Genomic DNA, 461,373 nt, shown 5'->3' on the forward strand with positions numbered 1-461,373 from the left:
TGAAGCCGCTTTCTCGCAGCGGTACTTGACGGTCCATGGACCGTCGGACAGCGGCCGAGGAAGAAGGAGCCCGCCTCAGTGGCATCCCACCGTCGTCCCAAACAGCCCAGCCACGCATACGCGTCCGTGCTCACCGCGACCGCTGCGGTGACGGTCGCTCTGTCGGCGCAGTCGGCCTCGGCCGATCCGCTGCCGGACCCGAACAAGAAGGGTGTGCAGGCGCAGATCGACCGGCTGTACGAGCAGGCCACCCAGGCCACCGAGAAGTACAACGGGGCGAAGGAATCGGCCGGGAAGCTGCAGAAGGAGGCGGACAACCTCCACGAGGAGGTCGTCCGCAAACAGGCCGCGCTCAACGAGCTGCGGCAGCAGCTCGGTTCGGCGGCCACGGCCCAGTACCGCAGCGGTGGCCTCGACCCCTCCCTCCAGCTGCTGCTCTCGGCCGACCCCGACGCCTACCTGGACCAGGCGTCGGGCCTCGACCGGCTCAGCGCCCGGCAGTCGGACACGCTCCAGCGGTTCCTCTCGCAGCAGCGTGCTCTGCAGCAGCAGCGCGCTCAGGCCGCGGAGAAGCTCGGCAGCCTCCAGGAGACCCGCAAGGAGCTGGGGAGCAAGAAGAAGGAGATCCAGGGCAAGCTGGCGGAGGCGCAGCGGCTCCTCAACACCCTCACGACCGAGGAGCGGGCCGAGCGGGCCGCCAAGGAGGAGCGGGCCAACCGGGCGAGCGAGCGGACCGAACTGGCGAACCAGCAGGGCGGGCAGAGCAACGAGGCCAGTGCGTCCGGACGTGCGGCCGCGGCGTTCAACGCGGCGAAGAGCAGGGTCGGCATGCCCTACGTGTGGGGCGCCACCGGTCCCGGGTCCTTCGACTGCTCCGGGCTGACCTCCTGGGCGTTCCAGCAGGCCAACGTCTCGCTGCCCCGTACGTCGCAGGCGCAGGCCAACGCGGGCACCCGGATCAATTCGATCGGTGCGCTCAAGCCCGGCGACCTCGTCATCATGCGCACCGACCTGAGCCATGTGGGCTTCTACGCCGGGAACGGCCAGATACTCCACGCGCCGAAGCCCGGCGCCCAGGTGCGGTACGAGTCGATGGCCCGCAGCGGGATGCCCTTCATGTGGGGCGTACGGCTCTGAGGCCGGCGGCCGGTTCGCGGCCGGCGGGTGTCACCGGATGGCGACGGGTGCCATCGGAGCCCGGTGCGGGGTGTCACCCCGGTCCGGCGTGACAGGTCAGCCGTGACAGGTCAGCAGGACCGGGAGCAGGGGCGTGACCAGGGCGCCCGTGCCCACCGCGCAGCGCAGGGCGGGATGCGCGCGGTGCGCCGGGGCCAGCACGCGCCGGAGGCGGACCAGCACCGTCCGGCCGCCCGCCGCCAGGGCTCCGTTCGGGGCCTCGCCCGCCGCCAGGGTGAACATGGCGGCGGCCAGCGCGCCGCGCGAGCAGCGGCGCAGGGCGTGGTCGTCGGCGGCCATCTCCAGGAGCAGGGGTATCTGCTGCTGGAGATGGCGGGCGAGCGGCACACCGGGGAAGACCCGGGTGAAGGCGTGGGCGGCCGCGAGGACGAGGTGGTGGTGGCCGCGGATGTGGGCCCGCTCGTGCTCGACGACGGCGTCGAGTTCGCCGCCGGACAGGAGGCCGACGGCCCCGCTGCTGATGACGATCCTCGGCCGGCGGCCGGGCAGGCAGTAGGCGGCGGGCTCGGCGTGTTCCAGCACGGTGGCCCGCGAACAGTCCGACCGGCGGCCGACCTTGTCCAGGATCCCGCGGTGCCGGGCGCGGGCGGCGTACGCCCGCCCCGCGTGCGCGGCGAAGCCGGTGAGGTGGGCGGCGGCCACGACGGCGACGGCGGCGAGCCCCGGGCCCGGCAGGAAACCGCCGGACGGGCCGAGACCCAGGGCCGCGCGGCAGGAGTACAGGATTCCGTGCAGATGTGCGCCCGGGGTGGTGAGGTGCAGGGCGGCCAGGGCGACGCAGACGGAGAAGGACGCGGCCAGCGCGAACCACACGGCGACCGCCAGCAGCGGTGACCGCTGGGGCCAGCTGCTGCGGAGCAGCGCGCGGGGGGCCAGGACGCCGACGGCCGCCGCGTAACCGAGGTAGAAGGGGGCGGCGTTCACAGCTCGCCGCCGCGGCCCGTCGCGCGCAGCGCCTCGCGGAGCGCGGCGACTTCCTCCTCCGTCATCCGCTCCACGAAGTGCACGAGGGCGGCCGACCGGTCCCGGCTCGCTCCCAGGGCGTCCTCCATCAGGGCGGCGGAGTAGGCCTCGCGGCTGCGGACCGGCGTGTAGAGCCACGCCTGCCCCTGTTTCTGGCGGGTCAGCCAGCCCTTGTTGTAGAGGATGGTGGCCACGGTCATCACCGTCGTGTAGGCGGCCGGACGGCGGAGGTTGATGTCGTCGACGACCTCGCGGACCGTCGCCGGCCTGTCCCACTTCCACAGGCATTCCATGATTTCGGCTTCGAGCTCTCCGAGCCGTCGCATTCCTTGTCCTCTGATTCCGTGCGCCTTGGCGTGCCCGGGAACCATAGTAGGTTCATGCTCCGTCCCTCCGACGGCCACGACGGACCGCGACGGCCGACAGCCGCGCCGGGCATGCGGCAACCCCCGAACCTCTCAGGGCGTACACATGCCGACCACGGATTCGCACGACCGGCCCGTCCCCCGGCGTGACCGGCACGCACGCGGGGAGGACGCCGAGCAGATCGCCGGGCTCCAGGCCGCAGCGTGGCGCGCGCGGCCTGCGCCGGCATCCTGCCGGCCGCCGAGCTCTGCTCTCGACACGGCCGCCCTCGCCGGCTTCTGGCGCTCCACGCCGGCCGTCCGGGCGGAGCGGGGCGGAACGGGCCGGGTATCTCCGGGTGCTGGAACGACACCCGGGGCCGCGACTTCTACCGGAGCCGTACACGGTGACGGTGACCGCGCCAGTCAGCGGCACCACGCCCTCGATCGCGTGATGCGCCGCGATGTCGGCGCCGAGCGCCGGGAGCGCGCCGACGAGCGACCGCCCCGCGAGGCGGGCCCGCGGGGTCAGCCCGACCTCGGCGGCCTCCGCGCGTCGAAGGCGAAGAGGGTGTTCGCGGCCGCGGCCACGAACACCGCGCGCCCCGCGACGGTCACGCGGGGGCTCGCGTTCTGCTCGCCCGTCAGACCGTCGACCCGGGGATCCGTCGTCCACAGCGGCTTGCCGCTGTCCGGCGACAACGCGACCACCCGGCCGGTGGCCGAGCTGAAGTACAGCGCACCGGCTCCCGCCGCCGGGCCCGACGCACCCTCCACGCCCGTCTGACGCGACCACTTCCTCCGCCCTGTCGCGGAGTCGAACGCCGTGACGAGACCGGCCTGTCCGCTCACGTGGACGGTGCCGTCCGCCATGCCGGGCGTGCCGTCGTACACCTTGTCGAACCGTGCGTAGGTGACCTTCCGCGTGGCCGGGTCGAACCGCGCCACTCCGTCGTACCCGGCCGGCGCCGCTCCCTCGTAGTGCTTCGAGAGGAGGACGAGCCTGCCGCGGGCGGCACCCACCGGCACGACGGGGCCGTCGACCTCCACCGGCCTGCCCAATGCCCCGGAGGCGAGCGCGAGCGTGCGCAGGGTGGGGCGGCGCACGCGCAGGTCGTCCACCTCCACGTCGGCCGCGCACATCGCGAGGAGCCGCGGGCGCAGCGGAACGGGGGCGCACTGCGTGCCGACGGGGAACGGCGTCGTCCAGGTGATCTCTCCGCTGCGGGCGTCCCGGGCCTCGAAGCGGGAGTTGGAGGCGTCGACCGTCACCACGGCGGAGCCGACCACGACGGCGTCCATGGTCCGGCCCGTGACGGCCGTCGACTGGGCGCCGGACGGTACGGACCACAGCTCCCGGCCACTGGCGGCGTCGAGGGCCACCACCTCGCTCCGAGGGCCCTTCGGGGCGTCCTCGGCGGCGAAGCGGTAGCCGAGCACCGTGTCGTCGGTGGCGCCCACCATGTGCATGCCCTGGACGGGGACGCCCGGGCTCTTCGCCGTCCACACCCGGGACCCGTCGTGAGCCCTGAGACGGGTCGCGACGACACCCCCGCCCCCGCAGAACAGCGCGTCGCCCCGCGCGACGCACCGCAGTTCGTCGGGGATGTCCTCACGGCCGCCCGGCACGGTCCCGCGCCACGGCTCGAAGCCGTGCGGAAGCGCGCCCGCCGGTGCCGCGGTGCTCTGTCCCCGCCCCGTGCCGCCGGGGTTCGTGCCGCCGCTGCCGTCGGAGCCGCCCGTCGTCAGCGCGGCGAGTCCCCCGCCGATCGCCGCCACCGCGACCGCCGCCGCGAGCACGGGCCGCCACCGGCTGCGCAGACGGCCGCCGGCCGGTGTGGCGGTGCTCCCCGTCCCGGGGCCCGTCGGGGTGGTTCGCGCCGGGGTCGTCGTGTCCCCCGTCGCAAGGTGAGCCTGCGTGTTCATGTCGCGGGTGCGGCCCGCACCGGGGGCGCCGGCCCTGGCCGCGCCGAGTTCGGCGGGCAGGTCCCGCAGCAGCACGAGGAGTTCGTCCGCCGAGGGGCGCCCTTCGGGCTCCTTGTCCAGGCACGGCTCGACGACCGCCCGCAAGGCCTCCGGCACGGCGTCCAACGACGGTTCCTCGTGCACGACCTGATAGGCCGTCGTATAGGGGCTGTCCGCGTCGAAGGGCCCATGACCCGTCGCCGCGTACACCAGGAGCGTCCCCAGGGAGAAGACGTCGGACCGCGGCCCCACTCCGCGCGGCGCCTGCAACTGCTCGGGCGACATGAAGGGCGGCGTACCGATGACCCGCCCGGTCATCGTCAGCGTCTGCTGGTCCACCGCGCGCGAGATGCCGAAGTCGATGACGCGGGGGCCCTCGGGCGAGAGCACGACGTTCGAGGGTTTCAGATCGCGGTGGACGACTCCCACCCGGTGGATGTCGCGCAGCGCCTCGGCCAGTCCGATGGCGAGCCGCCTCAGCTCCGCTCCGTCCAGCGGGCCGTTCGCGGCGATGCGCTGCGCGAGCGTGGGCCCCTCGATATAGGTCGTCGCCATCCACGGCTGCTCGGCCTCGGGGGCCGCGTCGACCACGGCGGCGGTGAACGCCCCGCTCACCCGTCGCGCGGCGGCCACCTCCTGCCGGAAACGGATCCGGAACTCGTCGTCGCCCGCGAACTGCTGGTGGATCAGTTTGATCGCGACAGGCCGCCCCGAGCTCGTACGGGCCAGAAAGACCGTGCCCATGCCGCCCGAACCGAGCCGCCCCTCCAGCGGATAACCGCCGATCTCGACCGGATCACCTCCGCGCAGCGACACTCTTCCCGACCTCCCGTCCCCCGTGCGTCTCTGCCACTACGGGCCCGCTCACCTGTGCTGCGTCCAAACTAGCCGCAGGGCGGTACTGCGGCACAAAGCGGGTGACGAACAGGCACCGGCCCCACGTCGGACCGCGGTGAAGGGCCCGGGAGTGACACGGCTCCCGGATGTCACTCCGGATCGTTCCGGATGCCCGGCCCGGCACGCCCCCCACTACCTTGTCGACGGCGTCCGCAAGCCCGAGCCGTCCGGACCCCGGGGAGCAGCGATACCGACGACCGCCACCACCGACCGCGACGACGCCACCGCGCTCCGGTGCTCGCCCGCGTTCCTCCCCGGGCGGTCCTCCCGCGCCTCACGGCCCCGGCGGTGGCGGACGCGGGGCGACGAAGCCCGGGGGACGGCCGATTCCATCGGCATGCCCCCGGTGCCTTCTCCGGTCGGCGGCCATCGACCGGAGTTCACGACGAAAGGCACCCCATGGAGAGACGCGGCCCGTACCGCTTCCACCGCAGACTCACCGGACTCGCCCTGGTGGCCGTCGTCTGGGGGCTGGTCATCGGCATGACCGCCCCGGCCACTGCCGCCCGGCCCGGACCCGTACCGCCGCCGGACGGCGACCGGACCGGTGTCTCCCGGTACTTCAGCGGCCCTCAGGGCCTGGCGATCCCGACGGCACCGTGCGATCCCGCCGGTCCGTCGGCCACCGACCAACTCCTGGCCGACCAGCTCAACCCGCAGCTCGACGCGAAGATGGCCGGCTATCTGAACGCGTACAAGATGTCCTGCGCGCGGATGGTCACGCAGGCGGTGAAGGACCGGGGGCTCAACCCGAGAGCCGCGGCGATCGCCATCGCCACGATCATCGTGGAAGCGAGCATGAACAACTACTCCCAGGCCGTCGACCACACCAGCATCGGGCTGTTCCAGCAGCAGGACTGGTGGGGCAGCCGGGAGCAGCGCCTGGACCCGGTCTACGCCACCAACGCCTTTCTCAACGACATGGAGCGGCGGTACCCGGCCGGTTCGTGGAACGGGGCGCCGATCGGCGAGGTGTGCTGGCGGGTGCAGCAACCACGGGAGGACCTGCGCCACTTGTACGGGATCGAGGCGGGCGACGCCACGCTGATCGCGAACGCGTTGTGGTCCGGTACGAGCGGCGGGCCCCGGCACCCGTACGGCTCCGGCCGGGTCGTGTCCGGCCGGTCCGCGGACGGGCGTCTGGAGGCGTTCGCCGCCGGTGCGGACGGGGTGTACCACGCGTGGCAGACCACGGTGAACGGCGCTTGGTCGCCGTGGCGGTTCGCGGGCGGCCCGCGCGACGCCCAGCTATCGGTGGCGGCCAACGCGGACGGACGTCTGGAGCTGTTCGCGCTGTCGGACGTGACGTTCGATCACATGTGGCAGACCGGTGCGAGTGCCGGGTGGTCCGCCTGGGAGAACTTCGGCACCGGGGGGAGCCGGCTGGCGGCCGGCAACAACGCCGACGGCCGCATCGAGGTGTTCGCCTCCAACGCCGAAGGGGTGTTCCACCGCTGGCAGACGGCGCCCAGCGGCGGTTGGTCCGGCTGGGAAGGCACCCACGGCGGACCGGCCGACGCGCGACTCGCCATGGAGACCGCGCCCGACGGGCGGCTGGAGGTCTTCGCGCTGTCCGACTCGACGTTCGAGCACCTGTACCAGACCGGCGTCAACGGCGCGTGGTCCGCCTGGGAGAACTTCGGTACCGGAGGGCACGCGGTCGCCGTCAGTCACAACCAGGACGGCAGGATCGAGGTGTTCGCCTCCAACGCCGAAGGCGTGTTCCACCGCTGGCAGACCGGTCCGGCCTCGTGGTCGGCGTGGACCGGCACCGGCGGGATCCCCGACTCCGAGCTGGCCACGGCGCGGTCGGCCGACGGCCGGGTCGAGGTGTTCGCGATCAACGGCAGCACCGCGGGCCATGCCTGGCAGACCCGTCCGAACGCGGAGTTCTCCGCATGGGAGGCCTTCGGCGAAGGCGGCACGGCCATCGGTGCGGTCAACAACGCAGACGGCCGCATCGAAGTGTTCGGCACGAGCCACGCCGGCGTCTATCACCGCTGGCAGACCGGTTTCGCCACCTGGTCCGCGTGGCTCTGGCTCAACGACTCCGCGGGTCCCGCCGTCGGCTGACCTCCCGCACCTCGGCCCGGGCTGTACGCCCTCCGGGCGGAGGGCACACAGCGTACGAGGTATTCCGGGCGTATGAATCGCGCCAAGCGAGGGGTGGCCCGGGCACGGAGTCCGCGCCGCCCCTCCCCCGATCCGGGGCTCCGGCCCTCCCCCCGGTGACCTTCCCCACTGCGCCCCGCGCAGAACGGGGCATCCATGGCGTCGGACGACGAACTCCAGCCATGTGGCCGAAGTGGACCGGTGAACTCCCCCGCGGGATGAGTATCGTTCCGCTGGTCCGACTGGCCACAAAGAGGACGGGGGGAGCGGTGAGCGGCGTAGTCGTCCATCTGCCGCAGGGGAACGGTGGTGCCGCCGGCGGCAGACCGCACGGAGACACGGTGACGTTACGTCTGGGCCCCGGCGAGGCCGCCCGCTTCGGACGGGGCTCCACGGCCGTCCCCGTCGAGCTGTGCCTCGACGACCCGGCGATCTCCCGGCTCGCCGGGGAGATCCGGGTCATCGACGATCACTGGCAGCTGACGAACCACAGCACCACCCACAGCTACCTCGTGGAGAACCCGGAAGGGGCGGGGGAATACCTGCGGGTGCCGCCGCGACGCGTGGGGGCGCCCATCCCGTTCGAGTTCGCGCGCGTCGTGCTGCCGACCCGCGGCGACGTCGCGATCTCCTTCCAGGTGTTCGCGCCCGACCACCTCTATCTGGACCCGGACGCGATGGGCGGGCCCCGGGGGAACAGCACGGTCACCGCCTACTCGCTGAACGAGACGGCCACGTACTTCCTCGTCCTGGTCGCGCTCTGCGAACCGCGCCTGCGCGACCAGTCGCGCGTGGCGGTCCCCACCACGCCGCGGATCGTCGAGCGGCTCGGCGGACACCTCACCGGGGGCGAGCTGACCGCACGGGCGGTCAGCTCGCACATCGACTACCTCGCCGAGGAGAAGCTGCGCATCGGCGGTCCGGACACCCACGAGGCGGGCAAGGGTGACCGGCGCAACGGCAAGCGGGAGGAGATCGTGGCGCTGGCACTGCGGTTCGGGCTCGTGCGGGAGGAGCATCTCGCGCTGCTGCCGCCCCTGACGGGGGCAGGCGGGCGGGAGCGGCAGGCCACCCGATGAGACCGCCGCACGGCCCGCGGGACACCACCGGCGGCGACGGCGCGGAGCTGCTCCCGCCCGGGTACCGGATCGGGGACTGGGTGGTCACCCGGCCGATCGGTTCCGGGGGCTGGTCCACGGTGTACGCGGCGCGACCGGCCGGGGACCGCGCGGGCCCGGCCGGCGTCGCGCTCAAGGTCATGCCGACCGCCGGACTCGCGCCGCGCCAGGCACGCAGAATCGTGGAGTCCGCACGCCGCGAGGTCGAACTCGGGCGCAGGGCCGGGCACCCCCGGCTGATCGGCCTCCTGGAGTCGTTCGTTCTCACCGCGTCCGACAGCCCCTCACTGGAGGGCGCGATCGTGCTGGTCATGGAGCGGGCCGTCGGCAGTCTGCGGGAACTGATCGACGCGGGGGCGCCCGAGGCCGATCGCGGCGGGCTGATCGAGGGCATCTGCGAGGGGCTCGCCCATCTCCACCGGTCGGGCTGGGTCCACGCGGACCTCAAACCGGAGAACGTCCTGCTCGGCAGGGGCCGGTCCGTGAAGCTCTCGGACTTCGGCCTCGCCACCGAGCTGACGGGAACGCACGCCCATGTGCCTCCGCTGGGCACCCTGGACTACTTCCCGCCCGAGCGCTGGCGGGCGCCCCTCGGCGAACTCGGCGTACGGGTGCGGCCGACCGCGGACATCTGGGCGCTCGGCATCGTCATCCACGAGGTGTTCGCGTCCGGCGGCTCGCCGTTCCCCGGGGCCACGCCCATGGCCCGGGGCGCCGCGGTCCAGGAGTACGGCCAGGGACGCGCGCCCCTGCGCATGGACCAGGCCGTGCCGCCGTTCTGGCGTGCGCTGGCGGCCGACTGCCTCGCCCCGACCCACGAGGCCCGCGCCCCCCATACGGCGGAGAGCCTGCTCGCCCGCATCGCCGCCCACCGGGAGGCGCCCGGGGCCAGGGCGGGACAGCGGGGCGCCCGGGCCCGCGCGGCCGTCCTGGCCACCGCCCTGTGCGGGATCGCCGGCGCGACGCTGTCCTCGGACGGGCTCCGGACGGCCGCCCCCGTGCCCCCGGGCCGCGCGAGCACCGAGCCGCCCGGCACGGTCCAGGTGTACAACGCGGAGCGGGACTGCCGGGGACGGAGCGACCGGGACCCTCGGTGCAGCCTGGGTCTCGCGATCGATCCGGTGCGGCCCTACACCTCGGAGAACGTCGTACCGACCAGGGTGTGGCACGGAGACGTCCTCAGCACCGACTGCCTGGTGCGCGACGGGGAGACCATCATCGACGAGGAGGACCGCCGGTCCACCCACTGGTTCCGCGTCCGTCTGCCGCCCGGCTCGGAGCCCCCGACGGCGTGGCTCCCCGCGGTGCGGGCCAAGGAGCGCCCGGCGCTGCCGGAGTGCTTCTAGGTCGTGTCCGTCGTCGCACCGCGTCATCACCCCGTCCGGGGGGGCGATCAGGGTGACGGCCGGGGCACGGCCCACCGGTGGTGGACCGGTGGGCCGTGCCCCGGATGCGGCGGCTCAGCCATGAGCCCGCGCGGTCACGTCGCCCAGCGGTCGCAGTTGTTGCTGTTCGGGGCGACCCAGCGGTGGGAGCTGATGGCGTCGTTGGCCTTGCCTTCGTCCTCGGGGCCGGTGTTGTTGTGGAACTCGTCGTTGTTGAGGTTGGAGGCGTAGGCCTCGTCCCTCGACAGGCAGATGTGGCCGCCCGCCCAGTCCTGTCCGGTCCCGTTGAAGAACTGGAGCTCGTAGTCGTTCCCCTTGTTCAGGATCGAGGACGCCTCGTTGGTGTCACCGCCCTGGAAGGGTCCGGAGCTGTTGCCCCAGTCCGAGTCCCAGCTGGCGGAGTTGCCGAGGTGGCTCTCGCAGTAGGCGTGCTTGTAGGCGTACATGTACCCGGACTTCGCCGCCGTGTAGTTGTCGCTGCAGTTCGCGGCGGCCTGCGCGGTGGTCGCGGGGACGATCGCTCCGAGGCTCGCGAGGGCGAGAGTCGCCAGGATGGCGGGGATTTTACGCATGGCGCGTCACTTCTCCTTCAATAGGGTGCTGCGAAAGGCTCCGTAGCTGCGATGCTGCGGAAATCCGGGAGGCCAGGGACCGGGCGGTCAGGAGCCGGGCGGTCAGGGACCACGCGGTCAGGTGCCAGAGGCCAGTGGGCAGGGGCCAGGGGCCAGTGGGGCAGGGGCCAGAGGGTCAGGGGCCGGGCAATTCGGTGTTTTCGGGCTGTTGGCCGACGACGCCCTCGGCCCGGGCCAGCGCGGTCAGTCTCAGGCGCTGGTAGGTCGCGATGTCGTCGCTGTACCGCTGGAGCTTCTTGCCGCGGTATTCCCGTTCGAGGGAGCGTGCCGTATCGCCCAGCGACGTCTGCACGGAGCAGGTGGCCTCGGCGACCGCCAGTCCGACCTCGGTCGCGTGTGCCCGCGCGGGGCTGAGTCCCCTGGTGAGCACGTACCGCTTCTCGCGGATCTCTTCGGGGCTCGCATAGTCGTGGCCTGCCGCGCGCATACAGCGGGACCACGCCCTGACCGCCTTCACCAGGCGCTCGTCCTTGACGAGGTCCGGCACATAGAGGGGGGTCAGGCTCGTGGCGGTCTTCTTGGCGCGGAACCAGGTCTCGGGGTCGCCGTAGAGCCGCTCCCCGGTCTCGGCCCGGCAGCCTTCGCGTGGGGTCTGGACGGTGCCGCCCGAGGGCAGTTCGACCGACAGCATGCCCTTCGCGGGGTCACCGCTGAGCGCCTGGGAGTAGCGGACGCGCTCCGCTTCCGACAGAGCGTTGGCGTACGCGGCGTTCGGGTCGTTCAGACGGGCCCTTTCGGACTTCTTCTCCAGCTCTCCGCCGTAGCCGTGCCTGCGCGCCCAGCCGACATCGCTCAGAACGTAGCCGCCCCCCTTCAGCTCGTCCGCCGTCGGCAGGGACCCGATCCAGTACGGGTGGCCCGCCCGCTTCATGCACTCCTGGGTGAGCATCGCCTCGGCACGCTGGATCAGGACCTGTTCCGCGTCCGTCAGATCACGGGTCTCCGCGCCCCGCGCGGCGGCGGCGCGCGGCCGGTCGGATCCGGCCGGATCGACCGTTGCCCCCGTGGTGCAGCCGACGGCGGTGACCGCGGTGACGGCGGCCAACCCGACACCCGCGCAGACGGAACTAAACATGCCTCTCATGCCCGTTGATCCCCCGTTTATCGTGCCCTGACCTCTGCCTCCTACGATCGCCCAGCCGGTGACGGTGAACCAAGGCTGTTGCGCCGCAGCGCAAAAGCTCAGTTCAGGGGGGAGAACGGGATGCTCCGCATACATTTCAGCGAGGTCGACCTGGCCAGAACCAGACTGGCCGCCGGCCCGGACCCGCTGTGGGAGATCGCCGCGAGTCTGCACCGGCTCCAGTCCCGCAAGGGCCGGTGGGCCTACGCCGGATGGCACCGGGCGGCACGGGAGCAGTTGCGGGAGAAGGGGCTGGAACGCCTCGTACGCGGCGTTCTGCTGCCGCTGTATCCCAGAGCCGCGTACTTCCCGGACTTCCTGACTCCGGCACAGGGGGCGGGCGGCATGGCCGCGGGCATGGATTCGGTGCTGGCCACGACTCCGCACCGGGTCCTCAAGGAGATGGGCATCCTCGACCGGACCATCGGGGCCCCTTCGTGGGCCGGACGACTGGCAGGGCTGGAAGCCCGCAAGGAGTTCGTGGGGATGTTGCGCGCCTACTACGAGTCCGTCGTCGTCCCGCACACCGAGCAGGTGCAGGCGAGGATCGAGGCCGAGCGGGCGGCGCGCTGCCGTGCGCTCCTCGACGGCGGCGTGGAGGGCATGCTCGCGGGGCTGGGGCCGCTGCTGCGCTGGCGTCCTCCGGTCCTGGAGGTCACCTACCCCAAGCAGGCCGAGGACCGGGACCTGTACCTGAGCGGCCGCGGGCTCACGCTCGTCCCCTCGTATTTCAACTGGGGTGAGCCCGTCGCCTTCGCCGACCCGGAACTGCCGCCCGTGCTCTGGTACTCGCTGCTCCATGAGTCGGACGCTTCCGACAGCTCCGGGGGGAGCGCGGACGCTCCCGGGCAGCCCTTGACCACCCTGCTCGGGCGGGCCCGGGCGATCGCCCTGTGCGCCGTGTCCGCCGGCGCCACGACCGGTGAGATCGCGCGCGCCGCCGGGGTGTCGGCCTCCTCCGCCAGCAGACACGCGACGGCGTTGCGCGACGCGGGACTCGTCACCAGCGTCCGCAGCGGCCCGACCGTGCTGCACACGCTCACACCGGCGGGCGCGTCCGTGATCCGGGCAGCCACCGGAGCGGGCCGTCGGGCAGGGTGACGGGCAGGAGAGCCCGGCTGCTCGGCGCCCCGGACCGGTATGACGACGCCCGGCCGGTCCGGCCGGGCGTCGTCGTACCGGACTACCGCACGATGTACGGCGCGGACATGCGCGCCGGTACGTCCACGGGTGGGACGCCGGTACGCCTACGGCGCAGGCCCCCGGTACGTCCATGGCGCAGCGGTACGTCCGGGGCGCAGGGGACGGGCGGGTCAGCGGAGTCCGGCGAAAAGGTCCTTCTCGGGCACGGACGTGCCGGTGGGGTCCTGCACGCGCAGGAAGGTCTCCATGCCCATCAGCTCGCCGAACCTCTCCTTGCCCATCTTGAGGAAGAAGATGTTCTCGCCCTGACTGGCGTGCGCGGCCAGGGCGTCGAACTTCTGGCCGCTGAACGCGGTGGTGTCCACCCAGGTGGTGATCTCGTCGTCGGGGAGGCCGATCTCGGCCATCGCGGCTGCCTCGGCGGGATCCGGTTCGGGCATGTCCTCGTGGAACTCGCGCATGGCCTCCTCGAACCGCCGCATCGTCGAGTGGGGCATCGTCGTCCAGTACACCTTCGGCGTCAGCTCGGTCATCTCCAGCGCCGCCATGGTGATGCGGTGGGCCTGGATGTGGTCGGGGTGGCCGTAGAAGCCGTTCTCGTCGTAGGTGACGACGACATCGGGGCGGTAGTGCCGCATGAGCTCCGCGAGTCGGGCGGCGCCCTTCTCCACCGGGGTCTGCCAGAACGATCCGGGAGCCTCGTTGCTCGGCCAGCCGATCATCCCGGAGTCGGCGTAGTCCAGCGTCTCCAGATCGCTGATCCGGAGGACGTCGCAACTCTCCTCCAGCTCCCGACGGCGCATCGAGGCGACGGCCGCCGGATCGTGTCCGGGGTCGCCGGGCTTGACACCCCCCGGTCCGTCACCGCAGCCGCCGTCGGTACACGTCACGAGAACCGTGCGTATGCCTTCCGCCGCGTACCGCGCAAGGACCCCTCCGGTTCCGGTGGCCTCGTCGTCGGGGTGGGCGTGCACTGCCATGAGAGTCAAGGGCCGGTCGGTCATGAAAAGGTCCTCCCGCAGAGATACGTCGTGGTCCGGGCCGGCGGCGTGGGTGCGTGCGTGACACGATCCCGGGGCCCGGAATCCCGACGGGGCGGACGGCCCCGCGGCCCCCGTGTCCCCCCGCCCGCACGGCGCCGGTCCCTTGAACGGTGCAACCGCGCCGACAGGGCCGACTGTTCCCGACCGGGCCCACCATTCTCGACAGGGAGCACCGGAGCGGGGGCAGGGCATGGACGTTGGTGTCATGTCGGGCCGCGGGCTGACGGCCGGTACACCGTCCGGGCCGGGCTGTCCTGTGCTGTGCTGTGCTGTGCTGTGCCATAAACACCGCACGGCTCCGCCCGGCTCCGTCAGGGCACGATCCGCGGGACAGCGCATCAGGAGGGGAAGCATGACCGAGACCAGCGACACCCGGTCCGACGCCGGTGAAGCACCCGGGGCGCCACGGAGCCGGCTCCAGCGTCTGATGCGCTACATCCCACTGGTCGCCCCCGTCCTGCTGTGGACCGTGCCGTGCTGGGTTCTTCTGCACACCGGCCAGCACTGGCCGATCCCCGTCACCCTGACCGGCACCGCGCTGTTCGCCCTCGGCCTGGCCGGTATGCCGCTCGCGATGGTGCGCGGCCACGGCCGGCGACAGCAGGACCGGGCGGCGATCATCGGTGACACGCTGCTGGGCTGCGTCTGGACCCTGTTCACCTGGTCCGTTCTGCTCGGAGTCCTGCTGCGGCTCGCCCTGACCGTGGGCGGCGTCGGTGACGGGCAGGACCGGGCGCGCGTGGTCACCTGGGCCGTCCTCGGCGTCGCCGCCACGCTGCTCGCCTGGGGGTACGCCGAGGCACGGCGCGTGCCACGTGTGCGCCGGCTCGACGTGCGGCTCCCGCGCCTGGGGGCGGGGCTGGACGGGACCCGCGTCGTCCTGATCACCGACACCCACTACGGTCCGCTCGACCGCGCCCGCTGGTCGGCGCGGGTCTGCGAGACGGTGAATTCCCTGGAGGCCGACCTGGTCTGCCACACCGGCGACATCGCGGACGGCACGGCCGAACGCCGTCGCGCACAGGCCGCCCCGCTGGGTACCGTGCGGGCGACCCGGGCCCGGGTCTACGTCACCGGTAACCACGAGTACTACAGCGAGGCCCAGGGCTGGGTCGACCTGATGGACGAGCTGGGCTGGGAGCCGCTGCGCAATCGCCATCTGCTGCTCGAACGCGGCGGTGACACCCTCGTGGTCGCCGGCGTCGACGACGTCACCGCCGAGTCCTCCGGACTGGCGGGCCACCGCGCCCACCTCGCCGGAGCCCTGCACGGCGCCGACCCCGGTCTCCCCGTCCTCCTCCTCGCCCATCAGCCCAAGTTCATCGACCGCGCGGCGGCCCACGGCATCGACCTCCAGCTCTCCGGGCACACCCACGGCGGCCAGATCTGGCCCTTCCACTACCTGGTCCGCCTCGACCAGCCGTCCGTAGCCGGCCTCAGCCGCCACGGCGATCGCACTCTCCTCTACACCAGCCGCGGCACCGGCTTCTGGGGCCCGCCCTTCCGCGTCTTCGCCCCGAGCGAGATCACCCTGCTCGTGCTCCGCTCCCCGCAGCCGTCCGGCTGACGTGCGCCGGCGGTCAGGCGCAGGCCGGACACAAGCCGCGGTAGGTGATCTCCGCCGAGCCGACGGCGAACCCGAACCGCTCGGTCTCGGGCAGGTCACCGAGGGCATCGCCGACCGGGTGGACGTCGCGGACCGTGCCGCAGCCGGAGCACACCAGGTGCTGATGGGGGCGGCGCGCGTTCGGGTCGTAGCGCTTGGCCCGGCCGACGGTGGAGACCTCCAGCACCTCGCCGAGCGTGACGAGTTCCCCCAGCGTGTTGTAGACGGTCGCGCGGGAGATCTCGGGCAGCCGCGCGGAGGCCCGCAGATGCACCTCGTCGGCCGTCAGGTGCACGTGGTCGCCGTCGAGGACCTCCGCGACGACCCGCCGCTGCGAGGTCAGCCGCCAGCCACGGTCCCGTAGCCGCTGAAGGAGGTCGCTCATCTCGTCACCTGCTCCGCTTCGCGGGGGACGCGCGACCCCGGAAGGTCCAAGGACGTCGCATCCCGGCCATTATCGCTTTAGCGCACTTCTTGACTTGGACGAAGTCCATCGTAGGATCGATCCCGGCGACATCCAAGAGACAGGAAGACTCCGGTACGGCAGCAGAGAAGCGTGGTGGGACACCGCCGGTCGACCGCGCGGCGCCGACGAGCGCCGTCCTCGCCGCACCGCCCGGGACCGTCCGGTCCGGCGGTCCGTGAGGTGTACGGACGGCTGCGGCGAGACCTGGCATACAGCGTGGCCCTCCTGCACGGACCGAATCCTCCTCCCCCGTTCAGCGCCCCCACGACCCACCGGGTCCGGAAGGATTGCCATGACCGAGAACCACGAGTCGCAGGTCTTTGATCCCGTCACCCCGAAGTCGCCGGAGACGGCCGTCCCCGAGGTGCCCGAGGCCCAGGCGAGCGGCTGCCCCGTGGCCCACGGCCGCGCGCCGCACCCCACGCAGGGCGGCGGGAACCGCCAGTGGTGGCCGGACCGCCTCAACCTGAAGATTCTCGCCAAGAACCCCGCCGTGGCGAACCCGCTCGGTGCGGACTTCGACTACGCCGCCGCGTTCCGGGCGCTCGACCTTCCCACGGTGAAGCGGGACATCGCCGAGGTGCTCACCACGTCGCAGGACTGGTGGCCGGCCGACTTCGGCCACTACGGGCCGCTGATGGTCCGCATGGCCTGGCACAGCGCCGGCACGTATCGCATCAGCGACGGCCGCGGTGGCGCGGGCGCCGGTCAGCAGCGCTTCGCCCCGCTGAACAGCTGGCCGGACAACGGCAATCTGGACAAGGCCCGCCGTCTGCTGTGGCCGGTCAAGAAGAAGTACGGCCAGGCGCTGTCGTGGGCGGACCTGCTGATCCTCACCGGCAACGTCGCCCTGGAGACCATGGGCCTGAAGACCTTCGGCTTCGCCGGCGGCCGCGAGGACGTCTGGGAGTCGGAGGAGGACGTCTACTGGGGCCCGGAGACCACCTGGCTCGACGACGAGCGCTACACCGGCGACCGTGAGCTGGAGAACCCGCTCGGCGCGGTCCAGATGGGCCTCATCTACGTCAACCCCGAGGGCCCCAACGGCAACCCGGACCCGGTCGCCGCGGCCCGCGACATCCGCGAGACCTTCCGCCGGATGGCGATGAACGACGAGGAGACCGTCGCCCTCATCGCCGGTGGCCACACCTTCGGCAAGACGCACGGAGCGGGCCCGGCCGAGAACGTCGGCGCGGACCCCGAGGGCGCCTCGATGGAGGAGCAGGGCCTGGGCTGGCGCAGCTCGTACGGGACGGGCAAGGGCGGGGACGCCATCACCAGTGGTCTGGAGGTGACCTGGACCAGCACCCCGACGCAGTGGGGCAACGAGTTCTTCCACAACCTCTTCGCGTACGAGTACGAGCTGACCGAGTCGCCGGCCGGTGCGAAGCAGTGGGTCGCCAAGGACGCGGAGGCGACCATCCCGCACGCGCACGACGCGTCGAAGAAGCAGAAGCCGCAGATGCTCACCACGGACCTGTCGCTGCGCTTCGACCCGGCGTACGAGCAGATCTCGCGCCGCTTCCACGAGAACCCCGAGGAGTTCGCGGACGCCTTCGCGCGCGCCTGGTACAAGCTGACGCACCGCGACATGGGCCCGATCCAGCGCTACCTGGGCGCCGAGGTGCCTTCCGAGGTGCTGCTGTGGCAGGACCCGTTGCCCGCGCGCACCGCTGAGCTGCTGGACGCCGAGGACATCGCCGCGCTCAAGGAGCAGGTGCTCGCCACGGACCTGACGGTGGCGCAGCTCGTCTCCGCCGCCTGGGCCTCGGCCGCGTCCTTCCGCGGCAGCGACAAGCGTGGCGGCGCCAACGGCGCCCGGGTCCGTCTGGAGCCGCAGCGCGGCTGGGAGGCGAACGACCCGGACGAGCTGGCACAGGTCCTGCGCGCTCTGGAAGGTATCCAGGAGTCCTTCGACGCGAAGGGCGGCAAGCAGGTCTCCCTGGCCGACCTGATCGTGCTCGCGGGCAACGCGGCCGTCGAGCAGGCGGCCAAGGACGCCGGCGTCGAGGTGGAGGTCCCGTTCACCCCGGGCCGGGTCGACGCCACGCAGGATCAGACGGACGTCGAGTCCTTCGCCGCGCTGGAGCCCGCGTACGACGGCTTCCGCAACTACGCCGGCAAGGCGGCCCGGCTGCCCGCCGAGTACCTGCTCCTGGACCGGGCGAACCTGCTGACGCTGAGCGCGCCGGAGACCACCGTCCTGGTCGGCGGTCTGCGCGTGCTGGGCGCCAATTCCGGCGGCTCGACGCACGGCGTCCTCACCGACCGCCCGGGCACGCTGACCAACGACTTCTTCGTGAACCTGCTCGACATGGACATCACCTGGAAGTCGACGTCCTCGGAGCAGGAGGAGTTCGAGGCCCGCGACGCGACCGGCCGGATCAAGTGGACCGGCACCCGCGCGGACCTCGTCTTCGGCTCCAACTCCGAACTCCGTGCCCTCGCCGAGGTCTACGCGAGTGACGACGCCCGGGAGAAGTTCGTGACGGACTTCGTCGCCGCCTGGAGCAAGGTCATGGACCTCGACCGCTTCGACCTGGTCTGACCGCGCGGCCGGGGCCCGCCGCCTGCTCGGCGCGGCCCCGGCCGAGCCTGCGGCCGCGCGGGGGCGAGGCTTCGCTGTGGTCCCGGCACAGGGCACGCGGAGAGGGACAGCAAGAGCGGCCAGGAGCGGCGACGCCCGGCCGCTGTCCTGCTACCAGCCGGTCTTCACCGCGTTGTAGGCCGTACGGCAATCGGCGTTGGTAGCCTCCGCGGCCAGCTTCTCCATGGAGTTCGTCCAGACCTTCTTGGCCAGCTTCTCCAGCTCACGGGTCTCGGCGGGCACGTTCGGGGCGTACTTCTTGATCGTTGCCAGTGAGGACCTGGCGAACTTGTTGCACACGGGTCCGGCGGCGTTCCGGTAGCGGGTGTCCAGGTCCGCCGCTACGGCCTGGCCGTTCTGCGTCGCCCAGGTGTTCCAGGCCGCGCACGCCGCCTCGGTGAACACCGCCTGGTCGGCCTCGCTCAGCCCCAGCACCTCGCCCAGCATGGTGTTCTTGGCCTTGTCGGGGACCGTGAAGTCCACGACGGGGAACTTGTCGAGGGTTTCGAGCAGCGCCTCCTGACAGGCGGGAGGCAGCGGGGCCGCCTGGGCGGTGGAGGGGGCGGCCAGGGCGGAGACGGACAGGAGAGCCGCGGTGAGGGCGGCGCGCTGGACGGTACGCGAAAGAGTCATGGGGCAGTGCTCCTTGCACGGGGAGTGTGGCGGTACGGGCACCACGTCAGCGCCCGACGGCTTCAGAACGATCACCGCCTTTCGCAGGTCACGGGCCTTTCGCCGGAACAAGCCGGGGCACACGGGCTCGTCGGCCGTCCGTGCGACGGGCGAAGAGGCCGGGCCTTCCGGCCGTCCCGGGATCACCCGGGCCCCACGTGTTCCGCGGACGGGCCGGACTCCGCCGCGGGCAGGGGCGCGCGCGGGCCCTCGGCCGTCCCGCGTCCGCGTCCGCGAGGAGAGGGAATCCCTCTCGTCCGTCCCGTCCGGAGCGCGTTGCGGGTCCGCCGGCGGAACACCAGGAACCCGGCCGACGCGGCGCCGACGAGCCAGAGGCCCTGGATCACGAGCCCTCGGGCGGCCGAGGCGTCGGAGAAGGCCGCGGACATGCTGGCCTGCACAGCTCCGTACGTCGGGAGGAAACGCACGACGGCGCTGTCCGACCCGGAGCTGGAGAGGGGGTTCTGCAGGGCGACGTCGAGGATGCTGATCATCAGGATGGCGAACATGCCCTCGACCTCCCGGCGGAGTACCGATCCGAAGACCACGCCGAGCGCGCCGTAGGTCAGAGCCGCGCAGAACAGGGCGGCGGCGAGGAGAAGGGGCTGTCGCGGCGGCCAGGCGACTGCGACGACGACCGTGGCGTACGCCGAGACGGCGATACAGACCAGCGTGAGCGCGGAGAGCTTGGCGAGGACGAGGTGATACCGAGGGTAGCCCGCCATCGCCAGGCGGCGGTCGAAAGCGCCTCCCGTGAAGGTGGCCGCGAACATCATGAACCCGGCGATCAGTGTGACCGCGTTCAGCGCACCGGTGATCTGGGTGAGGTGGTTGCCGGGCGGGGACAGGATCTCGCCGGTGGCCCGGAGGCGGAACGGGGCCGGCTGATCGGGAATGGTCACATAGGCGAGAGCGATCCATACGGGGATGTACACGACCACCAGCAGCATCGCGAACCGGTTGCGGGCGTGCCCGGTCAACGCGTACCGGGACGCCGTGACGAACAGGAGCCAGTGCCGCCTCACGCCGCCGCCTCCGTGGGCCGTTCCGGGCGGTGGAGACGCCCGTTCTCCAGGCGCCAGAGCAGATCCAGCCGGTCGATGTCGTACGCCAGGTGCGAGACGACCAGGACCGAACGCCCGGCGTCGCGCAGCCTCGTCGCCAGCTCCCAGAAGCGCAGATACGTCTCCCAGTCGAACCCCTGGTAGGGCTCGTCCAGCAGGAGCACGTCCGGATCGTGCATGAGTGCCAGGGTCAGGTTCAGCTTCTGCCGCGAGCCCCCGCTGAGCAGGCCCGCACGCCGGTCGAGGTACTCGGTGAAGGCCAGGGTCTCCATCACCTCTTCGGCCCGCCGCAGGTCCGCGAGACCGAACGCGCTCTTGAAGAGGTCGAGATGCTGGCGGACGGTGAAGGAGTCGTCCAGAACCACGGACTGCGGGCAGTAGCCGAACCTGCCGTGGTGACGCACCGAACCCCGGTCCGGCCTGAGTTCACCCGAGAGAATCTTCAGCAGCGTCGTCTTGCCCGCGCCGTTCTCCCCGACGATTCCGGCGAGGGTGCCGGGCCGTAGCCGGAGGTCGACTCCCCGGAGAACGGCGTGCTGCCGGTAGGAGTGGTGCACATCGTGGACGTCCATCGTCTCGCTCCGTCGTACCAGGTCTTCGCTACGGCCGCGGAACCCCTCCTCGGCCGGCCGGTCGGCGGGCGCCCGGCCCGGCGCCCGGCCAGAAGGTGTCCGGCCGGGTCGTGTCCGCGAAGTCCCGCCTGCTCGGCGGCCTCCGGGCGGACGGCGCTACGGTCGCGACACGCCCTGGGCGGAACCGATCCGCTCGTGCCCAACGAGCCGGCCGCGCGGCGGAAACGGCACCGCACACGCGCCCGCCCGCCCGGCGTCAACCCGGCGCACCACCCGTCACGCGTGCGACGGGACTACCGCCGACAACCGCTCCCGGGGCGGCGGGCGGTGGCTAGCGTGACCCGCTCCACGCACCGGTGCCACGGGCATGGAGCCGTCGTCACACACAGGTACGCACAGGGAGAGGCCGGTCAGCCATGCGGAGAACGTGCGTGATCGGAGCAGGCCCGTCCGGACTGGCCACGAGCAAGGTCCTCGCCTCGCGCGGCCTTCCCTTCGACTGCTTCGAGGCGGGTTCGGGCATCGGCGGACTCTGGCGCTACGGCAACGACAACGGGATGTCGGGGGTGTACGCGTCCCTGCACGCGAACATCTCCAAGGAGAGCATGTCCTTCTCCTCGCTGGCGATGCCGGAGAGCTACCCGGTCTTCCCGCACCACAGCAAGGTCCTCGCCTACCTGGAGCAGTACGCCGCGTCGTTCGACCTGCACCGGCACATCGGGTTCGGCACGGAGGTCACCTCCGTACGGCCCCTGGACGACGGCGGCTGGGAGGTCGTCCACCGGCGCCGTGGGGAGGCGGAGGCCCGGACTCGGCGCTACACCGAGGTGGTGGTGGCCAACGGGCACCACTGGGACCCGCGGTTCCCGGACCCTGCCGTTCCGGGCGCCGACGTCTTCGGGGGCTCCGCTCTCCACTCGCACGCCTACCGCTCCCCCGAGCCGTACGCCGGCCGGCAGGTGCTCGTGATCGGCATGGGCAACTCCGCGTGCGAGATCGCGGCGGAGATCTCCCGTACGGCGGCCCGGACGTTCCTCTCCGCGCGCGACGTGGCGCACGTGTTTCCCAAGATGCTGCTCGGCCGGCCGGCCGACCACCTGGCGGTGAGCCCGCTGGCCGCCCTCCCCCGGTTCCTCAAGGGCCCGGCGATGGCGCTTCTCCTGCGGCTGACCCGTGGCGCCCCCGCCCACTACGGGCTTCCCGAACCGGTCCGCGGGCCCCTCGCCGCTCACCCCTCGACCTCGGACGAGCTCCTCGTCCAGCTCGCCCGGGGCGCGGTCACCCCTAAGCCCGGCGTCAGCTCCTTCGGCCGGGACACGGCGGCCTTCACGGACGGCAGCCGCGAGAGGGTGGACGCCGTGGTGTACGCCACCGGGTACTCCCTCTCGTTCCCCTTCCTGGACCCCTCCGTGTTCGCCGCCCCGGGTGGCCGCACGGAGCTCTATCTGCGCACGGTGCCGCCCCGGCTCCCCGGGCTCTACTTCATGGGACTCGCTCAACCAGCGGGCGCGGCTTTCCCGTTGCTCGAACCGCAAGCCGCATGGGTGGCCGACCTGATCGAGGGAACGGTCCGCCTGCCGGCGCCGGCGGAGATGACACGGGCGATCGCCCGCGCGTGGCACCAGCACGAGAAGGCCTACGCGCCCACCTACCGTCACGGGATCGAGATCGACATCCGCTCCTACCGGCGGGCCCTCCGGCGGGAACTCCGGGCAGGCAGGCGGCGGGCCCGTGGCGCGCTCCCGCCCCGGTCCGCCGCGGCCCCTCCCGCGCCCGCGTCCACATCCACGTCCGACGCCGTGTGATCCCCCGGCCCGCTCCGTGCGGTCGGTACGGAGGAGCACCCGCCCGGCTCACGTGGGCGTCGAGCTCTCCGTCAGCTCGTCCACGGCCCGCTGCCACAGCTCCGGCAGCAACTCCCCCAGCGGGAGGGCGCGGTCGGCGACGAAGGACACCTCCGCCCAGTCGCCGAAGAACGACAGCCCCACCGCGAACAGATGCCCCGGCACGAGCAGGGGCAACAGGGCGGTCCCCGTCACCTGCGTCTCGCCCAGACTCCCCTTGTCGGCGAGCGGCATGGAGGTGGCCATGACGTTGGTGACGCGTGGCGAGAGCATCCTGCGCAGGTACCACTCGGTGGGGCCGTCCGGCATGAAGCGGACCAGGTCCTGGATGGCCTGCCGCCATGTCTCGCCGCGCAGCTTCCGGGTGGTCGCCATGACCTGATCCAGGCGTCGCAGGGACGCCTCCCCGTCCCCGGAACCGTCCGGGTGCCGCGAGCGGGTCCGCACGGGCAGGTCGAGCGGCAGGGCGAAGCAGCGGTTGCCCCACGTCTGCTCCTCGTCGGCGCGCCGGGCGTCGACGGGCAGTACGGCCGTCACCCGGGGAAGCGGCACCCCGGCGCGTGCCGACCAGACCGACAACGCCCCGGCGAGCGCGGCCAGATGGACATCGTGGGCCGAGCCGCCCCGCCCGGCGCCGATCCGGCGGAGGGTGTCCACCGGTGCGCGGCCCCGCCACAGCCGCCGCTCGCCGGAAGGCGCGAAGGCCGCGTCCGGGCGGTGACCGCGAACGGCGAAGGAGCCGGCCACGAACCTCGTGGCCAGGGCGACGGCCGTACCGGCCCGCCGGGGCACTCCGGACGGACGGCTCCGGCCCGGGACGGGGCGCGCCGACGGCTCCCCCTCGCCCAGCATGGCCCGGAAGGTCATGGCGGCGGCCGAGCCGTCCTGGCAGGCGTGGTGAAAGCGGTAGCAGACGGCGTACGCGTCGGGATCGTGGCCGTGGATCAGCCAGATCCCCCAGTAGGAGCCGGGGGCGAACGGGGCGTTGAGCGCGGTGTGCAGGGCGCGGTCCCAGCCGTCGGGTCCGTCGGCGACCACCTCGTGCACATGCCGGTCGACGGCGAAGTCCCCGGCCGGCTGCCACCGGGGCCGGCGGCCTCCCTCCACCCGGCTCGTGAGCAGCGGCAGTGCGCCGAGGCGGTGGCCCACGTACGCGCGAAGGTCCGCCAGAGCCGGGGGCGGACCGCTGAGATACGCGACGCCGCCCGCGTCCCAGCGGACGTCGGGCCGACGGCGCTCCAGTTCGAGGAACGCGCGGTCGACCGCGTGGGTGGGGTGGCGGGGCGAAGGAATCCGCCGGTCGGATCGGTCGGACGGGGCGGGCAGGGTGGGCTGCTCGGGATCGGGCATGGGGTTCGGTGCTCCCATTCGGGCCGGAGGCGATGACGTTGACGGCAGAGGGGCGGAGGGACGCGAGCGGAGAGCGGCAGGAGGCCACCGGCGTGCCGGGTGGGCCGCCCGGCCGGCCGCGGCACGCTGCCCGGTCCGTCCGGCCATCAGGATGACCACCGGCCGGGACCGGTCCATGCGGCGCCCGCCCGCCGCCCCGGCCTCGGCGGCCGGATTCCTGTCGGCTCCGGCGGCCGCCGACCGTATCCGCTCCCGGGCCTCGCGGCTCCCGGTTCCCGTGTCCCGGCGTGCCCGCGGCCCCACGCGACGGCGGCCGCCGTCGGCATGCCGACCGCTGAGGGGGCGGTCCGGGTCCTCTGCGGCGGGTTCCCTCGAAAGAGGGATGGGGCTCCGATCACCACCGTGGGGCCCGGCCGTGTCCGGTGGTCCCGCGAGCCCGGTCCGCGCAGTCGGCGGCGTTCCGCGCCCCGAACCGTGGGGAAGCGCACCGGCCGGGGTGCGACGTACTTCGTTCGGGTGAGCGGGAGGAATCGAGGCGCGTGTCCCGTTCGCCGTCTGCCATTGTGTGCCGTGCGCCGGAGATCACCGGCCTGCGAGGGCCGAGAGACCCCGTCGGACGGGCCACCGGGGAGCCGGCGAGCACGGCCGCACCGGATCGGCCGGACGCCCGGACCGTGCGCGGTGCGATCGTCGTCACGTATCCGCGATGCGGGACGGCCGGTGACATCCGCTCCCCGCACCCGGTCGCCGCCACGGCGCTGCCCCCGCCTCCACCCTCCGCACCCGGCCAGGGACCGCCCCTCTCACCGCCCTTGGAGCCACGCTCGTGCACGTCGCACTCACCGGCGCCACCGGATTCCTCGGACTGCGCCTGCTCCGCCGGCTGCTCGCCACGCACCGGACGGTGACGGTCCTGGCCCATGCCGGTTCGGGGAACGCTCTGCACCGCATTGCCCGGTTCTTCGAACTGACAGGCTCGCCGGAGGCCTTCGTCGCCGAACTCCCCCAGCGGCTCAGGGTGGTGGAGACCGACCTGACGCTGCCACGGCTGGGCCTGTCGGGACGGGACTTCCAGGAGCTGGCCGACGGCCTCGGCACGATCTGGCACAGCGCGGGCAGCATCAATCTGGAAGGGGACCTTCCCGAGCTGCGACGGACCAACGTCGAAGGGACCCGGTGCGTGCTGGACCTGGCGGCCGCGGGCAGCGGGGCACCCGTGGTCCGTCATGTGAGTACCGCCTTCGTGGCCGGCGGGCGGCGCACCGGGGTGGCGTACGAGGACGAGCTGGACGCCGCCGACGGCTTCGAGAACGCCTACGAGCAGTCCAAGTACGAGGCGGAGCTGCTGGTTCACGCGTGGGCGCGGGAGCACGACCGTCCGGTCCTGGTCCTGCGGCCGAGCGTCCTGGTCACGGACCTGCCGCCGCACCCCGAGCTGCCCTCGCACCCGTTGCAGGTCGTCGAGCGGATCCTGCGTGACGCGCACGGTGCCGCGGGGACCGGGGATCGGCTCCGCGTCCGGACGGTGGGGCATCCGCACGGCCGGCTGAACCTGTTGCAGGTGGAGCACGCTGCCGACGTCATGGTGCGGCTGGCCGGGTTGCCGCCGTCGGGAGGGGTCGACACGTACCACGTCGTCCACGACCGCGATGTGCCCGTACCCACGGTCGTGGACCTCCTGGAGCGGCTGGTGCCCCTCTCGATCGACCTGGTCGCCGCCAAGCCGGACGACCCGTCGGCGCTGGAGGCGCTGCTCGATTTCTACCCGGGCCTGACGGCCTACCTCGCCCATCGGCGACGGTTCGACGACACCCGGGTCAGAACCCGGCTCGGGCCGTCGGCGGCCTGCGCCCCGGTGGGCCTCGACTACCTGTGGTCCGGGCTGGCCCCCCGGGGCGAGGCGCTCCCGCTGTCGCCGGGCGCCCCTCCGGCCGCCCTCCCGTCCGCCCCGTGCGCCTGACCAGCAGCCGACCCGTCCCGTTGGAGCCTTCCCGTGTCCGTCCTCGCCGCTCCCGGCCCCCCTTCCGCGTCCCCGCCGGCCTTCTCGCCCGAGGGGATCACGGCCCATGTCCGCCGGATCCGGGAGCCCGTGCATGTCGTCAGCGGGCCGGACGGCCGGGAGCGGGGGATCGCGACCGGCGCCGCACCCGCCTGTCCGGTGCTCGGCACGCTGCCCCCGCTGTACCCCGAATGGCTCGGCGGTCGCACGTTCTGCGAGGCGCACGGCATCCGTTTCCCCTATGTCGCGGGGGAGATGGCGAACGGCATCGCGACCGCCCGGATGGTCTCCGCGACGGCCCGGGCGGAGATGCTCGGCTTCTTCGGCGCGGGCGGTCTGGCCTACACCGAGGTGGAGCGGGCCGTGCACACCCTGGCGCAGGAGCTGGGGTCCCTCTCGAACTGGGGCGTCAATCTCATCCACTCACCGGCCGAACCGGAGCTGGAGACACGCGTCGCCGAGCTTCTGCTGCGCCACGGTGTTCCCCGCATCTCGGCGTCGGCGTTCATGGAGCTGACCCCGGCGGTCGTCCTGTGCTCGGCGCACGGTCTGCGCCGGGCCCCGGACGGCGACGTCGTCCGGCGTACGCGCCTGCTGGCGAAGGTCTCCCGGCCCGAGGTGGCCGAGAGGTTCCTCTCCCCCGCGCCGCCCGCGCTGCTGGACTCCCTCGTCGCCCAGGGGAAGCTGACCCGCCAGGAGGCGGCTCTGGCGGCCCTGGTGCCGGTGGCCGAGGACATCACCGTGGAGGCGGACAGCGGCGGACACACCGACAACCGGCCGTTGTCGGTCCTGCTGCCGCGGATCGCCGCCCTGCGTGACGCGGTGTGCCGGAAGTTCGGCTACCGCCGGCCGGTCCGGCTCGGCGCGGCCGGCGGTCTCGGCACACCGGACGCGGTGGCCGCCGCATTCGCCCTCGGCGCCTCCTACGTGGTCGTCGGGTCGGTGAACCAGACGGCCGTCGAGGCGGGCCTGTCCGACGAGGCCAAGGCGATGCTCTGCGACGCGGACGTCTCCGATGTGGCCATGGCGCCCGCGGCCGACATGTTCGAGCTGGGCGTGAAGCTTCAAGTGCTCTCCCGGGGCACGATGTTCGCTCAGCGGGCGGGCCGGCTCCACGCGGCGTACCGGGCCCACGGGTCGCTGGAGGAGATCCCGTCCGCGCTGCGCTCCGCCATCGAACGCGACGTGCTGCGCGCCCCGTTCGATGAGATCTGGCGGCGGACGCGCGCGTTCTGGGAGCAGCGCGATCCCGGGGAGATCGCCCGCGCGGAGGCCGACCCGAAACACCGTATGGCCCTGGTCTTCCGCTGGTATCTGGGCAGTTCCAGCCGGTGGGCGATCACCGGGGAGGGAGCGCGGCGGGCCGACTTCCAGATCTGGTGCGGACCGGCGATGGGCGCGTTCAACCGGTGGGTGGCAGGCTCGTTCCTGGCCGAACCGGCGCAGCGTTCGGTGGTGCAGATCGGCCTCAACCTGCTGGAGGGGGCCGCCGTGCTCACTCGCGCCCATCAACTGCGCACGTACGGAGTCCCCTTGCCGGCCGAGGCGTTCACCTACGCGCCCCGCGAGCTGGCATGAGCGGCCTCGGCGCCACCGGTGCGTCGGTACCGACCGTTCGACCCCGAGGAGAGAGCGTGTCCGATCCCACCCCCCGTCAGCTCCCGATCGCCGTGGTCGGCGTGGGCGCTCTGGTGCCGGGCGCCACGGACGCGGCCGGCTACTGGCGGATCGTGACCGGCGGCCGCGACCTGATCACCGAGGTGCCCGCCACCCGCTGGCGCGTGGAGGACCACTACGACCCGGATCCGGCCGCCGCCGACAAGACGTACGCCCGCCGGGGCGCCTTCCTTCCCGAGGTCGACTTCGACCCGATGGCCTACGGGGTGCCCCCCGCCAATCTGCCGGCGACGGACACCTCCCAGCTGCTCGCCCTGATGGTCGCCGACCAGGTGCTGACGGACGCCGGCGGTCCGGCCGCGGTGGACCGGGACCGGACCGGCGTCGTCCTCGGCGCGGCGGCTCTCGAACTCCTTCCGCACATGTACGGGCGGGCCCACCGCCCCGCATGGCTCGCGGGGCTGCGGGAGAGCGGGCTCGGCGAGACCGAGGCGCACGCCGTGTGCGACCGCATCGCGGCCCGCTTCGAGCCGTGGCGCGAATCGACCTTCCCCGGGCTGCTCGGCAACGTCGTCGCGGGCCGGATCGCCAACCGGTTCGATCTGCACGGCGTCAACCACACCACCGACGCCGCCTGTGCCAGCTCGCTCGCGGCTCTGTCGACGGCCGTCGGTGAACTGTCGCTGGGCCGGGCCGACCTGGTGATCAGCGGTGGCGTGGACACCGGGAACGACATCGGCATGTTCCTGTGCTTCTCCAAGACGCCCGCGCTGTCCCCCACGGGCGACTGCCGGCCGTTCTCGGCCGCGGCGGACGGCACCATGCTCGGCGAGGCGGTCGTCATGTACGCGCTGAAGCGGTTGGCCGACGCGGAGCGTGACGGCGATCGGATCCACGCGGTGATCCGGTCCGTCGGCACCTCGTCCGACGGCAGGAGCACGGCGATCTACGCCCCGCTGCCCGAGGGCCAGGAACGGGCCCTGCGACGCGCGTACGAGGGGGCCGGTTACGGGCCGGAGACCGTGGAGCTGGTCGAGGCGCACGGGACCGGCACGAAGGCCGGGGATGCCGCCGAACTGGCGGCTCTGAGCGCGGTGTTCGGTGCGTCGGGGCGCCCGGACGGGCAGTGGTGCGCGATCGGTTCGGTCAAGTCGCAGATCGGTCACACCAAGTGCGCGGCGGGCGCGGCGGGCCTGCTCAAGGCGGTCATGGCCCTGCACCACAAGGTGCTGCCGCCGACGGTCAAGGTGGAGCGGCCGAATCCGGCGGCCGCCGCGCCGGACGGCCCGTTCTACGTGAACACCGAGACCCGCCCGTGGGTCCGGCCGGCCGGCCATCCGCGGCGGGCGGCGGTGTCGAGCTTCGGTTTCGGCGGCAGCAACTTCCATGCCACGCTGGAGGAGTACACGCCATCGGGCGGCCCGGGACGCCCGGCCCTGCGACACCGCACGGCGCCGAGCGAACTCGTCCTGTTCGGCGGCGACTCCCCGTCGGACCTGATGGTGCCCCGGACCGACGACGACCGTCCGCTGGCCGAGCTGGCACGGGAGAGCCAGGCAGCTTTCGCCCACTCCGCCCGGGTGCGGCTGGCTGTCGTCGCCACCGACACCGAGGACCTGCGGGAGAAGTGCGCGCAGGCACGCGCGCTGATCCGGCAGCGCCCCGACGCGGCGTTCTCGACGCCCACCGGTGTCCGGTACGCGTACGGGGAGGCCGCGCCCGGCCGTATCGGCTTCCTGTTCCCGGGACAGGGGTCCCAGTACGTCGGGATGGGGGCCGGTCTCGCGATGCTGGCGCCGGCCGCCCAAGGAGTGTGGGACCGGCTGGGCGGCACCCGTTTCGACGGGCGGCCCCTGCACCGGGTCGTCTTCCCGCCGCCCGCGTTCACCGACGCGGAACGCGCCGCACGCCGGACCCTGCTGGACGCCACCGAGTGGGCGCAGCCCGCGCTGGCGGTGCACGCGCTGGCCCTGCTGGAGGTGGTACGGGGGCTGGGGCTGCGGCCGGACTGCGTGGCGGGCCACAGCTTCGGCGAGCTCGTGGCGCTGACGTGCGCGGGTGTGCTGGACGCGGAGTCGCTGGTGCGTCTGGCACGCCGCCGCGGCGAGCTGATGCGGGACACGGCGGACGCCCCCGGCGCGATGCTGGCGGTGGCCTCGGACCGCGGACACGTGGCCGGGGTACTGGCCGGCGGCGGATTCGGCGACCTCTGGCCGGCCAACCACAACTCCCCCGGCCAAGTGGTGCTTTCGGGATCGGTGGAGGCCGTCGCACGCGCCGAGAAGGCGTTCTCGGCCGAGGGCGTCGGCACCCGCCGGCTGGCCACGACGACCGCCTTCCACAGCCCGCTGGTCGCCCCGGCCGTCGAGCCGCTCGCCGCGTACCTGCGCACGGTGCCGCTCGCGGAGCCCCGGATCGAGGTCTACGGCAACGCGGACGCGGCGCCGTACCCCTCGTCCCCCGATGAGGTGCGCCGCCGGATCGCCGGTCATCCCGCCTCCCCGGTCCTCTTCCAGGACCAGATCGAGGCGATGTACGCGGCGGGGGTGCGCACCTTCGTCGAAGTCGGCGCGGGTGCCACGCTGAGCGGGCTGGTCCGGCAGATCCTCGGTGATCGCGAGCACGCGGCCGTGCCCCTGGACCGGCAGGGCCGGTCCGGTGCCGACACCCTGCACACCGCGCTCGGCGAACTCGCCGTGCGCGGTGTCCCCCTCGATCTCGCCCCGCTCTGGGCACCGTACGCCTCGCCCGGGGCCCCGTCGAAGGAACGCGAGCCACGTATGACCGTGAAGATCAGCGGCGCCAACCACGGTCAGTCGCCGCAGCACGCAGCGTCCGCCGAGCTGCCGCCCGCTCCGGCGCACGAGCTCCGGCACCGACCGCCGCCCTCACCCGCACCCGCACCCGCACCAGCACCAGCACCAGCACCAGCACCAGCACCAGCACCAGCACCAACGTCCACGTCCACGTCCATGTCCGCGTCCGACACCCCGGCGGTCCTCATGCCCGCGCACACCCCCTCCCCCTTCCACGCCCCCCGGCCTCCCGCCCACGGGACCGCCGCCGCTGACGACGCCGGAGGCGGGGCCGCTGCCGACGGCGACTGGCTCGCCGCCGTCGAGAGCGTCCAACGGCAGACGGCGGAGACCCACGCGGTCTGCCAACGCCTCATGACGGACAGCCATCTGGCCTTTCTGCGGATGACGGAGACGACGCTGGCCGCGATGCTCGGAGTGCCGAACGGGCCTGAGCCCGAGGCCGTGGACGTATCGGCTGCCGCGACCCCGCTGCCGCTCCCCCGCTCCTCGTCACCGCGGCACACACCCGCGCCCGTGACACCGCCGGCACCGGTCGCGACCACTGTCCCGGCAGCGAACCCCGCACCCGCGCCTGCCACCTCCGCGCCCCCGGCGACACCTTCGCCCGCACCGAAAACGGCTGCCGCTCCGGTGGACGACACATCCACGGACGACGCCGCCGTGGCCGACGCGGTGTCCCTGTCGCCTTCGGAACTGGAGGAGTTGCTCCTGTCGGTGGTGGCCCGCCTCACCGGCTATCCCACCGCCATGCTCACCATGGACATGGAGCTGGAGGCGGACCTGGGCATCGACTCCATCAAGCGCGTCGAGATCCTGTCGGCGGTGCGCCGACAGGTGGGTGACGTGGCGGCGGGGGACCCGGGGCAGCTCGGCAAGCTCCGTACGCTGCGCGAGATCGTCGAGACGCTCACCGGCGACCCCCGGCCTCCCGAGCCCTCGGGGCAGACCGCCCGGGCCGGGCGGACCACGGCCGACGAGGCCCCCGACGTCCGCGAGGCGCCCGCGCCGCCGGCACCGCCCTCCCCGGACGACGGGGCCGACGAAGCCGACAAGGCCGACGGGCGTACGCCGCTGACGCGGCTGGTGCCGCGCCTGGTGGAGTCGCCGGCGTCCGGGCTGACCACGGCGGGACTGCTGGACGGGCCCGTCGTGGTGACCGGTGAGGGCCCGGACGGGTGCTCGATCGTCGGCCTGGTGGCCCGGAAGCTGACGGAGCGGGGCGTGGACGCCACCGCCGCGGCGGACGTATCCGAGGGCGCCCGCGGGGTCGTCCACCTCGGCGGACTCACCGCGAGCGGCACGCCCGACGAGGCACGCGAGATCCACCGGTCGGCGCTCCGCGCGGCACGCGCGGTGGCGCCACGGGCGGCCGGGGGCGGCGGGCTGTTCGTGACCGTCCAGGACACGGGGGGCGACTTCGGGCTCGGAGGTCACGCGCCCGGCCGTGCGTGGCTGGGCGGGGTCGCCGGTCTGGCCAGGACCGCGGCGAAGGAGTGGCCGGCCTCCTCGGTCAAGGTCATCGACTGCGAGCGGGGCGGCCGGGAAGACGAGGAGGTCGCCGAAGCGATTGTCGGGGAACTGCTCGACGGCGGAGCCGACATGGAGGTCGGTCTCCGCGCGGACGGCGCCCGCGCCCTCCTGCGGATGGTGCCCGAGCCGGCCGGGCCCGGCGGCACCCCGCGGATCTCCGGGGCTTCCGTGATCGTGGCCACCGGCGGGGCCCGCGGGGTGACCGCCGCGGCCCTGCTCGATCTGGCCAGGGCCCACGGTCCGCGGATCGTGCTGCTCGGGAGGACGGAACTCGCCGCCGAGCCCGCCGGACTGGCGTCGGCCACCGACGAACCGGCGCTCACCCGGCTGCTCGCGGAGCGGGCCCCGGACGCGGCGGACTCCTCGCCCGCCCGGATCGCGGAGCGGGCCCGGGAGATCCTGGCCGCACGCGAAGTGCGGGCGACACTGGCGGGGTTGGAGTCCGCCGGATCGCCCGCCCGGTACGTCCGGGTGGACGTCCGCGACGCTGACGCCCTCGCGTCGGCCCTGCACGACGTGCGCGACGCGTGGGGGCCGGTCACCGGCATCGTCCACGGCGCGGGGGTGCTGGCCGACAAGCGGATCGCCGACAAGACCGACGAGCAGGCGGAGTTGGTCATGGCCACGAAGGTGGACGGTCTGCGGGCGCTGCTGGCGGCGACGGCGGACGACCCCCTGGACACGGTGATCCTGTTCTCGTCGGTGGCCGCCGTGTTCGGCAATCCGGGACAGAGCGACTACGCGATGGCCAATGAGGTCCTCCACCAGGTCGCGTCGGCCGAGCAGGCCCGCCGGCCCGGCTGCCTGGTCCGCTGTGTGGCCTGGGGGCCCTGGCAGGGCGGCATGGTCACCCCGGCCCTGGCCGCGCACTTCGGCCGGTCCGGGGTCCCTCTCATCCCCCTGGCGGAGGGTGCCGCGGCCTTCACGGCCGAGGTGGACGGCGTCGCCGGTGAGGCCCGCGTGGTTCTGGCGGCCGGGGCCGGTCCGGCCGACCCGGCCCCGGCAGGTGACCGCTGTCGCGCACAGGTGCTGGTCCGCTCGGACACCCTGCCGCAGCTGGCCGACCACGCGCCCGCCGGTGTTCCGGTGCTGCCCGTGGCGCTGGTTCTGAACTGGTTCGCGGGCGCGGCGACGGCCTGGCTGCCGGCCGCCGGGAAGCTCGCCCTGCGTGATCTGCGGGTGTACAGGAAGCTTGTCCTGCCGGAACTGGGCGCCCTGGGCCACCGGCTCACCGTGCTCGGCAGCCGGGGCGCGCCCGGTTCGCCGTCGGGTCTGGAGGTGGAGCTGCGGGACGAGGACGGCCCGGCGCACTTCCGCGCCGTGCTGGACACCGGGGCCGGGGAGCCGGACGCGGCCACGTGGGACACCCCGGACGGCCTGAAGCCTCTCGACCGGGCCACGCCCTACGACGGGGAGGTCCTGTTCCACGGCCCCCGGTTCCATGCCCTGCGCGCGGTGCGCGGGGTGTCGGAGCACGGGGCGGAGGCGACCGTCGCGGGCCTGCGGGCCCTGGGCTGGGCGGACGGGCAGGGGCCGCTCGATCCGGCGGCCGTGGACGGGGCACTCCAACTCGCCCTGCTCTGGGGCGAGAAGGTGCTCGGGGCGGCGACGTTGCCGATGGCCGTCGCCGAGTGCTCGGTGTACCGGCGCGGTCCGGTGGACGGCGCTGTGCGCTGTGTGGTGCGGGGCCGGAAGGCGCACGACACCGGGGCGCGCTGCGACGCGGCGCTGATCGACGCCGACGGGACGGTCCTGGTGGAGCTGATCGGTGTCGAGCTCGTCCTCCGCCCGTCCTGACCCCACCCCACCCCGCCGTTCCCGGCCCCCCTTCCTGGCCCCCCTGGCCCCCCTGGCCCAGCCCCGCCCGACACCGCCTCTCCTGGTCCCGGTCCACCGCGCCCCGCCCCGCCGTGAAGTGAGTCCCGTATGCGTTTCGAACCGATCGCCGTCGTCGGCCGGGGCTGTGTGCTGCCCGGCGCGCTGGACCCGGACACGTTCTGGGAGAACATCGCCGCCGGCCGTACGAGCCTGTCGCCCGCCCCCGAGGGCCGGTGGCGGCTGCCGCGCCGCTGGGCCATGGGTTCGGTGGAGGACCACCTCGACCGCACCTGGACCGATGTCGGCGGTTACGTCCACGGGTTCGAGTCCGTCTTCGACCCGGCCGGCTTCCACCTCGCCCCGGAGCGGATCGCATCGCTGGACCCGCTCTTCCACTGGATCCTGTACGGGGTGCGGCAGGCGCTCGCCGAGGCCGGCCGCACGGGCCCGCTGCCGCGGGGAGGTCTGGTGCTGGGGAACCTGTCGTACCCCACGCCCACCGGAGCGGCCTTCGCCGAACACGTATGGCTGTCCGCGCAGCGCCCGCCGCTCCGTGACGCGCTGCTGAGGGGCGAGCGCCGGATCCGGCCCGACGCCCGCAACCGCTTCTCCTCCGGGCTGCCCGCCCGGCTCGCGGCCCGCGCGCTCGGGCTCGGGGCGGGGGCCTGGTCCCTCGACGCCGCCTGCGCGTCCTCGTTGTACGCGATCAAGCTGGCGTGCGACCGGCTGCACGACGGCACGGCGGATCTGATGGTGGCCGGTGCGGTCAGCCGCCCCGATCCCCTCTACCTGCACGTGGGGTTCTGCGGGCTGTCCGCGACGAGCCGCACGGGGCGCAGCCGGCCCTTCCACCGGGACGCGGACGGGCTGGTGCACGGTGAGGGCGCCGGGTTCGTCGCCCTGACGCGGCTGTCCGACGCCCGCTCCGCCGGGCTGCCCGTGCTCGGTGTGATCCGCGGTGTGGGGCTGTCCAACGACGGGCGCGGTTCCGGGCTGATCAGCCCGTCGGAGGAGGGCCAGGTACGGGCCGTGCGCCTGGCGTACGAGCGGGCGGGCGTCGCCCCCGAGTCGGTGTCGCTCATCGAGTGCCACGCCACGGGGACGCCGGTCGGGGACGCGGTGGAGGCGCGCTCCATGGCCCGGGTCTTCGGGGCCGGCGACGACGTTCCCATCGGTTCGGCGAAGTCGAACATCGGGCATCTGCTGGCCTCCGCGGGTGTGGCGGGGCTGCTGAAGGTGCTCGGTGCGATGCGGGCGGGGGTGCGCCCGGCGACGCTCGGCGTCGGGCGACCGCTGGACGTACTGGCGGACACGCCGCTGCGGGTACTGACCGCGTCGGAGGAGTGGGGGGGACCTCGCAGGGCGGCGGTCAGCGCCTTCGGTTTCGGCGGGACCAACGCCCATCTGATCGTCGACGCCCCGGAGTGCGCTCCCCCGCCCGCCGGGTCCCGGCCGACGATCGGCACACGGACCGCCACCCGGCACGCCTCACCGGCCGCCCCGGACCCGGGCCCGGCGCTCGACGCGCCGGGCGACCGGACACCGGTGGCGATCGTCGCCGTCGGCGCCCGGGTCGGTGAGGGGACGTCGCTGGAGGACTTCCGCCGGGCGGTGCTGGGCGGCGAACGGCGTGGCCCCGTCGCGGGGATCGCCGTGGAGCTGACGGACCTGTGCTTTCCGCCGCTGGCCCTGGAGCGGACCGTACGGCATCAGCTCCTGGTGCTGGAGGCCGCGCGGGAGGCCGCCCGGACGGTGAGCCTGCCCCGGGAGCGGACCATGGTGGTCATCGGTACCGGAGTGGACCCCGAGGTGGCCCGCGCGGGCGCGCGCTGGCGGATTCCGCACTGGCTGGAGCAGTCACGGACGCCGGTCACCGCGGCGTCGGCGGATCTCGCCCGGGACGCGTTCACCGGGCCCATGACCGCGGAGGGCGTGGTGGGCAGCATGCCGAACCTCGCGGCGAACCGCATCAGCACTCAACTGGATCTGGCGGGGCCCGGGTTCACGGTGTCCGCGGAGGAGGCGTCCGGGCCGGTGGCGCTGGAGATCGCGGCCCGGGCCATCCGTTCGGGGGAGGCGGACGCCGCCCTCGTCGGCGCCACCGACCTGTCCTGCGAAGCTGTCCACCGGGCCGCCCTGCGGGAGCTGGGCCGGCAGGCCGAGGCCGGGGACGCAGCCGTCGTCCTGGTCCTCAAGTCGCTGGAAGCCGCCCGGAGGGACGGCGACCCCGTCGTCGCCCTGCTGGACGAAGAGGCTGTCGACGAACCCGACATGGTCATCGGCGACGTCCCCGGCGCGGCCTTCGATCCGGCGACCGCCTTCGGGCGTGCTCATGCCGCGTCCGGGCTGGTCTCCGTCGCGGTCGCGGCACTCTCGCTCCAGCACCGCGCGGTGCCCCGCGCGGACGGGCCCGCGGACACCGCGGCCGTCGCCCACACCGCGCGGGCCGTGGTCACGCCGCTGGAGGGGCCGGCCGTCGGCGTACGGCTGCGCGCGGGGGACGCCCGGCCGTGGCTGCGGGGCCCCGCCCCGCGCCTGCACGTCTTCTCCGGGGCCGACCGCCGGGAGGTGCTGGCAGCGCTGGAGGCCGGTACGGAGTCCTCGGCCGGTCCGGCCCGGCTGGCACTCGTGGACGGCGGCGACACCACGTGCGCGGACCGTGTGCGAGCGGCCCGCCGCTGGCTGACGGAGGGCGGGGCCCGCCCGGCCGACGTGTCGTACCGGGACGGGCCGGTCGTCGGGCAGACCGCCTTCGTGTACACGAACGGCTCGGCCGCGTACCCGGGGATGGGCCATGAGCTGGCCCTCGCGTTGCCGTCGCTGGGTGAGAGGGTCCGGGGGGAGCATCGGGCGATCGGGGCACGGCTGCGGTCGAGTTCCGATCCCGGGGTGCTCGGCCAGATCTGGGCCGTCGCCGAACTGGCCGTATTCCACACCGTGTTCAGTCGCGAGGTACTCGGGTTGCGGCCGGACGCCGCGATCGGGTACTCCTCGGGCGAGTCGACGGCGCTGGTCGCCCTGGGCGCCTGGCCGGACGCCTCGGGGCTGTATGAAGCGACCCGGGACAGCGGGCTGTTCACCACGGAACTCACGGGCGAGCTGCGGGCGGTCCGGCGCTACTGGCGGCAGCGGGGCATCCGTGGCGACCGGTGGTCGAGCTACCTGATCGCCGCACCCCTGGAGGCGGTTCGCGCGGAGCTCGCCGGGGAGCGGGCGGTCCACCTGATGGCGGTGAACGCGCCCGGGGTCTGCGTCATCGGCGGCGAGTCCCGGGCGTGCGCGGCCGTCGCGGCGAGGATCGGCGTCGACCGGGCGATCGAGCTGGACTACGACATGGCCGCCCACGCACCGGAGTTGGCGGAGGTCCGGGAGGTGTGGCACGAGGCCCACCGCCGTCCCACGGTCGAGGTGCCGGGCGTTCGCTTCTACAGCGGGGCCTCCGGCCGGGCGTACCGGCCGACGTCCGAGCTGGCCGCCGAGGCGCTCACCGCCCAGGGGCTCGGCACGATCGACTTCGCCGCCACGATCGAACAGGCGTGGGCGGACGGTGTCCGGGTCTTCGTGGAGCACGGGCCGCGGAGGCTGTGCACCGGCTGGATCAAACGGGTGCTCGGCGACCGGGAGCATGTGGCCGTCGCGCTGGACACCCCGGGCGACACGGGTCTGCGGCACCTGTGCCTGGCGGTGGGCGAACTCGTCGTCGCCGGAGTGCCGGTGCGGGCCGACGCGTTGCTCGCCCGGCTCGCCGGGGCCGCGACCGGCCTTCCGCGCCCCGGCCCCACCGTCACCGTTCCCGTACCGCCCACTCCGTGCCTGCCCCCACTGGAGCGCGCCGTGACCGTACTGCCCCGGGCTCCGGAACTCGCCCCGGTACCGGAGAGCGGCCTCGGTTCCCCCCTCCCGCCGGGCCGGGACCCCGGCCGTGCGGTCGCCCCGGCGTACGAGGAATCCGGGCGCCTCTCCGCCCCGGCCGCCCTCGCCGTGCCCTGCTCCGCCGCGCCGGGACAGCGGCCCCGGTCGCCTGCCGACGACAGCCGTGAGCCGGGGGCGGCAGGGGCCGGGGGCGTGGCCGCCCGGCAGAGTCTGCGGGTCGGCGCGCTGCACCGGGAGGTCATGGCCGCGCACGCCGAAACCCACCAGCGGTTCCTGCGTGTGTCCGCGCTCGCCGTCAGGGCGCTGACCGCCGCGGGCGCTGCGGAGGCCGGGCGGCCCGGCCCCGTTCGCGTACCCGTTCCCACTCCCACTCCCGCTCCCGCTCCCGGACAGCCCGGTCCCGTTCGCGTACGGGCGCTGCCCCCGCCCCCCACGGGACCGGCGCCCGCACGGGCTCCGGAGCCGAAGCCGGGGCAGGCTCCGGGGCCGGGGCCGACGTTCGACCGGGCCCAGCTGGAGCACCTCGCCTCCGGCACGATCTCCACGTTGTTCGGTCCGCTCTTCGCGGAGCAGGACGGCTACGCGGTACAGACCCGGATGCCCGGGCCGCCCATGCTGCTCGCGGACCGGGTCACCGGCATCGACGCGGTGCCCGCAGCGCTCGTCCTGCCGGGCCCGGTCCGCACGGACGGGAGGATCTGGACGGAGACCGACGTCCTGCACGACAGCTGGTACCTGGACGCGACGGGGCGGATGCCGGCCGGCGTGCTGATCGAGGCGGGCCAGGCCGACCTGCTCCTGCTCAGCTGGCTGGGTGTCGACCTGCTGAACCGGGGCGAGCGCGCCTACCGGCTGCTCGGCTGTGAGGTGACGTTCCACGGCGGCCCGCCGCGCCCCGGCGACACCCTGCGCTTCGAGATCCACCTGGACGGTCACGCGGAGGCGGACGGGGTCCGGCTGGCCTTCTTCCACTACGACTGCTATGTGGACGGGGAGTTGCGGCTCAGTGTCCGCGAGGGGCAGGCCGGGTTCTTCACCCCGGAGGAGCTCGCCGGCGGCGGTGGCGTGCGCTGGGATCCCGCCGGCCGCGCTCCCGGGGACGAGCTGCCGTTCGATCCGCCGGCCGTGCGCTGCGAGCGGACCCGTTTCGACGCGGACCGGGTGCGGGCCCTGACGCGTGGGCGGCCCGCCGACTGCTTCGGGCCCGGCTGGGAGGTGACGGCGGCTCACGTCCGGCCGCCCGTGCTCGACACGGAGCGGCTGCGACTGCTGGACGAGGTCACCGCGTTCGACCCGGCCGGCGGGCCGTGGGGCCGGGGATATCTGCGGGCCGAGACCTCGTTGTCCCCGGACGACTGGTTCTTCACCGGCCACTTCAAGAACGACCCCTGCATGCCGGGCACTCTGATGCTGCAGGGCGGTCTCCAGGCGATGGCGTTCCACCTGACCGCCCTGGGCTTCACCGTCGACCGGGACGGGTGGCGCTTCGAGACGGTCGACGAGCACCCTTCGAGGGCCATGTGCCGTGGTCAGGCGACCCCGGAGAACCGGAGGGTCGTCTACGAGGTGTTCGTACGCGGTGTCTCGGCCGGGCCGGTGCCGACGCTCCACGCCGACGTCCTCGGCTCGGTGGACGGGGCGAAAGCGTTCCTGGGCACCGACATGGCCCTCCGGCTGGTCCCCGACTGGCCGCTGTCGCACTGGCGGCACTCGGGCCCGCCCACCGTCCAGACCGACGCGGCCCCGGTGCCGCTACCGCGTCTCGGCGGACTGGCCGGGCACCGGGAGGAGCGGCCCGTGGCTGTGGCGGCCGACGGGTTCGCCTTTGACCGGGCCTCGCTGCTGGCGTGCGCCTGGGGCAGGCCGAGCGAGGCGTTCGGCGCCATGTACGAGCCCTTCGACGGCACCCGCAGGGTGGCGCGGCTTCCCGGGCCGCCGTACCACTTCATGAGCCGGATCGTGTCGGTGGACGGTCCGCAGGGCGGGATGCGGGAGGGCAGCGTCGTCGTCGCCGAGTACGACGTGCCGGACCGGGCGTGGTATTTCGAGCAGAACGACGGCCACGTCATGCCGTTCGCCGTCCTCATGGAGACGGCGCTGCAGCCCTGCGGGTGGCTGGCCTCGTACGTCGGCAGCGCGACGACCAGCGAGACGGACCTGCTGTTCCGCAATCTCGACGGTTCGGGAACGGTCACCGGCGAGGTCACCCCGGCGACGCGTACCGTCCGCACCAGGGCCGAACTGACCCGCGTCTCGCGCAGCGGGGACATGATCATCGAGTCGTTCCGGGTGACGTGCACGGCCGACGACACGCCTCTCTTCGCCCTCTCCACGGTCTTCGGCTACTTCCCCCGGTCGGCCTTCGACGACCAGCAGGGCCTGGCGGCTTCGGCCGACGACCGTGCCCGTCTCGACGAACCCGGTGGTCGAGTGGTCGATCTGACCACCCGTCCCGCCCGGTACTGCGGCGGCGAACCGCGCCTGCCGGGAGAGATGCTGCTGATGCTGGACCGGATCACGGGCCACTGGCCGGACGGCGGAAGCGCGGGACTCGGCCGGCTGCGGTCGGAGAAGGACGTCCGGCCGGACGCCTGGTTCTTCCGGGCCCACTTCTTCCAGGACCCCGTGCAGCCGGGTTCGTTGGGGATCGAGGCCATGTGCCAGCTGCTCCAGTACCACCTGCTGGAGCAGGGTGCGGGCGCCGGGCTCGTCAGCCCCAGGTTCGAACCGGTGCTGCCCGGCCGCGAGGCGTCCTGGACGTACCGCGGCCAGATCACGCCGGCCAACCGGCTGATCCGGGTGGACATGGACATCGTGGAGAGCGGGACGGACGCCCGGGGGCCCTACGCCGTGGCGGACGCGTCGCTGTGGGGTGACGACCGGTGCATCTACCGGGTGCGGGGGCTGGGCATGCGCGTGGTGCCGGGAGGGGCGCCCGTGGCGTGACGGATCGGCGGGCGGTCGACCGGGGCCGGGAACGGCGGACTGCCGGTCGACATCCGGGCCTCGTCCACCGTCCTGGCCCCAGGGGCGGGCCAGGACGGTGGACGGTCCGCCCGGTCAGGCGTAGTGGTTCACGCTGACAGGGCGCGTCCCCGTGGAGGGCGTCCAGCCCTGGATGGTGGCGGGCAGGCCCACACGGCTGTTGCAGTCGATCACCTGGAAGTGCAGGTGCGGGCCGGTGGAAGCGCCCGTGCTGCCCGACCAGCCGACGATCCGGCCCTGCGGGACCCAGTCGCCCGGCTCGTAGAACGACCGGTTCAGGTGCGCGTAGTGGGTGCACTGGCCGTTCGAGTGCCGGATGATCACCTCGATGCCGTTCTGCCAGTACGGCGACCAGTTCGAGAAGACGATGGTGCCTGCCTGCGCTGCGGATACCTCGTAGTCGGCGGGAAGCCCGAAGTCCCACGCGTACTCGTTGTAGGGGCCGGTATGGGAGTACGTGCCCTCCGGCCCCTGGGTCACGGTGTAGGCCTCCCCCGCCGGGTAGGGCAGTTCGTAGTAGTAGTCCGCCGCCGCGGCCGGGGACGCCCCCGTCATGGTGATGCCCACCGCCGCGAGCAGCGCGCTCGCCCCCACCGCCGTGCGGCGCAGAACTGTCTTCATCCCGCTCATGCGACTCCGTTCACGTTCCCGAGTACCCGGTCTCCGCGTCCCGTCGGGGCGCGGGAGTGCAAGGATCAGGCGTCGGCCACCGGGCGGACAAGGGCCTCGGGACCTATGTCAGGTCCCTGCCAAGGGCCCACCGGACACGACCGGAGGGACAGGCATCCCCGAGCGCCGCGTTCGGGCCCATGCGGTCAGGCCGGGCCTCGCCCCGGCGGCCCGCCCACGACCGTGAGCAGGTCCACGACGAAGATCAGCGTCGAGTCCGCCGGGATCAACGGAGAGGGAGACTGCTTGCCGTAGCCAAGACGCGGGGGAACGATGATCTCGCGACGGCCGCCGGCCTTCATCCCCCTCACCCCCCGGTCCCAGCCCTTGATGACCCTGCCACCGCCCACGGCGAACTTGAACGGCCGGCCCTGCTCCCAGGAGGAGTCGAACTCCCTGCCGGACGCGAACGTGACCCCCACATAGTGAACCTGGACGACCCGGCCCGGCCGCGCCTCGGGCCCATCCCCGACCACGAGGTCCCGGATCGTCAGCTCGGTGGGCGCGGCACCCTTCGGAACCTCGACCCCGGGCTTCGCCAGTTCACTCATCACGGTCCCCTCGCTCGCCACCGGGATCCCTCGCACGGGACCGGCCGGACGCATGGCCCCTCCATGCGGCAGGCGATCACCGTATCGGCAAAGCCCCTGCCCCGAGGCGCACCCGGGCCCGCGGAACAGCGCTCTCGCCCCCCCGGGGGGCGTACCGGAGCGACAGCCGGACCACACCCCGGCGGGCGGCGGTCAGCTGTTCACGTCGCGGTTGGTGAAGCGGAGGAGTCCCGCCCCGACGCAGACGAGCGAGGTGACGGCCAGCACGGCCATGTCGCCCCCTTGGAAACCGTTCCTCAGCGGCTGGCCCCCGATGTAGTAATGGAACGGGGAAAGGTGGACGAGCCACTCGGCACCGAGCTGGGCGGCGAAGGTATGGGCCGTGCAGGCGAGGACTCCCACGACAGCGGCGACCACGAGAACCACAGCGCGCCGTCCCACGGCAGCGCCGATACCGAGGGCCAACGCCCCGAACGTGATCGCGAGGAGAGCCAGGTTCAGACACTGGGCAAGGAGCTCGACCGGTGTGACACTGGTCAGTTCGGCACGGTCGCGAACAGCGAGGACAGCTTCCCCGGTGCCCCTGCGGATGATCCGCAGCAGCCGCCGCCCCTCGTCGTCATCGATCTCACGTACGCGTACTCGTTCTGCCACGGCCCGGCGGTAACGGACGGTCGACGCCCAAGAACCTCACTCAGGCCGCTAGCCGCGTGTGCGGAGGGCCGCCTCCAGCCGGGCGATGTCCTCGGCGTCCTTGGTCCGTCGAGGTCGGGAGGGGTCCCAGATGGGCATCATCCGTTTGATTTCGATCTGGGCCTGCGGACTGACGATCGCACATTGCAGACCACCGATACGGCCTGGCCCGGCATCGAGCATTCCCTCAGGCCAGGGCGCACCGGCCCAGGGGCCCCCGGCAACCACCACACGGCCGGCCGTATCCCGGTCCAGGAGCGTAAAGCTGTTGTCCAGACCGTCCTTGGCGAAATCGAGCTGCAGCTCAGGCGGCGGCCCTGGGACCGGTTGACAGCCGTGCCGCAGCAAGCCTTCCGCCAGGACCCCTGCATCGTCCGTCCAAGCGAACCAGTCGACGTCTTCGTGGTCTCGCGTGATCTTGCCGAGGAAGAAATCCATGGCCCATCCACCGCGAAGCCACACCGCGACCCCAAGAGCCCCAGCGACCTCCACGGCCTCAGCGATCAGGCGGAGCTGCCGATCAGCACGTCCCATATCCACAGCCAGGCAGGTTACGCGGCAACCGCTTTGCCCAGCACATCATTTGTCCGCCACAGAGCGGGCGAACGTTGTCCGATGCAGCACTAAGGGCTGTCCCGCAATTCCCGGCGGGCGCGCGACGACAGCTACGGCACCTCGCCGCGTTGTCGGAACGTCCACATACATCCAGTATGCGGACGTCCCTCCGCCTTGCGATGCACCGCATCTGACGCCGCGCGCTTATCCACCGGGAATTGCGGGACAGCCCTTAGTGGGGGCCCGGTTCGGCGGTCGGTATGTGTTTGAGGGCGGTGAGTTGGGCGCTGGCTTCGGTCTGGAGGGGGTGGTGGTGCGTGGTGAGGGTGTGGAGGGCGGCCGTCAGGGCTGTGTGGGCTTCTTCTGTGCGGTTGAGGTGGCGCAGGACGCGTCCGAGTTCGAGTTGGACGGGGCCGCTGCGTGCCGGAGAGCCCGTCTGTTGAAAGGCGGTCAGCGCTTGTTGCAGAGGAGGTTCGGCTTCTTGCCAGCGGCCGAGCGCGGCGTAGGCGTTACCAAGGTGTGACAGGGCCATGGCCTGGTAGGCAGCGAGCAACTCAGGAGAAAGACCCGGGTGATCCAGACGGCAGATCTCCAGAACGTTCAGGTGGTGTACGAGCGCTTCCTCGGCTCGGCCGTTGTGGCAGAGGGTTTCACCGAGGGCGTTGAGGGTGCTCATCTCGGCGAGTCTCCCCTGAATAGTGAGGTTGTCGCGGTGGCAGGCGAGAGATGCGTGCAGGCGGCTGATGGCTTCGTCGGTGCGGCCCAGGCGGCGCAGAGCCCCGGCCCCGTACCCCAGGGCCCAGCCGGTCTGAAGCAGGTCGCCGCAGGCACGGGCAGCGACAAGAGCGGCGTCAGCGGCTTCCAGAGCAGCCGGAGGACTGTGAGCGCAGATGCTGTGGGCCCAGGCGAGGTAGTTGAGGTGAGTCGCCTCCTCACGCCGGCTGCCCAGGGCACGCGCGGCATCAACGGCGTACTGAAAGACGTCGACCCACTGAGCCCAGTGCTGGGTCAGGTCGGAGAACCAGTGCATCGCCGCAGCGGTGTCGACGACCAGCCGGTGCCGGCCGGTGGCGCGAGCGTGGTGGAGGGAGGCGAGCCACTGCTCCCGTTCGGCTTCCAGCCAGGCTCGGGCCCGGTCGCGGCCGACCGGGGCGGTGGCGGGGTCGGGGTCGCCGGCCGGTGTGCTGTGCCGTTCGGCGTCGAAATGGAGGGCAGCGGCGGTGGCTCGGGACAGCATCCAGCGGGCGGTGCGGTCCAGGGCGGCTTCGCGGGTCGCCGCGTCGTCCTCAGCGGTCAGCTGTTCGGTGGCGAAGATCTTCAGGAGGTCATGGAAGCGGTAGCGCTGAGCGTCGGGTTGGGGCTGGAGAAGCCCGCGGTCGCAGAGTTCGTCCAGGCGGAACTCGGCGTCACGGAGCGGGATGCCGGTGAGGAGGGCGGCGCTCTCGGGGCTCACATCGCAGCCTGCTGCGAGCGCGCAGCGCCGTAGCAGCAATCGGGAGACGGGGGCGAGCTGTTGATAGGACAGGGTGAAGGAGGCCCGGACCTTCAGATCCCCCGCCTGCAGCAGGTCGAGCCGTCGCTCCTCACGGTCGAGCTGGGCGGCAATTTTGGCGAGGGAGTCCTGGGTGCGGGTGGCGAGGCGCTGGCCTACTATCCGCAGGGCCAGGGGCAGACGACCGCACCGGTCGGTCAGGTCTCGGGCGGCCTGGGCCTCGCGTGCAACCCGGCCCGGGCCGACGATACGAGTGAGGAGTTCTACCGCTTCCTCACGGCGCAGCAATGGCAAATCGACCCGGTGCACGGCTTCCAGACCGGCAAGGCTGCTCCTGCTGGTGATGAGCGTCAACGAAGTCCCGGATCCGGGGAGCAGGGGCCGAACCTGGGACTCATCGGCGGCGTTGTCGAGCACGAGGAGGAGACGTCGGGCCGCAGCGAGACTCCGTAACAGCCCGGCACGGTCGTCCACCCCACGAGGCAGGGACCGCCCGGACACTCCGAGCGCGGTCAACAGCCTCACCAGTGCTTCGCCCGGGCGGACGGGCTCGGCTTCCATACCGCGCAGGTCGAGCCAGTACTGCCCGTCGGGATACCGAGGGGCAAGGCGATGCGCGGCATGGACGGCAAACGCCGTCTTCCCAAGACCGGCCGTGCCCGAGACAACGGCCACGGAGGCCCCGGTGGACGGTGCGGAGTCGGCCAGGGCAGCGAGGGTGGCGAGGGCGTCGCGGCGGGCGGTGAAGTCGCCGGTGTTCCGCGGCAGGGAGAGGATCCCGGGCGCGGCCGGGCCGGTGGCCGACCCGGGCCGGAGCCGGCCGGGGGCGGCGGCTGCCTCGAAGGACAGGGTTTCGTCAGGGTTCAGTCCCAAGGCCCGGGCCAGGGCGTGGACGGTACGGCACTGCGGCCCCGTGGTGTGGCCGCTCTCCAGGTAGGCCAGCGTCCGCACACTCACCCCCGCTGCGTGAGCGAGCCGCTCCTGGCTTAGAGCTGCGCGCAGCCGCAGCGTGCGCAGGAGCTTTCCGAAGTCGTCGGACGTACTGGTCATGATCTGGCCTCCTCGTGACCGCACACGCGACGGTCCGGAGTTGAGCTTTCTGCAAAAGTAGCGCGGAGCCTACTTTTGCGGGTTGTTCTGCCTGGTGGCAGTGGGCGGCCCAGGTGTGGAATGAGCGCAAGGCCCCACCGCCTCTCACGTATGGCGTGGGCATCACGGCGCGCCCCTGCCGGGGCCTGATCGAAAGGCGTCTTCCCGCTGTCCTTGCGAGCCTCAGCTGTCTCCGGCACAGCCGAGTCCTTGTGACGGTGGATTCCCGCGCGTTTCCTCAACAGCTCGCCGGCACAGTGCTGGTACGGCCCAGCCTGAGGCAGGGATTCAGGCCGTCCGCGGTGCGCTGTGACTCGATATCGATCCAGGAGTTCCGTGTGACTATGACCATGGCCCGCAGGGCGGCTCTCGCCATCACAGCGCTCGCGCTGACCGGTACCACCCTGACCGGTTTGGCCCCGTCCGCTCAGGCCGCCTCGATGGAGGTATGCGTCCTGCACAACCTGGGGGGAGCCAGGTACTACTGCGAGTACGGCGTGTCCTGGGTCAATTACCCCAACGGTGACGACCAGGCCATCGTCGTGGGAACCGACTACGCAGTCTGGACGAGTTGGGGCAAGCCTGGGAATTTCGGTGGCTGGAAGTCCATGGGCGGCAATGTGCGCAGCGCTGTCTACGTAACGAACAACAACACTGAGAATCCCCGGCTTACGGCGGCGGGCACGGACAACCGGTGGTGGTACACCCAGCGCCGCAACAACGGATCCTGGAGCCCGTGGACAACCTGACACCAGCGCTCGCCGGGAGCGTCCACCCCGCCCGAGCACCGTCGATCAAGCATCCTCGAACTCGAAAGTTGATCACACATGAGACTCTCCAGGACCACGACGGCGATCGGGGCGGCGCTGGCAATCGCCTTCCCGCTGATCCCGGCGAGCAACTATTCCGCCTCGGCTGTCGAAAGTGGACTCCCGGCCTCCGAGACACCCTCGCAGGCCGACAGGAATACTAGCCACGCAAAGGCGCTGATGATGCGTCAGGCGCCGATCCTGGACGCAGCGGACGAGATCACCGAACTGGTGAAGAAGGACCCGGTCAGCGGATACAACGAGCTGACGATCTCTGTGGAGACGAACGGCTACACACTCCGCTGGAAGGGGAGACCCCCCGAGAACGTCACCCGTGTCATCGCGTCACATCGGAAGAAGGGGCTGAACGTCAAGGTCGCCACCGCCCGCTACACCGCCACAGAACTGAAGAAGGCGATCGACGCGATCGCCAAGTCCGACGTCCGCATTAACGGTGCGGAAATCGTGAGCGTGGGAGCCGGGAAGGACGGGAACTCCCTCACCGTCGGAATCGACGTGCCCGACACAGCCCCCCGGGCCGCTGCGCAACCGCTCAAGACCGGCGAAGTCATCCCCTCGTCCCTGACACGAGGGATACCGGTCACCCTGAAGGCGGACAGCGTCGCCACTCCCATAGGCGATGAGCGCATCGGCATGCCATCAAGTATGCAATTCGGCGGACAGGCCATCAAAACATGGGGCGGCGCCAGATGCACGACCGGATTCACTGCCTCCTCCCGCGGATCCGTAGCAGACTACGTCATCACGGCGGAGCACTGCGTCACGGGAACCGGCCAGAAATGGCTAACCGCCGATGAAAGCTCTCTGGGAACCGTTTCCTACACGGATACACAGCACGATGCGGCGCTCATAGAACTTGACCCGAGAAAATCGACAGGGGGAGGCATCGTGGGGGGTCTGCCCGTCAGGAACTCGTTCCAACCTGTGCACCATGTGCACTCCGCGAGAGAAGTCCGCGCCGGCCAGTACGTCTGCGTCAGCGGATCGCTGACCGGAGAGCGATGCGGTGTTCCCGTTGTAGAGGGCTACTACTGGAGACAGCTCAACGGTGTGCAGAGGTGGACCGCAGTAACAGGTGACTCCCCCTGGGAGTACATCGCCGGCAAGGGGGACAGCGGCGGTCCCGTCTACAGCTACAACGTGTCCGGTGGGGTCGTTGGCCACGGCCTCATGTCCGCGACCCAGTATGGTACGACGTGCTCCAACCCGTTCGGCGGGACACGGTCAGCATGCTCGAACAAGCTGTACTTCACCAGCCTTCCCTCAGCACTGGCCATGATGCCGACAGGGATTTTTCTCAACTGAAGTACGAGGGGGGACACGGAGCGACCATTGCCACGCCCACGCTTACTCAAGGCGATGCGGTGGTGAGCCCCGGGGCGGCGTCCTGCCGGAGGGCTGTCCGGCAAAACATCAGTGAGCCCCGGGGCTCTGTCCCCCACTTACCCGCCCTTGTCAGGTCTAGACCTTTCTCAGCGGGTCGTGATCTCCAGCCGCGCGGCTGGTCCCTGCACACCAAGATCGTGCTGTGGGCCACCGGGGTCTCGGGCCAACGCGTCGCCCACCTGGTACGGGGACGCATGCTCGACTACATCGAATTCGAGGACGACTTCGCCATGGTCAAGACCAACCCGCCCGCCGACATCATCGGCCTCCCCCTGTCCCACAGCGCCGTCCGCTCCCGTTTCGGCATCACGGTCGTCGCCATCAAGCGCCCCGGCGAGGGCTTCACCTACGCCACCGCCGAAACGGTCGTGGCAGCGGACGACACCATCATCGTCGCCGGCCGCACCCGAGCAACCGAACGCTTCAGTGAGCTCCAGTAGAACACCGGACAGAAGTGGTGGACTTGACCTGGGCAGAGGCCGGTCCCGCGCACGCGACCGCCAGACATCGGCACACGGTCAGCCAGGTAATCGCGCGCGACACATTTCCGGCGACATCGGCGGTCGTCCCCGGAACAATGGCCGCCCATGGATGAAGTGGAAGTCGTCGTCGCCCATTCCGAGCGCGCGACCCTGCGCGTCGGCGACGTGTTCGTGAAGGTGGACGCCGATCAGGCGCGCACCGATGTCGAGGTCGAGGCGATGTCCCTCGCGCCGGTCCCGACCCCGGAGGTCCTGTGGCGCGAGCCGCCCGTGCTCGCGATCGCCGCACTCCCGGGGACGACGCTGGGGCGCCTCGGCGGGCCGTCGACCGGGTCGTCGGCGGCGTGGGCCGCGGCGGGCGCCGCCATCCGGAAGCTGCACGACGCGCCGCTGCCGCCCTGGGCCGGCCGGGCCGGCCGGGACATCGTGGCGCTGGCGGCGGAGCTCGACGAGGAGTGCGAGTCGCTCGTGACCAGCGGCCTCCTGCCCGCTGACCTGGTCGCCCGCAACCGCCGGGTCGCCGAGGCCGCGCTCCGGCCGTGGCCTTTGGCGTTCACGCACGGCGACCTGCAGATCGCGCACGTCTTCGTCGAGGGCGACGAGGTCACGGGCATCATCGACTGGTCCGAGGCGGGCCGGGGTGATGCCCTGTACGACCTCGCCACCTTCACGCTCGGCCACGAGGAGCACCTCGACGACGTCCTCGCCGGCTATGGCACCGACATCGACCTCGACGTGATCCACGCGTGGTGGTCGGTGCGCAGCCTGCTCGCGGTTCGCTGGCTGACCGAGCACGGCTTCGACCCGTTCGCGCCGGGCTGCGAGGTCGACGTGCTGAGATCCCGGATGTGAGGCCGCGCGGGCCCGGCCGCTCCGCAGACCTTCCGACACACGGAGCGGGCCGTCCCCGGGCATCGTCACGCTCGACCGCGTCCACGAGCGCGACACCTCACCCGGCTGACGCCCGCTCACCGAACGCGGCGACTTGCTAATCCCTGACCTTGAGGAAGCGCATCCGCGTCGCGCCGTTACTGTCGGTGCCGCCGGCCTGGGCGTCGGAGATCTTGCCGCCGGTGAGGACGAACATCAGGTGCAGGCGGACCGTCCGGGGGCCGGAGGCGACCGGGTACTCGGTCATGATGTGGGTGGTTCCGCCCTGCTGCTCCTGCCGCGCCGCGTTGATCGCCGCGATCTGGGTGAAGCTCGTCAGCAGGGTGTCCGTGGTCTCGTCCCTGAGCCAGCCGATGATGTAGCCGCTGCCGCCGGTGGCGGTACCCAGCGCGTACCGTACGTCGCTGTCGATGTGGTAGACACCGGCTTCCGGCAGCACGATGTCGGACTCGGGGATCGGCACGTCGGCCCCTGCCCGGGCCAGGAGGTCGGCGTGCTGCCGCTCGGAGTTGAGGAACCCGCTCACCGGTGTGAGGCGGGCGCCGATCTCCCACCTCTCAGGGCAGCCGGGCGTCCCGGTGACATCGATGTCCACCGACCGCTCGACGCTGCTGTTGCCGCCAGGGGCGAGTCCCGCCAGGTCGATCCGCGGCACGAGCAGCCCGCCGGTGGTGTTCCGTGCGGCATTGCACGGGGACGGGTCCAGGGCAGGCGTGTCGGGCGCGTACAGACACCCGTCGCCGCCACGGGTGATGGCGTTGCCCCGGTCGGTGGAGACGCACGGAGGGCGGGGGGTGGCGCAGCCGTCGCGGCAGGGGTCGGCCGGGACGACCGGCGGGACCGGGGCGTAGGGGGTCGAGCCGCCGTCGAGGGTGTCGGTCGTGCAGGTGACCGCGCCGTCGCAGTCACGGCAGGTCGTCCGGACGAACGGCCGGCCGCACCCCGGGGCGGACGCCTGGACGGTGAGGACGAAGCTGTCGACGGTCCACTGCTTGGGGCCGACCCGGCAGCTGTCGTCGTTGCCCGTCTCCAGGTTGAGCTCGACGACGACCTTTCCCGCGAGGACGTCCGCGAGGGGCACGGTGGTCGGTGGGACGACGCCGTTGTCGTCCCCGCCCGCCGGCAGATCGGGTGGGCCCAGGAGATCGGTGTGGACCGGGGTCGTGCCGTTCCACAGGGCGAAGCGGCCGTAGAGCCGGCAGGCCGTGCTCCTGCCGTCGTTGTGGACATGGACCGAGGCGCTGATCGTGACGTCGGTGGGATTGCCGCGCAGGGACGCGGGGTCGATGTGCACGACGCCGGCGAGCCAGGTGTGCTGGCCGTTGTGCGTCCCGTCGTCGGCCGGGAACGTGCCCGTGCCGCTGTCCAGGATGGTCTGGGCGACGACAGGGTCCAGTGCGGCATGGGTGTTGGCGATGGTGTAGTACGGCGTCGGGTCGGTGCTGCGCGCGGTCGCTGCCACGCGGTACGGCGCGGAGTCGCGCAGCAGGGTCGTCTCGCACTGCTCGTACGGCCTGGTGTCGGGACAAGTAGCGGGAGTGCAGGCAGACTTGGGGGGCCGGCAGTCGCCGATAGTGATCGGGGACTGTCCGCAGCCGCATCCACTCATGGGTCAACTCCTGTCAGAGGGCGGGGTGATGGCAGCGACGGCGAGCGGTGTGCCGCCTTCGCGCGGTGGGGCCGCGGGGCGATGGTGCGCGGGCTCGTCGGACGATCAGAAGGAAGATCGGGCCGAGGCGGGTCCGTCGAGGGCTGACGGCGGAGCTCACCGTCGGCCGCGCGGCCGGGGAGCGGAGGAGGGCCGCTTGACGGGCCGTTCGCCAAGGCGTGTCCGGCGTGTCGTCGACCGTCGCCGGCTGCGTGCTGCCGCAGCCGGTCATGTCCTTGGGGTGGGAACGGGAGTGGCCATGTCGGCCCGTCCTCGCGATCGCGCTCCTGGGCGAACCACGTCGGGCGCTCGGACATCATCGGGCGTATCTGATGCGCAGTCATGTACCTGCTGCGCTACCACCTCTAACGTACTGTCCCGTGATCTGTCTGGCATTACCCCGTTGGAGTGACTGGTCCCTCCGCCGAGGTGGCGGAGGGATCACGCCTCCCTGCCCCGGCCGCCTTCACGCCCGACTGCCCTGCGCGAGCACGCTCCGGCCGTGGCTCACGGTCGCGCCTTTGCCGTGAGGCGTGCCGCGGTCTCCGTCAGGGACACCGTGAACGGGTGGCGGGGCGTGGTCAGCACCTGACGTGCCGTGCCGTGCTCGACCAGTTCGCCGGCTTCCAGGACCGCGATCCGGCCGGCCAGGGCCGCGGTGTCCAGGTCATGGGTGATCAGCACCAGGGCCAGGTCCCCGCGGTCACGCAGCAGGGTGGCCAGCAGGTCGAGGACGGCGCGTCGGGTGACGGTGTCGAGGCCGGAGGTGATCTCGTCACAGATCAGCACCCGCGGCCGGGCGAGCAGCGCTCGTGCCAGCGCGGCGCGTTGGAGTTCGCCGCCGGACAGCAGGGCGGGCCGGCGGCGTACGAGGTCGTCGGGGAGCCCGAGCCCGGCAAGGGTGTTCAGTGCCTCGGTCCGGGCAGCGTCCGAGGTGGCCCCGCGCAGCCGTACCGCTGTGCGTGCCACCTGATCCAGCACCGGCCGGTGCTCGTCGAAGGAGGCCCGCGCGTCCTGGAAGACGTACTGCACCGCTGCCAGTTGTTCGCGGGTCCGGGCGCGCAGGCTGCGGGGCAGCGGGGCGCCGTCGAGGAGGATGTCGCCGTCGTGGTCCCGGTGGAGACCGGCCAGACAGCGGGCGAGGGTGGTCTTGCCGCTGCCGGAGCGGCCCACGACGGCCAGGCATTCGCCGGTGCGGAGGGTCAGTTCGTCGACGGTGCGCAGCACCGTCGCCCTGCCGTGCCGGGCGGTGAGGCGGCGTATGCGCAGGACGCCGTTGCCTTCCGCGGTGACGGGGTCGGGCAGCACGGGAGCGGGAGCGAGAAGCTCACGCGTCCATGGATGGCGCGGCGCGACCCACAGCCGTTCCGCCGGGCCCGACTCCACCACCCGGCCGTCGCGCATGACCAGGACGTCGTCCGCGACGGCCCGTACGACGTCGAGGTCGTGGCTGAGCAGGACCACGGAGACGCCTTGTCGGGCGATCGCCGCCAGTTGGTCGACGACGCGCCGCTTCGTCAGCGCGTCCTGGCCCGTGGTGGGCTCGTCCGCCACCACGACCTGGGCGCCGAGCAGCAAGGCCTGGGCCAGGACGAGGCGTTGCTGCTGGCCCCCCGACATCTGATGCGGGTAGCGCCGCAGCAGTGGCTCCCCCTCCGGCAGTTGAGCCGAGGAGAGCGCCTGGAGGACGCGTCGGCGGGCGGCGGCCCGGCGCTCGGACCGGGGCAGGGCGCGTACCTGCCGCCGGGCGATGTCCCGCAGCAGGGCGCCGGCCCGGCGCGCGGGGTTGAGCACGGCGCCCGGCTGCTGGGGTACGTATCCGACGAGGCCGTCGGCCACCTGTACGTCGCCGCTGACCCGTGCGCCCGCCGGGTACTCACCGAGCAGGGCGAGGCCCGTGGTGGTCTTGCCGCTGCCGGACGCTCCGACGAGGGCGGTGATCCTCCCGGGCGGCACGCGGAGGTTCACTCCGTCGACGATCGCCCGGCCGTCGATCTCGACCCGCAGATTCCTGATGACCGCGACCGCGTTCACGTCCGCTTCCTCTTCTCCAGTACGGCGTCCAGGAGCAGGTTGCTCCCCATGGTCAGGGCGACGATCAGCAGGGCGGGCACCACCACGGCCCACGGCTGCACGAACAGCCCGGTCCGGTTGCGGTCCACCATCACCGCCCAGTCGGAGGCGTCGGGTGCGACACCGACGCCGAGGAACGCCGCCGTGGCCACCAGGTAGAGCACGCCCGTCAGCCGTACGCCCGCGTCCGCGGCGAGCGTGCGGGCGGCCGTCCTGCCGACGTATCCGACGGCCGTCCGCCACCACGTCTCGCCCTGCATGCGCAGTGCCTCGACGGCCGGGCGCGAGGCCGCCTCGGCCCCGGCGGCCCGCACGATGCGGGCAGCGTCCGGAATGTTGACGAGCGCCACCAGCAGCGCGAGCCCGGCCGTGCCCGGGGTGAAGACGGACGCCACCAGCAGGATCATCAGCAGGGACGGTACGGCGAGCAGCACGTCCAGGGGCCGCATCAGCAGTTCCTCCAGCCACCTCCGGTGAGTGAGCGCGCTGATGAGTCCGACCGGCAGCGCCACCAGGTAGGCGAGAGCCGTCGCGGCGAGTGCGACGAGCACCACGGACTGTCCGCCGAGGAGGATTTCGCGTCCTACGTCCCGGCCGACGAAGTCGGTGCCGAGCCAGTGTCCGCCGCCGAGGGTGAAGGAGGCGGCCCGTGGCCCGGAGTCGCCCGTGAAGAGCGGGCCCAGCAGGGCGAGGGCGAGCGGTACGCCGACGATCGCGGCGCCGAGTGCGAAGCGGGATCTCATGCCGCCACCCCCGCCCGCGGTGCGAACCGGCGGGCGACGAGGTCGGCACCGAGGTTGAGGACGACGGTGGCCAGGCCGAAGACCACCGCGAGACCCTGCACCACGGGCACGTCGCGTTCGGCCACGGCGTTCATCAGGACGGTGCCGAGTCCGGGAATCACGTACAACGCCTCCACGACGATGACCCCGCACAGCAGCCAGTCGACCGTGCGGGCGAGCTGCTGTGCGGCGGGCGCGATCGCGTTGGGGAGAGCGTGCGCGTACCGGACGCGTGCGCCGCGTATGCCGTAGCGGTGCGCCTGGGCGACGTAGGGGGACGCCAGGGCGTCGATCATGCCCGCCCGCACCAGGCGGGCCAGGGAGCAGACGGGCCTGGACAGCAGGACGAGAACGGGCAGCACCAGGGCGGCGGGGTGGGCGAGCAGGTCGGTGCCGTAGCCGACGGCGGTCGGCGGCAGCCAGCCCAGGCGCAGGGCGAAGACCGTGATCAGCAGCACGCCGAAGGCGAACTCCGGGACCGCGTACACCCCGAGGGTGACCGAGCTGACGAGGCGGTCCACGCGTCGTCCTTCGTGGCGGGCGGCCAGCACTCCGAGGCCGACCCCGACCGGCACCAGGAGGGCCACCGTGAGCAGGGCGAGGAGCACGGTCGGCCCGAAGCCGTCCGCGATGTACGTGGAGACGGGCCGCCCGGAGGCGAGCGAGGTCCCGAAATCGCCGCGCGACAGCCCGGCCGCCCAGTCCGCAAGTCGTTCGTGGGCCGGCCGGTCCAGCTCCATCGCCTCCCGGATGGCCGCGATCCGTGCGGGGTCGGGCTGGTCGCCGGCGAGGGCCACGGCGGCGTCGCCCGGCAGCGCCTCGGTGAGGGCGAAGACGAGCAGCACGACCGCCGCCGTCTGTCCCACGCCGAGCAGCAGCCGCCGGGCGATCCAGGAGCGAAGTCCGCTCACGCCAGCCAGACCTTGTCGAAGCGCGCCCAGTCGAGCGAGTTGGCGGGCGCCTTCGTCTCGACGCCCCGGACGGCCGGGGCGGTGCCGAGGATCCAGTCGGCGAAACCCCAGACCAGGAAGCCGCCTTCGGCGTGCAGGCGGCGCTGCATCCGCGCGTAGACGGCAGCGCGGTCGGCCTCGGCCCTGGTGGACTGTGCCTGCTGGTAGAGGGCGTCGAAGTCCTTGTGCTGCCACTTGGTGGCGTTGGTGGTGGAGCCGGTCAGCAGGCGCTGGGAGATGTGGGCCTCGATCGGCATGGCGCCGGAGCGGTAGGAGCAGAGGGTGCCGGAGTCGAGGATGTCCTTCCAGTAGCTGTCCTTGCTGCCGGACTTGACCGTGATGGTGACTCCGGCCTTGGCCGCCTGGTCGCGGAAGATGGTCGCGGCCTCGGTGAACCCGGCCGCGACCGGGGAGGTGTCGAGGGTGACCTCGAGATGCTCGGCGCCGGCCTCCTTGAGCAGCGCCTTGGCCCGGTCGAGGTCCTGTTCCCGCTGCGGGAGGCCCTCGGCGTAGTACGCGTAGCCCTTGCCGAAGAGGTCGTTGCCGATCTCGCCCGCGCCGGACAGGGCGCCGTCGACGAGTTCCTCGCGGTCGGCGATCAGGAAGAACGCCTCCCGGACCCGCTTGTCGTCGAAGGGCGGTCGGTCGGTCTTCATCGCGAACGACTGCATGGCGCTGTTGCGCAGCCGGACGATCTCGATCTGTCCCTTGCCCTCGTGGGCGCGGGCGGTGGTGGGGTTGAGCTCGTGCGCGTACTCGATCTGGCCGCCGAGGAGGGCGTTGACGCGTGCGGACTCCTCGTTGGCGACGATGAACTCCAGCTCGTCGAGGTGCGGGGCGCCGTCCCAGTAGGCGTCGTTGCGCTTGAGGACGGCGGACCTGCCGGGTGCGAAGGACACGAAGCGGAACGGCCCGCTGCCGACCGGATTCCTGTCGAAGTCCTGTGCGCCGTCGGGGATGATGTACGCGCCGAAGGCGGCGAGCACGTTGGGGAATTCGGCGGTCGGCCGTTTGAGGGTGAACTCGACGGTCCGCGCGTCGAGGGCCCGGCTCGCCCTCAGATCGATGGGCTCCAGCGACGCCTTGGCGCGGAACGCCTTCTTCGGGTCGGTGATGCGGCGGTAGCTGTGGAGGACGTCCTGGGCGGTGACCGGCTTGCCGTCGTGGAAGGTGGCCTCGCGCAGGGTCACCTTCCAGCGGTCCAGACCCGCGTTGGACTCCCACGCGGAGGCCAGCCGCGGCTGGGCGGAGAGGTCGGGCCCGTAGTCGGCGAGCTTGTCGAACAGCGCCTTGGCGCGCGCGACATCGGCGAACAGGTTGCTCAGGTGCGGATCGAGGGTCTCGCTGGCTCCGCCCCCGGCGAAAGCGGCGCGCAGACGGCCGCCGCGGCGGGGCTTGCCGTCTCCCTTGTGGGAGTCGCCGGCGGACGGGCCGGAGCCGCCGCAGCCGGTGAGGGCGAGCGCTCCGAGGCCGGCCGCGCCTCCGGCCGCTGCCAGAAAGCCCCGGCGGCGCAGACCTGGGAAGCGCGGGTCGTTCAGGGGGGCGTCGTTCATGGTTGATTCCTTGCTGTGTGTACGAGCGGGCATCGGGCCGGGGGCCTCGGTGGGTACGGTGTTCAGCGGTCGTGCGTCAGGCGGGCGACCAGGTGCAGCCGGTCGGCGTCGGCGGTCGCGGCGGGCAGGTCGCCCTCTCGCCACGGCGGCTCGGTGCGCGGGCCGGGCCGGTCGTACAGGCCGAGCACCTCGAAGCCGTGGGCGGCGAGGAAACGGCGCAGCTCCTGGGGAAAGAGCAGTCGCCACGCGGAGTGCTGCTCGACCGGTGGCGCTCCGTCGTCGGAGGTCCACACCCGCCTGCGGCGCAGCAGTTGCGCGGCCCGGTCCACGTACAGGGTGGTGGTGGACCGGTGGACGACGCCCTGCCAGGTGAAACCGTTGACGGCCGGGGTGTCGATGAGCTCCGTGCGGCCGAGGAAGAAGGCGCCGTTGCGCATCTCCGCGACGAGCAGGCCGCCGGGTGCTAGGCAGCGTCGGCAGGATGCCAGGAAGGCGTCGAGCTCCTCGTTGGTGTGGCAGTACAGCAGGGCGCTGTCCAGGGACACCACGGCGTCGAAGGAACCCTGGCCGAGGTCGAAGCCGCGCAGGTCGGCGCGGGTGTACTCGGGGCCGGGGTGGTGGAGGCGGGCGTACTCCAGCATCGTCTCGGAGAGGTCGGCGCCGACGACCGTGCGGCCCGTCCCGTGCACGTACGCGGCGTCGCGGCCGGTGCCGCAGCCGATGTCGAGGACGCGCGGCCCGGCTCCGTACCGCAGCAGGCGGTCCACGACCCAGCGTCCGGCGAGGCGTTCGGCGTCCGGGAAGCGTGCCTCGTACAACGCCGGGTTCTCGGTGAGCAGGTTGTCGCCGGTCGCGTCGTTCACAGGGGGCTCCTCATGCGGTCGACGATCAGGGGGGCGGGGCGGGAGGGCAGCGAACGGATCCGGTGCAGCCAGGCGACCCCGGCGGCGGAGGCGAGCCCGAGGGCCAGGCAGCACGTCCAGGGCAGCCAGTGCGCCCCCGTGTGTTCTCCGGTGTCCATGGCCCAGCCGATGACCGTGTTGCCGACGGCCGCGGCGATGCCCGAGACCATGGAGAAGAGGCCGAAGTAGGTACCGGTGAGTTCCGGGCGGCCGAAGTCGGTGATCAGCTCCATCACGAACGGCTGGGCGATCATGACACCCACGTGGAGCAGCAGCGCACCCGCCAGCACGGGCAGGACGCGGAGCACCGCGTCGCCCGCGCCACCGGGGGCCGTCCCGTCCCCGGCCCCGGTCATCGGCGGTACGAAGGCGAGCCCCATGAGGGCGAGCCCCACGCTGACCCACCGCGCCCGGCTGCCCCGCCCCTTGAGCTGTCTCGTGATGCGTAGTTGCAGGCAGAGGCCGGCGAGCGTGCCCACGACGAAGACGACGCCGGCCGCGCCGTCCCAGCCGGTGGCCCGGCGGGCGCCGTCCGGCAGGAGCAGGTACAGCTGGTTCTCCATGGTGAACATGCCGGCCATCACGAGGGCGAACACCACGAAACTGCGGTTGCCCACCGCCTCCCGCCAGTCCGTGAGGACGCTGTTCCCGGACGGCTCGGTCGCGCGGTGGGGCAGCGCCATGGCCTGGGCGACGGTGAGTACCGCGAAGACTCCTGCGGCGGCGAGGGCGGAGGCACGGAAGCCGACCAGCAGCAGGGCGCTGCCGAGGAGCGGCCCGATCAGGGCGCCGGTGGTCGCGAAGACGTTGAACAGGGCGAACGCCTCGGCCTTGCGCTCCCCCGCCTCCAGGGCGAGGTAGGCGCGGGTGGCCGGGTTGAACAGGGCGCCGGCCAGTCCGCTGAGTACGGAGGCGGCGAGCAGCACCGCCAGTCCGTCGCCGAGCGCGAAGAGCCCGAAGCCGACCGTCCGCAGCGCGCAGCCGGCGATGATGACCCCTCGCGCGCCGAGTCGGTCCGATGCCGAGCCGCCGATGAGGAACAGACCCTGTTGGCTCAGGTTGCGTACACCGAGCACGGTGCCGACGACCACCGCGGACATGCCCAGGTCCTCGCTCAGATGCAGGGCCAGGTAGGGGATGAGCAGGTAGAAGCCGGTGTTGACGCCGAGCTGGTTCACCAGGAGCAGACGTATCGCGAGCGGAAAGCCGCGTATCTCGCGCAGCGTGCTCACGGCTGGTCCCCACTTCCCCGGGTGCCCGGCCGGACACCGAGGCCGGGGTTGCGGCTCACCCGGACGGTGCCGTCGTCGCCGCCGATGCCGGTCCACGGGTCGTCGGCGAGCAGCAGGTGGCCGTCCAGGTCGATCCAGCGGGCGCGGTCGGCGAGGTGGACCGCCGGGGCGATGCCGAGGGTGCTCGCGGTCAGGCAGCCGAGCATCAGTTCGGTGGCGGTGCCGGCGATCAGCTCGGCGATCCTCAGGGCCGCGGTGACACCGCCGCACTTGGCGAGCTTGACGTTGATGCCCTGCACCCGCCCGGCGAGACGGCGGGCGTCGTCGTGGTCGACCGCGTCCTCGTCGGCGATGATCGGCAGCGGCGAGCGTCCGGCGAGTCGTGCCAGGGCTTCGGGGTCGCCGGGCGCGAGCGGCTGCTCGACCGCCTCGATCTCCAGCTCCGCGAAACGGGGCAGGAGTCCTTCGGCCGTGCGGAGGCTCCAGGCTCCGTTGGGGTCGAGCAGCAACCGCGCGTGGGGAGCGGCGACGCGCACGGCCCTGACGCGTGCCAGGTCGTCCTCGGGGTCCGGGGAACCGGCCTTGATCTTGAGGATGGAGAAGCCGTCCCTCGCCAGGCGCCGGGCCTGGGCGCCGGCCCGCCGCGGCGGGACGATGCCGATCGTACGGGCGGTCGCGGCGGCGGGCGGGGTGAGGGTCCCGAGGAGTCGGTGGACCGGGACGTCGGAGCACTTGCCGACCAGGTCGAGAAGTGCCGACTCGATCCCCGCGGTCACCGCGGGCGGGGTGCCGTCGGGCGGCAGCCGTCCGGCACGGAGGGCGTCGAGCGCGCTCTCGGGGTCGGGGAATCGGACGAGCTCCGGGGCCGCTTGACGCAGAAGCCGTCCGATGGCGCCGGCGTCGAGTCCGTAGTAGACGCTGGCGACGACTTCTCCGTGGCCGCGCTGTCCCTGGTGCTCGATGGTCAGCCAGACGGCGTCGCGGGCCGCCATCACCGAGCGGGATATGCGCAGTGGTTCGGCGAGTCCGAGGCGCACGGTGCGCTGGGTGACCTTCACGGGCCCGCCTCTCCGGTGCGCGGTGCCGGGGCGCGGCCTTCCAGGGGGTCGGTGACCCTGCGGCACCGGGTCCACCCGGTGGCCTCCACGGCCCGTGGATGCGTGATCTCCACGGGGCGGCCGACGGCGGTGGTCAGGTCGAGACCGTGCGCGGCGGTGAAGTCGTCGTCGTACAGGCTGCCGAGGTAGCGGTGCGGCCCGTCGGGGAAGACCGTGGCGACGACCGCTCCGGGGTGGACGCGGGCGGCCCAGGCCGCGACGAGGGCCACGGCTCCGGTGCTCCAGCCGCCGCTGACGAAGTTGCCCCTGGCCAGTCGGCGGCAGGCGTCCGCGGCCTCGGTCGGACCGACCCAGTGGACCTCGTCGAACGCCGCGTAGGCGACGTTGCGTGGGTGGATGCTGCTGCCCAGGCCGCGCATCAGGCGGGGCCTGGCGGGCTGGCCGAAGATCGTCGAGCCGGTGGCGTCCACACCGATCAGGCGGAGTCCCGGCCAGTGGCGCCGCAGCGGGCCGACGACACCCGCACTGTGGCCTCCGGTACCGACGCTGCACACCAGGATGTCGAGGTGGTCCAGCTGAGCGGCCAGCTCGGCGGCGAGAGACGCGTAACCGGCGATGTTGTCGGGGTTGTTGTACTGGTCGGGCCAGTACGCGTCGGGCAGCAGCGCCAGCTGTGCGCGCAGCCTGGCCAGCCGCGCTGCCTGCCAGCCGCCCTCGGCCGCCGGACGGTCGACGAGCTCCAGCCGGGCACCGTACGCATGCAGCAACTGCCGCATCGACGGCTCCAGTTCGGTGTCGCCGATCAGGACGATGGGGTGCCCGAGGGCTTGGCCGGCGAAGGCCAGGCCGATACCGAGGGTGCCGGAGGTGGATTCGACCACCGGGGCGCCCGGCAGCAGTTCGCCGCGCTCCCTGGCCCCGAGCAGCATGGAGACCGCGGCTCGCGCCTTCATGCCTCCGACGCCGAGCCCTTCGAGTTTGGCCCAGAAGCCGGGCTGCGGGCAGGGAAGATCGGCGGTGACGCGGGCGAGCGGGGTACGGCCGAGCAGGGCGAGCAGTTCGCGGTTCCCGGCGGAGCCGAGGACGGCGGCGGTGGTCACAGGGCGCCCCCGTAACGGTGGAGGGTCCCGGGGCCGCCGTCGAGCCAGAAGAAGGGGTACGGCTCCGCGCATACGGCGCTGACCCCGGCGCCGATGAGGCGCGGCAGCACCGCGCTGCCCGTCTGGGCGAACATCACCAGTGGTTTGCCGTGCCGCTGCGCGTGCTCGCGCAGCGGCTCGAAACTGCCGTTGCCGAGGGTCATGCCCGAGGCGAGTACCGCGTCGCAGCGCTCCAGTTCGGCCAGTGCGTCGTTCCGTACCGGCTCGCCCCACTCCGTCGTACCGCCCTTGAGGTCGCAGGCCGTGTACGTCAGCCCGCGCGCACGCAGCGCCTCCAGCAGCGAGTTGACGACGCCCACGACGAGCACGGTGCCGCCGGGAGGGCAGTCGAGCATGCCGACGACGGCCCGGGCCCGGGCCCGGGACTTCTCCAGCGAACTTCCCGCGGGCACGGGGCAGGGCCGTGCGCCGTTCCCGGGTGTGTGCGGCAGGACGTGCATCAGGTACGCGTCGAGCGCGGCCACCCGCACCGGCCCCAGGTCGTGTTCCAGGAGCCGGGCGACATCCGCGCCGACGCAGTCGTCCGCCGCGTCGTCGGGCAGTTCGCCCGGCTCGACCGCGCAGGACCCGACGGCCTCGGCGAGGCGCAGGCTGAGCACCTCGTTGCGGTAGCCACCGCTGCGCCCGTCGTGCCGTACGGACTGGCGTGTGGTGAAGGCGACGGCGATGCGCTGGGTGCGCGGGTCGGGGCCGAGGCTCCCGCTGCGGACCCGGTCCACGAGTTCGTCGTACGAGGCGGCGGCGACCGTCGTGCCGCTGGTCGCGGTCATGGGCCGACCACCTCGGGGCGGAGCGCCGAGAGCAGGGTCTCCGCGCGGTCGCGTGCGCCGAGGCCCTCGGCGTCGCCGGCCATGACGTGGCCCAGGTACTCGTTGTTGCTGCCCGCCGCCTTGACCGCCTTGCCGGGAACGGCCAGTTGGAGTTCGAGGAGGCCGGCGGCCGCGCTCACGTCGTCGGCGCCTTCGATGGACTTCAGCGTTCCCCCGGTGTCCGGCACCAGAAAGCCGATGGCGGCGCTCCGCAGGCCGGTGGCCCGGCGGCGCAGGTCGGGCTCGCGGCCGAGGGCCACGTCCACGCAGGCGGCGGCGAGGTCGACCCCGGTGACGTGGCGGACGAGTTCCGTGATGCGGTTGCCGGCCGGTCGGGGGTTGACCTCGACCACTCGGGGCCCGTCGTCCGTCAGTTTGATCTCGGTATGGGCCACGACGCCGTCCAGGCCGAGCGCCTTGAGCGCGGCGCGTGCCGTCTCCTCGGCCGCTCCGGTGTCCGCGGCGGAGAGCGCCGCGGGGAACATGTGGCCTGTCTCGATGAACGCCGGTGCGCCGCCGACGCTCTTGTCGGTCACGCCCAGCACATGCGTCAGCCCGCCGAACGACACGGTCTCGACGCTGACTTCGGGCCCCACCAGGAACTCCTCGAGCAGGACGACGGGGGCGCGGCGCTGTCCTCGCGCGTTGACGGGGAACTCCGCGAGCGCCCGGTGGGCGTCCGCCAACGCCTCCTCGTCGTCGACGCGCCGTACGTACATCCCGGCGCACAGGTCCACGGGCTTGAGGACCAGCGGATAGCCGATGTCGCGCGCCGCCGCGGCGGTCTCGGCCCAGTCCGCGCACACCGCGAAGCGCGGTCCCGGCACGCCGGCGCCGGTCAGCACGCGGCGGGTGGCGTCCTTGCGGCAGGCGTTTCCGACCGCCTCGGCGGCCGGGCCCGGGAGCCCCAGCCGGTCGGCGATCCGCGCCGCTGCCGGAAGGTAGTAGTCGCAGGAGGTGATCACGCCGTCGAAGCCGAGCGCGCGGTGGGCACGCTCGACGAGGGGCAGCAGCGCCTCGATGCCGTTGGTGTCGGCCGTCAGCACATTGCGGGCCCCGAGGAGCGGGTGCGTGGTGCCCTCGGGTGCGGCACGCAGGTAGTGGTGCAGGTCGCGGGTGAGGAAGGTGAACGCGTGGCCTCCCTCGCGAATCGCCCGCGGCAGCAATCTGCTCATCGATCCGACCCAGCTCTCGACCATCAACAGATGAGCCACGGTCTCCCTTTTCAGCACGCTGTTGAGGACTCCGGGTACGTCGCCGGCGGCGCGCGTCCCGGTGCGCCCACCTTGACCTGACGTACGCTATCGATAATCGTTTTCATTGTCACCTGACTTCACGTCACTTCTTCGCCACCCGCGCCCACCGGTGCGGGAGCCTCCGCCACGCGGACGCGGCGAGCCCACCCCGACGCCCCTCCGAGTCCCACGCATCCTTCGCCGACCCACGGGAGACCCACGATGACCGACAGCACCCCGCCCCCCTCGTACACCGTGCGGCCCGCCACGCGGGCCGACCTGGAGGGAGCGCGGCGCCTGATGCTCGACACCTTCTACCGGGAGTTCGGCTACGGCTACGTCCCCGCCTGGCACCGCGACGTCGTCGACCTCTCGGGCACCTACCTGGACGACCCTCGGCACCAGCTGCTGGTGGCCGTGCGCGACGGCGAGGTGGTGGCCACCACCGGCGTACGGTCGGGCGGCCCGGCCCACCCGCCGCACCCCCGCTGGCTCTCCGAGCGGTACCCGCCGGTGACCACCGCCCAGCTCGTCCGCGTCTACGTCCACCCGGAGCACCGCCGCCACGGACTGGCGCGGACCCTGGTGCGCCGGGCGTGCGACTTCGCCGCCTCGACACCCGGCTACGACAGCATCTACCTGCACACCAACGTCCAGGTGGAGGGCGCCGAAGCCTTCTGGCGCAGCCTGGCCAAGGAGATCTTCGACGCCCGGCCGACGGGTGAGCACGGCCCCGGCGTCGACACCGTCCACTTCGAGATCCCCCTGCCCCACTGAAGGCGGAGCAGCGGACGCGGGGCCCGCCCTCGCCACGGCAGGCTCCGCACCGCACCGCACCCCGGGACGGGGGGGGGCACACCGCGGACCGTTTATGAAAATGATTATCATCATGCTACGGTCGCCGTTCGCTCGACCTGACCTGCCCTCATTACTCGGAGTGACCTTGTGCGCGTCCCGTCCCGTCCCCTGCTCCTCCCCGCGGTCCTCACCGCTTCCGCCCTGCTCACCGGCTGCTTCTCGTCCTCGGAGACCACAGGCACCGGCACCGGCGAGCGCCTCCGCGTCGCGATGATGCAGCCCCCTCGCTCCGGCCTGTCCCCGCTGTCCGATGACGCGTTCAAGCTGTCCCGCTGGTCCACCGCGGAGACGCTCGTGAGGCTGAACGCGGACAGCGACGCCGAGCCCGCGCTGGCCACCGCGTGGAAACAGTCCGGCCGGACCTGGACCTTCACCCTCCGCGAGGGCGTCACCTTCCACGACGGCACCGAGCTGACCGCCGGGGCCGTCGTCCGTTCCCTCACGAGAGCCGCGGGCGCCTCCCCCAAGCCCCGCATACTCGACGGCGTCGAACTGACCGTGAAGGAGGGCAGCCCCGGCACCGTGGTCGTGGCGACCGCGGAGGAGGACCCCCTGGTCCCGCAGCGGCTCAGCTCCCCTCAGCTGTCGATCCTCGCGGCCAAGGCGTACCGGGGGAAGACCGTGGATCCGGCCGGGGCCGGCACCGGCCCCTTCGAGCTGACCCGGGTCGACGGCACCTCCTCCGCCACCCTCGACCGCTACGACGACTACTGGGGCGGTACGGCCAAGGCTTCCGGCATCGACGTGACGTTCGTGCCCGACGGCACCGCCCGCGCCGCCGCCCTGCGCAGCGGCGAGGCCGACATCGTCGAGGCGGTGCCCGTCTCGCAGGCCGCGCTGCTGGACGAGGACCTGATCACCGAGGTCCCGATGCCGCGCACCAACACGCTCTACCTGAACACGGAGACGGGCGCCTTCAGGAACCCGGCGCTGCGGGCCGCGGCCCGGGAGGCGATCGACGCCGAATCGATCGTGAACGGCGTGTACGAGGGGAGGGCCGACGTGGCCGAGGGGCTGCTGGGGCCCGCGCTGCCGTGGGCGGCCGACCTGCGGGAGCCGGTGCGCCGTGCGAAGGCGGGGGGCCCCGCGGGCAGGCGCATCACCATCGGTACGTTCACCGACCGGGCGGAACTGCCCGAAGTGGCCGCCGCTCTGCAACAGCAGCTGAAGAAGGCGGGCTTCCAGGTGAAACTGGAGGTGCGCGAGTACGCCAACATCGAGTCCGACGCCCTGGCGGGCGCGTTCGACGCGTTCATCCTGTCCCGGGCCACCGTTCTCGATTCCGGCGACCCGGCCGCGTACCTGTACAGCGACTTCGCCTCCGACGGTTCGTTCAACATCCCCCAGCTCGCCAGTCCGGCCGTGGACAAGGCCCTGGACAAGGCGGGCGCGACGCCGACCGGTGACGCCCGCCGCCGGGCCGTCATCGACGCCGAGACCGCCGTGCTCGCCACCGACGCGGCGGTGCCGATGCTCCACGAGCGCGTGATCCAGGGTGACGCCGCCGACGTGGTCGGGGCGGCCCACGATCCGCGTGAGCGGGAACTGGTCACGCTCGACACGCACGTCAAGTGAGGCCGACCACGGCGGGGGTGACCCGCGCTCTCTGCCTCGTCGCCGCGCTGGCCGCCGTCGGCCTGCTGCCCTGGCTCTCCGGCCGGGACCCGGCCCTGACCGTCCTGCGCGCCCGGTCCGCCGAACAGGAGCCGACCGAGGAGGCCCTGTCGGCGATCCGCCGGGATCTCGGCCTGGACGCGGGCCCGCTCTCCCTGCTCGGCGACTGGGCCGCGGGACTCCTGCGCGGCGACCTCGGCACCTCCTGGGTGTCGGGGACGGACATCCTGCCGTCCGTCGCCTCCGGGCTCCAGGTGTCGCTGGGCCTGATGGCCGCCGCGCTGACCGTGGCGGTGCTGCTGGCCGGGGCCCTGGTGGCGCCCGTGCTGGTGCGGGGACGGGGGTCGGCAGGGGCGTTCGCGGCCATGGCCGCCGCGGTGCCGGAGTTCCTCCTGGCCACCGTGGCGCTGCTGGTGTGCGGAGTGTGGCTCGGGTGGCTGCCGACGTCCGGCTGGCGGGGGCCCGAGTATCTGGTCCTGCCCGCCCTCGCGCTGGGGGTTCCCGCCGGCGGCCTTCTCGGGCGGCTCGTCGCGGACGCGCTGCCCGCCGTGCTGGACGAACGATGGGTGGAGCTGTGGCGGGGAGCGGGAGTGAGCCGCACCCGTGTCGTGTTCGCCGCGCTGCGCCGTGTACTCCCGCCGCTGGTACCGCAGTTCGGGATGGTCGCCGTCGGCCTGACGGGCGGCGCGGTCGCGGTGGAGACCGTGTTCGCGGTGCCCGGCATCGGGCGCACCGCGCTGGGCGCAGCCAAGTCGCAGGACCTGCCGCTGCTCCAGGGGTCCGTCTTCGCCCTGCTCGCTCTGGGCCTGGCCCTGGGGGCGCTGGCCGCCCTCGTACGACGCCGGCTGCTGGGCCCCGCCCTGCGTGACGCCGGGCTCTCGTTGCCGCCGGCCCGGCCGGTCCGGGCGCACCCGGCGATCCCGGCCGCCCTCGCGGCCCTGCTGCTGGCGGCGATCGGCTGGGGCCTGTTCCGCGACCCGTACGCGGTCGACACGGCCGCCCGGCTGGCCGCGCCCTCCTGGGCCAATCCGATGGGCACCGACGGGCTCGGCCGCGATGTGCTGGCCCGGCTCGGTCATGGCGCCGCCTCCACGGTCGGCACGGCGGCGGCCGTCTGCCTGCTGAGCCTGGTGGTCGCCCTGGCGCTCGGCTTCCTGCCCGGCGTCGCGGCGGGCGCGGCGGACATCGCCAACGCCCTGCCGCCGGTGATCGTCGGCATCCTGGTCGCGGCGGTGGCCGGCCCGGGCACCGGCGGCGCGGCGCTCGCGGTCGCGCTGATCTCGTGGCCGCCCCTGGCGGCGCATGCGGCGGCGCTGGTGCAGGAGGTACGGGCGTCGACGTTCCTGACCGCCCAACGCGCCATAGGCGCGCCACCGCTGTGGATTCTCACCCGGCACGTCCTGCCGTCCGTCGCCGCCCCGGTCGCCCGCCACGCCCTGCTGCGGCTGCCCGGCATCGCCCTCGCCCTGGCCTCACTGGGGTTCCTCGGCCTCGGAGCCCAGCCGCCCGCCCCCGAGTGGGGTCTGCTCCTCGACGAGTCCCGCGCCTACGTGGAACGCGCCCCCTGGGCGGCCCTCGCCCCGGCCGCCGCGCTGGCCCTGCTGGCGGGGCTGGCCGTGTCGGGGGCGGCGTACGCCCAGGGCCGGGGAGGCGGGCGCACGCCCGCGCGCACCGTACGAAAGGAGACCGCCCGTGCGGTCTGAAGCACTGCTGTCGGTCCGTGACCTGCGCATCGCCTTCGGCGAGGCCGAGGTGGTACGCGGACTGACCTTCGACGTCCGCCCGCGTGAGACGTTCGCCCTCGTCGGGGAGTCGGGCGCGGGCAAGTCCCTCACCGCCCGGGCCCTGCTCGGCATGGTGCCGCGCGGCGCCACGGTCGGCGGCGACGTGCGGTTGCGGGGCTCCGCCGATCTCGTCGCCGAACGCGGGCGCGGGATCACCTTCGTTCCCCAGAACGCCCTGTCCGCCCTCTCCCCCGTCCACCCGGTCGGCGACCAGATCGCCGCCGCCGTGCGGTCGGTGCGGCGCGTGTCCCGGGGAAAGGCGCGTGCCCTGGCCGTGGCGGCGCTGGACAGGGTCGGCATCCCGGACGCCGCGCGCCGGGCCCGGGCCTTCCCCCATGAGTTCTCGGGCGGCATGCGGCAGCGCGCGGTGATCGCCATGGCAACGGTCAACGAGCCCGATGTCGTCGTCGCGGACGAGCCGACCACCGCGCTGGACGAGGAGCGCCGCGAGCAGGTGCTGCGGGTCCTCGCCGAGCAGCGGGAAGCGGCCGGCGCCTCGCTGGTCCTCGTCACCCACGACCTGGACGTCGTACGGGCCCACGCGGACCGCGTGCTGGTGATGTACGCGGGACGGCCGGCCGAACTCGGCCCGGTACGGCCGGTCCTGGACCGTCCGCGCGCTCCGTACACGGCGGGCCTGCTGGCCTCCCTCCCGCAGGACGGTCCCCGGCGCCGCTTGCCCGTGCTCCCCGGCACCCCGCCCACGCCGGACGCCCTCGGGCCCGGCTGTGCCTTCGCACCGCGCTGCCCGCTCGCGACGGACGCGTGCCACGACCGCGATCCCGGCCTGCGGGCCGTGGACGGACGTCTGGTCGCCTGTCATCACGCCGCCGACATATCCGCACCTCTCCTGGAGCGCTGGTGAATCACCCCCTTCTGGACGTTCACGACCTCGTCGTCCGGCACGGCCCGGTGACCGCCGTGGACCATGTCTCCTTCGAAGTGGCCGCCGGTGAGACCCTCGCGCTCAACGGCCCCTCCGGGTGCGGCAAGACCTCCACCGCCCTCGCGGTACTCCAGCTGCGCCGGCCCGACGCCGGGGAGGTCCGCTTCGAGGGACAGGAGCTGACAGCCCTGGCGGAGCACGAACTACGCCCGCTGCGCCCACGTATGCAGCCGGTCTTCCAGGATCCGTACGGCTCCCTCAGCCCTCGCCACCGCATCCGCGACGCGGTGGCCGAGCCGCTGAAGGTCCACGGCAGGTGGAGTCCGGCCGACGGCCCCTCCCGCGTGGCCGAGCTGCTCGAACAGGTCGGCCTCGACCCGTCATGCGGGGACCGGCGACCCCATGAACTGTCGGGAGGCCAGTGCCAGCGGGCGGGTATCGCCCGCGCCCTCGCCTCCGGGCCGCGCCTGCTCGTCCTCGACGAGCCCGTGTCGGCCCTCGACGCCTCGGTGCGTGCCGGTGTGCTGAACCTGCTCGCCGATCTCCAGGACGAGCTGGGCCTCGGCTATCTGTTCATCTGTCACGACCGGGCTGTCGTACGGCACTTCGCGGACCGGGTGATCGAGATGCGGGAAGGGCGCACTGTCCCCACCTGAGTCGGACACGCGGCAGCGGTGTCGGCCGATCCGGAAGGAACACCGAAGAGGGAGGCGGAGTCCGGCCACGCAAGCCAGTTGGTATTGACTTTCATTTTCATATAGCCTGTGGTGCCGACGACAAGAGAAATGGTGGTCTCCATGGCAGTTCCGAAGCGAAAGATGTCCCGCAGCAACACCCGTCACCGCCGCGCCCAGTGGAAGGCCACGACACCTCGACTCGTGCCGGTCACCATCGACGGCACCGTCCACCAGGTGCCACAGCGACTGGTGAAGGCGTACGAGCGCGGCCTCCTGCACCCCGGGAGCTGATTTCTTATGGCTCGGGAACCGCTGCCCGTCACCGTGCTCTCCGGTTTCCTCGGAGCCGGCAAGACGACGCTGCTCAACCATGTCCTCGGCAACCGCGAGGGCCTGCGGGTGGCGGTGATCGTCAACGACATGAGTGAGATCAGCATCGATGCGGCGCTGGTCCGCGGGGGCGAGGCGGCGCTCTCGCGCACCGAGGAGCGCCTGGTCGAGATGGTCAACGGATGCATCTGCTGCACCCTGCGCGACGACCTGCTCGAAGAGGTGGACCGGCTCGCCCGCGAGGACCGCTTCGATTACCTGCTGATCGAGTCCAGCGGCATCTCGGAGCCGATGCCGGTCGCGGCGACCTTCTCCTTCCCCCGCGACGACGGTGCGACCCTGGGCGACCTGGCCCGGCTCGACACCATGGTCACCGTGGTCGACGCGGCCAACTTCCTGCCGGAACTGGCCGGGGGCGACGGCCTCGCCGAGCGGGGGCTCGACCAGTACGAGGACGACGAACGCACGGTCAGCGACCTGCTCATGGACCAGATCGAGTTCGCCGACGTCATCGTGCTGAACAAGCTGGACCTCGTGGACGGGCGAGAGCGTGGGCGGCTCAACGCCGCGCTCAGCCGCCTCAACCCCCTGGCCCGGATCGTGCCCGTCAGCGGCGGGCGCGTCGGACTGCCCGAGGTGCTCGGCACCGGCCTCTTCGACCTGGAACGGGCCCAGCAGGCTCCCGGATGGGTGCGGGAGCTGAACGGGGACCACATGCCGGAGACCGAGGAGTACGGCATCTCCAGCACGGTCTTCCGCTCGGACCGCCCCTTTCACCCCGAGCGCCTGTGGACGTTCGTCACCGACGGACTCGACAGCGGCCGGTACGGACAGGTTCTGCGCTCCAAGGGATTCTTCTGGCTGTCCAGTCGGCCGAACGTGACCGGGCTCTGGTCGCAGGCGGGCTCCGTGGCCCGTTTCGAGCCGTTCGGCGCACGGGACGGCGGGACGACGCAGGGCCAGGAACTCGTCTTCATCGGTACGGACCTGCGAGCCGGGCCCCTCCACGAGGCGCTGTCCGCATGCCTGATGTCCGCGCGTGAGGCGCACTCCGCGACCGACCCCTTCCCCGAGTGGGACACCTACGGGATCGACGACGCGTGCGAGCACGAGCCCTCGGGTATCGCGGCGCCGCATCTCTGAACCCCGGGCCGGACGGTGGTCGCAGCCACGGCACCGTCCGGCCCGGTCATCCGTACCGCATCCGCTCGGCGATCTCCGTGCCGGACCCCCGGCACCGCGCACCTCACGGGCCCCTCGGTCTCCGACCCGCCCACCCTCTGTGGCGATCGGAATCGGACGGTGACGCCTCGCCGCCTTCCCCCGAGCCTCCGACCGCCCCCAATTCCCCGGCTCTCCGGCTCTCCGCTCCCGGCTCCCCGCTCCCCGGCCGGGACTGAGCGCCCTGTCGGTGCGGCGGGGTGCCGCCCCTCCCCTGTTGTGGGTTGGGCACGACGGCGCGAACCTGGTAACAGGGGGTGTCCATGATGGGAGGCACCATGATCGTCCTCGGCCTCATCCTTCTGATCGTCGGCCTGATCGCCGGCATCGGCGTCCTGTGGACCATCGGGATCATCCTGGTGGCCATCGGCGCGGTGCTGTGGGTTCTCGGAGCTCTGGGGCACGCGGTGGGAGGGCGACGGCACTACTGGTAACAGGCTGATCCTCCGGGCCCCGGGAAGGAGCGGGCCCGCAGCGCCTCAGGGCGGTGGAGGGGCCCGAAGGCACAGCCCGGCCCCTCCCCCCCCATCGCCGGAGCTGCCCGCTCAGGCATCGTTCCCGCCGGTCATCCGGAGGTCCGGGCTTCGATGAGCACGCTCACCTGCGGCGGACGCGGCCCCTCCACGACGGGCCGGACAGCGCCCCCGTCGCGTCGTAAACATGAGGGATACCGGCCCCCTCCTGCGAGTGGACAAGCCGCTGCTAGCGTGACGAAGCGTGGATGACAACGTGTACGTGGGCAACGCGGGCAAGGACGCGGCCCTGGACCGGGGGTGGCTGCTCGGCCACTTCAAGGACGTGGACGATCCACGCCACAGCCAGGATGTGGAGATCAAGTGGGGCGTCCACCCCCGCGGCGACGAGAGGGCCCAGTGGGTCGAGGACGAGAGACGGACAGCGCTCCTGGTCCTCATCAGCGGGCGCTTCCGGGTCGACTTCCCCGGGCGCAGCGTGCACCTGAAGGAACAGGGTGACTACGTCGTGTGGGGACGGGACACCGCCCACTCGTGGTTCGCCGAGGAAGAGTCGGTACTGCTGACCGTCCGCTGGCCGTCCGTGCCCGGATACGCGGTGCCGGAAAGCATGCGGACCCGGCTGCCGGGCTGAGGACTGTCCCGCAGCCGTCAGGAGTGTCCCGGTCGAATACGCCCGGCGCCGGAGGGCTCTGGTAAGCCCGACACCCACCTTGTTATCGTTAACACGCATAGAGTGGGTATCGGGTCGGCAGAGTCCGTCGCGCCTCTTCGCGCCCCCACGGAGCCTCCCCTGTCCGCGAGCGGCAGCGGTGTCGGCCATCCGGCCGTCGGCCCGCCCCTCGCCCTCTCGGGCCGCGTCCCCGCTGTGGTTAAGGAGCTCCATGAACCCGTCTTCGCCCTCTTTCGCCGGAGGCCCTCCGGTCTGCCTCCCCGACCCGGCAGCCGGAGAGCGCTGGACCTTCGGCTTCGCCGGGGGGCTCACGGCGGAAGTGCACACCCACGGCGCCCGTATCCACGGACTGTGGGTGCCGGACCGGCACGGCCGTACGGCCGATGTGGTCCTCGCGCCGCGCGAACCGCGCGAGTCGGCCGCCGCCGCCCGGTACTTCGGCGCCACGGTGGGTCGCTACGCCAACCGCATCGCCCACGGCCGGTTCACCCTGAACGGCGTCCCGTACCAGCTGACCACGCAGGAGAACGGCCACTGCCTCCACGGCGGAACCGACGGGTTCGACACCCGGATCTGGGAAGCCGAGAGCGTGCACACCCCGGAGCGGACCGGGGTGCTCCTGCGCCTCCGGAGCCGCGACGGCGATCAGGGCTTCCCCGGAAACCTGGACGTCACCGTCAGCTGTCTCATCGGCCGGGACAACGAACTCGCCCTCACCTACGCGGCGGTCACCGACGCGGCCACGCCGGTCAACCTGACCAACCACGGCTACTTCAACCTCGAAGGCGAGGGTGCCGGTGACATCCTCGATCACGAGCTGGCCGTCGACGCCTCCCACTACACCCCGGTCGACGGAGATCTCCTGCCGAACGGGGAGCATCTCCCCGTCCCCGGCACCGCGTTCGATCTCCGCCGGCCGCTCAAGCTCTCCGAGGCACTGGCCCACGCCGGGCTTAGGCCCATGGCCGCGGGCGGGGGGTACGACCACAACTTCGTCCTGACCCCGGACGGCGACGGCACGCTGCGCCGGGCGGCCGTCCTCCACGCGCCGGCCACGGGCCGGTGCATGGAGGTGTTCACCACCGAGCCCGGCCTGCAGGTCTACACGGCCGGGCAGTTCGACGGAACGGTGGTCGGCAAGAGCGGCGCGTCCTACCGGGCGGGTGCCGGTATCGCGTTGGAGACCCAGCACTTCCCCGACTCCCCGAACCGCCCCGGCGACCCGTCCACGGTGCTCCGGCCCGGCGATGAGTACCGGTCGACGACGGTCCTGCGTTTCGGCATCCGCGGCTGACCGCGCGGGTACCTGCCGAGGTGGCTGTGCCCGCCGGTGACAGGACCGGCGGGCACAGCCACCTCGGGGGTGGCTTCAGACGCCCGCTCTGCGCCTGTTCCACACGTCGAATCCGACCGCCGCCAGCAGCACGAGGCCCTTGATGACCTGCTGCCAGTCGGTGCCCACCCCGACCAGGTTCATGCCGTTGTTGAGCACGCCGAGGACCAGGCCGCCGATGATGGCGCCGGCCACGGTCCCCACGCCGCCGCTCATCGAAGCCCCGCCGATGAACGCGGCGGCGATGGCCTCCAGTTCGAAGTTGACTCCCGCCTTGGGCGAGGCCGCGTTGAAGCGGGCCGCGAACACGAGTCCGGCGAGCGCCGCGAGCATCCCCATGTTGAGGAACACCGCGAAGGTCACCTTCTTGTCCTTGACCCCGGACAGCTTCGCGGCGGGCAGGTTCCCGCCCACCGCGTACACGTGGCGGCCGATCACCGCGTTGCGCATCACGTAGCCGAAGCCGACCAGCAGCACGGCCAGGATCAGCAGCACGACAGGAGCGCCCTTGTAGCTGGCGAGCAGCAGGGTCGTGACCAGTACGGCGGCGACCATGGCCGTCACCTTCAGCGCGAAGAGGCTGGTGGGGAGCGACTCCCGTGCGAATTCCCGCCGGCGTCGCCGGTCCCGCACCTCCTGGAACACGACGAAGGCGATCAGCCCCAGGCCGAGGAGGAGGGTCAGGTTGTGGTAGTTGGTCTGCGGCCCCGCTTCCGGCAGGAAACCGTTGGCGATCTTCTGCAGTCCCTCCGGGAAGGGGCCGAGTGTCTGGCCCTGGAGGAAGATCTCCGTGAGACCCCGGAACAGGAGCATGCCGGCGAGCGTCACGATGAACGACGGTATGCCCACGTACGCGATGAAGAACCCTTGGAGCGCACCCGCGACGGCCCCCAGTAGGAGTGCGAGGACCACCGCGACGGGCCAGGAGAGCTGGTGCTCGACCATGAGCACCGCCCCCACGCCGCCGACCAGGGCCATCAGCGAGCCCACCGACAGGTCGATGTGCCCGGAGATGATGACCATCATCATGCCGATGGCCAGGATGAGGATGTAGCTGTTCTGCAGCACCAGGTTGGAGACGTTGCGCGGCAGCAGGAGGTCTCCCCCCGTCCAGACCTGGAACAGAAGCACGATCAGGCCGAGCGCGAGGAGCATGCCGTACTGGCGCATGTTGCGCCGGACGCCGTCCAGCAGCAGACGGGCCACCTGCACCCCGCCGGGCCGGGCAGCGCCGTCCCCCGGGGGCGCCGGAGCGGTCGGTTTCGTGGTGGCGGGGGTGCTCATTCCTGATGTCCTTCGTTGGGGGCGGCGGTGCCCGCGCCGACTGCCGACGGTGCGGGGGTGTCCTGCGTCATGTGCCGCATCAGCACTTCCTGGGTGGCGTCCTCGCGGGTGACTTCTCCGGTCAGCCGGCCGGCGGCCATGGTGTAGACCCGGTCGCACATGCCGAGCAGTTCGGGCAGCTCGGAGGAGATGAGGAGGATGGCCTTGCCCTCGGCGGCGAGCCGGTCGATCACGGTGTAGATCTCGAACTTGGCCCCCACGTCGACGCCTCGGGTGGGCTCGTCGAGGATGAGGACGTCGGGGCCGGCAAGGATCCACTTGCTGAGAACGACCTTCTGCTGGTTGCCGCCGGAGAGCCGGCCAACCGGTTCGAGGACGTTCGGGGCCTTGATGCCCATGGTCCGCCGGTACCGTTCGGCGACTCCGTGCTCCTCGTGGGCGTCGACGACGCCCCGTCGGGCGAGCGTTCGGAGAGACGCGAGCGAGATGTTCCGGCTCACGGAGTCCTCCAGGTTGAGGCCGTAGTGCTTCCGGTCCTCGGTGACGTACGCGATGCCGTTGGCAACCGCCTCCGGCACCGTGCGGGTGCGCACCGCTCGGCCGTCCTTGAGAACGGTCCCCTGCTCGTAGCGGCCGTAGGAGCGGCCGAAGACGCTCATCGCGAGCTCCGTCCGGCCGGCGCCCATGAGTCCCGCGACGCCGACGATCTCGCCTCGGCGGACCTGGAGCGAGACCCGGTCGACGACCTTGCGGCCGTGGTCCAGGGGGTGGCGTACGGTCCAGTCCCGGATCTCCAGGACCGGGGCGCCGTCGGCCGGGCCCTCGTACGGGGTGCGGTCGGGGAAACGGCTGTCCAGGCTCCGCCCCACCATGCCGCGGATGATGCGGTCCTCGGTGGTGGCCGGGTCTCTGACGTCCAAGGTCTCGATGGAGCGTCCGTCGCGCAGGACGGTGACGGAGTCGGCGATCTGCGCGATCTCGTTGAGCTTGTGCGAAATGATGATGGAGGTGATGCCCTGGTCCTTCAGTTCCCGCATCAGCCGCAGCAGTTTCGCGCTGTCCTCGTCGTTGAGGGCGGCGGTGGGTTCGTCCAGGATCAGCAGCCGGACGTCCTTCGCGAGCGCCTTCGCGATCTCCACGAGCTGCTGCTTGCCGACGCCGATGTCGGCCACCCGGGTCTCTGGGTGCTCGTCGAGACCGACGCGTCGCAGCAGCTCGGCGGCGCGCCTGAGCGCTTCGCGCCAGTCGATGATCCCGCGTCGAGACGGCTCGTTGCCGAGGAAGATGTTCTCGGCGATGGACAGATAGGGGACGAGCGCGAGTTCCTGATGGATGATGACGATGCCGTGCCGCTCACTGGCCCTGATGTCCTTGAAGCGGCACGGTTCGCCCTCGAAGAGGACCTCGCCCTCGTAGGTCCCGTGCGGATGCACTCCGGACAGGACCTTCATCAGCGTCGACTTGCCGGCACCGTTCTCCCCGCACAGAGCGTGAACCTCGCCGCGCTTCACGGACAGGGTCACTTCCGACAGGGCTCTGACGCCGGGGAAGGTCTTGACGATGGCCCGCATCTCCAGCACGGGACCGCCGGCCGGAGGCCGGTGCGAGGGCGGTGCGTAGGCGCCGGAGCTCAACGGAGCTCCTCGGCCTTGATGTAGCCGGAGTCGACCAGAACCTTCCGGTAGTTCGCCTTGTCGACGCTGACCGGGTCGAGCAGGTAGGCCGGAACCACCTTCTTGCCGTTGTCGTAGGTGCTGTCGTCATTGATCTCGGGCTTCTTGCCGTCGAGGACGGCGGTCACCATGTCCGCGGCGACCTTCGCCAGTGCGCGGGTGTCCTTGTAGACGGTCTGGGTCTGCTGGTTCGCGATGATCGACTTCACGGAGGCGACCTCGGCGTCCTGGCCGGTGACGATCGGCAACGGCTTGGCCGGACTTCCGTAGTCGTCGGATTTCAGGGCGGACAGGATGCCGATCGAGATGCCGTCGTAAGGGGACAGCACCGCGTCGATCCGGGCCGTGGCATAGGAGGAGGTCAAAAGGTCGTCCATGCGCTTCTGCGCCGTTCCGCCGTCCCAGCGCAGCGTGGTGACCTGGGGGAGCCGGGTCTGCTGGGAACGTACGACAAGCTGCTTCTTGTCGAGGTAGGGCTTCAGCACCTCCATGGCGCCGTTGAAGAAGTACTTGGTGTTGTTGTCGTCGTTGGAGCCGGCGAACAGCTCGATGTTGAAGGGGCCCTTCTTCGAGCCGTCCTTCAGGCCCAGCTTCTCGACGATGTAGGTGGCTTGGAGCTTGCCGACCTTCTCGTTGTCGAAGGAGGCGTAGTAGGCGACATGCGGGGACCCCAGGATGAGCCGGTCGTAGGAGATCACCGGGATACGGGCGTCCGCCGCCTGCTGCAGAACATTGGAGAGCGCCTCACCGTTGATGGCCGCCACCACCAGAGCGTCGACGCCCTGAGTGATCATGTTCTCGATCTGGGCCACCTGCTGGTCGGGGTCGTCCTCCCCGTACTGCAGGTTGGTGAGATAGCCGCTCTTCTTCAGGCCCGCGGTCATGTTGGCGCCGTCCGCGATCCACCTTTCGGAGGACTTGGTGGGCATGGAGATCCCGATGGTGAGGTCCTTCTCGCCCTTCGACTCCTGACTTCCTCCCTCGCTGTTCTGCCCGCAGGCCGTGAGGAGCAGGGCGCAGCTGGTGGTCGCGGCGAGGAGGAGGGATGCGGCTCGGAAGTTCGTCATGGGCATTACCTGGCAATCTCGTCGTTGAGGGTGTTTCTGTCCCGAAGGGCTTCGGCGGCAGCACGTGTCCTCGCACCACCGGGGCGTCGTCGCGGAGGCCGTCGGGGGCGACAGCCTCGGTCGAGCTCGATTGTTAGCGCTCGCATCATCACAGGACAAGAGGGACCAGGCTTTTTCTCGCGGCGATGCGCGGCTGCCGGAGCGAAGAAGGGGGCGAAAGGGGGGCATCCCGCAAAGACGGCCCCCGACACCGCGGGCGACGGGTCGCCGGAAGGCGCCTGCCGTGCGGCGCATCCGCCTCGGACCGCCTTCGCCGATCACGCGTCGGCGACATGCGCGGCGAAGTCGCCCTGCGACCTCGCCGCGCCGCCGCGCCGCGCCGCCGGGCCGCCGAACTACCGGGCTACCGGGCCGCCGGGCCGCCGGGCCGCCACAGTCAGGCAGCGGGGGCGACCGGTCGGCCGACGGGCCCCCTTGAAGGGCCGGGCGGGCCGGCCTGGCCCCTCGACGAGCGCTGCGACCTCGGCGTCACGGCACGCCGGCGGCGCGAACGCACAGCCTCGCCGACCGGGTTGCGTTCCCGGCATCCCGACGGACAGGCGCTCGGCGGCACCGGCCGACCGGCCGACTCGCGGCGGCCCCCTCGCGGCGTCGCGGAGGCCGCCGCCGACCGCCGCCATCCGCAGCTTTCCCTGACGAGCAGCTCCCGCCAGCTGCCACCGACGACGAGCGGCCGGCGTCCGCGCGGCCCCGAAAGACGCCTCAGCTCCGCCGCGGAACCGGGAGCTCCACCCCTCCCCCTCCCGCACGCAAGCCAGGCGACGCAGGCCCGGCCCGCCGGCCTGGCCCGGCACGCCCTCTCCCGTCGGCGACGGGCGGAAGACGGACGGGGACGACAGCGGATCGTCGCCGCGAGGAGGCGAGCGAGAGCCCAGGAAGGCTCCCGGGACGCACCACACCGGCGCCGACGGTACGGAAGCGCCCCAGGCCGTGACCTCGGCGGGCGAACGCGGCGCGCCCGCCCTCGTGTCGGCCGGCCGGACAGGCACCGGTGACGCGGCGCCGGAGCAAGAACACGATGAGCCGCTCACGAAGCCACCGACACGCACACGGCCCTGCCGCCCGACCGGCACCCGCACGCGCTCGTCATCACACCACCCGAGAGTCGCCGCACCCTCGGAGGCCGGCCAAAGGTACGGCAACCCTTGCCGAAACCGGCTGTGAGCGCTAACAATCGGAAAGGCCACGGTACTGTGGCGCCGACTGCTGCTGATGCTGTTCACGCTGGGCACGAGCATGGGCATGGGCATGGGCATCAAACGGGTCACGGCACCGGCAGGCACGGCGAGAGTGAGGCCGCCCTGCGCCGGGTCCGGCACCTGTCCGTCCACCGGGCCACCCTGCGCGCTGCGCTGGTACGGCTGGTCAACGCCACCCGCGCCGCCCGCGATCAGGCGTGGTGGGGTAAGGGCACCGCCTGCGCGCGAGCGACTCCGAGAAGTTCGGCTCCTGGTCCTCGAACTTCATGACGGAGGGGCGCCAGCGGTGCCGCGGCCCCGGCGTAAGGATCTACTGGCACGTCGAGAGGAATCGCTGTGCGTCTACAGCCGCCTCACGTCCTGTTCGGCAACCGAGGTCGCCGCGATGATCGAGGGCGTGCTGCGGCACTGCACGGACGTGGACCTCGACCGGCGGTACACCGGCACGCACGGCGCCTCCGTCGTCGAGCTCTCGTCGGGCCAGATCATCGGCCGGGTTACCGGTGCCGGTGATCTGGCCCGCCCTCAAGGAGCATCGGTGCGGGGGTGCCGCTCAGAAGCCGTGATGGACGATCCCGGCCTTGGTGACGGCGCCGTGCTCCATGCCCTGGGCCTTGAGGATGTCCGCGTACTCACCGTTGGTGATCAGCTTGTCGAGGGCCTTCATGAGCGCGGCGCGCAGGGCAATGTCCGAGCTGTCCACGGCCATGCCCAGCGGGATGTCATCGGTCAGGTCGGCTTTCGTCAGGTGGAGTTCGCCGTCGGAGTTTCGTGCTCGCCTGACGGCGAACGGAAGCTCCGTGATGTACCCGTGCAGTGTGTCCGTGCGGCGAGCCGCGTCGATCGATTGTGCTCCGCACAGCTCGGTGGACGTCTTCCTGACCGCCTCCTCGACGAAGCCGTGGTTCAGGAGTGAGAAGTTCTTGCCACAGAGGTCTTCCTTCGACCGGATGTCCTGAACGGTCTCCCACGGGGCAACGACGGCGTACCCGACGTCGAAGTAGTGGATGAGGGCCATGTCCTGCTCCTCCCCGCGGTCGAAGTCGTCCGGGCCGCCCGGCATAGCCAGGTCGAAGGTTTCCGCGGGCTCCTCCCGGTTCAGGAGGCCGTTGATCATGTCGCTGGGGCTCCCGATGGTGAAGAGTTCCACCTTCAGGCCGAGTTGATCGCCGAGTGCGCGGGCCAGACCGGGGCCGACGATGGGGGTGTCGCCGTCGGACGGGGGTACGGTGCCGTCGTTCACCGCGACCTTGAGGGTCCCCGGTTCCCAGAGGCCGAGTTTGTTCGTCCGGGCGCTGCTGCGGCTCGGGTTCGCCGACCCTTCCCCGTCGTCGGACGGACCATTGACGAGGTGGACCGTCGTCGCCGTCAGCGCCACCGCCAGTGCCGCCGCCCCGACGGTCAGCCAGGTCTGCCGACGCCGGAGCGAGGGGTGGGGCAAGGAAGAGGGCGGCGCGGAGGACGGGGTGTCAGGTTCGGCCGCCGGGACGGTGGTCCTGGCGGTCGGGGCGGGCGGGCCGGCCTTCGGGAGCCGCACGGTCGGTTCCGTGCCCTCCGCGACGGCGGCCAGCATCGCGTCGAGCCGCTCGGCCGAGGGCCGTTGCGCCGGATCGACAACGAGGAGTTCCGTCAGCACGGGGGCCAGAGCCCCGGCCCGGACAGGCGGTGGCACCTCGCCGTCGAGGACGGCCGCCATGGTGGCCAGCACGGTCTGCCGTCGCATGGGGCTATGGCCCTCGATGCAGACGTACAACATGATGCCCAGCGACCAGAGGTCCGAGGCGGGGTCGTCGTCCTTGCCCCTGATGCGTTCGGGGGCGATGTACTCGGGCGTGCCGATGAGCTCACCCGTCGCGGTCAGCGTCACGGACGCGCCCCTGGCGAGGGCCGGGTCGGTCCGCTGGAGGGCGGCTATCCCGAAGTCGGTGAGCACCGCGTCGCCGTCCGTGCGCAGCAGCACGTTGGCGGGTTTCACGTCGCGGTGGCAGATACCGACGGCGTGTGCGGTACGTAGTGCGGCCAGCACCTGCCGGCCGATACGAGCGCCCTCCCGCGGCTCCATCCGCGTACCCTGGTCCAGGAGATCCGCCAGGCTGCCGCCCGGCACCAGCTCCATCACGAGCCAAGGGAAGGAACCCTCGGCGCCCTCCACGACATGATGGATCGTCACCACGTGCGGGTCGCTGATCCGAGCCAGTGCGCGGGCCTCACGCAGCACCCGTTCGCGCAGCACCGCAGACGCCCCGGCACCCTCGGGAGCGAGATCCGGAGCGGGTGGGGTGACCTGCTTGACGGCGACCTCGCGGTGCAGCACCAGATCACGCGCCCGCCACACGGTACCCATCCCGCCGCTGCCCAGCCGCTCCACCAACTCGAAGCGCCCGTCTATGACTTCACCGCTCCCGCCGTCGATCATGCGAGCAGGGTAGTGGACCCGTCCGCGCTCCCGGCACCGCATTGGCCACACGCACCGCAAGGCCTCTCGGATCGGCTTAGCAGGTGTTCTTGAAGGTGCCGTTCCGTCCAGTGGGCGGGGAGGATGCTTTGAGCAACGCTAGGAAGCGTGATCGGGGTCACCGATTCGGCTACGTATCCGGCTTGAGGGCTGTCTCGTCGTACGGGTGTACAGCTATTCACCGTGCAAGGAGCCGTAACGTGACGCCTCAACCCGATCTGTCTCCCGAGCTCGACGTGCTGCCGCAGCCTCTGCTGGCGGCAGCCCAGACCGCGCGGCGCGAGTTCCTGACTGCGCTGGAGCCGCTGCGGGGTGAGCTGTTCCGGTACTGCCGTCGTCTGACCGGCAGCGTGTGGGACGCCGAGGACCTGGCCCAGGAGACGCTCGCCCGAGCGCTCACCCGGACGGCACAGTCCCACCAGCCGGTTCAGCGCCCGATGGCGTGGCTGGTGCGGATCGCGACGAACGCCTACCTCGACCAGGTCCGTCGACCGGCTCCGCTGCTCGTCGAGCCGGGCGAACGCGCCGCTGCTCCCGTCGCCGACTCCGTCGAGGTACGGGACGCGCCGGCGGAGGTGGCCACCCTGCTGGCGCCCCAGGAGCGTGCCGCCGTCGTGCTCAAGGACGTTTGCTGGAACTGCTTCTTCTCGTACTCGATCCAGTCCGCGGGGTCCTCGGAGAACATGTAGCCGTCCCGGCGGCGCCAGATGATCGGGGTGAGGTGCTCGGCAGCGCCGACATCGCGCAGATGCCGGACCCCACGTGCGACCTGCGACTTTGTCAAACGTGCCGCGGAGACGAGCTGTCTGGTCTGGAGGTCGGCGGGGCGGGCTTCCATGAGGGAGACACGGACCAGGTCGCCGTCATGCTCGGCGAGCGGCCGGGCCTGGCGGGCTGCGGCTACTCGCCCTTGAGGAGCTTGGCGAGCTGCTCGTCCAGGGTGAACTCGCCGTTGTCGATCGCCGCCTCCAGCCACTCGGCAGCCGCCCTCACCTTCGCGATCCCCGCGGCGGACGGTCTCCCGCTCGCCCTCGGTAAACTCCTGACCCCGAAGTCACGGAACGAGCCGGCCGAGCGTGGCGACGTACTGATGGCAGGACCCGACCAGGTCGAGGTACTCGATGGTGTGCTCGATCTTCCTCACGGTCGGAGTGCGTTCGCGGATCGTCTCCGGGTTTGTCTCCTCGTGCTGCGGGGCCCTCCACGAGCGGCCCCGTATCGCCCATCCCGAGTGCGCCGCCCGGCTACTGGCCTGGGACGAGCTGCGCACGACGGACTGGCAGGAGACCAACTCCTCGGACACACGAACGTGCGCCTCAGCCGCAGGAAACGAGACCGGCTGGGGCCGCGTCTGGAGCGTCATGCGCATCCTCAGCGAGATCCACGGAGCCGACAACGTACGTCTCGCCGTCTGGTTCCACTGACTGGCGGCTGAGTAACCGGTTGGCCTCTGAGCATTGTAGTTGGCTGGAGTCACGTACCGACGTCTACCGCCCGATCCGGCGGGCCGTGCGGGATAGCGTACGCAAGGCAGGCAGCCGGGCGGTCTCATCCGCTCCGGCCAGGCTTTCGCCCAAGGTCAGCAGCGAGAGGAGTCGCACCGGCCGACCGGCGATGGCGGCGGCCTCCAGTTTGTGGTGCCCGTCGAGGAGGAAGTGGGTCAGGCCCCAGTGCACGAAGTAGTCGTCTCCTCGGTCGATGGCGGGCTGGCACACGTCCAGGGTGGAGATCGCCACCGCCGTGGGGACCGTTCCCTGCTCCATGAGTGCGACGTATTCCTCGACACGCTCCCGCTCGTTCCACGTCGGGGGAACCATGGGCACGACGAACTCGTAGAGGTGGGCGTCCGCGTCGACCTCGGTCTCAAAGGTCCGGTAATACGGGGTGTGCGGGTACTCCGGAAGGCCCCAGAACTGATCGGTCCCCCAGGTCATGACCTGCTCGCCGCTGAAGTAGTCGCCCTCTCTGCCGGGGATGACCAGCCGGGGTTCCACCTCCAGGAGTAGCGGAAGGTACTCGCCCTCCGGCAACAACGTGCCGAACGCATCGATCACGCCGCCGTCGTCCGGATCGTCCAGCGTTCCGGTGAGCCGTTCCTGCATGCTCTCCAGGGACAGTTTCTCCCGCGCGGTCTCCAGCCGGCGGAACAGGAGCGGGCACGTGCCGCAGTAGAAGCTGAGCTCGAAGGCGGGCTTGTCGTCGACCATGAGCAAGCGGCGCCGTGGCCCGCGGCCGAGCTCCTGCAGTTCCGTATCGAAGTTCAACCGTGCCTCGGAGGCGGGGACGCCGAGACTGCGAGGGTCGCCCGTTTTGATCATCACAGGCCGACCGTACGGGACGCCGCCAACGGGCTCCACCGAGTACTGAGTGCCTGCTACTTACGGTCCGATCGCATTCCCTGGCCGTCTCGGCTTCGACCCGAAGATCTTCGATGACGGCAACGGCCGCCCCAGCCGTCTTTCACCAGGTTCTGGATCAGCGGCCGGAGCGAGAATCGACGGAGCGTCGGACGGATGTCTGCATGTGGGGCGGGAGCGGCGCCACTTTCACAAACGGTCCTCTGCGCGAGCAGCAGCTCCAGGCGGCCGGTGTGCCCACCCGGGTCGCCTCCATGCCGTCGGTCGAGTGGTTCGAGGAGCAGGACCAGGGTTACAAGGACAGCGTGCTGCCGCTGTCGGTGAAGGCGCGCGCGTCGCCGTCAAGGCGGGCATCCGCCTGACCCGGCACCGCCCACTTCGGCGACGCGGGCCGCGTCATCTCCCTGGAGCACTTCGGTGCCTCGGCCGACGCGAAGGTGCTGTATCAGGGGTTCGGCTTCACCGCCGAGAACGTGGCTTCCACCGCGCGGGACACCCTCGAACAGGCGGCCGGGCTCGAAGCCGCAGCACGCCGATGACTTGAACGGCGACGATTCCGCGTGAGCAGCGCGCGTGGGGTGGGTGCGGAGGCCGGGCCGGCGGCGGTGAGCAGCCCGAAAACGTAGCTCACACGTCCGCCACCGATCACCCCGTCTGTTATCGATAACACTCGGACGGCGGCCGAGAGTTGACTTCCACCGACGCCCGGACAGGCTGACCTCGAAACTACCCCGCTTCCCCGCATCACCTCGCCTTCGACAGGGCCGATCCCATGTTTCGCGGCAATGAGCACCCCCGATCGCCCGGCCAGGGGCACGCGCGGCCAACGGAAGGGGCCCGCTGCGGAGCTCGGTCGGCACGACGAGTTGCTTCCGGGGGATTGAGTCGTTGAACAAGCACTGTTAGCGTTCACACCGATCGGTGCCTCCTATGCCCGCTCGTCGGTGAGGGTCGGGCCGGTCCATCACGCACCCTGCCTACGCGTATTCAGGAGGAGCCGTGCCGTGAGCAGAGGCCCTTCGTGGCCGCGCCGTCCCCAGAAGGCCACTGCCGAACTGACCACGGGCGGGCCAGTCGCACGGCTCCCAGGTACGGCCTTCGGCGCCCCTCGCTCTCCCCGCGTGGCTGTGGCCGCGCCCCGTGCCCGTGCTCCTCTCGCCCTGGACGACCCAGGGACGCCCCGGACGACCGCTGACACCGATCCACTCCACCGCCGTCCTCGCATCATCGACGAAGGAGAACTCCGTGAGGCTCAGAAGTCGCGGCCTGCTCACCGCCTCAGCCGTCCTGGCCGTGCTGTCGGCCGGCGTTCCCGCTCCCGCCGCCGCAGCCGCCTCCACCCCCGCGGCGACGTTCGTGAACCCGATCGCCCAGCAGCGCGCCGATCCGCACATCCACAAGCACACGGACGGCTTCTACTACTACACGGCGACCGTTCCCGCCTACGACCGCATCGTCCTGCGCCGCGCCACCACGTTGCAGGGGCTGGCGACCGCCCCCGAGACGACGATCTGGACCAAGCACGCCGGCGGAGACATGGGCGCCCACATCTGGGCTCCCGAGATCCACTTCATCGACGGCAAGTGGTACGTCTACTTCGCCGCGGCCCCCGCCGACGACCCCTGGGCGATCCGTCCGTACGTACTCGAGTCGGGGTCCGCCAACCCGCTCACCGGCGCCTGGAGCGAGAAGGGCCGGATCAGCCTGCCCCTCAACACGTTCTCCCTGGACGCCACCACCTTCGTGCACAACGGCGCCCGCTACCTGAGCTGGGCACAGGCGGATCCCGCTGTCGGCGACGGCACGGGGATCTACATCGCCCGGATGTCCAACCCCTGGACCATCAGCGGCCGTCCCGCCCGCATCGCCTCCCCCACCCACGCGTGGGAGACCAGAGGCCACCGGGTCAACGAAGGACCGGCCTTCATCAGCAAGGGCGACAAGGTCTTCATGACCTTCTCCGCCAGTGCGACCGACAGCAATTACTGCCTGGGCCTGCTGACGGCCGACCGGACGTCCGATCTGTTGAACCCCGCCTCCTGGACCAAGAAGCCCACCCCCGTCTTCACGAGCAACACGGCGACGAGCCAGTACGGTCCGGGCCACAACTCCTTCACCGTCTCCGAGGACGGGGCGTCGGACATCATGGTCTACCACTCCCGCACCTACCGGGACATCAGCGGCGACCCGTTGAACGACCCCAACCGGCAGACCCGGATGCAGAAGCTGTACTGGAAGAGCGACGGCACGCCCCACTTCGGCGTGCCCGTCGCCGAAGGCCCCACCCCCGTGCGCTTCTCGTCGTTCAACTTCCCCGACCGGTACATCCGCCACTCAGGCCTCCGGGCCCGGGTGGAGGCGAACGTCACCGACCTCGCCGACTCGCAGTTCCGCGTCGTCGACGGACTGGCCGGCAACGGCACCGTCTCCCTGGAGTCGGCGAACTTCCCCGGCCACTTTCTGCGCCACAAGGGCTTCGAGGTCTGGCTGGAGAGGAACGACGGGTCTTCTCTCTTCTCGGCCGACGCCTCGTACCACCGCAGGCCGGGCCTGGCCGACGCGTCGGCCGGCCTCTCCTTCGAGTCGTTCAACTACCCCGGCCGCTACCTGCGGCACTACGACAGTCTTCTGCACGTGCAACCGGTGAACTCGGCACTCGACCGGGCCGACGCCACCTACTCCACCGAGTAGCGCCCCGACGGAACCCGGCATCCGCCCCGTCCCGTGGGAAGGAGCCCCCGCCCGATCGGGCGGGGGCTCCTTCCCACGGGACGGGGCGGATCACCCGTCGGTTCGGGTCACATCCGCTGGGCCAGCCGGTGGTACGCCTGATTCCAGCGCAGACGGTCCGCGAAGTCATGGGCCGTCGTGGCGTCGTCGATCATCACCAGCTCGGTACCGGCCATCTGCGCGAAGTCACGCAGCACGTCCGGCCCCACCGTGGTGAGGACGGTGTGATGCGGGCCGCCGGCCATCAGCCAGCACTCGGCCGATGTGGACAACGACGGCCGCGGCTCCCACACCGCTCGCGCCACCGGCAGGCACGGCAGCGGCTCGTCCGGCAGCACGACGTCGATGTCGTTGGCGACGAGCCGGAAGCGGTCGCCCATGTCGGCCAGACCGATCACCGTGGCGGGGCCGGCGGCGGCGTCGAACACCAGGCGCACCGGGTCCTCACGCCCTCCGATCGACAGGGGGTGGATCTCGCAGGACGGCCGGGCGTCAGCGATCGAGGGGCAGACTTCGAGCATGTGGGCACCGAGGGTCTTGGGTGTGCCGGGCCCGAAGTGGTAGGTGTAGTCCTCCATGAACGAGGCCCGCGGGCCCATGGCCTTCGCGGCGGCGAGCAGGGCGGAGGTCTTCCAGTCGCCCTCCCCCCCGAAGCCGTAACCGTCGGCCATGAGGCGCTGGACGGCCAGGCCGGGCAGCTGCCGCAGCCCGCCCAGATCCTCGAAGTTGGTGGTGAAGGCGCCGAAGCCGCCCTGCTCCAGGAACCGGCGCAGACCGGCCTCGATGGCGGCCGCATCGCGCAGTGAGGAGTGACGATCGGCGCCTCGCATCAACTCGGGTGCCAGTTCGTAGAGTTCGACGTACTCGTCGACGAGCGTGTCGATCTCTCCGGCGGTCACCGCGTCGACGAGATCGACGAGGTCATTGACACCGTAGGTGTTGACGCTGACGCCGAACCGGAGTTCCGCCTCCACCTTGTCGCCCTCGGTCACGGCCACGTCGCGCATGTTGTCGCCGAAGCGCGCCAGGCGGAGGTCGCGCATGCGGTGGAAGCCGATGGCCGCCCGGACCCAGTCGTCGACCCGCCTGACGACCTCCGGATCCGACACATGGCCCACCACGGTCTTGCGGGCCACCCCGATGCGGGTCTGTATGTAGCCGAACTCCCGGTCGCCGTGGGCTGCCTGGTTGAGGTTCATGAAGTCCATGTCGATGGACGACCACGGCAGTTCCCGGTTGAGCTGGGTGTGCAGATGCAGCAGGGGCTTGCGCAGCGCGTCGAGCCCGGAGATCCACATCTTCGCCGGAGAGAAGGTGTGCATCCACGCGATCACTCCGACACACGCGGGATCGGTGTTGGCGGACTCCAGGGTCCTGCGGATGGCGGAGGCCTCGGTCAGCACCGGCTTTCCCACGATCTCGGCGCCGATCCGTCCGGAAGCGGCCAGCATCTCCTGAATCCTGGCCGACTGCTCCGCGACCTGGTTCAGGGTCTCGGCACCGTAGAGGTGCTGACTGCCTGTCAGGAACCAGATCTGCGGCTGGGTTGTGCTCTTCATCGGTCTTCCCCTCGTGGGCTCACTGGCCGTAGACGTTCTGGTAGCGCTCGTAGAGCCGGTCCACGGCGGCCGCGTCGATGGCGTCCGGGGTACCCAGCTGGTGGGCGAAGTGGACGGTGCGGGCCACGTCCTCGACCATGACGGCCGCCTTCACGGCCGAACGCGCGTCGCGACCCACGGTGAAGGGCCCGTGGCTGCGCATGAGGACGGCGGGCGAGCGGCTGTCACGGAGCGTGTCCACGATGCCGCGTCCGATGGAGTCGTCGCCGATGAGCGCGAAGGGGCCGACCGGGACCTCGCCGCCGAACTCGTCGGCGATCATGGTCAGGACACACGGGATGGGCTCGCCCCGCGCGGCCCAGGCGGTGGCGTAGGGCGAGTGCGTGTGCACCACTCCCCCGACCTCGGGCATGTGCCGGTAGACGTAGGCGTGGGCGGCGGTGTCCGAGGACGGTGCCAGGTCGCCCTCCACCAGGTTGCCGTGCAGGTCGGTCACGACCATGGTGTCCGGGCTCAGGTCGTCGTAGGACACGCCGGAGGGCTTGATGACCATGAGGTCCTCCCCCGGGACGCGGGCCGAGACGTTTCCGGCGGTCCAGATCACCAGCCCGTACCGCGTCAGTTCGCGGTGCAGGTCAGCGACGGTCTGCCGGAGGTTCCTCACACTGTCGACGGCGCCCATCACTTCTCCTTCGATTCGATGGCGGAGCGGCGCATGGCCCGCAGCCTGCGCATGACGTCACTGCCGCCCCGGCCGAAGTGATCGTGCAGGGCGACGTACTCGGCGAAGAGCCGGTCGTAGGCGGCGGCCTCCGCGGGGCGGGGCCGGTAGACGGCCCGGTCGACCGAGCCCATGGCGGCAGCGGCGGCTCGGACATCGCGGTGCGCGCCCGCGGCCACCGCCGCGTGGAGCGCCGATCCGAGGGCCGGCCCCTGGGCCGAGCGGATGATCGACAGCGGCAGGCCGAGGACGTCGGAGTAGAGCTGCATCAGGAACGCGTTGCGCACCAGGCCGCCCGCGACGATGAGTTCGTTGACGGGTACGCCCGCGGCGGTGAAGGTCTCCACGATCGTGCGCGTGCCGAACGCGGTGGCTTCGAGCAGAGCACGGTAGACGTCCTCGGGCCGGGTGGAGAGGGTCTGCCCCAGAACCATTCCGGACAGTTCGTGGTCGACCAGTACCGAGCGGTTGCCGCTGTGCCAGTCGAGGGCGATCAGCCCGTGCTCACCGACTCGCTGGTCCGCGGCCAGTTCGGTGAGCAGTTCATGGACGGACAGGCCGCGTTCCCGAGCCCGCGCGTGGTAGCCCTCGGGGACCTGGTGGTCGACGTACCAGGCGAAGATGTCCCCCACTCCGCTCTGTCCGGCCTCGTAGCCCCACAGCCCGTCGACGATGCCCCCGTCGACCACGCCGCACATGCCGGGGACTTCGCGCAGGGTGTCGCCGTTGAGGACGTGGCAGGTGGAGGTGCCCATGATCGCGACCAGTTGGCCGGGCTCCACGGCCCCGGCCGCCGGGGCGGTGACATGCGCGTCGACGTTGCCCACGGCGACCGCGATGCCCTGCGGCAGCCCGGTCCAGGCCGCGGCCTCGGCGCTCAGCGCGCCGGCCCTGTCGCCGAGCCTGCCGATGGGCTGATCCAGTTTCCGCGTCACGAAGTCGGCGAAGGCGGGGTTCAGTTCGGCGAGGAAGTCCGGGGCGGGGTACTCGTCGTCCTGGCGCATTCCCTTGTAACCGGCGCTGCAGGCGTTGCGTACGTACGTCCCGGTGAGCCGCCAGACGATCCAGTCGGCGGCCTCCACCCACCGGTCCATGGCGGCGTACACCTCGGGCGCCTCCTCCAGCATCTGCAGCGCCTTGGCGAACTCCCACTCCGAGGAGATCAGCCCCCCGTACCGCGGCAGCCACTTCTCCCCGCGCGCCCTCGCCAGGGCGTTGATCCGGTCGGCCTGCGGCTGGGCGGCGTGGTGGCGCCAGAGCTTGACGTACGCGTGCGGATTCCCGGCGAGTCCGGGCAGGTCGCACAGCGGGGTTCCGTCCCCGGTGGCCGGCACCATCGTGCAGGCGGTGAAGTCGGTCCCGATCCCGATCACACGGGCCGGATCGACCCCGGCGTCCGCGATCGCGGCCGGTACGGCGATCCGCAGAACGTCGAGGTAGTCCTCGGGAACCTGCAGCGCCCAGTCCGGCGGCAGGCTCTGGCCCGTCGCGGGCAGCGACCGGTCGATGACGCCGTGGCGGTAGGCATGGACACCCGTGCCCAGCTCCGCCCCGTCCCGGACCCGTACCACGACGGCGCGACCGGACAGCGTGCCGTAGTCGACACCGACTACGAGGGAATCAGGTTCGTCGGCCATGAAGCCACCTTTGATCGTTCGTCGACGGACACCCGAAGTGTTATCGCTAACAATCTGCTCGTCAAGACATCCACCGACAGGAAAGGCTCAGCGTGTGAGCGTGCTCAACCAGGGATCAGTCAGGGGTCAGCCGGGCATGCGGGGCGATCGACCGGCAGCGGGGCTCAGGCGCGCGGAGACGCGACGCTCTCCCGCGCGATGAGTGTGGGGTTGAGCGTGCGCAGCGAAGGCCCCGACTCACCCTCGATCCGGGCCAGCAGAAGACCGAGGGTCTCGGTGGCCACTCCGTCGAAGTCCGGACGCACCGTGGTCAACGGGGGCGAGAAGAACTCGGCCTCGGGCACGTCGTCGAATCCGACGATGCTCACGTCGTCCGGGACGCGGCGGCCCCGCTCGGCCATGGCGCGGATGGCGCCGAGGGCCAGATGGTCGTTGGCCGCGAACACGGCGGTCACATCCGGCATGCGGGCCAGCATCTGGCCCGCGCGGTAGCCGGAGGACGCGCTCCAGTCGGCGGAACTGACGGGGGGGATCTCCGCACCGGCCTCCCGCAGGGCACGTTGCCATCCGCGCGCCCGGCCCGCGGCGTCGAACCAGTCCGGCGGACCCGAGATGTGCCACACGGTCTGGTGCCCCGCGTCCAGCAGGTGCCGGGTGGCGGCGAAGGCCCCCGCCTCCTGGTCGACCGTGACCAGCGCTCCGCCCCGGTCGGGGTCCCCGTCGACGGCCACGAGCGGAACATCGGCCGGGATCTCCGCCAGCGCCTCGTCGGCGGACGCGGTGGGAGCGATGACCACGATGCCGGCGACCCGTTGGTCCCGGTGGTGTTCCACCGCCGCGGCGATGGAGGAGCGGTCAAGGACCCGCACCCGCCGCACGCTCACCGCGAAGCCTTGGGCCGCGGCGGCCAACTCGAAGGCGGCCAGCATCGAGGTGGGCCCGTACAGCGTCGAGTTCTGCGCCACCACACCGATCTGCTGGGAACGGCCGGTCACCAGGGTGCGAGCGGCCCGGTTGGGCCGGTATCCCAGCTCCGTGATCGCGGCACGCACTCTCAGCCGCGTCTGCTCCCGGACGTTGGGGTGCCCGTTGAGCACGCGGGAGACCGTCTGATGGGAGACCCCGGCGAGCCGTGCCACATCCGTCATCGCCGGCTCGCGTACCCGGGTAGCCGCCGAGGTGTCCTCCACCTGCATCTCCTGACTCCGCCGTTGCTGCCTGCCCGACACCTGTGAGGGACCACGCAGGGACGCGCCACCTCGAACCTTAACCAGGCCGGGGGGCTGGCAGCCAGCGCCCCCTCCCCACGTCCGCCGGGAAGCGGACGGGAGGCGTTCCCGGCCCTGTGATCTTCCGGAACGCTGGAACAATGAGCGCTAACATACCGCACCTCCTCACCCCGCCCCAGGCGCGCAAAATCGCGGTGTTCCAGGGGTTGACTGGGTAGATGTGAACGCTCACTCTGATGCACCAGTGACTGCGGTCACGCGAAGCTCGTCACCCCGAGTGGGCACAGTTGAGCACGGAGGAAGCAGTGTTGAAGAAGATCGCCACAGGTGTCAGCGTTCTACTGCTCGCCACGCTGACCGCGTGTGGCTCGGGCAGCACCTCGGGCAAGGACGGTGACAGCGGCGGGGACGCCGGGATCACCATGGGCTTCGCCCAGGTCGGCGCCGAGAGCGGCTGGCGTACGGCCAACACGAAGTCCGTCCAACAGGCCGCCAGGGCCGCCGGCGTCGAGCTGAAGTTCTCCGACGCTCAGCAGAAGCAGGAGAACCAGATCAAGGCCATCCGCTCCTACATCCAGCAGAAGGTCGACGTGATCGCCTTCAGCCCGGTGGTGGAGACCGGCTGGGACGCGGTGCTGCTGGAGGCCAAGCGGGCCCGCATACCCGTGATCCTGACCGACCGCGCGGTCGACTCCGACGACGACACCCTGTACGAGACGTTCCTCGGCTCCGACTTCGTCGAGGAGGGCGAGAAGGCCGGCCAGTGGCTCGTCGAGAACACCAAGGGCCCCGTCAACGTGGTGGAACTGCAGGGCACCACCGGCGCCGCGCCCGCCATCGACCGCAAGAAGGGCTTCGAGGAGAAGATCGCCGCGCGCCCCGACATCACGATCAAGGCCTCCCAGAGCGGTGACTTCACCCGCTCCGGCGGCAAGCAGGTCATGGAGGCCTTCCTGCGCTCCAACCCCGACGTCGATGTCGTCTACGCCCACAACGACGACATGGGCCTGGGCGCCATCGAAGCCATCAAGGCCGCGGGCAAGAAGCCCGGCGAGGACATCAAGATCATCACTGTTGACGCCGTCAAGGACGGTATGCAGGCGTTGGCCGACGGGGAGATCAACTACATCGTCGAATGCAATCCGCTCCTCGGCGACCAGCTCATGGACCTCGCCAAGAAGGTCGTGGACGGCGAGAAGGTCCCCAAGCGGGTGGTCACCGAGGAGACGACCTTCACGCCCGAGCAGGCGAAGAAGGCACTGCCCGACCGGCAGTACTGACCCGCGAGCTCCGGTCCCCGCCGCCGCGCCCCTCGTGGCGGCGGGGCGGGGACCGTTCCCACGACGAAAGCATGGCTCATGACCGATTCCTCAGCGCTCACCGGCGCCCCGGTGGTGGAGATGCGCGACATCCGCGTGGAGTTCCCCGGCATCAAAGCTCTCTCGGGCGTCGATTTCCGCCTGCTCCCCGGTGAAGTGCACGCTCTGATGGGCGAGAACGGGGCAGGCAAGTCCACCCTCATCAAGGCACTCACCGGCGTGCACCCTCCGACGACGGGCGTCATACGCCTGCACGGCGAACCGGTCGCTTTCGACACGCCCGGTCAAGCCCAGGAAGCGGGAATCAGCACCGTCTACCAGGAGGTCAATCTCCTGCCCAATCTCTCGGTGGCGGAGAACATCCTGCTGGGCCGCGAGCCCCGCCGGCTGGGGCACATCGACGGACGGGCCATGCGCGCACGGGCGAAGGAACTGCTCGCCCGCGTCGGCCTGTCCATCGATCCCGCCTCTCCGCTGAGCTCGCACCCGATCGCCGTGCAGCAACTCGTGGCGATCGCGAGGGCACTGGTCGTGGACGCACGCGTCCTGGTCCTGGACGAGCCCACCTCCAGCCTCGACGCCGACGAGGTCGCCGAACTCTTCCGCATCGTGCGCGTGCTGCGCGACGACGGTGTCGCCATCCTCTTCGTCTCGCACTTCCTCGACCAGGTCTACGAGATCGCCGACCGCATGACCGTCCTGCGGAACGGCACACTCGTCGGCGAGTACCTGCCGTCCGAGATGGACCACATCGACCTCGTCGCGGCGATGCTCGGGCGGGAACGGGGAGCGCTGGAGGAGGTACGGCGGCGCTCCAAGGTCCGGGCGCCCGGTACCGCGCCGCTGCTCAGCGCCGTAGCCCTGGGCCGCACGGGAGCGATCGCCCCCATCGACCTGGACATCCACGCCGGGGAGGTCGTGGGTCTGGCCGGCCTGCTCGGTTCGGGCCGCACGGAACTGGCCCGTGTGCTCTTCGGCGCGGACCGCGCGCATACCGGGACTCTCACCATCGACGGCCGCGCGCACCGCCCTCGCGGCCCCCGGGCGATGATCGCCCGGGGTGTGGCTTTCTGCTCCGAAGACCGCAAGGCCGAGGGGGTCGTCGCCGATCTCAGTATCCGCGACAACCTCGTGCTGGCCCTGCAGGCCGCCCGGGGGTGGGCACGGCCCGTCCCGCGCCGCACCTCCGACGCCCTGGTGGCGGAGTACATAGCGAAGCTGGACATCCGCCCCGCCGACCCCGACGCCATCATGAGCACCCTCTCCGGCGGGAACCAGCAGAAGGTGCTGCTCGCCCGCTGGCTGGTCACCCGGCCCCGGCTGCTCATCCTCGACGAACCCACCCGGGGCATCGACATCGGCGCCAAGGCGCACATCCAGAAGGTCGTGGCCGATCTCGCGGCCGAGGGCATGGCCGTGCTGTTCATCTCCGCCGAACTGGAAGAAGTGGTACGCGTGTCCGACCGGGTCGTCGTCCTGCGCGATCGACACAAAGTGGCCGAACTGACCGGGCAGGACGTCTCGGTGGACCAGATCATGTCTGTGATCGCCGCTCCGAGCGACAACCACACCGCGGCGGTGGCCTCATGACGCGCTCGCGGCTGCTGTGGCCGCTCGTCGCGCTCGCCGCGCTGATCGTCCTCAACATCGCCGTCGAGCCCTCCTTCGTGGAACTGCGGATCCAGGACGGGCACCTCTTCGGCAGCATCGTCGACATCCTGCGCAACGGAGCGCCGACGCTGCTGATCGCCGTCGGCATGACCCTGGTCATCGCCACCCGCGGCATCGACCTGTCCGTGGGGGCCGTCGCCGCCATCGCCGGCGCGATCGCCTGCACCTACATATCCGGTGGAGGGGACGCGGTCACCGCGATCCTGCTGGCTCTGAGCGTGTGCGTCCTGCTCGGACTGTGGAACGGCTTCCTGGTATCCGTCCTCGGGATCCAGCCGATCATCGCCACCCTGGTTCTGATGACGGCGGGCCGTGGCGGCGCCATGCTGCTGACCGAGGGCCAGATCATCACCGTCAGGGATCCGCTCTACCGGCAGATCGGCTCAGGCTTCCTCGTCCTGCCGATCGCGATCCTGATCAGCCTCGCCGTCCTGACGGCAGTCGCCCTCATCACCCGCCGGACCGCTCTGGGCATGCTCATCGAAGCCGTGGGGATCAACCCCAAGGCAGGCGAACTGGCGGGCGTACGCTCCCGCACGATCATCTGGACGGTCTACGTCTTCGCCGGTCTGTGCGCGGGTGTCGCGGGCCTGATGATCAGTTCCAACGTGAACGCCGCCGACGCCAACAGCGCCGGTCTGTGGATCGAGATGGACGCCATCCTCGCCGTCGTCATCGGAGGCACCTCGCTGGCCGGGGGGCGGTACTCCCTCGCCGGGACCATGGTGGGCGCTCTGGTGATCCAGACTCTGACCACCACCGTCTACACCATCGGCGTCCCGACCAACGTCACTCTGGTCTTCAAGGCCGTCGTGGTGATCGTCGTCTGCCTGCTCCAGTCGCCCCGGACCACGAAGATGCTCCGCGCGCGCCGCACGACCACAACTCCTACGTCCCGCTCCCAGGAGGTGGCCGCCGGATGAGCACCTCGGCTCTTTCCCCCGCGCGCTTTCCCCAGCGTTTCCTGCCCGTGGTCGCCACCTTCGCGGTGTTCGTGGTCACCTTCGGAGCCGGGTCGATCCGCTACGAGAACTTCGCGTCGGGGCAGGTGGTCGCGAACCTGTTCGTCGACAACTCCTTCCTCATCGTCCTCGCGGTCGGCATGACCTTCGTCATCCTGACCGGCGGCATCGATCTCTCGGTCGGCGCGGTCGCCGCCCTCTCCACCATGATCGCCGCGGCCACCCTCAACGCGGGCTGGCCTCCGCTGCTCTCGATCATCACGGTCCTCGGATCAGGCGCCACCCTGGGCCTGCTCATGGGCCTGGTCATCCACCACTTCGAGGTGCAGCCCTTCATCGTCACGCTCGCGGGCATGTTCCTGGCCCGCGGGCTGTGCTTCCTCATCAGTGTCGAATCGGTCTCCATCACCGAGCCCTCCTTCCGTGAGTTCGCGAGCGGAGCCATCACGTTGCCGGGCGACGTCACACTGACCTACAGCGTCGTGATCGCGCTGGTCGTGGTCCTGGCCGCCCTGTACGTCCTGCATCTGACGCGGTTCGGCCGGACCGTGTACGCGGTGGGCGGCAGTGAGTCCTCGGCCCGCCTGATGGGCCTGGCCACCAGCCGGGCCAAGGTCGGCGTCTATGTGGTGAGCGGCTTCTGCTCCGCGCTGGGCGGGCTGCTCTTCAGCCTCTACATGCTCTCCGGCTACGGACTGCACGCCGTCGGGATGGAACTCGACGTCATCGCCGCCGTCGTCATCGGCGGGACCCTCCTTGCGGGCGGGACGGGATATGTGGTGGGTTCCGTGGTGGGGGTGCTGGTCCTCGGCACCGTACAGTCGCTGATCTCCTTCGAGGGCACCCTCAGCTCCTGGTGGACGAAGATCGTCATCGGCGCGCTCCTGCTCGCCTTCATCGTGCTCCAGCGTCTGATCGTCCGCCGGCAGGCCTGAGCGTGACCGGCGGCGGTCCCCCGCCGGAGCGGGCCCGCGCGAGGCTTCTCGTGCGGGCTCCGGTCGTCTACCGGTCGGGGCCGGCGAACTCATCGGCGGCTTCCGCCAGCACGTCCGCGAGGCCTTCCGTGGCCAGCACCATGCTGACCGGGGCCGAGCTGTTGAGGCACAGGCTGTGTCCCACGGGTACGCGGGCGAGGAGATCCGTGACCGGCAGCCGGACGTACCCCAGCCTGCCGATGCCCTGGAGATAACGCGGCGAGGTGTAGACGGGGACCACCGCCGTGCCGTCGGGTGCCGACGCGCTCACCGGCTCGCCGGCCGCGGTGACCGGTACCGCGACCTCGGCCCGGGCCAGCGCCGCGGTGACGTCCTTCGCGGGACCGTATCCGGTGGTGGCGAGCTGGACGGCGCGGTCCACCTCGTCGGCGGGCTCGGGCCACCCCATCGCCTCCGGCGACGGCCGGTAGTCCTCGTTGTCCTCCCACGCGACGATCACGCCCGCGGAGTCCGAACGCCACTGGCCGACCACGGCCCATTCCGGCGGCGGTCCCTCCCCCCGCCAGGCGGGATCCGGCAGGTAGAACCAGTGGTCGGGCGCCAGTCTGGCCGCCTGGACGTACTCCTCGGGGGGCGGGGGGTCCAGGGGGGAGACGGACGGCTCGGCGCCGGACTCACTCATCGTGTCCTCGTTCACTTCGGGTGCCTGATTCCGTGCTCGGTGGGCCGCGTCGGGGCTGCCGGCGCCCGCTCGCCCGTCGCCTCCTCCCACCGCGTCCGGATCTCGTCAGCGCGGACAAGCAGGGCGGCCGGGGCGGACGCGCTGAGGAACAGCACGTCCCGGCCGGGCGGCAGTTGGCGGAGGAGTTCGGGAAGCGTCATCATCACATGCGCGGGCAGACGGTCCACCCGCGCCTGCGGCGGCATCGGGAAGGCCGGCAGGGCGTGGGTTCCGCCGGGGGCCGCCGTCCAGGCGGGCAGCCCGTCCCCGGTCACGCACACGGCCACGGTTCCCGCCTCCGCGAGCGCCTCGGCGACGTCCGTGTCCGGGCCGTATCCGGTGGCGGCCAAGTGGAGAGCGGCGTCGGCGTCGCTGACCGGCGGGGCCCAGCCGAGCGCGGCGGGCGAGGGACGGTAGTCCGGATTGGACTGCCACGCGACGATGTCGCCCCGCTCGTCGCTGCGCCAGCGGCCGAGCACGGCCCACGGGGGCGCGGGGTCGTCGTCGCGCTCGCCGAGCCAGTGCCGGTCGGCCACCGACAGCCAGTGGTCGGGCGCACGGCGGGCCGCCGCGACGATGCCGGCGGGTGGCACCGGGAATTCCGGCTCTCCCGCCGCGACGGCCACGGGCGCGTGGTCAAAGGGCGCGGCGGAGGCGCGCGGGAAGCGGGCGGGAGCACCAGTCACGGGCGCACCCACCGTGTCGGGAAGCAGTGCGGCGCGCAACTCCCTTACGGAATGCAGAAGTTCTTCAGATGTCGGCATCCAGTTCCCTCCGGACTGTCGTGCTGCGCGGATACGCGATACCGGTCCGGGCCGTCGTCATGACCCACCCCTGTCCGGCCATTCGGCCGCGCGGTCGACGGGTCGATCGGCTGGTGCGCCGGTGTCCCCCGCGTCGAGGGCCGCCAGCAGTGCCCGGGCGTGCTCGTCGGGGAACAGACCCTCGCGGGCGACGAAGGCGCGCAGCTCCTCCTCCGTCAGCGGGTGGACATCCCAGTAGCGGCCCCAGTTGTTCACGTAGACCGAGGCGGCCGTAGGGTCGATCGTGTCCAGGGCGTGCTGCGCCCCGGTCATCACCTCGTGGAAGCTGTGATGGCCCACCCCCACCAGCACGCTCACCAGTCCGGCCCGGATCAGGCCGAGGTCCACGGGCACCCCGGCAAGCCGCTCCAGCCTGGCCACGTGGGTGACGATGCGGTAGGCACTGCCCGAGGTCCCGGTCAGCACCAGGCCACCGGAGTCCTCCGAACGGGCCTGGAAGTCGGCGGACATCGGCAGGGTGTGCAGTCGGCCGGCGGGCGACCACAGCAGAGTTCCCTCACGGACCGCGAGGCGTCGCTCGGCCGGGCTCAGCACGGGCCGGACCTCGTGGGGCCGCAAGGAGGTACGCAGCATCGCCTCCAGTTCCTCGCTCTCCATGGCTTCGTCCTCCGGGTCCAGCTCCGCCGCGTGGAGTTCGGCCATCTCGTGCTCGTAACGCCTCAGTTGCTCGCTGCGGTGGCGGTCGCGGCGCTCCACGCCGATCACCGGGTGCTGGGGCTCCACGCCTCCCATGAGGTACGGGACGAGGTTGCTGGCGACACCGTTGAACAGGAACGTCACACGCTCGCGCAGGTTGCCCGACTCCACCACCCGCGCGAGGTCCTCGTAGGAGGTTCCGACGGCACCCCCGTCCTCGCCGCTGTCGCTGCCGAACAGCCGGTAGTCCGTGCGGTTGTGGAGGGCGATGTGCCAGAACGCCCGCGCGACCTTGCCGAACTCCGCGTTGACGAGGGCGTGTTCGCCCAGGTGACCGGCCAGCCGTTGCTCGAAGTGGAGAGCTTCTTGCGCGTAGCGGACGCGTGCCAGAGCCCAGGCGGGGGCGAGGCCGGGGTCGGAGGACGTGGCGGTGAGCGTGGACAGCGGTGGTCCCGGGGCCTCGTCCGGGGCGGCGGCGCTGCCGCTGTCATTCCCGTCGTCGTCCGAGTCGTCGTCCCGCGACAGCAGGGGGCTCGGGTCGTGGTCACCGTCCGAGCCCGCCTCGTCGGTGTCCAGCGACAGGGCCGGGAAGGATTCGAGGGCCGGAGCGCCGGCCGGCCCGCCCGGTCCCGCGAAGTCCGCGTCCTCCGTGGACGGCGCGGACCGCGGGTCGGCGGCATAGTGCGGGTTGACGACGTACGGGCCGACCGGAACCCCGTACGCCATCGGCTGCGCGCCACGGATGTACCGACGTCCGACGCCGCCCGGGAAGAGCACCTCCTCCTGGTCGGGGAAGGGCGAGGCCAGGCCCAGGGTGGCATTCACGTCGATCCCGCCGGGGGCGTCGATGTCGTAGCGCCAGCGGTACCGGTGGAAGAGGGCGGGTGCGCCCATCGGGTTGGCGCGGGCGCTGTCGCGCACGTAGTTCCGGTTGGCGGTCGTGCTCGCGAAGACCGTGTCCGGAACCAGGGTGCTGCCGCCGTAGACATGGTCGATGACGCTCACCATCTCGGGGCCGTACGGCTTGAGTCCCTCACCGAAGACCTGCTCGGGCCCGTCCGGGCTGAAGCGGTACAACGGGCCGTCGTGGTCGCGCCACAGAGCCTCGGGCAGGGAGCTGCCCGCCAGGGCGGCGGGGTCCGCCGCGACCGTGGCCGGGTCCACGGGCGGGGTCGGGCCGACCGGGCCGGTGGCGGGCCAGCCGACCGGTACGGGCGCGCGGTCCTGCCGGTCCGCCGGGCCCTCCACCGTCAGCAGGCGGGAGGAGGCGACGAGGCCGCGGCCCGGCAGGTACCAGTCCCAGGCCGGGCCCTCGGTGTGGATCCGCCCGGCCAGGTCGGTGACGCCACCGGCCGACGGGCCCTCGGGGTTGTACTCCCCGCGCAGGCCGAGCGACGGGATCTCGGCCACGAACACGTGGAGGTCCGGGTCGTCCTGGCCGTAGCCCCATACGGTGTGCCGCCCGGTGGAGGCGGCGACCGGGAAGGCGTCGAGCGTCTCGGCGAACCGCTCGTCGAAACGCCCGTCCGCCGAGTAGGGCAGGGGTGCTCCCGGAGGGGTCGCGGTGCGGTCGTCCGGGGCTGGGCGCGCGCTCCACTCGGCGGGGCCCGCCGCCGCGGGGGCGGTGACGGACGGGACGGGGGCGGGCGGGACGGGGGCGGACAGCAGGTGCGGCCGGGCCCGGTGCCAGGTGGCGGGGCCGGGCGCGGACGGTTCCGTGCCGGCCGCCGGGCGCGGGAGGGCGGTCACCCGGCCGGGCTGTGTTCCGTCGCCCGCCGAGACCAGGAGCGGTCCGTCGTAGCTCCAGACGGTCCGGTCGTTCCGCAGCGAGAGCTTCCGCAGGAAGTTCTCCTGAGCCGTGCCCGGGCCGGACACCAGGAGCACCAGCGGACGGTGCTGAGCGGTCAGCGGCAGTTCCGGGTCGAACTCCAGAAGGGCGGCGAACTCCCTCGGCGGGATGTGAACGGTGCCGCCGGGGAGGCGCAGGACCACTGAGCCGGCACCGTCCGTCTCCGCGTACACGAACCACGGGGCGGGGGCGCCCTCCTCGGTCCACGGGGCGAACCTCGTGAGGGTCGAGTCCTCCGCGTGCCCGGCCCCGGTCTCCGAGAGCCGCACCGGGTCGATCCCCCGAGGGGTCGGCACGGGACCCCAGTTACGGCCCTGGAGAGCGCCGTCGGGCCTGCGGATACGGCCCTCGTCGGTGAAGGCGCCCAGCGTCTCCAGGTGGAAGACCGCCAGTTCCCCGGGGTGAGCGGGGCCGCGTCCGGCGGCGAGTGCCTGTTCGGCCAGCTTCCGCAGCCGGGTCTCGGCCGCCGCGTCCCACGGCGCGGTGGCGGGCAGGTGCAGCGCCGTACGCCCCAGCGCCTCGCGCTCCGCGGCGGGCCGGGTCTCCAGCACCCGGGCGGCGCCGGTCATCGCCCATAGCGCGCGGGCGTGGTCACGGGGGCCCAGCGGACCGGTCGGCTGTCGCAGCACCGACCGCACGGCAGCGTCACCGTCGACGGCGAGCCGGTCCAGCGCGGTCCGCAGTGCGGGCGTGTCCCACACCTGGGTGAGGCGCGCGTCCGGCGGTGCGGACAGGGCCCGGTCGAGCACGGCCTCGTACGCGGCCGGTGTCGGCAGGGAACCGCCGGCGGAGACCGCGAGCAGCTCCCACAGCTCCCGGCGCAGCGGCGTGCGCGCGGCCAGCTCCGGGTCGTTCGCCCGGAGTGTCTCCAGTGCGCCGATGCCCCGCAGCAGCCGCTCGTACCGGCCGCCGGGGGTCCCGCGATCTGCCTCGACGTCGTCGCCGAGAACCTGCCGCAGCGCTCGGACCAGCCGTAGCGCGCGCGGACCCTCGTCGTCCCAGGCGGCCACGCCCGAGGGGTGGGCCGGCGGGCGCAACCCGGCGGACTCGGCCACCTGTGCCGTCGCGTCCACCGGTTCGGGCCTGAAGGTCTCCATCCGCGCCAGGGTGCCGTCCGGCGTCGCGGCCAGCAGCCGGACGGTGTCGTTGTAGCCGGTGCGCCCGGTGGCGGCGGTGGTGGTACGGCCGCTGTGGTTGGCGGCGTGCTGGGCGAGCGCCACCTCCTCCAGCGGATCCTCGACGGGCGGTGCGGGCCGGGTCAGGGCCTGGACGCGCCGGGGGTCGCCCGCCACACCGCCGTAGCAACTGGCGACGTGCAGCTCGTCCCCGTCGGCCCGGGCGACCACCTCGGGCAGCCGGCCGACGTAGCGGCCTCCGTCCTCGGCGCCCAGCAGCAGCACCCGGCCGTCCCGGTGGACGAGCTTCAGGCCGCCGGGCACGCCGTGGGCGTGGAAGGTGTAGACGGACGCCTCGGGGTCGGGAGTGGTCTCCTCGGCGGCGACCGGGTGGTAGGTGTCGCCCAGGCGGAGGACGTGGGTGCGCTCGCGCATCTCCCGCCACCGGCGCAGCCTGCGCTCCCGCAGCCGTCGGCGGCCGTCGTCCGGCATCGACTCGCGGCCCTCGAAGCGGTGGTCGGCGCCCACCAGGGGGCGGGTGTCCACATCGCTGTCCCGGAAGCGGATGCCGTCGACCGTGACCCACTCACGGTCCGCGGAGGGCGGCGTGCCTCCGTCGGGCGGGTCGAAGGGCACCCAGTCGCCGTAGGCCTCGTCGGGGTCGGAGTCGACGAGGGAAGGCACGCGCGGGTGCACGCCGGCGGGCGTGGTGCCGGCGAGAGTGGTGTCCGGAGGCGTGGTGCCGGTGGAGGTGGTCCCCGGAGGCGTGGTCCCGGTGGTGGGGGTGGTCCCCGGAGGTATGGCGCCGGCGGGAGTGGTCCCCGTGGTCATGGTGTCGGCGGTCGTGGTCACGGCCGGGGCGGCCCCGGTGTGGGGGGCTCCGTCCGCCGCGCTCAGCAGGCGGCCGTCGCCGCTGGGTGCCCAGACCCTGCGGCCCAGTCGCACCGCCACGGCGCGGGCCAGCCGCCCGTCCTGGGCTCCCGCGTACGGGCTCGCCAGCACCACCGGAACGTCCGACAGCAGCAGGGCCAGCGTCGGATCGGCGGCCAGCAGCTCCGCCACCTCCTCCGCGTCCAGCTCCCGCCCGTCGGCGAACAGGGAGTCGTGGCCGCCCTCCGCCGCCACCAGGTAGGCGGCGTCGCCCCACGGCGCGGGCTCCTCCGACACCTGGCGCAGCGCCCCGTCGCGCTGCTCGTGCAACTGGATCCGGGAGGCGTCGACGGGTCCGGTGCCGAGGCCGGTCCAGTCGCGGCCGCGAGCGGCGCCCGACGCGTCGGTCAGCCGCGTGGCGTCGGAGAGCAGCGGGTCCCTCGCGGGGTTCGTGGCGCCGATGGGGCCGACGGCCTCCGTGGATCGCGCGGAGTCGCCCCCGTCCGGCATGGCCGTGGCCGACGAGCCCGGCGGGGCAGCGGACCTCGGGGCGGCGGACGTCGGGGGCACGGTCGCCGCGTCGCCTGCCGGAGTGAACGCCCAGTCGGGGCCGGCCGGTCCGGTCCCGCCGTCCCGCCCGGCGGACCGGGGCAGCGGCGCCGGGACGGGGCGCGGCGCTTCCTGCGCGGGTGCGGGCTGCGTCGGGCGCGCCCGCTGCCAGGGGTCGGCCCCCGGGACGGCCCCGTCGGCCGACTCGTGCAGGGTCAGCACCTGCTCGCCCGTGCCGCCGGTGCCGGAGAGGTCCACCGGGAAGCCGGTCCACCACACACTCCGGCCCAGCCGCCCCGCGATCCGGTCCGCCAGGCCGACGGCGTCGGCGGCCGGGCCGGGGAAGGCGAGGACGACGGGCGTAGTCAGTTCCGTACGCATCAGATCCGGGTCGGTGGCCAGGAGTTCGGCGAACTCCCCGACAGTCGTCCCGTACGTCTCGCCCTCCCACTCCACCTCCACCCGGTCCGGTTCGTCCTCGTCGGGCCTGACCAGCACCAGATGGGGGGCGGGGCGGTCCTGCCCGGGGCCACCGCTCGCCCAGGGCGAGTCCACCAGCGCGGACGGGGTACGGAACCGGGCCAGGTCGACGTCCGGAGCCGGTCCGCCGGTGTAGTCGCGGCCGGTGCCGTCCGACGTGCCCTGGACCGTGCTCATGGACGTACGGGGGTACGCGCCCGCCTCCACCAGGGCGTACGCCGCCGCGACGTCGGGGTCGGAGGCCTCCCGGCCCACCGCGAAGGCCCGGGTGAGCACGTCCATGGCCTCCTCGCGGCGTCCGTGGGCGGCCCGCGGGTCCGGCGGCAGGTGAAGCAGCCGGGCGATGAACGCCTCCGTGTCCACGCCGGGCCCCGGCAACGTCTCCTGTGCCTTGACCCGCGCCCAGAACATCCTCGACATCTCGGCCTCGCCCACCTCCTCGGTGGGAACGCGCAGGACGGCGGCGGCCTCGTCCTGGATGCCTCCTTCCCAGAGCCACTCGGCGGCGGCCTCGACCGCGGGCAGGTGGACGAAGCCGATGAGCCGGTCGCCGGGGTACCGGGCCCCGTGCTGTGCGGCGGCGGCCAGCACCCGTCGGGCGGCCTGCTGGTCCGTCCCGGACGCGGCCTCGGGGTGGGCCGCGATCACGCGCCGGAGCAGGTCGAGGGTGAACGGGCCGGCCTCCTCGAAGTCGGAGTCGCCGCGCCACATGTGGTCGACCGCCGCCACCCCGCGCAGCAGGTCGTCGAAGTCGGGCGCGTCGTCGATGTCGTGACCGAAGGTCAGCCGCAGCGCCCGTACCAGGCGCAGCGTCCTCGTGCGCACCTCTTCCGCGGCCTCGCCGTCCCCGGGGCTCACCCCGGCGGCCTCCGCCAGCCGGTCCAGCTCGGCGCCCTCGGGCTCGGGCCGGGACAGGGCCCAGGCCCGCCGGCGCCCCTGGGCGTCCGCGAACAGGGACCGTCGGTAGCGGCCGTTGCTCTCCTCGGTACTTTGCGGTCCGTAGGCCAGGCGCACCGCGCGTCCCGTGGCGTTGGCCACGTGCTGGCCCATGGAGAGGGTGCGGAGCGGATCGGGTACGAACGGTCCGGGGAAGGCGTCGGTGGCGGTGCTCGGTGCGGGCACCGCACTGTCGCCGGGCGCTCCGCTCCAGCAGACGACGAGGTCGACCCAGTGGTGCTTCGGCAGGGTCGTCAGGCTCTTGCGGCGGCGCAGCCAGAAGCCCGCCTCCCGCTCGTCGACGTCGCGCGTGGTGCCGTCGCGCAGGGCGAACACCAGGGAGCCGGGAGAGCCGTGCATGTCCAGTCGGTACGCCTCGTCCTCGGGGCCCGGGCGCGGCAGGTCCCACTCGCCGGAGATCCGGCCGGTGGCCGGGTGGTCGTGCACGAACGTCGGCATCCGGTCCAGGTGGCGGTCGTGGTCCTCGAAGTCCCGCGCGAACTCGGCCGGGTGGTGCGAGGCGCGGCCGATCTGCCGGCCGCTCAGCGCGCTGACAATGGCACGGCTCACCACCTCGTGGTGCCAGTCCGGCACGTCCTCGTCCGGGTCGGGCCCCCACCCGGGAGCGCTGGCGATCCAGTCGCCCCGCGGGACCCCGGGGCCGCGGACGACGTCGATGGTGCTCGCCGCGCCGGCGGCGGACTCGATCGTGACCCGGCCGGTGTGCGCCCATACCGTCAGACCGGCGCGGTCGGCGAGCCTGCGGGGCAGGTCGACATAGCCGTCCGCGGCGAACGGGACGGCGAGCACGATCGGTGTGCCCGGCGGCAGCGCCTCGCGGGCCGCGTCCGCCGCGACCAGCTCCACGAACACGTCGACGCCCACCTCCCGCGTCGTGCCGTCGGGAAGCCGTGCCTCCACCCGGTCGTGCCGTCCTTCGGCCGCCACCACGTAGGGGGTCACCCCGGACGGCCAGGGGGCCGGTGCGGTGCCGAGAACGTCGTAGCCGCCGGAGGGATCCTCCTCCAGCAGGGCGCTTTCGGTGGTGTCGAGCCGGACGACGTCGTTCCCGCTCCAGTTGAGACCCGGCACCCGGTGGCCCCCCACAGTGAAGTGGGAGGCGCGGCCCGGTCCGGTCGCCCCCAGCTCCGACAGGTGGAACGCGGCCAGCGCCGCCACGCCGGTCGCCCGTCCGGCCGCCGTGGCCCGGCCCACCAGTGCGAACAGCGCCTGGCTGGTGCCCCGGGGGACGGGGGCCCCGGGGTCCGGGTGCAGGACGCGGCGGGCGATGGCTTCCACGTCGAACGGGCCCTCGCGCAGCGCGCGGTCGCGGCGGCGCAGGGTGTCGAGCTTCTGCACCGCCACCGCGTCGGGTGCCTGGGACAGGCCGATCGTCGCCTGGCGGCCCAACTCGGCCCGGCTCACGCCCGCGAGGGCGCCGGTGCCCGCCCAGTCGGCAGGCACCCGGCTCATGGCCCGCACGACGACGGTGTAGTCCCGCGTGGTCAGCCGCGGTGCGTCGGCCGGCAGATCCTTCTGGAGCCGCTCCAGTTCGCTCGCCAGCCGCCGGGAGAACACGGCGCGTGCGGTGGTCGCACGTCGCATCGCGGGCGACCCGGTGGCGGCCCGTCCGGACCGGGCGTCGGCACCGTAACCGGTGACCTCGACGCGCGGCAGTGCCGCGCCCGCCCGACGGTTGCGCAGCCCGGCGGCGGCCACCTGGGCGGCGAGCCGCCCGACGGCCTGCGCACCGGACGCGGACGGGCTCGTCGCGTCCCGTTCGTACGCCACCAGGGTCCGGGAGGGCAGCGGCGGCAGTGCCCGGTCGGCGGCGGGGGCGGCGGGGGCGGCGGCCGCCTGCACTGGGGTGGGCTCCAGGCCGTCCATGGGGGTGCCGACGGAGGACCGGGGCGGGGCCGCCTTGGTGTCCGACGCGGACGGGGTGGACGGGGTGGACGGGGTGGACGGGGTGGCCGGCGCGGACGGGGTGGCCGAAGTGGCCGGGGTGCCGTTGGTGGCCTGGACATTGGTGGCCGGGCGGCCCGGGGCGGCCGGGACGCCGTTGGTGGCCGGGGTGCCGTTGGTGGCCGGTGTCGGCGCGCCGGGCTCGGGCCCCGTAGGCGCCCCCGGCATCGTCGGCCCGCCCAGGTCGGGGACGGCGGGGTGGGTCAATTGCCAGTCGTTCGCGGTTGGTTCGGTCAGAGCGAACAGGTTGGGCACCAGGACGGGCAGTTCACCCTCGGCCGCGTCCGGGGCGGTCAGCTCGACCGGGGACCTGCTCCACCACACGGGCCGGCCCAGCCTGCGGGAGACGTTCCGGGCCACCGCCTCGTCCGGGCCGCTCAACCCGTCGAGCACCAGCAGGACCGGCGTCGACGGGTCGCTGTGGCGCAATGTGGTGTCGGCGGCCAGCAGCTCGGCGAACTCCGCGGCCGGCATCCGGTAGGTGGCCGCCCCCACCGTCACCTGGACATGGCCGCTGTCCTCCAGGTCCACCGACGCCCGTACGGCGTAGGGAACCGGCCGGTCCTTCCCCTCCGCGTCCTGCCCGGCCCACGGCGCGGCCACCGTCGTGTCCGCCACCCGGAAGCCGTCCAGCCGGGGCAGGAGGGCCGAGCCGTCGTGCCAGTGCCGGCCGAGCCCGATCGCCGCTCCCAGGGACGTGAACAACGCGGGTGCCGCGAGGGCGCCGTGCGCCTCGGCCGCGTACGCGCCGGCCACATCCGGGTCGGCCATGTTCCGGCCTGCCGCGAACCCCTGGGTGAGCAGGGCGCGCGCACCCTCGCGCAGCGCGTCGTCCACCGCGACGGCCGGGTCGAGGTGGAGGGCGCGGGCGGTGAGCGCGTCCGCGGCCGGACCGGACAGTGCCTCCTCCGCCCGGACCCGCGCCCAGAACATCCGGGTCCGGTGCGTCGGCGCGGCAGCCGGGTCGGACAGCCCCAGCGCGGCGACGGCCGCCCGGTCGACCTCCGCCGTGTCCCGCAGCCACGCCGCCGCCGTGCGCAGCTGCGGCAGGGGGACGAACCGGCTCACCGGCAGGGCGGGCCCGGAGGCCCGCCTCGCGCGGGCGGCCTCGGTCAGGACCTGGCGGGTGACGTGCTCGTCCACTCCGCCGGCGGCCAGGGGGTGGGCCGCGATCACCCGGCTCAGCAGCTGCGGCCAGAACGGCCCCGCCTGCTGGAGGTCCGGATCGGCGAACCACATGCCGACGACCGCGGCGGCCCCGGCGACCAGGGCCGGGAAGTCGTCGGCCACCACCACGTCCGGGCCGGCCACCAGCTTCAGGGCACGCACCACCCGCAGCAGCTCGGAGCGGACGCGCGGTGACGGCTCGGCGCCGAATCCGGCCTGTTCCGCCAGCCGGTCGAGGTCCGCCCCGTCCGGTTCCGGGCGGCTGGTCTCCCACCACCAGGGGCGGCCCTGGACGTCGGTGGCCAGCACCCGGACCGGACCGTCGTCGAACCGGACCACTCCCTGCGAGGAGTAGGAGAGCCGTGTCGTGCGCCGCAACTGGTTCGCCAGGTGCTGTCCGAGCGAGAGGGCGTCGTCGCCGAGCGGATCGGCGGCGAACGGCACCGGGGAGACGCCGTCGAACTGCGAGACGTCCCGCGCGGATCCCTCCTGCGGGGCCCCGGAGTGACAGATCACCATGTCCAGCCAGTGATCCTTCGGCAGGTTCACCAGGCTCCTGCGCCGCCGCAGCCACCCGGTCGCCTCGTCCCGGCCGACCGTACGGCTGCCGCCGCTCGCCAACGGCAGTGACAGCGCGCCCGGCAGCCCGTGGCCGGCCAGGCGGTAGGCCGCCTCCGGTGCCCCGGGGTCCGGCATCGGCGCCCTGTCGGAGAAGGTGTTCGTAGCGGCGTCCCAGTGCACGTAGAAGGACATCCGGTCGAGTTCGCGGTAGCTCTCCCGCTCCCCCACGAGTTCGGCGGGCCGGTGGAAGCTGCGTCCGATCTGCCGGCCTGTCCGCGAGCTGATGACGGGCTGGGTCACTACGTCGTGGTGCCAGGCCGGGGCGTCGTCGTCCGGGTCGGGTGCCAGGCCGGGCAGGACCGGGAGCCAGGAGCCGTCCGGCAGTCCGTCCCGGTGGAGTACGGCGATCGTGTTCGAAGAGGCCGGGTCGGGATTGCGGTGCGCGAGGCCGCTGTGCACCCACACCGCACGGCCGGTGCGGTCGGCGAGCTTGCGCGGCAGCTCCAGGTAGCGGTCTCCGGCGGACGGCACGGCCAGCACGATCGGGGCCCGCGCGGGCAGCGGGTGGCGCGCCAGGTCGGCCGCGACCAGTTCGGCGAACTCGTCGGCGTCCAGCTCCTGTGCGGTCCCGTCCGGCAGCGGCGCCACCACCCTGTCATGGCCGCCTTCGGCCAGGACCGCGTACGGGGTCACGTCCCACGGCCACGGCGCGATGTCCGGGTTCCCGGTGGTGGTGGCGCCCGTCGGACCGTCCGTGAGCCGGTCCACGAACAGGACGTCGATGTCGGCGGTGCCGGTACCGGTCCAGTTCAGGCCCGGCACCCGGGCGCCCCCCACGGAGACGTACCGGGCGCGGTCGGCCGCGAGCAGACCCTGTTCCTCCAGGTGGAAGGCGGTGAGCGCGGCCAGGCTCGTGGCCCGCCCGGCGGCGAGGGCCCGGCCGGTCATCGCGTACAGGTCGCGGCGCATGTCCGGGTCGACGAGGACGGACGGAGCCAGATGCCGGATCCGGCGGGCGACGGCGTCGACGTCCAGGCGCCCGGAGCGCAGGGCCCGGTCGGTGCGGCGCAGCGCGTCCAGGGCGTCCACGGCGGCGGCGTGGCGCGGGGACGTCATGGCGATGGTGGCCTGGCGGCCCAGGTCGGCCGGGCCGATCCGCCCGGCCGGGGGCACGGTGACGCCCTGGCTCGGGACCCGGCTCCGGCCGCGTGCGGTGATCGTGAAGTCCCGCACGCCCAGCGGCGTCCACCCGGCGGGGAGGCGGACCTGCAGGGTGCGCAGCGCGTGGTCGAGGTGGTGGACGAACAGGTCGCGCGCGGCCTGGGCCCGCAGGTCTCCCCGTGCCTGGGCGGCCTGGTCCCGGTCGCGTGCGCTGCCCGGCCCGCGCGCGTCCGCTCCGTATCCGGCGATGTCGATCCTGGGCAGCGGCACCCGGTTGCGCCGGTTGCGCAGAGCGGCCTCCGCCGCCCGGTGCGCCAGCTGTTCGACACCGTGTCCGGCGTCGTCGGCCGGGTGCGTGCCCTGCGGGGCGAACGGTACGAGACTGAGCGGCGGCAGCGTGGCGAGGGACCGGGCGGGCGGGGCGACGGGCACGGCGTAGACCGGCTGCCCGCCGCCCGTGTCCAGGGCGACGGGGGCCCCGGTGACCGTGTCCGCGTCCGGCATGTCCAGGTCCCCCGGGGCGAGTCCGGGGAGATCCTCCCCGGACAGGCCGAAGGTGGGGTCGAAGTCCGCGAGGGGACCGAAGGCGTCCGGGTCGAGGCGGTCCAGGGCCGATGGGGAGGCGTCGGGCAGGTCCAGATCGGGCATGCCGAGGTCGGGCGGGTTCCCATCGGGTTGTGACTGCGACGCCGGCCGTCCGGGGACCGCTTCCCCGGCCGCCGGGCCCGTAAGGGGCGCCGCGGAGTTGATCGCCGGAAGCGGGGGGAGCGGGGGTTGGTCCGGGGCAGGGGTGTCGAGCAGGGCCTGGGCGTGCTCGTCGGGGAAGAGCCCGTCCCGGGCGACGTGGTCGCGCAGTTCCCGCTCGGTGAGCGGGTGGACGTTCCAGTACCGGCCCCAGTTGTCCTGGTAGTCCAGCGCCGGATCATGACCGGGAAGGTCATTGAGCGCCAACTGGGCGCCCCGCATCACCTCGTGGAACGAGTGGTGGCCCGCCGACAGCGAGGTGGCGATCATGCCGGCCCGGATCAGGCCGAGGTCCAGGTCGATCCCCCACTGGTCCCGCATCCGGGCTGCGTGCACCAGCAAGCGGTACGTCGAACCCGCGGTGCCGGTCGCGACCAGTCCGCCCGAATCCTCGGACAGTCCCTGGAAGCCGGAGCCCATCGCGAGGTCGTACACCGAGGTGGCCGGTATCCAGGTGAGGTTCTGGTCGTCGACCGCCAGCAGACGCTCCGCCCGGCTCAACGGGGGGCGCACATCGTCCGGGTGGGTCTGGACCGCCTGGGCCCTCGTGGCCCGGGCGAGGACTGCCTGCTTCTCCTGCGGGGAAAGGCTGTCGTCCAGCCTGATCTCCTCGGCGAGCCGCTCCAGCTCTGCGCGGGCTTCCGCCTGCCGGCGGCTGGGCCGCTCCGCCTCGATCTCCGGGTGCTGGTCCTCGCGTCCGCCGAGCATCGCCGGCACCAGGTCGCTGGAGACGCCCTGGAACAGGAAGGTCACGAGTTCCCGCAGGTTCCCGGTCCGCAGCACCCGCTGGAGTGCGGGCCTGCCGGTTCCGACGGAACCCGCCAGGCTCGGGTTCTCACTGCCGAACGTGGCCAGGTCGCCGGGGAACTGCTGGCGCGCCCGCTCCCACGCGGCGCGCGCCATCTTCCGGAACTCCTCGGTCACCCTCTCGTTCTCGGCGAGGTGCCCGGCCAGGCGCCGCTCGAAGGCGACGGACTCCTCGGCGTAGCGGATGCGCGCCCGGACCCACGCGGGCACCTCGGCACCACGGCCGGGGCTCGTCGCCCCGGACCGGCGAGGTGTCCGGGACCCGTCCCGGACGGGAGAGGTGACGGACTCGGCGCTCCGGGAGGGCTCGGGCCGGGGCCCGGCCGCCGGGGCGGGGACGGAGGTGGGGCGGGGCAGCACGGGCGTCTCGGACGGGGGCGGCCCTCCGAGGGGCCCGGGGTGGTCCGGGCGTGGCGTCGGGGTGTTGCGGCGGTCGTCGATGGTTACCGTCACCACCCGTCCCCGGTCCGGGTCGGTGGCGCCGCGGACCCGCTTCGCGTCCTGGGTGAGCTGGAAGTCGGAGAGCGTGACGTGCGGTCCGGGGGCGCCTGCCTGGAAGGTCCTGAGCAGCCGGCCGAGCCGCTCGCCGAGCGCGTGGGCGACCGCCTCGGCCCGCTTACGGCCGCTGGCCCGCGAACGGTTGCCGTGTCCGGTGACGGTGACGGCCGGCAGGGGCAGTCCGTGGGCCCTGTTCCACAGTCCCGCGCGGGCCAGCGACAGCGCCAGCGCGTTCAGGTTCTCGTCGGCGTTGGACACGGTGTGCTGCTGCTCCGCGAACCGCAGGGTCCGCTGGTGCGGACGGGGCGTGTGCCCGTGCAGGGCCACCGTGGTCAGCGGGTTGGCGACGGCGGGCGAACCCTCCGACAGCAGTGCGGCGTTGACCGCGTGCGCCGACTCCCCCGGGCGCTTGCTGTAGGCACGGAAGAACCAGAGGTCCTTGTCGTCCGTGACCGGCGCCGCACTCCGGACGGCGTCCCGGGCGCGGGCGCGGGCCTGGTCCACCTCGCGCTGTGCCAGCGCGTGCTCGGGGCCGCCCTCGGTGAAGTACCAGCGGACCTGCTCCGCCTCGTGGACGCCGGCCAGGGCCCGGGCGGCGCGCGCGAAGCCCTCCAGCCGGGTGATGTCCGCCGCCTCCGCGCCACCGCGCCGCGCCGCCTCGGCGGACCGGTCGGTCTCCTCGGCCAGCCTGCCGAGTTCGTCCGCGTCGTAGCGGTCGAGGTTGTCGTCGACGATGCCGTCGAGCCGGTCCGCCGGGATCTCGGTGCGGGAGTGGGTCTCGTTCTCCAGGGTGATCTGGTGGGTGCCGTCCTCACTGGCCAGCACCACCTGGGCGAAGTGGTAGGGGGCGTGCGGACCGACCCGGTCGCCGGGCTTTGCGTGGTTGTGGGTGAACAGCTGGGCGCCGCCGTCGTTCGTCGTGCTGACCGACTGGATCAGATAGCCCTCGCCGACCTCCGCCCAGGCGAACTGGTTGACGCCGATGTGCGCCGCGGCGGTGTTCAGCGGCCCGCGCAGCGTGTTGTCCGGCGTGTGGCTCAGGGCCCGGCCGTACGTCTCGCCCGGGGTGGGCGCTCCCACCACGCCACCGGTGAAGCGCGGGTCCGAGCCCGCTCGGCGGGCCGCCCAGCCGGGGGTGACGCCGGTGGCGAGGCGGGTGCCGTGGGCGGCCTCCGTCAACGCCTGGGCCAGGTGGTGGGTACCGGTGACCTCCCGGCCGTGCAGTGCGTTGACCGGGGCGGTGGCGACGGTGCCGTCCGGACCGCGGAAGGCGATGTGGGAGAGCGGCGCGGCCTCCGCTCCGGCGACCATCCGGGCGAAGTCCCGGGTGGAGGCGTGCTCGGAGGCGCCGGACGCGGTCAGGAACTGCGGCTCCACCCGGAACAGCGGCTCGCCCGTCGAGCCGTCCTCCCGGGTCAGGAGCACGCTCATCGAGGTGTCGGTCACCAGCCTCACCCCGGCGCCGGTGGCGGCCAGTCGCGCGGTGGAGCGTTCGATCGCCGCCCGGGTCGCGTACACCTGCCGGCTCCGGCCGGTGGTGTCGTCGCCGGCCGAGTGCAGGGCGAGCGTCCGGTCCGCGGAGATGTGCAACGGCGGCCGGTCGGCGGCGTGGACGGCGCCCTGGTCCTGGTGCGGCAGGAAGAGGGCGGGCGTGTCGGACCCGTCCTCGGCCCGGACCTCACCGACGGCCCGGGGCCGCGGCTCGGTGAACAGCACCCCGGTGCCGCTCTCGTCGACGACCCGGTAGTCACGGGTGACCAGGGGCCGGGGGCGCAGGGCGTCGATCCGGCGCTCCCACTGGGCCCGGTCGGCGAGCCGGTCGAACTCGGCGTCCCCGTCGCTGGTGGAGCCGCTGTCGCTCTCGGTGTCACTGCCGTCGTCGCTGTCGCTGCTGAGGTCGCGCGCGCCGGTCAGGCCGCGGTCCCGCGGTGGCGGCGGCGTGGCCCAGCCCGGCCCGTCGCCCCCCTGGCTCCGGCGCACCACCAGGCGGCGGTCCCCGGAAGTGGGGTGGGTGGCCGCCTCGGCCACACCCAGCGGGTACCAGACGGGGCGCGCCGTCGTGCCGGAGACCAGGTTGGCGACCTCTGCGGCGAACGCCGGGGGCAGCACCAGGACGATGTCCGCGCCGCGCGGCCGCCGGGCGTCGTAGGAAATGATCCGGGCCATCTCCACGGCGTCGCGGACCACGAAGGTCCGCCACGGCGTGACGATCTCGACGCCCTCCCCGTCCGCCTCCTCGGCCACGATCACATACGGGCCGCGCCACGGCGCGGGCCGCCGGGTGAAGCCGCCGGAGTGCTCGGCGAGGTAGGAGTCCAGCTCTGGCGGACGCCGGCCCGTCCCGGTGAAGTCGCGTCCGGTCGGGCTCCGGTCCGCGGTGCGCAGCAGGGTCTCCTCGGCCAGGGCGTCCCGCCGGGTCTCGATCTGGCGGTCGATGAAGTACGCGGCGAGGTCCTCGGCGCTTTCCAGGTCGTCCGAGGACGCCTCCAGCACCAACGCCCCGAGATCCAGCACGTCCTGGGAGCTCGCCCGGGCCCGGCGGGGAAGGTGCAGGACCTCGCGGGTGAGGTCGGCCAGCCCGGCCTGCGGCGGGCGGTTGCCCGCCGCCCGCTCGACCAGCGCGTACAGCGCCTCGGAGGTCTCCTGGAGCCGGGGGCGCGGGGCCCTGCTCCACTGCGGGCCGAACACCGTGCTGAGCCACCGCGGGTCGGCCCAGGCCGGAGGGCCGTCCTCGGTCTCGGAGTCCGTGTCCCCGTCCTCGGACTCCGTTCCGCCGTCCGGGTCCTCGGAGTCCCTTCCCCCGTCCGGCCCGGGCGGCGCGCCGGAGAACGTGCTCAGTTCGTACGCCTCTTCCTCGTCCGGCAGCCCGGGGCGGTCGCTGTCGGCGAGGGTCGGGGGCAGCGGGACGGCGGCCGGGTCCGGGTGCCGGGCGGGCGGGGCCGGCACGGACATGTCGACGGTGGAGGCGGTCGGGTCGGTGACCGGCCTGGCCGGGGCGTCGGGGCCGGTGGGCTTCTGCCGCGCCGGGATCCCGTGCGTCGGCGCGGGCGCCGGGGTGCGCGGGAGCAGCGGGACGAAGTCGCCGCCACGGCGGCGGAGCCGGAGGACGGAGGCGTCGGCGGACGGGCCGGGGTAGGTGTGGGCGGTGCCGTTCTCCTCGATCAGCGTGACCGTGGTGCCGGTCGCGGCTGCGGCCCACTCGGCCACCGCGCGGTCGGCTTCCGGGCCCCACGGGGCATTGGCCAAGTGGCGGCGCAGGTGGCCTTCGTGGGCGTCCTTGCCCGGCGCGGGTGCGCCCGCGAGGGGGCGGGGGGCCGGGGGCGTGAAGAGCGCGTCGCGTGCGGCCGGGTCGCCGGGCAGGCCGTTCAGTCGCAGCAGCTGGGCGGGCGACGCCCCCGCACGGTGGCGGAGCCGCGCGGCCTCCTGACGGTCCAGGCCGGGCTGCGCGGCGGCCTGGCGCATGGCCGTGGAGAGCGCGGCGAAGAAGCCGTTGCCCCGGCCCGCGGGGGTGCCTTGGGTGTAGGTCGCGCCGTCGGGGGCGGTGAGTACGCCGTCCCGGTCCAGGCGGTAGCGGGGGCCGGTGAGGTCGGCCGGCGGCAGCCAGGGGGCGGTGGCGTGGCTGCGGTGGGTGGGTGGCTTCGCTGGCCCCGTGGACGTGGCCGTCGTGGACGTGGTCATGGACGTGCCAGTCGTGGACGTGGCCGTCGTGGCCGTCGGCAACGGTGTCGCGACCGGGGGCGCGGTACCGGCCGGGAGCGTGGCGTGGAAGAAGCCCCCCTCGGCGAGGAGCACCGGATCGGTGGCCGCGTCGACCGCGGCCGGATCCGCTCCGTGCGGGACGAAGAGCTGCTGCCGCCCCTCCCCCGTCACCACCGTCAGTGGGATGCCCAGGACCCGGGCGGCGAGAGCGGGCAGCAGGTCGGCGCCGCCGTGGTCGCCCGCGCGGCGCTCGGGTGGAGCCGGCTCCCCCGCGTCCCGGTCCGTCGTGTCCGCTGCCGGCGGCTCGGCCGCGAACGGGCGGGACAGGGCCGCGACGGCCAGCGCGACCCGCTGTTCTGGCGTCGGCCAGAACGTCTGCGGGAGACGACCGAGCGCGTCGAACTCCGCCTGCTGTACGGCGGACAACTCCACCCCCGCGACATCGAGTTCGTCCTGTGTGAAGGTGTCCGCGACATCCAGCGCCAGAGCGTCGATCAGATCCTCGTTGCCGTGGTCGGCCAACGCCCAGGCAAGGCGGTCGCGCGCTGCGGCGACGGCCTCGGCCGTGACCGACGGATCCCCGGCGCCGGCCGCGAACCGGTCGGCGAGACCGGGGCCGAGGAGGTGGGAAAGGCGTCCGCGGTCCTGGGCCACGGCGAGCAACGCGTGGAAGAACGAGGCGCCGTCGTGCGGCACGGTGTGCACCTCGCGCACCGTGGTGCCGTCCGGCGAGGTGAGGGTGCGAGGAGCCGAGTCGGTGGCATCGGTGATCGTGTACGGCTCCGGTGCCTCGGAGCGCCAGCCGGGGACGGTGTACTCCTGCGGGGGGTCCTTTACGGCGGCCGAGGCCGAACCCTGGTGGTGGGCGGTGAGTCGGGTCGCGGCGAGGTGCAGTCGGTGGTGGTCGGCGGCGGCGGCGTCGGTGTGCCGCGCCCACCGGCGTACCTCTTCGCGGGCGGCCTGCCAGGCCGTGGCGGCCGGGGAGCGGTCCACGGACCGGGGCAGGACGGTCGGCCGGTCGGGGTCGCCGTCGCCGAGCGCGGTCTGCTCGTCCGCGCTCAGGCCGAGCCAGGCCTCCCGGGCCCTCGCGCGGGCGTCGTAGTAGTTCTTCTCGGCGGCGGCGAGGTCGGCCGCGGCTCTGGCCTGGTCGTCCCAGGCCGCGCCGGCCTCATCGGGGAACGTGGTGTCGTCCAGGAGTCCGTGATCGCGGGCGAGGTCCTCGCGCAGCCAGACCAGGACGGTGGTCTCGGCCTCGGCGGCGCGCGGTCCACGCCTCGCGTGGCCGAGCGCCCGCATCGGGCGGCTGTCGGTGAACCGGTGGTCGACCTCGGACACCGACAGCCAGCTCACCGGTACCGCGAAGAGCATGCTGCGGTCGGTGACGACCTTGAGGTGGGTGCCGAGTGTGGTGTCCATGGCGCCCTTCGACGTGGTGCTGTCGTTCGCCCCGCCGATCGGGACCGTAGCGCCGGGGTTGGTCACTCCCGCGTTGCTGTTGCCCGCCATCGGCGACGAGCTCACCGCGCCCTCGACGTTGTCGACGATGCCCGCCTCCAGCGCGTCGGAGGTCTTGCGTCGCCGCATGGCCTCCATCCGCGGCTTGTTCTCCACCGCGAGCAGACGGGCGCCCCTGCGGTGCATCCTCGCGTAGAGGCGGGAGTCGGCGGTGTGGGACTGGCCGAAGAGGTGGGCGGAGGCCTGGGTGGGCAGCGGCGAACCGTTCGGGCCGAGCGCCTCGCGGAACCCGGCGGTCAGGCCGACCTGGGTGGTGGCCTCCTGCTGGGCCTGGGCGGGGGCGGTGCCGAGGCCGGTGAGCGGGGTGTGGCGGGCCATCCGTACGCGCTCGGCGAGCTCCGTGCCGGTGTACTGCCGGCCGAGGTCGCTGTCGCCGGGGAAGCCGTCGGCGCGCGCGGTGGCGAGGGTCAGGGCATCGCGTACCCGGGAAGCGCCGAGCACGTCCACGGCGAGGATGCCGGATCCTGTGCGGTCGTCGAAGCGCAGGATGTCCGGGTTGGGGGCGCCGGTGTCCCCGTCCGTGTTGCGACGCCAGTTCGCGACGGCCTCCGGCCGCGCCTGATGCGCCGTCAACAGGCGCACCGCGCCCTCGGGTTCCGCGATGTCCTGCTCGGAGAGCGCGCCGTCGGCGCCGTCGCCGTCCGGGGTGAGCAGGCTCGTCGGGAGGATCTCGTTGAGGCTGCCGACCGAGGCGGTGGCGGTGGGACTCAGCGGCTCGCCGGAAGCGTCCGTCATGGTGACGGTCAGGGTGTACGAGGTGATGATCTCGGCGTGCGTCTGGGTGGTGGCGATGTTCGGCATCGCGGTGCTGCCGGTGGTCTCGGTCCGGGTGCTCGACCGCTGCTTGGCCGCGGTGCCCTGCAGCGCCGGGTTGGCGACCAGCACACCGCTGCCCGCCGCGCGCTGGCTCGCGCTGAGCGTCACATCGGCCCCGCGGTCCTGGGACGTTCCCTTGGCGTCGTCCCGGGACGTGGTGCGGTAGTCCTCCAGCTCGTAGCCGGTGCGCAGCCGCTCCACGGTGGTCGTGACCGGCGTCAGCGTGAACCTGAGCTGCCCCGGACTGCCGCCGACCGGCAGGTGGTGCGGGCGGGTCCACGCGCGGTGGCGGACCGGCAGGGTCATCCCGTCGGTCGTCAGCTCGTGCAGGTGGGAGCGGAGGAAGTCCGGCGAGAGGCGCTGGAGGACCTGCTCGCGGTCGTGCGAGGGCACGCCGATCCGCTCCAGACGCCCCATCAACTCCTGTGCCACTCCGCTCGCGTCGAGCCGGCCGCTGGGATGGGAGGGGAAGCGACGGCGGCGCAGGAAGGGCGGAAGCCGGTAGCCGCCGCCGAGGTTGCCCGGCGTGGCGGTGCCGAGGCCGTCCGGGGCGAGGCCGGTCTCGATGGCGTCCTGCAACGGCAGGTGGAACATCACCGCGTCGCGGATGTGCTGGAGCGCGGCGGCGGCCCGGCGCGGCGCCAGCCCGCGCCCGAGCCGTTCGGAGATCCGCCCGGCGGCTGCGCTGATCCCGGCCCCGGCGCGGGTGCCGACCGCCCCCATGGCGGCCGTCCAGCGGTCCCGCACCGCGACGGTCTCGGCGGCGTCGGCCACCACCAGGTACATCCGCCCGGCGTAGGTGAGGGTGGTGTTACGGCCCCGGGTGAGGGTCTCCGAGGCGCTGCGGCCCTTGCCCCAGGCGTACTGGAGAGCCGTCGCGTACGAGCCGAGTACCGCCTGTTCGCCGGGCGCCTGCTGCAACGGCATGGCGGCGCCCTGAAGGCCGAGTGTCGTGCGTGACACGGCGCTGGAGCTGCCGGTGACGCGGTGCTCGTTGCCGAGCGTGGCTTCGAGGCTGCCGGGCTTCGGGTCGCTCACGACCCGTACGTTGCCGAGTTCGCCGCGGATCGCCGCCTTCAGGTAGTGGGTCGAAAAAGGGCCCGCACCGTTGAGCCCGGTGACGCGGGACCCGAACGGGCCCAGGTACTGGCCGAGTTGCCCGGCGATGCTGAGGTTCGCCATCGCCCGGCGCAGGGCGGTGCGGATCGGGGCGCCGGGGGCGCTGACGTGCCAGGAGGTGCCGGAGGCGCGGTCGGCGGTGTCCTGCACGAGCTGCTGACGCTGCCGGCCTCCCTCGGCGCTGAGGACCACGTGCGGGGCGCTGAGGAGCCTGCGGACGAGGCTCCGGTCGGACGTTTCGCCCCGGGCCACGGGTCGGGTTCCGTCGAGGAGTTGGTCCGCCTCGGTGGCGGAGAGGGGGCGCGGTGCGGGGGTGGGTGCGGGGGCCGCTGACGTCGCCGTCGCCGCTCCTGTCGTGGGGCCGGTGGCCGGAGGGTCGGTGGGGGCGTAGCGGGCGGAGCCGTGCGCCGCGGGCACGGCCAGCTCCACCCGGCCCACGGTCTCCATCCCCCGGCTGAACAGCGGGCGCTCCTCGACCTTGCTGACGAAGACGCCCGCGCCCAGCAGACCGGCCGAGGCGAGCCGGGCCCAGCCGCGCGGGCGGCGGTGGCCCTCGAAAGTGGCGGCCAGCTCCACCTGGTAGCTGTAGAGGTCGGCACCGTTCTGGAAGGTCAGCTGGTCGTGGGCGACCGCGACGGTGTTCCGGGTGGCCTTCGCGTCGCTCTTCGCGTAGCGGCCGCCGAGGGAGACGTTGCCCATCCGGCGCGGCAGCCCGGCGTCGGGCGCCTTGTCGTGGTCGCGCGGCGAGATGCCCATCTCGACCCCGGCGGAGAGCGTGGTGGACGCCTGCTGCCCCTGGCCGGAGACCTCGGTACCGATCACCGCGTTGCGCAGGGACCGCTCGCTCATGGTGGTCTCGAACCGCCGGTCGGTGAGGCGCGCCCGCAGGATCAGGGTGTGGTGGCCGCGTCGCACCTTGCCGTCCTCGGTGAGGAGGACGGGCACCCCGGTGGTCGTCAGGTCGTCCAGACTCTGCGCCAGGCTGGGCCTGTTGAGTGCCTCGCGCACCTGGCGGTCGTTGAACTGCGCGGTCCGGACGCGCCCGTCGCCGTACCAGAGCCGGGCCAGCCGGGGGTGCCGCAGCATCAGCGGCGGGACGAAGAGGGACGGGTAGGAGCGGTAGAGCGTGTCCACCACCGTGTCGGCGAAGGCCCGCAGGGGATCCTGGGGAGCCGGGGCAGGGGCGGGGGCAGGAGCAGGAGCCGGGAGCGGCTGCCCGTTCCGGTGCTGCTGACCCTGCTGGTCCTGCTGGTCCTGCTGGCTCTGCTGGGCGGGGGGCCGCACGTTCCGGTCGGGCGGGGCGGGAGGCCGTTGGTCCGGCCGGAAGCCCTCGGCACGGACCTGGCCGCCCAGGTGCACCGGATCCTCACGGGTGAGGTACCACGGCAGGGGCGGCTCGGCGTCCGGGTTCGGGCCCGTCGCGCCGGGCGTTCGGCTGTCCCAGCCCGCGAGCCGGCGCGCGTCCTGGGTGGATATCCAGTCCAGGCTGACCACCCGGACCGGGCGGGCCGCGGACGCCGGTTCACCGGCCTTCCGCACCATCAGGGTGCGCTCCACCCGGTAGAGCGCGAGCGGGTGGTTGCGGACGCGCCCGGTGACCTTGCGGGCCGCGTCGTTACCGAGGTAGTGGCCCCGGCCGGTGCCGAGATCCGCCCGGACCAGCGGGCCGCCCTGGAGCCGGACGTCGGTCTCCGGGCCGATGAGGGTGAAGTTGGGACCGGAGGTGACCTGGGCTCCGAGACGGGTGTCACGGACGTGGGCGCGCTGGTTCTGGTAGGTGGTCTGGGCGATGTCGCGCACCTCGGCCTTGACCGACTCCGTGACCAGGGTGGCCCGGTGCGGGATCGATCGCTCGACGACCAGGTGCCCGAGGGGGCGCTGACCGCTGCCACGGGTCAGCCCGGGCCCGCTGACCGGTCCGGCGAGCCGCCCGAAGAGTCCGTGCAGTCGCCCCGGCCTGACGTAGGAGACCAGCGTGCGGTGCGCCGAACTTCCGGGTCGCGCCCCGGAGATGGCGAGCGCCACCTCCTCGGGCGGGTCCGTCAGGTGCAGTCCGGCGGTGTCGCTGACCCGTGGCTCGACGCCGTCCGGGAAAGTGAGCGTCTCCGGTGCCCGCTTCGGCCCCTTGAACGGCACGGTGAGGTCGTCCGGCAGCCGCCAGCTCAGCCCGTCCCGGACGGCGAACGTCGCGGTGTGCACGGGGGTGCGCTGCCAGCGAGGGGCAGGCGCGGGCGGGGTGGCATCCGGCCCGGTGGTCCTCGGCGCCTCGGTGACGCGCTCCACCCGCACCCGGTAGTGGACGTCGTCCAGGTGCAGATGCGAGCCGTCCACCGCCCGGTACTCGGACTGGTTGTACGCCTGTGTGCCCAGGGTGTAGTCGGTCCGGCGGCTCCAGCCCAGCGAAACGCCGATCTTGAGCATCCAGTTGAGCGGCGGCCCCATGCCCACCGCGGCGGCCACCCGACGCCCGACGCCGACACTGCGCCCGCCCCCCGTACCGGCCTGGCCACGCCGCATGGTGTCCACCCGGACCGTGGAGCCGTTGACGTCGGAGAAGCGTTCCCAGCGGTGGTACGGGGCGGCCTCGACGGTCATCTCGTGGCCGACACCGGACTTCTCCCGGCCCACGAAGCGGGCGCCGCGCGGGGCGGTGAAGGCGGCGGGCTGATCGGTCAGCAGACGCAGCAGCTCCGCCTCGTCGAACTGGGCGCGCACTTTACCGGGCAGCTTGCCGAGGATCTCCTGGGCCACCTGCTCGGCCGAGCGGAGGGTGAGGACACCGACGCCGCTCAGGAGCCCGGTCCGGGGGGCGGCGGCCGTGCGGGGGCCCGGCCCTCCGTCGCCCGGACCGGCGTCCGGGCTGATCAGGACGGTGGGCAGCCGGGCGCCGTCCTCGAAGGTCACCGTACGCGGGGCGGGACCCGGCGGCCGGGCGTCCTCGCCCGTCAACAGCCGTGCGGGCCGGTGCCGTTCGAGCTGCGTCTCCAGCGGCACGGGATCGCCCCGGTCCGGGGCCGGGGTGTCGGGGGCGTCCAGCCCGGTGATCCCGCCCATGCTCCGCAGCCACTGTCCGAAGACATCGGAGCCGGCCGGGTCCTGGGTGGCCGGAGCGGGGGTGAGGACGGGCGCCGGGGCGGGGGTGAAGGGCGCCGAGTCGGGAACCAGGGCGTCGAAGTGGTCGGTGCCGTTGTAGGACAGGTGGAGGGCCCCGCCCCGGCCGCCCGGGTTGAGGGGGGTGACGAAGGTACTTCCCGGTGCCCGCGGGTCCGGCTGGACGAGCCGCAGGTCGAGGTCAAGGGTGTGCGCCAGCGCCTGCGGGAGTACGTCGGCGAAGGGCGACGCCCACAGCGCGGGGAGATCCGCCGCCGCGAGGATCAGGCCGTCGGTGCCGAGCCGTCGCGCGTCGGCGGGGGTCGGTGCCACCTCGGCGAGGTGGGGGTAGCCGCTGTTCCGGAGCATCCGCCGCCACTGTCGGCCGTCTCCGTCGGTGACGACCGCCTGCGCCATCCGGTCCCAGCGCTGGGCGATCCGGCCCTGCGCGTCCGGGTCCCGTACCCCGGCGAGGGCGGTCATCCGCAGGTCGTCGACGACGGCGAGCACGGGGTCGGGGTTGGCCTCGGCCGCCGTGTCGAGGAGTTCGGAGCCGGTGAGCCGGTCGCGCAGCAGCTCGCGCAGCCGGGTGGTGTCCCGAGCGGCCCACGCCGGAGGTACGGGCCGGCTGCGCGCGCTGTCGAGCAGCGCCCGGAAGAGGCAGTTGCCGCCGCCCGGGGTGTGCAGTCGGCGGAAGGCCAGCCCGTCCGCGCGCACGGAGTCCGCGGAGCCGGGTGCCGCAGGGGCCTTGCTGAACAGCGTCAGCTCCTCGGCGAGGCTCTCCGGGCTGCTCGGCGCGGGTGCCAGATCGGGTCGGCGCCGGGCGAGTTCGACGGTGTCCTCGGGGCTCAGGGCCAGGTCGGAGAGGGGCAGCGGGGCGGTGGAGAGCGACCAGGTGATCCGCGCGGCGGGCGCGTAGGTGAGCCCGGTCACGTCTTGCGGTGAGACCAGGGTGGTCGGTGGGAGCTCGGGGGGTGGCGGGGGCAGCAGGGCGTCGAGCGACGTGCCGGTCTCCGCGGTGGCGCTCAACTCGGCTGCCGCGCGCAGGAATTCCCGGTAGTCGTCGGGGGTGGGGTCGGTGGGGTCTGCCGAGGTTCCCCCGGTGGTGGCCGTGGCGCCCGCAGGGCCCGCCTCCGGTCCGCCGGTCGTCGCACCCGTCTCGCGGCGCCGGTCGACGACCATCCGGCGCAGCAGGTCCGGGGTCATCCGGCCGTCGCCGTATCGGGCCGCCGTCTCCTGGTGGAGCCAGCGCAGGCCGTCCACGTACGCGAGTCCGGCGAGCGACTCCCGGTGTTCGGGCTGTTGTTCGGAATCCGGACCGAAGACTTCGCGCAGCGTGCGGATCTGCTGGAGGGTGCGGGCGCGGGCGAACGCGTCGGCCGGGTCCGGGCCCGCGTGCAGACCGGCGTCGCGTGCCAGCGAGTCCAGTGCGGTGCCGCCGGGCTCCGGGGTGAAGAGCCTCCACCGACCCGGCCCGTCCGGTCCGTCGGTGAGTACCGCGCGGACGTTGCCGTCCCGGTCCTTGGCCGTGCCCGCCTCGGTCGTCGGGGCGTACACCGTGCGCCCGGTCCGGTTCGCCACGTGCTGGGCCACGGGCAGCCCCGCGATCTGCGGCTGCCGCCCGGTCTCGCAGGAGAACAGCACCAGCGGCCGGTCCTGGTCGCCGTCCTCGGCCCAGTACTTGAGCACCTCGCCGAGCTGCACGCCGCTGACCTTCACGCTGGGACGCGCGGCGTCATCGGTGCCGAGTGTGACGGTACGGGGGGTGCCGTGCGCCGCGAGGTAGTCCGCGTCCCGCGCCGTTCCGGAGCCGGGTAGCGCGGTCGGCGGTCCGGTGAACACCGTACGGGGGACCGGCGCAGTCTCGGTGGCCGCCGGGTCCGGGGCCTCGGAGGAAGCGGTGCGCACGCCGCGAAAGGTGTCCTGGCCGAGCAGCGCCCGGCGCCCCGCGCTCTGCCCCGTACCGTCCTCGGCGGGGCTCTGCGAGATGGTCAACGTCTGCACCGCGCGGCCGGGCCGGGGCTGGTGAGGCCCTCCAGGCACCCAGCGCCGCAGCTGCGCGAAGGGCACCGCGTGGCCGCTCAGGGTGGTGACGACCCGCTGCTCCTCGGGAGGCGTGGGGCTGTCTCCCTCGGTGGTGGCCACGTCGCCGCGCCCCGACTCCGGTGCGGTGGCGGTCTGTTCCGGGGGCGGGTGCGGTCGGCCGGCGGGCAGGGCGCCGTCGCGGACCAGCGACTCGACCATCTGCGGTACCGAACGGCTGCCCTGGAACAGGCCGTGCATGTCTTCGGGTACGACGGGCCGGAAGCCCTGCTCCAGCAGGAGCTTGGGCAGCAGGAGCTGGACGTTGGTGCGGAGGTTGCCGTCCTGGAAGGGGTGGACCACGTGCAGTGCCCGGACGGTGCGGGCGATGGAGGCGAGCTTGGCTCCGTCGTCGGCCCCGGGTCGGCCGACGCGGGCGTAGTGCTGCTGGAACAACGTGTCGACGAGGTCGGCGGCGGCCCCCTTCTTGTAGTTGGTCGCCAGCGACGGGACGCCGTGCAGGAAGCGGGTGAGGATCGTGACCGGCCGGGGCGAGGGCAGCGGGTCGGCCCAGTTGTGCGTGGTCATGTCGTAGACCAGGGCCTGGCCCCCGACGCGCTCGTCGAAGATGTCGGGAGCGAGAGCGTCACCACGCAGCGGGAACTGGGTGGTCCCGTCGCCGGACCAGCCGATCGCACGGCCGAGATGGCCGGTCGCCAGAGCGTGCATGGCCTGGTACGCGGCCGAGTCCATGGGAGCCGCGACGGTGTCGGGATCGCCAAGGAACCGGGTGTACGCCGCGACCATGCCCGCCTGGAAACCCGGGGACCGGTCGTGGTCGTAGTAGGACCCGGGGTCGTCGGGGAAGGCTGCCAGGGCGGCTTCGTGATTCTTGGGGTCGATGTAGAACTGCCACCACTCGTTCTCCGGCAGGACGTCCCGCAGAGTCTCGCGCTGCTCCGGCGGTCCCGGCCGCCCCTGGTCCGGGAAGGGCCCGCCGGTCCCGGTACTCGCGTCGGTGGTGGTCGCGTCGGTGGTGGTCGCGGGGGTGGTGGTCGCGGGGGTGGCTCCGTCGTCGCGCCCCGACTCCAGGTGCAGATCGGTGGCCGTCTCGGTCCAGGGGGTGGACAGGGTGACCGGCTTGGAGGCGGCTGGGACGTCGGTGGCGGCGCCGGGGCTGTCCGTGGCCGTGGCCGTGGCCGTGGCGAGCGTCGGCTTGACGTCCCGGGCGGGTGCGGTGTCGGTCGTGGTGACGATCGGCGGCTTGATGTCCGTGCCGTCTTCGATGCCGGTCACGGGGGTCGGTTCGCCCGAAAGTACCTTCACGGGGCGCAGGTCCGGGTCGCCAGGCGCCGACGCGCCGCCGACCGGCTTGTCGGCGGGCTTCTCCCCGGGCGGCGGAGGGGCCGACGCGGCGGGCGCGGAGGCCGCCGACGTCACGGGCGTGGGAACGGTCGACGTCACGGGCGTGGCAGACGCCGGCCCGGCGGACGTGACCGGCGACGGGGTATTCGAGGCGCCGGGCGACGGAGTCGCCGACGTGATGGGCGGCGGGCCGAGGGCGGCCGAAAGCGGCAGCAGCACATCGGCGCCGGAGAACGCGGTGCCCGAGATGCCTTCCGGCGTCACCGTGACGTACGGACCGGTGAGCGTACGGGCCCGGACCGGGTCACCGGGACTGTGACGGGTCAGCTCGACGGCGCTGCGTACCGGCTCTCCGGCCTCCCCCGTCACGTCCTGCGCTACCGGCGGGCCGAGCACCACAGCCCGGTCGGCGTCGGCGCCGTCCAGCAACTCAGCGGCCTCCGGGGACCCCGCGGCCGGTGGCGGCGCCTCCGAGACGACCACCGTCAGCGGGGGCGGCCCGGCGTCGGCCGTAGGGCCCGCGGCGACAACGGGCGGGGCGTCGGCGGACGCCCCGCGCCCGTCCGAACCGCCGCCGGTCCGTCCCGGATCGCGCCCATCCGAACCGGCGCCCGCCCCACCCACGTCGCGCCCGATGGAACCGGTGCCCGTCTCCCCAGGACCACGCGCCCCCGAGCCGCCTCCCGACGGCGCCGGGACTCCCCCGGCCATGGAGCCGCCCGCGCCGATCGGCGGGGCCACCGTCACCGGCGTACCGAAGCCCCCCAGGGCCCTGCGGACCTCCTCGGCGTCCACCCGGGCCGCGGGGCTGTTCCCCGCGGGTACCACCCGGACCTCGGGCACCTGCGACAGACCGGCGTTCAGGCTGTCGCGTACGCCTGTCTCGGTGCCGCTGGGCGGCTGGCCGCCCCGTAGGGCGGCAAGGTCGCGCAGCGCCTGTTCGCGCGTCTCGGCGGGACCCTGGTGGAACTGTTGCCACAGCTTGTTCTCGGCGGCGGTCACGGGCATCGGGCCCGGGGAATAAGGGGGCGGGTCCGCCGGGACGTACGGCGGGGGGTCCTGCGCCAGGTAGGGCGGAGGCGACTGGCTGCCCGTGAAGCCACCCTGGCCGGTGACCTGTTGGGCGACCGGCGGAGGCCCGCCGAGGGCGGGTCCGTCGCCGCCGGTGGTGTCCGTGCGCGAGGGGCCGCCGGTGCGGTCGGGACCGTCAGCGGCGCGGGAGGAGTGCTCCGAGCCGCGCGTACCGGAGTCACCGCCGCCGGAGACGGTGGGCAGCGGCTGGTCGCGCAACTTGTCGATCGCGTGCCGCAGTTCGGCGCCGCTGTTGAGGGCGGTACTGGTGAGCGACGCCTCGACCTGGCTGCTGACGCCCGCGCCGACAAAGGTGGACCAGCTGGTGGACCAGTCGCCGTCGAAGGCCCCCTTGATCAGGATCTCCGCGAGCGCTTCGCCGGACCCGGCGGCGAGGAAGTCGGCCGTTCCCTTGAGCCCGTAGTGCCCGGCCAGCGCGGCCGGCCGGTCGGAGTTGTAGCGAAGGATCTGACTGTTCCGCCACAGATCGGGGTTGTTCCGGAAGGCGAGCGGGCCGTCCCGGAAGGTGACCGGGGGCCTGGGCGGGGGGACGGGCCCGCTCCCGTTCGGGTCGGGTCCGGGGCGGTCGTCCGGAGGACTGGCGCGGTCGGGGTTCGGCTTGGAGTCGGGGTCGGGGGTCGGACCATTGCTCTTCGGGTCGACGTTCGGGGTGTCCCGCAGGTTGGGGTTGTCCTTGAAGTCGGGTCCGTTCTTCAGGAAGTTGCCGTCGAAGCTTCTGACGATGTCCTTCGCGAACGTGTCGAAGACGCTCGTGAAGAATCCCGCCGCCGCACCGAAGGCGGCGGCCTTGCCGATGTCGCTCCAGTCGATGCCGTCGGGGCGGCGGCCGTCCGGGGCGAAGTTCATCATCGCCAGCCGCACGGCGAACGTGGTGAACGCCTCGGCGAACGCCTCGGTCAAGGAGGGCGTCAGGTGCAGCCGCTGGAGGAGGTGGCTGAGCGTGGTGAGGATGAAGAAGCGGCTGCGGAGCTTGGCCATCATGATCTGGCTGGCCGAGGCTCCGCCGGTGAAGAAGGACATCGCCAGGTAGATGGCGATCTCGATGAGCAGCCGGATGATCTCGGCGATGACCTGCCACTTGGACTCCATGATGTCCATGGAGGTCTTGCGCCGGCCCTCGGCGATCCTGTCGAGCTGCTCGGCGAAGTCGCGCAGGTAGTTCTTGCCGCCGTCGTCGACGAGCATCCCCATCGCCCGGCTGTACGAGGTGGCGAGGTCGTCCGGCATGGACTCGCCGATGTCGTGGATCGACTTGTCGATCAGCGAGGACAGTCGTTCCAGTTTGCGCCCGAGGCCGGAGTAGGGCCGACGACTGTCGAAGGCGAGGTCCTCGTCGGCGTCCATGAGCTTCTCCCCGGTGAGGATGAAGATCATGGCGTTGACCTCGGGCGATACCTGGATGCTCACCGACGGCCGCCTCGCGGGGCGCCCGGGCAGGACGGAGCGGCCGCTCCCGGTCGCGTACGGGAGCGGTGTGCGCTGCGCGGATCAGCGGCGTCCATGCCCGCCCGGGTCGTCGAATCCATCGGTGTCGAGGCGGCTGTTGCCGTGCTCGATCTCGTCGATGTTGCGGTCACGGGTGTCCTTCATCATCCGGACGTTGCTGACCGTGGCGTCGGTGATGCCCACCAGCGCGTCACGGATGGACATCATGGTGTCCTTGGTGGTCTGCCGCTCCTTCTGCTCCTGCGGTCGGGCCTTCTCCGAGAACTCACTGTTGGTGCCGGGCCACGAGACCGTGGGGGCCAGCTCGTCGAGGAACTCCTCGGTCATGCTCCTGGTGAGCGTGCCGATCTCCTCCAACTGCCGTGCCAGGGCCTCGATGCGGTGCGGGTCGACGTAGTACCGCTGTCCCATCGCGTCAGTCCTCCTCTCCCTCGTCGCCGAGCGCGTCCCGCCAGGCGGGGGTGGCCGGGCCGCCCCGTGCCAGGTCCTCGTCGTCCTCGCGCAGCACCTCGGGCCCGAAGATGCGCTCCCAGTCCAGCTCGAAGCCCTTCAGCTCCGGCACGTTGCTGCTGGGCTCGGCGAAGGGGGCCATCGCCCGCATCACATGCCGGTTCATCTTCAGGCGTGCCGCGCTCGCCGCCTCCAGCACGCTGGCGGCCAGCTCCTGCGGGGACATGTCGCGGTACTTGTTGTCCAGGAACTCGATCCCGGTCAGCTCGCCCTGCGGGCCCGAGGTGGCCCGTACCGCACGGTCGGAGGAGAGCACGGCGAACGACGCCGTCCGCAGCTCGCGCTCGGTGCGCGCGACCGCCTCCTGGGCGGCGTGCAGTTCGGCCATGGCCTTCTCCAGGCGCTTCTCCAGCGGCTCCGTCACACCCGCTCCCCTCCTGGCTCGTTCGCCTCGCTCTTCCCGGCTCCACGCACGACCGTACGGTCACCGTGTCCGGCCTGCGCGTCCGGCCCCGCCGACCGGGCCTGAGGGCCCGTCACCTGCCAATGACGGCCGGGGTGCCGCCCTCCTCCGTGCCCCACACGTCCGCGTCCTCCTCCAGGTAGTCCGCGGAGGTGGCCGGGCGACGTTCCTGCTCCGCCTCCTCCTCGGGGGAGTCGCCGCCGGTGGTCGTCACCCGGGAGGAGGGGGCCAGGAAGGTGTCGTTGTCCTCCTGCCTGTTCCATGGGCTGCGCCTGCGGCGGTTGCGTCGTTCACTCTCCTCCGCGGCGTCGACCAGGACGGCGCGCACGCGCTCGCCGTTGCCCTTCTCGCCACCCGCGCCCATGCCTCCCATGCCGCCGCCCATCGGCATACCGGGGCTGCCCGGCGTGCCCGGGGCGCCGGGGGCGCCCGGGCCGCTGCCACCGGCGCCGGGGGGCGCCGCGTTGTCCGCCACGCTGTCGGAGAGCGGGGACACCTGGCCGAGGATCTCCGACGAGGGGAGGTTCGCACCCGAAAGACCGCCGCCGGAGCCTCCTGCTCCGGCCTGGGCGCCCAGCCCCAGCTCCGAGAGCGAGACGTCCCGGGTGGCGGCTCCACCGCCGGCGCCCCCGCCGCCGCTGCTTCCGCCACCGACTCCCTCGATCGCATCGAGATCGAGCTCGCGGTTCCCGTCGAGGCCGTCGAGGTGACGGTTCCCGTTGAGGTCACCGAGGCTGCCGAGATCACTGTTCGTGCCGAGGTCCCGCAGGTCGTCCAGGAATCCGGGGCCGCGGTCGCTGCCGCGCGAGTTGATCTCGTCGAGCGTGACCGTTTCGGTCCTGCCCTGCGGGTCGGTCACGGTGGTGGCGCCGGAGTCCGGGTCGATGGAGTGGCTGGAGCCGTCGGGGAAGGAGTTGACGAACCGTCCGTTGTCCAGAGATGAGACGGAGCCGTCCGGGTTGGTCACGTCCGCCCCGTGGGTGAGGTCGGTGGTGATCCTGGAGCCGTCCGGAGCGATGCTGGTGAGCTGCCCCGTGTCCGGGTCGAAGACGGCCTTGCCGCCGTCCGGGAAGAGCGTGGCGAAGTCGCCGTTCTCCAGTCCGGTCAGGCTGCCCGTGAAGGACGTGAGGCCCGTGTCGCCGGTGTTGAGGTTTCCGAGGTCACCGAGGTCGTTGGCGGCCTGCCGGCCGCCGAGGTCGCCGGGCGACTCGGTGGGCAGGTCGGCGTTGATGCCGCCGAGGTCACCCAGGCCCCGGAGGCCCCCGAGGTCCCCTATCCCGTTGCGGCCGTTCAGGCCACCGAGACTCCCCAGATTCTCGGTGGTGACGGTGCCGTCGGGCGCGGTGGAGGTGACCTCACCGGACGCCGGGTCGACAACCTGCGACGTACCGTCCGGGAAGGTCGTGGTCAGCCTGCCGTCGCCACCCAACGAGGTGACCGAACCGTCCGGGTTGGTCACCCGGACCCCGTCGCCCAAGCCCTGCGTGGTGACGCTGCCGTCCGGGAGCGTCGTGGTGAGCAGCCCGCTGTCCCGGTCGAACGACGCGCTACTGCCATCCGGGAAATCAGTCCTCAGCCCGGAACCATCGAGCTGAACGGAGCCACCCGTCGGAGTGTCCAGAGAACCGCCCGACCCGTTCAGACCACCGAGACTCCCCAGGTTCTCGGTGGTGACGGTGCCGTCGGGCGCGGTGGAGATGGCCTCACCGGACGCCGGGTCGACGACCTGCGACGTACCGTCCGGGAAGGTCGTGGTCAGCCTGCCGTCGCCACCCAACGAGGTGACCGAACCGTCCGGGTTGGTCACCCGGACCCCGTCGCCCAAGCCCTGCGTGGTGACGCTGCCGTCCGGGAGCGTCGTGGTGAGCAGCCCGCTGTCCCGGTCGAACGACGCGCTACTGCCATCCGGGAAATCAGTCCTCAGCCCGGAACCATCGAGCTGAACGGAGCCACCCGTCGGAGTGTCCAGAGAACCGCCCGACCCGTTCAGACCACCGAGACTCCCCAGGTTCTGAGTGATCGCGTCGTTGGCCGCGGCGCCGGGGTTCCTTGTGGTGCCCGAGCCGTTGACGTTGAGGTTGCCAAGGTTGCCGAGGTTCTGGCCCACGGGGAGGGGCCCGCCGCCCGGGGCGTGCTGGTTCTCGCCGCCCGGGGCGTGCTGGTTCTCGCCGCCCGGGGCGTGCTGGTTCTCGCCGCCCTGGCTGTTCACGTCGCCGAGGCTGCCGAGGTTCTCCGAGATCGCGTTGCCCACGCCGTCGAGGTTCGGGGCGTTTTCGCCGCCGGGACCGGAGGTGTTGAGGTTGCCGAGGTCACCGAGGCTCTCGGTCACCGGGACGTCCGGCTTGGGGTTCAGCAGGTCGTCGAGGCCGTCGAGGCTTCCGCCCCCGCCGCCCGGGCCGTTGATGTTCCCGAGGCTCTCCTGCATCTGCTTGGCCTGCTCCTCGGCCGCCCGCTCGGCCTCCTCCCGCTCGCGCCGCTGCTCCTCACGCAGCTCGTCCGCGTACCGGCGGTCCTCGTCGCGCTGGTTCTTCTGTTCCTCACGCAGTTCGTCCTGGAGCTTCTTGTCCTCCTCCCGTTGCTTGTTCTGCTCGTCACGCAACTCGTCCTGGAGCCTCTTGTCCTCCTCCCGTTGCTTCCTCTGCTCGTCACGCAACTCGTCCTGGAGCCTCTTGTCCTCCTCCCGTTGCTTGTTCTGCTCATCACGCAACTCGTCCTGGTAGCGGCGGTTCTCCTCGTTCTCCTCGTTGAGCTTCTCCTTCTCCTCCTCCAACTTGTTCTTCTCGTACTCCTCACCCGCCGTGCTCGTCGACTTGGGCGCGGGCACGTTGTCGGTGAAGTCCTCGGAGAGCGAGAGGAACTGGTTGTTGAGCTTCGACTGCACTTCGCGGGCGGGGACGACGAGAAGCTCGTCGACGGCCCGGCTCCAGATGTCGACCGCCTTGTCGCCGACCTTCGCCCAGTTGGCGATGTCGTTGAGGTCGCCGTAGTCCGGGTGCACCTGGCTGAAGTCGGTATGCGGACTGTGCGTGATCGACGAGACGTACTGGTACGTGTGCGAGGTGATGTCCGTCCTCGCCACGTTCTCCTTGTCGACCCACTGGGCGAGATCGTCGAGGACATAGCGCAGCACCCGGTGCGGGTCGTAGTAGTCGGACTGGGCCCAGGCCAGCCACTTGTCCAACAGTGTCCTGGCCGCCTCCTCCAGGTGCGCGCGGCCCAGGGAGAGGGCGCGGGAGTACACGGTGCTGCCGGTGCCGTTCCGGTCACCGGTGCCCTCCGTGTTGTTGAAGGTCTCGACGTAGTTGTCGTAGTTCTCGCGGACCTTCCTGATGAGGCTGATGAAGACGTCTGCGGCCTCACCCTTCCAACTGGCGTCGTCCCGGCCGAAGCGGTCCTCCCACTCCTTGAGCAGCGGCGCCTGGTCCTTGAAGAACTTGGCCGCGTAGTCGAAGGAGTCGCCGGTGGAGTTGAAGGTGTCCAGGTCGACGACGCCCTTGTCATCGGCCCCCTCCCCGCTGAAGCGGCCGTCCCCGCTGTTTCCCCGCAGCAGGGCGAGGAGTGCCGCCCGCGGCCCGTTCATGTACCGGGCCAGGGGGATGGTGCTCATCTTGTCCTTGTTGTAGTCCGTGAACTCGTTGCCCTCACGGACGCTCACGTCCTCGACGTTGTCGGAGTCGGTGCCGGCGAAGATGACCTCGTCCCCCGACTTCACGCGGCCCTCGAAGACGATCCGGGCCTGCTTGATGGAGCGCCTCTCTCCGCTGTCGAAGAACCAGACGTCGTAGTCCTGACCCGTGTTCTGCAGAAATCCGGAGTCCCTGGAGAGGAGGCTGAGGCTGCGCTCCTGGATGTCCATCCGGAAAAGCTTGCCGCCGTGGTCGGAGCGGAGCGTGTCGAAGATGACGGCGCGGTCGGGCACCGGGTAGCCGGTGAGGTGGGTGACGAGTGCGGCCCAGTTGTCGGAGGACGCCGCGTCGGTCTCCCTGTACTTGTCGACGTTGCTCTTGGATTCATCGTCGTACTCGCCGGCCACCGGGCACCCCTCTGGTCGTGTGTCGTCCTCGCCGCCGCCGCGCGCGGGTCGTGCTACTTCTCTTCCGTGCCCGTGGACCCGCTGGTGAGCGTGTCGACCTCTTCGAAGGTCTGGAGCAGCGTCTGGGCGTCGATCGCGTCCAGGTTCTTGTTCTTGGTCTTCTCGGCCTCTTCGATGGTGTCGGTGAGAGCCTCCTTGAGCTCTCTGAAGAGGTCCATCTGGTCACCGAGCAGCTTGTCCAGGGCGGTCGCCGCGGTGGTGACGCTCTCGATCAGCGTGGGTCCCGAGACCAGCTTGTCGGTGTTCATCAGCCCCAGACGCAGGATCTGCCGGCCCTGTTCGAGGTTGTCCGGAGTCGTGTAGCCATCGATGAGCTGACCGAGGGGCCGGATGTGGGCCTCGCCCTCCTCGGCGCTGCCGTCCTCCCGGTGCTGCTTGGCCTTGGTGTAGACCGGGTGCACCTCGTTGTCCCGGAAGTTCTCCATCTGCTTGAGGTCAAAGTGCTTGACGTCGGCCTTCTCGCCGGCCATGGGGCGTCCTCCTGCGGTTGGAGCGGGACAGGTCACGGGAACGGGGCGGAGCGGGGAACACGCGGACGCCGGGGTTCACCTCCGTACCGCAGGCGAACCCCGGCGGGGACTACCGGGCGCGCACACCGCCCCAGTTGTCGGCGCTCCTGCGCTCGTCGCGGGAGTGGTTGTCGTGGATGCTCTGGACCAGCTCGCCGCTGTCGCCGAGGAGCAGGGCCATGTTCTTGGTCGCCTGGTCCCACTCGGCCTGGACACCGCGGTACATCTGCTGGTCGTCACCCTCCCACGAGGTCACGAGCGGCTTGAGCTCGTCCTCCAGGTTGTTGAGGGTGGTGATGATCTGCTGGGTCTGCTGCTTCAGTTCCTCGATCGCGTTGCGGACCGTGGAGTACTGCACATCGATGATGCCGTCGGCCATGACATCTCCTCTCGGGTGGCCGGGCCCCTGGGCCCGGGGATGCTCACGGGTTCCGGCCTCCGCGCAAGGGGCCGGTGCCGCCGGGGACGGGTCAGCGCAGCGCCTCGAAGACGCCCTGGCTGGTCTTGCTGTTGAGCACCTCGGTCAGGTCCTGGTTCTCCTTCGCCAGCCGGTCGGCCGACGTCACGTTCTCCTGGAGCGCGTCGACCATCCTGCTGATCTGCACGACGACCTTCTGCGCCTCGCCGTTCCAGCTGCGGAACAGCTTCAGCAGGGCCTGACCCTCGTCACCGCCGACGCCTGAACGCGCGGCGATCTCGGCGACGTTGTTCTGGATCTTCTCGACCGCGGCCCGGGCCGACTCCAGAGAGGAGACACCCCCCAAGCCCTTGGCATAGTCCGCCCGCCTCTGGCCACTGTCCGCCATGTCGCGCTCCCTTCGTTGAGTGACTTCCCATCGCACCGTTGCCCGCTGAGGCTAAAGAGAACTCCGTGTCCGGCGCAACGCGTGCGGGGAAGATTTGAGCATAGTTCCGCGCGTCAGAATCCTTGCACCCCAACGGAGTTGTCCGAAGGTTTCCACGAAATGAACGCGGCCTGCCCGCCGGGCCCCAGGCCCGTTCCATGCGGACGGAAAACGGGCGGCCGGAGAATCCGAACGGTCACCGAGCCGGTCCGTATCCGGTACTGTGCGCCCCTTTTCGCAGGATCCCCCGGAGGAGCGGGCGGTCAATTTTCTGAGCTTTTTCTGAGGTTTCCCCGAGCGCTCCACCGACGCCGAATAGTCCCTCGGACGATGCCGAGCCGAGCGCGAAGTCCCACCTCCCCGCCCTTTTCCCTTTCTTCGGCACCGTTTGGGGCGTTTGCCTGGATCATGGCTGGAAGTCGACTGTTCCGGTCTTACCGGGCGCGCCGCACTCCGGAGCGGTGAACCTGGGCTTCGCGGCGCCGGAGGCGGCTGCCGGGTCGAGGTCCGCTCCGGTCGGCAGAGCGGCGAGCAGAGGTGCGGGGACCGAGCCGATGTCCCCCTCCCCGTACCCGAGTGCCTCCAGGGCGCCCTTGGCCGGGACCCGGTACTTCACGCCGTTGTCCGCGACCAGATAGGTGGTTCCGGAGTGCGCGGCGCCGCTCGCGTGCAGGGCTCTGACCAGCGCGCCGTGCCCGGGGCGTACCACCGTGGCGTCCGTCCGGGCACAGGCCGCGACCAGCGGCTGAGCGGTTCCCTGCGACACCGCGACGGGGGCGAGCCCGGTCAGCGGGACCAGCACCGAACCGATCCGGGCGCCGCCGTTGCCGCCGTCCACCTGTGCGCAGAGGGCGGTGCCGCGCGGCGCGGACCGCGGGACGGGCGGCGTGCGGGGCAGCTCCGCGGTCGCGGAGCCGGCGGGTGCCTTCCCCTTGGCCCGGTGCGTACGCAGCGCGTCCGCGCCGACCGCCCGGGCCTCGGGCGAGCGCCCCTGGTAGGCGTCCTTCTGGGTGGCCGGGTCGCCCAGCACCAGGGCGGCCTCCAGCCGGGACAGCGGCACCAGGCCGTCCTTCCGCAGCAGGTGGTACGTGCTGCCGCCGCCGGGCACGCTGATCTCGAAGAGCTGGCCGATCCGGCTCGGTTCGCCGCCGAGCACCGGTCCCTGGCCTCCGCGCCCCGGCACCTCCGGCGGCTTCAGGGCCGGGCCGGGAGCGAGGGCGTCGAGGAACGCCGCCGAGACCGGCATCGCCCGCTCGGAGCCGTAACCGAGCGCGTTGCGGGCGTCGGAGTCCGGGTCCAGCGGGAGCCGGCTGCCCCGCCACACCAGGTACTGGGTGCGGTCCGGGCCCTCCACCAGGACCCCGCGGTCGGCGCCGACACCCCGGGATTTCAGCGGCGCCCCGACGACCACGGTGGTGGTCCCCGGCCGGTCCACACCGGCGGCCGCGACGGCGCCGGACGTGCTGGGCAGGGCGCCGTCCGGTCCGGTGACGCACATGTGCCAGGCGCCGGCGTCGAGCCCGCCCGGGCCGGGCAGGGTGTCCGGGGCTCCGGGGATGCCGGCCGGGGCTCCGACGGGGACGTCCCGCAGCGAGGCGGTGGAGACGTCCACGGTCTTGAGGTCGGACCCGCCGATCAGCCGCGCCGAGGCGTAGTTGCGCACCGGGTGCAGTACGCCGTCGGTGCCGGTCCACAGGTAGCGGGCGCCGGTCTCACGGTTGACCACCAGGTGCTCGCCCTTGCGCCAGGTGTCGTTCCCGCCGGGCCGCAGCAGCCCGTAGACGGTGGCGCCCGCTCCGATCAGGACGGTCACCAGCAGGCCGAAGACGACGCCCCGGGTGGTGCGGCCCAGTGGGCTCTCCGGGGCGTCCGGGTCGGCCGTCAGCAGGCCCGAGCTGAGCCTGCCCATCATGAAGCCGTGGGCCTGGACCTGGTCGCGCTTGGACTGCACAGCCTCTCCTCAACTCGTTTCTGGTGGTCCGGCTTACGGGGTGGCTCAGCCGAACAGGCCGCGCAGCCAGCCGAAGAGACCCGCCACCCACAGCGTGAGCGGGAGCAGCGCGACGGCCAGGCCGGTGTGCGCCAGTTCCGCCGCCCGGCCCCAGTACGGCAGCATCCGTCGACCGGGCACCGTCCAGGAGGCGGTCACGAGGGCGGCCGCCGCGGCGAGCAGCACCCCGAAGACGACCACGCGTCCGTCCCCGTCGCTGTCCACCGCCCAGGCCCGGGCGAGCAGCAGCAGCCCCCAGATGCCGGGCACCGCCAGGGTGAGGCGCTGGCCGATGTGGATCAGCCCACGGGAGTGCAGGAGCAGCAGCAGGGTCAGCGCGAGGGCGGTGAGCGTTTCCGGGAGGTCCGGGCGCTGGGCGAGGACCGTGAGCGCGGCGGCAACGATGGTGCCGGTGGCGGCGAAGAGCGCGGTGACCCAGCGCCCGGCGAGTTCGGTGCGCTCGGCGACCTCGTCACCCGCGTACGGGTCGATGCCTTCCTGGAGTTGTCCGGCGGTGGACGGCAGCGCGGGCATCCGCATGCCGGCCAGCTTGAAGGCGAAGGGTGCCACGGCCCCGGCGGCGAGCGCGACGACCGTCGCCACCAGCGCCACCGCCGCCGCCGTGTCCAGGCCCGTGTATCCCATCAGGGTCCCGGAGACAGCGGTCGCCACGGCGACCACGGCGGTGGCCAGCAGGGCGGGGGCGCCGACCGCGGTGGCGGCGAGCGCGAGGACCGCGCCGCCCGCCGCCGCGGCGCCCGCCGCCAGCAGCCGCGCGCCCGCGACCCGTGCCGCGTCGGGGCCGGAGAGGTCGCCGCCGGGCAGCACCCAGCCGACCAGCGCGAAGCACGGGGCGACCAGCAGGGCGAGCACGGTCGCGGAGAGCCGGTCGCCGACCGCCCGGCTGGCGGAGCCGGCGCCGGCGAGGAGCAGCAGCCCGGTCACGGCCGCGAGGACCGCCCGGGTGGTGGCGGAGCCGGTCACTCCCGGCCGGAACACCAGCAGGAGGGCGGCCACCACGGTCGCCGCGGCGGTGCCGATCAGCAGGCCGCGTGCCGCGCCGGCGTGCCAGGTGTGCAGGCGGCGGCCCACTGTCTCGGCTATCCCGTCGACCAGGTCGTCGAGCCGTGCCTCGGGAAGCGCCTCGGTGTGCGGGCGCAGGTGGAGCACGGTTCCGTCGGCGAGCCCGGCGCGGGCCAGGGTCGTCTCCTCGTCGAGCGGAGCGTCACCGAGCCGCTGGAGCACCCAGCCTGCGTGGTCGAGCCCGGCCTCCTCGGCCTCCTCCCCGACGTACCGCAGCAGGGTGGGCAGCAGATCGGCGACCGGTACGTCGGCGGGCACGGCCAGATCGATGGTGACGCTCGGCGCACGTACGGTCAGGCGGCATGATTCGGCCACGGCACTGTCGGTCATCAGTAGAACTCTCGTCTTCCGTGCAGGCTTTGACAGAGGACTTCCCCGGGAGAGGGAATGTGCGAACAGTACGGATAGGTCCGCGTGGCTGTGAACCGGGGGGCTGGGCCAGGAAATTTCGCCCCCGCACCGAGCGACCGCCCCTCCCGCGTGGACAGTTCGCGTTCCGTGAATGCAGACTACTGCCTGCGGCCACCGGTCGTGCTGCGGGCCGGATCCTCGAATCCGGTATGTGGTTGGTCATCACGGAAGTTGGCCGCTCCGCGCTCCCCCGCTCGAAACATTCACCCGGTGTTCATCGGGGCGCGTACCGCCCGGAGAATCCGCCTGGTGCGGTCTTTCCCCTGCCGGTGCGCCGGTATTCGGCGGGTCGGAAAGTCAGTGAACCGGAGGTTCTGTTCCTTGAGTGTCGTGCTGTTTCGCCGCCCGGCCCGCAGGCGTGGGCCGGAGATGCCCGATGGGCAATTGACCCTCCAGGAGCCGCCCGTCCTCGCCGAGACGGTGCCCGACACCTCGGCGGTGTGGACCTACCTGCCGATGGCGCTGATGTCGGTGTCGATGATGCTGATGTTCCTGCGTCCCGGCGGTGGCAACGGCGTCTTCATGTACCTGGCGATGGGCGTCATGGCGCTCTCCGCCGGCGCCATGCTGCTGGGGCAGTTGATGCGGCGCTCCAGCGAGCGCAAGCAGCGGCTGAAGGGCGAACGCCGCGACTACCTGCGCTACCTGGCCCAGACCCGCAGGCGGGTGCGGACCACCATCGCGGAGCAGCAGCGGGCGCTCGCCTGGCGTCACCCGGAGCCGGCCTCGCTCCGCTCCCTGGCCCGCACCTCCCGGCTGTGGGAGCGCCGCCCGGCCGACGAGGACTTCGGCGAGGTCCGCATCGCGGTCGGTGAACAGCAGCTGGCCCTCACCCTGAACCCCGTCTCCACCCGGCCGGTGGAGGATCTCGAACCCCTCTGCGCGCACGCCCTGCGCCGTTTCGTCCGCGCCTACTCCACCGTCCCGGAGCAGCCGCTGGGGCTCTACCTGCGCTCCTCGGCCAGGATCCTGCTGCGCCCGGAGGAGGCGCCGGACGAGGGGGCCGCGCAGACTCCGGAGGGGAGCGGCGAGGAGCCGGAGGGTCCCGACGCCGTACGTGCGCTGGTGCGGGCCGTGCTGGGGCAGCTCGCGGTGTTCCACGCGCCCGAGGAGCTGTGGGTCGCCCTCTGCGTCAGCGACGAGCGGCGGCCCGACTGGGAGTGGGTCAAGTGGCTGCCGCACGTGCTGGACCCGCACGAGGAGGACGGCGCGGGCCAGGCCCGCCGCATCACCGCCGACGTCACCGAGCTGGACGACCTGCTCGGCCCCGAGTTCGCCGAGCGTCCCGCATTCGACCCGGACGCCCGCCTCGGCCGTGACGAGCCGTACACGGTCGTCGTGCTCGACGGCGTCACCGTCCCGGAAGGTCACCGCTGGGAGGGTCACGGCTACCGCAACGCCCTGATCCTCGACGTGTCCGGGGCGCTGCGCTGGCGGCCCGGCCGCAACACCCTGCGGCTGACCGTCGGGCCGGACCGGGTGAGTCTGGTGCGCACCGACCGCAGCCGCAAGGAGCGCTCGGTGCCGCTGGGCGTGCCCGACCGGCTCGGCCCGCTCGGCGCGGAGTCGCTGGCCAGGATCCTCACCCCGCGCCGGATGGGCCTCGGCACCGACATCGCGCAGCCGCTGGACACCGACGTCGAGCTGACCACCCTGCTCGGCATCCCCGACCTGCACCGGCACGACCCGCAGACCCTGTTCGACCGGCACTCCGGCTCCGGCCGGCTGCGGGTGCCGGTCGCGGTCGGCGTGGACGGCCGCCCGGTCGAGCTCGACATCAAGGAGTCCGCGCAGGGCGGCATGGGCCCGCACGGCATGCTCATCGGCGCGACCGGCTCCGGCAAGAGCGAGCTCCTGCGCACCCTCGTCCTCGGCCTCGCCCTGACCAACTCCTCCGAGACGCTCAACTTCGTGCTGGTCGACTTCAAGGGCGGGGCCACCTTCCTCGGCCTGGAGGAACTCCCGCACACCTCCGCCGTCATCACCAACCTCGCGGACGAGGTCGCCCTGGTGGAACGCATGCAGGACGCCCTGCACGGCGAACTGATCCGCCGTCAGGAACTCCTGCGCTCGGCGGGCAACTACACCTCTGCCCTGGAGTACGAGCGGGCCCGGGCCGGCGGGGCGGACCTGGCGCCGCTGCCCAGCCTGTTCGTGGTGGTCGACGAGTTCAGCGAACTGCTGTCCACGCACCGGGAGTTCATGGAGCTGTTCGTGATGATCGGCCGTCTCGGCCGCTCGCTGGGCGTGCACCTGCTGCTCGCCTCCCAGCGCCTGGACGAGGGGCGCATGCACCAGCTGGAGAGCCACCTCTCGTACCGCATCGGGCTGCGCACCTTCTCCGCGATGGAGAGCCGCGGTGTGCTCGGTGTCCCGGACGCCTACGAGCTCCCCGCCGCGCCCGGAAGCGGCTATCTGAAGTCGGGGGTGGAGGCCCTGACCCGGTTCCGCGCCGCGTACTCCTCGGGGACGTACCGGCGTCGGACGGGGGCGGTGGTGCAGGCCCGGGTGGCCAGTCAGGTCGTTCCGTGGACCAGCGGCTGGGTGGTGCCCCGCACCTTGGAGACCCCGCCCGGGCCGGAGCCCGAAGCGGAGGAGGCGGAGGAGGCGGAGGCCCTGCTGGACGTGGCCCTCGACCGGCTGCGCGGCTCGGGGCCGGCCGCCCACCAGGTGTGGCTGCCGCCGCTGGACGAGCCGTCCTCGCTGGACTCACTGCTGCCCGGCATCGCGCCGGACGAGAGGCGCGGTCTGATCGCCGCCGGCCGGCCCGGCGCCGGGCGGCTGCGGGTCCCGGTCGGACTCGTCGACAAGCCCTTCGAGCAGCGCCGCGACCCGCTGATCGTGGACCTCTCCGGAGCGGGCGGCCATGTCGCGGTGGCGGGCGGTTCGCAGAGCGGAAAGTCCACCCTCGCCCGCACGCTCATCGCCGCCCTGGCACTGACCCATACGCCTGCCGAAGTCCAGTTCTACTGTCTGGACTTCGGCGGCGGCGGACTCTCCCAGCTGGCCGCCCTCCCGCACGTGGGCGGAGTCGCGGCGCGGCTCAACCCGGAGCGGGTGCACCGGGCGGTGGCCGAGGTGATGACGCTCCTGGCCCGCCGCGAGCAGTTCTTCGTGGACCACACGCTCGACTCCATGCAGTCCTACCGTCGTCGCCGGGCCGCCGGGGAGTTCCCCGACGAGCCGTTCGGCGATGTGTTCATGGTGGTCGACGGCTGGTCCACGGTCCGTCAGGACTACGACGACCTGATCCCGAAGTTCAACGAACTCGCCGCCCGGGGACTCAACTACGGCATCCACCTGATCATCACCACCACCCGCTGGGTGGAGCTGTCCGCCCAGGTGCGCGACCAGGCCGGGACCCGTCTGGAGCTGCGGATGGGTGATCCGATGGACTCCGAGATCGACACCCGCAAGGCCCGTTCGGTGCCGCGCACCGGCGGACGGGGCATCACCGCCGACAGCAAGATGCACTTCCTCGCGGGCCTGCCCCGCCTGGACGGCAGCGGCTCCCTGGAGGACCTGGGCGACGGCGTCGCCCACCTGGTCGGTGAGATCTCACGGCACTGGCAGGGCCCTCCCGCCCCCCAGGTCCGGATGCTCCCGCACCGCCTCCCGCTCACCGATCTGCCCGCCCCCGAGGCCACGGAGGGCGGCGGCATGCGCCTGGCACTCGGCCTCGACCAGGACGCCCTGGAACCGGTCTGGCACGACTTCAGCCGCACCCCGCACCTGATCGCGGTCGGCGACACCGAGAGCGGCAAGACCAACCTGCTGCGCCTGGTCACCCGGGGCATCACCGCCCGCTACTCCCCGGAGGAGGCGAAGATCATCGCGGTGGACTACCGCCGCACCCTGGTGGACGCCATCCCCGAGGAGTACCGCATCGGTCACGTGATCTCCCTCGACAACCTCAACGAGACCATCGAGGGCGCGGCCCGCGCGATGAAGACCCGCGTCCCGGGCGCGGACATCGCCCCGGCCCGGATGCGCCGGTGCGACTGGTGGACCGGACCGCGTCTGTTCATCCTGGTCGACGACTACGACATGGTCTCCGGGAACTCCTTCCAGAGCCCCTTCGAGCCGCTCTTCGAGAGTCTGACGCTCGGCTACGAGATGGGCCTGCACCTGGTCGTCGCCCGTAGCGCCATGGGCGCGGGCCGCGGTCTCAGCGACGGCCTCATCCGCCGCCTCGACGAGGCCAACAACCCCGCCGTGCTGCTCTCCTGCCCGCCCACGGAGGGCCGCCTCTTCGGCAACGCGAAGCCGCTCAACCTCCCGCCGGGCCGAGCCCTGCACATCGCCCGCCGCAAGCCGCGGCTGATGCAGACGGCGCTGGTGGAGGAGGGCTGAGCGTACGGATGCGGGGGCGCCCTCCGGTCGGGGGCGCCCCCACGCGTCACCCCTTGCGCGGTGCGCCCGCTTCCGCAGGGCGCCAGCCCCGGGCACGGGCCCGGGAGAAGGCGAAACCGGCCCAGAGGACGGCGAGCACACCGGCCGAGCCCAGGAGGACGAAGAGGGTGGCCCTGCCCGTGGTGCGGTCGGTGCCGGAGGTGTCGCGTACGGCCACGGGCTCGGCGGCACGCTCCGCGCCGGCGGCCGGTGCGACCGTGTCTCCGAGGACCGTGGTGACGGCGGCGTAGGCGTCCAGCTGGGGCAGGTCGGCCGGGTACGCGGTGGCGGTCAGCCGACGGGCCACCGCGTCGGCCGATGCGTCGGGGTGGGTGGCGCGGACGGCCGCGGCGGCCCCGGCGGTGTACGCGGTGGCCACCGCCACGCCGCCGCCGAGGTAGTGGCCCTCGCCGCGCGGTCCGCCGGAGACCACCCCGGCGCCGGGAGCGGCCAGGTCGACGGTGCCGGTGGGAAGGGCGCTGTCCGGGCGGGTGCCGGCGGGCAGCATGTCGGCGACCGAGAGGACGCCGGGTTCGCCGGCGGGCCAGTAGGTGCGGGAGGGGATCTCGTCGGCGGAGCCCCGCGACGGCGGGTCCGGGGTGGCCGCGGCGAGCACCACCGCTCCCGCCCGGCGGGCGTCGGCGACCGCCCGGGTCAGTGCCTTGTCCCGGCGCGGCAGGGCGACCGCCACCGCGATCACTCCGACCCGGGCCGCGGTCGCCTCACGCACCGCCGCCGCGACGAGGCCAGGGGTCGGACGCCCCCGCCGGTCGGTGCCGCGCAGGGCCAGGATCTTCGCGCCCGGGGCGACGCCGGCCAGCCTCGGGGTGCTCCCCCCGGTCCCGGCGATCAGGCCGGCCAGGAACGTACCGTGTCCGACGCAGTCGTCGGCGGCGGCCCCCTCGGCGGTGACCCGGCCGTCGAGCCCGACCGCGTCGGGGTCGACCCCGGTGCCGATCAGGGCGACGGTGACGCCCGCCCCCGTGGAGTGCCGGTGCAGGCGGTCCAGGTCGAGGCGCTGACGCGACCAGTCCTGCTTCTTCGCCCGCTCCTCGGATGCGGGGGTGCAGACCGTCTCCTCGGCCCGCGGGTCGAGCGCGGAGGGCATGCCGGGCAGCTCCTGGCCCTTCTTCCCGTCGGCCGAGGGAAGGGCCATCGGTGTACGGGCGAGGGGCATGGCCTGGGCGGGTACGGCCGCGGGCAGCATCAGGGCGGCAGCGAGCCCGGCGCCGTACAGCAGGGCGGGCCTCATCGGGGGACCACCTTCGGTGCCGCGGCCGTGACGTCCGCCGGGAGAAGGACGCGCAGGTCTTCCAGGGTGGGCGCGGCCAGCGAACTGAGCCTGCCCGCCTGGCGGGTGACCATCGACTCGACGACCTGGCGGGCCAGGCGGGCGTTGCCGAAGGAGCGGTCGCGGGGCACCGCGTCGAAGCACTCCTTGAGCAGGGGGCCGGTGCCGGGCCCGCACTCGTACCCCATGTTCGCGGCCTGGGCGCGCACGATGGTGACCAGTTCCTCGGAGGAGTAGTCGGCGAAGGAGATCCGACGCGGGAAGCGGGAGGAGAGACCCGGGTTGGAGGCGAGGAAGCGTTCCATCTCGTCGGTGTAGCCCGCGACGATGACGACGACCTCGTCGCGGTGGTCCTCCATCAGTTTCAGCAGGGTGTCCACCGCTTCCTGACCGAAGTCGGCACCCCCGCCGCGCGGGGTGAGGGTGTACGCCTCGTCGATGAACAGCACACCGCCGCGCGCGCGTTCGAAGGCCTCTCGGGTCAACTGGGCGGTGTGGCCGATGTAGCGGCCGACGAGGTCGGCGCGGGCCGCCTCGATCAACTGGCCGCGTTCCAGGACGCCGAGCTGGGTCAGCACCTCCCCGTAGAGCCGGGCGACGGTGGTCTTGCCGGTGCCGGGCGGACCGGTGAAGACCAGGTGGTTGCTGAGCGAGGGGACGGGCAGCCCGGCGGCGGCCCGGTGCCGGGCGGTGGTGATGAGGTTGACCAGGTCCGCGACCTCGCGCTTCACCTCGGCAAGGCCGATCATGTCACCGAGGCGGGTGAGCGGGTCGTCGGCCGGTGCGGCGGTCTCCGCGGCGGACGCGGCGGCGGTGGCGGAGACGTCGTCGGGCAGCAGCAGCCGCAGATCGTGCTCGCCGACCTGGGGCTGCGCGGAGAGCCGGACCGCCTGCCGGTCCACCATCTCCTCGAACACTCCGCGTGCGGCACGGCCGTTGCCGAACCCGGCGTCCCGGGGCATCGCGCCGAAGTGCGCGGCCAGCGCCTCGGCGGTTCCCTCGCCGAGCTCGTACTGGTGCTGGGCGCACATGCTCTCCATGATCGCGACCAGGTCGGGGACCGAGTAGTTCTCGAACTCGACGGTCCGTGAGAAGCGGGACGCCAGGCCCGGGTTGGAGCCGAGGAAGGAGTCCATCTCGCGGGAGTAGCCGGCCGCGACCACCACCACGTCGTCGCGGTGGTCCTCCATGAGTTTCAGCAGGGTGTCCACGGCCTCGCGTCCGAAGTCGGCGCCACCATTGCCGCTGTCCGAGGTGAGGGTGTACGCCTCATCGATGAAGAGCACGCCTCCCAGAGCCCGTTGGAAGGTCTCGGAGGTCTTGATGGCGGTGCCGCCGACGACCTGGGCGACCAGGTCGGCCCGTGCGACCTCCACCAGGTGCCCGCTGCGCAGCGAACCCAGCTCGGCCAGGATCGCCCCGTAGAGGCGGGCGACCGTGGTCTTGCCGGTGCCGGGCGGGCCGGCGAAGACCAGGTGTCTGCTCATCGGCGGTGCGGGCATGCCGAGTTGTTCGCGGCGCTGGGCAAGCTGGGTGAGGTTGACCAGGGTGCCCACCTGCTGCTTGACGTTCTCCAGGCCGATGAGCGCGTTGAGAGCGCCGAGCGGGCCGTCCGGGCGGTCCGGCGGGGGTGCGTCGGCCGCGCCGGAACCCGCCGGGTCGGTGTTCTCGGCGCTGCCGCTGCCCCAGGCGTCCCGCTTGCCGTTGCCGACGCTGTTCAGGCCCTCCACGGCGAGCCGTTCGCCGGGGGCGGTCTGCACCAGGCCGCCGCCCTCGTTCTCCCGGGCGGCGCAGTTGACGAGCGAGACGGGGGAAGTGGACTCCACCCGGAAGCCGTCCTGCGCACCGCCGTTCGCCTCGCAGCCGCTGAGCGAGGCGAGCGCGCCCTCACGGAGCAGGAAGCCGTGGCCCTTGGGTGCGTGCACCGAGGTGCGGTTGGCGGTCAGCTCGCCGCCGGCGGCGACGACCACACCCTCCTCACCGGATATCTCGACGCGGAAGTCGCGGACGGTGACGTTGCCGCCGTCCTCCACGACCAGGCCACAGGTGGCCGTGTCGGAGACCCCGCCGCCGGCCAGGTAGAGCGTGGAGCCGGAAGCCACCCGGACACCGGCGCCCCTCGGCCGGACGATCTCGCAGTCCTCGACGCGGCCCCGGGCGTCCCGGGTGGCCACGATGCCGTCGCCGGCGGGCTCCACCAGCCGAGCCCGGCGCAACAGCGGGTTGGCGCCGCCGAGCACGGCGACGGCGGGCGAGGAGCCGATCACCTCCAGACGGTCCAGCTCGGGTGCCGAGTCCTCCTCCAGGAGCAGCCCGGCCCCCTCGCAGTCGCGGACGGTCAGGCCGGTCAGCGCCGGGGAGGACGCCCCGGCGACGCGCAGCGCCGCCCCCTGCGCGCCGTCCACCCAGCAGTCCTCGAAGGTGCCGCACGCCCGGTCGGTGACGACCACGCCGTGGCCGCGCACGCGCGAGACGCGGCAGCGGCGCAGTACGGGGTCGGCGCCCTGGGCCAGGGCGATCCCGTTGCCGGAGGCGCCGGTCACGCGGACGTCCTCCAGGGTGGTGCGGCCCGCGCTGCTCAGGTGCACGCCGGTGCTGGTGTCGTGCACCACGGTCCGGACGACCGAGACGGCGGAGTCTCCCTCCAGGGCGATGGAGGGCTTGTCGGTGGAGGAGATGTCGCAGTCCTCGACGGTGCCACGGGTCTCGCCGTTGGCGAGCAGGCCGTTGCCGCGGGCGCCCCGTACCGTGCAGTCGCGGACGCGCGCCTCGCCCTGTTCTGCGAGGACGATACCGCTGGTCCCGAGGTGTTCGAGCGTGCAGGACTCGACGGTGGTGGGGGTGGTGGAGGTGATCACGATGCCCGCGCCCTGCGGGTTGCTCACCCGGCAGTCGCGCAGCGCGAGGGAGCCGGTCCCGCCGGCCAGCATCGCGGTCCAGGCGGCGCCGACGATCTCACACCCGTCGAAAGCGGCCTGACCGCGCCGCACGTCCACGGCGGGCAGCTCGGCGTCGCCGCCGCGCAGGGTGAGTTCGGAGAACATGACGGCGTCGGCGCGCAGGGCGATGACGCTGCCCGTGCGCGGCCGGATCTCCACCGTGCCCCGTCCCTCGGCCGCGGTGAGGGTGACCCGGGTGTGGATCACCAGGTTCTCCGCGTACGTTCCGGGCCGGACGCTGATGAGCGCACCGGTACGGGCGGCGGCGAGCGCCTCACCGATCGTGGAAAAGCGGTCCGCGGGGCCGACCGACAGTACCTGGCGCGACACGCACCAACCTCCTTGCTACGGCGGCGTCCTCGACGGACGCCCCTCTGCGCCGGGGACGCGGGTCGGCGTTCCGGCGGTGCCATCATGCCTGCCCCGGCGCACGAGGCGCGCGGGAGCCCCGGCACCCGTGCGGTCAGGTCAGACGCTCCACTTCTGGTTGTCGAGACCCGTGCAGGTCCACAGGATCAGGTAGGTCTCCGGGCCCCTGTTCCGGCTGTGGTCCGGGATGTCGACGCACTTGCCGACGGCGGTGTTGACCAGATCGTGAGCGGCGTTGAGGGCGAACTTCTGGGCGTCCGCCCCGTTGCACCAGGCGATCTGGATGGGCGTGCCGTCGTTGAAGTTCGCGTTGGCGACGTCCAGGCACTTGTCCTTGACCCGAATCGTGCCGTCGGAGGCGAACCGCCACTTCTGGGCGTCGGCGCCGTTGCAGTCCCACATGAACAAGGGCCGGCCGTCGTTGAAGTTGTGGCCGGGGACGTCGATGCAGCGGCCGGAGAGGTGGCTGCGGAAGGAGACGGGCCCGCTGAGGGTCACCGCGGGGGCGGCCTCGGCAGGCCGGCTCTTCGCGCCGTCGGCCTTCTCCGGCCGCGCCTGTGGGCTGTCTGCCTTCTCCGGCGGGTCCTCGGGGGCGTCGTCCGCCTTCTCCTTCGCCCCGTCCTCGTCCCCGCCCGATGCGGGGGCGGGCAGGGAAGACTGCCGCACGGGCCCGGCGGGCTTCGCCTGCTTTCCCTGCTTTCCCGCGTCGCCCCTGTCGTCGGCCGGGGGGCTGGTCCCGGGCGCGGTGACGGCGAACTCTCCCGGCGCCTCCTGGCCGCTGCCGTCCAGCACGGTCCCGGCCGCCGCCGTCGACGGCTGCTCGGGCCCCTCGTCGTCATTCCCGGCCGGCACGAGGAAGGGCACGGACACGAGGAGCGCGCCCGCGACCGCGGCCCCGGCCAGCACGGCCCTGCCCGGCCGCCCGACAGGCCCGGCCTGCGGCTGCGGCCGGTCGATGGCGGTGGCGGTCATGGTCCGTACGAGGGAGGGGAGCCGGCTCTGCGCGGCGGCGGAGGCACTGAGGCCGGGGGCGGGGCCGGTGGCGGTGGCTCCGGACCCGCCATCGGTCGTTCCGGCCCTGGGTCCGGGGACCGTGGCCCCCGGGTCGGTGACGGTGGTGTCCGCGGCCCCGGGGTTCTCCCGCTCTGCGGACGTCTCGCTCTCCGGGGCCTTCGGACCGGGCGCTACGGGCTCATCGGGCACAGCGGGAGCCGCAGGCCCCTCGGGTCCGGGGGCGGCGGCGTTCGCGACAGTCCCCTCGCTCTCGCCGCCGGGCTCCACCCGAGCGCCCTGGGAGGCGGGGGTCTGCTGGGACGAACGCGTCACGGGGTCCTCCCTGTGGTTGGGGGGCGGGGGTCGGCCGAGCTGTGGCCGTCCGGCCCGCTCACGGGTCCGAGAAGGCTGTCGGCCGGGACGAGCAGCGGAGCCGCGGCCCCGGCGTTGACCATCAACAGGACGTCGGTAGCCCTCAACGACCTGGCCAACTCCCTGGCGCGAAGGCTGTCATGGTGAAGTGCCGGGGACATGAATTCATGAGTGGGCGAGGTGAACAACAACATCACCGGGGACCCGTCCCGCCCGGCCGCCGTGAGCGGACCGCCGTCCGGCCCGCGCACGACGGTGATCTCCGCCTCCGCGAGGGCCTCCAGCGCCGCGTCCACCGAGCCGTACCCGGTAGCGGCACGCTGGGCTGCCGCGTCCACCGGATCAGTGGGCTCCGGCCACCCGAGAACCCGGGCCGAGGGCCGGTACGCCGGGTTGGCGCGGTACTCCCCGACGCCCCCGTCCTCGTCCGACCGCCACTCCCCCAGCACAGCCCACTGGGGCGGCGTCCGCTCCTCGGCCCACTCCGGGTCGACGATCCCGACCCAGTGCCCCGGCGCCCGCCGGGCTGCGTCCTTCACGGCATCGGGCACCACGGAGGCGTCGACCACCTCGGCCGAGCCGGTCGCTCCAGGGGCACCGGAAACGCCGAACGGAACATCCTGTCCACCCACTTGCCGCTCTCCGGGCCGTATCTCCACCTGAACTCTTTACTCCGTACGCGTTCTTGAGCGCCGAAGGGCATGCGCTCGCCGCCGAAAGCGATCAGATCGGGGAGCCATCAGGATGTCACAGGAGCACCGCCCACGGGACTCGGCCGGAGGTCCGTTTCGGGCTCCCACATGCCCGTTTGCTGCCCGGGCCGAGAACTTTCCGGGACCAGTGAGGCGTGGGAGGACAAAGCGCCGAGGAAGTTCGGGGCTCGATCACACCGCCGCCCTCATCACCGGCTACCTTGGGCGCGCCACCGAGGAGGAATCACCGCATGTCCCCCGAGCACCCCACCCCCGGCGCCACCACCGCGGCAGCCACCGCCCGCGCGGAGGAGTCCAGCTCCCCGCCCCCCACCACACCTGCGGCACCGACGCATACCCCTGCCCCCGCCACCGGGGCGGAGCCCGCCACGACGCCGGCCGGAGAGCAGGCCGCCGCGTCCGAGCCCTCGGCCACGGCGAAACCGGCCGAGGAGCCGGAAGCACCCGAGGCCCGCGCCGAGGGACACGGAGTGGCAGCCGCCATCGGCACGACGCCGGAGACCCGGACCGTCACGGCTGTCGACAGGGGACGCCCCCGCACACCGGTCCTGGCGGGTGCCGCGTTCATCGGGGCCGCCCTGGTCGCGATACCCGTGCTGTTGATGGGCAGCGCGAACGACGACGAGCCCCGTGACACCGCCACAACCCCGGTCGCGGGGAGCGCCGACACGGTCCTCAACCCCGCCTCGGCCCCGGCCGCCCTGGACGACTACGTGGCGGCGAAGCCCACCCCGTCCCCGACGGAACGGGCGAAGGCCGCCCCGGCGAAGACCGCGGCCGCACCCGTGGCACCCGCACCCATGCCGAAGTCCGGCACGAGCGCCCCCGCCGAAAAGCCGAAAGCCTCACCGAAGCCGAAGCCGAAAGCGAAGCCGACGCCGAAGCCGAAGGTTGCCCCGAAGCCGAACTGGGGCTCCCAGACGGTCTCCGCGACCAGCTCCATCGGGGTCGGCCAGTCCTGGGCCACCAACCGCATCCGCATGACGATGCAGCCGGACGGCAACCTCGTCGTCTACAACGAGCAGAACAAACCGATCTGGGCCGCCATGACTTTCGGCGAGAACCACCGGGCCATCTTCCAGCCCGACGGCAACCTGGTCATCCACAACGGCGACGACCGAGCCATCTGGGCCTCCAAGACGCACGACTTCGGCGGCGCCCGGATGGTCCTGAGGCCCGACGCCAAGGTGGTCATCGTGCACAACGGCAGGGTGGTCTGGTCGACCTGACCGGCGCGGCGTACATCGGAACCCGGCGGACCGCAGACGACCGGACGGGCCGCGGAGCTGCCCTACCCGAGAAAGCTCAGCCGCACCTGACGCTCCGGGTTGTCCCGGTTCGTGTCCACCAAACTCCGTTAAGGCAACCCCGAGGATAGCCCTCGCCTGTCGGCTTCGGCGATAGAAGCCATGGGCGGCGCGCGCAGGGGCGGGTGGCCTCGTTGCCCTCGTCAGCCCCCTCACCTCCACTGAGGAGCGCATCGCCGCGCGACGAGAGACCCGGGACGTGCGCCGCGAAGACCGGAAGCGGAGCAGGAACTGCTGCGTCAGGAGTTCGCCCCGATCGGAGAACCCACACGGCGCAGGCAAAGGCCGAGGTCGCAGAGCGACCTCGGCCTCGGCGGGAACCGACGGGGTACCGCGGAACCCGGTTCGTCCTGCCGAGTGCAGGTCGTACCGGTCGACGTCGAGACAGTGTCAGACCCACCGGCCATGATGAGCACCATGCCGACCACGATGCAGAGCTACGCCCTCACCTGTACCGATGCAGCTGGGAAACATCGAGCGTCTTCCGTCGCCTACGACAAGGGCAGTGCCAACGGCCGCAAGGACGGCCTCGAAGCTGCCGGTGCCACCGACGTCACCATCGTGCTCATCCGCCCGGGAGAACTCCCTCGGCCCTGATTCCGGGCAGTCGCGAAGCCTCCAGTGGAAAGCCTGGAGGAGCGGCAGGCCCTGTCCGCAGCGGGGGGCGCGGGCAGGGCCTGAGAAGGAAGACAACAGCTGGCTGACGCAGTGGGCGCGAATCGAGCCCTCACGCCTGGAGCGGACACCGTGGCAGGGTGACCGTCAGCGGGAACACAGATGCAGATTGGCTGCGCCGACCTCACCGGGTCCACGGCGCCCGGGTCAGCTTGGATACGAGCCGGTCTCGGACGCCTGGATCTCACCGGCATCGAGTGTGCCGCGGCTCCCCCTGGGGGACCGTGGTTCGACCGAGGGGAATCAGCCGCAACCGCCCTTCTGCAGCGAGCTGAACTTGTCGTTTTGTGAGGGGAACCGGTCGGGCAGGTTCGTCTGAGCGCCAGGGTAGACGGTGAAGCAGCCTGAGCCGTAGTTGTAACCGTCGTACAGGGCCCACTGGTCCCCGCTGCGGTTCCAGTACGAGGAGGTCCGGTTGTCCATGGACTGGCCTCGCAGGTCCGGCGACCCGGAGCGGAACCAGGCGATCGTCCCGGTTCCGTTGACCCCGTCGAAGATGCAGAAGGAACCGCTGGGGCAGCGGTCCCACCCGGCTGCCGGGACGGCCGATGCTGGCTGCGCCGAAGTCGTGCCAAGAGCGAGGACGAGGGCGGCTGCGGAACCGAGCGTCGCAAGCTTCACGTGCATTGCGTTTCCTCCGATAGGCGATGTCCGGTAGGACATCGGGGCGGTGTGCGGGTCTGAGGGTGTTACGGCCTGCAGTTCTCGCCTCCGGCGTATTTGGAGCTGCTGATGAACCAGGTCGGGCCCAGGGTGTAGGTGGAGTAGGCCGCCACACACTGGTAACTCTTGCTGGCGCCCAGCGCCCAGGTCTCGATCAGGTGACTGAAGTTTCCGCAGTTCCTCCACACCGCCCGACCACCGTAGTTGTCGTTGTAGCCACAGTTCGGCTCGGCGGCTGCCGTGGGCCGTTCCGCCGCTTGTACTGATGCAGGCATCAGCACGAGGCTGGACAGAGCCAGTCCCAGCGCCGCAGCGGTGACCGGTAGTTTCCGGAGCATCGCATGTTTCCTTTCCGGTTCCGTCCTGACCCTCCGGTTGAGGGGCAGGCGGCTGTCACCGTGGCACCGCCTGGATGGCTGTCGCCATCGTTTCAGGTAGTGCTGAAAGGATGGCCCCGCCTGCGGGGATCACGTATGGCGTCGTGCGAGGGCAGATCGGCCGCCGCGTCGATGCCGGGGGCACCGGGAAGACTGGAGAGGTCGGAGGCGGCAGTGCGAAGGGGGCGGGGGCCGTGAAACGCATTCATTTCACTGCGGAGGATCTCGCACGGACCAGGGTGGCCGTATCCCTCGGAGTGGCGGCAGAGACGTTCGACAGTGTGAGGCTGCTTTCGGTAAGCACGGGTACTCCGGACCTGGCACCGTTCCTACGGTGGCGGGCTGCAGTTGGCGGTCGGCTGGGTGAACAGGTAGCGCCGTTAGCTGCGTTGATGCCCGGGCACGGACCGGTAGTCGACGCGATGAGCCTGATGGGAAACACGGCGGACCTCGACGAGGCGGTGGAGAACTTCCTGGCGGCTCCGCGGGATCTGCTGCGCGCGGAGCTGGAGAACCTCCGTATCGGGCCCGCCCACCGCAACTGGGCTCGGAAGCTGGCGGATGGCGACCGCGAGGCCCGGCTCCAGGTGGCTACGGCGCTGCGGACATGTCACGCGGTGACCGTCGCGCCGTACTGGCCACGCCTGCGCAGGTTCCTCGCCTCCGTGCGGGAAAGGCACGTGGGAGCGATGGGCGAGGGCGGGACCGAGCGGTTGCTGGAGTCGCTCGATCCGGCCCTGGTGCGCTGGCGGCCGCCGGTGCTCGAAGTCCACCACAGCCGCGAGGCCGATGTGGTCTTGGGCGGACGCGGCTTGGTCATCTCCTCGGCCGTGTTCTCGTCGCACCAAGCCGAAGTGCTGGCCTGCCCCGGGGACTCGGCGCAGGCACCGGTCCTTGCCCTGCCCGCCTTCGGGGCAGATCCGCCGCCGGCGTACCTGTGGAGCGTCGGTGACACAGAGGGCCGACCGCTGGAGGAGCTGCTGGGCCGCACGCGGACAGCGGTGCTCGAAGCGCTGGCGGACGGTTGCTCTTCCACCGGATGCAGCACCACTGACCTGGCTCGCCGGGTACGCGTATCTGCCAGCTCCGTGAGCCAGCACGCGACCGTGCTCCGCAGAGCCGGCCTGATCACCACCGGCCGCGACGGAAAGGCCGTCCGCCACACGCTGACCACGCTCGGCGCAGCACTGCTGGAATCCGGTATCCCCCACCGGCTCCGCGACACGGTCGACCCGACCGGCACCCTCGACTTCGCTGCCCTGCCAGATCCGGGGGAAGCTGCTAGGCCGTGTGTCAAAAGTGGATCTTGGACTGTGGATGATCACGGTCATGGGTCGGGGAGATCTCACAGATGAGCAGTGGGCGCTGCTGGAGCCTCTGCTGCCGAGGGGCACGAGGGCGGGGGCCCCGCCGGTCTGGTCTCGGCGGCGGTTGATCGACGGCATACGGTTCCGGGTCCGGACCGGTGTTCCGTGGCGGGACGTACCCGTCGAGTACGGGCCATGGGGTCGGGTCTACGACCTGTTCCGCCGCTGGCAGCGCAACGGGCCTTCTTGCGGCCGATCGCGTAGTGAGCGGCAGGCGGGTCGAGGAACACCGGCGGTGCACACGCCCGCCCTGCTGGTGTTGCGTAACCTCTCCGGTGCTCAGCCGGAGAGCGAGCCTGGCTCGGGGCGCCGTCGTTGCCCCTCAGGGGTGAAGGTGAGGGCTTCATCAAAGGGTGTGTCTGCGAAGCGGACAGCAAGCAGAATCGGTTCGTCGAGCTCGTGCCATGTGGACTTGGCTGCAGTGGTGCTGCCATTCCAGAGATGGAAGAAGACCATGGGCTCTTCGGGGTCCTCTCCCAGGTAGCCGGCGTCAACAAGGCCCTTCGGGCGCCACAGAGCGGCCATCAGCAACCAGAGCCCCCGGTCCTCGGTCATACTCGGCGGCCACTGCCCCGAAAGCGCACCCGACTTGAGGTCGCGAAGCTCGATCTGCTGCGGCCGCGGCAGTGCCGCGTCGAGCGCGTCCACGGCCGTCACGTCGCCGTCCATGACGACGTCGTACAGCAGGTCCCACACGTCGTCCGGCTCCTGTCGGGCGAGATCGTCGTCACCGAGGAAGGACTGTCGTCGCAGGTACGCCGAGCGGCCACCGGGTCCGTCATCTCGTACACCCCGACAGGCTATCCGCACGATCTGACAATCCATACGGACTCATTCGATTCGTGACCACGAATGATCAGCGGATTCAGCGGGAACGGCCCGCGCCTCGGCCCCTACACACAGGCCGGAACAGCTCTGCAGGCAAGGAGCGATCGACTGAGGCTGGTAGAAGTGGGGGGCTGCTCCAGCGGTGGGTGGGTTCAGGCGCGCGGCCTGGAAAGTCGGCGCGGTCGTGACCGTCTCGGACTCGTCGGGGGTCAGCCGACCGAGTGCGGCTTGTCTACGGCGCCGGTGGTAGGTCCGCTCGATCCACGTCACGGTCGCGAGGTGCAGTTCCTCGCGGGTGGACCAGTTGCGGCAGCCGTGGAGTCCTTCTGCAGCCTGCTGCAGAAGGACTCCACGGCTGCGTTGTGGCCGCCCCCGCCGACTCTTCCTATCGTGCTGGCCATTCCGTTGCGGCTGAGGGCCCGGGCAAATTCCCGGGAGCCAAATAGGGCGATGTTAACCAGTCGTTGCAACACCGGACTGTTGCGTGGACAATGATCACCTCGTTACGCCCATCGGCGTCGGCACACGTCTTCCGCAACCCACACCACTGGCCTCACCAGGTGAGTCGGGCACGCCTACCCGGGCAGGGCAGGGAAGACAACCACCGAGCCGTCCCTGTTGCGGGCGATCTCGATCGTCACGTCCGTGGCGCGGCTGTTGACCGTCACATTCTCGCCCAGCCGGTTGATCCGGTGTGCCGCACGCATCAGGCGATCGACTTCACCGGGCGTGAACACGGGCCGCAATCCGTTCGGGCGAGCCAACTCCAGCGCCGACAGACGTAGCAGGACCCCGGCGATGCCCGACTCCAGTTCGTCGAGATCCTGCTGGTCCCGTTTGAGCTCACGGGTGAAGCTCTCGAACACGTTCCCAGGGTTGTTCTGCGCATGCTCGACCGCTTGCAGGACGACGACCCGCCGCTTCAACGCAACTGCCAGCGAAGCGAGTTCGAGGTGGGCACGGAATTCGCCACCTTGGTCGTCGATGCCGGGGAACGACTTGGTCAGTGTGCCGATCTCGACGGCCTCGCCATCGGGCAGCGCATCAAGTGTGTTCTGCCACCGGGTGAGACGGCGGCCGGCCTTGCCCAGCGCCGTGTCGATGGCATACACGGCCGAGTCCAGCCCAAGCGAGACACCGAGTTTGCCCTGGTCGAGCAGAATCGCAGTGGCCTTTTCGATGGCACCCCGGCAGCCGTCGAGGGCACTGTGCTCGTCGTCAAGCTTTTCCTCGTGCAGTCGCTCCAGCAGTTCCGTGATGTGTTCGATGGCCTGCTGACGCTGCTGGTCGGCATGCGCACTCACCCCCACCGCCACGGCCATGAGCACGAGCGGCGCGGCCACGGTGAGCGCCGCACCGCCGACGGCAGCGACGCCGGCCGTCGCACCGGCTCCACCGGCTGCGCCCGCTGCCGCCGCCTTGCCGACCGGCACGTATGTCGCGTGGGCGACGATGCGGCCCATGGGATCCACGAGCGGACTACGGACGCCACCGGCCACCGTCTTCGAGGCCATCTGGCGGACCATGCCCTGACCGACCTGGGCTGCGACTTTCGCCGGAATCACTATGCGATACAGGTTCTCGCCGCCGGCGGTCGCCGTGGCCGCAGCGGAGGAGTTCCGTGCTGTCTGCGTGACGAGTTGTGACAGGTGCTGCGCCAAGGGGCTCACGGCATCGAGCGGGAGGCCTCGGCCGCGGTCGAGCTCGTCGGGCAGCGGATGTACCTCGAGAGTGGCGATCGGCTCGTCGGCCAGGACGGCCAGCACGCCGCGCAGCTCACTCAGGCGCTCAGCCGTCATCGGTCCGTCCCCGACCACGGTGGGCACCCGGACGTCACCGGTCGCGAGCGTCCACACCGGAACAGCTGTTGCCTTACGGTAGTCAATCATCGTCTCCCCTTGCGTTCCCACAACAGCCTACGGCTGACATGCGGTTGGGGTGCTCGATTCCCACCCTCGCGGATCACGGCGCCCGGCCGTCACTCGCCACTCCTCGGGCCCAGATCACAGCCTGGACGGCCGCATCGCACCCTCGCAGTCCCAGCTGCAACGTCACCGCGGCCGTACCCAGGCGGCGGCAGTGAGCACGTTCTCTCGCTGGCGCTCAGGTGAAGACGTCGCCAGCTTCATGCGCGACAGTCGCCGCACCCCGAGCAGGCACTTGCCGCATCCGTCGTAGGGTCGTTCGATCGAGTTGAGGTCCGTACCACGCATTTCCTCTCTCCGTTCGAGCGCGCATCGTACGGAGAATCGGCGGCCATGCCCCCTCTGGACGATCTTGGTCAACTGAGGAAGCTCAGCCGCACCTGACGCTCCGGGTTGTCCCGGTTCGTGTCCACCAGGCAGACCGACTGCCAGGTGCCCAGCTCCAGCCTGCCGCCGATCACCGGCAGCGTGGCGTGGGGCGGGACCAGGGCCGGGAGCACGTGGTCGCGGCCGTGGCCGGGGCTGCCGTGGCGGTGTTGCCAGCGGTCGTCGGCGGGGAGCAGGTGGTGGAGGGCGGCCAGCAGGTCGTCGTCGCTGCCCGCGCCGGTCTCCAGTACGGCGATGCCGGCCGTGGCGTGCGGGACGAAGACGTTGAGCAGGCCGTCGCGGCCCGGCGCGGTGCGGGTGAGGAACTCCTCGCAGGCGCGTGTCAGGTCCGTGACGTTCTCGGACGTGCCCGTGGTGATGTTCAGGACCGTGGTGGCGAAGGAATCGGACATGCCTTCATCTTCACCCACCGGCGTGAGATGACGCGTCCACGCTCCGGGACGCGAAGAGTCGTGTCCCGTCGGATGACTCCGTCCTGGGACACCACGGGACTCCGGGGCCCTTCCCCGTGCGGGAAGATCCCGGAGCCCCGAAGAGTTAGTAGAAGCGTGAACATTTCTGGGGTGCGTGAGCTGGACGTGGTCGTGATCGGCGCGGGGCAGGCGGGGCTGTCCGCCGCGCACCACCTGCGCCGCGTCGGTCTGCAGCCGGACATCGGCTTCGTCGTGCTGGACCACTCGCCCCGGCCGGGCGGCGCGTGGCAGTTCCGCTGGCCCTCGCTGACGTACGGCAGGGTCCACGGGATGCACGCGCTGCCGGGCATGGAACTGACCGGAGCCGACCCCGACCGGCCCTCGTCGGAGGTGATCGGCGCGTATTTCGCCGCGTACGAGGAGCGCTTCGGCCTGCGGGTCCACCGCCCCGTGGAGGTGAGCGCCGTACGGGAGGGGAGCAGCGGGCGGCTGCTGGTGGAGACGTCCGAGGGGATGTACGCCCCGAGGGCCCTGATCAACGCGACGGGCACCTGGGACCGGCCGTTCTGGCCCCGCTACCCGGGCCAGGAGACGTTCCGGGGGCGGCAGTTGCACACGGCGAACTACCCGGGACCCGAGGAGTTCGCGGGGCAGCGGGTCATCGTCGTCGGGGGCGGGGCCTCCGGTACGCAACATCTGATGGAGATCGCCGAGCACGCGGCCGACACCTTCTGGGTGACCCGGAGTGAACCGGTCTTCCGTGAGGGGCCGTTCACCGAGGAATGGGGCCGGGCGGCCGTGGCGATGGTGGAGGAGCGGGTGCGCGAGGGGCTGCCGCCGCGGAGCGTGGTCAGCGTGACCGGGCTGCCGGTGACCGATGCGGTGCGGCGGGCCAGGGAGCAGGGGGTGCTGGACCGGCTGCCGATGTTCGACCGGATCACGCCGAGCGGCGTGGCCTGGGACGACGGTCGTGTCGTGGAGGCCGATGTGATCCTCTGGGCCACCGGGTTCCGGCCTGCCGTGGAGCATCTGGCGCCGCTGAAGCTGCGCGAGCCGGGCGGTGGTATCCGGGCCGAGGACACCCGGGCCGTACGCGACGGGCGCGTCCATCTCGTCGGGTACGGTCCGTCCGCCAGCACCATCGGCGCCAACCGTGCGGGCCGCGCGGCGGTCCGGTCGGTGATGCGGCTGCTGAGGGAGACCGGCGGAGAGAGGGTGGACCGGGACGCCGGGGCCGCCGTCGGCGTCCCGGTCTCCGGGGCGTGAGGTTCTGGGGACCTGTAAGCCCCGGCGGGTGCGGGGAGTTCTCGTCGGCAGACCGGTCAGCTCGTGGTGGCGGAAGCGCGGTTGCGGTTGAACTCCTGGACGTTCTTCTGCTGCTCGTCATAGCTGTCGGTGAACCGGGTGTCGCCGGGGCCGACCGTGACGAAGTAGAGCCAGGGTCCGGGCGTGGGGCTGACGGCCGCGCGCAGCGCCTCCTCCCCCGGGTTGCCGATGGGTGTGGGCGGCAGCCCCTTGATCCGGTAGCTGTTGTACGGGCTGTCCAGCTGGGTTTCCGCGGTCGTCGTGTCCAGGGTGGAGCGGTCGAGGGCGTAGTTGATGGTGGAGTCCATCTGCAGCGGCATGTCCTTGAGCAGCCGGTTGTAGACGACCCTGGCCACCTTCCCCATGTCGGACGCGGTGTCGGCCTCGGCCTGGACGATGCTGGCGATCGTGATCGTGTCGTAGACGGAGACGTTGTTGCGCCGGGCCCCCGCCGTGACGTGGTCCGCGCCGAAGTGCTTGCGGGCGGTGTCCGTCATGTACCGCAGCAGGCCGACGGGCTCGGTCGCGGCGTCGATCGGATACGTGGCCGGGAAGAGATATCCCTCGGGGTTGCCCTCGGCCTGGGCGGGCAGAGCCAGGTCCGCCGTCGTCGCGGCCTCGCGCGTACTGCCGGGCTTCAGGTCGAGCGCCCGGTCGACGGCCGCGTACACCTGCGAGGCGCGACGGCCCTCGGGGATCACCAGAGTGCTGTGCGGGCTCTCCTTCTCGTGCCCGCCCTCGTCCGATCCGGTCAGGGACAGCGGGATCAGGACGGCGGCCGACGCGACGAGCAGGGCGCCGACGGCCAGGACGACCTTTCCGCGGCGGGTCGGGCGGAGTCTGCGACGGGGTCGGGCGTCCGGGGACTCGTTCACCATGCGGGCACGTTAACCCGGGGCACGAGCCACGGCCGGGAGCCCGACCACGGCGTCGACTCCGGCGACTCGAACGCCGTACTCGGGCGTCCGGAACACCCGTAGCCCCGAACGTACGGGGACGGAACACACGAGCACGGAACGCACGAACAAGGGATCGGGTGTTCGCTGGAACGTGTGAGCGTCAGGGGATTCGTTGGTGTTCACCCGTCCGGGGCGTGATGATTGCAGAGCGCAGTCAACGGGCTGCAGACCGCTACTGCGCAGTCCCACAGATGCACCATGTACAAGGAGAAGGACCAGATGAACTTCCTGACCAACCTGCTTGCCGGCGTCGTCCACTTCGTGGGTTGGCTCGTCTGACCATCGCTCCGCCCGGCGCCGTCGCTCCCCGTCCCACGGGAGCGGCGGCGCCGCCGTGTGTACGGAAGCCGGCCGGCTCGGCCGTTCGCCGCCGCCTGGATCCTCACCGCGGTGCCGCATCGGGTGGGCGGCGCGGTGAAGCCGCCGGGGGGACGCCCGCCCGCCAGGCTGCCCGGGCAGCGGCAGTCGAGTATCGGACGCGGGGCCATACGCGCGCCCTGCCAGGGGTTTCAGGGACTGTCGCATCACCCTGGCGCCGGAGGCAGCCCTGCCGGAGGCGGTCCTGCCGGGGGCGGTGTCAGGGGGCCGGCGCCGGGGCCGGGTGGGAGTCGCGGCGGATCAGGGAGGCGTAGCGGCCGTCGCGGTCGAGGAGTTCCTCGTGTGTACCGCGCTCGGCTGCCCGGCCGTCCTCCAGGACGACGATCTGGTCCGCGTCGCGGATGGTGGAGAGGCGGTGCGCGATGGTGAGCGTGGTCCGTCCGGCGGAGAGGGCGTCGATCGCTTGCTGCACGGCCTGTTCCGTACGGGTGTCGAGCGCGCTGGTCGCCTCGTCGAGGATCAGCACCGGTGGGTCGCGCAGGATGGTGCGGGCGATGGCGAGGCGCTGCTTCTCGCCGCCCGAGAAGCGGTAGCCGCGCTCGCCGACCAGGGTGTCGTAGCCGTCGGGCAGGGAGACGATGTGGTCGTGGATCTGCGCCGCGCGGGCCGCGGCCTCGATCTCCTCGTCGGTGGCGTCCGGCTTGGCGAAGCGCAGGTTGTCGGCGACCGAGGCGTGGAAGAGGTAGGTCTCCTGGGAGACGACGCCGACCGCTCGCGCGAGGGTGTCGAAGTCCAGATCGCGGACGTCGACCCCGTCGAGCGTGACCCGGCCGCCGGTGACGTCGTACAGCCGGGGCACGAGGTAGCTCAGGGTGGACTTGCCGGAACCGGTGGATCCGACGACCGCGAGACTGCCGCCCGCGGGAACGGTCACGTCGATGCCGGTCAGCGTCGGGCCGTTCTTCTCGTCGTAGCTGAAGTCGACGTCCTCGAAGGCGATCTCGCCGCGGATCTTCTCCAGGCGGACCGGGTGTTCCGGTTCGGTGATGTCCACCGTGAGGTCGATGTACTCGAAGATGCGCTGGAAGAGGGCGAGGGAGGTCTGCATCTGCACACCGGTGGAGAGCAGGCTGACCGCCGGGCGGAACAGCCCCTGCTGCAGCGTGACGAAGGCGACCAGCGTGCCGATGGAGACGGCGGCGGCTCCGGACGCGAAGGTGAGACCGGCCGCCCAGTAGATGACGGCGGGCATGGCGGCCATCACGATGCCGATCGTGGACATCCGCCAGCGGCCGGCCATGTTGGAGCGCACTTCGAGGTCCACCAGGCGCTCGGACTCCTCGGCGAAGCCCTGGGTGAGGGAGTCGGAGCGGCCCATCGTGCGGCCGAGGAGGATGCCGCTGACCGAGAGGGACTCGGTGACCGTGGCGGCCATCGCGGCCATCTGCTTCTGGCGCTGGGTGGTGATCCTCTTGCGCTCCCGGCCGACGCGGCGGCTGATCGCGACGAAGACCGGCAGCAGGAGCAGCGAGACGACGGTGAGCCGCCAGTCGAGGGCGAGCATGGCGACGACGGTCGCGATGACGGCCGTGAGGTTGGAGACGAGCGAGGTGGCGGTGGAGGTGACCGTCGCCTGCATGCCGCCGATGTCGTTGGCGATGCGGGACTGGACCTCGCCCGTGCGGGTGCGGGTGAAGAAGGCGAGCGGCATCCGCTGGAGCTGGGTGTAGACGGCGGTGCGCAGGTCGTGCATGACCCGCTGTCCGACGGTGGTCGAGATCAGGGTCTGGAGCACGCCGAAGACGCCGGTCATCACGGCGGTGAGGATCATGCCGAGCGCCAGCAGGGTCAGCAGGCCCGTGCGCCCCTGCGGGATCGCGGTGTCCAGGATCTCGCGCAGCAGGAACGGGGAGGCGACCGATACCAGGGAGGACGCGCCGACCAGCAGGCCGACGACGGCCAGGCGGCCTCGGTAGGGGTGGAAGAGGCGGAGGATGCGGCGCACCTGGGCGGGTGGCCGGTCGGCGGCGGCGCGGGCATCGGGTGGGGGCGTCCACGTGGGCTCGTCGGGCTTCATGGGCTCCTTCGTCGGGCGTGAGGCGTGGCCGGGGGCGGAACCGGCCCTCGCACATGAAGAGCCTAGCTCATTGTTACCTATACTCACAATGAACGAGGTCCTGATATTGTTCCCGTATGGACGCCCCAGATTCCCCCGGTCCGCCCGGCTCCTCCCGCTCGACCGGCTCGACCGGCTCGACCGGCTCGACCGACGCCGACGGCATGCTCGCCGAGCAGTTGCTGCGGCTGACCCGCCGACTGCACCGCATCCAGAGCCGCCAGCTGGAGCCGATCGGCATCACTCCGGCCCAGTTCCGGCTGCTGCGGACGGTCGCGGGTTACGACGCCGCCCCCCGGATGGCGGATCTCGCCCGGCGCCTGGACGTCGTTCCCCGCGCCGTGACGACGCTCGTCGACGCACTGGAGGCGAGCGGCCGGGTGCGCCGCGCCCCGGATCCCGACAGCCGCCGGGTGGTCCGCGTCGAGATCACGGACGAGGGACGCGCCACGCTGCGGTCCCTGCGCAGCGCGCGCCGGGCCGCCGCGGAGGAGATCCTGGCCCCATTGACCGCCGATCAGCGCGAGGTCCTCGGCGGGCTGCTGTCCGCCCTGGTCGACGGCATGCCGGAACGCCACTGCTGACCACCGCGCCGAGCCGCCGAGGAGATGACCGACATGCCGCTGCTGGAGCCCGACCCGGAAGCCCTGCGCCCCGGAACGCCACGGGAACCCGCCCCCGACCGGGTCACCGACCGCAGCGCGGGCGGCACCCCGGAGCCGCTGCGGAGCGAGCTGACGGCCCTGCTCGGTGCGGACAAGGTGCTCTGGAAGATCTCCGACCTCGTGCGGTACGCCTCCGACGCCAGCCCCTACCGCTTCCTCCCTCGGGTCGTGCTGGTCCCCGAGGATCTCGACGACGTCTCCGCGATCCTGTCGTACGCCCACGGCAAGGGCCGTGACGTGGTCTTCCGGGCCGCAGGCACCAGCCTCAACGGCCAGGCGCAGGGCGAGGACATCCTCGTCGACGTACGCCGCCACTGGACCGGCGTCGAGGTGCTGGACGACGGGGCACGGGCCCGGATCGGGCCGGGGACGACGGTGATGCGGGCCAACATCGCCCTCGCCCGCCACGGCAGGCTGCTGGGCCCCGACCCGGCCAGCGCCATCGCCTGCACCGTCGGCGGGGTCGTCGCCAACAACGCCTCCGGCATGACCGCGGGCACCACCCGCAACTCCTACCGGACGCTCGCCTCGCTCACCTTCGTCCTGCCGAGTGGCACCGTCGTCGACACCGCCGACCCGGCCGCCGACGAGGAACTGGCCCGCGCCGAACCGGAGCTGTGCGCGGGGCTGATGGAGCTGAAGGCGGAGATCGAGGCGGACGAGGAGCTGACCGCCAGGATCCGCGCCAAATACACGATCAAGAACACCAACGGCTACCGCCTGGACGCCTTCCTCGACGGGGCGACGCCGGTGGAGATCCTGCGCGGGCTGATGGTCGGCTCCGAGGGCACCTTCGGCTTCATCTCCGAGGTCGTCTTCGACACCCTGCCGCTGGACCGGCGGATCTCCAGCGCCCTGCTGTTCTTCCCCTCCCTCACCGCCGCCGCGTCCGCCGTGCCCCGGTTCAACGAGGCGGGGGCCATCGCCGTGGAGCTGATGGACGGCAACACGCTGCGAGCCTCCGTCAGCGTGCCGGGCGTTCCGGCGGACTGGGCGGTGCTGCCCCGGACCACGGCCGCGCTGCTGGTGGAGTTCCGGGCGGCCGACGAGGCGGGCCAGGAGGCGTTCGAGCGGGCGGCCGACGCCGTCGTCGCCGACCTGGACCTGGTCGTCCCGGCCGCGTCGGTGACCAACGCCTTCACCCGGGACGCCGGGACGATCGCCGGGTACTGGAAGGCCCGCAAGGCGTTCGTCACGGCGGTCGGCGGGTCCCGGCCCTCGGGCACCACCCTGATCACGGAGGACTTCGCGGTGCCGCCCGCACGGCTGGCCGAAGCCTGCGAGGCGCTTCTGGAGCTCCAGTCACGCCACGGTTTCGACGCCGCCGTGGCCGGTCATGCCGCGCACGGCAATCTGCACTTCCTGCTCGCGTTCGACGCGGCGAAGCCTGCCGACGTCGAGCGGTACGACGCGTTCATGCAGGAGTTCTGCGCGCTGGTGGTGGACCGTTTCGACGGGTCGCTCAAGGCGGAGCACGCGACCGGACGCAATATCGCGCCCTTCCTGGAGCGGGAGTGGGGGCCGCGCGCCACCGAGCTGATGTGGCGGACGAAGCAGGTCATCGATCCCGCCGGGGTACTCGCTCCGCGCATCGTCCTGGACCGGGATCCGCGGGCCCACCTGCGGGGCCTCAAGACCATTCCGAAGGTGGAGGCGGTCGCCGACCCGTGCATCGAGTGCGGCTTCTGCGAACCGACCTGCCCCAGCGAGGATCTGACGACCACTCCGCGCCAGCGGATCGTGCTGCGCCGGGAGATGCTGCGGCAGGCGGACGGTTCGCCGGTCGAGACCGGTCTGCTCGACGCCTATGGGTACGACGCCGTCGACACCTGCGCCGGGGACTCCACCTGCAAGCTCGCCTGTCCGGTCGGCATCGACACCGGGGCGATGATGAAGGGCTTCCGGCACCGCAGGCACACCCCGCGCGAGGAGCGGATCGCCGCGCTCACCGCGAAGAACTTCCGGGTGGTGGAGGCCTCGGCGCGGCTGGCCGTGGCGGTGGCCGACGCGGTCGGCGACCGGGTGGGCGACGGTCCGCTCGGGGCCGTGACGCGGCTCGCCCGCAAGGCCGTCCGCCCCGACCTCGTACCGGAGTGGCTGCCCCAGATTCCCGGCGCGGCGGCCCGGCGGCTGCCGCGTACCGACCGCGCCGGGGCGAGCGCCGTCTACTACCCGGCCTGCGTCAACCGCATCTTCGCCGGTCCGGACGGCCGCCCCGGCCTTTCCCTGGCCGAGGCGGTGGTCGCCGTGTCCGGGCGGGCCGGCAAGCCGGTGTGGATCCCCGAGGACGTCGCGGGGACGTGCTGCGCGACGATCTGGCACTCCAAGGGGTACGACGCGGGCAACAGGATCATGGCGAACCGCATCGTGGAGGCCGCCTGGGCCTGGACGGCGGGCGGGGCGCTGCCGCTGGTCGTGGACGCGTCCTCGTGCACACTCGGCATCGCCGAGGAGGTGGTGCCCTACCTCACCGAGGACAACCGGGCGCTGCACCGTGAGCTGACCGTCGTGGACTCGCTGGTGTGGGCGGCCGACGAACTGCTGCCGCGTCTGACGGTGTTCCGCACCGCCGGGTCGGCCGTCGTGCATCCGACCTGTTCGATGGAGCACCTGGGTGACGTGGGGCAGTTGCGCACGCTGGCCGAGGCGTGCGCGGACGAGGTCGTGGTGCCGGACGACGCGGGGTGCTGCGCGTTCGCGGGCGACCGGGGCATGCTGCACAAGGAGCTGACCGACTCGGCCACGGCCAAGGAGGCGGCCGAGGTCGGCCGTCGGCCCTACGACGTCCATCTGTCGGCGAACCGGATGTGCGAGATCGGCATGGAACGGGCCACCGGGCAGCCCTACCGCTCGGCGTTGATCGAGCTGGAGCACGCCACCCGGCCGACCGTCCACTAGCGGGCCAGGGAGTGGCCGCGAAGAATCGTCGTCCGCCCTCCGGGCGGGGCCCGCGGCGTCCGGTGCGTGCTCCCGCAAGGCGCCGGAGCGCCCCGTACGGCCTGCACAAGTGAGCGTTCAGAGGCCCCGATTGGTTGCACCAGTCGGGGCTTCGGCGCGCCGTGAAGAAAGTCCATGGTTTGAGGACGAGAGTCCAAATACCTCCCTTGCGCACCAGCAGCCTCACCCTCCAGGGTCCTTACCGAGACCCGGCCCCCGCGCTCGCCATCCGTACGGGGACCGGACGCGCTCGCGCACGTCTGAACCCCCAACCCCACCTGGAGGCTCGATGAACGACGACGCCCGGCCCGCACCGGAACCGCAGGGCATACCCCCGCACAGCGGCGCTGCCGACGAGGCGGCACGGCAGGATCCCAGCCGTCGTTCGGTGCTGTGGACCACGGCGGGCGTGGCCGGCGCCGGACTCGGCCTCGGCGCGCTGGGCGGGGGGAACGCGTCGGCGGCCGAGGCGACCGCCCCGCAAGCCCTCTCCGCCGCGGAAGCGGCCGCCGCCGCTCCCGCCCGGCGGGGCCGCACCATGGCGGGCGTCCGCTTCGAGGGACGCTCCACGATCCGGGTCGGCATCGTGGGCCTCGGCAACCGGGGCGGCAGCATGATCGACCTGTTCCTCGCCGTCCCGGGCGTCCAGGTGAAGGCGGTCTGCGATCCGGTCCGGGAGAAGGCGGAGAAGGCCGCCGCCAAGGTGACGGCCGCCGGTCAGCCCGCCCCCACCGTCTACGCCAAGGGCGAGGACGACTACGAGAACCTCTGCGAGCGCGGCGACCTCGACTTCGTCTACGTGGCGACGCCCTGGGAACTGCACTTCCCGATGGCGAAGGCGGCGATGCTGAACGGGAAGCACGTCGGCGTGGAGTGCCCGATCGCCATGCGGCTGGAAGAGCTCTGGCAGCTGGTGGACCTCTCCGAGCGCACCCGACGGCACTGCATGCAGCTGGAGAACTGTTGCTACGGCAAGAACGAGATGCGGGTGCTGCGCATGGCGCACGCGGGTCTCTTCGGCGATCTGCTGCACGGGGCGGGCGCCTACAACCACGATCTGCGCGAGCTGATGTTCGACCCCGACTACTACGAGGGCCCCTGGCGCCGGCTGTGGCACACCCGGCTGCGCGGTGACCTCTACCCCAACCACGGGTTCGGGCCGGTCGCCAACTACATGGACATCAACCGGGGCGACCGGGCCGTGAGCATCACGAGCATCGGCACCCCGGCCCTGTCGCTCGCCGAGTACCGGAAGGAGCACATGCCGGCCGGCGACCCCAGCTGGAAGGAGTCGTACATCGGGGCCGACCGGACGATCAGCCTCGTCCAGACGGCCAAGGGCCGGGTGATCCGGCTGGAGCACGACGTGTCCTCCCCGCACCCGTATTCGCGGATCAACAGCCTCGGCGGCACGCGGGGCGTGTTCGAGGACTACCCGGCGCGCATCTACCTGGAGCCCACGAACACCAACCACCAGTGGGACGACTTCACGAAGTACACCGAGTGGGACCACTGGCTCTGGAAGGAGCACGCGAACCCGCCGGGCGGGCACGGCGGTATGGACTACATGATGATTTTCCGCCTGATGCAGTGCATGCGGCTCGGGCTGGTCCCCGACTTCGACGTGTACGACGCGGCGACCTGGACGGCCCCCGTGCCATTGAGCCATCTCTCCATCAAGGCCAAGGGCGCGCCGCTGCCGATCCCGGACTTCACCCGGGGCGAGTGGAGGAAGGCCCGGCCCGGCATGGACTCCGAGAAGCCCGCGGAGTGACGGCCCCCGGGGCCCCCGGCCGAGCCGGCCCGGGGCCCCGCAGGGCGGCGGAGAAGTCCGGAAAACCGGTTGCCCCGGACCGGGACGAACAGGGAACCTTGCACGTCACCCCGTTCTTCGAGGTCCGTTCGGATCTCCGTTTCACAAGCCCTGGGACCTCATGCAGATTCGCGACCTTCCGTATTCGGATCCCGGCGACCCCGATGTCCGTTCAGGCCCACGATTCCTGTACTGGCTCGGGCGCAACCAGCTCGCGGGGCAGCTGAAGTCCCTCTCCTGGGGGCTGCTGCACCAGCTGGGCATAGCCGGTCTTCCGGTCACCGTGGGGCTCGCCGTGCAGGCCGTCATCGACCGCTCCGGGGCCCGGCTCGCCCTGGCCGGTGGCCTCATCGTGGCTCTCGGAATCCTGATCGCCGTCGGCGACACCATGCTCCACCGCACCGCCGTGACCAACTGGATCACCGCCGCCGCCCGGGTCCAGCAACTGCTCGCCCGTAAGACCGCCGAGCTGGGCTCGGCGCTGACACGGCGGGTCGCGGCCGGTGAGGTCGTCGCCGTCTCGACCGGCGACGTGGAGAAGATCGGCTGGTTCGTCGAGGCGCTCTCCCGCTTCGCGGCCGCCGCCACCGCGCTCGTGGTGATCTGTGTGGGGCTGGCCTTCTATCTCCCGTCCCTCGGTCTGATGGTGGCGCTCGCCATGCCGGTGCTCGCCCTCGCCGTGCTGCCGTTGCTGCCGCGCGCCACCCGGCGCGCCGACGAGCAGCGCGAGAAGGCGGGCAGGGCCACCGAGCTGGCCTCGGACACGGTCGCCGGGCTGCGCGTGCTGCGCGGTATCGGCGGCGAGGAGCTGTTCCTCGGCCGCTACCGCCGCGCCTCGCAGGAGGTCCGCGGGGCGGCGGTGCGCTCGGCCCGGATGTGGGCGCTGATCTCGGCGGTGCAGGTGCTGCTGCCGGGGATCCTGCTGATCTCCCTGGTCTGGTACGGGGCGACGCTGGCCCGCGACGGCCGCATCGACGTCGGCCAGCTGGTCACCGTCTACAGCGCGGCCACCCTGATGCTGTTCCCCCTGCGCCACTTCGAGGAGATCGCGATGGCGTACTCCTTCTCGCGGCCGTCCGCCCAGCGCGCGGTGCGCGTGCTGTCGCTGCGCCGCAGTGCGCGGGAGGCCACCGTCGAGGGTGTGACGCCCTCCGGTGATCTGTACGACCCGGCGACCGGGCTGATGGCTCCCCGGGGGCAGTTCACCGCCGTCGTCTGCGGCGACCCGGACGAGGCGGGGCGGCTGGCCGAACGGCTCGGCGGGCACGCGGAGACCGGCGAGGAGGACCCGGAGGCCGCGGCGAAGACTCCGTCGGTGCTGCTCGGCGGGGTCGCCCTGGACGAGATCCCGCTGGACGCCGCACGGACCGCGGTGCTGGTCCAGGACAAGGACCCGGTGCTGCTGTCCGGCACGCTCCAGGAGCTGCTGGACATCCCGGCCTCGGGCCTGGTCACCGCCGAGGCGGCGTTGGAGGCGGCGCAGTGCGGTGACGTGCTGAGCGCTCTGGCACAAGCCTCCCCCGACAACGACGGGGACCCGATGCGGACCAGGATCACCGAGCGCGGCCGGTCGCTGTCCGGCGGCCAGCGCCAGCGCCTCGCGCTGGCCCGGTCGCTGGTCACCGACCCGGAGGCGCTGGTGCTGGACGAGCCGACCTCCGCGGTCGACTCGCACACCGAGGCGCGGGTCGCCGCCGGGATCGCGAAGCTGCGCCAGGGCCGTACGACGGTGGCGTTCGCCTCGTCCCCGCTGCTGCTCGACGCCGCCGACCGGGTGGTGCTCGTCCATGAGGGCACCGTGGTCGCCGTGGGGGCCCACCGCGACCTGCTGCGCACCGAGCCCCGCTACCGGGCGGTCGTCACCCGCGAGACGGGCGACGAGGCGGCCGCCGCGAGCGCGCTGAACGGCCTCGGCGAAGTCCCCGCCATGAAGAGCAACCAGGAAATCGAGGAGAGGGCATGATCGGCGTCGCACCCCCGGCGTACGACCCCGCGGCCCCGGAGTCGGCGACGACGCTGCCCGTGGGGACGCCGACGACCGTGCGGAGTTACGTACGGAGTCTGCTGCGCCGGCACCGCAGGGCGTTCGCCGTCCTGATCACCGTCAACGCGGTGGCGGTGATCGCCTCGATCACCGGACCGTATCTGCTGGGCGGGCTGGTGCAGGACCTGTCGGACGGCGGCGCCGACCTGCGTCTGGAGCGCACCGCCGCGATCTTCGCGGTCGCGCTGGTCGTCCAGACCGTGTTCACCCGCAGCATGCGGCTGCGCGGCGCGATGCTCGGCGAGGAGATGCTCGCGGATCTGCGCGAGGACTTCCTCGTACGGTCCGTCCGGTTGCCGCCCGGGGTCCTGGAGCGGGCCGGGACGGGCGATCTGCTGTCCCGGATCACCACGGACATCGACCGGCTGGCGAACGCGATGCGCGAGGCCGTGCCGCAGTTGGCGATCGGCGTCGTGTGGGCCGGTCTGCTGATCGGCGCGATGACGGTGACCGCTCCCCCGCTGGCGCTGGCCGTGCTGGTCGCGCTGCCGGTGCTGATCGTGGGCTGCCGCTGGTACTTCCGCCGCGCCCCCTCGGCGTACCGCTCGGAGGCCGCCGGTTACGCGGCCGTCGCCGCGATGCTCGCGGAGACCGTCGACGCCGGGCGGACCGTGGAGGCGCACCGCCTCGGCGACCGCCGGGTGGCGCTGTCGGACCGGCGGATCACGGAGTGGACGGCCTGGGAGCGGTACACGCTGTTCCTGCGTTCGGTGCTGTTCCCCGTCATCAACGCGACGTACGTGACGATCCTCGGCGCGGTTCTCCTGCTCGGCGGCTGGTTCGTGCTGGAGGGCTGGCTCACGGTCGGGCAGCTGACGACGGGCGCGTTGCTGGCGCAGATGATGGTCGACCCGATCGGTCTGATCCTGCGCTGGTACGACGAGCTCCAGGTGGCCCAGGTGTCGCTGGCCCGGCTGGTCGGTGTCCGGGACATCGAGCCGGACGCGGGCGACGCGGGGGTCGGTCCGGACGGGCGCGACATGCGGGCGGACGACGTCCGGTTCGGGTACCGGGAGGGCGTCGACGTCCTGCACAAGGTGTCGCTCGACGTGGCTCCGGGCACCCGGCTCGCCCTGGTCGGCCCCTCCGGCGCGGGCAAGTCCACGCTGGGCCGGCTGCTGGCGGGGATCTACGCCCCGCGCGCCGGTGAGGTGACGCTCGGCGGGGCGGAGCTGTCGCGGATGACGGCGGAGCGGGTGCGCGAGCATGTGGCCCTGGTCAACCAGGAGCACCACGTCTTCGTCGGTTCGCTCCGGGACAACCTCCTGCTGGCCCGCGACGGGGCGAAGGACGCGGAGCTGTGGGCGTCGCTGGCCGCGGTCGACGCGGACGGCTGGGCGAAGGCTCTGGAGAAGGGGCTGGACACCGAGGTCGGCTCGGGCGGGTTCGCGCTGACTCCGGCGCAGGCCCAGCAGATCGCGCTGGCCCGTCTCGTGCTGGCCGATCCGCACACGCTGGTGCTGGACGAGGCGACCTCGCTGCTGGACCCGCGGGCCGCCCGTCATCTGGAGCGTTCGCTGGCCCGGGTGCTGGAGGGCCGCACGGTGGTGGCGATCGCGCACCGGCTGCACACCGCGCACGACGCGGATGTGATCGCGGTCGTGGAGGACGGCCGGATCAGCGAGCTGGGCAGCCACGACGAGCTGGTGGCGGCGGACGGCGCGTACGCGTCCCTGTGGCGGTCCTGGCACGGGTGAGCCCCCCGGCGGGCGGCCCGGGGATCACCGGGCCGTCCGCGTGCGGTCGGGCTGGAGGAGCTGGTCGACGGGCGCGTGGTCGTCGGTGAGGAGCCGGGCGTCCCCGGTCCAGGTGGCGAGAGCGTCGCCGGTGGCGATCCTCCAGCCGACGTCCCGGGCGTCCAGGGCTTCCTGGATCGCGGGGGCGTCGACCGGCCGGCCGGAGGCGACCACCACCAGATTGCCGCCCACGGTGGACGCGGTCGGGTCCAGCCCGATGTCCGCGGGCTTCCCGAGGATGGCGATGTGCCCGAAGGTCGCGGCGAGGGTGGCGACCTCGGCGCGGGCGAAGGCCAGCTCGCCGTGGTCGATGAGGTTGGCGACGTACAGGCCGTCCTCGGCGAGCGCCCGGCGGACGTCTCGCAGCGCCTGCGACGTCGTGAGGTGCCACGGCACGCTGACTCCCCCGAAGGCGTCGCCCACGACCAGGTCATGGCTGCCCGCGTCCAGCCTGCGCAGGCCCAGCCGGCCGTCCTCCACGGTCACGTCGATGCCGGTGGCGGTCGACGGCCCCAGGCCGAACCGGTCGCGGTCGATGCGCACGACTCCGCCGTCGATCTCGGAGACGGTACTGCGGGTCCCGGGGCGTACGGCCGCGAGGTAGCGGGGGAAGGTGAGGCCGCCGCCCCCGATGTGGTGGGCGGTCAGCGGCTCGCCCGCGGGGAAGGCGGTGTCGACCACCGAGGCGATGGCGCGCACGTACGCGAACTTCAGGTGGGTCGGGTCCTCGACGTCGACGTAGGAGTGGCTCAGGCCGTCGAGGACGAGGGTGCGGCCACTGTCCCGGTCGGGGTCCGCGACGACCTGGGCGCAGTGGTAGCGGGTCTCCGCGTCACAGCCGCCGGGGGCGAAAGCGGTGGCGAGGGAGCCCGCGACGACGGCGGCGAGCGCCACGGCCGCGGCGCGTCGCCAGTGGCGGGCCCGCCATCCGACCAGTGCGGCGCCGAGCACCAGCAGGGTGCCGAGGCCGATCAGGATGGAGCTGACGGGCAGCCGCGAGACGAGGACGAATCCGGTGAGGACGGTGCCGACGATGGCGCCGAAGGTGCCCACGCCCGACAGCCGCCCGACGACCGTCCCGGTCTCGGCGAGGCTGGTGAGCCGCAGCTTTGTCACGAACGGGGTCACCGCGGAGAGCAGCGCGCCGGGCACCAGGAGGGTCGCCGACGCGACCAGCAGGAGCAGCGCCGGCGACCACTGGGCGGTGGTGCGCAGGAGGAGCGGGGTGAGCGCGACGACCACGCCCGACACGCCGAGCGCCGGGGCGATGAGCCGGTGGGGGTCGATCTGGTCCGCGACGCGCCCGCCCAGCCAGGAGCCGAGCGCGATGGCGGTGAGGGCGACGCCGATCACCATCGTGCTGGTTTCCAGGGTGAGGCCGAGGTACGGGGCCAGCAGCCGCAGGGCGACGATCTCGACCACCAGGACCGCGGCCGATGACCCGAACACGAGGACCGCGGCGGCGCGGGGGCCCAGGCCGCGAACGCGGGGCAGGTCCTCGCCCAGGGGGGATCCGTCGGTCACGGGCGAGGGGGGTGAGGGGGGCACCGCAGCATCCTCGCACGGGGGGCGTCCGCCGAACTCCCGCTGTCCCAGGGGGCGGAGGGGCGGAGCCACCGGTCGTGCGGGACGGGAACGGGTGTTCCCGGAAAATGCGGTGCGTACCCATCGGGACGGGTGATCCCATGATCCGGTGCGCGAAGAAGACGAAACCATGACGGACGGCACCACGACCGGCGTGCCCACGACCGTGGACCGGGGGCGCTTCCCGGACGCCGTGACCCCCTGGGAGGACCCGGCCTGGCGGGCGGAGACCCTCGCCTGGGTGACCGAGGGCCTCGCCGCCCACGGGCTGACGGAGACGGGCTCCCGGAAGGTGCGTCTGCGTCCCTGGTCGGTGCTGGTGCGGCTGACCGTCGAGGGGCCGACGACCGTGTGGTTCAAGGCCGTTCCGCCCTCCGCGGCGTTCGAGGCGGGGCTCACCCAGGCTCTGGCGCGCTGGGTCCCGGAGCGGGTGCTAGCCCCGCTCGCCGTCGAGGCTCCACGCGGCTGGACGCTCACCCCGGACGGCGGCCCGGTGCTGTGGGACGTGCTGGAAGGACGCGAAGGAGGGGCCGTCGACCCCCGGTACTGGGAGGAGCCGCTGCGCCAGTACGCCGCGATGCAGCGGGCGCTGACCCCGTACGCGGACGCGATCGAGGCGCTCGGCGTGCCGACGGCCCGGCCGCGCGCCCTGCCGGCGCTGTTCGACCGGCTGGTCGCGGAGAACACCACGCTGACCCGGGAGGACCGGGCGGCGCTGGAGGGACTGCGGCCCCGGGTGGCGGACTGGTGCGAGGAGCTGGCGTCGTCGGGGGTGGCGGACTCGCTGGACCACGCCGATCTGCACGAGAAGCAGCTCTTCGCGCCCGTGGAGGGCCGGTACGCGTTCTTCGACTGGGGCGACGCGCTGGTCGGGCATCCGTTCTCCAGTCTGCTGGTGCCCGCCCTCGCGGCCCGTGAGCGCTGCGGCCCCGAGGTGCTGCCCCGGCTGCGCGACGCCTATCTGGAGCCGTGGACCGGCGGGGGCGTCACGACGGCCGGGTTGCGGCGCTCGGTGAGCCTGGCGTGGCGGCTGGCGCCGCTCGGCCGGGCCGCCTCGTGGGGGCGGATGTTCCCCGTACCGCCGGGTGGGCCGGCCGTGCCGGGGGACGCCGAGGCCGCCCACTGGCTGCGGGAGCTGTCGGTCGCCCCGCCCCTGTGAGCGGCCCCCGTTCACCCCTGTCAGGAGGCGGATGCCGGGGCGTCCGGTTAAGGATGAGAAGTGAATCACCCGGTAAACGGGGCAGGCGAGCGCAGAACCACGCAAGCCCGAGAAGGGACGCAGACCGTGGCACCACCCAGGATTCTCGTCGTCGGCGCCGGTTTCGCAGGCGTTGAGTGCGTACGCCGCCTGGAGCGCAGGCTCGCTCCGGGAGAGGCCCGGATCACGCTCGTCACACCGTTCTCCTACCAGCTCTACCTGCCACTGCTCCCCCAGGTGGCCTCCGGAGTGCTCACACCCCAGTCCGTCGCGGTGTCGCTGCGCCGCAGCAGCCGCCACCGGACCCGGATCGTGCCGGGCGGGGCGATCGGCGTGGACACGCAAGCGAAGGTCTGTGTGATCCGGAAGATCACGGACGAGATCGTCAACGAGCCGTACGACTACATCGTGCTGGCGGCGGGCAGCGTCACCCGGACCTTCGACATCCCCGGGCTGCTGGACAACGCCCGCGGGATGAAGACGCTGGCCGAGGCCGCCTACGTCCGGGACCACGTCATCGCCCAGCTGGATCTGGCGGACGCCAGTCACGACGAGGCCGAGCGGGCCTCCCGGCTCCAGTTCGTGGTGGTCGGCGGCGGTTACGCGGGCACCGAGACGGCCGCCTGCCTCCAGCGGCTGACCACCAGCGCGGTCCGGCACTATCCACGGCTGGACCCGCGGCTGATCAAGTGGCACCTGATCGACATCGCGCCCAAGCTGATGCCGGAGCTGGGCGACAAGCTGGGGCAGGCCGCCCTGGAGGTGCTCCGCAAGCGGAACATCGAGGTGTCGCTCGGGGTCTCGATCGCGAAGGCGGGACCGGAGGAGGTCACGTTCACCGACGGCCGGGTGCTGCCCTGCCGGACCCTGATCTGGACCGCCGGAGTGGCCGCCAGCCCGCTGATCGCCACCCTCGGCGCGGAGACCGTACGCGGCCGGCTCGCGGTGACACCGCAGCTGAACCTGCCGGGCGCGGACGGGGTGTTCTCGCTCGGTGACGCGGCGGCGGTACCCGACCTGGCGAAGGGCGACGGGGCGGTCTGCCCGCCCACCGCGCAGCACGCGCTGCGCCAGGGCAAGGTCCTGGCGGACAACCTGATCGCCTCGCTGCGCCATCAGCCGCTCCGGGACTACGTGCACAAGGATCTGGGGCTCGTCGTGGACCTCGGCGGCAAGGACGCCGTGTCCAAGCCGCTGGGCATCGAGCTGCGCGGGCTGCCCGCGCAGGCGGTGGCGCGCGGCTACCACTGGTCGGCGCTGCGGACGAACGTCGCCAAGACCCGGGTGATGACGAACTGGATGTTGAACGCGGTCGCCGGGGACGACTTCGTCCGGACCGGGTTCCAGTCCCGCAAGCCGGCGACGCTGCGGGACTTCGAGTACACGGACGTCTATCTGACGCCGGAGCAGATCAAGGAGCACACGGCGGCGACGGTCATCGAGCACTGAGCGGTCGGCCGTGCGCCGTCCGAGCGCGTCCCGGATGCCCCGGGGCGCGCTCGCTCACGGCTGCCGGGACAGGACCGTCTCCACGGTGTCCGCCTCCTGCGCGGTCTTGTCCTCCCGGTAGCGCAGGACGCGGGCGAACCGGAGGGTGACCCCGGCCGGGTAGCGGGTGGAGCGCTGGAGGCCGTCGTAGGCGATCTCGACGACGAGCTCCGGGCGTACCGTGACGACGTGGCCGTCGTCGTCGGTCGCCAGCTCCCCCAGCCGCTCGGTCTGCCAGTCCAGCAGGGCGTCCGTGAGCCCCTTGAAGGTCTTGCCGAGCATCGCGAACGTACCGTCGGGCCGGCGGGCGCCCAGGTGCAGGTTGGAGAGTTTGCCGGTGCGCCGGCCGCTGCCCCGCTCGACGGCCAGCACCACGAGGTCCAGGGTGTGCACGGGCTTCACCTTCAGCCAGGACGCGCCCCGGCGGCCCGCGCTGTAGGCGGCGGCCAGGTCCTTGACGACGACTCCCTCGTGACCGCGCTCCAGGGTGTCGGCGAGGAACGCGTCGGCCGCCGCGCGGGCCCCCGGGTCATCCGGATCTGCGACGAGGGCGCGCCGGACCCGCAGGTTCTCGGGGAGGAGCCGGACCAGCGCGGCGTGGCGGTCGGTGAGGGGCCGGTCGAGCAGGTCCTCGTCGCCGACGAGGAGGGCGTCGAAGAAGACCGGGACGACGGGCACGTGCGCAGCGGCTCCGGCCACGTCCCGCCGTGAGCCCACCCGGGAGGCGGTCTCCTGGAACGGCCGGGGCCTGCCGTCCTCCCCCAGGGCGATCAGCTCACCGTCGAGGACGAAACGGCCCGCGTCGAGCGCGGCGACGGCGGTGACCAGTTCGGGCAGCCGGTCGGTGATGTCGTCGAGGGTCCGGGTGTAGGCGCGGATCCGGTCGCCGTCCCGGTGGACCTGTACCCGGATGCCGTCGAGCTTCTCCTCGACCGCGCACGGGCCCAGCTTGTCGAGTGCCTCGCCCACCGAGGCGGCGGTGTGCGCCAGCATCGGCTGGACGGGCCGCCCGATGGTGAGGCGGAAGCCGGCGAGCGCCGCGGGGCCGTCGGCGAGGAGGACCCTGGCGACCTCCTGGAGCGATCCGGCGAGCATCACGGCGCGCCGGACGTCGGCGGGCGGTGCCCCGGCGGCGTGGGCCAGGGCGTCGGCGGCGACGGCGTCCAGGGCCCCCTGGCGTACCTCGCCGGTGAGCAGGGCCCGCAGGAAGCGCTGCTCGTCGGCGGTGGCGGCGGCGAACAGGGCGCGCAGCCGCTCCTGGCGCAGGGCCTGGGACCCGGGGCCGGAGATGGCGGCGAGGGCGGTCAGCTCGGCGTCGACACCGGTGACGGTGAGCGTGGGCTCGAGGGCGGGTTCCACCGGGTCGCCCAGGCTCCGCCGGCCGACGCCGATGCGGCCCTGGGGCAGCCGCCCGGCGAGGTACGGGATGACGACGGGGACGTCCTCGGGTCCGGCGTCCCGGAAGAGGCCGGCGAGGAGCGCCGTCTTGCGGGACCGGGCGGAGGTGGCAGCGACCTCCAGGGACACCTGGGCGAGCTCGGCGAGCAGCATGCTGCCATGGTGCTACGGAGCGGAGCGCGTCGCCCGCCCACGGCCTTCGGGCGTCATATGTAGTTGAGGGCGGCTGCCCCGCCCACTCCCCCGAGGACCATGAAGGCCGGCATCAGCACCTTCATCTCCACCCAGCTGCCGGCCCGGAAGCGCATGAACTTGGGAGGGCCGAGCGGGTACCAGCGCTTGCGGCCGATCGGTATGGGCCACAGGATCGGGCAGCCGGAGACGGTCAGCGCGTCACCGATGTCGTGGACCAGTGCGCCGAGCACGATGGGCAGGCCGAGCCACAGGTACTCCTGGCCGGGGGCGTCGAAGAGCCAGCCGGCCCCGTTGCCCGGCTGGTCCAGGACGCCGGCGAGGATCCAGGCGCTGGTGGCGCCGAGCAGCCAGACCAGGACGTCGCTGGAGACCCGGGCGGCCCGCCACAGCAGGCCCTCGACCGCGAGCACCAGGTGGACGAAGAGGATCGCGAGCACGGCCCAGCGCCCTCCGAAGACCGCCGCGGCGGAACAGCCGCCGCCGACCAGGACGGCCCAGAGCCAGGTGTGGGTCAGCGTCCGGTGGCCGCCGGTGCGGCGGGGGTCGGCGGCGCTCCTGGTGGCCTTGTAGACGGCGAAGGAGAGCTTGTCGACGATCTCGCAGAGGGCTTTGGAGACGGGTCCGAAGGCGCGCGAGATGGTCGCGGACTTGTGGTCGAGGTCGGGGGCGAGGGCGGCGCCCGCGCAGATCAGCGCTCCCACGACGAGGACGGGCCAGGGCATCGTGTGGCCCGCGGCGGCGGCCGCCGCGCCCACCCCCAGCCAGGCCGCTGCCCCTGACAGAGAGTGTGCCGGTCCCATCATGGTCTTTTCCCGCCCCCAGCGCTTCGTCCGCCCATCACCGGTACGGCGCGGGCAGGTTGACACCGCAGCGTATCGTCCGTGATCTTCGTGCCGTCCGCCGGTTCCCTCATCCGGGCGGAAGACAGGCAAGATGGGGGCGTGACCCTCATCGACCAGCTGCCTAAGACCCCCGACCCGGACGCCCTCTTCGAGGCCTTCTCGTCATGGACCGAGACCCAGGGCATCACCCTTTATCCGGCTCAGGAGGAGGCGCTGATCGAGGTGGTCTCCGGGGCGAACGTGATCCTTTCCACCCCGACCGGCTCGGGCAAGAGCCTGGTGGCGGCGGCCGCGCACTTCACCGCGCTGGCACAGGACAAGGTCACCTTCTACACGGCGCCGATCAAGGCGCTGGTGTCGGAGAAGTTCTTCGACCTGTGCAAGCTCTTCGGCACCGAGAACGTCGGCATGCTCACCGGCGACGCCTCGGTCAACGCGGACGCCCCGGTGATCTGCTGTACGGCAGAGGTGCTGGCCTCCATCGCGCTGCGCGACGGCAAGTACGCCGACATCGGCCAGGTCGTGATGGACGAGTTCCACTTCTACGCGGAGCCGGACCGGGGCTGGGCCTGGCAGATCCCGCTGCTGGAGCTGCCGCAGGCCCAGTTCGTGCTGATGTCGGCGACGCTCGGCGACGTCACGATGTTCGAGAGGGATCTGACCCGGCGTACCGGCCGCCCCACCTCCGTGGTGCGTTCCGCGACCCGTCCGGTGCCGCTCAGCTACGAGTACCGCTTCACACCGATCACCGAGACGCTGACCGAGCTGCTGGACACCCGGCAGTCGCCGGTCTACATCGTGCACTTCACGCAGGCCGCGGCCGTCGAGCGGGCCCAGTCGCTGATGAGCATCAACATGTGCACGAAGGAGGAGAAGGAGAGGATCGCCGACATGATCGGCGGCTTCCGCTTCACCACCAAGTTCGGCCAGAACCTCTCCCGTTACGTGCGCCACGGCATCGGGGTGCACCACGCGGGGATGCTGCCCAAGTACCGCCGCCTGGTGGAGAAGCTGGCCCAGGCGGGTCTGCTGAAGGTGATCTGCGGTACGGACACGCTCGGCGTAGGCGTCAACGTGCCCATCCGTACGGTGCTGTTCACGGCGCTCACCAAGTACGACGGCACCCGGGTGCGGACCCTGCGCGCGCGGGAGTTCCACCAGATCGCGGGCCGGGCCGGGCGGGCCGGGTTCGACACGGCCGGCTTCGTCGTGGCGCAGGCGCCCGAGCACGTCATCGAGAACGAGAAGAACGTGAAGAAGGCGGGCGACGACCCGAAGAAGAAGCGCAAGGTGGTCCGCAAGAAGGCCCCGGAGGGCTTCGTCGCCTGGTCGGAGACCACCTTCGACAAGCTGATCACCTCCGATCCCGAGCCGCTGAACTCCCGCTTCCGGGTGACCCACACGATGCTGCTCGCGGTGATCGCGCGTCCGGGCAACGCGTTCGAGGCGATGCGGCATCTGCTGGAGGACAACCACGAACCGCGCCGGGCCCAGCTGCGGCACATCCGGCGGGCGATCGCCATCTACCGCTCGCTGCTGGACGGCGGGGTGGTGGAGCGGTTGGAGACGCCGGACGCCGAGGGCCGGATCGTCCGTCTGACGGTCGACCTCCAGCAGGACTTCGCGCTGAACCAGCCGCTCTCCACGTTCGCGCTGGCCGCGTTCGACCTGCTGGACGCCGAATCCCCTTCGTACGCGCTGGACATGGTCTCGGTCGTCGAGTCGACGCTGGACGATCCCCGGCAGATCCTCGCCGCGCAGCAGAACAAGGCGCGCGGCGAGGCCGTGGGGCAGATGAAGGCGGACGGGGTCGAGTACGAGGAGCGGATGGAACTGCTCCAGGACGTCACCTACCCGAAGCCGCTGAGCGAGCTGCTGTGGCACGCCTACGACGTGTACCGCACGAGCCATCCGTGGGTGAACGACCACCCGGTGTCGCCGAAGTCGGTGATCCGGGACATGTTCGAGCGGGCCATGACCTTCACGGAGTTCACCTCGCACTACGAGCTGGCCCGGACCGAGGGCATCGTGCTGCGGTATCTGGCGAGCGCGTACAAGGCGCTGGAGCACACGATCCCGGACGACGTGAAGTCGGAGGACCTCCAGGACCTGATCTCCTGGCTCGGCGAGATGGTGCGCCAGGTGGACTCCAGCCTGCTGGACGAGTGGGAGCAGCTGGCCAACCCCGAGGTGGAGACCGCCGAGCAGGCCCAGGAGAAGGCGGACGAGGTCAAGCCGGTCACGGCCAACACCCGCGCCTTCCGGGTGCTGGTGCGCAACGCGATGTTCCGCCGGGTGGAGCTGGCCGCGCTGGACCGGGCGGGCGCGCTGGGCGAGCTGGACGGCGACTCCGGGTGGGACGAGGACGCGTGGGGCGAGGCGCTGGACGCGTACTGGGACGCGCACGAGGAGATCGGGACCGGTCCCGACGCGCGCGGTCCGAAGCTGCTGAAGATCGAGGAGGACCCGGCGCACGGGCTGTGGCGGGTCTGGCAGGCGTTCGCCGACCCGGCGGGCGATCACGACTGGGGCATCCAGGCCGAGGTGGATCTCGCGGCGTCCGACGAGGAGGGCCGGGCGGTCGTCCGGGTCACCGAGGTCGGTCAGCTGTGAGGGCACCCCTGAGAGACGAGTGGAGAGGTACGGCATGACGAACCCGGCCGAGCGCCTGGTCGACCTGCTCGACCTGGAGCGGATCGAGGTCAACATCTTCCGCGGCCGCAGTCCCGAGGAGTCCCTGCAACGGGTCTTCGGCGGGCAGGTCGCGGGCCAGGCGCTGGTGGCTGCGGGCCGCACGACGGACGGGGAGCGGCCGGTGCACTCGCTGCACGCCTACTTCCTGCGGCCGGGCCGTCCAGGAGTGCCGATCGTGTACCAGGTGGAGCGGGTGCGGGACGGCCGGTCCTTCACCACCCGGCGGGTGACGGCCGTCCAGGAGGGCCGGACGATCTTCAACCTGACGGCGTCGTTCCACCGCCCCGAGGAGGCGGGCTTCGAGCACCAGCTGCCGCCGGCCCGGATCGTCCCGGACCCGGAGGAGCTGCCGACGGTCGCCGAGGAAGTGCGCGAGCACCTCGGCGTGCTGCCGGAGGCGCTGGAGCGGATGGCCCGGCGGCAGCCCTTCGACATCCGTTACGTCGACCGGCTGCGCTGGACGAAGGACGAGATCAAGGACGCGGATCCGCGGAGCGCGGTGTGGATGCGGGCGGTGGGCCCGCTGGGCGACGACCCGCTGGTGCACACCTGCGCGCTGACGTACGCGAGCGACATGACGCTGCTGGACGCGGTCCGCATCCCGGTGGAGCCGCTGTGGGGTCCGCGCGGCTTCGACATGGCCTCGCTGGACCACGCGATGTGGTTCCACCGGCCGTTCCGGGCGGACGAGTGGTTCCTGTACGACCAGGAGTCGCCGATCGCCACGGGCGGCCGGGGGCTGGCGCGGGGCCGGATCTACGACCGTTCGGGTCAGCTGCTGGTGTCGGTGGTGCAGGAGGGGCTGTTCCGGCGGCTGACGAGCGACTAAGGGCTGTCCCGTAATTCCCGGTGGATAAGCGCGCGGCGTCAGATGCGGTGCATCGCAAGGCGGAGGGACGTCCGCATACTGGATGTATGTGGACGTTCCGACAACGCGGCGAGGTGCCGTAGCTGTCGTCGCGCGCCCGCCGGGAATTGCGGGACAGCCCTTGGAGCACGGTTCTACGTGCCGGGCAGCGGGTCCTGGTCGACCTCGTGGCGGCGGGTGCGGATGTCCGGCGGCGCCGGGTGCAGCTTGGCGTCGCAGGACGGTCCGAGGCCGGCCCGGCGCGAGTCGGTCCCGGTGAGGGGCCGGCCGCAGAGGCGGCAGCGGACGAGGCGGCGGCCCCGGTGCTGCTCGCCTTCGTCGGCGGGGCCCGGGGCGGCGGCTCCGGCGGCACCGGGCAGCGGTTCGGGAAGGGCGTCGGGAATCTCCACACGCCGATCCTGCCAGTACGGCATCGCGGCCGGCGCCTTCGCCGGGGCGGTCCCGGGAGTCCCCGAGCCGGTCCCAGCAGCGCCGGAGAGGCTCTTCCGTCCCCGGTGTACCGCCTGGATGCCGACCTCGCGGCCGTCGGACAGCGCGTAGTCGGGCACTCCCGCTCCGGGTGCGCGACGCGCGTCCGGGCGCCGGGACCGGGTCCCGCGCCCGGTTTGCCGAACGGGGGCGGGGCCGTGTTACTGGAGTGAGCCCCCGGGGCCCTCGGGGCCACCGGCCGGGTGAAGCGCCGTTCGACGGGGCCGGGAGCCGCGGAGGTACCGGAATGGACATGATCCACATCCGCGCGGTGAGCCCGCCGGACCTGACCGACGAGGTCGTCGGCCTGCTCTCGGGCGACCCCTGCGTGCTCAATCTCATCGTCCAGCGCGATGTCGCGCGCCGTCCGGACGGCGACTCCATCGCCTGCGACGTGCTGACAGGGGCGGCGAACGACGTGCTGCACCGCTTGCGCGCCGTCCGGCTGGACCAGCGTGGATCCCTCGTCATCGAGCCGGTCGACATGGCCTTCTCCGGCGCCGCCACCGAAGGGGGACAGCGCGAGCTGGGGCCGCTGAGCCGGGCCCCGGTCTGGGAGCAGGTCGAGGCGCGCATCAGATCCGGCGGGCGGTACCCGCCGAGCTTCTTTCTCTATCTGGTCGTCGCCGGGCTGATCGGTTCGGTCGGCATCGTCACCAACTCGCAGATCCTGATCGTGGCGGCGATGGTCGTCGGGCCGGAGTACGGCGCCATCGTCAGCGTGGCGCTGGGGATCGACCGGGGCCATCGGGCCATGGTGCGCAGCGGGCTGGCCGCCATGGGGGCCGGTTTCCTCCTCACCATCGTCACCACGTTCCTCTTCGCCCTCCTCGTCCGCGGTTTCGGGATGCAGTCGGAGGCCTTCGACCGGGGTCTGCGCCCCGTCTCCCATCTCATCAACACACCGAACTTCTTCTCGGTCGCCGTCGCGACCCTGGCCGGGATCGTCGGGATCGTGTCACTCACCGAGGCCAGGAGCAGCGCCCTGCTCGGCGTGTTCATCTCCGTGACGACGATCCCGGCCGCGGCGGACATCGCCGTCTCCACGGCGTTCACCAGTTGGTCCGACGTACGGGGCTCGGCCATCCAGCTCGTGGTGAACATCCTGGTGCTGATCGTGGTGGGCACGGCCACGCTCAAGGCCCAGCGGGCGATCTGGCAACGGGTCGGACTCCGGCGTGACCGTGGCCGCCGACTCGCGGAAGAGGCCTGACGGACTGCCGTGGAGAGCCTGACGGGCTGCCGAAGAGACCTGACGTACTCCGGAAGGATCACCTCGGGGACCGGGAAGCCGCGGCGCCGCCGGGCCCCCGGGGCGGGGAGGCGTCTTCGACCGGGCGATCGCACGCTCGCGGAGTCGTACCCGGACCGCGACGAGTTCGATCAGCGGGCGCCGGCCGACGCGGTGGCCTCGGCGCGGCTGCCGGCGGACGTCCCGGGAGGCCGCGCGAACGGTCCTCCGGGGCCGGGCGGCTGACCTTCCGCACCGAAGGGCGTGTCCCCGGCGGTGGCCGGGCGTCCCGGTCCGCCGGTGCGTGGTATCCCGGCGTGAACCCGTGCCCCGCCCCCTTCCCCAGCCGGGGATCTTCACGCCGAGGAGTTCCACCTATGCCGGCCACGTCTCCGGGCACACCCGTCGCGGCGCCGGAGGACCCGTACGCACCGGTCCGCACGCGCGGGTACGCGGGGCTGCTGCTGATGGCGGCCGTTCTCGGGGTGCCGGTCTCCGCGGTCGCGTTCGGATTCCTGGCCCTGGTCTCGGAGCTCCAGTCGCTGACGTACACGGAGCTGCCGCGGGCGATGGGCTTCGAGGAGACGCCGTCGTGGTGGCCCGTACCGCTGCTCGGCGTCGCGGGTCTCCTGGTCGGCCTCACCATCCGCCGGCTGCCGGGCGGGGGCGGGCACCGGCCGGCGGACGGGCTGGTGTCCACCGGCGCCCCGGCCGCGGCGGATCTGCCCGGCATCGTCCTGGCGGCGCTGCTCTCGCTGGGTGCGGGCGCCGTGCTCGGGCCGGAAGCACCCCTGATCGCGCTGGGCGGCGGGCTGGCCGTCTGGGCGGCGGGGCGCGTCAAAGGGGACCTGACACCGCGGGCGCGGTCCCTGGTCGGGGCCTCGGGGAGCTTCGCCGCGGTGAGCGCCCTGCTGGGATCCCCGCTGCTGGGCGCCTTCCTGCTGATGGAGGTGTCGGGGCTGGCCGGGCCGATGCTGGGCGTGGTGCTGGTCCCCGGGCTGCTCGCCGCGGGGATCGGCGCGCTGATGTTCACGGGGCTGGGTTCCTGGACGGGCCTGGGAACCTACTCGCTGACGTTGGGCGAGGTGCCGTCGCCGGCGCCCCCCGACATCGCGGGGTTCGGGTGGGCGCTGGTTCTCGGTGTCGTAGCCGCCTTCGCCGGCGCGGGCATCCGCCGGCTCTCGCTGGCTCTGCGGGATCGCGTGGAGCGGCGGACGGTGGTGGCCACGGCGGTGATGGGGCTGGTCATCGGCGGGCTCGCGCTGGCGTACGCCGAGACGTCCGGCAAGGACGGTTCCGAGGTGCTGTATTCGGGTGAGCACGAGCTGGGCCATCTCCTGTCCGGGAGCGCGGGGTATTCGGTCGGTGCGCTGGTCCTGCTCATCGTCTGCAAGTCCTTCGCCTACTGCGCCTCGTTGAGCTGTTTCCGGGGCGGCCCCGTCTTTCCCGCGATGTTCGTGGGCGCGGTGGGGGGCATCGCGCTGTCCCATCTGCCGGGTCTGGATCTCACCGCGGGGTTCGCGATGGGCGTCGGGGCCATGTGCGTGGCGATGCTGCGGCTGCCGATGACCTCGGTGCTCCTGGCGACGCTCCTGCTGGGCAAGGAAGGTCTCACCGTGATGCCCCTGGTGATCGTGTCGGTGGTGGTGGCGTACGTGGTCACCCTCCGGTTGACACCGGCGCCGGTCGCCGGACCGCGGCCGGAGACCGGGTGACCTCACGCGCGCCCGGTGTCGGGCGGCGCGTCCGGGTAGGGGAGGGAGACCGTGGGAAATGACGTTTCGCCGGGGTGGAGCACCCGTGCACCCTGGAGGAAAGAGCCTCCGCCGCGGGCCGTACGGTGCCTTGCGACCCCTGCCCTGTGAAAGGACCCCCGCGCATGACCGAGATCGTCCATGTGTCCGCTCCCGAGCTGGTCACGTACGCCGACGACCTGGCCGGCCTCCTGGCCGAGACCGTCGACGAGGGGTCCTCGGTGGGCTTCCTCGCCCCGTTGGACCGGGAGACGGCCGCCGCCTGGTGGCGCGAGCGGGCCGGCGACGTGGAGACGGGGCGGATCGGCATCTGGATCGCACGTGAGGGCGGTCGGGTCTCCGGGACGATCGCCCTGGTCCGCGCTCCGCTGCCCAACGCCCGGCATCGCGCGGAGGTCGCCAAGCTCATGGTCCGGCCCTCCGCGCGCGGCCAGGGGCTCGGCGGGGCTCTGCTGTCCGCGGTCGAGGCGTACGCGGCGACCGAGGGCATCACACTGCTGATCCTGGACACCGAGAGCGGCAGCCTGGCCGAGCAGGTCTACTGCCGGGCGGGCTGGACGAAGGTCGGGAGTGTGCCGGGATACGCGGCGGATCCGGCGGGCAGCCTCAAGCCGACCACTTTCTACTACAAGGAGCTCGCCGCTCCGTGAGCGGCGGGCGGCACCATGGGCACCACCACGCACTGATCAGGGAGAGTTTCATGACGCTGCACGACATTCCGCTGCGCACCCTCGCGGGCGAGCCGACCACACTGGGCGCGTACAGCGGCCGGGCCGTCCTCTTGGTGAACGTGGCCTCCAAGTGCGGTCTCACTCCGCAGTACGAGGGCCTGGAGCGGCTGCAGCAGAACTACGGGGACCGGGGCCTGACCGTGCTCGGCGTCCCGTGCAACCAGTTCGCCGGGCAGGAGCCGGGCAGCGCGGAGGAGATCCAGACCTTCTGCTCGACGACGTACGGGGTCACCTTCCCGCTGCTGGAGAAGATCGACGTCAACGGTGCGGACCGGCACCCGCTGTACGTGGAGCTGACGAAGCTGGCGGACGCGGACGGGGAGGCCGGGGACGTCCAGTGGAACTTCGAGAAGTTCCTCATCTCGCCGGCCGGTGAGCCGGTGGCCCGGCTCCGTCCGCGCTCCGAGCCCGAGGCCACGGAGGTCGTGGCGGCGATCGAGGCGCAGCTGCCGGGCTGAGCACGGGGACGGGGGCGGTCCGGGACCCGTACGTTCCGGACCGCACCCGTCCTGTCGCGGCTAGGGCGTGTTTCGAAAGTATCGTCGTCCGCCCGGAGGGCGGGCCGAGCAGGCGAGAATTTCGAAACACGCCCTAGCGGATCGGCATGCCCGACAGCGTGCGGGCGATCACCAGGCGCTGGATCTCGCTGGTGCCCTCGAAGATGGTGTAGATGGCCGCGTCGCGGTGCATGCGCTCGACCGGGTACTCACGGGTGAAGCCGTTGCCGCCGAGGATCTGGATCGCCTGCGCGGTGACGTCCCGGGCGGTCTCGCTCGCGTACAGCTTCGACATGGAGCCCTCGGCCGAGGTGAACGGCTTTCCGGTGGCGGCCATCCAGGAGGCGCGCCAGACCAGCAGCCGGGCCGCGTCGATCCGGGTGCGCATGTCGGCGAGCTGGAAGGCGATGCCCTGGTTGTCGATGATCGGGCGGCCGAACTGGCTGCGGGTCCTCGCGTAGTCGAGGGCGACCTCGTAGGCCGCGCGGGCGGTGCCCACGGCCATGGCGCCGACGGCGGGGCGGGAGGCCTCGAAGGTGGCCATCGCCGCGTTCTTGACGCGCTCGCCGCCGGCCCTGGCGCGCTCCCGCGCCCGGGCGAGGCGCTCGTCGAGCTTCTCCTTGCCGCCGAGCAGGCAGTGTCCGGGGACGCGGACGTCCTCCAGGACCACCTCGGCGGTGTGGGAGGCGCGGATGCCGTGCTTCTTGAACTTCTGGCCCTGGGAGAGGCCGGGGGTGTTCGGCGGCACGATGAAGGAGGCGTGGCCCTTGGAGCCGATGTCGGGGTCGACGACGGCGACGACGACGTGGACATTGGCTATGCCGCCGTTGGTCGCCCAGGTCTTGGTGCCGTTGAGGACCCACTCGTCCTTGGCCTCGTCGTAGACGGCCCGGGTGCGCATCGAGGCGACGTCCGATCCGGCGTCGGGCTCGGAGGAGCAGAAGGCGGCGACCTTCACGTCGTCGGCGTCGCCGTACATCTGCGGGATCCAGGTGCCGATCTGCTCCTCGGTGCCGTTGGCGAGGACGCCGACGGCCGCCAGGCCCGTACCGACGATCGACAGGGCGATGCCCGCGTCGCCCCAGAAGAGCTCTTCCATGGCCATGGGGATGCCGAGGCCCGTAGGGTCGAAGAACTGCTGGGCGTAGAAGTCCAGGGAGTAGATGCCGACCTTGGCCGCTTCCTGGATGACGGGCCAGGGCGTCTCCTCGCGCTCGTCCCACTCCGAGGCGGCGGGGCGGATGACGTCCGCGGCGAAGCCGTGGAGCCACTCCCTGACCTGCTTCTGGTCGTCGTTGAGATCGAGCGTGAACTCGGCCATGTTCCCCTCCAGGCACTGCGGCGAAAACCATATGTTACTTGCGGTAACCACAGTCTGTTACCGACAAGTAGGTACTGTCAACCATCACGGAGCCGATCAGGCGTCCGGCCTGCGGAGTGTTACGTTGCGCGGGCGTGCACAGGCAGAGGCGGTGCGACGGCACCACGTGGCCAGGGGTGGGAGAGACGACATGGAGACCGCACGAAGCGCCGAGCGACAGCGGACCGCGGCCGAGCGCCGTCGCCGCGAGTTGCTGGAAGCGGCGGACCGGGTGGTGCTCAGGGACGGACCGCAGGCCTCGATGAACGCCATCGCCGCCGAGGCCGGGATCACCAAACCCATCCTCTACCGCCACTTCGGGGACAAGGGCGGCCTCTACCGCGCCCTCGCCAAGCGCCACACCGACGCACTGCTCAGCGCCCTGCGAGCCGCCCTGGACGCGCCCGCCGACCGGCGCGAGCGGGTGGAGTCCACGCTCGACACCTATCTCGCGGCGATCGAGGCCCGCCCGCAGGTCTACCGCTTCCTGATGCATCCCGCCGACGGTGCCGCCGCCGACACGGCCCCCTCCCCCGAGCAGGGCTTCGACGTCGGCCGGCACTCCGCCCCGCTGCTGCGCCGCCTCGGCGAGGAGCTGGGCCAGGTGATCGCCGAGCGGGTCGACCTGGGCCCGGACAGCGAGCAGACGGCACGCATCTGGGGGCACGGGATCGTGGGCATGATGCACGCCGCGGGCGACTGGTGGCTCGGCGACCGGCCCTGCTCCCGCGAACGGCTGGTGAGCAGCCTCGCCGATCTGCTGTGGGGCAGGCTCGCGGAGACGGGCGACCTCCAGGGCGGCCCGGGGTTCTGACCCGCGCGGTCGCCGGAGCGCGGCGGGGTTCAGTCCTTGCGCGCCCAGGGTGCGCGGCGCGCCGCGCGCAGCGCCCGGGTGCGCCGCAGCCCGGTCAGCCGGTCGGTGTAGACCGTGCCCGCCAGGTGGTCGCACTCGTGCTGGAGGCACCGGGCGAACCACCCGGTCCCGGCGATCCGGACCGGCTCGCCGGTCATCGTCAGGCCCTCGACGACCGCGTGGTCGAAGCGTTCCGTGCCCGCTTCCAGACCGGGAAGTGACAGACAGCCCTCCGGTCCGCGTACGGTGAGTCCGTCCGCCTCGACCAGTTCGGGATTGACCACGTGTCCCAGATGGCGGACATCGTCGTCGTCCGGGCAGTCGTAGACGAACACCTTGAGCGGGACGCCGATCTGATTGGCGGCGAGCCCGACACCCTGTGCGGCGTACATCGTGGCGAACATGTCCTCGACCAGCCCCGCCAGCGACGGGCCGAAGTTCGTGACGTCCTCGCAGGCGCTGTGGAGCAACGGGTCGCCGAGCAGACTCATCTCACGGACGAGTCCGGAACTGCCGGGGATCGGGCGGTTTCGCATGGCGGCAAGGTTACGTTCCGCCGGGGGCGGGGAGTTCCCGTGGTGCCGCGGTGCGGTCGCCACGCCGGACATCGATAGGCTGGGCGCGGACCGATGCAAGGAGGATCTAGGACGATGGCAGGCAACACGGAGCCGTTGTCGCCGCGGGCCAAACTGGCCGTGACGGCGGGCAAGGCCGCGGCGGCGGTGTCACGCGCCGCGGGGCGGGGCAGCGGATCGGTGATCGGCGGCCGGGTGGCGCTCAAACTCGACCCCGACCTGCTGGGGCGGCTGGCGCAGCACCTGGACGTGATCCTCGTGTCGGCGACGAACGGCAAGACGACCACCACACGGCTGATCGCCGAGGCGCTGCGGGCCGCTGGGCCCGTCGTGTCGAACGCGCTCGGCGCGAACATGCCCGCGGGCATCACCTCGGCGCTGGCCGGCGGCTCGGACGCGAAGTTCGGCGTGATCGAGGTCGACGAGAAGTATCTGGCGGGTGTCGCGCGCGACACCACGCCCAAGGCGATCGCCCTGCTCAACCTCTCGCGCGACCAGCTGGACCGCGCGGCGGAGACCCGGATGATGGCCGAGCAGTGGCGCGAGGGCCTCTCCGGCTCGAAGGCCGTGGTCATCGCGAACGCGGACGACCCGCTGGTCGTCTGGGCGGCCTCCTCCTCGCCCAACGTGGTGTGGGTGGCGGCCGGTCAGGCGTGGAAGGACGACGCCTGGTCCTGCCCGTCCTGCGGCGGTGTGATGCAGCGCCCGGGCGACGACTGGTTCTGCGGGCAGTGCGGCTTCCGCCGCCCCGCCCCGAGCTGGGCGCTGAACGGCGACTACGTCCTGGACCCGCACGGTTCGGCGTGGCCGATCCACCTTCAGCTGCCGGGCCGCGCGAACAAGGCGAACGCCACCAGTTCCGCCGCCGTCGCCGCCGTCTTCGGGGTGCCGCCGCAGGTCGCGCTGGAGCGGATGTACCAGGTGCAGGCGGTGGCCGGACGCTACGACGTCGTCACCTTCCAGAACCGTGAGCTGCGTCTGCTGCTGGCGAAGAACCCGGCCGGCTGGCTGGAGACGTTCTCGCTGATCGACCCGCCGCCGACGCCGGTGATCCTCTCGGTGAACGCGCGCGGCGCGGACGGCACGGACACCTCCTGGCTGTGGGACGTGGACTACACGCAGCTGGCGGGTCACCCGATCTTCGTGCTCGGCGACCGGAAGCTGGACCTCGCGGTCCGCCTCGAAGTGGCCGGTCTCGACTTCCGGGTCTGCGAGACGCTCGACGAGGCCGTGCAGCACGCGCCGCCCGGCCGCATCGAGGTCATCGCCAACTACACCGCCTTCCAGGATCTGCGCCGTCGTGTCGGCAACTGACCCCGGCCCCGGCCACCTCCGGAGAGGACGAAGCATGAGCAACAACGGTCTGCGTCTGGTCTGGGTCTACCCCGACCTGCTCAGCACCTACGGCGACCAGGGCAACGCCCTGGTCGTGGAGCGGCGCGCCCGCCAGCGCGGTCTGGACGTGCAGCGCGTCGACGTGCGCAGCGACCAGCCGGTGCCGACGTCCGGCGACATCTATCTGATCGGCGGCGGTGAGGACCGGCCGCAGCGCCTGGCGGCCGAGCGGCTGCGCCGCGACGGCGGGCTGAGCCGGGCCGCGTCCAACGGCGCGATCATCTTCTCGGTCTGCGCGGGCTACCAGATCCTCGGGCACGAGTTCGTCAACGACCTCGGTGAGCGCGAGGCCGGTCTCGGTCTGCTCGACGTGGTCTCCACCCGCGGCGAGGGCGCGCGGTGCGTCGGCGACGTACTGGCGGACATCGACCCGCACCTCGGGCTGCCGCCGCTGACCGGGTTCGAGAACCACCAGGGCGTCACCCATCTCGGCCCGACGGCCCGGCCGCTGGCCCGGGTGCAGTTCGGCCGCGGCAACGGCACCGGGGACGGCACGGAGGGCGCGTACAACGACACGGTCTTCGGGACGTACATGCACGGCCCCGTGCTGGCCCGCAACCCTCAGATCGCCGATCTGCTGCTGAAGCTGGCCCTCGACGTGAACGCGCTGCCGCCCACCGACGACCGCTGGTACGAGGCGCTGCGCGCCGAGCGGATCGCCTCGGCGACCCAGCCCGCCTGAGGCTCTTTCCGCTCGCCTGAGCGGGGTCCGTCTGAGGCGTTTTCCGCTCGGTTGAGCGGAGTCCAGCAGGCGGACGGCCGGTTCGGTCCCGCCACCCTGCGCCGGTAGGGTGGCGGGGATCCAACCGGACGACGTGGTCCGGTCGTCGACTTAACGTTGCAAAGGTTTCCGGGCCATGCGCATTGGCGTACTCACCTCCGGCGGCGACTGCCCCGGCCTCAACGCCGTCATCCGTTCCGTCGTGCACCGCGCGGTGGTGGACCACGGCGACGAGGTCATCGGCTTCCACGACGGCTGGAAGGGCCTGCTGGAGTGCGACTACCGCAAGCTCGACCTTGACGCGGTGGGCGGCATCCTGGCCCGCGGCGGCACGATCCTCGGTTCCTCCCGGGTCCAGCCCGCGCATCTGCGCGACGGCGTGGAGCGCGCCCGCGGCCATGTCGCGGACCTCGGCCTGGACGCCATCATCCCGATCGGCGGCGAGGGCACCCTCAAGGCCGCGAACCTCCTCTCCGAGGCCGGTCTCCCGATCGTCGGCGTCCCCAAGACCATCGACAACGACATAGCCTCCACCGACGTCACCTTCGGCTTCGACACCGCCGTCGGCGTCGCCACCGAGGCGCTGGACCGGCTGAAGACCACCGCCGAGTCGCACCAGCGGGTGCTGATCGTCGAGGTCATGGGCCGGCACACCGGCTGGATCGCCCTGCACTCCGGCATGGCCGCCGGAGCCCACGCCATCGTGGTGCCCGAGCGCCCGTTCGACATAGACGAGCTGACCGAGCTGGTCGGCAAGCGCTTCTCGGCGGGCAAGAAGTTCGCCATCGTGGTGGTCGCCGAGGGCGCGAAGCCACGCGCGGGCTCCATGCAGTTCGAGCAGGGCGTCAAGGACATCTACGGTCACGAGCGGTTCGCCGGGGTGGCCACGCAGCTCTCCGGGGAGCTGGAGCAGCGGCTCGGCAAGGAGGCCCGTCCGGTCATCCTCGGCCACGTCCAGCGCGGCGGCACGCCCACCGCGTACGACCGGGTCCTGGCGACCCGGTTCGGCTGGCACGCGGTGGAGGCGGCGCACCGGGGCGAGTTCGGGATGCTGACCGCGCTGCGCGGCACCGACATCGTGATGGTCCCGCTGGGCGAGGCCGTCGAGACGCTGAAGACGGTCCCCGCCGAGCGGTACGCCGAGGCGGAGTGCGTGCTGTAGCGACGTGCCGTCCAGAACTGCCCCCGGCCGCAACCGCGGCCGGGGGCAGTTCTACTCTGGACCGGACAACCGGCACGAAACGGGGACGTGTCCCCATCGGGAGCGAACAGATGGATCACAGCGGGCACGGCATGAACATGGACCTGCCGCCGTTCACGCTGGGGCGGGGGCTGGAGCTCTCCGTCGACCCGTTCTTCCTGACCGGCTGCGTCCTGGCGCTCGCCCTGTACGGGTACGGCGTGGTGCGGCTGCGTCGGCGCGGGGACGGCTGGCCGGTGAACCGGATCGTGTTCTTCACCGTGGGCGTGCTGAGCATCGCGCTGGTCATGTGCACCAAGCTCAACGACTACGGCATGGTCATGTTCAGCGTGCACATGGTGCAGCACATGGTGATCAGCATGCTGTCGCCGATCCTGCTGCTGCTGGGCGCCCCGGTGACGCTGGCGCTGCGGGCGCTGCCGCCCGCCGGGGGCGGGCGGACCGGGCCGCGCGAGCTGCTGCTGAAGCTGCTGCACAGCCGGTACATGAAGATCATCTCGCATCCGGTGTTCACGATCCCGCTGTTCATCGCGAGCCTCTACGCGCTGTACTTCACGCCGATCTTCGACTTCCTGATGAGCTCGAAGCCGGGCCACATCGGGATGATGGTGCACTTCCTCGCCGTCGGCCTGGTCTTCTTCTGGCCGATCATGGGCGTGGACCCTGGCCCGCACCGGCCCGGGTATCTGATGCGGATGCTGGAACTGTTCGCCGGGATGCCCTTCCACGCGTTCTTCGGGATCGCGCTGATGATGGCGTCGACGCCGATGGTGGAGACGTACCAGAACCCGCCGGCCTCGCTCGGCATCGACGCGCTGAGCGACCAGAACTGGGCGGGCGGCATCGCCTGGGCGTTCAGCGAGATCCCCTCCGTGCTGGTGCTGATCGCGCTGGTCTTCCAGTGGTACCGCTCCGAGCAGCGCACCGCGCGGCGCACGGACCGGGCGGCGGACCGCGACGGTGACAAGGAGCTGGCGGCGTACAACGCCTATCTCGCGTCTTTGCAGGCGCGCGGACAGTAGCGCGGAGGGCGCGTACGGGGTGACCATGGGGGCAACGGCCGCGCGGCCGACGAGGAGCGTGCGCGCATGTCCGGATCGACAAAGACCATGGGATACATGACCGGCGGTGCCCTGATCGCGGTGACCGCGTACACGGTGGCGCTGGGAAGCAGTGGCTGGCTCTGGTTCGGCTGGGTGGTGCTGGGGCTGTGCACCCTCGGCATGCTGGCCACCCAGGACACCTGACCGTCACGGCGGGTGACCGCCAGGACGCCCGACCGCCGTGGGCGGGTGACCGGGCCTGACGGGCCCGGAGGCGGGTACGAGTCGGGAGACCGGTTCGCCACGGTCGCATGCTGGTGCCGGGGGCCTACGCTGCAGGCCCCCGGCACCAGCATGATCCAGTACAGGCCTGAACCGCCCCGGCAGAGCGAGGTGCACCCGCAAGGTGTTCTATTACATCCTGAAATATGTCGTGCTGGGGCCCGTACTGCGGCTGCTGTTCCGGCCCCGGACCGAGGGCCTGGAGAACATTCCTACGGACGGCGCGGCGATCGTCGCGGGCAACCACCTCTCCTTCTCCGACCATTTTCTGATGCCGGCCATCATCAAGCGCCGCATCACCTTCCTCGCGAAGGCCGAGTACTTCACGGGCCCGGGGATCAAGGGCCGGCTCACCGCGGCCTTCTTCCGCAGCGCGGGGCAGATCCCGGTGGACCGTTCCGGCAAGGACGCCGGACAGGCGGCCATCCGCGAGGGGCTCGGCGTCCTGGGCAGGGGCGAGCTGCTGGGGATCTACCCGGAGGGCACCCGCTCGCACGACGGCCGTCTCTACAAGGGCAAGGTCGGGGTCGCGGTGATGGCGATCACCGCGCGGGTCCCGGTGGTTCCCTGTGCCATGGTCGGCACCTTCGAGATCCAGCCGCCCGGCCAGGTCGTGCCGAAGATCAAACGGGTCGCGATCCGCTTCGGCGAGCCGCTGGACTTCTCCCGCTACGCGGGCATGGAGAACCAGAAGGCCGCGATCCGGGCCGTGACGGACGAGATCATGTACGCGATCCTCGAACTCTCCGGCCAGGAGTACGTGGACGAGTACGCGGCCAAGGTGAAGGCGGCCGAGCAGGAGGCCGCGCCGCCGAGGAAGTTCCCCAAGCTGCGACGCTGAGCGCGAATACGCCACCGGCAGAGCACCCTCGTCCCGGCGGGCCCGCTCCCCTAGCGTCGGGATCATGAGCAGAGGACACGCATGGGTGCTGGGTGCGACGGGCCAGATCGGGCGGGCCGCGGTGCGGGCGCTGGCCGCGGACGGCTGGGAGGTCACCGCGGCCTCGCGCGGTGGTGGCCGGGACGAGGGATGGGAGGGATGGGACGCCGGGGTCCGGGCGGTGACGCTCGACCGGGACGAAGAGGGGTCGCTCGGCCGGGCGCTGGGCGACGGCTGTGACGTGCTGGTCGACATGGTGGCGTTCGGCGGCGCGCACGCCCGGCAGCTGACGGGGCTGGCCGGCCGGATCGGATCGGCCGTCGTGATCTCCAGCGGGGCGGTGTACGAGGACGACCGGGGCCGCAGCTTCGACACACAGGCTTCCGTCGACGGTTTCCCCCGCTATCCGGTGCCGCTGTCGGAGACCCAGCCCACGGTGGCGCCGGGGGACGCCACGTACGGGACGCGGAAGGTCCTGCTGGAGCGGGAGCTGCTGGCGGCGGGCGACGCACTGCCGGTGACGCTGCTGCGGGCGGGCGCGGTCCACGGCCCGTACTGCCGCACCCCGCGCGAGCTGTTCGTGGTGAAGCGGCTGCTCGACGGGCGCCGGCGCCGGGTGTTCGCGTACGGCGGGGAGAGCCGCTTCCACCCGGTCCATGTGTCCAACGCGGCGGAGCTGATCCGGCTGGCCGCCCGGCGGCCGGGATCCCGTGTGCTGAACGCGGCGGACCCCCAGGCGCCCACGGTCGCGGAGATCGCGTCGGCGATCGACGACGTGCTCGGGCGGGAGACGGAGACGGTGCTGATCGACGGCCCTTCCCCGGAGGGGCAGGTCGGAGTGACCCCGTGGAGCGGCGGCCACCCCGTGGTCTACGACATGACGGCCGCCGAGGAACAGCTCGGGTACCGCCCGGTGACCGGGTACGCGGAGTCGCTGCCGGAAACGGTCGAGTGGCTCGCCGGAGAGCTGGCGGAGCGCGACTGGCGGGAGGCGTTCCCGAAGATGCTGCGCAATTACGGCGCATGGCTCTTCGACTACGCGGCGGAGGACGCCTGGCTGGAGGCGTACGACCGGGGGCGGCGCTGAGCGGCCCCCGGTCGGGCGCCTCCTGGGTGGTCTACGGCTTCGGTGCGGCGTGCGGGGCGCACGTCACATCGCGCCGGTCGGTCTCCCCGGTGAGCAGGTAGGTGTCCACCCGCTCGTTGACGCAGGGGTTGACCAGTCCGGTGACGCCGTGGGACCCGGCGTCCTTCTCGGTGATGAGCCGCGAGCCCTTGAACCGCTTGTGCAGCTCGACGGCGCCCTGGTACGGGGTGGCGGCGTCGCGGGTGGACTGCACGATGAGGACCGGCGGCAGGCCCTTGCCGGACCTCACGTCCAGCGGGGTCCGCTGCTTGGCCGGCCAGGTGGCGCAGGGCAGGTTCATCCAGGCGTTGGGCCACGTCATGAACGGGTACTTCTCGTGGAGCCGAGTGTTGTCCCGGTCCCAGGTACGCCAGTCGGTGGGCCACTTGGCGTCGGCGCACTCGACGGCGTTGTAGACCGCGTTGCCGTTCTCGGCGGCGGCGTTGCCCGCGAGGTCGCTCATGTCGGGGGCGGCGGCGTCGACCAGGGCCTGGGTGTCACCGGCCCGGTAGGCGCTCCAGGTCTTGGCCGTGGGGGCCCAGGCGGAGTCGTAGTACGGCGCACCCTGGAAGAAGCCGATGAGCTCGGCGGGCCCGACGACGCCCCCGATGGGGTCCTTCTTGGCGGCTGCCCGCAGCTCCAGCCAGGCCTTCTCGACCTTCTGCGGGGTGTCGCCGATGCCGTAGACGGAGTCGTGCTTCGCCACCCACGCCTTCCAGTCGTCCCAGCGTGTCTGGAAGGCGATGTCCTGGTTGAGGTTCGCCCGGTACCAGATGTTCTTCCGCGACGGGTCGACCACGCTGTCGACGACCATGCGCCGGACGTGGGTCGGGAAGAGGGTGCCGTAGACGGCGCCCAGGTAGGTGCCGTAGGAGACGCCGAGGAAGTTGAGCTTCTTCTCCCCGAGCGCGGCCCGGATGACGTCGAGGTCGCGTGCCGTGTTCGGCGTCGTCATGTGCGGCAGCATCGCGCCGCTGCGCTCGCCGCACCCCTCGGCGTACTCGCGGGCCAGTTTGCGCTGGGCGCGCTTGTCGGCCTCGCTGTCGGGGACCGGGTCGGCCTTGGGGGCCTTGACGAACTCCTGCGGGTCGACGCAGGAGATGGGGGCCGAGTGGCCGACGCCGCGCGGGTCGAAGCCGACGAAGTCGTACGCCTTCGAGGTCTTCGTCCAGAGCGGGTTCCTGGCGGTGACCCGGGCGGGGAAGCGCAGTCCCGAACCGCCGGGGCCGCCCGGGTTGTAGAGCAGTGCGCCCTGGCGCTCGCCCTTCGTGCCGGTGCTGACGTGCCGGTCGACGGCGAGCTTGATCTTCTTGCCGTTCGGCCGGGCGTAGTCGAGCGGCACGGTGACCCAGCCGCACTGGATGGGGGCGGCCAGGCCCCAGTCCTCCGGGCAGTCCTGCCAGTCGATCCCGGCGTTCGCCGCCCGGTGCGCCGCGACGGCGGCGCCGCGAGCCTCCGCGTCGCCCCGGCCGTGATGGCGGCCGTCGGCGCCGGCGGCGGGTGCTGCCATCGCCCCCGCCATGAGCGTGCCCGCGACGAGAGCCCCGGCCGAACCGAGCACCGTTGTGCGTATCACGTGGAACCTCCCCCTTCATCCGATCCGCCGCCGAAGGCGACGTGGTCATCGGTACGTCGCGGGGATCCTTTCGTCAGTGGGGCGCCCGGGCCAGGGCGTACACCTGTTTCTTTACCGAACCCATAACCGGTGAAGGGGGTTCGCTGAGCGGACTCAGCCGGTGTGGTCCGTCCTCAGCCCGTCCAGCAGCTCGCGCATGGCGTCGTCCAGGATCCCGCGCAGCAGGCGGGCGTCGGCGGCCACGGCGGTGACCAGAACGGCGGGGCCGGCGAGCGGGGTGAGCGCGGCGGTGGGCCCGAGGAGGCGCGCGGGGAGGGGGGCGTCCTCGAAGGCCGGGTCGGCGAGGAGCAGTTGGCCGACGGCCCGGTGGCCGCCGAGGACGGCGGGGCCGTCCCAGCCGGCGGGGGCGCCGGGCCCGTAGGCCAGTCGCTGGTCCAGGAGCGGGCGGCTCGCCCGGTGGACGGTGAGCCGGGTGGTGAGCCCGCCGGTGGGCTCGCCGTGCCGGCCGAGGATCTGCTCCTCACGCAGCAGCAGGCGTGCGGTGGGGGCGAGTCGGACCCGGGTGGCCTGGTGGAGGTGGCTGCCGTGGGCGGAGACGAGCTGTTCGGGAAGCCAGTGCAGCACGGCCCCCTCCCCCACGCCCAGGTCCACGGTGTACGTGGACGGTTCCGTGTCCTCCCGCGGGCCGGGCAGGGCTACGGTGGCCGCCGCCGCGTCCACGGTGAGGCGCGCCCCGTCCGCGATGTCCGCCTCGATCGTCAGCCGGTCGCCGTTGAGCGGGGCGCTCATCGCGCCGACGACGGTGACCCGGGCGTACGCGGTGTGCGGCGAGCGGGTGCGGCGCAGGGCGAGCGGGCCGTCGCTGACCAGGACGGGCAGGGCGGTCCCGCCCCGCCCGTCGGGCTCGGCCCGGAGCCGGGCCGTCGCGCGGACGTTCACGCGGCCCAGGCGGCGAGCCGCGCCCGCACCCAGTCGGCGACCGGTCCGACGCCCTCGGCCGAGGTCAGGGAGGTGAAGGCGACGGGGAGTTCGCCGCGCTGCTTCTTGGCGTCGAGGGCCATCCGCTCCAGGTCGGAGCCGACGTAGGGGGCGAGGTCGGTCTTGTTGATGACCAGGAGGTCGGCGGTGGTGACGCCGGGGCCGCCCTTGCGCGGGATGTCGTCGCCGCCCGCGACGTCGATGACGAAGACCTGCGCGTCGACCAGTCCTTTGGAGAAGGTGGCGGTGAGGTTGTCGCCGCCGGACTCGACGAGGATGAGGTCGAGCGGTCCGACCGCGTCCTCCAGGTCCTCGACGGCTTCGAGATTGGCGGAGATGTCGTCGCGGATCGCGGTGTGCGGGCAGGCGCCGGTCTCGACGGCCTGGATCCGCTCGGGCGGCAGGACCGCGTTGCGCAGCAGGAAGGCGGCGTCCTCCTGGGTGTAGATGTCGTTGGTGACGACGGCGATGGACAGGCGGTCGCGCAGTTCGCGGCAGAGGGCGGCGACGGTGGCCGTCTTGCCGGAGCCGACGGGGCCGCCGAGGCCGATGCGCAGGGCGCGCCGGGTGCCGTCGGGGCGGGTGGCGTCGGCGCTGACGGCGGCGGGGGCGTCGTGGGGGTGGCCGAGGTGCATGGAGGCTCCTGTGGATGCGGGTTACGAGGCGAAGAGGCGGACCGGCCAGGCGGCGTGCGCCTCGGCGGTGATGTCGAGGAGCGGGGCCGAGGCGGCGGGCAGGGCGTCGATGCCCTGCCGGGCGGCCTCGGCGGCCTGTTCGGCGACCCGGTCCAGCTCGGGGGCGAGCCGGGCGAGTACGGCGGTGGCGTGGAAGGGGTCGAGGGAGAGGAGCCGGACGACGGCGGTGGCGGGTCCGCTGACGGTCTCGTACGCGACACAGTGGGCGGCGTCCACGGGGTCCAGGCCCGCCGACCGTGCGGTGAGCCCGAGGACGACCGGCTGGTGGGCGCCGCGCGGTCGGGCCGCCGCGAGCGCGTCCAGTTCGGGGCTCGGCCAGGTGGCGCGGGCGGCCCGCATCAGCTGCCGGCCCAGCTTGCGCGCGGTGGTCCGCAGGGCGGGCGAGGGTGTACGGGCGTCGGCGGCCTCGTCGAGGGCGATCGGGTCGAGGCCGTGGGCCGCCGCCGCGGCGAGGGCGGCGGCGGTGAGGCCCGACGTGTGCAGCCGGCCCCGGCAGAAGTCGGCGAGGGAGTCGGCGTCGCGGACACGGCCCCCGGCGACGGCCGGTTCGGCGCCGCCGGAGTGGGCGTGGCCACCGGCGGGGAACCGGCCGTCGGAGAGGACGAGGAGAGCTGCGCGTGACATGACGGCGGCCGGCCCTCAGAAGAGGAAGTAACGCTGCGCCATGGGCAGTTCCGCCGCCGGGGCCGGCTCGACCGGATCGCCGTCGATGGTGACGGCGAAGCTGTCGGGGTCGACGTGGACCCGGGGCAGGGCGTCGTTCTCCCGCATGTCCGCCTTGGTGACCCCCCGGGTGCTGGTGATCGGCACGAACCGCTTGTGCAGGGCGAGGCGTTCGGGCAGCCCGTCCTCGATGGCGGCAGTGGAGACGAAGTTGAACGAGCTGTGTGCGGCCGCTCGCCCCAGGGCGCCGAACATCGGCCGGGGCAGGACCGGTTGGGGCGTCGGGATGGAGGCGTTGGCGTCGCCCATCTGTGCGTGGGCGATCTGGCCGCCCTTGATGACGGTCTGGGGCTTCACGCCGAAGAACGCCGGGTCCCAGAGGACGAGGTCGGCGAGCTTGCCGGTCTCCACCGAGCCGATCTCCCGGTCCAGTCCCTGCGCGACGGCCGGGTTGATGGTGTATTTGGCGACATAGCGACGGACCCGGTGGTTGTCGGCCCGCCCGTCCCCGGGCAGGGCTCCGCGCCGCTTCTTCATGACGTGGGCGGTCTGCCAGGTCCGCAGGATCACCTCGCCGATCCGCCCCATGGCCTGGGAGTCCGAGGAGATGATCGAGATGGCCCCGAGGTCGTGCAGGATGTCCTCGGCCGCGATGGTGGAGGGCCGGATCCGGGACTCCGCGAACGCCAGGTCCTCGGGGACGGTGGGGTTCAGGTGGTGGCAGACCATCAGCATGTCGAGGTGTTCCTCGATGGTGTTGACGGTGTGCGGCCGGGTGGGGTTGGTCGAGCTGGGCAGGACGTAGGGCTCGGAGACCACGCTGATGATGTCGGGGGCGTGCCCGCCGCCCGCCCCCTCGGTGTGGTACGCGTGGATCGTCCGGCCGGCGATGGCGGCGAGGGTGTCGGCGACGAACCCGGCCTCGTTGAGGGTGTCCGTGTGGATGGCGAGCTGTGCGCCCGTCCGCTCGCAGACGGTGAGGCAGGCGTCGATGACGGCGGGCGTCGCGCCCCAGTCCTCGTGGATCTTGAATCCCAGGGCGCCGCCGCGCAGTTGGGAGTGCATGGCCTCCTGCGACATCGTGTTGCCCTTGCCGAGCAACCCGATGTTGACCGGGAAGGTCTCCAGCGCCTCGAACATCCGGGCCAGGTGCCAGGGCCCCGGGGTGATGGTGGTGGCCTTGGTGCCCTCGGCGGGTCCCGTGCCGCCGCCGACGAGGGTGGTGATGCCGCTGGAGAGCGCCTGGTCGATGAGGGTGGGTGAGATGAAGTGGACGTGGGCGTCGACCGCCCCGGCCGTGAGCAGCTTCCCGTTGCCCGCGATGATCTCGGTCTCCGGGCCGATCACCAGGTCGGGGTGGACGCCGTCCATGGTGTCCGGGTTCCCGGCCTTGCCGATGCCGGTGATCCGGCCGTCCCGGATGCCGATGTCGGCCTTGACGACGCCCCAGTGGTCGATGACGACGGCCCCGGTGATGACGGTGTCGGGCGCGCCCTCGGCCCGGGTGGTGCGGGCCTGCCCCATCGACTCGCGGATCACCTTGCCGCCGCCGAACACCGCCTCGTCGCCCGCGTGTCCGGGGCCGCCCGAGCGGTCCTCCTCGATCTCGACGAGCAGATCGGTGTCGGCGAGCCGGATCCGGTCGCCGGTGGTGGGTCCGAAGAGATCGGCGTACACGGCTCTCTTGAGGTCAGGCATCGAGACCACCTCCGGTTTCGCCGCGCAGGCCGGGGACGACGCGGCGGCCGGTGAGGGGGACGAGTTCGACGTCGGCGGGGATGCCGGGTTCGAAGCGGACCGCCGTGCCGGCGGCGATGTTCAGCCGCAGCCCGTGGGCGGCGGCGCGGTCGAAGCGCAGTCCGGGGTTGGCCTCGGCGAAGTGGTAGTGGGAGCCGACCTGGACGGGGCGGTCGGCGGCGTTGAGGACGGTGAGGCGGGTGACCGTCCGCCCTGTGTTGAGGGGGATGTCCCCGTCCCCGTACAGGATCTCTCCGGGAATCATCGGCGCCTCCCCGTCAGACGATCGGGTCATGGACGGTGACGAGCTTCGTGCCGTCGGGGAAGGTGGCCTCGACCTGGACGTCGTGGAGCATCTCGGGGATGCCTTCCATGACCTCGTCCCGGGTGAGCAACGTACGGCCGGATGCCATGAGTTCGGCGACGGAGCGGCCGTCCCGGGCGCCTTCCAGCAGATGGGCGGTGATCAGGGCGACGGCCTCGGGGTGATTGAGCCGCAGCCCGCGCGCCCGGCGCCTCTCGGCCACGTCGGCGGCCACATGGATGAGCAGACGCTCCTGCTCGTGCGGGGTCAGTTGCACGCTTCCACCTCATCGTCTTCCGTCCGGCTCCGGCTCCGGACGCAGCGGGACCCTATCCCCGTTCAACAGTTCGTTGAACGGGAACGGCGCCTTCGCCACCAGGCATTGCACGTTAGGGCGGAAGTTTTTCCGTTGCGTTAACTGATCTTTTGCGGGTTCATGGCCATCAGCCCGCACAACCCGTTCTCCAGCACTTCGGGGCGTACGTCCCCGAAGAGCGCCTCCTGCACGATGAACCCCTGCGCCGTCGCGATCATCGTCCGCGCCACGTGGTCGCCGGGCACGTCGCCGCTCAGGATCCCGGCCGCGCGGTAGGCGTCGACAAGTTTCGTCCAGGCGACGCGCATGGTGGCGTAACCGTCGTCGAGCAGCGCGGCGAGCCGGGCGTCACGCAGCGTCTCGGACCAGAGCTGGACGACGAGCGCGGCGAAGGCGCGGCGCTCCAGCCCATGCACCTCCCCCGCGAGCACCCCGCCGAGCACCCGGCCGAGCAGCACGTCCGGGGTGGGCGGCGGCGTCATGCGCGAGGCCTCCTCGAAGGCGCCGCGGATGACGGCGAAGGTCTCCTGCGTGATGGCCGCGATGATGTCCTCCTTGCCGGGGAAATAGCGGTAGACCGCCCCGGCGGACAGGCCCACCTCCTTGAGGACGTCCTGCATGGACGTGCCGTGGAATCCGTTGCGGGCAAAGCAGCGCGCCGCTCCGTCGAGGATCTGACGGCGACGGGCGTCGAGGTGTTCCTGGGATACGCGAGCCATGGCCCCTAACCTAAAACGAACATTCATTCTTGACAATCCGACCCAGCGTGCCGACAGTGGGAACAGGACATAAAACGAACGATCCTTCTCTCTGGACTCTCCGTCGTCGCACGAATCGAGGCCTCTCATGTCCACCGCACCCAACCGCCGCGCGGTGGCGGTGATCCTGCTGATCCCCCTGCTGGTGACGCTCGCCCTCTGGGCCTTCGCCTGGCCCGCCGCCCGGATCGCCCCGCACGACCTCCCGGTCGGGGTCGCGGGTCCGGCGTCGGCGGCCCAGCCGCTGGAACAGCACTTCGAGCAGCGTGACGGCGCGTTCGAGGTCCACCGCTTCGACGACGAGGCCGCCGCCCGCGCCGCGATCGAGGAGCGGGCCGTATACGGAGCCGTCGTCGTCACCCCGCAGGGGCCGCACCTGCTCACCGCCTCGGCGGCGAGCCCCGTCGTCTCCCAGCTGCTGCGCGAGGCAGTGACGGCAACCGCTCCCGACGCCACCCAGGTCCGGGTCACCGATGTGGTCGCCGCGCCGCCCGGAGACCCCCGCGGCAGCGCACTCGGCGCGAGCGTCCTGCCCCTGGCCCTCGCGGGCATGGCGGCCGGAGCCGTCGTCACCCTGATCGGACTGCGCGGGGCGCGGGCCGCGGTGGCCCTCATCGGGTCGGCCGCCCTGGTGGGCCTCGCCGCCACAGCCGTGGCGCACAGCTGGCTCGGCGTGGTCACGGGCGACTGGTGGACGGAGGCGGGAGTGCTCGCGCTCACCGTGCTGGCCATCGGTTCGGCGGTGGCGGGGCTCGCCGCCCTGTTCGGGCCGCGCGGCGTCGGACTCGGCGCGCTGCTGATGGTCCTGCTGGGCAACCCCTTCTCCGGCGTCACCAGCGCACCGGAGCTGCTGCCCGAGCCCGTCGGTGCGATCGGCCAGTGGCTCCCGCCGGGCGCGGGCGGTTCGCTGCTCCGCTCGGTCGCCTTCTTCGACGGGAGCGCCGCGGGCGGCGCCGTGCTGACGCTCTCGCTATGGGCGCTGTTCGGCCTGGCGGCGGTGCTGTTCGCCCGCCCGGCGCCGACGCCGGCCGAGCCGGCCGGACCCGTCCGCGAGCCGGTCCTGACCGGCTGAGCGCCGCGTCCGTAGCGCCGAGCCGGGCGCCCCCCCCTTTTCCTGGAGGGGGCGCCCGGCTTCGCGCTGTCCCGGGGCGGTCGGGGTCTCAGGCGTCCCGACCGTCGTGGGGGCGGTGCTCGGCGGCGATGCCGAACCTGCGCCGTTCGCCCTGAGCGGATGACGCGGAGTCGATCGAGGAGACCGAGCTGATCACCCGCTCCTCGGCGGCGGTTTCCTCCGCTTCCAGTCGTTGCAGGTCAGCGGCGGAAACCAACGCGACGAGCGGCTTGCCGTGACGCGTCACCACGACACGTTCACCGCCGTAGACAACACGGTTGATCAGTTCGGCGAGCTCCGCCCGTGCTTGCGTCACCGGAATCTCGTAGGCCATAGTCCCCATCATAACCTTCTGTACGTCCTGTACATTTTTTACGGACGGAGAGAAGGCCGGTCAGCTCCAGGAGAGAGGCACCGCCATGATCCGCCCCGCCGCCCGCTACGTACTGCCGGAGTTCACCGAGCGCACCGCGACCGGAACCCGGACCCTGGACCCGTACTCCAAGCTGCTGTCCGAGCGGATCGTCTTCCTCGGGAGCCCGATCGACGACATCGCCGCGAGCGACCTCATCGCCCAGCTCATGTACCTGGAGCACGCCGATCCGGACCGGCCCCTGTCGCTCTACATCAACTCCCCCGGCGGCACGTTCCAGGCGATGGCGGCGGTCTACGACACGATGCGGTTCCTGACCTGCGAGGTGGAGACCTTCTGCCTGGGGCAGGCGGGCTCCTATGCGGCGGCCCTGCTGGCCGCCGGGGCGAAGGGGCGCCGACATGCGCTGCCCGGCGCGCGGGTAGTCATCCAGCAGCCCGCGATGGAGGAGCCGATGCGGGGCCAGCCGTCCGACCTGGAGATCCACGCGCGCGAACTGGTGCGCACCCGCGAGATGTTCGCGGCCATGCTGGTCCGGCACACGGGCCGGACCGCGGAGCAGATCACCGCCGACATCGAGCGCGACACCATCCTCGACGCCCATGCCGCCCTCGCCCACGGGCTGGTCGACCACGTCGTGGACAGCCGCTGACTCTCCCGGCCGCCGTACGACGCGAGGTGAAACGCCGATGGAGCCACCCGACTTCCCGCCCCTGCCCGCACTGACCCGCGCCGAGGGCGAGTTCGTCGACTGCTATCTGGCCGTGCTCGACCAGGTGGGCCGGATCAACCCGGCCCATGGCAGCGACACCTACAGCGCCCTGCGGGCGGCCCAGGCCCTCGCCTCCCGGGCGGCGGCCCTGCGCGACGCCCTGGCCGTGATGCACGAGCGCGGCGAATCGCGGATCCACGCCGCCACCCTGGCGCGGGCGCTGCGCGTCCTGGACGGGGAGCGCCGGGCGGGCCGGATCGCGATGCCGCCGCCCGCGAACTGACCTGCTCCACGCGCGGGGAACGCCCTACGCGAGCGGATCGGCCGGCCCCGCGCGCGACACGCCCGGCGTCGGAACCGATTCGCCTCGCTCGTTCGGCGTAGGAGATCACCCGCGCGAGCGACGGCTCAACTTGCGTTCGGCGCGTGGCCCGTACTCGAAATGCGCCCTTTCGTCGCTGGTACGAGGGTGTGCGCCCGGCTCTTCGGCGAGCACGAATCCGGCCTGTCCACCCGAATGGATCAGTGGTGAGGAGACTCACAAACCGCCGTTTCGGCTCGGAATTCCGGCACCGGGTGAGTCAAGATCCCTGGGACGACAAGCCCCCGCCACCGCGGCGGGGCGGTCCGGGCGGACGCCGAGTCCTGCCGCCGCCCGGATGACTGGTCGACAGGAGTGGATCGGCAGGAGTGGAGGACCCGAGCACAACGGGCCGACCGGGAGACCGGGAGGCCCTCGGGGTGAAGCCGCGACAGCGGCCGGGCAACTTCGCCAGCCCGAACCCGACAGGTCATCCTTCACAGGCGGCTGACGAAGGGTTGCGCATGTCTGCGCAGGTTCATGTCCCGTCTCTGTTCGCCCGGGTCGGTACGGCCTCGGTACTCACCCTGGCCGTGACGTCCACGATGCTGGCGCCCGGTCTGGTGAGCGATGCCGAGGCCGCCTCCCACTCGACGAAGGCCCTGAAGGTCGCCGCGTCGAAGAAGGGGGCTCCCTACAAGTACGGAGCGGCCGGTCCCAGCCGCTTCGACTGTTCGGGGCTGACGGTCTATTCGTTCAAGAAGGCCGGCAAGAAGCTTCCCCGCACGGCACAGCAGCAGTACAACAAGACCCGCCACATCGGGAAGTCGCAGCGCAAACGCGGCGACCTCGTCTTCTTCCATTCCGGGCGCAGCGTCTACCACGTGGGCATCTACGCCGGGGCCGGGAAGATCTGGCACTCCCCCAAATCGGGGGACGTGGTGAGACTGGCCAAAATCTGGTCCAAGAGCGTCTGGTACGGACGGGTCCGCTGACCCCTCGACCGGACGCTCTTTCCGTGCGGGCGGCCCGGGTCCCCCTTTCCGCGCGGGCGGCCCGGGCCCTCGGGGCCGCCCGCGACATCCGCGGCGGCTCAACGCAGCAGGGCGCCGGTCACCAAGGCCAGCCCCAGACCGGTGAGCGCCACACCGCTGCCGCCCTCGATGGCGCGGGCGGTACGCGGGCGGCGCAGCCACCGGCCCAGCCGGTCCACGAGCAGGGCGACGGCCGGGAACCAGATCAGCGCCAGCACCACCACGAGGGCCGCGAGCAGCAGGGTCCTGGGCAGCGGCGGCCGGCCGTGGGGCACGAACTGCGGCAGCAGGCTGAGGAAGAGGACCGGGGCCTTCGGGTTGAGCGCGTTGGTCAGGAACCCCTGGCGCAGCGCGCGTCCGAACGACCCGGGCACGGGCCGCCCCGGCTCGCCCTCGCCCTTGTCCGTACCGGAGGGGGAGCCGGAGCTGTCCCGTGAGGGCCGGCGGCGGATCGCGTACAGCGCGCTGACTCCGAGGTGGAGCACGTACGCGCCGCCGAGCAGCTGGACGGTACGGAAGAGGACCGGCATCGTCACCAGCACGGCGGCGAGCCCGGCGACCGCGAGCGCGGTATGCACCAGCAGCCCTCCGGCGACGCCGAGCGCGGTGGCCAGGCCGGCGGTGCGCGAGGCCAGGGCGTTGCGTACGACGACGGTGAAGTCGGCGCCGGGCAGCGCGACCATACCGGCGGCGACCCCGGTGAAGGCGATCAGTTGTGCGTCCATGCGTCCACCCTGGACCGGCGGAGCCTTTAGCGTGTACTTGCAATCTTCTGGGTCTGCCTAAAGGAACGCTTCATGTACGACCCGACACGGCTCGCGGCACTCGTGGCGGTCGCGGAGGCCGGATCGATCACCCGGGCCGCCGCCCGCCTGGGCTACACGGCGCCCGCGCTCTCCCAGCAGCTGGCCAAGCTGGAGCGGGAGGCGGGGGCGGCCCTGTTGGTGCGTCACCATCGCGGGGCGCGGCTGACGGCGGCGGGCGAGCTGCTGGCGGGCCGGGCCCGGCGGGTCCTGGACGAGCTGGACCAGGCGCGGCACGAGCTGGCGCGGCTGGCCGGACTCTCGGGTGGCAGGCTGCGGGTGGGGACGTTCACCACGGCCGGGATCCATCTGCTGCCGCCGGTCCTGAGTGCGTTCCGGCGCGCCCATCCGGAGGTCGAGCTGGCCGTCGCCGACTACGAACCGCCCGGCGGGATCGCCGCGGTGGTCGCGGGCGAGGTGGACCTCGCCCTGACCCATGCCTACGAACCGGCGACGGCCGGCCCCCCGCCGGTGGGCGTTCTCGTCGAACCCCTGCTGGTCGAGGAGCTGGTGCTGGTCACCTCGGTGGGCCACCGGCTCTCCGAGGGCACCGGACGGCTGCCGGTCGGCGAGCTGGCGGGGCGGCCGCTGATCAGCAGCGCGCCCACCCATCCGCCCCGGCGCGGGGTCGAGAGGGCGCTCGCCGAGGCCGGGGCGACGCCCGCGGTGGTCTGCGAGTCACCCGGGTACGCGCTGGTGTGCGCGCTGGTCAGCGCGGGTCTCGGGGTGGCGGTGGTGCCGGAGATGGTCGCCTCGATGGCGACGGCCCCGCTGTCGGTCCGGCGGCTGGAGCCCGCCTCGTTCCGCCGGACCATCTCGGTCGTGCACCGGGGCGACCGTTCGACCGCGGCGGCCGCGACGCTGCTCGCGCTGCTGCGCGGCGGTTTCGGCCGCGGGAGCACGGCCCCGTCCGCGAACCGGCCGTCGGCGGGCTGACCGGCACCTGTCCGATCAGCCCACGGGGCACCGGCGGGGCGGACCCCGGCCCCACTGTCAGCGCTGCACCGGAACGCCCCAGGGGAGGGCGATCCAGACCGTCTTGCCGCCCTCGGCGGTCGGGGTCACCTGGAGCCGCCCGCCGCGCTCCTTGGCCAGCGCCCGGATGATGACCATGCCCCGGCCGTTGTCCTGCCGTACGGCGGCGGGCAGCCGCTGGGGCCAGCGGGGGTGACTGTCCGTGACACCGAGATACAGCTCCTCGTCGCGTTCGAGGCGCAGATCCACGGTGAAGGTGGGTGACTGGCCGAACGTGTGCTGAACGGCGTTGGTGGCCAGCTCCGAGATGATCAGGCGGATGGTGTCGGCGAACTCGGTGTCTTCGGGCAGGCCCCACTGGGCCAGGGTCCTGGCGACATGTCTGCGGGCCGATGAGACCGACACCGGATCGGTCGGCAGAGTGACGGTTGCTTCCTGATGGTCTGCCATGGCGACGCCGTCCCTTTCCCGCCCTGGGCGACCGGCGGCCGGCCAGGATTGTGCTTCGCGCCAGATTGCCATTGATGCAGCTCCCTGTAACGGCGTTCGGCCAAGATATGCATATATCTGTCGCTCGAAGCGGTGAATTCGGGGCTCTCGCGGCGTGGGCGGACGGCACACTGACCCCTCTGCGGGCCGGTTCCGGTGACGGACCGGCCCTTCCCCACAGCAGAAGGAGACCCGCATGCTGCACGGCCCCGTCGTCCGACGGCGCAAGCTCGGCGAGGAGCTGCGAAGTCTGCGCCACGCCTCCGGGCTGACCAGCCGGGACGCGGCGCGGCTGCTCGGCTGGCACCAGTCGAAGGTGAGCCGCATCGAGACCGGCGCGAGCGGGGTGACGCCCGCCGACGTGTCACTGCTGCTGGACGTCTACGCGGTGCGCGACACCCAGTTGCGCTCCCTGCTCGAAGTCCTCGCGGGATCGGCGGGTGGCGGCGGTGCGGGCTGGTGGCACGCCTACCGGGGGCTGATCCCACCGCAGTACCGCGACTTCATCAGCCTGGAGTCGCAGGCCAGTACGGTCCGGACGCTGGAGACCTCGGTGGTACCGGGACTTCTCCAGACCGCGGGGTACGCACGGGCCGTGACCCGCGCCTCGCTGGACGGGTTACCGGCCGGCCGGCTCGACTCCCTGGTGGAGGTCCGGCTGACCCGCCAGCGGGTCCTGCGCGCGAACCCGCCGCTGCGCTTCACCGCCGTGCTGGACGAGGCGGTGCTCCACCGCGAGGTGGGCGGGCCGGAGGTGATGCGAGACCAGTTGCAGCATCTGCGACAGGTGGCCCAACTCCCGCATGTGCAGTTGCAGTTGCTGCCGTTCTCGGCCGGCGGCTATGTCGGCCTCACCGGCCCTTTCGTTATTTTCTCCTTTCCGAACATTTCTGATCTGGATGTGGTCGTTCTTGACCACTTGACGAGTAGCCTCTATCTGGAGCGGAAAGAAGACCTCGACGCGTACAGCTCGGCCTTCCGTTCCTTGCAGGCACACGCGCTGTCGCCAGAACGCTCGCTGGACCTCATCACCGAGATCGGACGCAGCTAAGGGGCCGCCATGTCAGACCGTCTCCCACTGCCCGCCGCACCCCCGCGGTCAACCGCGCCGCCCGCTCCGCACTGGCGGCGCAGCAGCCACTCCACCGGGATGAACAACTGCGTGGAGACCGCGCGGTTCGGCGGCGCACTGCTCGCCGTACGCGACTCGAAGAACGTGGACCGACCGCCGCTGCGCTTCTCGCCGGCGGCCTGGAGCACGTTCGTGGCCGGACTCGGCCCGCACGGAACCGGACCGCACGGAACCGGACCGCACTGAACCGGTTCGCACGGATCCGGTTCGCACCGGATCAGCTGACCCGGGCGTCCGCCTGCCGGGGAGCGGTGGCCAGGACCGTGGCCACCGCGGTCGCGATCTGCTCCTCGGTCAGGTCGGCCCGCGCCGTCAGCCGCAGCCGCGAGACGCCGTCCGGTACCGACGGCGGGCGGAAGCAGCCCACCGCCATCCCGGCCGCCCGGCAGTCGGCCGCCCAGCGCACCGCCGCGTCCGCCGAGGGCGCCCGGACGGAGACGACGGCAGCGTCGGGCCGGACCGTCCTCAGCTCCGCGGCGGTGAACCGGGTGAACAGCGCGGTGGCCACCTCCCGGGCGCGGTCGGCCCGTTCGGGCTCCCGGCGCAGCACCCCGAGGGCGCCGAGCGCGCCGCCCACCGCCGCCGGGGCGAGTCCGGTGTCGAAGATGAACGTACGGGCCGTGTTGACCAGGTGGTCGATGACCCGGGCGGGGCCCAGGACCGCCCCGCCCTGACTGCCGAGGGACTTGGACAGGGTGAGCGTGGCCACGATCCCGTCGCCGCCCGCCAGCCGGGCCGCGGCGAGCGCGCCGCGGCCGCCGGCGCCCAGCACTCCGAGGCCGTGGGCGTCGTCGACCAGCAGGGCGGCGTTCGCGGAGCGACAGACCTCGGCCAGTCCGGGGAGCGGGGCGGCGTCGCCGTCGACGGAGAACACCGAGTCGGTGACCGCGAGGGCCCGCCCGTCGTGCGCCCGCAGGGCCTTCCCGAACGCCTCCGGGTCGGCATGGGCGACGACGGCGGTCTCGGCGCGGGAGAGCCGGCAACCGTCCACGATCGAGGCGTGGTTGCCCGCGTCGGAGACGATGAGCGAGCCGTGCCCGGTCAGCGCGGTCAGCGCGGCGAGATTGGCCGCGTACCCGGAGGAGAACACGAGGGCCGCCTCGAAACCGCAGAACGCGGCGAGCTCCCGTTCGAGTTCGGCATGCAGGGCGGTGGAGCCGGTGACCAGGCGCGACCCGGTCGCTCCGGCGCCCCACCGCCGCGCGGCGGCGGCCGCGGCGGCCGTGACCTCCGGATGCCGGGTGAGGCCCAGATAGTCGTTGCTCGCGAGGTCCAGCAGCTCCGGCTCGGCGCCGCGCGGACGCAGGGCGCGTACGAGTCCGGCGGCGGCCCGGCCGCGGGCCTCGGCGTCGATCCAGTCGAACGGGGCGAAGGACATGGGGCGGTCCCCTTGGGTAGGCGGGCCATCGGCGGGCGGCTCCGCGCGGACGGTCCGGTGCGGAGTCCCTTTGTAGGCAGCCAACAGACCCTAGCCGGGTGCGCAGCAGGTCAGGGTGTGGCAATACACACACCCTCGCACGGGTCTCCTGTCTGGTTCCTCCTTGGCTGGAGGCGGTGCCGTAAGCGAGGATCATCTTCCATGGACCTGCTGAACACGCTGGTGGACAAGGGACTGCGGCGCGAACTGCCGACCCGCGAAGAAGCGCTCGCCGTACTGGCGACCTCCGACGACGAGCTGCTCGACGTGGTGGCCGCCGCCGGGAAGGTGCGCCGTCAGTGGTTCGGGCGGCGCGTCAAGCTCAACTACCTGGTCAACCTCAAGTCGGGGCTCTGCCCCGAGGACTGCTCCTACTGCTCGCAGCGGCTCGGCTCGAAGGCCGGGATCCTCAAGTACACCTGGCTGAAGCCGGACGAGGCGTCCAGGGCCGCCGCCGCCGGAGTGGCGGGCGGCGCCAAGCGGGTCTGCCTGGTCGCGAGCGGGCGCGGCCCGACGGACCGGGACGTCGACCGGGTCTCGAAGACCATCGAGGCGATCAAGGAGGAGAACGAGGGCATCGAGGTCTGCGCCTGCCTCGGTCTTCTCTCCGACGGGCAGGCCGACCGGCTGCGTTCGGCGGGCGCCGACGCGTACAACCACAACCTCAACACGTCCGAGGAGACGTACGGGGCGATCACCACCACCCACACGTACGCGGACCGGGTGGAGACCGTGCAGCAGGCCCAGGCCGCCGGGCTCTCGGCGTGTTCCGGGCTGATCGCCGGGATGGGCGAGAGCGACAAGGACCTGGTCGACGTCGTGTTCGCGCTGCGGGACCTGGACCCGGACTCGGTGCCGGTGAACTTCCTGATCCCGTTCGAGGGAACACCGCTCGCCAAGGAGTGGAACCTCACCCCGCAGCGCTGCCTGCGCATTCTGGCGATGGTCCGCTTCGTCTGCCCCGACGTCGAAGTGCGGCTCGCGGGGGGCCGTGAGGTGCACCTGCGCTCGATGCAGCCACTGGCGCTCCACCTGGTCAACTCCATCTTCCTGGGCGACTACCTGACGAGCGAGGGCCAGGCCGGCCAGACCGACCTGGACATGATCGCGGACGCCGGTTTCGAGGTGGAGGGCGCGGGCACGACGACGCTGCCGCGTCACCGGGCCGACGCCCTCGGCGGCTGCGGCACGCAGGACGCCACGGCGGGGGCCGGCTGCGGATCGCACGACACCGCCGGAACCGCGGGCTGCGGTTCCCACGGAGGCGGCGGGGGCTGCGGGCCGTGCGGTGGCCACGGGGAGCAGGAGCAGGAGCCGGTGGGCGCCGCGGAGAGCGCGACGGCTTCGCGTACGGACGCCAACGGAGCGGCCCGCACCGATCTGGTGGCGGTCCGCCGTCGCGGTGCGGGAACGGACCTCGCGCCCAATGCCTGAAGCACCTGCCGCCGAGGTCACCGGGCACTCCGGGCCCGCGGCTCCGAAGCCGTACGCCCCCGACGAACTGCGGGCACTGGACCGCGCGCACGTCTGGCACCCGTACGGTCCGATGCCGGGCCGTCAGGAGCCGCTGGTCGTGGAGTCGGCCTCCGGCGTACGGCTCCGGCTCGCCGAACCCGTCGAGGGGCAGCGCGAGCTGGTGGACGGCATGTCCTCCTGGTGGTCGGCGGTGCACGGCTACAACCACCCGGTCCTCAACGAGGCCGCGCGCGGCCAGCTGGACCGGATGAGCCATGTGATGTTCGGCGGGCTCACCCATGAGCCCGCGGTCCGGCTGGCGACCCGGCTGGTGGAGATCACCCCCGGGCCGCTCCAGCACGTCTTCCTCGCCGACTCGGGGTCCGTCTCCGTGGAGGTCGCGGTCAAGATGTGCCTCCAGTTCTGGCGTTCGCTCGGGCGTCCGTCCAAGCAACGGCTGCTGACCTGGCGCGGGGGCTATCACGGGGACACCTGGCAGCCGATGTCGGTGTGCGACCCGGAGGGCGGAATGCACGGGCTGTGGTCGGGGGCCCTGCCCCGGCAGGTCTTCGCCGACGCCCCGCCGGACGGTTTCGACGCCGAGCCGGACCCGGCCTACGTGACGCGTCTGCGGGAGCTGATCGCCGAGCACGCCCACGAGCTCGCCGCGGTCATCGTGGAGCCGGTGGTACAGGGGGCCGGCGGGATGCGGTTCCACTCCCCCGCCTATCTGCGGGTGCTGCGCGAGGCCTGCGACGCGTACGACGTGCTGCTGGTCCTCGACGAGATCGCGACCGGTTTCGGGCGTACGGGCAAGCTCTTCGCCGCCGGGCACGCCGGGATCTCGCCGGATGTCATGTGCGTCGGCAAGGCCTTGACCGGTGGTTATCTCACGATGGCGGCGACGCTGTGCACCACCCGGGTGGCCGAGGGCATCTCCAGCGGCGACGTTCCGGTGCTGGCGCACGGACCGACGTTCATGGGCAACCCGCTGGCCGCGTCGGTGGCCTCGGCCTCCGTGGACCTGCTGCTCGGCCAGGACTGGGAGGGCGAGGTGGCGCGGATCGGCGCGGGCCTGCGCTCCGGGCTCGGGCGCGCCGCGGACCTCGCCGGAGTGGTGGACGTACGCGTCCTGGGCGCGATCGGGGTCGTCCAGCTCGACCACGAGGTGGACATGGCGGCGGCGACCCGCGCGGCCGTGCGCGAGGGCGTCTGGCTGCGGCCGTTCCGCGATCTCGTCTACACGATGCCGCCGTACGTCACGGGGGACGAGGACGTGGCGCGGATCTGCCGGGCCGTGTGCGCCGCGGCACGGGAGGGCTGAGCCGGTATGTCGACGATCCTGGTGGTGTCCGGTACGGGCACGGAGATCGGCAAGACGGTGGTGACCGCCGCCGTGGCGGCCACCGCGCGGGGCCGCGGGGTCGCGGTGCTCAAGCCCGCGCAGACCGGGCTCGGCCCCGGGGAGCCGGGCGATGCCGCCGAGGCCGCGCGCCTGGCGGGGAGCCATGTGACGGCGGTCGAACTGGCCCGATTTCCGGAGCCGTTGGCTCCGGCCACGGCCGCCCGGCGGGCGGGGCTCGCGCCCGTGCGGCCGTACGAGGTCGCCGAGGCCGCGGAGAAGCTGGCCACCGAGCACGACCTCGTGCTGGTGGAGGGTGCGGGCGGGCTGCTCGTACGGTTCGACGACGAGGGCGGCACGCTCGCGGACGCGGCCCGTCTGCTGTCCGCGCCGGTACTGCTGGTGGCCCCCGCGGGCCTGGGCACGCTGAACGCCACCGCGCTGACGGCCGAGGCGCTGCGGAACCGGGGGCTGAGCTGCCGGGGCGTCGTGATCGGCAGCATGCCTGCGGAGCCTGACCTCGCGTCCCGCTGCAACATCGAGGACCTGCCGGTGGTGGCCGGTGCACCCCTGCTCGGCGCGGTACCGGCCGGCGCGGGTTCGCTGCCGGGCGCCGTCTTCGCGGCGCGCGCGCCGGGCTGGCTGGCTCCGGAGCTCGGAGGGACCTGGGCCACGCGCTGACGGGGCCCGCCGAGGGGCGTTCGGGCGGCCTCGATGATTCCCGCCGGGGCGATCCGGGGGAGAATCGTGGAGGAACGTCACGTCCGCCCCTCACGCGTCACGTCCACTCCTCAGCGGAGGTCCGTCATGCAGCCGCGCAGCAGGAAGCTTCCCCGGGACGCCGTGCACCACCCGGTCTTCGCCCGCTTCTACGCACGGGTGAGCGTGACCGCCGACCGGAAGGGCGGCATCGCCGCGTACCGCGAGGAGCTTCTGTCGGGGCTCTCCGGCCGGGTCATCGAGATCGGCGCCGGGAACGGGCTGAACTTCGCCCACTACCCCGGTGCCGTCTCGGAGGTCGTGGCGCTGGAGCCGGAACGCTCGCTGCGGCAGCTCGCCGCCCGCTCCGCCCTGCGCGCGGAGGTGCCGGTGGATGTGGTGCCGGGGGCGGCCGAGGCGTTGCCGGTCAAGAGCGAGGCCTTCGACGGGGCGGTGGCGTCCCTGGTCCTGTGCACCGTACGGGATGTGCCCCGGGCGCTCGCCGAGATCAAACGGGTCCTGCGGCCGGGCGGCGAACTGCGGTTCTTCGAGCACGGGACCGCGCCGGGCGGCCGGGCGCTGGCCACCGCGCAGCGGGTGGCCGACCGGACCCTGTGGCCGCTCCTCTTCGGCGGCTGCCACACGGCCCGGGACCCGCTGGCCGCGATCGCGGCGGCGGGCTTCGAGATGGGCGCGTACCGCAGGCTGCGGATCCCGGAGACGGGCCTCCAGGTGCCCTCCTCCCCGTGTGTCCTGGGCGTGGCGCGCAAGCCGTTCACCGAGGACTGAGGACGGAGCCGGATCGCGAGGTGGTGCGCCCGGTCAGCCGTGGCGCGCTCTGCCCGGTCTGCCGCGGGGCGTTCCGCCGGGCCTGGCGTGGATGTTCCGCCGGGCCTGGCGTGGGGTGTTCCGCCCGTGTCTCATACGCTCCACCGCCGCAGCTCGTCGGCGATGGCCCGCACGTCCGCCTTGCCCTGCTTCACGAGCAGCGCCAGATCGCGGACCTGCTCGGGCGAGGTGATGACCTTGAGCCCGGAGGCGACGAGGTAGCCGTACGCGACGGCCGAGGCGAACATCGCGTTGGAGTGTTCGAGTGCGGGCACATGCAGCAGCAGCTGCAACAGGGCGGCCGCCCGTGCGTGCGGGTCGCTGTAGACCGCGCTGCCGAAGATCTCCGCGTCGTGCCGTGCGACAGCGGCGACGAGCGCACCCCAGTCGACGACCTGCGGGTCTCCGGGCGTCTTGTGCTCGGCGACCATGAGCAACCAGGAAAGGTCGATCCGAAGATTCAACGGGTGCCTTCGCGCTCCGGGCCGAACTCCTCGGCGAACACCGACTCGTACTGCTTCATGAAGTCGGCCGCGGCCTCGACGAAGGTGTGTCCCACCTCGCCCGCGTCCTGCTGGACGAGTTCCTCTATGTAGCGGTTCACGCTCATCCCCCTCTGGAGCGCGCGCTGTCGCGCGGCCTCGGCGGTGGCCTCGTCCACTCGAACGTTCAGCTGTGTCTTGGGCACCCGACCACGCTAGCGCGGCCGTGCTAGCACCGGCAAGAGGAGCGTCGGCCGCACGGTGAAACACGATCGACGCCCGGTCGCGGCGGATGGTGGGATGGCCGACATGAACGATCTTTCGATACGGACCGCGACCCCGGCCGACCTGGACGAGGTACTCGCCTTCTGGAAGGTGGCCGCTGAGGGCACCAGCATCAGCGACGACGAGGACGGGGTCGCACGGCTGGTGGAACGGGACCCCGGCGCCTTGATTCTCGCGGTGCGGGAGGGGGCGCTGGCGGGCACCGTCATCGCGGGCTTCGACGGCTGGCGCTGCCATCTCTACCGGCTCGCGGTCCACCCGGACCAGCGGCGCCGAGGCGTGGGCGGCGCCCTCCTGGCGGCGGCCGAGGAACGGTTCGTCGCACTGGGCGGGCGGCGCGCCGACGCCATGGTCCTCGACCGCAACACGTCGGCTCAGCAGGCGTGGCGCGCGGTGGGTTACGAGCCCGAGCCGCAGTGGAGCCGCTGGGTGAAGCACCTGACGGGCTGAGGGGAAGGTACGGCAGGCGCTGAGGCACTGGTGCGGACGGCGGTCTCCGACCGGTACGGCGGACATGGAAGCGGTAGGCGGAGCGCTGCTGGGCAGACGCCCTACGATGACATGCCCTCCGTCACCCCCTGCCGAAAGGTGTGAGCGTCCGTCCATGGGCGAACCTCCCAGTAGCCGATTCCGCCGACACCGCGCGGTCCCCCCGCCCCTGCCCGATCATGGGACGGAGGTGAACCGATGACCGAAGTGCTTCTGCTGCTCGTCGCGCTGCTGCTCTGCGTCGCCTGCGGCGCGTTCGTCGCGGCGGAGTTCTCCCTGACCACGGTGGAGCGCAGCGAGCTCGAACGGGCTGTCGAGCGGGGCGACCGAGGTGCCGCGAGCGCGCTCAAGGCCGTCCGGAGCCTCACCTTCCAGCTCTCGGGCGCCCAGCTCGGCATCACCGTCACCAATCTGGTGATCGGCATGCTCTCCGAGCCGTCCATCGCCAAGCTGATCCGCGGCCCCGTCGAGGCGGCGGGGCTGCCTCCCGCCGCGGCGTCCACCCTGGCACTCGCCCTCGGCACGGCGCTGTCCACGGTGGTCCTGATGGTGGTCGGCGAGCTGGTCCCGAAGAACTGGGCGATCTCCTCCCCGCTCGCCGTGGCCAAGGCGGTGGCGACACCGCAACGAGGGTTCACCGCGCTGTTCCGGCCCTTCATCAGCCACCTCAACAACACGGCCAACCGGATCGTGCGCCGCTTCGGTCTGGAACCGACCGAGGAGCTGGCCTCCGCCCGCAGTCCGCAGGAGCTGGTGGCGCTGGCCCGGCACTCCGCCAGGACGGGTGCGCTGGAGGCGGACACGGCCGAACTGTTCGTCCGCACGCTGAACCTCTCCGAGCTGACCGCGGAGAACGTGATGACGCCGCGCGTGCAGGTGACCGCGCTGGAGCTGCACGCGACGGCCGAGGACGTCGCCAACGCCACGCGTGCGACCGGGCTGTCCCGCTTCCCCGTCTACCGGGGCAGTCTGGACACCGTGGTCGGCGTGGCCCACATCAAGGACGTACTGGCGATCCCCGCCGACCGGCGGCCCCGCACCCGCGTGGCGGAACTGCTGCGCGAACCCCTGCTCGTGCCGGAGACGCTCACCGTGGACCGGCTGCTGGACCGGCTGTCCGGAAGGCTCGCCATGGCCGTGGTGATCGACGAGTACGGCGGGACGGCGGGGGTCGCGACACTGGAGGACATCGTGGAGGAAGTCGTCGGCGAGGTCCGGGACGAGCACGATCCGCACGAGACGCCCGACCTCGCCGCCGCCGGTGAGGACGCCGACGGGCGGACCCTGTGGTCGGCCGACGGGGCGGCGCGCACCGACCAGCTCCGCAGGATCGGCCTGCGGGTGCCGGACGGACCCTACGAGACCCTCGCGGGGCTGATCGCCGCCGAGATCGGACGGATCCCGACGGTGGACGACAGCGTCGAGCTGGAAGGATGGCGGATCGACGTGGTCGACGCCTCGGGCCGCCGGGCCGCGCGGGCTCTGCTGCACGCCCCGCTGCCGGAATCCGAGGACCGGACGGAGGGCGAGCGGTGATCGTTCTCCAGCTCTTCATCGGCCTGCTGATGATCGCGGTGAACGCCTTCTTCGTGGGAGCCGAGTTCGCCCTGATCTCCGTGCGTCGCAGCCAGATCGAGCCGGAGGCCGAAGCCGGGCACAAGCGGGCCCGCAGCGTCATCTGGGGCCTGGAACACGTCTCCGCGCTCCTGGCCGCAGCGCAGCTCGGCATCACCCTCAGCACCCTGGTGCTGGGCATCGCCGCCGAACCGGCCATCGCGCATGTGCTGGAGCCGATGTTCGACGCCGTGGGCGTGCCGCACGGGCTGGTCCACCCGCTGTCGTTCGTCATCGCGCTGGGTGTGGCCACCTACCTGCACATGCTGCTGGGTGAGATGGTCCCGAAGAACATCGCTCTGGCCGAGCCCGCGCGGAGCGCCTTGCTGCTGGGCCCGCCGCTGGTCGCCATGGCCCGCGCCCTGCGGCCGGTGATCTTCGCGATCAACGCGTTCGCGAACGCCCTGCTCAAGTTGTTGCGGGTGGAGACGAGGGACGAGGTGTCCGCGACCTTCTCGGACGACGAACTGGCCCGGATGGTGCAGGACGCCGGGGACGCGGGACTGGTCGACGACCGCTCCGCGCAGCGCCTCCACCACGCCCTGGAGCTGGGCCGTCGCCCGGTGCGGGACGTGGCGATGCCGGTCGGCCAGGTGCTGTACGCGAGGGTCGGCACGACACCGGAGGAGCTGGAGCGGCTCTCCTCCGAGTCCGGCTTCTCGCGCTTCCCGGTGATGGACAGCGAGCAGCGCTTCCTCGGCTACCTCCATGTGAAGGACGCGCTGGACGCGACGCCCCGGGACGTTCCCTTCCCGGTGACGGCGATGCGGCCGATCGCCCGCGTCCGGGCGGCGACCCCGCTGGACGACGTGCTCACCGCTCTGCGGCGCAGCCGTACCCACCTGGCGGCCGTCCTCGACGACGACGGCCGACTGGCCGGCATGGTCACGATGGAGGACGTGCTCCGCGAACTCGTCGGACGGCCGCAGTCCCGCTGATCCGCCGGTTCCACAACCCGCGGCCGGGCCCGTTCGGCGGGCCGGGCCGCGGGCCGTCGCGGTAGGATCACCGGGCCATGGAATTGAATGCCTCCTACACCAGTCTCGTCGCGGTCGGCGACTCGTTCACCGAGGGCATGTCGGATCTGCTCGCCGACGGCACGTACCGGGGCTGGGCCGACGTCCTCGCCTCCCGGCTGGCTGCCCGGGTCCCCGGTGACCGGTCCGCCGGCGGCCGTTCTCCCGGTTTCCGGTACGCCAACCTCGCGGTGCGCGGGAAGCTCATCGGCCAGATCGTCGACGAGCAGGTGGACGCGGCGGCCGCGCTCCAGGCCGATGTGGTGACGCTCGTCGGCGGGCTCAACGACACGTTGCGCCCGAAGTGCGACATGGGCATGGTCAAGGGGCGGCTGGAAGAGGCAGTGGAACGCCTGGCCCCCTCCTGCGAGCGACTCGTCCTGATGCGCAGCCCCGCCCGCAACGGCCCGGTGCTGGAGCGGTTCCGGCCCCGTATGGAGGAACTGTTCACCCTGGTCGACGACCTGGCCGCCCGGCACGGGGCCACGGTGGTCGACCTCTACAGCGCACCGTCGCTCAGCGATCCCCGCATGTGGGACGTGGACCGGCTGCACCTGAACGCCGAGGGCCACCGGCGCGTCGCCGAGGCCGTCTGGCAGGCGCTGGGGCTTCCGGCCGAGCTCGACTGGTGGACGCCGGTCCCCGCGACCGCGCCGCCGCGTTGGGCCTCCCGACGGACCGAGGACATCCGCTTCGCCCGCCGACACCTGGCCCCGTGGATCGGGCGGCGGCTCACCGGCCGCTCCTCCGGCGACGGACGCTCCGGAGCGCAGTTCGACGCCGTGACGGGCCAGGCCTTCTGGATCACGCCCGCGGACGCCGAGAGGCCCGGTCCGGTGACGGGGTGGCGCCGGGCGGTTTCACCCGACGCGACGGTGATCACCACCGAGGCCGACTGAGTTCACGGCGGCCGACTGAGCTCATGGCGGCCGACCGAACGCACCGCGGCGACCGGGGCCTCCGGGTGCTCTCGTAGCAAGCCACAAACAAGGGCGCGTCGCTGGCCTGCACAAACCGCCAGTAGAATCCCTTTACGTGACTGCTGTGTCTGCGAAGCCTCGCATCCCCAATGTCCTGGCCGGCCGCTACGCCTCTGCGGAGCTGGCCGTCCTCTGGTCCCCCGAGCAGAAGGTGAAGCTGGAGCGTCAGCTGTGGCTGGCGGTGCTGCGCGCTCAGAAGGACCTCGGGATCGAGGTGCCCGATGCGGCGCTGGCCGACTACGAGCGTGTGCTGGACCAGGTGGACCTGGCCTCGATCGCCGAGCGCGAGAAGATCACCCGGCATGACGTGAAGGCCCGGATCGAGGAGTTCAACGCCCTCGCCGGTCATGAGCAGGTCCACAAGGGCATGACCTCCCGGGACCTGACGGAGAACGTCGAGCAGCTGCAGATCCGCCTTTCGCTGGAGCTGATGCGCGACCGCACCGTGGCCGTTCTGGCCCGGCTCGGCAGGCTCGCGGCGGAGTACCGCGAGCTCGTCATCGCCGGACGCTCGCACAATGTGGCCGCGCAGGCGACGACGCTGGGCAAGCGCTTCGCGACCGCCGCCGACGAGCTGCTGGTCGCCCACGGCCGCCTGGAGGACCTCCTCTCCCGCTACCCGCTGCGGGGCATCAAGGGCCCGGTCGGCACGGCGCAGGACATGCTGGACCTGCTCGGCGGCGACGCGGGCAAGCTCGCCGACCTGGAACAGCGCATCGCCGGACATCTCGGCTTCGCCGAGGCGTTCACCTCTGTCGGTCAGGTCTATCCCCGGTCGCTCGACTACGACGTGGTCACCGCTCTGGTGCAGCTCGCCGCGGCGCCTTCCTCGGTGGCGAAGACCATCCGGCTGATGGCCGGCCACGAGCTGGTGACCGAGGGCTTCAAGCCCGGCCAGGTCGGCTCGTCCGCGATGCCGCACAAGATGAACACGCGCTCCTGCGAGCGGGTGAACGGGCTGATGGTGATCCTGCGTGGCTACGCCTCGATGACCGGCGAGCTGGCGGGCGACCAGTGGAACGAGGGCGACGTGTCCTGTTCCGTGGTCCGCCGGGTGGCGCTCCCGGACGCGTTCTTCGCGTTCGACGGCCTCCTGGAGACCTTCCTGACGGTGCTGGACGAGTTCGGCGCGTTCCCGGCGGTCGTGGCGCGCGAGCTGGACCGCTACCTTCCGTTCCTGGCCACCACCAAGGTTCTGATGGGCGCCGTACGCGCCGGGGTGGGCCGCGAGGTGGCGCACGAGGCGATCAAGGAGAACGCGGTCGCCTCCGCCCTCGCGATGCGGGAGCAGGGCGCCGAGCGCAACGAACTGCTCGACAAGCTCGCCGCGGACGAGCGGATCCCGCTGGACCGCGCGCAGCTGGACGAGCTGATGGCCGACAAGCTCTCGTTCACGGGTGCCGCCGGCGACCAGGTCTCGTCGCTGGTCTCCCGCATCGAGGAGATCGTCCAGCAGTACCCCGAGGCCGCGAAGTACACCCCCGGCTCGATCCTCTGACCGGCCTCGCCCTCACCGTATGACCCCCGAAGAGCTGAGCGCCGCCCGTGACCGCATCGTCCCCGATGTGGCCGCGGGCGGTCTGCGCGTGCTCTTCTGCGGCATCAACCCGAGCCTGATGACCGCGGCGACGGGCCACCATTTCGCTCACCCCGGAAACCGGTTCTGGCCGGTGCTGCACCGCTCGGGTTTCACACCCCGGCAGCTCCGTCCGTCGGAGCAGGCCGAGCTGCTCGGTCTCGGACTGGGCATCACCAACGTGGTGGCGCGGGCCACGGCCCGGGCCGACGAGCTCACCGCGGACGAGTTCAGGGCGGGCGGGGCCCATCTGACGGCCAAGGTCGAACTGCTCACCCCCCGGTGGCTCGCGGTGGTAGGGATCACCGCCTACCGCACCGCCTTCGGGGAACCCCGGGCCCGGATCGGCCCCCAGGACCGCACGGTCGGCGGCGCCCGCGTGTGGGCCCTTCCCAACCCCAGCGGCCTCAACGCCCACTGGACGGTCCAGAGCATGGCCGAGGAGTTCGCCCGCCTCCGGGACGCCCTGCCCACCCCGCCCCCGGCCGACCGGCCCGCCCCCGGCCCGGCCTCGGCCGACTGAGCGGCCCTGCCCGCACGCCTCGGCCCCCCGGGCCTCACGCGTCCCGGTTGCGGACCGCCCACCAGCCCGCCAGGAGCGCTGCCGCCGCCCACAGGGCGGTCACCGCCAGGCCGGCCCACGGCCCCGGACCGTCTTCCGGATTCTGGTGCAACACCACCTGACCCGCGCGGTCGGGCAGGTATCTCACCACCGCCGACGCGACGTCCACGAACACGAAGGGAACGATCAGGAAGAACGGTATGAGCAGGCCGAGCACCGCCACCGCGCTGCGCAGGAGCGCCGTGAGACCCGCCGCGAGCAGCGCCATCAGCGCGAGATAGATCCCCCCTCCGAAGGCGGCACGCAGCACCCCGGGGTGTCCCAGACCGATCGCGTGCTCCCCCAGGAAGAGCTGACCGACCAGGAACGCCGCGAAGGTGGTCACCAGCCCGACGACGAGTGCTGACCCGCCGATCGCCGTCATCTTCGCCGCGTAGAAGAGGGAGCGGCGGGGAACCGCGGCGAGCGACAGGCGCAGGGCTCCGTTGAGGAACTCGGAGGAGACCGCGGTCGCGCCGAACGCGACGGCCGCGATCTGCCCGAAGTTCAGGGCGAAGAAAGCGTTGAGGAGCGCGTCGGACCCGGGCTGCTCCGCCTGCTCCTGGCCGACGGTCCCCAGGATGAGCACGGTGATGGTGAGGGTGGTGGCGAGGATGGCCAGCAGGGAGCCGCAGATCGACGGTATCGACCTGATCTTGATCCACTCGGAGTGGAGAACTGCCGTCAGGGTCATGATCACGCCTCCTGGCGGTCGCGGGTGGCCGAGGCGGCGAATGGGGTGTCGGCCGCCGTGAGGTCGAGGTAGGCCTGCTCCAACGTGGCGCGCTCATCGCCCAGTTCGAGCAGGGGAATCCCTCCGTCGGCGGCGATCGCGCCGACCTCCTCCGCTGTGACGCCGTCGATCGCCCAGCGGCCGTCCTCGTCCTGCACTCCGGTCAGGCCCTTGGAGGTCAGCGCCGAGTGGAGCCTGCTTGGCTCGGTCGTTCGCAGGCGCACCCGGGGGCGGCTGCGCGAGTCGAGGAACTGCTTCATCGGCATATCGGCGAGCAGGCGGCCCCGGCCGAGCACCACGAGGTGGTCGGCGAAGGAGGCGGTCTCGTTCATGAGGTGGCTGGAGACCAGTACCGTCCGGCCCTCGCGGGCGAGCCGCTTCATGAGTTCGCGGATCCAGATGATGCCTTCGGGATCCAGCCCGTTCGACGGCTCGTCGAGCAAGACCACCTGCGGGTCCCCGAGCAGGGCGGCCGCGATGCCCAGGCGCTGGCGCATGCCGAGGGAGAAGGACTTGATCCGCCGCGCACCCATGTCGCCGAGCCCGGTCTCCTCCAGCACGGCCCTCACCCGCGACAGGGGTATCCCGTTGCTCGCGGCGAGTGCCGACAGATGGCCGCGCGGAGTGCGCGAGCCGTGGGCGGCTTGGGCGTCGAGCAGTGCGCCGACGGTACGCAAGGGCTCGTCGAGCTGGGCGTAGGGCCTCCCGCCGATCGTGGCCGAGCCACCGGTCGGCCGGTCCAGGCCGAGCACGAGACGCATGGTCGTGGACTTGCCGGCGCCGTTGGGGCCGAGGAAGCCGGTGACCCTGCCCGGTCGAACGCGGAAGCTGAGGCGGTCCACCGCACGGGTGGTTCCGTACTCCTTGGAGAGCTCGTGGACGTCGATGCTGGTCATGTCCCCGAGCCTGGCCGATGCGCCGGGCGCCCCGCCTCCCCCGCCGGCGGGGTTCGTCTCCCTCTCACGGGGGAGCCGGTCCGCCCGGCCCGCTGGGACGATGGGGACATGCACCGCATCCTCACCCCGCTGACCAGCGCGGTCACTTACAGCCGCTGGTTGCACATGCTCGTTCCGGCCGCCGCGGCCAGCGTGTGGTTCTACATCTCCGACGATTACTGGATGCCCCTGCTCTTCGCGGTGCCCGTGGGCCTCGTTCCCGCGATGCGGCTCGAGGAGGGCCTGCAGGCGCAGTTGCTGCTGACTCCGTCCGAGCGTGGGCAGCCCGACGCCTCCATAGCGGTCGCCTCCTCGGCGAGTTGGGCGGAGCGATGGCGGACCGTGCTCTGGCTGGAGGTGCGGCTCCTGATCTCGGCCGCGGCGATCATGGCGCTCTGGCTGCCCGTGGCTTCGATCGAGCTCGTCCTGTCGGCGACGGGCAGGCCTCCGGGCGGGCTGGTCGAGGGCATGAGCCCGCACTGGTGGAACGCGCTGCTCGCACCGCTGCCGCTCGTTCCACTTCTCGTTCTGGTGGTGCTCGGGGGCCGGCTCAGTACAGCGGCCGCCCGGCGGCTGCTGGGCCCGTCGCCGACGGACCGGCTGAGCGTGCTGGAGGAGCTGACCGAGCAGTTGTTGGAGCGTAATCGCATGGCGCGGGAGCTGCACGACTCCATCGGTCACGCACTGACGGTGGCGGTGGTGCAGGCCGGTGCGGCGCGGACGGCGAACGATCCGGCGTTCACCGAACGGGCTCTGGCCGCCATCGAGGAGACGGGGCGCGATGCGCTGGAGGACCTGGAGCGGGTGCTGCGGGTGCTGCGTGAATCCGGCACGCCCGTGAGCAGGCGGCCGACGCTGCGGGAGGCGGAGCGGCTGCTGGACTCCGCGCGGAGTTCCGGGGCGAAGGTGGATGCGCGGGTGTCGGGGGATCTCGGTCTGGTGCCGGCGCCGGTTTCGCGGGAGGGGTATCGGATTCTTCAGGAGAGTCTCACCAATGTGCTCCGTCACGCGGGGCCGGTACCCATCCGGGTGAGCATCACGGTGGCCGACGGGCGGCTGGAGCTGGGGGTGGACAATCCGCTCTCCGGAGCGGCCGGTCTGCCGGGGAGCGGCAGTGGGCTGCGCGGTATGCGGGAGCGTGCCGCGTTGCTGGGCGGAAAGGCGCGGATGGAGTCGCGGGAGGGCGAGTGGCGGGTGTGCGTGAGCCTTCCTCTGGACGGCATACGCTGGTCGAATGCCCTTCACCGTTCTTCTGGTCGATGACGAGCCCCTGGTGCGCGCCGGTCTGCGCGCTGTGCTGGAGGCCCAGCACGATATCGAGGTGGTGGGCGAGGCGGGGGACGGGGCCGCGGTCATCCCCCTGGTGAACCGGTTGCGGCCCGATGTGGTGGCGATGGATGTGCGGATGCCGCTGATGGACGGGATCGAGGCGACCCGGCTGGTGCTGCGTACGGTGCCGGATCCCCCGAAGATCCTGGTGGTGACGACGTTCGAGAACGACGAGTACGTGTATGAGGCGTTGAGGGCGGGGGCCGACGGATTTCTGCTCAAGCGCGCCAGGCCCGCGGAGATCGTGCACGCCGTGCGTCTGGTGGCCGAGGGGGAGTCCCTGCTGTTCCCCGCGGCGGTCCGGCAGCTCGCCGCCGAGTACGGGACGGAGCGAGCACGGGCCGCTCTCGACCGGGCGGCGCTCACCGAGCGCGAGGCCGCGGTGCTCCGGTTGATGGCCCGGGGCCTGTCGAACGCGGAGATCGCGGCCACCCTGGTCGTCGGGACGGAGACGGTGAAGTCCCATGTCAGCTCGGTCCTGGCGAAGTTGGGGGCCAGGGATCGCACCCAGGCGGTCATCGCCGCGTACGAGTCCGGGTTCGTCGCTCCGGGGTGATCCAGGTTGCGGCTCTGTACCGGCTTCCCACGCTGCTCGCAGGGCTCCCGGCCAGCGAGTACGATCCGGCAGACATGCGCACGAGCTGGGAGGACATACCGTGGGCCGGCTGACCGGTGGGGACCCGTCGCTGTTGCGACGGATCAATTCCGCGGTAGTTCTGCATGCCCTGAGAGGGGCCGGCGCGCCGACGCTGACGGACCTGACGCGGATCACGGGGCTGTCCCGGCCGACCGTCGAAGGGGTTGTCGAGGGGCTGTTCGAAGCGGGTCTCGTGGTCGAGGCCCTGCCCGACGAGAGCGAGGCACGGCGCCAGGGGCGCCCTGCCCGGAGGTTCCGTTTCCGGGCCGAGGCGGGGCATCTCCTCGGGGTGGAGATCGGTCCGCACCGGGTGTCGGCGCTCATCTCGGGGCTCGACGGCCGGATCGTCGGGGCGGGTTCCCGCGCGGTGTCGGAGAGTGCGGGCGCGGACGACCGGCTCGACCAGGTCCGGGCCGTCATCGCGGACGTACTGCGACGTACCGGGGTGGCCCGGAGCAGTCTGCGTGCGGTCGGTGTGGGCAGTCCCGGGATCGTGGAGGCCGACGGCACCGTCCGACTGGGTACGGCGTTGCCGGGCTGGACCGGCCTCGCGCTCGGGGAGCGGCTTCGCCGTTCGTTCCGGTGTCCCGTGCTCGTCGAGAACGACGCCAACGCCGCCGCGGTGGCCGAGCACTGGAAGGGCGCGGCCACCGAATCCGACGATGTGGTCTTCGTGCTGGCGGGGCTGAGCCCCGGGGCGGGGTCCTTGATCGGGGGACGTCTGCACCGGGGGTTCGGCGGGGCCGCCGGGGAGATCGGCGCTCTGCACCTGCTGGGCAGGGACGTGACGCCGGAGCATCTGCTGTCGACGACGGACACGCCGCTGGACCCGCTGGACGAGCCCGCGGTGGCCGCGGTGTTCGCCAAGGCCCGGGAGGGCGACGCGGGGGCCCGGGCGGCGGTCGAGCGTTTCCTTCAGCGGCTGGTGCACGATGTGGCGGCGCTGGTGCTGGCGCTCGATCCGGAGCTGGTCGTGGTCGGTGGCTGGGCCGCCGGACTGGACGGGGTGCTGGAACCCCTGCGCAGGGAGCTGGCCCGCTACTGTCTGCGCCCGCCCCGGGTGACCCTGTCTCTGCTCGGGGAGGCCGCCGTCGCGACGGGGGCGTTGCGGCTCGCCCTGGATCACGTCGAGGAGCAGTTGTTCGCCGTCGAGGGAGCGGTGACGGCCCGCCGCTGACCGCGGCGAGGGGCCGGCGCACGGTCCACGTCGCGCGTGGGTGGGGTCCAGGCCCTGCCGGAGCCGGATCGCGCGGGAAGCGCGCCCGTCACCTCCCGGGGACGGGCGTACGCGGGAAAAGCGTGCGCCCGCCGCTTCTTCGGGAGCGGGAGTTCCCGAAGAAGCGGCGGGCGCGGGGCCGGGCGGGTCGGAGGCGTCAGGAGGCCTGGCGCTCCGGTTGTTCGTCGTGGCTGATCTCCAGCGCGCCGGAGTCCCCGAAGGTGAGCCGGCAGGTGTCGGCGCGGTAGGTGGCGACGGACACGGCCGCCGTGCCGCCCGCGGTGAAGTAGCGGGTGGTGACGACGAGGACGGGGGCGCCGGGGAGCCGGTCCAGTTCCTTGGCGTCGTCCGCCCGCGCCGAGCCGAGCTCCACGGAGCGGTCCTGCCCCTGCAGTCCGAGCCGGTGCAGCTCACGGAGCACGCTCCTGGCGCGGACGGGGCCGGACGGGGCCTCGATGGCGGAGAGGTCGGGCACCGAGGAGGCGGGGATGTAGAGGAGTTCCGCCGCTACCGCCTGCCCCTGGGTGTCGCGGATACGGCGCACCACGTGCACCGGTTCGGTGGGATTCGTTTCGAGCATGGCGGCCACCGCCGCCGGGGCCTTGTCCATGGTGCTGTCGACCGGCTGCCAGGCCTCGCCGCTGACGCCGCCGGTCCATTCGTGCTGGGCGGTGGAGACGGCGATGCCCACGCGCGGCGGGGCGACGGTCGTCCCGACACCACGGCGGCGCTGCAGTCTGCCTTCGAGTTCGAGTTGCTCCAGTGCCTGCCGGAGCGTGGCTCGCGCGACACCGAACCGCGCCGCGAGGTCTCGCTCGTTGGGCAGGATCTCCCCCACCGCAAAGTCCGAGTCGAGTGCCTCACTGAGCACGGTCTTGAGGTGCCAGTACTTCGGCTCCTGTACCGATTCCAGCTGCGTGGTCCCCACCCTGTCCTCCGCAATCGCCCAGCGTCTTTTTTCCGCGACGTTATTTATTAAAGGTTCCTGTCTTAAGTGGAGACCCTAGGACGGCATACCCCCTTGGTCAAGACCAATCCTTATTCCGTAACGGAACGAAACGGGACTCTGGCGCAGAGCGTTCACACGACGTTCGTGGTGCCGTGAGGCGAGCGCAGCACAAAGCCCCGCCATCGCGGTGAACGGCGGGGCTTCAACCAGGCGTGCCGCGGACCCGTGGGACGTCAGGGGCCGAGGTGGCGGGTGGCGCTTGTGGCTATACGACGGGCAGCCCGGAAAGCTTGTCCGGATTACGAATGATATAGGCGCATTGAATGAGACCTTGGCTGACTTCGATCTGAAAGACGGCGTCGGCCTTCCCCTCGACGGAGTAGACGGCGGCGGGTCCGCCGTTGAGCTCCACGATGCGGATCTCCCCGTCCGGGCCGAGCTCCCGCGCCACCGCGATGAGGAAGCGGCCGACCTTGTCGGCGGTCTCGATGATCCGTCGCGGCGCCTTCGCCTTGCCACCGCCGTCGCTGACCAGCCGGACGTCCGGGGCGAGCAGCGCGAGCAGCTGCTCGATGCCACCCCCGGAGGCCGCGGCCAGAAAGCGCTCGGTGAGATCGCGGCGCTCGGCCGGGTCCACGTCGTAGCGCGGCTTTCGCTCCTCCACGTGCCGCCGGGCACGGCCGGCGAGCTGCCGGACGGCCGCCTCGGTGCGGTCCAGGGCGGTGGCGATCTCGGCGTACGGGAACCCGAAGGCCTCCCGGAGCACGAACACCGCGCGCTCCAGCGGCGAGAGCGATTCGAGGACGACCAGCACGGCGAGCGACACGGAGTCGGCGAGGACGACGCGCTCCGCGGTGTCGGGCACGCCGGGGCCGAATGCCGTGACCACCGGCTCCGGCAGCCAGGGCCCCGTGTACGACTCCCGTCGTGACCGCAGGTGCCGGAGCCGGTCGATGGCCAGTCGGGTGGTGATCCGCACCAGAAAGGCCCGCGGCTCCCGAATGTCGTCGCGCGCCGCCGCCGACCACCGCAGCCACGCCTCCTGGACCACGTCCTCGGCGTCGGCGACGCGACCGAGCATGCGATAGGCGACACCGGTGAGAACGGGTCGGTGTTCTTCGAAGAGCTCGGTCGCGGCGTCGACAGTCATCGACCCATCCCAGCCCACCCGGTCACGCGCTGTCCAGCGGGAATCGCCGAGCCCCTTGAACTACAAGCTACCCGACGGTAATTGTTGTTGACGAGATGTCTACCCACTCCAGGGAGCGGCAGCATGACCACCACGGCCTCCTTCACCGTCGCGACGGCCGACGGCCCCCGACCGGTCTCGGTCGCGTACGAACGGACCGGCTCGGGCGAACCGCTGCTGCTCCTCCACGGCATCGGGCACCATCTGAGGGCCTGGGACCCGGTGACACGGATCCTGGCCGCCGAGCGCCAGGTGATAACCGTGGACCTGCCCGGCTTCGGCACCTCGCCCGCGCTGCCGGACGGCGTTCCCTACGATCTCGCGACCGTCGGCCGCGTTCTCGGAGCCTTCTGCGCCGGACTCGGCCTGGACCGCCCCCATGTCGCCGGAAACTCACTGGGCGGTCTGCTCGCGCTGGAACTGGGGCGCACCGGCCTGGTGCGGTCGGTGACCGCACTGTCCCCGGCGGGCTTCTGGACCGAGGCGGAACGGCGCTACGCCTTCGGCACCCTGCGGACGATGCGCCGGAGCGCGCTGGCCCTGCCGGTGGGGCTGATCGAGCGCCTGTCGCGCAGCGCGGCCGGCCGGGCGGCCCTCACCAGCACCATCTACGCCCGGCCCGCCAGGCGTTCACCGGAGGCCGTCGTCGCCAAGACGCTCGCCCTGCGCGGAGCGACCGGCTTCCACGAGACGCTGAGGACCGGCAGGGGCCTGCTCTTCGGCGCCGATGTGAAGGGCGTCCCCGTCTCCGTCGCCTGGGGCACCCGCGACCGGATACTGCTGCGCAGGCAGGGGGTCCGCGCCAAGCGGGTGATCCCCGGCGCCCGGCTGGTGCGGCTGCCCGGCTGCGGACACGTCCCGATGAGCGACGACCCGGCCCTCGTGGCCCGCGTCATCCTGGACACCAGTCGCTGAGCCGCCTGGTCGGGGCCCCGGCGCCCCGACGGGGAGTCTCGCCCCGGCGGCCCCGCGCCGCCCGAGGACCCCGGAGCCGTACGCCACACCGGCACCGACCAGAAGACTCCCCGCGCCCTGCGCGACGCCGTACGTCCCGGCTCCGACGAGAGGCGCGGTCAGGGCGGCGGAGACCGGGATCAGGCCCGAGAAGAGTGTGGCGCGTTCGGCTCCGATGCGCCGCATCCCGCTGTACCAGCAGACGAATCCGATCACGGTGACGACGACGGCCTGCCACAGCAAGGCCGCCGCCTCGCCGCCCGTCGGGAGGCGCAGGAACGACGTGCCGTCCATCAGCAGGCCGAGCAGCGCCGACTCGACGGCCGCGACGCCACAGACCGTCGCGGAGAGCAGCTTCGGGCCGAGGGGCCGCAGCACGGGAACGGCGAGGACCGCGAAGCCGACCTCGCCCGCGAGCGCTCCCACCGAGAACAGCACGCCCGCCAGGTCGGTGCGCCCCCAGCCCTGAACGGTGAACGCCCCGACGGCGACGAGCCCGGCCGCGTACAGCGTGACGCGGGACGGGCGGCGGCCGTCCAGCAGCGGGACGAGCACACCGACCACGATCGGCGCACAGCCCACGAAGACGCCCGGAACGGCTGGTTCCGCCGACTGTTCGGCCGCCAGAACCGCCAGGTTGAACCCGACCATGCCGACGGCGGCGAGCAACGCGATCCGCACCCACTGACGGCGGGTGAGACGTCGGAGTCGCGCCGTCGTGGAGCCGGGGTCGCGCCGCAGGAACGGAACGAGCAGGAGCGCGGCGAGACCGTAGCGAAGGGCCTGTCCACCCGCGAACGGGTAGTCGCCGAGGACACTGTTGGCCGTGAAGGATGCCCCCACCAGCACGCACGCGAAGGCCGCGAGGAGGGCCCCGCGCAGAGAGGTTGCGTTCATGGGGTCGACGCTAGGGTCGGCGGCGGACCGGTTTAAGGTCCACTTCCATGACGTCTTCGGGGACCAATGCGCATCGTCCGTCGGCGGAACCCCTCTCTCCGGCGTGGGAGTTGCTGTTGCCCGCCGCTGCCGCGCCGGCCCGCGGACGGGGGCGCGCGCTCCGGGCCGCGCTGCGGGAGGCCGTCCGCTCCGGACGCCTCGCGGCCGGTACGCGACTGCCCTCCAGCCGTGAGCTCGCCGCCGACCTGGGAGTCTCGCGGGGGCTGGTCACCGAGGCGTACGAGCAGCTCACCGCCGAGAGCTATCTGCGCAGCGGGCGCGGTGCGGGTACCTGGGTGAGCGAGGGCGTACGCGCCGCGCAGCGCCCCGTACGCGACCGCGCGCCGCGCGCGGCCGGCGCGCTGGTGGACTTCCGGCCCGGCACCCCCGATCTGTCCCTCTTCCCGCGCAGCGCGTGGAGTGCCGCCCAGCGGGCGGTGTTCGATCGGCTGCCGCACGGCGCGCTGGGCTATCCCGATCCGCGCGGGCTGCCGGAGCTGCGCGAGGCCCTGGCCGGGCTGCTCGCCCGGCGCCGGGGCGTGGTGGCCGATCCGGAGCGGCTGGTGGTCTGCTCGGGGGTGGCCCAGGCGACGACCCTGCTCGGCTTCGTCCTCCGGGAGGAGGGCGTGGCCTCGGTCGGGGTGGAGGATCCGGGCAGCCCGGAACACGCCTCGCTGTTCGCGGCCACCGGCCTGGGCACGGTCCCTCTGCCCCTCGACGACGACGGCCTCGCCCTCGCGCCCCTGAAGCGCTCCGGGGTGCGCGCCGTCGTGACCACGCCGGCGCACCAGTTCCCCACCGGAATCGGATACTCCGCGCAGCGCCGCGGCGAGCTGCTCGACTGGGCGCGGGGCGCGGACGCCGTGATCATGGAGGACGACTACGACGGGGACTTCCGGTACGACCGGGCGCCGGTGGGAGCCTTGCAGGGGCTGGACCCCGAGCGGGTCGTGTACACCGGTTCCGTGAGCAAGTCGCTGGCCCCCGGCCTGCGGCTCGGCTGGTTGGTCGCCCCCGCCGCGCTCACCGAGCGGATCGTCGCCCGCAAACGGACCATGGATCTGGGCAACCCGGTGATCGACCAGGCCGTCCTGGCCGACTTCATCGTGCGCGGCGGCTACGACCGGCAGCTGCGGCGCTGCCAGCGGGCCTACCGGGAACGCCGGGACGCTCTGGTGTCCGCGCTCGACGAGCACTTCCCCGGCGCGACGGTCAGCGGTATCGCGGCGGGCCTGCACATCATCGCCCGACTGCCCGCGCGGTACGGCCCCGAGGAGGTCTTCCTGGAGCGGGCGGCCGGAGCGGGCATCGCGCTGCGGCCGCTGCGCGACTGCGGAACGGCCGACTCCGAGGACGGCACCCTGCCCCTCGTCCTGGGCTACGCCCATCTCTCCCCCGGCGACATCGCCCGAGGGGTCGCCGCGCTGGCGGCCGCCGGCGTTCCGGCCGGTCCGTCCCCGGCCGACGCGCGCCGTTCACCCGGGGTTGGGGCTCCGGCCGCCGCGAGGCACTAGGCATGGACGGAGACCGGCGCCGGTCCACGGCCTGCTCGCGAACGGCGCACCGCCCGCCCACCTCCCGGAGGCGCTTCGATGTCCTACCGTCCGCACCGTTCGCGGGTTCCCTCGCCCGGCCGCCGTGCCGTCCTGCGCGGCTCGCTGATCGCCCCGGCGGCGGTCGCGCTCGCCCCCGCGACCGCTTCGGCCGCGCCCGCGCTGCACCTGGCGGGGCGGCCCGAGGCGTCCTGGGGCGTGCAGGTGGGCGGCGTGACCGCCTCGTCGGCGCTCCTGTGGGTGCGCTCGGACCGGCCGGCCCGGATGCTGGTGGAGACCTCGGCGACCGAGTCGTTCAGACGGGTACGCAGGTGGTACGGGCCGTCGATCGGCCCCGGAACGGACTTCACCGGCACCACACCGCTGTACGGCCTGCCCGCGGGCGAGCAGGTGCACTACCGCGTGACGCTCGCGGATCCGGCCGATCCGCGCCGTACCGGCAGGCCGGTGTACGGAACGTTCCGTACCGCTCCGGCCCGGCGGCGCTCCGGGGTGCGGTTCCTCTGGTCGGGCGATATCGCGGGGCAGGGCTGGGGCATCAATGAGGACATCGGCGGCTACCGGGTGTACGAGGAGATGCGCCGCCTGGACCCGGACTTCTTCCTGTGCAGCGGCGACAGCATCTACGCGGACGGCCCGCTGGAGGCGAGCGTGACGCTGCCGGACGGCCGGATCTGGCGCAACGTCATGACCGAGGAGAAGGCGAAGGTCGCCGAGACGCTGGACGAGTACCGGGGGAACTTCCGCTACAACCTGCTCGACCGGAACGTCCGCCGCTTCAACGCGCAGGTGCCCTCCGTCGTGCAGTGGGACGACCACGAGGTGCGCAACAACTGGTACCCCGGCCAGATCCTCGACGACGCGCGGTACACCGAGAAGAACGTGGACATCCTCGCGGCGCGCTCCGTGCGCGCCTTCCACGAGTACGTGCCGCTCGCGCCCTCGCACGGTTCCGGGCGTCGTTCGCGGATGTACCGGGTCGTCCACCACGGGCCGCTGCTCGACGTGTTCGTGCTCGACATGCGTTCGTACCGCAACGCCAACTCCCCGGGGCGGCAGGCCGACGACACGACGGGCATCCTCGGCGCCGAGCAGGCGCGGTGGCTGCGGCGCTCGCTGGCCGCCTCCCGGGCGGAGTGGAAGGTGATCGCCGCCGACATGCCGCTCGGCCTCGTGGTCCCGGACGGCGCGACGGACTTCGAGGCGGTGGCACAGGGCGACCCCGGGGCCCCGCTCGGACGGGAACTCCAGATCGCCGAACTGCTCCGGTTCATCAAGCACCGCGGGATCACCGGCACCGTGTGGCTGACGGCCGACGTCCACTACACCTCGGCGCAGCACTACGTGCCGGAGCGGGCGGCGTTCAAGGACTTCGCACCGTTCTGGGAGTTCGTGTCGGGGCCGCTGGCGGCGGGCGGCTTCCCGGCCAACGCCCTGGACGCCACCTTCGGCCCGGACCGGGTCTTCGTGCGGGCTCCCGACCGGGCCAACGTCTCGCCGATGGAGTCGCCCCAGTTCTTCGGTGAGGTGGAGATCGACGGCGACAGCGCGGAGCTGACGGTGCGTCTGCGGGCCGAGGGCGGGTCGGTGCTGTTCACCAAGGTGCTCCGGCCGGGCCGCGTCGGGCAGTGAGCGGCGGTTCCCGGAATCTGGCCGAAAACGACGATAGGCGACCAGATCAACACGTAACCCATCAGTCACAAAGCGTTCGTGACCAGGCAACACCGTTCGTTCACAGTGAGGATATGACTGATGTGACGTCCGCGAAGAGCGCCCACCGTCCGCACCACTGGCGGCGGGACCTGATCGAACTGGCCGCCCTGTTCACCGCCGTGGCCGTGGCCGACGCCATCGCCAACCTGATCGGCCACCAGCCGGACGGGCCCTACCTGCTCGTGGCGTCGGCGGTGGCGCTGGTGGCCACCGCCGCGTTCCACACCTGGTGGGCACGACGGCACAGTCACGCTCCCCCGTCCGGTGAGGGGGGCTCCGTACGGGACGGTGCGGACGCCGCGGCGCTCGGAGCGCGGGACGGCGCGGCGGGCGAGGCCCAGGGCGGCGGTGCGGGCGGGATCGACCGCACCGAGGCGACCACGCTGTGGCGGATGCGGACGACCGTGCACGACGCCCCGGGCAGTCTGGCCGCGCTGTGCGTGGCCCTCGCCCGGCTCCGGGTGGACATCCTCACCCTGGGGACCCACCCGCTCGCGCAGGGGACCGTCGACGAGTTCCTGCTGCGGGCCCCGGCCTCGCTCCAGGCGCGGGAGCTGTCACGGGAGATCGCGGCCGCCGGCGGCGCCTCCACGTGGATCGAGCGGGCGGACGCCCACGATCTGGTCGACATCCCGACCCGGGTGCTGTCGCTGGCCACGCGGACGGCGCTCGACGCGGCCGAGCTGCCGCTCGCCCTGCGCCAGTTGCTCGGCCGGTGCACCATCCACTCGCTTCCCGCCGTCTCCGTCACCGGACGCCCGACCGGGGAGAGCGCCCCGGTCGAGGGCGTACTGGAGGAGACGGTGATGCGGCTGCGGGACCCGTCCGGTGGGGTGATCTCCGTCGAGCGGCCCGGTCTGCCCTTCACCCCGACCGAGTTCGCGCGGGCGCGCGCCCTGGTCGAACTCGACGCCCGGCTGGGCCCGCGGCTGCCGCGCGGCAAGGACGTCCTCACCCTGCCCGAGGGCAACGAGATCACCGTGCGCCGCGCGGGCGGCGGCGATCTCGCCGCCGCCCGCGCCCTGCACGACCGCTGCTCGCGGCGCACCCTGGGCCTGCGCTACCACGGCCCGGTCGCGGACGCGGACCGCTATCTCGACCACCTGCTGAGCCCTCGCTTCGGCCGCACCCTGGCGGCGCAGACGGCCTCCGGCAAGCTGGTGGCGCTGGGCCACCTCCTCTGGGACGGCGACGAGACCGAGGTCGCCCTCCTCGTCGAGGACGACTGGCAGCGCCGGGGCATCGGTTCCCAGCTGCTCGGCCGCCTGGTCGCTCTCGCCGTGGAGGCGGGCTGCGACAGCGTGTACGCGGTGACGCAGTCCCACAACACCGGCATGGTGGCGGCGATGCGCGCGCTGGAGCTGCCCCTCGACTACCAGATCGAGGAGGGCACGCTCGTCATCACCGCCCGGCTGACGGCCGACCGGCCGACGACTGAAGGGGCCGCTCGTCCGTCCGCGCCGGCGGAAGGGGCCCGTCGCTGAGCGCCTGGCACAGGTCCGCCCACAGGTCCTCGACGTCCTCCAGGCCGACCGACATCCGCAGCAGCCGGTCGCCGACACCGGACGCCCGCCGGTCTCCCTCCTCCACGATGCGGTGACTGATGGAGGCCGGGTGCTGGATCAGCGAGTCCACGCTGCCGAGGCTGACGGCGGGCGTGATGAGCCGCACCCCGGAGATCACCCGGTGCGGGTCCCCGTACACCTCGAAGGAGATCATCGCGCCGCCGACGCGCGGGTAGTGCACCCGGGCGACGCGCGGGTCGGCGGTGAGCCTGCGGACCAGTTCGGCCGCGCTCGTCGAGGCCGCCCGTACGCGTACCGGGAGCGTGGACAGGCCGCGCAGCAGGAGGTAGCCGGCCAGTGGGTGCAGCACTCCGCCGGTGGCGAACCGGACCTGACGCAGTGTGGCGGCGAACTCCTCGTCGCAGGCGACGACGCCGCCCATGACGTCCCCGTGGCCGCCGAGGTACTTGGTGGCGCTGTGCAGGACGATCCGCGCGCCGTGTTCGACGGGACGCTGCAGGACGGGCGTGGCGAAGGTGTTGTCGACCAGCAGCGGGACGGTTCCGCAGGCGTGGGCGACGGCCCGGATGTCGATCTCGGCCAGCGTCGGGTTGGCCGGCGTCTCGACCATCACGAGCCCGGTGTCCGGGCGGATCGCGTCGGCGATGCCCGCCGGGTCGGTCCAGGTCACCTCGGTGCCCAGCAGCCCCGCGCCGAGCAGATGGTCGCTGCAGCCGTAGAGCGGGCGGACCGCGACGACGTGGCGCAGTCCCTGGCTCGCGCGGGCGAGCAGGACCGCGGTCAGCGCCGCCATCCCGCTGGCGAAGGCGACGGCGCTCTCGGCGCCCTCCAGCCGGGCCAGCGCCGTCTCGAAGCGGCCCGTGGTGGGGTTGTCCAGCCGGGCGTAGACGGGCGGCCCGTCCGGGCGGGCCCCGGTGGTGGCGAAGGCGTCGATCCGCATCGCCTCGCCGCGCGAGTCGTAGGAGGGGTAGGTGGTGGACAGGTCGATCGGCGGTGCGTGCACGCCGAGGGAGGCGAGGTCGTCGCGTCCGGCGTGCACGGCTTCGGTGGCGAGAGCCCTGGCCGGGGTGGGGGCAGGGGGCGTCATCGAGACTTCATTGTCCATGCCGTCACTCTGAACAGTTACCGGTCCGTAGTGGCATTGTCCCGTGCTACGTTCGCCACATGTCCGATTCCGTCGCTCTCGATCCGGTGGATCTGCACCTTCTGAAGCTTCTGCAGAACGATGCGCGGACCACGTACCGGGAGCTCGCGGCCGAGGTCGGCGTGGCCGCTTCGACCTGCCTGGACCGGGTGGCCCGGCTGCGCCGCTCCGGGGTGATCCTCGGGGACCAGTTGCGTCTCGATCCGGCGAAGCTCGGCCGGGGTCTCCAGGCGCTGCTCCTGGTGCAGGTCCGGCCGCACCGCCGGGAGCTCATCGGGCCGTTCGTCGACCGCGTCAGGTCCCTGCCGGAGTCGCGCGCTCTCTTCCATCTCACCGGTCCCGACGACTATCTGGTGCAAGTCGCGGTGGCCGACGCGGCGGATCTGCAGCGGCTGGTGCTGGACGAGTTCACCTCGCGCCGGGAGGTGGCCCGGGTGGACACCCGGCTGATCTTCCAGCAGTGGGACTGCGGGCCGCTGCTGCCGCCGTCCGGGAACCGAGGACCGGCAGACGGGCCGGAGACGCACCGGGTGTGATCGTCTTTCGGACGTCCGGAGGTCCGGGATGATGACGGGACACGTGCCGCCGTACGAGGATGTCCGCATGTCAGACACTTCGAGCAGCGCGCTGCCCCGTCAGGTCGCCGACGCCTACGTCGACGCACTCATCGAACTCGACCCCATCACGGGCACCTATCTGGGTGTGCCCGAAAGCTCGCGCCGACTGCCCGACTTCTCACCGGCCGGTCAGGCGGAGTCCGCCGACCTCCTCCGCGCGACGCTGCGGAAGCTGGACGCCGCCGAGCGGCTTCCCGGCGCGGACAGCGATGCCGAGCGGCGCTGCGGACGGCTCCTGCGGGAGCGCCTGACGGCGGAACTCGCCGTGCACGAGGCCGAGGAGGGCCTGCGGGCGATCTCCAACCTGTCGTCGCCCGCCCACAGCGTCACCGAGGTCTTCACCCTCACGCCGACCGCGACGGACGAGGACTGGGCGGCGGTCGTGGAGCGCCTGCGCGCGGTGCCCGCCGCGTACGAGGGGTACCGCGCCTCGCTCGCGCTCGGTCTGGAGCGCAAGCTGTACGGCGGCCCGCGCGCGACCGCCACCTTCGTCGGGCAGCTCACGGAGTGGGGCGGGCAGGGCAAGGGCCAGGGGTTCTTCACCGAGTTCGTCGCGCCGGGACCCGCGTCCCTGCGGGCCGAGCTGGACGAGGCCGCCGGGCGGGCGACGGCTTCCGTGCTCGCGCTGCGGGACTGGATGCGCGACGTGTACGCCCCGGCGATCGAGGGCGCCCCTGACCCGGTCGGCCGGGAGCGCTACGCCCGCTGGTCGCGGCTGTACAACGGCACCGACCTGGATCTCGACGAGGCGTACGCGTACGGCTGGTCGGAGTACCACCGGCTGCTCGCCGAGATGAAGACCGAGGCCGAGAAGGTGCTGCCCGGGTCCGGGCCGTGGGAGGCGCTCGCCCACCTCGATGTGCACGGCAAGCACATCGAGGGCGTCGACGAGGTCCGCGAGTGGCTGCAGGGCCTGATGGACGAGGCGATCGAGGCCCTGGACGGCACGCACTTCGACCTCGCCGAACGCGTACGGAAGGTGGAGTCCCGGATCGCGCCGCCCGGCGGGGCCGCCGCGCCGTACTACACCAGCCCCTCCGAGGACTTCTCCCGCCCCGGGCGCACCTGGCTGCCGACCATGGGCGAGACCCGCTTCCCGGTGTACGACCTGGTCTCCACCTGGTACCACGAGGGCGTCCCCGGCCACCACCTGCAGCTGGCGCAGTGGACGCACGTCGCCGACACCCTCTCCCGCTACCAGGCGTCGGTCGGGATGGTCAGCGCGAACGCCGAGGGCTGGGCGCTGTACGCGGAGCGGCTGATGGACGAGCTGGGCTTCCTGCCCGACCCGGAACGGCGGCTCGGCTATCTGGACGCCCAGATGATGCGCGCCTGCCGGGTGATCGTCGACATCGGCATGCACCTGGAGCTGGAGATCCCGGCCGACTCCCCCTTCCACCCGGGCGAGCGCTGGACACCCGGTCTGGCCCAGGAGTTCTTCGGCAACCACAGCGGCCGTCCCGCCGACTTCGTGGAGAGCGAGCTGACCCGCTATCTGTCGATGCCGGGCCAGGCCATCGGCTACAAGCTCGGGGAGCGGGCCTGGCTGCTCGGCCGGGAGAACGCGCGCGCCGCGCACGGCGACGCGTTCGATCTGAAGGCCTGGCACATGGCGGCGCTCTCCCAGGGGTCGCTGGGCCTGGACGATCTGGTGGACGAGCTGTCGCGGCTCTGACCCGAGCCGTGCGTACGGTCCGGAGCCCCCGTCGGTGGAAGTGAGGCAGCCTGTCATGAACGAGCGGAACGGATTCCTTTTCTGCGCCGACCCGTTGCGGCTCTCCCGGCCCGATCCGCAGTTCGCCGGCGAGCTCGCGGCGGCGCGCGCGGCCGGCGGGCGGATCGCGCTGGTCGATCATGACGCGCTGCTCGCGGGGGACGCGGCCGGGGCGGTGGCCCGGGTCGCCCGGGACTCCGGACCGTACTGGTACCGGGGCTGGATGATCCCCTCCGCCCGGTACGCGGAGCTGGAGGCGGCGCTCGACGCGCGGGGCTGCGCCCTGCTCACGGGCGCCGCCGACTACCGGCGGGCGCATGAACTCCCTGGCTGGTACGAGGAGTTCGAAGGACTCACGCCACGCAGCGTCTGGTGCGCCATGGCTCTGGGGGCGCCGGCGCCCACCGCCGACGAGCTGGCCGGGCTCGCGGCGCCCCTGGGCCCCGGGCCCGGCATCGTGAAGGACTTCGTGAAGTCCCGCAAGCACGAGTGGCACGAGGCCTGTTACGTGCCCGAGCTGGCGGACCGGGAGCGACTCGCCGCGGTGGTGGGCCGGTTCGTGGAGCTGCAGGGCCCGTTCCTCGCGGGCGGCCTGGTGCTGCGGTCCTTCGAGCCGTTCGTCGCGGACGGCGAGGCGCGGGTGTGGTGGGTGGACGGGGAGGCGGTGCTCGTCACCGCCCACCCCGACACCCCCGGCCCGGTCTCCGTCCCCGGACTGGCCGCCCTGCGGGAGGCGGTGGGCCACCTCGGACTGCGCTGGGTCACCACCGACCTGGCGGTGCGCGAGGACGGGGTGTGGCGGGTGGTGGAGGTCGGCGACGGCCAGGTCAGCGGGCTTCCCGCCGGGGCGGAGGCCGGGGCCCTGTTCGCCGCGCTGGCCGGCGTCGAACGATGAAGCATCCGGCGGAGACCACCGGGCGGATCGGCGCGGTGGTCTCCGTCACCACCGGCGTCGGGTACTCCTCGCCGCTCCTCCGCCGGGCGATCGGCCGCTGACCCGGCGGGGCGTCCGCGGGGCCGGACCGGTCACAGGCGGTGGCGGACGGAGGAGCCCTGACGCTCCTTCACCACCTCGAGCCGGACCGGGATCCGGCGGCGCAGGTCGGCCACATGGCTGACAATGCCCACGCTGCGGTCCCGCTCGCGCAGGGAGTCGAGCACGTCGAGCACCTCGTCCAGGGTCTGGTCGTCCAGGCTGCCGAACCCCTCGTCGATGAAGAGGGTGTCCAGGCGCACGCCGCCGGCCTCCTCGGTCACGACGTCGGCGAGGCCGAGCGCGAGCGCCAGCGAGGCGAAGAACGTCTCTCCGCCGGAGAGCGTCGCGGTGTCCCGTTCGCTGCCCGTCCAGGCGTCCACCACATGCAGCCCCAGCCCGGCCCTTCGTCCGCCGGTGCGGGCGTCGGAGTGGACCAGGGTGTAGCGGCCGGAGGACATCCGGCGCAGCCGGGCGGTGGCGGCCGCCGCCACCTGTTCGAGGCGGGCGGCCAGGACGTACGCCTCCAGGCGCATCTTGCGCTCGTTGTCGGCGGAGGTGCCCGCCGCCAGACCCGCGAGGCGGGCGATCCGCTCGTACTCCTGGCGCACCGGGCCCAGCCGCCGCACCTCGTCGGCGGCCTGGCCGGAGAGGCGGGTCAGCTCTCCGCAGCGCTCCTCGGCGGCGGCGCGTGCGGAGGTCGCCTCGCGCAACAGCCATTCCGCTGTCCCGAACTCGCTCTGGGCGGCCGCCGGCCGAGCGGGGGGCTGCTCGGCGGCCTCGCGGGCGTCGCGTTCGGCGCGGCGGTCGGCGACCGCCGCGGCCTCGGCCTGCCAGGCGTCGACGCGGTGCTGCAGGTCGCGTTGGGCGGCGGCGTCGAGGAGGGCCGCCGCCGCGGCCTGCGGGGTGTCGAAGCCGGCCCGGAACGCCGCGTCGGAGAGTCGGCCGTCGGCCTCCTTGCGCCGCCGGGCCGCGTCCTGTTCGGCGCGCACCGCCTCGACGGCCTCCGCGAGCAGCGCCACCCGGCGGGTGAGGCGTTCCGCGTAGGCGGCGACGGACCCGGACTCGCCTTGGAACACGGCGAGTTCGTCCCGCAGCACGGCCTGCTCGCGGTCGAGCGCCTCCCGTCGGGACGTGCGGGCCGCGGCCCTCCGCTCGGCCTCCTGCCGGAGTTCGAGCCGCCCGAGGTGCTCGCGCTCCGCGGCGTCGAGGGCCTCGCGGGCCGCGTGCGTCCCGGCGGCGAGGCGGTGCTCCTCGGCATGCTCGGCGGCCAACCGGTCGACGGTGTCGCGCAGTTCGTCGACGGACGGGCCGGGGTCCGGCTGTGTCCCGTCCTCGCCCGCGCCCTCGACGGGCGCCGCTTCGACGGCTGCCGGGAGATCCGCGTCGCGGGCCTCCGCCTGTGCGGCGGCGTGGCGTTCGCGGACGAGCCCGAGGGCCTGCTCGGCGCGGGCGCGGGCGTTCTCGGCGCGGCGGTGGGCGGTGAGGGCGGCCTCCTCGGTGGCCCGGTCGACGTGGCCGTCGCCCTCGGTGGCGGGGGCCGGGTGCTCGGCGGAGCCGCAGACGGTGCAGGGCGCGCCGTCGACGAGTTGGGCGGCCAGCTCCGCCGCGATGTCCCGCAGCCGCCGCTCCCGCAGCCCGAGCCAGGTCTCGTGGGCGTCGAGGGCACGTTCGCGGGCCTCGGCGAGGGTCTGCCGGGTTGCCAGGACCTCGGCGGCCAGCGCGTCGCGGCGGCGGGCGGCCTCCAGCCTGCGGCGGGCCGGGGCGAGGAGTCCGGCGAGCCGCTCGGCGCGGGTCGCGGCCTCCTGGGCCGTCGCGATGCGTTCGCGGAGCCCGGCGTGGACGGCGTCCCAGCCGGCGAGCCAGGCGTCCGCGTCCCGGACGGTCGCGTCGTCGGCCCGGGACTCGCGCTCCAGCCGGTCCCGTTCCTCGTCGATCGCGGCGCTGCGCGCCTCGGCCCGGCGGGCCGACTCCAGGCCGCCCAGCTCCTGCCGGAAGCGGCGCTCCAGCTCGGCGAGCTGGTCGGGGCCGGCGTCGGCGAGGTCGGGCGGCAGCTGCGCCCGGGCCCGGTCGAGGGCGTCGCCCGCCCTGCGGTGGGCGCGCTCCGCCTCCTCGCACAGGTCCAGCGCGGGGGCGACCCGGTCGGCCTTGCGGGCGCGTTCCAGCCTCTCCTGGCAGCGGTCGTGTTCGGGCCGCCGCTCCTCCAGCGCCTCGGCGCGGCGCGCGGTCTCCTCGTACCGCTGCTGAAGGCGGGCGAGTTCGCGCTCGGTGTCCAGGGCGTGGCGGGCCGCGCGCTGTCGGCCCTCGGCGCCCGTCACGACGCAGTGGGCGATGCCGAGCCGTTCGCGGGCCGTGGACCGGGCGATCGCGGCCCACTCCAGAACGGCTTCGGCGAGGCCCGGTTCGCCGGGCCGGGCGGCGACCGGCGTGGCCTCGGCCCCGACGGGCCCGGCCGCCTGCGCGATGCGCTGGGCAAGGGCGAGGATCCGCTCGTCGGCGGCGATGACCCTGGCCTCCGCGCCCCGGCGCAGCTCGGCGAGGCGTTCCTCGACGGCGGCGAAGCGGCGGGTGTCGAAGAGCCGGCCGAGGAGCTTGCCACGGGCTTCGGCGTCCGAACGCAGGAAGCGCGCGAAGTCGCCCTGCGGCAACAGGACCACCTGGCAGAACTGGTCCCGGCTCATGCCGATGAGCTGGGTCAGCTCCTCGCCGATCTCCTGGTGCGACTTGCTGAGCGCCTGCCAGCCGCGCTCGGGGTCGTGACCGCGCAGCCTGCTCTGGGCCTTCTCCACGGTGAAGCCGTCGCCGCGCTTCTTCGGGCGGGGCTGGGCGGGGCGGCGGGTGACTTCGAGGCGTCGGCCGCCGACGGTCAGCTCCAGCTGGACCTCGGTGGGCAGGTCCGGTGGGGCGTGGTCGCTGCGCAGGGAGGCGCCGGGGCTCTGCCGGGCGCCGGGGACGGCTCCGTACAGGGCGAAGCAGACGGCGTCCAGAACGGAGGTCTTCCCCGCGCCGGTGGGGCCGTGGAGCAGGAAGAGGCCGGCGGAGGAGAGGGCGTCGAAGTCGACTTCCTGGGTGGCGCCGAACGGACCGAAGGCGGTGATGCTCAGGCGGTGCAGTCTCACCGGGACACCTCGCGCACGGTCCCGTCCACCCGGACGTCGTCGAACGCGCCGCGCAGCACGGTGCGTTCGAGGTCGCTGGGGCCGCTGCCGCCGCGGACGTGGGCGACGAAGTCCTCGGCGATCTGGTGGTCGTCGCGGCCCTTGAGGCGCTGGGCGTAGGAGGCGAGCGGATCCTCTGGGGGCCGTTCGGGGTCGAAGACGAGGCTGAGGGTGTGCGGGAAGCGCCGGGCGAGGCGGGCCATGGGCTCGGCGGGGCGTACCGGGTCGGTGAGGGTGGCCTCGACCCAGGCGTGCTCGTGGCGGTCCAGCGCGGGGTCCTCCAGGAGGGTGTCGAGGCGGCCCCGGAGCCGGGCGAGGGGCCGCTCCACGGGGCAGTCGATCCGCTCCTCGGCGGCGATGTCCCCGTCGGCGTCGAGGTCGATGAGCCACATGGTCTTGCGGTGGTCGGCCTCGGAGAAGGAGTAGGCGAGCGGCGAGCCGGAGTAGCGGACCCGGTCCGTGACCCGCTGGGAGCCGTGGAGATGGCCGAGGGCCGCGTAGTCGACGCCGTCGAAGACCCCGGCCGGGACGGCGGCGACCCCGCCGACGGTGATGTCGCGTTCGCTGTCGCTGGGCTCCCCGCCCGCCACGAAGGCGTGCGCGAGGACGACGGAGCGGGTCCCCCCGGGGCGGGTGGCGAGGTCGGCGCGGACCTTGTCCATGGCGGCGGTGAGGACCGCCTCATGGCCGGCCCCGGCGGCCCGGAGGGCGTCCTTGACCAGGGCAGGTTCCAGGTAGGGCAGCCCGTAGAACGCCACGTCGCCGTGGTCGTCGGCGAGCACGACGGGGGTGGCGCAGTTCTCCGGGTCGGTCCGCAGGTGGATCCCGGCCCGTTCGAAGAGCCCGGCTCCGACGCCGAGCCGGCGGGCCGAATCGTGGTTGCCGGAGATCATGACGGTGGGGACGCCGGCGGCGGCGAGCCGGTGCAGCGCCCGGTCGAACAGCTCGACGGCGGTGAGCGGCGGGACGGCCCGGTCGTAGACGTCGCCCGCGACGAGGACGACGTCCACCTCGCGCTCCCGGACGGTCGCCACGAGATGGTCGAGGTAGGCGGCCTGGGCGTCGAGGAGGGAGACGCGGTGGAAGGACCGGCCCAGGTGCCAGTCCGAGGTGTGCAGGATTCTCACGCCGTCACTCCAGCGGGTCCGTCCGCCGCCGTCACTCCAGCGGGTCCGTCCGCCGTCGTCGCTCCGCGGGCTCCGGTCCGCACCGTCGCTCCGTCGCCCTCCGCCCGCACCGTCATTCCACCGGTCCCCGCCCGCATCGTCGTCGTCCTCCACCCCGTGGGCCGCGCGCCTGCGGCCCCTGATCCCGCTCGGCACCGACCACGCTAACGCCGCCGGGCCGCCGAACCCGCATCGATCATGAAGGTACGGCCGTGGGATTGCCCTCATCACGCGCGTTCGCGCCACGGCGTCGTCACACGTCGCCGTACGCCTCGCCGCCCAGCTCCAGCACGGCGGTCCCCGCGGTCGCGTCGGCGAGCCAGGCGGTGAACGCCTCGACGTCGCCGTCCGGCAGCCCGATGTCGATGGTGACGGCCTCGGCGTACCGCACCTCGCGGACGTCCCGCCCGGTGGCCCGCAGATCGTTCTCCAGCTTTCCGGCCCGTTGGTGGTCGACCCGGATCGTGGCGAGCCGGAAGCGCTGCCGGGTGAGGGTGCCGAGGGCGTCGAGGGCTTCACCCACCACTCCCCCGTACGCCCGGATCAGCCCGCCCGCGCCGAGTTTGACCCCGCCGTAGTAGCGGGTGACGACCGCCACGGCGTACCGCACCTCCCGCCGCATGAGCATCTGGAGCATCGGGACGCCCGCGGTCCCGCCGGGTTCGCCGTCGTCGCTCGCCTTCTGCACGGAGGCGTCGGCGCCGATCACATACGCGAAGCAGTTGTGGGAGGCGGTCGGGTGCTCCTTGCGGACGCGGGCGACGAAGTCCTGCGCTTCCTGTTCGGTGGCGGCGGGGGCGAGGGAGCAGAGGAAACGGGATCGGTTGATCTCGCTCTCGTGCACACCCGCGCGGGCGACGGTCCGGTACTGCTCCTGCATCCGTCCACCCTATGCGCCGCCGGGAGGGCGGGTTCCGGTGGGAATGGGCGGGGCGGGGTCCAGGGTTGTCCCGGCATGAACGCAGACGGCACGTACACGGACCCCGCGACGATCAGGCGGATCCTCCAGGACACGGGCGACACCTGGGCGGTGGTGGGCCTGTCCGGCAACCGTTCCCGGGCGGCCTTCGGGGTGGCGGAGGTCCTCCAGCGGTTCGGCAAGCGGGTGGTGCCCGTGCACCCGAAGGCCGAGACGGTGCACGGGGAGCAGGGGTACGCCTCGCTCGCGGACATCCCCTTCCCGGTCGACGTGGTGGACGTGTTCGTCAACAGCGCGGCGGCGGGCGGGATCGCCGACGAGGCGACGGCGGTGGGCGCGAAGGCGGTGTGGTTCCAGCTCGGCGTCGTGGACGTGGACGCCTTCGAGCGGACGCGTGCGGCGGGTCTGGACATGGTGATGGACCGGTGCCCGGCGATCGAGATCGGGCGGCTGAGTGGCCCCGCCTGAGCGGACCGGGTGTGCGGGACGCCCCGGGGCGGGAAGGATCCCCGCCGTGGACGACGTACGCGATGTGGACGTGCTCGACGGGGCCCGGACGACGGCCGCTCTGACCGCTCTGGGCGTACGGCCCGGCGATGTGCTCCTGGTGCACGCCTCGCTGCGGTCGCTCGGACCGGTGGCGGGCGGTGCGCGGGGGGTGCTGGGCGCGCTGCGCCGGGCCGTGGGGCCAGGGGGGACCCTGGTGGTCCCCGCCTTCACCCCGGAGAACTCCGACACCTCCCCGCATTACCGCGCGCGGGTACGAGGCCTGGACGCGGACGCCGTCGAGGCCGTGCGCGCCTCGATGGAGCCGTACGACCCGTCGCTGACCCCCGCGCCGTCGATGGGCGCGCTGGCCGAGACCGTACGGACGGCTCCGGGGGCCGGGCGCAGCGCGCATCCGCAGACCTCGTTCGCCGCGCTCGGCCTGCGGGCGGCGCGTCTGCTCGCCGGGCACCGGGCCGGCTGCCACCTCGGGGAGGACTCGCCGCTGGCCCGGCTGTACGAGGCGGATGCCCGGATCCTGCTGCTCGGCACCGGCTACGCCACGTGTACGGCGTTCCATCTCGGCGAGTACCGGATGCCCGGTCCGCCGCGCCGGAACTACCGCTGCGTGGTGGCGTCGCGGGGGGTGCGCCGATGGTGGGAGTACGAGGATGTCGCCCTGGACGACGGGGACTTCGCCGCCCTGGGCGCGGCGTTCGAGGGTGCCGCCGCCGACGGTGACGTACGTGCGGGACACGTGGGCGCGGCCAGCTGCAGGCTCCTCCGGCTGCGCCCCGCCGTCGACTTCGCCACGGCCTGGCTCACGGAGCACCGGGCGACCGCGCGCTGACCTCGGTCGCGCGCTGACCTCGGGCGGGCGTCCCGGCGGGCGGGCGTCTCAGCGGACGGGCGGGCGTCCCGGCGGGCGGGCGTCTCAGCGGACGGGCGGGATGGCGACGGCCATGGTGAACTCGGCCGGTTCGCCGCCCTCGTTGCGGTAGCCGTGCGGCACGTGCGCCTCGAAGGTGGCGGAGGTCCCGGCGGGGACGGGATGGGTGCGGCCGTCGACGACGAGGGCCAGTTCGCCCTCGGTCACATGGAGGAGTTCGACCGTGCCCTCGGGGTGCGGGTCGGAGGTGGTGCCCTCCCCCGGCATCAGCCGGCAGGCCCACAGTTCGAGCGGGCCTCGGGCCTCGGCGCCGACGAGCAGCGTGGTGGAACTGCCCGCGTCGGTGGACCACATGCGGACGGCCCGGCCCTCCGGGACCAGCCGGACCTGGGCGCCCTGCTCGTGATCGAGGAGGGTGGTGATGCTGACGCCGAGCGCGTCGGCCAGTTTGACCGTGGTGCCGACGCTCGGGTTCGTGCGCGCCTGCTCGATCTGGATGATCATCCCGCGGCTGACTCCGGCGCGGGCCGCGAGGGCGTCGAGGGTGAAGCCGCGCTCCCCCCGCCAGCGCTTGAGGTTGCGGGCCAGCGACTGGGTGAGCTGGTCGAGGTCGGACACGTACCGTCCCTGCGGTGGATGGCGGAGTGCGAGTGGCGGAGTGCCGCGTGCGGAGACGGCGGGCTGAGCACGGTGTGCTGAGTCGCGTACGGCGCGTGCCGGGTCAAGAATATTGCACTGCCGTGCGGTGCGGTCCCGGCTCCGCCCGGGCGTACCGCCGCCACCGCCTCACGGAGCTTCGCGTGCCCCGTCCAGCCCCCCGAGGGCCAGCAGTTGCTCGGGCGTGACGCCTTCGGGGATCGGCACGGGCGCGGGCGTGCGCAGCGGCGGCTGCCACCCCGCCTCCGGGTCCCAGCGGCGGACGACGCGGGCGGGCGCCCCCGCGACCACCGCGTGGTCGGGGACCTCGCCCCGGACGACCGCGCCCGCGGCGACCACCACGTTGCGGCCGAGCCGGGCCCCCGGCAGGATCACCGCGCCGGTGCCGATCCAGCAGCCGGGCCCGATCGCCACCGGTTCCATCCGGGGCCACTGTTTGCCCACGGGCTCGTGCGGGTCGTCGTAGCTGTGGTTGGTGGAGGTGATGTAGACGTACGGGCCGCAGTACGTGTCCGGGCCGATCGTCACCGTCGTGTCCGCGATCACATGGCTGCCGCGCCCCAGCACCACGCCGTCGCCCAGGGTGAGGACGGTGTCGGGACCGAGGTCCAGGTCCGGCATCATCCCGGCCGTGAGCGTGACCTGCTCGCCGATGACGCAGTGCGCGCCGAGCTCGATCCAGGGCTCCCCGAACACCGTCCCCTGCGGAAAGGCGAGCCGGGTCCCCGCGCCGATCGCGCCGAACCGCAGCCGCCCGGGATGCTCGGCGGTGACCGCGCCCGCCCGCTGCGCCCAGGCCCAGCCGCGGTGGACCGCGCGGGAGGCGGCACGGCGCGGCCAGCGGGCCAGGAAGGAGAACGTGTTTCGGTTCTTCGGCACACACTCACGGTAGTCGGCGGCGCGGTGGGCGATCCGTGCGATGACCTGTGATGTTCGCCCCACCGGGCGGTGTGCGCCGGGGGTCGTCCCCTACCGTGTGAGGCGGCCCGGTCCGGCGGATCCGATCGATGCGGCGGGAAGGCCCGGGAGCACCACACCGGCGCGAAGGAGCAGGCGATGGCGGAGCAGGCGTTGATCACGGGCATGGGCGGCAAGGAGCCGGACATCGACGTGGACGCGTTCGTGGCCCCGACCTCCGTGGTGATCGGCGAGGTGACGCTCGCCCCGGGCTCCAGCGTCTGGTACCAGGCCGTGCTGCGGGCCGACTGCGGTCCCATCACGCTCGGCCCCGACAGCAACATCCAGGACAACTGCAGCGTGCACACCGACCCCGGGTTCCCGCTCACCGTGGGCGCCCGGGTCTCGGTCGGCCACAACGCGGTGCTGCACGGCTGTGTGATCGAGGACGACGTGCTGGTGGGGATGGGCGCCACGGTGCTCAACGGGGCGCACATCGGGGCGGGTTCACTGGTCGCGGCGCAGGCCCTCGTGCCGCAGGGGATGCGGGTGCCGCCGGGCTCGCTCGTGGCGGGGGTGCCCGCGAAGGTGAAGCGGCCGCTGACCGCCGAGGAGCTGGAGGGCATCCGCTTCAACGCGGCCGGGTACGTGGAGCTGGCGAAGGCCCACCGCGAGGCGCACGGAGGCTGAGGCCCGGATTCGGCCGGCCGACGCACCCGGGCCGCTGTCCCTCCCCGAACCGGACGGGACAGCGGCCCGGGTGCGTACCGCGGTTCTCAGCTGTTGGGGCGCAGGGTCCAGACGACGGTCATCTCGCCGGTGACCGCGCCGTCGGCGCGCCGGATCTCGATGGCGACGGGGAATTCCGGCCGCTGACCGGCGTCCAGCTCGGCGACGACGTCGGCTATGGGGCGGCCGAGGGTCGCGGTCGCGGTGACCTCGCCCTTGGCGAGCTTCCTGTAGCCGATCTCGGCCTTCACGGCGAGCGGCACGGCGCGTGACATCTGGTCCCCGAAGGCGGCGATGACGATCGCGCCACTGGCGGACTCGGCGAGCGTGAACATCGCTCCGGCGTGGGGGCCGCCCAGGTGGTTGTGGTAGTCGGCCTGGTCGGGCAGCCGGACGACGGCGCGCTCCGGCGTCGTCTCCAGGAAGTCGAGGTTGAGGGTCCGGGCCATCGGGACCGTCGCGGCGAGCATCTCGCCCACGGTCATCTGTTCAGCGCTCATACCCGAAGGTTACTCACCAGTAGAACCGTTTGGCCATCCCCTTGTGACGGCTCTGGGACAGGGCGGCCGTAGAAGTGGCCGGGCGCCCCATCTATGGTTACTGGCCATGTGGCCAGGAACGCAGCCGCCCGGGGGCGAGCAGAACCCGCAGGACCAGAACCAGAACCCGTACCAGCAGCCGGGGTACCAGCAGCCGAATCCCTACCAGCAACCGGGATATCCGCCGCAGGGCCAGTCCGGGCAGCCCACGGAGCCGGGCTACGGATACCCGCAGGGCCCGCCCGGCGGGCAGCCGGGGTACCAGCAGCCCAATCCCTACCAGCAGCCGACGGTGCCGCAGTACGCCGTCCCGGGTCCGCCCGGCGGGCCCAAGCCCGGCGACGACAAGAAGAAGACGACGATCGTGGCGATCGTCGCGGCGACCGCGGTCGTGATCGCGGCGGGCGTCACCGGTTTCCTCGTGCTCGGCAAGGACGACGAGGGCGGCAAGTCCGTCGCCGGCGGCGGCGAGAAGTCCGCGTCGCCGAGCGCCAAGCCCAGCGAGACGGCCACCGGCTCCGCACCGCCCGTGGAGAACCCGCGGGGCTCCGAGAACGACCCCAAGCCGGTCGTGCCGGGCTGGAAGGTCGTCACCAACCCCAAGTGGGGCACGCAGTTCGACGTCCCCGGTGACTGGGAGGTCGCCAGTTCGGGCATGTTCTCCGGCTTCGAGGACGCCAAGGAGCCCACCGGTAAGCCGGTCGCCGGTTTCTCCGCACCCGCCTACTACAAGAGCAAGTGGTGCGTCGACGACTCCGACGGGGACGGCAGCGAGGAGGACACCGGGCTGGCCGGCGTCGGGACGAAGGGCGCCCAGGGCGCCAAGAACACCGACGAGGCCGCGACCAACGAGGCCGCCAACTGGGTGTGGGCCGCCTACGCCCAGCTGGACCCCAAGGACAAGGTCAAGATCGGCAAGCCCAAGGCGTACACCACCGAGTCGGGTCTGTCCGGCAGCGTCGTCCAGGCCACCGCGCTGGGCCTCGCCAACAAGGAGAAGTGCGACAGCGACGGGAAGTCGATCGCCTTCTCCTTCAAGAACTCCAAGGGCGACTTCTCGACCTGGGTCCTCTACGCCGCCGCCGGCGTCAAGGACGAGCTTCCCGACACCACCATCCAGAAGATCCTGAGCACGGTCCGCCTCTCCGGTCAGCCCACCGGCTGACCCGCGCGCCCGTACGTTCCCGCCCCCGAACCGCCCGACGGAGCCTCAGCCGACGCTGAAGGCTCCGTCGGGCGGTTCGGGCGAGGCGACCGCGTCCCCGTCCGCCACCGGGCGGGCCCCGCCGATGAACCGGGTCAGCGCGGGGCCGTGGGTGACCCGTGCGGGGAAGGCGTCGGCGGCGCAGGCGCGGACGAGCGGAGCCACGTCGAGGGGCGCGTACGAGGCGAGCAGGACGATGTTGCCGAAGCGCCGCCCGCGCAGCACGGCCGGTTCCCCGATCAGCGCGAGCTCCGGGAAGACCTCGGCGAAGTTCGCCAGCTGGGAGCGGAGGAAGGCGAACGGCGCGCTGTCGGCCAGGTTGGCGGCGTAGATCCCGTCCCCGCGCAGCGCCCGGCCGGCGGCCCGCGCGTACTCGACGGAGGTCAGGTGCGCCGGAACGCGGGAGCCGCCGAAGACGTCCGCGATCAGGAGGTCGGCGGAGCCGGGGGCCGTCGCCTCCAGCCACTCCCGGGCGTCGGCCGCGTGCAGCCGGACGCCGCTCCCGTCGGGCAGCGGCAGATGCTCCCGGACCAGCCGCAGCAGCCCCCGGTCCGTGTCGACGACGTCCTGCCGCGAGCCGGGGCGGGTCGCGACGACGTAGCGGGGCAGGGTCAGCGCCCCGCCGCCGAGGTGCAGGACGTCCAGGGGCGCGCCCGGTCCGGCCGCGCCGTCCACGACGTGGGCGAGCCTGCGTACGTACTCGAACTCCAGGTGGGACGGCTCGTCGAGGTCGACGTAGGACTGGGGCGCGTCGTCGACCGTCAGCAGCCAGGCCCGGTCGCGGTCCACGTCGGGCAGCAGCCGGGCGGTGCCGCAGTCGACCTCGCGGATGACGGGTATCGGCTCGTTCACGCCTCCATTGTCGCCTCCCGCGCCCCGCTGCCCGCCACCCCGGGAAGGGGGCGACGGGCGGCGGAGGTGCTCAGAGCAGCGCGGTGACCGTGCCCGCGCCGACCGTGCGGCCGCCCTCGCGGATCGCGAAGCCGAGACCGGACTCCAGTGGCACGTCACGGCCCAGCTCCACGGTCATCGTGACCGTGTCGCCGGGGCGCGCGACCGCCGGCTCTCCGAGGTCGACGTCGCCGACGACGTCCGCCGTACGGATGTAGAACTGCGGCCGGTAGCCGGTGGTCACCGGGGTCGACCGGCCGCCCTCCCTCGTCGACAGGACGTACACCTGGGCGGTGAACCGGCGGCTCGGCACCACACTGCCGGGCGCGGCCACGACGTGGCCGCGGCGGACCCGGTCGCGCTCCACCCCGCGCAGCAGCAGCGCGACGTTGTCCCCGGCCTCGGCGGACTCCATCGGCTTGCCGAAGGTCTCCAGACCGGTGACGACCGTCTCGATGTCCGCGCCCAGCACCGCGACCCGGTCGCCGACGCGGACGGTGCCGCGCTCGACGGCGCCGGTGACGACGGTGCCCCGGCCGGTGATGGTCAGGACGTTCTCGACGGACAGCAGGAACGGCGCGTCGGTGTAGCGCACCGGAATCGGTACGTACGTGTCGACGGCGTCCAGCAGCCCCTCGATCGCCGCCGTCCAGCGGGGGTCGCCCTCCAGCGCCCTGAGCCCGGAGACCCGGACCACGGGCACGGTGTCGCCGCCGTACCCGTGCGCGGAGAGCAGCTCGCGGACCTCCAGCTCGACCAGGTCGGTCAGCTCGGGGTCGCCCGCGTCCGCCTTGTTGAGGGCGACGACGATGTGGTCGACGCCCACTTGACGGGCCAGCAGGACGTGCTCGGCGGTCTGCGGCATGATCCCGTCGAGCGCGGAGACGACGAGGATCGCCCCGTCGAGCTGCGCCGCACCGGCAACCATGTTCTTGATGTAGTCGGCGTGACCGGGCATGTCGACGTGCGCGTAGTGGCGGGTGTCGGTCTCGTACTCGACGTGCGCGATGTTGATGGTGATGCCGCGCTGGGCCTCCTCGGGGGCCCGGTCGATCCGGTCGAAGGACACGTAGGAGGTGCCGCTCCCGCCGCGCTCGCTGAGGACTTTGGTGATGGCGGCGGTGAGGGTGGTCTTGCCGTGGTCGACGTGGCCCATGGTGCCGATGTTGAGGTGCGGCTTGGTGCGCACGTATGCCGTCTTGGACATGGCTCGATCCTTCTGAAGAACGCGAAGCTGCGAAGAGAAGACCCCAGGGCCCCGCCGACCCTCCCCTTACGGGGTCCGCCGGACTGTCGGGGGAGGGTCAGCTTCGGGCGCCGCCGATGGGTGCCGCGGCTGCGGTGGGCGCTGCGGCTGCGGTGAGCGCTGCCGCTTGCGCGGTGACGGCTGCTGCCACAAGGAGCGCCTCGTTCACGGCAGCCTTCGGCGCGTCCGCGACTGCGGACGGCGCTGCGGGGAAGGCGTACCGGAACATGCCCCCGATCATGGCCGGGCGGGGCGGTGCCGTCGAATGGTTTTCCCGGCCTTCGCGCGGCATTGCCTCCGCCTCAGAGGTTCTTGAGCGCCTCGCGCGCGGAGAGCGGCGACAGCCGGGTCCCGGGTCCGTGGACGAAGTCGCGTACGGCGGTGGGGTCGGTCCTGGCGTACTCCCGCAGGGCCCAGCCGATCGCCTTGCGGATGAAGAAGTCGGGGTGGTCCGCGCGGCGCAGGCAGTAGCCGAAGAGGCGGTCGGTGTCGGTGGCTTCCCGGTAGCGCAGCTGGTGCAGGAGGGCGGTCCTGGCCGCCCAGAGGCTGGGGTCGTCGATCCACCGGTCCATCTCCCGGGCGAGCGCCGGGTCGGCGGCGACCAGAGGTCCCGCGACATGTGCGGCCAGCAGGTCGACCGTGTCCCACCAGGGGACGGTCGTCACGAGGTGGTGCAGGACGGGCAGGAAGCCCGAGGTGCAGCGGCCCACGTACCGGCGCAGGTAGTCGGCGGCGAAATACTGGTACTCCCGCTCCGGCAGCCGCCAGCAGCGCAGCGCGATCGCCGTGCAGTCCGCCTCGTCCGGCCGCCCGGTGCCCGCCAGCACGGTCCGCGACAGGGCCCGGCGTTCGGGGGTGGGGATGCCGAGGAAGGGGGCGACGTGCTTCATGTACGCGGCGGCTCCCTCGGCCCGTACGGGGTCCGCGGCCGGGGCGTAGACGGCGACGAGCCGCTCCAGGACGGTGTCGGCGAGGGTGCTGTGCGGCGGGGAGGGGGTGTCGGCGGCGGCGTTCACGCGAGGCACATTACGGCGATCACACAGGGTTTTCGGTTACTCTCCCCGAATGTTCGACCCCGTCCCCGCCGCGCGGCCCGCCACCGGTCCCGCCCCGCGCCTCTCCAGGGCGCTGTTGTCGCCGTGGTCCCGGTTCTCGCTGCTCGTGGTCGTCCTGCTGGGCGCCGCGTCGACGATGCTGCTGTTCGAACCGCAGCGGCTGCTGGCGTCGGGCTGGCCTCCCCAGCTGACCGGGGGCACGGCCGCGATGCTCTTCGGGCTGGCGTACGGGGCGCTGACGGTGGCGTTCGTGCCGCGCCCGCTGCTCAACATCGCCGCGGGCGCGTTGTTCGGCGCGCAGACGGGCCTGGCGGCGGCGCTGGCGGGCACGGTGCTCGGCGCGGGTGTGTCGTTCATGCTGGGCCGGGTCCTGGGCCAGGACGCGCTGCGGACCCTGCTGCGCGGGCGGCTGCTCACCGCCGCGGACGGGGTGCTGAGCCGGCACGGCTTCCGGTCCGTCCTGGCGCTGCGGCTCTTTCCCGGGATCCCGTTCGCCGCCGCCAACTACTGCGCGGCGACCTCCCGGATGGGCGCTCCGCCGTTCCTTCTGGCCACCGGGCTCGGGTCGATCCCGAACACGGCGGCGTACGTGATAGCCGGCAGCGAGGCCGCGTCGCCGACCTCGCCGGTCTTCCTGGCGGCCATGGGCTTCATCGTGCTGTCCGCTCTCGGCGGGGCGCTGGTCGCCTGGCGCAAGCGCCACCGGATCGGCCGGGACACGCCGAAGGGCTGAGCGCACGACGGCACGTGGATGACCGGTGCAGTCGGCCTGACGTTCACCTTCGGGCGATACGCTGCCCGCGACCCCGATGTCCTCGTTGTCCTCGTTGTCCTCGACCTCACTCCGCACCCCGCACGCAGCCGACGGGCCCAGCCGTCCGTGGCCGATGCACGATCACCTCCGGGATGGCCAAAGCCCCATGAGCTGGTTCGAATCATTCGTCCTGGGACTCGTTCAGGGACTGACCGAGTTCCTGCCGATCTCCTCCAGCGCCCATCTGCGGCTGACCGCCGCGTTCGCCGGCTGGCACGACCCGGGGGCCGCCTTCACCGCCATCAGTCAGATCGGCACGGAGGCGGCGGTGCTCATCTACTTCCGCAAGGACATCGCCCGGATCCTGTCGGCCTGGTTCCGCTCGCTGACGGACCGTGCGATGCGCGGTGACCACGATGCCCAGATGGGCTGGCTGGTCATCGTCGGCTCGATCCCCATCGGCGTGCTGGGCCTCACGCTCAAGGACCAGATCGAGGGGCCGTTCCGCGATCTGCGGCTGATCGCGACGACGCTGATCGGCATGGGCATCGTGCTGGGCATCGCCGACCGGCTGGCCGCGCGCGACGAGTCGGGCGGTAAGCACCGTGTGGTGAAGGAGCGCAAGACGCTCAAGGAGCTGGGGGTCAGGGACGGTCTGATCTTCGGGTTCTGCCAGGCGATGGCTCTGGTCCCCGGGGTCTCCCGGTCGGGCGCGACGATCAGCGGTGGTCTGCTGATGGGCTACACCCGGGAGTCGGCCGCCCGCTACTCGTTCCTGCTGGCGATCCCCGCCGTGCTCGCCTCGGGCGCCTACGAGCTCAAGGACGTGGGCGAGGGGCATGTCTCCTGGGGCCCGACGATCTTCGCGACGCTGGTGGCCTTCTTCGTCGGCTACGCCGTCATCGCGTGGTTCATGAAGTTCATCACGACCAAGAGCTTCATGCCGTTCGTCATCTACCGCATCCTCCTCGGCGTCGTCCTCTTCGTTCTGATCTGGGCCGGGGTGCTCAGCCCGCACGCGGGTGAGTCGGCGGGCGTCACCCCGTAGGCGTGGTGCGCGTCCCGCCCGGGAGCAGCCGGGCGGGACGATCCAGCAGCGCAGCAGCCAGCAGCGCGGACAGATGTCCCCACCGTACGGCGGGGGTCTGACAACGCCGGGGGCTCAGGCCGCCGGACGTCAGCCCTGCCGGGGCGTCAGGCCTGCCGGGGCGTCAGGCCGGTGGCTGACAGAACCGCGTCGACCGTCCCGTCCACGGTCAGCTCCGCGCTGTCGATCCAGATCTTCTCGTCGGCCAGTTCGGTGCGCAGGACGTCGTCCAGCGGGGACCAGTCCGTCGTGAGCGTCTTGTCCCGGGCGAGGTTGCGCTCCATGGCCTTCGCGGCGCCCGGGGCCAGGACCACGCAGTGCAGCGGTACGCCGGTGAGCGTGGCACGGTAGAAGTCGAGGTGGGCGCGGCGCACGACGACGTCGTCGATGACCGGGAGGAAGCCCGCGGCGACGAAACTGCCCGCCAGCAGGCAGGCGTTGCGGGCCCGGAGGAAGATCTGCCGGTCCGCCTCCTCGTCCCGTTCGGGCGAGGGCCACCGGCCGCCGGAGACGATGAGTTCCTGGAGGGCGTCCACCTCGATGTGGGCGGAGGCGGTGAATCGGGCGGCGAGAGCCGCGGCCACCGTGCTCTTGCCGCTGCCGGGGATGCCGGTCAGCAGGACGGCGCCCGCCGCCGCCGGTCCGGTGTCCACCGGCACCTCTGTCCACGCCACGGCCGCTCTCCCTCGTTCAGTACACGTCACGCATATATCTGCGCTCCGAGGCTAGCTGCTTCACCTGGGCGGCCGCGGCGTCGGGATCGAGTCCCCCGTGGGCGACGGCGATGTCGCGCAGAGCCCGGTCGACGTCCTTGGCCATGCGGGAGGCGTCGCCGCAGACGTAGAGGTGGGCGCCGTCGCGGAGCCAGGACCAGAGCTGGGCTCCGTGCTCGCGCATGCGGTCCTGGACATAGATCTTGGCCCGCTGGTCGCGGGAGAAGGCGGTGTCCAGCCGGGTGAGGGTGCCCGAGCGGCGCAGCGCGTCGAGTTCGTCGCGGTAGTAGAAGTCCGTGGCCCGGTGCTGCTCGCCGAAGAACAGCCAGGTGGCACCGGAGTGACCGAGTGCCCGGCGTTCCTCCAGGAAACCCAGGAACGGGGCGACTCCCGTGCCGGGCCCGACCATGATCATCGGGGTGGCCGGGTCGGCGGGCGGGCGGAAGCGTTCGTTGCGCTGCACGAACACGGACAGGGGGCTGTCCGGTTCGGCGTCGGCGAGGAACGTGGAGGCGACGCCCTTGCGCGTCCGGCCGCGGTGGCTCTCGTAGCGGATCACGGAGACGGTCAGGCGTATCCGGTGGGGGTCCACGAGCGGGCTGGAGGCGATGGAGTACAGCCGGGGCCGGAGCGGGCCCAGCACCTCGGCCCATGCGGCGGCCGTGGCCCGTACCGGGTGTTCGGCGAGGACGTCGACGGCCTGCCTCCCCCAGACCCACCGGTCCCTCTCGCCCTTGTTGTCGGGGCGCAGCAGCTTCTTCAGGGACCGGTCCCCCGTGTGGTCGGCGACCAGGCGCAGCAGGTCCGGGGTGACGCGGGCGATGTCGAGGTGGCGGTGGAGTGCCTCGTCGAGGGCGACGGTGCCGTGCCCGGGGACGTCCACCTCGTCGGCGGGGTCGAGTCCGGTGACGGCGAGCCATTCGGCCACCAGGTCCGGCGAGTTGAGGGGCTGTATGCCCAGCGCGTCCCCGGCGGTGTACGTCAGGGGGGTGCCGGCGCCCCGCGTGTCGATCGTGAAGGCGCGGACCTCCTTCGTCGCGCCGGGCAGGTTCAGGAGGCGGTTCCCGGTGAGGAGGGCGGTGACGGGAGCGGATCTGGAGGGGCGGCCGGGCGCCGTCCCGGACGGCGACACCGTCACCGAGGCCGACGGTGTGGCCGGTGCCCGTGCCGCCGCCGTCCCTTCCGGTGTGGTCGTCTCCAGTGCGGCCCGGACCTCCTTGAGCCACTGCTCGAAGGGCAGTTCGTAGTCCGGTTCGCAGTCGGCGCGCGGGACCAGCCGTTCCGCGCCCAGTTCGCCGAAGCGTTCGTCCAGCCGGCGGCCGTGGCCGCAGAAGTCGTCGTAGCTGGAGTCGCCGAGCGCGAGTACGGCGTAGCGGACGTCCTCCAGGCGGGGGGTCCCGGGGGCGTTCAGCGACTCCCAGAAGCCCGAGCCGTTGTCGGGAGCCTCTCCGTCGCCGAAGGTGCTGCTGACGACGAGGAGGTCGGCCGGGCTCGGCAGGGCGTCGGGCGTCCCGTCGTCCATGCAGAGGAGCGTGGTGCGATACCCCTCGGCGGCCAGTGTCCGGGCGGCCGTCGCGGCGGCCTCCTCGGCGTTGCCGGTCTGCGAGGCCCACAGCACGACGACCGGCCGGCCCCGTCCCCCCGGGGCGCCCGTGGGCGCCGCGGGCTCGGGCGTCCCCGCGATCCGCGAGTACGTGCCGGCCAGCACTCCGTTGACCCACAGCGCGTGGTCCGGGTCGAACGGGGCGCCCGCCGGAAGCACCGGGGTGCCCTCCGGCCGGGAGCCGAGGCCCGCGAGGAGTCCGGCCAGATAGCGGCGTTCCGTCGCCGTGAGGACCGGCGGGGCGAGGTCCACCAGCCCCAGCGTGCCCGCCAGCTCCGAGACGTCCACCGGCCCCGGCCCGCCCGTCCGCCCCGACATGTCCACCGGTCCCGACGTGCCCAGGAGTCCTGCCGGGACCACCGGGCCCGACGCGCCCACGAGTGCGGACGGGACCACCGGGTCCGAGGCGTCCGCAGGACCGGGGCCATCGGTGGACGTGGGCCGCCGCGCCTCGGCGGGTTCGTGGCGCGGCGCGGGTGCGGCGACCTTCGCCAGCCGGACCGCGCACGCCTTCAGCTCGGGCTGGAACGAGATCGGGTCGACCGCGTCGTTGGTCACGGCGTTCACGCCGAGGTACTCGCCGAACAGGTCGTTCCAGTGGAACGGGGCGAAGCACTCCCCCGCCCGTACCCGGTCGGTGATCCGGGCCGGGAGCACCGCGCGGCCGCGCCGCGAGGCGACCTCGACGCCGTCGTCCTCGCCGATGCCGAGGGCGGCGGCGTCGTCGGGGTGGATCTCCACGAACGGGCCGGGGTCCAGACGGTTGAGCCGGTCGATCTTCGCGGTCTTGGTGAGGGTGTGCCACTGGTGCTGGAGCCGCCCGGTGTTGAGGAGGAACGGGAAGTTCTCGTCGGGTATCTCGGCCGGCGGCAGGTGCGGGCGGGCGTGGAAGACGGCCCGGCCGCTCGGCGTGGGGAAGGCGAGCCTCGGGACACTCCCGTCGGGCCGCACGGTCAGCTCCTGGCTGACGCCGTCGTTGAGGTAGCGCACGGGGTTGCGGGCGGGGCCGTCCACCGTGGCGCTGGGCCACTGCACGGGGGTGTCGCGCAGCCGCTCGTACGTCACTCCGCGCAGGTCGTAGCCGGTGCGCGGGTTCCAGGCCCGCGTTATCTCGGCGAAGATCTCCTCGGCGCTCGTGTAGCCGAAGGCGTCCTCGTACCCCATGGCGCAGGCCACCGCCGCGATGACACGCCAGTCCGGCCAGGCCTCTCCCGGCGGGTCGGTGACGCGGCGGGAGAGGGTGAGGGTGCGCTCCGAGTTGATCATCACGCCCTCGGACTCGGCCCAGAGCGCGGCGGGCAGGACGATGTCGGCGTACGCGTTGGTCTCGGTGCCGGCGAACACGTCCTGGGTGACGACGAATTCGGCGGCCTCCAGGCCCTCGATGACGGTCCGGCGGTTGGCCACCGAGGCGACCGGGTTGGTGCAGATGATCCAGCAGGCCTTGATCTCCCCCTCGGCCATGCGCCGGAACATGTCGACGGTGCCGCTGCCCGAGCCGTCCGCACGCAGGGTGCCGGGCGGCACGCCCCACAGCTCCTCGGTGAAGGCGCGTTCCTCGTCGACCAGGACCGATCGCTGGCCGGGCAGCCCGGGGCCCATGTAACCCATTTCGCGCCCGCCCATGGCGTTGGGCTGGCCGGTGAGCGAGAACGGGCCGCTGCCGGGGCGGCAGATCGCTCCGGTCGCCAGGTGCAGGTTGACGATCGCGTTGGTGTTCCAGGTGCCGTGGGTGGACTGGTTGAGGCCCATCGTCCAGCAGCTCATCCAGGCGCCCGCCTCGCCGATCCAGCGGGCCGCCCGCCGGATGTCGTCCTCGTCGATGCCGGTGATCTCCGCCACGGCGGCGGGCGGGTAGTCGCGGAGGAAGGCGGGCATCGCCTCCCAGCCCTCGGTGTGCTCGGCCATGAACGCGGGGTCGGTGTGCCCGTTCTCGACGAGGAGGTGCAGCAGACCGTTGAGGAGGGCCAGGTCGGTGCCGGGCCGGATCCGGAGGTACAGGTCGGCCTTGGCGGCGGTGGCGTTGCGCCGGGGGTCGACGACGATCAGCTTCGCGCCCGCCTTGACGCGCTCCATCATCCGCAGGAAGAGGATCGGGTGGCAGTCGGCCATATTGGCGCCGGTGACGAGGAAGACGTCGGCGTGGGCGAAGTCCTCGTAGGAGCCGGGCGGCCCGTCCGCGCCGAGGGACAGCTTGTAGCCGCTTCCCGCACTCGCCATGCAGAGCCGGGAGTTGGACTCGATGGTGTTGGTCCCGATGAAGCCCTTGGCCAGCTTGTTGGCGAGATACTGCGCCTCCAGCGTCATCTGGCCGGAGACGTAGAAGGCCACCGCGTCCGGGCCATGGGTGTCCAGCACGGACCGCAGCCGGCGCGCCGTCTCCGCGATGGCGGCGTCCCGGCCGAGTTGGGCGGGCTGCTCGCTGCGGTCGCGGCGGACCAGGGCGGTGGTCAGCCGTCCGGGGGCGGCGAGGAGGTCCGCTCCGGTCACGCCCTTGGTGCACAGCCGGCCGGCGTTCGACGGGTGTTCCTTGTCGCCCGAGGCCTTCACCACGGTGCGGCGGCCGTCGGGGCCGGCGGCGATGTCGAGGACGATCCCGCAGCCGACACCGCAGTACGAGCAGACCGTACGCACCCGGTCGGTGGCGGGAGCGTCCGGCGGCTGGGTCGGCACGGTCATGGGGACCCTTCGGGGGCGGACGTTCCCGGAGGAACGCGGTGCGGGCGGCGGTCGCCCTGATTCTAGGAACGGTCCGTTACCCGGGGATGACACATGGCGAACAACGGCGGTTACGTCGACTGCACACCGCCCCGGGGCCGCCGGTGAGGCCCGCACGGTGGCGGGCGGTGCGGGGCCGCGGTCTGCGGCGCCGCCCGGGACCGCGCGGGAACTTCTCCGCCGGGGCGGCCGACTACTGGAAGGACGCCGGGCGCGGGAGGCCCTCCGGTGGCGGAAGCGGCGGCCGGTGACGTGTCACGGCCGCCGGGCGACGGCAGCAGGACACCCACGGGGCCCCCGGGCCCGGGAGGAGGCCGCGAGGCATGCACTGGTACGAGGACGACGCGCTCTGGTCCGATTTCGCCCCGACGATGTTCCCCGCGGCGCGGGCCGAGTCCGCCGCCGCCCTGGTCGCGTCCTCCCCCCTGCTGGACTTCCCACCGGGGGCGAGAGTCCTGGACCTCTGCTGCGGGCCGGGGCTCTTCGTGGTGCCGCTGGCGGGGCGCGGGTACGAGGTGACGGGGGTCGATCTGTCGCCCTCGATGCTGGGGAGCGCCCGGGCCGCCTGCGACGCGGCGGGCGCCAAGGTCCGGCTGGAGCGTGCCGACATGCTGACGTTCCGGGAGCCGGGCGCCTTCGACGTGGTGCTGAACGTCTTCACCTCGTTCGGCTACTTCGACGAGGCCGAGGACAACCTCCGGGTGCTGCGCAACGCGCACGAGAGCCTCGCGCCGGGCGGGCAGCTCCTGGTGGACGTGATGGGCAAGGAGGTGCTGGCGGGCTGGATCGGGCGGCCGAAGGCGGTCGACCTGCCCGACGGCGCCTACGTCGTCCAGCGCGACACCGTGCTCGACAGCTGGCGTCGACTGCGCACGGACTGGACGCTGGTGCGCGGCACGACGGCGCGAACGGCGTCCATCACCTCCTGGCTCTACTCGGCGGCCGAGCTGCACGCCCTCTTCGAGAGCGCGGGCTTCACCGACGTGGAGTGCTTCGGCGGGTTCGACGCGTCCGGCTACGACCAGCGCTCGGACCGGCTGATCGTGCGCGGGCGGCGCGCGTGAGGGCCGGGGCGGACGCCCGGCCGCGCACCGCCGGACCGGACACGGTCCCCCGCGCACCCGCCGGGACGGACACCCGGCCGCTCCCGGCCGTCGCGAGGGTCCACGAGCACATCACCGACGCGGTGAAGGCCCCCGACCTGATCCGGCTGACCGGCGACGTCGTCCTCGCCCGCTTCGAGACGATGAAGGTGTACGCGGCGCTCGGCGCGGTCCGCTCGCTGCTGCGCCGGGGCCGGGTGGCCCCCGGGCAGACCCTGGTCGACAGCTCCAGCGGGATCTACGCGCTGGCGCTCGCCATGGCCTGCCACCGTTACGGGCTGCGCTGCCACATCGTGGCCTCCACCACCGTGGACGCCACCATGCGGGCGCAGTTGGAGATCCTCGGTGCGACGGTCGACGCGATGCCGCCCTCGCAGAGTCTGCGCCTGGACCAGGAGTCGCGGGTGCGCCATGTGCGCCGGCTGCTGGCGGAGCGGCCGGACTTCCACTGGATGCGGCAGTATCACGACCAGGTCCACCACGAGGGCTACCGGGAGTTCGCCGAGCTGCTCACCGGGGCGTTGCCCGAGGGCCCGCTGACCGTGGTCGGCGCGGTGGGCACGGGTGCGTCGACCGGTGGGCTGGCCCGCGCGCTGCGGGAGTCGGGGCGGTCGGTGCGGCTGGTGGGCATCCAGCCGTTCGGCAGTGTGACGTTCGGGAGCGAGCGGTTCGAGGACCCGGAGGCGATCATCGCGGGCATCGGCAGCTCGATACCGTTCGGGAACGTCCGCCACGAGCTGTACGACACCGTCCACTGGCTGGACTTCCGCCACGCGATGGCGGGTGCGGTCGGACTGCTGCGGGAGCACGCGGTGTTCGCGGGGCTGTCCACCGGGGCGGCCCATCTGGCGGCGTCCTGGGAGGCGGCCCGCGATCCCGGGCGGCTGCATCTGGTGCTGGGCGCCGACACCGGGCACCGGTACGCGGAAAGGGTGTTCGCCCGGCATGCCGAGGCCCTGGACCCGGCCGGGCTGCGTCCCCGGACCATCGGGTCACCGGCCGAGCTGCGGCCGCCGTGGTCGGTGATGGAGTGGGCCGGTCGCGCCGCTCCGGAGGCCGCCAGGACCACCGAGGGCGACGCCCCCTCCCCCGTACCGACCGTGGAGCTGCTGCCATGACCATCGCCGCACTGGAGTCCCTGTCCTTCGGCCTGGGCCGGATGGTGGAGGCCGCCGCCGGAGCGGGGCACCGGCTGTGCCTGCTGACCGGCGACCGTTCCGTCTACCGGCACGAGCTGGCGGTGCTGCCCCCGGACGCGCTGGACGTCGTGGACGTCGACACGAAGGACGCGGAGGCGACCCGTCGGGCCCTGGCCGCCGTGCCCGGCCTGGCCGGACTGATCAACACGACGGACACCTGGAGCGTGCCGGCCGCCGAACTGGCCGCCGGACTGGGGCTCCCGGGCGCGGATCCCGGAGCCGTACGGCTGCTGCGGGACAAGCGCCGGGTGCGGGAGACGCTGTACGCGCACGGGCTGAGCCGGGGTACGGCCGTTTCCGTCCCGCCGGGTCCCGAAGGCGCCGGGGAGGTGCTGCGGGCCGTGGGGCTGCCCGCGGTCCTGAAGGACTCGGCGGGCACATCCTCGCGCTCCGTGTGGATCGTGCACGACGAGGAGGCCCTGCACCGGGCGCTGGCGGAGGCGGGCGAACAGCGCCTGGCCGGCGACCTGTTCGCCGAGGCGTTCCTCGCCGGCCCGCTGTACAGCGCGGAGACCGTCGGCTGGGACGGGACCACCCGGCTGCTCGGGGTGCTGAGCCGCCAGACGTCCCGGGCGGCGGTGGTACGGGAGGAGGCTGCGGCGTTCCCGGTGGCGCTGCCGGAGGAGGACCGGGCCGGGATCGAGGCGTGGGTGGGCCGAGTCCTCGCGGCGGCGGGGCACACCCGCGGCTTCGCCCATGTGGAGTTCGTCCTGACGGCCGACGGGCCCGAGCTGGTGGAGATCAACCGCAGGATCGGCGGCGCGCTGGTCGGCGAGGTGCTGTGCCGGACGCTGCGGACCAACGTCTACACGGCCATGATGGACGAGGCGCTCGGCCGCCGTCCGGCGCTGCTGGAGGCCCCGCTCGACGCCACGGGGCCCGCGTACGGCTTCGTCCTTATCTACGCGGAGCGGCCCGGGGTGCTGAAGGGCTGGCACGGCCTCGACGAACTCGGGGCGTTCCCCGGGGCGGTGGAGTGGTTCCCGGTCCGCGAGCCCGGCGAGAGCGTGATCCACGTCGGCGACCAGCGGGGCTGCACGGGCATGGTGCTGGCCGAGGCGCGGACGGCGGAGCTGGCCCAGCACCGGGCGTGGAGCGCGGCCGTCCGGGTCCGCCCGGTCGTCGCCGGGGCGCCGTGAGCCCGGGGAGGTGAGCCTCCGGCGGACGGACGGGGCTCCGGGGGCCGGCGCGGACCGCGGGCGGCCCGCCCCCGGGCGGAGGGGGCGGGCCCGGCGCGGGACTGCCCCTCGGCGGGCGGGGCGCCCGCCGCTCACCGGGCCCCAGCGGTTCCTGCTGGGGGGCTCGTTCCTGATCACGCTGGGCAGCTTCGCCGTGCTGCCCTACATGTCGGTGCTGCTGCACCAGCGGCTCGGCCTCGGGCTCGGCACGGTCGGCTTCGTGCTGGCCGTCGCGTCGCTGATCCAGTTCGCCGGGGGCGTGGTGGCGGGGCCCGTGGCCGGGCGGATCGGGCTGCGGCGCGCGATGCTGCTGGCGCTGGGACTGCGTACGGCGGGTTTCGCCGCTCTGGTCCCCGGGCTGACCAGTCCGGTCCTCGCGGTCGGGGCGCTGCTGCTGGTGTCGGCGGGCGCGGCGCTGTATCTCCCGGCGAACAAGGCGTACCTCGTGGAGGGGGCGTCGCAGGCGCAGCGCCCCCGGCTGCTGTCGGCGAGCGGTTCGGCGTTCAACGCGGGGATGGCCCTGGGCCCTCCGGCCGCCGCGCCGCTCGTCATGGGCTCCCCCGGTGTGCTGTTCTCCGGCGTCACCGTACTGTTCGCGCTCGTGGGCGCCGGGCACGCGCTGCTGCCGGCGGGCGCGGCGGACCGGCCCGCCGACGGGTCCTCCGCCGCGCCCGCCGCCGACCGGGCCCCGGAGTCCGGCGCACCGCGCTCCGGGCCCTCACCGTTCGTGGTGACCGTGCTGAGCGTGTACGCGTTCATGTTCTTCCAGCACTATCTGGCGCTGTACGCGGTCCCCCGGACATCGGCGGCCTTCTACGGGGCCGTGCTGACGGGGTACGCGGCCCTTCTCGTCGTCGCGCAGCCGCTGCTGGCGGAACGGGTCGCCGCACTGGGCTACCCGGCCGCGCTGCGGTGGGGTTTCGGTGCGATGGCCGCGGGCATGGCGGCGATCGGGGCCGGGGGGCACGCGGGGATCGTGGTGGGCGGGGCGCTGCTGTGTCTCGGGGAGATCGTGCTCTTCCTCAAGAACGACCTGGAGGCGCTGGCCCGTTCGTCGGCCGCCCCGGCGAGCGTGTTCGGGCGTCAGCGGCTGGCGGCGGGCATCGGCGCGTTCGCCAGCGGGGTGGTGGGCGGGCAGTTGTACGGGGCGGCCGAGTCGGCGGGCTCGGCTCGGGGGTTCTGGGCGGCGGTCTGCCTCCAGTGCCTGCTGCTGCCGGTGTTCCTGCTCCGCCGACGGCGCACCGCCCGGGACCCGGAGGGATCGCGGGCGGGCGTCGGTTAGGGCGTCTCGTCGGGATCAACCGAAGGCTCGCGGCATGGTCCCTCCGGAGGAAGGCCGATCAGGCCGATGCGGGGAGCGGGCCCCGGTGGACGTCGGCCTGTTCCGCGCGCCACTGCCCGGCGAGTTCGCGGCGGGCGCGGGCCACGCGGGAGCGCACCGTGCCGATCGGGCAGCCCGCGGCGTCCGCCGCCTCCTCGTAGGAGACTCCGAGCAGTTGAGTGAGGACAAAGGCCTGGCGGCGCGCCGGGTCCAGTCGGCGCAGGGCGTCCAGCACCGCGACGGACTCCTCGAACCCGGGCAGCTGACGGGGCTGGGCTCGTTCCGCGGCGGTCTGCCAGTCCGCGGTGTCGGCGGTCCGGGGGCGTACGGCGGCGGCGCGGTGCCGGTCGATGACGACGCGCCGCGCGATCGACATCAGCCAGGTCCTGGCGCAGGAACGCCCCGCGAACCGGGCCAGGCCGCTCATCGCCCGGAGGTAGGTCTCCTGAGCCAGGTCGTCGGCCCCCGGGACGTCGGAGCTGAGATAGGCGACGAATCTGCGGACGTCCTCGTAGGTCGCCCGGACGAAGCGGTCGGCGGCCTCCCTGTCCCCACCGCCCGCGGCCAGCGCCCAGTCGGTGATCTGCCCGTCGTTCTGCCGGGCGGCCGGGACGCGGGGTTGGGGCGGGCGGGTGGCGGACACCCGGATGGCCGGGGGCCGGGAGGCGGGCGCCCGCACGGGCGGCGGGACGGCCGGCGGCGGGGCGGCCGGTCGTGCGGTGGTGGGGCGCGCGGTGATGGGTAGCGGGGCGGCCGGTCGTGCGGCGGTGGGTGGCGCGGTAGTGGGGCGTGCGGCGGTGGGTGGCGCGGTAGTGGGTGGCGCAGCTGTGGGGCGCGCGGCGGTGGGTCGCGCGGGAGCAGGAAGTGTCACGGCAGTCCTTCGCGTCCTTGCGGAGCCGCGCAGCGGTCGCCCGGCTCCGGTGACCGGTCCCGGGCCCCCGTGAGGGCGACCCGGAGCACCGGCATGCCTGTCACGGGTGTGCGCGGGGCGCACACCCGTACCGCCCCCGGCGCGTCGCGGCCGAAGGGCGGATGGAGGTCAGAGGATGCGGAGGGAGAGCGGGGGCCCGCGCCGGGAGATGGCGTGCAGGGCGAGGGGGTCCCGGGGGCCGCGGAGGGGGCGGCGGCGGACGCGCCGCCGGACGGGCGGCGCGGGCGCGGGCGGCGTCGCGGACCACAGCCGCCAGGCCGTGCGCAGCGGGGCGCGGACGAACAGCACCAGGCAGCGGCCCAGCCGGGCGAGGGCGACCTCGCCGCGCCACAGCCACCAGCCGCAGACCAGCCCGGCCACCGCGTGGGCGGCGGCCATGCCGAGGGTGAACACCGCCCCGTCGAAAGCGGCCAGAACCCCCATCAGGTCCGAGGAGCCGCCGATCGGGACCTCGTGCGCGGAGTGCTTCATCGCGCCCGACGCAAGGCGCCCGGTGCCCGAGTGGTGCGCGCCGAAGCCGGCCGGCGACCAGGACCCGGCGAAGGCGAAGAAGGCGTGCAGCCCCAACTGGCCCAGGACATGGGCCGTCACGGTCGCCGGAGCGCCGCGCTCCCGCGCGGCGAGCCACCACCCCGCCCCGCACACCGGCAGCAGCGCGGCGGCCTGGACGAGCAGAGGCAGGGGCGCGCCGGACATCAGCGCGTGGCCGAGTCCGGACACGGCGACGCACACCACCGCGAACAACGCGGTGCGTCCGAGTCGGAGTGCGGTTCCGGCCCCCATGGCAACCATCGTGCCAGTCGCACCCGCCCAGGAGAGAAGGGCACCAGATGCCGAAACAACGGGAGTTCGCCTCGTTTGCCCCATCGACAGCGTCATGTGATCCATGTCACATGGACATGTCGGGAACTTTTCCCTCGCCACGCCCGACTGCTCCAACAACGCGCCTGCGTACGCCTCGTGGCCCGGGGCCGCCGCATCCGCCCCCGCCAGCCGATGCCCCCGCCCCGAAGAGGCCGCATGACGAACCCACCCCCCACCCCCGACCCGGCAGCGGCCACCGAAACGCCCCTAGGCGCCGTGCCGACCGCCGGAACCGGACCTGAAGCCGAGGCCACCGCCGCCGGCAGCGCCGCGCCGGACGACGGCCACGTCCCCGCCCCCCGGCGGCAGGGAGAGCCGAGACGGCCGACGCTCCGCTCCGACCTGCGGGCCTCGTGGCCCGACGGCCTGGTGGCGCTCCTCGTCACCGCGGCGATCTTCGTCCTGCTCTACATACGCATCCGCAACAAGACCTCGTCCACGGTCACCGTGATGCCGTTCATGGCCGACGCGGGCGGCTTCTGGATGTACTTCCTCAGCCAGGCCTTCGGCTGGTCCGCGCTGCTCTGGGCCTGGGGAACCGTCATCCTCGGGCTGATGCTGTCCGGCCCCCGGCCGGGCCGCCTGCCGCTTTCGGGCTCCCGGCTGGAACGCCTGCACCGCACCACGAGCCTCAACACCATCGCCCTGATCGTGGCCCACGCCCTGCTGTTCGGGGCCGAGCTGGTCCGGCACGACACCGCGTCCTGGAACTCCGCGGTCGCCACCGCCTTCGTGGAGGCCTTCGTCCCCGGCGGCTACGACTCGGGGACCGGCCGGATCGCCATCCCCATCGGCCAGGCGGCCCTGTACCTCGCGCTCCCCCTCGGCCTGCTCTTCTACGTACGCCACCGCATCGGCCCCAAGACCTGGCGGGTCCTGCACCGCTGCGTGATCGTCGTCTACGTCCTCAGCGTCTGGCACACCCTGCTGTACGGAACCAACGTCTGGTACGACGGCTGGTTCCGCACCAGTGTCTGGCTGCTCCAGCTCCCGATCGCCGCGCTGCTTCTCCTGCGTCTGACGCGGCCCGCCCGCCGGTCCGAGAAGCTGCCCGGCCGGCCCGGAACGACCACCGGTGCCCGCACCGGGTGGGCCCTGCGGGTCGGCGGCAGACTCTCCGTGGTGGCGGTTCTGGCGGCCCTGATCGCCGTCGTGGCCAGTGGCAGCGACGGTGGGCGCAGCACAGCCCCCGAGGACACCTCCTCCACCCACAACCATGACTGAGAGGCTGCCCGCCACCGCGGGTGCGCGTCGCCCGCCACCACAGGTGAGAGCCGTCCGCCCGGCGACGTACGCTCGGAGGCATGACCACCAACGATCTTCCCGTGATCGCCGCAGTCGACGGCTCCACGCACAGCCGGCAGGCGCTCGACTGGGCCACCCACGAAGCCGTGCGGCGGGGGCTGCCCCTGCTGATCGTCCACGTCCGCCCGCTCACCCGGCAGGTGGACGAGGAGACCGGACGGCGTGAGGCGGAGGCCCTCCTGGCCGAGTCCGTGCGCCGGAGCGCGGCCATCGCTCCGGAGCTGCGGCCCTCGACCCTGGCCCCGCTGGACTTCCCGTCGGCCGCCCTGGTCTCGCTCGGCCGGGACGCGTCGATGATCGTGGTCGGATCGCGCGGGCTCGGCGGCTTCCGCTCGCTGATGGTCGGTTCCAACAGCCTCGCCACCGCGTCGATGGCGAGCTGCCCCGTCATCGTCGTGCAGGAGGACCGCCCGGAGGGGGACGACGACCGGGCCGGGGACGCGGGGGCCTTCACCGACATCGTGGCGGGGGTGGCCGCGGACGAGAGCAGCGAGGCGGTCCTGGAGTTCGCCTTCGCCACCGCGGCTTCCCGGCCGGGCGCCCGGCTGCGGATCGTGCACGGCTGGACGATGTTCTCCTCCATGCTCGCGGGCGGCCCCGTCCTGGACCGGCAGGAGGCGGCGGGCTCGGCCGCCCGGACCCTGGCCGAGCTGACCTCGGGGTGGCACGAGAGGTACCCGCAGGTGGAGATCGTCCGGGAGCCGGTCAACGGTTCGGCCGCACGCACCCTGGTGACCGCGTCGGCGACGGCGGCCCTGACGGTGATCGGCCGCCGCAAGGGCGGCGAGTCGCTCGGGCTCGGGCTGTCCCCGGTGGCGCAGACGGCGGTCACGCACGCGCTGGGTCCGGTCGCCGTCGTGCCCTGCTGAGCCGCTCCTCCGTTTCCCGGCGACGGAGGCCGCTCCCCGGTCCGCGGTCTCCGGTCCGCGGTCTCCGGTTTTCGGTCTTCGGTCTTCGGTCTTCGGTGAGCGTCTTCCCCGGCCCGTCCAGCGGTTCTCCCGTGCTCGGTGGAGTCGGCGTCGCGGCGGGCGTCCCGTCGGTGCGGCCCCCTTGGCCTGGCGGGCGGTGTGGCGGAGACTTGACCGATGACACAGCGTGTGGCACTCGCGACCGTGATGGACCGGCTTGCCATCGATGCGGTGATCACCGGGTATGCGGTGGCCGTCGACGACGGGGCCTGGTCGGACTACGGAGCCCTGTTCACCCCGGACGGCCGCGCGGACTACCGGGGCGCGGGAGGCGTGGAGGGCCCGGCCGAGGAGACCGCCCGGTGGCTCGACGAGTCCCTGCGCCTCTTCCCGGTGCGCCAGCACCTGATCGTCAACCGCCGGATCGAGCTGGAGGATCTGGGCGGCTATACGGGCGACCGGGCCGAGGTGCGGGCCGACTACCTCAATCCGATGTGCCTGGCACGGAAGACGGCGGGCGGCTCCGGAGCGGACGGGCCGGACCGGACGGACGACGGGCGGACGGGGAGCGCCGCGCCCGACTTCGTGGCCGGCGGCCGCTGCACCTTCGAGCTGCGACGCGCCGAACCGGGCTGGCTCATCCGTACGGTCACCGTTCATGAGAAGTGGCGCCGGACGCCAGGCGTGTAGGACCCCGGCCTCCACCGTCGTCGCCGCCCGGAGGGCACCGGTTCCGTCCGCCGTGCCCCGCCCGGCCCGCGTCCTGTGTCCGGCGGGGATCACCTCCCCCACACTGGGTATCCAGGGGTTGACGCGCTGACGGCGACCGCCCGCCCGCGCACGACCGAGGAGGCACGGCATGCGAATCCGGGGTGGGCGTCGCGCGGTCGGCCGGAACGCGGCCGGCTCGTCCGGTGAAGGCGGCGGCGCCTCCGGTGGCGGGCCGGCGGCCGGCGGCCGGGTCTCCGCGGGCGCGGGAACGCTCTCGTCGCCCTGGGTCCGGGGCGCGGCGGCGCTGCTCGCCGGGGCGCTGCCCGCGCTCGCCTTCCCCGCGCCCGGACTCTGGTGGTTCGCCTACGGGGCGCTGGTCCCCTGGCTGCTGCTGATCCGCACCGCGCCCTCCCCCCGCAGGGCCGCGCTGGACGGCTGGATCGGCGGCATCGGCTTCGTCATCGCGGTGCACCACTGGCTGATCCCGAGCCTCCACGTCTTCATCGTGCTGCTGGCCGCCCTGGTGGGGCTGCTCTGGGCTCCCTGGGGGCTGCTGGTGTCCCGGCTGCTCGGCGGGTCTCCCTCCGCGCCGCGTGCCGTCGCCGCCGTGGTCGTCGTGCCCTCCGGGTGGCTGATGATCGAGCTGGTCCGGTCCTGGGAAGGGCTCGGCGGGCCCTGGGGGCTCCTCGGCGCGAGTCAGTGGGAGGTCGCCCCCGCCCTGCGGGTCGCCTCGGTGGGCGGGGTGTGGCTGGTGAGTCTGCTGGTGCTCGCGGTGAACACCGGTACGGCGCTGCTCATCGCCGACCGCACGGCCCGGACGACCGCCGGCGTCCTGCTGGTGGTGTGCGCCCTGTCCGTCGCGGCGATGTGGGCCTGGGCGCCGGGGCCCACGCCCACGGGCACGGTCCGGATCGCCGTCGTGCAGCCGGGCGTCGTGGAGGGACCGGGGAGCGTCGCCCGCCGCTTCGACCGGGGCGAGGAGCTGACCCGTTCGCTGCGGGGCCGGAACGTGGACCTGGTCGTGTGGGGCGAGAGCAGCATCGGGGCGGGTGCCTGGGAGCGCCCGGAGACCGCGCGGCGGCTGGCCGGGCTGTCCCGGCTGGTCGGTGCCGATCTGCTGGTCAATGTGGACGCCCGGCAGACGGACGGCTCGGGGCGGTCGGGGATCTTCAAGTCGGCGGTGCTCGTGGGCCCGGACGGGCCGACCGGGGACCGCTACGACAAGATGCGTCTGGTCCCGTTCGGCGAGTACGTTCCGGCCCGCTCCGTGCTGGGGTGGGCGACCTCCGTGGGCAAGGCGGCGGGCGAGGACCGGCTGCGCGGCGACCGCCAGGTGGTGATGACCCTGCCGGACGGGGCGCGGGGGCTGCGGATCGGCCCCCTGGTCTGCTTCGAGACGGCGTTCCCCGACATGAGCCGCGGGCTGGTGCGCGACGGGGCGCGGGTGATCGTCGCCCAGTCCGCCACCTCGACGTTCCAGGACAGCTGGGCCCCCGCCCAGCATGCCTCGCTGGGGGCGCTGCGGGCAGCCGAGAACGGCCGTCCGATGGTCCACTCGACGCTCACCGGGATCAGTGCGGCGTACGGGCCCCGGGGGGAGCGGGTGGGCCGCCCGCTCGGCACGGACGTGAGCGCGGCGGAGGTGTTCGAGCTGCCGCTGGCGCGCGGGAGCACGCTCTACGTCCGGCTCGGCGCCTGGCCGGTGTACGGGGCGCTGGCGGCGCTGGCCGTGCTGTGCGCCGTCGAGGGACTGCGGGCGCTCAGGAGGCCTGCGCCAGGGCCTCCCGGACCACCCGCTCGCACAGCTCATGGGTCGCCAGGGCGTCCCGGGCACTGAGCGTCTCGCCCCGGCGCACGGCGTCGAGGAAGGTGTGCACGCAGGCTTCGATGCCGCGCTGCCGGGCCACGGGGACCCAGTCGCCGCGCCGCCGCACGCTGGGCTGCCCCTTGTGGTCGACGATGTCCGCGAGGTTGAGGACCTGCCGCTTGGAGTCCTGTCCGGAGACTTCGAGGATCTCCTCGGTCGACCCGTTCAGCCGGTTCATCATGCCGATGGCGGTGAATCCGTCGCCGGACAGCTGGAGCACCACGTGGTGCATCAGCCCGTCCACGATCCGGGCCCGCACGGTGGTGTGGTCGACGGTGCCCGGGACCAGGAAGCGCAGGGTGTCGACGACGTGGATGAAGTCGTCGAGGACCATCGTCCGGGGGTCCTCGGGCAGTCCGACCCGGTTCTTCTGCAGGAGGATCAGCTCGCGCGGGTGCTCCGCGCACTGCGCGTAGCCCGGGGCGAGGCGGCGGTTGAAGCCGACGGCGAGACTGACGCCGCGTTCCTCGGCGAGGTTCACCAGCCGCTCGGAGTCGGCGTACTCATAGGCGATCGGCTTGTCGACATAGGTGGCGACGCCGGCTTCGACGAGCCGTTCCACGATCTGCGGGTGCACGGCGGTCGGGGCGTGCACGAACGCCGCGTCCAGCCCGGCGGCGAGGAGGGAGTCGAGGGTCGTGTGACGTGCGCCGGCCGGAACGCGGTGGGTGTCGCCGACCGCGTGGAGCGTGGCGGGGGTGCGGGTCTGCAGATGCAGTTCGACCCCCGGTACGGCGCTGAGCACCGGCAGGTACGCCTTCCGCGCGATGTCGCCGAGCCCGATGCAACCGATCTTCACGAGGTCTCCTGTCGCCGTGTCGCGCCGTGGTGCGCGGCTGTTCGCGCCCCGGCAGCATACGTCGCCGCCGTCTTTCGCCCTCCTGCCGGTCCGCTCGTGAATTCCCTGGCCAGGACCATGATCATGAGTCACGATGGCCCCCATGACTTCTCCGGAACGCTCCGAACCCGCTCTCGACGCCGCCGAACGCCCCATGCTGGAGGGCTGGCTCGACTACCACCGCGCGACCATGGCCATGAAGTGCGCGGGGCTGACGGACGCCCAGGTGCGCGAGGCCTCGGTGCCGCCGTCCGCCTTCACGTTGCTCGGGCTCCTGCGGCACATGGCCGAGGTGGAGCGCGGCTGGTTCCGTGAGGTGCTGGCGGGCGAGGAACTGCCGGACCTCTTCTGCACCGAGGAGGATCCCGACGGTGAGTGGCACGTGACGGAGTCGGACACCTGGGCCGAGGCGGATGCCGCCTGGCGGGCGGAGGTCGCGGCGGCCCGGAAGAACGCCGCCGCGTATCACCTGGACGACTTCTCCAAGGGCGTCGGCTCGGCGGGCGAGCCGTTCAATCTGCGCTGGATCTACACGCACATGATCGAGGAGTACGCACGGCACAACGGCCACGCCGACCTGGTGCGCGAGCGCGTGGACGGCGCCACCGGCGACTGACGGCCGCCGCCCCGGCGAGCGCGGTCCGGGCGCGCCGTCGACCGGGTCACCCGTGCGGGCCATTCCTCGCCCATCGGGCCCCCGACGGGCGGGCCGCACCGCAGAGTTACCGGGTGCAGAGAACCAGAATCGTCGCGAAACTCCTGGTCGGGCTGACGGTCACGGCCGTCTCCGGCTGCGTCTCGGTGGAGCCCCGGGCCGTTCCCCCGCCGTATCCCGGCGCCACCGGGCCTGCCCAGGACGTGGCCCCGCAGATCGTGCGGCCACCCGCCCGTGAGGCGTTGGAGGCCGTGCCGGACCCGAGCCCGTCGGCGGCCCCGCCGCCCTCCCCCGCGCCCCCGGTGGCCGGCTCCCCTTCGGATTCCCGGCGCACCGGGCAGGCGGGGGTCTCCCGACCGAGAGGCCAGGCGGACCCGCCGGGGTCCCGGGAGCCTCGCCGGGTCCGGGGCGTCCCGTCCGTCACCGTGCCCGCCCTGCCGCGCGTCCCCGGTGTCGGGGCGGACGTCTGCGCGCTCGGCCGGGGGTACGGGGGCTGGCCCGCGGGCAGTCCGGAGTCCCGTATCTGCTCGGAGACGTACGGCCGCTGACGCTCCCGCCCTCGCGCGGGCGCCGGGGGTCACTGCTCCCGCATGCGGAGCTCCAGGCGGTCGATGGCGGCGCGGACCCCGCCGCCGTACCCGTCGTCCGCGAGCGACTCGGCCGCTTCGCGGGCCCGCCGGAGGTGGATCCGGGCCGAGTCGGGGCGCTGGAGTTTGAGGTAGTCCGCCGCGAGGTTGAGGTGCAGCGAGGGGTAGAACGCCCGGACGGCCGGGGTGTCGCGGTGTTCCGCCGACCGGGTCCCGCCGCGCCCCTCGCCGCCGTCCGGCCCGTCCCCGCCGTCCCGCTCCTCTGCGGTCCTCAGCCCCTCGGCGGCCGTCAGGGCGCGCAGGTCCCAGGCCAGCTCGTCGCCGGGGTCGTCCTGGGTGTCGGCCATGTAGTGCGCGAGGGTGCAGCGGTGCAGGGCGTCGCCGTCCGCTCCGAGCTCCGACCAGAGCGCGCCGAAGCGGTTGCGGGCTTCCTCCCGGTCACCTCCGTGGAGCAGCATGATCGCCTGGCCGATCCTGGTCATGACGGCGTCGTCGGACGCCTCCTGCTGCTCCACCACTGCGGTCTCCTCGTCGCCCGTCCAGCCGGTTGCCGTCGGTCCGACGCTAACGCGGAATTCCGCATAACCGGTCAGACACGGGCGTCGAGGCCCGTCGGCCGGGCCCGTCGGCCGGGGCTCGTCAGCCGAGTTCGGGGATCCGCCAGTCGATCGGCTGGTGCCCCTGGGCGGCCACCGCCTCGTTGATCTGCGTGAAGGGGCGGGAGCCGAAGAACTTCTTGGCGGAGAGCGGCGAGGGGTGCGCTCCCTTCACCACCACGTGGCGCTCCTCGTCGATCAGGGGCAGCTTCTTCTGCGCGTAGTTGCCCCAGAGCACGAAGACCGCCGGGTCGGGCCGGTCGGCGACGGCGCGGATCACCGCGTCGGTGATCTTCTCCCAGCCCTTGTTCTTGTGGGAGTTGGCCTCGCCGCCCCGGACGGTGAGCACGGCGTTGAGCAGGAGGACGCCCTGCTCGGCCCACGGCATCAGATAGCCGTTGTCCGGGATCGGCAGGCCGAGCTCCTGCTGCATCTCCTTGTAGATGTTGCGCAGCGACGGCGGTGTCCTGACCCCGGGGCGCACCGAGAAGCAGAGCCCGTGCCCCTGGCCCTCGCCGTGATACGGGTCCTGGCCGAGGACGAGGACCTTCACCTTCTCGTACGGAGTGGCGTCCAGGGCTGCGAAGACCTGCTCGCGCGGCGGATACACGGGGCCCTTGGCCCGCTCCTCCTCGACGAAGTCCGCCAGTTCCTTGACGTACGGCTTCTGGAGTTCTTCGCCGAGGACGGCGCGCCAGGACTCGGGCAGCAGGTCGATATCGGTCACGTCCACAACCTCCGGTGAGCAACAGGTTCTTGATCCCAGAACCTACCGGGCTCCACTGACAACGGACCCGGGGGACCTTTCCGTACGGCCGCTACCAGCTGGCCTTGCGGTACAGCTCCCACAGTTGCATCACGGTCTGCGGGTCGAGTGCGCGCTCGGTGCCGCCGATGTCCTCGCCCGAGGCGATGTACGGCTTGGCCTGCCACAGGGGCAGCAGGCGCACGTCCTCGACGAGGATCTCCTGGGCCCGCTCGAACTGCTTGCTGACCGCGCCCCGGTCGCTCTCCTGCCGCGAGGCGGGGATCAGCTGCTGGGTGATCTCCTTGTTGATGTACGGGGTGCCGGTGACGCTCTCCTTGCCCACGAAGGGCGCGATGAAGTTGTCGGGGTCCGGGAAGTCCGGGAACCAGCCGCGGCCGAAGACCGGGTACTCGCCCTTGTTGAAGCCCTTCTGGAAGGCCGTCCAGGGCTCGCCCCGCAGCGTGATCCTGAACAGTCCGGAGGCCTCCAGCTGCCGCTTGAGCTCCTCGAACTCGGGCTCCGTGGAGGAGCCGTACCGGTCGGTGGTGTACCAGAACGTCATCTTCACGGGCTCGGTGATGCCGGCCTTGGTGAGGATGTTCTTCGCCTTCTTGACGTCCGGGTCGCCGAAGGTGTCGAAGAAGCTCGTGGTGTGTCCGGCGATGCCCCTGGGGACCATGGAGTAGAGCGGCTCGGCGGTTCCCCGGTAGACCTTGGCGACCAGGGCGTCGCGGTCGACCACGTGGGCGATGGCCTTGCGCACGGCGGGGTTCCCGGCGGCCGGGTCGTTCGGGTTGAAGACCAGGAAGCGGATGTCCGAGCCGGTGCTCTCGACGACCTGGAGGCCGGCGTTGTCGTCCTTGTTGTCCTCCAGGCTGACGACCTCCTCGGCGGTCAGCCCCCGGTAGGTGGCGTCGATCTCGTCCGCCTTGAGCGCGCTCACCATGGCGGCGGACTTCTCGAAGTAGCGGATGGTGACCGCGTCGTTCTTGCGGTTGGCGAAGCCCTTGTAGTCCGGGTTCTTCTTCAGCTCGGCGGTGGCCCGGTCCTTGTAGGACTCCAGGAGGTAGGGGCCGGAACCGGTGACCTTGCCGTCGTCGCGGATCTTGTCCTTGCGGTAGTCGCCGGGGGCGACGAGCGACATGGCGGGCGTGGCCAGGATGAACGGGAACGTGGCGTCCGACTTGTTCAGGTGGAAGACGACCGTGTCGTCGCCCTTGGTCTCGATCCGGTCCAGGGAGTCGAGCATCCCGGCCGGTCCGCCCTTGAAGTGGATGTCCACGATGCGGTCGATGGAGTACTTCACGGCCTCGGCGTCGAGCTTCTCGCCGTTGGAGAACGTGAGGTTCTTCTTGAGCGTGCACCGGTACGCCATGCTCGTGGCGTCGGTGAACTCGCAGGACTTCGCCGCGTCCGGCTCCGGGTTCGTGCTGCCTGAGGGGAAGCTCACCAAGGTCTGGTAAACGTTCCGCATCAGTTCCCAGGACCCGTCCCAGGCTGCCGCGGGATCGAGCGTGGACGGGGAGCTGGTCGTCCCGACGACTATCTTCTGGTCCGTTTCCGATCCGCTGTCGGAAAGGAGACCGCAGCCGGCCAGCAGAGAAAGGGAAGCTAGGGCTGCAGCAGCCTGCAGACTGGCCCGGTAGAACACGTGCACGCTCCTCGATCAGCCATGGGTCGGCAGACCATACCGCAGCGCCCCACCGGGTCAATCCGCTGGCCCGGCGGGGCACTTGGCTCAATCAAGGCCAAACCGGTCCAGGCCGCTCTCAGCCCACGCCGGCGTTGAGGAAAATTCCCCCGTCGACCACGAGGGTCTGTCCGGTGATCCAGTCGGCCTGTGCGGAGGTGAGGAAGGCCGCCGCGCCCCCGATGTCCTCGGGCACGCCGAGCCGGCCCAGCGGATAGGCGGCGGCCGCCTCCGCTTCGCGGCCTTCGTAGAGGGCTTCGGCGAACCTGGTCTTGACCACGGCCGGGGCAATGGCGTTGACCCGGACGACCGGGGCGAACTCGTGCGCCAGCTGGAGCGTCAGGTTGACCATCGCCGCCTTGCTCATGCCGTACGCGCCGATGAACGGCGAGGCGGAGACCCCGGCGACCGAGGCGATGTTCACGATCGACCCGCCGTTCTCCTTCTGCCAGGCCTTCCAGGTCTGCTGGGCGAAGCCCAGGGCCGAGATCACGTTGGTCTCGTAGACCTTGCGGGCGACGTTCAGGTCGAGCTCCGCCATGGGGCCGAAGACCGGATTCGTCCCGGCGTTGTTCACCAGGTGGTCGACCCGGCCGAAGGCCTCCATCGTGCGCTCGACCGCCGCGGCCTGGTGCGCCTCGTCGTGCGCCTTGCCCGCGATGCCGATCACCCGGTCGGAGCCGAGCCGCTCGACGGCTTCCTTCAGGGCGTCCTCGCCCCGCCCGGTGATGGCCACCCGGTCGCCGCGGGCGACGAACGCCTCGGCGATCCCGTAGCCGATGCCCCGGCTCGCGCCCGTGACGAGGGCGACCTTTCCGCTGTCCTGCACCGTCATGTTGTCCGCTGCCCTTCGGATCAGTTGAGGGGTCCGCCGGCCACGTACATGACCTGGCCGGAGACGAAGCCCGCGTCGTCGCCCGCGAAGAAGGCGATGGCGTTGGCGACGTCCTCGGGACGGCCGACGCGCTGGACCGGGATCTGGGTTGCGGCGGCCGCCTGGAACTCCTCGAAGCCCATGCCGACGCGGGCGGCCGTCTGCGCGGTCATCTCCGTGACGATGAAGCCGGGCGCGACCGCGTTGGCGGTGACGCCGAACTTGCCCAGTTCCTTGGCGAGCGTCTTGGTGAGGCCCTGGAGCCCCGCCTTGACCGCGGAGTAGTTGGCCTGGCCCCGGTTGCCGAGGGCCGAGGAAGAGGAGAGCGAGACGATCCGGCCGAACTTGGCCTCGACCATGTGGGCCTGGACGGCCTTCGCCATCAGGAACGCGCCCTTGAGGTGCACGTTCATCACGAGGTCCCAGTCGGACTCGCTCATCTTGAACAGCAGGTTGTCGCGGAGCACGCCCGCGTTGTTCACGAGGATCGTCGGCGCGCCCAGCTCGGCGGCGACCCGCGCGACGGCGGCTTCCACCTGGCCGGCGTCCGACACGTCGCAGCCGACGGCGAGCGCGGTGCCCCCGGCGGCGGTGATCTTCTCGACCGTGTCCTTGCAGGCCGCCTCGTCGAGATCGAGTACGGCGACGGAACGGCCCTCGGCCGCGAGACGTACGGCGGTGGCGGCGCCGATGCCCCGCGCCGCTCCCGTCACGATGGCGACGCGCTGCTCGGTGGTGGACATGCTTGTTTCTCCTCGCCCTTGGATCGCGGCTCAGCGGACGTCGGGGCGTTTCCCTGACGGAAAGACGCCCGATCACTGAGCAACCGCTTAGTACCTTCAGCAGACGAGACGCTAGAAGCCCTGGCACCCGGTGTCAACGGCGCACGCCCCGGCGGGCCGCACGTCACACCGGGCGGCAGCGCACGCCGCTGTGCCGTCGCGGTCCCGCCGGGGTGTGGATCAGCGCACGAGGAGGTCGAGCAGCCGTTCCACCTCGCCGGCCGGGTCGGTGGTCAGGCCGCTGTGCACGGCGCCGGGCTGGACGACCGTGGAGCGCGGGGCGATCAGCCAGCGGAACCGCCGTCCGGCGTCGTCGCCCGCCGCCTGACCGGCGCCCTCGCCCCCGCCGCAGACCCCTTCGACGGCGCGCAGGGCGGCCCGCACCCCGGCGGCGTCGGCCCCCGGGTCCAGCGCGAGCAGCTTCGCCTCGTCGAGGTGCGTACGGGCGGCGACGAACGAGTGGGCCCGGCAGTAGACGAGCACCCCGGCGTTGAAGCATTCCCCCCGCTCGACCCGGGGCACGACGCGCAGCAGCGCGTACTCGAAGACGTCGCGCCGCGTCATCGGCCGTCCTCCTCGGCGGCACCGGCGGCTGCCGCGGTCCGGCCGCCGCCGGGCTTCTGCCGGGGAGGCAGACGCTCGGTGAGCCAGCCGGGAGCCTGGGAGGGCCGGGTCGCGGCCGGCGCGTCCAGGGTGATCCGCTCGTGGATGTCGGCGGCCCGCGCGAGCAGCGGCGCGATGTAGGCCCGGCGCACCTCGTCGGCGGAGGCGAAGCCGGGCTCGTCGGCCAGCCAGACGTCGGGCACGTCGGCGGCCACCTCGGCGAGCAGTTCTTCGGTGACCAGCGGGGCGAGCTCGGCGGCCGCGGCCGCGATGTCCGGCCCGAAGGGCGCCAGGACGTGGTCCGAGGCGTTGTACGGCTTGGCGGCGGACGTCTGGGCGCCGGGCCAGTTGTGGTGCCAGATCATGGTCGCGCCGTGGTCGATGAGCCAGAGGTCGCCGTGCCAGACGAGCAGGTTGGGGTTGCGCCAGGAGCGGTCGACGTTGTTGATCAGCGCGTCGAACCAGACGACCCGCCCGGCCTCGGCCGCCCCGACCTCGTACGCGAGCGGATCGAACCCGAACGAGCCCGGCAGGTAGTCCATCCCGAGGTTCAGTCCGCCGCTCGCGCGGAGCAGCTCCTGCACCTCCTCGTCGGGCTCGGCGAGTCCGATGACGGGGTCGAGCTCGATGGTCACCAGCTCGGGCACCCGCAGCCCCAGCCGACGGCCCAGTTCCCCGCAGATGATCTCCGCGACGAGCGTCTTGCGGCCCTGGCCCGCCCCGGTGAACTTCATGACGTACGTACCCAGGTCGTCGGCCTCGACGATCCCGGGGAGCGAGCCGCCCTCACGCAAAGGCGTGACATAGCGGGTCGCTACGACCTCTTCCAGCACTTTCCCAGGCCACCTATCTGTTCATCCTTGCAATCCACGGACTGCCGCTCGGGGGCGTTGAGACGGGGATCGCCGGTCGACGGCGCTGGGGAGAATCCGGGGAGCTTCGGCGGACGAACCGGCGTCCCCGCTCCCCCAGCAGACCGTCGATGGTGCCGCGCCCCTCACCGCCTGCTTCCGGCATGAAGAGAACAGAGTAACCGAGGGTGATCGTCGGCGAGGAGGGCCCGGGCCACCGGGCAAGGGTCGCGACGGACCGTCCGACTTCGCGGCCCCGAACCGCGCGGAGGGCCCGCTCGCGCCCCGTGCGGCGGCGCCCTCGACGTTCCCGGTCCCGGTCGATCCACTCCCGCCGGGCCACGGGGCCCGCGACCTTCAGGCCTCCGCGCGCGGCGGTTCCGGGACGACGGCGCCCAGGGCCGGTTCGGCGTAGACGTACTCCTCGATCCGGTCGATGAGACCGTCCTGGAAGCGGAAGTAGACCGCGGCGTGGACATCGCCGCGGGACCCGTCGTTCCCGGTCAGGTGCAGCACGTGCTGCTGGAACACCTCGTCGGGATTGCGGAACCGGCGGATCACGTCGTAGCTCAGCGAGTCGACGCCCGCGGTGAAGGACCTGAGCCGCTCCAGGCTCTCCTCGATCGGCTGTTCGCCCTGGCCGTCGTTCTGCCGCACCGTGGCGGCCTCGGTGCACATCGTCCGAGCGGCGGTGAAGTCGAACGCCTCCAGACTCCGCAGAAACAGGTTCACCCGGTCGTCGATGTCGTGTGTCATGGCGGTTTCCCTTCCTGATGTGGTGACGCAGGCGCTGTCGGCAGCCGGTCGCGGCCCGGTCAGGGACGGAAGAGGAGCCCGAGTGCGCGCAGGTCGGTGACGTACTTGCGGATCAGGTCCGGCGACACCCGGGGGATGTCGCCCCCGGGGCCGACCCCCGCCGCCCTTACGGCGGCGTGGAAGCGCCCGGCGGGGAGCGGCGACCCCGGGGCGCCCTCGCCGGGTTGCGCGTAGGCGCCGAGCAGCGGGAGCAGCGAGTGCCTCCGGTGTTTCTCCGGCAGGGCGCGGAGCGCCGCGGTGAAGCGGGTGAGCCAGGCGCCGTGGTCGTCGATCCGCCTGATCGGGTGGCCGGCCTCGATGAGCCAGTCGACGAAGGTGTCCAGGGAGACGCCGTCGTCGTGCGGGTTGACCACGTTGAAGGTCCGGTGGCCCTCGGTGGTCCGTGCGCCGAGCGCGACGACGGCCTCCGCGGTGAAGTCGACCGGCAGGCCGTCGTGGTGCGCACGGGACCCCGCCCGGTAGAACGAGCCGGGCGCGATGCCGGTGGCGACCAGGCTGAGCAGCAGGCGGGTGAGGACGTCGGGCACGTTGACCTGCCCGGCGTACGTGCTGTGCGCCAGGAGCAGGTCGGACCGGAAGACGGTGACCGGCAGGCCGTAGCGCTCGTGCGCTTCCCGGAGCAGGACCTCGCCGGCCCATTTGCTGGTCGCGTACCCGTCGGCGTACCCCTGGCCGATGCTCCGTACCGGGCTGGTGGCGCGGATGTCGGCGTCCTCGGCAGGGGTTCCGAGGCAGACGGCGACCGTCGAGACGTAGGTGACGGGCTTCAGCCGCGCGGTGAGCGCCAGCCGGATCACTTCGGCGGTGCCGAGGACGTTGGGGCCGAACAGTTCGCTGTACGGCAGCAGGTGGTTGACCAGCGCGGCCGGGTGGACGATCAGGTCCACGGTGTCGGCCAGCTCCCGCCAGGTGTCCTCGCTCAGACCCAGCCGCGGTGCGCCGATGTCCCCCGCGAGCACCTCCAGGGTCTTCCCGGCCGCCGTGCGGTAGCGCCGGAGCAGCGCGGCGTCGCCGCTGTCGAAGGCTGCCTCCAGCCGCCTGGCCGCGACGGTCGCGTCGCTGCCGCGGACGAGGCAGATCAGCCGCCCGCCCGAGGACGCCAGCCGCTCCAGCCACTCCAGGCAGAGGAACCGGCCGAGGTAGCCGGTGGCTCCGGTCAGCAGGACCGTCCGTACGTCGCTGTCGGGGCGGGGCCTCGGCGGAACCGCGGCGAGCGTGGGCGCGTCGAGGAACTTCTCCAGGGTGAGGTCCCCGGCGCGGACTTCGGTGCGGTGCTCCCCGTGCACGGAGGCGAAGGTGGGCCGCCGCGTCCCGTCCGGCCGGCGGGCCGAAGCGATGTACCGCGCCACCTCCGCCAGATCATTGGCCGGGCTGATGATCACACCGACCGGGACGTCGACGTGGAAGATCTCCTTCATGAGCCCGGAGAACGACACGGCGGAGAGGGAGTCCCCGCCGAGGTCGGTGAAGTGCGCGCCGGGCCGGAGAGCGGTGCTCGCACATCCCAGCAGGGCCTGGGCGGCCCGGGTGACCGTCTCCTCCACCGGCCGGTCCGCCCCCGTGCGCCGCAGTTCGCCCAGCCGGCGGTCCTGGCCGTCGGCCAGCTGCTCGTACAGCAGCTCCAGGGCCGGCCCGTAGCGCTCCTTGAGGCGGGGGCGCAGGAGTTTGTGGCTCTCGGTGAAGAGGCCGTTTTCGGGGCTGAAGGGCTCGGTCTCGACGAGGATCCCGCGGGGGATCTCGTACGAGTTGAGTCCGGCCCCTCTGGCAGTGCTCCGGAGGGATTCCATGAGCAGCGGCCGGAGCGCTTCGGTGTCCCCGCCGCACCCGGCCAGCGCGGCCGGGGTGGGCACCACCACCGCGAGCAGGTAGGCGCGCTCGCTGTTGCCGTACAGGTAGAGGTGCTGGACGAGAGGGCTGCCGAGGAGAACGGTCTCCAGGCGGGACACGGCCACGAACTCGCCCTGGGACAGCTTCAGGGTGTCCTTCGTACGGTCGACGTAGACCAGCCGGTCGGGCCCGGTCTCGGCGAAGACGTCACCGGTGCGGTAGTAGCCGTCCGCGTCGAAGACCGTGGCGGTGAGGTCGGGGCGCCGGTAGTAGCCGGGGATGAGCGTGTGCGACTTGAGAAGGAGTTCGCCGCGCGGATACGGCAGGTCGGTCGCGTAGTAGCCCAGTTCGGGGACGTCCACCAGCTTGTAGTCGGTGACCGGAGGGCGCTGGACCACCGTGTCCAGCAGCACGCCGCCCGCTTCGGTGGAGCCGTAGCCGGTGTAGAGGTGGAAACCGAGGACGGACTCGACGAACGCCGCGAGCTCGGCGGAGAGCGGGGCGGTGCCGACGAACGCCTTGGCGACCCGTCCGCCCAGGAAGTCCTCCCGTATCGCCCTCCTGACCGCTGCCTCGGTGTCACCCGGCTCGCCGACCCGGCGGTCCAGCTCGCTCCGGTAGTGCTGGAGGAGCATGTCGCACAGGCGCGGGACCATGGTCAGCTCCGTGGGGCGGACCAGGGCGATGTCCTCGAACAGGGTGGACAGGTCGTCGGCGGCCGTGAAGTAGCCGGTGCCCCCCTTCAGGAGTGAGCCCATCACCGCGTAGCGGCCGGCGAGATGGCTCTGCGGAAGGTAGAGGACGCTGATCGCGGGGGTGTCGGCCGCCCCGTAGCTGAACCCGTACCACGCGGTGCTCAGGAGCCGTTGGGTGTACATGGCGCCCTTGGGTGCGCCGGTGCTGCCGGAGGTGTAGATGAGCAGGGAGAGCGGGTCCTCACCCGGGGCCGCGGTGTACAGGGGCGGGGGCGGCAGGGCGCTGCCCCGGTCGGTCAACTCGGCCAGTGTCTCCACGGCGACCGGGCTCCCGGCCCCGGCCAGGCGTTCCCGGGCGGCCGCCGCCCCGCGCGGGCCGGTGGCCCCCCGGCCGTGGTCGAAGACGACGAGGCGCCGGATCGTGCTCGACGCGAGGACCACGTCCACGGCGGTGTCCAGCCGGTCGACGCTCGCGGCCAGCACCGTCGGCTCGGACTCCGCGACGATCGGCGCCAGTCGGGACGGCGAGGCGTTGGACTGGAGCGGCACGGGCACGGCCCCCAGGTGGATGCACGCCAGGTCGAGCGTCGCGTAGTCGGTGCTGGTGAAGCCGAGGGTGCAGATCCGGTCGCCGGGGCCCAGGGGGTACTCCGGGTCGTGGTGCCACCGGCCGGCCAGCGCGCGGACACGGGACCACAGTTCGCGGTAGCTGATGGTGTCGAAGCGCGGGAGGAGCCGCCCGGTCTCCGGGTCCCGGGCGCGTTCGCCGAGGGCGGGCAGATCCCCGTGGCTCTCCAGTACGGACGCCATGACCTCGGCGAGCGCCCGGCCCGGGGCTACGGAGGCCAGGGCCTCGGCAAGCCCCTGGCCCGGGTCGCGCGCCGGCGCGGTGGCGGCGTCCAGCGGTTCGGCCATGGTGGATCCTCCGGTGGCGGTTCCGTGGTGGGGACGGTGCGGGGCGGGGCCGCTCGTGGGCGCGGCGGCCCGGTGGCCGGCCTCGGGCGGTACGGACGTCACCAGCGGACCGGCAGCGCAGCCACACCGCGGATGAGGCGTTCGGTCCGCCACGCGAGCTGGTCGGCGGGGACGGCGAGACGCAGACCGGGCAGGCGGGTGACGAGCGTTTCGAGGACGACGCGCAGTTCGACCCTGGCCAGTTGCGCGCCGAGGCAGTGGTGGATGCCGTAGCCGAAGGTGACGTGCGGGATCTGTTCGCGGTGGAAGTCGATCTCCTCGGGCCGGTCGAACACCTCGGAGTCGCGGTTGGCCATCCCGAGTTCGGCCACCACCGCGTCCCCGGCGCGAATGAGCTGCCCGCCCAGTTCGAGGTCCTCGGTGGCGACGCGGGTGAAGCCGGCGGTGGCGCTGATGGGGATGAACCGGGAGAGTTCCTCGACCGCTCGGGGGACGAGCGAGGGATCGGCGACGAGTTGCCGCCAGAGGGCGGGCCGGGTCAGCAGGGTGTAGACGAAGTTGCCGATCTGGTTGGCGGTGGCCTCCTGGCCGGCGGAGAGCAGACTGACGCCCAGGCTGACCAGCTCCTCCTCGCTCAGCGGGTCCTTCTCGTTGTCGGCGGCCAGCTCGCCCAGGAGGTCGTCGGTGGGCTCGGCGCGGCGCTGCTGGATCAGCTCCGCGAGATAGTCCCCGAGCTGTCGGCGGGCGTGTGCTGACTGTTCGGGGTCGTCGAGGATCAGCAGGCCGTCCACCCATTCGGTGAACCGGTCCTGGTCGGCGGACGGCACGCCGAGCATCTCGCAGATCACCGTGATCGGCAGCGGCCACGTGAGGACCGCCGCCAGGTCGGCGGGGCCGTCCCCTTCCGTCAGGGTGTCGACCAGACCGTTCACGATCTCCTCGATGCGGGGGCGGAGCGCGTCGATGCTGCGTACCGTGAACGCGCGCATCACCCGGCGTCGCAGCCGGCTGTGGTCCGGCGGGTCCATGCCCATGATGGAGGTCGACGGCGGGGCGACGGCCACCGTGCGGGGCACATGGTCGCCCGCGGCGGCGGCGCGGCTGAAGCGGGGGTCCGACAGCACGGTCCTGACCTCGGCGTACCGGGTGACGAGCCAGCCGTCGCCCCCGAAGGGCAGGCGCACCCGGAGCACGGGGTGTTCGCCGCAGACCTCGAACAGCGTGGGGTCCAGGTCGAGCCGGTCCACCGGACCGAACGGGTAGGCCCGTATCTCGTGTCCTGCGGCGGTCATCGTGTCCGTCCTTTCCGGGCCGCCGAGCGGTCGGCCGCCGGTGTTCGGTGGTGTGCCGTCAGATGCCGGGGGCGTTCCGGACGGCGGCCGAGGGTCTCAGCACAGACTCGCGGTCTTCCCGCCGTCGATGACGACGTTGCTCCCGGTGATCCATGAGGCGCGGGGAGAGACCAGGAAGCTCACGGCGTCGGCGATGTCCTCGGGCTCCCCGAGCCGCCCGAGCGGGATCTCGGCGGCCCACTGTCCGGTGAGGTCGTCGGGATCTCCGCCGTGGAGTTCGACGATCCGGGTGCGGGCGATCTCCGAGGCCGGTGTCTCCACGTTGCCCAGGCAGACGGAGACGACCCGGATGCCGTCCGGCGCCAGCTCGGCGGAGAGGCCCTTGCTGTACGTCTCCAGCGCGGACTTGGCGGCGGCGTAGTGCAGGAGGTTCGGGTAGGCCGCGACGCTCGCGATCGACGACACGTGGACGATGGCGCCGCCGTTCTCGCGCATGGCGGGCACGAGGGCCGCGTTGAGCCGGACGGCGGCGAGGAAGTTGATGTCCATCGTGTACTGCCAGTCGTTCTCCAGCTCCAGCACGCTCTGGAACGAACGGCAGCCGCCTGCGTTGTTGACGATGATGTCCACCCCGCCCAGCAGCTTCAGCGCGGTGTCGGCGAAGTTCCGCACTCCGTCGGGGGTGCTGAGGTCGGCCGCGACGAACGCGGCGCCCCGCGGTGTGTGCGGGGTCTCGCTGCGGGCCGAGGTGACGACGGTCGCGCCGGCGTCGAGCAGGTTGCGCGCGATGGCCGCGCCGATCCCGCGGCTGCCGCCGGTGACCACGGCACGTCGGCCCGCCAGCTCACCGGACGGTGTGGGGATGCGGCTGCTCTCCGTCGCCATGGGGCTCCACCATTTTCCCTTACGGGCCGTCATACGACCGAAATGGACTGGACGTTGCGTTTTCGCCGACCGGGTGACGCTGTTCCACCGGCCCAAATATCCATGGCCCGACCGGCACGGTCAAACGCATAGCGCCGATGCAATGGATCGCCTTTCGCGATTCAGCGGCACTGTGGTCAACGAAGCGGATTCTCATGCACAATCGTCGGGCGGCCGGACCATTTCCCGAACCGCCTGAGAATTCCCCGCCGATGAGGAAACCAATAAACGTGCGGGATGCCGTCGCGACGGCTCCCGCGACCCGGGAGGACATCATGGCCAGTCTGGATGAACCGTTCACCGTGGGCGGCCTCACGCTCCCCAACCGGATCGTGATGGCCCCGATGACGAGGACGGCGTCTCCCGGCGGCGTACCCGGTCCGGACGTGGCGGAGTACTACGCACGCCGGGCGGCACACCGCGTCGGGCTGATCATCACCGAGGGCACCTACATCGGCCACCCCACCGCCCCCGCGTACGACGGCGTGCCCGAGTTCCACGGCGAACAGGCCCTCGCCGGCTGGGCCCATGTGCTGCGCCGGGTGCACGAGGAGGGCGGCCGGATCATCCCGCAGCTGTGGCACACGGGCGCGGCGCGCACCGCGACCGACCCGCCCGCCGAGGGCCCCTCCGGGATCGGGCTGGACGGCGCCCCGGTGGGACGGGCCATGACGCGGAAGGACATCGACGCCGCGGTGGAGGCGTTCGCGGAGGCCGCCGCGCACGCCGCGCGGCTGGGGTTCGACGGGGTCGAGCTGCACGGCGCGCACGGCTATCTGATCGACGACTTCCTGTGGACCGGCACCAACCGGCGCACCGACCGCTACGGCGGCGACCCGGCCTCCCGGGCCCGGTTCGGCGCCGAGGTCGTGCGGGCGGTCCGCGCGGCCGTCGGTCCGCGGTTCCCGGTCTTCTTCCGTTTCTCCCAGTGGAAGCTCGGCGAGTACGGGGCCCGCACCGCGGCCAGCCCGGAGGAGCTGCGCCTGCTGCTGGAGCCCCTGGCCTCGGCCGGTGTCGACGTGTTTCACGCCTCGACCCGGCGCTACTGGCTGCCGGAGTTCGAGGACAGCGACAGCACGCTCAACCTGGCCGGCTGGATACGCAAGCTCACCGGCAGGCCCACCGTGGCCGTCGGCTCGGTCGGGATGGACCGGCAGTACGGCGAGGGCGACTTCGCCCAGGGCTTCACGGGGCCGTCCGGCGTGACGGGCATCGACGAGCTGGTGGCCCGCCTGGAACGCGACGAGTTCGACCTGGTCGCCGTGGGCCGGTCGTTGCTGGCCAACCCGGACTGGGCGGCGCTGGCGCTCCGGGGTGAGCTGGACCGGGCCGTCCCCTACGACCCGTCCGTGCTGCGGACCCTGGTCTGAGGGACGGTGGCGCCGAAGGTCCCGGCGGAGAGCCGCGCCACCGGGTCCGGGGCTCCGCGGAAAGGGGGCTCGGGCACGGTGGCCCGCGCCCCTCATTTCCCCGGGGCGCATTCCCGATGACCGCGTCCCGGATATCCGCCGGGGCCGGCTCGGCGGCCCGGCCGCACAGACTCGCGTCGTACGTGAGAAATGTCCGCCGCCCTTCGCCCTCCCCGGAAGAACTTCCCGGGGAGGGCGAATTCAGCGACGTACGAAGGGCCATCGAAAGGCCGCATTTTCCCAGGCATTCCGGCCGGCCCTTACGGACCGCCCGGCCGGGGTCCGCTCCGGGCCGGCGGCACCGTCGAGCCGAGCACGTCCAGGAAGGCCATGGCGCGGCCGCTCATCGCCAGACCGGGCATCATGGCGACGCCGAGGGCGGCGGGAGGCAGGTCTCCGGCGATCTCGACCGTGCGGACCGTCCCGCCGTCGAGGGTCGTCGTCGCCTCGGTGCGCTGGTACATCAGGGCGAACCCGGAGTCGGCCGCCACGAGCCCCCGTACCGTCTCGATGCTCGCCGCCCCGATCACGCGCGGCAGGGGGACGCCCGCGTTGGCGAACAGCTTCTCCGTGTGGCGGATGACGTCGGGCGCGTTCAAGGTGACCAGCGGGCGGGCGGCCAGCTCGGCCAGTTCCACCGGTCCGCTCCTGCCCAGGGGGTCGCCGTCGGCCAGCACGGCGTGGACGGGCAGCTCGGCCAGGGCGTGGAACCGGGCGTCCCCGGCCAGGAAGTCGTAGGTGACCGCCAGTTCGCAGCGTCCTTCCCGCAGGAGCGCCGCCAGCCGGTCGGGCGGCTCCTCGTGGACGGTCAACCGGATGTCCGCGTAACGCTGCCGGGTGAGCCGGTGGACGCCGGGCAGCAGGAACGGGGCGAGTGACGGGAGGAAGCCGACGTCGAGCCGGCCGACGGCGTCCCCCGCCAGGGCGTCGCCCCGCGCCTTGAGACTCCTGGCCCGCCCCAGCAGTTCGCGGGCCTCCCGCAGCAGATGGCGCCCGCTCGGGGTGAGAGAGACCCCTCGGGCGTGATGCCGCAGGAGGAGCTGTACGCCGAGTTGGCGCTCCAGCCTCATCACGGCCGAGGAGACCGTCGACTGCGAGGCGCACAACTGCTCCGCCGCCTCCGATATGTTGCCCACTTCGGCGGAGACGACGAAGTACCGCAGTTGCGCGAGGCTGAAGTTCAGGCCGTCGCTCATCACGCGCCTCCGGCCCGGTCCCGCAGGGTGTCCAGCCAGCGGTCGACCGTGAGCGCGGTCGACCCGGCGTGCTCCTCCAGCAGGGAGAAGTGGTCCCCCGCCACGTCGGCCCGCCGGTGCTCCAGGGGCCAGCCGGACCGGGCGTCCTCGCCGAGCAGTTCCAGCAGCGGCCCTTCCCGCTCGGCTCCCGCCAGCAGGGTCGGGGTGGTCACCGGCATCGGGCGCCAGCCGTCGAGCAGTTGCCCGTACCAGGCCATCGCCGTCACCTGTTCGTCGTCGAGGGGCAGGCGCGGGAACCGCTCGATCAGCCGCCGCGTGATCACGGTCATGCCCGGGACCATCGCCGCTCCGGTCGTCCGCGGGGTGTCGAGCAGCACCAGCCCGGCGGGGGGTGCGCCGGCCGCCTCCAGCCGGCGCACCACCTCGTGGGCCAGCCAGCCGCCGGACGAGTAGCCCGCGAGCGCGAACTCCCCGTCCCCGAGCCGTCGGAGCACGGTGGCGGCCAGCCGTTCCGCCGCCGCCTCCAGGTCCGCGGGCAGCGGCTCCCCGGGACGGTAGCCGGGCAGGGAGACCGCCCAGACCCGGCGGCGGCCCCGGAGCGCGCCGGCGAAGTTCACGTACTGGTGGGCCCCGGTGGGGGCGATCAGTGACGGCAGGCAGACCAGGTCGGGCCCCTGCCGTCCGTCCGACAGCCTCAGCAGCTCCGGCTCGTCGCACGCTCCGGCCGCGAGGACCGGCCGGAGCCGGGCGGCCATCGACAGCAGGTCACCGGCCTGCTGCGGGGTTCCGGCCTCCAGCACCGTATGGAACAGGGTGGCGACGGAGCGGGGGGAGTCCGCCGACGGCCGCGGCGCGGGCCCAGGGGCGGGCCGGCCCCCCGCAGCCGGGTTCAGGCGCGCCACGAGGGCGTCCACGTGCGGGCCGCCGCTCGTGACGAAGTGATCGGCGAGCTCCTCGACGGACTCGGCGTCGAAGAGCAGGGTGGACGAGATCTCGCCGAGGTCCTCCCGCAGGGCGTTCGTCAACTGGAGCACGAGGATGGAGTCCATGCCGTAGTCGCTGAGCGGAGTGGAGAGGGCGATCCGGTCCGCCGGGATACCGAGGGTCTCCGCGGCCCGATCACGGAGGTACCCGGCCAGGGACTCGGCCCGGCTCCCCGGTCCGGCGGCGGACAGGTCGACCGCTCCGCCGGCCAGGAGGTCGGCGGGGGCCTGGACGAAGGCGGGGGCGGAGGGCCGCGGGACGGCGACCGCACCGGGCGGGGGCGGGGAGCCCGCCGCTACCGGGGCCGCCGCTTCCCAGGCCGCCGCTTCCCGGTCCGTCGGTTGACGGTCCGTCGGTTGACGGTCCGTCGCTTTCCGAGCCGTCGCTTTCCGAGCCGTCGGCCGCCGGTCCGTCGGTTGCCCGCGGCCGGGCTTCCGGGCCGCGGGCGTGGCTTCGGCCCGCCGGCCCACGGACTGCCGGGCGAGCCCGTCGCTCTCGGCGGCGATGATCTGCTGCCCCAGCTCCCGTGCCTCCGGCAGGACGGGCACGACCGCCGCGAACCCCTCGCTCTCCAGCACCTTCCGCCAGTTCTCGGGCGACAGCGCCGGCGAACCCGGAATGCGCAGCGCGTCGTCCTCGAAGAGCCACCAGCCCTCCAGCAGACCGAACGTGAGGTGGCTGGAGATGTCGAAGGCAGCGAGTTCGTTGAGCAGGAGCCACCCTCCGTCGCGCAGGGCCGCCTTCGCGTTGCGGATCGTGTTCCGGGTGTCGCGCGTCGCGTGCAGCACGTTGGCGGCGACGACCAGGTCGTAGCCCCCGCTCTCCACCCCCTGCTGCCCGGCCAGCGGCCGCTCGGCGTCGAACCGGGCGTAGGAGAGGTACGGCACGCCGGGTCCGTACGCGGTACGGGCGTGGTTCAGGAACGCCTTCGAGAGATCGGTGTACGTGTAGGTCTCGATGTGGTCCTGGAAGGGGCGCAGCGCCGCGAACATGCCGACGCTGGTTCCGCCCGTGCCGGCGCCGATCTCCAGGACGCGGAGTCGTGCCGCGGGGTCCAGGCGCAGCCGTTCCCCGACGACGGCGACCGCGGCGTCGGCCATGGCGCGGTTGTACAGGTCGGCGACCCGGTTGTCGCGGTAGGTTCCTTCGACGAGTTCGACGGAGCCGCGCGGGAACAGGATGTCGGTCGGCCTGGTCACACCGGTGAGGATGCCGGGGAGCGCCCGGAGCGTGGCGTCGAGCAGGGCGAGTTCGGCCGCCTTGTCGGGGTCGGTGGACCAGCGGGCGCGGCTCTCGTCCCACTCGCGGAGGAGGACGTCCGGCGACGGGGCCGTGTCCGGCACGAAGCGGAGCGCGTGGTCGAGCCAGGTCGCGTACCGGTCCAGGATCCCGGCGCGCCGGCGGAGCCGGTCGATGTCGCCGGGGGACGTGGGAGTTCCGGGGCCGCGCAGCCCGCCGAGCGCCTGCAGGTGGCCGCGGACCATCCTCGCCAGGAGGGGATCGCGGTCATGGGCGCGCCACGCGGCGATCGCGCGCATCTCCCCCCACTCGGCGGGCAGGGCGGCGGCCGAAGCGACGAGGGCGGGCGCGACGCGGTTCCGTGCCCTGGGGTGGACGGTGATCCGCGTCGTCGCGTCGAGCGCCTCGATGGCGTCGAGGTCCTTCATCTTGATGAAGCTCAACTGGCGCTGGGGGCCGCCGAGCAGCGTGTCGAGCGCGTCCATCGCCTCCGGCGCCTCGATCGAGAGGAGGCCCCAGCGCGCCATGTGCTCCTTGTGCCGCTCGGTCGAGGCGCTGCCGACGCTCCCCCACCATCCCCAGTTCATCACCTTGACCGGGCAGGGCCAGTGCCGGTCGAGGAAGTGGGCGTAGGCGTCGCCGAAGGTGCAGCCCGCCGCGTAGTTGCTCTGGCCCGCCGCCGTGGTGAACGACTGGACGGAAGAGAAGAACAGGGCGAAGTCCAGCGCCTCGTCCGCGAAGACCTCGGCCATGGCCACTCCGACGTCGACCTTCGCGGCGAGGCTCGCCCGCAGGGTCGCCTCGTCCATCCGTGCCAGGCTCTGGTCCCGCAGGTCGAGCGCCGCCTGGACGATGCCGTGGATGCGCGGGTGGCGGCGTTTGATCTCCTTGTGGGCGAGGCTCAGCGAGGCGGGGTCGGCGGCGTCGGCGGACAGGTAGCTCACCCGGCCGCCGGCCTCGGCCAGCCGTGCGTCGATCGACGCGTCCCGCGGTCGTCGGCCGATCCAGATCACGTGGGCGTCGTGGTTCCGCACGACGTGCCGGGTCCACTGGGCGCCGAGTCCGCCGGCGCCGCCGATCACGACGTAGACGCCGCTCTGCCGGTACGGGGCGGGCCGGGGGTCGCCGGGCTCGTTCGGCGCCCAGCGACGCGCCAGCCACTGGCCCGCGCGGTGGGCCAGGGGGTCGTCGCCGGTACGGCCGGGGGGCGTCAGGAGGTCGTCGGGCAGCTCGGCGGTGTCGAGGTCGGCCCGGCGGACGGACCAGTTCGCGTACTCCTGTGCGAGCGACCCGAAGAAGCCGTGCAGCCCGGCGTGGGCGGGTGCGGTCGGCTCGTCGTCGTACGTGGCGAGGGCGCGGCATGTGACCAGGGTGATGCGGAGCGGGCGCGCGTCGTGTCCGGTGCGGACGAGGGCCTTGGCCGTACGGAAGGCCGCGATGACACCTCCCTCCTGGGCAGCGGTGAACCCGGCGGTGTCGGTCGGCGGGAGAGCCGCCCCGTCATCCGGCCCGGCACCGGGCGCGATCCAGACGAGGTGGCCGACCGGCCCCGTGGACCGGAGCCGTACGGCGATCTCGTCGGTCGTCGCGCCGGGGGCGAGGTCCCACGGGGTGGCGCCCGGGTGCCGGCCGACGAGTGCGGCCCGCTGTTCGGCCGTGCCTCCCACCACGAGGACGTGATCCGTGGGGTCCGGGGCGTGCTCGCCCGGGGCGTGCGTGGCCACGGGCTCCCAGACGGGTGCGAACAGGGAGGGGACCGGCGCCTTGAGGCGGCGCGAGGTGTAGCCGGTCATCCGTACGCAGACCCGGCCGTCGTGGTCGGTGATGTCCACGTCGAGCCGGCTCAGCGCGGTCGCCGGCCCGGCCCCGTCGGCGACGCGGACGACGGCCCGCGCCGAGGACGGGCACGGGGCGAGGAGTTCGAACCGGTCGAGCGCGAACGGCACCGCGGTCTCCGGGTCGGCCGGTCCGTCGGTGAGGTGCAGCGCGATGGACGCCTGGATGGCGGAGTCCAGGAGCGCCGGGGGAAGAACAGCTCCGCCGTCGGCGGGGTCCGCGCCTGCCGGGAGTTCCAGCTCGGCGAGGACGGTCCCGGTGCCGGTGTCGACGTACGCCTCGCGGATGGCCCGGAGCGACGGCCCGTGGACGATGCCCATCGACGCGAGCGCCTCGCGGACGCGTTCGGCGGACACGGTCGTCGTGCAGGCCGTACGGAGGGACGTGAGGTCGACGGGTGCGGGACGGGTCGTGCCGGTGCGGGACACACGCCCGGTGGAGAGGACGGTGGGGTCGGCGCCCCGGTCCGCCCGTGCGGTGATCTCGAAGGTGAGCTGGTCGTCGTCGCCGGGTTTCACCAGGACGTCGACGCCCAGGGGTCCTTCGCCCCCGGCGGTGGCCGGCCGTACCCAGGTGATGTCGCGCATCAGCAGGGGGGCCGTCGCGTCCGCGCCCCAGAGTCGCACCGCGGTCTCCCGCGCCAGTTCGAGGTGGACGACGCCGGGAAGGACGCGCTGTCCGCGCACCGTGTGGTCACGCAGGACGGGGGCGGCGTCCGTGAACACCGCGGAGGCGCGCAGTGCGCCGGGAGAGTCCGCTGCCTTCGATATCCGTTGGATCAGCGGGTGTCCCGCCGCCGGGCGTGGTCGGGAAGTGACGGGGACGGGCCGTGGCGCGGCGGGCGGCGGACCGGCCCAGTGGCTCTCCCGGGCGAACGGGTAGGTGGGCAGGGGGACCCGCCGGTGGGATCCGGCCGGGTAGAGCGCACCGTAGTCGAGTGCGGTGCCCCGGACGAAGCACTCGGCGAGGACGGTGAGGTCCGCACGGTAGCTCTCGACGTCCGCCCGGCGGTTCTCGGCGTCGGAGCCGTACGCGTCCGCCAGTGCGTTCCCGGCCTCCGCACCGTACTGCTCCGCTTCCGTTCCGGTGGCGGTGAATCGCGCGCAGCGCTCCAGGGATGCCTCGCCCCGGCTCGTGTCCGCGCCCGGCCGGCCCTCGCCCTCGGCCGCCCGGCCGGTGAACGCCCGCGTTCCGTCGAGCCCCGCGTCGAGGATCCGCAACAGCTCGGCGCGGTCCTTCGCCACGCAGGCGAACCGGTGGGGGAAGCGGTCCCTTCCCACCGTGAGCGTGTACGCGAGGTCGCCGAGGTCCGGGGCGTCCTCGTGGCGGATGCGCTCGGCCAGCCGGGAGACCTGCTGGGCCAGTTGCTCCCGCGAGTGCGCCGAGAGGACGACCAGCCGCATGGGCTCGGGCGTACGGGAGCCGGTCCGCGTGGTGTCGGGCGCCTCCTCGACGACGAGGTGGGCGTTGGTGCCGCTCGCGCCGAAGGAGCTGACGGCACCCCGGCGGGGCCCGCCGTCGGACGGCGGTTCCCACGCGTGGTCGCGCGTGCTCAGGTAGAAGGGGCTGGTGTCGAGGTCGATGGCGCTGTTGGCCTTCTCGAAGTGCAGCGAAGCCGGGATCCGGCGGTGCCGCATCGCGAGGAGGATCTTGAAGACCCCCGCGACGCCGGCGGCGAACTGGGTGTGCCCGAGGTTCGACTTGACGGAGCCCAGCGCGCAGTAGCCGGTCCTCTCCGGGCCGGCCCGGAAGACCCGGCTGAGCGCCGAGAACTCGATGGGGTCCCCGAGCGGGGTGCCGGTTCCGTGCGCCTCCAGGAGCTGGATGGACCCGGCGTCGATGCCGCCGGCCGCGTGGACGTCGCGGAGCAGGGCCTCCTGCGACACGGAGCTGGGCGCGGTGATGCCGTTGGTCGCACCGTCGTGGTTGCTGCCCGTGGCGCGGATGACGCCGTGGATGTGGTCCCCGTCGGCGATCGCGTCGTCCAGCCGCTTGAGCACGAGGACGCCGACGCCCTCACCGGGGACGAAGCCGTCGGCGCGGTGGTCGAAGGTGTGGCAGCGGCCCGTCGGCGAGAGCATCCCGGCCCGCCCGGCCAGCTCGTAGAGGCGGGGGGTCGTCTGGACGAAGACGCCGCCCGCCAGCGCCATGTCCGTCTCGCCCGACCGGAGCCCCCGGCAGGCGAGGTCGATCGCGATGAGCGAGCTGGAGCACGCCGTGTCCACCGCGAGCGCGGGGCCCTTCAGGTTGAGGACGTAGGAGACACGGGCCGGGATCAGCGATGCCATGTTCCCCCAGAAGGCATGGGCCGGACCGTTCTCCCCGACCAGCTCGTGGTAGTCGCCGTTCCAGCAGCCCACGTACACGCCGCAGCGGGACCCGCTCAGCTGCCGCCCGGCGTGGCCCGCGTCCTCCAGGGCCTTCCACGCCTCTTCCAGGAGCAGTCGCTGCTGGGGGTCCATGACGGCGGCCTCGACGCCCGAGATGCCGAAGAAGAGCGGGTCGAACCGGTCGATGCCGTCGAGGAAGCCTCCCCGCGTGCAGCGCGCGGATCCGTCGGCTCCGGTGGCCGGGAGGTCCCAGCGGGTCGCTTCGGTGATGAGGTCGTCGCCGTTCGCCAGATGGGTCCACAGCTCGTCGAGGGTGTCGGAACCGGCGAACCGCCCGCTCATCCCGACCACGGCGATCGGTGCGGGGCCGGTCGACGGCCCGACGGGAACGGTGCCGCCGGCGGTCGCCGGGCGGGCGGCGGTGACACCGCTCCGTTCCCGGGCCGGGGCGGCAGCCGGGGCCGGGGCGGGAGCCGGGGCCACGGGGGCCGGAGGAACGGGGGCGGGGACGGGGTCCGCCACGGGCCCGTACTCCGCGAGCAGATGCGCGGCGAGGCGGTCGGCGGAGCTGTGGTCGAAGACGACATCGGTCGAGAGGTCGGTTCCCAGCTCCTCGTTGAGCACATGGACGAGCCGGACGGCGAGGATGGAGTCGAGGCCGTAGTCGGCGAAGGCGAGCCGGCCCTCGATCTCGTCCGGCGGCATGGCCAGGACGTCCCCGATCTTCGCGCGTACCAGCCGCGCGACCCGTTCGCCGGGTGCGGTTGCGGCCGGCTCCTCGGGTGCTGTCGCGGTGCGCGGCGCGGCGGGAGCGTCGGCCGGGGCGCCGGTGGGCGCACCCGTGCGGACACCGGCGCCGGTCGCGTCCCCGGCCGGCTCCAGGTCGCCGATCCAGAACCGGTCCCTCGCGAACGGGTACGTCGGCAGGGAGATCCGGCGGGGCGGCGGCACCGCCCCGGGGAGTGCCCGCCAGTCCAGGTCCATCCCGCCCGCCCAGAGCGCGGCCAGCCTGTCGTGCCCGCCCTCGCGGCCCCACCGTTCGGCGAGGAGTTCCCGGAGGTCGTCGTCGGCCCGGATCCCGGGGCCCGCGCCCCGGTCCTGCCCGGCGCTGCCCCGGTGCAGTCCAGGTGCGGTCCCGTCACCGGTCTCGGCGAACGCGCCGAGCACCCGCCGGAGTTCGCTCAACGAGAGCACCGTCACCGCCAGGCGCTCCTTCATCGCCTCGCGTCCGGACCGCAGGGTGAACGCGAGGTCCGCCAGGCGGACCGTCCGCCCCTGCGCCTCCTCCTGTTCGAGGAAGGCCACCAGGCGCGCGGCGCAGTGCCGCAGCCCCTCCGAGGTCCGTGCCGACAGGACGACGAGCTGCTCGCCGTCGTCGGCGCGCTCGGCGGGGGCGGTGTCCGCCACGTACTCCTCGATGATCACGTGCGCGTTCGAGCCGCCGGCCCCGAAGGAGGAGACCGCCGTGACGCGCGGCCGTACGGACTCCCAGGGCGCGAGGGTCCGTTGGAGGCGGAACGGCGTCTCCTCGAAGCTGATGCCGGGGTTCGGTTCCTCGGCGTGCAGGCTCGGGACGAGGGTGCGGTGCCGGAGCTGGAGGACGGCCTTGGTGACACCGGCGATGCCCGCGGCTGCCTCCAGGTGTCCGATCACCGACTTCACGGAGCCGATCGCGCAGAACTGCCGGTCCCCGGTGAACTTCTCGAAGGCGAGCGAGAGCCCCTTCACCTCGATCGGGTCGCCCAGTTCCGTGCCGGTGCCGTGCGCCTCGACGTAGCCGACCTCGCGCGCCGAGATCCCGGCCCGGGTCAGCGCGTCGCCGATCAGTTCCGCCTGGGCGGCCGGGCTGGGCACCGTGTAGCCGTTGGACCGGCCACCGTGGTTGATGCTCGTGCCCCGGACCACGGCGAGCACCCGGTCCCCGTCCGCGAGTGCGCGCGTCAGCGGTTTCAGCAGCACCGCGCCGACGCCCTCACCGGGGACGAACCCGTCGGCGCCGCTGCCGAAACTCCGTACCCGGGACTGCGCGGACAGCATGCCGGAACGGCAGAGTTCGACGTAGTCGGACGGGTGCAGATACAGGTTCACGCCCCCGGCGACGGCCAGCTCGCAGGAGCCCCGGCGCAGATGCTCGCAGGCTTCGTGGATCGCCGTGAGCGAGGACGAGCACATGGTGTCGATCGTCAGGCTGGGGCCCCGGAGGTCGAGGACGTAGGAGGTACGGGCGCTGAGCGAGGCGAACGAGAGCGCGGGGGCGACCCGCTCGCCGGACGGCAACCGGGCCTCGCCGTGCCGTGCGTGGCCGGACTTGGTCACACCGGCGAAGACGCCGACGCGCCGCTGGTGCCGACGGGCCAACTCCTCGCGGGTGTAGCCCGCGTCCTCGATCACTTCCCAGGACGCCTGGAGGAACAGGCGCTCCTGCGGGTCCATGGCGTACGCGTCGCGCGGCGCGATCCGGAAGAAGTGCGGGTCGAACGCGTCGAATTCCTCCAGGAATCCACCCCACTTGCTGTAGCTGCGTCCGGTGGCGACGGCGGTGGCGCGGTCCGGCTCGTAGAAGCCGTCCAGCGGCCACCGGTCCCGGGGGATCTCGGTGATGCGGTCGCGTCCGGCCGTGAGACGCTGCCAGAACTCGTCGGTGTTCCGCGCGCCCGGATAACGCCCGCTCATCCCGATGATCGCGATGGCGTCGTCCCGTGCGGGCGCACCGGACGGTCCGGCCGCGGCCCGAGGAGCTTCGGGGGCTCCGGGAGCCGTGGAGGTCTCCTGGCCGGTCCGGGTCAGGGGGCCCGTGAGGCGCCCGGCGACGGCGCGCAGGGTCGGTGCTTCGTAGAAGAGCGTCGTCGAGGTCTCCCCGAACACGGTGTGCAGCTCCCTGTTGAGCTGGACGACCATGACCGAGTCGAGGGCCAGGTCGTCGAGCGGCCGGTCGGGGTCGATGGCGTGCAGGGGCAGCTTCGTGACCTGGGCGAAGATCCCGAGGACCGACCGGAGGGTCTCCCGGTCCGGGTCCACCGCGCCGACCGTGCCCGATGCGGACGCCGGTACGGACATCGGTACCGACTCCGGTACGGGGGCGGACGCGGAGGCCGGGGCGGGTGCGGCCTTCTCCGGCTCACCGTGGTGCACCCAGATCTGGTCCTCGCCGGCCTCGGCGAGGCGCCAGGCGTCCAGCAGGGCGTCGAGCCCGGCGTCCGACTCCATGGGGACGAGGCCGCGGTGACGCCGGAGGTAGGCGCGGGTCGCGTCGTCGACCGCCATCCCGCCGTCCTTCCAGAGCGGCCACGCGATCGAGACCGTGCGGCCCGATCGCCCGCCCGCCGCGACGCGTGCGTTGCGGCGGGCGGCGAACGTGCCGAGGTGGGCGTTGGCCGTGGCGTAGTCGGACTGGCCGGGGTTGCCCGTGACGGCCGCGCCGGACGAGAAGAGGACGAAGGATTCCAGCGGCAGGTCCGCCGTGGCCCGGTCCAGGTGGACCGCGCCGTCGATCTTCGGGGCGTGGACCTGTGCCCATTCCTCAGGGGTCTTGTCCTTGACGTACGCGTCGTGGATCACGCCCGCGGCGTGGATGACTCCGTGGACGGCGCCGCTCCGCTCCCGTACCTCCGCCACGAGATGGCGCACCTCCTCCCAGCGGGAGACGTCCGCGACGGCGTACCGGGCCTCCGCGCCCGCCTCCCGCAGTTCGGCGACGAGCCGGTCGGTCCGGGGGCCCGGTGCGGACCGGCCGACGAGGACGAGCTCCGGGCGTTCGGTGTCCCGGGCGATCCGGCGGGCGACGACGGCCCCGATGCCGCCGGCCCCGCCGGTGATCAGGTACGTGCCTCCCGAACGCCACGGCGTGCCCGTGCCGTCGGCCGTGCGGGGCGCCCAGGTCCGGACGTGGCGTCCGGTGTCCCGGAGGAGGACGAGAGGGTCGTCGGCGTGCCGTGCGTTCTCCAGGACCGCGTCCGCGATCCGGTGGCGGTCGCTCGCCCCGTCGAGGAGGAGGACCTGCCCGGTGGCACCCGGGTTCTCCAGAGCCGTCGTGCGCAGGAGCGCCGAGAGGGCCGGTCCGGCCTCCTCGTCCTCGGTGGCCGATGTCACCACCTGCACCAGAGCGGTTCCGTCCCGCGCCTCCCCCGCGAGCGTCCGGACGAGCTCGAAGACCTGCAGGGACAGATCGGTGAAGCGGGTCTCCGGGCGCTGCCTGGCCGTCGTGACGGCGTAGCAGCGCACCCCCGGCAGCAGTGCCTCGACGCCGTCCCGCAGGGACGCGGGCGTTCCGCACAGGATGACCGCGTGATGGCGGTACGGGGACCCGGCGGCGGGGCCGGGGTGGGCGGTGGCGGGCCTCGGCGTCCACCGGGGCACGAGAAGCGTCGTCCCGGAGGGGGCATCGAGAGCGGGTCGCCGATCGGGCTCGGGGACGGGGGGACGCTCCCGGCCGGGGGTGGGGGCCGCCCGGGTGGGCGCGGGGGCCGGGGTGGGTGCGGGGGCCGCCGCGCTCCGGGGAATCCAGTACCGGTCGCGTGCGAACGGATAGGCCGGAAGGTGCGCGCGCCTCGGCGTTCCGGCACCGTCGGGCCCGTACAGCTGGTGCCACTCGGCCTCGCCCCCGCCGCACCACCGGGTGATCATCCCGGTGAGACCGTCCGGGTCCTGACCGGGGGCGGGGTCCGGTCCGCCCCCCGAGCCGTCGATGAACGCCCGGAGCCGGGAGATGAGTTCCGCACGGGAGGAGACGGCCCAGCCGACCCGTTCGGCCATGGCCTCCCGTCCGGTCTGGAGCGTCCACGCGAGGGAACGGAGGGCATCGGTGTGACGGGCGTCCTCCAGGTGTGCGAGCAGACCCCGGGCCCGCTCGCGCAGCTCCCGCTCCGTGCGCGCCGAGAGGGGCACGGCGACCCGGCGGCCCCCGGCGGCGTCCAGATCCCGTGCCGAAGCCGCCTCCTGGCCCCGGCCCGGGTACTCCTCCACGACGACGTGGCAGTTCGCACCACCGAAGCCGAAGCTGCTGATCCCCGCCCGCCGGGGAACGGGCGCACCGTGCCGGTCGGTCACCCGCTCCCAGGGCTCGCTCGCGCGGACGATGCGGAACGGGCTGCCGTCGAGCTGTACGTAGGGGTTGATCTCGTCGCAGTTGCGGGAGGGCGGCAGGGTGCCGTGTTCCATCGCGAGGACGGTCTTGAGCAGGCCCGCGATGCCGGCGGCGGCCTCCAGATGCCCGATGTTGGCCTTCACGGAGCCGAGTACGCAGGTTCCTCCGCCGTCGCTCCCCAGCCGCCGGAAGGCGCTCCGCAGCGCCTGCACCTCGACGGGGTCGCCCAGGGAGGTGCCGGTGCCGTGGGCCTCCAGATAGCCGATGGTGCTGGGGTCGATGCCGTCCATCGCCCGCACCACGAGGTCCGCCTGGGCGGCCCCGTTGGGCGCGGTGAGGGAGTTCGCCCGCCCTCCGTGGTTCTCGGCGCTCCCCACGACGACGGCGAGGATCGCGTCCCCGTCGCGCTCCGCGGCGGCGAGCGGCTTCAGCACGACCGCGCCGACGCCCTCGCCCCGTACGTAGCCGTTCGCGTCGCTCGCGAAGGGCTTGCACCGTCCGTCCGGGCTCAGCATGCCCGCCCGTGCGGCGCTGACGAACGTGTCCACGCTGAGGAGGAGGTTCACCCCGCCCGCGATCGCCGCGTCGCACGCCCCGGACCGGAGCGCTTCGACGGCCCGGTGGACGGCGACGAGCGAGCTGGAGCAGGCCGTGTCGACCGGCTCGCTGGGACCATGGATGTCGAGGACGTACGAGATGCGGTTGGCGAGCATGGAGTGGGCGTTGCCCGTGGAGGTGAAGGCGTCCGGCGGGGTGCCGTGGGCGGCGAGCAGTGTCGCGTAGTCGGTGCCCGAGACGCCGAAGAACAGCCCGGTGCTCGCCGGCAGACCGGCGGGGGCGTACCCGCTGTGCTCCACCGCGTTCCAGACGGTCTGCAGCGCCAGCCGGTGCTGCGGGTCCATCAGTTCGGCCTCGCGCGGCAGGATGCGGAAGAAGGCGGCGTCGAAGGCGTCCACCCCGTCGAGAACGCCCGCGTGGCGCGGGAAGTCGGACGCCTCCACGATCCGCGCGTACTCCGCGTCGTACCGGTCGACGGGGAAGGCCGTCACCTGGTCGGTCCCGGCGGCCACATTGGCCCAGTACGTGTCCAGGTCGGGGGCGCCGGGGAAACGGCCCGCGGCTCCGATGACGGCGACCGGAAAGGCGGCGCTCGCGGCCGGCGGGCGCGGGGCGGCGCTCGCGGCCGACGGGCGCGGGGCGGCGCTCGCGGCCGACGGGCGCGGGGCGGCGTCGGGGGCCCCGGCCTCCTCCCGGCCGGTCCGGTGTCCGGCGTCGGGGGTGGGCACCGGTGGAGCCTCGGGGGTCCGGGCGGGGGCCCCGGCACGGGCCGGCGCCCCGGCGGACCGCTCGTACGCCGTGCGCAGGGCGGCCGTGTGCTCGGCGACGAGGTGTTCTCCCAGCGACGCGAAGGTGTTGCGGTCGAAGAAAAGCGCGGGGGTCAGCTCGATGCCGAGCCGCTCGCTCGCCTGCCGTGCCAGGGCGACGAGCGAGATCGAGTCGAAGCCGAACGCGTCGAAGCCGGTGCGGGCGTCGAGTTCGTCGGGGTCGAACTTGAGGATGCCGGACGCCAGGCCGCGCAGTTCGTCGACCGCGAAGGCGAGCAGCCCCTCGGCCTCCCCCGGTGTCCTGTCGTCCACTTCTCCGCCCACGCCACCGAGGCCGTCGGCGCCCGCCGTGGTGACGCCCGCTGTCCGTGCCTCCGCCTCCGGGTCCTCCCTCGGTCCTTCGTCGTCGCCGCACCACAGGCCGGCGAGAACACCGGCCACTTCGCCGTCGCGGTCCAGCAGTCCGACCGAGCCCCCGATCCCCTCTCCGTGCGCGGTCACGTCGAAGACGGCGTACGCCACGGAGACCCGGCCGCCCGCTCCGCCCGCTCCGCCCTCGAAGAGCCGGATCTCGTCGATCCGGTGCGGTGCGCTCCACGCCCACCGGGGATCGCCCGTGCGCTTCGCCTCGAACTGCAGACCCTGCGCGACGGCGGAGAGCACCTGCGGGGCGAGCGTGACGTGGGGTCGCACAGGGTCGCACTGGAGCTCGGGCGCGCCGAGCCGCAGCGCGAGGCGTCCGTCCCGCAGGCGGAACACGCTCTCGACGCCCGCGAGTTCGGGGGCGTATCCGACTCCGCCCTCGGCCAGTTCCGCGAGGAAGGCGGCCGGGGAGAGCGGTTCGGCCAGGTCCGGTGCCAGAGCTCCGGGGAGCAGGCCGACGAACGGTTCGGCGTGGGGGTGTCCGGACGGCCGCGTCCCGCCGCCGTCCTCCGCCCGCAGGTCGAACGCCGCCACGGCGGTCCGTCGCCCCGAGGCGTCCTCCGTGTGCACGGCTCCCGTCGCCGTCCTCCCCCCGGAGGCGTCCAGGACCGTCACCAGGCGCGCCGCGGCCGTCCAGTCGACCGGGCCGAGGAGGCGAAGACCGCGCACGACCGATCCGTCGGAGAAGCCGGAGACCTTCGCGGCCGCGATCGCCAGGTCGACGGCGAAGGTGGGGACGATGCCACGGGTCCTGTCCTGCCGCTCCCCCCGGGTGCGGCCGTAGTCCAGGAGATCGTCCAGGTGCACGTCGAGGACGTACCGCACCCCGGTGACGTCCGACGCGTTCCTGCCGAGGAACGGGTGGAGCTTGTCGCGCAGGGCGAGCGGCGCGGTCACGGACGGCGCGCCGTCCTCCCGGGCGACCCAGCACCGTACGCGCTCGAAGGGGTACGCCGGGAGGGAGACGCGGCGGGGCGCGGGCGCGTCCTGTGCGTCGGCCCGCTGCCAGTCGACGCTCTTCCCGCCCACCCAGGCGGTCGCGAGGTCGCGCAGCTCCGCCGTACGGGCGCCGTCGCCCGCGAGCGCGGCGCCGAGGTCCCGGTCGCCCGCCAGACGACGGTCGACGGCGGCCAGCGCCTCGTCCCCGGTACGCGCGAGGAACGCCCACCGGTGCGGGAGTTCGTTCTTGCCGACGCGGAGGGTGTGGGCGACCGACGCGAGGTCGGGCGCCGCCGCCCCCGCGAGGAAGGCACGGAACCGGGTGAGGTACGCCAGCAGCGCGGTGTCGTTCATCGCGGAGAAGACGAGGAGTTCCTCGCGCCCACCGGGTGCGCCGCCGCGCGCGCCGCCGTCCTGCCCCGGGTACTCCTCCAGGATCATGTGGGAGGTCATCCCGCCCGCGCCGATCGAGGTGATCCCGGCCCGGCGCGGATGGGTGGTCTCGCGCCCGTCGACGGTGGTCACCGCCGGCTTCCAGGCGGCGAGCTCCTGCTGCACCCGGAAGGGGGTGCGGGAGAAGTCGATGTCCGGGTTGATCACCGAACTGTGCAGCGAGGGGACCAGCTGTCCCCGCTGGAACTGGAGAAGGACCTTGGCGAGGCCGATCATTCCGGCGGCGTGCAGCAGGTGGCCCAGGTTGGACTTCACCGAGCCGATCGCGCAGAACCCGGTCTCCCGGGTGTACTTCTGGTAGGCGGTGGTCAGCGCCTTGACCTCGATCGGGTCGCCCAGGGACGTTCCCGATCCATGCGCCTCCACGTAGCTGATGGTGCGCGGGTCGACCCCCGCGTCGTCGATCGCCTTCTCGATCGCGCGCGCCTGCATCCTGGGGCTGGGGACGGTGAACCCGTTGCGCACCCCGGCGTTGGCGAGGGCCGTCCCCTTGATGACGGCGTACACGTGGTCGCCGTCGCGCTCGGCCTCGACGAGCGGCTTGAGGACCAGGGCGCCGACGCCCTCCCCGAGGATCGTCCCGTCCGCCCCGAGACCGAAGCTCCGGATCACGTCCGAGTTCGCCGTCGTGAAGTGTTCCTGCGAGGAGCTGATGAGGTTGTACGGGTGCAGGAGCAGGTTCACTCCGCCCGCGACGGCCATGGAGCACTCGCGCGCCCGGAGCATCTGCACGGCCTGGTGGACACAGGTGGAGGATCCCGAGCACATGGTGTCCACGAAGAGCGAGGGCCCGGTGAAGCCGTAGAAGTACGACAGCATGTTGGGCAGCGTCCCCGTGTAGCTGCCGCTCGCCGCGGACCCCCGGGTGAGGCTGTTCTCGAACCCGTAGAGACCGTAGTGGTTGCTCATGGAACCGGCGAGCACACCGACGTCCCCGTCGTACTTCCGGCGTATCGTCTCGCGCGAGTAGCCCGCGTCCTCCAGCGCCTCGACCCCTGCCCGCAGGAACAGCCGGACCTCGGGCGACATGTTCTCGGCCTCGCGCTTGGAGATGCGGAAGTAGCGGGGGTCGAATGTGTCGATGTCCTGGAGGAACGTTCCGGTACGGATGGAACTCTTGCCGAGGACGCCGCGGTCGCGGTTGTAGATCGCGTCGTGGTCCCAGCGTTCGCGCGGCACCTCGCGGAACTCGTGGCGGCCCTCTTCGAGTACGGACCAGAGCTCGTCCAGGGTGTCGGCGCCGGGGTAGCTGCCGGAGACGCCGATGATCGCGATGTCGTGGTAGTCGTCACGCGCGCCCGGGGCCGCCCGTCGACCCCCGGCGGGCACGGGGACCGCCTCCACGGCCGGAAGGTCGGCCGGGACCGTCTCGGCCGGAAGGTCGGCCGGCGCCGTGTTGACCGGGGCCGGGTCCGTGCTGCCGGCCGGGGCCGTGGTGTCGGCCGCTCGCTCGTCGGACGCTCGTTCGTCGGCCCGGGCCGGGCTCTCGGCGCCGGAGAGCGACCGCAGCGCCCCGGCGTGCTCTGCGACGAAGTACCCGGCGACGCCCGCGATGTCGGTGTACTCGAAGAAGATCGTCTTGGGGAGCGGGCCGAAGAGTTCCTCGAGTGCGGCGGTCGTATCGAGGATGGCGAGCGAGTCGATGCCGTACTCGATGAGGTCGACCGTCTCCTCCAGCGTCCCGGGATCACGGTGGAGCGCCTCGCCCACGACCCGGCGCAGCAGCGCCGTCGCACGGTCCGTCAGTTCTTCGTCGGTGTCGGTGGAGGCGGTGTCGGTGGAGGCGGTGTCGGTGGAGGCGGTGTCGGCGGGAGCGGCGTCCACGGAGGCGGTGACCGGCGCTTTGGGGTGCGCTGGGGCGGCCGTGAGCGTCGCGGCGGCACCGTGCGCCACCACGACGTGCGGGGGCGCGTCGCCCAGGACGCGGCCCAGGAGCCGCAGGCCGTCCTCGGTGGGGAGGGGTTCCCAGCCCCGGTCCCGCCGCATCGTCCTCAGCGTGACCGCGTCCACGGACATCCCGCCGTCGGCCCACAGGGGCCAGCTCACCGCGCGGGTCCTGCCGGTCCGCTCGCCGATGTCGACGAGCGCTTGGCGGTGGTGGGCGAAGGCGTCCAGGAAGGCGTTGGCCGCCGCGTAGTCCGACTGACCCGCGTTGCCGAACACCCCCGCCACCGAGGAGAAGGCGACGAAGAAGTCGAGCGTGAGGCCGCGCGACGCGGCGTCGAGGTGCAGGACCCCGTCGACCTTCGGCGCCAGCACCGTCCGCAGGTCGGAGGGGTCCTTGGTGAAGACGTACGCGTCGCGGAGGACGCCCGCCGCGTGCACGATGCCGTCAATGGTTCCGTGGGCCTCGGTGATGGCGCGGACCGCCCGGTCGACGTCGGTGCGCGACCCCACGTCCACGGGGATGTGGTGGGCGTCGACTCCCGCGTCCCGCAGCTCCCGCAGGGTCGCCTCGCTCCCGGCCGCGAGCTCCGACCGGCCGCTCAGGACGACGGTGACCCCGGCGTGGCGGCCGAAGTAGCGGGCCACGTGCCGTCCGAGCCCGCCGAGGCCGCCCGTGATCCAGTAGACCCCGCCCTCCTTCAGCGGCGGGATCTCCGCCCCGTCGCCCAGGTGCAGTTCTCCGGGCCGTGACGCGTGGCGGGTGCCGTCCGCCCCGTGCCGGATGTCGCAGTCGGCCGACCGGTCCGCCGCCTCCGCCCGCAGGATCTCGGCGATCCGCTCCGGCGTCGCGGCGTCGAGGTCCGCGACGCGCACCACCCGGCCCGAGACGCGCGGGTTCTCCAGGTGGACGGTCCGGAAGAGGCCGGTGAGGGGCGCGTGGTAGTGCCGGGGATGCCGGTCGTCCACGAGTACGACGAACCGCTGCGGCCCTCCGGGCTTCGACCGCACGACGTCGGTGACGTCCCGGAAGACCAGGTCCAGCACGGCCCCTACGCCGTCGGCGACGCGGCCGGGTTCGATGGCGGGGAGCCGTGCGACGGCCCATCCGGTGAACTCCGCCACGGCGGCGCTGTGCCGGGCGGCGCGCCCGCCGAGATACCCCCGTACGACGGGTTCGGGCCCGGTCACGTCGCCCCGTACGACGGGTTCGGGTCCGGTCCCGTCGCGGGGCGCGTCGAGGGGGGCCGGTACCCAGGAGACGGCGGCGGTCACGGTGTTCCCGCCCGTCTCCGGGCCGGTTGCGGGGGCCGCCCCGGCCGGTTCCGTCCGCTGGACCAGTCCGCGCAGACTGACGCTCATGGTGCCCTTCCCGTCGCAGAGGTCGATGTCGAACATGTCGAGTGGGCCGCGGCCCTCGCGCCGCCGCACCCATGCCCAGGTCTCGGGCGCGCAGGGGCCGTGGACCGTGAGTTCCTCGAAGGCGATGGGCAGCACCGGGACGGACCGGCCGCCGCCCGTCGTCGGTGACGTGTCCGCCAGGAGGACGACGGAGGCCTGGAAGGCCGCGTCCAGCACGCTCGGCGGCAGGATGCATCCGGTGCCCCCGGACCCGCCCGCGTCGGGTTCGACGATGCGCGCGACCAGCTCCCTCTCCCCCAACCGCAGTTCCCTCAGCCCGCGCATGGCCGGCCCGTAGTCGAGCCCCCGGTCGCGGAACTCCGCGTACACCTCCGCGTGCCCGCGCTCGCGGGGGCACGCGGCCAGCAGCGCGGCGAGGTCGAGCCGGGCCGGCTCCTGCGCCCCGACGGTCTCGGCCAGCCCCGAGCTGTGCACGGTGCCGGGGGCCGTTCCGGTGGAGATCTCGAAGGCGAAGGCGCCGCCGTCCCTCGGGGTGAGCCCCACCCGGACCTCGGCCGGAGCGCCCCGCACGGTCAGCGGGCGCGACCACCCCATGGTGCGGAGCCGGACGGCCGGCGGCGCCCCGGCGTCCCGCTCCGCCGCACGGGCCACCGCCGCACGGACCATCTCCACCTGCGCCGCCGCCGGCAGCACGGGAGTGCCGCGCACCAGGTGCGCGGCGAGGAACGGCTCCTCCCCGGTGAAGGCCGAGGTGAAGCGCTGCCCTCCGGAGCCGGGGACGGTGGCGTGGAGGAGTGCGTGCGGCACCGCGGCCCGGGACGCGGCTCCCGGCCGCGCCGCCGCCGTCTCCGTACGCCGCGCCCTCGTCCGTGCCGGCTCCGTACGCGCCGGCTCGGTCCGTCCCGGCTGTGTCTCCGTGCACGCGGCCGCCGCGGGCGTCCCGTCCGCCGTCGCGCTGCCCGCCTCGTCGTCCTTCGGCGGAACCCTGAACCAGTGGCGCTCGCGGGCGAACGGATACCCGGGGAGACGCACGCGGCGCGCACCTGCCGTGGGGCCGCCGTCTGTGAGCCGCTCCGCCCAGTCCACCGTCCCGCCGCCCACCCACAGCGTCGCTGTCTTCCTCAGCCCGGCGGTGTCCGCGTCACCGGCACGCACCGCCGCGCCCAGGTGGACCTCTCCCTCGGCCCGCTCACCGTCCGCGAAGCCGGCCAGCATGCCGACGAGTTCGGCACGGTCCGCGACGATGAACGCGACCCGCCTCCGCATCGGGTCGCGGCCGATCCGGAGCGTGTGCGCGATGTCGGCGAGCGTCTGTGCGGGCCGCTCCCGCAGATGGGTGAGCAGCGTGCGCGCGACCTCGCGCAGCCGTTCCGGTGTCCTCGCCGAGAGGGGCACGAGATGCGGGCCCGGCGGATCCGTCCGGCGTGTCCCGTCGGCGAGGTGCTCCTCCAGCACGATGTGCGCGTTCGTGCCGCCGAACCCGAAGGAGCTCACGCCTGCCCGGCGGGGGCGAACGGCGCCGTCCGGCCCCGCGGGCGGCGCCTCCCAGGGCCGGGTCTCGCGGACGACGTGGAACGGGCTGTCGTCGAAGTCGATGAGCCGGTTCTGCTTGCGGAAGTTGACGGTGGCGGGCAGTGCCCGGTGTGCCAGGGAGGCGATCACCTTGGCGATCCCGGCGACCCCGGCGGCCCCTTCCAGGTGCCCGATGTTGGTCTTGACCGAGCCGATCCCGCAACTCGACGGCCGGGCTGTGGTGCCCTGCGCCGCGTGCAGGTTCCGGAAGGCGGTCTTGAGGGCCATGACCTCGATCGGGTCACCGACGGGTGTCCCCGGACCGTGCGCCTCGATGTAGCCGACGGTCTCCGGGCGGATTCCGGCGCGGGTGTAGAGCCCTTCGATCAGGTTCGCCTGCGCGGTGGGGCTGGTGACGGTCAGGGAGCTGGTCCGGCCGCCGTGGTTCGTGGCGACCCCCTTGATGACCGCGTGGACCGGATCGCCGTCCGCGAGGGCCCGTGCAAGGGGCTTGAGCAGGAGCACCGCTCCGCCCTCGCCCCTTACGTAGCCGTCGGCGGCCTGGTCGAAGGCGCTCGCACGGCCGGTCCGCGACAGCATGCCCGCCTGGCTGAAGGCGACGAAGTGCTTCGGCGACCAGATCAGGTTGACCCCGCCCGCCAGGGCGAGGCCGCACTCGCCGTGCCCCAGCGCGCGGACCGCTTCGTACACCGCCACCAGCGAGCTCGAACACGCGGTGTCGTTGGTGATGCTCGGGCCCTGGAGGTCGAGGACGTACGAGATGCGGTTGGCGATGATCGAGTAGGCGGTGCCCGTGGGGAAATAGGCGTCCGTCCGTACCCCTTCGCGCTCCATCAGCTCGGCGTAGTCCGCGTGACAGACGCCCATGAAGACGCCTGTTGCCGTGCCGGCCAGATCGCCTGCCGCGTATCCCGCGTTCTCCACGGCCCGCCAGGCGAGTTCGAGCGCCATCCGCTGCTGCGGGTCCATGCTCTCGGCCTCGCGCGGCGATATCGCGAAGAAGTCGGCGTCGAAGCGGTCCGCGTCCTCGACGAAACCGCCCCAGACGCTGTTGGTCTTCTGCGCCCCGCGCCGGGGGTCTCCGAAGTATCTCTCCTTGGACCAGCGTTCCGGCGGCACCTCCGAGATGAGCGACCGGCCCGCCAGGAGATGTTCGGCGAGTTCCTCCAGAGTCTCGGCGCCGGGGAAGCGCAGAGCGACTCCGATGATCGCGACGTCGTCCGCCGCGGGCGCCGGTACGGTCGCGCTCATCGGGGGCCTCCTGCCCCGTGGAGGGCGTGCCCGGCCGGCCGGGCTCCCCGGGAGCCCCGGAGATCGGCGATCGTGCCCACCTTCAGCTCCGCTTCCAGGTGGCCGTCCTTCCCCCAGTCCCGGCCGCCCACGAACTGCTGGTGGAGGACGGCGGTCGACAGCAGGAGGACGAACGCCTGGTCCTCCTTCGTGCTGATCCCCTCGCTGGGCGTGGCCATGATCTTCGCCACGAGCTTCCTCGCGAAGACGGGGTCGATGCCGTCGATCTTCTTCAGCTCCGTGTCCGAGAGCAGCAGGTCCAGGTAGTCGGGCCGCTGCTCCTTGAAAACGGCCGCACCGGGGGCGCGGTACGGCTGCTTGCGCCGGGCGAGGTTCGACTCCGGCAGCCTTCCCCGGAAGGCCTCCTTGAGGAGGACCTTCTCGTCGGAGCCGTCGTCGAACCGCAGATTGACCGAGGCCGCCGCGCGGACCACCGCGGGGTCGAGGAAGGGGCAGCGGTTCTCGACGCCGTGGGCGAGGCTCATGCGCTCCCCCTGGGTGGAGAGGAGATAGCCGGGCAGCAGGGTCTTGTACTCGAGCCACTGGGCCTTCTGCACAGGACTCAGGGCGGCGTATCCGGGTGTCGATGCCGTCAGCGCCAGGAGGGCCGCGAACGGATCACTTCGGTCCTTCAGCAGTCGTGCGGCGAAGCGGCCGTTCTGGAAGCGGAGTTCGTGCGAGAAGAGACCGGGGAGGCGTTCGACGGCGAACTGCTCGAACAGGCCCTTCAGCCGGGCCCGGTTCGCGGGGCCGAAGTGCCTCAGCTCCGGGTGCAGGCTGCTGATCCGGGCCATGCGTTCGTCGTCGGAGAGGTCGTGCCACGCGGCGCGCAGCAGAGTCTCGCGGAAGAGCGAGTAGCCGAGGAACGCCTCGTCGGCGCCCTCGCCGCTGAGGATCACCTTGATTCCGGCGTCGCGCACATGGCGGGAGAGCAGGTACATGGGCACGAACGCGGTGCGGAACGCCGGGACTTCGGCGTGGTACACAGCCGAGGGGAAGTTCGCGACGATGTCGGCTCCGCGCACGGCGATGGACGAGTGGAGCGTCCCGAGGTGCGAGGCGACCACGTGCTGGCTGCCCGATTCGTCGAAGGCCGCCTCGTCGAACTCCACCGAGAAGGTGCGGACTTCGTGCGGGGAGAGTTCGGTCGCCAGTGCGGTGACGATGGACGAGTCGAGACCGCCGCTCAGGTAGACGCCGACCTCGACGTCGCTCCGCAGCCGCATCTCGACACTTTCGCGGAGGGTGTCGCGGACGAATGCGACCGCTTCCCGGGAGGAGCCGTTGAACGGTTCGACATCGATTTCGAGTTCGGCGTACGTGGTCAGATCCATGCGTCCGTCGCGCACGGTCAGACAGCTCCCCATGGGCAGTTGGCGTATGTGCCGGAAGGGGGACCGGTCGGGCAACGGGGTCCACACGCCGAAAGCGGAGGCGAGTTCGGCGGGGTCCAGCTCGAAGCGGAATCCCGGGAAGGCCTGGAACGCCTTCATCTCCGAGGCGAAGAGGAAATCCCCGCTCCGGCCCGTGCCGCTCCCGTGGCCGCTGTAGAAGAGGGGGCGCTTGCCGTACCTGTCCCGGGCCAGGAAGAGGTCTCCGGACACCGCGTCCCGGAGCGCGAACGCGAACGCGCCGTTGAAACGCCGCAGACAGTCGGCTCCCCATTCGGCCCACGCCTGGAGGACCACTTCGGTGTCCGAGCGGGTGCGGAACCGCCGGCCGAGCCCTCGCAGCTCCTGACGGAGTTCGAGGTGGTTGTACAACTCGCCGTTGAAGCATATCCAGTAGCGGTCCGACGGGTCCGCCATGGGCTGGGCGCCCGTGGAGAGGTCGATGACCGACAGCCTGACCGTGCCCATGGCCACGCCGTCATCCAGGTAGTAGCCCGCCTCGTCCGGGCCCCGGTGGCGGATGAGCGACAGCATCGAGGCCATGACCTCGGGCGTGGCCCCGGCGTCGAGCGAGGGTGAGACGAAGCCTGCGATTCCGCACATGCGGGGTCTCCTTGCTTCAGCGGTCGCCGCGCTCGGCGAGCTTCTTCGCCACGAAGGCGTCGATGGATTCCAGCGAGGTGAGAATGTTCTTGAGGAAGTCCTCGTCCTTCAACTGGATCGAGAATTCCTCCTCGATGGATCCGAGGAGCTGGACGTATCCGAAGGAATCGATCACCCCGGCCTTGAAAAGGTCGCTCCGGTCGGTCAGTTCTTCATCGAATTCAACGAGAAACTGTTCCTCGATCATGTTCCGTAGCTGCTGGGTTCGACCCATGGCTCATACCCCGCTTTTCGTCAGAGTTCCCCGAGGACTGTAATTGGCAATACTTTTCACCATGCGGAGGAGCGAGGTTCCGCCTATTTCCTCGCACTCCAGGGCGGCGTCACGTTCGAGGAGATAGCGAACGCTTTCTGTCCATCGAACGGGTTCGACGATCTGCCGGCCCAGCAGCTCCGGAATCATGCGCCCCTCGTGGGGGCGTGCACTCGCGTTGGACATCACGGTCACCGAGGGTTCCGCGAAGGTGAATTCTCGGAGAAAGGCCTCGAACGCGGTGCGCGCGGATTCCATGGCGCGCGAGTGGAATGCGGCACCGACCCGGAGCGGGGCGAAGCGGATGCTCCTTGCCCGCAGCGAGGCGTGGGCGGCCCGGAGGGCGTGGTCGGCGCCGGCGATCACGACCTGGGTGTCGGTGTTGTGGGCCGCCACGTCCACCCCCTCGACGCCGTCGGCGCCCAGCACCTCCAGGAGCCGCTCGACCGGGGTGTTCATGACCGCGGTCATACCGCCGCCCGAAGCCGCGGCCATCAGCTCGCCGCGCTTCTTGACGATGCGGAGACCGGTCTCGAAGTCGAAGACCCCGGCGGCGAGGAGCGCGTTGTACTCCCCGAGGCTGTGCCCGAGATAGCAGTCGGCGGGCCGGCCCTCCCGGCGCTCCCGCTCGAAGGCGTGCAGCGCGTTGACGGTGAAGAGGGCCGGCTGCGTGCACTCCGTTCGGGCGAGCACGTCGTCCTGGTTGTCGCGGCAGCGTGCGGGGAGGTCGTATCCGAGGAGATCGCAGGCGAATCGGGTGATGCCCGGATAGTGGCCGAAAACATCTGCACCCATGCCCCGGAACTGCGAGCCCTGACCAGGAAAGAGAATCGCGAACACCGTGTGACGCCTCCTGGATCTGCGCCGAGCGATTGGCTCGACCCACTCGGAAATGGCGGTTTCGATCATGTTGACCCAGACCCCTTGCTGGGTGCTGGCCGGTTCGCTGGCGCTCCGGCGCAAGGCCTTGCCCGAATCCCTGCCGTTCGCTTGCCGGTGCCCGGGGCCGGGGTTCCCGAAGGGGCGCGGCCAAAGGCCCGTACCAAGGGATCCGGGCCGCCGGGACTCGCCTCGTGTCTATCGGGAATTCACCGCATGCATGGCCGGTTTCGCGTCACACGGCGACTCTGCACCGTTGACATCCGCGCGAGCATCACCCTATAACGCCCAGTGTCCATGACCACCCGGAAAATCCCTGCGGATGAGACCACTGTTCTAAGGTGTATTCACCGATGAAGTCTCAGGCGTGAGAACGTGTAGGGCAGGAGAATATGTTTGTGCATCAGCCCGACGGGGCGTCGCCGCCCTCATCGCCGTCGGCCCCTACCGGGCCGGCGCTTCAGGTGCTGGGGCCCATGTCGGCCCGGTACCAGCGCCGCGACATCCCGCTCGGACCACCACGCCGCCGGGCGCTCCTGGCCCTCCTCCTCATCAGGCTGGGCCGCGTCGTCCCCACCACGGTGCTCATCGAGGAGCTGTGGCGGGATGCCCGCCCCCGGCAGGCTGTCGCCACCCTGCAGAGTCACATCTCCCACCTGCGCAGGGCCCTGGCCCCGGCGGCCGGCCCCGGCAGGTCCGCGATCCTGCGCTACCAGGCCCCGGGGTACGTGCTAGAGCTCGCGTCGGACCAGGTGGACGCGTACCGCTTCGAGCAGCTCTTCTCCACCGGCCGCCGACTCCTCGCGGGGCAGAACCCCCTGGCGGCCCGGGAGCACCTCACGCGGGCGCTCACGCTCTGGCACGGCTCCCCGTACGCGGAGTTCCTCACCCACCCGTCGCTCGCCGACGAGAGCACCCGTCTTGAGCAGATGCGGCTCTCCGCCCTCGAATCGTCCGCGGAGGCCGGACTCCTCCTGGGGCGGACCGCCGAGGTGGTCGCGGAACTGGAGCGCGAGGTCCGTCAGCACCCGGCCAGGGAACGCATGGTGGGCCACCTGATGACCGCGCTGTTCCGGTCGGGCCGACAGGCCGAGGCGCTGAAGATGTACGAGTGCACGCGGAGCTACCTGGTCGAGGAGTTCGGGGTGGACACGAGCGCCGATCTCCAGCGGCTGCACACCGCCCTCCTCCGACAGGAACTGGGAGGCCAGCGTGGGCGCGGCGCGCCGGGCGGTCCCGCTCACCCCGGAGCGACCGCGTTTCCGCGGCAGGTCCGGACAACGATGTCCAGCACGGTCGCGCGCCCAGCCGCGCCCTGCCCGCCGGCCGAACCGGCCCTACGTCACCAGGAGGCGCCGGACCGTCAGGAACGCGGGACGCCCGGCCGTTCCGCCGCCCCTTCGCCCGTGGCGGATGAACCCGGGATCGCCTCTCCTTTGATAGGCCGCGAACGGGAGGTGAATCTTCTGGTCGCCGCCATGGCCGAAACGGCTGCCGGTCACGGACATCTCGCGTGCGTGCTCGGTTTCTCCGGACTCGGGAAAACGCATCTCGTGATGGAACTGGTCCACCGCCTCCGGGCCCTGGACGAGAACATCGAAACGATCCAGAGCAGTAGTTTCTCCGGCGAGGGAGTTCCGCCCTACTGGCTGTGGACCCAGGTGCTGCGCCGGCTCTCGGCGGCACGGCCCGAGGCCTACCGGGCCGCCGCCGCGCCGTTCGCCGCGCTGCTGGCACCACTGCTGCCCGAGTGGTGGCCGGGCCCGGACGGCGGACGCGGGCCGGGCGACCCGCCGAACCCCTTCCGGACCCACGACGCGCTCTGCGAGATCCTGCTCGCCCTGGCGGCGCAGCGACCCCTGGTGCTGCTCCTGGAGGACGTGCACCGGGCGGACGCGGCGTCGCTGGACGTGCTCCGCCTGCTGGCCGACCGCCGACAGGGGCATCCGCTCGGCATCGTGCTGACCGGCTGGGATCTGGAGACCTGGCCCGACAGCTCCCGGTACCCGACGATGGCCGGGATACTCAGGGGCCCCAACACGCAGATCCTGCGGCTCGGGGCCCTGACTCTCCCCGAAGTCACCGCCCTGGCCGAGGCGCACTCGGGGCCGGGCGTCGACCGGCGCATCGTGGAAGCGCTCCACCGGCAGTCCGTGGGCAGCCCCTCCTCCGTGCTCCAGATGCTCTCCCTCCTCCGCGAGGCCGGAGACCTCCAGGACCCCGGCGCCGCTGACGCGTTGACCGGTCTGGTCGTCCCGTGCGCGCGCAAGGTCCTCCGCCAGGAGTTCGCCCAACTTCCGGGACCGGTCCTGCGACTTCTACGGCTCTGTGCCATCGCCGCACCCGACATCGAACTGGATTCCGTGTGCCGCGCCGCAGGCGGCGAAGGCGCCGCGGCGATCGTGGAGTCGGCGGTCCGGCACGGGCTGCTCGTCTCCGGGAAGCCGCCCGCCGGCCGGTTCCGGCTCGCCCCGCCGCGTGCCCGGGAGGTGCTCGTGGGCGGGCTCACCGAGGAGGAGAGCCAGAAGCTGCACGCCGCATACGCGCACGCCCTGTCCCCGCGGTTCGCCGAGGAGATCCCTCCGGAGCGGAGCGACCGCATCGCCCACCACGCCTGGCGCGCCAAAGGCGCCATGCCTCCGGAGCGGGCACTTCCGTGGTTCCTGGCCTCGGCCGAGAACGCGGGGGCGCGCCTGGCCCCGGACGACCGTCAGATGTGGCTGCGCCGTGCCATCCACCTCATCGGCCGCATGCCCGACGATGCGGCCGCCCGCGGTCTCGCGCCGCGACTCCACAGTGAACTGGCCCATCTGCTGAGCCACGTACGCGGGTTCGGCGACACCGAGGCCGAGACGGCGATCCTCCGGGGCTACGCCCCCGGCGCGCACCCGCACCGGGCCGACGATCCGGCGCTCCTGTCGATGCTGAGCGCGTCGCTCCTCGTCCGCGGACGCTACGACGAATCGGGACGGCTGACCGACCGGCTGAAGGCCATCGCCGCACGCACCGGCGATCCGGCGGCCCGGCTGGGCGCGGTGTACGGCGAGGGGATGGCACTGTTCATCCGCGACCGGCTGCCCGACGCGCTGCGGTTCTTCGAGCACGGCGTGGAGCTGTCCGAACGGCTGGAGCGCGAGGGCCGGCTGCCGGACGGAATGTACCGGTCCGATCCGCGCGTCTACTTCCGCACCCACGACGTCTTCGCCCGCTGGCTGACGGGGGAACGCCCGGCGGCCGCCGAGCAGTGCCGTCGCCTTCTGAGGCTGACGCAGTGGGGCGACAGGCCCTGGGACCGTGTCCAGGCGCTCTACGTCAACGCGATGGTGGCCGCCTGGGAGGGCGATCCGGACGCGGCCGGGGAGTTCGGGGCGCAGGGCGTGGAACTCTCCGTCGAGCACGGCCTGTCCTCCTGGGCGGCCCTGCTGCACGTCCCCCTGGGCTGGGCCCTCACGTACGCCGGACAGCGGGAGGGCATCGCGCAGATGATGAACGCGCTGACCGAGATGCGGCTGTCCCGGACGAGAATCCACCTCCCCCTCCACCTGGGCCTGCTGGCCCAGGCTCAGCATCTCGCCGAGCAGCGGGAGGGCGCCATGGACACGCTGCGCACCCTGCTCGCGGTCGTCGAGCACCACCGCGAGTACGTCTACCTCAACTCCGCCCTGCCCTCCACGCTCCTGCTCGACGAGCTTCTGGGCAAGGAGACACGTGAAGCGGCGGGCGCGGTCGAGTAGGCGCTCGGCGTCAGCGGGGAGCCAGGAGGAGAACCGTGGTCGTGACGGCGGCGGCGGAAGGTGGTCGTCACCGAGGGTGACTGCCGACCAGGAGCGCCCGAGCCACCGCGCCGAGTGTCAGCCGATGTCGGAAGCGGAGGGGGTGACGTCCTGCTCGGCCCAGACCAGTTTGCCGGTGGGCGTCCGGCAGGAGCCCCAGCGTCGGCACAGCATGTTGATGAGCTGCAGGCCCCGCCCGCCTTCATCGCTGAGCGTCGGGGGCTGAATATGCGGAAGGTCCGCTCCCGTGTCGGTGACTTCGACCGTCAACCGGTCGTGTCGCAGCAGCCGCAGCTGACCGGGGCCGCCTCCGTACCGCAGGGCGTTGCCGACCAGCTCGCTCACGACGAGCTCGGTGGTGTCGGCCAGCCCGGCCAGGCTCCACCGGTCGAGCTGCTCCCTGACCAGCCGGCGGGCGGCGGAGGCGGCGGTGGCGTCGGACGGCAGCTCCCAGACGACGACGTCGCCCCCGCTGGGGGCGGAGCGGCTGGTGGCCATCAGCATGACGGCCTCGTCAAAGCGGGTGCCGAGCCCCGCCCCGGACGTGACCAGAGTGCACAGGCGAGCGGGATCGGTCCGCGACACGGTGTCGCGCAGCCTCTCCAGCTGGGTTTCCACATCATCCGTTCGGGTCTTGAACAACCCGTCGGTGTAGAGCACGAGCCGGCTGCCCGGGGGTGCCGGCAGGCGGACGGAGGTGTACGGGATGACGCCGGCGCCGAGCGGTGCGCCCGGCGGCACGTCGACGTGTGTGGCGTACCCCGCGGCGTCGACCAGCAGCGGTGGCGGATGTCCCGCACTCGCCAGGGTGTAGTCCCGGGTCGCAGGATCGTAGACCGCGCAGAGGCAGGTGGCGACCTGGTCGTCGTCCAGGTCACGGGCGGCCAGGTCCATGCGGGCCAGGGTGTGCTCGGGGGCGATGTCCAGGGCCATGAGCGTGCGCGCCACCGTACGCAGCCGTCCCATGGTCGCCGCCGCCGACAGCCCGTGGTTCATGACGTCGCCGACGATCAGGGCACTCCGGCCGCCCGGCAGGGCCACCACGTCGTACCAGTCCCCGCCGACGCCGCTCGTGTCCGTCGGCGGGGCGTAGCAGGCGTCGACGTCGAGGCCCGGTGTGCTCGGCATGGCACGCGGGAGCAGGCTGCGCTGGAGGGCGACGAGGCGCTCCCGCTCCTGCCCGTACAGGCGTGCGTTGTCCAGGAAGACAGCCGCACGCGAGGCGAGCTGTGTCGCGAGCGCGAGATCGGTGTCGGTGAAGGAAGGCCTGTTGCCCGCGCGAATGAAGTCGGCCACCCCCAGCAGCACGCCCCGGGAGACCAGCGGCACCGCCATGTAGCTGTGCACTCCCCCGTCGCGCAGCAGGACCGCGGCTTCGGCTGTCGGAGCCACCCATCCGTAGTCGTCGGCGCTCAGCCGGGCGATCAGCACGGGCTCCCGCTCGGTCAGGCAGCGGTCCACCGCCCTCTCCTTGTAGACGGAGATCTCCCCGACCGCGTCCGGTTCCAGATTCGCCAGCGCGTCGATGACGGCCACGGCGATGGCCCGGGTAATGGTCGGCTGGGCGTCCGCCCGCACCCCCTCCTCACCGCGGAGCACCGACTCCAGCAGGTCGACGGCCCCGCCGTCCGCCAACCGGGGCACGGCGAACTCGACCAACTCCTGTGCTGTGCGCTCAAGATCGAGCGTGGTCCCGATGCTCGTACTCGCGTCGTTGAGCCACTCCAGGTGGTCGCGGATCACGGAACGGCCGGCCGATGTCGCGCTTCGGCGGTGCCGGGAGAGCGTTGCCGCGGCCCCGCTCCGCGCACGCAGCGGGCTCCGTCTGCGATCGCCTTCTCGCACGAACGAGCCTCCCGTCCAGCGTCCGCCTGGCTGGATAGAACCATACCCCCGCACGTACACGACGGCGTCCTTTCGGTGGTGGTTCACCACGTCAGCCCATCCCCGCGCTCCGCAGCCGCCGACGGAGGACGTCCCCGGGCCGTGTCACCACGGCCAGCCGCCGCGGGCCCGGGGGCTTCCGGGCCCGCGGCGGCAGGCGGTGTTCCGTGCGTACGGCGGTCAGCCGGCGAAGCAGAGCGGCTGGCCGCCGGTGAAGGCGAAGCAGGAGACCTGGCGGGAGGTCGTGCCGCTGCGGCCGCCCCGGTCCGTGACGGTCAGCCGCACGTCGCCATCGACGTACCGCTCATGGTCTGGGTGCCGCCGCCCATCCGTGTGGAGACGATGGAGCCGCCGGGGGCGAACAGGTCTGGGCAGCGGCCGTGGTTGGAGAAGCTGGAGCGGCCGTCGTTGCTGTCGGTGGAGCCGAGGGTGATGGCGGCGGGCAGCCGTGCGGGGCTGGTGTCGCAGGCGTCCCGGTTGTCGTTGCCCGCGGCGACCGCGACCGGGATCCCGGCGTTGATCGCGCCCTGGGCCGCGTCGTCCATGGCCCGGTCGCTGCCGCCGCCGAGCGGCATGTTGGCGACGGCCGGCTTCCGGGCGTTCCGCGCCACCCAGTCCATGCCCGCGACGATCTGCGAAGTGGAGCCGGTGCCCTGGCAGTTCAGAACCCGGACGCCGACGAGCTTCGCCTTCTTGGCGACGCCGTAGCTCTCGGGGATCGCGCTCTCCAGGGTGCGCAGCACGTCGAAGACAGCGCGCCCGCCTCCCGGCGTGAACATCGCGGCCCCGGGGCACGTACCTCTGACCGAGGCCATCGGAACAGGGACACCGACGAAGGGAATGCCGCGATGAGCGCAACGCAGGAGCGCCGCCTCCTCGGACGCCGCACGGTCGTCGCCGCGGTGGGAGCGGCCGGAGCGGCCGGAGCCCTCACCGCGTGCGGGGGGTCGGACGGCTCGGAAGGGTCCGACACGGTCGAGCAGCCCGGGAGCGGCGACGGGAAGGGCACAGAGGTGCTCGCCTCGACCACGGACATCCCGGAGGGCGGCGGGGTGGTCTTCGCCGCGCAGAAGGTCGTCGTGACCCAGCCGCAGCCGGGCGAGTTCAAGGCGTTCTCGTCCGTGTGCACCCATCAGGGCTGCGCGGTCAAGGACGTCTCGGACGGCACGATCACGTGCCCCTGTCACAACTCCACGTTCGACGCCGCCACGGGCAGCCCGACCGGCGGGCCCGCCACCCGGCCGCTGCCTGCCCGGAAGATCACCGTCGAGGGCGACTCCATCAGGCTGGCGTAGCCGCCCCTGCCCCCGGGCCTACGCGCTGTCCGCTATCCGCCGCCCGCCGACACGCCCGCGCCCGCCGCCCGCAGCGCCTGCACCGCGGCGCGGACCGACGGGCGGCGGTCCGCGTCCGTGCGCCAGACCGCGTGGACGTGCCGCCGCATGGTCTGCCGCACCGGCACCAGTCGCACCCCTTCGGGGACCGGACCGCGCCCCAGCCGGGGCGCCACGCAGACGCCGAACCCGGCGGCGATCAGTGCGAGTTGCGTGTGGTGCTCGCCGGCCAGGTGGGCGATGCGCGGCTCGATGCCCCGGGACCGCAGGGTGAACATCAGCCACTCGTAACAGAATTCGCCTTCGGGCCAGGACACCCACGGGTCGTCCGCGAAGTCCTCCAGCTCCACCTCGTCCCGCTCCGCCAGCGGATGTCCGGCCGGCATCGCGATGTCCGGTGCGTCGTCGAGGAGTTCGGCCTTGGCCAGCCCGCCGGGCACGGGCAGCCGCTTGTTGCTCCAGTCGAGCACGACGGCCAGGTCGACGTCGCCGCGGAGCACCGCGCGCAGCCCCTGCTCGGGCTCCAGCTCACGGGTGCGGACGGCGAGGTCGGGGTGGTCCGCGCGCAGGGAGGTGAGCATCGCGGGGAACAGCCCGCGGGCCGCGGTCGGGAAGGCGCTGATCCGCACCTCGCCGACGACCTCGCCGCGCTGCGCCTCGATGTCCGACTGGGCCAGCTCCACCTGCGACAGGATCCGGGCGGCGTGGTCCGCGAGCAGTCGGCCGGCATCGGTGAGGCGGACGCCGCGGCCGTTCTTCGCGAGCAGCCGCTGCCCCACCTCTCGCTCCAGCTTCGCCATCTGCTGCGAGACCGCCGACGTCGTGACGTGCAGCCCGTCGGCCGCTCCGCTCACCGAGCCGTGCCGGGCGAGGGCGTCCAGCGTGCGCAGCCGCTCCAGGTTCAACATATAAGCAATGCTACGCGAACAAGCACAGAAAGATTCGCTTGTCCTACGACGTCATCTTGGTCAGGGTGGACCTCATGAGCGCTCCCTGCGAGCCCGGGGCCACGGCCCCGGCGCCAGCACCTCCCCCGCCGCCCGCCCCGACCGCCCCGGCCGTCCCGACCGCGCCCGCCGCGCGGCGTCCGGCCCTCGACTGGCGGATCCGGTTCGCGGGGCTCTCGCTCATCTGGGGGTTCAGCTTTCTGCTGATCAAGGTCGGCACCGAGGGCTACGCCCCGTTCCAGGTCACGTTCGGCCGGCTGCTGGCCGGTACGGCGGTGCTGGTCGCCGCCATGGCGATGCGTCGGGAGCGACTGCCGCGCTCCGCCCGGACCTGGGGGCACCTCACGGTCGCGGCACTCCTCCTCAACGCGCTGCCGTTCTCGCTCTTCTCCTACGCGGAGCTGACGATCCCCTCGACGCTGGCCGGGATCTGCAACGCGACCTCACCGCTGTGGGGCATGGCGCTCTCGGGGGTCGCCCTGTCGGAGGACCGCCCGACCCGCCGCCGGGTGGCCGGCCTCGGCGTCGGCTTCCTCGGCGTCCTCACGGTGCTGGGCGCCTGGCAGGGCTTCTCCGGCCTGGATCTGCCGGGTACGGGTATGGCGCTGCTCGCCTCGTTCTGCTATCCGGTCGGCTGGATCTACGTCCGCCGCACCCTGGCCGGAACTGGGTCGTCGACGCTGGCGCTGACGGGCAGCCAGCTCTTCCTCGGTACGTTGCAACTTGCCGTGGTCACACCGCTGTTCACCTCGGCCCCCACGTCCTTCCCGCTGCTCCCGACCCTCTCGGTGCTCGCCCTGGGCGCGCTGGGCACGGGCCTCGCGGTACTGCTCCAGTACGGCCTGGTCCAGGAGGTCGGTCCGACGACGGCCCAGATGGTCACGTACTTCATCCCGGTGATCGCGACGGCGGCGGGCGTCACGCTGCTCGGCGAACAGCTGAGCTGGAACACCCCGGTCGGGGCTCTGATCGTCCTCGTCGGGGCGGCCCTCACCCAGAGTCGGGCCCGCCCTGCCGCCACTCCGGGGCCCGCGGCCGACGCGCCGGGCGCGGCCGGCCGGGCCGACGCACCCGGCGCGGACGCGGGCGGCTTCAGCCGTAGCTGACCGGCCGCGCGGGGCCCGCGGCGGCGGCCACCGCGTCCGCCAGCGGCCCGATGTCCGCCGCGGTCAACGGGGAGACGGTGAGCCGCACCCCCTGGGGCGTGTCCAGCCGGAAGCGGGCCCCGGGCGCCGCGGCCCAGCCCGCGTGGAGCAGCCGGGCGACCGCCCCGGTCTCGTCGCTCACGGGCACCCACACGTTCATTCCGCTGCGGCCCCGGGCCACCACGCCGCGCTCCGCGAGGGCGTGGACGAGCGCGTTCCGGCGGTCGCCGTAGGACCGGGACACCGCACGGGTGTCGACGGCGCCCGAGGTCCACAGATGGAGCACGGCGCGCTGGAGCAGCCGGCTGACCCAGCCGGGCCCGAGCCGCTGCCGCCCCGCCACCCGGTCGACCGTGACGGCGTCCCCGGTGAGTGTGGCGACCCGCAGGTCAGGACCGTACGCCTTGGCCGCCGACCGGATGAACGCCCAGTGGGCCGTCGCCCCGGCCAGCGGGTGCAGCGGCAGGTCGACGATGGCGTGCCCGTGGTCGTCCTCGATCAGCAGCACGCCCGGGTGGCGTCCGAGGACCGCGCGCAGCTCCCGGGCGCGCGGTGCGTCCAGGCACGCGCCGGTCGGGTTCTGCGCCCGGTCGGTGACGACGAGGGCCCGCGCCCCGGCCCGCAGCGCCCGCTCCACATCCGCGGGCAGCGGGCCGGAGTCGTCCACGCCGACCGGGACGGCGCGCAGCCCGAGCGCCGGTACGAGATCGAGCACACTGCCCCAGCCGGGGTCCTCCACCGCCACCGCGTCGCCCGGCCGGAGGTGCGCCGCGAGGACCCGCTCGATCGCGTCCAGGGCTCCGGACGTCACGGCGACCGGCCCGGCGGGGACCCCGTCGGCATCCAGCATCGCGCGGGCGTACGCGGCGAACTCCGCGACCACGGCGGCCTGACCGTACAGGCCGTGGTTCGACGCGTCGGCGGCGGCCGCCGCGGCGAGCGCCGGCCCGAGGTCGGGCAGCAGCTCCGGATCGGGGTTGCCCTCGCCGAGGTCCCGTACGCCGGGGGGCGCTTCGATCCGCAACGATCCGCGTGACGTGCTGGCCGGGGCCGGACGCACCCGACTGCCTCGGCGTCCGGCCGTCTCGATCACGCCGCGCTCGCGCAGCGTCCGGTAGGCGGCGGCCACGGTGTTGGGATTGACCTCCAGGCGCGCCGCCAACTCCCGCATGGGGGGCAGAACTTGACCGGGCGGGAGGTCTCCGGAGCCGACACCGCGCTCCACACTGGCGGCGATCTCCGATGCGCGCCGCCCACTGATCCGATACTCTCCTAGCACAAACAATAGTATGCACTAGTGCAATGGAGAAAGCAATGCAGCACACCGCATCGCCCGACGGCACGGGCTCCGGCGTCGCCGCCCCCTATCCGCCCACCGACCGCACGGTGCCCACCCGGGCCAAGGAGCGCGCCTCCTACGACCGCGAGCTGGTCCACTCCATCCTCGACGAGGCCTACCTCTGCCACCTGGGCTTCGTACGCGACGGCGCCCCGGTCGTCCTGCCGACCCTCTTCGGCCGGATAGGGGAGCGGCTGTACGTCCACGGTTCGACCGGATCGCGACCGCTGCGGTCGGCGCGGAACGCCGACCCGGGGCTGCCGGTCTGCCTGACGGTCACCCACGTCGACGCCCTCGTGCTGGCCAGGTCCGCCTTTCACCACTCGATCAACTACCGCTCGGTGGTGGTGCACGGCACGGCCGTGACGGTGACCGACCCCGAGGAGCGACGGCTCGCCCTGGACGCGATCGTGGACCAGGTCGTGCCCGGCCGCTCCCAGGACTCCCGGCCGGCCGACGCCAAGGAGCTCGCCGCGACGGCGGTGATCCGGCTGGACCTGAACGAGGTGTCCGCGAAGGTCCGCACCGGCGGACCCAACGACGAGCCCGAGGACAGCACCCTCCCCCACTGGACCGGCATCGTGCCGCTCACCCGGGGCTACGCGGCGCCGGTCCCCGCGGACGACCTGGATCCGGCCATCGGCGTACCGGACTACCTCTCCGCACTCTGACGGAGGTCGCGGCGGCCCCGGCCGCCGCGACCGGCCCCGCAGGGCAGGGCCGTCACACCGCCAGGGCCTCCTTACGGCGGGCCGCCGCGCCACGCGCCTCCGCGAGGGCCAGTCCGGCCACGGCGGTCAGCAGGAGCAGGGTGCCGAGGACCGTGGCCGCCGTCAGTCGCTCCCGCAGAACGGTCACCGCGATGACGGCCGCGCTCACCGGCTCCAGGAGCATGATCACGGAGACGGTGGCCGAACGGACGGCGGCCGCACCGGCGAAGTACAGCGCGTACGCGAGCGCGGTGGGGACCGCCGCGACATAGACCAGCAGCCACAGCACCTGCCCCGCCTCGGCGGTGTGCGGCACCAGCCCCTCGGCCGCGGCCATGGGCAGCAGGCCCACCGCTCCGATGCCGAACGCCCAGGCACTGGTGGTCAGGGCGTCACCGCCACCGCCGTCCCGCCCGAGCAGGCGGGTGAGCAGCGTGATGCCCGCGTACCCGGAGGCCGACAGCAGCGCGAGCAGCACCCCGGCCGGCACGACGTCGCCGCCCTCGCCGCCCAGGACCAGCACCACGAGCCCGGTCAGCGCCCCGGTCACGGCGGCCAGACCACCCCGGCCGAGGCGTTCGCCCAGCAGCACGCGCGCCCCGACGGCGATCAGGACAGGCCCGGCGCCGAGCGTGACGACGGTGCCGACGGCGAGGCCGGTGACCTCGACCGCCGCGAAGTACGCGGTCTGGAACAGGGTGAGACCGATGCCGGTACCGAGGAACCGGAGCAGCCGGCGACTGTGGGGCTCGGGCTTCCGGGGCGCCCGCCGGGGGCGCAGGGCGAGCGCCCCGGCGAGCAGGAGGAGACCGCCCGCGCAGCGCCAGAAGGACAGGGCGAGGGGGCCGAGATCGCTGACCCGGAAGATCAGGGACGCGGCCGCGCCGGCGGTGCCCCAGGCGACTCCGGCGATGATGAGATACAGCAGGCCGCGCCCGACGGGCAGCACGGAAACAGCGGGGATGGACATGTGACTTCTCCGGAGGAGGACGGGGTGGCAGGCCGCTCGGTTCCGCACGCGGGCAGCGACGAGCCGCTCGGGGACTGCCCGAGCCCGGGTCTTCGTCAGGAGTGGCCGCCCGCGCTAGGCGGCGGGCGGCGGCAGCACAGTCAGATGCATGGCCGGCACACTAATGCCGGGCCCGGTCGCCTGACAACTCGCCCTCGACGGCTCCGGCCGCCAGGTCCGTGCCGGCTCCGGAGGCAACGGGACCCGACGGGGGCCTCGGCGCGGCGGACTGGGCGATGAACGCGCCGGTCAGGACGGTCAGTCCGCCGATGAGCTGCGGTGCGGAGAGGTGTTCGCCCAGGAGCACCCAGGCCAGGCCGGTCGCGATGACCGCTTCGAGGCAGGCGACGACCCCGGCCACCTGGGGCGAGAGCAGCCGGACCGAGACGACCCCGGTGACGTACGCGAGCACGGTGGCGAGCAGCACGATCCAGCCGAGCAGAAGCCAGGCGGGGACCTCCGCGCCGTTCATGCCCGCCTCGCCGGCGAGCAGCGACCATTCCATGCCCCAGGGGCGGGCGACGACGGTGAGGACGGCCGCGCCGACGATCAGCCCGTAGGCGATGACGCCGACGGGGTGCGGAGGCTCGGCGTGCTTGTCCCCGCCGTCCCGGCCGTCCTGCCCGCCGTGGTCGGAGAGGACGAAGTAGCCGACCTGGCAGCAGGCCGCGCCGAGGGCGAGCACCAGGCCGAGCAGGTCGAACTTGAGCCCGGACCAGACCTCGACGACACACGCCAGACCGCCCACCGCCAGCACCACGCCGACCGCGGCGGCCCGGGTGACGGGCCTGCGCTGGACGAAGCGGACCCAGCCGAGGACCAGCGCGGGCGCCAGGTATTCCACCAGGAGCGCCACCCCGACCGGGATGCGGGAGATGGAGGCGAAGTAGAAGGCCTGGACCCCCGCCACCGCGAAGAGGCCGAACCCGGCCAGCAACGCGGGGCGTTCCCGTACGAGGTTCCGATGGCGCCAGGCGACCGGAAGCATGATGACGGCGGCGCCCGCGACGCGCAGCCAGACCACGTGCAGCGGGTCGAGCCCCGCCTCGATCAGCGGCTTGGCCGCCACTCCCGAACCGCCGAACGCGAAGGCCGAGACCAGCGCGAGGCCCAGCCCGGCACTTCTGCCCTGAACTCCCGAAGACGCGTGCATCGGCACATCATGGCAGCAGTCGTCAGGACCGTCACCCCCGTGACACCTGTCGAGACGGCACTCCGGCCGCAGCCGTGGGAAGGGGCTCGCGCATCGCCGCCAGGGGGCGGCTCACCCGTGTCGCGCCGCGTCGGCCGTGAGTACGACCACCCGGTCCGCCAGCCACCGCGCGTCCACGCCCCCGCGGGCGAGCACCTCCACCGCACGGCACTCGGCGTCGGCGGCCAGTGCGGCGAGCAGATCGAGGCCGGCGGCGCGTGCGGCGCCGCGCGCCGCCGCACGGTACAGCGCGCCCTCCATCGCGGCGAGGGCCGAGGGCGACCAGCCGTCGACCGCCGGGTCGCGCACCACCGGAACGGCGCCGGAGTCCTCGACGGAGCCCTGCCAGCGGAGCCCGTAGCCGATGCTGCGCTGGACGAGGTAGCCGAGCACCTTGGCCAGGTGGGGCCCGCCGTCGAAGACCTCGCGGACGTCGGGGTCGGTCTCGATCAGCGAATGCAGGAGGTGGGCGGTGTCGATCTGCCGGTCACCGTCGCGCAGCGCACGCCTGCGCGCACCCGTCAGCACCGATGCCAGTTCCACGGTGAAGCGGGCATCGAGTTCGGTGGGGTTCGGTGCGAGCTGGTCAGGCAGGCGCGGCGTCCGGTTTTGCACACCTCTACCCCATCAGTCCCACGACCGAAAAGCATCCCCGGTGCGGCCCATTGAGCATCCCACCGAAGTTGGGGAGACCGAAGCGGTCCGTCATCCTTGCGGATGAGATCGCGCGCCGAACGGCACCATCATGACGGTCCGGAGCGCGCGCCGCCTTGCATCTCGCGCCCCGGGGCAACCGCGGGCCCCGCGCGCACGTCCCTCACGCCATACACATGGTGCGGGGACGAGAGGGGAGGAACGGGTGTTCTGGATGGTCGCACTGCTCGCCCAGGACGGGCTGCAGTACGTCTACCGTGTGTACGCACCCGACGACGCCCTGCCCGCCGATCTCTTCTGGACGGCCTTCCACTGTCACGACGAGGGCCCCCACCCCCGCGCGTCCGACAGGTTCGACGCCGCGGCGATCTGGCGGAGCAGACAGACCCAGCAGACCTGACGGCTCATCGGTATTGAAGGCCGGCGCGGCCCGGCCGGACCGGAGCTCGCGGCCACCTCTGACGAGAACATGAAGCTCATGACCGGTGCCCGATAAACCATTGGCCCCCTCGACAGGGCCCTGGTTAGGCTGACGGCGTTCCTCGGACCGTTCTGGGCCTCCGCGCCCCGGAAGAGAGAGATTTTTATGTTCCGGCCCGCGCCGCGCGCGCCTCACCGCACCGTCTAGCCAGTAGTCCGTCTCTCTCCCGCCTCCTTCTCGGACGGCGTCCGGACGTGACTCTCCGGTGCACTGAATCAACCCCTGCCTCCGCACGCTTATCGCGTCGTACGGGGCGGGCGTCTTCGTCGAGGCCGCTCGGCCTGCTCTTGCTGTCATCACCGACTTCCCAGCAAGGAGCACCTCGGGTGTCCAGCACCAACGAAACTCTCTCAAGCACTCCACACACCGCCCTGAACAGCGTCTTCTCCTGCGCGTGGTGCGGCCGGACCGGGTCCGCCGTCGGCGACGACGGCACGCGGCGCAATCACTGCCCGTCGTGCCTGGGCTTCCAGCACGTTCTCGACCCGGTCGAGGGCGGCTCCGGTGACTGCCGGGGCCGGATGTCGCCGATCGCCGTCGCCGTGCCGCCCACGGGCGGCTGGGCGGTCATTCACCGTTGTGCGCGCTGCGACAAGCTGACCTCCAACCCCGCCTTCGCGGATGACAACCAGCTCATCCTGATGCGGCTGGCCGTACGGCCACTGGCGCAACCCCCCTTTCCGCTCGAAGCGTTCGGCGACCTCTGAACCGGAAGGAAGGGAGAGGACCGGCCATGCCGAGACGAGCGAAGAACACCGGCCGCCGCGCCCGGACCGCACGGCGGCCCCAGCGGTACAAGGACGTCCTGCACCGCCAGGGAGGGCACCGGGGAAACGCTTTCCGGTGCGCGGGCTGCCGGCTGGACGTGTCCCTGGACGCGCCCGGCACCACACACCGCAATCACTGCCCGAACTGCCTGGTCAGCCTGCATGTCGACCGACGGGTGCCGGGCGACCGGGCCGCGGACTGCCACGCCCGGATGGAAGCGCTGGGCATGTCGGTCAGGGCCGACGGCGAGTGGATGATCATCCACCAGTGCGTATCCTGCGGTGAGCTCAGCGCCAACCGCATCGCCGGTGACGACAACGCACTGGCCTTGGTACGCCTGGCGCTCAAACCCCTGCGGGACCCCGGTCTCGCCTCCCGCATGCGGCTCGCGCCATGACCCCCGGCCGTCATGCGCGGTGCCGTGTCACGACGCTCAGGGTTCCTGCTCCCGCCCCCTGCGGATCACAGGCGATCCCGTCCTGTCGGGACTTCAGGGACGACCCGGCGGGAGCGGCTCCCGGGGCGGGGCTCCGTAACGGGCCGCCAGGGTGGCGGCCCGGTCGCGCAGGGCGCTGCGCAGGGACTTCGGGGCCAGGGCCTCCGCATCCGTGCCGAGCCGCCACAGCGCCCATTCGGCGTGCCGTGCGTCCTGGAAGGTGACCTCCAGCCGCGGCCAGCCGTCCGTGTCGGGATCTTCCGCGCGGACGGCCAGCACGGTGCCCAGCAGTTCCTCCCGCCGCGCCGGGCTCACCCGCACCAGCACGGTGAGGTGGTCGCCGCCGGAGAGGAAGCGCGCGGAACGGTCCCGCCAGATCCGGTCCAGGTCGACCCGGTTGGGCCGCTGGGCCGGTTCGGGGAGTTCCTCGGCGGCCAGCACACGTGACAGCCGGTAGGTGCGGTCGGCGCCGGCTCTCGTGGCCAGCAGATAGCCCCGGTCCCGTACGGTCACCAGGCCGATCGGGTCCACCGTGCGCCACTGCGGCGCCTGGCCCGTCGCCGCGTAGTGGATGCGCAGTTTGCGGCCGGAGAGCACGGCGCGGCGGACCTCGATCATGGTGGTGCCCGGTACCCGGTCGGCGACCGGCCGACGTGAGAGCAGATCGGTCTCCGGGTCGACGAGGAACCGCTGGGCGGCGTCGCTCGCGGCGGCCTGATGGCTCTCGGGCAGCGCGTCGACCACCTTCCGCATGGCCGAGGCGAGCGCCGGTCCGAGCCCGAACACCTGCTCTCCGCGCCCCGATCCGGCGGCCAGCAGGGCGAGGGTCTCGTCGTGGTTCAGGCCGGTGAGCTCCGTCCGGAAACCGGGCAGCAGGGCGAACCCGCCGTGCCGGCCGCGTTCGGCGTAGACCGGGACTCCGGCCGCGGACAGCGCCTCGATGTCGCGCAGGACGGTGCGGGTGGACACCTCCAGCTCGCGGGCCAGCGTGTCGGCGGTCAGCCGGCCGCGCCGGCGCAACAGCAGTACCAAGGAGACCAGTCGGTCGGCGCGCATGCGGGAACGGTAGCGAAATACATGACCAAGGGTGTCGTCATTAGTTGGGAGGCTCCCCGTACGAGGTCGAATCCGGCGACTGCCGAGCCGCCGGACCTCCGTACCCCCTGAATCGAATGGAGCCGAAGTGGCACTGGAACGAACGGCCGTCAACCCCGTGACGTGGTCGGTGGACCTGGGGTTCAACCAGGGTGAAGTCGTTTCCGGGCAGACCCGGACCCTGTACATCTCGGGCCAGACGGCGATGAGCGACGACGGCAAGCCCCAGCACGACGGAGACATGGCGGCGCAGCTGACGCTGAGCGTCGACAACCTGGAGGCCGTGCTGAGCGAGGCGGGCATGTCTCTCGCGCATCTCGTCCGCCTCAACGTCTACACGACCGACGTCGATCTGCTCCTCCGGCACTACGGCGCGCTGGCGGGGCGGTTGGGCGCGGCCGGGGTGGCGCCGGCCAGCACCATGGTCGGGGTGACGCGACTGGCGGTCCCCGGCCTGCTGGTCGAGCTCGAAGGTACCGCCGTCGCGTGACGCGGCCCCACCGCCCGTGCCGTTCCCGTCGCCCGAACCGGCGGGAGCGGTACGGGCGGTGAGCCGGATTCCGGGTGCTTCGCGTGAGGGACGCCGAGGAGCGCCACCCGGTCGCACCCGGGTGACGCCGGCTCCGGGCGGCGGCCTCACCCTCCTTTATTGCCTTTCGTAGCCCGCACGCCAGGAGCTAACGTTCCCGCGACGAAGGATCCCACCAGGAGCGGAGAGACATGCCCGGTCGTCCGAGCGCGCGCTGACGTCGTAGCCGGACCGGCCCGTCATCGCGTGCTGCCCCTTGAGGTCGCGGCACAGCGAGCCCTTTCCCGCCCGCGTGCCCGGGTGCGTTTTCGCGCGCCGGGCCGCGGGTCCTGTTCCCGGTGACCCCAGAGGTTCCTGTGCACCCCCTCTCCTCCCCCACCCCTTCCTCCGGCGTACCCGATTCCGGCGGGAACGCGCCGCCGGGTCTGTGGCGCGACGCCGACTTCCGCAGGCTCTGGGCAGGTCAGACGGCCTCCCAGCTCGGCGAACACACGACGCTCGTCGTACTGCCGCTCTTCGCCGTCCTGACGCTCGACGCGGGCGCGGGCCAGTTGGGCGTCCTCCTCGCCGTGGGGCAGGCGCCGATCCTGCTGCTGTCACTCCTCGCGGGCGCGTGGGTGGACCGGTGGCGGGCCCGCACGGTCATGGTGCTCACCGACGCCGCCCGCTCCGTGGCTCTGGGCGCGGCGGCCGTGGCCGGGATCTTCGGACTGCTCGGGCTGCCCGCGCTGTTCGTGGTCGCGTTCACCGTCGGAGCCCTGTCGGTCCTCTTCGACGTGGCGTACCAGGCGTCCCTCGTACGGATGGTACGGCGCGATCAACTCGTACAGGGGAACAGCGCGTTGGAAGGCAGCCGGTCCGCGGCCCAGATCGGCGGCCCCGCGCTCGGTGGCGCGTTGGTGTCCCTGTTGTCGGCGCCGGTCGCCGCGGCCGCCGGCGCGCTGTTCTTCGCGGTGTCGTTCGTGTCCCTGCGACGGATCCGCCGCCCCGAAGCGGCACCCGAGTGCGTCGCACCGGTTACGGAGCGCCCGGAGCGCGCCGCCCCGGTACGGCGCCGGATCCTTGAAGGCGTGCGCTTCATCGCCATGAACGCCTGCCTGCGGGCCGTGTGCCTCGCCTCTGCCGCCTTCCAGTTCTCCCTCGCGGCCACGATGACCGTCTATCTGCTCTTCCTCCCGCGCGAACTGCACCTGACGGGCGTCACCGTCGGCCTCGTCCTCGCGGCGACCGGTCCGGGCGCGCTCCTGGGCTCGGTGCTGGCCGCACGGCTTCCGGGCCGGTTCGGACACGGGGTGGTGCTCGTGTCCGCGGCGGTGCTCGGCAACGGGGCGCTGCTGTCCGTACCCGCCCTGCACGGCTCCTCGGCCGCGACGGTCCTCGCGCTCCTCGCCGCCAACCTCGTGTTCGGGACGTTCAGCCAGCTGGTGAACGTCACGGTGATGGCGGTGCGGCAGGCGGCCACACCGGACGGGATGCAGGGACGTGCGGCCGCGACGATCACCTTCGTCGGCATGGGGTTCACCCCGCTCGGCTCACTGCTCGGCGGCCTCCTCGCCCAGGAGTGGGGCCTGCGCACCGGCCTCCTGGTGGCCGCCGCCGGCATGATGCTGTCGCCGGTCCTGATGGCCGCGTCCCCGCTCGCGCGCCTGGGCCGGGTGCTTCCGGCCCCGCAGACGTGAGGGACGCCCCGGCGGCTCCGGGCCGGGGCGTACCGCTGAAGGGGCGCTCTGCTGCGGAGCGACGGGCAGGGGCCAGATACCCGGAATTGGCCTTGGTCCGTCTCCGCCCCGGCCGTCTACGGTCGCCCCATGAGGATTCGTATCGTCGACGCGTTCACCGACCGCCCCTTCTCCGGAAACCCCGCCGGCGTGCTCCTGCTGGACGGCGGGACGTTCCCGGCCGATGAACGGCTCTCGGAGATCGCCGCCGAGGTCAACCTCTCCGAGACGGCCTTCGCCCACCCGCTGCCGCCGGGCGGCACGGCCGACTGGGCGCTGCGCTGGTTCACCCCGGCCACCGAGGTGGACATGTGCGGGCACGCGACGCTCGCCACCGCCCACGTCCTGCACACCACGGGCCTCGCCACGGGCCCGGTGCGCTTCGCCACGCGCTGCGGAATCCTGAGCGCGACCGCCCGGCAGGACGGCACTCTCACCCTCGATTTCCCCACCTCCCCGCTGACCGAGGAGCCGGTGCCGTACGGCCTCGCCGACGCCCTCGGGGCGGACCCCGTCTCGGTGCACGACACCGGGGAGCACATCGGCGACCTGCTCGTCGAGCTCCGCGACGAGGCGGCCGTACGGGCGCTCGCCCCGGACTTCGCCGCGCTGGTGGCCCATTCCCGGCGCGGTGTCATCGCCACCGCCGTCGCGGAGGACCCCGCCCGGGGCTACGACTACGTCTCGCGTGGCTTCTTCCCGGGTGTCGGCATCGACGAGGACCCGGTCACCGGCAGCGCCCACACCGCACTGGCCCCTTTCTGGTCGGCCCGCCTCGGCCGCGACGACCTCACGGGCCTCCAGGCGTCCGCCCGCTCGGGCATGGTCCGCACCGCGCTGCGCGGCGAGCGCACCCTGCTGACCGGCACGGCGGTCACGGTGATCGACGGCGAACTGCTCACCACGCTCTGACGGCCGCCGGGGTGCGCCGAAGCTCCGGCGCACCCCCTGCACGGCTCGGACAGCGCCGTGCTCAGGGCGTCGGCAGCCAGTCGACCCGGCCCGCGAGCAGGGCGTATCCGACGAAGGCTCCGATGTCCAGGAGCGCGTGCGCGACGACCAGCGGGCCCACCCGGCCCCAGCGCCGGTAGAGGAGCACGAAGACGACGCCCATCACCACGTTGCCGATGAAGCCGCCGATCCCCTGATACAGGTGGTACGAGCCGCGCAGCACGGAACTCGCCACCAGCGCGGCCATCGGCGTCCAGCCCAACTGCCCGAGTCTGCGCAGCAGATACCCGACGACGATGACCTCCTCCACCACGGAGTTCTGGATCGCGGAGAGGATCAGTACGGGGAATTTCCACCAGACCTCGGGGAGGGACTCGGGAACGACCGTCAGGTTGAATCCGCCGGCCCGTGCCACCAGGTAGAAGGCGAGGCCGGCGCTGCCGATGCCGGCCGCGACCAGGGTCCCCCGGCCGAGGTCGAACCAGGGTTTCGCACGGTCGAACCCGATGGCCCGCAGCCCCGTTCCTTCCCGGATCAGCAGGTGCGCGACCAGCGCGACCGGCACCAGAGCCGTGGCGATGCCGAACAGCTGCCACGCCAGATCAAGCCAGGGACGACCCGGAGCGTACGAGCCGTTGAGCGTCGCCGCCTGGTCCTTCAGACCTCCCGGTTTCGTCAGTGATCCGACAAAACTGATGAGGGCGGACACCGCGCTGGCGCCCAGCGAGAGCGCCAGGACCAGCACCACCTCGGACCGCGAGATCCTTCGTGACACGGCCTCCTGGGGAAAAGCATCAGCCACGCGCCCGGCCTCCACCTGCACACCTGCCTCTTGTTCTGCGACTTGGGACGTCACAGCTTGCCCGACGGCCACACGGTGGAAGGACGCCGGGACCCACCGGAGCCCCGGCGCCGGCCTCGCAAGGTCACCGCCGCACCGGGCGCGGCGGCGGTCCTCGGTCAGCGCGCCGGGAAGCCCACCGGCCAGGTGTGGACCGGCTCCCCGGCGTGCATCAGTTCGGCATAGCGGCGGGTGGTGGCCGCGAGCGCGGCGTCCCGCCCCAGCCCGGCGCCCAGGGCCCGGCGGTACGTGGCCACCTGCCAGGAGGCCCCGTTGACGCGCCGCTTGCAGCGCTCCTCGATCACCCCGAGATAGCGGTCCCGGTCCGCGGGCTCGATGTGCCAGGCGTCCAGCCCCGCGGCGGCCAGCGGCAGCAGTTCCTCCAGCACCAGCTGTACGGCGGGAATCCTGGCCGGCCCGCCGGAGCGCCCCGGCCGCGGCCAGAGCAGCTCGGCCTCGATGCCGTACTTGCAGGCCTCGGTGAAGTTCTCCTCGGCGGCCTCGAACGGCAGCCTGCTCCACACCGGCCGGGACTCCTCGGCGAGCGCCCGCACCAGCCCGTAGTAGAACGCGGCGTTGGCGATCACGTCGGTGACCGTCGGCCCGGCGGGCAGGACCCGGTTCTCCACCCGCAGATGCGGGACGCCGTCGGCGATCCCGTACACCGGACGGTTCCAGCGGTAGACGGTGCCGTTGTGCAGCACCAGCTCGGCCAGCTCGGGCACCCCGCCCTCGTCCAGCACCTTCAGGGGGTCCTCGTCGTCGCAGATCGGCAGCAGCGGCGGGAAGAAGCGCAGGTTCTCCTCGAAGAGCTCGTGGGCGGAGCCGATCCACCGCTCCCCGAACCAGGTCCTGGGGCGCACGCCCTGGATCGCCAGCTCCGGCGGCCGTACGTCGGTGGCCTGCTGGAACAGGGGCGGGCGGGACTCCCGCCACAGCTCCTTGCCGAAGAGGAAGGGGGCGTTGGCGCCCAGCGCGATCTGGACGCCGGTGATCGCCTGGGCGGCGTTCCACACGTCGGCGAACCGGGCCGGCGTCACCTGGAGGTGCAGCTGCACCGAGGTGCAGGCCGCTTCCGGGGCGATCGAGGGCGAGGTGCAGACCAATCGCTCGACGCCTTCGATATCCAGGACGAAATCCTCCCCGCGGGCGGCCGCCATTTGATCGTTGAGCAGGGTGTAACGGTCCACGTCCGAAAGGTTCGCGGACACCACGTCGTGCTCCCCCAGGGTGGGCAGGATTCCGATCATCACGATCCCCGCGTCGACCTCCCCCGCCTTGCGGTGCGCATAGGCCAGGCCGGTCCGCAGCTCCTCCGATAGCTGATCGAATACCCGGCCGCCAAGGCGGTGCGGAACGATATTCACTTCGAGATTGAACATCCCCAGTTCGGTCTGGAAATCCCGGCTCGCGATGCGCTGGAGCACCTGCTGATTCATCATCCGGGGCATCCCGTCGGAACCCGCGAGATTCAGCTCTATCTCCAGGCCGATCAGATTCCGCGGACGGTCGAACCTCCGCTCCGCCAGGAGTCTGCCCAGCCCTTCCAGGCACTGGTTGAGCTTGGTGCGGTACGCCTGTCGATCGGACAGGTCAACGGCTTCCGCCACGACCTTCTCCCCCATCGAGGGGTCCCTCCTCCAGTGGGCGGCCCGCGGCCCAGGCCGCTCGCATCACGATCGATAATGCCCAGCGGGAGTGATCCGTAACGCCCCCGCGGGCCTCCGATACCCGATAGTCTGGGGGAAGGAGACCGGGGGCACATTCCGGAGGCATGTGGTTCCCGGCGTTTTCGGCTGGAGTATGCGTGGGGGAAACACCGACGAGTTTCGGCCGACCGCTCCGCCGGAAGGACGCCAGGTCGAGGTCGTCGGCGGCATAGCAAATCACCAGGAATACCACCATTCGAAGGCCGGATGACGCCTTGCGCGACATATCTCCGACCGCTAGTGGAAACACTGTGTGAACACGCGTCATATAAACTCCGCTCAACGAGGCAGAGAGTTGATACGACTCGCCCGTCCCGGCCGTCTCCGGCCCACATGCCGACAGCGCCGTCTGCACCCGCCCAAGCGTCACCGTGTCTCCGAAGTGAGAGGCGACCCACTATGCCGCTGCATGTTCCCCCGGCTCCCGCGCCCGCCCTGCGCAGTGTTCTCGCGGCCCTCGGTTCTCCCACCGCCGTCCGCGAGGCCCGCACCTCCGCTCTCCGGTCCGTCCAGGGACCGCTGAGCCCCGAACCACCGCTTCCCGTGCATGTGCTGGACCGGATCGCGCCCGCCGGGACAGCGCCCCTGACACGCCTCGCGGCCTGGCGTTTCCTGATCCGGAGCGAGGGCCGCGCGGTCGCCGCGGCGGACACCGTGCTCACGCCCGACGGCTGGACGTTCTCGCACTTCTTCGAGGGGCCCTACCTCGCCTCGACCGAGCTGGCTCTCGGGCAGGCGGAGGCGTCGGCCACCGCCTGTCAGGCGCGGCTGCTGTCCATCCCGGAGCTGTACATGCTCACCCTCTGGCTGCACGGCGACACCGACGCCGATCCCGCGGCCGGAGTGCTCGCACCGACGGACGTCCTGGTGCCCCTGGCTCCGGCCCCGCCGGGCATCGCCGCCCACCGCCCCCACCGGGTCGCCGATCTGCTGCCCGTCATCTCGCTGCGCGTGGCCCCCGGCCCGCTCCTCAGCTCGGCGTGACCGGCGCCGCCCCGGCACACCGCCCCCGCGGCGGCCTCGGACTGCCCCGCCCGGACACCGGGCGGGGCAGCGGTCGCTGCGGGGGCGGTGTGCTGCCCACTCGGACTAGCCCCATCCGGCCACCCCGAACCACCCAAAGGGACAGTGCAGTTGCGGTGAACCGTCCGCGCGGGTGACGCGTCATGAGAGGAGTACGGGTGCTGTGGCGAAATACCTGCGGAATCTTCCCCGGAGGGCAACACTGGGACCGGACCGACTGATACGGGGGCGGCCATGAACGACTCATCCAGCCGCAGGACACTCGACTCGACGCAGCGAAAGAACGCATCCATGTGCCAGCACCAGCCACCCTGCCCCACCGCCGATTCACCCGACCGGGAGGCCGCCCGCCTGACGGCCCACCACCCCGAACAGGGGTGGAGTCTCCTGTGCAACGGCGTCCTGCTCTTCGAGGACACCGGCGAGCTGCTGCCCGACGGGCAGATCATCGCCCCGCACCGGCCCCTGGCAGCCGGCCGCGTGGTGAAGGCCGCCTGAGGACGGTCCGACGAACAGGGGCCGGCCCGGAGAGAACTCCGTACCGGCCCCGACGCATGTCCGGCGTGCGCCGCTCACGGCACACGCCCTACGACAGGCGGCTTCAGTCGTCGTACGCGTCCAGCGGGGGGCAGGAGCAGACCAGGTTCCGGTCGCCGAAGGCCCCGTCGATGCGACGCACCGGCGGCCAGTACTTGTCCGCGGCGGACACACCGGCCGGGAAGACGGCCTCCTCGCGGCTGTAGCCGTGCTCCCAGTCGCCGCCGAGCGCGGCCGCGGTGTGCGGGGCGTTGGACAGCGGGTTGTCGTCCTCGCTCCACTCCCCCGTCGCGACCTTCTCGATCTCGGCCCGGATCGCGATCATGGTGTCGCAGAACCGGTCGAGCTCCGCGAGGTCCTCGCTCTCCGTCGGCTCGATCATCAGCGTGCCGGCCACCGGGAACGACATGGTCGGCGAGTGGAAGCCGTAGTCGATCAGCCGCTTGGCCACATCGTCGATGGAGACGCCGGTCGCCTTGGAGATCGGGCGCAGGTCCACGATGCACTCGTGCGCGACCAGACCGGCCGGGCCGTTGTAGAGGATCGGGAAGTGCGGCTCCAGGCGCTTGGCGATGTAGTTCGCGGCCAGCACGGCGACCTGCGTGGCCCGCTTGAGGCCCTCGCCGCCCATCAGACGGACGTACGCCCACGAGATCGGCAGAATGCCCGCCGAGCCCCACGGGGCGGCCGAGATCGGGCCCACCCCGGTCTCCGGGCCCGCGGCGGGCTGGAGGGGGTGGTTGGGGAGGTACGGGGCGAGGTGCGCGCGGACGCCGACCGGGCCGACGCCGGGGCCACCGCCGCCGTGCGGGATGCAGAAGGTCTTGTGCAGGTTCAGGTGCGAGACGTCGCCGCCGAACTTGCCGGGCTTGGCGAGCCCGACGAGCGCGTTGAGGTTGGCGCCGTCGACGTAGACCTGGCCGCCGGCGTCGTGCACCTCGCCGCAGATGTCGGCGACGTGCTCCTCGAACACCCCGTGCGTGGACGGGTAGGTGATCATGAGCACGGCCAGCTCGTCACGGTACTGCTCGATCTTGGCGCGCAGGTCCGCGATGTCGACCTCGCCGTCGTCGGCGGTCTTCACCACGACGACCTTCATGCCCGCCATGACGGCGCTGGCGGCGTTGGTGCCGTGCGCGGAGGACGGGATGAGGCAGACGGTGCGCTGGTCGTCGCCGTTGGCCCGGTGGTACGCGCGGACGGCCAGCAGGCCCGCGAACTCGCCCTGGGAGCCCGCGTTGGGCTGGATGGACACCGCGTCGTAGCCGGTGACCTCGGCGAGCCGCTCCTCCAGCTCACGGATGAGGGTGAGGAAGCCCTGCGCCTGCTCGGCCGGGGCGAAGGGGTGCAGCGCGCCGAACTCGGGCCAGGTGATCGACTCCATCTCGGCGGTCGCGTTCAGCTTCATGGTGCAGGAGCCGAGCGGGATCATGCCGCGGTCCAGCGCGTAGTCGCGGTCGGCGAGCTTGCGCAGGTAGCGCAGCATCGCGGTCTCGGAACGGTGCTGGTGGAAGACCGGGTGCGTCAGGATCTCGTCGGAGCGCAGGAGCCCCTCGGGCAGCGCGTCGGCGACCGTCGCGTCCAGCGCCTCGATGTCGCCATCGGCGCCGAAGGCGGCCCAGACGGCGGAGATCTGCGCACGGGTGGTGGTCTCGTCGCAGGCGATGGAGACCTGGTCGGCGTCGACGAGGCGGAGGTTGACCCCGCGCTCCCTGGCGTCCGCGACGACGTCCGCGGCCTTTCCGGGGACCCGTACGGTCAGGGTGTCGAAGAACGCGCCGTGCACGACGTCGGCCCCGGCGTTCCGCAGGCCGTCGGCCAGGATCGCGGCGAAGCGGTGGGTGCGCCGGGCGATCGTCCGCAGCCCGTCGGGGCCGTGGTAGACCGCGTACATGCCGGCCATGACGGCGAGCAGGACCTGCGCGGTGCAGATGTTGCTGGTGGCCTTCTCGCGGCGGATGTGCTGCTCGCGGGTCTGGAGGGCCAGCCGGTAGGCCTTGTTGCCGTCCGCGTCGACGGAGACGCCGACGAGGCGGCCGGGCAGGGAGCGGGCGAACTTCTCGCGGACCGCCATGAAGCCGGCGTGCGGACCACCGAAGCCCATCGGGACGCCGAAGCGCTGGGTGGTGCCGACCGCGATGTCCGCGCCGAGGGCGCCGGGCGAGGTGAGCAGGGTGAGGGCCAGCAGGTCGGCGGCGACGGTGACGATCGCGCCGAGGCCGTGGGCCTGCTCGATGACGGGCTCGATGACGCGCACGGCACCGGAGGCGCCCGGGTACTGGAGCAGCACACCGAAGACGCCGCGCTCGGCGATCTCGGCGGGGATGCCGTCGCTCAGGTCGGCGACGACGACCTCGACACCGGCGGGCTCGGCGCGGGTCTCGATCACCGCGACGGTCTGCGGCAGCGTGTCGGCGTCGACCAGGAAGACACCCTTCTTGACCTTGCCGACACGCCGGGACAGGGCCATCGCCTCGGCGGCCGCGGTGCCCTCGTCGAGTAGCGAGGCGCCGGAGGTGGGCAGCCCGGTCAGCTCGGCGACCATCGTCTGGAAGTTCAGGAGCGCTTCGAGCCGGCCCTGGGAGATCTCCGGCTGGTACGGCGTGTAGGCCGTGTACCAAGCGGGGTTCTCCATGACGTTGCGCAGGATGACGGGCGGCGTGAAGGTGCCGTAGTAGCCGAGGCCGATCATCGGGGCCAGCACCTCGTTGCGGTCGGCCAGCGACCGCAGCTCGGCCAGGACCTCCGCCTCGGTGCGCGCCGAGGGAAGGTTCAGGGCTTCCGCGCTCTTGATCACGTCGGGCACCGCGGCGGCGGTGAGCTCGTCGAGGGAGCCGTAGCCGACCTGGGCGAGCATCTTCGCCTGGGCTCCGGCGTCGGGCCCTATGTGGCGCTGCTCGAACGGAATGCCCTGTTCCAGCTGGGAGAGCGGAGTGCGACGGGGGGTCATGGTGGAGGCCTCCTGGTCTGTCACGACCTGCGAGGGGCACCACGGCGTGGGTGCCCGGACGGCCTCCCCCTCTGTCATCTCAACCTGAGAGCTTCACCGGTCCGCCCGGGGGCGTGCCGACTTTCACCGTCGGTGAGGGTCGAGTCCGCCGGGGCTGCGCCCGCACGGAATCGCCCTGCTTTCCAGAGTGACCTCGTCCGTGCGGTACGGGGGCCTGAGAGATTCCGGGGAGGAGTTGCTCCTTCGGCGCCTCCGGATTCTTCACCGGAGGACTCTCCCGCACGGGGTCAGCAGCCACTGCCAGCCTACCAGCGGCCATTGCGCCGGAGTCCTCGAGTGGCCGACGCCACGGATCTGCACTTGGGTGGTGCTGGTGGAGCGACAGCGTCCACCCCGAGCAGTCGCGACCAGTGGGAGGCACCGTGCAGACCGATATCGATCCTCGCCGCCTGATCGGCCGCAAGGCATTCGACCGCAAGGGCGCCAAGATCGGAACGGTGGATGAGGTCTATCTCGACGACGCGACGGGCGTGCCGGAGTGGGCGGCCGTCCGCACCGGCCTGTTCAGCAGGGACGCCTTCGTCCCCCTGGAGCCCAGCGAATTCGTCGAGGACGCGCTGCGGGTCCCCTTCGACCGCGCGCTGATCAAGGGCGCGCCGGACTTCGGCGTCGGCCGCCACCTCTCTCCCGAGCAGGAACTGCAGCTCTACCGTCATTACGGTCTGGACTCCCCGCCCCCGGAGGGGCCGGCGCCCGACCGGGACTTCGGCAGGCTCGCGGGCCAGGAGGAGTAGTCCGCCGCGTCACGGACGAGCGGCAGCGGGTCGGCGGGCCGCAGCAGCGGATCATCGACGCGGAACGTCAGCACCCGGCCGGGCGCGCTCCACGGTTCCTCGAACCGGACGGTGACCCGGCCCACGCCACTCCCCTGCACCCAGCCGTGCCCGTGCTCCTCGTGGTGCACGTCGTGCCCGGCGGGCCAGCGCCGCGCGGCGAGCAGCTCCGCGCCGTCCGGCTCGGGCTCCGCCGGCACGTTCCCCTCGCCGCCCTCCGGGGACGGCGCCCGGTGCTCCTCCCGGGCCCGCTGAGCGAGCTCCCGGGCGTCGGCGGCCTGGGCGAACAGGTCCTCCTGGGTGTAGTCGGCCAGCCCCGTCACACCGACCCCCAGCAGGCGCACGCCCCCTGTGGTGTCGACGGACTCCAGGAGCCGCCCCGCCGCCTCACGGACCACCGTGGGGTCGTCCGTGGGGCCTCTGAGCGTCTCGGAGCGGGTCAGCGTGGAGAAGTCGTAGCGGCGCACCTTCAGCACCACCGTGCGCCCCGACCGGTCGGCGGCGCGCAGCCGCTCCACGCACCGGACGGCCAGCCGCTCCACCTCGGCCCGCACCCGCACCCGGTCGTGCAGGTCCACGTCGAAGGTGTCCTCCACCGATACGGACTTGGCGTCCCGCTCGGCGACCACCGGCCGGTCGTCGAGCCCGAGCGCCATCCGGTAGAGCCCGTGGCCGTGGGCCTTTCCGACCAGCCGTACGAGCTCCGCCTCGCCCGCCTCGGCCAGGTCGTGGACGGTGGTCATCCCGGCGCGTCTGAGGTGGTCGCCGGTGGCCGGGCCGACCCCCGGCAGGATGCGCACGGACATGGGAGCGAGCAGCTCACGCTCGGTACCCGGTTCGATGAGCAGCAGCCCGTCGGGCTTGGCCTGCTCGGAGGCGATCTTGGCGAGCATCTTGGAGGCGGCCAGTCCGACGGACCCGCTGAGGCCCGTCACCGCGCGGATGGCCGTCCGCAGCCCTTCTCCCGTCGCACGGGCCGACGCCGGGTCGTCCGCCGTCCCGCCCGCCTCCAGGTCCACGAAGGCCTCGTCCAGGCTGAGCGGCTCCACCAGGGGCGACAGCCGCCCCAGGAGCTCCATCACCTGGTCGCTCACCGTCCGGTACAGGGAGAAGCGGGGCACCAGGTAGGCGGCGTTCGGCGCGAGCCGCCGGGCCTGCGCGGTGGGCATCGCCGAGTGCACACCCAGGCGCCGGGCCTCGTACGAGGCGGTGGCGACCACTCCGCGGGGTCCGAGGCCGCCCACCACGACCGCCTTGCCGCGCAGGCTCGGTTTGGCCGCCTGCTCCGCCGACGCGTAGAAGGCGTCCATGTCCAGGTGCAGGATGGTGGGCGCGGGTCTCACACCGTCGATGCTGCCCTACGGCACTGACAACGGGACGGTCCGGCGCCCCCGTGGGGTACCGGACCGTCCCGTTGTCATCCTGTGCCTGTGCGTGCCGCTCGTGCACGGCCGGGTGCTCAGACGGCGCGGTTGCGGCGCCGTGCCAGCTCGTCGGCGGGGTTGTGACCGACGAGTGTCTCGCCCGTGTCGACCCGCTCGCCGTGCAGCTGCGACAGCGCTGCCTCCACGTCCCGCCAGACGACGCCGACGGCGATCCCGAAGACTCCCTGCCCGCCCTGGAGCAGGCTGACGACCTCGTCGGGCGAGGAGCACTCGTAGACCGTTGCCCCGTCGCTCATCAACGTCATGCGCTCGAGATCCTGGAAACCGCGGGCCCGCAGGTGCTGGACCGTGGTGCGGATGTTCTGCAACGCGACCCCGGTGTCCAGGAACCGCTTGACGATCTTGAGGAGAACCACGTCCCGGAAACTGTAGAGGCGCTGGGTCCCCGACCCGTAGGCCGGGCGCACACTGGGCTCGACCAGTCCCGTGCGGGCCCAGTAGTCCAACTGGCGGTAGGTGATCCCCGCCGCCGCGCACGCCGTCGGTCCGCGATAGCCGATGTCGTCGGCATCGCTCGCCGCTGCCACGCCGCCCGCTGCCACCGCTGCCGGTTGAACCGGCTGCCTGATGGCGTGGTCGGCTCCACTGCCGTGCTGCGGATACGGCCCACCCGCCGCCGTACCGTCGCCGCTGCTTCTCACGCCGACCTCCGTCCTTGACCTGCCCACTCGAAGGTAGGCAGTCACTCGGGGTGCGTCAACGATCGCCACACTCGGCACGCCGAGTGATAATCACCCTGAGGGTGGTTTCCCGTGTCTCTTTCCCGGGAAAGGCTTGTCGGATGCGCTGACAGCACCCCTGCGGGACGGTCACTGACTGTTCGTACCGAAGTCCTCCGGAGAGATCTGGTCGAGGAATTCGCGGAACTTCTCCACCTCGTCCTCCTGCTCGTCGGGGATCGCGATGCCCGCATCGTCCAGCACGCCGTCACTGCCGTAGATCGGCGTGCCGGTTCGCAGGGCGAGCGCTATGGCGTCGGAGGGCCGGGCGCTCACCTCCACTCCGCTGGCGAAGACGAGTTCCGCGTAGAAGACCCCTTCGCGGAGGTCCGTGATGCGGACCTCCGTGAGCTCCTGGCCCACGGCCTCGAGCACATCCTTGAACAGGTCATGGGTCAGCGGCCTGGCGGGAGCCATGCCCTGCTGGGCGAAGGCAATCGCGGTCGCCTCTCCAGGACCGATCCAAATGGGGAGGTACCGGTCGCCTCCCACTTCACGCAGGAGAACGATCGGTTGGTTGGAGGGCATTTCCACCCGGACACCGACAACGTCGAGCTCGTTCACACAGCAACCCTAGGACGTGCTCGCCATGTTTGGGTAGTCGGGATCCGCCGGGGTCAGTGCAGACGGCTGCGCAGAGCGCTCTGCACGAGGGCCGCGTGGAGCCGCACGGACAGCTCGGCGAGCTCGTTCGCGGTGGCCTCGGCGTGGGCCCTGGTCTGCGGATTACGGTGCCGGCGCAAGGGCGCGACCAGCTGCTCCACCAGCCCCGCCTCCCGGTCGGCGGAGGCCCGCATGGCCCGAAGATGACGCGGTTCCAGGCCGAAACGCCCCAGGTCCGCCACCAGCTTGGCGACCGTCACCATCTCGGCGTCGTAGCCGCCCTCGGGGGCGGGGACGATGAGTCCGTAGGACTCCCACTCGGCCAGCCGGTCCTCGTCGACCTCGGCGGCCGCCAGCAGCTCGGCCCGTCCGATGCGGGCGACGGTCGCCGTCCCCGGGCCGGTCTCCCACACCCCGTCGGTGAGATCCCGCCGGTCGCCTGGCGAGGGCAGCACGGGCTGCTCCCCCCGGGCCAGCGCGTCCAGATGCTCCCGGATGACCTTCAGCGGCAGGTAATGGTCCCGCTGCATGCGGAGCACCTGCGCCAGGCGCTCCACATCACGCGGGGCGAACTTCCGGTATCCGGAAGGAGTGCGCTGCGGCTCGACGAGCCCCTCGGCCTCCAGGAACCGGATCTTGGAGATGGTGACTTCGGGAAACTCGTCACGCAGCTGGATGAGCACCGTACCGATGCTCATCGGGCGCGCTTCCGCGGTGGCGGTGCCGTGGCCGGCACCGCCTGTCGGTGTTCGCAGCATGGGCCTTCCTCGGGGTCCCCCCGGACGGAGTCCGGGGGCTGGTCACACGCCCCGCGGGCTCGCATAGAAGACCAGGCGGTACTTTCCGATCTGGACTTCGTCGCCGTTGGACAGCTGGACCGAATCGATGCGCTCACGGTTGACGTAGGTGCCGTTGAGGCTGCCGACATCACCCACGGTGAAGCTACCGTCCGGGCTCCTGCGGAACTCCACATGACGCCGCGACACGGTCACATCATCGAGAAAGATGTCGCTCTGCGGGTGACGGCCGGCCGTGGTCAGGTCGCTGTCGAGCAGGAAGCGGCTCCCGGAGTTCGGGCCCCGCCGCACGACCAGCAGCGCCGAGCCGCCGGGCAGCGCGTCGACGGCGGCCTGGGCCTCCGGGGAGAGCGACGGCAGAGCGGTCTGGCCCGTCGCCTCCGCCTCGTACGCCTCGAGGCCGGAGATGGAGATGGTGGACGTCGTCTCCGAGGGACGCTCGGGGACACCGCCCCGCAGCGGCGCGCCGCAGTTGGAACAGAACCTGCTGGCCTCCGCGTTGCGGTGACCGCACCTCGTACAGACCGGCATCGACGAGCCCTCCGGGGTGAACCCTCCACCCGCACCCGAGGCCGATGGTTCGCCGAAACCTATGCGTCCGGCACCGGCAGGGTCAACGGACGACACGCCGTCACCACCGGGGGCGCCGGACACTTCGTCGCGGAAGAGCGGACGCTCCGCGTCCTGCTCCTCGCCCTGACCGTGGCGTGGCGCGCGATGGCGGGCAGCACTGTTGCTGTCCTCGCGTGCGCTCTTCCCGAACAACTTCGCAAAAAACTTCACGGGCGATTCCCCTTGACCGACATAGACCCGCCCGTGGGGCAGGACGAACCCTGATTGAACACACCTGCCGACCCGGACATCTTCACAACGTCCGTATCCACCCGACAGTTTCCACCACGCACCACCAATCCGGTGCGCCGACCCCCCGCAACCGTCCGACCCGCTCCACCGGCCCTCACGCTCGCCCGGCTCACGGGGATGACGACCGAGCGTAGTCAGGCCGCTGCGCCGGTCGCAAGGCGTCCACGACGATGTCGTCGGACCGCTCCACGAGCACCGTGGCCTGCTCCTTCTCCAGCGTCTGCACCACACCGCCGGGAATGTTGAGGGCGGGCTCCAGGTCCTGCGGTTTGCCGATCACCGTGAACTCGTACGGTGCCTCGATCTTCTTCCCGTCCACCCGGATGTTCCCGGCGTCCCCGGCGAAGTAGGTGCCTGCCACCACCCGCACCCCGTTGACCTGGATCGCCTCGGCCCCCGCCGCCCGCAGTTCCTGGATGGCGTCGAGCAGCATGTCGGGCGCGACCGCCCCCGAGGGGTCGGTGATCGTCAGCGTGATACCGGGGCCCTGCGCCGCCACGGTGCCCGCGAGGATGCCGAGCTGACGTTCCTTCTCCAGCGTCTGTTTCCGGGCCTCCTCGGCCTGGTCGGAGCTGTTCTCCAGCTCGGTGCGCTGATCGTCCAGCCGCTGCTTCTCGTCCTCCAGACGCTGCGTCCGGTCGTCGACCTCGTCGAGGATACGGACGAGGTCCTCCTGCCGGGCGCCGCGCAGCGCACTGTCGTCGTTGGTGGACCGCACCTGGATGGCGAGCCCCAGACCGAGCCCGAACAGCAGTACGGCGACGATCAGTTGGGCCCGGCTCAGCCGTGGGGGCCAGAGGCCCGCCAGCAGTCTCTGCCGGCCGGACACCTCCGCGGCGGGCGTCGGCGTGGGCGCGGGAGTGTCCGGCGCGGCGGACGCGCCGCCCTCGGGCTGTTCGCTGCGGGGATTCTCGTCGTTGTTCATCGGCCTCAAGCCCGGAAGACGTGCCGGCGGATCGCGGCGGCGTTGGAGAAGATCCGGATGCCCAGCACGACCACCACACCGGTGGAGAGCTGAGCGCCGACACCCAGCTTGTCGCCGAGGAAGACGATCAGCGCGGCCACCACGACGTTGGAGAGGAAGGAGACCACGAAGACCTTGTCGACGAAGATGCCGTCGAGCATGGCCCGCAGTCCACCGAAGACGGCGTCGAGGGCGGCGACCACCGCGATCGGCAGGTAGGGCTCGACCACCGCCGGTACCTCGGGCCGGACCAACAGTCCGACCACGACTCCCACGACGAGGCCCAGTACGGCGATCACGATGTGCCCTTCCCTGTGTCTGCCGCACCACTGCCGGCGGCCTTCGGCTCTGCTGTACGGACGATCAGGCTCGGCGCGGCCGGAAGCCGTACCTCCGCCTGGTCGGAGATGCTGGTGCGGATGTCGAAGCTCTCCTTGAGCGCTTGCAGGTACTGGCCGTCGGCGCTGTCCCGGAAGGCGGTCGCGAGCTTCTTGCCGTCCCCCACCGCCAGCACCGTGTACGGCGGTACGAGCGGTCTGTTGTCGACCAGTATGGCGTCGCCGGCTGCCCGGATCGCCGACAGCGCCGTCAGCCTCTGCCCGTTGATGGCGATGGCCTCGGCCCCGGATTCCCACAGGCCGTTGACGACACGCTGCATGTCCCGGTCGCGTACCCGCCCGGTGTCGGCGAAGCCGGTCGACTCGCGTGGCCCGCCGCCTCCCTGGTCGGTGTCCTTCGCGTCGTCGACGATCAGCTTCACCCCGGGCCCCTCGACCGGCGTCGCACCGACCAGTAGCGCCACCAGATGCCCCTGGTCCCCGCCGTGCTGCTCAAGTGCCTTGCGCTGACGTTCGCTCACATCGGCGCGGAGCTCGTCGACCTCGGACTCCAGCGTGTCCGCGGCCTGTGTCTCCGCGTCGATGCGGTCGATCAGCTCCTCGCGCTCCTTGGCGACGACCGGCGCGGAGATCCGTGCCTCGGCGGCGCCGAGCGTGACCACGAGGGCGGCCACCACCAGTCCGGCGGCCAGGCCGAGCTTCGACTTGAGCGTCCGGGGCAGCCCGGCGCTCCCATCGGCCCTGCGCCGCGCGGAGGCCTCCGCGTACCCGTCGTCGAGGCTGTGGTCCATCACGTTGTTCAGCAGCGACATGGAGGCGTCGGGGCGTGCGGGCGGCGGGGCGGTGCTCCGATCGGGGGACTGCTGCGACATGCCGCACATCGTCGCACGTCATCACGGCTGCCGCCGAATGGCCCCACCGGTGCGCCGTGAGCCCCTGGCCGGGCGTCACGGCGCACGGTCCTCGCGTCAGTCCCCGGCGCTGTCCACCACCGCGGCCCACTCGTCGAGCAGTGCCTGGGCCGAGGCCTCGTCCGGTCCTTCCGCCCACAGATGGGTGACGGCCTCCGCCCGGTCGGGCAGAACCATGATCCACCGCCCGTCCGCCTCGACCACACGCACGCCGTCCGTGGTGTCCACGCTGCGGTCACCGGCCGCTTCGACGACTCGGCGCATGACGAGCCCCTTGACGGCCCAGGGCGTCGCCAGGTCGCGGCGCAGGACATGCGCCCGGGGAATCCGGGCGTCGATCTGGCTCAGGGTGAGCTGGGTGCGCGCGACGAGCCCGATCAGCCGGACGAAGGCGGCGGTCCCGTCGAAGACACTGCTGAATTCGGGAACGATGAACCCTCCGCGCCCGTCTCCTCCGAAGATGGTGTCCTCTTCACGGCCCACCCGGGTCAGGTCGTCGGGCGAGGTGGTCGTCCACTCCACCTGGGTGCCGTGGTAGGCCGCCACCTGTTCGGCGACGCGCGTGGTCGTCACGGGCAGGGCCACACGACCGCTGCGCCGCTCGGCGGCGACGAGATCCAGGAGGACCAGCAGGGCCCTGTCGTCCTCGATGATCCGGCCCAGTTCATCGACGAGGGAGAGCCGCTCGCCCACCGGGTCGAACCGCACGCCGAAGGCCGCCCGTGCGGAGGAGACGATCTCCCCGAGCCGCACCAGACCGGCCCGCCGGGTGTCGGCGGACTCGGTCGGCCGTGCCTCGTCCAGTCCGGGGTTGATCGTCAGCGCGTCCACGCCGAGCCGCCCGAGCAGGCTGGGCAGGACCAGCCCGGCGCTGCCGTTGGAGGCGTCGACAACGACCTTGAGCCCGGACTCCGCGATGCCCTCGACGTCGACGTTCCGCAGGAGGGACCCGGTGTACGAGTCGAACACGCTGGACGGGAAGTGCAGGTCCCCGATCTCGCCCGGGAAGGCCCTGCGGTACTCCTGGCGCGCGTAGACGCGGTCGAGCTTGCGCTGCTGCGCCTGCGAGAGGTCCGCGCCCCGCTCGTCGATGAACATGATGTCCACCGAGTCGGGCACCCCGGGCGACGTACGGATCATGATGCCGCCGGCGCTGCCCCGGGCGGTCTGCTGGCGTGCCACGGGCAGGGGTACGTTCTCCAGGTCGCGTACGTCGATGGCGCTGGCCTGGAGCGCCGAGATGACGGCCCTCTTGAGGGCACGGGCGCCTCGGGAGTGGTCACGTGCAGTCGTGACCGTCGAGCCCTTCTTGAGGGTCGTGGCGTAGGCGCCGGCCAGCCGCACGGCCAGTTCGGGGGTGATCTCGACGTTCAGGATCCCGGAGACCCCGCGCGCCCCGAAGAGGTGCGCCTGTCCGCGGGACTCCCAGATCACCGAGGTGTTGACGAACGCGCCGGCCTCGATCGTCTTGAACGGGTACACCCGTACGTTGCCCTGGATGATCGACTCCTCGCCGACCAGGCATTCGTCCCCGATGACGGCACCGTCCTCGATCCGGGCCGCGCGCATGATGTCGGTGTTCTTGCCGACCACGCAGCCCCGGAGGTTGCTGTGCTGTCCGATGTAGACGTTGTCGTGCACCACCGCCTTGTGGAGGAAGGCGCCCGTCTTGACGACGACGTTCGACCCCACCACCGTGTGTTCGCGGATCTCGACGCCCGCCTCGACCTTGGCGTAGTCGCCGATGTACAGCGGTCCGCGCAGCACGGCGTCGGGGTGGACCTCGGCGCCTTCGGCGACCCACACGCCGGGCGAGATCTCGAAGCCGTCGAGTTCCACGTCGACCTTGCGCTCCAGGACGTCCGCCTGGGCCTTCACATAGCTTTCGTGTGTGCCTACGTCTTCCCAGTAGCCCTCGGCGATATAGCCGTAGATCGGCTTGCCCTCCTTCATCAGCTGAGGAAAGACGTCACCGGACCAGTCGACCGAGGTGTCGGCCTGTACGTAGTCGAAGACCTCGGGCTCCATGACGTAGATGCCCGTGTTCACGGTGTCCGAGAAGACCTGTCCCCAGGTCGGCTTCTCCAGGAACCGTTCGACCTGGCCGTTCTCGTCCACGATGGTGATCCCGAATTCCAGCGGATTGGGAACCCTGGTCAGGCAGACCGTGACGAGCCCGCCCTTTTCCTTGTGGAACGCGATGAGGTCGGTGAGGTCGAAGTCGGTGAGCGCGTCACCGGAAATGACGAGGAACGTGTCGTCCTTCAACGCCTCTTCGGCGTTCTTCACGCTGCCCGCAGTGCCGAGTGGCTTCTCCTCGTTGGCATAGGTGAGCTCCATCCCGAGCTCTTCGCCGTCCCCGAAATAGTTCTTGACGAGGGAGGCGAGGAACTGGACGGTCACTACTGTTTCACTGAGCCCATGCCGCTTGAGCAGCCGTAGGACGTGCTCCATGATCGGCCTGTTGGCCACAGGCAGGAGCGGCTTGGGCATGCTCGAGGTCATGGGGCGAAGGCGTGTGCCTTCGCCGCCAGCCATCACGACGGCCTTCATGTCGGAAACGTCCTCCTAGAAGAGACGACGGTCAGCCGAGTTAGCCCGTCGGGGCATCATGCACAACGTCTGCCGCGGGCCGGCCACTCTGCGCGGCACCGCATCAACGAGCTCAATCGGCTACTGCGTCCGCCTTCACGATCCGGCGGACCTGAACCACATAGAGGATTCCTGCCCACCAATAGAGCGTTGTACCCCATCCTGCGAACGCCCATCCGAAGACGGCAGCCAGTGTGGCCAGCCAACCACTCCCGTCGCTGAGCAGCAACAAGGGGAACGCGTACATCAGGTTGAAGGTTGCAGCTTTCCCGAGGAAATTGACCTGCGGAGGCGGATAGCCGTGGCGTCGCAGGATCGCCACCATCACCAGGAGCATCAGTTCCCGGGCGAGAAGGGCTGCGGTGACCCAGAGGGGCAAGATCTCACGCCAGGTGAGGCCAACCAGGGTGGAAAGGATGTAGAGGCGGTCCGCCGCCGGGTCCAGGAGCCGGCCGAGGCTGCTGATCTGGTTCCACTTGCGGGCGAGCTTCCCGTCGAGGTAGTCGCTGATGCCGCTGAGCATCAGCACCAGCAGCGCCCAGTTGTCGCTGTTGGGCCCTCCGAACACGGGGCGAAGAATCAGCCACAGGAAGAGCGGTACCCCGACAAGGCGAGCCATGCTGAGGATGTTGGGGATGGTGAGGACCCGGTCCGTCTGGACCCGAGTCTCCTGGACCTCCACCCGGGGGCCTCCTGTGAAACGTGCCAATGATGCCCCCTGACCTTACCCTCAGCTTCGTCCGTTCGGTGCACGGGGGTGGAGGCCGGAGACGGTACGCAAGGGCCGTGAACGCAGGAAAGCCCCGCACCAAATGGTGCGGGGCTTTCCCGGAAAAATTGTTCGGCGGCGTCCTACTCTCCCACAGGGTCCCCCCTGCAGTACCATCGGCGCTGAAAGGCTTAGCTTCCGGGTTCGGAATGTAACCGGGCGTTTCCCTAACGCAATGACCACCGAAACACTATGAAATTAACCAACACCGGAGAAAAACACGGCCGTTCGTTATTTCAGAACTAACACAGTGGACGCGAGCAACTGAGGACAAGCCCTCGGCCTATTAGTACCAGTCAGCTCCACCCGTTACCGGGCTTCCACATCTGGCCTATCAACCCAGTCGTCTACTGGGAGCCTTAACCCTTCAAGAGGGTGGGAATACTCATCTCGAAGCAGGCTTCCCGCTTAGATGCTTTCAGCGGTTATCCTTTCCGAACGTAGCCAACCAGCCATGCCCTTGGCAGGACAACTGGCACACCAGAGGTTCGTCCGTCCCGGTCCTCTCGTACTAGGGACAGCCCTTCTCAATATTCCTACGCGCGCAGCGGATAGGGACCGAACTGTCTCACGACGTTCTAAACCCAGCTCGCGTACCGCTTTAATGGGCGAACAGCCCAACCCTTGGGACCGACTCCAGCCCCAGGATGCGACGAGCCGACATCGAGGTGCCAAACCATCCCGTCGATATGGACTCTTGGGGAAGATCAGCCTGTTATCCCCGGGGTACCTTTTATCCGTTGAGCGACAGCGCTTCCACAAGCCACTGCCGGATCACTAGTCCCGACTTTCGTCCCTGCTCGACCCGTCGGTCTCACAGTCAAGCTCCCTTGTGCACTTACACTCAACACCTGATTGCCAACCAGGCTGAGGGAACCTTTGGGCGCCTCCGTTACTCTTTAGGAGGCAACCGCCCCAGTTAAACTACCCATCAGACACTGTCCCTGATCCGGATCACGGACCCAGGTTAGACATCCAGCACGACCAGAGTGGTATTTCAACGACGACTCCACAACCACTGGCGTGGCCGCTTCACAGTCTCCCACCTATCCTACACAAGCCGAACCGAACACCAATATCAAACTATAGTAAAGGTCCCGGGGTCTTTCCGTCCTGCTGCGCGAAACGAGCATCTTTACTCGTAGTGCAATTTCACCGGGCCTATGGTTGAGACAGTCGAGAAGTCGTTACGCCATTCGTGCAGGTCGGAACTTACCCGACAAGGAATTTCGCTACCTTAGGATGGTTATAGTTACCACCGCCGTTTACTGGCGCTTAAGTTCTCAGCTTCGCCGCTCCGAAAAGCAGCTAACCGGTCCCCTTAACGTTCCAGCACCGGGCAGGCGTCAGTCCGTATACATCGCCTTACGGCTTCGCACGGACCTGTGTTTTTAGTAAACAGTCGCTTCTCGCTGGTCTCTGCGGCCACCCCCAGCTCAAGCAGCAAGTGCTATCACCAGTGATGGCCCCCCTTCTCCCGAAGTTACGGGGGCATTTTGCCGAGTTCCTTAACCATAGTTCACCCGAACGCCTCGGTATTCTCTACCTGACCACCTGAGTCGGTTTAGGGTACGGGCCGCCATGAAACTCGCTAGAGGCTTTTCTCGACAGCATAGGATCATCCACTTCACCACAATCGGCTCGGCATCAGGTCTCACCCTTAACGTGTGACGGATTTACCTACCACACGGGCTACACCCTTACCCCGGGACAACCACCGCCCGGGCTGGACTACCTTCCTGCGTCACCCCATCGCTTACCTACTACAAGTCTGGTTCATCGGCTCCACCACTACCCTCAACTCCGAAGAGATCGGGCCGGCTTCACGGACTTAGCATCGCCTGATTCAGTACTGGGCGTTTCAAAGCGGGTACCGGAATATCAACCGGTTGTCCATCGACTACGCCTGTCGGCCTCGCCTTAGGTCCCGACTTACCCTGGGCAGATCAGCTTGACCCAGGAACCCTTAGTCAATCGGCGCACACGTTTCTCACGTGTGTATCGCTACTCATGCCTGCATTCTCACTCGTGAACCGTCCACAACTCGCTTCCGCGGCTGCTTCACCCGGCACACGACGCTCCCCTACCCATCCATACGGGCGTTGACCCTATGTGTATGAATGACACGACTTCGGCGGTACGCTTGAGCCCCGCTACATTGTCGGCGCGGAATCACTTGACCAGTGAGCTATTACGCACTCTTTCAAGGGTGGCTGCTTCTAAGCCAACCTCCTGGTTGTCTCTGCGACTCCACATCCTTTCCCACTTAGCGTACGCTTAGGGGCCTTAGTCGATGCTCTGGGCTGTTTCCCTCTCGACCATGGAGCTTATCCCCCACAGTCTCACTGCCGTGCTCTCACTTACCGGCATTCGGAGTTTGGCTAAGGTCAGTAACCCGGTAGGGCCCATCGCCTATCCAGTGCTCTACCTCCGGCAAGAAACACACGACGCTGCACCTAAATGCATTTCGGGGAGAACCAGCTATCACGGAGTTTGATTGGCCTTTCACCCCTAACCACAGGTCATCCCCCAGGTTTTCAACCCTGGTGGGTTCGGTCCTCCACGAAGTCTTACCTCCGCTTCAACCTGCCCATGGCTAGATCACTCCGCTTCGGGTCTAGAGCGTGCAACTCAAACGCCCTGTTCGGACTCGCTTTCGCTACGGCTTCCCCACACGGGTTAACCTCGCTACACACCGCTAACTCGCAGGCTCATTCTTCAAAAGGCACGCAGTCACGACTGACAGCACAAGTGCTGCCAGCGACGCTCCCACGGCTTGTAGGCACACGGTTTCAGGTACTATTTCACTCCGCTCCCGCGGTACTTTTCACCATTCCCTCACGGTACTATCCGCTATCGGTCACCAGGGAATATTTAGGCTTAGCGGGTGGTCCCGCCAGATTCACACGGGATTTCTCGGGCCCCGTGCTACTTGGGTGTCTCTCAAACGAGCCGTTGATGTTTCAGCTACGGGGGTCTTACCCTCTACGCCGGACCTTTCGCATGTCCTTCGCCTACACCAACGGTTTCTGACTCGTCTCACAGCCGGCAGACTATGAAAGAGAGATCCCACAACCCCGCATGCGCAACCCCTGCCGGGTATCACACGCATACGGTTTGGCCTCATCCAGTTTCGCTCGCCACTACTCCCGGAATCACGGTTGTTTTCTCTTCCTGAGGGTACTGAGATGTTTCACTTCCCCTCGTTCCCTCCACACTGCCTATGTGTTCAGCAGCGGGTGACAGCCCATGACGACTGCCGGGTTTCCCCATTCGGAAACCCCCGGATCAAAGCTTGGTTGACAGCTCCCCGGGGACTATCGTGGCCTCCCACGTCCTTCATCGGTTCCTGGTGCCAAGGCATCCACCGTGCGCCCTTAAAAACTTGGCCACAGATGCTCGCGTCCACTGTGCAGTTCTCAAACAACGACCAGCCACCCATCACCCCACCCAAACAGGGCGAGTTCACTGGGGCCGGCAACCGAAGGCAGCCTTTACGGCCATACCCTCAGACACCCAACAACGTGCCCGGCACAACCGATCTCTCACCACGTTCCACGCCCCGAAGAGCAGTACTAGCTGTGATCAACCTGTCGTGCCGAATAGTCAACGTTCCACCCATGAGCAACCAGCACCGAACATTCGCCGGTGTACTGGCCTCTGACCAAGCGGACTTGGTAAGAAGTGCTCCTTAGAAAGGAGGTGATCCAGCCGCACCTTCCGGTACGGCTACCTTGTTACGACTTCGTCCCAATCGCCAGTCCCACCTTCGACAGCTCCCTCCCACAAGGGGTTGGGCCACCGGCTTCGGGTGTTACCGACTTTCGTGACGTGACGGGCGGTGTGTACAAGGCCCGGGAACGTATTCACCGCAGCAATGCTGATCTGCGATTACTAGCAACTCCGACTTCATGGGGTCGAGTTGCAGACCCCAATCCGAACTGAGACCGGCTTTTTGAGATTCGCTCCGCCTCGCGGCATCGCAGCTCATTGTACCGGCCATTGTAGCACGTGTGCAGCCCAAGACATAAGGGGCATGATGACTTGACGTCGTCCCCACCTTCCTCCGAGTTGACCCCGGCAGTCTCCTGTGAGTCCCCATCACCCCGAAGGGCATGCTGGCAACACAGAACAAGGGTTGCGCTCGTTGCGGGACTTAACCCAACATCTCACGACACGAGCTGACGACAGCCATGCACCACCTGTATACCGACCACAAGGGGGGCACCATCTCTGATGCTTTCCGGTATATGTCAAGCCTTGGTAAGGTTCTTCGCGTTGCGTCGAATTAAGCCACATGCTCCGCTGCTTGTGCGGGCCCCCGTCAATTCCTTTGAGTTTTAGCCTTGCGGCCGTACTCCCCAGGCGGGGAACTTAATGCGTTAGCTGCGGCACCGACGACGTGGAATGTCGCCAACACCTAGTTCCCAACGTTTACGGCGTGGACTACCAGGGTATCTAATCCTGTTCGCTCCCCACGCTTTCGCTCCTCAGCGTCAGTAATGGCCCAGAGATCCGCCTTCGCCACCGGTGTTCCTCCTGATATCTGCGCATTTCACCGCTACACCAGGAATTCCGATCTCCCCTACCACACTCTAGCTAGCCCGTATCGAATGCAGACCCGGGGTTAAGCCCCGGGCTTTCACATCCGACGTGACAAGCCGCCTACGAGCTCTTTACGCCCAATAATTCCGGACAACGCTTGCGCCCTACGTATTACCGCGGCTGCTGGCACGTAGTTAGCCGGCGCTTCTTCTGCAGGTACCGTCACTTTCGCTTCTTCCCTGCTGAAAGAGGTTTACAACCCGAAGGCCGTCATCCCTCACGCGGCGTCGCTGCATCAGGCTTTCGCCCATTGTGCAATATTCCCCACTGCTGCCTCCCGTAGGAGTCTGGGCCGTGTCTCAGTCCCAGTGTGGCCGGTCGCCCTCTCAGGCCGGCTACCCGTCGTCGCCTTGGTAGGCCATTACCCCACCAACAAGCTGATAGGCCGCGGGCTCATCCTTCACCGCCGGAGCTTTTAACCCCGTCCCATGCGGGACAGAGTGTTATCCGGTATTAGACCCCGTTTCCAGGGCTTGTCCCAGAGTGAAGGGCAGATTGCCCACGTGTTACTCACCCGTTCGCCACTAATCCACCCCGAAGGGCTTCATCGTTCGACTTGCATGTGTTAAGCACGCCGCCAGCGTTCGTCCTGAGCCAGGATCAAACTCTCCGTGAATGTTTACCCGTGATCGGGTGCACACATCACGAGAGCGGAACAACCGGTCGGAATAAGACCCGTTGTTCTCAGCGTCCTCGCTGTGTTCTTGCCTGCCGCCACCCACAAGGGGTGGAACAACAGGACTTTCAAAGGAACCACCAACCTGCTGTAGCAGGCCGGGGTATCAACATATCTGGCGTTGACTTTTGGCACGCTGTTGAGTTCTCAAGGAACGGACGCTTCCTTCGGTCCCGTATCACCGGGGCCCTCCGGGCGCTTCCCTTCGTTTACTGCTTTGTCTTGCTGTCTTGCGTTTCCGACTCTATCAGACTCTTTCGTGTCCGATTCCCGGTCGAAGCGGGCCTCGCATTTCGCCTCCCAGGTGATTCGCTTTCGCGTTTTCCCTTTCGGCGAGTCCGACTCTATCAGGCCTTTCCTGTCCCCCTGACCACGTCCCACGGGCATGCCGAAGAGAGGTTCAAGGTTAGGATCTGGGCTTGAAGGTCGCCGCCGACCCCCGACTCAAAGTCGCGTTGGGGTCAGGCAGGAGTACGACAGTACAGGCCGCCGGGAGTCGAGGCAAATCGTTTCTGGTGCGCCCCTAGGTCCGCCAAGCGGTAGGTCTCGGGCGGAACCGGGACTTCATATGACTTACGCTGCTGAGCAGTACGCCGTCCCCCATCAGTCGCGGCGGCGACACCTGAATCTCCACCCCCTGGGAGGCTCCCCATGACCAACGTGACGTCCCCTCTTGCTGGACGCGCCATCGGACTGGCCGCGGTTCCCGACCCGGTCTTCTCCGGCGCGATGGTCGGTCCCGGCACCGCCATCGACCCCGTACGTGAGCCCTCCGAGGCCGTGTCCCCGGTCGACGGCATCGTCGTCTCCCTGCACCCCCACGCCTTCGTCGTCGTCGACGCGGAAGGGCACGGGGTCCTGACCCACCTCGGCATCGACACCGTCCAGCTCAACGGCGAGGGCTTCGAGCTCCTCGTGAACAAGGGGGACACCGTCGCCCGGGGCCAGAGCATCGTGCGCTGGGACCCGGTCGCCGTCGAGGCCGCCGGCAAATCACCCATCTGTCCGATCGTGGCCCTGGAGGCCACCGCCGACTCGCTCTCCGATGTCCGTGAGGACGGGGACGTGAAGGTCGGCGACCCGCTGTTCGGCTGGCAGTGACGCCCGGACCACGGTGACCAGCAAGTTGCACAACCACCGCGGTGACGCTGTCACCGCACAACCGGAGACGGGTGAAATGGAGACAACGCTGCGAGGCGTCGGCGTGAGCCACGGTGTGGCCATCGGCGAGGTTCGGCACATGGGTACGGCGGTGCTGGAGCCGCCCGCCAAATCGATTCCCGCCGAGGAGGCCGGTCGCGAACAGGGGCGCGCCAGGCAGGCGGTGGAAGCGGTCGCGGCCGATCTCATCGCTCGCGGCAACCTGGCCGGCGGCGAGGCACAGCACGTGCTCGAGGCGCAGGCCATGATGGCGCAGGACCCCGAGCTGATGTCCGACGTCGATCGTCGCGTCGCTGTGGGCAGCACCGCCGAGCGCGCGGTGTACGACGCGTTCGCCGCGTACCGGGCGTTGCTCGCCAATGCCGGGGAGTACCTGGCGGGGCGGGTCGCGGACCTCGACGACGTACGGAACCGGATCGTGGCGCGGCTGCTCGGTGTGCCGATGCCCGGCGTGCCGGACAGCGACGAGCCGTATGTGCTGATCGCGCGCGACCTCGCGCCGGCCGACACTGCGCTCCTCGACCCGACGCTGGTGCTCGGCTTCGTCACCGAGGAGGGCGGGCCGACCAGCCACAGCGCGATTCTGGCGCGGGCGCTCGGCGTTCCCGCCGTGGTGGCGCTGCCCGGCGCCGGTGAGCTGGCCGAGGGCACGGTCGTCGCGGTGGACGGCAGCACGGGCGAGATCTTCGTCGACCCGAGCGACGAGAAGCGCACCGAGTTGGAGAGTGCCGCCGCCGCTCGTAAGGCGGCGCTGTCCGCGTCGACCGGTCCGGGTGCCACGTCGGACGGGCACAAGGTGCCGCTGCTCGCCAATGTCGGCGGTCCGGGCGATGTGCCCGCGGCGGTCGAGGCCGGGGCTGAGGGCGTCGGTCTGTTCCGGACCGAGTTCCTGTTCCTGGACGACAGCAAGCAGGCTCCGTCCGAGGAGAAGCAGATCGCGGCCTACCGCGCGGTGCTGGAGGCGTTCCCCGAGGGGCGTGTCGTCGTGCGCGTGCTGGACGCCGGCGCCGACAAGCCGCTGGACTTCCTGACTCCGGCCGATGAGCCGAACCCGGCGCTCGGCGTCCGTGGGCTGCGGAGTCTGCTGGACCACCCCGAGGTGCTGCGTACGCAGTTGACCGCGCTGGCGAAGGCCGCCGAGGGTCTGCCGGTGTACCTGGAGGTCATGGCCCCCATGGTGGCCGACCGCATCGACGCCAAGGCGTTCGCGGACGCGTGCCGCGAGGCCGGGCTGCGGGCGAAGTTCGGCGCGATGGTGGAGATTCCGTCCGCCGCTCTGCGGGCGCGGTCGATCCTCCAGGAGGTGGAGTTCCTGTCGCTGGGCACCAACGACCTGGCGCAGTACACCTTCGCGGCCGACCGTCAGGTGGGCGCGGTGTCGCGGCTCCAGGACCCGTGGCAGCCGGCGCTGCTGGATCTCGTGGCGCTGTCCGCCGAGGCGGCGCGTGCCGAGGGCAAGAGCTGTGGTGTGTGCGGTGAGGCGGCGGCGGATCCGCTGCTGGCGTGTGTGCTGACGGGTCTGGGTGTCACCTCCCTGTCGATGGGCGCCGCGTCCATTCCTTATGTGCGGGCCACGCTGGCCAAGTACACGCTGGCGCAGTGCGAGCGGGCTGCCAACGCCGCTCGTGCGGCGGACTCGGCCGACGAGGCGCGCAGCGCCGCTCAGGCTGTGCTGTCCGGCGAGTAGACGGGGTTCAGCAGGTCCGCAGGAGGGGCTTTCCGCCGTGGGGCGGGAAGCCCCTCCTGCTGTGTGGCCGCGGCGTGTCAGCGGTGGGGCTCCGCCGGGTCTGCTCCGATGTCGAATCCCGCGCAGTACTCCACGCCGGATTCCGGGGAGACGGGTTCTCCGGTGTCCGCGTCGGTGCAGTAGGCGTTGAAGACCTCGCCCGCGGTGAGGGGGGCGAGGGCTCCGTGGGCCAGGCGCCAGCCGTGGACGCGGTCCGGGCTGTCGGGGGCGCTGGTGCGCAGGACGACTCCCGCGGGTGATTCCAGGGCGATGGCCACCGCGAGGACGGTGGCGAACTCCGCGCCCTCCGCGCTGTCGAGGCGGGCCGGTCCCGAGGTGTCGCGGTGGGTGTGGAGCACGGCCAGGAGCTGGTCGTTCTTCGTCGGGGTGCTGCACACCAGGTGGTGGGTGCCCGGTCCCGCCGTTTCCAGCAGGCGCGTGAGGAGGTGCGAGGCGCGGTCGAAGGCCGCGCGTCCGATGTCCTGTCCGCAGTCGGCGCAGGCGCCGAGGTCGGCCAGGAGGAGGGTGGCGTACTCCCAGGTGGCCTGGCGGACCGCGCGGGAGACGAGGACGGGGATGAGGTCGCTGAGGCGTTGGCCGGTGTAGGCGACCGTGGCTCCGGCGGCGGCGATCTCCGCGGTGAAGCGGCTGCGGCTGGCTCCGGTGTCGGGGTCGAGGCCCGATTCGGCGCAGAACTCCGCGTAGTCCTCCGGGTCGAAGAGGGCGACAGTGGTGTGCACGCCTTGGGCCGCGAGCGCTTTGAGCAGGCCTTCGACCTGCTGGAGATAGACGGAGTGGTCGTCGAAGGCGAAGGTGCGGTAGCGCCGCATGGCCGCGAAGTCCTGGGCGTCGGCGAGGAGGCCGATGGTGCTGGGTGCTTCGCGGCGCAACGTGCGTCGCAGGGTGGTGCTGTGCCTGGTGTGGTGGGTGGTGCTGTTCTCGGTGTGGCCGGTCTGCGCCATGTGTCCCCCTGTGCGCGGTGAATCATTGCTCACTCAGAGTAATCAGGGGGACTGACAAGCGGGCTGCGGGGCAGCCCTTATCGGCGTCGGCGAGCGGCCAGTTCGGCGTAGAAGTGGAGGAGGTCGAGGTTGTCGACGGAGCCCGGGTTGACCGCCTTGGCCAGCTCGGTTCCCTGGAGGAGGCGCTTGACCGGGACCTCGATGCGCTTGCCGGTGAGGGTGTGCGGGATGGCGGGGACCTCGATGACCTCGTCCGGTACGTGGCGCGGGGAGAGGTTCTCGCGGATGGTGTGCTTGATCGCCGCGCGCAGGTCCTCATCGAGGGTCGCGCCGTCGGCGAGGTGGACGAAGAGCGGCATCCAGTAGCCGCCGTCGGGTTCTTCGAGGCCGATGACGAGGGATTCGCGGATCTCGGGGAGCCGTTCGACGGCCTCGTAGATGTCGGCGGAGCCCATGCGGACGCCCTGGCGGTTCAGGGTGGAGTCGGAGCGGCCGTGGATGATCACGGAGCCGCGGTCGGTGAGGGTGATCCAGTCCCCGTGCCGCCAGACTCCGGGGTACATGTCGAAGTAGCTGTCGTGGTAGCGGCTGCCGTCGGGGTCGTTCCAGAAGCGGATCGGCATGGACGGGAGCGGGTTGGTGACGACGAGTTCGCCGACCTCGCCGATGAGGGGCTTGCCTGCCGGGTCCCAGGACTGGAGGTCGGTGCCGAGGCAGGGGGCCTGGAGTTCGCCGATGTGGACGGGGAGGGTGGGGACAGCTCCGGCGAAGCAGCTGCAGACGTCGGTGCCGCCGCTGACGGAGGCGATCCAGAGGTCTTCGGCCACCTCGTCGTGGAGCCAGCGGAAGCCGTCGGGCGGGAGCGGGGAGCCGGTGGTGGCGACGCACTGGACGCGGGAGAGGTCGAAGTCGCGGCCGGGGTGGATGCCGGCCTTGCGGCAGGCCATGACGTACGCGGCGGAGGTGCCGAAGAGGGTGGCGCCGGTCTGTTCGGCGACCCGCCATTGGGCTTGGACGTCCGGATAGCCGGGGCTGCCGTCGTACAGGACGACGGTGGTGCCGGTGAGGAGACCGGAGACGAGGAAGTTCCACATCATCCAGCCGGTGGAGGTGTACCAGAAGAAGCGGTCCTCGGGTCCGAGGTCGCAGTGCAGGCCGATCTGCTTGAAGTGTTCGAGCAGAATGCCGCCCTGGGACTGGACGATGGCCTTGGGCAGGCCGGTGGTGCCGGAGGAGTAGAGGACCCAGAGCGGGTGCTCGAAGGGGACCTGTTCGAAGACCGGCTCGGTGTCGGCGGAGGTGAGGGCGGCCCAGGCGAGTGCGCCTTCGGGGGCGTCGGTGCCCAGGAGCGGGATGTGGACGACGGCGCGCAGGGTGGGCAGTTCGCGGCGCAGTTCGGCGACGGTCTCGGTGCGGTCGTGTTCCTTGCCGCCGTAGCGGTAGCCGTCGACGGTGAACAGGACGACGGGTTCGATCTGCTGGAACCGGTCGAGGACGCTGCGGGCGCCGAAGTCGGGGGCGCAGGAGGTCCAGATGCCGCCGACCGCCGCGGTGGCGAGGAAGGCGACGACGGCCTGCGGAATGTTGGGGAGGTAGCCGCTGACGCGGTCGCCGGGGGTGACGCCGAGGGCGCGGAGTTCGGCGGCGAGCGCGCCGACCTGGCGGCGGAGTTCGGCCCAGCTGACGGGGGCCTGGGTGTGGGTCTCGTCGACGTACAGCAGGGCGGGGGTGTCGGCGCGGGAGGGGTCCTCGGCGGTGCGCAGGGCGTGTTCGGCGTAGTTGAGGGTGGCGCCGGGGAACCAGGTGGCGCCGGGCATCGCGCGGTCGCCGAGGACGCTCTCGTACGGCGTGGAGAAGCGGATGTCGAACCACTCGGCGACGGCCTGCCAGAAGGTGTCGAGTTCGTCGACGGACCAGCGGTGCAGGGCCGCGTATCCGCCCTCGGCCGGGGCGCCGTACCGGGCCGCGGCCCAGTTCTGGAAGCGGGTGACGGCCGCGGCCTCGATGCGGTCGGGGCCGGGCTGCCAGAGCGGGGCGTCGGGCGTGGCTGCGGTCATGAGGGCTGCTCCCTGGCTGTACGGGTACGCGGTGTGGGCGTGTCGGTGCCGCACGGGCCGGGGTGTGCGCGTGAGCGGCTGACACGGACGATGCCATGTGATCGTCCTCGGCACCAGGGTGGCCCGGTGTGACGGGGTTCCTGTTCGCGGGGCGCGGCATGGGTGAACGGGAGTTGAACGGGAGGTTCTGCGGGTCGGGCGGGTGGCAGGGTGTGCGCCATGGACGGTCGTGACCTGGTGCGTCGGGTGAGGTTGGTCGGTTCGGTGCGGGGTCTGCGCACGGTGCGTTCGGCGTGGCGGCGGCGGTCCGCGGACGCGGCGGCGCTGCCGGCGCGCGGGGCGGAGCGGGCCCGGGTCCCCGGTGCGCTGACGGGTGCGGAGCCGGGCCCGGGCGGGGGTGTGGTGCGGTTCGCCCGTTCGGAGCTGCGTATCCGTGTGTCGGTGGGCGGTGCGGTGTTCTGGGCGTGGGACGGGGCGGAGCCGCTGCCGTCGTACGCGGTGGCGGGTGAGGCGCCCGCGCCGGATCCGCGGGCGGTGCTGGAGCCGGACAAGGACGGCGGCTGGCAGGTGGTGTCGGAGCGGCTGACGGTGGTGGTGTCGCGGGCCGGGGCGGTGGAGCTGCGGACGCCGGGCGGGCTGCTGCTGCGGCGGGAGCTGCCGCCGCGCTGGTGGGAGCCGGTGGGCGGGGGGCCGGTGCGGTGGGTGCAGCGCTCGGAGGTACCGGCGGACGCGCGGTTCTTCGGGCTCGGGGGCCGGGCGGGCGGGCCCCGGTTGCGGGACGGGGTGTACGGGCTGTGGAACACCGATCCGGGCGGGCGTTTCGGTCCGGGGGACGATCCGCTGTATCTGACGATGCCGGTGCAGGTGGTGGTGTCGGACGCGGGGACGCATCTGATGTTCCACGACAACAGCTGGGCGGGACGGGTGGTGCTGCGGGAGGGCGAGGAGGGCGCCGGTTCGGGGCATGACCGGCCGGGCGCCTGCGAGGTGCGGATGGAGGGCGGGCCGCTGCGCTGCTGGGTGGTGGCGGGGACGCCGGCCCGGGTGCTCCAGGGCTGGACGGCGTTGACGGGTGCGCCGGCGCTGCCGCCGTCCTGGGCTCTGGGGCCGCAGCATGCCCGGTGGGGGTTCGGCAGCGAGGTGGAGGTGCGGCGGGTCGTCGACGGGTACCGGGAGCGGGGGCTGCCGCTGTCGGTGCTGCATCTGGACATCGACCACTATGACGCGCACCGGGTGTTCACGGTGGACCATGAGCGGTTCCCCGATCTGGCCGCGCTGGCGAAGGAGTTGCGCGAGGACGGGGTGCGGCTGGTGTCGATCGTGGATCCGGCGGTGAAGGCGGAGCCGGGCGAGGCGGTGTTCGACGGGGGCGCGGCGGTCGGGGAGCGGGGGGCGTACGTCCGGGACGCGCGGGGGCGGGTGGTGGTCGGGGAGGTGTGGCCGGGGGCCTCTGTCTATCCGGACTTCACTGATCCACTTGTGCGGGATTGGTGGGGATCTCTGTACGAGGAACGGCTTGCGCAGGGCTTCTCGGGGGTCTGGCACGACATGAACGAGCCGGTGTCGTTCGCGGCGTTCGGGGATCCGTCGCTGCCGCGCTCGGCCCGGCATGTGCTGGAGGGCGTCGGCGGTGATCATCGAGAGGCGCACAACGTGTACGCGCTGGCGATGGCACGGGCGGGCTATGAGGGGCTGCTCCGGTTCCGTCCGCAGGAGCGGCCGTTCCTTTTCTCACGGTCGGGCTGGGCGGGGATGCAGAGGTACGGGGGCACCTGGTCCGGTGATGTGTCGACGGGGTGGCCGGGGCTGCGGGCATCGTTGTCGCTGGTGGTGGGGCTCGGGCTGTGCGGGGTGCCGTATTCGGGTCCGGATGTGGGCGGGTTCGACGGGTTCCCGTCGCCGGAGCTGTATCTGCGGTGGTTCCAGTTGGGGGCGTATCTGCCGTTGTTCCGGACCCATGCGGCGATCCGCGCGGGGCGGCGGGAGCCGTGGGAGTTCGGTCCCGAGGTGCTGGAGCACGCGCGGGCGGCGCTGGTGGAGCGGGAGCGGCTGCGCCCGTACTTCGTGACGCTGTCGCACCTGGCTCGGCTGACCGGTGCGCCCTATGTGCGGCCGATGTGGTGGGGTGCGCCGGGCGACCGGGCGTTGCGGGAGTGTGAGGACGCGTTCCTGCTGGGCGACGCGCTGCTGGTGGCTCCGGTGCTGGAGGCCGGGGCGCGGCGGCGGGCGGTGCGGCTGCCCCGGGGGCGGTGGTACGACACGGCGACGGGGCGGGCGTACGAAGGACCGGGCCAGGTCCTGGTCGACGCTCCGCTGTCGCGGGTGCCGGTGCTGGCGAGGGCGGGCGCGGTGATTCCGGTGCGGGGTGCGGGCGGCGGACCGGAGCTGGAGGTGTGGGCGCCCGCGCCGGGGGCTGCCGGCGGCGGGCTGGTGGTGCGGGACCCGGGCGACGGGTGGGCGGAGGCGGAGGTCGAGCGGTATGTGACGCGGTGGGATGGCGACCGTGTGGTGGTGGAGCGGGACGGCTCGGAGGGCGGGGTCGACTGCCCGGTGCGGGTGCGGGGGGCGCGGGGGCGGGATTAGGGGGTGGCGCGGCTGGGCCCCCGGCGCGGGCGTGTGCGGCGCGCGGAGTCCGGTGGCGTCAGCTCTTCGGCCCCGGCGGTGGTGGCCCCGGACGTGGTGGCCCCGGACGTGCTGGCTCCGACTCTGGCGGCTCCGACTCTGGGGGCCTCAGCCTTTACGGCAGGCGAACCAGGCGTCGGCCGCCTCCGTGTGCAGCGGGAACGCCAGCGGGCGCGGGCTGTACAGGATGTCGTAGCCGGACGTTTCGGCGGTGGGGACCGAGGGCGGGAGGCTCGCGAGGGGGCGCGCCGGGAGGAGGCCGAAGACCAGGAGGTGGCCGGCGGTGTCGCTGAGGGTGTCGGCGAGGCGGACATCCTCGGCGGCGGCCTCGATGCCGGTCTCCTCGCGCAGTTCCCGGACGACCGCCGCGCGCCAGTCCTCGGCGTGGTCGATGAACCCGCCGGGCAGGGCCGTACCGCCCTTCTGCGGCTCGATGGTGCGGGTGATGACGACGAGTCCGGTGGAGCGCGGGCCGGTGACGGGGAGCAGGGCCACCGCGACGGGGAGCGGGTTGCGGTAGACGGTGGTTCCGCAGTGTGCGCAGGTGCGTGGCCAGGTGCCGGCGGACGGGATCGCGGGGTACGGGGCTCCGCAGGTGGCGCAGTGGGAGTCCCGTACGTACCGGGGCGGTTGCGGGGCGGACGGGGATGGGCTGTTGCCTGGTTCGGACACGGGTGGACTGTATCGAACCGTCCTCGCCGCTTCTCCGGCCTTTCCCGCGTCTGGGACCCCCCTCCCGCTCCCTGGCCCTTCCCGCTTTGCGGCCCTACCCGCTTCTCCGGCCCTTCCTCCTTTCCGGGGACGCGACCTGGCGTCCTTTCCCGAAGGCCGCGCAGCTGATAGACGGTGTGCCCATGACAGGAATGCGTACCGCTCTGCGTGCCCTGGCCGTCACGGCCGCCACCCTCCTCGCCGTCACCGCGCTCTCCCCCGCGGCACAGGCGCGCCCCGAACCGAAAGCTCCCGAGGAGTTCGTGGCGCTGCGCTCGGTGGACCCGACGATCATCCAGGAGATGCGTTACACCACACCGCACACCTTCCTGGGCGAGCGGGTGGACGGATACCGGCAGCCGGTCTGCGTCCTGACCCGGCCCGCCGCCCGCGCCCTGCACCTGGCGCAGGAACGGCTGTTGCGCCAGGGGTACTCGCTGAAGGTGTACGACTGCTACCGGCCGCAGCGGGCGGTGGACCACTTCGTGCGGTGGGCGAAGGACCTCGACGACCAGTCCATGAAGGAGGAGTTCTATCCGCGCGTCGACAAGGACCGGCTGTTCGAGGACGGCTACATCGCGGAGAAGTCCGGGCACAGCCGGGGCAGTACGGTGGACCTGACCCTGGTCCGCCTCCCCGCCCTGCCCACCAGGCCGTACCGTCCGGGCGAGCGGCTGACCCCCTGCTTCGCGCCGCAGGGCGAGCGGTTCCCCGACAACTCGGTGGACATGGGCACGGGTTACGACTGCTTCGACACCCTGTCGCACACGGACGATCCCCGGATCCAGGGGCCTCAGCGCGCCAACCGGCAGCTCCTGAAGCGGACGCTGACCGAGGTGGGGTTCGTGAATCTGCCGGAGGAGTGGTGGCACTTCACGTTCAGGCCCGAGCCGTTCCCGGACACCTACTTCGACTTCCCGGTGCACCGCAGGGCGGTCGCCGGGCACTGACGGAACGGGCCGCCCCGAGGGGCGGGGAACGGGCGACCGGGACCACCCCCGTGGGCTCCGGCCGCCCGTTCTTCATCTCGGACGCGAAAGGGGCGTGTTCGGTTGCCGATCGGGCGGCTACGGTGCCCGTATGCCACAGCAGACGTTCGATACGTACGAGGAATTCTGGCCGTACTACGTCGCGATGCACTCCCGTGCCGCCACCCGTTGGGTCCATCTGACCGGCACCCTGACCGGGCTCGCGATCTCCGCATACGGGCTCGCGCGGGGCCGGAAACGCTGTCTGGCGGCCCTGCCGCTGATCGGGTACGGGACGGCGTGGCCCGCGCACTTCCTGATCGAGAAGAACAACCCGGCCACGTTCGGACATCCGGTGTGGTCGCTGCGCGGGGACGCGCGGATGATCCGGACGATGCTCGCGGGCCGGGACGCGGAGCTGGCGGAGACCGCGGCGAAGTGGCTGGCGGAGCACGGCGGGGGTGAGCGCGGCAAGGCTGAGCCGCGCGGAGCGGAGGACGGCGGAGCGGAGGACGGTCGTGGCTGAGGCCGGGCGCGACCTGGGCCGGCGGGCCGTACCTCCCGCCTGACCTGTCGCCTGACTTCGCGCCGGGCAGAGACGCCCGTGGCACGGCCCCGACGTCCCGTCAGATCTAGTGCCGGGAGGGGCTTTGCGTACTTTGGGCTGTTCGCCCGCCGCCGCATGGGCGCTGCACGGCGACACATCGGAGGACTTCGCGCCGGTCAAGGTGGAGAGCGCGGCGGCGGGGGCGATGAACGGGTACGCCCGCTACCAGGCGCCGGTGACGGCCGAGGAGGTCGCCGCCTCCGCGATGATCGCCGATCCGCCGCGGCTGCTGGACATCTGCGCCCCGTCCGACGGCGCCGCCGCCCTGGTGTTGTCCGGCATGGAGTTCGCTCGGCGTCACGGGGCGCGTGATCCGGTGCGGATCCGGGCCGCCCCCACCAGGTTTTCCCTGCCCTTTACTTGACGGGGCGTCACCGCCGCAGAACACTCGGGGCCCGGTCCGCCGGACGACGTGCGGCCCGTACCCCTGTCGGCGGGGGTACGGGCCGCACGCGTGCCGGGACCGTCCCCGGCTCAGGTGGCGACGGGTTCGCGGGCCCGTGCCGCGCGCTCCAGGGCATGCTCCACGACCGCGACGAGGACGTCGCGCACGGAGGCCCGGTCCCGCGCGTCGCAGACGAGCACCGGGACCTCCGGGTCGAGGTCGAGGGCGGCCTGCACGGTCTCCGTCGGGAACCGCTCGGCGTCCTCGAAGGTGTTGACCGCGACCGTGAACGGGATCCGCCTGCGCTCGAAGTAGTCGACCGCGGCGAAGCAGTCCTCCAGACGCCGGGTGTCGGCGAGGACGACCGCGCCCAGGGAGCCCTGGGCCAGCTCGTCCCACAGGAACCAGAAGCGGTCCTGGCCCGGCGTGCCGAACAGGTAGAGGACCAGGTCCTCCCGCAGCGTGATCCGGCCGAAGTCCATCGCGACCGTGGTGGTGGTCTTGGACTCGACCCCTTCCAGGTCGTCCACCGGACGGCCCGCCTCGCTGAGGCGCTCCTCGGTGCGCAGCGGCCGGATCTCGCTGACCGCGCCGACCGCGGTCGTCTTGCCGACGCCGAACCCGCCCGCCACCAGGATCTTGAGGGTGACGGGCTCGACGTGCCGCTGCTTTCGGCGGCTAGAGCGCCCGAAGGCCATGGATAACCTCGCGAAGAATGTTCACGTCCGGCAGCTCGGCCGGCGGAACGGGACGGGTGACGTGCACCAGCTCGTCCTCGACGAGGTCGCCGACCAGGACCCGTACCACCCCTACGGGGAGGTCGAGTTCGGCGGCGAGCTCGGCAATCGACTGGGGCCTGTCGCTGCAGAGTTCGACGATCGCCACATGTTCGGGGGCGAGCGTCTGGTCCCGGCCGGGATCGTCGGCGGCCGGTTCCGGCACGACGAGCGCGATCAGGTCGAGGCGGTGACGGGAGGCGCTGCTGGTGCGCCCGCGGGTCATCGCGTACGGGCGGACCACCGGTCCCGCATCCGCGTCGTACCACCGCGAGACCTGGGGGTCCGTCGACCCGTCCGTGGATCCGGGGCCGGTGCCCCGGGGGGAGTCGGCGCTCATGCCCGCCACGCTCACCCTCCGGCGGGCAGACCGGTCGTCCGTGGGGCGTTGGCCAGATGGGCCCCCACGCGCTTGACCATCAGGGTCATCTCGTACGCGACCTGGCCCACGTCGGAGTCGGCGTCCGCCAGGACCGCGAGACAGCTTCCGTCGCCGGCGGCCGTGACGAAGAGGAACGCCTCGTCCAGTTCGACGACGGTCTGGCGCACCCTGCCCGCGTCGAAGTGGTGGCCCACGCCCTTGGCGAGGCTGTGGAACCCGGAGGCGACGGCGGCGAGATGCTCGCTGTCCTCTCGGGTCAGGTCCGCCGACGCGCCGGTGGCGAGTCCGTCGCTGGAGAGCACCAGCGCCTTGCGGATGCTGGCGACGCGCTGGACGAGTTCGTCGAGCAGCCAGTTCAGTTCGCCCGAGCCGTGGCGTGCGGGGTTGGGTGCTGCGGCGTTCGGTGCGGTCATCGACCGTCCCCTCCCGGAGTGGTTCCTGGTGCTGTGCCACCGGGGCCGACGGAGTCCTCGGTGTTCGCGGTGGTTTCGGTGTTCTGAGTGCGATCGGCGGGTTCGGCGGCGTTCTCCCGACGGCCGCGCTGCCAGCCTCGCTGGAGCGAGGCCATACGGTCGCGTACTTCGTCGGCGTCGCGTTCGGCGTCGTCGAACGTGTCGACGGGCGCCCGCTGCGGAGTCCGGTCCGCGGAGTCCTCCCGGAGCTGGCGGGCGAGGCTGGCCTGCCGGACCCGCCGGGGCAGTCCGCCCACGGTGTCGGGCGCCGGTGCACCGGCCGGCGGCGGGGCCCCGTCGTGCCGTGGCTCCGCGGCGCGGGAGGGCTCTGTGACGCGCGGTGCTTCCGTGGCACGGGACGGCTCTGCGGCGCGGGAGGCCTCTGGTGTGCGGGACGGCCCTGGTGTGCGGGACGGCTCTGCCGTGCGGTGGGCGGCGGCTCGTACGGTCCAGGGCGCGTCGGAGGTCCGGGACCTGTCGGCCGCCTCGGGCGTCCGGCCGGCGGTGTGCGGGACCGGGCCGGTGGCCTGAGCGGCGGTCTCGGCCGGGTCGTCGAGCGGGGCGTCGCCCAGGTCTTCGACCCGGCGGCCCCGGTCGGTGACCAGCGCCGGCGGGGTACGGCGCGGCAACGGGGAGGGGCCCGCGGGGCGCATCGGGCGTACCTCCGCCGTGGGCTCGTCGCCGTGGTCGCGGGCCTGCTGGTGCTGGTCCGGGCCGGTGGCCCGGCGCGCGCCGGGCTCGTCGCGGCGGGGCTCGCGGTCGCCCTCGCGGCGCAGGTCCCGGGCGCGGAAGATGCCGCCGCGCTCGCTCTCGGTGTCCTCCAGATCGGAGACGCCGTCCAGGACGGGGCCGTGGGCCGGGTCCAGGGCCGGATCCGGTGAACGGTCCAGCGGGTCGCCGGCGAAGTCCAGGGGGCCGACCGGGGCCTCCAGCTCGACCGGGCCGTCCAGCACGCCCGGTCCGGTGAGCCCGGTGGGCACCGGGGCCAGGACCGCGGACCTGCCGTTGACGCGGCGCTCCCCGCCCGGGGCCGTGCCCTGCGCGCCCTGCGCCGCGTCGGAGTTCCGGCCGCCGCCGATCGCCCGCTCGGCCCGGCGGTCGAGGCGGAACCCGGTGCCGTGGGTGTCGGGGGCGTCGGTGAGCAGCGCCGCGGGGATGAACACGACCGCGGTGGTGCCTCCGTACGGCGACTTCTGCAGGGAGACGCGGACGTTCTGCCGCTGGGCGAGCCGGCTGACGACGAACAGGCCCAGCCGGTCGGTGTCGGAGAGCTCGAAGTCGGGGGTCTCGGCGAGCCGCAGGTTGGCGTCGAGGAGGATCTCGGGGGCCATGCCGAGGCCCCGGTCGTGGATTTCGAGCGTGAAGCCGTTGGAGACGCGTTCGCCGTGCACCTGGACCGCGGTGTGCGGGGGTGAGAAGACGGTGGCGTTCTCCAGGAGTTCGGCGATCAGATGGGTGAGGTCGGCGACGGCGGGGCCGCCCACGCCGATCCGGGCGAGGCGCCGGACCTCGATGCGTTCGTAGTCCTCGACCTCGGCGACGGCGGCCCGCACGACGTCCATCAGCTGGATCGGCTTGCGCCACTGGCGGGAGGGGGCGGCGCCGGAGAGGATCACGAGGCCCTCGGCGTGGCGCCGCATGCGGGTGGTGAGGTGGTCGAGGCGGAACAGGTCGGCCAGTTCGTCGCCGTTCTCGGTACGGCGCTCCATCGCGTCCAGCAGAGTGAGCTGACGGTGCAGGAGGACCTGGTTGCGGCGGGCGAGGTTGACGAAGACCTCGGAGACACCGCGCCGCATGTCCGCCTGCTTGACCGCGGCCTCGACGGCGGCCCGCTGGAGGGTGTTGAGCGCCTGTCCGACCTGGCCGATCTCGTCGGGCTCGTAGCTGAGGTGCGGGGCCTCGGTCTCGACGTCCACCTGCTCGCCCGCGGCCAGCCTGCGCATGACGCTCGGCAGTCGGACGCCGGAGACCTCGTGGGCGTCCTTGCGCAGCCGGGAGAGGTCGCGGACGAGTTGACGGCCGATGCGCACGGAGACGAAGACCGAGACGATCAGGGCCAGGAAGCCGAGGACTCCGGCGATCCCGGCCTGGACGAGGACCCGGTACGCGGCCGGTTCGGCGCGGTCCTGGAAGCGGTTGCCCATCTCCGTGGCGTCGTTCGCCAGCCGGTCGAGGACGGGCACGGCCGACTCCTCCCAGCGGTCGGCGTCGACGGCACCGGGGCGTTTCGCCGGACCGGCGGCGATCAGTGCGTCCTCGGCGGTGCGCAGCGGCTCGGTGTCGGGGCTGCCCCAGAACTGCTCGACACGTCGGCGCTCCGCGACGGGCAGGTGCTCCAGGCTGACCTCGTAGAGCAGCTCGCGCCGGGCCACGAGGCCGGATATCTGGCGCAGTTCGGAGGTGGTGAAGCGGCCCGCGATGAGGCCCGAGGCGATCAACGCGTCCTCGCGGGAGAGCATCTCCCGGGCCCGGGAGACCCCGACCAGGGCCCGCATCTGCTGGTCCATCGACACGTTCTCCAGGGGGTGGAGTCCGTTGAGGAAGCGGTACGAGGGGTCGACGAGGCCGTTGTAGAAGTCCAGCGCCTTCGCCCGGCTGATGGTGCGCTTCTCGACCGATACGCGCAGGGCGTCCAGGCCGTCGACGGCGCTGAGGATCGCGTCCAGGCGCGCGGCGTCGGAGGCGGTCAGCGCCTCTCGGACGTCCTGCTCCCGGGCGTTCTCCCTGACCTCGCCCACGATGCGGTCGGTGGCGGCGCGTTGGCCCATGAGGACGGGGAGCGCGTCGGAGGCCCGGGGGTCGGCGAGGAAGACCAGCGTCTGCCGTCGTTCGGCCTGGACGGCGCGGACGGCCTCCTCCAGCGGGTGGCCGACCTTCTCCACGATGGATCCGGCGCTCATCAGTTCGCCGGCCTGCCGGCCGGTGATGTAGGTCGCGAACACCCAGAGGCCTGTGAGGGAGACGAGCGGCACCAGCAGCAACGCCACGATCTTCCTGCGGATGGACTTCCCGCGAAAGCGCATGGCCTCCCCCAGATCGGCCCCGCACCGCGGGGGTGGTCTTCTCCCGGTCGTCCTCGGCCCTGCCCTGCCCCGCCGCGCACCGTGCGTACACCGGCGCGCATCGGGCTGACGCGGGCGAGGTCCGTCCTGCGTCAATAAACGGCGCGAGCCTACTACTGACCCAGAGACAACTCGAAGACACGTCCGGATGGTTTTCAGCCGCCCAGCTTGGACTTGATCATGAGTTGTCCCGGTTTTCCCGGAGATGAAATTCGCGAAAGCGACAGAGGGCACCGGCCGGACCCGTCGGTACCGGCATGTATCAGTTGGCTGGATTTTTTCGCTCCGTGACCTTCTGTTCCCTGCGGGCGCTTTTCAGGGGAATCTTCGGGACGGGTGGTTCGTCCATGTGTACGGGGTAGGCGCACGGTGGGGTCGTGCGCGGCAGGACGGACGTGTTCCGCCCGCGTAGAACCGGCGCAAGCCGGGCAGCCACCCTGAAGTCGGACAGTGGTGGGGAGTTGAAGGTCCTTGAGCACGCAGGAACGCGGAAGCAGCGGAGTACCGGCGGCCGCGGATACGGAAGCCGCGGACGGGGCGCGGGTCCCGCGGCAGTTGTGGGTGGAGGAGCCGGCTTCGAGGCGGCGGATGCCCGACGCGGTGCGAACGGCCGCCGTGCGCGCCGTGCTCATCCTGTCGCTGACGATCATCCAGGCGATGGTCGCCTTTCTGAGCACCTTGACCGGCTCCTGGCTGGCCTTCCCGATGGTGCTCAGCAGTGTGGCCAGCACGGTGGTCGCCACCTGGTCGGTGCTCGACGTCTGGGTGACCCGGCAGGTGTGGAACCAGCGCAACGGCGTGGTGTCCATGCCGAGCAGTTCGGCCCGGCAGATACGTCGTGAGCGGCGTCGGTCCCGCCGGGCCGAGCGGGCGGCCGAGCGGGACGGTACGGGCGGTGGCATAGCCGGCCGCCGGAAGGCCGGAGACCTCTCCCGGGCCTGACCCGCGGACCGCCGCTACTGCGGTCCGCCGGGCGTCTCGGCCCTGCGGACCGCAGTATGACGACAGGCCCTACGCGCCGGGCCGCGGTGCCGGGGTTCCGGCGGCCGGCTGCTCGTTCCGTTTGAACATACGGGTCGCCGTGATCTCGCCGTGGACCGTCTCTCCGTCCGGGTCCTGCTGCGGCAGACCGGGGCGCAGATGCTCCTCCACGCTGATGTACTTGAGCCCGGCCCTCAGGTCCGCGTCGTTGCGCAGCCGGATGACGAGGGGGAACTCGGCGAGCGCGGTCGTGTCGAACAGGCCGGTCGTGTAGAGCAGTTGCACGCCCAGGGCGTCCGACACCGCCCGCTGGAGCTCCAGCAGGTACGTGGCGTTGGCGCGGCCGATCGGGTTGTCGAGGAACAGGGTGCCCGCGTGCCGGTGGCGGTCGCGGCCCCGGTCGTTGCTGCGCAGGGCCGCCATCGTGCAGTAGAGGGCGATGGCGGCGGTGAGCAGCTGACCGCCGGAGAAGACGTCGCCCATCTGCCCGACGGGGACGCGCTCGGCGCGCAGCACGGCGTCCGGCTTGAGGATCTCCACCGCGATGCCCTTGGGGCGCAGCGCCGCCTCGACCCCCCTCAGCAGCAGGGACATGCCGTCCCTGCGCAGGTCGGAGTTCTTCTTGAGGGCGGCGCGGGTCGCCTCGTCGACGACCTCGCCGAGGCGTTCGGTGAGGGTGGCCTGGTCGGGTTCCTCGAAGCGGATGCGGAGGAATTCCTGTCCCGACCACTCCCCCAGTCCTTCGGGGAGCTGGGAGAGCCGCTGGGCGGAGCGCAGGGTGGTGAGCGCCGAGTCGACCAGCCCGCGCAGCCGGTCGACGATCGAGTCGCGGTTGCGTTCCAGCTGGATCAGCTCGTCGGTGAGGACGCGCAGCCGGGGGGCGAAGGCGTCGGCCCACTTCTGGGCGTGCTCGGGCAGTGCGGAGGCGGGCAGCTCGCGGATCTGCTGGCGGGCCGGGGTGCGGACCTGTTCGTACCGGGTGGAGTTGGCGTGCCGGACGAGGACGTCACTCGCATCCCGGACGGCGCTCTCGGCGGCCGAGAGGTCGGCGTTGCAGCCGCGCAGGGAGCGGCGGGACTCGGCCGCGGACTGCCGGGCCTCCTCCAGGGTGCCGGGGTAGGGGCCGGGGTGCTCGGCCCCGTCCTCCGCCCCGTGGTCGCGCAGGAGGTCCCGCAGCAGGGCCGCGGTTTCGTCGAAGCCGCCGGCGGAGTCCTCGGCGGTGCGGTGGGCGTGCAGCAGCTCGCTGTGGGCGGCGCGGGCGGTGTCCAGGGCGCCGGTGGCGGCGGCCAGCTCGGCGGTGGCGGTACGCAGGAGGGTCTGGGCCTCCTCCGCGTCGGCCGGGACCAGGTCGTCCGACAGTTCGGTGTGGTGCTGCCGCTCGTCGTCGGGGGCGAGCCGCTCGGCCTCGCCGCGCAGCCGTCCCAGATGCTCGCTGGCGGTGGAGGCGCGGGTCTCCAGGAGCTGGACGTGTGCTTCGGCGCGGGCGGCGGCAGCCTGACGGGAGGGGCCGTCGGCGCCGTCGGTGCCCTCCAGGAGCTGGGCGGCGCGGGTGCGGACCTTGTTGGTGAGGCGGTCCAGCTCGGCGCGGGCGGCGCTCTCGTCGCTCTCGGCGCGGGCCTGTTCGGCGCGCAGGTCGGCGCCGACGCCGACCTTCTCGTAGAGCTGGGACGCGGCCCGGTAGGCCTCGCGCAGGGTGGGCAGGGCGGTGCGGACGGCGGTCTCATCGGGCTCGGGAAGGACTTCGGGGACGCCGGCGATCTCGGCGCGCTCGGCCCGCAGGGCGCGGGCGGTGCGGCGGGCGTCGTCGCCGGCGCGCTGGGCGGCCCTGCGGTCCTCGTCGGCGGCGCGTGCGAGGTCGAGGCAGACGGCGGCGCGGGCCTCGGACTCGGCGGCCTCGTCGACCAGTTCGCGCAGCCGGGCCTGCCAGCCGGCCCGTTCCCGCAGCCGGTGGGCGAGCCCGGCCAAGGCGTCGGCGGCGCGGCGGGCCCGCTGGGCGGCTTCCTGGCGCTCGTCGCGGACCCGGGCGGTGTCGGCGGCGGCCTCGTCGGCCTCGGCGCGGGCGGTGCGGGCCTCGGCGAGCACGGCCTCGGCCCTCTCGGCCGCCGTACGGGCGGTGGCGGCGGCCTCGGCCAGTTCGGTGAGCATGCCGGGCGGGCAGTCGGCGCGCCAGGAGCCGATGCGGGCGGCGAGGGCGCGGTCCCCGGAGAGGCGGGCGGCGAGCGTCCTGATGTCCTCGTCGCGGGCGGCGGCACGGCTGCGCAGCGCGTGGCGCTCCTCGTCGGCGGCGTGTTCGTCGTGCATGGCCGGGTTCGGCGGGACGAGGAAGACGCCGTCGTTGTGGGCGTCGGAGCCGGTGCCGGGGGCCGGGACGGGGGCGAGGAGGGCTGCGGCGGTGCCGACGGCCACGGCCGATCGAGGCAGCAGGGCCGCGCCGCCGAGGACCTCGCGGGCGCGGGTGTGGGCGTCGGGGTCGGTGATGACGACGCCGTCGACGAGCTCCGGGCGGGCGGCGAGGACGGCGGCGTGGTCGGCCGGGTCGACGGCCTGCGCCAGGTAGCGCCAGCCGGGCAGGGCGGGGATGCCGTGCTCGCCCAGATACTCGACGGTGGCGAGGACGTCGGGGCCGGGCGGCAGCAGCCCGCCCTCGCCGAGCGCGCCGAGGATGCGGGCGTCGTCGGCGGCGGCGGTGCGCAGGTCGAAGAGGCGGCGTTCGGCGGCGGCGACGGACTGGTCGAGGAGGTCGCGCAGCTCGTCGGCGCTGCGGTCGAACTCCTCGGCGGTCAGCGGCTGCTGGGCGGGGCCGGGCCGGCCGGCGAGGGCCACCGCGCGGTCGGCGGCCGGTTCGGCGGCGGGGGCCGGGCCGTCGTCGGTCACCGGGCCGGGGCGGGCTCCGGCACCCTGGGCCGGTCCGGACGGTTCGTCGGCCCCTTCCCGGCGGGGGTGCGGGACGCCGGTGCCGGACGGGAGGCCCAGCAGGTCGCCCAGGCGGGGGTCGGCGGCGAGGGATTCGACCGCGCGGAGCTCGTCCTCGTAACTCTGCTCGGCCGCCCTGGCCCCGTCGGCGGCGCGGGCGGCGGCCAGATCGGCGCGGCTCTCGGCCACGGCCGCCTCGCGGGCGGTGTCGGCGGCGGCGCGCGCGGCTTCGCGGGCGGTGTCCCAGGCGGCGACGGCGGACTGTTCGGCGTCGCTGGCGGCGAGGGCCGCGCGGGCGGGGTCGGCGTCGGGCGCGGTGTCGTCGAGCCAGCCCGCCTTGACGGCTTCGGCGGTCTCCTGGCCCACTTCGGCGAGGCGCTGGCGCAGGTGTCCGGCCTCGCTGCGGGCGCGCTGGGCCTCGGTGGCGGCGACGGTCGCGTCGCGGTGGGCGCGTTCACCGGTGGCCTGGAGGGTGTCGGAGCGCTCCTCCTCCTCGTTGGCGAGGCGCTCGCCCTCCTCGGCGGCCCGGTGCAGGGCGCGGACGAGGTCGGTGGCGGCGGCGCTGCGGGCGGCGAGGGCGGGGGCGGCGTCGCGTTCGGCCTCGCGGATGGCGACGGCGACCCGGGCGGAGCGGTCGGCGGCGGCCCGGTGGCGCAGGACGGCTTCGGCTGCCTGCCAGGCGGCGTGCAGGGTGCGGGCCTCGACCAGCTCCTTGCGGCCGGCGGCGGCGCTCCTCTCGGCGGCGGTCAGGGCCAGCGAGGCGTGCCGGTAGGCGAGTTCGGCGGCGATCAGGGAGCGGCTGCCCCGGGTGGACTCGGCCTCGGTGACGGTGTGGGCGGCGGCGGTGACCCGTTCGGCCAGCTCGGCGGTTCGGGCGCGCTCCTCGGCGGCGCGGGCGGTCAGCCGGCGGGCCAGGGTGCGGGTGCGGCGTTCGGCGCCGGCGTGGATGTCACGGGCGCGGTCGCGGGTGTCGGTGGCCTCGACGATCCGGTTGAGGAGGTCCACGGAGCCCGCGGTGAAGTCGCGTTCGGCGGTCAGCTCGGCGCGGCGGCCCAGCTTGTTGCCGAAGCCGCTGACCAGGTCGGCGAGTCCGTCGGTGTCGCGGGTGTCGGTGACGGCGCGGAGCAGGAGGTCGGTGAAGTCGGAGTCCTTCTTCACCGCGAAGAGCCCTGCGGCCTCGCCCTCGTCGGCGTTCATCTCGCGCTGGTAGCGGAAGAGTTCGGGGTCGAGGCCGAGGTCGCCGAGGTGTTCGTTCCAGCGGTCGTGGATCTCTTCCCAGTGCACGTCGAGGTGGGCGTAGAACTTGCCCGCGTCCATCAGCGCGTCGCGGAACCCCTTCATCGTGCGCCGTCTGCCGCGTGCGCCGGAGACGCCTTCGGCGGGGCGGCCCACGGCGGAGGACTCGGCGACGGGCAGGCTGTCCAGGCTGAGCCCGGGTCCGGGCCGGAACGAATACCAGGCCTCGGCGAACTTGCGGGGGTCGTTGGAGACCTGACGGCCGCGCCACTCGCTGACCTTGCCGACGACGACGCACTCGCCGGTGAGGGTGTGCTGCCATTCCAGGGCGACGTGCCCGCAGTCGTCGGCGAGGAGGAACTTGCGCAGGACGCCGGAGCTGGCGCCGCCGAGCGTGTTGCGGTGGCCGGGGAGCATCACCGAGAAGATCAGCTTGAGCAGGACGGACTTGCCGCCGCCGTTCTCCAGGAAGAGGACGCCCGCGGGGGCGGGGCGGCGGGGCGGGCCGACCGGCTCGTCCTCGAAGAACTCCGCCTGGGCGGGGGCGGGGCTGGGAACGGGTGCGCCGACGCCGCGCAGGTCGAGGACGGTGTCGGCGTAGCGCGCACCGGCAGGCCCGATGGAGTAGAGGCGGACCCGGGACAACTCGTACATGGCGGCGGACTCTCGTCGTTCGGTGAGCGGAGGCGGAGCGGCGGGGAATGCGGGCTGGGCGGAGTCAGGAGTGGAAGGGCAGGCCCGCGTCGGCGGCCAGCTCCATGCTGTCGGGGTCGGGCGGCGGCAGCAGGGTGGCGGAGCCGTCGGTGACGGGGACGACGCCGAGCTCCAGCAGTTCGGCCATGGCGGCGCTGCCCGCCAGGTCGCGGACCTGAAGCTGGTAGCGGGCGGTGGTGCGGTAGGCGCCGCCCGCGTCGTCGCCGGTGCGCTGGAGGAAGCCGGAGTCGGTGAGGAAGGCGACGGCCTTGCCGATGATGCCGGTGGTGGAGCCGGCGAGCCGGCGGGCGTCCTTGGTCGCGCCGGTGGCGCTGCGGCGGGCGTAGACCCGCCAGCCGGCTTCCAGTCCGGGGGCGTCGCTGGCCGGGTCGGTGTTGTCGCCCTGTTCCTCGGCGCGCTCCTCCAGTCGCCGGCAGGCCTGGCGGACGAAGGCGTCGACGCCGTTGACCGTGATGCGGCCGATGTACGCGTCGTCGGCGAGGTCCTCGGGGCGGGGGAAGGCCAGGGCGGCGACGGCGAGGTGGGCGAGGCCGTGCAGGAAGCGGTCGGCGGCGTCGGAGGACGCGCGGCGGGCGTAGTCGCCCATGCGGACGGCGAAGACGGAGTCCTCGCCCGCGGTCACGGCCATCCCGGCGCGCGGGGAGACCTCCAGGACGATGAGGCCGAGGCCGGTGGCGACGGCGTCGGCGAGCCGGGCGAAGGCGCTCTCCTCGCGGTAGCGCCGCAGCAGGTCGGCGTATTCGGCGTCGCGGGCGGGCAGCAGCTTGGGCTGGAGCCCGAAGGAGACCAGGCGGGCGGCGTCGGCGGCGTCGGCCGGAGTGACGGGCGTCGGTCCGGCGGGCTCGGCGGCGCCTCCCGGGTGCGCGGAGTCGCCCGCGTACGGGGTGGCGGGCCCGGCGTACGCGGAGGGCTCGGTCCACGCGTCGGGGTGCTCGGCGTCGTGGTCGCTCACGGCTGGGACTCCTCGGTACGGAAGACGTGCGGGTGCGGAAGGAGGGCGGGCCCGGTCGCGACGGACGACGGTGCGGGACTGTTCACGGCGGGGGCGACGAGGCTGTGCACGGCGGAGGCCGCGGGGCCGGTCACGACGGAGAGCGCGGGACTGTCCACGACGGGGGCGGCGGGACTGTCCACGACGGAGGCCATGGGCCCGGTCACGAGGCCTCCTTGCGGTCGGCGGCCATGCCGACGGCGTCCAGCAGGGCGGTGCCCACGATCAGGTCGGCGCCGCCGAACTCCGGGTCGTCCAGCTGTGCCCCGTCGTCCACGGCGAACAGCAGGCGGCGTTCGCCCTGGCGGTAGGCGGTGCCGACCGGCGGGCTGGCGGCGTGGACGGCGAGCAGGGCGACCAGGTACGGCAGGTCGGTGTCGCCGGTGCGACGGGCCTCGGCGAGCAGTCCGGAGAGCCGGCGCGGGGCGTCGTGCTCCAGGTCGAGCAGGGTCATGGCGCGGGCGAGCTGCTCCTCGCTGAACCGGCTGTCGTCGGGGGTGGCGATGAGGTCGGGCTCGGGCATCTCCGCGCCCAGGTGCTCGCGCTCCAGCGGCGGGGTGAGCAGCAGGTCGACCAGGTCCCCGACCCGTACGGAGGTGGGGGTGCGCAGTCCGGTGCCGTGGGCGAAGAAGGCGTCGGTGGCCCGGGTGGACTGTTCGACGGAGAGGGGCAGGAGCGGGGCGAGGAGCTGCCCGTACAGGTCGAGGCCCGCGTGGCCGGCGGGCGGGGCGAACGCCTGCCGGTCCTGCTCCGCGCGGAAGAGGGGGCCCGCCTCCAGGAGCCGGGACTGGAGCTGGGTGTGGCGGCGGATGCAGTCCTTGACGATGTCGACCAGCTCGGCGGCCCGGCGCCTGTGCTCGGGGTCCTCGGCCTCGTCACGGGCCTTGCGGATGTTGGTGAGGATGGCGTTCTCGTGGCGGTAGCGGTCGGCCACGTGGTCCAGGGCCTCGGCGATCATGTCCGGGACGGTGTGGAGCCAGTCGACGGCGCGGACGTTGCGCCGGGTGGCCTCCAGGGTCCGGCGCAGGGTCTCGGCGTACTGCACGGTGCGGTAGCGGGCCTGTTCGGCGGCGAGTTGGGCGTCGGCGAGGCGGCCCCGGCTGATGAGGACCTCCAGCTTGACCTCGGCGGCGATCTGGGCGCTGGTGACATCGGTGTCCAGCGCGCCGACGAGGACATTGACCGCTTCGTCGGTGGCGCGGAGGTAGACCGTGCCCCCGTAGCCCGGGACCTCTTCGATGAGCTTGAAGTCGTAGTCCCGGCGGACGTAGACCCCGTCGGGGCCGAACGTGCCGTAGACCGCGCGGAAACCGCGGTCGACACTGCCGACGTTGATCAGGTTCTCCAGGACCCAGCGGGCGACCCGTTCGTGCTCGGCGACCGGACGGTCGGGGGCCTGGGCGCCGACCCGGGGCAGCAGTCTGGCCACTATCTGGTCGTGGTCGGCCCCGGTGTCGAAGTCCATGTTGAGCGTGACGTGGTCGATCGCGGCGAGGGCGACCTCCGCCATGGCGTACACCGTGTACTCGCCGGCCAGATTCGCCTTGCGGACGTCGAGGTCGTGCAGCGGCGCCGTGCACGCGAGCGCGCGCAGCCGCCGCGAGAGCCCCTCGTCGGCGGCGGGGCCCGGGGCAGGCCGCGGCCCCGCGCTGAGCTGCGGCGAGGCGGTGTCCGGGTAGGCAGGCGAAGTCACGTGGGACAGATTAGGTCCTCGCACCGACAACGGTCGAAACGGCGTTTATGCGACCGGCCCCGGGCGGGGGTCAGGTCGGTGCGGGTCCGTATCCTCCGCCGCCCGGCGTGCGCACCACCAGGACGTCACCGGCGTCCAGTTCGGCGGTGTCGCGGCCCTCCAGCGGGACCACGTCGCCCCCGGCCCGCTCGATGTACTGCTCCCCGAGCGCTCCCGGCTCCCCGCCGCCCGCTCCGTACGGCGGGACGCGGCGGTGCCCGGAGAGCAGCGCGACCGTGACGGGCTCCAGGAAGCGGATGCGCCGCTCGACGCCGTCACCGCCGTGCCACCGCCCCGCTCCCCCGCTGCCGTCCCGGACGGCGAAGCTCTCCAGCAGGGCGGGCAGCCGCCACTCCAGGATCTCGGGGTCGGTGAGCCGGGAGTTGGTCATGTGGGTCTGTACGGCGTCGGCTCCGTCGAAGCCGTCCCCCGCACCCGATCCGCTGGCGATCGTCTCGTAGTACTGGACGTGGTCGTTGCCGAAGGTGAGGTTGTTCATGGTGCCGGAGCCCTCGGCCTGGCCGCCGATCGCTCCGTACAGGGCTCCGGTGACCGCCTGGGAGGTCTCCACGTTGCCCGCGACGGTCGCCGCCGGGTAGGCGGGGTCGAGCATGGACCCGGGCGGAATCGTCACCTCCAGGGGTTTGAGGCAGCCGCTGTTGAGCGGGATGTCCTCCCCGACGAGGGTGCGGAAGACGTAGAGGACGGCGGCCATGACGACGGACCGGGGCGCGTTGGCGTTGCCGGGCTGCTGGGGCGAGGTGCCGGTGAAGTCGAGGTGGGCGCGGCGGGCCCGGTGGTCCACGGTCAGCCGTACCTGGATCAGGGCCCCGCTGTCGGTCTCGTAGCGGCAGTGCCCGTCGTGCAGTCCGGCGATGATGCGGCGTACGGACTCCTCGGCGTTGTCCTGGACGTGGCCCATGTAGGCGTCCACGACGTCGGCGCCGAACTGGTCGGTCATGCGCCGCAGTTCGGCGATGCCCTTCTCATTGGCCGCGATCTGGGCGCGCAGGTCGGCGAGGTTGGTGTCCGGGTCGCGGGAGGGGTACGGGGCGGAGGTGAGCAGGTCGCGGGTCTCGTCCTCGCGCAGCCGGCCGTCGCGGACGAGCGGCCAGTTGTCGAAGAGCACGCCCTCCTCGTGGATCGTCCGGCTGAAGGCGGGCATGGAGCCGGGGGTGATGCCGCCGATCTCGGCGTGGTGCCCGCGCGAGGCCACCAGGAAGCGCAGGCGGTCCGGCTCTCCCGCCTCGCTCCCGTCGAACACGGGGGTGACCACGGTGACATCGGGCAGGTGGGTGCCGCCGTGGTACGGGTCGTTGACGGCGTACACGTCGCCGGGGCGCAGTCTCCCCTCGTCGCGCCGCAGCACCTCCTTGATCGACTCGCCCATCGAGCCGAGGTGGACCGGGATGTGCGGGGCGTTGGCGATCAGGTTGCCCTCGGCGTCGAACAGGGCGCAGGAGAAGTCGAGGCGTTCCTTGATGTTGACCGAGTGGGCGGTGTTCTCCAGGCGGACGCCCATCTGCTCGGCGATCGACATGAAGAGGTTGTTGAAGACCTCCAGCATCACCGGGTCCACCCGGGTGCCGACGGCGGTGCGTCGGGGCCGGGGGCGGTTGCGGGTGAGGACGAGGTGTCCGGTGGGGGCCGCTTCGGCGCGCCAGCCGGCGTCGACGACGGTGGTGGCGTCGTCCTCGGCGACGACGGCGGGCCCGGTGACGGTGTCGGCGGGGCACAGTTCCGTCCGGCGGTACAGCGGGGCCCGCCACCACCTCCCCTCGGCGTACAGGTCCACGGTGTCGGCCGGGCGCGGCGGGGCGTCGCGGTGGCCGTCGCGCGGACCGGAGCCGGTGGCGGGCGCGGCATCACCGGTCGCCCCGGTCGCCCCGGTCGCCCCGGTCGCCCCGGTCGCCCCGGTCGCTCCGGTGGCTTCCACCGTGACCGTCTCGACGACGACGGGCTTGTCCATCGTGAAGCCGAACCGGGCCCGGTGGGCGGCGGAGAACGCCTCCGCCATGGCGGTCTCCGTGTCCAGGTCCACCGGCAGCGCCGCGTCCGTCCCCGCGTACCGCAGCAGGACGCGGGCCTGTGTGGTGATCGCGGAGTCCGGCGTTCCGTCGGCGCGCAGGGCTTCGCGGGTACGGTCGGCCAGCTCCGCGCAGAGGCTCTCCACGCGCTCCCGGGCGGCCGCGTCGAGCTCCTCCTCCACCGACTGCTCGCGCATCGCGGTGGCGTCGGCCAGACCGATGCCGTACGCGGAGAGCACCCCGGCGAGCGGGGGGACGAGGACCGTGTCGATGCCCAGGGCGTCGGCGACCGCGCAGACGTGCTGGCCGCCCGCGCCACCGAAGCCGGTCAGGGCGTAGCGGGTGACATCGTGGCCGCGCTGCACGGAGATCTTCTTGACGGCGCCTGCCATGTTGAGCACGGCGATCTCCAGGAAGCCCGCCGCCACTTCCGCCGCGTCGGGCCGCCGTCCGGTGGCGCGTCCCACCTCGTCGGCGAGCGCCGCGAACCGGGTCCGCACCAGGCCGACGTCGAGCGGGAGGTCGCCGCCCTCGCCGAAGACCGCCGGGAAGTGGCCGGGCTGGACGCGGCCGAGCATCACGTTGGCGTCGGTGACGGTGAGGGGGCCGCCGCGGCGGTAACAGGCGGGGCCGGGGTCGGCGCCGGCCGAGTCGGGGCCGACGCGGTAGCGGCTGCCGTCGAAGTGCAGGACGGAACCGCCGCCGGCCGCGACGGTGTGGATGCTCATCATCGGGGCACGCATCCGGACCCCGGCGACCTCGGTGCCCAGTTCCCGTTCGAACGCGCCGGCGTAGTGGGAGACGTCGGTGGAGGTGCCGCCCATGTCGAACCCGATGACACGGTCGTAGCCGGCCTGCCGCGATGTGCGGACCATGCCGACGACGCCCCCGGCCGGTCCGGAGAGGACGGCGTCCTTGCCGCGGAACCGGGCGGCTTCGCGCAGGCCGCCGTTGGACTGGAGGAACATCAGCCGGATGCCGTCGAGGCGGGCGGCGACCTCGTCGACGTACCGGCGCAGGACGGGTGAGAGGTAGGCGTCGACGACCGTGGTGTCGCCGCGGGGGACGAGCCTGATCAGCGGACTGACCTCGTGGGAGCTGCTGACCTGGGTGAAGCCCGCCTCGCGGGCCGCCTCGGCGACGGCCTGTTCGTGGGCGGGGTGGCGGTAGCCGTGCATCAGGACGACGGCGGCACTGCGCAGACCGTCGGCGTGGGCGGCGCGCAACTGTGCGCGTACGGGGTCGAGTTCGAGGGGGCGTACGGTGCGGCCGTGGGCGTCGAGGCGTTCGGGGACCTCGATCACGTGTTCGTGGACGGACTCGGGCAGGACGATGTGCCGGTCGAAGAGGCGGGGCCGGTTCTGGTAGGCGATCCGCAGTGCGTCCCGGAAGCCCTCGGTGATCAGGAGCACGGTCGGCTCGCCCCGCCGTTCCAGCAGGGCGTTGGTGGCGACGGTGGTACCCATCCGGACGGCGGCGACCCGGTCGGCGGGCACCGGTTCGCCGGGGTCCAGGCCCAGGAGCAGCCGGACTCCGGCGACGGCCGCGTCGTCGTAGCGGGCGGGGTCGTGGGAGAGGAGCTTGCGGGTGATCAGGCGGCCGTCGGGGCGGCGGCCCACCACGTCGGTGAAGGTGCCGCCCCGGTCGATCCAGAACTCCCAGCGTCCGGTCATGGCGCCATTCTGTGCCCGCGCCCGCGGGCTCGCAGGCCCGAAGCGTCCGCGGGAGATCTCGCGGGGGCGCGGCGTCCCGTCGGGGGTTCAGTCCTGGAAGAGCGCTGCCAGGCGGGGCAGCCGGAGGCGGTTCGCGGCGGCGTCCTCGGCGTCCCAGCTCTCGCCCGCCGGGTCCGCCGGGCGTATGCGGTCGCGCAGCGCGGCTTCGACCACGGCGTCGAGGGAGGCTCTCTCGCCCCGGAGACGGCGGTAGGCCTGGGCGATCGGGACGTTCAGGGACTCGTATCCGATCCAGCCCCGCTCTTCCCGGCTCATCCGGATCACCACCGGCAGTCCGGCCAGCGTGTCCGGATCGGCCACCGCCCGGGTGAAGGTCTCCCGGCCGAGCAGGGCCAGCCCGTCGCGGAAGTCCATGAAGCCGTCGTCGCCGCAGCCGCCCTCGATGAGGTGGGCCGCGTTCCACAGGGGCCACCGGTAGGCGGACCGGGTCACGTCCACCGCGGTGACGGCGAAGGCCGCGATCCGCTCCGGGTCCAGGGCCGCGAGCACGTCGGTCAGGGCTCCGGGCAGGGGGTCGTCGGGCGGGTCCCGGTCGTCCGCCCGGTCCCCGGCCGCGTCGCGGGCCCGTTCGACGAGCCCCCACCACTCGTTGATGTCCATGGGAAAAGCGTAGGAGGAGGGTCTGACAACGACCCTCCTCCTGGGGACCGTGCGGTCAGAGAGCCGGTGCGTCCGGCCCGATCCGGCTCCGTACCGCCGTCTGGACCTCGGCCTCCTCGGCCGGGTCGGCGGCGAGGCGGCGCAGGCGTTCGGCGACGCGGATGTCTCCGGTCTCGGCGTGCAGGGCGGCCACCTCGCGGGTGGTTTCCTCGCAGTCCCAGAGGCATTCCACCGCGAACCCGGTCGCGAAGGACGGATCGGTGGCGGCCAGGGCGCGGGCGGCCCTGCCCCGCAGGTGCGAGGAGGACGTCTCACGGTAGACGTGGCGCAGCACGGGCGCGGCGCAGGCGATGCCGAGGCGGCCCGCTCCGTCGACCAGGGTCCACAGCCGGGGGGCGTCGGGTCCGTCGCCGCGTACGGCCTCCCGCAGCGCGCCGAGGACTTGGGGAGCGTCCTGGGCGGTGCCTCGGCAGGCGAGCACTCCGGCGGCCGAGGCCCCGAGTGCGTCCGGGCGATGGGCCCAGCGCCGGGCCCGTTCTACGGCGTCGTCGCAGGTCATCCGCTCGAAGGCGGCGATGGACGTGTCCGCGACGGTGCGGGCGGGGCTGACGGCGGCGGCCTCGATGACGTCGAGGACGGTGGGGTCGCCCGCCTCCGCGAGGTAGTGCAGGGCGGCGCAGCGGGCGCCGTCGGGGCCGCTGCGGGCGGCCTCGACGATCAGGGGCAGGTCGTCGGGTCCGGCGACGGCGGAGAGGCAGCGGGCCGCGGGGACGTGCAGTTCGCTGCCGCGTTCCAGGGCCTGCTGGGCCCAGTCGAAGACGGCCTGGACGCTCCAGCCGGGGCGGGGGCCCCCGGGGCGCATCTGGCGTTGCCACCGGTCGAACGAGCCCTGTTCGCCGGCGGCCCGGACCCGGGCGCCGACCGCTGCGCGCGGGTCGTCGGCCCACAGCCGCCAGGGGCGTGGCTCGAAGGAGTCCCGTACGGCGGCGGCGAGGTCGGCCGAGCCCTGGTCGGTGGCCGGGAAGCGGGCGAGGACGGGCAGCGCGAGGGAGCGCAGGCCGGCGTCGTCGTCGCGCAGGGCGAGCTCGTCCAGGGCCCAGGCCCAGTTGGCGCCGGTCGCCGCGTAGCGGCGGAGCAGGGCCAGGGCGTCGTCGCGTCCGTAGGAGGCGAGGTGGCCGAGGACGGACAGCGCCAGACCGGTCCGGGAGTCGTCGGTGTCGAGGTGGTCGTCGGGATCGGCGAGGTGTCGCTCGATCTCCTCGATACCGCCGTCGAGGTCGAGGTAGAGGCGGGCGTAGTAGAGGGAGCGGTTCTCCACCTGCCAGTCGTGACGGGGGTCGCTCACGACGCAGTGGTTGAGAGCCGCGAGGGCCTCGGGGCGCGGCGCGGCGAGCGCGTGGAGCGTTCCGTCGCCGCGGCCCCTCTGCAACAGGCCGAGCAGGGTGCCGCTCGGCGCTATGAACGGATCGAACATGGGAGAAAGCCTCACATCAAGCTGTCGACGCAACCGGGACTGTGCAGTGCCCCGCGCCTCTCGGCACGCGGGGGTGTCCGGGGGGACACCGTTACGCCGCGCAGTGACATGATCGGCCGACCGCCGTCTTTCGCCTGGTGAAGAGCATCTTCCTCTGCCTCTCGTCGGTGGCCCTGAGCGGGCCCGCGACGTCATGATGACCCAGCCATTTCGCCACCGCGACCACATTTACGACGGACCGGTCAGCGGAGCCCACGGCGGACGCGCCCAGGGGCGTGCCCGCCGCCGTCTCACCGGGCACCGAAGCGTTCCAGCAGGTCGGACTTGCCGAACATCCGGGCCGTGTCCTGTGCGGACGGCGTTCCGGCGGCCGGGTCGGCGCCGACGGCGAGCAGCGCGTCGATGACGGCGTCCTCGCCCTTGAAGACGGCTCCGGCCAGCGGGGTCTGGCCCCGGTCGTTGGCCCGGTCCGGGTCGGCCCCACGGGCGACGAGGGCGGCGACCGCCCCGGCGTGCCCGTGGTAGGCGGCGAGCATGAGCAGCGTGTCGCCCCGGTCGTTGGTGAGGTTGGCGGGGACTCCGGCCTCGACGTACGCGGTGAGCGCCTCGGTGTCGCCGGCGCGGGCCAGGTCGAAGACCTTGGTCGCCAGCTCGACCACCTCGGGATCAGGGGTTTCGCTCATCGGACGGGCCGCCTTCCTCGACTGCTGCCGCGGCTGTCGCGCCGCGGTTGACCTGGTGGGGAGTACGGCACGGGACCGTACGAGTGAATCGACAGGGTACTGCTCCCGGGCCGACATGACCCGGCCCGGATACGGCAAGGGATCACCGCGGCTGATCCTGCCCGGCACGGACGAGGTGATGCCGCTCCCTGGGGGCCCAGTTCTGTGGGCCGGTCAAGTGAAAGCACGGGATATTCACTCGATTGCACCTTTTGTCATATAGATACTTCCCGTGATCCTGGAAGGACTCATGGTGACTGTCCCCTTCTACCAGGAGAGAACCGCTCATGATCCTTTCCATCTCGGGCGTGGTACTGCTCGCCATCGTCGTCTTCCTGTTCTTCAAGAAGGACGGACTCAAGGCCTCCCACGCCATCGTCTGTGCCCTGTTCGGCTTCTACCTGGCCGGCACCGCCATCGCGCCGAGCATCACGGCGGGCGGGGCGAGCCTCGCCGGCCTGCTGGGCGGGATCAAGTTCTGACGCTCCGCAACCGCTCCCACCCCTTCAGGAGACCGACGTGGCCCGGCGACCACTCCCCCGCATTCTGAGCAGCGGCAGCGTTTCGATCACTCGCGGCAGAGAGATCGCGCGCACGGCCGCCGACAGTGCCACCGACGTCCTCCATCCGCTGATCACGGTGGTCCGCGGGCTGCGGCTGCTGGCCGTGTCCGGCCGGCGGAGGTGGGTCGCGACGCCCAAGGAGCGCCGTGGTTCCAGGCTGTTCCTCGGCGCGGCCTGCGTGCTGGTGGTGGCGCTCGTCCCCTACGGGCCGATCCTGGCCCTGGTCACGGTGATGGGCGCCGCCGCGTGGAAGGGGCGGGAGCGGACCCCCGTGCGGAGCGGGCCCGGTGAGCCGGGGACCGCGCGCCTGCGGTCGTTGTACGAGGCGCTCGTGCCGTACTTCTCGACGGCGGAGGACCCCGATCCGCTGTTCTCCCACGGCGGCGACTGGGAGAAGGCCTTCGACGGGTACGCCTTCGACGCCGACGGGCGGCTCACCCGTCTGCGGGTCTCCTACCCCGCGTACTTCACGGACGGCGAGGCGGCCGCCCGCTCCCGGATCGAGCAGCTGCTCCACACCAAGTCCGGCCGGGGCCGCGAGTACCGCTTCGACTGGGACGAGGAGGCCAACCGTCTCGTCATGACCGTGCTGGACCCGCTCCCCACGACGATCGCCGCCCAGCGGTTCGTCACCGCCCCCGGCGAGACGGTGCTCGGCTTCACCGACCCGGACGCCGTCTCGCGCACCGTCCCCGTGCGCGACGGCGACATGACGGTGGACGCCTCGCCCGTGGTCTGGCGGACCGGCGGCCGCTCCACCGAACCGCACCTGCTGGCCCTCGGGCATCCCGGCGGCGGCACCACCACCCTGGTCCGCTCGATCGCCCTCCAGGCACTCCGGGACGGCGATGTCATCGTCGTCGACGGCAGCGGCGCCGGTGAGTACGGCGCCCTCGCCGGTCGCGGTGGTGTCCTCGCCGTGGAGTCCGGCCTCGGCGGGACGCTGGCCACGCTGGAGTGGGCGGCGCACGAGACGGAGCGCCGGCTGATCGCCGCCAACCGGGCCCGGCAGAGCGGCCACCCCGTGCCCGACGACATCCGGCGCCCGCTGTGGATCCTGCTGGACCGCCCCGGCGTGCTGGGTCATCTCGCGGCGGCCGACGGCAGGCCCGACCCGCTGGAGCTGCTCCGGATCCCGCTGCGGCACGGCCGGGCCGCCCAGGTCACCGTCGTACTGGCCGAACAGTTCGACGCACTGGACACCCTCACCGAGACCGTCACGACCCACACCCGCGCCCGCGCGGTCCTCGGGCCGGCCTCCCGCGAGCAGATCGAGGCCGTCCTCGGCGCCGAACCGCACACCACACCGCCAACCGAGGTTCCCGCGGGGCGCGGTTACGTGCGGCTGGGCACCGGTCCGGTCCTGCGGCTCCAGGTGCCCGCCACGCCGGACCCGTACGGCGACGCCACCGGCGACGCCCACCGCCGGGCGGTGCTCGACCTGCTGCCCGGCCGGGACACCCCGACGGAGGCGGCACCGGCGCGGGAGCCCGCCGACGAGGGGCCCCTGACGGAGCGGGTACCCGTGGCGGCGGAGGCGGCGGCCCGGCCGGTCGAGGCCGTCGCGGTGGAGGCGGTGGTCGCCGAGGCCAGACCGTCCGGGCCGCTGGCGGAGGCGCAGCCGGCGGGCGCGGAGAGCTGAACGGGGAGCCCGGCGTGGCGCTGCGGGCGGGAGGCGTCCCATGCGGACGACGCCTCCCGCCCGCGGCCGTCTCCGCGGGGCCCGGGGAACCGCCCTCAGGCCACGAAGCTGCGCGGGGCGTCGGCTCCCACGCCCGCCCCGGAGCGCACCAGGTCCACCGCCGCGGCCAGCCGTACGGCCGCCTCGTCGGCGACCGGCCCGCTGACCGTGAACGGCAGCCGTACGTATCCCTCGAAGGCCCCGTCGACCCCGAAGCGAGGGCCCGACGGCACCCGGACGCCGACCCGTTCGCCCGCCACGGCCAGCCGCGATCCGGAGAGGCCCCCGGTGCGCACCCACAGCGTCAGACCGCCGCGCGGCACGGCGAACTCCCAGTCCGGCAGCTCCCGGCGCACCGCCGTGACCAGGGCGTCCCGGTTCTCCCGTGCCTGGCTCCGCCGGACCTCGACGGCCTGTTCCCAGCCGCCCGTGCCCATGAGCCAGTTGATGGCGAGCTGTTCCAGGACGGGGGTGCCCATGTCGGCGTAGGCACGGGCGGCGACCAGGCTGCGGATGACGTCGGGGGCCGCCCGCACCCAACCGATGCGCATGCCGGCCCAGAAGGCCTTGCTGGCCGAGCCGACGGTCAGGACCGTGCTGCCCGCCGGGTCGAAGGCGCACACGCGGCGCGGCATGTCGATATCGGCGTCCAGGCGGAGTTCGTTCATGGTCTCGTCGACGACCAGGACCGTTCCGGCGGACCGGGCCGCGTCCACCAGGTCCCGGCGCTGCTGTTCGTCGGCGAGCGCGCCGGTGGGGTTGTGGAAGTCGGCCACCACGTAGGCGAGCCGGGGCGCGGCGTCCCGCAGCACCTGTCGCCAGCGGTTCATGTCCCAGCCGCCGAGCCCCTCCTCCATCGCGACCGGGACGAGACGGGCACCCGTCTCTCGCATCAGCTGGAGGATGTTGGCGTAACTGGGGGACTCGACCGCGATCCGTTCGCCGCGGCCCGCGAAGAGGTGACAGATCGCGTCGATGGCGCCCATAGCCCCGGTGGTGACCATGATCTGTTCGGGCATGGTCGGGATGCCGAGCGCGGTGTAGCGGTCGGCGATCATCTGCCGCAGGGCGGGCAGTCCGGCCGGGTAGTCGCCGTGCGTGTGGGCGTACGGCGGCAGCTCCTCCAGCGCCCCCTGGACGGCACGGGTCAGCCAGGGCTCGGGAGCCGGCAGGGCCGCGCAGCCCAGGTCGATCATCGAGCCGAGCGACTCCGGCGGCAGCGGTTCGAGGCCGCGGGCGGGCAGCGGGTTGCCGGCCGGGACAGCGGTCCAGCTGCCGGCGCCGCGCCGGGACTCCAGGAAGCCCTCGGCGCGCAGCGCCTCGTAGGCGGCCGCTACGGTCGTACGGCTGACGGCCAGGGCGAGGGCCAGTTCGCGTTCGGCGGGGAGGCGGGCGGCCACCGGGACCCTGCCCTCCAGGACGAGCAGCCGCACACCGTCGGCGAGCGCACGGTAGGCGGGCGGCTTGCGGCCGCCAGGCCCGGTGGGCCGGGCCCGTTGCGACCGGAGTTGCCGGGCGAGCTGAGCCGCTCCCACCGTCGATGTCCACTGCACCATCGAAATCAGTCCACCTTCCCCGGATTGGCCATAGTTGGCGGCCGATCCCCTGCCACAGAGTGGCATGAAGCAGTCCACCACCACTACAGCAGGGGGCACACCGTGGCCAGGATCACCGGCCGGAGCACCACCCATCTCACCCGGCGGCTGGTCCAGCTGTACGTCGGCCTGACGCTGTACGGGGCGAGTTCCGCGCTCCTGGTCCGTGCCGAACTGGGCCTGGAGCCGTGGGGCGTGCTCCATCAGGGCCTCGCGGAGCTGACCGGGATCTCGATCGGCGTGGTGTCGATCATCATCGGCGCGGTGGTGCTGCTGCTGTGGATCCCACTGCGGCAGCGGCCGGGGCTCGGCACGGTCTCGAACGTCTTCGTGGTCGGGCTGGCGATGGACGGGACGCTCGCCCTGGTCGGCGACCTGGACGGACTCGGGCTCCGCGTCCCCGTGATGGTCCTGGGCATCGTGCTCAACGGGGTGGCGACCGGGCTGTACATCGCGGCCCGGTTCGGGCCGGGGCCGCGCGACGGCCTGATGACCGGGCTGAACCGGGTCACCGGGCGCTCCATCCGGCTGGTCCGTACGGCGATCGAGGTGGGGGTCGTGGTGACCGGGTTCATGCTGGGCGGCTCGCTGGGGGCGGGCACGGTGCTGTACGCGCTGGCCATCGGCCCGCTGGCCCAGCTCTTCCTGCGGCTGTTCGCGCTCCCCGAGCCCGCCCGCCCGGGTGTCACCGTCGCTACGGGCGAGCCGTCCTCCACCACCGCGCCGCCCGCCGGTTCCGGCCCCGTCACCGACCCGGCGGCCGGGCAGGCCATACTGCCGCAGTGAATCCGAGCCATCCCTATCTGGACCACCCGGCGCCGATCGCCTTCGCCCATCGCGGCGGGGCGGCGGACGGCGTGGAGAACACCGCGACCGCCTTCCGCCGGGCGTCCGACGCGGGCTACCGCTACTTCGAGACCGATGTGCACACCACGGCGGACGGCCGTCTGGTCGCCTTCCACGACGCGACGCTGGACCGGGTCACCGACGCCCGGGGGCGGATCTCCGCCCTGCCCTGGAGCGAGGTGCGCCGGGCCCGGGTCGGGGGCAGTGAACCGCTCCCGCTCTTCGAGGAGCTCCTGGAGGAGTTCCCGGAGGCCCGCTGGAACGTGGATCTCAAGGCCGAATCGGCGCTGGAGCCGCTGCTCGGCCTGATCCGTCGCACCGATGCCTGGGACCGGGTCTGTGTCGGCTCGTTCTCGGAGGCCCGGGTGGCCCGCGCCCACCGCCTGGCGGGCCCTCGCCTGGCCACGTCGTACGGGGTGCGCGGTGTCCTGGGGCTGCGCCTGCGTTCGTACGGCGTCCGGGCGGCGCTGCGCGCGGGCGCGGTCTGCGCCCAGGTCCCGGAGCGGCAGGGCGGCATCCCGGTGGTGGACGCCCGCTTCGTCCGCACGGCGCACGCGCTGGGGCTCCAGGTGCACGTCTGGACGGTGAACGAGCCGGAGCGGATGGCGGCGCTCCTGGACCTCGGCGTGGATGGCATCATGACCGATCACATCGAGACGCTGCGTACGGTGCTGAGCGAGCGGGGGGCATGGTCCTGACGCACGGTCCGTCCACGTCCACAGGGGACGACCGAGGGGACGCGGCTTGAGCACCGGGACCACAGGGAAGGCCGATCCGTCCGGGCAGTCGCCGGGTGACGGGACGGCCGCCGCCCGCAGACGGGAGCAGCACGGCTGGTACTTCTACGACTTCGCGTGCTCCGTCTACTCCACCAGTGTGCTGACCGTCTTCCTCGGTCCGTATCTGACGTCGATCGCCAAGGCGGCGGCGGATCCCGACGGGTTCGTGCACCCGCTGGGCATACCCGTGCGCGCGGGCTCCCTGTTCGCGTACTCCGTCTCGGCCTCCGTCGTGGTGGCCGTCGTGCTGATGCCGATCGTGGGCGCGGCGGCGGACCGTACGGGGCGCAAGAAGCCGCTGCTGGCGGCGGCCGCCTACACGGGCGCCGCGGCGACGGCGGGGATGTTCTTCCTGGACGGTCACCGCTATCTGCTGGGCGCGTTCCTGCTGATCGTGGCGAACGCCTCCATCTCCGTGTCGATGGTGCTGTACAACGCCTATCTGCCGCAGATCGCCGCACCGGAGGAGCGCGACGCGGTCTCCTCGCGCGGCTGGGCCTTCGGCTACACCTCGGGCGCCGTCGTCCTGGTCCTCAACCTGATCCTGTACACCGGTCACGAGTCCTTCGGCCTCGCGGAATCCGACGCGGTGCGGATCTGCCTCGCGTCGGCCGGTGTGTGGTGGGGCGCGTTCACCCTCGTGCCGCTGCGCCGGCTGCGCGACCGCCGGATCCCGCCGGGCGGCGAGGGAGCCGTCGGATCCGGATGGCAGCAACTGAGAGCGACCTTGCGCGACATGCGGCGCCACCCGCTGACGCTCTCCTTCCTGCTCGCCTATCTCGTCTACAACGACGGGATCCAGACGGTGATCTCGCAGGCCTCGCTGTACGGCTCCGAGGAGCTGGGCCTGGATCAGACGACGCTGATCGTCGCCGTGCTGCTGGTGCAGATCCTGGCGGTGGCGGGGGCGCTCGGCATGGGGCGGCTCGCCCGGACGTACGGGGCGAAGCGCACCATTCTGGGGTCGCTGGTGATCTGGACCCTGATCCTGGTCTCCGCCTATCTGCTGCCCGCCGACGCTCCGGCGTTCTTCTTCGTGCTGGCCGCGGCGATCGGCCTGGTGCTGGGCGGCAGCCAGGCCCTGTCGCGGTCGCTGTTCTCGCATCTGGTGCCGCGCGGCAAGGAGGCGGAGTACTTCTCGGCGTACGAGTTGAGCGACCGCGGACTGAGCTGGCTGGGGCCCCTGGTGTTCGGTCTGGCGTACCAGCTGACCGGCAGTTATCGGGACGCGATCATCTCGCTGATCGCGTTCTTCGCGCTCGGCGCGGTGCTGCTCGCGCGGGTCCCGGTGAGGCGTGCGGTGGAGGCCGCGGGCAACCCCGTGCCGGAACGGATTTAGACGTTGAAGTCAAAGGGCGGTAGTATACGTCTTTGGCCTGCCCGGAGGACCGTTACTGCCAGTGGAAGCGGCTCAACCGTTGGGTGACAACATCCACCAGAGGTGACAAACCGGGCATGGGCGGGTACTCAACCCAGATAAAGCAGCGGCACGACGGGCGACGCATGACCGGCAACGGGAATCTTTACCGCCGACCGGACGTTGACCGGATGACGACGACAGCGACATTTTGTCCTGTGGGCGACAAGCCCGGGAGGCACGATTCATGAGTGAGCGAGCTCTCCGCGGCACGCGACTTGTGGTTACCAGCTACGAGACGGACCGCGGCATCGATCTGGCCCCGCGCCAGGCGGTGGAGTACGCATGCCAGAACGGACATCGATTTGAGATGCCGTTCTCGGTAGAGGCAGAGATTCCGCCGGAGTGGGAGTGCAAGGCGTGCGGCGCCCAGGCACTCCTGGTGGACGGGGACGGCCCCGAAGAGAAGAAGGGCAAGCCGGCGCGCACGCACTGGGACATGCTCATGGAGCGGCGCACCCGCGAGGAGCTGGAGGAGGTGCTGGCCGAGAGGCTGGCGGTTCTGCGCTCCGGAGCCATGAACATCGCCGTGCACCCGCGGGACAGCAGGAAGTCTGCCTGACCGCGTAACACCGCACAGCACCAAGAGCCGCGGGCCGTGACACAGAACGTGTGTCACGGCCCGCGGCTCTTCGGCGTGCGCCGAGGCATGACCCGACTCCATGGCCCTGGCCCATGACCATGGCCCTCGTGGATGACCCCGACCGGACGGCTCTCCGGTCACGCCCTGACGGAGAGCCTCCTGTCAGGGCCGTGAGGGGCGGGCGTCAGGGTGTGAGGGGCGGGCGGGGGTCCTGGGCGTCGTCGGGCCCGGAGGGCGCCTGGGAACCGTCCTCGCGGATGACCTCGCCCTGGACGACCTTTCCGTCCGGCCGCCCCATCCTGGCCTGCTGGAAGGCGTCCGAGAGGCCCCCCGGCGCCGCGGCCCGCACACGGCGCTCCAGCGAGCGCTCCGCGTACCGGCTGAGCATGGTGCGCACCGGCGGCACCAGCAGGACCAGTCCGGCCGCGTCCGAGATCGGACCGGGGATCAGGAGCAGCAGTCCGCCCAGCATCAGCAGCCCGTTGCCCCGGGAGCCCTTGCCGCCCGCGGGGGCGGCCGGCGGCGTGGTGGGAGCGCCGGGCTGCCCCGGCATCTGCTGGAGGGTCTCGGTCAGGTTCTTGAAGGCGCGTCGGCCCGCGCTCTTGATGACCGCGGCGCCGAGCGCGGCCCCGGCCACCAGGATCAGCAGGACGACGAGGCCGCCGGCGGCCGAGGCGACCAGGGTCAGGAGCCAGATCTCCAGGACCAGCCAGGCGGCCAGGGCCAGCGGCAGGAATCTACGGGCGCGCGAGCGCCGGGGACGGGTCGGGGGCGGAGTGCCGGTCGTCATGTCCCCAGTGTGCCTGTACGGGCGTGCGAACGGCGTAAGCGGGTGATCATGAAGCCGGTCGGGCGGCGCCCCGTTCACCGGTCCCGGGCGTCGCCGCTCCCGGGCGTCAGAGGGTCTTGCGGCCCAGGACCTTGTTCGCGCGGGAGGTGATGCCCCAGCCGGTGACCCGCCACAGCGCCTCGACGAGGATGTCCCGGCTCATCTTGGAGTCACCGATCTCCCGGTCGACGAAGGTGATGGGGACCTCGACCACGTGATAGCCCGCCTCGACCGCGCGGCGGGCGAGATCCACCTGGAAGCAGTAGCCCTGCGAGGCGACCTCGCCCAGCCCCAGGCCGTCCAGCGTCCCGGTGCGGAAGGCGCGGTAGCCGCCGGTGACGTCCCGGACGGAGAGACCGAGGGCGAGCCGGGAGTAGAGGCTGCCGCCGCGTGAGATCACCTCACGGCTCCTGGGCCAGTTGACCACGCGGCCGCCCGGCACCCAGCGGGATCCGAGGACCAGGTCCGCGCCCTTGAGCGCGGTGAGCAGCCGGGGCAGCTCCTCGGGCTGGTGGGAGCCGTCGGCGTCCATCTCGACGAGTACGCCGTAGCCGTGCTCGGAGCCCCAGGCGAAACCGGCGAGGTAGGCGGCGCCGAGCCCTTCCTTGCCCTTGCGGTGCAGGACGTGGACCTGGCCGTCGGCCGCGGCGATCTCGTCGGCCGCCTTGCCGGTGCCGTCGGGGCTGTTGTCGTCGGCCACCAGGATGTCGGCATCCGGGACGGCGGTGCGCACCCGGGCGACGATCGGTCCGATGTTCTCGACCTCGTTGTAGGTCGGAATGATCACCAGAACCTTGCCGAGCGGGCCGAACTGCCTCTGACCGCCGTCGTTCACTACTGCCCCTTAGAGTCCGTACACAGGGGGACACCATATCCAGCGCATCGCCACCGGGCTCCGACGCGGGTCGCGCGGGCGTGTGGCGCGACGCGGACAGACCCGTGGAACTGCGGACAGAACACGGGTCGACGTCACGGCGCCCGCTGGAGGAAGAAGACGCGGGAGAGGGCATCGGAACGTCGGATCGGGGCCCGGCGCCCTTCGGGCCGGCCCGGGCCCCGCTGGCTGCGGGTCGACCGAAAGCCGTTGTCTACTGAACGTCCGGGCCCCACCCGGGTCCCACCCTCCGTCCGGCTGAAACCTTCCCTCGCCCCCGAGGCGCGGGCGCTGAACCTGGCTGTCAGCGGTGGCGGGCCGGTGCGGCACACCACCTCATGACCCAGCGGCGTTCGACGACTGCGTGGAGGTTTAACCGGACGGACGTCCTGTGGTGGACCCGGCCGAACCTACCGGCCCGTGGGCGCTTTCTGTCAACAGGCTCCCGACCTGCCGCTTTCTCCGGAATTGCCTGGTCAGTGCCGAAGGGCCGCAGGTCGCGGACCGGCGATGGGGCCATCGATCGGCGGTACGGAATGTCCCGACGTCACTCGTTCGGTCGCACGTAGACCGTTTGTCCGAAGACCACGGTCCGCAGGCAGACGGGAAGGTCGGCCCCGGGGGTGAGGTCCGGCAGGCCTGGCGTGCCGGACCGGGGGTCGGTGGACCATCGGGCGACCCGGTCGTCGGGGGCCTGGACCAGGAGTTCGGCGGTGCGCCAGACGGCGTAGTCGGCCGGGGCGCCGGGCACCAGGAGGCCCGCGTCGTCGCGGCCGACGGCGCGCCAGCCGCCGCGGGTGTGCGCGGTGAACCCGGCGCGGACCGAGATGCGGTGCTCCGGGGTGCGGTGGTGGGCGGCGGCCCGCACGGTGCCCCAGGGGTCGAGCGGGGTGACCGGGCTGTCGGAGCCGAAGGCCAGCGGCACTCCGGCGCGCAGCAGCGCCGCGTACGGGTTGAGGGTGGCGGCCCGCTCCGCGCCGAGGCGCTCGGCGTACATCCCCTCCGGGCCGCCCCAGGCGGCGTCGAAGGCGGGCTGGACGGAGGCGGTGAGACCCAGTTCCGCGAAGGCGGCGATCGTCTCGGGGGTGAGCATCTCGGCGTGTTCGACGCGGTGGCGGGCGGCCCGGATCCGGTCGAGGCCGAGCGTCCCGGCGGCGGCCCTGACCCCGTCCACCACGGCGGTGACCGCGGCGTCGCCGATGGCGTGGAAGCCCGCCTGGAGGCCCGCCTCGGTGCAGGCGGTGACATGGGCGGCGATCCGGGCGGCGTCCAGGTGGGCGGTGCCGGCGTGCGGGTCGTCCGCGTAGGGCCGGTGCAGGCAGGCGGTGTGCGAGCCGAGGGAACCGTCGACGAACAGGTCGCCGGCCGCGCCGATCGCGCCCAGCTCGCGGATGCGCCGGGCGTCCTTCTCGTCGGCGATCTCCTCGGCCCAGAGGCCGAGGACGCGTGGTCCCGGCCGCTCGGCGGCGAGGGCGAGGAGGGAGGTGAAGTCCTCCTCGTCGGAGATCTCGGGCCCCCCGCACTCGTGCACACTGCCGATGCCGAGGGAGGCGGCGTGGTCGAGGGCGGCGCGCTGCGCGGCTCCCCGCTGGGCGGCCGGGAGCGCGCCGTGGGCGGCGGCCCGTACCGCGTGGTGGGCGTCGCCGGTCAGCGGCGCGTCGGGGTGGAATCCGGTCATCGCGGTGACGCCGGGGACAAGGTCCAGCAGGGCCGTCGTGACGACCGCGGAGTGCACGTCGATCCGCGGCAGGTACAGGGCCCGGCCGCCGGCCGCCTCGTCGAGCTCGGCGCGCGAGGGGTGACGCCGCTCGGGCCAGCGGGCGGCGTCCCAGCCGTGTCCGAGCAGAACGTCCCCGGCAGGGCGCCCGTTCGCGAACGCGCGGATGAGGCCGAGGGCCTCGGACAGCGTGCGGGCGCCGGAGAGGTCGAGCCCCGTCAGGGCCAGGCCGGTGGCGGTGGTGTGCACATGGGCGTCGGTGAACGCCGGGGTGACCAGGGCGCCTTCGAGGTCGACCACCTCGTCCACGCCGCTCGCGAAGGCGTCGGCGGCCCCTTCTGACCCCACCCAGGCGACATGCCCGCGTTCGACGACCATCGCGGTGGCGAACGGGTCGGCGGGGCTGTGGACGTCTCCGCCGCGCAACAGCACGGTGCGGTGTTCGGGGGCGCTCTGGGGGGCGGTGCTCTGGCTCATGGGACCAGTCTCGCGCCTGTCGGCCGCCGCCCGGCCCCCGCCCCCCTCCGGAGCGGGCGGTCCGCCGTTCAGATACGCGGGGGCCGGGCCTCGTACGGGGTGGACAGGACGACGGTGGTCCGGGTGGACACGCCGGCGAGCGTGCGGATCCGGGTGAGCAGGTGTTCCAGCTCCAGCGGCGTCGCCACGCGCACCTTCAGGATGTAGTTCTCGTCCCCGGCGACGCTGTGGCAGGCCTCCAGTTCGGGCACCCCGGCGAGCCGTTCGGCGATGTCGTCGGGTGCGCTCGGGTCGAACGGCTTCACCGAGATGAACGCGGTGAGGGGCAGCCCGACGGCCTCGGGGTCGACGACCGCGGCGTAGCCGCGGATCACCCCGCGCTGCTCCAGTCGGCGGACGCGCTGATGAACCGCCGATGTGGACAGGCCCGTGGCCTTGCCCAGGTCGGTGTAGCTCATCCGCCCGTCCTTGACGAGCAACTCAACGATCTGACGGTCCAGCTCCTCCATGTGGATCAACCTATGGCCCCGGGCACCGCTCGGCACAGTCGCGCGGGTCACGGAACGGCACCTGCGGGCGGCATGTGACGAATGCCACAGTCTCACGGGTCGGTAACGGGCCGCCTCGCGGTTATCGGCGACGCGCGGCGGGAAGTGCTTGCTGTGGTCGAGGCCGTGGCGCCTTGTCGGCCCACCCGAGGGGGGAATTTCCATGCAGAGCCTGAAGCTCACCGAACGTACCGAACCGGAGCCCGTCGATCCGGAGCCTGTCGATCCGGACGACGACGGCGGCGCCGACGCGTACGACATGTTCGAGATGGTCCGGGTGATCTGCCCGGACTGCGCCCAGCCCATCGCCCTGCTGGCCGACGAGGACGTCCTGCCGGAGCACGCCCGGTGCCCCACGCCGTGGAACCCCTTCGTCCTCACCGTCTGCGCCGGGACCGGCCGCGGCGTGAGCGACGCCCGGCCCGCGGACGAGACGCTGGAGCTCCAGGAGCAGGAGGCGGGGCTGCTGTTGACGCTCCCCCAGGGGCTCGACTGGCGGATGCAGCCCTTCTCGCACGCCGGCGGGCCCGGCTCCCGTCCGCTGCGCGTGCCGCGGATGCGGCACGAGGCCGCCTGACCCGTACGCCGTACGCCCCGCCCAGCACCACGACGGCCCCGCCGCCGTGGTGTTGTCCGCGGTCCCGCATCCCCCGGTCGCCGGCGACCGGGTGCGGGCACCCGCGAACGAGCGCTCGAATCGGCGCGGCAGTGACCCCGGCCCGCCCCGCGGCGTTGGCCCTGTATGACCACGCTGCATTCACCTGTCGGTTCGGGTCGCCGCCGTCTCGCCGTCCCCGCTTCCGAAGAATCGGTTCCGCAGCCGGGAACGCCCGCACAGCCGCTTCCCCGCTCCACGAGTACCTCACCCATGGGCGCCCCCGTGGACCCGCCCATCTACAGCGCGCTCCTCGACCAGTGGGAGCGCGACGGCCGGGCACTGCCGGGCCGCCGCGACCCGGAGTGGCACCAGGCCGCGGCACTGCCCCCCTGGCCCGAGGCGCCGCCGATGTTCAGCGCGTCTCGGGACCCGCGAGGTGGCGGGCGATGACCATGCGCTGGATCTGATTGGTGCCCTCCACGATCTGGAGCACCTTCGCCTCGCGCATCAGCCGTTCGACCGGGAAGTCGAGCGTGTAGCCGTATCCGCCGAGCACCTGGACGGCGTCGGTGGTCACCCGCATGGCCGCGTCCGTGCAGAACAGCTTCGCCATGGCGGCCTGCCGGGAGAAGGGCTCCCCCGCGTCCCGCAGCCGCGCCGCCTCCAGATACAGCGCACGGCCGGCCTCGATCTGGGTGGCCATGTCGGCGAGCATGAAGCGCAGCCCCTGGAAGTCCGCGATGGGGCGGCCGAACTGCCGCCGGTCCGTGGCGTACCGGACGGCCTCGTCCAGGGCGGCCTGGGCGACCCCGACGGCACAGGCGGCGATGCCGAGGCGCCCGGAGTCGAGCGCGGACAGGGCGATGGCGAAGCCCTGGCCCTCCTCGCCGATGCGCCGGTCGACGGCGACCCGTACGCCGTCGAAGTGGAGCTGGGCCGTCGGCGAGCCCTTCATCCCCATCTTCTTCTCGGGGAGAGCGGCGTTCAGCCCCTCGGCGTCACCGGGGACGAGGAAGGCCGTGATGCCGCGGGGGCCCTCGACGCCGGTGCGGGCGAGCACGGTGCAGAAGTCCGCGACGCCGCCGTGGGTGATCCAGGCCTTGGTGCCGGTGATGACCCAGTCGTCCCCGTCCCGCACGGCCTTGGTGCGCAGGGAGGCGGCGTCGGAGCCGGATGCGGGTTCGGAGAGGCAGTAGGCGCCCAGCAGGCCGCCGGAGAGCATCGCCGGCAGGTGCGTGGCGCGCTGCTCGTCGGTGCCGTATCCGGCCAGGGCGTGGCAGGCCAGGGAGTGGACGCTGACGCCGAGACCGACGGTGAGCCGGGCGGCGGCCAGCTCTTCCAGGACCTGGAGGTAGACCTCGTAGGGCTGGTCACCGCCGCCATGGGCGGAGTCGTACGGCAGTCCCAGAAGTCCGGCCTCGGACAGGAGGGTGAAGACCTCGCGGGGGAAGACTCCCGCATCCTCCTCCTCGGCCGCCCGGGGAGCGATCTCCTTCGACACGATGTCGCGGACGAGCGCGACGAGCTGCCGGGACTCCTCGGTGGGCAGACGGCGTTCCACCGGCTGCGGGGCACGGTCGGACATGACGGCGCTCTCCTCCCTGTCGGGCGTTGCGGCGGTCGCGCGCTCGGGGTCGGAGAGGCGCCGCCGGGTGATCTCCCGGAAGTGACCCGGGAAAAACAGGCTGCCCCGCCGATCCTGCCCTTCCGGATCACGGGTGGCACGGTCATCGGCTGTGGCGGGTTGAGTATGCCCGATCGAATGCCTCCCGTCACGGGGGGTCAACGCGCAGGCCGGACGGGGTGGGAGAGGCCGTGGACCACGGCGAATTGGTCCGAACCATTGGCCCGGCCGGCCGAGCCCTTCCGCGGTTCCACCGAGACCTGTCGCGACCACGCCCCATCGGGCGCTCCCGCCCGCGGCTCGGCCCGGGCCGTCAGAGCAGACCGAGCTGGGTGACGAGCATCGCGAACACGACCACGAAGGCCCAGCCTGCGATGTGTTCCATCAGCTTCGAGCCGTCCTCGGGGCCGCCGGTGCGCGCACGGCGGGCGTGGTGGGCGTTTCCTGCGGCGGTGGTCGCGGTCATGGCGTCTCGCTCTTCGTGCGGCTTCGGCTGGGGTCCCCCGGGACCCGACCAGACTGCCAGGACCTCGGGCTACGGAAAACGAGATCCCGGTCACGGCCGGGGCGGCCCGGGCCCCGGGGACTTCCCGCTCGCCCGGCGGGGCAGGGAAACGGACCGGGCCGGGAGGCGCGGAGGGGAGCGCGCAGTGGGCGACGCCACACCGGACCGGGGCCAGGTCGTGTCCGCGAGTCCCGCCCGGCCCGCGACGCCTGGCACACACTCTCGCGGCGTTGCCGGAATGCCCGAGTAGCACCGCTACGAGGACACTCCGGCGCCCGCGTACACCGCGACGGCCGCCTGCCGGCCCGGCCGGGGACGTCGGCGTCGTCGGGGACCGCCGCGAAGCCGCACATGCTCACAGCAGGCCGAGCGACCTCAGCACGCGGTGCCGGCCCGGAGTCGTCCGGGTCGGCCAGTAGACGTAACACACCCCGCCCGTGCCGCTTCTGACCCGGCCACCGGCGTCGTAGCGCTTGGTCCGCAGCCAGATGTTCTCGAACTCGCGCCGCCGGTAGACCCGGCGTACCGCGTCGTTGTCGGGCGACGCGGGGTCGTTGGCGATGACGTCTCCCCCGGGGGTGAAGCCGATGACCGTCATCAGGTGGCCGGCCGTCCCGTATCCGGCGCCGGTCAGTTCCTCCTCGCGGAAGGACTGGGAGGTGATGACGGGGATGCCGACGCGGACCAGCCGCTCCACGTCGGCGAGCGAGCCGAGCCGGGTGACGGCGGCGTTCAGGTCGCGGTACGTGGCGGCGTAGGCGGCGTTGAACGGCCAGTTGCCGCAGCCCTCGTACTGGTAGTCGTAGGTCTGGCGGGCGGCGTGGCAGACCTGGGGGTCGGGCAGGCCGGGCTTGACCCAGGCCAGGTCCTCCGCCGTCGGGCGCCGCCCCCAGTACTCGATGATCATCTGCGAGGAGGTGGGGCTGCACCATGCCTCGCCGCCGTTGTCGTACTCCGGGTACTGCCCGATGTGGATGTTCTGCGAGTAGCGGGGCACGGGCAGTTCGCGGGCGAGCGCGGGGGTGCTCGCGGGCACGGTGAAGCGGTCGGGGACGTCGGAGGCCATCGCGCCGACCCGCCAGACGGTCGGGGTGAGGCGGCTGCCCGGGGTGCGGTAGAGCGTGAGCCGCAGCCGGTAGGAGACCAGGCGGACGCCGCTCGCCGGGTCGTCCACCGAGAAGGTGTCCGTCCACACGGAGCTGTACGGGTCGCCCTGGCCGTCGACGGACGTACGGCGGATGTCGCCGTCGCCCGCCGCCCAGCGGCCCATCACGAACCAGGGCGTCGCGGTGCCGTCCGCGTAGACGCCGCTCAGCTCGACCTGGATCCAGGTGCCGGCCGGGGTGCGGGCGTTCCAGGAGGCGATCACCTCGGTGGCGGGGACGGCGGAGCGGTGCGCGGGGGAGGTCCAGGTGGCGTAGTCCCAGGCGGCCGTCCCGCCGGTGTGCGGGTCGGTGTAGTCGGTGCGGCCGGCCGGGGCGGCGATCACCACGCCGGGCCGGGGCCCCGGGAGCACCCGGGTTCCGTCGCCCGTGCCGCAGCGCCAGTCGGTGTAGGTGTGCCAGAAACGGTTGTCCACGAGGGCCCCCGGGGCGGCGGAGCGGCCGGCGGGCGAGGTCGGGGCGGCGGACGCGGACGGGGCGGAGCCCACCGTGCCGGCGGCCGCCGCGGCGGCGAGCGCGGCGGTCAGAACGGTTCTGCGCGAAGTCGGACTGGTCATGGTCGTGACCCCCGGTCGGATGCGGAATGGTCTGCGGGTGCCGTGCGGTGGGCCAACTATCCCGGTTCCGGGCCGGATCGGGCCAGCGGTTCGGCAGCCGCCGCTCCACCAATATGGGTCTGGACCACTGGCGTGACCTGCGGTGGACCCCGGACGCTTTCGTGCCGGAACGTACCCTGGAGCCATGGACGACCTGGCCCGCCACGCCGATGACCTCTCCTGCCTGCCCCCGTCCTGCGGACCGGTGCGGCTCGTCGCGGTCGACGGGCACGCCGGCTCGGGCAAGAGCACCTTCGCCGCCCGCCTCGCGGCGGCGCTGGGCGGTGCGCCGGTCCTCCATCTGGACGACCTCGCCACGCACGAGGAGCTGTTCGGCTGGACGGGGCGGCTGCGGGAGCAGGTGCTCCTGCCCCTGTCGCGCGGCGAGAGCGCCCGCTATGCCCCGTACGACTGGACGGAGCGCCGCTTCGGTCCGGCGCGGACCCTGGAGCCGGCTCCGGTGGTGCTGGTGGAGGGAGTCGGCGCGGGACGCCGTCAGGTGCGCCAGTGGCTGGCGGCGCTGTGCTGGATGGAGTTGGACCGGGACACGTCCTGGGAGCGGGGCCGGCGGCGGGACGGCGCCGGGCTCACCGGCTTCTGGGACGGGTGGATTCGCGCCGAGGAGCGGCATTTCGCCGAGGATCCCTCACGGCCCTACGCCGACACTCTGGTACGCCAGTTGCCTGAGGGATACGCGTGGCTGGCGGGGCCCCGCGCGACAGCGGGACCGAACCGAACCGTCACACACGGTAGCCGCGAGGCCCCGCCATACTGAGCAGTCGGAAATCGCCCCGGAAGTGCCCCAACTCTGCTTGACCGAGGGGCCTTACTGGTCTTACGTTCTCATTGTGCGGCTTTTCGAAGCCCTCCTGGACGCGAAGCCCCCGGTTGTTCCCCCGTGACCGGGGGCTTCGCCCTGCGCCCCCACCGCCGCCCCGGCGACCACGCAGAGCGATTCACTCACCCTGGGTCACCACCGCGGAGGCCGACCGTCGAGCGGCCACCTCCCCGTGCGCGGGTACGATGCACCTCGGTGTGGTCAATTCCCTTCCTCCACGCCGTGATTCAGCACGCTCCGGTGGGCATGCTGTGCGGGCGGGACATCCTGGGGGCACGGTTTGTGGGGGACCTGATGGACATCGGCACACAGGGCGCTGGAGCCCCTGCCGACCTCGCCTGGCTGCGTGGCGTGGACGCCTACACGATGGGCGCCTACCCGCAGGCCGAGGAGGAGTTCAGAGCCGCGGTGCGGTTCGATCCGGGCATGGCGGACGGCTGGCTCGGCCTCCACGCGCTGCGCATCGACACCACCACGGCCCTGTTACGCATGTACCGGCACCGCGACCGCTTCGGCGAGCAGCGCGCTCGCCACCGCCGTACGCTCAACTCCTGGTACTGGCTGGGCTGGTGGGTGCAGCCGGTGCTGGAGAGCCAGCGCGATCTGCTGCTGGCGCACGCCTCGCACTGGCTGGACGGCCGCCATGTCCCGGAGCTGGACCGGGCGTTGGCGGGGCTTCCGCCGGTGGACGCGGACCCACAGGTGCGCTTCCTGCACGCCTGCCGGTCCTATCTGGTCAAGGACTGGGAGCAGTTGGTGCGCTGCACCGAGCAGCTCGTCGACGATCCGATGCTGGGCATCGAGGCGGGCCTGTTCGGCGGGATGGCGCGGGTGCGGCTGGAGATGTTCGGGCAGGCGGAGCCCCTGCTGTCGGCGGCGCTGATGCGCTGCCGCAGCGAACAGCCGCAGCGCAAGGAGCTGCGCTACTGGCTGGCGCGGGCCCACGAGGGCACCGGGCGCAGCGCGGCCGCCCTGCCGCTGTACCGGGCGGTGCACCGGGTCGACCCGGCCTTCATGGACACGTCCGCCCGGCTCGCCGCGCTCGTGGAGGGCGACGGGTACGACGAGTCGGCGGATCTGGCCGCGGTGACACTGACCGGTTTCGGCTCGGGCGGATCGGGGCCGGGTGCGCAGCCGGAGGGCGACGCGCTGCTCGGCACCGATCTGGTGGACGGGCGCGAGTCCTGGCCGGTGAGCGACGCGGGGCTGCTCGGCGAAGCCCCGGCCCCCGGCCCGGGCGAAGCCCCGGTCCCCGGTCCGCCCGCCCCCGTCGAGGGCGCCCGCCGCACCAAGACCCGGAAGCCGCCGCCCTTCCCGGCCGGGCCGAGCGATCCCGCCCTGCTCGCCGACGCGCTGGCGCAGCTGGAGCGCATGGTCGGTCTCGAACCGGTCAAGCGGCAGGTCAAAGCGCTCTCGGCGCAGTTGAACATGGCCCGGCTGCGGGCCGAGCAGGGGCTCCCCGTCCAGCCGCCGAAGCGTCACTTCGTCTTCTCCGGCCCCTCCGGCACCGGCAAGACCACCGTGGCGCGCATCCTGGGCCGGGTCTTCTACGCGCTCGGGCTGCTCGGCGGCGACCATCTGGTCGAGGCCCAACGCTCCGATCTGGTGGGGGAGTTCCTGGGGCAGACGGCGGTGAAGGCCAATGAGCTCATCGACTCGGCCCTGGGCGGGGTGCTGTTCGTCGACGAGGCGTACAGCCTGGCCAACTCCGGTTACAGCAAGGGCGACGCGTACGGCGACGAAGCGCTCCAGGTCCTCCTCAAGCGGGCCGAGGACAACCGGGACCATCTCGTCGTCATCCTCGCGGGTTACCCGGAGGGCATGGACCGGCTGCTCGCCACAAATCCGGGGCTCTCCTCCCGCTTCACCAGCCGGGTCGACTTCCCCAGCTACCGGCCGCTCGAACTCACCGCGATCGGGAGCGTGCTGGCCGCCGAGAACGACGACGTGTGGGACGAGGAGGCGGTGGACGAGCTGCGTTCGATCAGCGGCCATGTGGTGGACCAGGGCTGGATCGACGAGCTGGGCAACGGCCGGTTCCTGCGGACGCTGTACGAGAAGAGCTGCGCCTACCGTGATCTGCGGCTCTCCGGCTATCCGGGCGAGCTGACCCGCGAGGACCTGTCGACCCTGCGGCTGGCGGACCTGATGCAGGCCTACGGCGAGGTGCTGTCGGGGCGCGGCCCGGTGGGCCGGGGCAAGCAGGAGCCGGGCGCGGGCTGACGCCGGGCTCCGTCCAGCACCCGCGGGACGTCCGGTGGCGGTGGGACGGGCGGGATGCCGCCGCCCGCCGGAGTGGACGAGAAGGCCCCCGCCGGCGGGGCTCAGCCGCTGCGCGGGGTGTCGTCGCTGCCGGATCCGTGCGCCTCGGCGAGGGAGCGCAGGGCGCGGGCGTCGCGGATGGCCTGCTGCTTGGCCAGGCCGGGCTGGATGCCGAGGGCGGGCAGGCTCGTGCCGTCGCTGAGGTCGAGGTAGACCCAGGGGTCACCGGAGCGCAGGTTGACGCGGAGGATCTCCTCCCACGCCAGCCTGCGGGTCAGGGTGAGGTTGACGACCGTGACCCCGGCGTCGTCGGCGGTGACCCGGGGCCTGCTGAGCAGGGCCAGGACGCCGAAGAAGAGTGCCGCGACGAAGACGAAGGTGATCCGCTCCCCCGGGTTGAGCCGCTCCAGCATCAGCGCGATGACGGTGATGACGAGGAACATCGCCAGGCCCGTGCTCAGCAGGACCACCCGGGTGAGGGTGGGCCGGAAGGTGACCGGCAGGGTGGGCTGTTCGGGCCTGGGCGCGGACATCGGGGTCTTCTCTCGGAGGGGGCGGGCGGGCCGGGGCCGTCAGAGGCGACAGGCGTGGATGGCCGTGGTGAGGATGGCGCGGGCGCCGAGCTCGTACAGGTCGTCCATGATCCGCTGGGCCTCCTTGGCGGCGACCATGGAGCGGACGGCGACCCAGCCCTCGTGGTGCAGCGGGGAGATGGTCGGCGACTCCAGGCCCGGGGTGAGGGCGACGGCGCGCTCCAGGTGCTCGACGCGGCAGTCGTAGTCCATCATCACGTAGGACCGGGCGACCAGGACGCCCTGGAGGCGGCGGAGGAACTGCTGCACCTTGGGGTCGTCGGCGGGGGCGCCGTTGCGGCGGATGACGACGGCCTCGGAGGTCATGATCGGCTCGCCGATCACTTCGAGTCCGGCGTTGCGCAGGCTGGTGCCCGTCTCCACCACGTCGGCGATGACCTGGGCGACGCCCAGCTCGATGGCGGTCTCGACGGCGCCGTCGAGGTGGACGACGGAGGCCTTGACGCCCGCCTCGGCGAGGTGGGCGGCGACGATGCCCTCGTAGGAGGTGGCGATCGTCATGCCGTCGAAGTCCTGCGGGCCCGCGGCGGTACCGGGCTTGGTGGCGTAGCGGAAGGTGGAGCGGGCGAAGCCGAGCTGGAGGATCTCCTCGGAGTCGGCCCCGGAGTCCAGCAGCAGGTCGCGGCCGGTGATGCCGATGTCGAGCTTGCCGGAGCTGACGTAGATCGCGATGTCGCGGGGGCGGAGGTAGAAGAACTCGACCTCGTTCCCGGGGTCGACCAGGACCAGTTCCTTCGACTCCTTGCGCTGCTGGTAGCCGGCCTCATGGAGCATCGCCATCGCAGGTCCGGAGAGTGAACCCTTGTTGGGAACGGCGATGCGCAGCATGAGGTCGGCTTCCTTCGTGCGGTGGGAGTGTGCGGGCGGTTGCGCGGTGGTGTCGCCCGGGCGGGGGCCCGGGGAAACGGCGTGGAGGTCGGCTCAGAGATGGGCGTAGACGTCGTCGAGCGAGATCCCGCGGGCGACCATCATCACCTGGACGTGGTACAGCAGCTGGGAGATCTCCTCGGCGGCGGCTTCCTTGCCCTCGTACTCGGCGGCCATCCAGACCTCGGCGGCCTCCTCGACGACCTTCTTGCCGATGGCATGCACGCCCTTGCCCACCAGTTCGGCGGTGCGGGAGGTCGCGGGGTCGCCCTCGGCGGCCTTGAGCTGGAGCTCGGCGAAGAGCTCTTCGAAGGTTTTGTCAGCCATGATGGTCCTCAGAATACGGGGTCGCCGGAGCCCGCTCAGCGCCAGGGTTCGCTGACGGTGCGCAGCGTGGCCGCGGTGGCCACGGCGGCGGTGACCGCTTCGTGCCCCTTGTCCTCCTTGGACCCTTCGAGGCCGGCCCGCTCCAGCGCCTGCTCCTCGGTGTCGCAGGTCAGTACGCCGAAGCCGACGGGAACACCGGTGTCGACGGTGACCTGGGTGAGGCCGAGGGTGACGCCCTGGGAGACGTACTCGAAGTGGGGGGTGCCGCCCCGGATGACCACGCCGAGGGCGACGATCGCGTCGTAGCCGCGTCCGGCGAGCACCTTGGCGACGACGGGCAGCTCGAAGCTGCCCGGGACGCGGAGCAGGGTCGGCTCGTCGATGCCCAGCTCGCGCAGGGCGCGCAGGGCGCCGTCGACGAGTCCGTCCATGACCTTCTCGTGCCACTGGGCCGCGATCACGGCCACGCGCAGGTCGCCGCAGTTGCGTACGGACAGTTCGGGTGCACCCTTGCCGCTCATGTCTCTCCTGATGCCGATGCTGGTGACGAGGTGTTCGGTCGTTCGTTACTGGTTGGCGCAGGTCGACGCGGGGGCGCCGTCCAGCCAGGGCAGGTCGTGGCCCATGCGGTCGCGCTTGGTGCGCAGGTAGCGCAGGTTGTGCTCGCCGGCCTGGACGGGCATGGGTTCCCGGCCGGTGACGGCGAGGCCGTGGCGGACGACGGCCGCGGTCTTGTCGGGGTTGTTGGTCATCAGCCGCAGGCTGCGCACGCCGAGGTCCGTGAGGATCCGGGCGCCCGCCGCGTAGTCGCGGGCGTCGGCGGGCAGGCCCAGCTCCAGGTTGGCGTCGAGGGTGTCCACGCCGCGCTCCTGGAGTTCGTACGCGCGCAGCTTGGAGAGCAGGCCGATGCCGCGTCCCTCGTGGCCGCGCAGGTAGACGACGACGCCCCGGCCCTGTTCGGTGATGCGCCGCATGGAGGCGTGCAGCTGCGGGCCGCAGTCGCAGCGCTGGGACTGGAAGATGTCGCCGGTCAGGCACTCGGAGTGGATCCGGACGAGGACGTCCTCGCCGTCGCCGACGTCGCCGTGGACCAGGGCGACGTGCTCGACGCCGTCGACACTGGAGCGGTAGCCGTACGCGGTGAAGTCGCCGAACGCGGTGGGCAGCCGGGTCTCGGCCTCGCGGCGGACGGTCGGCTCGTTGCTGCGGCGGTAGGCGATCAGGTCCTCGATGGAGATGATCGTCAGGCCGTGCTTGCGGGCGAAGGGGATCAGCTCGGGCAGCCGGAGCATGACGCCGTCCTCGCCCGCGATCTCGACGATGGCGCCGGCCGGGCGGAGTCCGGCGAGCCGGGCGAGGTCGACGGCGGCCTCGGTGTGGCCGTTGCGGACGAGGACGCCGCCGGAGCGGGCGCGCAGCGGGAAGATGTGGCCGGGCCGGACGAAATCGCCGGGGCCCGCGACACCGCCCGCGAGCATGCGCAGCGTGGTGGCGCGGTCGGCGGCGGAGATGCCGGTGGTGACGCCGTGCGCGGCCGAGGCGTCGACGGAGACGGTGAACGCGGTCCGCATCGACTCGGTGTTGTGCTCGACCATCTGCGGGAGGTCGAGGCGCTCCAGCTCGTCGCTCTCCATCGGCGCGCAGATGAGCCCCCGGCACTCGCTCATCATGAAGGCGACGATCTCCGGGGTGGCCTTCTCGGCGGCGATGACGAGGTCGCCCTCGTTCTCGCGGTCCTCGTCGTCCACGACGACGACGGGCCGGCCGGCGGCGATGTCGCGGACGGCCTGCTCGACCGGGTCCAGGGAGAGGTTCTCGGGGAGCGGTTCGTGGCCGGGGTGCAACCAGGTGGGCTGGGCAGTCATGCCGTGGCTCCTTCCAGAGCGGGTGTCCGCGTACGCAGCCACCAGTCGCGCATCCCCCACAGGACGAGCGCGCCGTAGATGATGTAGACGAAGCCGGAGAAGGCGAACCCGTTGGCGAAGTTCAGCGGGACGCCGACCAGGTCGACGAGCAGCCAGGCGAACCAGAACTCGACCATGCCGCGGGCCTGGGCGTACATCGCGACGACGGTGCCGACGAAGATGTACGCGTCCGGCCACGGGTCCCAGGAGAGCGACGGGAAGGCGGTGAACAGGCCGCCGACGGCGAGGGTTCCGAGGGCGGCGGCGCCGATCAGCACGCCGCGCTCGCGCCAGGTGGCGAAGCGGACGGCGATGGAGCCGTCCTGGGCCTGCCGCTTGCCGCGGTTCCAGGACCACCAGCCCCACAGGGCGACGACGATGACGACCAGCTGCTTGCCCGCGCTGCCGGAGAGGTGCGCGGAGGCGAAGGCGACGAGCAGGATCACGCCGGAGAGGAGCTGGGCGGGCCAGGTCCAGATCGAGCGCCGCCAGCCGAGGGCCAGGGCGATCAGGCCGACGAGGTTGCCGATCATGTCCGACCACTTGATGTGCTGGCCGAACACGGTGAACGCCTCGGAGTTGAGCCAGTTCGCGAGGTTCATCGCGGGTCCTGTCCGGCCCGGTCGCCGAGCAGCCGCTCGACGTACTTGGCGAGGACGTCCACCTCCAGGTTGACCGGGTCGCCGGGCTGCTTGCGGCCGAGCGTGGTCAGGGCAAGGGTGGTGGGGATGAGGCTGATGGTGAAGTGGTCGGTCTCCGCGTCCACGACGGTCAGACTCACGCCGTCGACGGTGATGGAGCCCTTCTCCACGACGTACCGGGTCAGCTCGGGCGGCAGGGAGACCTTGACGAGCTCCCAGTGCTCGGAGGGGGTGCGCTCCACGATGGTGCCGGTGCCGTCCACGTGGCCCTGGACGAGGTGTCCGCCGAGCCTGCCGCCGAGCGCCATCGGGCGCTCCAGGTTGACCCGGGAGCCGGTGGTGAGCGCGCCGAGGCTGGAGCGCTTCAGCGTCTCGGCCATCACGTCGGCGGTGAACTCGCCGTCGGCGGTGTCCACGACGGTGAGGCAGACGCCGTTCACCGCGATGGAGTCGCCGTGCCGGGCGCCTTCCGTGACGACGGGGCCGCGCAGCCGGAAGCGGGAGGCGTCCGCCAGCTGCTCGACGGCGGTGACCTCACCCAGTTCTTCGACAATTCCGGTGAACACTCAGTTTCCCTTCCGAGCAGGGGCGGGGACGGCGGTGATGCGCAGATCGGGGCCGATCGGCACGGTCTCGGTCACATCGAGGCGCAACGCCTCGGAGATCGTGGAGATTCCGGCGTCGGCGAGGGCGGCGGGGCCCGCGCCGAGGAGCACCGGGGCGAGATAGCCGACGACCTTGTCGACCTTTCCCGCCGCGACGAAGGCACCGGCGAGGGTGGGGCCGCCTTCGAGGAGTACGGAGAGGACGCCGCGCTCGTGCAGGGCGGCGAGGAGGGCGTCGAGGTCCAGGCCGGGGCCGGCCCCGGCGCGGGGCAGGCGCAGGACGGCGGCCTCGGGAAGGTGTCCGGCGGGGGCGTCGTCGGCGACGGCGACCAGGGTGGGCGCGGTGTCGTCCAGGACCCGGGCGCCGGGCTTCACGGCCGTGGCGTTCGTGTCGAGCACGACCCGCAGCGGCTGGGTGACGCCGTCGATGCCGCGTACCGCCAGCTGGGGGTCGTCGGTGCGGGCGGTGCCGGAGCCCACCAGCACGGCGTCGGCCTCGGCGCGCAGCCGGTGGACGTCGGCGCGGGCCTCGGGCGAGGTGATCCAGCGGCTGGTGGCGTCGGCGGCGGCGATCCGGCCGTCGAGGGTGGCGGCGTACTTCCACAGGACGTACGGCCGCCCGAGGCGCACCGAGGTCAGCCAGGCGGCGTTGCCCGCCTCGGCCTCCTCCGCGAGAAGGCCCCGCTCAACCCGGACACCGGCCGCGCGCAGCGTGTCGCCGCCGCCCGCGGCCCCCGGGTTCGGGTCGGCGACCGCGTAGACCACGCGGCTGATCCCGGCGGCCAGGAGGGCCCGGGAGCAGGGGCCGGTGCGGCCGGTGTGGTCGCAGGGTTCGAGGGTGACGTAGGCGGTGGAGCCGCGGGCCCGTCCGCCGGCCGCGCGCAGGGCGTGGACCTCGGCGTGCGGCCCTCCGGCGCGCTGGTGGAAGCCTTCGCCGACCACGGCTCCGGAGGCGTCGGTGATCACACATCCGACGACCGGATTGGGGCTGGTGGAGCCGAGACCGCGCGCCGCGAGCGTGATCGCTCGGCGCATGGCGGTGATGTCGGCTGCGGTGTCCACCGGGTCCTCCTGCCTCTTCGGGCACGGACTCCGGGGCCTGTCGATGACGACAGAGAGACGGCTCACCAGCGGAAACGCCGAAAACCCGAGAACGGGAACGCCAGGAACGCACGGCGTCACGGGAGACTCCCGGCCATGCGTCCGCCGACGGCGGCGTACCGATGACGAACCGCCGCGCACTGCCTCCCATCCGGACTTTCACCGTCGGTCCAGGAATCTCACCTGGTCAACCGGCCGCTGGCTGCGGACGGGTCGCGGACTATAACCGCCGGTTCGGAATTGCACCGACCCCGGAGTGCGCTGCTACTGGTACGGAACCAGTCTGCCACGGACGCCTCACGGCCATGCGGGTGAGCACTGTGGGCTGGGTCACAGGAAACCTGGCGTGTTTCCATCGGCCGGAAGTCGACAACGTAGTCATCGGCGGGCCGCCGGGAAAGTTGACGCTTAAAGGTCCAGACCTATTGACGCACTGGTCTAGTCCTCTTAATCTCTGCGTCACCTCCGAGGTTCGGTCCGGCGGTGTGCGCACACCAGGACCCCGACACGACCCACCCCCTTTTGCCAGTTGTGTTCTGCCGACCTCCCCAGGAGGAACGACCACATGCTGTCCCCCACCCGAGCGAGAGCCACGCTCCTCGCCGCCGGCGCCGCTGTCGCCGGCCTGTTGATGACCTCGCTCGCCGCGACTCCGTCGGCAGCCGCCACCGACCACGAGTCCTGTCGCCCCGACGGTCTGTACAAGACCCCCGGCGTCGACACCCCGTACTGCACCGTCTACGACGCCGACGGCCGCGAGAAGATGGGCGCCGACCACAAGCGCCGCGTCATCGGCTACTTCACCAACTGGCGTACCGGCAAGGACGGCAAGGACGCCTACCTGGTCCCGGACATCCCGTGGGACAAGGTCACCCACCTCAACTACGCCTTCGCGCACGTCGACGGCTCCAACAAGCTCTCGGTCGGCCCCGACAGCGCCGACAACGCCTCGACCGGCATGACCTGGCCGGGTGTCGCGGGCGCGGAGATGGATCCGGCGCTCCCCTACAAGGGGCACTTCAACCTGCTGACGAAGTACAAGAAGCAGCACCCGAACGTGAAGACCCTGGTCTCCGTGGGCGGTTGGGCCGAGACGGGCGGCTACTTCGGCCCCGACGGCAAGCGCGTCGACTCGGGCGGATTCTACTCGATGGCGACCAACGCCGACGGGTCGGTCAACCAGAGCGGCATCAACACCTTCGCGGACTCGGCCGTCGACTTCATCAAGAAGTACGGCTTCAACGGCGTCGACATCGACTACGAGTACGCGACGACCATGAAGGACGCGGGCAACCCGCTGGACCACACGCTGTCCAACGGCCGCCGCGCCGGGCTGGTCAAGGGCTACGACGCCCTGATGAAGACGTTGCGCGAGAAGCTCGACCGCGCGGGCGCCGCCGACGGCAAGCACTACCTGCTGACCGTCGCCGCCCCCTCCTCCGGCTACCTGCTGCGGGGCATGGAGACGTACCAGATGCAGAAGTACCTGGACTACGTGAACATCATGTCCTACGACCTGCACGGCGCCTGGAACGAGTACGTCGGCCCGAACGCCTCGCTGTTCGACGACGGCAAGGACGCCGAACTGGCGCAGGCGAGCGTGTACTCCACCTCGCAGTACGGCGGCACCGGCTACCTCAACACCGACTGGGCCTACCACTACTTCCGCGGCTCGATGCCGGCCGGCCGGATCAACATCGGTCTGCCGTACTACACCCGTGGTTTCAAGAACGTCCAGGGCGGCACCGACGGGCTGTGGGGCAGGGCGGCCACGACCGACTGCCCGGCGGGCGCGGGTCTGACCAAGTGCGGTGACGGCGCGGTCGGGATCGACAACCTCTGGCACGACAAGGACACCAACGGCAAGGAATCTCCTGCCGGTTCCAACCCGATGTGGCACGCGAAGAACCTGGAGAAGGGCATCGTCGGCGACTACGTCACCGACTACGGCTTCCCCGCGAACACCCAGCTGACCGGCACCTACGTCCGCAAGTACGACTCCACGCTGGTCGCCCCGTGGCTGTGGAACGCCCAGAAGAAGGTGTTCCTCTCCACCGAGGACGAGCAGTCGGTGAAGGCCAAGGCCGACTACGTCGTGGACAAGGGCATCGGCGGCACGATGATCTGGGAGCTGGCGGGCGACTACCAGTGGAACGCGGCCAAGGGCCAGTACGAGACCGGCTCGACGCTGACCACCGCGATGTACGACGCGTTCAAGTCGGCGACCCCGTACGGCGCGAAGCGCTCCACGATCGACCTGCCCACCCAGGCCGTGAACATCGACGTCTCCTTCGGGCAGTTCCCGCTGGGCGACTCCAACTACCCGATCAGCCCCAAGCTGAAGATCACCAACCGGACCAAGGCCACGCTGCCCGGCGGTACGGAGTTCCAGTTCGACTACTCCACCTCCGCCCCGGCCAACGCCAAGGACCAGTCCGGCTTCGGCACGACGATCATCCGCAGCGACCACACGGCGGCCAACAACATCGGCGGCCTCAAGGGCGACTACAACCGCGTCTCGCTGAAGCTCCCGGCCTGGCAGACGCTCGCCCCCGGCGCCTCGGTGGAGCTGGACTTCGTCTACTACCTGCCCACCTCCACACCGTCGAACTGGACCGTGACCTTCGGCGGGAAGTCCTACTCCCTCGCCGGTGACCTGGCCCGGGGCACCACCGTGGTCGAGCCCGGCACCGGCACCGACCCCACGCCGACCCCGACGCCGGACCCGACCGGCCCGACGCCGACGCCGACCCCGACGCAGCCGGGCGGCAGCTGCACGGCCCCGGCCTGGAGCGCGACCACCGAGTACGGCGGCGGCTCCACCGTCAGCCACGGCGGCCACCAGTGGAAGGCCTCGTGGTGGACGAAGGGCGAGACGCCCGGATCCACCGGCCAGTGGGGCGCCTGGAAGGACCTCGGCGCCTGCTGACCCCTTCTCCGGTCGTCCGGCGGTGAACGGCTCCACCCCCCGTTCACCGCCGGGCCCCCGGCCCCGTCGTCCCCGGCCCCGGCGTCCATCGCTGGGGCCGGGGGCGTTGCCGGGCCGGTCGCCCGGCGCCGGGCGCTCACCCCCGGCGGGCCGGACCCCGTTCTGGCAGGCCGGCACCATGACGACGATTCTGGGGGGTTCCTCATCGACGCGGCGGAACGGGCCGGGACGCCGCATCTGCTCCACATCTCGATCGTGGGCGTGGACCGGCTGCCGCTGGGCTACCAGAGTTCCTCGACCGCCGCCACCGCCACCCGGCCTGAGCCGGGCCGGGCCGCCGGCGCTCACGCGGAGCTGTGGCCGGTTCAGCCCTCCGGGGCGAACAGCGCGTCCTGCGCGGCGTCCCGGGCGGTGATCAGCGCACCGCGCAGCACGGCGCCGTCGCCCAGCGAACCGGCACGGACCTCGGTCCGCAGGGGTGACATCGCGGCCAGCCGCTTCTCGACCCGGGCGGCGAGCGCGGATCCGCCCGCGTGACCGACGGCCCCCGCGAGCAGGACGCAGCCGGGGTCGAGCACCGAGACGACGGCGGCGGCGCCGAGGGCGAGGCGGTCCGCCAGCTCCTTCAGGAAGGGCTCGCCGGCCTCCCCCGCCTCCAGGGCGGTCCGCACCGCGGCCACGGCCGCCGCCTCCTCCCGGCCGTCGGTCACCGCGCCGGGGTCCACCAGGCCGTGCGCGGCGGCGAGTTCGCACAGGGCGGCGGAGCCGGCCAGGGAGTGGAAGCCGCCGTCGCAGTCGACCGCCGAGGGCAGCCCGCCCACTCCGGGGACGGGGAGGAAACCGATCTCCCCCGCACCGCCGGACGCACCCTGACGGAGCTTGCCGTCCAACATGACGGCGGCTCCGATCCCCTGGCCGAGCCAGAGCAGGACGAAGGTCTCCCGGTCGCGGGCCGCGCCCGCCCGGTGCTCGGCGACGGCGGCGAGGTTGGTCTCGTTCTCGACCAGGACGGTTGCGGGCAGCCGCCGTTGGAGCTCCCGGACCAGGCCCCGGTGCCAGGCGGGCAGGCCGGTGCTGTCGCGCAGTTCGCCGGTGACGGGGTCGATGAGCCCCGGCGCTCCGACCCCGACGCTGTGCAGGGGGACGGACCCGGCCGCCCGGGCGGTGCGCTCCAGCAGGGCGACGGCCCGCTCGACGGCGGGCTCGGTGCCGGTGTCGCCGCCGATGGGCAGGGAGTCCTCGGCGAGCGTCGCCCCCAGCAGATCGGTGACGACCACACCGACGCTTCCGAGGCGCACGTCGAGCGCCGCGAGATGGGCCCGGTCGGCGACGATCCCGTACAGCCGGGCGTTGGGTCCGCGGCGCACGGCCCCGGACTCGCCCACGACCTGGATCAGCCCGGCCCCCTGGAGCCGTTCGACGAGGTCGGCGACGGTGGGGCGGGAGAGTCCGGTCAGCGTCTTGAGCTGGGTGGCCGTCAGGGGGCCGTCCTGCTGGAGCAGCCGCAGGGCGAGCCGGTCGTTGATGGCCCGAGCCGTGCTCGGTGATGCGGGCATAGCGGGATCCTTCCAGATCGCTGCCCCCGCCGTTCCTCCGAGGCCGCGAAGTAACGACTATTTATCAGGCAGGGTTCCTGATAGTTTACGGCCCGCACCGTCGCACGCGAGCGCCGGACCGCCGGCATCCGGGAATTCCCGGGGGAGGGACACGACGGCATGAGAGACGACCCGACCGTCACGGTCTACAGCACGGAACAGGTGAAGCGGGCGCGGATCGCCATCGCCGCGGTCTTCACCGTCCACGGGGCGGTGACCGGCAGTTTCGCGACCCGGGTGCCATGGATCCAGGATCACGCCGGGGTGAGCGCGGGCCAGCTCGGCCTGGCGCTGGCCTTCCCGGCGATCGGCGCGTCGATCGCGATGCCGCTCGCCGGCCGGATCAGCCACCGGTTCGGCGCGCGGACCGCCCTGCGGTGGCTGCTGGTCCTGTGGACGCTGGCGCTGATCCTGCCCGCGCTCGCGCCGAGCCTGGTCACGCTGTGCGCGGCGCTGTTCGTCTACGGGGCGACGGCCGGGATGTCCGACGTGGCGATGAACGCCCTGGGCATCGAGGTGGAGAACCGTCTCGACAAGTCGATCATGTCGGGCCTGCACGGCATGTGGAGCGTGGGAGCGCTGATCGGCTCGGCGGCGGGCACCGTCGCCGCGCACACCGCGACCGATGCCCGTCTGCACCACGCCATCGCGGCCCTGGCGCTCACGGCACTGGGGCTGATCGCCTGCCGGGGCGTCCTCGATCTCCAGAGCCGCCCGGACGAGGAGCCGCCGCCGCGTTTCACGCTGCCGCCGAAGTCGGCCCTGATCATCGGGGCGGTCGGGTTCTGCGCGGTGTTCGCGGAGGGCGCGAGCCTGGACTGGTCGGCCGTCTACCTGCGGGACGTCCTGGACAGCTCGGACGGCCTCGCCGCCGCGTCCACCACCGCGTTCACCCTGACGATGGCGATAGCCCGGATCGCCGGGGACCGGATCGTCGACCGGTTCGGCGCGGTCCGCACGGTGCGCACCGGCGGCCTGATGGCCACCGCGGGCGGGCTGCTGGTCGTGTTCTCGCCCTCCCCCGCGGCCGCGATGTGCGGCTTCGCCCTGCTGGGCCTCGGCGTGGCGGTCGTGGTCCCGCTGGCCTTCGCGGCGGCGGGGCGCAGCGGGCCGAACCCGAGCCAGGCCATCGCGGGCGTCGCCACCATCACGTACACCTCCAGCCTGATCGCCCCCTCCGCGATCGGTTCGCTGGCCGAGGCCACCTCGCTGATGGTGTCGTTCGGCGTGGTGACGGCGCTGGCCTTCGGCCTGGTGCTGGGCGCCGGGGTGCTGCGGTCCGCCGACCGCAAGGTCGCCGGCCCGGCGGCCGGAAGCGGTACGGCGACGAAGAGCGCGACCGGGAGCTGACCGGACGGGAAACGGCGGCGCGCACGAGTGCGGCGGCCCGGGACGCGGTACGGCGGCGCGCGGTCACTGCGGCCCGGCACGCGGTACGGCGGCGCGCGGCGGGAGACCTCCGCGCGGGCACCCTCCGCCGCACCATTACCATGGCGCTGATCTTTTCCGCAGGTGAACACCGAACACCGGGTCGCAGACCGGCCGGCACACCGAGCAGACCTTCAGGGAGCAACCATGAGTCTCGGCGTGCGCTGGAGACTGCACGGCGACGGGAAGAACCTCGCACCGGGCGAGATCGTGAGGCCGGACGAACGGCTCACCTGGGGGCGCACCGCCGGTCTCGGTGCCCAGCACGTGGTCTCGATGATCGGGGCCTGCTTCGTCGCCCCGATCCTGATGGGGCTGGACGCCAACCTCGCCGTCATGGCATCCGGTGCGGCCACCATCCTCTTCCTGCTCATCACCCGTGGCCGCATTCCCAGCTATCTCGGCAGCAGCCTGTCGTTCATCGGCGTGGCCGCGGTCATCCAGACCCAGGGCGGCGACGCGGCGACCCTCACCGGCGCACTGCTGGTCGTCGGCGCGGTCCTCTTCCTGTGCGGGGCGGCCATCCGCGCCCTCGGCGCCCGTGTCATCCACGCCCTCCTGCCGCCGGTGGTCACCGGCGCGGTGGTCATGCTGATCGGCTTCAACCTGGCTCCCGTCACCGCCGGCACCTACTGGCCGCAGGACCAGTGGACCGCGCTGCTCACCATGGTCTTCACGGGCTTCGCCCTCGTCGTGCTGCGAGGCTTCTGGTCCCGTATCGCGATCTTCCTCGGCCTCGCCTTCGGCTACCTGGTCTCCTGGGTCTTCGACCGCGTCTTCGGCAAGATCCACTCCCCCGCCGGAGGCACCGAACCGGTCGACCACTGGCGCCTGGACCTCTCGGGGGTGGCCGAGGCCGACTGGATCGGCCTTCCCACCCTCCACGCCCCGAGCTTCTCGCTCTCCGCGGTGCTCGTCGCCCTGCCCGTCGTCATCGCGCTCATCGCCGAGAACGCCGGACACGTCAAGGCCGTGGGCGAGATGACCGGCGACCCGCTGGACGACAAGCTCGGCACGGCGATCATGGCCGACGGCGCGGCCACCGTGATGGCGACGTCGGTCGGCGGTCCCGCGACGACCACGTACGCCGAGAACATCGGTGTCATGGCCGCCACCCGCGTCTACTCGACCGCCGCCTACTGGTGCGCCGCCGGCTTCGCGATCCTGTTCGGTCTCTGCCCCAAGTTCGGCGCCGTCGTGGCCGCCATCCCCGGCGGCGTCCTCGGCGGGATCACCGTCATCCTCTACGGCATGATCGGCCTGCTCGGCGCCCAGATCTGGGTCCGCTCACGCGTCGACCTGTCCAACCCGCTCCACCTCGTGCCCGTGGCCGCGGGGCTCATCGTGGGCATCGGCAACGTGAGCCTGAAGCTCACCGACAACTTCGAGCTGAGCGGCATCGCGCTGGGCACGCTGATCGTCCTCGTCGGCTACCACGCCCTTCGAGCCCTGGCTCCCGCCCACATGAAGGCCGAACCCCCGCTCACCGATCCGGACAACCCGGGGTACGACCGGGGTCTGCCGGGCGGGTCGTGAGCGCGGACCGCGCGGGCGGGCCGGGACGCCCGAGGTGACTCCCGCGGCCGACTTCCGTCAAACGTGCCGCATTGGCCGGATTCGAGGGTGCGGTCTAGAGATCTCCTGACTCCGCGCGGAGGCGCTGGATCAGTACTGTCGGGAGCCCCGGGAAGCAGCAACGAATCTGGAGTCCGCCGTGCGCATCAGCGTCTGTATCCTGCCCGACCGTCCGTTCCGGGAAGCGGCCGCGAGCTGGCGGCACGCCGAGGAGCTGGGCTTCCACGCCGCCTACAGCTACGACCACATCACCTGGGCCGGACTGCCGGACAGCGCCTGGTACGGGGCGATGCCCACGCTGGCGGCCGCCGCCGGGGTCACCTCGCGGATCAGGATCGGCACGCTGGTGACGTCGCCGAACTACCGCCACCCGGTGCCCCTCGCCCACGACGTCGTCACGCTGGACGCCATCAGCGAGGGCCGCTTCGTCCTCGGCTTCGGCGCCGGCTCGCCGGACGCCGACGCCTTCGTCCTCGGCCAGGGCGAGCGCGGCAAGGGCTGGTCGGTGCACGAACGCGGCGGCCGGTTCCGCGAGTCCGTGGAACTCCTGGACCGGCTGCTGACCGGAACGCCCGACGGCCGCAGGCGGACGACCTTCCTCGGCCGCTACTACGAGGCCATCGACGCCGGACTGGAGCCGGGCTGCGTCCAGCGGCCGAGGGCGCCCTTCGTGCTGGCGGCGAACGGTCCGCTGGGGATGCGCACCGTCGCGCGGTACGGCGCCTCATGGGTCGTCACCGACCAGGGGGACGTGCCCAGGCAGGAGCGGACCGCGTCCTGGACCTGGTCGGTGCTCGCGCGGCGTATGGAGCAGCTGGACGAGGCGTGCGAACGGGAGGGCCGCGACCCGAAGTCCCTGGACCGTACGCTGCTGACCGGGTTCTCCCTGCTGCCGACCATGGAGTCCGCACAGGCGTTCGCGGACGTCTCGGGGCGGTGCGCCGAGCTGGGGTTCACCGAGATCGTGGTCCACTACCCGCGCGAGTCCGGGTTCTTCGCGAGTCCCCGCCACGTCATCGAGGAGATCGCCCCCGCCAACGGCTGAGCGCCCCTGCCGCGTCTCACGGCCCTTCCGGCCCCGTCCACCGCGATCGTGGACGGGGCCGGGCCCGTACGGAGGCCGCGGCGCGCGGACACCGCTCAGAGCAGGCCGTGCAGCCGCAGGTCGGCCACGCACTTGGCGAGGTACGGAGGCGAGAGCGACGGCACCCGCCCCTCCCCCACCCCGAGGGCGCCGACCGCCGTGCTGAACCGGGTGGCCGGCACGGCGGAGCCCGCCCTCGGTACGCCCGGCCGGGCGTACGCCCGCATCAGCGGCAGCAGCGACAGCCGGCGCTGGTGGTCGGGCAGACCGCGCAGAGCCGCCTCGGCGCGCATGTGCCACTGCTGATGGTCGTCGAACCGGGCGATCGGGTGGCCCGCGTCGATCAGCCAGTCCACGAACTCGTCCCAGGAGATCCCGTCGTCGTGGGCGTTGACCGCGTTGTAGGTGACGTACCCGTCCTCGTTCCCGGCGCTGAGCGCGGTGATCGCGGCGGCGGTGAAGTCGACCGGCAGACCGCTGTAGTGCGCCCGCGAACGGCCGCCGTCCCGGTCGGGCCGGTAGAAGGAGCGCGGCGCCATGTGGGTCGTGAGGACGCTCAGGAGCAGCCGGCTGAACCGGTCGGTCAGGTTCAGCCCGCCCGGCAGGCTGCTGTGGGCCAGGATCATGTCCGGCCGGAACACCGTGACCGGCAGCCCCGCACTCTCGTGCGCCTCGCGCAGCAGGACCTCGCCCGCCCACTTGCTCGTGGCGTATCCGTTCGCGTCGGAGTCGTCCAGCGGCCGTACCGGGGACGCCGTGCGGATGTCGGCCGTCTCGTCGAGGAACGAGCCGTCGGGCAGCATCGCGGCCGCCACCGTCGACACATAGGCGAACCGCTTCGCCCGGCCGGTGAGCGCCAGCCTGATCAGCTCCGCCGTCGCGGCGACGTTCGGCGCGAACAGGCTCCGGTACGGCAGGACATGGTTGACCAGCGCCGCCGCGTGCACGATCTGGTCGGTCTGTTCGGCGAGCGACTCCCAGTCCGTCTCCGCCAGGCCCAGCCGTGGCGCCGACACATCGGCGGCCAGGACCGTCAGATGCCGCTCCGCGGCCGCGTCGAACCAGTCGGCGGGGTCGGCCACCGCGGCGCGCAGGCATGCGAGCACACGCTGCCGTGCGGCCCCGTCGTCGGTGGCCCGGGCCAGGCAGGTCAGCCGGCCGCCCGTCTCGCGGACGCGCCGCAGCCAGTCGACCGCCAGGAACCGTCCGAGATACCCGGTCGCCCCGGTGACCAGGACGTTCCCCACGGAGGCCGGGTCGGGCCGCGCGCCGCGCCCGGCGGCCGGGAGCCGCCCGTCGAGGAAGCGGTCGAGCGTCAGATCGGCGGCCCTCACCTCGTGCGCGTCGCCCCCGTGCACCGAGGCGAAGGTGGGGCGCGCCTCCCGGGCGTCCCGCGCCGGGCCGAGCCGCTCCGCTATGCGGGCCAGCGTCGAGGAGGGCTGGAGGATGACCTGGATGGGCACCTCCTCGTCGAGGATCTGTTCGAGGACGGTCGAGAAGGTGTGTGCCGACAGGGAGTCGCCGCCCAGATCCGTGAAGGCGGCCTCCGCCCGGACCAGCGACGAGGGGCAGCCGAGGGTGATCTGCGCGGCGGCGCGGACCGCGTCCAGCGGCGTGACCTTCCCGCCCGCGGCCCGCAGTGCCGCGATCTGGCCCGCCCGGCCGGCCGCGATGTCCGCGTACAGCCGCTCCAGGCGCGGTGCGTAGCGCTCCTTCAGGGCGGGCCGCAGAAGCTTGCCGGCCCCCGACAGCAGCCCGTTCGCCACCGTGAACGGCTGCCGCTCGACGACGACGTCGTGCGGGATCTCGTACGCGTGCAGGCCCGCACCGTGGGCGAGTTCCCGCAGGGAATCCAGGATCGCGGTCCGTACGGCGTCGTCGTCAAACCGCCCCAGGCGCTCGGCGTCGGGGACCACCACCGCCAGCGGGAACGCCTGCTCGCTGCTGCCGTACACATAGATCTGCGCGATGTGCGGGCTCGTCGCGTAGAGCGCCTCCAGGCCGGACACGGCGATGAACTCGCCCTGGGACAGCTTCACCACGTTGTTCATCCGGTCGACGTAGACCAGACGGCCCGGCGCGGTCTCGGCGAAGACGTCGCCGGTGCGGTAGAAGCCGTCCTCGTCGAAGGCGCGGGCGGTGACCTCGGGCTGCTGGTAGTACCCGGGGAACAGTCCGACCGACTTCACCCTCAACTCGCCTCGGGGGTAGGGCTTGTCGGTGCTGAAGTACCCGAGTTCGGGAACGTCGGCCAGCCGGTGGTCGGTCACCGGCGGGCAGCGGACCACCTGGTCGACGACGATGGCCCGGGTCGTCTCCGTCGATCCGTAGCAGTCGATGATCGGCGTGCCGAGGAGCGAGGCCGTGAAGGTGTGCATCGCCTCCGACAAGGGCGCGCTGCCGCACAGGGCGAAGACGATCCGGCCGCCGAGCATGTCGTCGCGGACCCGGGCGGACGCGGCCGCCTCGGCCTGCGGGCGGGGTGTGCCGGTGCGGCCGATGCGGTCGGCCTCCAGCTGGTACCGCTGGTACACCATGTCGCAGATCCTCGGCACCAGGCTGAGCACCGTGGGACGCGCCAGGCGGATGTCGTCGAACAGCGTCGACATGTCGCCGCGGGCCGCGAAGTAGCCGGTGCCGCCGGCGGCGAGGCCGTTGACCAGCCAGGCGCGGCCGTTGACGTGGCTCATGGGCATGTAGTGCAGCACGAACACCGGGGTGCCGCTGCCGCCTCCGGCGTTCAGCCCGCCGCGGGCGTTCTGCCACATCCTCGTGATCATGGAGGCGGTGTAGATCGCGCCCTTGGGCGTGCCCGTGCTTCCGGAGGTGTAGATCAGTCCGACCAGCCGGTCCGGATCCCCGTCCTCGTACGGTTCCGCGGCGGGCAGCCGGGCGCCCCGGTCCACCTCGTCCACCAGCGGAACCACCTCGGCCCGCCCGCTCAGTCTGCCGCGGGCCGACGCGATCGCCTCCCGGTCGTCGTCCACCCGGGGGTCGTGGTCGAAGACCACCAGGCGCTCGATGGAGGCGGACGTGAGGACGGCTTCGACCGCGGCGTCGAGCGAGGCGACGTCGGCCGCGAGGATCCTCGGCGCCGTCTCGGCGACCACCGGAGCCAGCCGTGCGGCGGACGAGCCGGTGGGCAGCGGCACCGACACCGCGCCCAGGTACATGCAGGCCAGGTCGATGACCGCGTAGTCGACACCGGTGAACCCCAGGGTCGCGACGAAGTCCTTGGCGCGCACGCCGTCGGCGCCGTCGGCCCAGGCGGCCGCCAGCCGGCTGACCTGTCGCCACAGCTCGGCGTAGGTCAACGTGTCGAAGGAAGGCAGGAGTTCACGGGCGTGCCGGCCGGTGGCGGGGTCGCGGACGACACGGCAGGACCTGCGGGCGAGGGCCGTCCGGTCGGCGTACCCGTGCATGGCGGTCGCGATGACCTCCATGAGGCCGTCCTGGCGGCCCATCGCGTCGGCGACGTCGGGGGACGGTACCGCCCCGGCGAACTCGGGATCATCCGCGTACAGGGCCGCGATCCTCGATGCGACGTCGTGGCCTGCCTGATGCTCGGACATGAGGGCTCCGGTGTGTGTGGAGTGCGAGGAATCAGCTGCGAGCGCGTGCGGGGCGGAGGGAGGCCCGGTGTGACGGCCCTCAGCCGGGCGTCGCGTCGGCGGGCTTGGCCCGGCCGCCGAGGAGGGCGGCCAGGCCCATCAGGGTGTAGACGGCGACGAGGGCGAACGCCGGCGCGGCGATGCCGCCTCCCGACTGGAGGCCGGCGAGCAGGGCGACCCCGATCAGGGATCCGGTCGACCGGCCCGCCGACATCAGCCCGGAGGCGATGGCCGACCGGTGCTCGGGGGCGGCGGACAGGGTCAGGGTGATCTGGGGCACCGTCACCAGGCCGAAGCCGAACCCGATCAACGCCAGCGCGGCACAGGTGCCGACCGGGGTGGCGCCCACGGCGGCCAGCACCACCGCGCCGAGCAGGGACAGCAGGATGCCGGCGCCCAGCACGGCCCGGGCGCCGTACTTGGCGGCGAAGCGTCCCGCGGCCAGCGGCATGAAGGTGATCGGCAGGGCGGAGGACAGGAAGAAGAGCCCGACGGTGACCGGGTCGTAGCCCCGCACCTGCTGGAGGAACACGCTGAGCGTGAACATCAGCCCGTTGTAGCCGACGAAGAGCAGCAGGCCGACCGCGACGTAGCCGCGGAACCCGGGCGCCCGGAACAGGTCCGCCGGGATCATGGGGTACGCGTAGCGGCGCTGGCGGACCACGAACGCGGCGAACGCGGCCAGGGCCGCCACGGCGGCCACCACGGGCAGGGGCCGCGTCCACCCCAGCTCCTGGCCCTCGGCGAGCGCCAGCGCGAGACCGCCGAGGAAGACGACGGACAGCAACTGGCCCGGCACGTCCTGCGGTTCCTTGGACGTGGACCGCTCCACCCGGGGCATGTTCCGTGCCGAGAGCCACAGGACGACCAGGACGATGGGCACGTTGATCCAGAAGATGCTGCGCCAGCCCACCGACGCGACCAGGGCGCCCCCGAGCGTGGGACCGAAGGCGACCGGACTCCCGGCGACCATCGACCAGATGGAGATGGCCTTGGCGCGTTTGCCGGGCTCCCGGTAGGTGTCGGTGAGCATCACCAGCGTCGCGGGCATGACGAGCACCGCGCCCAGCCCCTGGGCCGCCCGTACGGCGACGAGCACGGGGCCGTTGGGGGCGAGGCCGCACAGCGCGGAGGCCACCCCGAACAGCACGACCCCGAGCCGGAACATCCGCACCGCGCCGTAGCGCCCCACCGCCGCGGCGCCGGCCAGCATCAGGCCCGCGATGACGACCACGTAGGAGGTGACGACGGCCTGCATCGTCGGAAGGCTCGCGTCGAGACTGTCGCGGATCGCCGGGATCGCGACGTGGAGGATGCTGGTGTCGACGACGATCATCCCGTGCGCCAGACAGGCCACCGCCAGGACGCGGCCGGGCCGCGGGGCCGCGGGGCCGGTGTCGGACGTGCGGTTGTCGAAGCTGGTGGATTCGGCCATGGCCTGCCATTTCGCATGAGTTCGCATGGGTTCGCGTGAGCGCGCATGAGCCGGTGAATTCGATGCCGACAATACTCGAAACCCTAGTGACAAAACGCGCAGCGTCAACCACGCGGCCGGCCGGGCCGACCCGATGTCTGAATCGTCCGATTCCAGGGTCAGGCATAGAGAATGGTCCACTTCCCCGCAGGGTCTGAAGCTCCATAGCCTCGGAGCGCTGAGAATCACCAGAGGGCACAGCCTGGAAGTGCAGGGGGGAACACCATTGTCCTTTTCCCGAGAGTTCCGGGGAATTCAACAGCGCCCGTCGCCCATGCCGTTCCACCGCTATGCGCGGGACGCGATCTCTCCCACTTCAGGCTGGTCACGGCGGTGGCCCGACGCCACACTCGACCGGGCTCCGATCTGGGCCTCGGTCGACCTCCGGGACGGAAACCAGGCGCTGGCCGAGCCCATGGACATGGGCCGCAAGCAGCGGATGTTCGACCTGCTCGTGGCGACAGGCTTCAAAGACATAGAAGTCGGATATCCAGCTGCCAGTACGCATGATTTCGATTTCGTCCGCGAACTGGCCACCAAGGACGGAATTCCGGACGACGTCACGATCTCCGTCTTCACGCCGGCCCGTCCAGAACTCATCGAGCGAACCTTCGACGCGATTCACGGAGCCGACCGCGCCGTGGTGCATTTGTGCCATGCGACGGCCTGCCTGTGGCGCGAGGTCGTGTTCGGGATGTCGCCGCGCGAGGTCCTGCGCATGGCTGTCGACGGCGCACAGCACCTGGTGCGCCTGGCGGAGCGTGAGCCCGGTACCGACATCCGGTTCGAGTACTCCCCCGAGACCTTCAACGTGACCGAGCCGGAGCTCGCCCTGGAGATCGCGAACCGGGTCGCGGAGGTCGTCGACGCCACGTCGGACCGGCCGCTCGTACTGAACCTCCCGACCACCGTGGAGACCCACTCGCCCCACGTCTTCGCCGACCAGGTCGAGTGGATGCACCGCAACCTCGACCGGCGTGACGCGATCATCCTCTCCGTCCATCCGCACAACGACCGGGGCACCGCCGTCGCTTCGGCGGAACTGGCCCTGCTCGCCGGGGCCGACCGGGTCGAGGGCACCCTGTTCGGCAACGGCGAACGCACCGGGAACGTCTGCCTGGTGACGCTCGCGCTCAACCTGTTCAGCAGCGGGGTCGATCCCCAGCTGGAGTTCTCCGACATCGACGCCGTCCGCGCGATCGTGGAGGACTGCAACCGGCTGCCCGTGCACCCCCGCCACCCCTACGCCGGCGACCTGGTCTACACCGCCTTCTCCGGCACCCACCAGGACGCCATCGCCAAGGGGCTGGCCGCGCTGTCCGAACGGGCCGAACGGGAGGGCAAGGACGTCGGCGACATGCCCTGGCAGGTGCCCTACCTGCCCATCGACCCGAAGGACGTCGGCCGCGACTACCAGGCGATCATCCGGGTCAACGGCCAGTCGGGCAAGGGCGGCATCGCCTACGTGCTCAAGGCGGGCTGGGGCGTCGACCTGCCGGTCGAACTGCGGCGGGACTTCGCCGCCGTGGTCCAGTCCGCGGCCGACGCCCTGCGGCGCGAACTGGAGCCGCCGGAGATCTGGCAGCTCCTGCTGGAGACCTACTGCCTCGACGACTCGCCCGCGCTGCCCGACGACGAGGGTGGTGGTGCCGACGGCGCCGCGATCCTCGCACGGCTCGCCGCCGAGCACGGTGTCGGGTTCACCCGGCCCCGGTTCACCGGCTCGACGGCGGCCGGCGCACCGATGACCTGCCTCGTCGCGGTGGAGACGGACGGCCGCACCGTCTGGGGGCTCGGCCGGGCGGCCACCGTCGCCGACGCCGCACACAGATCCGCCCGTTCCGCGCTGCTACGGGCGGGCACGCACGAAGGAGACCAGTGAAGAACAACGCGTTCCACACGGTCGGCCCCGGTATCTACCGGGAGGACAGCGGAATGGTCTACGAGGACTACGTCCCCGGCGAGGTGGTCGAACACCGGCCGGGCCGGACGATCACGATGACCGACAACGTGTGGAGCTCCCTGCTCTGCCTCAACCAGCATCCGCTGCACATCGACGCCGTCTACGCCGAGCAGACCAGGTTCGGCAGGATCGTCGTCTCGAGTCTGGTCACCTTCGGGATCGTGAACGGGATGACCGTCTCCACCATCAGCGCCAAGTGCGTCGCCAACCTCGGTTGGGACAACGTGCGGTTGACCGCCCCGGTGTTCGTGGGCGACACGCTCTACGCACAGACCCGCATCGTCTCCCGGCGCGAGTCCGGCACACGTCCCGACCAGGGGATCGTGACCGTCCACACCACCGGCCGGAACCAGGACGACACGACGGTCATCGAATTCGAGCGGACGATTCTCGTCCCCAAGCAGGAGGCACACCCATGATTCCGGTCATCGACCTGGCTCCGGCACGGCCCGGCCTCGAACACGGGACCGCCGAGGAGATATCCGACGCCTGCCGGCGGACCGGGTTCTTCGTCGTACGCGGACACGGCATCGCCCGTGAGGTCTTCGACGACGCCTACGACACCTCGCTGCGCTTCTTCAGCCTCCCGCTGGAGAGGAAGCGCGCGTTTCCGATGAGCACCTCCACCGCACGGGGCGACAACGACTACAGCCCCTACGGGTACAGCGCCCTCCTCTCCGAGAACGCCTACGCCTACACCGGGAAACCGGGAATGCCCTCGGACTACGTCGAGAAGTTCAGCACCGGACGGCTGATCCTGGACGACGACGAGAAGCTCCCGTTCCCCGAGGACGAGTTGGGGGCACAGCTGCGCACGGCCCTGAAGCGGTACTTCGCCGCCTGCGAGACCGTGGCGGGCCGGATCGCCGAGCTGCTGGCCCTCGCCCTGGACCTGCCCCGCGACTTCTTCGCCACCCGGACGAACACCTCCAACGACTCGCTCCGCTCGCACCTCTACCCCGGGGTCGCCCCCGAGTTCCTCAACGACCAGGGCATGGGGCAGCACACGGACGGCACGCTGATCACCCTGCTCACCCAGGACGGCCCCGGCCTCCAGCTGCAGGACCGCTCCGGCCGCTGGCTGGACATCGACGTCCCGGAGCGCGACAGCTTCATCGTCAACATCGGTGACCTGATGGCTCGTTGGTCGAACGACGAGTACGTGTCGACGCCGCACCGGGTGCGGCTCGCCGACCGGCGGCGGCAGTCCATCGTGTTCTTCAAGCTGGCCAACGACGACACCGTCATCGAGTGCTTCCCCAAATTCGCGTCGGACCGCCCCGCGAAGTACGAGCCCATCCGCTACGAGGACTACTCCCTCCAGAAAATGAACCTGCTGTTCGGAAGGGAAGACGCCCGGTGAAGTCGTACGCGAGCCTGCTCTACACCCCCGCGCTGCTGCTGGCGTCGGTCGCCCGGCCCGGCCGGGTCCGCGCCGACATACTGGTCCTGGACCTGGAGGACTCCATCCATCCGGCCAGGAAGGCCGAGGCCCGCGAGCTGCTGGCGGGGGCGGACCTCAGCGGGGCCGGGCTGCCCGCACTCGGCATGCGGGTGAACACGATCGCGACGCCCGACGGCCTGGAGGACCTGCGGGCGCTGATCGAGATGGACGCCACCATCGGCGGCGTACCTCTCGACGTGGTCTTCATCCCCAAGATCTCCGGCGCCGGCGACGTGGCCATCTACCGGTCACTGCTGTCGCACACCTCCAGGCCGCCGGAGATCTGCAGCTTCATCGAAAGCGTCGACGCCGTCGACAACGCCGTCGAGATCGCCGCGGTCAGCGACGGCCTCTGCTTCGGACAGGCGGATCTGACGGCCGACCTGTACGCCGAGAACACCTTCTACCTCGATCACGCGCGAGCCCGGCTCTGCTCTGCGGCGGCCAAGTACCGCGTGCCCGCGATCGACACCAACTCGTTCGAACTGCACGACCTCGACGCCGTCGCGGCGCAGTGCCGGGCCGCCCGGGACGCCGGATTCACGGGGAAGGCGGCCATCCATCCCCGGCAGGTCGACACCATCGCCGAGACGTTCACCGTCGGCCCGGACAAGATCGCCGAGTACCGCAGCGTGGTCGAGGACTACCACTCCACGTCCTACGGCTTCGCGGTCGAGGAGGACCGGGTACTCGCCCCGCCGTTCGTACTGCGGGCCCAACGCATGCTCGCACTCCACGCACCCGCCGAAACCGGCCGGAACGCCCGCACCAACTAGCCCAGGGGGATCCCAGTGAAGAAGCTTCCGCAGCACGCCGTCATCGACGTCTCCGCCCACCCGACCGAGCTGACCGACGGCCGGCTCCGGGCCGTCGGGGACGGAATCGTCCGGGAACTGGTACGGCTGGTCGCCGAGGGCGACGGCGTGGCCGTCTGCCTCGGCGTCTCCAGGACGCTGGCGCACCACGGACTCGACGTCCACAAGGAGCAGGACGCCGTGATCGCCCGCGACTACCTCGAATCGCTGTTCCGCGGCTTCGGGGAGCACGTCGACGTCTCCCGGTACAGCCCCGTCGCGATGGACTACGACCGCATCGCCGGCATGGACGTCGACGGGTACAACAAGAACACGCACTTCACGCCCAACGGCGACCACACCACCGAGCGCGAGTTCCTGACGACCAAGTGCGTGCACTTCGACGCCGCCACACCGTTCATCGGGAACATCTACGGGCCCAACACCAACATCACCCACGGCACCCCGATGGTCTGCGACACCCGGGCCTACTGCCAGGAGACCGGGGTCGCCCCCGCCGATCTGCTGGAACTGATGCCGCACAGCTACAACGTCGCGGTCAAGGAGGAGCACGCCGGGCCGGTCCTGGCCGGGTACGCCGCCGCCGTGGAGGCCGACCTCTCCGCCGACCTGGTCATGGTCGTCCTGCTGAACGAGGTGGACCGCGGGCTCGCGCACGCCGGCTCCGAGCCCCGCCCCACCGACCCCACCCGGCCCGCCCGCCGTCCGATCCGGCACCTGGAGTACCAGTTCGCCGAGGGTGTCGAGCTGTCGAAGTGGTACCGGCACTACCGCCTGGAGATCCCGCAGCCCAGCCTCCAGGTGCCGGACGAGGCCGCCCGCGAGCGCTTCCACCGCGGGATCGACCCGGTCGGGACGAACCGGTGACGACGTCCGCGGAATACAGCGTGCCGTCCATGTCCGCGAGCGACCGCGAGGAGCTGGACAAGCTCCTCGCGGCCCTCGCGGCGGGCGAGTGGCCGTTGGACATCGACGACGCCCGGGTGTTCTACGACGCCTGGGGCGCGCCGATCGCCGACGACATCGTGGTCGAACAGCGCGACGGCGGCCACCTGTTGACCCCGCCGAACGCGGAGGGCTCCCTGACCGGGCTCTACCTGCACGGCGGCGGGTACGTGTACGGATCGCTGCGCAGCCACGGTCACATGGTCTCCGAGATCGCCCGCGCGGCCCGCTGCCCGATGTTCTTCGTGGACTACCGGCGAGCCCCCGAGCACCCCTATCCGGCGGCGCTCGACGATGCCGTGGCCGCGTACCGGAGTCTGCTCGCCGACGGGGTCGCCGCCGGTGACGTGGTCCTCGCGGGCGACTCGGCGGGCGGCGGCCTGGTGCTCGCGACGCTGCTGAAGCTGCGGGACTCGGGGCTGCCGGTCCCGGCCGCGGCGGCCTGTGTCTCGCCCTGGACCGACCTCACGGGCAGCGGGGAGAGCTACCACGCCCTGGAGCACGAGGATCCCATGCTCAGCAAGCCGGTGGTGGACCTGGTGTCCGCGTCGTACCTGGCGGACACCCCGCGCACGCATCCGTACGTCTCCCCGCTGTTCGGGGAGCTCGCGGGGCTGCCCCCGGTGCTCCTCCAGGTGGGCAGCCGCGAGATCCTGCGCAGCGACGCCGAGCGGTTCGCGGCCGGGCTGCGGCGCGCGGGCGGCACCGGTGTGCTGGAGGTCTGGCCGGGGATGGTGCACGTCTGGCACCTCCACCACTCGCGCCTCGGCAAGGCCCGCGAGGCCGTGAGCCGGCTCGGCGGCTGGCTCCGCGCCCAGGCTGCGGGGGCGTGATGACCGAGGACATCACCGGGCCCCATCGGTACCGCAACAACCGGAAGATGGTGCCCGCGAGCGAGGCCGCGTGGGGTCTGTCCCGCAAGCACGGGATGCTCGGCCTCGTGGTCGAGGCCGTCGAAGGGCAGAACCGGCTGCGCGACATCCGCACCGGGCACGAGTTCGCCAACCTGTCGTCCTGCTCGTACCTGGGCCTCAACAGCCACCCCACGGTGGTCGAGGCCGGACGGGCCGCGCTGGAGGAGGAGCGGATCACCGGGCTGTCCATGGGCGAGTTCCGGATCCGGCTCGGCATCATGGAACGGCTGGAGGAGGAGCTCGCCGAGCACTTCGGCGCCCATGTCCTGCCCTCGGTGTCCTGCGGGGTGCTCAGCTCGGCGATCCTGCCGTTGCTCGCCTCCGGGCATCTCACCGACGGCGAGCCCCTCGTCGTGGTCTTCGACCGGTTCGCGCACTTCTCACTGAACTTCCTCAAGCCCGTTCTCGCCGACGAGACGCTGGTGCTGACCTGTCCGCACAACGACATGCAGTACCTGGAGGACGTCTGCAAGCGGTATCCGCGGGTGGCCTACGTCGCCGAAGGCGCCTACTCCACCGGCGGGCGGGCGGACCTGAAGGGGATCAAGGACCTCCAGGACCGGTACGGGATGTTCGTCTACCTCGACGACTCCCACGCGCTGTCAGCCGTGGGCGAGCGCGGTGAAGGGTACGCGCGCACCGTGTTCGACACCCTCGGCTCCCGCACGATCGTCGTCGCCTCGATCGCCAAGGCGTTCGGCAGCACCGGCGGCATCGCGATGGTCGGCGACCGCGAGATGTTCGAACTCCTCTACCGGTCCGGGCCGCTGGCCTGGTCCCAGGGATTGCGGACCGCCGCGGTCGGCACCGCCCTCGGGGCCCTGGAGGTCCACCGGAGCCCGGAGCTCGGCCTGCGACAGCGACGGCTCGCCCAGAACATCGCCCTCTTCGACGAGCGGCTGCGCGACCACGGCCTGCGGGGCGCCGGATCGCACATCAAGTTCGTCACCGTCGGCGACAACGACCGGGCGGTACGCCTGTCGACCGAGCTCTACCGGCGCGGCTACTACTGCTCCGCGATGTTCTTCCCGATCGTGGCGCAGGGGCAGGCGGGCGTGCGGATGATGCTGCGCGGCGACATGCCGGCGGAGCTCACCGAGCGTTTCGCGGCGGACCTCCTCGACGTACTGGCGGAGCTCGCATGACCCCCGCGGGCACGGACCACGACAGGTCCGACGTGACGGCCGTGGCCGCGCTGATGCGCGAGAGCCTGCGCGGCGGCGCGGTGCGGAGGATGGCCGTACCGCTGCGGCAGGTCGTCGACGACGGCCGCGGCACCAGATTCCTGTCCATGCCCGCCGTCAGCGCCGATCACGGGCTGTGCGTCAACAAGACCGCCACCATCACCGACGGTCCGGGCCCGACCGTGACGTCCGTGGTCCCGGTGTTCTCCACCGCGACCGGGGAGCTCCTCGGGGTGCTGGACGGCGCGGCCGTCACCAACCTCAAGTGCGCGGCCGTGACGGCGCTGGTCACCGACGCCTGCGCGGCCCGGGAGAGCGCCGTCCTCGGGATCGTCGGATCGGGGGTGCAGGCGTGGCAGCAGTACCTCGGGGTGACGGCGGTGCGCCGGATCACCGAGGTACGGGTCCACTCCCGCACCCCCGAGCACGCCGGGATCCTGTGCGAGCGCATCCGGCGCGCCGATCCGGGCGTACGCGCCCTGGTCGGCGCGTCGGCCGAGGAGGCGACCGCGGGAGCGGATGTCGTCTCGACGGCGACGACCTCCGTACGGCCGCTGCCGATCGCCGCCGAACTGCCGGAGCACGTGCACATCAACTGCATGGGCGCGCACACCACCGAGTCCCGGGAGCTGCCGCGCTCGCTCCTGGCCGCCGCCACGCTGGTCGTCGAGGACAGGGCGATCGCGGTGGCCGAGGCCGGGGAGATCCACCGTACGGCGATCGACCTGGAGTCCCTGGAGACCGGCGGGCACGCCGGACTCGACCGCCGCCGGACCGTCTTCAGCTCCACCGGGCACGCCTCGCTGGACCTCATCACCTGCGCCCATCTGGTGGCGCGGCCCCACCGTTGACCGAGCGGTCAGCGCTGACCGGAACGAAAGGACGACCGTACGTGGCACACGTCGGCACGGAAGAGACCACGGGGTCGCACGAGGACGGAGAACCGGCGGGGGCGGCCGCCGACCGGGAGTTCGACGCGGCTCTCGCCCGCCTCGGCATCGAGATGCCGCCGGACCTGGCGCCCGGAGTCCTGGCCGGACACCGCTCGCTGTGCGCGATGAACCGACTGCTGCGGAACGTGGAGATCGCCGATGTCTGACACCGCCCCCGCCCGGCCGGGCCCTCGGCCCGACGTACCCGAACCGCGCGAAGCCCCGGGCCTGTCCGGGCTGTCCGTGGCGGAGGCCGGTGCGCGGCTGCGCGCCGGGACGCTCACGTCGGTGGAGCTGGTGGAGCACGCGTTGAGCCTGATCGACGCGTACGACGGCGAGCTGCACGCGTTCGTCCTGGTCACCCGTGACCTCGCGCTGCGGCGCGCGGCGCGGGCGGACCGGGAGCTGCGCGACGGCGTCGACCGCGGACCACTGCACGGCATCCCGTACGCGCTGAAGGACATCCTCGCCGCCGAGGGCCTGCCCACCACCAACCACTCGCGGCTGACCCTCACCGACCTCGCCACCGAGGACAGCACCGTGGAGGCCCGGCTGCGGGCCGGCGGCGCGGTGCTGCTGGGCAAGCTGGCCACCTACGAGTTCGCGTTCGGCGGACCGAGCACGGACCTGCCCTTCCCGCCGGCGGGCAACCCCTGGAACCGCGAGCACATCCCCAGCGGCTCCTCGTCGGGAGCGGGCGCCGCGGTGGCGGCCGGGTTCCTCCGCGTCGCCTTCGGGTCCGACACCGCCGGCTCGCTGCGCGGCCCGGCGTTCCACTGCGGGGCCGTCGGCCTCAAGCCCACCTACGGCAGCGTCTCGGGCCACGGCGCCACCCCGCTGGCGCCCACCATGGACCACTTCGGGCCCCTCGCCTGGACGGTGGCCGACGCCGCCGCCGCCCTCCAGGTGGTCGCGGGCCCCGACCCCAGGGACCCGCGCACCCGCGAGGCGCCGGCGCCCGACTTCCTCGGCTCGCTGAGCGGGGAGGTCCGCGGGCTGCGCGTGGCGTACTCGAAGGCCTGGTACGCGTCGGATCCGGGAACCCTTCCGGAGATCACCGAGAGCATCGACCGGGCCCTGGCCCACCTCGACCGGCTCGGCGCCGTCGTCGAGGAGTGCGAGCTGCCGCCGTACGAGCTGTTCGACGCCTGCGGCCGGGTCATCCTGATGGCGGAGGGGTTCGCCGTGCACCAGGAGAACCTGCGCCGCGCGCCGCGGTCCTTCGGCCGCTACACCTACCAGAAACTGATGCCCGGTGCGGGGGTCACCGCCGACGAGCTCCAGCGGGCCCGCCAGGTCCGCGACAGCCTCGCCGCGGCCCTCGACCGGCGGGTCTTCGCCTCCCACGACCTGCTGATCACGGCGTGCGGTCAGACCACCGCGGCCCGGATCGACGCCTTCGGCGCCGACTGGCCCCCGCCGAAGCTGGCCAACGACATGCAGACCATCCCGTTCGCCGTCACCGGACACCCGGCGATGTCCCTGCCCCTCGGCTTCGCCGGCAACGGGCTGCCCATCGGTGTGCAGCTCGTGGGGCCCGCGTACGGCGAGGCGAGCCTGTTCCGGGCCGGCCTCGCCCTGGAGGCCGAGTTCGGCCGACGGGACACCCGCCCGGTGCCGGCATGAGACGGCCCTCCCGCCCGGCGGCGACCCGTCGGCAGAAGGGCTGAGGTGAACGACCGCACTCGCCCCCCGCTCCCCGCCGGCTTCTGGTGGCTGTGGACCGCGACGCTGGTGAACCGGTTCGGCCTGTTCGTCATGCCGTTCCTGTCCCTCTACCTCGCCGTGGAGCGGGGCTACTCCGCCACGTACGCGGGGCTGGTGATCTCGCTGTACGGACTCGGCGGCATAGCCGGATCGCTGATCGGCGGGTCGCTCAGCGACCGGTGGGGCAGGCGGCCCACGCTGCTCACCGGGCAACTGGGCGCCGCCGTCTTCACCCTCGCCCTGGGATTCGCCGAGCAGCCCGTGACGATCGCGGCGTGTGTCACCGTGCTGGGCGTCGCGCTGAAGGTGTCACAGCCCGCGATCGGGGCGATGCTCGCGGACCTGGTCCCCGAGGAGTCCCGGCCCCGGGCCTATTCGCTCAACTACTGGGCGCTCAACCTCGGATTCTCCGTCTCCGCCCTGTCGGCGGGCACCCTCGCCGCCTTCGGCTATCTGACCCTGTTCGTGGTGGACGCCGCCAGTACCCTGCTCTGCGCGGTGCTGGTCTTCTGGCGGATTCCCGAGACCCTGCCGTCGAAGCTCCGCACGGAACCGTCCCAGGAGGCGGCCCCGCGCACGTCCCTGGCCGCCGTGGTCCGCGACCGCCGGTTCATGTGCCTGGCCGGACTGAACCTCCTGGTGGTCACCGTCTTCACCCAGCGGCACCTGGCCCTGCCGCTGTCCATCGCCGAATCCGGCCTGTCCACCGCGGACTACGGGATCGTGGCGGGCGTCAACGGCGTCATGATCGTCACTCTCCAGCTCGCCGTCACCCGCTTCACCCAGCACCGGCCCGCCGGTTGGGTGCTCGCCTGCGGGGCGCTGCTGATCGCGCTCAGTTCGGTGCTCAACGGACACGCCGGCACCGTGCTGCTGTACTGCTGCGCCGCCGTCGTCTACACCCTCGGTGAGATCGCCTACGTACCCACCAGCGAGGCGCAGGTGCCCGCCATGGCTCCGGAGCACGCACGGGGCCGCTACGAGGGCGTGATGGTCCTGACCTGGGCCGTCGGCGGCTTCGTGGCACCGCTGACGAGCGGTCTGATCATCGACGCCCACGGCACGGACACCCTCTGGGCGGGGTGCGCGGTGATCGGCGCGCTCGCGGCCGTCGGTTACGTCGCGTTGCTGCGGCCGCGCCGCGGGAAGGAGGACGCCCCCGGGTCCGCACGAGCCCTCCGGTCCACGCGGGCCCCCTAGGTCCTGTCGTCAAACTGCCGTCTGCCGCGCGGGGCCCCTAGCCCGCTCGGGCCCCTGGCCCCCAGTCCGCACAGCCTTCTAGCAGGAGTGGAAAGACATGGAAGACACCTCGACGACCCAGCGGGCAGCGGCCTCGCGGAGGCCGCATGTGACGGACCCCCGCGGGCTCCTCAACGCGTTCGACCACCAGTTCCGGGGCTTCAGGACCTTCTGGTTCGACCGGATCGCCCCGGCCGGTCCCGTCGTCCTGCCCGCGGCGCTGGGCGCCGAACTGGAGGACGCGATCGCCTACTTGGCCGACCTGCTGCGGCGGGCGGTGCACCACCTGGGCGACGACTGCGTCTCCCGGCACCGGGCCCTGGGCCTGGACGAGCGGCTGACGGAGTTCTACGGGGACGAGGAGTTCGAGAACGCCTACGCCACGGTCATGGGCCGACCGGACGTGATCCTCACCGACGCCGGATGGAAGTTCATCGAGTTCAACTTCTGCTCGTCCACCGGCGGTCAGGTCTACGTCCACCTCCTCAACGAGCTGTGGCGGCAGCTCCTGCCCGACGACGCCCTGAACACCCTCACGCTCGCCGATCCGCTCAAGACACGCGGGGACATGCTGCGCACCGTCCTGGACGACCTCGGTCTGGAACCGTACGTCGCGCTGGTCGGCCATCTCCCGGACGTCTTCCTCTCCGACTCCGGGGGGAACCGGAGGTACTACGAGATCGAGGCCGACGCCCTGCGGAAGTCGGGCATCAGGGCGGAGTACTTCGAGACGGACGAGTTCATCGACGCCCTCGGCTCCCGCCGCGGCGAGTTCCCCCTGGTCCTGGAGCGGACCGTGCCACAGGAGTGGATCGACGCCGGCCGAGAGCTCGGGCCGCTGCTGACGATCAGGAAGTGCGGCGCCGCGGTGCTGACGCCGCAGAGTTCCTACCAGGCGGCGAACAAGCAGCTCTTCGCCCTGCTGTCCCAGGGGCAGGACTGGATGAGCGACCGGGACCGGGAGTTCGTGCGGCGGTACATCCCCTGGTCGCGCTCGGTCCGGGAGGAGACCGTCGAATACCGGGGCACGTCCTGGAAGCTGGACGAACTGCTGCGCGGGCGGCGGGCGGACTTCGTCCTGAAGCGCTCCGACGGCGACCAGAACTTCGACGTGCACATCGGCGCGCTGACCGACGCGGCCGCCTGGGAGGAGGTCATCGCCAAGGCCCGCGAGGCCGGCACCTGGATAGCGCAGGAGACCGTCCACAGCACCGAGATCCACGCGGACGTCCTCGACTGCGACCGGGGCGAGCACCTCGGCATCGCGACGCGCGCGGTGTTCGGCCCCCTGTTCATGGGCGGACGCATGACCGGATGCGGGGTGCGCTACGACGTACCCGCCCCGGGCGGCTCCGCACCGGGGGCGAAGGGATCGAGCATCCTGGGATCCGTCGGCTGGCAGGCAGGCTGACCCGGACGTCCGTCCCGTGTCCGGGCCGGGGCCGCCGGCGGGTTCGGCCGGTGGGCCGGCCCCGGCCCGGACATCCTGCCGGACGTCCCGGTCACCGCCGCTCGGGGTGGGCGCTCTTCTGGACGAGCGCCGTCAGCTGGACCCGCGAACGCACCCCCAGCTTGCGGTAGATCCGGGTGAGCGCCGCCTCCACGGTCTTGACGCTGACGTACAGGGCGGCCGCGATGTCGCGGTTGCCGCGCCCTTCGGTGACCAGATCGGCGATCCTGCGCTCCGCCTCCGTCAGACCGGCCGGCGAGGACCGCACCCGGTTCGGCTCCGGCTCCCACAGCGGCGCGCCCGCCCTGCGGAACACCGCGTCGGCCCTCGCCCGCAGCTCCCTGGCCCGGGCCGGGCGCCTGTGCCGCTGCTCGACGGACGAGTACGCCAGCAGCGCCCGGCCGCACTGCAACGGGTATCCGAGCCGTTCGAAGGTGCGCAGGGCGCGGCCGACCAGTTCCTCGGCCGACGCGTGGTCGCCCGCCGCCGCGTGGCACAGCGCCTCGGCCCGGTCCAGCGAGGCGAGGACCCCGCGCCGTCCCAGCTCCTCGGCCCGGGACCGGGCGTCGGCGACCGTCCGCAGGGCGGCGGGCAGGTCTCCCGCGGCGACCAGTGCCTCGGCCAGATCCGCGTCGTAGCGGACCTCCGCGGGGTCCGCGACACCCAGGTCCTGCACCAGGTCCCGGACCCTGAGCAGATCCGCCAGGGCTCCGCCCGCGTCCCGCAGCAGCAGCCGGGTCATTCCGGACAGGTGCAGACAGTGCGCGGCGAAGACGGTGTCCTCGTCCTCCTGCGAGGCCGTCAGACCGAGGTCCGCGTAGGCGAGCGCCTGCTCCAGGGTCCCGCCGGCGAGTTCGGCGACCGCCGCCGCGTACCACGGCGGGCCGGGCGAGGTAGCCAGGTCACGTGTCAGCGCCAGGAGCCGGTGCGCCTCCTCGCGGGCGAGCTGGCCCTCGCCCCGGTGGGCGTGGATCCGGACGGCGGTGCCGAGCACCCAGAGCCGGTCGGCGGGGCAGTCCGGCGGGCGCATCTCGTCCAACAGCCGCCCCGCCTCGTCCAACCGGTCGTCGAGCAGGGCGAACGCGACGCCGACCCGGCGTGGCTCCCCGGGGGTCCGGCCGGCTCCGGCCGGCGTGCCCGTCGCCAGGGCACGCCGGAGCAGCTCGGCCTGGCCCGGTGAACCGCGGACCTGCTCGATCCGGGCGGTCAGGGCCAGGGCGAAGGAGTGGATCGCCGCGTCGCCGGCCCGCTCGGCCAGTTCGGTGGCGGAGCGGGCGTGCGTCAGCGCCTCCGCGTGGTAGCCGCGGTTCGCGCCCAGGCTCCGGGCGAGGCGCAGGTGCGCCGCCGAGGCAAGTGCGGGATTGTCGGCGGCCAGGGCCTCGGACAGGGCCCGCGCCGCCATCCGCTCCGCCACCGCGGCGCCCCGGCCGGCGGCGTCGGCGACGGCGAGCCGCGCCTGGGCGCGAGCGGTGGGCACGGCCCGCCTGCGGTCCAGCTGCTCCAACGCCGTGCAGGCCAGGTCGAACCGCCCGGCGGCCTCGGCGTCCTGGGCGGCGGCGATCAGCAGGTCGTGCCGGGCGCCGCCGGCCCGGCCGCCCGCGAGCAGCCCGAACTCGGCCGCCCGGGTGTGGTCACCGCCCTCCCGTGCGGCGGTGGCGGCGTCGGCCAGGCCGGGAACCAGCCGGGCGGGAATCTCGGCCGCGCTCAGGGCGGAGGCCTCGTGCCAGACGCGGTCGTCGTCCTCGGACGCGGCGGCGGCCAGGGCGAGATGCGCCTGGCGCACCGCCTCGCCGCTGGACTCGGCGAGGAGGCACTCGCGTACGACCGGGGCCGGGAAGCACACGGTGCCCGCCACACGGATCAGCCCGGCGGCCTCGGCGTCGGCCAGGGCCGCGTCGGCGGACGGTCCCGCGGCCCGGCGGACGGCGTCGAGCGAGGGATCGGCCGCCAGCGCCGCGAGGAGCAGCACCCAGTGCACGGGGGCCGCGAGCCCCGCCAGCCAGGCTCTCAGGGCCTTGCGCGCGTGCGGGGCCAGCGGCTGTGCGTCCAGGACCGCCGTCGCCCCGGCCCGGGCCAGTCCGGCGGCGATGTCCGAGACCAGACGGGGGTTGCCGCCCGTCGCCGTGTGGATGCGCGCGGCGGTCCGCAGGGGGATCCCGAAGGACCGCACCACGGCTGCCGACTCGTGCGGGGTGAGCGCGGGGACCGCGATCTCCACCGCGTCACCGCCGAGGACGTCGTGCGGGAGCGGGCCGTCGGGCCGCAGCGCCGCCAGCAGCGACACACTGCCGCGGCTGCGGCGTGCCGCGAAGCCGAAGACGTCCAGGCTGTCCGGGCCCCACCAGTGCATGTCGTCGGCGGCCAGCAGCAGCCGGGCCCGGCGCCCCCACGTCTGGAGGCAGGACAGGACCGTGACCCGCAGGATCGCGGGGTCGGGCGGAGGCCCGGTGACCCGGCGCAGCACCCAGTCGATCGTCGATCGCTGGACGTCCGGCAGGTCGCCGCTCACGTCCGCCGGGCACACGGTGAACAGGTCCACCAGGGGTACGTACGGCAGGTGTGCGTCGGCGGGCGCCGAGCTGAGCCTGACCACGGGGTCCCCGGAGGACTCCCACCCCGCGCACACCGCGTCCAGCACCGCGGACTTGCCGAAACCGGTGGGTCCGACCACCGCCACCGCACCTGCCTGCCGCAGCTCACCGGAGACCTGGTCGACCAGCGGGCGGCGCGCCCTCACCGCAACGCGTCCATCCACGCCTCGACCGCGTCCGCGTCGCGTGGCAGGTCCGCCGACAGACACAGCGCGCCGTCGGAGGTGATGACGAAGTCGTCCTCGATCCGCACGCCGATGCCGCGCAGTTCCTCGGGGACCGTCAGGTCGTCGGGCTGGAAGTACAGCCCCGGCTCGACGGTGAGCACGTGCCCCTCCTCCAGCACACCGCCCAGATACGTCTCGCTGCGGGCGGCGGCGCAGTCGTGGCAGTCGAGGCCGAGCATGTGGCCGGTGCCGCAGACGGTGTAGCGACGGTAGAGGTCGGCCTCGTGCGGGATCGTGGCGCCGCCGGGCCGCAGGCCCCAGGCGTCGAGCCCCTCGGTGATGACCCGCGTCGCGGCGTCGTGGAAGGCACTGTACGGTGCTCCGGGCCGCAGGGCGGCGATGCCCGCCGACTGGGCGGCGAACACCAGGTCGTAGACGCGGCGCTGCACATCCGTGAAGCGCCCGCCGACCGGCAGGGTCCGGGTGACGTCCCCGGTGTAGAACGAGTCGGCCTCGACGCCCGCGTCCAGCAGGAGCAGCTCCCCCTCCCGCACCGGGCCGTCGTTGTGCATCCAGTGGAGCACGCACGCGTGCGCGCCGGCCGCCGCGATGGTCTCGAACCCCAGGCCGTAACCCTCCAGCCGGGCCCGCCTGTTGAAGGTGCCCTCCACCCATCGCTCCCCGCGTGCGAGGCGGGTGGCGTGGGGCAGTTCACCGGCGACGTCGTGGAAGCCGGCGACCGTGTGCCCCACGGCGGCGCGCAGTTGCTCGATCTCCCACGCGTCCTTGACCAGCCGCGACTCGGAGAGGAAGGCGAGCAGTTCGGCGTCGGCCGGTGCGGACGGCGGGACGGTCGCGTCGACGAGCGCGTCCTCGCCGCGCACCACCCGGGTCGGGACCTCACCGGCGAGCGCCCGCTCCAGCCCCTCCCGGGAGACCGCCTCGACGCCGAGGGCTTCGGCGGTCTCCCGGAGGGTCCGGCGCCGGCCGACCCAGAACTCGCCGTGCTGCCGGTCGCTGTAGAACTCCGCACCGGACGGTCCGGCGTCGCGCGGTGACCGGGGCCGGGTGAACAGGGTGATCTCGTGCCCGCTGCCGGTGGGCTCGAAGACGAGCACGCTGTCCGGCACCGCTCCCGTCCCCTGTTCGGCCGTGAGGTGGATGTACGCGGAATGCGGGCGGAAGGCGTAGTCGAAGTCGTTACTGCGGGCCTTGAGTCCGCCCGACGGGACGACGATCCGCTCTCCGGGGAACCGCGTCGACAGCGCCGCACGCCGCTTGGCCGCGTATGCGGCTCCGGAGACGGGTGGAAGCCTCCTGTCCGTGTCCGCCCACCCCTGCCGAAAGACCTCCGCCACCGCCGCCGGTACTCGACGATCGTGACTCCGCGCTCCGCGCGGGCCGTCCTGACGTTCCATCGCACGCCTCCCCGTCATTCCGTTCCGTGGTGCTGCGCCCTCACTCCACAGGGAGAGCGCACGTGTCCGATCCGCGGCCCCGAAGGGCCGCGGCGGCCGATGTCAGCCGCGAAGCCGGGCCATCCACTCCTCCACTTCGTCGGCCGTCCGAGGAAGGTCGGCCGAGAGGTTCTCGTTGCCCTCGTCGGTGACCAGCAGATCGTCCTCGATCCGTACGCCGATGCCGCGGAGCTCCTCGGGCACGGTCAGGTCGTCCGACTGGAAGTACAGGCCGGGCTCGACGGTGAGCACCATGCCCGCCTCCAGCGTCCCGTCCACGTACAGCTCGGTACGGGCCTTCGCGCAGTCGTGGACGTCCAGGCCGATCATGTGGCCCGTGCCGGCCAGCGTCCAGCGGCGGTACAGCCCGAGTTCGTACGCCTCGTCCACCGACCGCTCGCCGAACAGGCCCCAGGAGGCGAGGTGTTCGGTCAGCACCCGCTGGGCGGCGTGGTGGAAGTCCCGGTACTTCGCACCGGGCCGGACCTGGGCGATACCGGCCGACTGCGCCGCGTACACCGCGTCGTACACCTTGCGCTGGACCGGTGTGAAACGGCCGTCGACCGGCAGCGTCCGGGTGACATCGGCGGTGTAGAGGTTGCGGCTCTCCACTCCGGCGTCGATCAGCAGCAGTTCGCCCGGCCGGGTCTCGCCGTCGTTGCGGACCCAGTGCAGCGTCGTGGCGTGGGCTCCCGCGGCGCAGACCGACGCGTAACCCACGTCGTTGCCCTCGGTCCGCGCGCGCATCCAGAACGTGCCCTCGATGACCCGCTCCGCGGTCGGCGTGTCCGTGCCGAGAACGCGCACGATGTCCTCGAAGCCACGCGCCGTCGCCTGACAGGCGTGGCGCAGGTCGGCGATCTCGAACTCGTCCTTGATGAGGCGCATCTCGGACAGGGCGACGCGGAACTCGGCGTCGCGCTCGGCGGTCACCTTGTCGTTGAGGGCGGCGTCGACCCCGGCGTCGTAGTCGCGCAGCAGACGGATCGGGCCGGTGGCCTCGGCCAGCCGCTCGGTCAGCGTGCGGACATCACGGCAGGGCAGGCCCAGGAGCCGCTCGTTCTCGGTGAGGCTGTTGCGACGGCCGTCCCAGAGCTCACCGTGGTAGTCGCGCCAGAACTCCCCGTTCTCGCGGTTCGACCGGGGGAGCAGATAGGCGACCGCCACGTGGCCGCCGTCCGCACCGGGCTCCAGGACCAGTACGGAGTCCTGGGACTGGTCACCCGTCAGGTAGGCATAGTCGGAGGACGGGCGGAACGGGTAGTCCGTGTCGTTGGCGCGGACCTTCGGGTTGCCGGCCGGGACCACCAGCAGTTCACCGGGGAACAGCGCGGAGAGCGCCGCCCGACGGCGCGCGGTGTACGCCGCCTGGGCGATGGGTTCGAGGTCGCGGCGCTCGGTGTCGGCCCAACCCTGCTTCATGTTTTCGGCCAGTTCGGCACTCACGTCCACGTACAGACCGTTCTTCCGCGTCTTGTTCTCATCCGTCTCACCAGCCACGACAGCCTCCTGATGCGAATCCGTCACGCGTGTTCCTCTCGATCGCAGAAGTCGATGCCTGTCCCGGGGACCGACCGGAAAATCCTCCGGGCAGCGCGCCCGTCCCGGCAACGGCCTTTCCGGGCAGATGTTTTGAGTCGGAGCGGGGGCATGCGGTGAGCCCGGTTGTCGGCGCTGCTGCGGCGCAGACCCGCACGATCCGGGCAGTGCCGGCCCGGTGACCCCCAACTCACCCGGCGGTAGGGCTCCTTGCCGTGAACCGCACTCTTGCAGCCGCCCCTCATCCCCACGTCATACACATGTATGAAATCTCACGGATGCTCTTGCGTCATTTGTCGCTGGGCGGGCCCGGCCGGTCTCGTGGAGCCTGAGCCGGTCGGCCACCCCCGGCGGCGAGGATCCGGCGGGCGCGTTCGAGCAGGGGCTTGTCGATCATCTGTCCGTCCACCACGGTGACGGAGTCACCCGCGGCGACCACGGCCCGGGCCCATTCGCGTTCGCTCGCGGTCGGCGCGAACCGCTCCGCCACGACGGGGACTTGGGCGGGATGGATGCACAGTTTCCCGGTGAAGCCGAGCCGGCGCCCGTGGGCGATGTCCGCGGCGAGCGCGTCGGCGTCCCGCACGCCGGTCGTGACACCGTCGACCGGAGCGCACCGCCCCGTCGCCGCCGAGGCCGAGACCAGCCGGGACCGGGCGTACGCGAGGGCCATGTGGTCGTCGTGAGCGACTCCGAGCTGCCCGGCCAGGTCCACGTTGCCGAGGGCGACACGGACCACGCCCGGGGTGGCGCACACCTCCACGGCCCGCTCGATCCCGGCCGCCGTCTCGATCAGCGGGATCAGGAACGGCACCCCTCCCGTCCGGGAGACCAGGCCCGCGAGCACCAGCGGGTCCTCGGCCTTGGGCACCATCACGGGCATGCCGCGCCCGGCCGCCATCGCGAGGTCGTCGTCGCACCAGGGCGTGCCGGGCGCGTTGATCCGGACCAGGGCGCTGTTGCCCGCGCCGAGCCAGGCGGCGGCGTGATCACGCGCGCGACGCTTGTCCGGCGCCGCGACCGCGTCCTCCAGGTCGAGGATGACCACGTCCGCTCCGGTGGCGACGGCCTTGTCGAACCGGTCCGGCCGGTCCCCGGGCACGAACAACAGACTGCGGGCCGTTTCCAGCCGGCTCACGGGCATGCTCATACGGATGGCCTCTCCTCTACGGCTGGTCCAGGAGCGCCATCATGCTCGGTGAGGGGTGAAGCCGCCCCCTTCGGGGCCCGTACGTCGGCGCGGCGCGCCCACCGCCGGGGGGAGCCCCGGGGCGGGAGACCGCCCCGGGGCTCCCCTCGGTCCTCCGATCAGTCCTCCGGGAGCTCCACCGGGGCGATCTCGTCGAAGACGTCGCCGGGGCCGGGGTTGGTCGCGTCGGTCGCCCCGCCGAACTGGTGCATGACGCCCCACACGGCGTTCAGCGCGGTCTGCACGGCGCCCTCGGCCCAGCCGGCCGTCCAGGAGATGTCGTCCCCCGCCAGGAACAGGCCCCGCTTGTCGGCGGGCAGCTTGTCCTGCATGAAGTGGGTGAACAGCCTCCGCTGGTAGCGGTAGTGGCCGGGCAGGTTCGCCTTGAACGCGCCCATGAACCAGGGCTCGTTCTCCCAGGAGACGGTGACCGGGTTGCCGATGATGTGGCTGCGGACGTCGACGTTCGGGTAGATCTCGCCGAGCGACTTGAGCATGACGTCCATGCGCTCCTTCGGGGAGAGCGGCAGCCACTTCAGGCTGTCGTCGCACCACGTGTAGGAGAGGCAGATGACGGCGGGCTTGTCGGGGCCGTCGTCCAGGAGGTACGTGCCCCGCGTCATCCGGTCGGTGAGCGTCATCGACATGGTGTCGCGGCCGGTGGTCCCGTCCTTGTCCAGCCAGAACGGCCGGTCGACCGGGACGAACAGCTTGGACGACTCCATGTAGTGGGTGCGCTCCATCGCCGTCCAGTGGTCGATCGGGAAGAGCGCGTCGTCGCAGTCGATCTTGGAGAGCAGCAGCCAGGACTGGCCGGTGAAGACCGCGGCCCGGAAGGTGCGGATGTCGCCGGTGGCGTCGGTGACCGTGATGCGGTTGCCCGCCGTACGGGTCAGCCGGGTGACCGCGCCGCGCGGCTCGCCGTCGTGCAGGGAGGAGAGCGAGGTGCCGAGCGGCCAGTGGACGATCTTCCGCGGCTCGCGGTCCCACAGGCGCAGCGGGAGCTGCTGGCTGCCGCCGACGATGCCGCGGTGGTGGTCGTCGGCCTCGGTGTAGACGACGCGGAGGATCTCCAGGATGGAGTTGGGGAAGTCGGTGTCCCAGCCGCCGGTGCCGAAGCCGACCTGGCCGAAGATCTCGCGGTGCCGGAAGGACTTGAAGGCCTCGGAGTCGCAGAGGAAGCCGTAGAAGGTCTGGTTGTCGAGCCGCTCGACGAGCTGCGACCAGATCTCCCGGATACGCGGGACGTCGCGCTCGCGCAGCGCCCGGTTCATGTCGGAGAAGTCGGCGCCCTCCTCCAGAGCGGCGCTCCACGCCTCGGCCACGTCGCGGTAGACCTGCGGCAGGTCGTCGATGGTCTCGGCGTAGTGCGACTCGCCCTTGAGGTCCACGACGGTCGAGGGCGTGGCCGGGGAGAGCGGGTTGGGGAAGGGCCGGGTCTCCAGGCCCACCAGGTCGATGTAGTGCTGGAGCGCCGTGGAGGAGGGCGGGAAGCGCATGGCGCCCATCTCGGCGGTGAGTGAGGGGTCGCAGCCGTCGAAGCCGACGGTGCGCAGCCGGCCACCGATCCGGTCGGCCTCGTAGACGACGGGCTTGAGGCCCATCTTCATCAGCTCGTACGCGGCGATGATCCCGGAGAGCCCGCCGCCGATGACGGCGACCTCCTGGCCGTGCTCGGTCGCCGGTATCTGCCCGAGCCCCGCCGGGTGGGCGAGGAAGTCGTCGTACGCGTACGGGAAGTCCGGACCGAACATGGTGATCGGCGGGGCGGCCGCGTCGGTGTGCTGGACGGCGTTGGGCACCGTGGACGTCATGGGGTACGGACTCCTTGCGCGGTACGGAAGTTCGGGGAGGAGGCGGGCTCAGGCGGGGGAGCCGTACAGGCCGGGGCGGCGGTCGTGCAGATAGGGGTTGGCGGCGCGCGAGGCGGCCAGGAGCTCCGGGTCCACCTCGCCGACGACGAGCTCCTCGCCGCGTCCGGCACGGGTGCGCACGGTGCCGTCGGGGCCGGCCAGGCAGCTGAGCCCGACGAACTCGAACTCGCCCTCCGGGCCGGTGCGGTTGACGTACGCCACGTACATCTGGCTCTCGAAGGCCCGTACGGGGACGACGGATTCGGCGACGAACTGGAAGGGGTGCATCTGCGCGGTGGGCACCAGCAGCAGATCGGTGCCGGCCAGGGCGTGCGCCCGGACGTTCTCCGGGAACTCGACGTCGTAGCAGATCAGCAGCCCGATGCGGATGCCGTCGAGGTCGGCCTGGACGACCGGCTGGTCGCCGGGGGTGAACCACTCCTGCTCGAAGCAGCCGAACAGGTGGGTCTTGCGGTAGTTCGCGAGGCGCCCGCCGTCGGGGCCGATGAGCTGGGAGGCGTTGAAGATCCGCTCCCCGTCGCGCTCCGGGTAGCCGTAGAGGACCGCGAGACCGTGGCGTACGGCGATCTCGGCGACGGCCTCGGCGCCGGGGCCGTCGGCGGGCTCGGCCAGCTCGGGGACGGCGTCGCCGATGGCGTACCCGGTGAGGAACAGCTCGGGCGAGACCAGCAGCCGGGCTCCCGCGGCGGCGGCCCGTGCGGCGGCCTCGTCCAGCACCTTCAGGTTCGCGGCGACGGCGCGGGGGCGTCCGGAGCTCTGGAGCAGGGCGGTGCGCAACGACGGCATGGTTGACCTCGGGCGGTGCGGGCGGGGTGGGGAGACGTATCGAAGGTACGTGGGCCGGATCAGCGCGGACAAGGCGCGAGTGTTGCGCACCAACCGTTGATTCGTTGCGCGAGGAGGCCGTGGTGCGGCGAATCGTTGCGTGCGGCGTCATCGCAGGTCAGCGGGGTGATGTGCGCCACTGTCGCGGGCCGGCCGTCAGGCCGGGGGGCCCTCCGCCGAATACCGCCGCAGCAGCGGCGAGAGCACCAGGACGGACTTGGTCCGCTCGACGTACGGCTCTCCCGCGATCCGCTCCAGGACCTGTTCGAAGTGGCGCATGTCGGCGGCGAAGACCTGCACCACCGCGTCGGCCTCCCCGGTCACCGTCGAGGCCGACGCGATCTCCGGGTAGCGGGCGAGGCCCTGCTTGATGGCGTCCGGGGAGGTGTTGCGGCTGCAGTAGATCTCGATGAATCCCTCGGTCTCCCACCCGAGCGCCGCCGGATCGACCCGCACGGTGAAGCCGGTGATCGCTCCCTCGGACCGCAGCCGGTCGACGCGGCGTTTCACGGCGGGGGCGGAGAGGCCGACGATCGCGCCGATGTCGGCGTAGGAGCGCCGGGCGTCTTCGGCGAGGGCGTGGACGATGCGTTCGTCGAGGTCGTTCAGGCGCACGTCGGGCGGTTCACTTCTCTGCGGTGGGTCGGCTGGCGGGAGGCGGAGCGTGCCGCCTCCCGCAGTAGACCATGAGCCGCCGTCGCGGGCCTGCTCGGCGCAGTTCCCCGCCCGGCCGGGACCGGGCGGGGAAGGGTGGCTCAGAAGGGGAACCGCGAGCGGCCGTGCTGGATGGAGATCCACTTCTGGGTGGTGAAGGCCTCGACCATCGAGTCGCCGTTCAGCCGGCCGAGGCCGGAGCTCTTCTCGCCGCCGAAGGGGACGATCGGCTCGTCGTGGACGGTGCCGTCGTTGATGTGGATCATGCCGGTGTGGATGCGCTGGCCGATCCGCACCCCGCGCTCGATGTTGCCGGTGTGGACGGCGCCGCTGAGGCCGTACGGGGTGTCGTTGGCGATGCGGACGGCCTCGTCCTCACCGTCGAAGGGCACCAGCAGGGCGACGGGGCCGAAGATCTCCTGGTGCAGGACGGGCGAGTCGGCGGCGAGGCCCGTCAGCACGGAGGGGCTGACCAGGTTGCCGTCGGCGCGGCCGTGCAGGAGGGCCGTCGCCCCGGCCGCCACGGTCTGGTCGACGAGCTTGGAGATGGACTCGGCCTGCGAGGAGTTGATCAGCGGGCCGATCTGGGTGGCCGGGTCGGCGGGGTCGCCGACGGTGAGCGAGGCGACCTTGGCGACGAACTTCTCGGTGAACTCCGCCTCCACGGCGCGGTCGACCAGGATGCGGTTGGCCGCCATGCAGACCTGGCCCTGGTGGACGTACCGGCTGAAGACCGCCGCGTCGACGGCGTAATCCACATCCGCGTCGTCGAGCACGATCAGGGCACTGTTGCCGCCGAGTTCGAGCACGGCGCGCTTGAGGTTGCGGGCGCAGACGGTGGCGACGTGGCGGCCGACCTTGTCCGAGCCGGTGAAGGAGATGACCTGCGGCACGGGGTGCTCCAGCAGGGTGTCGCCGATCTCCGCGATGTCGGTGATCACGACGTTCAGCAGCCCGGCGGGCAGGCCCGCGTCCTCGAAGATCCTGGCCAGCAGGGTGCCGCCGCAGATCGGGGTGTTCTGGTGCGGCTTGAGGACGACGGCGTTGCCGAGGGCCAGCGCGGGGGCGACGGACTTGAGGGAGAGCAGGAAGGGGAAGTTGAACGGGCTGATCACTCCGACGACCCCGACGGGCACGCGGTAGACGCGGTTCTCCTTGCCCTCCGTCGGCGAGGGGAGGATCTGTCCGGCGGGGCGCAGCGCCAGCTGGATCGCCTCGCGCAGGAACTCCTTGGCCAGGTGCAGTTCGAAGGCGGCCTTCAGCCGGGTGCCGCCGAGTTCGGCGACGATCGCGTCACTGATCTCCGGCTCGCGCTCCTCGACGAGGTGCAGCGCCTTCTCCAGGACGGTCCGCCTGCTGTACGGGTTGGTGTCCGCCCACGCCTGCTGGGCGCGCTCGGCGGCGCGGTAGGCCTGGTCGACCTCGTCGGCGGTGGCGACCGGGATGGAGGCGAGCTTCTCCCCGTCGAACGGGTTGAAGTCGATGATGTCCCAGGACCCCTTCCCCGGCCTCCACTCGCCGTCGATGTACTGGTGGGCCAGGTCAGTGAAGAAGGACATGAGATCCCTTACCGCAGAGAGGCAGGCAGCTGAGTGAGCTTCATATTACTTACCATTCACCAGAGTTGAAGCGCACCCCCGATCGCCGCCGGAAGCCCGGAAACACCCCTGCCCTCTCCGGCGCGAAGCGGCCGGAGAGGGCAGGGGTGTCGGGTGGATCCGGGATCAACTCCAGCTGGCGTGCAGCGGCTTGCCCTCGGCGTAACCGGCGGCGCTCTGGACGCCGACGACCGCCTTCTCGGCGAACTCCGCCAGGGAGCCGGCGCCGGCGTAGGTGCAGGAGGAACGGACCCCCGCGATGATCGAGTCGATGAGGTCCTCGACGCCCGGACGGGTCGGGTCGAGGAACATCCGCGAGGTGGAGATGCCCTCCTCGAAGAGCGCCTTGCGGGCGCGGTCGTACGCGGACTCGTCCGAGGTGCGGTTCTTCACGGCGCGGGCCGAGGCCATGCCGAAGGACTCCTTGTAGAAGCGGCCGTCGGCGGACTGCTGGAGGTCGCCGGGCGACTCGTACGTCCCCGCGAACCAGGAGCCGATCATCACGTTGGACGCACCGGCGGCGAGCGCCATCGCCACGTCGCGCGGGTGCCGGACGCCGCCGTCCGCCCAGACGTGCTTGCCGTGCTTCCTCGCCTCGGCGGCGCACTCCAGAACGGCGGAGAACTGCGGGCGGCCGACGCCGGTCATCATCCGGGTGGTGCACATGGCGCCGGGGCCGACGCCGACCTTGATGATGTCCGCGCCCGCCTCGATCAGGTCGCGCACGCCCTCGGCGGCGACGATGTTGCCCGCGACGATCGGCACCCGCGGGTCGAGCGCCCGGACGGCCTTCACCGCGCTGATCATGGACTCCTGGTGGCCGTGGGCCGTGTCCACGACGAGGACGTCGGCGCCCGCGTCCAGGAGCTGCTTGGCCTTGCCGGCCACGTCGCCGTTGATACCGACGGCGGCCGCGACGCGCAGCTTGCCCTCGGCGTCGGTGGCGGGGGTGTAGAGCGTGGCGCGCAGGGCGGCCTTGCGGGTGAGGATGCCGACCAGGCGCCCCTGCGCGTCGACCGCGGGGGCGAGCTTGCGGTTGGCGCCGTCGAGCTTGTTGAAGGCGTCGCGCGGGTCGATGTCCGCGTCGAGCAGCACCAGGTCCTTGGACATGACCTCGGAGAGCTGGGTGAAGCGGTCGACGCCCGTGAGGTCGTGGTCGGTGACGACGCCCACCGGGCGGCGGTCGGCGTCGACGACGACGCCCGCGCCGTGGGCCCGCTTGGGCAGCAGGGACAGCGCGTCGGCGACGGTCTGGCCGGGGGCCAGTTCGATCGGGGTGTCGAGGACGAGGTGGCGCGTCTTGACCCAGGAGATGACGTCGGCGACGACCTCGATCGGGATGTCCTGGGGGATGACGACGAGGCCGCCCCGGCGGGCGATGGTTTCGGCCATCCGGCGGCCCGCGATGGCGGTCATGTTGGCGACCACGAGCGGAATGGTGGTACCGGTTCCGTCGGGCGACGAGAGGTCCACCCCCTGCCGGGAGCCGACCGCGGAGCGGCCCGGGACCATGAAGACATCGTCGTACGTGAGGTCGTACGGGACCGCGGGGGACTCTGTGTAGCGACCGGTGCCCGGCTCAAGAAAACGCATAACACTCATTTTTTCATACGAAACGGTGCAGGTCGCTTCCATGAAGACACAACAAAAGACCCCCGCGTTCGTCCGAACCTCCGAAGAGGCGGCCGGGGGGCTCCGGGCAAGTGGAACCTGCCTTACCCACGGACCCTACCCGAACAGGATTCGAATCATTCGCGATCGCCATCCCTGGACCGGGTGACAAGGGGTCAGGTAGCTTCAAAGCCGCAGGTCCCGTGGGTGTCCGACGCGCCGATCCGGATCGTCGGCACCCCTGGGCACACCGTTTGACCGGAGAGGATCCCGATCCGCCTGTGGACAGCCAACTGCCGGACATCTACTGCCCGTTCCCGCAGCGGACCAACCCGCACGTGGCACACACCCGTGGGCATCTGGACAGCTGGACCAGACGGACGGGTCTGGTCCACCGCGAGTCCGCGAGGAACCGATTCGAACAGGCCGACTTCGGGGCGTTCGTCGGCATGGTCTACCCGACCGCCGACGAGGAACACCTCGACCTGGTGGCCGACTGGTTCGTCTGGCTCTTCCTGGTCGACGACCAGCTCGACGACGGCCACCTCGGGCGCTCACCGGACCGGGTGAGGGACGTCGTCGACCGGATGCGCGCGGTGATCGACGGCTCCGCCCCCGAGCCGCTGCCGGGTGAAGACGCCCCGGCCGCCGTGACGGCCCTGGCCGACCTGTGGAAACGTACGACGCCGAACGCCGCTCCGCACTGGCGGACCCGGTTCGCCTGGCACCTGGTCACCTACCTCACGACCGCCACGACCTGGGAGGCGGGAAACCGCGCCGAGGACGTGGTGCCCTCGGAGGACACGTACATCGCCAAGCGGCGGCACACCGGGGCCATCCATGTCTGTATGGACCTCATAGAGATCGTGGCGGGCATCGATGCCCCGGAGTCGATCCACAACGACCCCCGCTTCATCACCGCCCTGGAAGCCGCGTGCAACCACGTGTGCTGGGCCAACGACGTGTACTCCTTCGAGAAGGAGCAGATGCTCGGCGAGATCCACAACCTCGTCCACCTGGTCCGCCATCACCGGGGCCTCGGGGAGCAGCAGGCTCTGGACCACGTCGCGGAGCGCCTCGCGATGGAGACCGAGCGGTTCCTGACCGCCGAGGACGAGCTGCTGGAGCTGTATCCGGAGCTGTCCGGGATGCTGGTGCCCTACCTCGACGGGATGCGGAGCTGGATGCGCGGCAACCTGGACTGGTCGCGCCGGACACCGCGCTACAACCCCGCCGACGTGGGCCAGTACGAGGAGCCCGAGGAGTATCTGGAGGAGACCGTGCTGGGCGTTCCGTCCGCGCGCGCCGAGGCCGCCGCCCCCGCCCCGTGCGCGGCCGAGGCCCCGCCGGCCGGCTGACGCGGGCCGGGACGGACCGAGGGCCGTGCACCGGATACGGTGCACGGCCCTCGGTGTGTTCCCGCCGGTGTCACTCCCTGTCCGGGTCCGCCCGCTCCAGCGCCGGGCGCACGCCCGCCGGGGACTCGGTGAGCAGATAGTCGGCCGCGGCGGTGTCGGTCACCAGGCTGGTGACGAGGCCGGAGCGCAGCACCGCGCCGATCGCCGCCGCTTTGCGCTTACCGCCCGCGATCGCGACCACCTCGGGGATCCGGCGCAGCCGGTCCGTCTCCACCGTGATGCACCGCTCCCCCAGGTCACGGCCGACCCGGCGGCCGTCGGAGTCGAAGAGGTGCGCGGACATCTCGGCGGCGACACCGAGTGAGGCGTAATGCGCGCGCTCGGCGTCCGAGAGCATGTCGTGGACCGTGGAGATGCCCGGCTCCCAGGAGCCGATGGAGACGGCGGCGACCGTCACCTTGTCGAAGTACTCGAAGGCCCGGGCGATGCCGGTCTGCTCGCGCAGCGCGGCGGCCGTCGCGGGGTCGGGCAGCAGCATCGGGGCGTAGATGGGGTGTGCCTCGCCGCCGGAGACCTGCGCCGCCCGGCGGACCGCCTCGACCGAGCCGCGCTCGGCGGTGCCCGCGTCGTACACGCCGGTCAGCTGGACGACGGTGCAGGGCGGGAGCCGGTCGAGGGCGGCCGCCATGTGGATGGTGGAGCGGCCCCAGGCCAGGCCGAGCACATCGCCCTCGGCGACCAGCTCGCCGAGGAGATCGGCCGCGACCTCGCCCAGGTTCTCCGGGTCGGGGGCGTCCTCCTGCTCCTCGGCCGGGGACTCGACGACCACCGCGTGCCGGAGCCCGTAACGGGCCCGCAGGGCGTCGGAGCGTTCCGCGTCCAGCTCGGCCGGTACCCGGATCTCGATGCGTACGAGATCGCGTTCGAGGGCGGTCTCCAGGACCCGGGCCACCTTGAAGCGGCTCACGCCGAACTCCTCGGCGATCTGGATCTTGGACTTGCCCTCCAGGTAGAACCGGCGGGCCATGGCCGCCGCCTGCACCAGCTCCGCGGGTCCCATCCGCATGGCTGACCGACCCGCCGAGATGCCAGACACCGCGATCTCCTCACTGCTGTTCACACGCCCGATACGCCGTTCATCCTGTCAGATCCGGCGGTCCTTGATCGGCCCTGTCGGGCCGCGTTCATCTGCCCTTGGTTCAGTGTCCGCATGCCCAGGGGGCGGCGGCCGTGGCCGCGTCCGCCTGTGCCCGCAACTGACGCACCGCCGCGGCCGGGTCCTGCGCACCGTAGACCGCGGAGCCCGCCACGAAGACGTCGGCGCCGGCCTCGGCGCAGCGCTCGATGGTGGTGGCCGAGACCCCGCCGTCGACCTGGAGCCACAGTTCGAGGCCGTGCTTGCTGATCAGCTCCCGGGTGCGACGGATCTTCGGCAGCATGATGTCCAGAAAGGCCTGGCCGCCGAAGCCCGGCTCGACCGTCATGATCAGCAGCATGTCCAGCTCGGGGAGCAGGTCCTCGTACGGCTCGATGGGCGTCGCGGGCTTGAGCGCCATCGAGGCGCGCGCGCCCTTCGCCCGGATCTCCCGCGCCAGCCGCACCGGAGCCGCCGCGGCCTCCGCGTGGAAGGTCACGGATCCGGCCCCCGCCTCCACGTAGCCCGGGGCCCAGCGGTCCACGTCCTCGATCATGAGGTGGCAGTCCAGCGGGGTGTCCGTGGCCTTGCTGAGTGCCTCGACGATCGGCACGCCGAGGGTCAGGTTGGGCACGAAGTGGTTGTCCATGACATCGACGTGGAGCCAGTCCGCGCCCTCGACGGCCTTCGCCTCCTCGGCGAGACGCGCGAAATCGGCGGACAGGATGCTGGGGTTGATCTGCGCCATGACCCAAGCCTGCCACGTCTCCCGCCGGTTCCCCGCCTCGATGCGCCCCGAAGCCTCACAGGGCCATCACAGTTCGCACATTCCGCGCATTTTGCCAGCGCTTTGCTCTTCTTTGCTGTTCACGGGGCGAGATCCGGCCGGTCGTGACCGACGGCCGGGCCCGGGCCGGCCGGCCCGGGGAGCCGGATATCCGGCCGGCCGGACGTTCAGCCGGTCCGGCGCAGCAGGGCCAGGTACATCGCGTCCGTGCCGTGCAGATGCGGCCAGAGCTGGACGTCGGGGCCCTCGCCGAGGGCCGGCACACCGGGCATCAGGGGGCGGGCGTCGATCCACTCCGCCTCCACCGGCTCCCCGCCCCGGCCCTTGAGGACGTCCTCGACCACCACGCGGGTCTCCGCGAGATGCGGCGAGCAGGTCGCGTAGCCGACCACACCGCCGATCCGTACGGCCTTCAACGCCTCGCGCAGCAGACCCCGTTGGAGCGGGGCGAAGGCTTCCAGGTCTTCGGCGCGACGCCGCCAGCGGGACTCCGGGCGACGCCGCAACGCGCCCAGGCCGGAGCAGGGCACGTCCATCAGGATCCGGTCGAACGTGCCGGGCAGCCACGGCGGGCGGGTGCCGTCCGTGGTGATCACCTGGTACGGGCCGGGGTTGCCGGCGAGCGCCCGCTCGACCAGCCGGGCGCGGTGCGGCTGCTTCTCGGCGGCGAGCAGGGCGGCTCCCCGCCCGGCGGCCAGGGCGGCCAGCAGGGCGGCCTTGCCGCCGGGGCCCGCGCAGCCGTCGAGCCAGCGGGCGTCGCGGCCCTCGACGGGTGCGGCGGCCAGCGCAGCGGCGACGAGCTGGCTGCCCTCGTCCTGGACGCCCGCCCGGCCCTCCTGGACGGCCTCCAGCGCTCCGGGCTCGCCGCCCTCGGCCATCCGGACCGCGTACGGCGACCAGCGGCCCGGCAGGGAGTTGTCCTCGCCCAGGGCCGCGACCAGCTCGTCCGTGGTGGAGCGGCCGGGGCGGGCCGCCAGCGTCACCTCGGGCCGCTCGTTGTCGGCTTCGAGGAGGTCCTCGATGCCCGCCCGGCCGCCGCCCAGCGCGTCCCAGAGGGCCGAGACGATCCAGCGGGGATGCGAGTGCACGACGGACAGGTGGTCCTCGGCGTCCTCGTCGTACGGCGGGGCGACCTTCTCCACCCAGCCGTCGAGGTCGTGCGCGGTGACCTTGCGCAGCACCGCGTTGACGAACTTCGCGCGCCCCTCCCCCAGCACCACCCGGGCCAGCTCCACACTGGCGGAGACGGCCGCGTGGGTGGGGATACGGGTGCCCAGCAGCTGGTGGACGCCCATGTTCAGGACGTCGAGGACCGGCGGGTCGACCTCGCGCAGCGGCCGGTCGACGCAGGCCGCCACGATCGCGTCGTACGTGCCCTGACGGCGCAGCGTCCCGTAGACCAGCTCGGTCGCCAGCGCCGCGTCCCGGCCGTCGAAGTCGCCCTTGGCGCGGGCCTTCTTCAGCAACGGGGGCAGTACGAGGTTGGCGTACGCGTCGCGCTCGTCGACGGCCCGGAGCGCCTCGAAGGCGAGGAAACGGACCGGGTCCTTCTGCGGACGGCGGTGGGGCTTGGCGGGACGGCGACGCGGCTGGTCGTTCACGTGAAAGGTGCTCCGCTGATGGTGAGAGGGGCGAACCCTCCCAGCGTACGTCGCCGTCCCCGGGCGCCCGAACGGCAGCCCGGACCCCCGGGACCCGGCCGCCCCCGCCGCTCGGGGCGCCTCTCTACAGGCCGAGCAACTCGCCGTGGACGATGCGGACGCCGCGCGCCCAGTCGGCGGCCTTCATCGGCTTCTTGCCCTGCGGCTGGACCCAGAGCAGCTCGACCGCGTGCGATCCGGTGCCCACGTACACGTTGTTCTTGGCGGCCGACAGCTCGCCGGGGGCCAGGTCGGTGCGGTCCGGGACGGGCGTGGCCTGGACCAGCTTGAGCCGCTCGCCGCGGAACAGGGTCCAGGCGCCGGGTGCCGGGGTGCAGCCGCGCACCACCCGGTCGACCCGCAGGGCGGGTGCGGACCACTGGACCTGGGCGTCCTCGACGGTGATTTTCGGGGCCAGGGTGACGCCGTCGTCGGGCTGGGGCACGGCGTGCAGCGTGCCGTCCTCGATGCCGTCCATGGTGGCGGCGAGCAGCCCCGCGCCGGCGAAGGCGAGCCGGGTGAGCAGGTCGCCGCTGGTGTCGGTGGGGCGGACCTCCTCGGTGAGGACGCCGTAGACCGGGCCGGAGTCCAGCCCCTCCTCGATCAGGAAGGTCGACGCGCCGGTCACCTCGTCCCCGGCCATCACCGCGTGCTGGACCGGCGCCGCGCCCCGCCAGGCGGGCAGCAGCGAGAAGTGCAGGTTGACCCAGCCCCGGGCGGGCACGTCGAGGGCGACCTTGGGCAGCAGGGCGCCGTAGGCGACGACCGGGCAGCAGTCCGGGGCGATCTCGCGCAGCCGGGCGAGGAACTTCTCGTCCCGGGGCCTGGCGGGCTTGAGCACCTCGATCCCGGCCTCCTCCGCCCGCTCGGCCACCGGGCTCGCGACGAGCCGGCGCCCCCGCCCGGCGGGGGCGTCCGGACGGGTCACGACGGCGGCCACCTCATGGCGGCCGGAGGCGATCAGGGCGTCCAGTGCGGGGACGGCGACTTCGGGGGTGCCGGCGAAGACGAGCTTCATGGGTGGCTGACTGCCTCTCGGGCCAAGACGTACGGTGACGAGCAGCACACCAGTCTAAGGGCTGTCCCGTAATTCCCGGCGGGCGCCGCCCAGGGGGCGTACGTGCGCCGCGCACGCCCCGTGCATACGCACATACGCCCCGATAGCGTGACCACATACCCGGCTCGGGCGTTGGTCAAAGGAGATTGACCGAAGCGGGCCGCCCCGATGCGGCCCGATCCCTTTCAACGCCGGTTCGAGAGGCTTCTTCATGGCCGACCACGCAACGCACGACGCCCAAGCGCGGGCCAGTCTGCATCTTCTGGTGCGGGACATCGAGCGGGTCCGGCGGCAGGTGGACGCGCTGCGCACCCTCACCGCCCAGCTGGGCAACGTCTACCGTCCGCGCCGCTCCGGCCCCTCCGCGGGCTTCGTCGTCTACGGCAGGGCCCCGGCCCCCACCGTCCGCCTCGCGCAGGAACTGCGGGACAGCGTCGAGACCCTGGTCACGGCCGCGGTGGACTTCGACCGGTCGCTGGGCTTCTCCTGGGACGCGGTGGGCTCCGCCCTCGGCGTCACCAAGCAGGCCGTGCACCGCCGTTACGGGACGCGCCGGACCACGCCGCAGCCCGGCTCCGAGACGAGCGGCGAGAACGCGGCGGCGCCGCGTCCGGTCTCCGTCGGACCAGGGCTGGCCGGGCCCGTCGCAGGGCCGGGCTCCCCGGTGCCCTCGGTCCCGGCGGCCCGCTCGATGCCGCCACAGCCTCTCGCGGACCGGCCGGTCCGCGAGGAGCTGCGCCCCGGCGCCTTCCCGGGCCCCCGCAACGGCTGACCGCGCGCCGCCCCTCTGCCCCACCGTGCCGGTCGCACGGCGGGGCAGTCCTCTGTCCGGGCCCCGTGCCTGTGCGGGCCGACCGGCGGGCTGCCGCAGGCGGCTCCCCCGCGGCCTCAGCCGATGTCGGGCGGGTCGATCCTGATGCGCACCGGGTCGGTCGCCCCTTTGGCCATGCGGGCCGCGAGCGCCGTCTTCAGGGCGCGGGCGAGCGCCGCCCCGCGTCCCGGGACCACGCGGATCAGGGCCCGCTCCCAGGTCTCGCCCGGCGGGGCGCCCCCCGGCCGGCGGGGCCTGCCGGGCTCGGCCGACGGGACGGGCACCGGACCCAGGATCTCGGCCTCCGGCGGCAGCCCGGCGGTCCGGAGGAACGCGGCCAGAGCCTCGGGGGGGCCGGTGGCCGAGGCCATCCGGGAGACCGGAGGGAAGCCCAGCTCGGCCCGCTCCGCCAGCTCCCGCCGGGCGAATCCCGACGGGTCCCAGCGGACCAGCGCCTGCACCGCGCGCTCCGTCGGCTCGGCCACGATCACCACCGTGCCGCCCTCTTCCTGGCTCCGCACCAGCGCCCCCGCCGCCGTCCACCGGCGCAGTGCCTCCTCCCCCGCGCGCAGATCGGGCCGGCCGAGCATGGCCCAGCCGTCCAGGAGCAGGGCCGCCGCGTACCCGCCCTCGGCGACGGGCTCCGCGCCGGGCGTGGAGACGACCAGGGCCGGAGTGCCGGGCACCGCGTCGAGGATGTGGTCGCGCCCCGAGGTGCGGACGGGCACGGCGGGGAAGGCCCGGCCCAGCTCCTCCGCGGTGCGGCGCGCGCCGACGATCTGCGCCCGCAGCCGGGTGGAGCCGCACTCCGCGCAGTGCCAGGACCGCTCGGCCCGCCCGCACCAGGCGCAGTCGAGATCCCGCTGGTCCGGGGCCTGGAGGGGGCCCGCGCAGTGCCGGCAGCGGGCGGGCGTCCGGCAGCGTTCGCAGGCGAGGCGGGGGGCGTAACCCCGGCGGGGCACCTGGACCAGCACCGGACCGCTGCGCAGACCGTCGCGCACGGCCCCCCAGGCGAGGCTGGGGAGCCGGGCGGTGCGGGCGGCGCCGTCCCGGGCCAGCTCGCCGTCCCCGACCGTACGGATGAGGGGCGCGGCCCGGCGCAGCCGCTCGCGGTCCGCGAGGAGCGGCAGCGCCCAGCCGCTCTCCACCAGCTGGGCGGCCTCGACCGTGCAGCTGGTCCCGCCGAGGAGGAAGCCGCAGCGGCCCTGTGCCGACCGCAGCTCCAGGACCTCGCGGACATGCGGGAAGGGGGCGTTGTCGTCGCTGTGGCTGGAGTCCCCGTCGTCCCAGACGACGACCAGGCCGAGGTCCTGGACGGGGGCGAACATGGCGGCCCTGGTCCCCACGACCGCCCGCACCGAGCCCCGGCGCACCGCGAGCCACTGCCGGTAGCGCTTCTCGGGGCCGGAGTCGGCGGTCAGCAGGGCGTGCCGGCCGGTGCCGAGCGCCTCGGTCAGGGCGGCGTCGACCCGTCCGGCGGCCCGTCCGTCCGGGACGACGACGAGGGCGCCGCGCCCGGAGGAGAGCGTCGCGGCGACGGCTCCGGCGATCTCGGCGGGCCAGTGCGGGCCGGGCAGAGCGGTCCACACCGCGCGCGGAGCGCCGCCCTCGGCCAGCGCGCGCAGGAAGGCCAGGCCCTGGCCGTACCGCTCCCAGGTGCCCGGCTCCGGGGACGGGGGCGGGGGCAGTGGGTCCGGGGAGGGCTTGGACTCTGCGCGGCCGTTGCGCGGCGGGACGGCGAGCTGGAGGACATCGGCGAGGCTGCCCGCGTACCGGTCGGCGACGGCGCGGCAGAGGGCGAGCAGGTCGGGCCCGAGGACCGGCTCCGGGGAGACCACGGAGGCGATGGCGGCCAGCGCCCCCTGGTAGTCGGAGTCGGCGCGGCGCTCGACGATGAAGCCGTCGATCAGGCCGCCGCCCTCACGCCGCCCGCCCTGGACGTTGCGCCCGCCCGCCCCGAAGCGCACCCGGACCCGGACGCCCGGCTGCGCGTCGGCGTCCAGCTCCTCGGGGACCGCGTAGTCGAAGAACTGGTCGAGGTGGAGGACGCCCTTGTTGACCAGGACGCGGGCGACGGGCAGCTCCTCGGCGAGCGTGGCGCCCCGCCAGGTCCGCGGCTTGGCGCGCGGCACCTTCGCGCGGCGCACGGTCTCCCTGATCAGCGCAAGCTGCTCCGGCGCCCCGGCACCGGGTTCGGCGGACTGCTCGTTCTCGCTGCTCACAGCTGAATTCCTACCAGAGAGCACTGACAGCGGCGGGGGCACGGCAGCGGGGCCCGGCCACCTCGATCGGTGTCCGGGCCCCGCTGTCGTACTCGATGGCACCCGCTCCGCTGTTGTCGTACGCGGGCGGTCCGGCTACAGACCGGCGGCGGCGCGCAGGGCGTCCACGCGGTCGGTGCGCTCCCAGGTGAAGTCGGGCAGCTCACGGCCGAAGTGGCCGTAGGCGGCGGTCTGGGCGTAGATCGGGCGGAGCAGGTCGAGGTCCCGGATGATCGCGGCCGGGCGGAGGTCGAAGACCTCGCCGATCGCGTGCTCGATCTTCTCGGTGTCGACCGCGGCGGTGCCGAAGGTCTCCACGAACAGTCCGACGGGCTCGGCCTTGCCGATCGCGTACGCGACCTGGACCTCGCAGCGCGCGGCGAGACCGGCGGCCACCACGTTCTTGGCGACCCAGCGCATCGCGTACGCGGCGGAGCGGTCGACCTTGGACGGGTCCTTGCCCGAGAAGGCGCCGCCGCCGTGCCGGGCCATGCCGCCGTAGGTGTCGATGATGATCTTGCGGCCGGTCAGGCCGGCGTCGCCCATCGGGCCGCCGATCTCGAAGCGGCCGGTCGGGTTCACCAGGAGGCGGTAGCCCTCGGTGTCCAGCTTGATGCCGTCCTCGACGAGCTGCGCGAGCACGTGCTCGACGACGAACTCGCGGATGTCGGGGGCGAGCAGCGAGTCCAGGTCGATGTCGGAGGCGTGCTGCGAGGAGACGACCACCGTGTCCAGCCGGACCGCCTTGTCACCGTCGTACTCGATGGTGACCTGGGTCTTGCCGTCGGGGCGCAGGTAGGGGATGGTCCCGTTCTTGCGCACCTCGGACAGCCGCCGGGAGAGCCGGTGGGCGAGGTGGATCGGGAGCGGCATCAGCTCCGGGGTCTCGTCGCAGGCGTAGCCGAACATCAGGCCCTGGTCGCCCGCGCCCTGCTTGTCGAGCTCGTCCTCATCGCCCTCGACCCGCTTCTCGTACGCGGTGTCGACACCCTGCGCGATGTCCGGCGACTGCGCGCCGATCGACACCGAGACGCCACAGGAAGCACCGTCGAAGCCCTTTTTGGAGGAGTCGTAACCGATCTCCAGAACC

The 461,373-nt window shown here is 72.4% G+C and carries 333 protein-coding genes, 3 rRNA genes, 6 pseudogenes and 2 riboswitches (1 of these 344 running past the window's edge); of the genes and pseudogenes, 152 read left to right on the top strand and 190 right to left on the bottom strand.

Annotated features, from left to right (window positions below; genetic code table 11):
• The first annotated feature begins 78 nt into the window (after positions 1-78).
• On the top strand, positions 79-1,137 hold the full coding sequence (locus PSQ21_RS02250) for a C40 family peptidase (RefSeq protein WP_274028707.1): 1,059 nt from the start codon (positions 79-81) through the stop codon (positions 1,135-1,137).
• A 96-nt stretch (positions 1,138-1,233) separates the two neighbouring features.
• On the opposite strand, the gene PSQ21_RS02255 is transcribed toward PSQ21_RS02250, so the two are convergent.
• From PSQ21_RS02255 to PSQ21_RS02265, 3 genes are all read right to left on the bottom strand, one after another.
• On the bottom strand, positions 1,234-2,121 hold the full coding sequence (locus PSQ21_RS02255; RefSeq protein ID WP_274028708.1) for a M56 family metallopeptidase: 888 nt from the start codon (positions 2,119-2,121) through the stop codon (positions 1,234-1,236).
• On the bottom strand, positions 2,118-2,486 hold the full coding sequence (locus tag PSQ21_RS02260) for a BlaI/MecI/CopY family transcriptional regulator (RefSeq protein WP_274028709.1): 369 nt from the start codon (positions 2,484-2,486) through the stop codon (positions 2,118-2,120). Before PSQ21_RS02260 ends, PSQ21_RS02255 begins: the two co-directional genes overlap by 4 nt.
• 546 nt (positions 2,487-3,032) lie before the next feature.
• Positions 3,033-5,285 (bottom strand): protein kinase domain-containing protein, encoded by a 2,253-nt coding sequence (locus PSQ21_RS02265; protein ID WP_274028710.1) that lies wholly within the window; start codon positions 5,283-5,285, stop codon positions 3,033-3,035.
• Between the two features lie 480 nt (positions 5,286-5,765).
• Between PSQ21_RS02265 and PSQ21_RS02270 the strand changes: the two genes are divergently transcribed.
• From PSQ21_RS02270 to PSQ21_RS02280, 3 genes are all read left to right on the top strand, one after another.
• Positions 5,766-7,439, top strand: coding sequence for a peptidase M23 (locus PSQ21_RS02270; RefSeq protein WP_274028711.1), 1,674 nt, complete (start codon positions 5,766-5,768; stop codon positions 7,437-7,439).
• A gap of 308 nt (positions 7,440-7,747) precedes the next feature.
• On the top strand, positions 7,748-8,557 hold the full coding sequence (locus tag PSQ21_RS02275) for a serine/threonine protein kinase (RefSeq protein ID WP_274028712.1): 810 nt from the start codon (positions 7,748-7,750) through the stop codon (positions 8,555-8,557).
• Complete coding sequence (locus tag PSQ21_RS02280) at positions 8,554-9,942, top strand: serine/threonine-protein kinase (protein WP_274028713.1); 1,389 nt, start codon at positions 8,554-8,556, stop codon at positions 9,940-9,942. The genes PSQ21_RS02275 and PSQ21_RS02280 overlap by 4 nt, the downstream gene beginning before the upstream one ends.
• A 134-nt stretch (positions 9,943-10,076) precedes the next feature.
• Here PSQ21_RS02280 and PSQ21_RS02285 read toward each other — a convergent pair whose 3' ends face one another.
• Positions 10,077-10,553 (bottom strand): hypothetical protein, encoded by a 477-nt coding sequence (locus PSQ21_RS02285; RefSeq protein WP_274028714.1) that lies wholly within the window; start codon positions 10,551-10,553, stop codon positions 10,077-10,079.
• A gap of 175 nt (positions 10,554-10,728) precedes the next feature.
• Positions 10,729-11,697: a hypothetical protein gene (locus tag PSQ21_RS02290; protein WP_274028715.1), complete on the bottom strand. Its 969-nt coding sequence runs from the start codon at positions 11,695-11,697 to the stop codon at positions 10,729-10,731.
• 120 nt (positions 11,698-11,817) lie between these two features.
• Between PSQ21_RS02290 and PSQ21_RS02295 the strand changes: the two genes are divergently transcribed.
• Positions 11,818-12,837, top strand: coding sequence for a MarR family transcriptional regulator (locus PSQ21_RS02295; protein ID WP_274028716.1), 1,020 nt, complete (start codon positions 11,818-11,820; stop codon positions 12,835-12,837).
• A 212-nt stretch (positions 12,838-13,049) separates the two neighbouring features.
• On the opposite strand, the gene PSQ21_RS02300 is transcribed toward PSQ21_RS02295, so the two are convergent.
• Positions 13,050-13,883, bottom strand: a complete 834-nt coding sequence (locus PSQ21_RS02300; RefSeq protein ID WP_274028717.1) for a PIG-L family deacetylase — start codon at positions 13,881-13,883, stop codon at positions 13,050-13,052.
• A 391-nt stretch (positions 13,884-14,274) separates the two neighbouring features.
• On the opposite strand from PSQ21_RS02300, the gene PSQ21_RS02305 reads away from it, so the two are divergent.
• A complete protein-coding gene (locus PSQ21_RS02305) occupies positions 14,275-15,489 on the top strand; it encodes a metallophosphoesterase (protein WP_274028718.1) in 1,215 nt (404 codons plus the stop codon).
• Positions 15,490-15,502: 13 nt separating this feature from the next.
• Here PSQ21_RS02305 and PSQ21_RS02310 read toward each other — a convergent pair whose 3' ends face one another.
• The gene (locus PSQ21_RS02310) at positions 15,503-15,913 is read right to left on the bottom strand and encodes a Fur family transcriptional regulator (protein ID WP_274028719.1); all 411 of its coding nucleotides are present in this window, start codon (positions 15,911-15,913) and stop codon (positions 15,503-15,505) included.
• Between the two features lie 373 nt (positions 15,914-16,286).
• On the opposite strand from PSQ21_RS02310, the gene katG reads away from it, so the two are divergent.
• A complete protein-coding gene (gene katG, locus PSQ21_RS02315; protein WP_274028720.1) occupies positions 16,287-18,542 on the top strand; it encodes a catalase/peroxidase HPI in 2,256 nt (751 codons plus the stop codon).
• Between the two features lie 150 nt (positions 18,543-18,692).
• Here katG and PSQ21_RS02320 read toward each other — a convergent pair whose 3' ends face one another.
• The 3 genes from PSQ21_RS02320 to PSQ21_RS02330 form a co-directional block, all read right to left on the bottom strand.
• Positions 18,693-19,214, bottom strand: coding sequence for a hypothetical protein (locus tag PSQ21_RS02320; RefSeq protein WP_274028721.1), 522 nt, complete (start codon positions 19,212-19,214; stop codon positions 18,693-18,695).
• A 182-nt stretch (positions 19,215-19,396) separates the two neighbouring features.
• Positions 19,397-20,278: an ABC transporter permease gene (locus tag PSQ21_RS02325; protein WP_274028722.1), complete on the bottom strand. Its 882-nt coding sequence runs from the start codon at positions 20,276-20,278 to the stop codon at positions 19,397-19,399.
• Entirely contained in the window at positions 20,275-20,889 is a 615-nt protein-coding gene (locus PSQ21_RS02330) for an ABC transporter ATP-binding protein (protein WP_097869109.1), read from the bottom strand. Before PSQ21_RS02330 ends, PSQ21_RS02325 begins: the two co-directional genes overlap by 4 nt.
• Positions 20,890-21,320: 431 nt before the next feature.
• On the opposite strand from PSQ21_RS02330, the gene PSQ21_RS02335 reads away from it, so the two are divergent.
• Positions 21,321-22,694: an NAD(P)-binding domain-containing protein gene (locus PSQ21_RS02335; protein WP_274028723.1), complete on the top strand. Its 1,374-nt coding sequence runs from the start codon at positions 21,321-21,323 to the stop codon at positions 22,692-22,694.
• Between the two features lie 48 nt (positions 22,695-22,742).
• Here the strand turns inward: PSQ21_RS02335 and PSQ21_RS02340 are convergent, their stop codons facing one another.
• A complete protein-coding gene (locus tag PSQ21_RS02340; protein WP_274028724.1) occupies positions 22,743-24,083 on the bottom strand; it encodes a wax ester/triacylglycerol synthase domain-containing protein in 1,341 nt (446 codons plus the stop codon).
• Positions 24,084-24,909: 826 nt separating this feature from the next.
• On the opposite strand from PSQ21_RS02340, the gene PSQ21_RS02345 reads away from it, so the two are divergent.
• From PSQ21_RS02345 to PSQ21_RS02360, 4 genes are all read left to right on the top strand, one after another.
• Positions 24,910-26,043: an SDR family oxidoreductase gene (locus tag PSQ21_RS02345; RefSeq protein ID WP_274028725.1), complete on the top strand. Its 1,134-nt coding sequence runs from the start codon at positions 24,910-24,912 to the stop codon at positions 26,041-26,043.
• A gap of 33 nt (positions 26,044-26,076) precedes the next feature.
• Positions 26,077-27,660, top strand: a complete 1,584-nt coding sequence (locus PSQ21_RS02350) for a PfaD family polyunsaturated fatty acid/polyketide biosynthesis protein (protein ID WP_274028726.1) — start codon at positions 26,077-26,079, stop codon at positions 27,658-27,660.
• 56 nt (positions 27,661-27,716) lie between these two features.
• Complete coding sequence (locus PSQ21_RS02355) at positions 27,717-33,845, top strand: type I polyketide synthase (RefSeq protein WP_274028727.1); 6,129 nt, start codon at positions 27,717-27,719, stop codon at positions 33,843-33,845.
• A gap of 129 nt (positions 33,846-33,974) precedes the next feature.
• Positions 33,975-40,685: a beta-ketoacyl synthase N-terminal-like domain-containing protein gene (locus tag PSQ21_RS02360; RefSeq protein WP_274028728.1), complete on the top strand. Its 6,711-nt coding sequence runs from the start codon at positions 33,975-33,977 to the stop codon at positions 40,683-40,685.
• A 114-nt stretch (positions 40,686-40,799) separates the two neighbouring features.
• On the opposite strand, the gene PSQ21_RS02365 is transcribed toward PSQ21_RS02360, so the two are convergent.
• From PSQ21_RS02365 to PSQ21_RS02385, 5 genes are all read right to left on the bottom strand, one after another.
• Positions 40,800-41,354 carry a M23 family metallopeptidase gene (locus tag PSQ21_RS02365; protein WP_274028729.1) on the bottom strand — a complete coding sequence of 185 codons (555 nt, stop codon included), beginning with the start codon at positions 41,352-41,354 and terminating at the stop codon, positions 40,800-40,802.
• A 185-nt stretch (positions 41,355-41,539) separates the two neighbouring features.
• Positions 41,540-41,944 (bottom strand): FKBP-type peptidyl-prolyl cis-trans isomerase, encoded by a 405-nt coding sequence (locus tag PSQ21_RS02370; protein ID WP_274028730.1) that lies wholly within the window; start codon positions 41,942-41,944, stop codon positions 41,540-41,542.
• Positions 41,945-42,136: 192 nt separating this feature from the next.
• A complete protein-coding gene (locus PSQ21_RS02375) occupies positions 42,137-42,598 on the bottom strand; it encodes a hypothetical protein (protein ID WP_274028731.1) in 462 nt (153 codons plus the stop codon).
• 48 nt (positions 42,599-42,646) lie between these two features.
• Positions 42,647-43,171, bottom strand: a complete 525-nt coding sequence (locus tag PSQ21_RS02380) for a nucleotidyltransferase domain-containing protein (protein WP_274035615.1) — start codon at positions 43,169-43,171, stop codon at positions 42,647-42,649.
• 253 nt (positions 43,172-43,424) lie between these two features.
• Positions 43,425-45,734, bottom strand: a complete 2,310-nt coding sequence (locus PSQ21_RS02385; RefSeq protein ID WP_274028732.1) for an ATP-binding protein — start codon at positions 45,732-45,734, stop codon at positions 43,425-43,427.
• 377 nt (positions 45,735-46,111) lie between these two features.
• Here PSQ21_RS02385 and PSQ21_RS02390 point away from each other — a divergent pair, with 377 nt between their 5' ends.
• The 4 genes from PSQ21_RS02390 (at position 46,112) to PSQ21_RS02405 (ending at position 49,323) form a co-directional block, all read left to right on the top strand.
• Positions 46,112-46,522: a hypothetical protein gene (locus tag PSQ21_RS02390; protein WP_274028733.1), complete on the top strand. Its 411-nt coding sequence runs from the start codon at positions 46,112-46,114 to the stop codon at positions 46,520-46,522.
• A 78-nt stretch (positions 46,523-46,600) separates the two neighbouring features.
• Positions 46,601-47,908 (top strand): trypsin-like serine protease, encoded by a 1,308-nt coding sequence (locus PSQ21_RS02395; protein ID WP_274028734.1) that lies wholly within the window; start codon positions 46,601-46,603, stop codon positions 47,906-47,908.
• A 218-nt stretch (positions 47,909-48,126) separates the two neighbouring features.
• The gene (locus tag PSQ21_RS02400; protein WP_274028735.1) at positions 48,127-48,429 is read left to right on the top strand and encodes a TrkA C-terminal domain-containing protein; all 303 of its coding nucleotides are present in this window, start codon (positions 48,127-48,129) and stop codon (positions 48,427-48,429) included.
• Positions 48,430-48,576: 147 nt separating this feature from the next.
• Positions 48,577-49,323, top strand: coding sequence for a phosphotransferase family protein (locus PSQ21_RS02405; protein WP_274028736.1), 747 nt, complete (start codon positions 48,577-48,579; stop codon positions 49,321-49,323).
• 136 nt (positions 49,324-49,459) lie between these two features.
• On the opposite strand, the gene PSQ21_RS02410 is transcribed toward PSQ21_RS02405, so the two are convergent.
• The 11 genes from PSQ21_RS02410 to PSQ21_RS02460 form a co-directional block, all read right to left on the bottom strand.
• Positions 49,460-50,824, bottom strand: a complete 1,365-nt coding sequence (locus PSQ21_RS02410) for a hypothetical protein (protein WP_274028737.1) — start codon at positions 50,822-50,824, stop codon at positions 49,460-49,462.
• A 693-nt stretch (positions 50,825-51,517) separates the two neighbouring features.
• Positions 51,518-53,044, bottom strand: a complete 1,527-nt coding sequence (locus PSQ21_RS02415; protein ID WP_274028738.1) for an ABC transporter ATP-binding protein — start codon at positions 53,042-53,044, stop codon at positions 51,518-51,520.
• Entirely contained in the window at positions 53,041-53,826 is a 786-nt protein-coding gene (locus tag PSQ21_RS02420; protein ID WP_274028739.1) for an ABC transporter permease, read from the bottom strand. Before PSQ21_RS02420 ends, PSQ21_RS02415 begins: the two co-directional genes overlap by 4 nt.
• Positions 53,823-54,776, bottom strand: coding sequence for an ABC transporter permease (locus PSQ21_RS02425; RefSeq protein ID WP_274028740.1), 954 nt, complete (start codon positions 54,774-54,776; stop codon positions 53,823-53,825). Before PSQ21_RS02425 ends, PSQ21_RS02420 begins: the two co-directional genes overlap by 4 nt.
• A complete protein-coding gene (locus tag PSQ21_RS02430; RefSeq protein ID WP_274028741.1) occupies positions 54,773-56,368 on the bottom strand; it encodes an ABC transporter substrate-binding protein in 1,596 nt (531 codons plus the stop codon). The genes PSQ21_RS02425 and PSQ21_RS02430 overlap by 4 nt, the downstream gene beginning before the upstream one ends.
• 62 nt (positions 56,369-56,430) lie before the next feature.
• Positions 56,431-57,231, bottom strand: a complete 801-nt coding sequence (locus PSQ21_RS02435; RefSeq protein WP_274028742.1) for a class I SAM-dependent methyltransferase — start codon at positions 57,229-57,231, stop codon at positions 56,431-56,433.
• Entirely contained in the window at positions 57,228-58,502 is a 1,275-nt protein-coding gene (locus tag PSQ21_RS02440) for an MFS transporter (protein WP_274028743.1), read from the bottom strand. Before PSQ21_RS02440 ends, PSQ21_RS02435 begins: the two co-directional genes overlap by 4 nt.
• Positions 58,499-59,560, bottom strand: a complete 1,062-nt coding sequence (locus tag PSQ21_RS02445; protein ID WP_274028744.1) for a dipeptide epimerase — start codon at positions 59,558-59,560, stop codon at positions 58,499-58,501. Before PSQ21_RS02445 ends, PSQ21_RS02440 begins: the two co-directional genes overlap by 4 nt.
• Positions 59,557-60,660: a PLP-dependent cysteine synthase family protein gene (locus PSQ21_RS02450; protein WP_274028745.1), complete on the bottom strand. Its 1,104-nt coding sequence runs from the start codon at positions 60,658-60,660 to the stop codon at positions 59,557-59,559. Before PSQ21_RS02450 ends, PSQ21_RS02445 begins: the two co-directional genes overlap by 4 nt.
• Positions 60,657-61,490, bottom strand: coding sequence for a Rossmann-like domain-containing protein (locus PSQ21_RS02455; RefSeq protein WP_274028746.1), 834 nt, complete (start codon positions 61,488-61,490; stop codon positions 60,657-60,659). The genes PSQ21_RS02450 and PSQ21_RS02455 overlap by 4 nt, the downstream gene beginning before the upstream one ends.
• Positions 61,487-62,743, bottom strand: coding sequence for an ATP-grasp domain-containing protein (locus PSQ21_RS02460; RefSeq protein ID WP_274028747.1), 1,257 nt, complete (start codon positions 62,741-62,743; stop codon positions 61,487-61,489). The genes PSQ21_RS02455 and PSQ21_RS02460 overlap by 4 nt, the downstream gene beginning before the upstream one ends.
• A 243-nt stretch (positions 62,744-62,986) precedes the next feature.
• Here PSQ21_RS02460 and PSQ21_RS02465 point away from each other — a divergent pair, with 243 nt between their 5' ends.
• From PSQ21_RS02465 to PSQ21_RS02510, 10 genes are all read left to right on the top strand, one after another.
• Positions 62,987-63,541, top strand: a complete 555-nt coding sequence (locus tag PSQ21_RS02465; protein ID WP_274028748.1) for a GNAT family N-acetyltransferase — start codon at positions 62,987-62,989, stop codon at positions 63,539-63,541.
• Positions 63,542-63,709: 168 nt separating this feature from the next.
• A complete protein-coding gene (locus PSQ21_RS02470) occupies positions 63,710-65,197 on the top strand; it encodes an ABC transporter substrate-binding protein (RefSeq protein WP_274028749.1) in 1,488 nt (495 codons plus the stop codon).
• Positions 65,194-66,939 (top strand): ABC transporter permease subunit, encoded by a 1,746-nt coding sequence (locus PSQ21_RS02475; protein WP_274028750.1) that lies wholly within the window; start codon positions 65,194-65,196, stop codon positions 66,937-66,939. The genes PSQ21_RS02470 and PSQ21_RS02475 overlap by 4 nt, the downstream gene beginning before the upstream one ends.
• Complete coding sequence (locus PSQ21_RS02480; RefSeq protein ID WP_274028751.1) at positions 66,929-67,885, top strand: ABC transporter ATP-binding protein; 957 nt, start codon at positions 66,929-66,931, stop codon at positions 67,883-67,885. Before PSQ21_RS02475 ends, PSQ21_RS02480 begins: the two co-directional genes overlap by 11 nt.
• Positions 67,882-68,562: an ATP-binding cassette domain-containing protein gene (locus PSQ21_RS02485; RefSeq protein ID WP_274028752.1), complete on the top strand. Its 681-nt coding sequence runs from the start codon at positions 67,882-67,884 to the stop codon at positions 68,560-68,562. Before PSQ21_RS02480 ends, PSQ21_RS02485 begins: the two co-directional genes overlap by 4 nt.
• 141 nt (positions 68,563-68,703) lie before the next feature.
• Positions 68,704-68,874, top strand: coding sequence for a 50S ribosomal protein L32 (gene rpmF, locus PSQ21_RS02490; protein ID WP_274028753.1), 171 nt, complete (start codon positions 68,704-68,706; stop codon positions 68,872-68,874).
• A 6-nt stretch (positions 68,875-68,880) separates the two neighbouring features.
• Positions 68,881-70,056 carry a GTP-binding protein gene (locus tag PSQ21_RS02495; RefSeq protein WP_274028754.1) on the top strand — a complete coding sequence of 392 codons (1,176 nt, stop codon included), beginning with the start codon at positions 68,881-68,883 and terminating at the stop codon, positions 70,054-70,056.
• 356 nt (positions 70,057-70,412) lie between these two features.
• Positions 70,413-70,568: a DUF6131 family protein gene (locus tag PSQ21_RS02500; protein ID WP_274035617.1), complete on the top strand. Its 156-nt coding sequence runs from the start codon at positions 70,413-70,415 to the stop codon at positions 70,566-70,568.
• Between the two features lie 283 nt (positions 70,569-70,851).
• Complete coding sequence (locus tag PSQ21_RS02505) at positions 70,852-71,241, top strand: signal peptidase I (protein WP_274028755.1); 390 nt, start codon at positions 70,852-70,854, stop codon at positions 71,239-71,241.
• Positions 71,242-71,491: 250 nt separating this feature from the next.
• A complete protein-coding gene (locus tag PSQ21_RS02510) occupies positions 71,492-72,574 on the top strand; it encodes an aldose epimerase family protein (protein ID WP_274028756.1) in 1,083 nt (360 codons plus the stop codon).
• A gap of 75 nt (positions 72,575-72,649) precedes the next feature.
• Here the strand turns inward: PSQ21_RS02510 and mmsB are convergent, their stop codons facing one another.
• The 3 genes from mmsB to chvE are packed head-to-tail and all read right to left on the bottom strand — an operon-like array spanning position 72,650 to position 76,637.
• The gene (mmsB, locus tag PSQ21_RS02515) at positions 72,650-73,897 is read right to left on the bottom strand and encodes a multiple monosaccharide ABC transporter permease (RefSeq protein ID WP_274028757.1); all 1,248 of its coding nucleotides are present in this window, start codon (positions 73,895-73,897) and stop codon (positions 72,650-72,652) included.
• The gene (gene mmsA / locus PSQ21_RS02520) at positions 73,894-75,468 is read right to left on the bottom strand and encodes a multiple monosaccharide ABC transporter ATP-binding protein (RefSeq protein WP_274035619.1); all 1,575 of its coding nucleotides are present in this window, start codon (positions 75,466-75,468) and stop codon (positions 73,894-73,896) included. Before mmsA ends, mmsB begins: the two co-directional genes overlap by 4 nt.
• A gap of 59 nt (positions 75,469-75,527) precedes the next feature.
• Entirely contained in the window at positions 75,528-76,637 is a 1,110-nt protein-coding gene (gene chvE / locus PSQ21_RS02525) for a multiple monosaccharide ABC transporter substrate-binding protein (protein WP_274028758.1), read from the bottom strand.
• Between the two features lie 1,308 nt (positions 76,638-77,945).
• Here chvE and PSQ21_RS37800 point away from each other — a divergent pair.
• A pseudogene (locus PSQ21_RS37800) lies at positions 77,946-78,350 on the top strand (Tn3 family transposase); the annotation flags it as partial.
• Positions 78,351-78,449: 99 nt separating this feature from the next.
• On the opposite strand, the gene PSQ21_RS02540 reads toward PSQ21_RS37800, so the two are convergent.
• Positions 78,450-80,312, bottom strand: a complete 1,863-nt coding sequence (locus tag PSQ21_RS02540) for a serine/threonine-protein kinase (RefSeq protein ID WP_274028760.1) — start codon at positions 80,310-80,312, stop codon at positions 78,450-78,452.
• Between the two features lie 239 nt (positions 80,313-80,551).
• On the opposite strand from PSQ21_RS02540, the gene PSQ21_RS02545 reads away from it, so the two are divergent.
• On the top strand, positions 80,552-81,040 hold the full coding sequence (locus PSQ21_RS02545; protein ID WP_274028761.1) for an RNA polymerase sigma factor: 489 nt from the start codon (positions 80,552-80,554) through the stop codon (positions 81,038-81,040).
• A 211-nt stretch (positions 81,041-81,251) separates the two neighbouring features.
• Here PSQ21_RS02545 and PSQ21_RS02550 read toward each other — a convergent pair whose 3' ends face one another.
• The 3 genes from PSQ21_RS02550 to PSQ21_RS02560 form a co-directional block, all read right to left on the bottom strand.
• Complete coding sequence (locus PSQ21_RS02550) at positions 81,252-81,344, bottom strand: DUF6192 family protein (RefSeq protein WP_274028762.1); 93 nt, start codon at positions 81,342-81,344, stop codon at positions 81,252-81,254.
• 61 nt (positions 81,345-81,405) lie between these two features.
• Positions 81,406-81,903 (bottom strand): DUF6192 family protein, encoded by a 498-nt coding sequence (locus PSQ21_RS37805; RefSeq protein ID WP_337961663.1) that lies wholly within the window; start codon positions 81,901-81,903, stop codon positions 81,406-81,408.
• Positions 81,839-82,669: a hypothetical protein gene (locus PSQ21_RS02560; protein WP_274035620.1), complete on the bottom strand. Its 831-nt coding sequence runs from the start codon at positions 82,667-82,669 to the stop codon at positions 81,839-81,841. Before PSQ21_RS02560 ends, PSQ21_RS37805 begins: the two co-directional genes overlap by 65 nt.
• A gap of 212 nt (positions 82,670-82,881) precedes the next feature.
• Between PSQ21_RS02560 and PSQ21_RS02565 the strand changes: the two are divergent.
• Positions 82,882-83,247: pseudogene (locus tag PSQ21_RS02565) on the top strand (transketolase-like TK C-terminal-containing protein); the annotation flags it as partial.
• A 706-nt stretch (positions 83,248-83,953) separates the two neighbouring features.
• Positions 83,954-85,399 (top strand): family 43 glycosylhydrolase, encoded by a 1,446-nt coding sequence (locus PSQ21_RS02570; RefSeq protein WP_274028764.1) that lies wholly within the window; start codon positions 83,954-83,956, stop codon positions 85,397-85,399.
• Between the two features lie 107 nt (positions 85,400-85,506).
• On the opposite strand, the gene araA is transcribed toward PSQ21_RS02570, so the two are convergent.
• From araA to PSQ21_RS02590, 4 genes are all read right to left on the bottom strand, one after another.
• Positions 85,507-86,997, bottom strand: a complete 1,491-nt coding sequence (araA, locus tag PSQ21_RS02575) for an L-arabinose isomerase (protein WP_274028765.1) — start codon at positions 86,995-86,997, stop codon at positions 85,507-85,509.
• A 19-nt stretch (positions 86,998-87,016) separates the two neighbouring features.
• Complete coding sequence (locus tag PSQ21_RS02580) at positions 87,017-87,679, bottom strand: L-ribulose-5-phosphate 4-epimerase (protein ID WP_274028766.1); 663 nt, start codon at positions 87,677-87,679, stop codon at positions 87,017-87,019.
• Entirely contained in the window at positions 87,679-89,355 is a 1,677-nt protein-coding gene (gene araB, locus PSQ21_RS02585) for a ribulokinase (protein ID WP_274028767.1), read from the bottom strand. Before araB ends, PSQ21_RS02580 begins: the two co-directional genes overlap by 1 nt.
• Before the next feature lie 164 nt (positions 89,356-89,519).
• Positions 89,520-90,551 (bottom strand): LacI family DNA-binding transcriptional regulator, encoded by a 1,032-nt coding sequence (locus PSQ21_RS02590; protein ID WP_274028768.1) that lies wholly within the window; start codon positions 90,549-90,551, stop codon positions 89,520-89,522.
• 338 nt (positions 90,552-90,889) lie between these two features.
• Between PSQ21_RS02590 and PSQ21_RS02595 the strand changes: the two genes are divergently transcribed.
• The 4 genes from PSQ21_RS02595 to yjfF all read left to right on the top strand — a co-directional run bounded on the left by PSQ21_RS02595 (position 90,890) and on the right by yjfF (position 95,471).
• Positions 90,890-91,864 (top strand): ABC transporter substrate-binding protein, encoded by a 975-nt coding sequence (locus PSQ21_RS02595; RefSeq protein ID WP_443334368.1) that lies wholly within the window; start codon positions 90,890-90,892, stop codon positions 91,862-91,864.
• 78 nt (positions 91,865-91,942) lie between these two features.
• Complete coding sequence (locus tag PSQ21_RS02600) at positions 91,943-93,493, top strand: sugar ABC transporter ATP-binding protein (RefSeq protein WP_274028769.1); 1,551 nt, start codon at positions 91,943-91,945, stop codon at positions 93,491-93,493.
• Positions 93,490-94,497 (top strand): ABC transporter permease, encoded by a 1,008-nt coding sequence (locus PSQ21_RS02605; RefSeq protein ID WP_274028770.1) that lies wholly within the window; start codon positions 93,490-93,492, stop codon positions 94,495-94,497. Before PSQ21_RS02600 ends, PSQ21_RS02605 begins: the two co-directional genes overlap by 4 nt.
• A complete protein-coding gene (yjfF, locus tag PSQ21_RS02610) occupies positions 94,494-95,471 on the top strand; it encodes a galactofuranose ABC transporter, permease protein YjfF (RefSeq protein WP_274028771.1) in 978 nt (325 codons plus the stop codon). Before PSQ21_RS02605 ends, yjfF begins: the two co-directional genes overlap by 4 nt.
• A 67-nt stretch (positions 95,472-95,538) precedes the next feature.
• Here the strand turns inward: yjfF and PSQ21_RS02615 are convergent, their stop codons facing one another.
• From PSQ21_RS02615 to eccD, 11 genes are all read right to left on the bottom strand, one after another.
• Complete coding sequence (locus tag PSQ21_RS02615) at positions 95,539-96,153, bottom strand: type VII secretion system-associated protein (RefSeq protein ID WP_274028772.1); 615 nt, start codon at positions 96,151-96,153, stop codon at positions 95,539-95,541.
• 11 nt (positions 96,154-96,164) lie between these two features.
• Entirely contained in the window at positions 96,165-96,878 is a 714-nt protein-coding gene (locus tag PSQ21_RS02620; RefSeq protein ID WP_274028773.1) for a type VII secretion system-associated protein, read from the bottom strand.
• A gap of 135 nt (positions 96,879-97,013) precedes the next feature.
• On the bottom strand, positions 97,014-126,446 hold the full coding sequence (locus tag PSQ21_RS02625) for a lonely Cys domain-containing protein (protein WP_443334415.1): 29,433 nt from the start codon (positions 126,444-126,446) through the stop codon (positions 97,014-97,016).
• A 114-nt stretch (positions 126,447-126,560) separates the two neighbouring features.
• Entirely contained in the window at positions 126,561-126,929 is a 369-nt protein-coding gene (locus tag PSQ21_RS02630; RefSeq protein WP_274028775.1) for a hypothetical protein, read from the bottom strand.
• 4 nt (positions 126,930-126,933) lie between these two features.
• The gene (locus tag PSQ21_RS02635) at positions 126,934-127,392 is read right to left on the bottom strand and encodes a YbaB/EbfC family nucleoid-associated protein (protein ID WP_274028776.1); all 459 of its coding nucleotides are present in this window, start codon (positions 127,390-127,392) and stop codon (positions 126,934-126,936) included.
• A 112-nt stretch (positions 127,393-127,504) separates the two neighbouring features.
• Positions 127,505-131,464: an AAWKG family protein gene (locus tag PSQ21_RS02640; protein ID WP_274028777.1), complete on the bottom strand. Its 3,960-nt coding sequence runs from the start codon at positions 131,462-131,464 to the stop codon at positions 127,505-127,507.
• A gap of 53 nt (positions 131,465-131,517) precedes the next feature.
• A complete protein-coding gene (locus PSQ21_RS02645) occupies positions 131,518-131,994 on the bottom strand; it encodes a type VII secretion system-associated protein (protein ID WP_274028778.1) in 477 nt (158 codons plus the stop codon).
• Between the two features lie 109 nt (positions 131,995-132,103).
• Entirely contained in the window at positions 132,104-132,412 is a 309-nt protein-coding gene (locus tag PSQ21_RS02650) for a WXG100 family type VII secretion target (RefSeq protein WP_003970670.1), read from the bottom strand.
• A 91-nt stretch (positions 132,413-132,503) separates the two neighbouring features.
• Positions 132,504-132,839 carry a hypothetical protein gene (locus PSQ21_RS02655; RefSeq protein ID WP_047175464.1) on the bottom strand — a complete coding sequence of 112 codons (336 nt, stop codon included), beginning with the start codon at positions 132,837-132,839 and terminating at the stop codon, positions 132,504-132,506.
• A gap of 445 nt (positions 132,840-133,284) precedes the next feature.
• On the bottom strand, positions 133,285-134,829 hold the full coding sequence (gene eccB / locus PSQ21_RS02660) for a type VII secretion protein EccB (RefSeq protein WP_274028779.1): 1,545 nt from the start codon (positions 134,827-134,829) through the stop codon (positions 133,285-133,287).
• A gap of 45 nt (positions 134,830-134,874) precedes the next feature.
• Positions 134,875-136,281: a type VII secretion integral membrane protein EccD gene (gene eccD, locus PSQ21_RS02665; RefSeq protein WP_274028780.1), complete on the bottom strand. Its 1,407-nt coding sequence runs from the start codon at positions 136,279-136,281 to the stop codon at positions 134,875-134,877.
• Between the two features lie 450 nt (positions 136,282-136,731).
• On the opposite strand from eccD, the gene eccCa reads away from it, so the two are divergent.
• Complete coding sequence (gene eccCa / locus PSQ21_RS02670; RefSeq protein ID WP_274028781.1) at positions 136,732-140,715, top strand: type VII secretion protein EccCa; 3,984 nt, start codon at positions 136,732-136,734, stop codon at positions 140,713-140,715.
• A 46-nt stretch (positions 140,716-140,761) separates the two neighbouring features.
• On the opposite strand, the gene PSQ21_RS02675 is transcribed toward eccCa, so the two are convergent.
• From PSQ21_RS02675 to PSQ21_RS02690, 4 genes are all read right to left on the bottom strand, one after another.
• Positions 140,762-142,006 (bottom strand): S8 family serine peptidase, encoded by a 1,245-nt coding sequence (locus PSQ21_RS02675; protein ID WP_274028782.1) that lies wholly within the window; start codon positions 142,004-142,006, stop codon positions 140,762-140,764.
• A complete protein-coding gene (locus tag PSQ21_RS02680; protein ID WP_274028783.1) occupies positions 142,003-145,314 on the bottom strand; it encodes a right-handed parallel beta-helix repeat-containing protein in 3,312 nt (1,103 codons plus the stop codon). Before PSQ21_RS02680 ends, PSQ21_RS02675 begins: the two co-directional genes overlap by 4 nt.
• 138 nt (positions 145,315-145,452) lie before the next feature.
• The gene (locus PSQ21_RS02685) at positions 145,453-146,679 is read right to left on the bottom strand and encodes an RICIN domain-containing protein (RefSeq protein WP_274028784.1); all 1,227 of its coding nucleotides are present in this window, start codon (positions 146,677-146,679) and stop codon (positions 145,453-145,455) included.
• Positions 146,676-147,350: a type VII secretion system-associated protein gene (locus tag PSQ21_RS02690; RefSeq protein WP_443334369.1), complete on the bottom strand. Its 675-nt coding sequence runs from the start codon at positions 147,348-147,350 to the stop codon at positions 146,676-146,678. Before PSQ21_RS02690 ends, PSQ21_RS02685 begins: the two co-directional genes overlap by 4 nt.
• 311 nt (positions 147,351-147,661) lie before the next feature.
• On the opposite strand from PSQ21_RS02690, the gene PSQ21_RS02695 reads away from it, so the two are divergent.
• On the top strand, positions 147,662-148,660 hold the full coding sequence (locus PSQ21_RS02695) for a mannose-binding protein (protein WP_274028785.1): 999 nt from the start codon (positions 147,662-147,664) through the stop codon (positions 148,658-148,660).
• Positions 148,661-149,143: 483 nt separating this feature from the next.
• Positions 149,144-149,335 (top strand): hypothetical protein, encoded by a 192-nt coding sequence (locus tag PSQ21_RS02700; RefSeq protein ID WP_274028786.1) that lies wholly within the window; start codon positions 149,144-149,146, stop codon positions 149,333-149,335.
• Positions 149,336-149,656: 321 nt separating this feature from the next.
• Here the strand turns inward: PSQ21_RS02700 and PSQ21_RS02705 are convergent, their stop codons facing one another.
• Together PSQ21_RS02705 and PSQ21_RS02710 are read right to left on the bottom strand one after the other, a co-directional pair.
• Positions 149,657-150,040, bottom strand: coding sequence for a peptidase inhibitor family I36 protein (locus PSQ21_RS02705; protein ID WP_274028787.1), 384 nt, complete (start codon positions 150,038-150,040; stop codon positions 149,657-149,659).
• Between the two features lie 62 nt (positions 150,041-150,102).
• A complete protein-coding gene (locus PSQ21_RS02710) occupies positions 150,103-150,351 on the bottom strand; it encodes a hypothetical protein (RefSeq protein ID WP_274028788.1) in 249 nt (82 codons plus the stop codon).
• Positions 150,352-150,875: 524 nt separating this feature from the next.
• Between PSQ21_RS02710 and PSQ21_RS02715 the strand changes: the two genes are divergently transcribed.
• Both PSQ21_RS02715 and PSQ21_RS02720 read left to right on the top strand, forming a co-directional pair.
• On the top strand, positions 150,876-151,808 hold the full coding sequence (locus tag PSQ21_RS02715) for an ArsR/SmtB family transcription factor (protein WP_274028789.1): 933 nt from the start codon (positions 150,876-150,878) through the stop codon (positions 151,806-151,808).
• Positions 151,783-151,941, top strand: a pseudogene (locus PSQ21_RS02720) (transposase); the annotation flags it as partial. The gene PSQ21_RS02715 and the pseudogene PSQ21_RS02720, both read left to right, overlap by 26 nt.
• A 158-nt stretch (positions 151,942-152,099) precedes the next feature.
• On the opposite strand, the gene PSQ21_RS02725 reads toward PSQ21_RS02720, so the two are convergent.
• From PSQ21_RS02725 to PSQ21_RS02740, 4 genes and pseudogenes are all read right to left on the bottom strand, one after another.
• Positions 152,100-152,645, bottom strand: coding sequence for a hypothetical protein (locus PSQ21_RS02725; RefSeq protein ID WP_274028790.1), 546 nt, complete (start codon positions 152,643-152,645; stop codon positions 152,100-152,102).
• A gap of 183 nt (positions 152,646-152,828) precedes the next feature.
• Positions 152,829-153,091, bottom strand: a pseudogene (locus PSQ21_RS02730) (IS3 family transposase); the annotation flags it as partial.
• 132 nt (positions 153,092-153,223) lie between these two features.
• On the bottom strand, positions 153,224-154,537 hold the full coding sequence (locus tag PSQ21_RS02735; protein WP_274028791.1) for a hypothetical protein: 1,314 nt from the start codon (positions 154,535-154,537) through the stop codon (positions 153,224-153,226).
• A gap of 392 nt (positions 154,538-154,929) precedes the next feature.
• Positions 154,930-155,352, bottom strand: a complete 423-nt coding sequence (locus PSQ21_RS02740) for a YjbQ family protein (RefSeq protein ID WP_274028792.1) — start codon at positions 155,350-155,352, stop codon at positions 154,930-154,932.
• A 156-nt stretch (positions 155,353-155,508) separates the two neighbouring features.
• Here PSQ21_RS02740 and PSQ21_RS02745 point away from each other — a divergent pair, with 156 nt between their 5' ends.
• Positions 155,509-156,639, top strand: a complete 1,131-nt coding sequence (locus PSQ21_RS02745) for an NAD(P)-binding domain-containing protein (protein ID WP_274028793.1) — start codon at positions 155,509-155,511, stop codon at positions 156,637-156,639.
• Between the two features lie 56 nt (positions 156,640-156,695).
• Here PSQ21_RS02745 and mltG read toward each other — a convergent pair whose 3' ends face one another.
• Together mltG and PSQ21_RS02755 are read right to left on the bottom strand one after the other, a co-directional pair.
• Complete coding sequence (mltG, locus tag PSQ21_RS02750; RefSeq protein WP_274028794.1) at positions 156,696-157,556, bottom strand: endolytic transglycosylase MltG; 861 nt, start codon at positions 157,554-157,556, stop codon at positions 156,696-156,698.
• 658 nt (positions 157,557-158,214) lie between these two features.
• Positions 158,215-160,032: an ABC transporter ATP-binding protein gene (locus PSQ21_RS02755; protein WP_274028795.1), complete on the bottom strand. Its 1,818-nt coding sequence runs from the start codon at positions 160,030-160,032 to the stop codon at positions 158,215-158,217.
• A 116-nt stretch (positions 160,033-160,148) separates the two neighbouring features.
• Between PSQ21_RS02755 and PSQ21_RS02760 the strand changes: the two genes are divergently transcribed.
• The 5 genes from PSQ21_RS02760 to PSQ21_RS02780 all read left to right on the top strand — a co-directional run bounded on the left by PSQ21_RS02760 (position 160,149) and on the right by PSQ21_RS02780 (position 169,227).
• Complete coding sequence (locus PSQ21_RS02760; protein WP_274028796.1) at positions 160,149-160,655, top strand: MarR family winged helix-turn-helix transcriptional regulator; 507 nt, start codon at positions 160,149-160,151, stop codon at positions 160,653-160,655.
• 33 nt (positions 160,656-160,688) lie between these two features.
• The gene (locus PSQ21_RS02765) at positions 160,689-163,634 is read left to right on the top strand and encodes an FAD-binding and (Fe-S)-binding domain-containing protein (RefSeq protein ID WP_274035623.1); all 2,946 of its coding nucleotides are present in this window, start codon (positions 160,689-160,691) and stop codon (positions 163,632-163,634) included.
• 328 nt (positions 163,635-163,962) lie between these two features.
• The gene (locus tag PSQ21_RS02770) at positions 163,963-165,447 is read left to right on the top strand and encodes a Gfo/Idh/MocA family protein (RefSeq protein WP_274028797.1); all 1,485 of its coding nucleotides are present in this window, start codon (positions 163,963-163,965) and stop codon (positions 165,445-165,447) included.
• A gap of 160 nt (positions 165,448-165,607) precedes the next feature.
• Positions 165,608-167,449, top strand: a complete 1,842-nt coding sequence (locus tag PSQ21_RS02775) for an ABC transporter transmembrane domain-containing protein (protein WP_274028798.1) — start codon at positions 165,608-165,610, stop codon at positions 167,447-167,449.
• Positions 167,446-169,227 carry an ABC transporter ATP-binding protein gene (locus PSQ21_RS02780; RefSeq protein ID WP_274028799.1) on the top strand — a complete coding sequence of 594 codons (1,782 nt, stop codon included), beginning with the start codon at positions 167,446-167,448 and terminating at the stop codon, positions 169,225-169,227. The genes PSQ21_RS02775 and PSQ21_RS02780 overlap by 4 nt, the downstream gene beginning before the upstream one ends.
• A gap of 24 nt (positions 169,228-169,251) precedes the next feature.
• Here the strand turns inward: PSQ21_RS02780 and PSQ21_RS02785 are convergent, their stop codons facing one another.
• A complete protein-coding gene (locus tag PSQ21_RS02785) occupies positions 169,252-170,814 on the bottom strand; it encodes a fused MFS/spermidine synthase (protein WP_397990868.1) in 1,563 nt (520 codons plus the stop codon).
• Between the two features lie 166 nt (positions 170,815-170,980).
• Between PSQ21_RS02785 and PSQ21_RS02790 the strand changes: the two genes are divergently transcribed.
• Positions 170,981-172,009, top strand: a complete 1,029-nt coding sequence (locus PSQ21_RS02790) for a phosphotransferase (RefSeq protein WP_274028801.1) — start codon at positions 170,981-170,983, stop codon at positions 172,007-172,009.
• A 126-nt stretch (positions 172,010-172,135) separates the two neighbouring features.
• Entirely contained in the window at positions 172,136-173,497 is a 1,362-nt protein-coding gene (locus PSQ21_RS02795) for an NAD(P)/FAD-dependent oxidoreductase (RefSeq protein ID WP_274028802.1), read from the top strand.
• 54 nt (positions 173,498-173,551) lie between these two features.
• On the opposite strand, the gene PSQ21_RS02800 is transcribed toward PSQ21_RS02795, so the two are convergent.
• Positions 173,552-175,087: an ATP-dependent DNA ligase gene (locus PSQ21_RS02800; protein ID WP_274028803.1), complete on the bottom strand. Its 1,536-nt coding sequence runs from the start codon at positions 175,085-175,087 to the stop codon at positions 173,552-173,554.
• 53 nt (positions 175,088-175,140) lie between these two features.
• The gene (locus PSQ21_RS02805; protein ID WP_274028804.1) at positions 175,141-175,932 is read right to left on the bottom strand and encodes a metal-dependent hydrolase; all 792 of its coding nucleotides are present in this window, start codon (positions 175,930-175,932) and stop codon (positions 175,141-175,143) included.
• Between the two features lie 138 nt (positions 175,933-176,070).
• Between PSQ21_RS02805 and PSQ21_RS02810 the strand changes: the two genes are divergently transcribed.
• Positions 176,071-178,584: a DEAD/DEAH box helicase gene (locus tag PSQ21_RS02810; RefSeq protein ID WP_274028805.1), complete on the top strand. Its 2,514-nt coding sequence runs from the start codon at positions 176,071-176,073 to the stop codon at positions 178,582-178,584.
• A gap of 34 nt (positions 178,585-178,618) precedes the next feature.
• Positions 178,619-179,494, top strand: coding sequence for an acyl-CoA thioesterase (locus PSQ21_RS02815; protein ID WP_274028806.1), 876 nt, complete (start codon positions 178,619-178,621; stop codon positions 179,492-179,494).
• Between the two features lie 173 nt (positions 179,495-179,667).
• Here PSQ21_RS02815 and PSQ21_RS02820 read toward each other — a convergent pair whose 3' ends face one another.
• Positions 179,668-179,922 (bottom strand): DUF6011 domain-containing protein, encoded by a 255-nt coding sequence (locus PSQ21_RS02820; RefSeq protein ID WP_274028807.1) that lies wholly within the window; start codon positions 179,920-179,922, stop codon positions 179,668-179,670.
• A gap of 326 nt (positions 179,923-180,248) precedes the next feature.
• Here PSQ21_RS02820 and PSQ21_RS02825 point away from each other — a divergent pair, with 326 nt between their 5' ends.
• The 4 genes from PSQ21_RS02825 (at position 180,249) to PSQ21_RS02840 (ending at position 184,175) form a co-directional block, all read left to right on the top strand.
• Positions 180,249-181,214, top strand: a complete 966-nt coding sequence (locus PSQ21_RS02825) for a DUF389 domain-containing protein (RefSeq protein ID WP_274028808.1) — start codon at positions 180,249-180,251, stop codon at positions 181,212-181,214.
• A 395-nt stretch (positions 181,215-181,609) separates the two neighbouring features.
• Positions 181,610-182,947: a chloride channel protein gene (locus tag PSQ21_RS02830; protein ID WP_274028809.1), complete on the top strand. Its 1,338-nt coding sequence runs from the start codon at positions 181,610-181,612 to the stop codon at positions 182,945-182,947.
• Positions 182,948-183,111: 164 nt separating this feature from the next.
• Complete coding sequence (locus tag PSQ21_RS02835) at positions 183,112-183,636, top strand: GNAT family N-acetyltransferase (protein ID WP_274028810.1); 525 nt, start codon at positions 183,112-183,114, stop codon at positions 183,634-183,636.
• 50 nt (positions 183,637-183,686) lie between these two features.
• Entirely contained in the window at positions 183,687-184,175 is a 489-nt protein-coding gene (locus tag PSQ21_RS02840) for a glutathione peroxidase (RefSeq protein ID WP_047175513.1), read from the top strand.
• Between the two features lie 133 nt (positions 184,176-184,308).
• Here PSQ21_RS02840 and PSQ21_RS02845 read toward each other — a convergent pair whose 3' ends face one another.
• Positions 184,309-185,535, bottom strand: a complete 1,227-nt coding sequence (locus tag PSQ21_RS02845; protein ID WP_274028811.1) for an acyl-CoA dehydrogenase family protein — start codon at positions 185,533-185,535, stop codon at positions 184,309-184,311.
• 190 nt (positions 185,536-185,725) lie between these two features.
• Here PSQ21_RS02845 and PSQ21_RS02850 point away from each other — a divergent pair, with 190 nt between their 5' ends.
• Entirely contained in the window at positions 185,726-186,388 is a 663-nt protein-coding gene (locus PSQ21_RS02850) for a TetR family transcriptional regulator (RefSeq protein WP_274028812.1), read from the top strand.
• A gap of 29 nt (positions 186,389-186,417) precedes the next feature.
• Here PSQ21_RS02850 and def read toward each other — a convergent pair whose 3' ends face one another.
• On the bottom strand, positions 186,418-186,963 hold the full coding sequence (gene def / locus PSQ21_RS02855) for a peptide deformylase (RefSeq protein ID WP_274028813.1): 546 nt from the start codon (positions 186,961-186,963) through the stop codon (positions 186,418-186,420).
• A 114-nt stretch (positions 186,964-187,077) separates the two neighbouring features.
• Between def and PSQ21_RS02860 the strand changes: the two genes are divergently transcribed.
• The 7 genes from PSQ21_RS02860 (at position 187,078) to PSQ21_RS02890 (ending at position 193,611) form a co-directional block, all read left to right on the top strand.
• A complete protein-coding gene (locus tag PSQ21_RS02860; RefSeq protein ID WP_274028814.1) occupies positions 187,078-188,316 on the top strand; it encodes a MurT ligase domain-containing protein in 1,239 nt (412 codons plus the stop codon).
• A gap of 34 nt (positions 188,317-188,350) precedes the next feature.
• The gene (locus PSQ21_RS02865; protein ID WP_274028815.1) at positions 188,351-189,079 is read left to right on the top strand and encodes a type 1 glutamine amidotransferase; all 729 of its coding nucleotides are present in this window, start codon (positions 188,351-188,353) and stop codon (positions 189,077-189,079) included.
• Positions 189,080-189,254: 175 nt separating this feature from the next.
• Positions 189,255-190,280 carry a 6-phosphofructokinase gene (locus PSQ21_RS02870; protein WP_274028816.1) on the top strand — a complete coding sequence of 342 codons (1,026 nt, stop codon included), beginning with the start codon at positions 189,255-189,257 and terminating at the stop codon, positions 190,278-190,280.
• A gap of 110 nt (positions 190,281-190,390) precedes the next feature.
• Positions 190,391-191,341: a cytochrome c oxidase assembly protein gene (locus tag PSQ21_RS02875; protein ID WP_274028817.1), complete on the top strand. Its 951-nt coding sequence runs from the start codon at positions 190,391-190,393 to the stop codon at positions 191,339-191,341.
• A gap of 66 nt (positions 191,342-191,407) precedes the next feature.
• Entirely contained in the window at positions 191,408-191,566 is a 159-nt protein-coding gene (locus PSQ21_RS02880) for a hypothetical protein (RefSeq protein WP_003970622.1), read from the top strand.
• Between the two features lie 202 nt (positions 191,567-191,768).
• The gene (locus PSQ21_RS02885) at positions 191,769-192,485 is read left to right on the top strand and encodes a lysophospholipid acyltransferase family protein (protein WP_274028818.1); all 717 of its coding nucleotides are present in this window, start codon (positions 191,769-191,771) and stop codon (positions 192,483-192,485) included.
• A 64-nt stretch (positions 192,486-192,549) separates the two neighbouring features.
• Positions 192,550-193,611 carry an NAD-dependent epimerase/dehydratase family protein gene (locus PSQ21_RS02890; RefSeq protein WP_274028819.1) on the top strand — a complete coding sequence of 354 codons (1,062 nt, stop codon included), beginning with the start codon at positions 192,550-192,552 and terminating at the stop codon, positions 193,609-193,611.
• Between the two features lie 31 nt (positions 193,612-193,642).
• Here the strand turns inward: PSQ21_RS02890 and PSQ21_RS02895 are convergent, their stop codons facing one another.
• From PSQ21_RS02895 to PSQ21_RS02930, 8 genes are all read right to left on the bottom strand, one after another.
• On the bottom strand, positions 193,643-195,172 hold the full coding sequence (locus tag PSQ21_RS02895) for an alpha/beta hydrolase (RefSeq protein WP_274035625.1): 1,530 nt from the start codon (positions 195,170-195,172) through the stop codon (positions 193,643-193,645).
• Positions 195,173-195,379: 207 nt separating this feature from the next.
• Complete coding sequence (locus PSQ21_RS02900) at positions 195,380-196,165, bottom strand: urease accessory protein UreD (protein ID WP_274028820.1); 786 nt, start codon at positions 196,163-196,165, stop codon at positions 195,380-195,382.
• Positions 196,162-196,839, bottom strand: a complete 678-nt coding sequence (gene ureG / locus PSQ21_RS02905) for an urease accessory protein UreG (protein WP_274028821.1) — start codon at positions 196,837-196,839, stop codon at positions 196,162-196,164. The genes PSQ21_RS02900 and ureG overlap by 4 nt, the downstream gene beginning before the upstream one ends.
• A 21-nt stretch (positions 196,840-196,860) precedes the next feature.
• Positions 196,861-197,523 carry an urease accessory protein UreF gene (locus PSQ21_RS02910; RefSeq protein ID WP_274028822.1) on the bottom strand — a complete coding sequence of 221 codons (663 nt, stop codon included), beginning with the start codon at positions 197,521-197,523 and terminating at the stop codon, positions 196,861-196,863.
• 15 nt (positions 197,524-197,538) lie between these two features.
• Positions 197,539-199,260 carry an urease subunit alpha gene (locus tag PSQ21_RS02915; protein WP_274028823.1) on the bottom strand — a complete coding sequence of 574 codons (1,722 nt, stop codon included), beginning with the start codon at positions 199,258-199,260 and terminating at the stop codon, positions 197,539-197,541.
• Positions 199,253-199,564: an urease subunit beta gene (locus PSQ21_RS02920; RefSeq protein ID WP_274028824.1), complete on the bottom strand. Its 312-nt coding sequence runs from the start codon at positions 199,562-199,564 to the stop codon at positions 199,253-199,255. The genes PSQ21_RS02915 and PSQ21_RS02920 overlap by 8 nt, the downstream gene beginning before the upstream one ends.
• 13 nt (positions 199,565-199,577) lie before the next feature.
• Positions 199,578-199,880: an urease subunit gamma gene (locus PSQ21_RS02925; protein WP_274028825.1), complete on the bottom strand. Its 303-nt coding sequence runs from the start codon at positions 199,878-199,880 to the stop codon at positions 199,578-199,580.
• A 137-nt stretch (positions 199,881-200,017) separates the two neighbouring features.
• Positions 200,018-200,638 carry a TetR/AcrR family transcriptional regulator gene (locus PSQ21_RS02930; RefSeq protein ID WP_274028826.1) on the bottom strand — a complete coding sequence of 207 codons (621 nt, stop codon included), beginning with the start codon at positions 200,636-200,638 and terminating at the stop codon, positions 200,018-200,020.
• 127 nt (positions 200,639-200,765) lie between these two features.
• Between PSQ21_RS02930 and PSQ21_RS02935 the strand changes: the two genes are divergently transcribed.
• Positions 200,766-201,749 (top strand): ABC transporter permease, encoded by a 984-nt coding sequence (locus tag PSQ21_RS02935; protein WP_274028827.1) that lies wholly within the window; start codon positions 200,766-200,768, stop codon positions 201,747-201,749.
• 88 nt (positions 201,750-201,837) lie between these two features.
• On the opposite strand, the gene PSQ21_RS02940 is transcribed toward PSQ21_RS02935, so the two are convergent.
• Positions 201,838-202,122, bottom strand: coding sequence for a type II toxin-antitoxin system Phd/YefM family antitoxin (locus PSQ21_RS02940; RefSeq protein ID WP_274028828.1), 285 nt, complete (start codon positions 202,120-202,122; stop codon positions 201,838-201,840).
• Positions 202,123-202,207: 85 nt separating this feature from the next.
• Between PSQ21_RS02940 and PSQ21_RS02945 the strand changes: the two genes are divergently transcribed.
• The 3 genes from PSQ21_RS02945 to PSQ21_RS02955 all read left to right on the top strand — a co-directional run bounded on the left by PSQ21_RS02945 (position 202,208) and on the right by PSQ21_RS02955 (position 204,169).
• Positions 202,208-202,813 carry an ATP-dependent Clp protease proteolytic subunit gene (locus tag PSQ21_RS02945; RefSeq protein ID WP_274028829.1) on the top strand — a complete coding sequence of 202 codons (606 nt, stop codon included), beginning with the start codon at positions 202,208-202,210 and terminating at the stop codon, positions 202,811-202,813.
• 37 nt (positions 202,814-202,850) lie between these two features.
• A complete protein-coding gene (locus PSQ21_RS02950; protein WP_274028830.1) occupies positions 202,851-203,156 on the top strand; it encodes a hypothetical protein in 306 nt (101 codons plus the stop codon).
• A gap of 542 nt (positions 203,157-203,698) precedes the next feature.
• Positions 203,699-204,169: a C40 family peptidase gene (locus PSQ21_RS02955; RefSeq protein ID WP_274028831.1), complete on the top strand. Its 471-nt coding sequence runs from the start codon at positions 203,699-203,701 to the stop codon at positions 204,167-204,169.
• 98 nt (positions 204,170-204,267) lie between these two features.
• Here the strand turns inward: PSQ21_RS02955 and PSQ21_RS02960 are convergent, their stop codons facing one another.
• The gene (locus PSQ21_RS02960; protein WP_274028832.1) at positions 204,268-204,933 is read right to left on the bottom strand and encodes a LysE family translocator; all 666 of its coding nucleotides are present in this window, start codon (positions 204,931-204,933) and stop codon (positions 204,268-204,270) included.
• Positions 204,934-205,005: 72 nt separating this feature from the next.
• Between PSQ21_RS02960 and PSQ21_RS02965 the strand changes: the two genes are divergently transcribed.
• The gene (locus tag PSQ21_RS02965) at positions 205,006-205,947 is read left to right on the top strand and encodes a LysR family transcriptional regulator (RefSeq protein ID WP_274028833.1); all 942 of its coding nucleotides are present in this window, start codon (positions 205,006-205,008) and stop codon (positions 205,945-205,947) included.
• 57 nt (positions 205,948-206,004) lie between these two features.
• Here PSQ21_RS02965 and PSQ21_RS02970 read toward each other — a convergent pair whose 3' ends face one another.
• On the bottom strand, positions 206,005-206,436 hold the full coding sequence (locus PSQ21_RS02970) for an ATP-binding protein (protein WP_274028834.1): 432 nt from the start codon (positions 206,434-206,436) through the stop codon (positions 206,005-206,007).
• Positions 206,437-206,671: 235 nt separating this feature from the next.
• On the opposite strand from PSQ21_RS02970, the gene PSQ21_RS02975 reads away from it, so the two are divergent.
• A complete protein-coding gene (locus PSQ21_RS02975) occupies positions 206,672-207,526 on the top strand; it encodes a helix-turn-helix domain-containing protein (RefSeq protein WP_274028835.1) in 855 nt (284 codons plus the stop codon).
• 9 nt (positions 207,527-207,535) lie between these two features.
• Positions 207,536-207,793: a DUF397 domain-containing protein gene (locus PSQ21_RS02980; RefSeq protein WP_274028836.1), complete on the top strand. Its 258-nt coding sequence runs from the start codon at positions 207,536-207,538 to the stop codon at positions 207,791-207,793.
• A 31-nt stretch (positions 207,794-207,824) separates the two neighbouring features.
• On the opposite strand, the gene PSQ21_RS02985 is transcribed toward PSQ21_RS02980, so the two are convergent.
• The gene (locus PSQ21_RS02985; RefSeq protein ID WP_274028837.1) at positions 207,825-208,985 is read right to left on the bottom strand and encodes an 8-amino-7-oxononanoate synthase; all 1,161 of its coding nucleotides are present in this window, start codon (positions 208,983-208,985) and stop codon (positions 207,825-207,827) included.
• 201 nt (positions 208,986-209,186) lie between these two features.
• Between PSQ21_RS02985 and bioB the strand changes: the two genes are divergently transcribed.
• The 4 genes from bioB to PSQ21_RS03005 all read left to right on the top strand — a co-directional run bounded on the left by bioB (position 209,187) and on the right by PSQ21_RS03005 (position 213,309).
• Positions 209,187-210,458 (top strand): biotin synthase BioB, encoded by a 1,272-nt coding sequence (gene bioB, locus PSQ21_RS02990; RefSeq protein ID WP_274028838.1) that lies wholly within the window; start codon positions 209,187-209,189, stop codon positions 210,456-210,458.
• On the top strand, positions 210,451-211,803 hold the full coding sequence (locus tag PSQ21_RS02995) for an adenosylmethionine--8-amino-7-oxononanoate transaminase (RefSeq protein ID WP_274028839.1): 1,353 nt from the start codon (positions 210,451-210,453) through the stop codon (positions 211,801-211,803). Before bioB ends, PSQ21_RS02995 begins: the two co-directional genes overlap by 8 nt.
• Positions 211,804-211,809: 6 nt before the next feature.
• Positions 211,810-212,502, top strand: a complete 693-nt coding sequence (gene bioD / locus PSQ21_RS03000) for a dethiobiotin synthase (RefSeq protein WP_274028840.1) — start codon at positions 211,810-211,812, stop codon at positions 212,500-212,502.
• A gap of 126 nt (positions 212,503-212,628) precedes the next feature.
• A complete protein-coding gene (locus tag PSQ21_RS03005) occupies positions 212,629-213,309 on the top strand; it encodes a class I SAM-dependent methyltransferase (protein ID WP_274028841.1) in 681 nt (226 codons plus the stop codon).
• 131 nt (positions 213,310-213,440) lie between these two features.
• On the opposite strand, the gene PSQ21_RS03010 is transcribed toward PSQ21_RS03005, so the two are convergent.
• A complete protein-coding gene (locus PSQ21_RS03010; RefSeq protein ID WP_274028842.1) occupies positions 213,441-213,812 on the bottom strand; it encodes a fic family toxin-antitoxin system, toxin component in 372 nt (123 codons plus the stop codon).
• Positions 213,809-214,036 carry a hypothetical protein gene (locus PSQ21_RS03015; RefSeq protein ID WP_010062312.1) on the bottom strand — a complete coding sequence of 76 codons (228 nt, stop codon included), beginning with the start codon at positions 214,034-214,036 and terminating at the stop codon, positions 213,809-213,811. Before PSQ21_RS03015 ends, PSQ21_RS03010 begins: the two co-directional genes overlap by 4 nt.
• Positions 214,037-214,130: 94 nt before the next feature.
• Between PSQ21_RS03015 and PSQ21_RS03020 the strand changes: the two genes are divergently transcribed.
• From PSQ21_RS03020 to mug, 6 genes are all read left to right on the top strand, one after another.
• Positions 214,131-214,565 carry a GNAT family N-acetyltransferase gene (locus tag PSQ21_RS03020; protein ID WP_274028843.1) on the top strand — a complete coding sequence of 145 codons (435 nt, stop codon included), beginning with the start codon at positions 214,131-214,133 and terminating at the stop codon, positions 214,563-214,565.
• A 237-nt stretch (positions 214,566-214,802) separates the two neighbouring features.
• Positions 214,803-216,140, top strand: coding sequence for a hemolysin family protein (locus PSQ21_RS03025; RefSeq protein ID WP_274028844.1), 1,338 nt, complete (start codon positions 214,803-214,805; stop codon positions 216,138-216,140).
• Positions 216,137-217,156, top strand: coding sequence for a hemolysin family protein (locus tag PSQ21_RS03030; RefSeq protein ID WP_274028845.1), 1,020 nt, complete (start codon positions 216,137-216,139; stop codon positions 217,154-217,156). Before PSQ21_RS03025 ends, PSQ21_RS03030 begins: the two co-directional genes overlap by 4 nt.
• A 77-nt stretch (positions 217,157-217,233) precedes the next feature.
• The gene (locus PSQ21_RS03035; RefSeq protein WP_274028846.1) at positions 217,234-218,133 is read left to right on the top strand and encodes an SGNH/GDSL hydrolase family protein; all 900 of its coding nucleotides are present in this window, start codon (positions 217,234-217,236) and stop codon (positions 218,131-218,133) included.
• 136 nt (positions 218,134-218,269) lie between these two features.
• On the top strand, positions 218,270-219,712 hold the full coding sequence (gene purB / locus PSQ21_RS03040) for an adenylosuccinate lyase (RefSeq protein ID WP_274028847.1): 1,443 nt from the start codon (positions 218,270-218,272) through the stop codon (positions 219,710-219,712).
• A gap of 19 nt (positions 219,713-219,731) precedes the next feature.
• On the top strand, positions 219,732-220,313 hold the full coding sequence (gene mug / locus PSQ21_RS03045) for a G/U mismatch-specific DNA glycosylase (protein ID WP_274028848.1): 582 nt from the start codon (positions 219,732-219,734) through the stop codon (positions 220,311-220,313).
• Positions 220,314-220,347: 34 nt separating this feature from the next.
• On the opposite strand, the gene PSQ21_RS03050 is transcribed toward mug, so the two are convergent.
• Positions 220,348-221,085 (bottom strand): ABC transporter permease, encoded by a 738-nt coding sequence (locus tag PSQ21_RS03050; RefSeq protein ID WP_274028849.1) that lies wholly within the window; start codon positions 221,083-221,085, stop codon positions 220,348-220,350.
• Positions 221,086-221,087: 2 nt separating this feature from the next.
• On the bottom strand, positions 221,088-222,020 hold the full coding sequence (locus tag PSQ21_RS03055; protein WP_274028850.1) for an ABC transporter ATP-binding protein: 933 nt from the start codon (positions 222,018-222,020) through the stop codon (positions 221,088-221,090).
• A 108-nt stretch (positions 222,021-222,128) separates the two neighbouring features.
• On the opposite strand from PSQ21_RS03055, the gene PSQ21_RS03060 reads away from it, so the two are divergent.
• The 3 genes from PSQ21_RS03060 to PSQ21_RS03070 all read left to right on the top strand — a co-directional run bounded on the left by PSQ21_RS03060 (position 222,129) and on the right by PSQ21_RS03070 (position 225,202).
• The gene (locus tag PSQ21_RS03060; protein WP_274028851.1) at positions 222,129-223,322 is read left to right on the top strand and encodes a sensor histidine kinase; all 1,194 of its coding nucleotides are present in this window, start codon (positions 222,129-222,131) and stop codon (positions 223,320-223,322) included.
• On the top strand, positions 223,294-223,944 hold the full coding sequence (locus tag PSQ21_RS03065) for a response regulator transcription factor (RefSeq protein WP_274028852.1): 651 nt from the start codon (positions 223,294-223,296) through the stop codon (positions 223,942-223,944). Before PSQ21_RS03060 ends, PSQ21_RS03065 begins: the two co-directional genes overlap by 29 nt.
• Before the next feature lie 100 nt (positions 223,945-224,044).
• Positions 224,045-225,202 carry an ROK family protein gene (locus PSQ21_RS03070; protein ID WP_274028853.1) on the top strand — a complete coding sequence of 386 codons (1,158 nt, stop codon included), beginning with the start codon at positions 224,045-224,047 and terminating at the stop codon, positions 225,200-225,202.
• A 196-nt stretch (positions 225,203-225,398) separates the two neighbouring features.
• On the opposite strand, the gene PSQ21_RS03075 is transcribed toward PSQ21_RS03070, so the two are convergent.
• Entirely contained in the window at positions 225,399-226,169 is a 771-nt protein-coding gene (locus tag PSQ21_RS03075) for a GntR family transcriptional regulator (RefSeq protein ID WP_274028854.1), read from the bottom strand.
• Positions 226,170-226,455: 286 nt separating this feature from the next.
• Positions 226,456-227,340: an RNA polymerase sigma-70 factor gene (locus PSQ21_RS03080; protein WP_274028855.1), complete on the bottom strand. Its 885-nt coding sequence runs from the start codon at positions 227,338-227,340 to the stop codon at positions 226,456-226,458.
• Positions 227,341-227,463: 123 nt separating this feature from the next.
• Between PSQ21_RS03080 and PSQ21_RS03085 the strand changes: the two genes are divergently transcribed.
• A complete protein-coding gene (locus PSQ21_RS03085; protein ID WP_274028856.1) occupies positions 227,464-228,294 on the top strand; it encodes an alpha/beta fold hydrolase in 831 nt (276 codons plus the stop codon).
• 570 nt (positions 228,295-228,864) lie between these two features.
• Here the strand turns inward: PSQ21_RS03085 and PSQ21_RS37850 are convergent.
• A pseudogene (locus PSQ21_RS37850) lies at positions 228,865-229,230 on the bottom strand (EamA family transporter); the annotation flags it as partial.
• A 47-nt stretch (positions 229,231-229,277) separates the two neighbouring features.
• Here PSQ21_RS37850 and pdxR point away from each other — a divergent pair.
• From pdxR to PSQ21_RS03105, 3 genes are all read left to right on the top strand, one after another.
• A complete protein-coding gene (gene pdxR / locus PSQ21_RS03095; protein WP_397990912.1) occupies positions 229,278-230,783 on the top strand; it encodes a MocR-like pyridoxine biosynthesis transcription factor PdxR in 1,506 nt (501 codons plus the stop codon).
• A 78-nt stretch (positions 230,784-230,861) separates the two neighbouring features.
• Positions 230,862-232,454: an alkaline phosphatase D family protein gene (locus PSQ21_RS03100; RefSeq protein ID WP_274028857.1), complete on the top strand. Its 1,593-nt coding sequence runs from the start codon at positions 230,862-230,864 to the stop codon at positions 232,452-232,454.
• A gap of 122 nt (positions 232,455-232,576) precedes the next feature.
• Positions 232,577-234,019, top strand: a complete 1,443-nt coding sequence (locus PSQ21_RS03105; protein ID WP_274035628.1) for a GNAT family N-acetyltransferase — start codon at positions 232,577-232,579, stop codon at positions 234,017-234,019.
• On the opposite strand, the gene PSQ21_RS03110 is transcribed toward PSQ21_RS03105, so the two are convergent.
• Positions 233,937-235,166 carry a trans-sulfuration enzyme family protein gene (locus PSQ21_RS03110; RefSeq protein ID WP_274028858.1) on the bottom strand — a complete coding sequence of 410 codons (1,230 nt, stop codon included), beginning with the start codon at positions 235,164-235,166 and terminating at the stop codon, positions 233,937-233,939. The two genes, PSQ21_RS03105 and PSQ21_RS03110, sit on opposite strands and share 83 nt — an antisense overlap.
• 59 nt (positions 235,167-235,225) lie before the next feature.
• On the opposite strand from PSQ21_RS03110, the gene PSQ21_RS03115 reads away from it, so the two are divergent.
• The 3 genes from PSQ21_RS03115 (at position 235,226) to PSQ21_RS03125 (ending at position 238,431) form a co-directional block, all read left to right on the top strand.
• The gene (locus PSQ21_RS03115; RefSeq protein WP_274028859.1) at positions 235,226-235,741 is read left to right on the top strand and encodes an Lrp/AsnC family transcriptional regulator; all 516 of its coding nucleotides are present in this window, start codon (positions 235,226-235,228) and stop codon (positions 235,739-235,741) included.
• A gap of 67 nt (positions 235,742-235,808) precedes the next feature.
• Positions 235,809-237,497: a DUF885 domain-containing protein gene (locus PSQ21_RS03120; RefSeq protein ID WP_274028860.1), complete on the top strand. Its 1,689-nt coding sequence runs from the start codon at positions 235,809-235,811 to the stop codon at positions 237,495-237,497.
• 55 nt (positions 237,498-237,552) lie between these two features.
• On the top strand, positions 237,553-238,431 hold the full coding sequence (locus PSQ21_RS03125; RefSeq protein ID WP_274028861.1) for an ATP-grasp domain-containing protein: 879 nt from the start codon (positions 237,553-237,555) through the stop codon (positions 238,429-238,431).
• A gap of 131 nt (positions 238,432-238,562) precedes the next feature.
• On the opposite strand, the gene PSQ21_RS03130 is transcribed toward PSQ21_RS03125, so the two are convergent.
• From PSQ21_RS03130 to PSQ21_RS03140, 3 genes are all read right to left on the bottom strand, one after another.
• Positions 238,563-241,628 carry an AAA family ATPase gene (locus tag PSQ21_RS03130; RefSeq protein ID WP_274028862.1) on the bottom strand — a complete coding sequence of 1,022 codons (3,066 nt, stop codon included), beginning with the start codon at positions 241,626-241,628 and terminating at the stop codon, positions 238,563-238,565.
• Positions 241,625-242,794, bottom strand: a complete 1,170-nt coding sequence (locus PSQ21_RS03135; RefSeq protein WP_274028863.1) for an exonuclease SbcCD subunit D — start codon at positions 242,792-242,794, stop codon at positions 241,625-241,627. Before PSQ21_RS03135 ends, PSQ21_RS03130 begins: the two co-directional genes overlap by 4 nt.
• A 292-nt stretch (positions 242,795-243,086) precedes the next feature.
• Complete coding sequence (locus PSQ21_RS03140) at positions 243,087-243,713, bottom strand: YigZ family protein (protein WP_274028864.1); 627 nt, start codon at positions 243,711-243,713, stop codon at positions 243,087-243,089.
• Between the two features lie 75 nt (positions 243,714-243,788).
• Here PSQ21_RS03140 and PSQ21_RS03145 point away from each other — a divergent pair, with 75 nt between their 5' ends.
• Positions 243,789-244,220 (top strand): CoA-binding protein, encoded by a 432-nt coding sequence (locus PSQ21_RS03145; protein WP_274028865.1) that lies wholly within the window; start codon positions 243,789-243,791, stop codon positions 244,218-244,220.
• A gap of 46 nt (positions 244,221-244,266) precedes the next feature.
• Positions 244,267-245,088, top strand: a complete 822-nt coding sequence (locus PSQ21_RS03150; RefSeq protein WP_274028866.1) for an aminoglycoside N(3)-acetyltransferase — start codon at positions 244,267-244,269, stop codon at positions 245,086-245,088.
• A gap of 84 nt (positions 245,089-245,172) precedes the next feature.
• On the opposite strand, the gene PSQ21_RS03155 is transcribed toward PSQ21_RS03150, so the two are convergent.
• Both PSQ21_RS03155 and PSQ21_RS03160 read right to left on the bottom strand, forming a co-directional pair.
• On the bottom strand, positions 245,173-245,745 hold the full coding sequence (locus PSQ21_RS03155; protein ID WP_274028867.1) for a helix-turn-helix domain-containing protein: 573 nt from the start codon (positions 245,743-245,745) through the stop codon (positions 245,173-245,175).
• A gap of 168 nt (positions 245,746-245,913) precedes the next feature.
• A complete protein-coding gene (locus tag PSQ21_RS03160) occupies positions 245,914-246,663 on the bottom strand; it encodes an acyltransferase (protein ID WP_274028868.1) in 750 nt (249 codons plus the stop codon).
• Positions 246,664-246,840: 177 nt separating this feature from the next.
• Between PSQ21_RS03160 and PSQ21_RS03165 the strand changes: the two genes are divergently transcribed.
• The gene (locus PSQ21_RS03165) at positions 246,841-247,371 is read left to right on the top strand and encodes a gamma carbonic anhydrase family protein (protein ID WP_007453770.1); all 531 of its coding nucleotides are present in this window, start codon (positions 246,841-246,843) and stop codon (positions 247,369-247,371) included.
• Positions 247,372-247,457: 86 nt separating this feature from the next.
• Here the strand turns inward: PSQ21_RS03165 and PSQ21_RS03170 are convergent, their stop codons facing one another.
• Positions 247,458-247,895, bottom strand: coding sequence for a DUF4442 domain-containing protein (locus PSQ21_RS03170; RefSeq protein WP_274035629.1), 438 nt, complete (start codon positions 247,893-247,895; stop codon positions 247,458-247,460).
• A 121-nt stretch (positions 247,896-248,016) separates the two neighbouring features.
• On the opposite strand from PSQ21_RS03170, the gene PSQ21_RS03175 reads away from it, so the two are divergent.
• Positions 248,017-249,114 carry a hypothetical protein gene (locus tag PSQ21_RS03175; RefSeq protein WP_274028869.1) on the top strand — a complete coding sequence of 366 codons (1,098 nt, stop codon included), beginning with the start codon at positions 248,017-248,019 and terminating at the stop codon, positions 249,112-249,114.
• Positions 249,115-249,159: 45 nt separating this feature from the next.
• Here PSQ21_RS03175 and PSQ21_RS03180 read toward each other — a convergent pair whose 3' ends face one another.
• The 3 genes from PSQ21_RS03180 to PSQ21_RS03190 form a co-directional block, all read right to left on the bottom strand.
• The gene (locus PSQ21_RS03180) at positions 249,160-250,005 is read right to left on the bottom strand and encodes a spermidine synthase (protein ID WP_274028870.1); all 846 of its coding nucleotides are present in this window, start codon (positions 250,003-250,005) and stop codon (positions 249,160-249,162) included.
• Positions 250,006-250,075: 70 nt separating this feature from the next.
• Entirely contained in the window at positions 250,076-251,251 is a 1,176-nt protein-coding gene (tuf, locus tag PSQ21_RS03185) for an elongation factor Tu (RefSeq protein WP_274028871.1), read from the bottom strand.
• Positions 251,252-251,592: 341 nt separating this feature from the next.
• Entirely contained in the window at positions 251,593-252,306 is a 714-nt protein-coding gene (locus PSQ21_RS03190; RefSeq protein WP_274028872.1) for a DNA alkylation repair protein, read from the bottom strand.
• Between the two features lie 49 nt (positions 252,307-252,355).
• Here PSQ21_RS03190 and PSQ21_RS03195 point away from each other — a divergent pair, with 49 nt between their 5' ends.
• Positions 252,356-253,078 carry a TVP38/TMEM64 family protein gene (locus tag PSQ21_RS03195; protein WP_274028873.1) on the top strand — a complete coding sequence of 241 codons (723 nt, stop codon included), beginning with the start codon at positions 252,356-252,358 and terminating at the stop codon, positions 253,076-253,078.
• Between the two features lie 187 nt (positions 253,079-253,265).
• A complete protein-coding gene (locus PSQ21_RS03200; RefSeq protein ID WP_274028874.1) occupies positions 253,266-254,147 on the top strand; it encodes an undecaprenyl-diphosphate phosphatase in 882 nt (293 codons plus the stop codon).
• 146 nt (positions 254,148-254,293) lie between these two features.
• On the opposite strand, the gene PSQ21_RS03205 is transcribed toward PSQ21_RS03200, so the two are convergent.
• Both PSQ21_RS03205 and PSQ21_RS03210 read right to left on the bottom strand, forming a co-directional pair.
• Entirely contained in the window at positions 254,294-254,860 is a 567-nt protein-coding gene (locus tag PSQ21_RS03205; protein ID WP_274028875.1) for an AAA family ATPase, read from the bottom strand.
• Between the two features lie 16 nt (positions 254,861-254,876).
• Positions 254,877-259,181 carry a bifunctional nitrate reductase/sulfite reductase flavoprotein subunit alpha gene (locus tag PSQ21_RS03210; RefSeq protein ID WP_274028876.1) on the bottom strand — a complete coding sequence of 1,435 codons (4,305 nt, stop codon included), beginning with the start codon at positions 259,179-259,181 and terminating at the stop codon, positions 254,877-254,879.
• Between the two features lie 362 nt (positions 259,182-259,543).
• Between PSQ21_RS03210 and PSQ21_RS03215 the strand changes: the two genes are divergently transcribed.
• From PSQ21_RS03215 to PSQ21_RS03230, 4 genes are read left to right on the top strand one after another with little or no spacing between them, the layout of a single operon-like run.
• On the top strand, positions 259,544-260,284 hold the full coding sequence (locus tag PSQ21_RS03215) for a class I SAM-dependent methyltransferase (RefSeq protein ID WP_274028877.1): 741 nt from the start codon (positions 259,544-259,546) through the stop codon (positions 260,282-260,284).
• Entirely contained in the window at positions 260,281-261,441 is a 1,161-nt protein-coding gene (locus PSQ21_RS03220) for a pyridoxal-phosphate dependent enzyme (RefSeq protein WP_274028878.1), read from the top strand. The genes PSQ21_RS03215 and PSQ21_RS03220 overlap by 4 nt, the downstream gene beginning before the upstream one ends.
• The gene (locus tag PSQ21_RS03225) at positions 261,438-262,661 is read left to right on the top strand and encodes an ATP-grasp domain-containing protein (RefSeq protein WP_274028879.1); all 1,224 of its coding nucleotides are present in this window, start codon (positions 261,438-261,440) and stop codon (positions 262,659-262,661) included. The genes PSQ21_RS03220 and PSQ21_RS03225 overlap by 4 nt, the downstream gene beginning before the upstream one ends.
• 10 nt (positions 262,662-262,671) lie before the next feature.
• Positions 262,672-263,982: an MFS transporter gene (locus tag PSQ21_RS03230; RefSeq protein WP_274028880.1), complete on the top strand. Its 1,311-nt coding sequence runs from the start codon at positions 262,672-262,674 to the stop codon at positions 263,980-263,982.
• Between the two features lie 58 nt (positions 263,983-264,040).
• On the opposite strand, the gene PSQ21_RS03235 is transcribed toward PSQ21_RS03230, so the two are convergent.
• Positions 264,041-264,664, bottom strand: a complete 624-nt coding sequence (locus PSQ21_RS03235) for a sigma-70 family RNA polymerase sigma factor (RefSeq protein ID WP_274028881.1) — start codon at positions 264,662-264,664, stop codon at positions 264,041-264,043.
• Between the two features lie 396 nt (positions 264,665-265,060).
• Positions 265,061-265,735: a hypothetical protein gene (locus PSQ21_RS03240; protein ID WP_274028882.1), complete on the bottom strand. Its 675-nt coding sequence runs from the start codon at positions 265,733-265,735 to the stop codon at positions 265,061-265,063.
• Between the two features lie 237 nt (positions 265,736-265,972).
• Here PSQ21_RS03240 and PSQ21_RS03245 point away from each other — a divergent pair, with 237 nt between their 5' ends.
• The 4 genes from PSQ21_RS03245 to lnt all read left to right on the top strand — a co-directional run bounded on the left by PSQ21_RS03245 (position 265,973) and on the right by lnt (position 270,577).
• On the top strand, positions 265,973-267,040 hold the full coding sequence (locus PSQ21_RS03245) for a ferric reductase-like transmembrane domain-containing protein (protein ID WP_274028883.1): 1,068 nt from the start codon (positions 265,973-265,975) through the stop codon (positions 267,038-267,040).
• Positions 267,041-267,120: 80 nt separating this feature from the next.
• Positions 267,121-267,990, top strand: coding sequence for a universal stress protein (locus PSQ21_RS03250; protein WP_274028884.1), 870 nt, complete (start codon positions 267,121-267,123; stop codon positions 267,988-267,990).
• Between the two features lie 216 nt (positions 267,991-268,206).
• Positions 268,207-268,719 (top strand): nuclear transport factor 2 family protein, encoded by a 513-nt coding sequence (locus PSQ21_RS03255; protein ID WP_274028885.1) that lies wholly within the window; start codon positions 268,207-268,209, stop codon positions 268,717-268,719.
• Between the two features lie 169 nt (positions 268,720-268,888).
• Positions 268,889-270,577: an apolipoprotein N-acyltransferase gene (gene lnt, locus PSQ21_RS03260; RefSeq protein WP_274028886.1), complete on the top strand. Its 1,689-nt coding sequence runs from the start codon at positions 268,889-268,891 to the stop codon at positions 270,575-270,577.
• On the opposite strand, the gene PSQ21_RS03265 is transcribed toward lnt, so the two are convergent.
• On the bottom strand, positions 270,501-271,406 hold the full coding sequence (locus PSQ21_RS03265) for a Gfo/Idh/MocA family protein (RefSeq protein ID WP_274028887.1): 906 nt from the start codon (positions 271,404-271,406) through the stop codon (positions 270,501-270,503). The two genes, lnt and PSQ21_RS03265, sit on opposite strands and share 77 nt — an antisense overlap.
• A gap of 133 nt (positions 271,407-271,539) precedes the next feature.
• On the opposite strand from PSQ21_RS03265, the gene PSQ21_RS03270 reads away from it, so the two are divergent.
• Both PSQ21_RS03270 and PSQ21_RS03275 read left to right on the top strand, forming a co-directional pair.
• Positions 271,540-272,061, top strand: coding sequence for a DinB family protein (locus tag PSQ21_RS03270; RefSeq protein WP_397990942.1), 522 nt, complete (start codon positions 271,540-271,542; stop codon positions 272,059-272,061).
• Between the two features lie 113 nt (positions 272,062-272,174).
• Positions 272,175-272,648 (top strand): hypothetical protein, encoded by a 474-nt coding sequence (locus PSQ21_RS03275; protein ID WP_274028889.1) that lies wholly within the window; start codon positions 272,175-272,177, stop codon positions 272,646-272,648.
• A 29-nt stretch (positions 272,649-272,677) separates the two neighbouring features.
• On the opposite strand, the gene PSQ21_RS03280 is transcribed toward PSQ21_RS03275, so the two are convergent.
• The 11 genes from PSQ21_RS03280 to PSQ21_RS03330 form a co-directional block, all read right to left on the bottom strand.
• A complete protein-coding gene (locus PSQ21_RS03280) occupies positions 272,678-273,205 on the bottom strand; it encodes a hypothetical protein (RefSeq protein ID WP_274028890.1) in 528 nt (175 codons plus the stop codon).
• A gap of 121 nt (positions 273,206-273,326) precedes the next feature.
• Positions 273,327-274,016 (bottom strand): uracil-DNA glycosylase, encoded by a 690-nt coding sequence (locus PSQ21_RS03285; protein ID WP_274028891.1) that lies wholly within the window; start codon positions 274,014-274,016, stop codon positions 273,327-273,329.
• A gap of 85 nt (positions 274,017-274,101) precedes the next feature.
• Entirely contained in the window at positions 274,102-275,682 is a 1,581-nt protein-coding gene (locus tag PSQ21_RS03290) for an ABC transporter substrate-binding protein (RefSeq protein ID WP_274028892.1), read from the bottom strand.
• Positions 275,683-275,800: 118 nt separating this feature from the next.
• On the bottom strand, positions 275,801-276,556 hold the full coding sequence (locus PSQ21_RS03295; protein ID WP_274028893.1) for an SDR family oxidoreductase: 756 nt from the start codon (positions 276,554-276,556) through the stop codon (positions 275,801-275,803).
• Between the two features lie 20 nt (positions 276,557-276,576).
• On the bottom strand, positions 276,577-277,338 hold the full coding sequence (gene fabG, locus PSQ21_RS03300) for a 3-oxoacyl-ACP reductase FabG (RefSeq protein WP_030582031.1): 762 nt from the start codon (positions 277,336-277,338) through the stop codon (positions 276,577-276,579).
• Between the two features lie 219 nt (positions 277,339-277,557).
• A complete protein-coding gene (locus PSQ21_RS03305) occupies positions 277,558-277,941 on the bottom strand; it encodes a DUF3037 domain-containing protein (protein ID WP_274028894.1) in 384 nt (127 codons plus the stop codon).
• Positions 277,938-278,813: a HipA family kinase gene (locus PSQ21_RS03310; RefSeq protein WP_274028895.1), complete on the bottom strand. Its 876-nt coding sequence runs from the start codon at positions 278,811-278,813 to the stop codon at positions 277,938-277,940. Before PSQ21_RS03310 ends, PSQ21_RS03305 begins: the two co-directional genes overlap by 4 nt.
• Positions 278,814-279,188: 375 nt before the next feature.
• The gene (locus PSQ21_RS03315) at positions 279,189-279,587 is read right to left on the bottom strand and encodes a nuclear transport factor 2 family protein (RefSeq protein ID WP_274028896.1); all 399 of its coding nucleotides are present in this window, start codon (positions 279,585-279,587) and stop codon (positions 279,189-279,191) included.
• Between the two features lie 59 nt (positions 279,588-279,646).
• Entirely contained in the window at positions 279,647-283,084 is a 3,438-nt protein-coding gene (gene car, locus PSQ21_RS03320; protein ID WP_274028897.1) for a carboxylic acid reductase, read from the bottom strand.
• Between the two features lie 98 nt (positions 283,085-283,182).
• Positions 283,183-284,376, bottom strand: a complete 1,194-nt coding sequence (locus PSQ21_RS03325) for a cytochrome P450 (RefSeq protein WP_274028898.1) — start codon at positions 284,374-284,376, stop codon at positions 283,183-283,185.
• Between the two features lie 96 nt (positions 284,377-284,472).
• Positions 284,473-285,261 carry an SDR family oxidoreductase gene (locus PSQ21_RS03330; RefSeq protein WP_274028899.1) on the bottom strand — a complete coding sequence of 263 codons (789 nt, stop codon included), beginning with the start codon at positions 285,259-285,261 and terminating at the stop codon, positions 284,473-284,475.
• A gap of 314 nt (positions 285,262-285,575) precedes the next feature.
• Here PSQ21_RS03330 and PSQ21_RS03335 point away from each other — a divergent pair, with 314 nt between their 5' ends.
• Positions 285,576-286,670, top strand: a complete 1,095-nt coding sequence (locus tag PSQ21_RS03335; protein WP_274028900.1) for an oxidoreductase — start codon at positions 285,576-285,578, stop codon at positions 286,668-286,670.
• A 299-nt stretch (positions 286,671-286,969) separates the two neighbouring features.
• On the opposite strand, the gene PSQ21_RS03340 is transcribed toward PSQ21_RS03335, so the two are convergent.
• The 5 genes from PSQ21_RS03340 to PSQ21_RS03360 are packed head-to-tail and all read right to left on the bottom strand — an operon-like array spanning position 286,970 to position 311,733.
• Positions 286,970-287,905, bottom strand: coding sequence for a LysR family transcriptional regulator (locus PSQ21_RS03340; RefSeq protein WP_274028901.1), 936 nt, complete (start codon positions 287,903-287,905; stop codon positions 286,970-286,972).
• Positions 287,905-308,547, bottom strand: coding sequence for an SDR family NAD(P)-dependent oxidoreductase (locus tag PSQ21_RS03345; protein ID WP_274028902.1), 20,643 nt, complete (start codon positions 308,545-308,547; stop codon positions 287,905-287,907). The genes PSQ21_RS03340 and PSQ21_RS03345 overlap by 1 nt, the downstream gene beginning before the upstream one ends.
• Complete coding sequence (gene asnB / locus PSQ21_RS03350) at positions 308,544-310,580, bottom strand: asparagine synthase (glutamine-hydrolyzing) (RefSeq protein WP_274028903.1); 2,037 nt, start codon at positions 310,578-310,580, stop codon at positions 308,544-308,546. The genes PSQ21_RS03345 and asnB overlap by 4 nt, the downstream gene beginning before the upstream one ends.
• A 16-nt stretch (positions 310,581-310,596) precedes the next feature.
• The gene (locus PSQ21_RS03355; protein WP_274028904.1) at positions 310,597-310,854 is read right to left on the bottom strand and encodes an acyl carrier protein; all 258 of its coding nucleotides are present in this window, start codon (positions 310,852-310,854) and stop codon (positions 310,597-310,599) included.
• A gap of 3 nt (positions 310,855-310,857) precedes the next feature.
• The gene (locus PSQ21_RS03360; protein ID WP_274028905.1) at positions 310,858-311,733 is read right to left on the bottom strand and encodes an ACP S-malonyltransferase; all 876 of its coding nucleotides are present in this window, start codon (positions 311,731-311,733) and stop codon (positions 310,858-310,860) included.
• 515 nt (positions 311,734-312,248) lie between these two features.
• Between PSQ21_RS03360 and PSQ21_RS03365 the strand changes: the two genes are divergently transcribed.
• Positions 312,249-315,506 (top strand): BTAD domain-containing putative transcriptional regulator, encoded by a 3,258-nt coding sequence (locus PSQ21_RS03365; RefSeq protein WP_274028906.1) that lies wholly within the window; start codon positions 312,249-312,251, stop codon positions 315,504-315,506.
• A gap of 117 nt (positions 315,507-315,623) precedes the next feature.
• Here PSQ21_RS03365 and PSQ21_RS03370 read toward each other — a convergent pair whose 3' ends face one another.
• Both PSQ21_RS03370 and PSQ21_RS03375 read right to left on the bottom strand, forming a co-directional pair.
• A complete protein-coding gene (locus tag PSQ21_RS03370) occupies positions 315,624-317,288 on the bottom strand; it encodes an ATP-binding SpoIIE family protein phosphatase (protein ID WP_274028907.1) in 1,665 nt (554 codons plus the stop codon).
• A 416-nt stretch (positions 317,289-317,704) separates the two neighbouring features.
• The gene (locus tag PSQ21_RS03375; protein ID WP_274028908.1) at positions 317,705-318,208 is read right to left on the bottom strand and encodes a S8 family peptidase; all 504 of its coding nucleotides are present in this window, start codon (positions 318,206-318,208) and stop codon (positions 317,705-317,707) included.
• Between the two features lie 69 nt (positions 318,209-318,277).
• Between PSQ21_RS03375 and PSQ21_RS03380 the strand changes: the two genes are divergently transcribed.
• Positions 318,278-318,724: a Rieske (2Fe-2S) protein gene (locus PSQ21_RS03380; RefSeq protein WP_274028909.1), complete on the top strand. Its 447-nt coding sequence runs from the start codon at positions 318,278-318,280 to the stop codon at positions 318,722-318,724.
• Between the two features lie 32 nt (positions 318,725-318,756).
• Here PSQ21_RS03380 and PSQ21_RS03385 read toward each other — a convergent pair whose 3' ends face one another.
• Positions 318,757-319,671 (bottom strand): LysR family transcriptional regulator, encoded by a 915-nt coding sequence (locus PSQ21_RS03385; RefSeq protein ID WP_274028910.1) that lies wholly within the window; start codon positions 319,669-319,671, stop codon positions 318,757-318,759.
• 74 nt (positions 319,672-319,745) lie between these two features.
• Between PSQ21_RS03385 and PSQ21_RS03390 the strand changes: the two genes are divergently transcribed.
• On the top strand, positions 319,746-320,816 hold the full coding sequence (locus PSQ21_RS03390) for a DMT family transporter (protein WP_274028911.1): 1,071 nt from the start codon (positions 319,746-319,748) through the stop codon (positions 320,814-320,816).
• Here PSQ21_RS03390 and PSQ21_RS03395 read toward each other — a convergent pair.
• Positions 320,803-322,134, bottom strand: a complete 1,332-nt coding sequence (locus PSQ21_RS03395) for an aminotransferase class I/II-fold pyridoxal phosphate-dependent enzyme (protein WP_274028912.1) — start codon at positions 322,132-322,134, stop codon at positions 320,803-320,805. The two genes, PSQ21_RS03390 and PSQ21_RS03395, sit on opposite strands and share 14 nt — an antisense overlap.
• Positions 322,135-322,169: 35 nt before the next feature.
• Between PSQ21_RS03395 and PSQ21_RS03400 the strand changes: the two genes are divergently transcribed.
• On the top strand, positions 322,170-322,865 hold the full coding sequence (locus tag PSQ21_RS03400; protein WP_274028913.1) for a pyridoxamine 5'-phosphate oxidase family protein: 696 nt from the start codon (positions 322,170-322,172) through the stop codon (positions 322,863-322,865).
• Between the two features lie 52 nt (positions 322,866-322,917).
• On the opposite strand, the gene PSQ21_RS03405 is transcribed toward PSQ21_RS03400, so the two are convergent.
• The 3 genes from PSQ21_RS03405 to PSQ21_RS03415 all read right to left on the bottom strand — a co-directional run bounded on the left by PSQ21_RS03405 (position 322,918) and on the right by PSQ21_RS03415 (position 325,720).
• On the bottom strand, positions 322,918-323,874 hold the full coding sequence (locus PSQ21_RS03405) for a DMT family transporter (protein ID WP_274028914.1): 957 nt from the start codon (positions 323,872-323,874) through the stop codon (positions 322,918-322,920).
• 160 nt (positions 323,875-324,034) lie between these two features.
• Complete coding sequence (locus PSQ21_RS03410) at positions 324,035-325,066, bottom strand: EamA family transporter (RefSeq protein WP_274028915.1); 1,032 nt, start codon at positions 325,064-325,066, stop codon at positions 324,035-324,037.
• 111 nt (positions 325,067-325,177) lie between these two features.
• Complete coding sequence (locus tag PSQ21_RS03415; protein ID WP_274028916.1) at positions 325,178-325,720, bottom strand: Clp protease N-terminal domain-containing protein; 543 nt, start codon at positions 325,718-325,720, stop codon at positions 325,178-325,180.
• A 244-nt stretch (positions 325,721-325,964) separates the two neighbouring features.
• Here PSQ21_RS03415 and PSQ21_RS03420 point away from each other — a divergent pair, with 244 nt between their 5' ends.
• From PSQ21_RS03420 to PSQ21_RS03430, 3 genes are all read left to right on the top strand, one after another.
• Entirely contained in the window at positions 325,965-326,159 is a 195-nt protein-coding gene (locus tag PSQ21_RS03420) for a hypothetical protein (RefSeq protein ID WP_274028917.1), read from the top strand.
• A 407-nt stretch (positions 326,160-326,566) separates the two neighbouring features.
• Positions 326,567-326,947 carry an RNHCP domain-containing protein gene (locus PSQ21_RS03425; RefSeq protein WP_274028918.1) on the top strand — a complete coding sequence of 127 codons (381 nt, stop codon included), beginning with the start codon at positions 326,567-326,569 and terminating at the stop codon, positions 326,945-326,947.
• A gap of 26 nt (positions 326,948-326,973) precedes the next feature.
• On the top strand, positions 326,974-327,405 hold the full coding sequence (locus PSQ21_RS03430) for an RNHCP domain-containing protein (RefSeq protein WP_274028919.1): 432 nt from the start codon (positions 326,974-326,976) through the stop codon (positions 327,403-327,405).
• A gap of 93 nt (positions 327,406-327,498) precedes the next feature.
• On the opposite strand, the gene PSQ21_RS03435 is transcribed toward PSQ21_RS03430, so the two are convergent.
• The gene (locus PSQ21_RS03435; RefSeq protein WP_274028920.1) at positions 327,499-328,500 is read right to left on the bottom strand and encodes a helix-turn-helix transcriptional regulator; all 1,002 of its coding nucleotides are present in this window, start codon (positions 328,498-328,500) and stop codon (positions 327,499-327,501) included.
• Between the two features lie 133 nt (positions 328,501-328,633).
• Between PSQ21_RS03435 and PSQ21_RS03440 the strand changes: the two genes are divergently transcribed.
• From PSQ21_RS03440 to PSQ21_RS03450, 3 genes are all read left to right on the top strand, one after another.
• Positions 328,634-329,029, top strand: coding sequence for a RidA family protein (locus PSQ21_RS03440; RefSeq protein WP_274035630.1), 396 nt, complete (start codon positions 328,634-328,636; stop codon positions 329,027-329,029).
• Between the two features lie 395 nt (positions 329,030-329,424).
• The gene (locus tag PSQ21_RS03445; protein ID WP_443334370.1) at positions 329,425-330,747 is read left to right on the top strand and encodes an MFS transporter; all 1,323 of its coding nucleotides are present in this window, start codon (positions 329,425-329,427) and stop codon (positions 330,745-330,747) included.
• Positions 330,748-330,876: 129 nt separating this feature from the next.
• Positions 330,877-331,698, top strand: coding sequence for a PhzF family phenazine biosynthesis protein (locus PSQ21_RS03450; protein ID WP_274028921.1), 822 nt, complete (start codon positions 330,877-330,879; stop codon positions 331,696-331,698).
• A gap of 61 nt (positions 331,699-331,759) precedes the next feature.
• Here PSQ21_RS03450 and PSQ21_RS03455 read toward each other — a convergent pair whose 3' ends face one another.
• A complete protein-coding gene (locus PSQ21_RS03455; RefSeq protein WP_397990988.1) occupies positions 331,760-332,560 on the bottom strand; it encodes a CPBP family intramembrane glutamic endopeptidase in 801 nt (266 codons plus the stop codon).
• A 137-nt stretch (positions 332,561-332,697) separates the two neighbouring features.
• Entirely contained in the window at positions 332,698-334,203 is a 1,506-nt protein-coding gene (locus PSQ21_RS03460) for a glutamate--cysteine ligase (protein WP_274028923.1), read from the bottom strand.
• 483 nt (positions 334,204-334,686) lie between these two features.
• On the opposite strand from PSQ21_RS03460, the gene PSQ21_RS03465 reads away from it, so the two are divergent.
• Together PSQ21_RS03465 and PSQ21_RS03470 are read left to right on the top strand one after the other, a co-directional pair.
• A complete protein-coding gene (locus tag PSQ21_RS03465; protein WP_274028924.1) occupies positions 334,687-335,271 on the top strand; it encodes a hypothetical protein in 585 nt (194 codons plus the stop codon).
• 330 nt (positions 335,272-335,601) lie between these two features.
• Complete coding sequence (locus PSQ21_RS03470) at positions 335,602-335,808, top strand: DUF5999 family protein (RefSeq protein ID WP_007452228.1); 207 nt, start codon at positions 335,602-335,604, stop codon at positions 335,806-335,808.
• A gap of 103 nt (positions 335,809-335,911) precedes the next feature.
• On the opposite strand, the gene gcvP is transcribed toward PSQ21_RS03470, so the two are convergent.
• The gene (gcvP, locus tag PSQ21_RS03475) at positions 335,912-338,797 is read right to left on the bottom strand and encodes an aminomethyl-transferring glycine dehydrogenase (protein ID WP_274028926.1); all 2,886 of its coding nucleotides are present in this window, start codon (positions 338,795-338,797) and stop codon (positions 335,912-335,914) included.
• A gap of 192 nt (positions 338,798-338,989) precedes the next feature.
• Positions 338,990-339,087: riboswitch (glycine riboswitch) on the bottom strand.
• Positions 339,088-339,219: 132 nt separating this feature from the next.
• On the opposite strand from gcvP, the gene PSQ21_RS03480 reads away from it, so the two are divergent.
• Positions 339,220-339,591, top strand: coding sequence for a PRC-barrel domain-containing protein (locus PSQ21_RS03480; protein WP_097868407.1), 372 nt, complete (start codon positions 339,220-339,222; stop codon positions 339,589-339,591).
• Here PSQ21_RS03480 and PSQ21_RS03485 read toward each other — a convergent pair.
• From PSQ21_RS03485 to PSQ21_RS03545, 13 genes are all read right to left on the bottom strand, one after another.
• Positions 339,513-340,973, bottom strand: a complete 1,461-nt coding sequence (locus PSQ21_RS03485) for a DNA polymerase IV (RefSeq protein ID WP_274028927.1) — start codon at positions 340,971-340,973, stop codon at positions 339,513-339,515. The two genes, PSQ21_RS03480 and PSQ21_RS03485, sit on opposite strands and share 79 nt — an antisense overlap.
• A gap of 116 nt (positions 340,974-341,089) precedes the next feature.
• The gene (locus PSQ21_RS03490) at positions 341,090-341,716 is read right to left on the bottom strand and encodes a MerR family transcriptional regulator (protein ID WP_063886231.1); all 627 of its coding nucleotides are present in this window, start codon (positions 341,714-341,716) and stop codon (positions 341,090-341,092) included.
• A gap of 168 nt (positions 341,717-341,884) precedes the next feature.
• Positions 341,885-342,358 (bottom strand): bifunctional nuclease family protein, encoded by a 474-nt coding sequence (locus PSQ21_RS03495; RefSeq protein ID WP_006123076.1) that lies wholly within the window; start codon positions 342,356-342,358, stop codon positions 341,885-341,887.
• A gap of 53 nt (positions 342,359-342,411) precedes the next feature.
• Complete coding sequence (gene ftsR, locus PSQ21_RS03500) at positions 342,412-343,155, bottom strand: transcriptional regulator FtsR (RefSeq protein WP_274028928.1); 744 nt, start codon at positions 343,153-343,155, stop codon at positions 342,412-342,414.
• A 42-nt stretch (positions 343,156-343,197) separates the two neighbouring features.
• Positions 343,198-343,977, bottom strand: coding sequence for an FHA domain-containing protein (locus PSQ21_RS03505; RefSeq protein ID WP_097868401.1), 780 nt, complete (start codon positions 343,975-343,977; stop codon positions 343,198-343,200).
• A 190-nt stretch (positions 343,978-344,167) separates the two neighbouring features.
• On the bottom strand, positions 344,168-344,983 hold the full coding sequence (locus PSQ21_RS03510) for a DUF881 domain-containing protein (RefSeq protein ID WP_274028929.1): 816 nt from the start codon (positions 344,981-344,983) through the stop codon (positions 344,168-344,170).
• Positions 344,984-344,988: 5 nt separating this feature from the next.
• The gene (locus tag PSQ21_RS03515; protein WP_003970459.1) at positions 344,989-345,321 is read right to left on the bottom strand and encodes a small basic family protein; all 333 of its coding nucleotides are present in this window, start codon (positions 345,319-345,321) and stop codon (positions 344,989-344,991) included.
• Positions 345,318-346,232 (bottom strand): DUF881 domain-containing protein, encoded by a 915-nt coding sequence (locus tag PSQ21_RS03520; RefSeq protein WP_274028930.1) that lies wholly within the window; start codon positions 346,230-346,232, stop codon positions 345,318-345,320. The genes PSQ21_RS03515 and PSQ21_RS03520 overlap by 4 nt, the downstream gene beginning before the upstream one ends.
• Positions 346,233-346,328: 96 nt before the next feature.
• Complete coding sequence (locus tag PSQ21_RS03525; protein ID WP_274028931.1) at positions 346,329-348,824, bottom strand: mannose-1-phosphate guanyltransferase; 2,496 nt, start codon at positions 348,822-348,824, stop codon at positions 346,329-346,331.
• A gap of 112 nt (positions 348,825-348,936) precedes the next feature.
• Positions 348,937-349,545 (bottom strand): CDP-alcohol phosphatidyltransferase family protein, encoded by a 609-nt coding sequence (locus PSQ21_RS03530; RefSeq protein ID WP_018957757.1) that lies wholly within the window; start codon positions 349,543-349,545, stop codon positions 348,937-348,939.
• A gap of 157 nt (positions 349,546-349,702) precedes the next feature.
• Positions 349,703-349,819: ribosomal RNA gene (gene rrf, locus PSQ21_RS03535) — 5S ribosomal RNA — on the bottom strand.
• Between the two features lie 79 nt (positions 349,820-349,898).
• A 23S ribosomal RNA gene (locus PSQ21_RS03540) occupies positions 349,899-353,023 on the bottom strand.
• Positions 353,024-353,327: 304 nt separating this feature from the next.
• Positions 353,328-354,853: ribosomal RNA gene (locus tag PSQ21_RS03545) — 16S ribosomal RNA — on the bottom strand.
• Together the 16S, 23S and 5S rRNA genes form the textbook arrangement of a ribosomal RNA operon.
• Before the next feature lie 711 nt (positions 354,854-355,564).
• Between PSQ21_RS03545 and PSQ21_RS03550 the strand changes: the two genes are divergently transcribed.
• Entirely contained in the window at positions 355,565-356,014 is a 450-nt protein-coding gene (locus PSQ21_RS03550; protein ID WP_274028932.1) for a PTS sugar transporter subunit IIA, read from the top strand.
• 76 nt (positions 356,015-356,090) lie between these two features.
• Positions 356,091-357,761, top strand: a complete 1,671-nt coding sequence (gene ptsP, locus PSQ21_RS03555) for a phosphoenolpyruvate--protein phosphotransferase (protein WP_274028933.1) — start codon at positions 356,091-356,093, stop codon at positions 357,759-357,761.
• A gap of 77 nt (positions 357,762-357,838) precedes the next feature.
• Here ptsP and PSQ21_RS03560 read toward each other — a convergent pair whose 3' ends face one another.
• Together PSQ21_RS03560 and PSQ21_RS03565 are read right to left on the bottom strand one after the other, a co-directional pair.
• Entirely contained in the window at positions 357,839-358,762 is a 924-nt protein-coding gene (locus tag PSQ21_RS03560) for a hypothetical protein (protein WP_274028934.1), read from the bottom strand.
• Positions 358,763-358,839: 77 nt separating this feature from the next.
• On the bottom strand, positions 358,840-360,819 hold the full coding sequence (locus tag PSQ21_RS03565) for an acetoacetate--CoA ligase (protein ID WP_274028935.1): 1,980 nt from the start codon (positions 360,817-360,819) through the stop codon (positions 358,840-358,842).
• A 219-nt stretch (positions 360,820-361,038) separates the two neighbouring features.
• Here PSQ21_RS03565 and PSQ21_RS03570 point away from each other — a divergent pair, with 219 nt between their 5' ends.
• Entirely contained in the window at positions 361,039-363,402 is a 2,364-nt protein-coding gene (locus PSQ21_RS03570; protein ID WP_274028936.1) for a glycoside hydrolase family 31 protein, read from the top strand.
• A gap of 147 nt (positions 363,403-363,549) precedes the next feature.
• Here PSQ21_RS03570 and PSQ21_RS03575 read toward each other — a convergent pair whose 3' ends face one another.
• Entirely contained in the window at positions 363,550-364,113 is a 564-nt protein-coding gene (locus PSQ21_RS03575) for an NUDIX domain-containing protein (RefSeq protein ID WP_274028937.1), read from the bottom strand.
• A gap of 191 nt (positions 364,114-364,304) precedes the next feature.
• Here PSQ21_RS03575 and PSQ21_RS03580 point away from each other — a divergent pair, with 191 nt between their 5' ends.
• From PSQ21_RS03580 to PSQ21_RS03590, 3 genes and pseudogenes are all read left to right on the top strand, one after another.
• Positions 364,305-365,102, top strand: a complete 798-nt coding sequence (locus tag PSQ21_RS03580; protein ID WP_274035633.1) for a M15 family metallopeptidase — start codon at positions 364,305-364,307, stop codon at positions 365,100-365,102.
• A 130-nt stretch (positions 365,103-365,232) separates the two neighbouring features.
• Positions 365,233-365,646: a DUF962 domain-containing protein gene (locus PSQ21_RS03585; protein WP_274028938.1), complete on the top strand. Its 414-nt coding sequence runs from the start codon at positions 365,233-365,235 to the stop codon at positions 365,644-365,646.
• A 126-nt stretch (positions 365,647-365,772) separates the two neighbouring features.
• Positions 365,773-366,067, top strand: a pseudogene (locus tag PSQ21_RS03590) (lipid-transfer protein); the annotation flags it as partial.
• A gap of 134 nt (positions 366,068-366,201) precedes the next feature.
• Here the strand turns inward: PSQ21_RS03590 and PSQ21_RS03595 are convergent.
• Genes PSQ21_RS03595 through PSQ21_RS03610 form a run of 4 tightly spaced genes read right to left on the bottom strand, consistent with a single transcriptional unit; the run spans position 366,202 to position 370,745 of the window.
• The gene (locus PSQ21_RS03595) at positions 366,202-366,810 is read right to left on the bottom strand and encodes a GTP-binding protein (protein ID WP_274028939.1); all 609 of its coding nucleotides are present in this window, start codon (positions 366,808-366,810) and stop codon (positions 366,202-366,204) included.
• Positions 366,791-367,228 carry a DUF742 domain-containing protein gene (locus PSQ21_RS03600; protein ID WP_274028940.1) on the bottom strand — a complete coding sequence of 146 codons (438 nt, stop codon included), beginning with the start codon at positions 367,226-367,228 and terminating at the stop codon, positions 366,791-366,793. The genes PSQ21_RS03595 and PSQ21_RS03600 overlap by 20 nt, the downstream gene beginning before the upstream one ends.
• Before the next feature lie 11 nt (positions 367,229-367,239).
• The gene (locus tag PSQ21_RS03605) at positions 367,240-367,683 is read right to left on the bottom strand and encodes a roadblock/LC7 domain-containing protein (RefSeq protein WP_097870666.1); all 444 of its coding nucleotides are present in this window, start codon (positions 367,681-367,683) and stop codon (positions 367,240-367,242) included.
• Positions 367,680-370,745, bottom strand: a complete 3,066-nt coding sequence (locus PSQ21_RS03610) for a sensor histidine kinase (protein WP_274028941.1) — start codon at positions 370,743-370,745, stop codon at positions 367,680-367,682. Before PSQ21_RS03610 ends, PSQ21_RS03605 begins: the two co-directional genes overlap by 4 nt.
• 627 nt (positions 370,746-371,372) lie before the next feature.
• Here PSQ21_RS03610 and PSQ21_RS03615 point away from each other — a divergent pair.
• Entirely contained in the window at positions 371,373-371,726 is a 354-nt protein-coding gene (locus PSQ21_RS03615) for a hypothetical protein (RefSeq protein WP_274035634.1), read from the top strand.
• 69 nt (positions 371,727-371,795) lie between these two features.
• Here PSQ21_RS03615 and PSQ21_RS03620 read toward each other — a convergent pair whose 3' ends face one another.
• The 8 genes from PSQ21_RS03620 to PSQ21_RS03655 form a co-directional block, all read right to left on the bottom strand.
• Positions 371,796-376,568, bottom strand: a complete 4,773-nt coding sequence (locus PSQ21_RS03620; protein WP_274028942.1) for a hypothetical protein — start codon at positions 376,566-376,568, stop codon at positions 371,796-371,798.
• A 64-nt stretch (positions 376,569-376,632) separates the two neighbouring features.
• Positions 376,633-377,580 (bottom strand): hypothetical protein, encoded by a 948-nt coding sequence (locus PSQ21_RS03625; RefSeq protein WP_274028943.1) that lies wholly within the window; start codon positions 377,578-377,580, stop codon positions 376,633-376,635.
• On the bottom strand, positions 377,577-377,786 hold the full coding sequence (locus tag PSQ21_RS03630; protein WP_274028944.1) for a hypothetical protein: 210 nt from the start codon (positions 377,784-377,786) through the stop codon (positions 377,577-377,579). The genes PSQ21_RS03625 and PSQ21_RS03630 overlap by 4 nt, the downstream gene beginning before the upstream one ends.
• The gene (locus PSQ21_RS03635) at positions 377,783-379,312 is read right to left on the bottom strand and encodes a hypothetical protein (RefSeq protein ID WP_274028945.1); all 1,530 of its coding nucleotides are present in this window, start codon (positions 379,310-379,312) and stop codon (positions 377,783-377,785) included. The genes PSQ21_RS03630 and PSQ21_RS03635 overlap by 4 nt, the downstream gene beginning before the upstream one ends.
• A 70-nt stretch (positions 379,313-379,382) precedes the next feature.
• Positions 379,383-383,051, bottom strand: a complete 3,669-nt coding sequence (locus tag PSQ21_RS03640; protein WP_274028946.1) for a hydantoinase B/oxoprolinase family protein — start codon at positions 383,049-383,051, stop codon at positions 379,383-379,385.
• Between the two features lie 87 nt (positions 383,052-383,138).
• A complete protein-coding gene (locus PSQ21_RS03645) occupies positions 383,139-383,711 on the bottom strand; it encodes a DUF4240 domain-containing protein (protein WP_274028947.1) in 573 nt (190 codons plus the stop codon).
• 55 nt (positions 383,712-383,766) lie between these two features.
• The gene (locus PSQ21_RS03650; protein ID WP_274028948.1) at positions 383,767-385,185 is read right to left on the bottom strand and encodes a HEAT repeat domain-containing protein; all 1,419 of its coding nucleotides are present in this window, start codon (positions 385,183-385,185) and stop codon (positions 383,767-383,769) included.
• A 290-nt stretch (positions 385,186-385,475) separates the two neighbouring features.
• Positions 385,476-385,868: an ankyrin repeat domain-containing protein gene (locus PSQ21_RS03655; RefSeq protein WP_274028949.1), complete on the bottom strand. Its 393-nt coding sequence runs from the start codon at positions 385,866-385,868 to the stop codon at positions 385,476-385,478.
• Between the two features lie 326 nt (positions 385,869-386,194).
• On the opposite strand from PSQ21_RS03655, the gene PSQ21_RS03660 reads away from it, so the two are divergent.
• Both PSQ21_RS03660 and PSQ21_RS03665 read left to right on the top strand, forming a co-directional pair.
• A complete protein-coding gene (locus tag PSQ21_RS03660) occupies positions 386,195-386,389 on the top strand; it encodes a hypothetical protein (protein WP_003970432.1) in 195 nt (64 codons plus the stop codon).
• A gap of 37 nt (positions 386,390-386,426) precedes the next feature.
• The gene (locus PSQ21_RS03665; RefSeq protein ID WP_274028950.1) at positions 386,427-388,112 is read left to right on the top strand and encodes a hypothetical protein; all 1,686 of its coding nucleotides are present in this window, start codon (positions 386,427-386,429) and stop codon (positions 388,110-388,112) included.
• 95 nt (positions 388,113-388,207) lie between these two features.
• Here PSQ21_RS03665 and PSQ21_RS03670 read toward each other — a convergent pair whose 3' ends face one another.
• Positions 388,208-389,707, bottom strand: coding sequence for an SCO1417 family MocR-like transcription factor (locus PSQ21_RS03670; RefSeq protein ID WP_274028951.1), 1,500 nt, complete (start codon positions 389,705-389,707; stop codon positions 388,208-388,210).
• Between the two features lie 102 nt (positions 389,708-389,809).
• On the opposite strand from PSQ21_RS03670, the gene yczE reads away from it, so the two are divergent.
• The 4 genes from yczE (at position 389,810) to PSQ21_RS03690 (ending at position 393,350) form a co-directional block, all read left to right on the top strand.
• Positions 389,810-390,532, top strand: coding sequence for a membrane protein YczE (gene yczE, locus PSQ21_RS03675; protein WP_274028952.1), 723 nt, complete (start codon positions 389,810-389,812; stop codon positions 390,530-390,532).
• Entirely contained in the window at positions 390,529-391,290 is a 762-nt protein-coding gene (locus PSQ21_RS03680; protein ID WP_274028953.1) for a glycerophosphodiester phosphodiesterase, read from the top strand. Before yczE ends, PSQ21_RS03680 begins: the two co-directional genes overlap by 4 nt.
• Positions 391,291-391,336: 46 nt before the next feature.
• The gene (locus PSQ21_RS03685; protein WP_274028954.1) at positions 391,337-392,710 is read left to right on the top strand and encodes an MFS transporter; all 1,374 of its coding nucleotides are present in this window, start codon (positions 391,337-391,339) and stop codon (positions 392,708-392,710) included.
• A 265-nt stretch (positions 392,711-392,975) separates the two neighbouring features.
• Positions 392,976-393,350, top strand: coding sequence for an RNA polymerase-binding protein RbpA (locus PSQ21_RS03690; protein WP_003959706.1), 375 nt, complete (start codon positions 392,976-392,978; stop codon positions 393,348-393,350).
• Positions 393,351-393,555: 205 nt separating this feature from the next.
• Here PSQ21_RS03690 and fxsA read toward each other — a convergent pair whose 3' ends face one another.
• The 4 genes from fxsA to PSQ21_RS03710 form a co-directional block, all read right to left on the bottom strand.
• Positions 393,556-394,161: an FxsA family membrane protein gene (gene fxsA, locus PSQ21_RS03695; protein ID WP_274028955.1), complete on the bottom strand. Its 606-nt coding sequence runs from the start codon at positions 394,159-394,161 to the stop codon at positions 393,556-393,558.
• Positions 394,162-394,267: 106 nt separating this feature from the next.
• On the bottom strand, positions 394,268-395,035 hold the full coding sequence (locus tag PSQ21_RS03700) for a polyprenol monophosphomannose synthase (protein ID WP_274028956.1): 768 nt from the start codon (positions 395,033-395,035) through the stop codon (positions 394,268-394,270).
• A 586-nt stretch (positions 395,036-395,621) separates the two neighbouring features.
• The gene (locus tag PSQ21_RS03705; protein WP_274028957.1) at positions 395,622-397,268 is read right to left on the bottom strand and encodes an amidohydrolase; all 1,647 of its coding nucleotides are present in this window, start codon (positions 397,266-397,268) and stop codon (positions 395,622-395,624) included.
• Between the two features lie 68 nt (positions 397,269-397,336).
• Positions 397,337-397,777, bottom strand: coding sequence for an Lrp/AsnC family transcriptional regulator (locus PSQ21_RS03710; RefSeq protein ID WP_010057405.1), 441 nt, complete (start codon positions 397,775-397,777; stop codon positions 397,337-397,339).
• A 202-nt stretch (positions 397,778-397,979) separates the two neighbouring features.
• On the opposite strand from PSQ21_RS03710, the gene PSQ21_RS03715 reads away from it, so the two are divergent.
• On the top strand, positions 397,980-398,393 hold the full coding sequence (locus PSQ21_RS03715; protein WP_274028958.1) for a hypothetical protein: 414 nt from the start codon (positions 397,980-397,982) through the stop codon (positions 398,391-398,393).
• A 433-nt stretch (positions 398,394-398,826) separates the two neighbouring features.
• On the opposite strand, the gene PSQ21_RS03720 is transcribed toward PSQ21_RS03715, so the two are convergent.
• The 3 genes from PSQ21_RS03720 to PSQ21_RS03730 all read right to left on the bottom strand — a co-directional run bounded on the left by PSQ21_RS03720 (position 398,827) and on the right by PSQ21_RS03730 (position 402,263).
• The gene (locus tag PSQ21_RS03720; protein ID WP_274028959.1) at positions 398,827-399,999 is read right to left on the bottom strand and encodes an acyl-CoA dehydrogenase family protein; all 1,173 of its coding nucleotides are present in this window, start codon (positions 399,997-399,999) and stop codon (positions 398,827-398,829) included.
• 352 nt (positions 400,000-400,351) lie between these two features.
• The gene (locus PSQ21_RS03725) at positions 400,352-400,504 is read right to left on the bottom strand and encodes an SCO1431 family membrane protein (RefSeq protein ID WP_018960604.1); all 153 of its coding nucleotides are present in this window, start codon (positions 400,502-400,504) and stop codon (positions 400,352-400,354) included.
• Between the two features lie 394 nt (positions 400,505-400,898).
• Positions 400,899-402,263, bottom strand: coding sequence for a peptidase C39 family protein (locus PSQ21_RS03730; protein WP_274028960.1), 1,365 nt, complete (start codon positions 402,261-402,263; stop codon positions 400,899-400,901).
• A 184-nt stretch (positions 402,264-402,447) separates the two neighbouring features.
• Here PSQ21_RS03730 and PSQ21_RS03735 point away from each other — a divergent pair, with 184 nt between their 5' ends.
• Positions 402,448-403,077 (top strand): uridine kinase family protein, encoded by a 630-nt coding sequence (locus PSQ21_RS03735; RefSeq protein ID WP_274028961.1) that lies wholly within the window; start codon positions 402,448-402,450, stop codon positions 403,075-403,077.
• 357 nt (positions 403,078-403,434) lie between these two features.
• Positions 403,435-405,363, top strand: coding sequence for an AAA family ATPase (locus PSQ21_RS03740; RefSeq protein ID WP_274035635.1), 1,929 nt, complete (start codon positions 403,435-403,437; stop codon positions 405,361-405,363).
• 101 nt (positions 405,364-405,464) lie between these two features.
• Here PSQ21_RS03740 and PSQ21_RS03745 read toward each other — a convergent pair whose 3' ends face one another.
• The 8 genes from PSQ21_RS03745 to ribD form a co-directional block, all read right to left on the bottom strand.
• Entirely contained in the window at positions 405,465-405,935 is a 471-nt protein-coding gene (locus PSQ21_RS03745; RefSeq protein WP_274028962.1) for a PH domain-containing protein, read from the bottom strand.
• 39 nt (positions 405,936-405,974) lie between these two features.
• A complete protein-coding gene (gene hisG / locus PSQ21_RS03750; protein WP_274028963.1) occupies positions 405,975-406,823 on the bottom strand; it encodes an ATP phosphoribosyltransferase in 849 nt (282 codons plus the stop codon).
• A 93-nt stretch (positions 406,824-406,916) separates the two neighbouring features.
• A complete protein-coding gene (locus PSQ21_RS03755) occupies positions 406,917-407,189 on the bottom strand; it encodes a phosphoribosyl-ATP diphosphatase (RefSeq protein ID WP_097868061.1) in 273 nt (90 codons plus the stop codon).
• 35 nt (positions 407,190-407,224) lie between these two features.
• Entirely contained in the window at positions 407,225-407,710 is a 486-nt protein-coding gene (gene ribH, locus PSQ21_RS03760; RefSeq protein ID WP_274028964.1) for a 6,7-dimethyl-8-ribityllumazine synthase, read from the bottom strand.
• A gap of 45 nt (positions 407,711-407,755) precedes the next feature.
• Positions 407,756-409,054, bottom strand: a complete 1,299-nt coding sequence (locus tag PSQ21_RS03765; protein ID WP_274028965.1) for a bifunctional 3,4-dihydroxy-2-butanone-4-phosphate synthase/GTP cyclohydrolase II — start codon at positions 409,052-409,054, stop codon at positions 407,756-407,758.
• On the bottom strand, positions 409,051-409,695 hold the full coding sequence (locus tag PSQ21_RS03770; RefSeq protein WP_274028966.1) for a nicotinamide mononucleotide transporter family protein: 645 nt from the start codon (positions 409,693-409,695) through the stop codon (positions 409,051-409,053). Before PSQ21_RS03770 ends, PSQ21_RS03765 begins: the two co-directional genes overlap by 4 nt.
• Positions 409,692-410,300, bottom strand: coding sequence for a riboflavin synthase (locus tag PSQ21_RS03775; RefSeq protein ID WP_274028967.1), 609 nt, complete (start codon positions 410,298-410,300; stop codon positions 409,692-409,694). Before PSQ21_RS03775 ends, PSQ21_RS03770 begins: the two co-directional genes overlap by 4 nt.
• Positions 410,301-411,401, bottom strand: a complete 1,101-nt coding sequence (gene ribD, locus PSQ21_RS03780) for a bifunctional diaminohydroxyphosphoribosylaminopyrimidine deaminase/5-amino-6-(5-phosphoribosylamino)uracil reductase RibD (RefSeq protein ID WP_274028968.1) — start codon at positions 411,399-411,401, stop codon at positions 410,301-410,303.
• Between the two features lie 172 nt (positions 411,402-411,573).
• Positions 411,574-411,704: riboswitch (FMN riboswitch) on the bottom strand.
• Between the two features lie 301 nt (positions 411,705-412,005).
• Here ribD and PSQ21_RS03785 point away from each other — a divergent pair.
• Entirely contained in the window at positions 412,006-414,369 is a 2,364-nt protein-coding gene (locus PSQ21_RS03785) for a chitinase C-terminal domain-containing protein (RefSeq protein ID WP_274028969.1), read from the top strand.
• 365 nt (positions 414,370-414,734) lie between these two features.
• On the opposite strand, the gene PSQ21_RS03795 is transcribed toward PSQ21_RS03785, so the two are convergent.
• Positions 414,735-415,925, bottom strand: a complete 1,191-nt coding sequence (locus PSQ21_RS03795; protein ID WP_274028970.1) for an ROK family transcriptional regulator — start codon at positions 415,923-415,925, stop codon at positions 414,735-414,737.
• A 159-nt stretch (positions 415,926-416,084) separates the two neighbouring features.
• Here PSQ21_RS03795 and PSQ21_RS03800 point away from each other — a divergent pair, with 159 nt between their 5' ends.
• The 3 genes from PSQ21_RS03800 (at position 416,085) to PSQ21_RS03810 (ending at position 420,012) form a co-directional block, all read left to right on the top strand.
• Positions 416,085-417,314, top strand: a complete 1,230-nt coding sequence (locus PSQ21_RS03800) for an MFS transporter (protein WP_274028971.1) — start codon at positions 416,085-416,087, stop codon at positions 417,312-417,314.
• Positions 417,315-417,539: 225 nt separating this feature from the next.
• Positions 417,540-418,928 carry a uracil-xanthine permease family protein gene (locus PSQ21_RS03805; RefSeq protein ID WP_274028972.1) on the top strand — a complete coding sequence of 463 codons (1,389 nt, stop codon included), beginning with the start codon at positions 417,540-417,542 and terminating at the stop codon, positions 418,926-418,928.
• Between the two features lie 178 nt (positions 418,929-419,106).
• A complete protein-coding gene (locus PSQ21_RS03810) occupies positions 419,107-420,012 on the top strand; it encodes an LLM class flavin-dependent oxidoreductase (RefSeq protein ID WP_274028973.1) in 906 nt (301 codons plus the stop codon).
• A 95-nt stretch (positions 420,013-420,107) separates the two neighbouring features.
• Here the strand turns inward: PSQ21_RS03810 and car (PSQ21_RS03815) are convergent, their stop codons facing one another.
• Positions 420,108-423,623: a carboxylic acid reductase gene (gene car, locus PSQ21_RS03815; RefSeq protein ID WP_274028974.1), complete on the bottom strand. Its 3,516-nt coding sequence runs from the start codon at positions 423,621-423,623 to the stop codon at positions 420,108-420,110.
• 79 nt (positions 423,624-423,702) lie between these two features.
• Positions 423,703-425,097 carry an MFS transporter gene (locus PSQ21_RS03820; protein ID WP_274028975.1) on the bottom strand — a complete coding sequence of 465 codons (1,395 nt, stop codon included), beginning with the start codon at positions 425,095-425,097 and terminating at the stop codon, positions 423,703-423,705.
• Positions 425,098-425,410: 313 nt separating this feature from the next.
• Here PSQ21_RS03820 and PSQ21_RS03825 point away from each other — a divergent pair, with 313 nt between their 5' ends.
• The 12 genes from PSQ21_RS03825 (at position 425,411) to PSQ21_RS03880 (ending at position 437,690) form a co-directional block, all read left to right on the top strand.
• Positions 425,411-427,018 (top strand): 2-isopropylmalate synthase, encoded by a 1,608-nt coding sequence (locus PSQ21_RS03825; RefSeq protein WP_274035636.1) that lies wholly within the window; start codon positions 425,411-425,413, stop codon positions 427,016-427,018.
• A complete protein-coding gene (locus PSQ21_RS03830) occupies positions 427,015-427,518 on the top strand; it encodes a MaoC family dehydratase (protein WP_337961664.1) in 504 nt (167 codons plus the stop codon). Before PSQ21_RS03825 ends, PSQ21_RS03830 begins: the two co-directional genes overlap by 4 nt.
• Positions 427,515-428,462: an isopenicillin N synthase family dioxygenase gene (locus tag PSQ21_RS03835; RefSeq protein ID WP_274028976.1), complete on the top strand. Its 948-nt coding sequence runs from the start codon at positions 427,515-427,517 to the stop codon at positions 428,460-428,462. Before PSQ21_RS03830 ends, PSQ21_RS03835 begins: the two co-directional genes overlap by 4 nt.
• A complete protein-coding gene (locus tag PSQ21_RS03840; protein ID WP_274028977.1) occupies positions 428,459-429,319 on the top strand; it encodes an HpcH/HpaI aldolase/citrate lyase family protein in 861 nt (286 codons plus the stop codon). The genes PSQ21_RS03835 and PSQ21_RS03840 overlap by 4 nt, the downstream gene beginning before the upstream one ends.
• 15 nt (positions 429,320-429,334) lie before the next feature.
• The gene (locus PSQ21_RS03845) at positions 429,335-430,225 is read left to right on the top strand and encodes a hypothetical protein (protein WP_274028978.1); all 891 of its coding nucleotides are present in this window, start codon (positions 429,335-429,337) and stop codon (positions 430,223-430,225) included.
• A gap of 29 nt (positions 430,226-430,254) precedes the next feature.
• Entirely contained in the window at positions 430,255-431,136 is an 882-nt protein-coding gene (locus PSQ21_RS03850) for an alpha/beta hydrolase (protein ID WP_274028979.1), read from the top strand.
• Positions 431,136-432,362, top strand: coding sequence for an aminotransferase class I/II-fold pyridoxal phosphate-dependent enzyme (locus tag PSQ21_RS03855; RefSeq protein ID WP_274028980.1), 1,227 nt, complete (start codon positions 431,136-431,138; stop codon positions 432,360-432,362). The genes PSQ21_RS03850 and PSQ21_RS03855 overlap by 1 nt, the downstream gene beginning before the upstream one ends.
• The gene (locus PSQ21_RS03860; RefSeq protein WP_274028981.1) at positions 432,359-433,252 is read left to right on the top strand and encodes an ornithine cyclodeaminase family protein; all 894 of its coding nucleotides are present in this window, start codon (positions 432,359-432,361) and stop codon (positions 433,250-433,252) included. The genes PSQ21_RS03855 and PSQ21_RS03860 overlap by 4 nt, the downstream gene beginning before the upstream one ends.
• 41 nt (positions 433,253-433,293) lie before the next feature.
• A complete protein-coding gene (locus PSQ21_RS03865; RefSeq protein WP_274028982.1) occupies positions 433,294-433,500 on the top strand; it encodes a hypothetical protein in 207 nt (68 codons plus the stop codon).
• Positions 433,493-434,959: an amidase gene (locus PSQ21_RS03870; RefSeq protein WP_274028983.1), complete on the top strand. Its 1,467-nt coding sequence runs from the start codon at positions 433,493-433,495 to the stop codon at positions 434,957-434,959. Before PSQ21_RS03865 ends, PSQ21_RS03870 begins: the two co-directional genes overlap by 8 nt.
• A 45-nt stretch (positions 434,960-435,004) precedes the next feature.
• Positions 435,005-436,240 carry an MDR family MFS transporter gene (locus PSQ21_RS03875; RefSeq protein ID WP_274028984.1) on the top strand — a complete coding sequence of 412 codons (1,236 nt, stop codon included), beginning with the start codon at positions 435,005-435,007 and terminating at the stop codon, positions 436,238-436,240.
• 97 nt (positions 436,241-436,337) lie between these two features.
• On the top strand, positions 436,338-437,690 hold the full coding sequence (locus tag PSQ21_RS03880) for a hypothetical protein (protein ID WP_274028985.1): 1,353 nt from the start codon (positions 436,338-436,340) through the stop codon (positions 437,688-437,690).
• A 91-nt stretch (positions 437,691-437,781) separates the two neighbouring features.
• Here PSQ21_RS03880 and PSQ21_RS03885 read toward each other — a convergent pair whose 3' ends face one another.
• From PSQ21_RS03885 to PSQ21_RS03925, 9 genes are all read right to left on the bottom strand, one after another.
• On the bottom strand, positions 437,782-440,466 hold the full coding sequence (locus PSQ21_RS03885; protein WP_274028986.1) for a LuxR family transcriptional regulator: 2,685 nt from the start codon (positions 440,464-440,466) through the stop codon (positions 437,782-437,784).
• The gene (locus PSQ21_RS03890; RefSeq protein ID WP_274028987.1) at positions 440,463-441,905 is read right to left on the bottom strand and encodes an aminopeptidase P family protein; all 1,443 of its coding nucleotides are present in this window, start codon (positions 441,903-441,905) and stop codon (positions 440,463-440,465) included. The genes PSQ21_RS03885 and PSQ21_RS03890 overlap by 4 nt, the downstream gene beginning before the upstream one ends.
• Before the next feature lie 102 nt (positions 441,906-442,007).
• Positions 442,008-443,444 (bottom strand): aminopeptidase P family protein, encoded by a 1,437-nt coding sequence (locus PSQ21_RS03895; RefSeq protein WP_274028988.1) that lies wholly within the window; start codon positions 443,442-443,444, stop codon positions 442,008-442,010.
• 328 nt (positions 443,445-443,772) lie between these two features.
• Positions 443,773-444,633 (bottom strand): HpcH/HpaI aldolase/citrate lyase family protein, encoded by an 861-nt coding sequence (locus PSQ21_RS03900; protein WP_274028989.1) that lies wholly within the window; start codon positions 444,631-444,633, stop codon positions 443,773-443,775.
• 158 nt (positions 444,634-444,791) lie between these two features.
• Positions 444,792-446,486, bottom strand: coding sequence for a flavin monoamine oxidase family protein (locus PSQ21_RS03905; protein ID WP_274028990.1), 1,695 nt, complete (start codon positions 446,484-446,486; stop codon positions 444,792-444,794).
• 48 nt (positions 446,487-446,534) lie between these two features.
• Entirely contained in the window at positions 446,535-447,332 is a 798-nt protein-coding gene (locus tag PSQ21_RS03910; RefSeq protein WP_274028991.1) for a carbon-nitrogen hydrolase family protein, read from the bottom strand.
• Between the two features lie 195 nt (positions 447,333-447,527).
• On the bottom strand, positions 447,528-447,986 hold the full coding sequence (locus tag PSQ21_RS03915) for an Lrp/AsnC family transcriptional regulator (protein ID WP_097868073.1): 459 nt from the start codon (positions 447,984-447,986) through the stop codon (positions 447,528-447,530).
• Between the two features lie 140 nt (positions 447,987-448,126).
• Positions 448,127-449,584, bottom strand: coding sequence for an aldehyde dehydrogenase family protein (locus PSQ21_RS03920; RefSeq protein WP_274028992.1), 1,458 nt, complete (start codon positions 449,582-449,584; stop codon positions 448,127-448,129).
• Positions 449,585-449,749: 165 nt separating this feature from the next.
• On the bottom strand, positions 449,750-451,216 hold the full coding sequence (locus tag PSQ21_RS03925; protein ID WP_274028993.1) for a GuaB1 family IMP dehydrogenase-related protein: 1,467 nt from the start codon (positions 451,214-451,216) through the stop codon (positions 449,750-449,752).
• A 299-nt stretch (positions 451,217-451,515) separates the two neighbouring features.
• On the opposite strand from PSQ21_RS03925, the gene PSQ21_RS03930 reads away from it, so the two are divergent.
• The gene (locus PSQ21_RS03930; protein WP_274028994.1) at positions 451,516-452,592 is read left to right on the top strand and encodes a terpene synthase family protein; all 1,077 of its coding nucleotides are present in this window, start codon (positions 451,516-451,518) and stop codon (positions 452,590-452,592) included.
• A 70-nt stretch (positions 452,593-452,662) separates the two neighbouring features.
• Here the strand turns inward: PSQ21_RS03930 and PSQ21_RS03935 are convergent, their stop codons facing one another.
• The 4 genes from PSQ21_RS03935 to fmt all read right to left on the bottom strand — a co-directional run bounded on the left by PSQ21_RS03935 (position 452,663) and on the right by fmt (position 457,172).
• Entirely contained in the window at positions 452,663-453,658 is a 996-nt protein-coding gene (locus PSQ21_RS03935; protein WP_274028995.1) for a sugar-binding transcriptional regulator, read from the bottom strand.
• Positions 453,659-453,791: 133 nt separating this feature from the next.
• Entirely contained in the window at positions 453,792-454,475 is a 684-nt protein-coding gene (rpe, locus tag PSQ21_RS03940) for a ribulose-phosphate 3-epimerase (protein WP_274028996.1), read from the bottom strand.
• A 206-nt stretch (positions 454,476-454,681) separates the two neighbouring features.
• A complete protein-coding gene (locus tag PSQ21_RS03945) occupies positions 454,682-456,115 on the bottom strand; it encodes an RsmB/NOP family class I SAM-dependent RNA methyltransferase (RefSeq protein WP_274028998.1) in 1,434 nt (477 codons plus the stop codon).
• 124 nt (positions 456,116-456,239) lie between these two features.
• Positions 456,240-457,172, bottom strand: coding sequence for a methionyl-tRNA formyltransferase (gene fmt, locus PSQ21_RS03950; protein WP_274028999.1), 933 nt, complete (start codon positions 457,170-457,172; stop codon positions 456,240-456,242).
• Between the two features lie 250 nt (positions 457,173-457,422).
• Here fmt and PSQ21_RS03955 point away from each other — a divergent pair, with 250 nt between their 5' ends.
• On the top strand, positions 457,423-457,983 hold the full coding sequence (locus tag PSQ21_RS03955; protein WP_274029000.1) for a hypothetical protein: 561 nt from the start codon (positions 457,423-457,425) through the stop codon (positions 457,981-457,983).
• A 116-nt stretch (positions 457,984-458,099) separates the two neighbouring features.
• Here the strand turns inward: PSQ21_RS03955 and PSQ21_RS03960 are convergent, their stop codons facing one another.
• Both PSQ21_RS03960 and metK read right to left on the bottom strand, forming a co-directional pair.
• Positions 458,100-460,244 carry a primosomal protein N' gene (locus PSQ21_RS03960; protein ID WP_274029001.1) on the bottom strand — a complete coding sequence of 715 codons (2,145 nt, stop codon included), beginning with the start codon at positions 460,242-460,244 and terminating at the stop codon, positions 458,100-458,102.
• Positions 460,245-460,379: 135 nt separating this feature from the next.
• Positions 460,380-461,373: the 3' portion of a methionine adenosyltransferase gene (gene metK / locus PSQ21_RS03965; RefSeq protein ID WP_274029002.1), read on the bottom strand. The gene runs 215 nt beyond the window's last position; the window shows 994 of its 1,209 coding nt (coding positions 216-1,209); its start codon lies off the right edge, out of view; it ends in the stop codon at positions 460,380-460,382.

The sequence above is a fragment of the Streptomyces sp. MMBL 11-1 genome, from assembly GCF_028622875.1.
GTDB lineage: Bacteria > Actinomycetota > Actinomycetes > Streptomycetales > Streptomycetaceae > Streptomyces.

Coding starts and splice junctions, on each gene's coding strand:
- PSQ21_RS02260 (WP_274028709.1), bottom strand. CDS start 2,486: ATGCGACGGCTCGGAGAGCTCGAAGCCGAAATCATGGAATGCCTGTGG.
- PSQ21_RS02270 (WP_274028711.1), top strand. CDS start 5,766: ATGGAGAGACGCGGCCCGTACCGCTTCCACCGCAGACTCACCGGACTC.
- PSQ21_RS02280 (WP_274028713.1), top strand. CDS start 8,554: ATGAGACCGCCGCACGGCCCGCGGGACACCACCGGCGGCGACGGCGCG.
- PSQ21_RS02285 (WP_274028714.1), bottom strand. CDS start 10,553: ATGCGTAAAATCCCCGCCATCCTGGCGACTCTCGCCCTCGCGAGCCTC.
- PSQ21_RS02290 (WP_274028715.1), bottom strand. CDS start 11,697: ATGAGAGGCATGTTTAGTTCCGTCTGCGCGGGTGTCGGGTTGGCCGCC.
- PSQ21_RS02295 (WP_274028716.1), top strand. CDS start 11,818: ATGCTCCGCATACATTTCAGCGAGGTCGACCTGGCCAGAACCAGACTG.
- PSQ21_RS02300 (WP_274028717.1), bottom strand. CDS start 13,883: ATGACCGACCGGCCCTTGACTCTCATGGCAGTGCACGCCCACCCCGAC.
- PSQ21_RS02305 (WP_274028718.1), top strand. CDS start 14,275: ATGACCGAGACCAGCGACACCCGGTCCGACGCCGGTGAAGCACCCGGG.
- PSQ21_RS02310 (WP_274028719.1), bottom strand. CDS start 15,913: ATGAGCGACCTCCTTCAGCGGCTACGGGACCGTGGCTGGCGGCTGACC.
- katG (WP_274028720.1), top strand. CDS start 16,287: ATGACCGAGAACCACGAGTCGCAGGTCTTTGATCCCGTCACCCCGAAG.
- PSQ21_RS02320 (WP_274028721.1), bottom strand. CDS start 19,214: ATGACTCTTTCGCGTACCGTCCAGCGCGCCGCCCTCACCGCGGCTCTC.
- PSQ21_RS02330 (WP_097869109.1), bottom strand. CDS start 20,889: ATGGACGTCCACGATGTGCACCACTCCTACCGGCAGCACGCCGTTCTC.
- PSQ21_RS02340 (WP_274028724.1), bottom strand. CDS start 24,083: ATGCCCGATCCCGAGCAGCCCACCCTGCCCGCCCCGTCCGACCGATCC.
- PSQ21_RS02360 (WP_274028728.1), top strand. CDS start 33,975: ATGCGTTTCGAACCGATCGCCGTCGTCGGCCGGGGCTGTGTGCTGCCC.
- PSQ21_RS02365 (WP_274028729.1), bottom strand. CDS start 41,354: ATGAGCGGGATGAAGACAGTTCTGCGCCGCACGGCGGTGGGGGCGAGC.
- PSQ21_RS02370 (WP_274028730.1), bottom strand. CDS start 41,944: ATGAGTGAACTGGCGAAGCCCGGGGTCGAGGTTCCGAAGGGTGCCGCG.
- PSQ21_RS02380 (WP_274035615.1), bottom strand. CDS start 43,171: ATGGGACGTGCTGATCGGCAGCTCCGCCTGATCGCTGAGGCCGTGGAG.
- PSQ21_RS02385 (WP_274028732.1), bottom strand. CDS start 45,734: ATGACCAGTACGTCCGACGACTTCGGAAAGCTCCTGCGCACGCTGCGG.
- PSQ21_RS02395 (WP_274028734.1), top strand. CDS start 46,601: ATGAGACTCTCCAGGACCACGACGGCGATCGGGGCGGCGCTGGCAATC.
- PSQ21_RS02405 (WP_274028736.1), top strand. CDS start 48,577: ATGGATGAAGTGGAAGTCGTCGTCGCCCATTCCGAGCGCGCGACCCTG.
- PSQ21_RS02420 (WP_274028739.1), bottom strand. CDS start 53,826: ATGAGATCCCGCTTCGCACTCGGCGCCGCGATCGTCGGCGTACCGCTC.
- PSQ21_RS02430 (WP_274028741.1), bottom strand. CDS start 56,368: ATGAACGACGCCCCCCTGAACGACCCGCGCTTCCCAGGTCTGCGCCGC.
- PSQ21_RS02455 (WP_274028746.1), bottom strand. CDS start 61,490: ATGACCGCGACCAGCGGCACGACGGTCGCCGCCGCCTCGTACGACGAA.
- PSQ21_RS02465 (WP_274028748.1), top strand. CDS start 62,987: ATGACCGACAGCACCCCGCCCCCCTCGTACACCGTGCGGCCCGCCACG.
- rpmF (WP_274028753.1), top strand. CDS start 68,704: ATGGCAGTTCCGAAGCGAAAGATGTCCCGCAGCAACACCCGTCACCGC.
- PSQ21_RS02495 (WP_274028754.1), top strand. CDS start 68,881: ATGGCTCGGGAACCGCTGCCCGTCACCGTGCTCTCCGGTTTCCTCGGA.
- PSQ21_RS02500 (WP_274035617.1), top strand. CDS start 70,413: ATGATCGTCCTCGGCCTCATCCTTCTGATCGTCGGCCTGATCGCCGGC.
- PSQ21_RS02510 (WP_274028756.1), top strand. CDS start 71,492: ATGAACCCGTCTTCGCCCTCTTTCGCCGGAGGCCCTCCGGTCTGCCTC.
- mmsB (WP_274028757.1), bottom strand. CDS start 73,897: ATGAGCACCCCCGCCACCACGAAACCGACCGCTCCGGCGCCCCCGGGG.
- mmsA (WP_274035619.1), bottom strand. CDS start 75,468: ATGCGGGCCATCGTCAAGACCTTCCCCGGCGTCAGAGCCCTGTCGGAA.
- chvE (WP_274028758.1), bottom strand. CDS start 76,637: ATGACGAACTTCCGAGCCGCATCCCTCCTCCTCGCCGCGACCACCAGC.
- PSQ21_RS02540 (WP_274028760.1), bottom strand. CDS start 80,312: ATGATCGACGGCGGGAGCGGTGAAGTCATAGACGGGCGCTTCGAGTTG.
- PSQ21_RS37805 (WP_337961663.1), bottom strand. CDS start 81,903: ATGAGACCGCCCGGCTGCCTGCCTTGCGTACGCTATCCCGCACGGCCC.
- PSQ21_RS02560 (WP_274035620.1), bottom strand. CDS start 82,669: ATGATCAAAACGGGCGACCCTCGCAGTCTCGGCGTCCCCGCCTCCGAG.
- araA (WP_274028765.1), bottom strand. CDS start 86,997: ATGAAGAGCACAACCCAGCCGCAGATCTGGTTCCTGACAGGCAGTCAG.
- PSQ21_RS02580 (WP_274028766.1), bottom strand. CDS start 87,679: ATGGGCGCCGTCGACAGTGTGAGGAACCTCCGGCAGACCGTCGCTGAC.
- araB (WP_274028767.1), bottom strand. CDS start 89,355: ATGGCCGACGAACCTGATTCCCTCGTAGTCGGTGTCGACTACGGCACG.
- PSQ21_RS02590 (WP_274028768.1), bottom strand. CDS start 90,551: ATGCAGGTGGAGGACACCTCGGCGGCTACCCGGGTACGCGAGCCGGCG.
- PSQ21_RS02600 (WP_274028769.1), top strand. CDS start 91,943: ATGACCGATTCCTCAGCGCTCACCGGCGCCCCGGTGGTGGAGATGCGC.
- PSQ21_RS02605 (WP_274028770.1), top strand. CDS start 93,490: ATGACGCGCTCGCGGCTGCTGTGGCCGCTCGTCGCGCTCGCCGCGCTG.
- yjfF (WP_274028771.1), top strand. CDS start 94,494: ATGAGCACCTCGGCTCTTTCCCCCGCGCGCTTTCCCCAGCGTTTCCTG.
- PSQ21_RS02615 (WP_274028772.1), bottom strand. CDS start 96,153: ATGAGTGAGTCCGGCGCCGAGCCGTCCGTCTCCCCCCTGGACCCCCCG.
- PSQ21_RS02625 (WP_443334415.1), bottom strand. CDS start 126,446: ATGATCTTCATCCTCACCGGGGAGAAGCTCATGGACGCCGACGAGGAC.
- PSQ21_RS02630 (WP_274028775.1), bottom strand. CDS start 126,929: ATGGGACAGCGGTACTACGTCGACCCGCACCGCATCGAGGCCCTGGCA.
- PSQ21_RS02645 (WP_274028778.1), bottom strand. CDS start 131,994: ATGGCCGGCGAGAAGGCCGACGTCAAGCACTTTGACCTCAAGCAGATG.
- PSQ21_RS02650 (WP_003970670.1), bottom strand. CDS start 132,412: ATGGCCGACGGCATCATCGATGTGCAGTACTCCACGGTCCGCAACGCG.
- PSQ21_RS02655 (WP_047175464.1), bottom strand. CDS start 132,839: ATGGCGGACAGTGGCCAGAGGCGGGCGGACTATGCCAAGGGCTTGGGG.
- eccD (WP_274028780.1), bottom strand. CDS start 136,281: ATGACCGACAGTGCCGTGGCCGAATCATGCCGCCTGACCGTACGTGCG.
- eccCa (WP_274028781.1), top strand. CDS start 136,732: ATGCCCGATGGGCAATTGACCCTCCAGGAGCCGCCCGTCCTCGCCGAG.
- PSQ21_RS02675 (WP_274028782.1), bottom strand. CDS start 142,006: ATGAGGCCCGCCCTGCTGTACGGCGCCGGGCTCGCTGCCGCCCTGATG.
- PSQ21_RS02695 (WP_274028785.1), top strand. CDS start 147,662: ATGTCCCCCGAGCACCCCACCCCCGGCGCCACCACCGCGGCAGCCACC.
- PSQ21_RS02700 (WP_274028786.1), top strand. CDS start 149,144: ATGATGAGCACCATGCCGACCACGATGCAGAGCTACGCCCTCACCTGT.
- PSQ21_RS02705 (WP_274028787.1), bottom strand. CDS start 150,040: ATGCACGTGAAGCTTGCGACGCTCGGTTCCGCAGCCGCCCTCGTCCTC.
- PSQ21_RS02710 (WP_274028788.1), bottom strand. CDS start 150,351: ATGCCTGCATCAGTACAAGCGGCGGAACGGCCCACGGCAGCCGCCGAG.
- PSQ21_RS02715 (WP_274028789.1), top strand. CDS start 150,876: ATGAGCCTGATGGGAAACACGGCGGACCTCGACGAGGCGGTGGAGAAC.
- PSQ21_RS02725 (WP_274028790.1), bottom strand. CDS start 152,645: ATGGATTGTCAGATCGTGCGGATAGCCTGTCGGGGTGTACGAGATGAC.
- PSQ21_RS02735 (WP_274028791.1), bottom strand. CDS start 154,537: ATGATTGACTACCGTAAGGCAACAGCTGTTCCGGTGTGGACGCTCGCG.
- PSQ21_RS02740 (WP_274028792.1), bottom strand. CDS start 155,352: ATGTCCGATTCCTTCGCCACCACGGTCCTGAACATCACCACGGGCACG.
- mltG (WP_274028794.1), bottom strand. CDS start 157,556: ATGGTGAACGAGTCCCCGGACGCCCGACCCCGTCGCAGACTCCGCCCG.
- PSQ21_RS02755 (WP_274028795.1), bottom strand. CDS start 160,032: ATGAAGCCCGACGAGCCCACGTGGACGCCCCCACCCGATGCCCGCGCC.
- PSQ21_RS02760 (WP_274028796.1), top strand. CDS start 160,149: ATGGACGCCCCAGATTCCCCCGGTCCGCCCGGCTCCTCCCGCTCGACC.
- PSQ21_RS02765 (WP_274035623.1), top strand. CDS start 160,689: ATGCCGCTGCTGGAGCCCGACCCGGAAGCCCTGCGCCCCGGAACGCCA.
- PSQ21_RS02770 (WP_274028797.1), top strand. CDS start 163,963: ATGAACGACGACGCCCGGCCCGCACCGGAACCGCAGGGCATACCCCCG.
- PSQ21_RS02775 (WP_274028798.1), top strand. CDS start 165,608: ATGCAGATTCGCGACCTTCCGTATTCGGATCCCGGCGACCCCGATGTC.
- PSQ21_RS02780 (WP_274028799.1), top strand. CDS start 167,446: ATGATCGGCGTCGCACCCCCGGCGTACGACCCCGCGGCCCCGGAGTCG.
- PSQ21_RS02790 (WP_274028801.1), top strand. CDS start 170,981: ATGACGGACGGCACCACGACCGGCGTGCCCACGACCGTGGACCGGGGG.
- PSQ21_RS02800 (WP_274028803.1), bottom strand. CDS start 175,087: ATGCTGCTCGCCGAGCTCGCCCAGGTGTCCCTGGAGGTCGCTGCCACC.
- PSQ21_RS02805 (WP_274028804.1), bottom strand. CDS start 175,932: ATGATGGGACCGGCACACTCTCTGTCAGGGGCAGCGGCCTGGCTGGGG.
- PSQ21_RS02815 (WP_274028806.1), top strand. CDS start 178,619: ATGACGAACCCGGCCGAGCGCCTGGTCGACCTGCTCGACCTGGAGCGG.
- PSQ21_RS02825 (WP_274028808.1), top strand. CDS start 180,249: ATGGACATGATCCACATCCGCGCGGTGAGCCCGCCGGACCTGACCGAC.
- PSQ21_RS02830 (WP_274028809.1), top strand. CDS start 181,610: ATGCCGGCCACGTCTCCGGGCACACCCGTCGCGGCGCCGGAGGACCCG.
- PSQ21_RS02835 (WP_274028810.1), top strand. CDS start 183,112: ATGACCGAGATCGTCCATGTGTCCGCTCCCGAGCTGGTCACGTACGCC.
- PSQ21_RS02840 (WP_047175513.1), top strand. CDS start 183,687: ATGACGCTGCACGACATTCCGCTGCGCACCCTCGCGGGCGAGCCGACC.
- PSQ21_RS02845 (WP_274028811.1), bottom strand. CDS start 185,535: ATGGCCGAGTTCACGCTCGATCTCAACGACGACCAGAAGCAGGTCAGG.
- PSQ21_RS02850 (WP_274028812.1), top strand. CDS start 185,726: ATGGAGACCGCACGAAGCGCCGAGCGACAGCGGACCGCGGCCGAGCGC.
- def (WP_274028813.1), bottom strand. CDS start 186,963: ATGCGAAACCGCCCGATCCCCGGCAGTTCCGGACTCGTCCGTGAGATG.
- PSQ21_RS02860 (WP_274028814.1), top strand. CDS start 187,078: ATGGCAGGCAACACGGAGCCGTTGTCGCCGCGGGCCAAACTGGCCGTG.
- PSQ21_RS02865 (WP_274028815.1), top strand. CDS start 188,351: ATGAGCAACAACGGTCTGCGTCTGGTCTGGGTCTACCCCGACCTGCTC.
- PSQ21_RS02870 (WP_274028816.1), top strand. CDS start 189,255: ATGCGCATTGGCGTACTCACCTCCGGCGGCGACTGCCCCGGCCTCAAC.
- PSQ21_RS02875 (WP_274028817.1), top strand. CDS start 190,391: ATGGATCACAGCGGGCACGGCATGAACATGGACCTGCCGCCGTTCACG.
- PSQ21_RS02880 (WP_003970622.1), top strand. CDS start 191,408: ATGTCCGGATCGACAAAGACCATGGGATACATGACCGGCGGTGCCCTG.
- PSQ21_RS02890 (WP_274028819.1), top strand. CDS start 192,550: ATGAGCAGAGGACACGCATGGGTGCTGGGTGCGACGGGCCAGATCGGG.
- PSQ21_RS02895 (WP_274035625.1), bottom strand. CDS start 195,172: ATGGCGGGGGCGATGGCAGCACCCGCCGCCGGCGCCGACGGCCGCCAT.
- ureG (WP_274028821.1), bottom strand. CDS start 196,839: ATGCACCTCGGCCACCCCCACGACGCCCCCGCCGCCGTCAGCGCCGAC.
- PSQ21_RS02910 (WP_274028822.1), bottom strand. CDS start 197,523: ATGTCACGCGCAGCTCTCCTCGTCCTCTCCGACGGCCGGTTCCCCGCC.
- PSQ21_RS02915 (WP_274028823.1), bottom strand. CDS start 199,260: ATGCCTGACCTCAAGAGAGCCGTGTACGCCGATCTCTTCGGACCCACC.
- PSQ21_RS02920 (WP_274028824.1), bottom strand. CDS start 199,564: ATGATTCCCGGAGAGATCCTGTACGGGGACGGGGACATCCCCCTCAAC.
- PSQ21_RS02930 (WP_274028826.1), bottom strand. CDS start 200,638: ATGGCTCGCGTATCCCAGGAACACCTCGACGCCCGTCGCCGTCAGATC.
- PSQ21_RS02935 (WP_274028827.1), top strand. CDS start 200,766: ATGTCCACCGCACCCAACCGCCGCGCGGTGGCGGTGATCCTGCTGATC.
- PSQ21_RS02940 (WP_274028828.1), bottom strand. CDS start 202,122: ATGGCCTACGAGATTCCGGTGACGCAAGCACGGGCGGAGCTCGCCGAA.
- PSQ21_RS02945 (WP_274028829.1), top strand. CDS start 202,208: ATGATCCGCCCCGCCGCCCGCTACGTACTGCCGGAGTTCACCGAGCGC.
- PSQ21_RS02950 (WP_274028830.1), top strand. CDS start 202,851: ATGGAGCCACCCGACTTCCCGCCCCTGCCCGCACTGACCCGCGCCGAG.
- PSQ21_RS02955 (WP_274028831.1), top strand. CDS start 203,699: ATGTCTGCGCAGGTTCATGTCCCGTCTCTGTTCGCCCGGGTCGGTACG.
- PSQ21_RS02960 (WP_274028832.1), bottom strand. CDS start 204,933: ATGGACGCACAACTGATCGCCTTCACCGGGGTCGCCGCCGGTATGGTC.
- PSQ21_RS02965 (WP_274028833.1), top strand. CDS start 205,006: ATGTACGACCCGACACGGCTCGCGGCACTCGTGGCGGTCGCGGAGGCC.
- PSQ21_RS02970 (WP_274028834.1), bottom strand. CDS start 206,436: ATGGCAGACCATCAGGAAGCAACCGTCACTCTGCCGACCGATCCGGTG.
- PSQ21_RS02975 (WP_274028835.1), top strand. CDS start 206,672: ATGCTGCACGGCCCCGTCGTCCGACGGCGCAAGCTCGGCGAGGAGCTG.
- PSQ21_RS02980 (WP_274028836.1), top strand. CDS start 207,536: ATGTCAGACCGTCTCCCACTGCCCGCCGCACCCCCGCGGTCAACCGCG.
- PSQ21_RS02985 (WP_274028837.1), bottom strand. CDS start 208,985: ATGTCCTTCGCCCCGTTCGACTGGATCGACGCCGAGGCCCGCGGCCGG.
- bioB (WP_274028838.1), top strand. CDS start 209,187: ATGGACCTGCTGAACACGCTGGTGGACAAGGGACTGCGGCGCGAACTG.
- PSQ21_RS02995 (WP_274028839.1), top strand. CDS start 210,451: ATGCCTGAAGCACCTGCCGCCGAGGTCACCGGGCACTCCGGGCCCGCG.
- bioD (WP_274028840.1), top strand. CDS start 211,810: ATGTCGACGATCCTGGTGGTGTCCGGTACGGGCACGGAGATCGGCAAG.
- PSQ21_RS03005 (WP_274028841.1), top strand. CDS start 212,629: ATGCAGCCGCGCAGCAGGAAGCTTCCCCGGGACGCCGTGCACCACCCG.
- PSQ21_RS03020 (WP_274028843.1), top strand. CDS start 214,131: ATGGCCGACATGAACGATCTTTCGATACGGACCGCGACCCCGGCCGAC.
- PSQ21_RS03025 (WP_274028844.1), top strand. CDS start 214,803: ATGACCGAAGTGCTTCTGCTGCTCGTCGCGCTGCTGCTCTGCGTCGCC.
- PSQ21_RS03035 (WP_274028846.1), top strand. CDS start 217,234: ATGGAATTGAATGCCTCCTACACCAGTCTCGTCGCGGTCGGCGACTCG.
- mug (WP_274028848.1), top strand. CDS start 219,732: ATGACCCCCGAAGAGCTGAGCGCCGCCCGTGACCGCATCGTCCCCGAT.
- PSQ21_RS03050 (WP_274028849.1), bottom strand. CDS start 221,085: ATGACCCTGACGGCAGTTCTCCACTCCGAGTGGATCAAGATCAGGTCG.
- PSQ21_RS03055 (WP_274028850.1), bottom strand. CDS start 222,020: ATGACCAGCATCGACGTCCACGAGCTCTCCAAGGAGTACGGAACCACC.
- PSQ21_RS03060 (WP_274028851.1), top strand. CDS start 222,129: ATGCACCGCATCCTCACCCCGCTGACCAGCGCGGTCACTTACAGCCGC.
- PSQ21_RS03065 (WP_274028852.1), top strand. CDS start 223,294: ATGCCCTTCACCGTTCTTCTGGTCGATGACGAGCCCCTGGTGCGCGCC.
- PSQ21_RS03080 (WP_274028855.1), bottom strand. CDS start 227,340: ATGACTGTCGACGCCGCGACCGAGCTCTTCGAAGAACACCGACCCGTT.
- PSQ21_RS03085 (WP_274028856.1), top strand. CDS start 227,464: ATGACCACCACGGCCTCCTTCACCGTCGCGACGGCCGACGGCCCCCGA.
- pdxR (WP_397990912.1), top strand. CDS start 229,278: ATGACGTCTTCGGGGACCAATGCGCATCGTCCGTCGGCGGAACCCCTC.
- PSQ21_RS03100 (WP_274028857.1), top strand. CDS start 230,862: ATGTCCTACCGTCCGCACCGTTCGCGGGTTCCCTCGCCCGGCCGCCGT.
- PSQ21_RS03110 (WP_274028858.1), bottom strand. CDS start 235,166: ATGGACAATGAAGTCTCGATGACGCCCCCTGCCCCCACCCCGGCCAGG.
- PSQ21_RS03115 (WP_274028859.1), top strand. CDS start 235,226: ATGTCCGATTCCGTCGCTCTCGATCCGGTGGATCTGCACCTTCTGAAG.
- PSQ21_RS03120 (WP_274028860.1), top strand. CDS start 235,809: ATGTCAGACACTTCGAGCAGCGCGCTGCCCCGTCAGGTCGCCGACGCC.
- PSQ21_RS03125 (WP_274028861.1), top strand. CDS start 237,553: ATGAACGAGCGGAACGGATTCCTTTTCTGCGCCGACCCGTTGCGGCTC.
- PSQ21_RS03140 (WP_274028864.1), bottom strand. CDS start 243,713: ATGCAGGAGCAGTACCGGACCGTCGCCCGCGCGGGTGTGCACGAGAGC.
- PSQ21_RS03145 (WP_274028865.1), top strand. CDS start 243,789: ATGAACGCAGACGGCACGTACACGGACCCCGCGACGATCAGGCGGATC.
- PSQ21_RS03165 (WP_007453770.1), top strand. CDS start 246,841: ATGGCGGAGCAGGCGTTGATCACGGGCATGGGCGGCAAGGAGCCGGAC.
- PSQ21_RS03170 (WP_274035629.1), bottom strand. CDS start 247,895: ATGACCGTGGGCGAGATGCTCGCCGCGACGGTCCCGATGGCCCGGACC.
- PSQ21_RS03175 (WP_274028869.1), top strand. CDS start 248,017: ATGTGGCCAGGAACGCAGCCGCCCGGGGGCGAGCAGAACCCGCAGGAC.
- tuf (WP_274028871.1), bottom strand. CDS start 251,251: ATGTCCAAGACGGCATACGTGCGCACCAAGCCGCACCTCAACATCGGC.
- PSQ21_RS03195 (WP_274028873.1), top strand. CDS start 252,356: ATGTTCGACCCCGTCCCCGCCGCGCGGCCCGCCACCGGTCCCGCCCCG.
- PSQ21_RS03200 (WP_274028874.1), top strand. CDS start 253,266: ATGAGCTGGTTCGAATCATTCGTCCTGGGACTCGTTCAGGGACTGACC.
- PSQ21_RS03210 (WP_274028876.1), bottom strand. CDS start 259,181: ATGACCGTGCCGACCCAGCCGCCGGACGCTCCCGCCACCGACCGGGTG.
- PSQ21_RS03215 (WP_274028877.1), top strand. CDS start 259,544: ATGCACTGGTACGAGGACGACGCGCTCTGGTCCGATTTCGCCCCGACG.
- PSQ21_RS03225 (WP_274028879.1), top strand. CDS start 261,438: ATGACCATCGCCGCACTGGAGTCCCTGTCCTTCGGCCTGGGCCGGATG.
- PSQ21_RS03240 (WP_274028882.1), bottom strand. CDS start 265,735: ATGGGGGCCGGAACCGCACTCCGACTCGGACGCACCGCGTTGTTCGCG.
- PSQ21_RS03245 (WP_274028883.1), top strand. CDS start 265,973: ATGACGAACCCACCCCCCACCCCCGACCCGGCAGCGGCCACCGAAACG.
- PSQ21_RS03250 (WP_274028884.1), top strand. CDS start 267,121: ATGACCACCAACGATCTTCCCGTGATCGCCGCAGTCGACGGCTCCACG.
- PSQ21_RS03255 (WP_274028885.1), top strand. CDS start 268,207: ATGACACAGCGTGTGGCACTCGCGACCGTGATGGACCGGCTTGCCATC.
- lnt (WP_274028886.1), top strand. CDS start 268,889: ATGCGAATCCGGGGTGGGCGTCGCGCGGTCGGCCGGAACGCGGCCGGC.
- PSQ21_RS03270 (WP_397990942.1), top strand. CDS start 271,540: ATGGCCCCCATGACTTCTCCGGAACGCTCCGAACCCGCTCTCGACGCC.
- PSQ21_RS03295 (WP_274028893.1), bottom strand. CDS start 276,556: ATGACGGTGCAGGACAGCGGAAAGGTCGCCCTCGTCACGGGCGCGAGC.
- fabG (WP_030582031.1), bottom strand. CDS start 277,338: ATGTCCACCACCGAGCAGCGCGTCGCCATCGTGACGGGAGCGGCGCGG.
- PSQ21_RS03305 (WP_274028894.1), bottom strand. CDS start 277,941: ATGACGCGGCGCGACGTCTTCGAGTACGCGCTGCTGCGCGTCGTGCCC.
- PSQ21_RS03315 (WP_274028896.1), bottom strand. CDS start 279,587: ATGACACACGACATCGACGACCGGGTGAACCTGTTTCTGCGGAGTCTG.
- car (WP_274028897.1), bottom strand. CDS start 283,084: ATGGCCGAACCGCTGGACGCCGCCACCGCGCCGGCGCGCGACCCGGGC.
- PSQ21_RS03325 (WP_274028898.1), bottom strand. CDS start 284,376: ATGACCGCCGCAGGACACGAGATACGGGCCTACCCGTTCGGTCCGGTG.
- PSQ21_RS03330 (WP_274028899.1), bottom strand. CDS start 285,261: ATGGCGACGGAGAGCAGCCGCATCCCCACACCGTCCGGTGAGCTGGCG.
- PSQ21_RS03335 (WP_274028900.1), top strand. CDS start 285,576: ATGGCCAGTCTGGATGAACCGTTCACCGTGGGCGGCCTCACGCTCCCC.
- PSQ21_RS03340 (WP_274028901.1), bottom strand. CDS start 287,905: ATGAGCGACGGCCTGAACTTCAGCCTCGCGCAACTGCGGTACTTCGTC.
- PSQ21_RS03345 (WP_274028902.1), bottom strand. CDS start 308,547: ATGAGCGCGACCGTACCGGCGCCCGCGGCGGACGACGTCGCGATCATC.
- asnB (WP_274028903.1), bottom strand. CDS start 310,580: ATGTGCGGAATCGCAGGCTTCGTCTCACCCTCGCTCGACGCCGGGGCC.
- PSQ21_RS03355 (WP_274028904.1), bottom strand. CDS start 310,854: ATGGGTCGAACCCAGCAGCTACGGAACATGATCGAGGAACAGTTTCTC.
- PSQ21_RS03365 (WP_274028906.1), top strand. CDS start 312,249: ATGTCGGCCCGGTACCAGCGCCGCGACATCCCGCTCGGACCACCACGC.
- PSQ21_RS03375 (WP_274028908.1), bottom strand. CDS start 318,208: ATGTTCACGCCGGGAGGCGGGCGCGCTGTCTTCGACGTGCTGCGCACC.
- PSQ21_RS03380 (WP_274028909.1), top strand. CDS start 318,278: ATGAGCGCAACGCAGGAGCGCCGCCTCCTCGGACGCCGCACGGTCGTC.
- PSQ21_RS03385 (WP_274028910.1), bottom strand. CDS start 319,671: ATGTTGAACCTGGAGCGGCTGCGCACGCTGGACGCCCTCGCCCGGCAC.
- PSQ21_RS03390 (WP_274028911.1), top strand. CDS start 319,746: ATGAGCGCTCCCTGCGAGCCCGGGGCCACGGCCCCGGCGCCAGCACCT.
- PSQ21_RS03400 (WP_274028913.1), top strand. CDS start 322,170: ATGCAGCACACCGCATCGCCCGACGGCACGGGCTCCGGCGTCGCCGCC.
- PSQ21_RS03405 (WP_274028914.1), bottom strand. CDS start 323,874: ATGTCCATCCCCGCTGTTTCCGTGCTGCCCGTCGGGCGCGGCCTGCTG.
- PSQ21_RS03410 (WP_274028915.1), bottom strand. CDS start 325,066: ATGCACGCGTCTTCGGGAGTTCAGGGCAGAAGTGCCGGGCTGGGCCTC.
- PSQ21_RS03430 (WP_274028919.1), top strand. CDS start 326,974: ATGCCGAGACGAGCGAAGAACACCGGCCGCCGCGCCCGGACCGCACGG.
- PSQ21_RS03435 (WP_274028920.1), bottom strand. CDS start 328,500: ATGCGCGCCGACCGACTGGTCTCCTTGGTACTGCTGTTGCGCCGGCGC.
- PSQ21_RS03450 (WP_274028921.1), top strand. CDS start 330,877: ATGAGGATTCGTATCGTCGACGCGTTCACCGACCGCCCCTTCTCCGGA.
- PSQ21_RS03460 (WP_274028923.1), bottom strand. CDS start 334,203: ATGGGGGAGAAGGTCGTGGCGGAAGCCGTTGACCTGTCCGATCGACAG.
- PSQ21_RS03465 (WP_274028924.1), top strand. CDS start 334,687: ATGCCGCTGCATGTTCCCCCGGCTCCCGCGCCCGCCCTGCGCAGTGTT.
- PSQ21_RS03470 (WP_007452228.1), top strand. CDS start 335,602: ATGTGCCAGCACCAGCCACCCTGCCCCACCGCCGATTCACCCGACCGG.
- gcvP (WP_274028926.1), bottom strand. CDS start 338,797: ATGACCCCCCGTCGCACTCCGCTCTCCCAGCTGGAACAGGGCATTCCG.
- ftsR (WP_274028928.1), bottom strand. CDS start 343,155: ATGCTGCGAACACCGACAGGCGGTGCCGGCCACGGCACCGCCACCGCG.
- PSQ21_RS03510 (WP_274028929.1), bottom strand. CDS start 344,983: ATGAACAACGACGAGAATCCCCGCAGCGAACAGCCCGAGGGCGGCGCG.
- PSQ21_RS03520 (WP_274028930.1), bottom strand. CDS start 346,232: ATGTCGCAGCAGTCCCCCGATCGGAGCACCGCCCCGCCGCCCGCACGC.
- PSQ21_RS03525 (WP_274028931.1), bottom strand. CDS start 348,824: ATGAAGGCCGTCGTGATGGCTGGCGGCGAAGGCACACGCCTTCGCCCC.
- PSQ21_RS03550 (WP_274028932.1), top strand. CDS start 355,565: ATGACCAACGTGACGTCCCCTCTTGCTGGACGCGCCATCGGACTGGCC.
- ptsP (WP_274028933.1), top strand. CDS start 356,091: ATGGAGACAACGCTGCGAGGCGTCGGCGTGAGCCACGGTGTGGCCATC.
- PSQ21_RS03560 (WP_274028934.1), bottom strand. CDS start 358,762: ATGGCGCAGACCGGCCACACCGAGAACAGCACCACCCACCACACCAGG.
- PSQ21_RS03565 (WP_274028935.1), bottom strand. CDS start 360,819: ATGACCGCAGCCACGCCCGACGCCCCGCTCTGGCAGCCCGGCCCCGAC.
- PSQ21_RS03570 (WP_274028936.1), top strand. CDS start 361,039: ATGGACGGTCGTGACCTGGTGCGTCGGGTGAGGTTGGTCGGTTCGGTG.
- PSQ21_RS03580 (WP_274035633.1), top strand. CDS start 364,305: ATGCGTACCGCTCTGCGTGCCCTGGCCGTCACGGCCGCCACCCTCCTC.
- PSQ21_RS03585 (WP_274028938.1), top strand. CDS start 365,233: ATGCCACAGCAGACGTTCGATACGTACGAGGAATTCTGGCCGTACTAC.
- PSQ21_RS03595 (WP_274028939.1), bottom strand. CDS start 366,810: ATGGCCTTCGGGCGCTCTAGCCGCCGAAAGCAGCGGCACGTCGAGCCC.
- PSQ21_RS03600 (WP_274028940.1), bottom strand. CDS start 367,228: ATGAGCGCCGACTCCCCCCGGGGCACCGGCCCCGGATCCACGGACGGG.
- PSQ21_RS03605 (WP_097870666.1), bottom strand. CDS start 367,683: ATGACCGCACCGAACGCCGCAGCACCCAACCCCGCACGCCACGGCTCG.
- PSQ21_RS03610 (WP_274028941.1), bottom strand. CDS start 370,745: ATGCGCTTTCGCGGGAAGTCCATCCGCAGGAAGATCGTGGCGTTGCTG.
- PSQ21_RS03615 (WP_274035634.1), top strand. CDS start 371,373: ATGCCCGACGCGGTGCGAACGGCCGCCGTGCGCGCCGTGCTCATCCTG.
- PSQ21_RS03620 (WP_274028942.1), bottom strand. CDS start 376,568: ATGTACGAGTTGTCCCGGGTCCGCCTCTACTCCATCGGGCCTGCCGGT.
- PSQ21_RS03640 (WP_274028946.1), bottom strand. CDS start 383,051: ATGACCGGACGCTGGGAGTTCTGGATCGACCGGGGCGGCACCTTCACC.
- PSQ21_RS03645 (WP_274028947.1), bottom strand. CDS start 383,711: ATGGACATCAACGAGTGGTGGGGGCTCGTCGAACGGGCCCGCGACGCG.
- PSQ21_RS03650 (WP_274028948.1), bottom strand. CDS start 385,185: ATGTTCGATCCGTTCATAGCGCCGAGCGGCACCCTGCTCGGCCTGTTG.
- PSQ21_RS03655 (WP_274028949.1), bottom strand. CDS start 385,868: ATGAGCGAAACCCCTGATCCCGAGGTGGTCGAGCTGGCGACCAAGGTC.
- PSQ21_RS03660 (WP_003970432.1), top strand. CDS start 386,195: ATGATCCTTTCCATCTCGGGCGTGGTACTGCTCGCCATCGTCGTCTTC.
- PSQ21_RS03670 (WP_274028951.1), bottom strand. CDS start 389,707: ATGGTGCAGTGGACATCGACGGTGGGAGCGGCTCAGCTCGCCCGGCAA.
- PSQ21_RS03690 (WP_003959706.1), top strand. CDS start 392,976: ATGAGTGAGCGAGCTCTCCGCGGCACGCGACTTGTGGTTACCAGCTAC.
- fxsA (WP_274028955.1), bottom strand. CDS start 394,161: ATGACGACCGGCACTCCGCCCCCGACCCGTCCCCGGCGCTCGCGCGCC.
- PSQ21_RS03705 (WP_274028957.1), bottom strand. CDS start 397,268: ATGAGCCAGAGCACCGCCCCCCAGAGCGCCCCCGAACACCGCACCGTG.
- PSQ21_RS03710 (WP_010057405.1), bottom strand. CDS start 397,777: ATGGAGGAGCTGGACCGTCAGATCGTTGAGTTGCTCGTCAAGGACGGG.
- PSQ21_RS03715 (WP_274028958.1), top strand. CDS start 397,980: ATGCAGAGCCTGAAGCTCACCGAACGTACCGAACCGGAGCCCGTCGAT.
- PSQ21_RS03720 (WP_274028959.1), bottom strand. CDS start 399,999: ATGTCCGACCGTGCCCCGCAGCCGGTGGAACGCCGTCTGCCCACCGAG.
- PSQ21_RS03725 (WP_018960604.1), bottom strand. CDS start 400,504: ATGACCGCGACCACCGCCGCAGGAAACGCCCACCACGCCCGCCGTGCG.
- PSQ21_RS03730 (WP_274028960.1), bottom strand. CDS start 402,263: ATGACCAGTCCGACTTCGCGCAGAACCGTTCTGACCGCCGCGCTCGCC.
- PSQ21_RS03735 (WP_274028961.1), top strand. CDS start 402,448: ATGGACGACCTGGCCCGCCACGCCGATGACCTCTCCTGCCTGCCCCCG.
- PSQ21_RS03740 (WP_274035635.1), top strand. CDS start 403,435: ATGGACATCGGCACACAGGGCGCTGGAGCCCCTGCCGACCTCGCCTGG.
- PSQ21_RS03745 (WP_274028962.1), bottom strand. CDS start 405,935: ATGTCCGCGCCCAGGCCCGAACAGCCCACCCTGCCGGTCACCTTCCGG.
- hisG (WP_274028963.1), bottom strand. CDS start 406,823: ATGCTGCGCATCGCCGTTCCCAACAAGGGTTCACTCTCCGGACCTGCG.
- PSQ21_RS03755 (WP_097868061.1), bottom strand. CDS start 407,189: ATGGCTGACAAAACCTTCGAAGAGCTCTTCGCCGAGCTCCAGCTCAAG.
- ribH (WP_274028964.1), bottom strand. CDS start 407,710: ATGAGCGGCAAGGGTGCACCCGAACTGTCCGTACGCAACTGCGGCGAC.
- PSQ21_RS03765 (WP_274028965.1), bottom strand. CDS start 409,054: ATGACTGCCCAGCCCACCTGGTTGCACCCCGGCCACGAACCGCTCCCC.
- PSQ21_RS03770 (WP_274028966.1), bottom strand. CDS start 409,695: ATGAACCTCGCGAACTGGCTCAACTCCGAGGCGTTCACCGTGTTCGGC.
- PSQ21_RS03785 (WP_274028969.1), top strand. CDS start 412,006: ATGCTGTCCCCCACCCGAGCGAGAGCCACGCTCCTCGCCGCCGGCGCC.
- PSQ21_RS03795 (WP_274028970.1), bottom strand. CDS start 415,925: ATGCCCGCATCACCGAGCACGGCTCGGGCCATCAACGACCGGCTCGCC.
- PSQ21_RS03800 (WP_274028971.1), top strand. CDS start 416,085: ATGAGAGACGACCCGACCGTCACGGTCTACAGCACGGAACAGGTGAAG.
- PSQ21_RS03805 (WP_274028972.1), top strand. CDS start 417,540: ATGAGTCTCGGCGTGCGCTGGAGACTGCACGGCGACGGGAAGAACCTC.
- car (WP_274028974.1), bottom strand. CDS start 423,623: ATGTCCGAGCATCAGGCAGGCCACGACGTCGCATCGAGGATCGCGGCC.
- PSQ21_RS03820 (WP_274028975.1), bottom strand. CDS start 425,097: ATGGCCGAATCCACCAGCTTCGACAACCGCACGTCCGACACCGGCCCC.
- PSQ21_RS03825 (WP_274035636.1), top strand. CDS start 425,411: ATGCCGTTCCACCGCTATGCGCGGGACGCGATCTCTCCCACTTCAGGC.
- PSQ21_RS03835 (WP_274028976.1), top strand. CDS start 427,515: ATGATTCCGGTCATCGACCTGGCTCCGGCACGGCCCGGCCTCGAACAC.
- PSQ21_RS03850 (WP_274028979.1), top strand. CDS start 430,255: ATGTCCGCGAGCGACCGCGAGGAGCTGGACAAGCTCCTCGCGGCCCTC.
- PSQ21_RS03855 (WP_274028980.1), top strand. CDS start 431,136: ATGACCGAGGACATCACCGGGCCCCATCGGTACCGCAACAACCGGAAG.
- PSQ21_RS03860 (WP_274028981.1), top strand. CDS start 432,359: ATGACCCCCGCGGGCACGGACCACGACAGGTCCGACGTGACGGCCGTG.
- PSQ21_RS03870 (WP_274028983.1), top strand. CDS start 433,493: ATGTCTGACACCGCCCCCGCCCGGCCGGGCCCTCGGCCCGACGTACCC.
- PSQ21_RS03880 (WP_274028985.1), top strand. CDS start 436,338: ATGGAAGACACCTCGACGACCCAGCGGGCAGCGGCCTCGCGGAGGCCG.
- PSQ21_RS03890 (WP_274028987.1), bottom strand. CDS start 441,905: ATGGAACGTCAGGACGGCCCGCGCGGAGCGCGGAGTCACGATCGTCGA.
- PSQ21_RS03900 (WP_274028989.1), bottom strand. CDS start 444,633: ATGAGCATGCCCGTGAGCCGGCTGGAAACGGCCCGCAGTCTGTTGTTC.
- PSQ21_RS03905 (WP_274028990.1), bottom strand. CDS start 446,486: ATGACGTCCACGGTGCCCAACGCCGTCCAGCACACCGACGCGGCCGCC.
- PSQ21_RS03910 (WP_274028991.1), bottom strand. CDS start 447,332: ATGCCGTCGTTGCGCACCGCCCTGCTCCAGAGCTCCGGACGCCCCCGC.
- PSQ21_RS03920 (WP_274028992.1), bottom strand. CDS start 449,584: ATGTCCTTCTTCACTGACCTGGCCCACCAGTACATCGACGGCGAGTGG.
- PSQ21_RS03925 (WP_274028993.1), bottom strand. CDS start 451,216: ATGCGTTTTCTTGAGCCGGGCACCGGTCGCTACACAGAGTCCCCCGCG.
- PSQ21_RS03935 (WP_274028995.1), bottom strand. CDS start 453,658: ATGCGGATGGGACCCGCGGAGCTGGTGCAGGCGGCGGCCATGGCCCGC.
- rpe (WP_274028996.1), bottom strand. CDS start 454,475: ATGGCGCAGATCAACCCCAGCATCCTGTCCGCCGATTTCGCGCGTCTC.
- fmt (WP_274028999.1), bottom strand. CDS start 457,172: ATGAAGCTCGTCTTCGCCGGCACCCCCGAAGTCGCCGTCCCCGCACTG.
- PSQ21_RS03955 (WP_274029000.1), top strand. CDS start 457,423: ATGGCCGACCACGCAACGCACGACGCCCAAGCGCGGGCCAGTCTGCAT.